Origin of the sequence: Streptomyces sp. NPDC050315, assembly GCF_040655775.1 — a bacterium.
Taxonomy (GTDB): Bacteria; Actinomycetota; Actinomycetes; order Streptomycetales; family Streptomycetaceae; genus Streptomyces.
The window spans coordinates 172,140-632,572 of record NZ_JBFAKN010000004.1; the positions used below are offsets into that span (position 1 = coordinate 172,140).

Consider the following 460,433-nt stretch of genomic DNA (forward strand, 5'->3'; position numbering starts at 1 on the left):
GTAAAGCCTCAGGCTATGCGCGCCATTCCCGTCGATCTCGCGGTCAAGTCGGTGATCATCATGTGAGTTTGCTCACGAACTCTGCGGCAAATGCCGCAATTTTCATGATCGAACGCCGTTGACTAAACGGACATTGGCGGATCGAAGCACATGTTCCACACCCCTTTACGGACCCGGGGGTGGGACGCTATAGCGCCCGTAACGCTCGCAAAAGTCCGTTATAAGGGGCGGAAGCTTCTACTACTCGTTACTCACTCCATACATTGCGTCACTCATGTCACAGCCAGGGGCTCCGCTCTTGTTGCTGATGCGGCACTGTGCTGGAATTCCCCGGACCGCCGCATGTTTCACACGGCGCGCAGGGGGCGCAGGCAGCGCCGCGCGGTGGGTGCCGCTCTCTTCGCCAGAGGGAGTAGCCCGCCGGTCACACTCACGACCGCCATGGGGCCCGCGGCCCCCTACGACTCGACACCGTCCCGCCGTCACCGCGGAGGGACGCCTGGTCCAGAGGTTGCGACGCTAGTGCAGGGACGTTTCAAGAGGGATGGCAGCGCTGCGGCTGACCCGGAGCTGCGCGGCGGGACCGACCGCGCCTCCTCGCAGTCGCGCGCCCAGAGCAACGGTCCGGCGAGCGGCACGTTGCCGACCGACCGGACCGACCCGGCGCCGGCCGGCGACTCCGCCGCCGAGCGCCCCAAGGCCAAGGGCCCCGTGGGCCCCGGGGCCCGTCTGTCGCTGCGCAACTGGCGCATCAGCACGCGCCTGGTCTCCCTGATCGCGCTGCCCGTGGTCGCCGCCACCACGCTGGGCGGCCTGCGGATCAGCAGCGAGCTGGACAACATGGAGCAGCTCGACCGGATGGAGCTCCTCACGGAGATGACGCGGCAGGCCACCGAGCTGGCCGACGCGCTCCAGGAGGAGCGGGACCGCTCGGCGGGCCCGCTGGCCGGCTCCGGCAACACCAAGGACGACACCGATGTGGTGGCGCCGCGCGAGGAGACCGACCGCGCGATCAAGTCCTTCAAGGAGCACACCGACGACGTCGACGCGGCCCGCGGCTCGATGGCCGGCGTGCGCGCCACGATCGTCGACATCCAGCGTCAGCTGGGCACGCTCAACGAGGTGCGGAACAAGGCGTACTCCGACAAGGAGAACGTCGCCCAGACCGTCACCGCGTACAACCAGCTGATCACGTCCCTGCTCGCGCTCTCCCAGGACATGGCGCAGGCGACCAGCAGCCCGGAGATGATCCAGAGCACCCGCTCCCTGGCCGCGTTCTCCTCCGCCAAGGAGTACGCGTCGATGCAGCGGGCGTTCGTCAGCGCCGGTCTGTCGCACAAGGGCCATGCCCACCTGTCCGCGAACGACCGGCTGGCCGGCCGCACCGCCGAGGACAACGAGGAGTCCGCGCTCAAGCGGTTCTCCAACATCTACCCCGGCGCCGCCTCCCTCATGGAGGGCCTGGACAGCGGCAACGACGACATCGAGCACGCGAACTCCTTCGCCGACCGCTCCTTCAAGACCGAGTCGGGCATCCGCGGTGAGCAGATGTCGTACCTGGACTGGTACGACCTGGACACCAACAAGATCAACCTGATGTCGCGGATCGAGACCACGCTGCTCTCCCAGATGGAGCAGAAGTCCCGCGAGCTGCGCAACGACGCCACCACCGGCGCGATCCTCAACGGTGCGGTGATCCTGCTCGTCCTGGGCATCTCGCTCATCGGCGCGTTCGTCGTCTCCCGCTCCATGGTCCGCTCGCTGCGCCGGCTGCAGGACACCGCGCAGACGGTCTCCCAGAAGCGGCTGCCCGAGCTGGTCAAGCACCTCTCCGAGGCCGACCCGCAGGACGTGGACACCTCCGTCGAGTCCGTCGGCGTGCACAGCCGGGACGAGATCGGCAAGGTGGCCACTGCGTTCGACGAGGTGCACCGCGAGGCCGTCCGGCTGGCGTCCGAGCAGGCGCTGCTGCGAGGCAACGTCAACGCGATGTTCACCAACCTCTCGCGGCGGTCGCAGGGCCTCATCCAGCGCCAGCTCTCGCTGATCTCGGAGCTGGAGTCCCGCGAGGCCGACCCCGACCAGCTCTCCTCTCTCTTCAAGCTCGACCACCTCGCGACCCGAATGCGCCGTAACGGCGAGAACCTCCTCGTCCTCGCGGGCGAGGAGCCGGGCCGCCGCTGGACCCGCCCGGTCCCGCTGGTCGACGTGCTGCGCGCCGCCGCCTCCGAGGTGGAGCAGTACGAGCGCATCGAACTGAGCGCGGTACCGACCACCGAGGTCGCGGGCCGCGTCGTCAACGACCTCGTACACCTCCTCGCCGAGCTGCTGGAGAACGCGACCTCGTTCTCCTCGCCGCAGACCAAGGTCAAGGTCACCGGCCACGCGCTGCCCGACGGCCGCGTCCTGGTCGAGATCCACGACACCGGCATCGGCCTCTCCCCCGAGGACCTCTCGGCGATCAACGAGCGGCTGGCCAGCCCGCCGACCGTGGACGTCTCGGTGTCCCGCCGGATGGGCCTCTTCGTGGTCGGCCGGCTGTCCCTGCGGCACGGCATCCGCGTCCAGCTGCGTCCCTCGGACTCCGGCGGTACGACCGCCCTGGTCATGCTCCCGGTGGACGTCGCGCAGAGCGGCGGCGCCGGCAAGAAGCCCGGCCCGGGCGGCAAGCCCGCCGGCGGGCGCGGCGCCGGTGACGCCGGCGGCCAGCACTCCAGCCGCCTCGCGGGCCTGCAGCCGCGCGGCCAGATGGGCGCCGGTCCCCGTACCGCGCTGCCCGGCCGCCCCGGAGCGGGCGCGCCCGGCGGTGCCCCCGGTGGCGCGCCCGGCGCCCCGGCCCGTACGCAGAACAACGCCTTCGGCGACCGTCCCGCGGCCCCCGCCGACCAGGACCGGCCCACGCTGCCGGTGCGCGGCGGCGAGCCGGCCCAGCCGCCGGCCGCGAGCCACCAGCCGACCGTCGCCCCGCCCACCGGCGCGCCCGCGCCGCGCGGCGAGCGGCCGCAGCTGCCCACCCGCAGCCCGGCCGGCGAGCTGACCGGCGGCCCCTCGAACGCGGCGGAGTCCGCGCCGCGGCAGCCCGGCCAGCAGCCCGGCTCCAGCTGGGGTGCGCGGCGCGAGCGCGGCGAGGCGGCCGGCGACTGGCCGCTGGCGCCCCGCCAGGGCCAGGACGACCGCCCGCGCGGCCACGAGGAGCCGGAGAGCGCCGGACAGGAGATATCCGGCCGGTACCGGCGTCCCGAGACCACCGGGCAGTTCGAGCGCCCGGCGGCCGGCGGCCCCGGTGACACGGCGCAGTTCGAGCGCCCGGACTTCGGCGGGCAGCGCCCCGGCGCGAACGCCCCGGCGCGCGGCACGTCCTCCGCGCAGGGCCCCGCGCAGGGCGACCGGCCCATGTGGAGCGGCGAGTTCGAGCTGCCCTCGGCGCCGTCCTCCGGTGCGCCCGAGGAGGCGCCCGCTTCTCCCCCGGCGCCCGACCGGCCCACCAGCCCCATGTGGAGCGGCGAGTTCGCCCCGCTGTCCGAGCAGTCCGGGCAGTCCGGGCAGGACGACCGTCCCGCCGAGGAGAGCGCCCCGGCACGCGGCGGCCAGGCGTACGACACCGACTCCTTCGGCCGCGACGACGCCTTCGGCCGGGACGGTGCCTTCGGGCGCGCGCCCCGGGCCGACGAGGCCCCCGTACAGCAGCAGCCGTACTCCGCTGCGGACGACGCCGATCTGCTCGGCGGCCCCGCGCCGCGGAGCACGGGCGACGCGGGTTCGCCGATCTTCGACACGATCGAGTCGAATTGGTTCACCCAGCCGGGCGGCAGCGCGGCCGAGGAGCCCGTGAGCCGGCCGCAGAGCGCCCCGGAGGCGCCGCGGCTGCCGCGGCGCGAGCCGGCCGGCGGCGGCGCTCAGGCGCAGGCCGAGTGGCGTTCCTCGCCCAATGACGACGTCTGGCGCCGGGCCGAGCAGGTCCGGCAGCCCGCGGCCGGCGGGATCACCACTTCCGGGCTGCCGCGCCGGGTCCCGCGTGCGAACCTCGTCGCAGGCACCGCGCAGCAGGAGCAGCGTGCGGGCGGCCCGCAGGTCTCCCGTTCGCCCGACGACGTGCGGGGCCGGCTGACCAATCTCCGCCGGGGCATCCAGCAGGGCCGGCAGGCCGGACACACCGGCACGCACCCCATCGTGGACCCCACTCACCAGCAGGAGCGTTAGTTGAGTCCGATGAGCCAGGCGGCGCAGAACCTGAACTGGTTGATCACCAATTTCGTGGAGAACACCCCCGGGGTGTCCCACACGGTGGTCGTCTCGGTGGACGGTCTGCTGCTCGCGATGTCCGAGGGCTTCCCGCGGGACCGGGCCGACCAGCTCGCCGCGGTGGCCTCCGGGCTCACCTCCCTGACATCCGGCGCGTCCCGCATCTTCGAGGGCGGGAACGTCAATCAGACCGTGGTGGAGATGGAGCGCGGCTTCCTCTTCCTGATGTCGATCTCGGACGGATCGTCGCTGGCCGTACTGGCGCACCCCGAGTGCGACATCGGCCTCGTCGGTTACGAGATGGCTCTGCTGGTCGACCGTGCGGGCGGCGTGCTGACGCCGGACCTGCGGGCCGAGCTGCAGGGCAGCCTGCTGAACTGATCCGCCACCGACCCCACGTGCCGAAGAACCCCCCACCGGCCCGATCCGACGACAGCCAGTTGTCCAGCCCGGAGGACCCATGACCCCGCCACCCGCTTCGCCCGGCCCGTACGGCTATACCAGCGAGCCGTACGGCGACGACGGGGGCGACCAGCCACTGGTCCGCCCTTATGCGATGACCGGAGGCCGGACCCGGCCGCGCTACCAGCTCGCCATCGAGGCGCTGGTCAGCACCACGGCCGATCCCTCCCAGCTGCCCGGGCTGCTGCCGGAGCACCAGCGCATCTGCCACCTGTGCGCCGAGGTGAAGTCGGTGGCGGAGGTCTCCGCGCTGCTGCACATACCGCTGGGGGTGGCGAGAATCCTGGTCGCCGACCTGGCCGAGGCCGGCATGGTGGCGATCCACCAGCCCGGCGGCAGCGGTGAGGCCGGCGGCAGCGGTGAGGCCGGCGGCACGCCCGATGTGACCTTGCTGGAGAGGGTGCTCAGTGGACTTCGCAAGCTCTGACCCCGCGCCCCGTTCGACCACGTCCGCGAAGATCGTGGTGGCGGGCGGTTTCGGCGTGGGCAAAACCACCTTTGTCGGGGCGGTTTCCGAGATCAATCCGCTGCGTACCGAGGCCGTCATGACGTCCGCTTCCGCGGGCATCGACGACCTCAGTCACGTGCAGGACAAGACGACGACCACCGTCGCCATGGATTTCGGGCGTATCACCCTCGATCAGGATTTGATTCTTTATCTGTTCGGCACTCCCGGCCAGGACCGTTTCTGGTTCATGTGGGATGATCTCGTCCGCGGTGCGATCGGTGCCGTGGTACTCGTCGACACCCGCCGGCTCTCGGACTGCTTCCCCGCGGTCGACTACTTCGAGAACAGCGGACTGCCGTTCGTCATCGCGCTGAACGGGTTCGACGGGCAGCAGCCGTACACCCCCGACGAGGTGCGCGAAGCGCTGCAGATCGGCCCCGACACGCCGATCATCACCACCGATGCCCGGCACCGCGGCGAGGCCAAGGGTGCCCTCATCACACTCGTCGAACACGCTCTTATGGCGCGGCTCAAGTAACGCTGCCGCACAGCAAGTTGCGCCGGGGTGCGCTGTGTCCTTGGACACGCCGGGCCCCGGCGTTCATAACGTTTCGACAGAGAAATCCCGGGAGCTCGACACCGGATGCGCACAGCTGGCTTCGCTGTGTTCACTTTCCCCCCGGCTTTTGCCGCGCCTCGCCCTTAACGCCCCTTTTATCTGGCGTCCCGCAGGGCTTACTCATCTTGTGCGCACTGTTTGGAACGCGCGGCCCTGACGTGCTGGAATTCGCTGAACTCCGGAGTAGGTAACGCCCAGAACGAAACGGCACAGCGAGATACGTGCCGGCGCCGAGAGGTTGTTGGTCGAGTGAGGCGAAGCAAGTCGGGCCCCGCGCCGCAGCAGGCGGCGCAGCGGGGCAACTTCACACCGCCGCCGCGTCATACGGCGTCGCCTTCCGACGCGCCTGAAAGTCCGCTGAGCACCCAGCCGGTGCGCGGCAACCGGATGTCCCCGCGCAACTGGCGCGTGGCCACCCGCCTGAACGCGATCCTCCTGCTCCCCGTGATCCTGGCGCTGATCTTCGCCGGGCTGCGGGTGAACACCTCGGTCTCGACCTGGAACGAAGCCCAGGACGCCGAGAACACCGCGAAGCTGGTCCAGGCGGCCGCCTCCTACGGCCAGGCCATCGTCGACGAGCGGGACCGCACCGCGGCGCCGCTCCTCCAGGGCAAGCGCAACGACCCGGTCGTCCGGGACGCGCGGGCCGCGACCGACGCCGCCGCCGCCGACTTCCACGACGCGGTCCGGAACATGCCCGACAAGCCGGGCCTGAAGCGCCGCCTCGCGGTCTTCGAGAAGGTCGAGCCCAAGCTCGACGTGCTGCGCAAGGCCGCCTACACCTCGCAGCTGACCGGTGTGCAGACCGAAGAGGGCTACACCGAGGTCCAGCACCCGCTGATGGAGTTCTCCAACGAGCTGGGACTGGGCACCGGCAACATCACCTCCTACGGACGCACGGTCTACGCCGTCTCGCTGGCAAAGGCCGCCACCTCCCTGCAGCGCTCCATCGGCACCCACCTGCTGGTGCACCCGGCGGCAGGCGCCAAGGAGCGCAAGAAGCAGCTCACCGCCTTCGCGTCGTACGCCTACCTGGAGGGCATCGCCATCGGCGAGTACACCTCCGGCGGCACCCCCGAGGACATCGAGCGCCTGAAGAAGGACTCCGCGGCCCTCAAGAAGAAGGGCCGGCAGCAGGCCGCCAAGGCGCGCAAGCAGGCGAGCGCGGCCGGCCGGCAGTTCAAGACCCCGCCGTCCATCGAAGAGATGGTCCAGGCGATCTCCTCCGGCGCCTCGCCGCAGCTGCTCGCCGCCCAGGGCGTCACGCCGCAGACCTGGTTCGCGGCGTCCACCGGCAAGTTCGACATGTACCGCGGCATCGAGAAGGACCTCGCCGACAAGGCGGTGGACGAGGCCGCGGCGATCGCCGACGACGCACAGCAGACCACCTTCGTGGACTCCGGCGTCGCCCTCGGCGCGCTGATCATCGCCTTCCTCATCGCCGGGCTGATGGCCCGCTCGATGACCCGCAACATGCAGGAGCTGCGCACCGCCGCCTTCGGCATCGCCGAGCAGCGGCTGCCGATGCTGGTCGACCAGCTCTCCCGTACGGACCCGGGCCGGGTCGACACCCGCGTCAAGCCGATCCCGATCACCACCACCGACGAGATCGGCGAGGTCGCGCGGGCCTTCGACCAGGTCCACCGCGAGGCCGTGCGGCTGGCCGCCGAGCAGGCGCTGCTGCGGGGCAACGTCAACGCGATCTTCACCAACCTCTCGCGCCGCAACCAGGGCCTGATCGAGCGGCAGCTGTCCCTCATCACGGACCTGGAGAACAACGAGGCGGACCCCGACCAGCTGGAGAACCTCTTCAGCCTGGACCACCTCGCCACCCGTATGCGGCGCAACGGCGAGAACCTCCTCATCCTCGCGGGCGAGGAGCCAGGCCGCCGCTGGACCCAGCCGGTCCCGCTGATCGACGTGCTCCGCGCGGCCACCTCCGAGGTGGAGTCCTACGAGCGCATCGAGCTCCAGGGCTTCCCCGAGAGCGAGATCCACGGCCAGGCCGTCACCGACCTCGTGCACCTCCTCTCCGAGCTGCTGGAGAACGCCACCACGTTCTCCTCGCCGCAGACCAAGGTGCGGGTCACCGCGACCCGTCTCCCCGACGGCCGCGTGATGATCGAGATCCACGACAAGGGCATCGGGCTCACCCCCGAGGACTTCGCGGACATCAACCACAAGCTGGCCAACCCGCCGACCGTCGACATCGCGATCTCCCAGCGCATGGGCCTCTTCGTGGTCGGCCGGCTAGCGGACCGGCACGGCATCCGCGTCCAGCTGCGCCCCTCGGGCGAGCAGGCCGGCACCACCTCGCTGGTCATGCTGCCGGAGGCGATCACCCACGGCGGTGGCGGCGAGGACACCTTCGAGGACGACTTCACGGTCTCCCGGATCATGCCGGAGCACCCGCAGTCGTTCCAGCAGCCCGAGGACATCCGTACCGCGGCCGAGCTCGGCTTCGACGACCACTACCGGCCGTCGGGCGACTCCGCCGACCTGGACCCCGTGGGCCGCTCGCTGCTCCGCGAGGAGCGCCGCGCGGCACTGGAAGCACAGAACGGCGCACCGCGGAACGGTGCGCCCGGTCAGGAGCCCGCGCAGAACCAGGCGCAGGACTTCGGCCCGCTCCCCCGACGCGGCCAAGCGGAGGGCTCGGGCGCCGCGTACGACGGCTTCCAGGAGCAGCCGTACGCCCCCCAGGAGACCGCCGGACAGCAGTCCCACGACGGCCCCGCCGGCGCCTACGACGACCGTTCCTTCGGTGGTCGGAACCTGTTCGACCAGGGTTCTCCGGAGCCCACCGGCGAGCAGCCGCAGTACTCCGCAGACGGCCGGCAGGGTCCCGGATGGAGCGAACCGGCTCCGTTCCAGGGCTACTTCGGCAGTCAAGCGGAATCGGGCCACAATGGTCCCGACGCTCCCGCGCAGCCGCAGGAACGCGTAGCATTCGATCGTCCGGGTCCCACCCCGAGCGAAACCCACTCCCTGACCGACGCCGGCCTTCCGCGCCGCGGAGGTGACAAGGCCCAGGCCAAGCAGGAGTGGCAGCAGCCCGAGGAGCCGGCGTCGCCCCCGCAACAGCGGAGCACGTCGGAGGACAGCTTTGGTTGGCGTACCGCCAACGATGAGCGCTGGCAGCGGGCGGAGCAGCTTCGCGAGCCGAAGGCAGGCGGGATCACCTCCTCCGGTCTCCCCCGGCGGGTGCCCAAGGCCAATTTGGTCGAGGGCACGGCGGAGCAGACTCTGCAGGGCGGCCCCCAGGTCTCCCGTGCGCCCGAGGACGTCCGGGGCAGGCTGAGCAACCTGCGCCGCGGTGTCCAGCAGGGACGCAGTGCCGGTATGGAGTCACCCAAGAATGACCAACAGGGCTTCGGCCCCGGCAGCACCTACGATCAGGAGCGTTAGTGTGAGCCCGATGAGCCAGGCGGCGCAGAACCTGAACTGGTTGATCACCAACTTCGTGGACAACACCCCCGGTGTGTCCCACACGGTCGTGGTCTCCGCAGACGGTCTCCTCCTCGCCATGTCCGAGGGGTTCCCTCGGGACAGAGCCGATCAGTTGGCGGCGGTGGCCTCCGGGCTCACCTCGCTGACCTCGGGTGCCTCCCGCATTTTCGAAGGCGGGAGCGTCAACCAGACCGTGGTGGAGATGGAGCGCGGGTTCCTCTTCATCATGTCCGTCTCGGACGGATCGTCGCTGGCCGTACTGGCGCACCCCGAGTGCGACATCGGCCTCGTCGGTTACGAGATGGCTCTGCTGGTCGACCGCGCGGGCAGCGTTCTCACGCCCGATCTGCGCGCCGAACTGCAGGGCAGCCTTCTCAACTGACAGACAGGCAGTGCGTTTCTCGCCACCGCACCATAGGGTGCGGTGGCGCGACCGGCGTCGGATTGGCAAGTTGGAGGAGGAAACGTGGCAACGCCCCCTGGCGGTTATTCGTACGATTCCGGGCATCTGCCCGAGTCGCAGGGCGAAACCCAGTACAACCGCTTCAACTTCCCGTCCGCGCCGAGTCGTCGGCAGCCGCGGCCCGCGCCGCAGCAGCAGCCCTACGACACGACGTACGGCAGCCCCTCCCCGTCGCCCTACGGCTACGGTGACGAGGGGCCCCGGGTGCCGCGGATAGAACCGGTGCAGCCGCCGCAGCGGCGCGCCGAGCCGTCGGCGCCGACCGGCGGCGCGCAGAACCCGCTGGTCCGTCCGTACGCCATGACCGGGGGCCGCACCCGGCCGCGCTACCAGCTCGCCATCGAGGCACTGGTGCACACCACGGCCGGCCAGGCTCAGCTGCAGGGCCAGCTGCCGGAGCATCAGCGCATCTGCCATCTGTGCCGCGAGATCAAGTCGGTCGCCGAGATCTCCGCGCTCCTCTCCATCCCCCTCGGCGTCGCCCGGATCCTCGTCGCCGACCTGGCGGAGGCCGGACTCGTCGCCATCCATCAGCCCGGCGGTGACGAGTCCGCCGGCGGACAGCCAGATGTGACACTGCTCGAAAGGGTGCTCAGTGGACTTCGCAAGCTCTAGCGGTGCAGCCCGCTCCACCACCTCCGCGAAGATCGTGGTGGCGGGCGGCTTCGGCGTGGGCAAGACGACCTTCGTCGGGGCCGTCTCCGAGATCAATCCGCTGCGTACCGAAGCCGTGATGACCTCCGCCTCGGCGGGCATCGACGACCTGACGCACGCGCCGGACAAGACCACCACGACGGTGGCGATGGACTTCGGCCGTATCACGCTCGACCAGGACCTGATCCTTTACCTGTTCGGCACGCCCGGCCAGGACCGTTTCTGGTTCATGTGGGACGACCTGGTCCGCGGCGCGATCGGCGCCGTCGTCCTCGTGGACACCCGCCGCCTGGCGGACTGTTTCCCCGCGGTCGACTACTTCGAGAACAGCGGCCTGCCGTTCGTCATCGCCCTCAACGGCTTCGACGGACACCAGCCGTACACGCCGGACGAGGTCCGTGAGGCCCTCCAGATCGGCCCGGACGCCCCGATCATCACGACGGACGCCCGCCACCGCAGCGAGGCCAAGAGCGCCCTCATCACGCTCGTGGAACACGCGCTGATGGCCCGCTTGCGCTGACGCGCCCGTACGCGAAGGGCCCCGCACACTCCGGTGTGCGGGGCCCTTCGCGCGCCCTAAGGGGCGCGGGGAACTGCGCGACCAGCCACGACGGTGGCGCGGTTCGTCAGCCGAGCGACGCCCCTACGGCGGTGACGATCAGCGCCAGCGAGGTCGCACCCGCGTCAGCGTGCCCGTAACCCAGGTCGCCCATACGGGCCGCCCGCCCCCGCGCCGGCACAAGCTCCGCCGTAGCGGCAGCCGCCTTCGTGGCGACCTCGGCCGCGGCCCGCCAGGCGACACCGAGCGGCTCACCCGTACGATGCGCCAACTCGGCCCGGAACGGGTCCACCGCATCGAGCATGGTCTTCTCCCCGACCTGAGCCCCACCCAGCTCCGACACCGCCCGCTGCGCCGCCCCCACCGCCTCGGCAAGCAGCCCCGTCGTACAGGAGGCCCCGTCCGGAGCCCGTACGAGGACGGCACCGGTCTCGGCCAGCAGCGCCCCGTACAGCGCACCGGACGCACCGCCGGAGGCGTCCGCGAGGGCCAGCCCCGCGGCGAGCAGCGCGTGCCCCGCGGACCGCGGATCCCCCGCGGGCCCCGGCTCGGCGGCGCGGCAAGCCGCGACCGCCGCCCGCAACCCCCGCACGATCCCGATCCCGTGATCACCGTCCCCCGCGACCGCATCCAGCCGCCCCAGCTCGCCCTCGTTCGCCGCGACCAGGTCCAGCGCGGCCTGCAGCGCGGCGGTGACGGGCAGATCGGCACCGGACGGCCCGGCCTGCGGCTGCTCTTCGGGCACCCCCGCCGCCTCCCGTACGTCGTCGGCGTCCCCGCGAACCCCCGGCAGGCTGCGGAAGGCCGGGGTGTCGCAGGGCGCGTCGTACAGCTGCGCAAGCTCCTCGTCGAGGACCATCACCGACAGCGAGACGCCCGCCATGTCGAAGGAGGTGACGAACTCGCCGACCTCGGGCCGGAAGGGCGTCAGCCCCGCCTCCTTCAGCCGCCGGTTGACCTGCCGGAACACCACGAACATCTCTTCGTACTTGGTCCGGCCCAGGCCGTTCAGCAGCACCGCGACCCGGCCACCCCCGCCCTCCGGCGGCCGCGGCAGCTCCGGGAGGAGGTTGTCGACCAGCTCGTCGGCGAGTTCGGTCGCGGTGAGGCTGCGGGTGGTGCGCAGGCCGGGCTCGCCGTGGATGCCCATGCCGAGCTCCGTGGTGCCCTTGTTCACGGTGAACAGCGGCTCGCTCGCGCCGGGCAGGGTGCAGCCGGAGAACGCCGCACCGAACGTACGCGTCATGGCGTTGGCGCGCGCCGCGAGCGCCGCCACGCGCTCCAGGTCGTCGCCGCGCTCGGCCGCCGCGCCCGCCACCTTGAAGACGAAGAAGTCGCCGGCCACGCCGCGCCGGTCGCGCGAGGGGTCGATCTCCTGGCCCTCGACCGGCGGCGGGCCGCTGGCCACGTCGTCGGTGACCAGTACCGTACGGGTCTCGACGCCCTCCGCGGCCAGCCGCCGGGCGGCGAGACCGAAGTGCATCACATCGCCCGCGTAGTTCCCGTAGGACATCAGCACGCCGGCGCCGCCGTCGGCGGCCTTCGCCGTGCGGTAGATCTGCTCCGCGCTGGGGCTGGCGAAGACGTCGCCGACCGCGGCGGCGTCCGCGAGCCCGGGGCCGACCAGTCCGGCGAAGGCCGGGTAGTGGCCGGACCCGCCGCCGATCACGACCGCGACCTTGCCGCTACGCGGCACATGGCGGCCGACGACGCCATACGTGCCGGGGACCCGCCGGAGCGTGCGCGCGTACGCGTCGGCCAGTCCCTCCAGCCAGTCCTCGCGGAAGGTCGCGGCGTTGTGTCCGAGGCCGTCGGGCGTCGTGGTCATCAGGGCACACTCCTTTGTTCCGTCCCTGTTGGATTTAACACCCGCATCACAGATTCGTCACCCCTCAGCACGTAAATCACGCTCAGTGCTGTGAGAATCACGGCCCAGAAAACCCTGAATCACATCTTGCATGTGAAGTTCACAGGATTCATGCTGCTGATGTCACACCCTCACCACCCTCGCTCCTACGGAGGCGCGACATGGCTCCACCAGCGGCGCTCTCACTGCCCGACCGCCTCGGCATCCCCAAGGCGCTGGTCTTCGGCTACCTCGGCGTCCTGCTCTTCATGGTCGGCGACGGTGTCGAGTCGGGCTTCATCGCGCCGTACATGGCGGACCACGGCGCCGGCACCGAGGTGCACGCCTCGTACGTCATCACTGCCTACGGTGTCACGGTCATGCTCGCCTCATGGCTCTCCGGCGCGCTGTCGGACCTGTGGGGCCCGCGCCGGGTGATGCAGCTGGGGCTGGCCGTCTGGATCGTCTTCGACGTCCTCTTCCTTGTCTTCGCGCTCGCCCCGCAGAACTACCCCCTCATGCTGGTCTTCTACGGGCTGCGCGGCTTCGGCTACCCGCTCTTCGCCTTCGGCTTCCTGGTCTGGATCACCGCGACCGCCCCGGTGGCCCGGATGGGCACGGCGGTGGGGTGGTTCTACGTGGCCTTCACCGGCGGCCTGCCCACCCTCGGCTCCCTGGTCGCCGGGGCCACCAACCCGCTCTTCGGGCAGTTCGGCACGCTCTGGGTGGCGCTGGGCATCATCGCGCTCGGCGGCGCGTTCTGCCTGCTCGGCGTCCGGGAGCGGACCGGCTTCACCCGCCTCGCCCCGCACGGGGTCAGGCCCGTCCAGTCCCTCCTCGCCAGCCTCTCCATCGCCTGGACCCACCCCAAGGTCGCGGTGGGCTGCGTCGTCCGCATCATCAACACCGCGCCGGAGTTCGGCTTCCTGGTCTTCCTGCCCACGTTCTTCGCCAAGGAGCTGGGCTTCGGCGAGGGCCGCTGGCTGACCCTGCTGGCCGTCATCTACGGCACGAACGTCTTCTGCAATCTGCTCTTCGGCTGGATCGGCGACAAGATCGGCTGGCGGAAGACGATCGCGTCCTTCGGCGGCATCGGCTGCGCGATCACCACACTGACGCTGTACTTCGTACCGCAGGCCGTCGGCTCCCACTACTGGGTCGCGCTCGTCTGCGGCATGCTCTACGGCGTGACGCTGGCCGGCTTCGTCCCCATCTCGGCCCTGATCCCCGCCCTCGCGCCCGACAAGAAGGGCGGCGCGATGGCGCTGCTGAACCTCGGCGCGGGCGGCGCGGCCTTCGTCGGCCCCGCCATCGTCAGCGTCTTCCTCGGCCCGCTCGGCCCGGGCGGCGTGGTCATCATCTTCGCCGCGCTGTACGTGGTGTCCGCGCTGCTGACCTTGTACCTGAAGCTGCCGGAGCCGCAGGGCGAGGCATCTCCCCGGGCGGCCACGACGGCCGAACCGGCAGCGGTACAGGCCTGACCCCCGCCGGTACGCGAAGGGCCCCCGCACACCACATGGTGTGCGGGGGCCCTTCGTCGTCGCTTTGTGCTACCCCTGCCAGGAGCGCGCGCCGCGGAAGCCGCGCTGGCGCTCCAGCCGGCGCCAGCGCGCGGCCGTGGCGTGCGGCTGCGCCGGGAGCGCGGCCGGCTGGTGGGCGGCGCGGGCGAGCAGTACCGCGGTCAGCGCGGCGAGCTCCTCCTCGCTGGCCTCGCCCTTCTCGACGCGGACCAGGGAACGGTCGGAGGTATCGGCAGGATTCACTTTCGTCGTCTCCAAGGTCGCAGGGTGGCTGCGGTACAGAGCGGTAGTGGAATTACTGCGGCGGATTGCCGTGCTTGCGGGCCGGCAGGTCGGCGTGCTTGGACCGGAGCATGGCCAGCGAGCGGATCAGCACCTCGCGGGTCTCGGCCGGGTCGATCACGTCGTCGACCAGGCCGCGCTCGGCCGCGTAGTACGGGTGCATCAGCTCCGACTTGTACTCCTTGACCATCCGGGCCCGCATGGTCTCCGGGTCGTCCGCCTCGGCGATCTGCTTGCGGAAGATCACGTTGGCCGCGCCCTCGGCGCCCATCACCGCGATCTCGTTGGTCGGCCAGGCATAGGTGAGGTCGGCACCGATGGACTGGGAGTCCATGACGATGTAGGCACCGCCGTACGCCTTGCGCAGCACGACCGAGATCCGCGGCACGGTGGCGTTGCAGTACGCGTACAGCAGCTTCGCGCCGTGCCGGATGATGCCGCCGTGCTCCTGGTCGACGCCCGGCAGGAAGCCGGGGACGTCCAGCAGCGTGAGGATCGGGATATTGAAAGCATCGCACATCTGGACGAAACGGGCAGCCTTTTCCGACGCCTCGATGTCCAGCACGCCCGCCAGCGACTGCGGCTGGTTGGCCACGATGCCGACGACCTCGCCGTCCATGCGGGACAGCGCGCAGATGATGTTGGTCGCCCAGCGCTCGTGGACCTCCAGGAACTCGCCGTCGTCGACGAGCTCCTCGATGACCTTGCGCATGTCGTACGGGCGGTTGCCGTCGGCCGGCACCAGGTCCAGCAGCGCGTCGCCGACGCGCTCCGCCGGGTCGTCGCAGGGGACGGACGGCGGGTTCTCGCGGTTGTTGGACGGCAGCAGGGCGAGGAGGTAGCGGACCTCCTCCAGGCAGGTGGCCTCGTCGTCGTACGCGAAGTGGCAGACACCCGAGGTCTCGGCGTGCACGTCCGCGCCGCCCAGGCCGTTCTGGGTGATCTCCTCGCCGGTCACCGCGCGGACCACGTCCGGCCCTGTGATGAACATCTGCGAGGTCTCGCGGACCATGAAGACGAAGTCGGTCAGGGCCGGGCTGTAGGCCGCGCCGCCCGCGCAGGGGCCGAGCATCACGCTGATCTGCGGGATGACGCCGGACGCCTTGGTGTTGCGCTGGAAGATGCCGCCGTAACCGGCGAGCGCCGAGACGCCCTCCTGGATACGGGCACCTGCGCCGTCGTTCAGCGACACCAGCGGGGCACCCGCCTGGATCGCCATGTCCATGATCTTGTGGATCTTCGTGGCGTGGGCCTCGCCCAGCGCGCCGCCGAAGATCCGGAAGTCGTGCGCGTAGACAAAGACGGTACGGCCGTGCACCGTGCCCCAGCCCGTGATCACACCATCGGTGTAGGGCTTCTTGTTCTCCAGCCCGAAGCCGGTCGCCCGGTGCCGGCGCAGCGGCTCCACCTCGTTGAAGGACCCCTCGTCCAGCAGGAGGTCGATTCGCTCGCGGGCGGTGAGCTTGCCCTTGGCGCGCTGGGCCTCGGTGGCGCGCTCACTCGGGCCTCGCCGGGCCTGCTCACGGATCGCGTGCAGCTCGGCGACGCGCCCGCGGGCGTCGTTCGCCTCGGCGGGCGCATCTTCGACAGTGGTCATGCGTCGACGGTACGCGGACACCTGCTCATGAACCGATGTCGGTTTCTCACAACGTCGAGCGCGATTTCGTGGGCAGGCAGGACAGAACCGCGCTGTATGGGGGACGCAGCGGGGCCCCGGACGCGGAACGGCGCATTCGAGCCGCTGTGCGGGACCCACAAAAGACACCCGTGTGGTCTTGTGGCGGTCCTCCCGTTGACCGCGCCCCCGGACGGCCGGGTCAGTGTGTAGTGACCGTACAGGTATGCGTGGCGCAGACCTTCCCCGGACCGATCCGCAGCCGCAGCCGGCGGCCGGTCTCCAGGACCGTGACGCCGGGCCCGGCGCGCACCACGTCCCGTACCGGACGGTCCCAGACGATCTCCACCGGCTGCCCCGTGCGCGGCGGCTCCGCCACGCACACCGTCGCCGTCCGGCCCTGCCTGCGCACCAGTACGGACGACGGCGCCGAGGCGGTCAGCGTGCCCGCCGTCCCGGCCGTCCAGAAGTTCGCCGCGGTCACGCCGAGCGCGAGCACCTCCACCGCCTGCGCCGCGCCCGTATTGGCGGTGATCCGCAGCCAGTGCCGGTCGGCGGCGCGCGCCGCGAGGGTACGCGGCCCGGCCCCCGGCATCAGCAGATAGGCGTACGAGGCGGCCGCCGGGTCCGTGCCGTGGTCCCGCCAGAGCGTGAGATAGCGACGGGTGACGCGCTCCGGCGACGAGCCCGTGTTGATGTCCCGCCAGGCGCCCGTGCGGGCCTCGCGGAGCGCGCGGAGCGGCATGCCGCCGGGGAAGACGTATCCGCCGTGCCCTTCCAGGTGCGCCCAGCGGGCCCGCGGGAAGGTGCCGGTCCAGCCGGTCGTCGCGGGCTGGGGGACGCCGTCGACGGTGAGCGCCGCGGTCCCCGAGGCGCCCAGATTGCGGTTGTCGACGATCGTCTCGGCGGGCACGCCGTCCCGGCCGGAGATCCCCGCGCCGAGGCAGACGACGGTGTCGGACAGGCAGAACCAGGACTTCTTGGCGCGCAGCGTCGAGGCGAGCCCGCGCACGTCCTGCCCGATGGCGGCGAACTCGCCGTCGGTGGTGCCGCCCACCCATGTCGCGGCGGGCTTGGGCTCACCCCAGCCGCCGCCCTCGTTGTCGGCCAGCTTCTTGGTGGAGACCGTCGTCCCCGGCAGGCGGTACGGATCCACCGTCGGCCAGAAGTAGTCGGTGTACTGGCCGCCGCCGAACTCCGCGCCCCACCAGTAGAGCATCCCGGCGCCGGTGTGCCAGCCCCGCGGATTCTCGCCGTTGCCGTTCTCGTAGTACGCGATCCGGTTCGACGCCATGGAGATGTTCGCGGCGAAGCCGGGCCTGCGGTGCACCGCCCGGTCCATGGCGGGGAAGAGCTTGTGCGCGACCGGCTCGGGCGCCGCGGTGCCGGGCGCCGCGGCCACGGCGGCCAGCCGGGCGGCGTCCGCGACCGTGAACTGCCGGTCGGTCAGCACCTCCAGCGTGGTGTCCCGTTCGATCCAGCCCTTCAGCAGCGCGTGCCAGCGGTCCCGCTCGGCGGCGGAGGCGCCCTGCGCGAGTACGGCGACGGCGCCCAGCAGCGCGTGCCCGTGAAAGTGGTCGCTCCGCATCACTTTCCGGTCGTCGCTGACCAGGTAACCGCGGCTTATGGCGCGCCCGTTGACGCTGTCCATCATCAGCCCGTTGTGCAGCAGCGGCGCATACGCGTTCTCGACGCTGTCGAAGATGATCTGCCGCTTCGGGTCGGTCACCTCCCAACTGCTGCCGCGCAGCAGGGTGAACAGCCGCCCGAGCCCGTCGAGCAGCACGTACCCGTACGTCCCCGAGTAAGCCACCCAGGTGTGCTGGATGAACGAGCCGTCGGCGTACAGCCCGTCGCCCTTCTGCACGTACGGGAAGACCGGCGAGAGCGCGTCGCGGGCGAGCGCGATCTTCGCCGGCGCCCGGCCGAGGACGCCGCGCAGGGCGACGACCCGGCACAGGTCGACGCGGTTGGCGCCGGTGCTGGTGCCCGTGTAGTCGCCGAGCATCGAGTCCGGTACGAAATGATCCACCGCGGCGAGGTAGGCGGCGCGCTGCGCGTCCGTCAGCCGGTCGTACAGGATCGCCACGGTGTCCAGCAGCAGCCGCGGGCTGCCGATCTGCCATTCCCACCAGTTGCCGTACCGGGTCGTGGCGGGGTGGTAGACCCGTGCCTCCAGATGGTCAAGGCCCTTGATCACGTCGGCGGCGAGCGAGGCGTCCCCGGTGAGCCCGGTGCCGTCCTGTGCGTACGCCTGCGCCATGACGTTCAGCCGGCTGTAACTCTGGGTGATGCCGGCCGGCGGGTCGAAGGGGTGGTCGGGCCAGAGGGAGGTATCGGCGGGCACCATGGCGGCGCGGAAGCGCCGGGCGAGGTCGCCGGTCTCCTTCAGGCGGGCGGCGTACGGCTCGGTGGCCGGGTCGTATCCCGTACCGAGCTGCAGCTCCAGCCAGCGCTGCCGCAGGGTGGCGAACTCGTCGCCGGCCGTATCGGCGCGGGCGTTCGGGACGGGCGAGGCGAGGGCGAACGTGGCGGCGCCCGCGCCGCTCGCGGCGAGAAAGCCTCGGCGGGACCAGTGGGGAGTACGGGCTCTCAAGGGGCCTCCTGCGGCGGACCGGTGCGGCGGTGGACTCGGCTTGGCTGTGCAGGTGGGGCACTCCGATCATGCCCTACGCCCACGACTCCCGGGCACCCCTCGGACGTAAAGGTTGAATGTTGAACCAGAACGCGCTACGGTCGTTCTCGTTGAAGGTTAAACAACCTTTCGCCACCCCGAGGTCTCCCCGACCCGTCCCCCGAGGAGGAGCCATGGCTCTGTTCAACCGCAAGCGCACCGCCGAGACCGCTGCCCCCGCCGCCACCGCGACCCTCGCGGCGGACCCGGCGCTGGCCGCCCTGACCGGCGACTACACCATCGACCCGGCGCACAGCAGCATCGGCTTCACGGTGCGGCACGCCATGGTCACCAACGTCCGCGGCTCCTTCGCCGAGCACGAGGGCGTACTGAAGCTGGACGGCTCCGACCCGGCCGCCTCGACCGCGAACATCGACGTCAAGATCGACAGCATCGACACCGGCATCGCGGACCGCGACGGCCACCTGAAGAGCGCCGACTTCTTCGACGCCGAGCAGTTCCCGCTGATGACCTTCCGGTCCGTCGGTGTCGAGCAGGTCGGCGCCGAGACGTACCGCGTCACCGGCAACCTCACGATCAAGGACGTCACCAAGCCGCTCGCCATCGACCTGGAGTTCAACGGCGCGGCCACCGACGTCTACGGCGCGCAGCGCGTCGGCTTCGAGGGCAGCGCCGAGATCCTGCGCTCGGAGTGGGGTCTGACCTGGAACGCGGCGCTGGAGACGGGCGGCGTGATGGTCAGCGACAAGGTGAAGCTGAACTTCGACATTTCGGCGGTGAAGGGGGCCTGACCGGCCTGCCCGCCGTTCCCTGGCAGGGCCCCTCCCTCTCCCCAACCAGGGATGGGGCTCCGGGGGCTCCGCCCCCTCCCCCCCCGCAGCAAGGCCCCTCCCCCACCTCCACCGCGCATAACGCGAAGGTACCGCCGCCACCAAATCCCCGCGGCCCCCTGTGGATAACCCCGATACAGTCGCGGCCCCGGCCGGTTCACACGAACCGGCCGGGGCCACAGCACGTACGGTCAGTCCTCCGGCGTGACCCCCGCGCGCATCAGCCCGTACGCGTACGCGTCGTCCAGGGCCTGCCAGGACGCGGCGATGACGTTCTCCGCGACGCCGACCGTGGACCACTCGCCGCGGCCGTCGCTCGTGGAGACGAGGACGCGGGTGATCGAGCCCGTGCCGAGCGCGCCCTCCAGGATGCGGACCTTGTAGTCCACCAGCTCCAGCTCCGCCAGCTGCGGGTAGATCTGCTCCAGGGCGACACGAAGGGCCCGGTCCAGGGCGTTGACCGGGCCGTTTCCTTCCGCCGTGGCCACCAGCCGCTCGCCCTTGGCCCACAGCTTCACGGTCGCCTCGTTGGCGTGCGTGCCGTCGGGGCGGTCCTCGACGATCGCGCGCCAGGATTCGACGGTGAAGTACCGCAGCGGCTTGCCCTGGACCTCTTCGCGGAGCAGGAGTTCGAAGGAGGCGTCGGCGGCCTCGTACGTGTAGCCCGCCAGCTCGCGCTCCTTGACGCGCTCGACGACCCGGGCGACCAGCTCGCGGTCCTCGCCGAGCTCTATGCCCAGCTCCTTGCCCTTGAGCTCGATGGAGGCGCGGCCCGCCATGTCGGAGACCAGCATCCGCATGGTGTTGCCGACCAGCTCGGGGTCGATGTGCTGGTACAGGTCCGGGTCGACCTTGATCGCCGAGGCGTGCAGGCCGGCCTTGTGGGCGAAGGCGGAGACGCCGACGTACGGCTGGTGGGTGGAGGGCGTGAGGTTGACGACCTCGGCGATGGCGTGCGAGATCCGGGTGGTCTCGGCGAGCTTGCCCTCGGGCAGCACCTTGCGGCCGTACTTCAGCTCCAGCGCGGCGACCACCGGGAAGAGGTTGGAGTTGCCCACCCGCTCGCCGTAGCCGTTGGCGGTGCACTGCACGTGGGTCGCGCCCGCGTCGACGGCGGCGAGGGTGTTGGCCACCGCGCAGCCGGTGTCGTCCTGGGCGTGGATGCCCAGCCGCGCGCCGGTGTCCGCCAGTACCGTCCGTACCACCGCGGTGACCTGGGCGGGGAGCATGCCGCCGTTGGTGTCGCAGAGGACCACGACGTCCGCGCCGGCCTCGTGCGCGGTGCGGACGACCTTCTTCGCGTAGTCGGCGTCCAGCGCGTAGCCGTCGAAGAAGTGCTCGCAGTCCAGGAAGACCCGGCGGCCCTGCTCGCGCAGGTGGGCGACGGTGTCGCGGATCATCGCCAGGTTCTCGTCGAGGGTGGTGCGCAGGGCCAGCTCCACGTGCCGCACGTGGGACTTGGCGACCAGCGTGATCACCGGGGCCTTGGAGTCCAGCAGCGCGGCGACCTGTGCGTCGTCCTCCACCCGCACGCCCGCCTTGCGGGTGGCGCCGAACGCCACCAGCTGCGCATGCCGGAAGGGCACCTCTTCCTGCACCCGCTGGAAGAACTCGGTGTCCCGGGGGTTGGCGCCGGGCCAGCCGCCTTCGATGAAGCCCACGCCGAAGTCGTCCAGGTGGCGCGCGATCGTCAGCTTGTCCGCCACGGTGAGGTTGATGCCCTCGCGCTGCGCTCCGTCGCGCAGCGTCGTGTCGAACACATGGAAATCGTCGGACAGTGAGGCGTCGGAGGTGTCCGTCATGCTGATCTGGCTCCTGTCGGGTTCTTCGGTCTACCGGAATGACCGGTGCCACCGTCCCCCTATGATCCCTCGCGCTTCCGTTCCCGGTGACGGGTGGGCCGGGAAACGAAAAAACCCCTCGCGGGTGCGAGAGGTCTGCGCGCGGGTCTGGGACGACGGTGCCGCGCCGTACTCGGTTTCGTACGGGGCGGTCACTGCGGACCGGCGCGCCTGCTGCCAATAATCATGGCGAACGAGAGCATGCGGGCAGTCTTGCACGAATCATCCCCGTTGGGCGGGCCGTCTCAGAATGCGAACGGCCCGCCCTTTCGGGCGTGTCCTTACACGCCGGACGGGCTGGAAACCGCCCGGTCCGCGTCCTTGCCCTTGGCGACGCGGTGCAGGTCGATCGTCCGGGTCTCGCGCATCGTCAGGTAGACGACGAGGGAGACGGCGGCGCAGCCGGCGACGTACCAGTAGTAGCCGGACTCGTTGCCGCCGCTCTTGAACCACAGTGCGACGTACTCGGCGGTGCCACCGAAGAGGGCGTTGGCGATGGCGTACGGCAGGGCGACGCCGAGGGCCCGGATGCCGGTCGGGAAGAGCTCGGCCTTCACGCAGGCGTTGATCGAGGTGTAGCCGGTGACGACGACGAGGGCCAGGAGGGCCAGGCCGAGGGCCGGCCAGAAGGAGCCGGCGTGCCGGAGCAGCGTCATGATCGGCACGGTGAGGAAGGTCGAGCCGATCGCGAAGGTGATCAGCAGCGGGCGGCGGCCGATCCGGTCGGACAGCCGGCCGGCCAGCGGCTGGATGCACATGAAGACGAAGAGGGCGCAGAAGCTGACCAGGGAGGCGGTCGGCTTGTCCATGCCCGCGCTGCCGGAGAGGTACTTGGTGAGGTAGGTCGTGTACGTGTAGTACGCGACGGTGCCGCCCATGGTGAGCGCGATGACGAGGAACGCCTCGCGCTTGTGGGCCCAGAGGGCCTTGAGGGTGCCGCGCTGCGGGTCGGCGTTGGCGCTGTCGTCCGCGGCGTAGACCTCGGTCTCCAGCATGTTGCGGCGCAGGTAGAAGACGATGCCGGCGCCGAGCGCGCCGATGATGAAGGGGATGCGCCAGGCCCAGCTGTGCAGCGCGTCCTCGGACATGGTGCGCTGCAGGATGATCTGCAGGCCGAGGCCGAGGAGCTGGCCCGCGGTCATCGAGACGTACTGGAAGCTGGAGGCGAAGCCGCGGCGGCCGGGTGCGGAGGCTTCGGTGAGGTAGGTGGCGCTGGCCGCGTACTCGCCGCCGACGGAGAGGCCCTGCAGCATGCGGGCGATGAGGAGGACGGCGACGCCGCCGTAGCCGGCGACCGCGTAGGTGGGGGCGACGGCGATGAGGACGGCGGAGGCGGACATCAGGGTGACGGTGAGCGTCAGGGCGGCCTTGCGGCCCTTGCGGTCGCCGACCCGGCCGAGCAGCCAGCCGCCGACGGGCCGCATGAAGAAGCCGACCGCGAAGACGCCCATGGTGTTCATGAGGTTGGCGGTCTCATTGCCCTTGGGGAAGAAGGAGTCCGCGAAGTAGACGGCGAAGCTGGCGTACACGAACCAGTCGAACCATTCGACCATGTTGCCGGCCGAGCCGACCCAGATCTTCTTCCATTGCTCTCGTCCCATAGCCGAGAACGGTGCCGGACCCGGGGGCGGCACGGCAAGGTGCACCAGGCAACGATCAGGCGACGTTCTGTACGTTACGTTCCCGGCGCTGCGTCCGGCGGGGTCAGCGCCTCGTCGAGGAAGTCGCGTACGTGGCCGAGCACATCGTCGCGGGAGAGGCCGGGGAGGCCGACGACGAGGTGGGTGCCGAAGCCGTCGAGCAGGGCGCGGGTGCGGACGGCGAAGCGCTCGGCGTCGACGGGTCGCAGTTCGCCCTTGGAGGCGCCTTCGACGAGGAGCGCGACGAGGTCGCGGTGCCAGGCGAGTTCCAGGTCGAGCTGGCGTTCGCGGGTGGGGTCGTCGGCGTTCTGGGAGCGGTTCCAGACCTCCAGCCAGAGGGTCCAGCGCGGGTCGCGGTGGCCTTCGGGGAGGTAGAGGTCGACCAGGGCGTCGATGCGGGCGCGGGCGGGGACGCGGCGGGCCAGCTCGGCGCGGCGTTCCGCGCCGAGCTGTTCCTCGCTCCACTGGAGGGTCTGGAGCAGCAGCTCGTCCTTGGTGCCGAAGTAGTACAGGATGTGGCCGCTGCTCATGCCGACCTCGCGGCCGAGGCCCGCCATGGTCAGCCGGTCCAGGCCCTCCGCCGCGATGGTGGTCATGGCCGCGGCGAGCACCTGCTCGCGCGGCTGGCTGAGCCGCCGCCGGGGACGGCGCACGGGACCGGGCACGGGGACCTCCTGGACCGGCTGATCAGGGCCGCTGATCAGACCTTGGGCTGCTGCTGGGTGATGCAGTGGATGCCGCCACCCGCAGCGAAGATCGTACGGGCGTCGACGAGGGTGACCGTACGGTCGGGGAAGAGCCGGCGGAAGATGCCGGCGGCGTGCTCGTCGCGCGGGTCGTCGAAGCTGCAGAGGACGACGCCGTCGTTGCAGAGGTAGTGGTTGATGTAGGAGTAGTCGACGAACTCGCCGTCCTCCTCGATGACGGTGGGCGCGGGGACCTCGACGATCTCCAGCTTGCGGCCCTTGGCGTCGGTGGCCTCGCTCAGGACCTTGACGATCTCGGCGCAGACCGCGTGGTCGGGGTGGGCCGGATCGGGCTGGGTGTGCACGACGACGGTACCGGGGCGGGCGAAGGCGGCGACGATGTCGACGTGGCCGCGGGTGCCGAACTGGCCGTAGTCGGCGGTCAGTCCGCGCGGCAGCCAGATGGCCTTGGTGGTGCCGAGGAAGGCGTGGATCTCGGCCTCGACCTCTTCGCGGGTGCGGCCGGGGTTGCGGCCGGGGTCGAGCTGGACGGTCTCGGTGAGGAGGACGGTGCCCTCGCCGTCGATGTGGAGGCCGCCGCCCTCGTTGACGAGGGGGGTGGGGTAGCGGCGGGCGCCCGCGAGGCCCGCGACCTCTCCGGCGATCTTCGCGTCGTGCTTCCAGCTCGCCCACTCCTGGGCGCCCCAGCCGTTGAACACCCAGTCGGTGGCGGCCAGTTGGCCGTTTCCGGTGAGGAAGGTGGGGCCGATGTCGCGCATCCAGGCGTCGTCCAGCTCGCGCTCGACGATGTCGATGTCCGGGCCGAGCAGGCCGCGCGCGGCGGCGGTCTGGCCGGGGCCCGCGACGACGGTGACCGGCTCGAAGCGGCGGATGGCGCGGGCGACCCGGGCCCAGGCGACGCGTGCCTCGGAGAGCGTGCTGCCGCCCTCCTCGCCGAAGGTGAAGTTGGCGCCGGGCCAGGCCATCCAGGTGCGCTCGTGCGGCGCCCACTCGGGGGGCATCGCGTAGCCGTCGGCGGCCGGGGCCGGCCCGGCGGAGGGCAGGGGAAGCGTCGTCATGGGCTGCGTCCTTGCAGGTGGGACAGGTGGGAAGGGGGCGAGGCCGGCGCTGCCACCTGGTGAGGGGTGGCAGCGCCGGATCCGCCCGAGGCAGGGACGTGGCCCCGGGCGGAGTAGGGGGGGGAGCTGCGGCTCGGAGGTACGAACCGCAGCCGCGGCTCAGAGGAAGTACAGCCGCGAGAGCGACACGTACTCGGCCGGGTCGGAGCGCATCGGTGCGCCGTCCAGCGTGACCAGGCCGCTGTCGCCGTCGACCTGCACGCTGCCGACGCGGTCGTTCAGCAGCAGGTCGCGCGGGCCGATGCCGCGGGTGCCGCGGACGGCGACGCGCCGGCGGCGGGTGGGCAGCGAGTCGAAGGCCTTGCCGGGCGAGCCGGCGGCGACCGCGGCGCCGGAGACGAACGCGACGGACAGGTCCGCGGCGGTGGCGCCGTGCCCGCCGAACAGCGGGCCCATGACGAGCGGTTCGCAGGTGTCGGTGGCGGCGTTGGGGTCGCCGGTGACGCCCCACGCGGGGAAGCCGGACTTCAGCACCATCTGCGGCTTGGCGCCGAAGTAGCGCGGCTGCCACAGCGAGATGTCGGCCATCTTGCCGACTTCGAGCGAGCCGATCTCGTGCGAAAGGCCGTGTGCGATGGCGGGGTTGATGGTCAGCTTGGCCATGTAGCGGAGCACGCGCGCGTTGTCGTCGTGCGGGCCGTCGCCCTCCATGGGGCCGAGCTCGGCCTTCATCTTCCCGGCCATGGCGAAGGTACGGCGTACGGTCTCGCCGGCCCGGCCCATGCCCTGCGCGTCGGAGGAGGTGATGCCGATCGCGCCGAGGTCGTGGAGTACGTCCTCCGCGCCCATCGTCCCGGCGCGGATCCGGTCGCGGGCCATCGCCGCGTCGCCGGGCAGGTCGGTCTTCAGGTCGTGGACGGAGACGATCATCCCGTAGTGCTCGGCGACCGCGTCCCGCCCGAAGGGCAGGGTGGGGTTGGTGGAGGAGCCGATGACGTTCTCCACACCGGCCATCTTCAGGACGTTCGGTACGTGTCCGCCGCCGCAGCCCTCGATGTGGAAGGCGTGGATCGTCCGGCCGTCGAGAACGGAGAGGGTGTCCTCCACCGACAGGCACTCGTTCAGGCCGTCGCTGTGCAGGGCGACCTGGACGTCGTGCTCCTCGGCGACGCGCAGCGCGGTGTCCAGGGCGCGGGTGTGCGCGCCCATGTCCTCGTGGACCTTGAAGCCGGAGGCGCCGCCCTCGGCGAGCGCCTCGACAAGCGGGGCCGGGTCGGAGGACGAGCCGCGGCCGAGGAAGCCGATGTTGACGGGCCAGGCGTCGAAGGAGTTGAAGGCGTGCCGCAGGGCCCACGGCGAGTTGACGCCGACGCCCCAGACCGGGCCGAACTCCTGGCCGATGATCGTGGTGACGCCGGAGGCGAGGGACGCCTCCATGATGCGCGGCGAGAGCAGGTGGACGTGGGTGTCCACCGCGCCCGCGGTGGCTATGAGGCCCTCGCCCGAGACGATCGAGGTGCCGGTGCCGACGACGACGTCGACGCCGTCCATGGTGTCGGGGTTACCGGCCCGTCCGATGCCGCTGATGCGGCCCTCGCGGATGCCGATGGAGACCTTGCGGATGCCCTGTACGGCGTCGATGACCAGCACGTTGCTGATGACGACGTCACAGGTCTCGCGGACGGCGGCGGCCTTGAGGTGGAGTCCGTCGCGGGCGGTCTTGCCGAAGCCGGCGAGGAATTCGTCGCCGGGCTTCTGGGCGTCGGACTCGACGCGTACGACGAGGCCGGTGTCGCCCAGGACGACCCGGTCGCCGGCGCGCGGGCCGTGCACGGACGCGTACTCCTGCGGATCGATGGTCATGCCCGCTCCTCCTCGTCGTTGCTCGCCCCCAGGTAGCCGCAGGCGGCGGCCCGCCGCAGCGCTTCTTCCTTCGCGCCCGGCGCGTCCAGCGGGCCGTCCACCAGGCCCGCGAAGCCGATCGCGATCCGCTCGCCGCCGATCGGCACGAGGCCGACCTCCTCCTCGCCGCCCGGGTCGAACCGCTGGGAGGAGCCGGCCGGGACGTTCAGCCGCATGCCGTAGGCGGCGGCGCGGTCGAAGTCGAGCCGGGGGTTGGCCTCGAAGAAGTGGAAGTGGGAGGTGACGCTGACCGGGACGGTCGCGGTGTTGCGGACGCGGACGGTCAGCGCGGGCGCCGGGGCCTCATCGGCCGGTCCCGGGAGTACCGCGCCGGGTGCGGCGTCGCCCTGCGAGCCCCCGCCGATCGGGTCGCTGACCACGGCGAGCCGGGAGCCGTCGTCGAAGACCGCCTCGACGTGCACCTCGGTCACCACGTCGGCGACGCCGGGCAGCACGTCGTCCGGGCCGAGGACCTTGCGGGCCGCCGCGATGGCGTCGGCCAGCCGGCCGCCGTCCCTGGCGACCTCGCAGACCGTGTCCGCGACCAGCGCGGTCGCCTCGGGCACGTTCAGCTTCAGGCCGCGTGCCCTGCGCGCTCTCGCCAGTTCGGCGGCGCCGAACAGCAGCAGCCGGTCGCGCTCGGTCGGGGTCAGCCGCATGCCACCACACCTCCTGATCGATTTAGAGCGCCACTCTAACCATGGAAGTGTCTTGCCGGAAAGGGTTGACCGAGGACAGGGGCATGGGTCACATTGAGCGCCGCTCAATAAAGCGGAACGTCACCCCCCGCAGCGGCGCCGGCACGGCCCCGTCCCGGCGAGCACCCCCGCTCGCATCTCGCCCCATGCACTCGTACGGCCTCTCAGAGGAGTCCTCTCATGCCGATCGAACAACGCGGAGTCGACACGATTCCTGACGAGGAGCGCACCAGCCGCCCCCGCGACCTCGTCTCCATCCTGCTCGGCTCGAACCTCGCCCTCGGTGTGGTGATCTTCGGCTGGCTGCCGGTCTCCTTCGGACTGGGCTTCTGGCCGTCGGTCACCTCCCTCACCGTGGGGACCCTGATCGGCACGCTGCTCACCGCGCCGCTCGCGCTGGTCTCCCTGCGGACCGGCACCAACCTCTCCACCAGCAGCGGCGCGCACTTCGGCGTGCGCGGCCGGCTCATCGGCTCGGTGATCGGGCTGCTGCTCTCGCTCGGGTACACCGCGCTCACCCTCTGGGTCGGCGGCGACGCGGTCGTCGGCACCCTCGCCCGGCTCATCGGCCTGCCCGACGGCGGCGCGAGCTACGCCGCCGTCTACGCGCTGCTCGCGGTCTGCACCGCGGCCGGCGCGGTCTACGGCTACAAGCTCCTGCTCCGCCTCTCCCGCGTCCTCGCGCTCGGCATGAGCGCGATCCTCGTCATCGGACTGTTCGCGTACGCACCGGACTTCACCACCGCGGCGCCGCAGGGCAGCGAGTACCTGCTCGGCGCCTTCTGGCCCACCTGGCTGCTCGCGGTCGTCTCGGCCGGCCTGAGCGGCCCGATCGCCTTCATCACCCTGCTCGGCGACTACACGCGGTACATCTCCCCGCGCCGCCACAACTCCCGCAAGGTCTTCCTCGCCACCTGCCTCGGCCTGGTCGCGGGGCTGCTGGTCCCCCAGCTCTTCGGCACCTTCACGGCGCTCGCGGTGAACGCGGCCGCCGACTACGCCGGGCCGCTCGTCGCGGGCGCGCCCTTCTGGTTCCTCGTCCCGCTCTTCCTCGCCGCCTCGGCGGGCTCGATCGGCAACGCGGGCCTGATGCTGTACTCCATGGGCCTGGACCTGGACGCGATCCTGCCGAAGGCCACCCGTACGCAGGCCACGTACGTGGTCGCCGCGATCGCCACGTTCTTCGTCTACCTCGGCCACTTCGCCTGGGACGCGCAGGACGCGATGACCGCCTTCGTCCTGCTGCTCACCGCGGTCGGCACGCCCTGGGCGGTACTCACCGTCATCGGCTTCGTCCGCTGCCGCGGGGTCTACGACTCCGAGGCGCTGCAGGTCTACAACCGCCGCGCGCGGGGCGGCCGTTACTGGTACACGGCGGGCTGGAACGTGCCCGCGACGGTGACCTGGGCGGCCGGCTCGCTGGTCGGCCTGGCCGCGGTGGACACGCCCCTCTACACCGGGCCGCTCGTCGCGTACACCGGCGGCATCGACCTGTCCTTCCTGCTGTCGGCGCTGGTCACGGCCGCGCTGTACATGGTGCTGACGCGGCGTCCGGCGACGGCGCCCGCGCCGGTGGCCCCGGTGGAGGAGGCACCGGTGGAGGTGTCGTAGGACGCGCCACGGACAACGGGCCGCCCCGGACGCGAGTACGTATGCGTCCGGGGCGGCCCGTTGCCGGTGGTGCGGGGGCGGGATCAGCCCAGGGGGTGCATCCAGCCGTGGCTGTCCTGCGCCGTGCCGCGCTGGATGTCGAGCAGCGCCTCGCGGAGCTTCATGGTGACCTCGCCGGGCTCGCCGCCGCTCTGGGTCCACTCGGCGCCCTTGCGCTTGACCGTGCCGACGGGCGTGATGACCGCGGCGGTGCCGCAGGCGAAGACCTCGGTGAGGGTGCCGTTCTCGGTGTCGGCCTGCCACTGGTCGATGGAGACGCGTGCCTCCTCCGCCTCGTAGCCCAGGTCGCGGGCGACGGTGAGGAGGGAGTCACGGGTGATGCCGGCGAGCAGCGAGCCGGTCAGCGTCGGGGTGACGATCTTCGGCTTCTCATTGGACTCAGCCCCGTACACGAAGTACAGGTTCATGCCGCCGAGCTCCTCGACCCACTTGTGCTCGACCGCGTCGAGGTAGGCGACCTGGTCGCAGCCCTTCTCGGCGGCCTCGGCCTGGGCGAGCAGGGACGCGGCGTAGTTGCCGCCGGTCTTGGCGTCGCCCATGCCACCGGGGACGGCGCGCACCCGGTCCTCGGAGAGCCAGATGGAGACGGGCTTCACGCCGCCGGGGAAGTAGGCACCGGCGGGCGAGGCGATCACGAGGAAGAGGTACTCATTGGCGGGCTTCACGCCGAGGCCGACCTCGGAGGCGAACATGAACGGGCGCAGGTAGAGCGACTCCTCGCCGCCGTGCGCGGGCACCCAGTCGCGGTCCTGCCGGACCAGCGCGTCGCAGGCCGCGATGAAGGTCTCGACGGGCAGCTCGGGCATGCCCAGGCGGCGCGCGGAGCGCTGGAAGCGCTCGGCGTTGGCCTCGGGGCGGAAGGTCGCCACGGAGCCGTCGGCCTGGCGGTACGCCTTCAGGCCCTCGAAGATCGTCTGCGCGTAGTGCAGCGTCATGTTCGCCGGGTCGATCGAGAGCGGCGCGTACGGAACGAGCTGTGCGTCGTGCCAGCCGCGGCCCTCCGTCCACTTGATCGTCACCATGTGGTCGGTGAAGTGCCGGCCGAAGCCGGGGCCGGCCAGGATCTTCTCCCGCTCCGCGGCGGGCAGCGGGTGCGAGGAGGGCTTGAGCTCGATCGTGGGCGTCGTCATGAGTGCGTGTCCTTCACCGGTGAGGTTGTGGCGGCTGCGCACGCACGGCGTCCGTCGGTACATGGACGTCCGAGCTTCCCCTGGTGCGTGCCCCACGTCCGATTATCCCCCGGGTGGGACCGCGGAGAGGAAGGAGGTGGCGTACTGCGCGTGCGCGGCCTGGGGTCGATGGTCGCACCCAACCGACGAGTAGCCCAGCGGCCGGGTACGTGGGGTACATACCGCCGCTGGGCTACTGGCGTTAACAGCCGTTATCGGCTGCCGTGTCGTCGGAGCAGCGGCGTCAGCCCGCTACTACCGCGGCGAGCGCGTCGCCGATCTCGTCCGTGGTGCGGGCGGTGCCGTCGCGGGCCTCCAGGTCCGCGGCGACGGCCTCCTCGATGCGGGCGGCCTCGGCCTCGTAGCCCAGGTGCCGCAGGAGGAGCGCGACGGAGAGGATCGTCGCGGTCGGGTCGGCCTTGCCGGTGCCGGCGATGTCCGGGGCCGAGCCGTGGACGGGCTCGAACATGGACGGGAAGGCGCCCGAGGGGTTGATGTTGCCGGAGGCGGCCAGGCCGATGCCGCCGGTGACGGCCGCGGCGAGGTCGGTGAGGATGTCACCGAAGAGGTTGTCGGTGACGATGACGTCGAAGCGCTCCGGCTGCGTGACGAAGAAGATCGTCGCGGCGTCGACGTGCAGGTAGTCGGTGGTGACGTCGGGGTACTCCTCGCCCACCTTGTCGAAGATGTTCTTCCACATGTGGCCGGCGTGGACCAGGACGTTGTTCTTGTGGACCAGCGTCAGCTTCTTGCGCGGGCGGGCCTGGGCACGCGCGTACGCGTCCCGGACGACCCGCTCGACGCCGTACGCCGTGTTCAGGCTCACCTCGGTGGCGACCTCGTGGGGCGTACCGGTGCGCAGGCTGCCGCCGTTGCCGGTGTACGGGCCCTCGGTGCCCTCGCGGACGACGATGAAGTCGATGTCGGGGCGGCCGGCCAGCGGGGTGCTGGTGTTCGGGAAGAGCTTCGACGGACGCAGGTTGACGAAGTGGTCGAAGGCGAAGCGGAGCTTCAGCAGCAGGCCGCGCTCCAGGACGCCGGAGGGCACGGACGGGTCGCCGATGGCGCCGAGCAGGATGGCGTCGTGCTGCTTGAGCGACTCCATCTCGGCGTCCGGCAGCGTCTCGCCGGTGGCGTGCCATCGCTTGGCACCCAGGTCGTACTCCTTGGTTTCCAGCTTCACGTCCTGCGGGAGGACGGAGGTCAGGACCTTGAGGCCCTGGGCCACGACTTCCTGGCCGATACCGTCACCGGGGATCACTGCGAGGCGAATGCTGCGAGACATGCCTGGACCCTACTCTTCGTCCCAGGGGCTGACACCCGGTGTCCGGCATGCGGACTGTGAAGGTTCGGCCAACCGCAGTTAACCCTGTATATGCCATCCGGTTTCCGGGTGATGGCACGTTTCCGGCATGGCTTCACGTGAGACCCCCGCCACCCCCGACATCCCCCGCTTCGGCATCCCCGAGCGGCTCGCCGCCCGTATGTCCATGGCCGAGCAGCACGAGTACCTGCGCACCAAGCTGTCCCGGCGCGGGCTGCTGCGCACCTCGGCCGCCGGTGCGGGAATCGTCGCGGGCAGCGGACTGCTCGGCTCCACCACGGCGTGCGCGGCGCCGCGCTCCACCACGCTGCTCGGCGCGCCCGCCACGGCCGCGGTGGACGGCTCGATGGTGGCGCCTTTCGGCCGGCACCTGCAGTTCGGCGCCGACCCGAAGACGCAGATGCGGGTGTCCTGGCAGGTGCCGTTCGCGGTGAAGCGGCCGTATCTGCGGGTGGGCCTGAAGCCCTGGGACCTCGGCCGCAAGATCGAGGCGGAGGTGCGGGACCTGCACACTCCCGCGCTCACGAAGAAGCTGCCGGCCGTCGACCAGTACTACCTGCACGCCGCGCTGGACGGCCTCAAGCCCGGCACGACGTACTACTACGGCGTCGGCCACGACGGCTTCGACCCGGCCGACGCGCGGCACTTCTCCACCGTCGGCACCTTCCGCACCGCGCCGGCCCGGCCCGAGAAGTTCACCTTCACCGCCTTCGGCGACCAGGGCGTCAGCTATCACGCGCTCGCCAACGACCAGCTGATCCTGGGCCAGAACCCCTCCTTCCACCTGCACGCGGGCGACATCTGCTACGCCGACCCGGACGGCCAGGGCTCGGAGGAGGACACCTACGACGCGCGGGTCTGGGACCAGTTCCTCGCGCAGACCGAGACGGTCGCCAAGTCCGTGCCGTGGATGGTGACGACCGGCAACCACGACATGGAGGCGTGGTACTCGCCGAACGGGTACGGCGGCCAGAACGCCCGCTGGTCCCTGCCGGACAACGGCCCGGACGCGAAGAATGCCCCCGGCGTGTACTCCTTCGCCTACGGCAATGTCGGCGTCGTCGCCCTGGACGCCAACGACGTCTCGTACGAGATCACCGCCAACACCGGATACACCAACGGCCGGCAGACCAAGTGGCTGGACCGCCGCCTCGGCGAGCTGCGCGCGGACAAGTCCATCGACTTCATCGTGGTCTTCTTCCACCACTGCGCGTTCTCCACGACCGTCTCGCACGCCTCGGACGGCGGCGTCCGCGACGCCTGGCTGCCGCTCTTCGAGAAGCACGGCGTGGACCTGGTGATCAACGGCCACAACCACATCTACGAGCGCACCGACGCCATCAAGGGCACCGACGTCTCCCGCAAGGTGCCGGTCGGCGGCAGCGTGGACTCCGCGCGCGAGGGCATCGTGTACGTCACGGCGGGCGGCGCGGGCAAGGAGCTGTACAAGTTCCCCGTGCCGGACAGCTACGAGGGGCATGTGAAGGACCTGGACGAGGTCGACACGTACCACTGGAGCAAGGGCGGCGGGAAGAACACCGAGAAGGTGGAGTGGTCGCGGGTGCGCTACACCGGTTTCTCGTTCCTCGCGGTGGAGGTGGAGACCGGTCACCGGCCGCGGATGAAGGTGACCGCGCTCGCGGAGACCGGCGAGCGCATCGACCACTTCGACGTGGGGCGCACGAAGCCCGCGTCCCGCTGACGGCCTCCCGGGTCACCCGTTGGGGAGGATCACGGCCCGGCCGTTGATCTTCCCCGCGTGCAGCCGCTCGTAGGCCGCCGGCGCGTCGTCGATGCCGTACGTCTCGACGTGCACCGACAGCGCCCCGGCCCGCGCCAGGTCGAGGACCTCGGCCAGCTCGCCGCGGCTGCCCCAGTACGGCGAGGACACCGACACCTCGTACGCCGACGTGCCGAAGCCGACCGGCAGCGCGCCGCCGCCGAGGCCGACGATCGTCACATCCGCCTCGACCGCGGCCATCGCGCCCGCCGTGGTGACGGTGGGCGCCGCGCCGACGAAGTCCAGGACCAGCTGGGCGCCGAGACCGCCGGTCAGCTCGCGGACCCGCGCGGCGGCGGCCGCGTCGGAGAGCACCGTCTCGTGCGCGCCGACCTCGCGGGCCAGCGTCAGCTTCGCCTCGCTCAGGTCGAGGGCGATGACGCGGGCCGGGCTGAGCGCGCGCAGCAGCTGGATGGCGACGTGGCCGAGGCCGCCCGCGCCGATGACGACGGCGGTGGAGCCGGGGACCAGCTTGGGCAGCGAGCGCTTGATCGCGTGGTACGGGGTGAGGCCCGCGTCGGTCAGCGGCACGGCCCGGACGGGGTCGAGGCCGCCGAGCGGTACGAGGTGGCGGGCGTCGTCGACCAGGAGGTACTCGGCGAGGGCCCCGGGCTCGCCGAGCCCCGGCGGGCGGATGCCGAGCTCGGGGGCGCGCAGACAGTAATTCTCCTTGCCCTCGGCGCACTTGGCGCAGGCGCCGCAGCCCCACGGGCCGTAGACGGCGACGGCGTCGCCCACGGTGAAGGCGGTGACGCCCTCGCCGAGCGCGGCGACCGTGCCCGCGCCTTCGTGGCCGAGGGTGAGCGGCAGCGGGAAGGGCAGCGCCTGGGCCGGCATTTCCATGACCGCGATGTCGGAGTGGCACACGCCGGCGGCGGTGACCTTCAGCAGCACCTGGCCCGGCCCCGGCTCGGGCACCGGCACCTCGACGACCTCGGGTGCGGCGCCGACCGTCCGGTACTGCACGGCCTTCATCGTGGTCCTCATGACTGGCCTCCTCGCACTTCAGGATGGTGGGAAACGAGCCCGGGCGCCTGCCGGAGTGATCGTCGTCTCAGATAGTAGGAAGCCCAAGTAATTGTGCAGACATCACGGCTCTACTGTCCTACTTTTGTAGAAGCCGAACGTCTCGCTCCACCCAGCGAAGGCGGCTCCGGCCGGCGCGCACCCACAGGCGACCCCTGGCGCGACCTGGCCCCGCCCGCTCCGGCGTCGCATTCCGCCTTCTTGGCATCTCGGGGATCGATCTGACGATCTAAGGAGAGACGTGGACATGGCCGAAACCGCTGCCCCTGCCCGCAGGACCCGTCACCGCATGCGTACGTCCGGCGAGACCGACCGCAGGAACGCCGCCGCCGCTCTGCAGCGCGCCCTGGACCGCCGCGACAACGGCGGCGCGACCGGGCACTGACGCGACCGGGCACTGAAACGTGAAAACCGCCCCCGGCCCGAAGGCCGGGGGCGGTTCGCTGCAGGACCTCAGCCCATGTGCGGGTAGCGGTAGTCCGTCGGGGCGACCATCGTCTCCTTGATGGCGCGCGGCGACATCCAGCGCAGCAGGTTGAACTTCGAGCCCGCCTTGTCGTTGGTGCCCGAGGCGCGGCCGCCGCCGAAGGGCTGCTGGCCGACGATGGAGCCGGTCGGGCGGTCGTTGATGTAGAAGTTGCCGGCCGCGAACCGCAGCTTCTGCGAGACCTCGGCGATGACCTGGCGGTCCTGGGCGAGGACGGCGCCGGTCAGCGCGTAGGCCGAGGCGGACTCCATCTGGTCGACGGTGGCGTCGAAGTCGGCGTCCTCGTAGACGTGGACGGCGATGATCGGGCCGAAGTACTCGGTCTTGAAGACGTCGTTCTCCGGGTCGGAGCAGGCGATGACGGTGGGGCGGACGAAGTAGCCCACCGAGTCGTCGTAGCTGCCGCCGGCGATGATCTCGCAGGCCGGGTCGGCCTTGGCGGCGTCGATGGCGGCCTTGCTCTTGGCGAAGGACCGGTCGTCGATGACGGCGCCGATGAAGTTGGACAGGTCCGTGACGTCGCCCATGGCCAGCGAGTCGACCTCGGCGGCCAGCTCGTCCTTGAAGCCGTTCTCCCAGGTGGAGCGGGCGATGTAGGCACGCGAGGCGGCGGAACACTTCTGGCCCTGGTACTCGAAGGCGCCGCGGGTGATGGCGGTCTTCAGGATCGCCGGGTCGGCGGTGGGGTGGGCGACGATGAAGTCCTTGCCGCCGGTCTCGCCGACCAGCCGCGGGTAGGAGCGGTACTTCTCGATGTTCTGGCCGACCTCCTTCCACAGGTACTGGAAGGTCTTGGTGGAGCCGGTGAAGTGCACGCCGGCCAGCTCCGGGTGCGGCAGGGCGACCTCGGAGACGTCCTTGCCGTCGCCGGTGACCAGGTTGATGACGCCCTTGGGCAGCCCGGCCTCCTCCAGCAGCTGCATGAGCAGGACGGCGGAGTGGGTCTGGGTGGGGGACGGCTTCCAGACCACCACGTTGCCCATCAGGGCGGGCGCTGTGGGCAGGTTGCCGGCGATCGCGGTGAAGTTGAACGGCGTGATCGCGTAGACGAAGCCCTCCAGCGGGCGGTGGTCCAGCCGGTTCCACACGCCGTTGGGCTGCTTCAGCGGCTGCTCGGTGAGCAGCTCGCGGGCGAAGTGCACGTTGAAGCGCCAGAAGTCCACCAGCTCACAGGGCGCGTCGATCTCGGCCTGCTGGGCGGTCTTGGACTGGCCCAGCATGGTCGAGGCGGCGATGGTCTCGCGCCAGGGGCCGGCCAGCAGGTCGGCGGCCTTGAGCAGGATCGCGGCACGGTCGTCGAAGGACATCGCGCGCCAGGCCGGGGCCGCGGCCAGGGCGGCGTCGATGGCCTCCTGCGCGTCGTCCTTGGTGGCGTTGGCGTAGGTACCCAGCACGGCCTTGTGGTTGTGCGGCTGGACGACCTCGAAGCGCTCGCCGCCGCCCATCCGCTTCTGACCGTTGATGGTCATCGGGAGGTCGATGGGGTTCTCGGCGAGCTCCTTGAGCTTCGCCTCCAGGCGGGCGCGCTCCGGGGAGCCGGGGGCGTAGCCGTGCACCGGCTCGTTGTACGGGGCGGGGACGTGGGTCACAGCGTCCATGGCGGCCGTGTCTCCTTCTGTCGGGTGCGGGTGCGGAGTATGTACGGGGCCGGGCCCGGCCCCCGGGCTCAGCTGCGGGTGAGCAGCGAGCGGGCGAAGAACGCCAGGTTCGCCGGGCGCTCGGCGAGCCGGCGCATGAAGTAGCCGTACCAGTCGGTGCCGTAGGCGATGTAGACGCGCATGCGGTGGCCCTCGGCGGCGAGCCGGCGGTGCTCGTCGTCCCGGATGCCGTAGAGCATCTGGAACTCGTAGTCCTCGTTCTTGCGGCCGGCGCGGAAGGCGAGGTCCTGGGCGATGGCGACCATGCGCGGGTCGTGCGACCCGACCATCGGGTAGCCCTCGCCCTCCATCAGGATCTTCAGACAGCGGACGTACGCCTTGTCCACCTCGGCCTTGTCCTGGTAGGCGACGGTGGCGGGCTCCTTGTACGCGCCCTTCACCAGCCTCACTCGCGATCCTTCCCCGGACAGCGCGCGGCAGTCGTCCTCGGTACGGAAGAGGTAGGACTGCAGGACGGCGCCGGTCCCCGGGAAGCGTTCGCGCAGCTCGCGGAGGATGGCGAGGGTGGAGTCCACGGTGGTGTGGTCCTCCATGTCCAGGGTGACCGTCGTGCCGATCGCGGCGGCGGCCTCGACGACCGGGGTGACGTTCTTCAGGGCCAGCTCGTGGCCGCCGGGCAGGGCCTGCCCGAAGGCGGAGAGCTTGACCGACATCTCGGCACGGGTGCCGAGGCCGAGCGGCTTGAGGCCTTCGACCAGCTCCAGGTAGGCGTCGCGGTTGCGGAGCGCCTGCGCGGGGTCGGTGATGTCCTCGCCCAGCACGTCCAGGGTGACCTCCAGGCCGGCGTCGGCCAGGGAGCGGACGGCGGGGACGGTGTCGCCCAGGGTCTCGCCCGCGATGAAGCGGTCGACGACGGAGCGGGTGACCGGCGCGGCCGATACGAGACGGCGCATTTTGTCGCTGCGCGCAGCGGCGAGGATCACGGGACCCAGCACGGGACACCTCCACGGTTCACGGATGACAGATGCCGAGCGTGCGGGGCGCGCCGGCAGGTCGAGCCACCAGAAACGTAAGTTTCACGGTACGTCGGTAGCCATCGACAGCTGTCACGCCTTCGTGTCCGGCATCTCAGACAGATGTATGAGAATGTGCCGTGACGTCTGACGCAGAGGTGACCGGAGAGGAGCCAAACGGCGCATGCCAGGGGACTACGAGCAGCTGGTGGACGAGATCTCGGCGGCGCTCGGCGCGCCCGCGACGCTGGAGGACCGGGACTTCCGGCTGATCGCGTTCGGCGCGCACGAGGGCGACGACGACTCGATGATGGACCCCGTACGGACCCGGTCGATCCTGCAGCGCCGGTCCACGGCGGCGGTCCGCGCCTGGTTCGAGGGGTTCGGCATCGCCCGCGCCAAGTCCGCGCTGCGCATTCCGCCGGACCCGGCGGCCGGGGTCTTCAAGGGCCGCATCTGTCTGCCCGTACGCCATCGGGGCATCGTGCACGGGTACGTCTGGCTGCTGGACGACGGGCACCTCAGCAATCTGGAGCTGGGCGGGCGGGGCACGCCGCCCGATCCGCGCATCGAGCAGGCCATGGAGACCGCCGCGCGGATCGGCGCACTGCTCGCGGCCGAGGCCCGGGCGGGTGCCGAACTGGGCGATCTGCTACGGGAGTTGCTGCTGAGCGGGGCGTCGGAGCGGCAGGCCGCGGCGGAGACCCTGCGGGGTGCGCTGCGGCCGGGTGCGACCGAGGCGCCGCTCGCGCTGGTCGCCGTGGCGCCGTGGGACACCTCCGACACCGACGCGGCGCCGCTGCCGGGGCTGCCGGGGCTGCTGGCGGCGAGCGCGATGCCGCTGGGTACGGCAGCGGGCGCGGGCGGGGCCACGGGCGCGGGCGAGCGCCCCGGCGGGCCGCCCGGCGCGGGGTCGCGGTCCGGGGCGTCCGGCGCCGGGTCGCGGTCCGGGGCACCCGGCACAGGGGCGCGGCCCGGGGCACCCGGGCACACCCTCGCGGCGCTCGTGCGCCTGCGGACGGCCGGGGGGCTCGCGCCCGCGCACTCCGCCGCCGAGCACCTGCTGCGCTCCCCGCGCGCCGGGAGCGGCGCCGCCGCAGGCATCGGAGCGGCGCGCGAGGAGCTGACCGAGCTGCCCGGCGCCTGGCGGGAGGCGCTGGCCGCGGCCCGAGCGGCGCGCGCCGAACCGCAGTTGGGCCCGGTCGCGCAGTGGGACGCCATCGGCGCGTACCGCCTGCTGACCGGCCTCCCGTCCGACCGGTCCGATGAAACGATTCGCCCGCTGCTCTCCCCCGCCCACGCCGAACTGGCGCGCACCGCCGAGGCGTTCCTGGACTGCGCGGGCCAGGCGAGCCGCACGGCCCAGGCCCTCGGCATCCACCGCCAGACGCTCTACTACCGCCTCGGCCGGGTCGAAAAGCTCACCGGCCTGGACCTGGACGAGGGCACCGACCGGCTGCTGCTGCACATGGCACTGAAGTCGGCGCGGCTGTAGGGAGTGGCCACTCCCCGTACCGCCCCACCGCCCGATTTCTCCGCGCCCGCTTCTGTGTTCTGCTGGAAGGACAGGGCAGGGCAGGAACAGGGCTCCTGGAAGGAGGAGCGCCATGCTGCACAGCCGCATCGTGGCCCCCGCACCGGCACAGTCCGGCAGCCTCCTGCCGCGGCGCGATCTGGCTGCCGCGTGGCTCCTCATGGCCCTGCTCGCCGGCCTGGCATGGGTGCTCACCGTGGCCCAGTCCCGCGACATGGACATGGAACCGGGAACGATGGGATTGGCGCTGCCGCTCTTCCTGCTGCTGTGGCTGATCATGATGGTGGCGATGATGTTCCCCTCGGTGGCCCCGGTGGCCATCGCCTGGGCGCGGGCGATCGGCCGGCAGTCGGCCGGCGCCACCCGCGCCGCGCGCATCGCCCAGTTCGCCGCGGGCTACCTGCTCTCCTGGGCGGCATTCGGCCTGCTCGCCTACGGAGCACTGGCGGCGACCGGGAGGCTGGTGGACAGCCATCCCGACGCGGGTCGCTGGCTGGGCGCCGCCGTCTTCCTGCTCGCGGGGCTGACTCAGTTCGGGCCGCTGAAACGCGTGTGCCTGCTCCACTGCCGGAACCCCCTGGCGCACCTGGTCCGGTACGCGCACTTCCGGCCGTGGGTCCGGGATCTGCGCGTGGGCGCGCACCACGGGCTCTACTGCGTGGGGTGCTGCTGGGGCCTGATGATCGTCCTCATCCCGCTCGGCGTGATGAACGTGGCGGCCATGGCCGGGCTGGCGGCGGTGATCTTCCTGGAGAAGCTGTGGCGGTGGGGCCCGTGGCTCACCTGGGCGGTCGGCATCGCCTTCCTGATACTGGCCGTACTCGCGCCCTTCCATGACGGGCTGCTGCCCGGCCTGGAGATGCCCGAGTCCCCGATGACGATGTAGCCGCTCGACGATGCAGCCGCTCGCTTCCCGGGCCGACGAGGCGCACGATGGAAGGTGCAGGCCGTTTGCGATCCCGGGAGCGGCTCGGGACGCGGTCATGCCACTCCACGCGAGCTTCCCTCGGCTCGACGGGGAGGGAATCGCTATGACAGAACAGGTCACTACCGACACGCGCTGGCATCTGGCCGGCGACTGGTTCGATGTTTGCAAGTGCGCCATCCCCTGCCCCTGCACCTTCGCTCAGCCCCCCACTTACGGTGACTGCGAAGGAGTGCTGGCCTGGCACATCCGGGAAGGCAACTTCGGCGACGTACGGCTCGACGATCTCAACGTGCTGATGCTCGGCTCCTTCGTCGGCAACGCCTGGGCCCGCGAGCACACCGACGCGTACGCCGCGGTCTTCTTCGACGAGCGCGCCGACGACCGGCAGCGCACCGCCCTCCAGAGCATCTTCGGCGGCGAGGCGGGCGGCTGGCCCGCGGAGTTCGGCGAGATGTTCGGCCCCGAGATGCGGGGCATGGAGTTCGCTCCCATCCGGATCGAGGTCGACGAGGACCTGGCCACATGGCGCGCGGAGATCCCCGGGCGGGTCACCGCGAGCGCGGAGGCGCTGACCGGGCCGACCACCCCGGAAGGGGCACGGGTACAGGTGCACAACGCGCCGGGCTCCGAGGTCGGACCGGGCCAGGTCGCCACCTGGGGACGGGCCACCACCGACCGCGCCGACGCGTACGGCTTCTCCTGGGACCGCTCCGGGAAGTCGAGCAAGTACTTCCCCTTCGACTGGAGCGGGGGCCCGGGCTGACAGCGGAACATCGTCGGGGCGCGGCGCGCGCCGGGGCAGCGTGACGTAACGGCTGCACAGCGGCTGCGGCGCCCCGGCCGGGCCGGGCGCCGCACCGGAAACATCGGCTTCATATTGCACGTATCAGCGGGTAACACGGCCTTCCTAGGGTCCCGTCATGGACACTGGCCTGTACCCGCAGCAGGACACCGAGCAGGGCCCGGCACAGGCCCCGCCGGCCGCGCCGTCCGGGGCGAAAGCCGCCGACGAGACGCTGGAGGACTACACCCTCCGCTACGCGCCCCGGAGTTACCGGCGCTGGACGCCGATGGTCGTGGCCACCACCGCGCTGGGCGGCATCGCCTACCTCGCCGATTTCTCCATCGGCGCGGGCATCGGCCTCGCGCACGGCACCGGGAACGCGCTGGCCGCGATCGTGCTCGCGGCCGCCGTCATCTTCGTGACCGGCTTCCCGCTCGCGTACTACGGGGCGCGCTACAACATCGATCTGGACCTGATCACCCGCGGCTCCGGCTTCGGCTACTACGGCTCGGTCCTCACCAGCGTCATCTTCGCCAGCTTCACGTTCATCTTCTTCGCCACCGAGGGCTCGATCATGGCGCAGGGGCTGAAGCTCGGCCTCGGCCTGCCGCTGTGGCTGGGCTACCTGGTCTCCACGCTCCTGGTGATCCCGCTGGTCGTGTACGGCATGAAGGCGCTCAGCAAACTCCAGGTGTGGACGACGCCCGTCTGGCTGCTGCTGATGGTCGGCCCGCTGGCCTATCTGGTCGCCACCGACCCCGGTACCGTGCGGCACTTCCTGGCGTACCCGGGCACGGGCGGCGACGGCGGGCTGAACACCGCCTCCGTACTGCTCGGCGCGGGCGTGTGTCTGTCGCTGATCGCGCAGATCGGCGAGCAGATCGACTATCTGCGGTTCATGCCGCCGAAGACCCGGGAGAACCGGCGCAGTTGGTGGACCGCCGTGATCATGGCGGGCCCCGGCTGGGTGGTGCTGGGCGCGCTGAAGCAGGCCGCCGGCATCTTCCTCGCGGTCTACGCGCTCGCCGAGGTCGCCCCGGCGGCCGCCGCCGAGCCGATCCAGCAGTTCAAGGGCGCCTTCGACGCGATGCTGCCGCCCTGGCTCGTCCTGCCCCTCGCCGTGGTCCTCGTCGTGATCAGCCAGATCAAGATCAATGTGACCAATGCCTACTCCGGCTCGCTGGCCTGGACGAACTCCTTCACCCGGGTCACCAAGCGCTACCCCGGCCGGATGGTCTTCGTGCTGGCCAACCTCGGCATCGCGCTGGCCCTGATGGAGGCCGACATGTTCAGCTTCCTCAACGCCGTGCTGGGCTTCTACTCGAACTGCGCCATCGCCTGGATCGTCACGGTCGCCACCGACATCATGGTCAACAAGTACCTGCTGAAGCTCTCCCCGCACGCGCCCGAATTCCGCCGGGGCATGCTGTACGCGGTCAACCCCGTCGGCGTGGTGGCCTTCACCGCCGCCTCCGGCCTGTCGATCGCGATGTACTTCCACGCGCTCGGCGACACCCTGCAGCCGTACTCCCCGGTCGCCGCGGCCGTCCTCGCCTTCGTCCTCACCCCGCTGATGGCGGTGGTCACCAAGGGCCGGTACTACCTGCGGCGGACCGCCGACGGGATCGCCGAACCCCTGCTGGACACGGACGGCAATCCGAGCGCGCGCACATACACCTGCCACGTCTGCCGGCAGGAATTCGAGCGCCCCGACGTGGCCGCCTGCCCGGCCCACGATGCGGTGGTCTGCTCGCTGTGCCTGAGCACCGACCGCACCGGCGCGCATGTGCTGCCCGCGGCGCCCGCGGGCTGACCCGGCCCCGTACGGAGAAAGGCGACGCCTGCCCGTGCTGAACCGGGCAGGCGTCGCGTGTCGTGTGCGGCGAGCGGAGCACCGCCCTGGGTCACCAGGTGTGCCCCGTGTCCTCCTCGCCGGTCTCCGTGGTTCCCTTCATGCCCTTGCGGCCGGTCCGGTCCGTCGGTCCCGTCCGGCCCTTGCCGGTGGGTCCGGTGGGCGGGTGCACGCCGTCGTCGAACTCCAGCTGCTCCCGGCGGACCTCGGTCGACACCTCCTGCTGCTCGGTGACCCGGTCGGTCTCCAGCCGGACCCGCTCGTAGGGCCGTGTCTCCTTGCGGATCACGGGCTCCTCGCGGTGCAGCGTGATGTCGTACTCGCCGTCCTCCAGATTGATGGGGGCGCCACGGCTGCGGCGGGCCTCCTCGTCGGAGATCGGCTCGCGGGTGAGGTGGACCTCTTCGTGGCTGACCGGCACGGTCCGGCTCACGTTCTCGGTCACCACGTGCTTCCGCAGATGCGCGTGGCCGCTCTCGTGCTCCTCGACGCCGAACTCGGCGCGCTCCTCCGAGAGCGTCATCTCGGGGTTCTGTTCCTTACGGGAACGCCGGTCCTCGTCCGTCGGACCGCCGCGCGACATGGCCATCTGCCCGGCGCCCGCGCCGGCCAGCGGCCGATCGGCCTCGGGACGGGTCGGCTGCCCGGCCGTCCCGGCCGCACCGGCGGTGCCCATGCCGCCCGCGGCGGCTGCGGTACCCATACCTCCGGCCTGCCCCGTGCCCGTGTCGCGGCCCATGCCGCCCCGGCCCGATCGGGTCAGACCGTAGTGCCGGTACAGGCGCTCCTCCTCCGACGGTTCGAGGTGCCCATCGGCGTCCATCCGCGGAGCGTCCTTGATCTGGTCCTTGGTGTGCGGAACACGTATCGCGTCGTCCACCCGCGTGCAGCCGGCCAGCGGGACGAAGGTCTCCTTGGTGCCGAACAGCCCGGTGCGCACCGTGATCCACTCCGGCTCATTGGTGGCGTCGTCCCGGTAGACCTGCTGGACAGTGCCGACCTTCGCGCCGTCCGCATCGATCACGTTCAGCCCGGCCAGGTCATGAGGGGTGTCACCCAGAGGTGCATTCATGGCGTCTCTCCTTTCGCGCGCGCCTGCAGGAGAGGCACACGCCATTCCCATTGCGCACCCCATGGGGCCGCGCAGCGAGTCGGGAGCACACCGGCCGGGCTCCGGCTACCGGTCCGAACCGGCCCCGAAGCCGCTCGTGGGGGCGGAGCACGGCACCGTCCGGTGCGGCGCCCCACCCCCCGGTACTACTCCATTCGGGTGACGGCCGGGCTCAGGGTCAGCTCCAGCCGCCGTACGGGACGGTGAGCAGCTCCATGTAGTGGCCGTCCGGGTCCGGGAAGTACACGCCGCGGCCGCCGTCGTTGGTGTTGATCTCGCCGGGGCGGGTGCGGTGCGGGTCGGCCCAGTACTGCAGGCCCAGCTCCTTGATCCGGTCGAAGCTGCGGTCGAACTCGTCCTCGCCGATCAGGAATGCGTAGTGCTGCGGGGTGATCTCGCCGTCGTCCTGCGCGAAGTCGAGGGTGACACCGTTGTCCATCACCACAGGAAGGAAGGGCCCGAACTCGGGCTGCACCTGCAGCCCGAGGATGTCCGCGAGGAACTCCGCCGACCGCTTGCGGTCGCTTGCGTGCACGATGGTGTGGTTCAGCTGAACTGCCATGACATACCTCCCGTTTGATGCCTCGATGGTAGGAGGGGGCGGGGGGCGGGGCGTATCGTTCGTAGGTCTTACGTCGGGGGGCGGGGGCCGGCCTCTTCCCCGATCCCTGGCAGGGCCCCTCCCTCTCCCCAACCAGCGGGCTCTCCGTGGCAAAGACCCCCTCCCCCGCCTCCACCACACGCCCCCGAAGGTAGCGCCCCCCACCATCACGGCGGGCGCCCTGTGGATAACCCCCATGCACGCAAAAGGGCCCGGACGACACCGTCGTCCGGGCCCTTCCACGCGTCGTACGGCTCAGGCTCAGTCCGTAAGGTTCACCGTACGCGCCGAGGTAGCGCCGATCTCCTCAGCGATCTCCGTGAGCACCGGAGCCGCGATCGTGTCGTCGACGGTCAGCGCGACCAGCGCCTCGCCGCCCACGTCGGCGCGGGAGACCTGCATGCCGGCGATGTTGATGCCGGCCTCGCCCAGGATGCGGCCGAGCGTGCCGACGACGCCGGGGCGGTCGCTGTAGCGCAGGAAGGCCATGTGGTCGGCGAGCGCCAGGTCGATGCTGTGGTCGTTGACGGCCACGATCTTCTGCTGGTTCTTGTGGCCGGCCAGCGTGCCGGAGACCGAGATCTCCTCGCCGCCGGACAGAGTGCCGCGCACGGTCACCACGTTCCGGTGCTCGGGCGACTCGCTGCTGGTGGTCAGCCGTACCTCGACGCCGCGCTCCTGCGCGAACAGCGGGGCGTTGACGTACGAGACGGTCTCGTCGACGACGTCCTCGAAGACGCCCTTGAGCGCGGAGAGCTCCAGCACCTTCACGTCGTGCTGGGTGATCTCGCCGTACACCTCGACGTCGAGGCGGACCGCGACCTCGCCCGCGAGCGCGGTGAAGATCCGGCCGAGCTTCTCGGCGAGCGGCAGGCCGGGCTTCACGTCCTCGGCGATCACGCCGCCCTGGACGTTGACCGCGTCCGGGACCAGCTCGCCGGCGAGCGCCAGGCGCACCGAGCGGGCCACCGCGATACCGGCCTTCTCCTGCGCCTCACCGGTCGAGGCGCCCAGGTGCGGGGTGCACACGACCTGGTCGAACTCGAAGAGCGGGGAGTCGGTGCAGGGCTCGGACGCGTAGACGTCCAGGCCGGCGCCGGCGACCCGGCCCTCCTTGAGGGCGGCGGCGAGGGCGGGCTCGTCCACGATGCCGCCGCGGGCGGCGTTGACGATCCGGACGGACGGCTTGACCTTGTGCAGCGCCTCGTCGCCGATCAGGCCGACGGTCTCCGGGGTCTTGGGCAGGTGGACGGTGATGAAGTCCGAGACCTGGAGCAGCTCGTCCAGGGACAGCAGCTTGACGCCCATCTGGGCGGCGCGCGCGGGCTGGACGTACGGGTCGTACGCGACGACCTTCATGCCGAAGGCAGACATCCGCTGGGCGACCAGGACGCCGATGCGGCCGAGGCCGACGACGCCGAGGGTCTTCTCGGCCAGCTCGACGCCGGTGTACTTGCTGCGCTTCCACTCGCCGTTCTTCAGGGCGGTGTTCGCCTGCGGGATGTTCCGCGCGGTGGCGACCAGCAGGCCGCAGGCCAGCTCGGCGGCGGTGACGATGTTGGAGGTCGGCGCGTTCACGACCATCACGCCGGCCTTGGTGGCGGCGGAGACGTCGACGTTGTCCAGGCCCACGCCCGCACGGGCGACGACCTTGAGCTTCTTCGCGGCGGCGATGGCCTCGGCATCGACCTTGGTCGCCGAGCGCACGAGGATCGCGTCGACGTCGGCGATGGCGGGGATCAGCTCGGCGCGGTCCGCGCCGTTGCAGCTCCGGATCTCGAAGTCCGGTCCGAGCGCGTCGACGGTCGCGGGCGACAGCTCTTCGGCGATCAGTACGACGGGTTTGGCGGAGGCAGTGCTCACGTGGTCTTCAGTCCTCACTAAATCCTTCGCGGACGGCCGTCCCGACGGCCGAAGGCGGTGAAGGGGGCAGCCGCGTGGAAGACGCACGACGTTGTGAGCCTGACGCGCTTGTGGTCAGCAGTGTAGTGGCGTTTCAGGGCTCCTCCTTCGCCGGAGCGGAAGGATCACCCGTGCGTGGTTCTACGCAGTGGACAAGGCGGCGGCACAAGGGGCCGTGCCGATGCGGCACGGCCCCTCGCGCAGGAGGCTTACGCCTCCTCGTCCACCCAGCTCATCAGGCCACGCAGCTTCTTGCCGGTGGTCTCCAGGAGGTGGTCGGCGTCGGCCTTCTTGTACTCGTTGTACTTCGGCAGACCGTCTGCGTACTCCTTCATCCAGGTGTTGGCGAAGGTGCCGTCCTGGATCTCGGCGAGGACCTTCTTCATCTCGGCCTTGGTGGCGTCGGTGACGATCCGCGGGCCGGTGACGTAGTCGCCCCACTCGGCGGTCTCGGAGATCGACCAGCGCATCTTCTCCAGGCCGCCCTCGTACATGAGGTCCACGATCAGCTTCAGCTCGTGGAGGCACTCGAAGTACGCGATCTCCGGCTGGTAACCGGCCTCGACCAGGGTCTCGAAACCGGCCTTGACCAGGGCGGCGGTGCCGCCGCAGAGCACGGCCTGCTCGCCGAACAGGTCGGTCTCGGTCTCCTCGGTGAAGGTCGTCTTGATGACGCCCGCACGGGTGCCGCCGATGCCCTTGGCGTAGGACAGGGCCAGCGCGAAGGCGTTGCCGGAGGCGTCCTGCTCGACGGCGGCGATGCAGGGCACGCCGCGGCCTTCCTCGTACTGGCGGCGGACCAGGTGGCCCGGGCCCTTCGGGGCGACCATGCAGACGTCGACGTTGGACGGCGGCTTGATGAAGCCGTAGCGGATGTTCAGGCCGTGGCCGAAGAACAGGGCGTCGCCGTCCTTGAGGTTGTCCTTGACGGACTCCTCGTAGACCTTGGCCTGGATCGGGTCCGGCACCAGGATCATGATGACGTCGGCCTCGGCCGCCGCCTCGGAGGGGCTCACCACGCGCAGGCCCTGCTCCTCGGCCTTCGCCTTGGACTTGGAGCCCTCGTGCAGGCCGACGCGCACGTCGACGCCCGAGTCGCGCAGCGACAGCGCGTGGGCGTGGCCCTGGCTGCCGTAGCCGAGAACCGCGACCTTACGGCCCTGGATGATGGACAGGTCGGCGTCGTCGTCGTAGAACAGCTCGGCCACTTCGGGTATCTCCTTGGTACTAGCTGGTGCCCACAGACTATGCCGGGGCGGAAGGGTGAAAGCTCAGGGTCTCGCCATACGGGCAGCGGCCGCGGGCGAGGGGGTGCGTTCCGGCCGCGGCGGGTTCCCACGGCCGGAGTACGCGGATCAGGCCGAACGGTCCAGGGCGCGCAGCGAGCGGTCCGTGATGGACCGGGAGCCGCGCCCTATGGCGATCGTGCCGGACTGGACCAGCTCCTTGATGCCGAACGGCTCCAGCATCTTGAGCATGGCTTCCAGCTTGTCGGCGCCGCCGGTGGCTTCGATGGTGACGGCCTCCGGCGAGACGTCCACGGTCTTGGCGCGGAACAGCTGGACGATCTCGACGATCTGGGAACGCGTCTCGTTGTCCGCGCGGACCTTCACCAGGACCAGTTCGCGGTGGATGGCCGAGGACGGCTCCAGCTCGACGATCTTCAGGACGTTGACCAGCTTGTTCAGCTGCTTGGTGACCTGCTCCAGCGGGAGCGATTCGACATTCACGACAATGGTGATGCGTGAGATGTCGGGGTGCTCCGTGACACCGACGGCGAGTGAGTCGATGTTGAAGCCGCGGCGGGAGAACAGCGCGGCGATCCTGGCCAGGATACCCGGCGTGTTCTCCACCAGGACGGAGAGCGTGTGCTTGGTCATGTGCTCGGTCTCTTCTCTTCTGTCCTGGCCGGTCAGTCGTCTTCGTTGTCGCCGAAGTCGGGGCGCACCCCGCGGGCCGCCATGACCTCGTCGTTGGAGGTGCCGGCCGCGACCATCGGCCAGACCATGGCGTCCTCGTGGACGATGAAGTCGACGACGACCGGGCGGTCGTTGATGGCGTTGGCCTTGGCGATCACGGCGTCCAGCTCGGCCGGGTCCTCGCAGCGCATCGCGACGCAGCCCATGGCCTCGGAGAGCTTCACGAAGTCCGGGCAGCGGGTGCCGGTGTTCGGGGCGGGCTCGTCGTCCGGGCCGCGGTGCAGCACGGTGTTGCTGTACCGCTGGTTGTAGAACAGCGTCTGCCACTGGCGGACCATGCCCAGCGCGCCGTTGTTGATGATGGCGACCTTGATGGGGATGTTGTTCATCGCGCAGGTGACCAGCTCCTGGTTGGTCATCTGGAAGCAGCCGTCGCCGTCGATGGCCCACACCGGGCGGTCCGGCTGCCCGGCCTTGGCGCCCATGGCGGCCGGGACCGCGTACCCCATCGTTCCGGCGCCGCCGGAGTTCAGCCAGGTGGCGGGCTTCTCGTAGTCGATGAAGTGGGCGGCCCACATCTGGTGCTGGCCGACGCCCGCCGCGTAGATCGTGTCCTCCGGCGCGAGCTGGCCGATGCGCTGGATGACCTGCTGCGGGGAGAGGCTGCCGTCCTCGGGCAGGTCGTACCCGAGCGGGTAGTTCTCGCGCCAGCGGTTGAGGTCGTTCCACCAGGCGGCGTAGTCGCCGGTGCGGCCGGCCTCGTGCTCGGCCTGGACGGCCACGATCAGGTCGGCGATGACCTCGCGGGCGTCACCGACGATCGGCACGTCGGCCATCCGGTTCTTGCCGATCTCGGCGGGGTCGATGTCCGCGTGCACGATCTTGGCGTACGGAGCGAAGCTGTCCAGCTTGCCGGTGACGCGGTCGTCGAAGCGGGCGCCCAGCGCGACGATCAGGTCGGCCTTCTGCAGCGAGGTGACCGCGGCCACGGAGCCGTGCATGCCGGGCATGCCGAGGTGCTGCGGGTGGGTGTCGGGGAAGGAGCCCAGCGCCATCAGGGTGGTGGTGACGGGGGCGCCGGTCAGCTCGGCGAGGACCTTCAGCTCGGCGGTCGCGCCGGCCTTCATGACGCCGCCGCCGACGTAGAGCACCGGACGCTTGGCCTCGGTGATCATCTTGGCGGCCTCGCGGATCTGCTTGGCGTGCGGCTTGGTGACCGGGCGGTAGCCGGGCAGGTCGGTCTGCGGCGGCCAGGAGAACGTGGTCTTGGCCTGCATGGCGTCCTTGGCGATGTCCACCAGGACGGGGCCCGGACGGCCGGTCGAGGCGATGTGGAACGCCTCGGCGATCGTCTTCGGGATGTCGGCCGGGTCGGTCACCAGGAAGTTGTGCTTGGTGATCGGCATGGTGATGCCGCAGATGTCCGCCTCCTGGAAGGCGTCCGTGCCGATCGAGGCGGAGGCGACCTGGCCGGTGATCGCGACGAGCGGGACGGAGTCCATGTGCGCGTCGGCGATGGGGGTGACCAGGTTCGTGGCGCCGGGACCCGAGGTGGCGATGCAGACGCCGACCTTGCCGGTGGCCTGCGCGTAACCGGTGGCCGCGTGGCCCGCGCCCTGCTCGTGGCGGACCAGGATGTGGCGGACCTTCTGGGAGTCCATCATCGGGTCGTACGCCGGGAGGATCGCACCGCCGGGAAGGCCGAATACGGTGTCGGCCCCGACCTCCTCGAGAGAACGAATGAGGGACTGCGCGCCCGTGACGTGCTCGACGGTGGCGGACTGCTGCGGTCCGCCGGTACGGGCCCGCGGCTGCGGATGGTGGGCCCCGGTGGCCTGCTCGGTCATCTGCGTCTCTTCTCGGAGGTGAGGGTTTTGATGTGATTTGGCGGTGCTGGTGCAACAAAAAACCCCTCGTGCCGTCAGGCAAGCGAGGGGAGCGCGTCGGTGCGGTGCGCCGGGCTACTGCATGGCCCGGCTTCAGCCGACGCGCTTTCCAAGTACGAGAATTCGGGTGCGCATGGCTCTGACCTTCCCCCCGGCGCACCTGGAGTGTCAAGTGGGTGGGACGGGGGTCTCACTATTTGAGCGCAACGGGGGATGGCTGATCGCGTCGGGTCCGGCCGGCACTTCCCCGGCGCCGAGCCGTCGTGGCAGCTCTCCCAGCCGCGCGCCGCCGCCCGGCTCCCGGGCGGCGGACGCCCGCCGCGCGGCCGGCACGGTGCTGCTCAGCACCATCTCACGCCCCTCGGGCAGCAGCCCGGGAAGCGGATACGCGCCGATACCGAGGGCCCGGCGCAGCCGGTGCTCGTCCAGCGGTCCGGAGAACGCCATGCCCTGACCGTGCGTGCAGCCCATCGCGCGCAGCGCGCTGACCTGCTCGGGCCGGTCCACGCCGTCGGCCACGGACTGCAGCCCGAGGTCGCCGGCGATGCGCAGCAGCCCCGCGGTGATCTTGTGCAGCCGGGCGGACTCCACGACGCCGTCGACCAGGCCGCGGTCCAGCCGCAGTACGTCGATGGGCAGCCGGCGCAGCGCGCTGATCGCGGCGTATCCGCTGCCGAAGCCGTCGAGCGCGATCCGTACGCCGAGCCGCCGCAGGGCCGCGAGGCGGCGCTCCAGCTCGTCCAGCGGGACCCTCGGGTCGCTGTCGGACAGCTCCAGCAGCAGCGACCCGGACGGCAGGCCGTGCCGCGCGAGTAACGTCTCGATGGACCGGGGCGGGAGCTTGCGGTCCAGCAGCCGCCGGGCGGAGAGCCGGACGGCGACGCAGACCGCGTGGCCCGCGTGGTGCCGCCGCGCCGCCTGCTCGACGGCCTCCTCCAGCTGCCAGCGCGCCAGCTCGGCGGTGCGCTCGCCGTCGTCGGCGACCGCCTGGCCGCGCTCGCCGACCCGCAGGAATTCGGCGGGGGTGAAGAGGATGCCCTGCGCGGAGCGCCAGCGGGCCTGGGCGGCGACCGCCGTGATCCGGCCACTGGCGAGCTCCACCACGGGCTGGTGGAGCAGCGCGAATTCGCCGTCGTGCAGTGCCGCGCGCAGCCTCGTGGCGATCTCGGAGCGGCGCACCACGTCGGCCTGCATCTGGGGTGCGTACAGCTCCACGCGGCCCTTGCCGGCCTGCTTGGCGCGGTACATCGCGAGGTCGGCGTTGCGCATCAGTCCTGCCGGAGTGACGCCGGGATCGGCGAAGGCCACGCCGATGCTGGCCGCGACCCGGACGTCCTGGCCGTCGATGCGGTACGGCTCGGAGAGCCTGATGCGCAGCCGGTCGGCGATCTCGTGGACGCGGAACTCCCGGCTCGTACGGTCGCGGCTGCCGTCGCCCATGATGAGCGCGGCGAATTCGTCGCCGCCCAGGCGCGCGGCGATGTCACCGGCCCGTACCGATTCGGCCAGCCTGCGGGCGGCCTGAATCAGCAGCTCGTCCCCGGCCTGGTGGCCGATGGTGTCGTTGACCTGTTTGAAGCCGTCCAGGTCGATGTAGAGCACGGCCGTGTCGTGGTCGGAGGAGCGGCGGCCGCTGACGGCCTGGCTGACCCGCTCGGTGAACAGCGCACGGTTGGGCAGGTCGGTGAGCGCGTCGTGCGAGGCGTTGTGCTGGAGCTGGGCCTGCAGGCGCACCCGTTCGGTGACGTCGCGGGAGTTGAAGATCAGGCCGCCTTCGTGGCGGTTGACCGTGGACTCGACATTCAGCCATTCCTCGCCGCCGGGGCGGCCGCCGCCGGCCCGGAAGCGGCACTCGATGCGGGTGGTGGGCTCCGCCTCGGGATCGGCGGCCAGGAAGCGTCGTACTTCGTGCACCACGCGGCCGAGGTCCTCGGGGTGGATCAGGGAGGCCAGCTCGGAGCCGACCAGGTCCTCGGCGTCGCGGCCGTAGACGCCGGAGGCGGCGGGGCTGACGTAGCGCAGTATGCCGGTCGGTGCGGCGATCATGATGACGTCGCTGGAGCCCTGCACCAGGGACCGGAAGTGGTTCTCCTTCTGGGCCAGTTCCCGGGTGAGGGTGATGTTGTCCACGAGCATGATCCCCTGGCGGACGACCAGGGCGAGCACGACCGTGCAGCCGGTGAAGAGCACGACGTGGTCGATGCGGCGGCCGTCCAGGACGTTGAGCAGGATGCCCAGGGTGCAGACGGCGGCGGCCAGATACGGGGTCAGCGCGGCCAGCGACCCGGCGATCGGGCGGCTGCCGGGGGGCACGGCCGCGCGCCGGGTGGCGCGCGTGAAGGCGTCCCCCGCGGTGTCCGTGCCGGAGCGCGCGGCGACCCACGGGGCGTACGCCAGCAGCATGGAGCCGGCGAACCAGCCGGCGTCGAGGATCTGCCCGGAGCGGTAGTGCTCGCGCAGCAGCGGCGAGGTGAACAGCGCGTCGCACAGCACGGTCAGCGCGAGCGCCGCGATGGCGGTGTTGATCGCCGAGCGGTGCGCCGAGGAGCGCTTGAAGTGCAGCGCGAGGACCATGCTCACCAGGACGATGTCCAGGAGCGGGTACGCGAGTGACAGGGCGCCCTGGGCGACCGTCTGGCCCTGGAAGTGGGCGTTGTGCGCGAGCGCCAGGCTCCAGGAGAGCGTGAGCAGCGAGCCGCCGATCAGCCAGGCGTCCAGCGCCAGGCAGACCCATCCGGCCCGGGTCACCGGCCGCTTGGCGAGCACCAGCAGGCCCACGATGGCGGGCGGCGCGAAGAGCAGGAAGCAGAAGTCGGCGACCGAGGGGCTGGGCACGGGGGCTTCGAGGACGACCTCGTACCATCCCCAGATGCCGTTGCCGAGGCCCGCCATCGCCGAGGAGGCCGCGAACAGCAGCCAGGCGGGTCGAAAGCGGCTGTGGTGCCTGCGGGCGTACAGCACGCAGGAGACCGCGGCGGCCAGGGCGGCCGCGCTGAGCCCGAAGTCACCCATGATCAGGGCCAGTTTCTGCGAGCCCCAGCCGAACGCGGCGCCCGTGGCGTAACCGCCGCAGACGACGGCGAGCAGGATCTGGGGCAGGCTGCTCGCGGGTCGCGGCCGGGCCGGCGGGGCGAGCACCGCGCCGGAGGCGGTCACCGGGCTCTCCCCTGCCCGGCCCACCGGCGTGGTCGTGGCGGGCACGGCCCGCGCTGCGTCCGTATCGCGGTGGGTACGCGCGGAACGCGCGTGTGCTCAGCGGTCCTCGTCTCGGTGGTGCATCGGCCGTACATCGCCCGTCGCCCCCCTCGGTTCCGGTCGTTCGCTGCGCGCCGCCACGTCCCGGCGCGGGCCCCGTTCGGGACGATACACCAGTTCCGTCACACAGGGACATAGTTGCTCTACGGAGCGTGACTGGCAGGCGAGTTGACCGCACGGGACGCAGTCGTACGACTCCGTAGAGCTACGCGCACCCGTCAGCCGGCGGTGGTAATGACGTTGTTCAACGGCTCGCCGGCCGCGAAGAGCCGCAGTTGATCACGGAGAAGCCGCTTCGCACGGGGCAGGAATGCAGTACTGGGGCCACCGACGTGCGGAGTGATGAGCACGCCGGGAGCGTGCCACAGGGGGTGTGTGGCAGGCAGCGGTTCCGGATCGGTTACATCGAGTGCTGCCCGGAGCCGTCCCGACTCCAGTTCGGCGAGCAGTGCCTTGGTGTCGACGACTCCCCCGCGCGCGATGTTGACGAGCAGTGCGCCGTCCTTCATGCGGGCCAGGAAATCGGCTCCGACCAGGCCACGAGTGTCGTCGGTGAGCGGCGTCGCCATGATCACGACGTCGGCGTCGGGCAACAGGGCGGGCAGCTCCGTGAGTGGAAGCACGGGACCGCGCACGGTGTCACGAGCGGTGCGCGCAATGCGCGCCACCCGCGCACACTCAAAAGGCGTGAGCCGGTCCTCGATGGCACTTCCGATCGAACCGTAACCCACAATGAGTACGGACTTGTCCGCCAGCGAGTCACGGAAAGCCGGCCGCCACTCCCCCGCGTCCTGGGACCGGACGAATGCGGGGATGTCGCGGAGCGCGGCGAGAATGAGCGTGAGGGTGAGCTCGGCGGTGCTCGCGTCGTGCAGTCCGCGCGCGTTGCACAGCTGGGCACCGGCGGGCAGCTGAGGCACGGCGGGCAGCATGTGCTCGATGCCGGCGGTGAGGGTCTGTACGACGCGTACGTTCGCCATCTCCGGGAGCGGCTGCAGGATGCGGTCGACGGGCTTCATGTACGGGACGGCGTAGAAGGCGCAGCGGGCGGGGTCCGCGGGGTATTCGGGGCCGGCGTCCCAGTGGACGTAGGAGAGGTCCTCGGGGAGCCCGTCGATCTCGGCGGCGGGGATCGGGAGCCAGACGTCGGTGGCGCGAGTGGTGTCTGCGGAAGCCATGGCCCGAGGCTATGCGAAGAGTGCCCGTCATCAGACGTTAGTTTGGTCAGCGCCCTTGACCGGGGCGAGGGGACGGAGGCACGACCAGGTGGAGCGCAGGACAATCGGCGCGGCGGCGCTCGAAGTGGGCGCTATCGGGCTCGGCTGCATGCCGATGAACTGGGGGTACACCGCGTCGCAGCAGAACGGGGAGGGCTCGGTACGCACCGTGCACGCCGCGCTCGACCGGGGCTGCACCCTGCTGGACACCGCCGACATGTACGGACCGTTCACCAACGAACTGGTACTGGGCCGGGCCCTGAAGCAGCGCCGGGACGAGGCGTTCCTCTCGACCAAGGTCGGACTGCTGGTCGGCGACCAGCACATCGTCGCCAACGGCCGCCCCGGGTACGTGAAGCGGGCCTGCGACGCCTCGCTGCGCCGGCTGCAGACCGACCACATCGACCTGTACCAGCTGCACCGCTCCGACCCCGAAGTGCCCATCGAGGAGACCTGGGGGGCGATGGCGGAGCTGGTGGCGGCCGGGAAGGTACGCGCGCTGGGGTATTGCGCCGTGGGCGCGCGGGCTCCCCGGCGCCGCGGCGCCCGTACGCACGACCTCACGCTGCACCAACTGGAGCGCATCCAGCAGGTGTTCCCGGTCAGCAGCGTGGAGGCGGAGCTGTCGGTGTGGTCGCCGGACGCGCTGGAGGCGCTGCTGCCGTGGTGCGAGACGCGCGGCGTGGGCTTCCTCGCGGCGATGCCGCTGGGCAACGGCTATCTCACCGGCACGCTGACGCCGGGCCAGGGCTTCGAGCCGGAGGACCTGCGGGCCCGGCATCCGCGCTTCACGGCGGAGATGATGGCCGCCAACCAGCCGGTCGTGGCGGGGCTGCGCCGGGTGGGCGCGCGGCACGGCGTGACACCGGGCCAGATCGCACTGGCGTGGGTACTGGCCCAGGGCCGCCACGTCGTCCCGATACCGGGCACGAAAAAGGAACGCTGGGCCACCCAGAACGCCAAGGCCGCCACCGTACGCCTGACCCACCAGGACCTCGCCGAAATCGCCTCACTGCCGCCGGCACGGGGGTCTTGGGACTGAGGCGAGGCGGGGAATGTGGGACTGAGGCGCTGCGCCTACGGGGGCGAATCGAACGGCCCTGGCCCCCTGACCGGGGGTTACCCAGGGGGCGGGTGCGGAAACGGCGGCGTGCGCACGGGGAGGTGCGCGTATACGGGGCGATTCGAACGCGTCTGGCCCCCCGACCGGGGGTTACCCGGGGGGGCTGGCGTGGAAACGGGCGGGCGTGGTGGGGTGGTGTGTGGTGTGCTGGTGAGCGCCGCCGATGAGAGGACGACTGCCGTGCCACGCCGTACCGCGACCGCCGTGCTGACCGCCGCCGCCCTGCTGCTCGCGGCGGGCTGTTCCTCGGGGGGCTCGTCGGGCGGACCTTCGGGGGGTGAGGGCGGTACGGGCGGGAAGTCCGCCGGGCCCTCGCGCGGCGCGAGCGCGTCGGGCGCGCCGCACGCCACCCCCTCCGCCGCCCCCGCCAAGGGCTCCGTGAAGGTGGTCGACACCCTCACCACCGGCCTGAAGTCCCCCTGGGGCGTGGCCGCGCTGCCCGGCGGCGACCTCCTCGTGGCGTCCCGGGACACCGGGACGATCACCAAGGTGGACGGCGAGAGCGGGAAGAAGACCGAGCTGGGTTCGGTGCCCGGCGTGGCCCCGGACGGCGAGGGCGGGCTGCTGGGCCTCGCGGTCTCCTCGACGTACGGCGCCGACCACCTCGTGTACGCGTACTTCACCACCGCGTCCGACAACCGCATCGTCCGCATGATCTACAACGACAAGCGCCCGGCCGGTGACCAACTGGGCGCGCCCGACACGGTGTTCAAGGGCATCCCCAAGGGCCATGTCCACAACGGCGGGCGGATCGCCTTCGGCCCGGACAAGATGCTGTACGCCGGTACGGGCGAGACCGGCGACGGCGAACAGGCGCAGGACAAGGACTCCCCGGGCGGCAAGATCCTGCGGATGACGCCGGACGGCGAGCCGGTGCACGGCAATCCCTCGGCCGACTCCGTCGTCTATTCGTACGGCCACCGCAACGTCCAGGGGCTGGCCTGGGACGCCGACAAGCGGCTGTGGGCGTCGGAATTCGGCCAGAACACCTGGGACGAACTGAATCTGATCCGGCCCGGCGAGAACTACGGCTGGCCGGAGGCCGAGGGAAGGAGCGGCGGGGACTCCTCGTCCGTACGGCCGGTCGAGCAGTGGCGTACGGCGGAGGCCTCGCCCAGCGGGATCACGTACGCCAAGGGGTCGATCTGGATGGCCGGGCTGCGCGGCGAGCGGCTGTGGCGGATCCCGTTGCGGGGCACGGAGCCGGTCGCGAAGCCGCAGGCCTTCCTGGAGGGGAAGTACGGGCGGCTGCGGACGGTCGTGCCGACCGGGGACGGCGGGCTGTGGCTGGTCACCAGCGAGACGGACAAGCGGGGCACGCCGGAGAAGGGCGACGACCGGATTCTGCGACTGAAGGTCACATGAAGACCTGCTGCGCCCGGCGGGCCTGACGGGACCGCCGGCCTGACGGGACCGCCGGCCTCAGACACAGGCTTTCAGGCCGACTCCACCTCCGGGAACAGTCGCAGGCGGTGTGCCAGTGCGCCCGCCTCGCCGCGTCCTGAGACGCCGAGCTTGGCCAGGATGTTGGAGACGTGCACGCTCGCGGTCTTCGGTGAGATGAAGAGCGCGTCGGCTATCTGGCGGTTGCTGCGGCCCACCGCGACCAGTCGCAGCACGTCCTGCTCGCGCGGCGTGAGCCCCAGCGAGTCGGCCGTCGCGTCGGGAGTCGTCACGGGTGTCGTCTCGGGTGTCGTGTCGGCCGTTGATTCGGCGGTGTCCGCCGCCCGGTCCCCTGCCGGCGCGGCGAGCGCGGGCGCGGACGGTGCGGGCAAGGGCGAGTGACCGCCGGATCTTCGTCCCTCCGGCAGCGTGAGCCGGGCCCGCAGGGCGAGCCGGTCGATCTCCAGGGTCAGCGGGTCCGCGCCCATCCACCGCGCCGCCGCCCGCGCCTCGGCGAGCAGCACCGTGGCCGCCTCGCGCTGCTCGCGGGCCGCCGGGCCGCAGGTCAGCAGCGCCTCCGCCCAGCGGTGGCACGCCCAGGCCAGCTCGTACGGCCGCTCGACGCGGCGGAGCGCGGCGACCGCCTCGGCCCAGCGCTCCGGCGCCGGCCGCCCCTCGGCCCGGCACAGCTCGGCCTCGGTCAGCCGGCCGTACGCCTCCCACACCGGGACCGGGCGGGGCAGCGTCCGCACCACCGCCGCCAGCCGGGCGAGCAGCTCCTCGCGCCCCTCGGCCGCGGCGGGCAGTCCGCGGGCGTCCGCCTCGGCGGCGGCGGCCCGCCACAGCAGCGGCCAGCCGAAGCTGTACGTGTCGAGCGGGAACCCGGCCGTCAGTAACGGCTCCAGGACCTCCCGGGCCGCCGCCGCGCCCTCCCGGTGGACGGCTATCTCGTACGCGAAGCGGGTCATGGGGATCGTGTACTGCGGTTGGTTCTCGTAGCTGCCGAAGTCGCGGCGGGCCACGGCCAGTTCTTCCGCCGCCGTGTCGAAGTCGCCGCGGAGCAGGGCCAGGTCGGCGTGGCGGGAGGCGGCCAGCGCGAGGGTGCGGCTGCCCAGGGCGAGGCGCCTGCAGTCGGCGGCGGCCGCCGCGGACTCCTCCCAGCGGCCGAGCGACATCAGGCTCTCGGCGAGATTGCCGTACACCCAGCTGCGGGAGTCCTTCAGGCCGAAGTGCTCGGTCATGGCGAGCCCGCGCTCGGTCGCGGCCACCGCCTCCGCCGAGCGGCCCACCGACTCCAGGTGCGAGGGGAGGTTGGCGAAGCCGCGCGCGACGACGGCCGAATAGCCGCGCTCCAGGGCGCGGTCCAGCGCCGCGCGGAGGCCCGCCAGGCCGCCGTCCACGTCACCGGAGGAGACCTGGAGGCCGTACAGCGTGAGGCGGGCGTTCAGCTCGACCTCCTCCTCGCCGACCAGGCAGGCGAGCTCCACGGCCCGCTCGGCGGCGGTGAAGGAGTCGGGGCCCGGGGCGTGCAGCGCGCCCCAGGCGGCGGCCTGCGCCAGCACCGCGGCGTGCACCGGCGACGGCGGCAGCCCGCGTACCAGCTCCTGGGCGCGGCCCAGGTCCTCCCAGCCGTCGCCGCGCCCCGTGCTCTGCGCCAGCCGGGAGCGCTGGGTGAGGAACCACGCCTCGCGCAGCGGGTCGTGCTCCCCCGCGAGCGCGCGCAGCGCCCGCTTGGTGACCGTGTACGCGCGCTCGCGGTCGCCGGAGAGCCGGGCGGCCACCGCGATCTCGGCCAGCAGGTCCAGATAGCGCAGCGCGTCGTCGTCGCAGCCGCTGGCCGGATACGCCTCGGCGCAGTCCACGGGGCGGACCGCGAGCCGGACGTCCTTGGGCACCTCGTCCCACAGCTCCAGCGCGCGGTCCAGCAGTCGCAGCTGCTCGGCGTACGCATGGCGGCGGCGGGCCGTGACCGAGGCGGTGAGCACGGCGGGCAGCGCCTTGGCGGCGTCCCTGGCGTGGTACCAGTAACTCGCCAGGCGGGCTGCGCAGGCCTCGGCGCGCACCAGGCCGGGGTCGGCCTCCAGCGCTTCTGCGTATCGGCGGTTGAGGCGGGTGCGTTCCCCGGGGAGCAGGTCGTCCTGGACGGCCTCGCGGACCAGCGCGTGGCGGAAGCGGTAGCCCGTGCCGTCGCTGGTGGGGACGAGGGTGTTGCTGCCGACGGCGACCCGCAGGGCCTCGATGAGGTCGTCCTCCGGCAGGTCCGCGACGGCCGCGAGGAGGTCGTGCTCGACGGTGGAGCCGCCCTCGGCGGCCATCCGGATCACCCGTTGCGTGTGCTCCGGCAGCGCCTCGACGCGCACGAGGAGGAGGTCGCGGAGCGAGTCGCTGAGGCCGGGGAGCGTGCCGTCGTGAATGCTGCAGGCCAGCTCCTCGACGAAGAAGGCATTGCCCTCGGAGCGCTCGAAGACCCGCTTGACCAGGGCTTCTTCGGGCTCGCTGCCGGTGATCCCGGCCATCTGGGAGCGGACCTCGTCGCGGGTGAAGCGGGCCAGCTCGGCGCGCCGGACCGTGCGCATCCGGTCGACCTCGGCGAGGAAGGGGCGCAGTGGGTGGCGGCGGTGGATGTCGTCGGAGCGGTACGTCGCGACCAGCAGGACGCCGGCGTCGTGGAGGGTGTGCAGCAGATAGCCGATCAGCTCGCGGGTGGAGCGGTCGGCCCAGTGCAGGTCCTCGACGATGATGACGAGGGTGCGGCCGCGGGCGAGCCGCTCCAGCAGCCGGGCGGTCAGCTCGAAGAGGCGGGCGCGGCCGTGCTCGTCGTCGCGCGACTCGCCCGGGGCCTCGCCGAGCTCGGGCAGGATGCGGGCCAGCTCGCCCTCCTGGCCCCCGACGGCGGCGGCCAGCTCCTCGGGCAGGCGGGAGTGCAGCGTGCGCAGGATCGCGGAGAACGGGGCGAAGGGCAGGCCCTCGGAGCCGATCTCGATGCAGCCGCCGAGGGCGACGAGCGCGCCGGCGGCCCGGGCGGCCGCGGCGAACTCCTCGATGAGCCGGGTCTTGCCCACGCCCGCCTCGCCGCCGATGAGCAGCGCCTGCGGCTCGCCGGCGGCCGTGGTGCGCGCGAGCGCGTCGCCCAGCAGGCTCAACTCGCTGCTGCGGCCGACGAATACGCGACTGACGGACCTGGTCTCCACGTCGCAGAGCATCGCACAGGGGTCTGACAATCCGGCACCGAGTTTTGCGGTCGCGGGCCCGCCTCCGCGGGTCGTCACTGCCCGACTCCGTACGCGGTCACCGGCCCGGCTCCATGAGGCACTCCGTCCTTACGCCTCCGCCCGGCGGCGCGCCCGTACCCCCCGGCTCCACCTGCTCACCCGCCCTTCGGGCGCGTTGTCGGCGGACCGGGCGGCGCGGCGTCCCTCGGCGGCCTCGCGGGCCAGCCGGTCGCGGTCGGCCTCCCGGCGGAGCTCCTCGTGGCGGACCCGGTGCTGAACCTCGTAGTAGTGCATCGCGTCTCCTGGGACGGCCGCGGGAAGGGGTCCCACGGCGGCTGACGGTATGTCGTCAGCCTGGCCGCCTCAGGGGGTGCGCCACATCGGGCAACTTCCCGATCTTCATGGCCGGAGGGGCCTTAGATCCGCTGCCGTGTCTCACGCTGCGGTCTAAGGCCCCTCCTGTGGGCCGTCATGCGGGCTCTCCTCAGGAGCCGCCGGCGCTGAGCTTCGGGGCGGAGGCGAACAGGTCGAGGTACATGCCGCCGGCGATCACCAGGCCGAGTACGGCGAGGGCGAAGCCGCCCCAGGCGACGGCCCGGGTCCAGGCGGCCTGCGGGCGGCGGAGCAGGACGACGCCGGTGACCACGAGGGCCAGCAGGGCGAAGATCCCGTTGACGAGGGCCGTGGTGTGCCAGGGGGTGGTGTAGACGGCGGCGATCTGGTCCTGGGTCTTGCCGGTCTGGAGCTTGATCTGGCCGAGGACGGTCTGCCGCTCGGCGAGGACCGTGCCGGCCCAGGTGCCGGTCAGGGAGGCGAGGCCGAGCGCGGCACCGGCGACGGCGCCGGCTCCCGCCGCGATGCCGCGGCGCGCGGGCGCGGTCCGCTCGGCGGCGGGCACGTCCTGCTCCTCCGAGGCGTCCGCCGCCGCATCCTCCGGCGCCGTGTCCACCGCCTTCGTGTCCTCCGGCGCCGTGTCCGCCGCCTTCGTTTCCGCCGCCGTGTCCTCGGTGACCGCGTCGGTCTTCTCGGTGTCGTTCTTGGTCGTCGTGGTACCCATGGGCGCGACCGTAGGTGCCGCGTCTGAGAGTCGTATGAGAGAGCGGGCCAATACCGGATGACGGCTGGAAGAACGCCGTCCGGACGGCGGGGTCAGCTCCCTACGAGGGTTTTCTCCGCTGCCTCCCGGGGCGCGGGGACGAGGGCCTCCGGAGCGGTGTCCTCGTACTCCTCCTCGTGCTCCTTCTCGTACTCCTCCGGCGGCTCGATGCTGAGGCGCGGCAGGCGCCGCTCCAGCCAGTCCGGCAGCCACCAGTTCGCGCCGCCCAGCATGTGCATCAGGGCCGGTACGAGGAGTGTGCGCAGTACGAAGGCGTCCAGGGCGACGGCGGCGGCCAGCCCGATGCCGAACATCGCGATCGTCCGGTCGCCGCTGAGCACGAAGGCGGAGAACACCGCGATCATGATGACCGCCGCGGAGTTGATCACCCGGCCGGTCTCGGCGAGTCCGACCCGTACGGACCTGCGGTTGTCGTGGGTGCGCCGCCACTCCTCGTACATCCGGCTGACCAGGAAGACCTGGTAGTCCATGGAGAGGCCGAAGAGCACGGAGACCATGATCACCGGCAGGAAGGGCTCGATCGGGCCGCCGCTGCCCAGGCCCAGCAGCTCGCTGCCCCAGCCCCACTGGAAGACGGCGGTGACGACTCCGAAGGCGGAGGCGACCGCGGCGACGTTCATGAGCGCGGCCTTGAGCGGGATGCCGAGCGAGCGGAAGGCCAGCAGGAGCAGCACGGACCCGCAGGAGATGACCACGCCCACGAAGAGCGGCAGCTTGCCGACGATCACGTCGGCGAAGTCGTCGTAGCCGGCGGTGACGCCACCGACATCGACGTGCAGCGTGGAGGCGTCGGCGGCCTCGGGCAGCACGTCGGTGCGCAGCCGTTCGACCAGGTCGGAGGTGTCCTTGGACTGCGGTGAGCTGTCCGGGACGACCGTGATCACGCCGGTGCTGCCGCTGCCGTCGAATTCCGGCCCGCTGACCTGCGCCACTCCGGGCGTGTTCCGCAGCTGGTCCGGGAGGCCGTCGAAGGCGAGCTTGTCGTCGGCGCCGTCCAGGTCGCCGACCAGGGTGAGCGGCCCGTTGAAGCCGGGGCCGAAGCCGTCGGCCAGCATGTCGTACGCCTGCCGGGTGGTCGAGGAGCGCGGGTCGGTGCCCTGGTCAGAGGTGCCCAGGTGCAGGCCGAAGGCGGGCAGCGCGAGGACCAGCATGACGGCGGCGGCGAGGCCGCCGAGCAGCTTGGGGTGGCGCTCGACGAAGTGGGACCAGCGGACCGCGAAGCCGGTGGGGTGCTCGGCCCGCGGGCCGTCGGCGGCGAGCCGGCCGCGTTCACGGCGCCCCAGTACGCGCGTCCCGATCAGGCCCAGGAGCGCGGGCAGCAGCGTGACGGAGGCGGCCACGGTGAGCACGACGGTCAGCGAGGCGGCGAGCGCGACGCCGTTCAGGAAGGACAGCCGCAGGACGAGCATGCCGAGCAGGGCGATGCACACGGTCGCCCCGGCGAAGACCACGGCCCGTCCCGAGACGGCCACCGCCTTCTCCGCGGCCTCGGCGACGCTCATCCCCGCCCGCAGGTTCTTGCGGTGCCGGGTGACGATGAACAGTGCGTAGTCGATGCCCACGCCGAGTCCGATGAGCATGCCGAGCATGGGGGCGAAGTCCGCGACGGTCATGACGTGGCCGAGGAGGCCGATGCCGGCGGACGCGGTGCCGACCGCGACGACCGCGGTGATGATCGGCAGCAGGGTCGCGGCCAGCGACCCGAAGACGAGGAAGAGCACGACGGCGGCCGCCGCCAGGCCGAGACCCTCGGCGAGGTGGCTCTGCGGCGCTTCGGTGAGGCCGGCGCCGGCGCCGCCGAGCGCGACGCTCAGGCCGTCCCCGGATGCGTCCTGTGCGGTGTCCACTACGGCCTGTACCTGCTTGGGGTCCAGGTCGTCGGCGGGCTTGTCGAAGACCACCGTGGCGTAGGCGGTGTGCCCGTCCTGGCTGATGCGCTTCTGCGCGTCACCGGCCGGGGCGGCCTCGGCCTTCGTGCCGGCCGGGCCGTCGGGGCCCTCCACCGAGGCGACGCCGGGCAGCTCGGCGATCTTGTCCAGGGCGGGGTCGATCCGGTCCCGTACCGCGTCCGCGCGGACGGTTCCGGAGTCGGTGTGCCAGACGAGGGTGTCGTTGTCCCCGGACTGTCCCGGGAAGGCCTCCGCCATCCGTTCCGCGGCGCGCCCGGACTCCGTACCGGGGACGTCGTATTTGTTCGAGTACGAGGAACCCAGCGCACCGGCTGCTGCCACGACGCCCGCGAGGACGGCGAGCCACAGCACGATGACCAGGGAGCGGCGCTTCAGGCACCACCGGGCAAGAGGGGTCATAAGGGCCTTTGTCTGCTTCCCGGGGGTTTGCGCGCCGAACTCCGGGGTGACCGGTACAGCCGAGCGCGGGACGGGCGGGGAGGGTGGCGCGGGTCCGTCGCCTGCCGACGAAGGGGCGGCGGACCCGCGTCACACGAGAGTGACAGCCCGAAAAGATCCTTTGACCCCTTTGTGTACTTCCCCACAAAGAAGCGAAGGATCGTCCTCCGCGAGGTTCAGCCCGTTATCGACTCCCGGCCGTTCTCGATGTGACCCATCAGCCGGCGGCGGAACGATTCGTCCTCCCTGACCGTGACGTTTAGGTCGTACCAGCCGTGGTCGCGGTCGGCGGAGTGCGCCAGCGTACGGGTGCGCCCCGCGGGCAGCTTCACCGTGCGCGGCGCGGCACCGGAGTACGCCAGCGGCGCCAGCGTGACGGTCAGGTCCACGTCACCTCCGTTGACGAGCGTCAGATGGATCTCCCGCCGCCCGGCGTCCAGGTGCGTGCTCACCTTCAGCCCGGCCGCCGCGCCCGCCGCGGTCCCGGCGAACTCCCGCCGGAAGCCGTTGGGCCCGGTGAGGTGGAAGTCGTACGTCCGGCCGCGGACCGGTACGTCCCAGCCGGCCTTGCCCCGTACGTCGCGGTGCTGGGGCGTGGCGTATTCCTTCGCATACGGGTACAGCGCGAGGTGCGCGCTGGCGGCGCCGCTGTTGCGCAGCGCCAGCCGGAACTTCCCGGCCGCCGCGTCGTAGGCGCCGTCCGCGTCGGGCTGGTACGGCAGCGGACGGGCCGGGCGGGTGCCCTCCTCCGGCCGCGGCAGCCGCTGCTCGGCGGGCGGCTGGGGGCGCCACCGCCCGGTGAAGGGCGGAATCTCGCCCGGCTGGTCGACGGCGGGCTGCTTCCGGCCGCGCGAGAAGTCGAAGGCGCTGGTCAGGTCGCCGCAGACGGTGCGCCGCCAGGCGCCGATGTTCGGCTCGCGGACCCCCGTCCAGCGCTCCAGGAAGCGGACGATCGAGGTGTGGTCGAAGACCTGGGAGCAGGCGTAGCCGCCGACCGTCCAGGGGGAGATCACCACCATGGGGACGCGGATGCCGAGGCCGGTGGGGCGCCCGTCCCAGTACTCCTCGTCGGTGCCGGCCGGGGCCACGGGCGGCGGGACGTGGTCGAAGAAGCCGTCGTTCTCGTCGTAGGTGAGCAGCAGGACCGTGCGCCGCCAGACCTCGGGGTTCTTGCCGAGGGCATCGAGGATCTTGTACACGAGGGTGGCGCTGGCGATCGGCGAGGAGGAGCCGGGGTGCTCGGAGTCGGCGGCCGCCGGGACGATGTAGCTGACCTCGGGGAGCTTGCCGGCGGCGACGTCGGCGGCGAAGGCGGTGGCGGTCGAGCCCGGCTCGCCGCGGCGCAGCGCGCGCTCGAACAGGCTTCGGTCCGCCTGCGAGAGCGCCTTTACACCCTCCTCCAGCAGGCCCTGGAGCCGCTTGCGCTCCGTCTCGTCGGCGTCGGCGACCTTCGCGTAGAAGGCCGTCATGTTCTGGATCTTCGGGTCGCCGACCTTGGCCAGCGCCTTCTTGGCGACGGCCTTGAAGCTCGCGTAGAACTCCAGGTTGTTGTCGGTGAAGTTGTCCCACTCCTGGTAGACCTGCCAGCTGTGGCCGGCCTCCTCCAGGCGCTCGGCGTACGTCGGCCAGTCGTAGCCGGGGTGGGTGTCCTCCGCGTACGCGTCGTTGCCGACCGCCCGCTTGCCGTTGGGCTCGAAGCCGGTCCAGCCGCTGACCAGGTGGTTGCGGTTGGGGCTGGTGGAGGAGTGGATCGAGGAGTGGTACGCGTCGCAGACCGTGAAGGTGTCGGCCAGCTCGTAGTGGAGCGGCACGTCCCGGCGGTCGTAGTGCGCCATCGTGGCCGCGGTCTTGGCGCTGATCCAGTTGTCCATCCAGCCGTCGTGCCAGGCCTTGAAGCCGCCGTCCCAGCCGTGGTCCAGGTCGCCGATGTACTGGAGGTCCTTCTTCTGGGTCTCGGCGGCCTCGCGCACGGAGAAGGGCAGCACGGAGCCGGTGCCCGTCGCGGCGGGCTGCTCGTAGACGCTGCGGCCGCCCGGGATCGTGATGGCGTTGCGGTCGGCGTAGCCCCGTACGCCGCGCAGCATCCCGAAGTAGTGGTCGAAGGACCGGTTCTCCTGCATCAGGACGACGACATGCTCGATCGCGTCGAGCCCGCCGTCCGTGCTGCCGGGCCGCGCCGCGTCGGCGGCCAGTGCCTGCTGCAGCGAGGGCGGCAGCAGCGAACCGGTGGCGGCAGCGCCCACGGCCGCCGCGCCAACTGCCAGTACCCGTCTCCGACTTGTCTCCGGTGCCACGCGTTTCCTCCAGTCGTCCCCAATGGTCCGTCGTTGGCCCATTGATGTGGTGCGTCCGGGACGATAGAAGACCCGTGTGGCCCGCGATAGGTAGCAAGGTGACATCTTCCGGAACAGCCGGGTCCGGAACCGGCGGCGGAGTACGGTCACCCGCCCCCGGCAGCGCCCTCACTTCCCCATGCCGGCCGCCAGCCCGCGGACGAAGTGCCGCTGCCCGATCAGGAAGATCACGATCATCGGCAGCGCGGCGATGGTCAGCCCCGCGAAGAGAATCGGCCAGTTGGAGTTGAGCCGCCCCGCCATGTCGGCGAGGCCCACGGGCAGCGTCTTGAGCCGGTCGTCGGTGATGAAGACCAGCGCGAAGGCGTACTCGTTCCAGGCGAAGAGCGCCTGCAGCACGGCGGCCGAGGCGAGGATGGGGCGGGCCATCGGGACGACCACCCGCCAGAACGTCTGCCAGCGGCTCGCCCCGTCGATGTACGCCGCCTCCTCCACCTCCACCGGCTGCCCCAGCAGGTAGGCACGGATCAGGAAGGTGGTGAAGGGCACCTTGAAGGCGGTGTAGAGGACGATCAGCGCCCAGTACGTGTCGTAGATGCCGAGCGCCTGGAGGAGCTGCGAGAGCGGTACGAGTGCCACCGTCGGCGAGAGCATCATCGCGCCGAGCACCAGCAGCAGCGCCGGCTGCGAGCAGGGGATGTCGAGCCGGGTGAGGCCGTAGGCGGCCCAGGCGCTGATGAGGACGACGGCCAGCACGCTCGCGGCGGTCACCAGCACGCTGTTGACCAGATAGCCGAGCACGCCCTGCTGCCAGGCGTCGGCGTACGTCGACCAGCGCGGGTCGGTGGGCAGCCCCCAGGGGTCGGCGAAGATCTCGGCGTTGCTCTTCAGGCCCGCCAGCGCCATCCAGCACAGCGGGTAGATCACCGCGACGGCGAGGGCGGCCAGCGCGCCGTAGGCCAGTACGCGCACGGCGACGGGGCCGAAGCGGGCGGGGGCGCGCCCTGTGGGGGACGGGGCCGGTTCCGGTGCCGTACGGGCGGTCCTGCCGAGGGTGAGGGTCACGGTGCGACCGCCTTTCTGCGCGAGTGGAGCAGCTGCAGGGCACCGGCGGCGAAGGTGATCAGGAAGATCACCGTGCCGATCGCCGCGGCGTATCCCATGTCGTCGCCGGTGAAGGCGCTGGTGTACAGCCAGGTCCCCAGCACCTGGCTGGAGTTGGCGGGACCGCCGCCGGTCATCACCATCACCTCGTTGAAGACCAGGAAGGCCCCGGAGACGGTGAGGATGATCAGCAGGGTGGTCATGTCACGCACCATCGGCACGGTGACGTGGAAGAACGTGCGGATCCGCCCCGCGCCGTCCACGGTCGCCGCCTCGTACAGCTCGCGGGGTATGCGCTGCACCGCGACGGTCAGCAGCATCGTCGTGTACCCGAACGACTGCCACTGGCTCATGTTGATGACGCCCCAGATGGAGGTCGCGGCGTCGCCCAGCCAGTCGTGCTGGAGCCCGCCGAGCCCGATCGCGTCCAGCGTGCGGTTCACCAGGCCCGCGTCCGGCTGGTAGAGGAACTGGAAGAGCAGGCCCGCGACGGTCATGGAGACGGCCGCCGGGATGAAGTACACGGCGCGCAGCACCCCGCGCAGCCGCCGCCCGATCAGCTCCTCCAGTACCGCGGCGAGCACGAGGGCGGCGCCCACCTGGAAGACGACCGAGGTGACCGCGTACGCGACGTTGTTGAGCAGCGCGTGCCAGAAGACCGGGTCCTGCAGGGCCTGCCGGTAGTTCTCCAGGCCGACATAGCGCATGCCGGGCCGGAAGACGCTGAACTTGAAGAGGCTGAGCCGGACGTTCTCGACGATCGGGTAGTAGACGAACAACGCGATCAGCGCGAGCGCGGGAGCGACATAGAAGGCGTGCCGGATGCGGCGTCGTGTCACTGGTGCACCTCCTTCGGGGGCGGTCGGGGCGAGTGGGGGGTGTCAGGGGCGGACGCCGAAGCGGCGGGCGTTCTCGGCGCCCCGGCGCACGGTCTTCATGGCCTGCTCCGGGGTGGCGTTCCCGCCGAGCACGGAATCGGCGGCCGACAGATAGGGATTGACGACCTTGTCATCGGCGCGGGTGTCGAGCCAGACGGAGATCTCATGGCTCGCGATCGTGCGCTGCGCGCCGGCCAGCCCCGGCAGCCGCGCGGCGTCCGCCGTGCCCTTCACCGCGCTCAGCCAGCCCAGTTCGCGCACCATCTTGCGGGCCTGCTCGCGGCTGGTGAGGAACTTCAGGAAGTCCACGGCGAGCGCCTTGTTCGGCGAGGAGTTGGAGACCATCAGGCCGTCGACGCCGCCGGCGATGGCGCGCGGCGAGCCCTTGGCGCCGGGGATCGCGGGCATCGGGAAGAAGTCCCAGTTCTGCGCGTACGCCTTGGGGGCGCCGCCGCTCTCGTCCAGGTACGAGAACTCCAGCGTCTCCAGGTACTGCATGGCGGCCTTCCCGTACAGCATCCGGGCCTGCGCCGACTCGTGGCTGATGCTGGTGCCGCCGGGCGGCATGCACCGCTCCCGCAGCCGCGCCAGGTCCTTGAACGCGCGGATGTATCCCGGGTGGGTGAAGGCGTCGGCTCCCCCGTCGTAGTCCTTGGCCAGCACCTCGGCCGGTACTTCCATGGCGTTGAACTGGGTCAGCAGGTGCCCGGCCGGCCAGCCGTACTGATTGCCGAAGGCCAGCGGCGTGTACCCGGCCTTCTTGATCCGGTCGCAGGCGGTCAGCAGCTCGGGGAAGGTCCGCGGGACGCGGCGCACCCCGGCCTTGGCGAAGATCTTCTCGTTGTACGCGAAGACCTTGGCGTCCATGTCCAGCGGCACGCCGTACCGCCGCCCGCCGTAAGTGAAGGTGTCCAGCGCGTCGCCTTCGAAGCGCTCGCCCCAACGGGTGCCGTCGAGCTGATCGGTGAGGTCGGCGGCGAGCTTCCCGTCGGCGAACTTCTGCGCGTACCGCCCCGGCCAGGCGAAGTAGATGTCGGGCAGTTCGCGGGAGGCGGCGAGCACCGCGATCCGGTCCTTGTAGGGCTGGTCGCCGACGGCCTGGAGGTCGATGGTGACGCCGGGGTTGCGCTTCTCGTACTCCCGCGCCGCCGCCTTGAAGTACGGGGCGTACTCCGGGTCCGCCCACTTCTCCAGGACGGTCAGGTGGCCGTGGGGCTTTCCGTCGAGGCGGAAGTCGTTGGCGGTGACCCGTACGGGGGCCTGGCCGCAGCCGCTGAGCAGCGTCAGCAGTACGGCGAGCAGGCAGCCGGCGACGGCTGCCGGGGTGCGGCGCATCGGCTCTCTCCTGGGGTGGTCGGTTCAGGTCCGGGCGGGGAGGGCGAGGGGGTGGCCGAAGGCTCCGGGGCGGGTGCAGACCTCGGCGGCGTAACCGGCGGCCCGGCCGGCGGCGTCGGCCAGGGTGCGGCCTTCGTGGAGCGACACCAGCAGGGCCGCGATGAAGGAGTCGCCGGCGCCGAGGGTGTCGGTGGCCGCGACCGGAACGACGCTCTGGTGGTGCACCGTCCCCTCGTACGACACCAGCGCACCACCTGCCCCACGCGTCACCACGGCCAGCCGCGGTCCGGCGGCGCGGATCCGTTCGGCGAGCGCGGCGGCCTCCGCGTCCCCGGCGTCCGGCCGGGAGAAGACGGCGCCGTGCACCTGCGGCAGCAGTGGCGCGGCGTAGGACCAGGGCCGGTCGGAGAAGTCGAAGCTGACCGGGCAGGCCGCGGCGAGCGCGGGCAGGTGGGGCTCCAAGCGGCTGCAGTCGCCGGTGTGCAGCAGGTCGAAGCCGGCCAGCCAGGCCAGATCGGCGGCGTCCGGCACGAAGACCGAGACGGTCTCGTCGCACTCGCCGAAGCTGCGGTTGCCGTCCGCGTCGAGGTGGACGGTCGCGTACGCGTTGGGTCCTTGGGCCGTACGGGCCCGCTCGGTACGGACGCCCTCGGCGGCGAGCGCGGCCCGTATGTGCGCGCCGGCCTCGTCGGTGCCGGTCACGCCCAGATACCCGGCGTCGGCGCCGAGCCGGGCGGCATGCACGGCCACATTGAGCGCGTTGCCGCCCGGGTACATCAGGCCGCGCTGGGGATAGCGGTCGACGACATTGTCACCGACTCCGCAGATGCGCATGGGGGTTCCTTACGGGGGAGCTGCGGGGGGGGAACGGGTACGGGACGGCCCGGTGCGGCGCCGCACCGGGCCGTATCGGGAGCCGCGCGCCGAGGATCAGTACTCGACCTGGAACATGTAGCGGCGCTTGTCCAGGTCGTGGCCGCGCACCGACTCGTAGTGGCGGGCGAGCCGGGTGCCGAAGACGTCCAGCGCGATCGGCGTGATGTCGCCGCGCACCGCCTCCGGGACGCCGGGCAGCGAGAAGATCCGCGAGTCCACGTAGTGCGCCTTCTTGGTGTACTTGTCCAGGAAGGTCTTGGCGCGCTCGGCCATCGGCCGGGTGGCGTCCTCGCCGAGGAAGAGGATCACCGGCTGGCCCTCGGTGACCACCTCGAAGGCACCGTGGAAGAACTCACCGGCGTTGTAGCTGCCGCCGTGCTTCCACTGCATCTCCATCAGGTAGCACATCGTGAAGCCGTACCCCGCGCCGTAGTTGGGCCCGGCGGACAGTACGTACGTCACGTCCTCGTCGGCCAGCGCGGCCGCGATCGAGGCGGCCAGCTCCTCCCCCTCCTCCTGGGACTTGTACAGCGCCTCCGGCAGCGCCTCGTACGCCGCGCGGATCGCCGCGTAGTCGCCCTCGGCGCCGGTCTTCTCCAGCAGCGCGTAGACGAGCTGCCCGAAGAGCACGCCCTTGGGCGCGACGACGGTGTCCTCGCTGCGGTACGTGAACGCGGCGTGCGCGGCCTTCGCGAGGGGGCTGTCGGCGCTGCGGGTGAGCGCTGCGACCTTGGCACCGGTGCTGCGGGCGTACTCGGCGGCCGCGACGGTCTCCTTGGTGGTGCCGGTGTGCGAGGACACCAGGACGAGCGAGCCCTCGCCGAGCAGCGCGGGGCGGCGCAGGTTGAACTCGTCGCTGTTCATGTGGAAGACGGGGAACGAGGCGCGGGTCTCCAGCAGGAAGTGCGCCGGATAGGCGGCGGTGAGCGAGCCGCCGCAGCCGACGAGGAAGACGTTGCGCAGCCCGCCCGCGACGACCTCGTCGACGAACGCGCGCGCGGCCTCGTTCTGGCTGAGGGCGAAGGCCACGGCCTCCTTGAAGTCCTCGGTGATCGGCTGGAGGGGGAGGGATGCGGTAGTCACGCGGGTCCTTTCGTGAGCGGTTGGGGGCGTCGCGCGCCCGGCGCTGAGAACGTTCTCAATCCGACGCGCGGCGCCGGCTGAGAACGTTCTCACTCGCGGTGTTGGGAACCTTCCCACCGCCAACTCCCCGCCGTCAATCCCCTGTCGCGACCCGATAGCCTGACGACGCCATGACGACGAACCGACGCAAGCCCGCAGGCCGCCCCGCGACCCTCCCCGACGTCGCGCGCGAGGCGGGCGTGTCCCGCTCCACCGCCTCCCGCGCGCTGGCCGGCTACGGCTCGGTCAGCCCGGAGGCCCGCGAACGCGTGCGGGCCGCGGCCGAGAAGCTCGGCTACCGCGCCAACCAGCTGGCCCGCTCCATGATCACGGGACGTACGCACACCCTCGGTGCGATCGTCGCCGACATCCAGAACCCGTTCTTCGCGGGCGTCACCCGCGGCATCACCGACGCGGCCCGCGCCGCCGGGTACCAGGTCCTGCTCGCCAACACCGACGAGGACGTCGCCGCCGAGCGCGCCGCGGTGAAGATGCTGCGCGACAAGCACGTCGACGGGCTGATCGTCGCCCCGGCCGCCACCACCGAAACGGGCCACCTGGCGGCTGCGCACGCCGCCGGCTGCCCGGTCGTCCTCCTCGACCGCCAGGCCCCCGGCCTGCCCGCGGACTCGGTCACCGTCGACAACCACGGCGCCGCCCAGGACGCCGTACGCCGCCTCCTCACGGCGGGCCACCGCCGCATCGCCCTGGTCAGCCTGCTGGGCACGGCACCCGTGGGCGGCGCGGGCGCCGCTTCGGGAGCCGCCCCGTCCGCCGACCCGGGGGCCTCCCCCGACCCCGTCTCCACCGGCCTGGAACGCATCGAGGGCTACCGCGCCGCGCTGCGCGGGGCGGGCCTCACCGACACCGACACCTACCTCCGCACCGGCACGTTCCACCGCGAGGACCCGGCCGACCTCACCGCCGACCTGCTGTCCCTCCCCGAGCCCCCCACGGCCGTCTTCGCCACCGACAGCATGATCGCCCTCGGCGTCCTCTCCGCCGCCCGCGACCACGGCCTCCGCGTCCCCGAACACCTCTCCGTCGTCACCTTCGACGACACCGACTGGGCCCGCGCCGTACGCCCCCGCATCAGCGTCGTAGCCCAACCGGTACAGGAACTCGGCGCCCGCGCAGTCCACTCCCTGATCACCCGCATCGAGGGCACCGCAACCGCCCCCGAACACATCGTCCTGGACACAGAGTTCATCGACCGCGAATCGATCGCGAGCCCTCACCGAGCTTGACCTCAAGCCGAGTTGAGGTTCTAGCGTGCAGCACGAGTGATCGACAACAACGGTCACCGGCTGGCGACAGGAGAAGACCACGATGATCCTTGTGACCGGGGCAACCGGAAACATCGGGAGCGCTCTGCTGCAAGAGCTGCAGGCGACCGGCGCCGGCCCCGTCCGCGGGCTGACCCGTGACGCCGCCCGGGCCTCGTTCCCCGCGGAAGTCGAGGCCGTAGAAGGCGATTTGACTCAGGCGACCGCCCTGAAGCCGGCGCTGGACGGCGTACGCTCGCTGTTCCTCGTCTCGGGCGTGGGTGCGGACGCGGACGTCCTCGCGGCCGCCCGCCGAGCAGGCGTCGAACACGTGGTGCTCGTGTCGTCCATGACCGTGCAGACCCACCCCCACCTGCCCAGCGCCGGCGAGAATCTGGCTGTCGAGAAGCTGCTCAAGGACAGCGGCATGGCCTGGACGATCCTGCGGCCGACCCAGTTCGCCTCGAACACCCTGTGGTGGGCGGCGTCGATCCGCGCCCACCGTTCGGTCCAGGCGCCGTACCCGGACATCGGGCTGCCCACCATCCACCCCGCCGACATCGCGGCGGTGGCCGGGGCGGCGCTGACCGAGCCGGGTCACCGGGGACAGACGTACGCCCTCACCGGCCCGGCGCGGGTCACGCCCCGGCAACAGGTCGAAGCCATCGGCGCGGCCCTGGGGCAGGAGGTGTCGCTCGACGAGATCAGCCGCGAAGAAGCCCACCGCCAGATGGCTTCCTTCATGGAAGCCGAAACCGCGGACGCGATACTCGACCTGATGGGCGGCGACGTCAACGACGAACTGCTCAAGGTCCGCGACACGGTCCCGCAGCTCACCGGCGCTCCTGCCAGAACGTTCCAGCAGTGGGCCAAGGAGAACGTCGCCGCGTTCCGCTGACGCACAAGCCCAAGGGGCGGCGCACCAGTAGGTGCGCCGCCCCTTGACTGCCTAGGGGGCCTGATTCAGCCCTCCACGCCCAGCTTCTCCAGGATGAGCTCCCGGACGCGGGCCGCGTCGGCCTGCCCGCGGGTGGCCTTCATGACGGCACCCACCAGCGCGCCCGCCGCGGCGACCTTGCCGCCGCGGATCTTGTCGGCAACCGCCGCGTTCGCGGCAATCGCCTCGTCGACGGCCTTGCCCAGCGCGCCCTCGTCGGAGACGACCTTCAGGCCGCGCTTCTCGACGACCTCGTCCGGGGTGCCCTCGCCGGCCAGTACGCCCTCGATGGTCTGGCGGGCCAGCTTGTCGTTGAGGGAGCCCTCGGCGACCAGCGCGGCCACCCGGGCCACGTCGGCCGGGGTGATCGGCAGGGCGGCCAGGTCCACGCCGTCCTCGTTGGCGCGGCGGGCCAGCTCGCCCATCCACCACTTGCGGGCGGCCGCGGCGTCCGCGCCGGCCTCCGTGGTGGCGACGATCAGGTCGACCGCACCGGCGTTGAGGATCGACTGCATGTCGTGCTCGGAGATGCCCCACTCCTCGCGCAGCCGGTTACGGCGTACGCGCGGCAGCTCGGGCAGGCCCTTGCGCAGTTCCTCGACCCACTCGCGGGAGGGGGCCACCGGCACCAGGTCGGGCTCGGGGAAGTAGCGGTAGTCCTCCGCCTCCTCCTTGACCCGGCCGGACGTCGTGGAGCCGTCCTCCTCGTGGAAGTGGCGGGTCTCCTGGACGATCGTGCCGCCCGCGCCCAGCACCGCGGCGTGCCGCTGGATCTCGAAGCGGGCCGCGCGCTCGACGCTGCGCAGGGAGTTGACGTTCTTGGTCTCCGAGCGCGTGCCGAACTTCTCGCTGCCCTTGGGCATCAGCGAGAGGTTCACGTCACAGCGCATCTGGCCCATTTCCATCCGGGCCTCGGAGACGCCGAGCGCCTTGATGAGCTCGCGCAGTTCGGCGACGTACGCCTTGGCGACCTCGGGGGCCCGCTCGCCCGCGCCCTTGATGGGCTTGGTGACGATCTCGATGAGCGGGATGCCGGCGCGGTTGTAGTCCAGGAGGGAGTGCGAAGCGCCGTGGATACGGCCCGTCGCGCCGCCCACGTGCGTGGACTTGCCGGTGTCCTCCTCCATGTGGGCGCGTTCGATCTCCACGCGGAAGACCTCGCCGTCCTCCAGCTGTACGTCGAGGTAGCCGTCGAAGGCGATCGGCTCGTCGTACTGGGAGGTCTGGAAGTTCTTCGGCATGTCCGGATAGAAGTAGTTCTTCCGGGCGAAGCGGCACCACTCGGCGATCGAGCAGTTCAGGGCCAGGCCGATCTTGATGGCGGACTCGACGCCGATCGCGTTGACGACCGGGAGCGAGCCGGGCAGGCCCAGGCAGGTGGGGCAGGTCTGGGTGTTGGCGTCGGCGCCCAGCGCCGTCGAACACCCGCAGAACATCTTGGTCTTGGTGCCGAGCTCGACGTGCACCTCGAGACCCATGACGGGCTCGTACGTCGCGAGGGCGTCCTCGTACGAGACCAGGTCAGTGACAGTCACGGTGAAACATTCCCTCTCAGCCCAGCAGGACGTCGTCGTCGCCCAGGCGCTTCAGTTCCCGGTAGAGGATCGCCAGGCCGGTGACGATGGCGGCGGCCGAGACGGCCGCGTCGATCAGCCGCAGCGTGTCGTTCTCCTCGCGGGCCAGCTTCGCCTGCTTGGCGATGCCGAGCGCGCCGAAGGCGGTGGTGCCCATCGACAGGTACACGCCGGACTTGGACTTCTTGAAGTTCTTGGCCTTCTTCGTGATCGCACTCACAGCGACGGTGCCTCCTCCAGCAGCGGGTGGCCCCACTTTTCCACGAAGGCGGCCTCGACGGCGGCACCGACCTTGTACAGCCGGTCGTCCTTCATGGTGGGGGCGATGATCTGCAGGCCAACGGGCAGCCCGTCCTCGGGAGCCAGGCCGCAGGGCAGCGACATGGCCGCGTTGCCCGCCAGGTTCACGGGGAGCGTGCACACGTCCGCGAGGTACATCGCCATCGGGTCGTCGGCGCGCTCGCCGATCGGGAAGGCGGTGGTGGGCGTGGTCGGCGAGACGATCACGTCGACCTGCTCGAAGGCCGCCTCGAACTCGCGGGTGATCAGGGTCCGCACCTTCTGCGCGGAGCCGTAGTACGCGTCGTAGTAGCCGGAGCTGAGCGCGTACGTACCGAGCATGATCCGGCGCTTGACCTCGGGGCCGAAGCCGGCCTCGCGGGTCAGGGCCGTGACGTCCTCGGCCGACTTCGTGCCGTCGTCGCCGACCCGCAGGCCGTACCGCATGGCGTCGAAGCGGGCCAGGTTGGAGGAGCACTCCGAGGGCGCGATGAGGTAGTACGCCGCCAGCGCCAGGTCGAAGGACGGGCAGTCCAGTTCGACGATCTCCGCGCCCAGCTCGCGCATGAGCTCGACGGACTCGTCGAACCGCTGGATGACGCCGGCCTGGTAGCCCTCGCCGCGGAACTGCTTCACCACGCCGACGCGCATGCCCTGTACGGAGCCGTTGCGCGCGGCCTCGACGACCGCCGGGACCGGGGCGTCGATGGAGGTGGAGTCTAGCGGGTCGTGGCCCGCGATCGCCTCGTGCAGCAGCGCCGCGTCCAGGACCGTACGGGCGCAGGGCCCGCCCTGGTCGAGGGAGGAGGAGAACGCGACCATGCCGTACCGGGAGACGCCGCCGTACGTCGGCTTCACGCCGACCGTGCCGGTGACGGCCGCGGGCTGGCGGATGGAACCGCCGGTGTCCGTACCGATCGCCAGCGGCGCCTCGTACGAAGCGAGGGCCGCGGAGGAACCGCCGCCGGAGCCGCCGGGGATGCGGGTGAGGTCCCACGGGTTGCCCGTCGGGCCGTACGCGCTGTTCTCCGTGGAGGACCCCATGGCGAACTCGTCCATGTTGGTCTTGCCGAGGATGACGACGTCGGCGGCCTTCAGCTTCTGCGTGACGGTCGCGTCGTACGGCGGGAGCCAGCCTTCGAGGATCTTGGAGCCGACGGTGGTCGGGACGCCCTCGGTGGTGAAGATGTCCTTCAGGGCGAGCGGGACGCCGGCCAGCGGGCCGAGCTTCTCGCCGCGCTCGCGCTTGGCGTCCACGGCGCGGGCCTGGGCGAGCGCGCCCTCCCGGTCGACGTGCAGGAAGGCGTGCACCTTCTCGTCCACGGCCTCGATCCGGGCCAGATGGGCCTCGGTGACCTGGACAGCGGTGACCTCACCGGCCGCGATCTTCGCTGCGGTCTCGGCGGCGGTCAGCTTGATCAGTTCGTGTGCTGCGGTCTGCGCCATCTCGGTCACTCCTCCCCCAGAATCTGCGGCACCTTGAATCGCTGCTGCTCCTGGGCGGGCGCGCCGGAGAGCGCCTGCTCGGGGGTGAGCGACGGGCGCACCTCGTCCGCCCGCATGACGTTCGTCAGGGGCAGCGGGTGGGAGGTCGGCGGAACGTCTTGGTCGGCGACCTCGGAGACGCGGGCTACCGCGCCGATGATGTCGTCGAGCTGTCCGGCGAAGTGGTCGAGCTCTTCGTCCTTCAGCTCCAGACGTGCCAGCCGTGCGAGGTGGGCGACCTCCTCGCGCGTGATGCCAGGCATGCAGCGATCCTCTGCTGGTTTCCGGTGGAGTATTCGCCCCAATCCTATGGCTCCGGGAGTCGTGACCGCGAAACGGTTACGGAACGGCCCGTCCGGCGATTGAGGACAGCGGCCGGAGGGCGCTCCCGGCAGAGGCGGGGTGCTTACTTCACCACCTGGCCGGAGGGCCGGTCCGCCTCGTCGTCCACTTCGCGGCGCCAGCCGCCGTGCTCCCGCGCCCGCAGCCACGCCGTCGTCTCGTCCGGCGGCATCGCGGCGGCCACCAGCCAGCCCTGTACGGCATCGCAGCCCAGGTCGCGCAGCCGCTCCCAGGTCTCGTCGTCCTCGACGCCCTCCGCGACGACGAGCAGGCCGAGGGAGTGCGCGAGGTCGAGCGTGCAGCGGACGATCTCGGCGTCCTCGGTGTCCACCGCGAGCCGCGCCACGAACGAGCGGTCGATCTTCAGCTCGCTGACGGGCAGCCGCCGCAGGTGCACCAGGGAGCTGTACCCCGTGCCGAAGTCGTCGAGCGACATCTTCACGCCGTGCCCGGTCAGGCCGTTCAGCGTGTCGGCGGCGCGCTGCGGGTCCTCCAGCAGTACGTGCTCGGTGATCTCCAGCTGGAGGGCGCCCGGCGGTACCTGGTGCCGCGCCAGCCGCGCGGCGACCGCGCCGGCGAAGCCGGGGGTGTGCACATCGCGCGGCGAGACGTTCACCGCGACCGGGACCTCCAGGCCGTCCGCGCGCCAGCGCGCCACCTGGCCGAGCGCGGTCTCGAGTACGTACTCGGTCAGCCGCGGCATCAGCCCGGAGGACTCGGCGATGGCGATGAACTCGTCCGGAGGGACTCTCCCGCGGTCCGGGTGCACCCAGCGCACCAGGGCTTCCAGCCCGGCGACCTGGCCGTCGAAGCGGACCTTGGGCTGGTAGTGCAGCTCGACCTCGCCCGCGTCCAGCGCCCGGCGCAGGTCGCCGAGGAGGCCGAGCCGGTCGGGGGTGTTGCCGTCGCGCTTGGCTTCGTAGACCTCCACGCCGCTGCGGTCCCGCTTGGCCTGGTACATCGCGACGTCCGCGCGGCGGAGCAGGCCCTCGGCGTCCAGCGCGTGGTCCGGATAGACCGCGACGCCGGCGCTCGCCTCGAGCACCAGCGTCAGCCCGTCCAGATCGAGGGGCGAGCCCAGCGCGGCGACAAGCGAACGGGCCACCCGCTGCGCGCTGGTGAGGGAATCGGCGGTGGGCAGCAGCACCGCGAATTCGTCGCCGCCCAGCCGCGCGGCCTCCGCTCCGCGGGGCAGGGCGTGCCGCAGCCGCTCGGCGATCTGGAGCAGCAGGCGGTCACCGGCGAGGTGTCCGAGGGTGTCGTTGACCGACCGGAAACGGTCGAGATCGATCAGTACAAGGGCGGAGCGGGCGCCGACGCGCTCGGCGTCGTCCAGCGCGCTCCAGGTCCGCTCCAGCAGCCACTGCCGGTTCGGCAGGCCGGTCAGCGGGTCGCGCAGCTGCTCCTCGGCGCGCGCCCGGGCGATCCACAGCGTGGAGTCCAGCGCGATGAGCGGTACGGCGAAGAGCGGCAGCAGCAGCGGGGTGTGCTCGGCGACGACCACGATCAGCGGCGCTATGCCCACGAGCGCGATGCCGACCAGGGCCTGCCGGGTCACCGCCCGGCGCGCGATGGACGGCAGCCGGCCGTTGCGCGAGCCCATCAGGAACCACAGCAGCGCGCGGGTGACGGCCAGATACACCAGCGCCGATCCGAGGATCGGCGGCAGTACGGACAGGTCCCATTCCCCGGGCCGGCCGGGCTCGGCGACGCTGGGGGTGATGCCGAACGCGGCGAGGCCCAGCGCCGCCGCGCCCAGGCCGAGCACGTCGATCGCGCCGTGCACCACCGCCTGTCGCCAGCGCTGCCGGCGCGCCGCGCCGACCAGGAGGACGACGGACAGGCTGATCAGCAGGGCCGGCACCCAGCCGTACAGCAGCAGGACCGCCAGGGCCAGCGCGGCACCGGAGCCGGTGCCGCCGGACCAGCGGTCCCGGCCGATGGCGACGAGATGTCCGACGATGACTCCGGTGAGGACGGCCAGCGACCAGCCGACGGCGCCGCGCGGGAAGAGCGCGGCACCGCCTCCGATCGTCACGATCACGCCCGTCGCGAGCACCAGGGCGGCCGTCAGAACCACAGCCGCGGGCAACGCGGGCATGACGAGCCGCCGGAGCCGCGACGCCGGAGCGGCGCTGTCGGTCGGTTCCATTCCGATACCTCTCACAGCCGGCTGTGCCCGCGCCACGGCAGGCGCACCCCTCAACAGTAGGCCGCAGAAGGCCCGCACGGGCAGCGATCGGCAGCGGTTGCCCGAATGCGACCCGACCACCCGTAAGCGTCTGGTATGCGCCGAAGAAGTGACTTGCTCACTCCTCCTCCGGCGGCGTGACCGCTACCGCGCGGGCGGCATCGGGGCCCTCTTCGAGCAGCACCGCGAAGCCGTCATCGTCCAGCACAGGTACCTTCAACTGCATAGCCTTGTCATATTTCGAACCAGGATTGTCGCCTACAACGACGAAACCGGTCTTCTTCGAGACAGATCCGGTCACTTTCGCTCCAAGACGTTGCAGCGCTTCCTTCGCGCCATCTCTGGTGTGTGATTGAAGTGTTCCCGTTACGACGACGGTGACGCCCTCCAGCGGCCTCGGGCCTTCGTCCCCGGTGCTCTCCTCCTCCATCCGCACCCCGGCGGCACGCCACTTCTCCACGATGTCGCGGTGCCACTCCTCCTCGAACCACTGCTTGAGCGAGGCCGCGATGGTGCCGCCGACACCCTCGACCGCGGCCAGCTCCTCCTCGCTCGCCTCCCGGATCCGGTCCAGCGAACGGAACTCCATGGCCAGCGCCTGCGCCGCGACCGGGCCCACGTGCCGGATCGAAAGGCCCGTCAGAATGCGGGCCAGCGGGCGCTCCTTGGCCGCCTGGATGTTCTCCAGCATCGCCAGGGCGTTCTTCTTCGGCTCGCCCTTCTGATTGGCGAAGAACGTGACGACCTTCTCCTCGCCGGTCTTCGGGTCCCGCTTGGGCAGACCGCTGTCCGGGTCGAGGACGTACGACTTGATGGGCAGCAGCTGCTCGATGGAGAGCCCGAAGAGGTCGCCCTCGTCCTTCAGCGGCGGCTCGGCCGGCTCCAGCGGCTGGGTCAGCGCCGTCGCCGCGACATAGCCGAAGTTCTCGATGTCCAGGCTCTTGCGGCCCGCGAGGTAGAAGAGCCGCTCGCGCAGCTGCGCCGGGCAGCCCCGCGCATTCGGACAACGCAGGTCGATGTCGCCCTCCTTGGCGGGCTGCAGCGCCGTCCCGCACTCGGGGCACTCGGCCGGCATCACGAACTCCCGCTCGCTGCCGTCCCGCAGGTCCGCCACCGGCCCGAGGATCTCGGGAATGACGTCACCGGCCTTGCGGAGCACCACCGTGTCCCCGATGAACACACCCTTGGCCTTGACCACGTCCTGGTTGTGCAGCGTGGCGAACTCGACCTCGGAGCCGGCCACCATGATCGGCTCGACGACGGCGTACGGCGTCACCCGGCCCGTCCGCCCGACACCCACCCGGATGTCCAGCAGCTTGGTGTTGACCTCCTCCGGGGGGTACTTCCACGCGATCGCCCAGCGCGGCGCGCGCGAGGTCGCCCCCAGGCGGCCCTGCAGCCGGATCTCGTCGAGCTTGACGACGACGCCGTCGATCTCGTGCTCGACATCGTGCCGGTGGTCGCCGTAGTACGCGATGAACTCCCGCACCGCGGCCAGCGAATCGACGACCTTGTTGTGCTTGGCCGTCGGCAGGCCCCACTCGCGCAGCAGGTCGTACGCCTCGGACTGGCGGTCGATGTCGAGGCCCTCACGGGCGCCGATGCCGTGCACCACCATGTGCAGCGGGCGGGTCGCCGTGATCTTGGGGTCCTTCTGGCGCAGCGAACCGGCCGCGGCATTGCGCGGGTTGGCGAACGGGGGCTTGCCGTCCGCCACCAGACGGGCGTTGAGCTGCTCGAACGCCTCCATCGGGAAGAAGACCTCGCCGCGGATCTCCACCAGCTCGGGCACCCGCTCGCCCTTGAGCCGGTCCGGGATCTCCGTGATCGTCCGCACATTGGGCGTGATGTCCTCGCCCGTGCGGCCGTCGCCGCGGGTGGCGGCGCGGGTCAGCCTGCCGTGCTCGTACGTGAGGTTGACCGCCAGGCCGTCGACCTTCAGCTCGCACAGGAAGTGGTACTTCGCGGACTTCGGGTCGCCGCCGAGCTCCGTCGCCAGCCGCTCCGCCCAGGCGGCCAGCTCCTCCTCGTCGAAGGCGTTGTCCAGCGAGAGCATCCGCTCGCGGTGGGCGACCTCCGTGAACTCCGTCTCGTACTGCCCCGCGACCTTCTGCGTGGGCGAGTCGGGCGTCCGCAGCTGCGGGTGCTCCTCCTCCAGCGCCTCCAGGGAGCGCAGCAGCTTGTCGAACTCCGCGTCGCTGACGACCGGGGCGTCCTTGACGTAATACCGGAAGCGGTGCTCCTCGATCTGCTCCGCGAGCCGCTGATGCCGCTCGCGCGCCTCCGAGGGCACGCCGGCTCCCGCCGCGTCGTCCACCGCCTGTCCGGTCTGCTCTTCGCCGGCCACCGTCTGTCCTCCCGTGTCCTTGAGTGCGCTCACTCAGGGTTGTCCGCGAGCGATCCCGCCGCCCGGACGCAATGGGCGAGCACCTTACGGGCATAGTCGGGCGAAGCACCCGCGAGCCCGCACGCGGGAGTGATCACCACGGACTCGCTGAGAGTCCCCGGATTCAGCCCCAGCCTGCGCCACAGCGTCCTGACACCCATGACGCTACCGGCAGGGTCTGACAATGGGCCGTCGGTGCCCGGCACGACGCCGGCGAAGAGCGTCGTACCGCCCTCGACCGCCTCGCCGATCGCCTCGTCATCACGCTCGGTGAGCAGTGAGAAGTCACACGCGATGCCGGTGGCGCCGGCCCGGCGCAGCAGCGCGAAGGGGACGTCGGGGGCGCAGGAATGGACGATCACGGGCGTCCCGTCCTCCTGCCCGCGGCCCGCCGCTTCGATGATGTCGCGGAGCGCGCCCTCGACGACGGCGCGGTCGACGGCCCGGTGAGTGCGGTAGCCGCTCGCCGTCTTCACACTGCCGCGCAGTACGGAGGTCAGCGACGGCTCGTCCAGCTGGAGCGCGATCCGCGCGCCCGGTACTCGCCGCCGTACGTCCGCGAGGTGCCCACGCAGCCCCTCCGCCAGCGAGGCGGCCAGGTCCCGGCAGGCTCCCGGGTCGCTCAGCGCGGCCTCCCCGTTGCGCAGCTCCAGGGAGGCGGCCAGCGTCCACGGCCCGACGGCGGAGACCTTCAGGGCACCCTCGTACCCCTGCGTGAACTCCTCCAGCGCGTCGAGGTCCTCGCCGAGCCAGGACCGGGCCCGGCGGGTGTCCCGGCCCGGCCGGTCACTGATCCGCCAGCCACTGGGCTCGACGTGCGCGTACACCTCGACGAGCAGCCCGGCGGTCCGGCCGATCATGTCGGCACCGGGCCCTCGGGCGGGCAGCTCGGGCAGGTACGGCAGCCGTTCGAGGGAGCCGGTGACGGTCTTCGCGGCCTCCCGCGCGTCGCCACCGGGCATCGACCCGATACCGGTGGCCGCGCGGGCGCCCCAGGGAGTAGTGGTCTTGTCGCTCACGCGTCCGACCCTATGCGGCGGGGCCGCCGCGCTTCTCCGGGGAGGGCCGACGGGAGGCGCGTGGCGCGGTGGCCGCGGGCCGCGGGGTGCAGGCGGCGGCCTGCGGCCGCTTTGTCCTCAATCGCCGGACGGGCTCGATTCTGTCGGACCGGCCGGAGGAAAGGAGGAGTCGTTCAGCTCCCCGGACGCACCGACAGATCGGTGATCTCGGCGTCCCGGGGGAGGTCGAGGGCGGTGAGGACCGTCGTCGCGATCGACTCGGGGTCGATCCAGCGGGACGGGTCGTACTCCTTGCCCTCCTGCTGGTGCACGCTGGCCTGCATGGCCGTCGCGGTGCGCCCCGGATAGACGGAGGTGACGCGGACGCCGTTCTCGTGCTCCTCGGCGCGCAGCGCGTCCGCGAGCGCCTTCAGCCCGTGCTTGCTGGCCGCGTACGCACCCCACTGCGGGTTCGCGCGCAGTCCGGCCCCGGAGTTGACGAAGACCACATGCCCCTGCGCGAGCCGCAGCTGCGGCAGGAAGAGGCGGGTCAGCTCGGCCGGCGCGACCAGGTTGGCGGTCAGCTGGCGCTGCCAGCTCTTGGCGGGCAGGTCGGCGACCGCGCCCAGCTCGACGACGCCCGCGATGTGCAGGACGGAGTCCAGCCGGTCGGGCAGCGTCTGGTGGCCGAGCGCCCAGGCGAGCTTCTCCGGTACGCCGAGGTCACCGACGACCGTGCGCGCCCCGGGGAACTCCGCGGCCAGCTCCTTGGCGCGCCCCGCATCCCGGGCCAGCAGCCACAGCTCCTCCCCCCGATCGGCCAGCCGCCGCGCGACCGCCGTCCCAATGCCCGACCCAGCCCCGGTGATCAAGTGCGTACCCATGGGGGCGATCCTAAGGGCCGCACTTTCCGGCGACCGCTTGGGCACCGCCGCCGGATATCCGCACCCCCACCTGGGTAACCCCCTGGTGGGGGCCTCTGGGTCTGCGCAATCGGGGCCAGCGCGAAAGTCGTACTAACTCGCCGCGCAAGGTTGTACTGAGCCCACCGCGCAACAAGTCGTACGGAGTCCACCGCGGCAGGCGTCAGCCCTGCACCCCCGCCTGCTCCTCCAGGTAAGCCAGCGCGCCCACGCCGTCCTCGGCGAAGAAGGCCAGCTCGGTGAGCGGGACGGGGAGGAAGTTTTCCTGCTCCATGCGCTGGAACTGCTGCTTGAGGCCGTCGTAGAAGCCGTTGGTGTTCAGGATGACGACGGGCTTGGTGTTCAGGCCGTGCTTCTTCAGCTCCAGGATCTCGGTGGCCTCGTCGAGCGTGCCGGTGCCGCCGACCATGACCACGATGGCGTCGGCGCGGGCGAGCAGCGCCGCCTTGCGCTCGGCGAGGTCCGCGGTGATCACCATCTCGTCCGCGCCCGCGCGCGCCTTGTGGGCCAGGAACTCCACGGAGATGCCGATGAGCCGGCCGCCGTTCTCCTGCACGCCGTCCGCCATGACCTTCATCAGGCCGGTGTCCGAGCCGCCCCAGACCAGCGCGTGCCCGCCCTTGCCGATCAGTTCGGCGAATTCGCGGGCGGGGACGGTGTAGGTCTCCGAGAGGTCGGCGGCGGAGCAGAAGACGCAAATGTTCATAGGGCAACGATACGAGTGGGCGGGGGGCCTCCGAACGGTCCCCCGCCCTCCATCAGGGCCGCGTCAGATCAGACCCTGCGCCAGCATCGCGTCCGCGACCCGCTCGAAACCGGCGATGTTCGCGCCGACGACGTAGTCACCGGGGCGGCCGTACCGCTCGGCCGTCTCGAAGCACGTGCGGTGGATGTTCTCCATGATGGCCGCGAGCTCGCCCTCCGTACGCTCGAAGGTCCACGACTCCCGGGCGGAGTTCTGCCGCATCTCCAGCGCGCTCGTCGCGACACCACCCGCGTTGGCCGCCTTACCGGGCCCGAAAGCCACCCCGGCCTCCCGGAACACCGCGACCGCACCCGGAGTCGTGGGCATGTTCGCGCCCTCGGACACCGCCTTCACGCCGTTGCGCACCAGTACGCGCGCGGCGTCCTCGTCCAGCTCGTTCTGCGTGGCCGAGGGCAGCGCCACATCGGCGGGGACGTCCCATACGGAGCCGCCCGGCACATACGTCGCCGAGGACCCGCGCCGCTCCGCGTAGTCGCTGACGCGCCCGCGCTCGACCTCCTTGATCTGCTTCAGCAGATCAAGATCGATGCCCTTCTCGTCCACGACGTACCCGCCGGAGTCCGAGCAGGTCAGCACGTTCGCACCGAGGGCCTGCGCCTTCTCGATGGTGTAGATCGCGACGTTGCCGGAACCGGAGACCACGACCTGCCGGCCGTCCAGGTCCTCGCCGCGCTGCTTCAGCATCTCGGCGGTGAACAGTACGTTTCCGTATCCGGTGGCCTCCGTACGGACCAGCGAGCCGCCCCACTCCAGGCCCTTGCCGGTGAGCATCCCGGCCTCCCAGCGGTTGGTGATCCGCCGGTACTGGCCGAAGAGGTAGCCGATCTCGCGGCCGCCGACGCCGATGTCACCGGCCGGTACGTCGGTGTGCTCCCCGAGGTGGCGGTGCAGCTCGGTCATGAAGGACTGGCAGAACCGCATGACCTCGGCGTCGGACCGGCCGTGCGGGTCGAAGTCGCTGCCGCCCTTGCCGCCGCCGATGTTCAGTCCGGTGAGCGCATTCTTGAAGATCTGCTCGAAACCGAGGAACTTCACGATGCCGAGGTTGACCGAGGAGTGGAAGCGCAGGCCGCCCTTGTAGGGGCCGAGGGCGCTGTTGAACTCCACCCGGAAGCCGCGATTGACGCGAATGCGCCCCTTGTCGTCCGTCCACGGCACCCGGAACATGATCTGCCGCTCCGGCTCGACGACGCGCTCCAGAATGCGGGCGTCGGCGAGCTCGCGGCGCACGGCGAGCACCGGGTCGAGGGTCTCCAGTACTTCCAGAGCCGCCTGGTGGAATTCCGGCTCCCCGGGATTGCGCCGGACCAGCTCGGCATACAGGCCGGCCGGCCCGGCCCCATGATCCCCGGCGGCCTTGACCTCCGTGGGCTCCGTACGATCCGCTTGCACCGTCACGATCATTTTCCTTCCCATAGACGGCCGTTGACGTCCCGTCGCCCCGCGACTCTATGTCCCCGCCCGCCACGCACGGTATCCGGTTCTCCTGGAACCCGAACAGAAATTCCGGTGTGCGCCCCATGGGCCGCGCTCCCGCGTTGCCCCCGCGGCGGGGCAGCGCGACGCTGGAGATATGTGCGACCGGGCCCTTCCGGTACCCCTCAAGGAGCACCCGCCCGGCCGGAAACCGGAAAGGGGTTTCCCATGCGAATGTTGCTCAAGGTTCAACTCGACACACCAACCTCGAACGATGCCATCAAGAACGGCACTCTTCCGAAGACGATCGAGACCGCGCTGACGGAGCTCCGTCCCGAAGCGGCCTATTTCACGACGCAGGACGGATACCGTACGGCGTTTATCTTCTTCGACCTGGAGGACCCGTCCCAGATGCCGAAGACCGGCGAGCCGTTCTTCCTGGAACTCGGCGCGAAGGTCCAGTACACGCCGGTCATGAATGCGGACGACCTCCGCAAGGGCCTCTCGGCCCTGGGCGGCGGCTAGTCCTCCGCCCCGTCCTCGGATCAGTTCTCCGATCAATCCTCTGATCACCGGCGCGCACGGCAGTCCGCCACGCGCAGGGCATCACTCAGCGCCTCCGCCAGACGGAGGGACAGGTAGCGGAACTCGGCATCCGTGACCTTCGGATCGGCATGCATCGCACGGGCGTGCCGCAGGAGTTCCTCCCCCATCCCGAGCTGGATCCGCTCGACGCTGTCGGCGAGCGCGGACACGGGCCCCGTGCCGTCGGTGGAGAGGTAGCAGGGACGGCCGTCAGGCGTCGTCCACGGCAGCAACCGAAGGGCGTGAACGGGCACTTCACGAGGCGTCTCACCAGGCATCTCACCAGGCATTTCATCCGTCATGGGGCCGATTGTCAGTGGTCGCGGTTACTCTGCGTACTGGATCGGATTCGTTGTGCGGAGACGGACGGCGGGTGTGCGATCCGTGCAATGCGGTACGACGTACGACCGGCGTCAGCGGAGGATGCCCGATGCCCAAGTCCAAAGAACCACCCACCAGTCTGCTGATCTTCGGCAAGCAGTCGCGTTACCTGCGCGAGAAACGCGACCTGACCCGCCGCGAGCTGTCCGGGCTCATCCCGTACTCCGAGTCCTTCATCGCCATGGTCGAGCGCGGCGAACGCCCCCCGAAGCCGGGGTACGTCGACGCGGTGGATGCCGTACTGGGCGCGGACGGCCTCCTCTGCGTCCTGGCCCCGGACGTGTCGGAGAAACACCACCCGGCGTGGGCGGAGGAGTACGTCCATCTCCAGGCGCAGGCGCTGGCGTTGCATGTCTACTGCACGCACCTGCTCCACGGCCTGTTGCAGACCCCGGAGTACGCCCGCGCGGTCTTCGGCTGCCTGCGCCCGAGTCTGACCGAGGAGGAGATCGAGCAGTCCGTCCAGGCCCGGCTGGCGACGCAGAAGCTGCTCACGCGCACGCCCGCCTGCAGAATGACCTTCGTGCTGGAGGAGCACACGCTCTACCGGAAGATCGGCGGACGGACGATCTGGGAAGACCAGTTGAAGCACCTGCTCAAGCTCTCCGAGCTGCACAACGTCCAGCTCCAGGTGATGCCGCTCGCGCGCGAGACCCACGCGGGGCTGGACGGCCCCATGACCTTGCTGGAGACGCCGGACCACCACACGATCGTCTACGTCGAGGGCCAGAAGGGCAGTTACTTCCTGACCGAGCCCGATGACGTCAGCGTGTTGAGTCATCGCTACGGCACCATCAGATCCCAGGCCCTCGATGCCGAGGCGTCGCGAGCCTTCATTCAGCGATTGCTGACAGGAGAGTCATGAACAACGATCTGGCGTGGTTCAAGAGCAGTTACAGCGGCGGCCAGGACGAGGCCTGCATCGAAGTTGCCGTGGCCTGGCGGAAGTCCAGTTACAGCGGCAGCGAGGGCGAAGCCTGCGTCGAGGTGGCCGCTTGCCCCGACGCGATACACATCCGCGACTCCAAGGACACGGCGCGCAGGCCCCTCACGGTCTCCCCCGGCGCCTGGGCGGACTTCGCTCAGGCCGCGTCGACGGGAGCCTTCGTCGCCACGTAGCGTCAGCAGCCGCAGTCGCTGCAGAAGCCGCGGGGCTTCTTCGGCCGGTAGGGCTCTATCTTCGCCGAGGCGAGGACGAGGGAGACCGATGCGGCGAGCCGCGCGCCTTCTCCATAAACGACGTCTACAGGTCCCCTCATGGGCGTCGTGTCGTCCAATTCGTCCAATGGGGCGGTTTCCGGCTATAGGACCTGCGTCATACCCCTGCCGTGGCCCGCGTGGTGGTCGCGATCGTTGCCGAGCCGACCACCCGGGTGCCGTCGTACAGGACGATCGCCTGGCCGGGGGCTACGCCTCGGGCCGGGGTGGTGAAGGTGACCTTGAAGCCGTCGTCGGTGGGCTCGGCGGTGACCTCGGTTTCGTCGCCGTGGGCGCGGAGCTGGGCGGTGTACGTGCCGGGGCCGGCCGGGGGTGTGCCGCACCAGCGGGGGCGGATGGCGGTGAGGGCCGTCACGTCGAGGGCCTCGGCGGGGCCGACGGTGACGGTGTTGTCGACCGGGGAGATGTCCAGGACGTAGCGCGGCTTGCCGTCGGGGGCCGGGGTGCCGATGCGGAGGCCCTTGCGCTGGCCGATGGTGTAGCCGTACGCGCCCTCGTGCGTGCCCAGCTTCGTACCGGATTCGTCGACGATGTCGCCCTCGGCGCGGCCCAGGCGCTTGGCGAGGAAGCCCTGGGTGTCGCCGTCGGCGATGAAGCAGATGTCGTGGCTGTCGGGCTTCTTGGCGACGAACAGGCCGCGGCGGGCTGCCTCTTCGCGGATCTCGGCCTTGGTGGTGAGCGTGTCGCCGAGGGGGAACATCGCGTGCGCGAGCTGGCGCTCGTCCAGGACGCCGAGGACGTAGGACTGGTCCTTGGCCATGTCGGAGGCGCGGTGCAGCTCGCGGGTGCCGTCCTCGCGGGTCACGACCGTGGCGTAGTGGCCCGTGCAGACCGCGTCGAAGCCGAGGGCGAGGGCCTTGTCGAGGAGCGCTGCGAACTTGATCTTTTCGTTGCAGCGGAGGCAGGGGTTGGGCGTGCGGCCCGCTTCGTACTCCGCGACGAAATCGTCCACGACGTCCTCGCGGAAGCGTTCGGCGAGGTCCCAGACGTAGAAGGGGATGCCGATGACGTCGGCGGCACGGCGGGCGTCGTGCGAGTCCTCGATCGTGCAGCAGCCGCGGGCGCCGGTGCGGAAGGACTTGGGGTTCTCGGAGAGCGCGAGGTGTACGCCGGTCACGTCGTGGCCCGCCTCGGCGGCGCGGGCGGCGGCGACGGCGGAGTCGACACCGCCGGACATGGCGGCGAGCACGCGGAGGCGGCGGGAGGCTTCAGTCATAGCTCTTCAAGAGTAGACGGAACCACTGGCGCGGAGGGAAGCGAGCGGTACCGCGGGCGTCGGGCGGAACCGGAAGGTGGGTGGTGAGCGTTGTTCAGCGCATGGGAGACGGTGATCACACGGCCCGCAGAAGCATCGGCCGCCGCGCGGTGCTGATCGGCGGGACGGTCGCGGTGGCGGCCGGGGGACTGGCGGCGCACGACCAGCTGGAGCGCTGGTGGTGGCGACTGCCCGGCCAGGAGAAACCGCGCAAACCGGGCGAGGTGGACTATCCGAGTGCGCAGTGGTCCGCCGCGTCCGGGGCGAACTGGCGGCGGGCCGATCGCCCGGCCGATTACGTGATCGACCGGGTGGTGGTGCATGTCGTGCAGGGCAGCTATGCGACTGCCCTGCGGGTGTTCCGTAATCCGGCTCATGGCGCGGCCTCGCACTACGTCGTGCGGAAGGACGGGCATGTGGCGCAGACGGTGCGGGAGCTGGATGTCGCCTTTCACGCGGGGAACCGGGAGTACAACGAGCGCAGCATCGGTATTGAGCACGAGGGGTTCGTCGATCGGCCGCAGGACTTCACGGGCGCGATGTACGAGAGCTCTGCGAGGCTTACGGCGGATATTTGCGCGCGGTACGGGATTCCGGCGGATCGTGAGCATGTGATCGGCCACATTGAGGTGCCGGGGGCGGATCACACGGATCCGGGGCCGCTCTGGGACTGGGATCGGTACATGGAGCTGGTGAGGGAGGCCCTGTCCCGGAATCCGGGCAAGGGGCGGGACCCGGGGAAGGCCCCGGCCTAGCCGCCGCCCCGGCTCAGCTCAGTCCCGCGCTCCGTGCGCGTTCGACCACTGGGCCGATTGCCTCCGCCAAAGCCGCCACGTCCTCCTTTGTGGAGGTGTGGCCGAGGGAGAAGCGGAGGGTGCCGCGGGCCAGGTCCGGGGCCATGCCGGTGGCGAGGAGTACGTGGCTGGGCTGGGCGACGCCGGCCGTGCAGGCCGAGCCGGTGGAGCATTCGATGCCCTGCGCGTCCAGGAGGAGCAGCAGGGAGTCGCCCTCGCAGCCGGGGAAGGAAAAGTGCGCGTTGGCGGGGAGGCGCCCGGCCGGGTCCGGGTCGCCGCCCAGCACCGCGTCGGGCGCGGCGGCCCGTACGGCCGTGATCAGCTCGTCGCGCAGGGCGCCGATCTCGCGCGCGAACTCCTCGCGGTGCGCGACGGCGTGCCGCCCGGCCGCGGCGAAGCCGGCGATCGCGGGCGTGTCGAGGGTGCCGGAGCGTACGTGGCGCTCCTGGCCGCCGCCGTGCAGCACGGGCACGGGCGCGTACTCGCGGCCCAGCAGCAGCGCCCCGATGCCGTACGGGCCGCCGATCTTGTGGCTGGAGACCGTCATGGCGGCCAGCCCGCTCGCCCCGAAGTCGACCTCCAGCTGCCCGAACGCCTGCACCGCGTCCGCGTGCATGGGGATGTTGAATTCGCGCGCCACGGAGGCCAGTTCGGTGACCGGCTGGACGGTGCCGATCTCGTTGTTGGCCCACATGACGGTGATCAGCGCGACGTCGGAGGGGTCCTTGGCGATCGCCTCGCGCAGCGCGTCCGGGTGCACGCGCCCGTACGTGTCCACCGGCAGCCACTCCACGTGCGCGCCCTCGTGCTCGGCGAGCCACTCGACCGCGTCGAGCACGGCGTGGTGCTCGACGGGGCTGGCCAGTACGCGGGTACGGGACGGCTCAGCGTCCCGGCGGGCCCAGTACAGGCCCTTGACGGCGAGGTTGTCGGCCTCCGTGCCGCCCGCGGTGAAGACGACCTCACTGGGGCGTGCGCCGAGCGAGGCGGCGAGGGATTCCCTGGCCTCCTCGACGGTACGGCGGGCACGCCGGCCGGCGGCATGCAGCGAGGAGGCATTGCCGGTGGCGGTCAGCTGGGCGGTCATCGCCTGCACCGCCTCCGGAAGCATCGGGGTGGTGGCGGCGTGGTCGAGGTAAACCATGGTGCGCACGATTCTACGAGCTGCCGGGGGCCCTACGGGAGCGCATACCCGGCGCGCACCCGGCGCTCGGAGGCACCCTCCGTAAAACCCCAGCGGAGAGCCGTAAAACCGCTGCCGACAGCCGTGAAAACCGCCGCCGGGCGCACCCTGCGCGCGGTCAGTCCAGCAGCGCCCGCGCCAGCTGCCGCGACTGCGCGACCAGGCGGTCGTTGGCGTCCCAGACCTCGGCGTCCTCCTCCAGGAAGCCGCCGGCGAGGTTGCGGGTGGTGATCGAGACGCGGAGCGGGCCGGGCGCGGGGCGGCAGCGGATGTGGGTGGTGAGCTCCACGGTGGGGACCCAGCCCTTCAGGCCCATCTCGAAGGCGGTGGGCGGCAGCGCGTCGACCGTGAGGAGGAGGGAGAGCGGGTCGGCGTCGCGGCCGTCGGCGAGGCCGAACCAGCCGCGCATCTCGCCGTTGCCGCTGGGCGCGCCGACGGCCCAGCCGCAGGTCGCGGGGTCAAGGCGGACGTCGAGCCGCTCGGTGATCGCCGAGCTGCCGGGGAGCGCGGGGCGGCCCTCGGGCGCCGCGTCCGCACCGAAGCACTCCTCGTACGGGGGCATGGCGGGCGGCTTGGCGGTGGTGCGGACGTCGTCGGGGAGCGCGTCGAGGTCGCCGTAGGCGGCCAGTACGCGCAGCCGCTCGACCTCGGTGCCGTCGTCCTCGAACTGGACGAGGGTCGCGGTACCGGTGGACATCGTGCGGCCGGTGCGGACGACCTCGGTGCGGATCACGGCGGGGCCCGGCCGGGAGGCGGTGAGGTAGTGGGCGGTGACCGTCATCGGGTCGGGGTGCGGCAGCGCGTCGCCCAGGGCGCGGCCCATCAGCGCGAGGAGGTAGCCCCCGTTGACCGCGTGGATGATCGTCCAGCCCGCGGAGAGCTCCGCGTCGTACACGCCGGGAGAGCGGCGGACGATCGCCGTGTCACGGTCGAACTCGCTGTTGCCTATGGTCACCTCTGCCATGCGCTGCACGGTACATGGAATTATTACCGACCGGTAGAGGCGTCTTGACCGCTGGTCACGAGGGCTGCGGACCGCCGGTCACGAGGGCTGCGGACCGCCGATCACCGGCTGCTGCCCCGGTGACCGGCGGTCGACCACGTACTACTGCGGAGCCGCCTTCGACGCCTCACCCGAGGCGTTCTCCGGGGCCTGGTCCGGCGCGTTCTCCGGGTGATGGCAAGCCACCTGATGCCCCGTCCGCAGCGCGACCAGCGGCGGCTCCGTCGTCGTGCAGACCTCCGTCGCCTTCCAGCAGCGGGTGCGGAAGCGGCAGCCGGAGGGCGGGTTGATCGGCGAGGGCACGTCGCCCTTGAGCAGGATGCGGTCGCGCTGGGTGCGCCGCTTGGGGTCCGGTACGGGGACCGCGGAGAGCAGCGCCTTGGTGTACGGGTGCATCGGCGCCTTGTACAGCGAGTCGCGGTCCGCCAGCTCGACGATCTTGCCGAGGTACATCACCGCGATCCGGTCCGAGACGTGCCGGATGACCGACAGGTCGTGCGCGATGATCACGTACGTCAGGCCCAGCTCCTCCTGGAGGTCGTCCATCAGGTTCACGACCTGGGCCTGGATGGAGACGTCCAGCGCGGAGACCGGCTCGTCGGCGACGACCAGCTTGGGCTTGAGCGCGAGCGCGCGGGCGATGCCGATGCGCTGGCGCTGGCCGCCGGAGAACTCGTGCGGGTACCGGTTGTAGTGCTCCGGGCTCAGCCCCACCAGCTCCAGCAGCCGCTGCACCTCCTTCTTCACGCCGCCCTCGGGCTCGACGTTCTGGAGGCGGAAGGGGGTGCCGACGATGCCGCCGATGGTGTGCCGCGGGTTCAGCGAGCCGTACGGGTCCTGGAAGATCATCTGGACGTCGCGGCGCATCGGACGCATCCCGCCGGTCGACAGATGCGTGATGTCCCGGCCCTCGAATTCGATGGTGCCGCCGGTCGGCTCGTCGAGCCGGGTGATCAGCCGGCCCATCGTGGACTTGCCGCAGCCGGACTCGCCGACCACGCCCAGCGTCTCGCCCGGGTACACCTCGAAGTCGATGCCGTCGACCGCCTGTACGGCGCCGACCTGGCGCTTGAGCAGGCCCTTGGTGATCGGGAAGTGCCGGACCAGGCCGCGCACCTTCAGGAGGGGTGCGGACTCCGTCGTTTTGTCGTTCGTCTCGGTCACAGCTTCTGTCTCGGTCACAGCTTCGGCGCAATCTCTTCGGTCCAGATCCGCTCCCGCTCCTCCTGCGACATGTGGCAGGCGGAGAAGTGGCCTCCCTCGACCTGGCGCAGCTCGGGGCGGACCGTACGGGTGAGGTTGTCCTTCGGGATGTCCGCGTACGGGCAGCGCGGGTTGAAGGCACAGCCGGAGGGGACGTTGATCAGGCTGGGCGGGGAGCCCTTCACCGGGATGAGGCGGTCGGTCTGCTCGCGGTCGATGCGCGGCATCGAGCCGAGCAGGCCCCAGGTGTAGGGGTGTTGCGGCTCGTAGAAGACCTTCTCGGCGGGGCCGCGCTCCACGCACCGCCCGCCGTACATGACCAGCAGGTCGTCCGCGAGCTCGGCGACCACGCCCAGGTCGTGGGTGATGATGATGACCGCCGAGCCGAACTCCTTCTGGAGATCGCGGATCAGGTCGAGGATCTGCGCCTGGACGGTCACGTCCAGGGCGGTGGTCGGCTCGTCGGCGATGAGCAGCTCGGGGTTGTTGACCAGCGCCATCGCGATCATCGCGCGCTGCCGCATGCCGCCGGAGAACTGGTGCGGATGGTCGTCCACCCGCTTGTCCGGCTGCGGGATGCCGACCCGGTCCAGCATCTCGATCGCGCGCTTGCGTGCGGTCTTCTTGTCGACGTCGTGGTGGACGCGGTACGCCTCCACGATCTGGTTGCCGACCGAGTAGAAGGGGTGCAGCGCGGACAGCGGGTCCTGGAAGATCATCGCCATCTCGCGGCCGCGCAGCCGCCGCACGTCGTCGGGGTCGGCGCCGATCAGCTCCTGGCCGTCCAGCCAGATCTCGCCGGACATCCGCACCTTGCTGCGCTGCTGCCGGGAGGCCCGGTGCAGGCCCATCACGGCGAGCGAGGTCACGGACTTGCCGGAGCCGGACTCGCCGACGATGCCGAGGGTCTTGCCCTTCTCCAGCTTGAAGGAGAGGCCGTCGACGGACTTCACGACGCCGTCGTCGGTCGGGAAGTGCACCTTGAGGTCGCGTACTTCGAGGAACGCGGTGGGGGCGGCGCCGCCCTCCGCCACCGGCTCGGCGATCGCCGCGGAGCCTGCCTCCGGGGCCGCTGCCGCATCCGTCGCCGCGGTGGTCTTGGTCAGGTCGTCGGAGTCGGTCACGAGAGCCTCACCCGCGGGTCGACGGCGGCGTACAGGACGTCCACCACCAGGTTGCACAGGACGATGAAGAAGGCGGCGAGCAGGGTGACGCCGAGGATGTTGGGCAGGTCGTTGGCGGTGATCGCCTGGACGGCGAAGGCGCCCACGCCCTGGAGGGAGAAGACCTGCTCGGTGATGAGCGCGCCGCCGAGCAGCAGGCCGAGGTCCATGCCGAAGACGGTGATGATCGGGGTGAGCGCGGCGCGCAGGCCGTGCCGGACGACGACCTTGCGCTCGCGCAGGCCCTTGGCCCGTGCGGTACGGATGTAGTCCTCGTTCAGCGTCTCCAGCATGCCGGCGCGGGTGAGCCGGGCGTACAGCGCCGAGTAGAGGAAGGCGAGGGTGACCCAGGGCAGGACGAGGGTGCGCGCCCAGGCGAACGGGTCCTCCAGGAGCGGTACGTAGTCACTGCGCTCGAAGATCGGCCACTGGTACGTGAAGAGGGCCAGCGCCAGGGCGCCGGTGAAGAACATGGGGAGCGAGACGCCGGCCAGCGCCACGCCCATCGCCGCGCGGTCGAAGAGCGAACCGGGGCGCAGCGCGGAGAGCACGCCGGTGGCGACGCCGGAGACGACCCAGACCACGGCGGCACCGGCGGCCAGCGAGAGGGTCACCGGGAGCCGGGACTGGATCTCGGGCCAGACCTCGATGTGGGTCTTGAAGGAGTAGCCGAAGCACGGCACGTTACAGCGGGCCGCCTCGGGCCCGAACTTGTAGTCGACGCCGACGAAGATGCCCTTGAGGAAGTCCCAGTACTGCTCGTACACCGGCTTGTCCAAGCCGAGGTTCTTCTTCACCGCGGCGATGTCCGCGGCGGTGGGGGCCTTGCCGATGTACTGCTGTGCGAGCTGGTCGGAGGACTGCCCGGCCAGCTTCGGCAGCAGGAAGAAGATGCCGAAGGTGACCGCGCTGACGATCAGCAGCAGGATCACTGCGCTGATCAACCTGCGGATGATGTACGAGAACACGGGACTGCGGCGTCGGTGCCCGCCGGCCGCCGCCGGCGGGCACCAATGCCTTCACCTGCCTTCCGGGGCTGCTACTTCTTGATGCCGACGTTGAGGTAGTCGTACTGACCGCTGAAGGCCGAGGTGGACACCAGGTTCGTGGCCTCCGGCGAGCGGTACATCAGCACCTTGAAGTAGGTCAGCGGCACGATCACCGCCTGCTCCATCGTCTTCTTGTCGATCTCGGCGTACGCCTTCTCGCGCGCGGCCTGGTCGGTGTTGGCGATGGCGGTGTCGAGCAGCTTGTTGATCTCCGGGTTGTCCAGCTCCGAGAGGTTGGTGTTGCCGGACTGGCTGATCGCCTTGCCGTTCAGGATCTGCTGCAGGTAGCCGTAGCCGGTCGGGAAGTCCGAGCCCCACTGCATCATGATCAGACCGACGTTGTTCTTCTTGTTGAACTTCGGCACGCCCGCGTAGTCCGAGAAGTACTTGCTCGTCGGGTACTGCTGGATCTTGGCGTTGATGCCGATCTTCTTCAGCGAGTCGATGACGGTGGTGGCCGCGTCGACCTCGTCCTGGCGGTCCGAGCGGGCGAGGATGGTGGTGTCGGTCTTGCCGGCGCCGCACTCCTTCCACTTCTTCTTCGCCTCGGTCAGATCCAGCTTGTCCTTGGCGTCGTACTTCTGCGGGTACATGTCGAACTTCTGGTACCCGGCGATGTCGGTCGGCAGGACGGTGGACGCGATGTCACCGCGGATCGGGCCGCCGAGCGAGGTCTGCACGGCGCGCTTGTCGATCGCGTACTGCACGGCCTGGCGGCACTCCAGCTTGTCGAACGGCTTCACCTTGCTGTTGATCGCCGTGTAGACCAGCCGCTGGCCGAGCGCGTTGTCCGTGTTGGCCTTGAGCTTCGGGTCGGTCAGCAGCTGGGCCTGGGTCTGGCCGTCCACGCCGCGCCCGGCGAGGTCGATCTGGGTGTTGCCGGACTGCAGGTCCTTGTCGATGGTCGACTGGGCGACCTTCATCTTCAGGACGATCTTGTCCGGGAGCTGCTTGCGCAGCGGGTCGGTCTTGGCGGACCACTGCGGGTTGCGTACCAGGACGAGCTGCTTGCCCTCCTGGTAGCTCTGGAACTTGTACGAGCCGCTGGAGACCACGTTCTTGGTGTAGTCGGCGCCCTTGTCCTTGGCCTGCGGGACCGGCGCGGTCTGCGGCGCGGACACCAGGTAGTCGAACTCCGCGAACGGCTTCTTCAGGTGGAAGACGATCGTGTGGTCGTCGGGCGTCTCGATGGACTTCAGCCCGGCCTTGGACTTGTCCTTGTACGGACCCTTGTACTTGTCCTTGTCCTCCAGGAACTGCTGGAAGTAGTTCGGGCCGAGCGAGAGGGTGTCGCGGGCGAAGTTGGAGCGCTCCACCGCGTACTTCACGTCCTGGGACGTGACCTCCTTGCCGTCCTCGTACTTCACGCCCTTGCGGAGCTTGTACGTCCAGGTCTTGCCGCCGTCGGAGGGCTTGCCCATCGACTCGGCGAGGTCGGGCACCAGCTCGTTGCCCTTCTCGCCGGGAGCCGGCTTGAAGGTGGTGAGCGGACGCGCGTAGAGACGGCTGAAGTTGTAGATGAAGGCGTAGTAGGTGTTGCCCGGGTCGAAGGACTCGGGGGCGTCGCTGATCGCGTAGTTGACCGTCCCGCCCTTCGCGTCCGAGGCGTTGACGATGCCCTTCGTCGCGGCGTTCGCCGCGGACGCGCCTTCGTTCGCGTCCTTGCCGCCACTGCAGCCGGCCAGCAAAAGGCCCGCACTGGATATGGCCGCGATCGCCGCGACCGGAACTGACCTTCGCATGATGCTCGGTTTCCCCTTCGTTCGTCGGAAACTTCGGTGGAACTAGCCGGTACCGCCCGGGCGTTGCCGGAGCGGTGTCAGCGGCTGCGCGGGTCCAGCGCGTCCCTCAGGCCGTCACCGAGCAGGTTGAACGCGAGCACGGTGACGAAGATCGCGAGGCCGGGGACGAGCATGTACTGGGGGTCGACCTCGTAGTACTTGACCGCCTGGTTCAGCATTCCGCCCCAGGAGGACTGCGGGGGCTGGATACCGACACCGAGGAAGCTGAGGGCGGCCTCGAAGAGGATGTTCGAGGGGATCAGCAGCGTGGAGTACACGACGATGGGCCCCACCAGGTTCGGCAGCAGCTCCCGGAAGAGGATGAACGGGCCGCGTGCGCCCATCCCCCGGGCCGCGTCGACGAATTCGCGCTCCCGCAGCGACAGCGTCTGGGCCCGCACGATGCGGCCCATGTACGGCCAGTTGAAGAAGCCGATCACAAAGATCAGGACCGAGATGTGCAGCGGCAGGCCCTCCAGGCCGAAGGCGCCGCCCTGCAGCGAGGCGGAGATGGCGATGGCGAAGAGCAGCAGCGGGAACGCCAGGAAGACGTCCATCATCCGGCTGATCACCGCGTCCACCCGGCCGCGGTAGTAGCCCGCCACCACGCCCAGGACCGTGCCGATCGCCACCGACAGCAGCGTCGCGCCGAACGCCACGATCAGCGAGACCCAGGAGCCCTCCAGGACCCGCGCGAGCAGGTCGCGGCCGAACTTGGGGTCCACGCCGAGCGGGTGGTCCGCGCTCATGCCGCCGAAGTCGCCGAGCGGCAGGGTGGTGTTGGGGTCGATCAGCGACTGATTCGGCTCGTTCGGGTCCAGGCCGAGGAGCGACTGCAGGGGCCGGGAGAGCGCCGCGATCACGATGAGCGCGGTGACAACGATGGCGCCGACCACCGCGACCTTGTCGCGTTTGAAGCGCAGCCAGGCGATCTGACCGAGCGAGCGGCCCTCGATCCGCTTGCTCGGCACGCCTTCCAGCACCGCTTCCGGCTGCGCCTCGGCAGCCGCCCCGGTGGTCTCGATCGGTGCGGTCACGTGCCTTAGACCCCTCTCGGCCGCGCTTGGCCGGCCCATGTCCGCCGCGTCGGCGGCTCGGTTCACATCACTGGTGTGCGCGCCGGCGGACGTCCGGAGGTCTTGCAGCTCAGCGTTTTTCGGATGTCCGCGCGACAGCGGTCGAGTTGCTTGTCGCACACAGGGTCCAGGCCCTGCTGCGGGAGTCTTCATCCGAGTCGCGATCAGTCACCAGCCCTGCCGGGGAAAGGATGCGCAACTGTGATGTGCTCCACGGCATTCCGTTATACGGACATCCGGGACGGCTCAGCGGTTCGCGCCCCCGCCCGGCGGCGGCCTCAACGACGGTACACAGGAGGGCAATTCGGCACACGTCGGCGCGAGGGGCGACGGCACTTTCACGCCGCGACGGGGGCGGGCGGGGTCGGGCGTGACCTCAGTAGGGGCGGGGGTAGCCGTAACCGTGAGCGGCGGTGGGGGCGGCGGTGGGGTCCTGTGCACCGCGGTCGAAGAAGGGGCGCGCGTAGGCGCGCATCCACATGCCCACCGGGTCGTATTCGTCCTCCATCGCCACCGTCGAGACAGGCAGTCCCTCCGGAACCGCGCCGATGGACTGCTGCATCATCAGCCGTACGGACTCCACGGCGGCCGGGCTCGTGTCGTACAGCTCCAGGCCGATCGCCAGATACGGGACGCCGAGCGCGGGCTGGACCCAGGCGCGGCGCAGCGCGCGGACGGCCGGGGTGCGGTGCGCGTTCTGCCCTAGGAGGGCGTAGAACTGCGGGATCTCCACGGCCGGTTCGGTGATCCGCAGGGGCCCTGCGGGCAGCCGGTCCAGGCCGCCGGCGATCCGGCGCAGGTCCAGCCAGGGAATGCCGACGCCGCCGCCCGGCGCGTGCGGGTTCAGCCACAGGCCCCAGCGGTCGGGGTAGAGCGCGGCGGCGATCTCGGGCCCGGAGACCACTTCGTGGGCGCGGGTCCAGCCGCTGGCCGCGAGCTCCGCCGGGGAGGTCACGCACGGCGCGTAGCCGAGCCCGTCGACCTCCATGTTGCCGTACTGCGCATCGGCGGCCCCGGCGCTGCCCTGCCACAGCAGCATCCACACCTGGCCCCCGGCCAGCGCCTGCAGCAGCGCCTCATAGGCGTCGTACCGGCCGGGCGAGACCTGCTGCAGCACCTGCTCGACCTGGCCGGCCGCCGCTCCCTGATGCGCACCCGCGCTCACGTGTCCCCGTCCCTTCTCTCGGCAGGCACGCAAGGGCGCCCGCCCGGTCATTGCACCAGCTTAAGGGCGGGTCCGGCACCGGCCCCGGGCCGGGCGCGCGCGATCCGTCCTGGTACGGGCCGCTATTCCGCTTCCGTACGGGCCGGTCCGCGGCCGCGCGGTTACCCCAGGTCCTGTGCGTAGAACGGCCGGACCCGCTCCCGCATCCAGTCCACGACGGGGTCCTGCGCGATGTCCAGCATGACCAGCTGGACCGGCCACGGCACCGGTACGGCGCCGAGGGCCCGGCCCAGGGCGGCGAGCGCGCCGTCCCGCTGCGCCTGGTCCTGGAGTGCCGCCGCCGGGTCGGCGACCTGCACACCGACGAAGAGCGTGGGCGCGTCGCCCTCGATGTTCGCGAGGCAGCGACGGGCGGTCGTGACGTACGGGACGCCGGAGAACTCCAGCCCCGCCGCGGCGAGGAAGTCCACCGGCTCGTCCTGCCAGTCCGGCTCGTACAGCCGCACCCGGCCACCGGAGGGCAGGCCGTCGCGCGGCATGTCACCGCGGCACAGCTCGGCCACGGCGGGCGGCGGCAGCGGTACGCCGACGGTGCCGTCCGGATTCACCGCGATGCCGATCTTCGGCGGCAGGCCGCGGGCGAACTCACGGGCGGGCGCGACCGTGCACGGCATGTGTGCCCCGACGACCCGCAGGAACTCCTGCTCGGAGCTGAAGACGGGGACGTACGCCATGCCGTCGGGCAGCTCCACCGTGGGCAGGTCCAGGCCGGGCCGGCCGAAGCCGGCGCTGTCGGGGCCGCCGCCCTTGGGCAGCGGCACCCATATCCGGCTGCGGCCGAGCACCTCGACGATCCGGGCGCCGGCGCCGGGGTGACCGACCGACGCCGCGAGCACCTCCTCCAGCTCATTGGCCGGCCAGGCCAACTGCGGAATGCCTTCTTCGGAAATGCCCTGCCCAGGGATGCTCTGCTCCGGAATGTCCATGGTCACCACCCGCTTCGTGCCGCGCTGCCTGATCGAAAACCCTAGCGTCCGACCGGCCGGTTCTTCTCGGGCGTATCTCACATGCGGCACGGAAGCGCGGTCCCGTCAGCCGGACAGCGCGGCCCCGTCAGCCGAACGTCGTCCGCTCCAGCGCGTCCGCCGCCCGCCGGTCCAGCAGCACCGACGCCGTGAAGCCCTTCGGCAGCCGCGCCGTCCGGGCCCTGGCCAGCAGTCGCCGGACCGCGCGCCGGTGCCGCCCGAAGGCGTAACCGGACACCCCGCGGCCCCTGGCCCGCTGCCCGGAGAGCGCCACCGCAGGCGGCACGTCGAGCAGGACGAGATGCAGCTCACGGCCCTCCCGCCGGGCGGTGCGCGCGATCCAGCGGCGTACCCAGGCGAGCGTGCCGCAGTCGTGCACGACCACGCTGCCGCCGGAGCGCAGCGCCTGCCGCAGGCCGTGGTAGTGCGCGGCCCGGACCAGCGGGCGGATCAGGCCGTACGGCAGCCAACCGAGCCGGCCCGCCTCCCAGCGCTCCCGTACGTCCTGGGAATCGATGCGGTGCACGGGCGCACCGGCCCGGTCCAGCGCGGGCACCACGCGGTGCATCAGCGTGCTCTTGCCGCTGCCGGGCAGGCCCGAGACGACCACCAGGCCGCCCGCGGGAAAGTCCAGCTGCCGCACGGCCGCCTCACCTTCCATGCCGCGCAGATCCATCAGGGGCGCGCCGCGGCCGGGACGCACCACCGCCTTGGGCACGCGGGCACGGCGCGGCACCGCGCCGGGCGCGACCCCCGCCGTCGTCGCGCATACGGCTTGCCTCTGCACCGTGATCGCCCTCCCCGTTGGTTCACTGGGTCTCCCCCATACCCGCAGAGTGTCAAGAAAAGGTAATGAGCTTCAAGCGCGGGGCAGGTCGTGCGAGGGACACCGGGTGTGCGGGCCGGGACTCCTCTATCGGGCGCTGCCGTGCAATGATGTGCGCGCCACCGTGCATCCGTGAGCGCACACCGGCACTCAACTGCATACCGGCCGCTTGAATCCGCGCGGGAGAGTTCCCGCCAGGCCACGGCGGGGCGCCGAAGGAGCAAGTACTCCCTTGAATCTCTCAGGCCCCTGTACTGCGCGGACGAGGCAGATCTGAAAAGCGGGCCGCCCGGGTGCGGCCCCACCCAAGGTGCAAGCCGAAGCCCGATCGGGGCTGTCGGTGAACCTCTCAGGTTCCGATGACAGATGGGGAGACGTCCGATACGTCCCTGTCGTCCATCCCCGGGAGCCCGCTGCCATGAGTGAACCCCGTCGCACTGCGCTCGATGCCACGCATCGCGCGCTCGGCGCGACCATGACCGACTTCGCCGGCTGGGACATGCCGCTGCGCTACGGCAGCGAGCGCGACGAGCACGTCGCCGTCCGCACCCGCGCCGGCCTCTTCGACCTCTCCCACATGGGCGAGATCACCGTCACCGGGCCCCAGGCGGCCGACCTCCTCGACTACGCGCTGGTCGGCAACATCGGCTCGGTGAAGCCGGGCCGCGCCCGGTACACGATGATCTGCCAGGAGGACGGCGGGATCCTGGACGACCTGATCGTCTACCGGCTGGCCGACCAGGAGTACATGGTCGTGGCCAACGCCTCCAACGCGCAGACCGTGCTGGACGCGCTCATCGCCCGGCAGGCCGGCTTCGACGCCGCCGTACGGGACGACCGCGACGCGTACGCGCTGCTCGCGGTCCAGGGCCCGGAGTCGGCGGGCATCGTGAAGTCGCTCACGGACGCCTACCTGGACGGCCTCAAGTACTACGCGGGCCTGCCCGGCACCGTCGCGGGCGTCTCCGCGCTGATCGCCCGGACCGGCTACACCGGCGAGGACGGCTTCGAGCTGTTCGTCCGGCCCGCCGACGCGGTCGCGCTCTGGGAGGCGCTGACCGAGGCCGGCAAGGACGCGGGCCTGGTCCCCTGCGGCCTGTCCTGCCGCGACACGCTGCGCCTGGAGGCGGGCATGCCGCTGTACGGGAACGAGCTGTCCACCTCCCTGACGCCGTTCGACGCGGGCCTGGGCCGGGTCGTGAAGTTCGAGAAGCCCGGGAACGAGGGCCGCTTCGTGGGCCGGGACGCGCTGGCCGCGGCCGCCGAGCGCGCCGAGCAGAACCCGCCGCGCAAGCTGGTCGGGCTGATCGCCGAGGGCCGCCGCGTGCCGCGCGCGGGCTACCCGGTCGTGGACGCCGAGGGCACCGCCATCGGTACCGTCACCTCCGGTGCCCCCTCCCCCACCCTCGGCAAGCCGGTCGCGATGGCGTACGTGGACGCGGCGCACGCCGAGCCGGGTACGAAGGGCGTCGCCGTGGACATCCGCGGCAAGCACGAGCCGTACGAGGTCGTCGCGCTGCCCTTCTACAAGCGGGAGAAGTAGCCGCCCGGCGTGGCGCAACCCGCCACGGCCCGTCCGTACGGACGGTAGAAGTTCCCTACGGACGACAGAAGTGACGCGTTCGCGTCTCACCTGTCAAGACCCTCTGCACGATCATTCCCGCGCATCCAGGAGAATCGAACCATGAGCAACCCCCAGCAGCTCCGGTACAGCAAGGAGCACGAGTGGCTGTCGGCCGCCGAGGACGGCGTCTCGACGGTCGGCATCACCGAGCACGCGGCCAACGCGCTCGGCGATGTCGTCTTCGCCCAGCTCCCCGAGGTCGGCGACACCGTCACCGCGGGCGAGTCCTGCGGCGAGCTGGAGTCGACCAAGTCCGTCAGCGATCTCTACTCCCCGGTCGACGGTGAGGTCACCGAGATCAACGAGGACGTCGTGGCCGACCCGTCGCTGGTGAATTCCGCCCCCTTCGAGGGCGGCTGGCTGTTCAAGGTGAAGCTGAGCGGCGAGCCGGAGGACCTGCTCTCCGCCGACGAGTACACCGCTTTCACCGCCGGCTGACCTACGCCCGCCCGCCGTGCCGAGGGGCCCGCAAGCCCCTCGGAGGCTCCCACCCAGGAAGACTCATGTCGCTTCTGAACAGCTCCCTCCATGAGCTCGACCCCGACGTCGCCGCCGCTGTCGACGCCGAACTCCACCGTCAGCAGTCCACCCTCGAAATGATCGCGTCGGAGAACTTCGCTCCGGTCGCCGTCATGGAGGCGCAGGGCTCGGTCCTCACCAACAAGTACGCCGAGGGCTACCCCGGCCGCCGCTACTACGGCGGCTGCGAGCACGTCGACGTCACCGAGCAGATCGCGATCGACCGGGTCAAGGAGCTGTTCGGCGCCGAGTACGCCAACGTGCAGCCGCACTCGGGCGCCTCCGCGAACCAGGCGGCGCTGTTCGCCATGGCCAAGCCGGGCGACACCATCCTCGGCCTGGACCTGGCGCACGGCGGGCACCTCACGCACGGTATGCGCCTGAACTTCTCCGGCAAGCAGTTCAACGTGGTGCCCTACCACGTCGACGGCAACGGCCTGGTCGACATGGCCGAGGTCGAGCAGCTCGCCAAGGAGCACCGCCCCAAGGTGATCATCGCGGGCTGGTCGGCGTACCCGCGCCAGCTGGACTTCGCCGCCTTCCGGCGCATCGCCGACGAGGTCGGCGCGTACCTGTGGGTCGACATGGCGCACTTCGCCGGCCTGGTCGCCGCGGGTCTGCACCCGAACCCGGTCGAGCACGCCGACATCGTGACCTCCACCACGCACAAGACGCTCGGCGGTCCGCGCGGCGGCATCATCCTGGCCAAGAAGGACTTCGCGAAGAAGCTGAACTCCTCGGTCTTCCCGGGCTTCCAGGGCGGCCCCCTGGAGCACGTGATCGCGGCCAAGGCGGTCTCCTTCAAGGTCGCCGCGTCGGAGGACTTCAAGGAACGCCAGCAGCGCACCGTCGAGGGCGCCCAGCTCCTCGCCGAGCGCCTGACCTCCCCCGACGCGCGCGCGGCGGGCGTGAACGTGCTCTCCGGCGGCACCGACGTGCACCTGGTCCTGGTCGACCTGCGCGACAGCGAGCTGGACGGTCAGCAGGCCGAGGACCGCCTCCACGAGGTCGGCATCACGGTCAACCGCAACGCCGTCCCGAACGACCCGCGGCCCCCGATGGTCACCTCGGGCCTGCGGATCGGCACCCCGGCGCTGGCCACCCGCGGCTTCACGACCGAGGACTTCCGCGAGGTCGCCGACATCATCGCGCTGGCGCTGATGCCGGAGTACGACGCGGCCGCCCTCAAGGCCCGCGTCACCGCGCTGGCCGACAAGCACCCGCTGTACCCGGAGCTGGGCAAGTAAGTCACCTGGCCGTCGTACGGGCTTCACGGGCCCGGGGCATCCTGTCCCCGGGCCCGTGGCGTGTGCGCCCTCATGCGCCGTGCCGTGTGCGCCATGTGCGCCTCACCACAGGACGTCCGGTGACCGCCCCGTATGCCCCCTTGGTCGCGTTACGCTCGGCAGTCGGCGCAGAAACGTCCCGCCTACGCCGTTCACGGCCTGCTCCCGCGGAGCGTGCCCGGCACGCAACCCGCCCCCTCGCCCACCCTGAGCAGACAAAGGAGTCCGCCACCGTGGCCATCTCCGTCTTCGATCTTTTCTCCATCGGCATCGGCCCGTCCTCCTCCCATACGGTCGGCCCGATGCGCGCGGCACGGATGTTCGTGGGCCGCCTCAAGAAGGACGGCCTCCTCGCGCAGACCACGTCCGTACGGGCCGAGCTCTTCGGCTCGCTCGGCGCCACCGGCCACGGCCACGGCACCCCCAAGGCCGTCCTGCTGGGCCTGGAGGGCCACTCGCCGCGCACCGTCGACGTCGAGAAGGCCGACGACATGGTGGAGCGCATCCGCACCACCAAGCGGCTGCGGCTGCTGAACGCCGAAATAGGCGACGCGCACGAGATCGACTTCGACGAGTCGACCGAGCTGATCCTGCACCGCCGCCGCTCGCTGCCGTACCACGCCAACGGCATGACCCTCTTCGCGTACGACGAGCACGGCGCCCCGCTGCTGGAGAAGACGTACTACTCGGTGGGCGGCGGCTTCGTCGTCGACGAGGACGCGGTCGGCGCCGACCGCATCGTGCTCGACGACACCGTGCTGAAGTACCCCTTCCGCACCGGCGACGAGCTGCTGCGGCTCGCCCAGGAGACCGGCCTGTCGATCTCCGCGCTGATGCTGGAGAACGAGAAGGCGTGGCGCACGGAGGAGGAGATCCGCGCCGGGCTGCTGGAGATCTGGCACGTCATGCAGGCCTGCGTGAGCCGCGGCATGTCCCGTGAGGGCATCCTGCCGGGCGGCCTGAAGGTGCGCCGCCGGGCGGCGAACGCGGCCCGCGCGCTGCGCTCCGAGGGCGACCCGCAGGCCCACGCGATGGAGTGGGTCACCCTCTACGCGATGGCCGTCAACGAGGAGAACGCGGCCGGCGGCCGGGTCGTGACCGCGCCCACCAACGGCGCGGCCGGCATCATCCCCGCCGTCCTGCACTACTACATGAACTTCGTGCCCGGCGCCGACGAGGAGGGCGTGGTCCGCTTCCTGCTGGCCGCGGGCGCCATCGGCATGCTCTTCAAGGAGAACGCCTCCATCTCCGGCGCCGAGGTCGGCTGCCAGGGTGAGGTCGGCTCGGCCTGCTCGATGGCGGCGGGCGGCCTGGCGGAGGTGCTGGGCGGCTCCCCGGAGCAGGTGGAGAACGCCGCGGAGATCGGCATGGAGCACAACCTCGGCCTGACCTGCGACCCGGTCGGCGGCCTGGTCCAGATCCCGTGCATCGAGCGCAACGGCATGGCCTCGGCGAAGGCCGTCACCGCGGCCCGCATGGCCCTGCGCGGCGACGGCCGCCACCACGTCTCCCTCGACAAGGTCATCAAGACCATGAAGGACACCGGCGCCGACATGTCCGTGAAGTACAAGGAGACCGCGCGCGGCGGCCTGGCGGTGAACATCATCGAGTGCTGACGGGCCAAACCCGTACGTGATCCAGATCACGGAATACCCCCGGAGGTTGGGGGCAGGCGCCGGTTCGTGATTCTCGTGATGCTGATCGCTCTGGCAACGCTGGGCCTGCTGGTGGCGCGCTACGCGCCCCGCCCCCCGGCCTGACCTCTTTACCCCGCGACGGGTCCGAACCTCCCCCGGTTCGGGCCCGTTGTCGTTTTTCCCTTGCGCCCCGGAGCCATACCCCGTATCCGTATGACTCACGGGGAACTCCCGTACGCCGCACGGCGTTTGGTTGTCGACGGCGCTTTTCACACAGCGTGCACAGCCGTCGTGCACGGGGGACGTCGAGGGGAGCGACGAAGCACGGTCGGAGGGCAACTCCACCTTTGAGACCTTGCGTCAGCGGGCATGTCCAGGATGGACCGCAGTGACGCTTGGTAATCGCACGGTTGCGGGAGGATTGCAATGCTGCACGGCGTCGATGTCAGCTCGTACCAGCCCACGTACTCCACCAAGGGCCTGGACTTCGTCTTCATCAAGGCGACCGAGGGCCGTTCCTACATCAATCCGCACCAGAGCTCCCAGGCGTCGCGGGCCCGCGAGGCGGGGTGCGTGGTCGGCTTCTATCACTTCCTGTGGCCGGGGAACATCGCGGCGCAGGCCCGGTACTTCGTCGACAAGTGCGCGTCCAGACTCGGCGACGTGCTGATAGTCGACTGGGAGCGCACCAGCGCCGGGACGTACGCGAGCAACGCGCAGAAGGACCAGTTCATCCGCGAGGTGAAGGCCCTGCGGCCGCACCGCCACAAGGTGCTGCTGTACTGCAACCGCGACTTCTGGCTCAACCACGACACCACGTCCTACGCCGGCGACGGCCTGTGGATAGCGGACTATGTCTCCGCGGGCCGCCCGCGGATCAAGGCCAAGTGGCGCTTCCACCAGTACACCGACACCCCGCTCGACAAGAACGTCGGCCAGTTCTCCAGCAAGGCCGCTCTCAAGGCGTGGGCGAACGAAGAATAGAGTTTCCTCGTACGTACGCGCCTGTGTGCCGGTGCCGCCCGTCTCTCCGCGGCCCCCGGCGGCACAGCGAGACCACGAGGAGCCACCGTGACCGACCCGGCGTCCATGAGCCTGCAGCAGGAGATCGCCCGGGATCTCCAGGTGTCCGCGTCCTTCGACGCGCACGAGGAGATCGAGCGCCGGGTGGCCTTCCTCACCGAGCGGCTGACCTCCACGGGGCTGCGCTCCCTGGTGCTCGGCATCAGCGGCGGCGTGGACTCCACCACCGCGGGCCGGCTCTGCCAGCTCGCGGTGGAGCGGGCGCGGGAGGCGGGGCACGACGCGACGTTCTACGCGATGCGGCTGCCCTACGGCGTCCAGGCCGACGAGCACGACGCGCAGCTCGCGCTGTCGTTCATCAAGGCCGACCAGCTGCTCACGGTGGACGTGAAGCCGGCCAGTGACGCCGCGCTGGCGGCCGTCCTCGCGGGCGGGGCGACCTTCCGCGACGCCCACCACCAGGACTTCGTGCAGGGCAACATCAAGGCCCGGCAGCGCATGATCGCGCAGTACGCGGTGGCCGGCGCGCAGGAGGGCCTGGTCGTGGGCACGGACCATGCCGCCGAGGCGGTCTCCGGCTTCTTCACCAAGTTCGGTGACGGCGCCGCCGACCTGGTGCCGCTGACCGGGCTGACCAAGCGCCGGGTGCGCGCGGTGGCCGAGGCCCTCGGCGCCCCCGCCGAGCTGGTCTGGAAGACCCCGACCGCCGACCTGGAGACGCTGGACCCGGGCAAGGCGGACGAGGACGCGCTCGGCGTCACGTACGACAACATCGACGACTTCCTGGAGGGCAAGCCGGTCAGCGAGCAGACGTACGAGACGATCGTGCGCCGCTACCGCCTCACGGCCCACAAGCGGGAACTGCCGATCGCGCCCTGAGATGTCATGCCCCCGCAAGGGGGTCTTCCGCCGCGCGACGGTGAATCGTGGGCATTGACGGGCATGGATCGGCGCATGGGATGCCACCAAGTGCGATCGGAAGATCAACTGTCAGTGGGTGCGCCTACGCTCCGAGACATGAGTTACGCAGACCTGCGCGAACTCCAGACCGCGCTCACCCACGCCGCCGACCTCGCCTCGGGCCTGCAGACGGCCCCCAGCCGGCAGGACGCCGACCAGCTCGTCGACGTCCTGCGGCGCGCCCTGACCGCCGCCGGATCGCTCTCCGAAACCGGCACGACCGGCTGCGCCGCGCATCCGCACGGCGCGGTGGACCCGCTGTACGGCGACCCCGAGGACCCGCTGCCGCCGGGGTACGGCAAGTGCCTGCTGTGCAACGACCGCCGACGCCGAGCGGATGCCCGGCCGCACGCGCCACTGCGCCGCACCGCCTGACGCCCCGGCGCCCCCGCGCGTCTCAGCCCCGCATCCCCAGGTCGTACAGGAGCTGATACCGGCCGGGGGCGACGGGCAGGAAGGCGTGCAGCCCCGCCTGGAGGAAGACGGCCACCGCGCTCACCGCGATGACCACTCCGGCGAGGAAGAGCACGGCCTGCCCCGCCGCGCGGGGCAGCCCCTGCGTGGGGATCCGCCGCGCCGTGGTCAGATGCGAGGTGACCAGCACGGCGCCGATCGCGAGCACGGACGCCTGGAAGAACAGCCACGCCCAGACGCCGGCCGGCAGCCCCTGGACCACGCCGCCGTACGCCCCGGCGCCGTACACCGCGCCGCCGTCGGCCCCGCCGCCGTGCGCCCGGCCGTCGAGCAGCAAGTACGGCAGCGCCTGCCACCCCGCCGCCAGCGATCCGGCCGTACAGCCGACGAGCGCGAGGCCCCACCCCATGAGGTAGTCCCGGCGCGGCACCGCGCCGCGCAGCCCCTGCCGGACGATGTGCGCGGCACCCAGCAGCGTCAGCACCATGAACATCCGCTGCACGACGCAGAGCGGGCACGGCGCTTCACCATGGACGAACTGCAGATACAGCCCGGCGCAGAGGGCACCGGTCCAGCCGGTCACGAAAAGACAGGCGAACCAGTACTGCGCGCGGGCGATGATGCCCGGCGGCCCGGGATCGAGTGCGGGAATCGCCGGCGTACTCATCGGCGTCGTCAGCCGCCCGGTCAGCAGTGCACTCATGACAAAGAAAACTCCGGTCCAGTCGTTTCCGGTCCGCCGGCGGGAAAGGGCCGACGGGGCGCGGTGCGGTTCACCGCGCGAGACCGAGCGCGAGAATTTCCGGCACGTGATGCGCCATCAGCCACACGACGGCGGCGAACATCGCCGACCACACCGCGACCACCACCACCCGGCTCCGCTGGCCCACGATGCACAGCAGCGTGGCAAAGAGACCGGCGAAGAGGAGGGCGTCCATGGCTCGGCAACGTAGTGGGCGGCCGGTGCCATACCGCGTACGCCACGGAAGGTCACCGGCCACCGCCCCGGATATGAGCCGTATGGCCCTACGCATCCCCCATGGGTGGGATCAGTCCTTCGTCTTCTTTTCCGGACGCAGCGCGATCCGGCCGAGCACCGCGGCGGCCACGAGCGCGGCCCCCGCGATGAGTACGGAATCCGGCACGGCGGCGCCGATGCCGGACACCCATTCCTCCAGCCGGAATTCCGATTCGGTATCCAGAATTCCGGGCAGCGCGCTCGTGCCGTTGAATGCCAGGAAAAGAATTCCGATGCCGATGAAGAACAGCCCGGAGATCAGCGAAGTGGTGTGCAGGCGCAGCCGCCCGACGGCGAATTCCCGGCCGCGCAGCCAGCCGCGCCGCCCCAATTGGAACCGGTCCCAGAGCAGGGCCAGGACGAACAGCGGCAGGGCCATCCCCAGCGCGTACACCGCGAGCATCGACGCGCCGTACACGGGCGACCCGCTGACCGCCGTGACCGTCAGCACGGCGCCCAGGATCGGCCCGGCGCAGAAGCCCGCGAGGCCGTAGACGCAGCCCAGGAGGAAGGTCGAGACGGCCGAGCGGGGGGTGATCCGGGCCGCGGCGGACTGCGCGCGGCGGGACGCGAAGCCCAGCCCGAGGATCTGCAGCACGCCCATCGCGATCACCACCCAGCCGCCGACGGCGATGAGCACATCGCGGTGGCCGTTGAAGAGCCGGCTCGCGGCGGTGCTGGCGGCGCCCAGCGGCACCAGCGTGACCGCAAGGCCCAGGTAGAAGACGCCGGTACGGGCCAGCAGCCGGCCGGGGGTGCCGAGCGAGTACGCGAAGAAGGCCGGCAGCAGCAGTGCGCTGCACGGGCTGACCAGGGCGAGGACGCCGCCCAGGAAGGCGGCGAGGTAGCCGATGTCGGTCACTTGCCGCCCCCGTCCTTGCCTGCTCCGTCCTTGCCCGCTCCGCTCTTGCCCGCCCGGTCAGCGGCCTCGTCGATGGCCTGGGTGAAGGTGGCGGTGGGCTGGGCGCCGGCGATCGGCGCGCCGTTGACCAGGAACGACGGCGTGGACTGCACGCCGAGCCGGTAACCCTCCTGCTGGTCCCGGTCCAGCGCCTTCTTCGCGGCGTCGCTCTTCAAGTCGCGTCGGAAGCGGTCGATGTCCTGGACGCCACTGTCGCGCGCCAGCTCGACGAGCTTGTCCTCGGCGAGGTCGGGGCCCTTGCGGCTCTTGGCGTACAGCGCGTCGTGCAGCTCCCAGAACTTGCCCTGCTGCCCGGCGGCCCAGGACGCGCGGGCCGCCCGCTCGGAGTCCTCGCCGTAGATGGTGAAGTTGCGGAACTCGATGCGCAGGACGCCCTTGTCCACGTACTTCTCGATCAGTTCGGGCTGGGTCTCGCGGGTGAAGCGGCCGCAGAAGCCGCACTGGTAGTCGGCGTACTCGACGAGTACGACCGGCGCGTCGGCGCGGCCGACGGCCAGCGCGTCGCCCTTCTCCCGGCGCGAGGTCTGCTCGGCGAGGTCGTCGTACATCTTCTGGCGGCCGTCGGGGTCCTGGGTCTCGACCGAGGCGGCGGGTCCGGGCTCGGCGGCCTTGTTGCTGCCACTGTCCTCGACGGCCGTGCCGACGGCGACGCCGAGGGCGACGAGGCCGACGATGAGGGCGAGGATCGCGCCGACGGCCGCGAGGCGGCGGCCCGGTGAAGCGGTTGCGGACATGGGTGTGCTCCTGACGTACGGATGCGGATACGGGGATCGCGGCGGGGCGCGCGACGTCCGGTCCGGCGGACGGACCGGTACGCGCGGTGGCGCTATATCCGCAGTACGGGCAGGAGGGCGCAGGGATCGGTGGCGGGCGCCGGGCCGGTGGGCGGCCGGGCGAGCGCGCAGCTCGCGGGGTCGTGGGAGAAGTACGGGACCGGGGTGGCCGCGGGCGCCGCGAGCGGCTCGCCGCGGTGCGTCGCGGGCGCGGGCGCGCTCTCACCCTGCCCGGGCACGTCGTGCGGCGCGCACTTCTTGGGGGCGGAGGCGGCGAAGGGAGCGGGTGCCACGTCGGAGACGGGCATCGGCGCGGCTTCGGAGACGGGCGCCGCGGCGGCTTCGGAGACCGGTACCGCTACGGGCACGGCTTCGGACGCCGGCCGGGCTTCGGAGACCGGTACCGCGGCGGACGCGGCGGACGTGGCGGACGCGGCGGCGGCCGGCATCGCGGCCGGTCCGCCGGACGTACCGCACAGCAGCGGTGCGAAGACCACCGTCAGGAGGAGGAGCAGCGTCCATGCCGCAGAGCGGTGCGCACGTCCCGTCGCTCCCATGCGGCCGCTCCCTCCCCGGTGTCCGGTGCCGCCCACGGGCGAGCGGCTCGGCGCCCATCCTACGGACCGCCCGGGCCCGAGTTTGGCGGCGGCCCGTCCCGCCTGCGATAGTCGGGGCAACGACCCCCCATTGACCCGGGCCAGGTCGTACTCGCGCCGTGGGCACACCCCTTCCGCCCTTCGGCGCGCGACTACTGGGGCCCGTTCCGCGACCACGCGGAAGGGCCCCAGTCACGTTTTACGCGCGGTCCGTCACCCGCATCTCGAACCATGTCGTCTTGCCGCGCGGCAGCAGGTCCACGCCCCAGCGGTCGGAGAGCTTGTCCACGAGGAAGAGCCCGCGGCCGCTCACGTCCAGCTCATGGACCGGCATCAGACAGGGCAGCCCGCGGGACGGGTCGCGTACCTCGATACGGATCCAGCCGCGGCGGCGCAGCATGCGCAGGCCGAACATGCGGGCGCCCGTGTGCCGGACGGCGTTGCCGACCAGCTCCGAGACGAGCAGCACGGCGTGCTCGGCGAGCTGGGGCGTCAGCGACCACTGCTTCAGCAGTACGGACTGCGTCAATCTCCGGGCGGTGGCGGCGGATTCGGGGCGCGAGGGCAGCCGTACCTCTTCGTGGGCGGGGTCGCCGATGAGATCGAGCGTCCGGGACGCTCCGTCACCCCGAGCGGCTGCCGTCACCCTGGCCCTCTCCCCCTCCGCGTCCTGGGCGGGCAGCACCCAGCGCGCGGCAGCCGTGCCGGTCCCCGGCCGCGGCTGCTCCGTACCTTCGAGGCCCGCCATGCCACCATCATGGACGCAACCGGCACGGTACGGGGGCGGAACCGCTGGAATCGGTCGCCCGGAATCCGCGGTTCCCACACCCCCTGCCGACATATGCCAAGGGCAGTCAACACCCCCGCACAGCCCGCCTGACCTGCACGGCGATCCGCCCGCAGGCGCTCGTCGGGGCCGATGGGGGAGAATTTCTCAAGCCTTCCTTGAGCCGCACCTCATTCGCCCGCAAGGAGCACGGACCATGCGTGCGCGACCCCTTCCGCACCACCAACACCGCTCGCGTCAGCGGAACTTGGCCTTGCCGGGGCCCTCCTCGACGAAGCTCCGCATGCCCGTCGCGCGGTCCTCGGTGGCGAACAGGCCTGCGAACCAGTTCCGTTCGATCGTCAGTCCGGTGTCGATGTCGGTCTCCAGACCGGCGTCCACCGACTCCTTCGCGGCGCGCAGTGCCATCGCCGGGCCCACCGCGAGCCGGGCTGCCCAGGCATGCGCCTGCGCGTACACCTCTTCGGCGGGAACCACCCGGTCCACCAGCCCGAGGGCGAGCGCCTCGTCGGCCTTCACCTGGCGGCCGGTGAAGATCAGGTCCTTGGCCTTGGACGGGCCGATGAGGCGCGCGAGGCGCTGGGTGCCGCCCGCGCCCGGGATCAGGCCGAGCAGGATCTCGGGCTGGCCGAGCTTGGCGTTCTCCGCGGCGATGCGGAAGTCGGCGCAGAGCGCGAGCTCGCAGCCGCCGCCGAGCGCGTACCCGGTGACCGCGGCCACCACGGGCTTGGGGATGCGGGCGACGGCGGTGAAGGAGTCCTGCAGCGCCTTGGACCGCTCGACCATCGCCGCGTGGTCCATGACCTGCATTTCCTTGATGTCCGCGCCGGCCGCGAACACCTTCTCGCCGCCCCAGATGACCACCGCGCGGACGTCGTCGCGGCGGGTGGCCTCCTCGGCCAGCTCGCGCAGCCGGTCCTGGGTGGCGGTGTCCAGCGCGTTCATGGGCGGACGGTCCAGGCGGACGGTGCCGACGCCGTCGGCCACCTCGAAGTTCACAGTCATGAGGGCAGGTTAATAGCCGTTCACGGGAACGGCGCCGGTGCACTTGGTCACAGTGCCGGAGGTGTTGGTCAGGGCGCCCGAAGCGTTTCGAACGCGGCGCCCCGCCTACTTGCGCAGCCCCTGGGGTCCCCCACCGGGGGGATACCCAGGGGCAGGTACCACTAGTCCCCCGCCTTCCACTGCTCCCACGGCATGTTCCACACGTTCAGGCCGTTCTCCGGCTGGATGGTGCGGTCGTGGGAGTTCTTGACGACGACCAGGTCGCCGATCAGGGAGTTCTGGTAGAACCACCCGGCGGGCGTCGACGTGCTGCCGCCGCGGTAGTCGAAGAGGCCGACGCAGCCGTGGCTGGCGTTGCGGCTGCCGAACGTCCACTGCCCCGACCAGTAGTTGCCGTGGATGAACGTGCCGGAGTCGCTGAGCCGCATCGCGTGCGGTACGTCGGGGATGTCGTACTCCCCGCCGAAGCCCACGGTCTCGCCGTTCATCCGCGTCACCGGGTGCTTCTCGCTGATCACCATCTTGCCGTTGTACGTCTCGGTGCCCGGCGCGCCCGCGGTGATCGGCAGCGTCTTGATCTTCTTGCCGTCGCGGACCACGGTCATCCGGTGCGACGCCGCGTCCACCGTGCTGATCTGGCTGCGGCCGATGGTGAAGGTGACCTTCTTGGTCTGCGTCCCGTACACCCCGGGGCGGCCCTCGACGCCGTTGAGGTTCAGGCTGAGAGTGACCTTGGTGCCCGGCTTCCAGTACTTCTCCGGGCGGAACTCCAGGCGGTCATTGCCGAACCAGCGGCCCTCGATGGGCACCGACGGTTTCGCCGTCACCTTGACCGCGTCCTCGACCGCCTTCGGGTTCGTGATGCCGCGCGTGAAGCGCACGTCGACCGGCATCCCGACGCCGACCGTCTGCCCGTTCTCCGGTACGTAGCGCCCCATGAAGGTGTTCTTCGGTTCCAGGGTGGTGAAGTCGGCGTGCTCGGCGGCCTCGCGGCCCTCGGAGTCCTTCGCCACCGCGTCGACGCTGTACTCCGTCGCCGTGCTCAGATGCCGTACCGGCTTCCATACGCTGCCGCCCTCGGACAGCTTGCCCTCGACGGTGTTGCCCTTGCGGTCCTTGACCGTCACGGACTTCAGCGTGCCCTTGTCCACCGTCACCTTCAGGACGCCACTCGTACGGACGTCCTCGGCGCCGTCCTTGACGGAGATCTTCACCGCCGCCTGTGACGCGGCGTTCTTGTCCGCGTCCTTGTCCTCCCCGCCGCCGCACGCGGCCACCAGTACCATCAGCGCCCCGAGGACCGGAGCGAGCAGGACCCTTCCCCCCTGCCGCCGCCGAAACCGCCCTCGCGGCGCCCCCCATATCGGCTGCACGTCCAAGACTTGGCCTCTTTTCCCCTCGCACGGCCCGCATCCGCGGCGCGCGGCACGGGCCACGCGCGCGCCTGTCGCCAGATAACCACACCGGGGACGAGGGCGGACTCCCCGGACATGTCACCGTTTCGTCCCAAGTGGTAGTGGTGGTACGGAACGTGCGCGAGGGACCGCGCGGGCGGTCAAGTCGGCCGGATAACGGTGCGGCCGGCGCCCGCGCGGCCCCCGGGGTCAGCGGACGGCGGAGCCCCGCAGCCACTCCTCCCACGGCATGTTCCAGCCACCGAGGCCGTTGTCCGGCGCCACCGTCGCGTCGCGCGAGCGGATCACCTCGACGACGTCGCCGATCAGCGAGTTGCGGTAGAACCAGCCCGCCGGGGTGTCCGGGCTGCCGCCCTGCTCGTCCCGCAGCCCGACGCACCCGTGGCTGGTGTTGGCGCCGCCGAACGTCCCCCGCGGCGCCCAGTAGTTCCCGTGCAGGAACGTCCCCGACGTGGTCAGGCGCAGCGCGTGCGGCACATCGGGGATGTCGTACTCGCCACCGAAGCCGACCGTTCCGCCGTCCATCCGGGTCATCGGATGCCGTTCCAGGATCACCATCCGGCCGTTGTACGTCGGGTTGTCCTGGTCGCCCGCGGTGACCGGCAGGGTCGCCAGCGGCTGCCCGGCGCGTCGTACGGTCATGGTGTGCGCGGTGGCGTCAACCACGCTGGTCTGATCCCGGCCGATCCGGAAACGGACGGTCTTGTGCTGGATCCCGTACACCCCGGGCGCCGCACGCACGTCCCGCAGCCGCAGCGCCATCGTCACCTCCGTGCCCGGCCGCCAGCGCTCCCGGGGCCGGAAGTCCAGCCGGCGCGCGCCGAACCAGTGGGGCGCGACGCGCACGGCGGGGCGCGCGGTGACGGAGACGGCCCGCTCGACGGCGGCGCGGTCGCGCACCGGGCGGTTGAAGTCGAAGGAGACGATCATTCCGGTGCCGACGGTGGAGCGGTGCTCGGGCCGGAAGAAGCCGACGACGCGGTGCCGGGGCACGTAGGTGGTGAAGGAGGTGTGCCGGGCGGTGCGCCGCCCCTGCCCGTCCAGCGCCACGGCTTCGACGTCGTACCGGGAGGCGAGCGCGAGCGGGGCGCCCGACGAGCGCCAGCCGAGCCCGTCGGGGGAGAGCCGGCCGGGCACCGGGGCGCTGCCGGTGTCCCCCGCCCGGGTGACCTCGACCCGTTCCAGCCGCCCGTCCGGTACCCGTACCTCGATGCGGTGGCCCGCGCGCACGCCGCGCGCGCCGTCGTCCGGCACCACCCGTACGGCCTCGTGCGCGGGGCGCGGCGCGTCGGAGGTCCACCCGCCGGGGCCCTGGCAGGCGGAGAGCAGGACGGCGCCGGTGAGCAGCGGTACGGCGGCCGTCCAGGGCCGCCCGGCCGCTCGGTTTCTGAGGGTTCGGTAGCTCACGGTGGTCTCAACGAGCGTTCGCTTCGTGGGGAAACGTGAGGTCCTGCCCAGTTCGGGGAAGGAAGGGTGCAGGGATGGATCGCCGGGAGGGCACGTCCACGCGCGCGGCCGGGACGCCGCGCGCGGCACCGCCCGATCGAGTCGCCGAGCGGCGGGAGGCTGCCACGTGTCGAGCGCGCTGGAGCAGGAGGCCCTGCCGGACGACGGCCGGGCGAGAACGGCCCCGGACACGGTCACGGTGCGGCCCGGGAGCCCACAGCCCCTCGGGGCGCGCTTCCGCAGCGGCCCGGACGGCGTCGCGGGGACGAACTTCGCGCTGTGGGCGGCGGGCGCCGAGGCGGTGGAGGTGTGCCTCTTCGACGACGCGGGCGCCGAGACGCGGTATGGGCTGACCGAGCTGACGCACGAGATCTGGCACGGCTTCGTCCCCGGCGTGCTGCCGGGGACGCGGTACGGCTACCGCGTGCACGGCCGCTGGGACCCCTGGACCGGGGCCCGCTGGAATCCGGCGAAGCTGCTGCTCGACCCGTATGCGCGCGCGATCGACGGGGACTTCCGGCTGCCGCCGGAGGTGTACGGCCATGTGCGGGACTGGCCCGAGCAGCACATAGCGGACACCGTGCGCGACGACCGGGACTCCGCGCCGCACGTCCCCAAGGGCGTGGTGGTGCACGACGACGTGCCCGGTGACGAGTGGGCGGACGACCGCCGCCCGAAGACGCCGTGGGCCGACTCGGTCCTGTACGAGCTGCACGTGCGCGGCTTCACGAAGCGGCACCCGGACATCCCGGAGCATCTGCGCGGCACGTACGCCGGGCTCGCGCACCCGGCCGCGATCGGGCATCTGACCCGGCTCGGCGTCACCGCCGTCGAGCTGCTGCCGGTGCATCAGTTCGCGCACGAGGACCATCTGCTCCGGCGCGGCCTGCGCAACTACTGGGGCTACAACTCCATCGGTTACTTCGCGCCGCACGCCGCGTACGCCGCTTCGGGGACGCGCGGCCAGCAGGTGGGCGAGTTCCGCCGGATGGTGCGCGCGCTGCACGACGCGGGCATCGAGGTCATCCTCGACGTGGTCTACAACCACACGGCCGAGGCGAACGAGATGGGCCCGATGCTGTCCCTGCGCGGCATAGACAACCGGGGCTACTACCGCCTCCAGCAGGACCCGCGCCGGTACGCCGACTACACCGGCTGCGGCAACACCCTGCACGTCGTCCAGCCGAACGTGCTGCGGCTGATCACCGACTCGCTGCGCTACTGGGTCACCGAGATGGGCGTCGACGGCTTCCGCTTCGACCTGGCCGCGGCGCTCGCCCGCTCCATGCACGACGTGGACATGCTCTCGCCGTTCCTCGCCGTGATAGCGCAGGACCCGGTGCTGCGCCGGGTGAAGCTGATCGCCGAGCCGTGGGACGTGGGGATGGGCGGGTACCAGGTCGGGGCGTTCCCGCCGCTGTGGACGGAGTGGAACGACCGGTACCGCGACGCCGTGCGCGACTTCTGGCGCGGCGCCTACCCGGACGTCCGCGACCTGGGGTACCGGCTGTCCGGCTCCAGCGACCTGTACGCGTGGGGCGGCCGCCGCCCGCAGGCCTCGGTCAACTTCATCACGGCCCACGACGGCTTCACGCTGCGCGACCTGGTCTCGTACGAGTACAAGCACAACGAGGCCAACGGCGAGGGGAACCGGGACGGCACGGACGACAACCGCTCGTGGAACTGCGGCGCCGAGGGCGAGACCGACGACCCGGACATCAAGGCGCTCCGCCGCCGCCAGCTGCGCAACCTCCTCACCACGCTGCTGCTCTCCACCGGCGTGCCGATGCTGGTCGCGGGCGACGAGCTGGGCCGCACCCAGCAGGGCAACAACAACGGCTACTGCCAGGACAACGAGCTGGGCTGGCTGGACTGGTCGCTGGCGGACGACCCGGAGTGGCGGCCGCTGACCGAGCTGGTCGCCCGGCTGATCACGCTGCGCCGGGCGCACCCGGTGCTGCGCCGCCGCGCCTTCTTCTCGGGGCGGCCGCAGGGGCCCGACGGGCTGCGGGACCTGGCGTGGTTCACGCCCGCGGGGACGGAGATGACGGACGCGGACTGGTACGCGCACGCGGCGGGCCTGAGCATGTTCCTGTCCGGCACGGACATCCCGCAGCGGGACGAGCGCGGGCTGCCGGTCACCGACGACAGCTTCCTCGTCGTGCTGCACGCCGGGGAGGCACCGGGCCGCTTCACCCTTCCGGGCGCGCCATGGGCCCGTACGTATGAACTCCTCGTCGACACCGCGCGGGAGGACCAGACGGCGGAGCCGGGTACGGCGTACGAAGCGGGTGCCGAGGTGGAGCTGCCGGGACGGGCGGTGTGGCTGCTGCGGGCAGAGCGGTGATCCCCCGCCCCGGGCCCGCGCGGCGGGAAAAACCGCATGAGGATTGTCAGTGGTGACTTCTACGCTCACTGCTGATGAGCGATGACGCGCACCGCCCCGAGTCCGCCGTCCCCACTCCCCGCTCCCCCGTGCGCTCGCTGCTGCGCCTGTGGCCGTACGTCCGCCCCGTACGGGCCCGGCTGGCCGGTGCGGCGGGCGTCGCCGTCCTGGCGTCCGGCACCGGCCTGCTCATCCCGCTCGTACTGAAGTGGCTGGTGGACGGGCCGGTCGCGGCGCGGGACGCGGGCGGCATCTGGCTGGGCGGCGGGCTCCTGCTGCTCCTGGGGCTGGCCGAGGCCGGGCTCTTCGGGCTGCGCCGGTGGCTGGTCGCGCGCCCACTGGCGAGCGTCGAGGCGGCCATGCGCGCCGCGCTCTACCGCCACCTCCAGCGGCTCCCGGTGGCCTTCCACGACCGCTGGCCCACCGGCCAGCTGCTCTCCCGCGGCACGTCCGACCTGCAGCTGCTGCGGATGTTCCTGGCGTTCCCGCTGACGTTCCTGTTCGTCAACGGCGTCACGATCCTCGCCGGCTGCGCCATCCTGCTCGTCCAGCGCTGGACGCTGGGGCTGGTACTGCTCGCGCCGATCGTGCCGCTGGTGGTGCTGTGCTCGGTGTTCCAGGCGAAGTACTCGGTCGCCGCGCGCCGTTCGCAGGACCAGGTCGGCGACCTGACCACGCTGGTCGAGGAGTCGGTACTGGGCATCCGCATCATCAAGGGCTTCGGCCGGCACCGCACCCAGGCCCGCGCCTACACCGCCCTCACCCACGAGCTGCGCGGCACCGAGCTGCACAAGGCCCGGCTGCTCGCCGCGACCTGGGGCGTCATCACGGTCCTGCCGGAGACCGCCATCGGGGCCGCGCTGATCCTCGGTACGGTCCAGGTCGCCGACGGTGACCTGTCGGCGGGCACGCTCGTGGCGTTCCTGTCCACCGCGCTGGCCCTGCGCTGGCCGGTGGAGTCCATCGGCTTCCTGCTGGCCCTCAGCAACGAATCGGCGACCGCGGCTGACCGCTACTTCGAGGTGATGGACGTACCGGAGGCGGCTGCGGCCGACGCGTCCGTACTCGCGGCCGCCTCCGGCGCCCCGGCCCCCGACGGCCTCGTCCTCACCGGTGTGGAGTTCCGCTACCCGGACGCGCCCGCGAGCGCACCGCCCACGCTGCGCGGCGTCGACCTGCACGTCCGGCCCGGCGAGACGATGGCGCTGGTGGGCGCCACGGGCAGCGGCAAGACCACGCTCACCGCGCTGGTACCGCGGCTGTACGACGCCACCGGCGGCCGGATCACCCTGGACGGCCGGGACATCATGACCCTGCCGCGCGACGAGCTGCGCTCCCTGGTCGCGGTGGCCTTCGAGGAACCGACGCTCTTCTCGGCGACCGCGGCGGAGAACGTCCTGATGGGCGGCGAAGCGGCGGACGAGGACGGCGTGCGGCGGGCGCTGCGGATCGCCCAGGCGCAGGAGTTCGTCGCCGCGCTGCCGCAGGCCGAGCACACCCAGGTCGGCGAGCAGGGCCTGAGCCTGTCCGGCGGGCAGCGGCAGCGGCTCGCGCTGGCCCGCGCGGTGGTCGGGTCCCCGCGCTTCCTCGTCCTGGACGACCCGCTCTCCGCGCTGGACGTGCACACCGAGGCGCGGGTGGAGGCCGCGCTGCGCGAGGTACTGGCGACCACGACCGCGCTGATCGTCGCGCACCGCCCCTCCACGGTGCTGCTCGCCGACCGCGTCGCGCTGCTCTCCGGCGGCCGGATCACCGCTGTCGGCACGCATCAGCAACTGCTGCGGGAGAGCGCGGAGTACGCGCATCTGATGTCCGGCGCGGGTCGGTCGGGCGGGGCCGAGACCCACGCCGACCCGGCCACTGGCGACCCGGCCACTGGCGACCCGGCCGGTGCGGGCCGGTCCGGCGCCCCGGGCCCCGCCCGACCGGCCCGCACCGCAGAGGAGACGGAGCGATGACCACGACCACGACCGCCGCCGGCCGGCCACCGGAGGACAGCGACGCCGACGCGACCACGCCGCACGATCCACCCTCCCCCGCCGATCCCTTCGACCGGGACCACCTGCCCACCCCCAAGGGCGCCTCGCTCGCCCTGCTCCGCTCGCTGCTGCGCCCGTACGCGGCCCGCGGCCGGCTCACCGTCGTCCTGCTCCTCCTCCAGCAGGCCGCCGTGCAGGCCGGGCCGCTGCTCGTCGCGTACGCCATCGACCACGCCGTCCCCGCGCTGCGGGCGCACGACCACGGCCCGCTGCTCGCCGTCGGCGCCGGATACCTGACGTGCGCGCTGGCCGCCGGCGTCCTCCAGTACGCCTTCACCCGTTCCTGCGCCCGCGTCAGCCAGGACGTACTGCGCGACCTGCGCGGCCGGATCTTCCGGCATGCCCAGGCGCTCAGCCTGGACTTCCACGAGCGCTACACCTCCGGACGGCTGATCTCCCGCTCCACCACCGACGTGGAGTCACTGCGCGAGCTGCTCAACGACGGCCTGCAGGAGCTCGTCGGGGTCGTCCTGTCCATCGTCTACGTCACGGCGATGCTGCTGTACCTGGACTGGGGCCTGGGCACGGCGGCCGTGCTCTCGGCGGGGCCGCTGCTGCTCTTCATCCGCTCCTACCGGCGCCGCTCCAAGCGGGTCTACGCGCGCCGCTCGACGGCGATCGCCGCGGTCATCGTGAAGTTCGCCGAGACGCTCAACGGCATCCGCCCGGTCCAGGCGTTCCGCCGCGAGCGGCCCAACGACGCGGCGTTCGGCCGGCTCAACCGCGTGCACGAGCGGATCAACGGCAGCGCCACCCTGGAAATGGCCCGCTACGTCCTCCTCTCCCGCACGGCCGCCAACGTCTCCGTCGCCGCCATCGTCCTGTGGGGCGCCTCCCGCGTCGCCACCGGTTCGCTGGCCCTCGGCGTATTGGCCGCCGCCGTGCTGTACCTGCGACGCCTCTACGACCCGATCGACCGCCTCGGCATGTTCCTGAACGCCTACCAGTCGGCGGCCGCGTCCCTGGAGAAGATCGCGGGCCTCCTCGCCCAGCGCCCCGCCGTCCCGGAACCGGCCTCCCCCGTCCCGCTGCCCGAGCGCCCCGCCGACCGCCCCGGCCGCGAAGTCCGCTTCTCCGGCGTCCACTTCGCGTACCGCACCGGCGGCGAGGTGCTGCCCCGCTTCGACCTCACCCTCGCCGCGGGGCAGACCGTCGCGGTGGTCGGCAGCACGGGCGCGGGCAAGTCCACCCTCGCCAAGCTGCTGGCCCGCTTCTACGACCCTTCCCCAAGCTCTCAACTACGTTCGAGCAGGGGAGACCCCTATGCTGGCCGAATCCTGCTGGACGGCATCGACCTGCGCGACCTCTCCTCCACCGACCTGCGGCGCGGGGTCGTCATGGTCACCCAGGAGGCCTTCCTCTTCTCCGGCACGGTCGCGGAGAACATCGCCATCGGCCGCCCCGAGGCTCCCCGCGCCGAGATCGAGCGGGCCGCGCGGGCCATCGGCGCCCATGACTTCATCGCCGCGCTCCCCGAGGGCTACGACACCGACGTCCGCAAGCGCGGCGGCCGCATCTCCGCCGGCCAGCGCCAGCTCGTCGCCTTCGCCCGCGCCCTCCTAGCCGACCCGTCCGTCCTCATCCTCGACGAGGCGACGTCCTCCCTCGACATCCCCGGCGAACGCGCCGTCCAGCGCGCCATGCACACCGTCCTCCACAACCGCACCGCCGTCGTCATCGCCCACCGCCTCTCCACGGTAGAAATCGCCGACCGCGTCCTGGTGATGTCCCACGGCCGCATCACCGAGGACGGCACACCAGCCGAACTCATCGTCAACAAGGGCGAGTTCGCGTCCCTCCATGAGGCGTGGCGGGACAGTTTGGTGCAGTGAGAGAGCCGCGCACTCTCCAGTGCTTGACCGTTAAACGAACACCAGACGCCGCTCTACGGACGGTTTCCGGCCATGTTTTTGAACGGATCCTGACAAACGGGCGCGGCGGGTGGGAAGCTGCGCGGCAGTCGGGGCGGGTCCCCACAGCACCACTGCCCGCGTCGGTCACGTACCTACCGCTCCCCCCACACGCACTTGTTCTGCCCGGACGGCCACCTCGTCGTCCGGTCCCCCCGGCCGTGGCACATCCCGCCGCGGCCTCGCAGAAGGAGCCAGCGTGAGACGCACCCCCCATGGACGTGCCGCGACGGGCCGCAGACGTGTGATGGCCACCGGCACGCTCGTCGCTGTGACGGCCCTGCTCGCCGTCGGCGTGCAGACCGGCGCGGGCAACGCCGCGCCCAACCCCGGCAGCACACACGCACAGCCCCGGGCGGGCGCCCTGCCCGCCAAGCTCTCCCCCGCGCAGCGTGCGGAGCTGCTGAAGGACGCCGCCGCCACCACCGCGCAGACCGCGAAGAAGCTCCAGCTCGGTGGCGAGGAGAAGCTGGTCGTCCGGGACGTCCAGCAGGACGTCGACGGGACGACCCACACCCGGTACGAGCGGACCTACAAGGGCCTGCCCGTCCTCGGCGGCGACCTCGTCGTGCACGAGACCAGGACCGGCAAGGTCGAGCGGGTCACCAAGGGCGTCCGGGCCCGGATAGCCGTGGCCAGTACGAAGGCGGCCGTGACGCCCGCGACCGCCGAGGCGAAGGCCCTGAAGGCGTCGAAGGCGGAGGGCGCGGAGAAGTCCGACGCCAAGGAGCCGCGCAAGGTGGTCTGGGCGGCGGACGGCAAGCCGGTCCTCGCGTACGAGACCGTCGTCGGCGGGCTGCAGGACGACGGCCAGACGCCGAACCGGCTGCACGTCATCACCGACGCCACCACCGGCAAGCAGCTCTTCCAGTACCAGGGCATCGAGCAGGGCACCGGCAACAGCCAGTACAGCGGCCAGGTGACGATCGGCACGGCGCCCTCGTACACCATGACCGACACCACGCGCGGCAACCACAAGACGTACAACCTCAACCACGGGTCGTCCGGCACCGGCACGCTCTTCTCCGACCCGGACGACGTCTGGGGCGACGGCACCCCGCAGAACGTGCAGACCGCGGGCGTGGACGCCGCGTACGGCGCCCAGCTCACCTGGGACTACTACAAGAACGTGCACGGCCGCAGCGGCATCAAGGGCGACGGCGTCGGCGCGTACAGCCGTGTGCACTACGGCAACAACTACGTCAACGCCTTCTGGGACGACGGCTGCTTCTGCATGACGTACGGCGACGGGTCGGGCAACACCCACCCGCTCACCTCGATCGACGTGGCCGCGCACGAGATGACGCACGGCGTCACCTCCGCCACCGCCGACCTCGTCTACAGCGGTGAGTCCGGCGGCCTGAACGAGGCGACCTCGGACATCTTCGCGACGGCCGTCGAGTTCAACGCCAACAACCCCAAGGACCCGGGCGACTACCTCGTCGGCGAGAAGATCGACATCAACGGCAACGGCACCCCGCTGCGCTACATGGACAAGCCCAGCAAGGACGGCGTGTCCAAGGACTCCTGGTACTCCGGCGTCGGCAACGTCGACGTGCACTACTCCTCCGGCATCGCCAACCACTTCTTCTACCTGCTGTCCGAGGGCAGCGGCGCGAAGGAGATCGGCGGGGTGCAGTACGACAGCCCGACCTCCGACGGGCTGCCGGTGCCGGGCATCGGCCGGGCCAACGCCGAGAAGGTCTGGTACAAGGCGCTCACCCAGTACATGAGCTCCAACACGAACTTCGCGGGCGCCCGCACCGCCACCCTGCAGGCCGCAGCCGACCTCTTCGGCAAGGACACCCCGACGTACAACACGGTCGCCAACACCTGGGCCGCGGTGAACGTCGGCAGCCGCGTCGGGGACGGCGGCGACCCCGACCCGGGCGGCAACGTCTTCGAGAACACCAACGACGTGGCCATCCCGGACGCGGGCTCCGCGGTCACCTCGTCGATCAGCGTCAACCGGACCGGCAAGGCGCCCAGCACCCTCAAGGTCGGCGTGGACATCGTGCACAGCTACCGCGGTGACCTGGTCATCGACCTGGTCGCGCCGGACGGCACCGCGTACCGCCTGAAGAACTCCAGCGCCTGGGACTCGGCGGCGAACGTGCAGACCACGTACACCGTCAACGCCTCGGCGGAGAACGCGGCCGGCACCTGGAAGCTGCGGGTGCGGGACGTGTACTCCGGCGACACCGGCCACATCAACAGCTGGAAGCTGACCTTCTGACGCGACCCCGGAAAGTCACCGGTGCCACCCCCGCCGAGCGGCGGGGGTGGCACTCCTCCGTTATGCGGACGTCGGCGCGCTCTTTGCGAACAAATTGCGAAGCGGCGCCAATTAGCCGGTGACAGACACTCGTTCGGGTGGCACGCTAACCCCGCACGTACCACCCGCATCGCTTTGCACCCCCCACCACAGGCAAAGTTGAAGGAGCACGCGTGACCCCCCACATATCGCGTACCACCCGTATCGCCGGTGCCTCCGTGGCCGCCGCCGCGCTGCTCGCGGCCGGCATCGCCACCGGCACGGCGGGCGCGGCCCCCACCTCCCCGGAGGCGGCCGGCGCACCGGTGAAGATGACCGCCTCGCACCGCGCCGAACTGCTGCGCGACGCGCAGGCCACGAAGGCGAAGACCGCCGAGGAGCTGGGCCTCGGGGCCAAGGAGAAGCTGGTCGTCAAGGACGTCATCAAGGACGCCGACGGCACCACGCACACCCGCTACGACCGGACCTACGACGGCCTGCCCGTACTCGGCGGCGACCTCGTCGTCCACCAGGCCAAGGGCGGCGCGATCAAGTCGACCACCAAGGCCACGAAGGCCACTCTCAAGGTCGCCTCCACCACCCCGAAGATCGCCCCGAAGTCGGCCGCGACCTCCGCCGAGTCGGTGTCCGGCAGGACCGAGGGCATCAAGAAGTCCGACGCGGCGACGCCGAACAAGGTGATCTGGGCGGCCTCCGGCAAGCCGGTCCTCGCGTACGAGACGGTCGTCAAGGGCGTCCAGAAGGACGGCACCCCCAGCGAACTGCACGTCGTCACCGACGCGAACACCGGCAAGAAGCTGTTCCAGCACCAGGAAATCGAGACCGGCGCCGGCACCAGCATGTACAGCGGCAAGGTCGAACTGGCCACCAAGAAGGGCAGCAGCGGTTACGAGCTGACCGACGACAGCCGCGGCGGCCACGGCACGTACGACCTGGGCGGCAAGGAGAGCGGCGAGGGCAAGCTGCTCACGGACGACGACGACAAGTGGGGCACCGGCAAGGGCGACGACCCGCAGACCGCGGCCGTCGACGCGGCGTACGGCGCGCAGGCCACCTGGGACTACTACAAGAACGTGCACGGCCGCAGCGGCATCAACGGCGACGGCAAGGGCGCGTCCTCGCGCGTGCACTACGGCCAGAACTACGTCAACGCGTTCTGGGACGACAGCTGCTTCTGCATGACGTACGGCGACGGCGAGGGCAACACCCACCCGCTGACCGCCCTGGACGTCGCGGCGCACGAGATGTCGCACGGCGTCACCTCGGCGACCGCGAACCTGGAGTACAGCGGCGAGTCCGGCGGCCTGAACGAGGCGACCTCGGACATCTTCGGCACCTCGACGGAGTTCAGCGCCAAGAACACCGAGGACCCGGGCGACTACCTCATCGGCGAGAAGATCGACATCAACGGTGACGGCTCGCCGCTGCGCTACATGGACAAGCCCAGCAAGGACGGCAACTCGCTGGACTTCTGGAAGGAGGGCGCCGGCGACGTCGACGTGCACTACTCCTCGGGCATCGGCAACCACTTCTTCTACCTGCTGTCCGAGGGCAGCGGCGCGACGGAGATCGACGGCGTGAAGTACGACAGCCCGACCGCCGACGGCTCCAAGGTCGAGGGCATCGGCCGGGACAAGGCCGAGAAGATCTGGTACAAGGCGCTGACCGCGTACATGACCTCGACGACCGACTACAAGGCTGCCCGCGAGGCAACCGTCAAGGCCGCCACCGACCTGTACGGCGCCGACAGCGCGGAGGTCAAGGGCGTCGAGGCGGCCTGGACGGGCGTGGCGGTGAAGTAACGCGGCCGAAGCGTTGGCCTGCGAAGTAACGCTTCGCCACTGGGCCCCCCTTACAGTCCGGGGAGCTTAGGGGGGCGGGGGGCCGCGTGGGCGTTGTCCACAGGGTGATCCGCTCCCTCCGGCCCCGGTGTCCCTCCCTGGGGGGCAGGCCGTATGCACAGGCGGTCGGGCAGGCCGTATGCACAGACCGGGCGGTGTCCGGGGGCTCCCGTTATCCCCCCGGACACCGCTCTCTTATGGGGCGGTGGCGGTCCGTGTGGCCGTCAGCGCAGGAGCACCCCCGCCGCCTCTCCCGTTGCCTCCGAGGGGACTGCGATCAGGCCCATTTCGGCGTGGGTGGAGAGGAGGGGGTGGGCGGGGAGGATGCGGACCGTGTAGCCGAAGGGGCCGGTGCGGTCCAGGACGAGGGGGCCCTCGTACAGCCAGCGGCCTTCGAGGTCGGGGCCGCCGGCCGGCTTGAGCGGGACGGTGAGCGGATCGGCGATCCGGTCGGACTCGTCGACCCGGCCGGAGACCAGCTGTACCTCGACGTCCTCGGGGGCCAGCTGGTCCAGCGTGACCCGGACGCGCAGGGCGAGGGTGCCGCCCAGTTCGGCCTGGCCGTTGGCGGGCGTGGCGGCGCTGCCGGTCTCGACGTGGTCCACCGCGACCCGCGGCCACGCCTCCCGCACCCGGACCTTCCACTCCGCGAGGCCGCGCGCGGCCTCCGGGGTGAGGGCGCGGTGCGCGTGCGCGGCGGGGGCGTAGAACCGCTCGACGTACTCCCGGACCATCCGGCCGGCGAGGACCTTGGGGCCGAGGGTGACGAGCGTACGGCGGACCATCTCGACCCAGCGGTGCGGTACGCCCGCCTCGTCGCGCTCGTAGAAGCGGGGCGCGACGCGCTGTTCGAGGAGTTCGTAGAGGGCCGCGGCTTCGAGGTCGTCGCGGCGCTCGTCGTCGGTGGCGGTGCCGTCCGCGGTGGGGATGGACCAGCCGAAGTCCGGCTCGTACCACTCGTCCCACCAGCCGTCGAGGACGGAGAGGTTGAGCGCGCCGTTGAGCGCCGCCTTCATGCCGGAGGTGCCGCAGGCCTCCAGGGGGCGCAGCGGGTTGTTGAGCCAGATGTCACAGCCCGGGTAGAGCTTCTGGGCCATCGCCATGCCGTAGTCCGGCAGGAAGACGATGCGGTGGCGGACGCGCGGGTCGTCGGCGAAGCGGACCAGTTCCTGGACGAGGCGCTTGCCGCTGTCGTCGGCGGGGTGCGCCTTGCCGGCCACCACGATCTGGATCGGCCGCTCGGGGTGGAGCAGCAGCTCCATGAGGCGGTCGCGGTCGCGGAGCATGAGGGTGAGGCGCTTGTAGGACGGCACCCGGCGGGCGAAACCGATGGTGAGGACGTCGGGGTCCAGGACCTGATCGATCCAGGCCAGTTCGGCGGTGGCGGCGCCGCGCTGCCGCCAGGAGGCGCGCAGCCGCATCCGTACTTCGGTGACGAGCTGTTCGCGCAGGGTGCGGCGGAGGTCCCAGATGGCGGGGTCGGCGATGTCGGCGACCCGGTCCCAGCGTTCGGAGCCGCCCACGGTGAGGGCGTCCTCGGTGCGCTGGGCGCCGATCTGACGGGCGCCGAGGCGGAAGACCTCGGGGGCGACCCAGGTGGGCGCGTGCACGCCGTTGGTGACGGAGGTGATCGGCACCTCGTCGGGGTCGAAGCCGGGCCAGAGTCCGGCGAACATGCCGCGGCTGACGCCGCCGTGCAGGGTGGAGACGCCGTTGGCGCGCTGGGCCAGGCGCAGGCCCATCACGGCCATGTTGAAGACGTTGGGCTCACCGCCCGGGTAGCTCTCCATGCCGAGGCCGAGGACTCGGGCGGCGTCGATGCCGGGGAGTTCGCCGTCGGGGCCGAAGTGCCGGGCGACCAGTTCGCGGTCGAAGCGGTCGATGCCTGCGGGCACGGGGGTGTGGGTGGTGAAGACGGTACCGGCCCGGACGGCTTCCAGGGCGCTGTCGAAATCCAGCCCCCCGGCGTCCTCTTCGGACAGTTCGCGGATGCGTTCCAGGCCGAGGAAGCCGGCGTGGCCCTCGTTGGTGTGGAAGACCTCGGGGGCCGGATGGCCGGTGAGCCGGCAGTACGTACGGACGGCCCGTACGCCGCCGATGCCCAGCAGCATTTCCTGCAGCAGGCGGTGTTCGCTGCCGCCGCCGTAGAGGCGGTCGGTGACCTGGCGTTCGCCGGGGCCGTTCTCCTCGACGTCGGAGTCGAGGAGGAGCAGCGGCACGCGGCCTACGCGGGCCTGCCAAATGTACGAGCGCAGCCGGCGGCCGCCGGGCAGCGCGAGGGAGACCTGGGCGGGGCTGCCGTCGGCCTCGCGGAGGAGTTCCAGCGGCAGCTCGTTGGGGTCGAGGACCGGGTAGTGCTCCTGCTGCCAGCCCTCGCGGGAGAGGGTCTGGCGGAAGTAGCCGTGGCGGTAGAGCAGGCCGACGCCGATCAGCGGGACGCCGAGGTCGGACGCGGCCTTGAGGTGGTCGCCGGCGAGGATGCCGAGCCCGCCGGAGTACTGCGGGAGCGCGGCGGTGATGCCGAATTCGGGCGAGAAGTAGGCGACGGCCTCGGGCAGGGCACCGTCGACGGACTGGTACCAGCGGCGGCCGGAGAGGTAGTCCTGCAGGTCGTCGGCGCAGGCGGTGAGCCGGCGCAGGAAGCGGCGGTCGGCGGCCAGCTCGGCCAGGCGTTCGGCGGTGACGGTGCCGAGGAGCTGGACCGGGTCGGTGCCGGGCCGCTGCCGGCCGTCGGGGTCCAGGGCGTGGAAGAGCTCGCGGGTTTCGGTGTGCCAGGACCAGCGCAGGTTCCGCGCCAGTTCGCTGAGCGGTCGTAGGGACGGGGGAAGGACAGGGCGCACGGTGAATCGACGAATGGCCTTCACGCTGTCGACCGTAGCGGCGGGCGGGCCGCAGCAACCACAGCGCGCGCCCGGCACTGAGTACAACCGCTCGAAAGGCCCGCCCCACGCGTCGGCCACACTCCCGTACGCCCCTTGCCCACCGTTTCCGTACGTCTCTTGGCGGAGGTGCACGGGCGGGAGCGGGTCAGCGGGCCCGGCCGCGCGTGTTCCGCCGGGCGGTCGCGGGCGGACCGGGCCGCGGGATCCGGCCAGAAATCGCCGCAACCTTCGCCACACATCACGGACCCGATATGGCCGATTCCGCCCCGTCGTCCTCTCTTGTACGGACTGCGGGCCCACGGAAGGCTGCAGGATGGCGTCGGTGGAGCGCGGCGCGGCAGCCGGCGCCACGGATCGCAACACCCTTGCCCGCCTGTCGAGTTGAAGAGGGGAACTCCGTACATGGCCTGGACACGAACAGCCCGGCGACGGCTGGCCGCGGGGAGTACGGCCGCCGCGTCGGCGGCCCTGCTCTGCGCCGCCACGCTGCCGGCCCACGCCGCGCCGCCCGAAGGCCGGGTACTGGGAGCGGGGGCGTCCGGCGCGGTGAACAGCAGCTACATCGTCACCTTCAAGGACGGCGCGCGGGGGGTCGACGCGCGGTCGGCGGCGGGCAAACGGATGGTGGCGAAGTACGGCGCGACGATACGCCGGGTGTACCGCAAGGCCATCAACGGCTACGCGATACGGGCGAACGCGACCCAGGCCAAGCGGCTCGCGGCGGACCCGGCGGTGGCGGCGGTGAGCCAGAACCGCACGATACGGCTGACGGACACCGTGCGGGCGCCGGGCGACCGCCGGAAGAGCCCGGAGGAGCCGGGGGCGATCCAGAAGAACCCGCCGTCCTGGGGCCTGGACCGGATCGACCAGCGGAGCCTGCCGCTGAACAAGTCGTACGCCATGCCGCCCGGCGGCGGCGCGGGCGTCAGCGTCTACGTCCTGGACACCGGCGTGCGCACCACCCACCAGGACTTCGGGGGACGGGCCAGAAGCGGGTGGGACTTCGTCGGCAACGACGGCAACGCGTCCGACGAGAACGGCCATGGCACCCATGTGGCCGCCACCATTGCGGGTGAGAAGTACGGCGTCGCCAAGAAGGCCGACATCGTCTCGGTGCGGGTGCTGGACGCTCAGGGCTCCGGCACCACCGAGACGGTCATGGCGGGCATCGACTGGGTGACGCTGCACGCCAAGGGGAAGCCCGCGGTGGCCAATCTGAGTCTGGGCAGCATGGCGTCGCCGCAGCTGGACCAGGCGGTGCGCAAGGCGATCGAGGCCGGGGTGACGTTCACCGTCGCGGCCGGGAACAACCGGCTGCCGGCGGACCTGTACTCGCCCGGCCGGGTCCGGGAGGCCATTACGGTCGGCGCCACGGACAGCCGCGACACCCCCGCCAAGTTCTCCAACTGGGGCCCGGGGGTCGACCTGTTCGCGCCGGGTGTGGGGATCACCTCGGCATGGAACTCGGGGGACGCGGCCGTCAAGACCCTCTCGGGCACCTCGATGGCCGCTCCGCACGCCGCGGGCGCGGCCGCGCTGTACCTGGCGCAGCACCCGGGGGCGGATCCGGAGCAGGTCGAGAAGGGGCTGGTCAACCGCGCTTCGGCGGGCCAGGTCAAGGGCTCGCTGGGATCGACGGACCGGCTGCTCCGGGTCAGCTAGTACCGCTCCGGACAGGGCCGTGAGGGCCGGCTCCGCCCGTCGGCGGGGCCGGTCCGCTGCTGTCCGCGCGCCACGCGGCGGCCGGTTCGCCCGGCTTGATCGCGGTGCGGTGTTACGTACGAGTAGTTCACTCGCGGCCGGATTGCCCGGCCGCGGGGCGTGGGAAGGCTCAGTCGGAACGTTCGTTGCGTGCCTCCCCCGCGTGTCCCGCCCTGCGCACCTCCAACCGAGTGAAAGGCGACAGGACCGTTCATGCCCGCAACCCGTAAGCCCGCCGCGGAGATACAAAGGACAACACCCCGCAAAGTGTCCCAAGTCTCAGGTGATCCCATGATCGGTCGCATTCCCGTCCTGGACGTCCGTCCCCAGATCGACTGCGGGCGCCGCCCGGCCAAGGCGGTGACCGGCGAAACCTTCGAAGTGTCCGCCACGGTCTTCCGGGAAGGCCATGACGCGGTCGCCGCCAATGTCGTGCTGCGCGACCCGAACGGCCGCAGCGGCGCCTGGACGCCGATGCGGGAGCTGGCGCCGGGCACGGACCGCTGGGGCGCGCTGGTCACCCCGGACGCGGAGGGCCGCTGGACGTACACCGTGGAGGCGTGGTCGGACCCGGTGACGACCTGGCGGCGCACGGCGCAGGTCAAGATCCCGGCCGGTCAGGACACCGGTCTCGTACTGGCCGAGGGCGCGGCGCTGCACGAGCGGGCGGCGGCGGGGGTGCCGAAGAACGCGGGGCGCGAATCGATTCTGCGGGTGGCCGACACGCTGCGCGACGAGAGCCTGCCGGCCGCCACCCGGCTGGCCGCCGCGCTCACCCCCGAGGCCGTGGACATCCTCGGCCGGCACCCGCTGCGCGAACTGGTCAGCGCCTCCCGGCCGATGCCGCTGCTGGTGGAGCGGCGCCGGGCGCTGTACGGCTCGTGGTACGAGATGTTCCCGCGCTCGGAGGGCGCGTACGAGGCGCCCGACGGGACCATGGTCAGCGGCAATTTCCGGACCGCCGCCGAGCGGCTGCCGGACATCGCCGCGATGGGCTTCGACGTGGTCTACCTGCCGCCCGTCCACCCGATCGGCACCACCCACCGCAAGGGCCCGAACAACGCGCTCTCCGCGGGCCCGCACGACGTCGGCTCGCCGTGGGCGATCGGCTCGGCCGAGGGCGGCCACGACGCCCTCCACCCGGACCTGGGCACCTTCGAGGACTTCGCGTACTTCGTGCGCACCGCGCGGGACCTGCGGATGGAAGTGGCGCTGGACTTCGCGCTGCAGTGTTCGCCGGACCATCCGTGGCTGGACAAGCATCCGGAGTGGTTCCACCACCGCGCCGACGGCACCATCGCGTACGCCGAGAACCCGCCGAAGAAGTACCAGGACATCCACCCCATCGCCTTCGACGCGGACTTCCGCGGGCTGGTGAAGGAGACGGAGCGGCTGCTGCGCTTCTGGATGGAGAAGGGCATCCGCATCTTCCGGGTCGACAATCCGCACACCAAGCCGGTGGTGTTCTGGGAGAAGGTGATCGCGGACATCAACCGCACCGATCCGGACGTCATCTTCCTGGCCGAGGCGTTCACCCGCCCCGCCATGATGCGCACCCTCGCGCAGGTCGGTTTCCAGCAGTCCTACACGTATTTCACCTGGCGCAACTCCAAGCAGGAGCTGACCGAGTACCTCACCGAGCTGTCCCGGGATTCGGCCGACTGCATGCGGCCGAACCTTTTTGTGAACACCCCGGACATCCTGCACGCGTACCTCCAGCACGGCGGCCGGGCGGCCTTCGAGGTACGCGCGGTGCTCGCCGCGACCCTCTCCCCGACGTGGGGCGTGTACGCCGGATACGAGCTCTGCGAGGGGACTCCGGTACGAGACGGGAGCGAGGAGTACCTGGATTCGGAGAAGTATCAGCTGCGTCCCCGCGATTGGCAGACAGCGGGCCGCGAGGGCCGTAGCATCGCTCCCCTCATCACGGCACTCAACCGGCTGCGCCGCCGTCATCCGGCACTCCAGCAGTTGCGTGCCCTGCACTTCCATCATGTCGACAACGACGCGGTCCTCGCGTACTCCAAGCGCGAGGGTGCCGACGTGGTTCTCACGGTCGTGAACCTCGACCCGCACCACACCCACGAGGCAACGGTGTCGTTGGACATGCCGGAGCTCGGCCTCGACCGGCACGAGTCCGTACCGGTGCGCGACGAGCTCACCGGCGAGACCTACCACTGGGGCAGGGACAACTATGTGCGCCTGGAGCCGGGCAGTGGCATTGCGCCCGCGCACGTGCTGTCCCTGCGACCGTCCTCACCGATCGGAGGGTCACCCAATTGATCGTCAACGAGCCCGTCCCCGACACGTTCGAGGACACTCCGGCCAAGGACCGCGATCCCGAATGGTTCAAACGGGCCGTCTTCTACGAAGTCCTGGTGCGTTCGTTCCAGGACAGCAACGGGGACGGCGTCGGCGACCTGAAGGGCCTGACGGCCAAGCTGGATCATCTGCAGTGGCTGGGCGTCGACTGCCTCTGGCTGCCGCCGTTCTTCAAGTCCCCCCTGCGGGACGGCGGTTACGACGTCAGCGACTACACCTCGGTGCTGCCGGAGTTCGGTGACCTCGCCGACTTCGTGGAGTTCGTGGACGCCGCGCACCAGCGCGGCATGCGGGTGATCATCGACATGGTGATGAACCACACCAGCGACCAGCACCCGTGGTTCCAGGAGTCCCGCACCGACCCCGACGGGCCGTACGGCGACTACTACGTCTGGGCGGACGACGACAAGCAGTACCAGGACGCCCGGATCATCTTCGTCGACACCGAGGCGTCCAACTGGACCTTCGACCCGGTGCGCAAGCAGTACTACTGGCACCGCTTCTTCTCCCACCAGCCGGACCTCAACTACGAGAACCCGGCGGTGCAGGAGGAGATGATCTCCGCGCTGCGCTTCTGGCTGGACCTGGGCATCGACGGCTTCCGGCTGGACGCCGTGCCCTACCTCTACGCCGAGGAGGGCACCAACTGCGAGAACCTCCCGCAGTCGCACGCCTTCCTGAAGCGAGTGCGCGCCGTGATCGACGCGAACTACCCGGACACGGTGCTGCTGGCCGAGGCCAACCAGTGGCCGGAGGACGTGGTCGACTACTTCGGCGACCCGGAGACCGGCGGCGACGAGTGCCACATGGCGTTCCACTTCCCGGTCATGCCGCGCATCTTCATGGCGGTACGCCGCGAATCCCGCTACCCGGTCTCGGAAATCCTCGCCAAGACCCCGGCGATCCCGTCCGGCTGCCAGTGGGGCATCTTCCTGCGCAACCACGACGAGCTCACGCTCGAAATGGTCACGGACGAAGAGCGCGACTACATGTACGCGGAGTACGCCAAGGACCCGCGGATGCGCGCCAACATCGGCATCCGCCGCCGCCTCGCGCCCCTGCTGGACAACGACCGCAATCAGATCGAGCTGTTCACCGCCCTGCTGCTCTCCCTGCCCGGCACGCCGATCCTGTACTACGGCGACGAGATCGGCATGGGCGACAACATCTGGCTGGGCGACCGGGACGCGGTGCGCACGCCCATGCAGTGGACGCCGGACCGCAACGCCGGCTTCTCGTCCTGCGATCCGGGGCGGCTCTTCCTGCCCACGATCATGGACCCGGTCTACGGCTACCAGGTGACCAACGTCGAGGCCGCGCAGTCCTCGCCGTCGTCCCTGCTGCACTGGACCCGGCGGATGATCGAGATCCGCAAGCAGAACCCCGCCTTCGGCCTGGGCACGTACACCGAACTGCCGTCCTCCAACCCGGCGGTACTGGCGTTCCTCCGCGAGTACCAGGACGACCTCGTCCTGTGCGTGCACAACTTCTCGCGGTTCGCCCAGCCCACCGAGCTGGACCTGCAGACGTTCGACGGGCGGCACCCGGTCGAGCTGATCGGTGGCGTGCGGTTCCCGGCCATCGGCCAACTGCCGTACCTGCTCACCCTGGCGGGCCACGGCTTCTACTGGTTCCGGCTGCGGAAGGACGCGGTGGCTTAGCCGGCACGACGTTCCGGGCACCGGCCGGGCTTTCGGGCCGGTGCCGCGCGGGCGCAGCTCACGGGCGCCCGCGCACCGCCGCGTACGGGCCCGTCGCGCCGGCCGGCAGGCCGTCCGTGCCGGGGGCACAAAAGCTACCCGCCCGTACATGCACGCAAGGCGTGTTCGGGTGTTTTTCGACCTTTCGCCCGGGCAGTCTCCCTACTGCCGCACGGGCCGGACGATCCACGCGCCGCGCCTCCGGGCGTGGGGACACCTGCCGCAGATCCGCTGCCGTACGGACGATCCTCGCCCGACACGTCCCGCACCGCCCCACAGTAAAGGCCGTATTCCGGGACACTTTGCCGTAGCTGTCGTGTGCCCGGGGAAAGGACGCGACGTCATGTCGGAAACCGCCTCGACCCGTGCTCTGCAAGGCCGGCACCACCGGCCGTCCGTCACCACCGCACCCGGACTGCTGCCCTCGCTCGACCCCTTGCTGCGCGAATGGGTGCCACGGCAGCGGTGGTTCGCCGGCAAGGGCCGGCCGGTCACCGGCTTCGATCTCGTCTCGGCCGCCGAGCTGCTGCCCGTCGACGGGATCCTCGACGGCGTCGCCGCGCCCGGACTGCTGCATCTGCTCGTCCGCGCCCGGCAGCCCGGCCCGCCGGCCCGCACGCCCGAGGACGACGACTGCTACCAGCTGCTGCTCGGCGTGCACGGCACGCTGCCGCCGCGGCTCGCCCACGCGCTGATCGGCCGCCCGGACGGCGGACCGCTGTCCGGGCGCACGGTCTACGACGCGCTGCTGGACCCCCGACTGTGCACGCTGCTGCTGGAACGGCTGCGGGTGCCCGGACAGCTGGGCGCGCTCCGCTTCACCGTCGAGTCGGACACGGCGATCGCCTCCGGCCTCACCGCCCGGCCGCTGACCACCGAACAGTCCAACACCTCGGTCGTCTTCGGCGACGCGTACATCCTCAAGGTCTTCCGGCGGGCCTCCCCCGGGCTCAACCCGGACCTGGAACTGCCGCTGGCGCTGGCCCGTGCGAAGTGCTCGCGGGTGCCGCCGCCGGTCGCGTGGTTCGAGTCGGACGCGGCGGGCCCGGTGACGGCGGCCGAAGGGCCGCGCCATCACGCCGCAGAACCGATCACTCTCGGCGTGCTCACCCCGTTCCTGGACGGCGCCGCCGACGGCTGGCAGCTCGCGCTCAACGCCCTGTCGGTACGCGCCGACTTCACCGGCTCCGCGCGGGCGCTCGGCCACGCCACCGCCGAGGTGCACACCGCGCTCGCCGAGACGCTGCCCACCACCGAGCTGCGCCGCACCCACCTGGAGCTGATCGCCGCCGGGATGGCCGAGCGGCTGGACGCCGCGGCGCGCGCGGTCCCGGCGCTGCGCCCGTACCGCACCAGGCTGCGCACCGCCTTCCACGCGCTGACCACCCTCGGCCGGGACGGCCGCACCTTCGCGGCCCAGCGCATCCACGGCGACCTGCATCTCGGCCAGACGCTGCGCTCCGCGGGCGAGGGCCGCTGGTCGGTCATCGACTTCGAGGGCGAGCCGGCCCGGCCGTTGGCGGAAAGGCGCGATGTCCAGCCCGCGGTGCGCGATGTGGCCGCTATGCTCCGGTCCTTCGACTACGCGGCGCGCAGCGGCCCCGGCGGCGGCGACGCCTGGTCGCTGGAGTGGGCGCGGCGCGCACGGACCGCGTTCTGCCGCGGCTATGCCGAGGCCGGCGGCCTGGACCCGGACTCCGTTCCGGAGCTGATGCGCGCGTACGAGACCGACAAGGCCGTGTACGAGGTGCTGTACGAGGCACGGCACCGGCCGGACTGGCTGCCCATCCCGATGGCCGCCGTCCGCCGTCTCGCCGGCCCGGACCCGCGCCTGGGCACCGACCCGCAGCTGACGACCGACCCGCACGTGGGCGCGGGGCCCGACCCCTACGCCGAAGCGGACCCCGAGGAGGGCGACCCGTCGTTCCCGACCTACGCCCCGCCCGAGGACCGCACCTGACCAAAGTGAACCGCCCTTCGATCCCCCGACCCCCGAACCGCCCCGCCAGGAGGCTCCTCCCGTGACCCCCCGTCCGCCGTCCCGCCCCACGTCCGACCCCGCAGCAGCGGCGCCCGACGCCGACGTCCCGCCCACCTTCCTGCCGGCCGCCCGGTCGGAGGACGAGCAGGACGCCCCGCCGGCCCAGCGCACCGGGCCCGATCCCGAGGCGGAGGCGGGGGGACCGGCCGCCGCGGCCGCCAAGAAGCCCGCCGCGAAGAAGACCGCCGCGAAGAAGACGGCCAAGAAGGCCACCACCAAGAAGGCCACCGCCAAGAAGACGGCCACGAAGACGGCCGCGAAGACGAGTGCGGCCAAGCCGGCCGCCACGAAGACGACAGCGGCGAAGGCGGCAGCGGCCAAGTCGCCGACGGCGAAGAAGACCGCGGCCGGACCCGCCGCCGGCAAGGCCGCACCCAAGGCCGCCGAGCCCGTGGCCGCCGCCGCGCGTACTACCGCCCCCGCCCCGCGCAGCGGCAAGGGCGGGGTGCGCGCCGCGTCCCCGCTGGGGGACACCGACCGCGGCCGGCTGCTGTCCGGTACGCACCACGACCCGCACGCGCTGCTCGGCGCGCATCCCGTGCCCGGCGGGGTGCTCTTCCGCGCGCTGCGCCCGTACGCCCTCTCGGTGGCCGTACTGGCCAAGGGCCTGCGGGCCGAGCTGCACGACGAGGGCGACGGCCTGTTCGCCGGGGTACTGCCGCTGTCGGAAATCCCCGACTACCAGCTGGTGATCACCTATGGCGAGGGCCCGGACGCGCACGAGGTGACCACCCACGACCCGTACCGCTTCCTGCCCGCGATCGGCGAGCTGGACCTGCATCTGATCGGCGAGGGCCGGCACGAGGAGCTGTGGCAGGCGCTCGGCGCGCGCATCATGGAGCACGAGGGCGTGACCGGCACCCGCTTCACGGTGTGGGCGCCGAACGCGCAGGGCGTCCGCGTCGCCGGGAACATGAACTACTGGGACGGCACGGTCTATCCGATGCGCTCCCTCGGCTCCACCGGCGTGTGGGAGCTGTTCATCCCCGGGCTGGGCGAGGGCGAGCTGTACAAGTTCGACATCGCGCGCCCGGACGGCAGCCACACGCTGCGCATCGACCCGATGGCCCGGCGGACCGAGTGCCCGCCCGCCAACGCCTCGGTCATCGACGTCACGCGGCACGAGTGGGGCGACGCGGAGTGGATGGCGCGCCGCGCCGAACGCCCGGTGCACACCTCGCCGTTCTCCGTCTACGAGGTGCATCTGCCGTCCTGGCGCCCCGGCCTGTCCTACCGCGAGCTGGCCGAGCAGCTGCCCGCGTACGTCAAGGACCTGGGCTTCACGCACGTGGAGCTGATGCCGGTCGCCGAGCACCCCTTCGGCGGCTCGTGGGGCTACCAGGTCACCGGCTTCTACGCGCCGACGGCCCGGCTCGGCACCCCCGACGACTTCAAGTATCTGATCGACGCGCTGCACCGGGCGGACATCGGCGTGATCATGGACTGGGTGCCCGCGCACTTCCCGCGCGACGACTGGGCGCTCGCGGAGTTCGACGGCCGGCCGCTGTACGAGCACGAGGACCCGGCCCGCGCCGCGCACCCCGACTGGGGCACCCTCGAATTCGACTACGGCCGCACGGAAGTCCGTAACTTCCTCGTCGCCAACGCCGTCTACTGGTGCTCCGAATTCCACATCGACGGCCTGCGCGTGGACGCGGTGGCCTCGATGCTCTATCTGGACTACTCCCGTGAGCACGGCGAGTGGACGCCCAACGAGCACGGCGGCCGGGAGAACCTCGACGCGGTCGACTTCCTCCAGGAGATGAACGCCACCGTCTACCGCCGCTGCCCCGGCGTCGTCACCATCGCCGAGGAGTCCACCGCCTGGGACGGCGTCACCCGCGCCACCCACCACGTCGGCCCCGGCGGCTTCGGCGGCCTGGGCTTCGGGCTGAAGTGGAACATGGGCTGGATGCACGACTCGCTGGTGTACATGTCCAAGGAGCCGGTGCACCGCAAGTACCACCACAACGAGATGACCTTCTCGATGGTGTACGCGTACTCGGAGAACTACGTTCTCCCCATCTCGCACGACGAGGTGGTGCACGGCAAGCGGGCGCTGGTCTCCAAGATGCCCGGCGACTGGTGGCAGCAGCGCGCCAACCACCGCGCGTACCTGGGCTTCATGTGGTCCCACCCGGGCAAGCAACTGCTCTTCATGGGCCAGGAGTTCGCGCAGGGCGCGGAGTGGTCCGAGGGGCACGGCCCGGACTGGTGGCTGCTGGATCCGGCGTACTCCGCCGAGCCGGACCACCGCGGCGTCCGCGACCTGGTCCGCGAGCTGAACCGGCAGTACGGCGCGACGCCCGCACTGTGGGAACGGGACACCGACCCGGGCGGCTTCTCCTGGATCGACGGCGGGGCGTGGGAGGACAACGTCTTCGCGTTCGTGCGGTACGACGCCGAGGGCGACCCGCTGATCGCGGTCTGCAACTTCTCGCCGGTGGTCCGGCACGAGTACCGCCTCGGTGTACCGGAGAACGTCCCGGCCTGGCGGGAGGTGCTCAACACCGACGAGGAGCGGTTCGGCGGCAGCGGCGTGATCAACCCGGGGCAGCTGAAGTCCGAGCCCGTGCCGTACCACGGCCGGGCCGTCTCCATCGCGCCGGTCCTCCCGCCGCTCGCCACGGTCTGGCTGCGCCCCGCGGGCTGAGCGCACCGGCCGGGAGCGTGCTCCGCCGGCCGTACGGACGTGCTTGCGGGCCGGTGTCGCACCCCCTGCTCGTACGCACAAGAAAGGGGCCCGCCGGCGTCTGCCGCCGGCGGGCCCCGTTCCCCCGTGATCCCCCGTTCACCGACGGTTTCCGCCGGCCCTGGAAACTTTGCCGCTTCACAGCGTCCGGGGACAGCCCCGCCACGGCTTCGTTTCCGGCCCGCGACACCCTGATACGCAACCGAGAAATTCCGCACAAGATCGCGAACTTGGTGCCGCCTCGGGCCTGCGTCAGACGCCGGCCTTGTCGCTCTTGGCGCGGGGCTCCGGGACCTCCCCTTCGGCTTCGGCGGCCGGGCCGTGGCCGTCGTCCACCAGCGTGGTCTCGTCGAACGGGAGACCGCCCGCCAGGACCTCGTTGACCCGGGTCTTGTCGATCTCCTTGGTCCAGGTGCCGATCAGGACCGTGGCGACCGCGTTGCCCGCGAAGTTGGTGAGGGCGCGGGCCTCGCTCATGAAGCGGTCGATGCCGACGATCAGGCCGACGCCGTCGACCAGGTCGGGGCGGTGCGACTGGAGGCCGCCGGCCAGGGTGGCCAGGCCCGCGCCGGTGACGCCGGCCGCGCCCTTGGACGCGATGATCATGAAGACCAGGAGTGAGATCTGCTCGCCGATGGAGAGCGGGCTGCCCATCGCCTCGGCGACGAACAGCGAGGACATCGTGAGGTAGATCGCGGTGCCGTCGAGGTTGAAGGAGTAACCGGTCGGAACGGTGATGCCGACGACCGGCTTGCTGACGCCCAGGTGCTCCATCTTGGCGATGAGGCGCGGCAGCGCCGACTCGGAGGAGGAGGTGGAGAGGATCAGCAGGAACTCGCGGCCCAGGTACTTCAGCAGCGAGAAGATGTTCACGCCGGCGATCAGGCGCAGCAGCGTACCGAGGACGACGATCACGAAGAGCAGGCACGTGATGTAGAAGCCGACCATGATGACGGCCAGGGACTTCAGCGCGTCCAGGCCGGTCTCGCCGACCACCGCGGCGATGGCGCCGAAGGCACCGACCGGAGCCGCCCACATGATCATGGACAGGACCCGGAAGACCAGCTTCTGGAGGTGGCCGATGCCGCGCAGGACCGGCTCGCCGGTCTTGCCCATCGCCTGCAACGCGAAGCCCACCAGCAGCGCGACCAGCAGGGTCTGCAGCACCTCGCCGGTGGTGAAGGCGGAGACCAGGGTGGTCGGAATGATGCCGAGCACGAACTCCGAGCTGGACTCGCCGCCGCCCTCGGACTGCGCCTGGCCCGCGTGCCGGACCGTCTCGGTCAGCTGCAGCCCGGAGCCGGGCTCCAGAATGTTGCCGACGACCAGGCCGATGGCGAGCGCCACGGTCGACATGACCATGAAGTAGCCGAGCGCCAGGCCGCCGACCGCGCCGACCTTGGCGGCCTTCCGGACGGAGCCGACGCCGAGGACGATCGTGCAGAAGATGACCGGCGAGATCATCATCTTGATGAGATTGACGAAGCCCTCGCCGAGCGGCTTGAGCTCCACGGCGACACCGGGGGCGATGAAGCCGACGGCGATGCCGAGCACTACGGCGCCGATGACGGCGATGTAGAGGTAATGGGTCCGGTCACGCTTCTTCGGTGCGGGCGTGGCGGGCTCGCCGGGGGTCCCGCCACCCGGCAGGATCGTTGCAGCCACGACTGCCTCCTGTCCTCGATTGTCCGGTTCTGCGTGTGCGACCTGCGGCTCTTGAACGCAAAACAAAGTCCCGGCGACTATGCACCCCCCTCTTGATCACGTCACCCTTACGTGCATTTCGTTCATGTAAACGTCGGCAGGCAAACTTATGCACATGCGCCTCCCCCGCCCCCGCAGCCTGGCCGGGCAGCTTTTCGCCGTGCAGGCCGTGCTGATCGCGGTCGTCGTGGCGGGCTGCGCCGTCTTCGCCTACCTGTCCGCGAGCGAGCAGGCGGAGGAGACCGCCCGGCGGCAGGCGACGGCCTGTGCCACGGCGGTCGCCGATTCGCCGTACGTCGAGCAGGCGGTCCGTTCTCAGGACCCCACGAAGCTGCTCCAGCCCTACACGGAGGACGTGCGCAAGGACGCCGGTGTCGCCTTCGTCGTCGTGATGGACACCGACAAGACCCGGTATACCCATACGAAGCCGTCCGCCATCGGCAAGAAGTACCTGGGGCACATCGGCCCGGCGCTGCGCGGCGAGGTCTTCCACGAGACGCACCGCGGCACCCTGGGGCCGTCCGTCCGCGTCGTGGCGCCGGTGCGGGACCGCGGGAAGGTCGTCGCGCTGGTCAGCTCCGGGATCACGGTCGAGACGATCAGCGGCGGGCTGCGCCGCCAGATGCTGTCGCTGATCGCCGTCGCGGCCGCCGCGCTGGCCCTGGGCGGCCTCGGCACGTACGTGATCAACGCCCGGCTGCGCCGGCACACGCACGGCATGAACGCCGCCGAGCTGAGCCGGCTGCACGACTACCACCAGGCCGCGCTGCACGCCGTACGCGAAGGGCTGCTACTGCTCGACGGGCGGCGCGCGGTCGCCCTGATCAACGACGGGGCGCGGGAGCTGCTGGGGCTGGCCGGGGACGCAGTGGGCCGGCCGGTCGCGGACCTCGGGCTGCCCGCGCCGCTCACCGAGGCGCTGCTCGACCCCGCGCCCCGCGTGGACGAGCTGCACCTCACCGCAGACCGGGTGGTCGTCGTGAACACCGCGCCGGTCGACGACGGCGAGCGGCGCGGCACGATGGTCACCCTGCGGGACCACACCGAGCTGCAGGCGCTCTCCGGCGAGCTGGACTCGGTACGCGGCTTCGCGGAGGCGCTGCGCTCCCAGGCGCACGAGGCCGCCAACCGGCTGCACACCGTCGTCTCGCTGATCGAGCTGGGCCGGGCGGAGGAGGCGGTGGAGTTCGCCACCGCGGAGCTGGAGCTGGCCCAGGCGCTCACCGACCGGGTGGTGGGCGCGGTCGGCGAGCCGGTGCTGGCCGCGCTGCTGCTCGGCAAGGCCGCGCAGGCGAACGAGTACGGTGTGGAGCTCACCCTGACCGAGGACAGCGGGATCGACGACGGGCTGCTGCCCGGCTGGCTGCCGGCCCGCGACCTGGTGACCGTACTGGGCAACCTCATCGACAACGCGACCGACGCGGCGGCGGGCGGGCGCCCGGCGGGCGAGCCGGGCCGCGTCGTGGTCACCGTGCGCGCCGCGGACGGCGAGCTGCTGCTGCGGGTCGCCGACTCCGGGCCCGGCGTGGACCCCGGCCACGCCGAGGAGATCTTCCGGCGCGGCTGGACGACCAAGGCGGCGGGCCCTACGGTGCACGGCCGGGGCCTCGGGCTGGCCATCGTGCGGCAGACCGTGCGGCGGCACGGCGGTACGGTCACGCTGGAGCGGGCCCCCGAGGGCGGCGCGGCGTTCGCCGTCCGCCTGCCACTGCGGACGGAGCTGCGGGAATGACCTCACAGGACGACGGCGGGCGCACGCCCACGCGCCCGGAAAGACCCCTCCGGGTACTGGTCGTCGAGGACGACCCCGTGGCCGCCGACGCGCACGCGCTGTACGTCGGCCGGGTCGAGGGCTTCACCGTCTCCGGTACGGTGCACACCGCCGCGGCGGCCCGCCGCCACCTCGACCAGCACCCCGTCGACCTGGTCCTGCTGGACCTCTTCCTGCCGGACGGGCACGGGCTGCAGCTCGTACGGACGCTGCGCGCGGCGGGCCATACGGCGGACATCTTCGCCGTCACCTCGGCCCGCGACCTGACCGTCGTCCGCGAGGGCGTCTCCCTCGGCATCGTCCAGTACGTCCTGAAGCCCTTCACCTTCTCCACGCTGCGCGACCGGCTCACCCGTTACGCCGTCTTCCGCTCGGCGGCGGGCGAGGCCAGCGGCCAGGACGAGGTGGACCGGGCCATCGCCGCGCTGCGCGCTCCGCGCCCCGCGACCCTGCCCAAAGGGCTGACCCCGGCGACGCTCCGGGCCGTGACGGACGCGCTGCGGGCTGCCCCCGAGGGGCTGTCGGCGGGCGCCGCGGCCGAGACGGTGGGCATCTCCCGCATCACGGCGCGGCGTTATCTGGAGCACCTCGTGGACGCCGGACGGGCGGTCCGGGCCCCGCAGTACGGCCACGTCGGGCGGCCCGAATTGCGGTACCGCTGGTCGGACCATTGACCTGACCAACCGGTCACCTTACGGTCACCGTGCAGCCCACCGTGGCCAGTTGGAGGTACCGCCGTGCGTCCTTCCGTCCCGCTGATGCTCCTCTCCGCCGTACTCGCCGCTGCCACGCTGACCGCCTGCGGCGGCGGCTCCGGGAGCGACCCGGATGTCATCAAGGTCTCGTTCAAGCAGTCCACGGACAACAAGGTCCGGGTCATGGACACGTACCTGGCCGGGGTGAAGAAGGAGTTCGAGAAGGCGAACCCGGGCAAAAAGGTGAAGCTGGTGCCGATCAAGGCACCGGACTCCGAGTACTACACGAAGCTCCAGCAGATGCTGCGCTCCCCCAAGACCGCGCCCGACCTCGTGTACGAGGACACCTTCCTCATCAACTCCGACATCACCAGCGGCTATCTGAAGCCCCTCGACCCCTACCTGGACAAGTGGCAGGACTGGGGGCAGTTCATCGACACCGCGAAGACCGCGGCCCGGGGCCAGGACGGCAAGACGTACGGCGTGCCGGACGGCACCGACACCCGCGGCCTGTGGTTCAACAAGGACATCTTCAAGAAGGCGGGCCTGCCCGCGGACTGGCAGCCGAAGAACTGGGAGGACATCCTCGACACCGCCCGCACCCTCAAGAAGAAGGTCCCCGGCGTCATCCCGCTGAACGTCTACACCGGCAAGCCCGCGGGCGAGATGGCCACGATGCAGGGCTTCGAAATGCTGCTCTACGGCACGGGCGAGGACCCGCTGTACGACCCGGACAAGAAGAAGTGGGTCGCCGGCGGCAAGGGCTTCAAGGACTCCCTGAAGTTCGTGGAGACCGTGTACAAGGAGAAGCTCGGCCCGGAGGTCTCCGACGCGCTCGACCCGAACATCGGCGCCCGCGCCCGCGGCGAACTGCTGCCCGAGGGAAAGCTCGCCATCAACCTGGACGGCTCCTGGCTGCCCCAGGACTGGATCGAGGGGTCGGGCCACGAATGGCCCGAGTGGTCCGAGGAGCTGGGCCTCGCGCACATGCCCACGCAGCACGGCCGGGCTCCCGGAAAGGTGAGCATGTCGGGCGGCTGGACGTGGGCGATCCCCGCCAAGGCGGGCAATCCGGATCTGGCCTTCGAGTTCATCAAGACCATGCAGACCAAGAAGAACGCGCAGAAGTGGTACATCGCCAACTCCGGCATCGCGGTCCGGAAGGACGTCGCCGAGGACCCGCAGTACGTGAAGGCGCAGCCCGGCATCAAGTTCTTCACCGACCTGGTCGCGCACACCCACTACCGGCCGGCCTACCCCGCGTATCCGAAGGTCTCCACCGCGATCCAGGAAGCCATGGAGGGCGTCACGACGGGCGACACTTCGGTGGCGGAGGCGGCGAAGACCTATAACGAGGAGCTGGACTCGATCACCGACGGCCAAGTGGTCAAGAAGTGAGCGCGGTCGGTACGCGCTCCGCGGTCGAGAAGCCCACCGGGGCCCCCGCCCGGCGCCCGCGCCGCAGCCTGGCGCGGGCCCTGCCGGTGACCCCCGGCGTCGTCCTGCTGCTGCTCTTCCTCGCGGGCCCGATCGGCTACTGCGTCTACCTCGCCTTCACCGACCTCCAACTGACCGGCCAGGCGGAATCGTCCTTCATCGGCCTGGACAACTTCACCGAGGCCTTCGGCGACAAGGACTTCCTCAACGCCGTCTGGCTCACCCTGGTCTTCACGGTCGTCTCGTCCCTGATCGGCCAGAACACCCTGGGTCTGACGCTCGCGGCCCTGATGCAGCGCGCCTCCGGACCGGTGCGCACGCTCACCGGCGGCATCGTGGTGGTGGCCTGGGTGCTCCCGGAAGTGGTGGCGGGCTTCCTCCTCTACGCCTTCTTCCGCCGCGAAGGCACCCTGAACGCGGTGCTCGACTGGCTGCACTTGCCGCCCCAGAACTGGCTCTACACTCTCCCCATCCTGGCGGTCTCCTTCGCCAACGTCTGGCGCGGCACGGCCTTTTCGATGCTGGTGTACTCGGCGGCCCTGAACGAGATCCCCAAGGAGATCACCGAGGCCGCGCAGGTCGACGGCGCGAGCGGCCGGCGCCGGATGTGGCACATCACGCTCCCGATGATCCGCCGCTCCATCGGCACCAACCTGATGCTCAACACCCTCCAGACCCTCTCGGTCTTCGGTCTGATCTGGGTGATGACCCGCGGCGGCCCCGGCAACCGCAGCCAGACGCTCCCCCTGTACATGTACGAACAGGCCTTCCAGAACAGCATGATCGGCTACGCGACGGCCGTGGCCCTGCTCCTCCTCCTGGTCGGCTCCCTCTTCTCCCTCGTCTACATGCGCCTGCTGCGCACGGAGGTCTGAGTGCCCGGCTCCGTAAAGCGCACCCCGACCGTCGGCTCCGTGAAGCGCACCCCGACCGTCGGCTCCGTGAAGCGCACCCCGACCGTCGGCTCCGTGAAGCGCACCCCGGCCTTCCGCCGCACCACCCGCCGCCTCGCGGCGGACGCGGCGCTCCTGCTGGTCGCGGCCGCCTTCGTCCTGCCCCTGGCCTGGGTGGTCCTCTCCTCCCTCGACGCGCAGGCCGACCTGAAGGTGAAGATCCCGAACGAGCTCACCCTCACCAACTTCGACGCGGTCCTCGTCCCCGACGTCACCTTCACCCCGCTCCTCAACAGCCTGATCCTGTGCGGCGGGGCGACCCTCCTGACGATCGTCTGCGCGGCCCTGGCGGCCTACCCGCTGTCCCGCTACCGCTCCCGTACGGGCAGCGCCTTCCTGGCCACGATCCTCTTCGCCACCTGCCTGCCGATCACGGCGATCATGGTCCCGGTGTACGCCCTGTTCGTCCAGGTCGAGCTGATCGACACCATGCACGGCACGATCCTGTTCTTCGCGGCGTCCCAACTCCCCTTCGCCGTATGGCTCATGAAGAACTTCATGGACGGCGTACCGAAGGAACTGGAGGAGGCCGCCTGGACCGACGGCGCCTCGCCCATGCAGTCCCTGCTCCGCGTCGTCCTGCCCCTGATGGGGCCGGGCATCGCGGTCGTGACCGTCTACTCCTTCGTCATGATGTGGGGCAACTTCTTCGTCCCCTTCATGCTCCTGCTCGACCCCGAGCAGATGCCCGCCTCGGTCAGCATCAACGACTTCTTCGGCAACCGCGGAACCGTGGTCTACGGCCAGCTCGCAGCCTTCTCCCTCATCTACTCGACCCCGGTCCTCCTCCTGTACATCCTGATCGCGCGACGACTGGGCGGGGGGTTCGCGCTGGGCGGGGCGGTGAAAGGCTGAGCTGTGCGACCTGGCTGAGCGAGCGCTCAGACAGTTGGAGATTTGGCCGAGAATCCTCTCGCCAAGTGGTCACGGTCCGTGAAAAAATCACCCATCGTTACAAGATCACTCTCTGCAACCCGTAGATTGCTACGAGTTTTCGAAGCGAAGGGTAAAACTACCCGCGTAGACACATGTGGGTCGCTTACGGTGTGGCGGTGCACACGCCAGACAGGGGCGAGCGCCGCCCACCCTTCGACGCCCAGGCCGCCAAGCGCATGCGCGAGGCTCTCGGAATGACGCCCGCGCATGTGGCGTACGGCATCAACGCTGCCTATGGAAAACCGATTCAGCCACGGACGATCGCCTCCTGGGAGCGGGGGGACGGATCGCCGACGGAGAGCGAGCTGAACGCGCTCGCGGGGGCGCTGTGGTGCGCGCCCGGGGACCTGCTCGGGACGCCCGACACCTTGCGTGAGTACCGGATCGCGCGCGGCATCGCCGCCGACGACCTCGCGCTGCGGATCGGCATGGAGATCCCGGCGTACGAGCGGATCGAGGCCACCGGGCAGTGGCAGGGCAACGACCGGCAGGCCGCAGCGCTCAAGGCCGAGCTGGACCTTCCGCTGCCCGCGCTGGTCCGGCTGACCGGCCGGGACCGGCAGCTGGCGGAGATGCTGCGCGGCGCCGCGACCACGCGCTGGCAGGCGTATGTGCGGCCGGTCTGCAAGCTGCTCGGGCTGCCGAAGCCGGACGTGCAGAAGGCGCTGGAGCACCTCTTCGAGGAGTACCACCGGCGGATGGCCGGGACCCTGGGCTGGGGCGGCGGGACCGAGAGCGCGACCGAGTCCAGCGACGCGGGCCGCGAGTTCCTGCGCGACGTGCTCGACCACTTCTGGGAGCAGGTCGGGGAGGGATGACCGGCCGGGCCCGCACGCCGGGCCCGCGCAGGGCCCGGCGGGGACCACCGGTCAGTGGGCCGGGCGGGCCGGTCTACCGGCTCCGCCTCAGCGAAGCGGCCCGGTCAGAAGACCGACTCGGCCTCGTCCATGCGGTCCGCCGGCACGGTCTTCAGGTGGGTGACCGCCTCCGCGAGCGGGACCATGGTGATGTCCGTGCCGCGCAGCGCGGTCATCATGCCGAACTCACCGCGGTGCGCGGCCTCGACCGCGTGCCAGCCGAAGCGGGTGGCGAGGACGCGGTCGTACGCGGTGGGGGTGCCGCCGCGCTGCACGTGGCCGAGGATGACCGGGCGGGCCTCCTTGCCGAGGCGCTTCTCCAGCTCGATGGCGAGGTTGGTGCCGATGCCCTGGAAGCGCTCGTGACCGAACTGGTCGATCTCGCCCTTCTTGTAGTCCATCGTGCCGTCGGCGGGGTGGGCGCCCTCGGCGACGCAGACGACGGCGAACTTCTTGCCGCGGGCGAAGCGCTCCTCGACCATCCGGACCAGGTCGGCCGGGTCGAAGGGACGTTCCGGCAGGCAGATGCCGTGGGCGCCGCCGGCCATGCCGGACTCCAGGGCGATCCAGCCCGCGTGCCGGCCCATGACCTCGACGACCATGACGCGCTGGTGCGACTCGGCAGTGGTCTTCAGGCGGTCGATGGCCTCGGTCGCCACGCCGACGGCCGTGTCGAAGCCGAAGGTGCGGTCGGTGGAGGAGATGTCGTTGTCGATCGTTTTCGGTACGCCGACGACAGGGAGTCCGGCGTCCGCCAGCATGCGGGCCGCGGTGAGCGTGCCCTCGCCGCCGATCGGGATGAGGACGTCGATGCCGTAGTCCTTCGACATGTCCTTGGCGTCCTCGCACGCCTGGCGCAGCCGGGCGCGCTCCAGGCGGGAGGAGCCGAGGATCGTGCCGCCGCGGGCGAGGATGCCGCCGACGGCGTCGAGGTCGAGCTTCCGGTAACGGCCGTCGAGCAGACCAGCGAAGCCGTCCTCGAAGCCGATGACCTCGTCGTCGTGCTCGGTGACGGCGCGGTGCACCACAGAGCGGATCACGGCGTTGAGGCCGGGGCAGTCGCCGCCCGCGGTCAGGACTCCGATACGCATCGTGCTGAGTCTCCTGTGCTCGATGTTGGTTCTGGTGAGCAGGTGCGATTCTTTCACGGGCGGGTGACCGGCGCCCTCACACGTCTCGGCCGCCCCACTCCGGGTACCCCTCCCAGGGGCGGTCACCCGCCTCGGCCGTCCCTCTTCGCGCACCGGCGCGCACCATGGACACTGGGAGAGCGGCCTATCCACTGGCGCAGGTATTGTCAAGGGGGGCAAGCCCGCCATAACGGGTAATTTTCCCCTGTGAGCAACGGAAAAGGACGGAGATCGCGCGTGACGCGGAGCGTGTACGTGACCGGCATCGGCCGCGGCGACGGACGGCAGGTCATCGAGCTGGGGGTCATGGAGCTGCTGACCCGCCACGTCGACCGGGTCGGGGTCTTCCGGCCGCTCGTGCACGACGACGGCCCGGACCGCCTCTTCGACCTGCTGCGGTCGCGGTACCGCCTCACCCAGCCCGCCGACTCGGTGTACGGCATGGGGTACGACGCGGCCAGCACCCTACAGGCCGAGCGGGGCACCGACGAGCTGGTCTCGCGGCTGGTGGACCGCTTCCACGCCGTCGCCAGGGAGTACGACTACGTCCTCGTGCTGGGCACGGACTACGCCGACACCAATCTGCCGGACGAGCTGAGCCTGAACGCGCGGCTGGCGAACGAGTTCGGCGCCTCGGTGCTGCCGGTCGTCGCGGGCCGCGACCAGGAGCCGGAGTCCGTACGGGCCGAGGCCCGCAACGCCTACCGCGCCTTCGACTCCATGGGCTGCGACGTGGTCGCCATGGTCGTGAACCGGGTGGCCCCGGCCGACCGCGAGGCCGTCGTGGAGCGGCTGGCGGCGCACCTCCCGGTGCCCTGCTACGCGCTCCCCGAGGACAGCTCGCTCTCCGCGCCGACCGTCTCCCAGATCGTGCACACCCTCGGCGCCGAGGTGCTGCTCGGCGACGACTCGGGGCTGGCCCGGGACGCCCGTGACTTCGTCTTCGGCGGCGCCATGCTGCCGACGTTCCTCAAGGCGCTGACCGAGGGCAGCCTGGTGGTCGCCCCCGGGGACCGCGCGGACCTGATCATCGGCGCGCTCGCCGCGCACAGCGCGGGCGCCCCGCCCATCGCGGGCGTGCTGCTCACCCTCGGCGAGCGCCCGGGCCCGGACATCATGGCGCTGGCCGCCCGGCTCGCCCCCGGCACGCCGGTGATATCCGTGCCCGGCGGGTCCTTCCCGACGGCCGGCGAGCTGTTCGCCATCGAGGGCAAGATGAGCGCCGCCTCGCCGCGCAAGGCCGAGACCGCCCTCGGCCTGTTCGAGCGGCACGTGGACACCGTCGAGCTGACCAAGCGCATCTCGGTACTGAAGTCCGAGCGCGTCACCCCCATGATGTTCGAGCACGAGCTGATCGAGCGGTCCCGCTCCGGGCGCCGCCGCGTCGTACTGCCCGAGGGCACCGAGGAGCGCGTGCTGCGCGCCGCCGACGTGCTGCTCCGCCGGGACGTGTGCGACCTGACGCTGCTGGGCGAGGAGGAGGCGATCCGCAAGCGGGCCGCCGATCTCTCCATCGACCTGGGCGAAGCGCAGATCATCGACCCGCAGACCGCGCCGGTGCGCGAGCGCTTCGCCGAGCGGTACGCGGAGCTGCGCGCCCACAAGGGCGTGACGTACGAGCTGGCGTACGACGTGGTCGCGGACGTGTCGTACTTCGGCACGCTGATGGTCCAGGAGGGCCTGGCCGACGGCATGGTCAGCGGCGCCGTGCACTCGACCGCCGCCACCATCCGACCCGCCTTCGAGGTCATCAAGACCAAGCAGGACGCCGCGATCGTCTCGTCCGTCTTCTTCATGTGCCTGGCCGACCGGGTGCTGGTCTACGGCGACTGCGCGGTCAACCCGGACCCGAACGCCGAGCAGCTGGCCGACATCGCCATCCAGTCCGCCGCGACCGCCGCCCAGTTCGGCGTCGAGCCGCGGATCGCGATGCTCTCGTACTCGACCGGTACGTCGGGGTCCGGCGCCGATGTCGACAAGGTGCGCAAGGCGACCGAGATCGTCCGCGAGCGCCGGCCCGACCTGCTGGTGGAGGGCCCGATCCAGTACGACGCCGCGGTGGACGCGAGCGTCGCCCGCACCAAGCTGCCGGACTCCGAGGTCGCGGGCCGGGCCACCGTGCTGGTGTTCCCGGACCTGAACACCGGCAACAACACCTACAAGGCCGTCCAGCGGTCGGCCGGCGCGGTCGCCGTCGGCCCGGTGCTGCAGGGCCTGCGCAAGCCGGTCAACGACCTCTCGCGCGGCGCCCTGGTGCAGGACATCGTCAACACCGTCGCCATCACGGCCATCCAGGCCCAGGGCGGCACCGCGCCGACCGGCCGCTGACCCCGTATCCCCACCCCCGTAACCGAACCGAAAGCTTTGCCATGACTGCCGACGCCACCCGAGTCCTCGTCCTGAACTCCGGATCCTCCTCGCTGAAGTACCAGCTGCTGGACATGAACGGGGGCACCCGGCTGGCGGTGGGGCTGGTCGAGCGGATCGGCGAGCCGGCCTCGCGGCTGGTGCACACCCCGCTGGCGGCCGGCGGCGAGAAGCGCGAGCGCGAGGAGCGGATGGCCGACCACGACGCCGCGCTGAAGGCCGTCGCGGACGAGCTGTCGGCGGACGGGCTGGGGCTGGACTCCCCCGAGCTGGCCGCGATCGGCCACCGGGTGGTGCACGGCGGGCTGAAGCTGACCGAGCCGACCGTCATCGACGACGCGGTACTGAAGGAGATCGAGCGGCTGGTGCCGGTGGCGCCGCTGCACAACCCCGCGAACATCACGGGCATCAGGACCGCCCAGCGGCTCCGTCCGGACCTGCCGCAGGTGGCGGTCTTCGACACCGCCTTCCACTCGACGATGCCGGAGTACGCGGCCCGGTACGCCATCGACGTGGAGACCGCGGACGCGCACCGCGTGCGCCGGTACGGCTTCCACGGCACCTCGCACGCGTACGTCTCCCGCGAGACCGCCAAGCTGCTCGGCAAGCAGCCGGAGGACGTCAACGTCATCGTGCTGCACCTGGGCAACGGCGCCTCGGCCTCGGCGGTGGCAGGCGGCCGCTGCGTGGACACCTCGATGGGGCTGACCCCGCTGGAAGGCCTGGTCATGGGCACCCGCTCGGGCGACATCGACCCGGCGGTCATCTTCCACCTGGAGCGCAACGCGGGGCTCTCCAGCGACGAGATCGACGAGCTGCTCAACAAGAAGAGCGGCCTGATCGGGCTCTGCGGCGACAACGACATGCGGGAGATCCGGCGGCGTATCGACGAGGGCGACAAGCGGGCTGCGCTCGCGTTCGACATCTACATACACCGGCTGCGCAAGTACATCGGTGCCTACACGGCGGTGCTCGGCCGGGTCGACGCGGTGGCGTTCACCGCGGGCGTCGGCGAGAACGCGGCGCCGGTGCGGGAGGCCGCGGTGCTGGGCCTGGAGGAGATGGGGCTGGCGGTGGACGCGCGGCTGAACGCCGAGCGGTCCGACAAGGCCCGGATCATCTCGCCCGAATACGCCCGCGTGGCGGTCGCCGTGGTGCCGACCGACGAGGAGCTGGAGATCGCCAACCAGACATACGCACTGGTCAGCGCCTAGTTTTCGGCGCTTCCGCCAGGTGGAATATTCCGCTCTGAAACAAACCGATAGGATTCAGCCCATGCGCCGTTCGAAAATCGTCTGCACCCTGGGCCCTGCCGTTGACTCCTTCGATCAGCTCAAGACGCTGATCGAGGCCGGTATGAACGTGGCCCGTTTCAACATGAGCCATGGCACCCACGAGGAGCACGAGGAGCGGTACCACCGGCTCCGCAAGGCCGCCGAGGAGACCGGCCGCGCCGTCGGCGTGCTCGCCGACCTCCAGGGCCCCAAGATCCGCCTGGAGACCTTCGCCGACGGTCCGGTGGAGCTGGTGCGCGGCGACGAGTTCGTCATCACCACCGAGGACGTCCCCGGTGACAAGACCATCTGCGGTACCACCTACAAGGGCCTGCCCGGCGACGTCTCCAAGGGCGACCCGGTACTGATCAACGACGGCAACGTCGCCCTCCAGGTGATCGAGGTCGACGGCCCCCGCGTGCGCTGCATCGTCATCGAGGGCGGCGTCATCTCCGACCACAAGGGCATCAACCTGCCCGGCGCCGCGGTGAACGTGCCGGCGCTGTCCGAGAAGGACATCGAGGACCTGAAGTTCGCCCTGAACATGGGCTGCGACCTGGTCGCGCTGTCCTTCGTGCGGGACGCCAAGGACGTCCAGGACGTGCACCGCGTCATGGACGAGGTCGGCCGCCGGGTGCCGGTGATCGCCAAGGTCGAGAAGCCGCAGGCCGTCGCCAACATGGAAGAGGTCGTCGCCTCCTTCGACGGCGTCATGGTGGCCCGTGGTGACCTGGCGGTGGAGTACCCGCTGGAGAAGGTCCCGATGGTGCAGAAGCGCCTGGTGGAGATGTGCCGGCGGAACGCCAAGCCGGTGATCGTGGCGACCCAGATGATGGAGTCGATGATCACCAACTCCCGCCCGACCCGCGCCGAGGCGTCCGACGTCGCCAACGCGATCCTGGACGGCGCGGACGCGGTCATGCTCTCCGCGGAGTCCTCGGTCGGCCAGTACCCGATCCAGACCGTCAAGACGATGTCGAAGATCGTCGAGGCGGCCGAGGAGGAGCTGCTGTCCAAGGGCCTGCAGCCGCTGGTCCCGGGCAAGAAGCCGCGTACGCAGGGCGGCGCCGTGGCCCGCGCGGCCGCCGAGATGGCCGACTTCCTCAACGGCAAGGCGCTGGTGGCCTTCACCAAGTCCGGTGACACGGCGCGCCGGCTGTCCCGCTATCGCGCGGCCCAGCCGATCCTGGCCTTCACCACCGACGAGTCCACCCGCAACCAGCTCTCGCTGAGCTGGGGCGTGGAGACCTTCGTCGTGCCGCACGTGGACAACACCGACGCGATGGTCGACCTGGTCGACGCCGAGCTGCTCAAGCTCAAGCGCTACAACAAGGGCGACACCATGATCATCACGGCCGGTTCGCCCCCCGGCGTCCCCGGCACCACCAACATGGTCCGGGTGCACCACCTGGGCGACTGACGCCCCGGTACGTACGCGAAGGCCCCGCTCCTCCGAGGAGGAGCGGGGCCTTCGTCTTGCGGCTCCCGGGATGGTTCCGGTGCCCGGGCCGGGCCGGTGGTGCTGCTCAGTCGGTCATGAACTGGTGCAGGCCCGGGACGTGCAGGTTGCCGCCGAACTGGCCCGCCTGGTCGATCTTCACCTTGGTGAAGTAGGCGAACGGCGTGTTGATGGGCGGCGGGTGCTCCGGGTCGAAGGTGACCGGTATCAGGCCGAAGAGGTTGCCCTGCAGCTTCTCGGTGTACATCGTCACCTTGCCGCCGCGGATCGTGGACGTGGAGCCCTCGCGCGCCTGGACGTGGTACTTCTTCCCGGACGTCGGGTCGTCGACGATCTGGTGCAGGTCGCCTATGTCCACGCTGTCGGCGGTGAACTTCAGGGCCTGCTTGGTGGAGCCGTTCTGGGTGGTGACGTTGACGACGCCCTCGTAGTCCAGGCCGCGCAGGGTGAGCGCGGAGGACTCCAGGTGCCAGGGGTCGTCGGGCAGGGTGACGGGGGTCTGCTCGTCCTTGCCCTTCTGCTTGTTCTCAACGACGCAGGGGTAGCCCTTCTTGCCGTTGGCGTCCGTGCCGTCCAGGCCGCCGCCGGGCAGGACGTTGTCGACCGTGCCGACGGCACCGTGGACGGTGTCGTTGGCGGTCTTCGCCCCGTCACCGTGGTTGGTGGCGCTGTCCAGGGTGTCCTTGACCGGCTTGGTCACCTTGTCGGTGGGCGCTTCCGAGGTCTTGGTGTCCTCGGCGGTGTCCTCCGACGCGGATTCGGACGTGGACTCGGACGGGGACGGGCTCGGCGAGGCGGTGGACTCCTCGTCGGACTTGTCGCCGCCGAGCAGGCCGCCGAGCGCGTCACCGACACCGCCCAGCAGGCCGCCGTCCTTCTCCTCCTCCTCGGGGGAGGCGGACGGCGAGGGCGTCGTGGACTCCGACGGCTCGTCGGCGGACGGCTCGGACGTCTTGTCCTCGTCCGTGCCGGAGGGCGAGGGGGAGGGCTTCGCGGACGGCTCGGTCTCCTTGCCGTCCTTCGCGTCGTCCTTCTTTTCCTTGTCCTCGGCCTTGTCCTTGGCGTCCTTGTCTTCCACCTTGTCCGGGGCGGTCACGCACGGACCGCCCCGGAAGGGGCTCTCCGGGGGCTTGGGCTTGGCCATGGCCAGCTGGGGCGTGAGCCCCATGCCCATGAGCACGGCGGAGGGCATGGCGGCGATGGCTATCGCCTTGCCCGCGGGCACGTGCAACCGCGTCAGCAGCGGCTTCCTCGGCGCCGCGTGCCGCCCGGATCTCGCCCCGGCGGCTGCGCCCTCGTCGTGCAGCTCATCACCCGGCACGGTGCCTCCCGTTCGTCCCGTTGGTCGGGCTCTTACCTGACAGGTCGTCCAGTACGCCGCGCGAACCGCCCGCTCCGGCCGCCGCGGTCCGCCCGCCGCCGAACGCGTCGAACCCGTCGCCGGGGCCGCCGTCCGCGTGCTGGGGTCCGCCGTCGGTGTCCTCGCCGGCGGACGTGGCCGGCGCCGGCTTGCCGGGGGCCCAGGAGACCGCCAGCGCACCGCCGATCAGCCCCAGCAGGAAGCCGATCAGGAAGGCGCCGAAGTTGGAGACGACCAGGGACACCAGCGACAGCAGGATCGCCGCGACACCGGCGAAGACCCGTGAAGCGGGCTGGAACCACATGGTCAGACCGAGCACGACCAGCAGCACGCCGATGATCAGCGAGCCGGCGCCCGCCGTCGTCGCCATGCGGACGGTCAGGGAACCGATCGTGAGGTTCGCGTAAGGGATGTACATGATCGGGATGCCGGCGAGCAGGGTCAGCAACCCGGCCCAGTACGGGCGTTGTCCCCGCCAAACCCGGAACGAACGGCGCTGCCGGCCGATTGTCTCGCTCAGCCGTGGTCGCGTGTCGGCGCTCATCTCGTACAGCTCCTCGGGACTGGCAATTCGGTGGTACATGAGCTGGTGGTGCTCGGTGCTGTCGGCGCCCGGCGCACGGGCACAGGGGGGCGGCCCAACGGGCCTGGCGTTCGGTCCCCCGTGCCCGCACGCTCAGTGCGTCAGTAGCACTCGTTCTTGCCCGCGGAAACCTTCATCTTCAGGCCGCTGAGCTTGAACGTGCCGGCGGTGGTCGCCCACGCCGTCTGCTTGACTCCGGTCAGGACGGCCGTGTCGGCCTCCTGGGCGAACGAACCGGGGTCGGCCTTGTCGCCCTTCTTGATGCCGGGGCCCTTGGACGTCGAACCCGCGGCAACACCGATGTTGATGTTGTTGAAGGTCGCGTCCGCTTCCAGCTGGTCCAGGTCGATGTAGAGGTTCTTCGCCTCGACCGGCGTGTCACCGCCACCCGCCTGGAGCTTCATCGACACGTCACCGAAGACCGGGACGGGCACGACGACCGACTGGCACAGGTTCTTGATCTTGGCGCTGGAGAACGCCGAGACCGCCACCGGTATCTGCTTGCCGCCCTTCTGGGCGTCAACGGCTCCGTACTGGACGAAGCCGGTGCCGTCCAGGCGGTCGGTGGCCACCTTGAACTGCTGGCCGGACACGCTGAACGACGCGGCCAGCGCACCCTGCGAGAGGGCCACGCCGATCGCGGCCGTCGCAGCGACGCTCGGCACCATGACGACGGCGAACCGCTTCCATCTGGTCCCGCCACGAGCCAGGGACTCCATGACTTTCCTCCTTCTCGGACGTACATCTCCGGCACCGGCCGCTCGGGTCATGGATGCGGCCGCACCTGGGATGGGAGAAGTGCTACGTCCTCGGGAAGGAGAGCGCCCGTTTCGGAGTTCGTACCTTCCGAATCACCGGCGATCACCCCCGAGCGACAACCACTGGCCACGCTCTCGCGCAACCTCTCTGGACAGGCTCCGCCGGATGGCGAAGACCCCCCTGTCCCGACCGGCGCCACTGCCGCCGGCCGCCCGGTGGGGACCCGTCCCCGCGGCTTCCGATTGGGTACCGGACTGCGGAGTAACGGACCGAGCTTGGCTGATCGTGGTCCATTCAAGGCCGTCGCACAAGGGGCTCGTTACCTACGAGTAACAGACAAATAACTGGCTCTGTACCGAGGGGAACCGCCCCGGTACACAGGGTCGCCTTTAACGCGGAAGAAACATCCGGAAATTACGCCCAAAGCACCCGAAGCCCTACCAGCGCTCTTACTCCAAGTAACAGCGGCCACGCTTACCAAGTTTTGGTAAAACGTGACCGCCGTTCCGTTTGAGGAGGGAGGAGTTGGCGAGCTGTCAGAACAGAACGCGGGCCAGAGCCGTACGCGCGCTCACGACGCGCGGGTCGTCGCCGCCGATGACCTCGAAGAGCTCCAGCAGCCGCACCCGGGCCGCCTCGCGGTCGTCGCCCGCCGTGCGCTTCACGACGTCGACCAGCCGCCCGAAGGCGTCCTCGACGTGCCCGCCGACCAGGTCCAGATCGGCCGCGCGGATCTGCGCCTGCACGTCGGCCGGGCCCTCGGCCGCCTCCTTGCGCACCGCCTGCGGGTCGAGGTCCTGCACGCGGTGCAGCAGCTCGGCCTGCGCGAGGCCGAGCTTCGCCTCGGGGTTGGCCGGGTCGTCGGAGAGCACGTTCTTGTACGCCTGGATGGCACCGCCGAGGTCGCCGGAGTCCAGCGCCTGGGTCGCGGCCTCCAGCAGCGCGTCGTACGGACCGGCCGGGACGGGCGCCTCGGCGGGCTCCTCGACGCCCTGCGCCGCCGGGTCGACGGGCGCGCCGACGATGCCGAACTGCTGCTCGGCGGCCTGCACCAGCTGGTCCAGCACCTGCCGGATCTGCGCCTCCGGGGCCGCGCCCTGGAACAGCGGGATCGGCTGACCCGCGACGACGGCGAACACCGCCGGGATGCCCTGCACCCCGAACTGCTGGAAAAGGGCCTGGTTACTGTCTACGTCGATCTTGGCGAGCACGAACTTGCCGGCGTACTCCGCCGCCAGGCGCTCCAGCAGCGGGCCCAGCTGCTTGCACGGCTCGCACCACTCGGCCCAGAAGTCGATGACGACCGGGACCTCGGTGGAGCGCTGCAGGATCTCCTGCTGGAACCCCGCCTCGTCGACGTCGACCACGAGCCGGCCGCCGGCCGCCGGGGCCTGACCGGTACGCGCCGCTTCGGCGCGCGCCTGTTCCGCTTTCTGCTTCGCTTCCCCGGCCGCCTTCACCGCGGCGAGGTCGACCACTCCACTCATGGACATATTGCGTGGCTGCATGGTCCCATCCTCCCCCCTGAGCGGGCCGTTCCGGAAAGCGGTGCGGTAAATCCAGGGCCCCCATGGCCCTGGACCCCGCGAGGTGAGCTCCGTACCCTGCCCGCATCCCGCCGGATTGCCTGAAGCGGGCCGGAGACGGAGCTCTGTGGTGGTCCCGAGGAGGACCGGTATGTGCTGGTTCCCGAGGGGGAACCGGTCTGTGGTGGCCGGGGTCCCCACCCGCGGCCAGTGTGGCGTCGCTCTTTCGCTACGAGTCGTAGCGTAACTCTCCGGTCCCCCGCCGCCGCAAGCGTGCGGGGCCACCGCGCTCGTGATCTCTCTCACCTGTCGCGCGCACCCCGCGCCTACCGGCCGGTATGGTCGGCCGCATGCAGTGCTCTCCCCCCGGCCCCCGCAAGGGGCGCGCCCGCCTCACCGGCCGCACGGGACGCCCGCGCAGCGCCGCGGCCGACGCCGCGATCCTGGACGCCACCCGCGCGGCCCTCGTCGAACTGGGCTGGAGAAAGCTCACGATGGGCGACGTGGCCGCGCGCGCCAAGGTCGCCAAGACGACGCTGTACCGCCGCTGGGCGAGCAAGAACGAACTGGTACTGGACGCCGTCGCGGTCCTCTTCGACGAGCTGGAGCTCCCCGACCGGGGCTGCCTGAAGGACGACATCGAGGGCGTCGTGCTGCAGTTCGCCGCGCTGCTCGCCCGCCCGGAGACCAAGACCGCGCTGATGGCGGTGGTCGCCGAGTCCACCACGGACGACGCGCTGCGCGCCCGGATCCGCGAGGCCGTCGTGGAGCGGCAGAAGCGGCTGGTGGTCATGGGCCGGGAGCGCGCCCAGCGGCGCGGCGAGCTGCCGCCGGACAGCGGCGGGGCCGAGGGCGCGGCGGCAGCGGCGCGCAGCGTGGACCTGATCTTCGATGTGATCGCGGGCGCGGTGGTGCACCGCGCCCTGGTCAGCGGCGAACCGGTCGACGCGGCCTGGGCTGCCCGCTTCACGACCCTGCTGCTCGCGGGGCTGCGCGGGCTGTAGCGCAGGGACTGACCGCGAGCCGCCCCGGCGCCCGGAGCGCTCAGACCTGGTAGCGGTCGGCCGCGAAGAGGTGCAGGTGCCCGCCGACCCAGTCCGAGGTCCGGCGCAGCCCCACCTCCAGGGAGACCCGCGGCTGCCAGCCGGAGAGCTCCCGGGCCCGCGCGTTGTCCGACAGCAGCCGCTCCACCTCGCTGCCCGAGGGCCGCAGCCGCGCCGGGTCCACGACCACCTTCGCCTGCCGGCCGGAGGCCGCGATCAGCTCCTCCGCGAGCTGCCCGATGGAGATCTCCCGCCCCGTACCGAGGTTGACGACCTCCCCCACCGCCCGGTCGCACTCCGCCATCGCGAGGAACCCCTCGGCGGTGTCCGTGACATAGGTGAAGTCGCGGGTCGGGGTGAGGGAGCCGAGCCGGATCTCCCGGGCGCCGGAGTGCAGCTGGGCGAGGATGGTGGGGATCACGGCGCGGGCGGACTGGCGGGGGCCGTACGTATTGAACGGACGGACCACCGTGACCGGCAGCTCGAAGGCGTGCCAGTGGGACAGCGCCATCATGTCGGCGCCGATCTTCGAGGCGGAGTACGGGGACTGCGGCTGGAGCGGGTGGTTCTCGGCGATGGGGGCGGTGCGCGCGGTCCCGTACACCTCGCTGGTGGAGGTGTGGACGAGGCGCCGCACGCCGTGCAGCCGGGCGGCCTCGCACACGTTCTCCGTACCGACCACATTGGTCTGCACGTAGGCGCCGGGCGAGTCGTAGCTGTACGGGATGCCGATCAGCGCGGCGAGGTGGAAGACCGTGTCGCAGCCGGCCACCGCGTCCCGCACCCGGCCCGCGTCCCGGATGTCCCCCGCCAGCATCTCGACGGGACTGTCCGGGCTGTTCGGGCTGTTCGGGCTGTTCGGGCGGAGGTAGCGGGCCAGGTGGCCCTTCTCCGCGTACGGCTTGTAGTGGACCAGGGCCCGGACCTGCGCGCCGCGCGCGACGAGCAGGTCGACAAGCGTGGAGCCGATGAACCCCTCGGCGCCGGTGACGAGGACCCGGCGGCCCTTCCAGGGGTTGTGCTGCGTGGTCATGCGTACTCCTTCAGGGAGAGGGGTGTGGTGGGAAGGCCGGCCAGCCGGAGGACCTTCGCGGCCAGCAGGTCGGCGGCGCGGGCGTGGGTGCCCGGATCGGCCGCGGCGCCCATCGCCGCCAGCCGGGCCGGGTCGTCCAGCAGCGGGCCGACGACGGCGTCGAGGCGCTCGGCGGTGGTCTCCGCGTCCGACAGCAGCAGGGCGGCGCCCGCGTCGGACAGCACCCGCGCGTTGTGCGTCTGGTGGTCGCCGGGCGCGTGCGGATACGGGACGAGGACCGCGGGCATCCCGATCGTGGCCAGCTCCGCGACGGTCGCCGAGCCGGCCCGGCACACCACCAGGTCGGCGGCGGCGTAGGCGAGATCCATCCGGTCCAGGTACGGGACGGCCTCCGCGACCGCGGCGCCGCCCCCGGCGACCAGGCGCTCGCGCGCCGCGGCCAGCGCGTCCGGGCCGGTCTTGATCAGCAGCCGTACGTCCGGGCGGTGGCGGTAGCGGGCGGCCAGTCCGATGGCGGCCTCGGTGAGCCGCGCCGCACCCAGGCTGCCGCCGTTGACCAGCAGCAGCCGGGCGTCATCCGGGATGCCCAGCGCCCGGCGGGCCGGTGCCCGCAGCGCCGCCCGGTCCAGCCCGGCGAGCGGCCCGGACAGCGGCATGCCGACCGTCTCGGCCCGCTCGCCGCCCGGCAGCCGCGCGCGGCTGCGGTCGAAGGCGAGCGCGATGTGCGGGGTGAGCCGGGCGGCGAAGGTGTTGGCGCGGCCCGGTACCGCGTTGGACTCGTGGATCAGGCTCGGCAGCCCCGCCAGCCGGGCGCCCACGATCACCGGCGCGCTGGGATAGCCGCCCATGCCGACCGCGACCTGCGCCCCCTGCGCGCGCAGGATCGCCCGGCACTGGGCGCCGGACTTCAGCAGCGCGGCGGGCAGCAGATAGCGCCGGGCACCCAGCGCCGGATCGAAGGGGATCATGTCGACGGTGTGCAGGCGGTAGCCGGCCTTAGGGATCAGCCGCTTCTCCAGCCCTCGTTCCGTACCGACGAAGGAGATCACCGCGTCGGGCACGGCGCGGCGCAGCGCGTCGGCGAGGGCGAGCCCCGGGTAGATGTGGCCACCGGTGCCCCCGGCACCGATGACGACGGAGAGTGGTGTGCGCATGGCCGCCACGCTCGTCGCGCGCCCTAAGAAGGTTCTAAGAGGGCGGTTTGGCAATCTTGGGGCCATGCCGCCGACCGCATCTCCCCCACCGCCCCCGCCCGCGCCCCGCATCCTGGTCGTCGACGACGACGCGGAGGTGCGCGCCGCCGTCGAGGACGGGCTGACCGTGGAGGGGTACCGGGTACGCGGCGCGGCCGACGGGCTGGCCGCGCTGAGCGCGGTCGCGGAGTGGCAGCCGGACGCGCTGGTACTGGACGTGATGATGCCCGTACTGGACGGCCTCGCGGTCTGCCGGCAGCTGCGCGCGCTGGGCGACCGTACGCCCGTCCTCGTCCTGACCGCCCTGGACGCGGTGAGCGAGCGGGTGGACGGGCTGGACGCGGGCGCCGACGACTACCTCGTCAAGCCCTTCGCGCTGGACGAACTGACCGCCCGGCTGCGGGCCCTGCTGCGCCGCGTCTCCGTACCGGACGCCGAGGACGCCGCGCTGACCGTCGCCGACCTGGTGCTCGACCCGGCCACGCGTACCGGGCGCCGGGGCGGCCGCCGGCTGGAGTTCAGCCGTACCGAGTGGACCCTGCTGGAGCTGTTCGCGCGCAACCCCGGACAGGTCGTGCCGCGCGAGGTGATCCTGGAGCGGGTCTGGGGCCGCGACTTCGGCCCGACCTCCAACTCCCTTGCCGTGTACGTCGGTTACCTGCGCCGCAAGCTGGAGGCGGGCGGCGAGCCTCGGCTGCTGCACACCGTGCACGGCATCGGCTACCGGCTGGGGGACGAGTGAGCGGGCGGCGCGGGATCGGGGCGGCCTGGCGGCGCCGTCGGCCCCTCCGCACCCGCTTGGCGCTGGCCGCCTCGGCGGCCGTCGCACTGGTCGCCGTCGGCGTGTGCACCGCCGCGTTCGTCATCATCCGGTACGCCATGAACCACCAGCTGGAGCTGAACCTCACCCAGTCCGCGACCCTGGTCATGCAGCAGAACCGGGACGAGCGGCCCGGCACCGTGGCCGCCGAGTGCCGCTTCCTGTCGGCCCCGGCCTGCTCCCAGCTCGTCCCCGCCGACGCCGCCGACGACCCGTCGCGGCCGTACGTACTGCCGGTCACCGACGCCACCCGCGAGGTGGCGGCGGGGCAACATGCCGCGTACTACAGCGAGTTCACCCTGCACGGCCGCCCGGCCCGGATGCTCACCCAGCACTTCAAGGACGGCACGGCGGTGCAGGTGGCGCTGCGCGCGGACACCGTGGAGAAGGGGGTGCGGCAGGCCGCCGGGATGCTGGCCGCGGTGGGCGGCGCGGGTGTCCTGCTGGCCGCCGCGCTCGGCTACTGGGTCTCCCGTACGGGCCTGGCGCCGGTCGCCCGGCTGACCGCCGCCGCCGAGCGGATCGCCGCCACCCGCGACGCCGGGCACCGCATCGAACTGCCCGCCGGGCCGCCCGGCCGTGAGGACGAGCTGACCCGGCTGGCGGCCAGCTTCAACACGATGCTCGGCGAGCTGGAGCAGTCGGTCACCGCCCAGCGCCGGCTGGTCGCCGACGCCTCCCACGAGCTGCGCACACCGCTGACGGCGCTGCGTACCAACGCCGAACTCCTGGCCCGCGCCGACCGGCTGACCGATGCCCAGCGCGACCGGGCGTCCGGAGCGCTGGGCCGCCAGCTGCGCGAGGTGACCACGCTGGTCAACGACCTGATCGAGCTGGCCCGCGACGAGGAACCGCAGCCGCTGGTCGAGGAGGTGCGCCCGGCCGCGCTGCTGGAACACGCGGTCGCCGCGGCCCGGGAACACTGGCCCGCGATCGCCTTCACCGTACGGACCGACGAGCACGCCGCCGCGGTTTCCCTCCCCGGCGTACCGGCCCGGCTGGCCCGCCTCCTCTCCAACCTGCTCGACAACGCGGCCAAGTTCTCGCCGCCCGGCGGCCCGGTCGAGGCGGAGCTGACCGCCCCGCCGGGCGCGCTGGAGATCACGGTCCGGGACCACGGCCCGGGTATTGCCGCCGAGGATCTGCCGCACGTCTTCGACCGCTTCTACCGCGCGCAGGCGGCCCGGGCGCTCCCCGGCTCGGGGCTCGGCCTCGCGATGGCCCGGCAGATCGCCCGCGCGCACCGGGCCGAGCTGACCGCGGAACAGGCCCCGGGCGGCGGGGCACTGTTCCGGCTGCGGTTTCCGTTGTCGCGGACCGAGTAACGGACGCGTCAGTCGCCCGCCTTCTGCCAGGCACAACTGCCCAGCGTGGCCCGCCCCTCGGCCACCAGCTTCTCGGCCGCGTCCGCCTTCGGCATCCCGCTGTGGCCCTCGAAGCAGATCACCGTGCGGTCCGTGTACCCGGCCAGGTCGACCAGGATCTGGTCCCAGTGCCGGTACTGCACGTCGTGCCCGGAGTCGGCGTAGGAGCGCAGCACCGGCTTGCCCGGCAGGTGCTGCTGCCAGGTCTTGATCGTGCTCGGCGGGACGGTGGTGTCCTTCTTGCCGCTGTAGAGGAAGACCGGCGCGGTGAGCTTCGACAGGTCGGGCCCAGGCCGCTCGCAGTACAACTTCTGCTCGTGCACCTGCGGCGCCGGGTCGATCTTCATCTGGCCGCGCTGGTGGTAGGTGCGCGCGCCCTCTTCGTAAGCGGTATCGGCGAAGCCCGGGATCTGCTTCGTCGGGCTGTCGTCGGGGAACGCCCACCACTTGCGCGGGTCGGCGAGCGTGGGGGCCAGCTGCTTGCCCAGCTCCTCGTCGGAGAGCGCGCAGTAGTCCGGCTTCGCGCCGTACGGAGGCAGCGCGGCGGCCAGGTGCAGCGCCTCGATGCGCTGCGGCGACCGTGCGGCGAGCTCGGCGGCGTACGGCCCGCCACCGGAGATCGCGATCACGCTCGTCTTCTCGACGCCGATCCGGTCCAGGACCTCCAGCGCATCCTTCGCGAAGTCCGCCTTGCCCAGGTCCTTGTCGTACTCCGTGTCGCCGAAGCCGTTGCGCTCGACCGATATCAGCCGCAGGTTCAGCGATTCGCGCGTACTGCGGAAGAAGTCCGTCATGTGCGCGGCGCGGGCGCTGGTGCCCGTACCGCCGATGAACAGCACGGGCTTGCCGTCCCGCGGCCCCTCGTCGATGTAGTGCGCGGTGCGCCCCGACGACAGCTTCGCGGCCTGCACTTCGGGGCCGAGCGAGTCGAAGTCGTCCTGGATGCGGGCCTCGTGGAGGCCGGCCGCGTGCGGCTTCGGGGCGGGCCCGGCGGTGGCGGGCGTGCTGATGACCGCTGAGCCGGCCAGCAGGACGGTGGCGAGGGCTGCCGTGCCGACGGCGGTCAGAGCGGGTCTTTTCACGTACTTCTCCCGGAGGGGCAGGTGGATGCAGACCGCACCCGCCTACCCCGACCGACCGGAAGAACGCCACGGATTCCGTTGTGTGTGCCCGGTGACCTGCGCTAGAAGCCCGCGGGCTCGGTGTACACGCCCCACTCGTCCCGGAGCGCGTCGCAGATCTCGCCGAGGGTGGCCTCGGCGCGGACCGCGTCGAGCATGGGCTCGATCATGTTGCGGCCGTCGCGGGCCGCGCCGAGCATGCCGTCCAGCGCCTTCCGTACCGCCGCGTCGTCACGGGCCGCCTTGCGGCCGCCGAGGACGCGCACCTGCTCGCGCTCCACCTCGTGGCTGACCCGCAGGATCTCCAGGTCGCCGGTGACCGAGCCGTGGTGGCAGTTGACGCCGACGACCTTCTTGTCGCCCTTCTCCAGCGCCTGCTGGTACTGGAAGGCGGACTCGGCGATCTCGCCGGTGAACCAGCCGTCCTCGATGCCGCGCAGGATGCCGGAGGTCATCGGGCCGATCGGGTGCTGCCCGTCCGGGACGGCGCGGGCGCCGCGCTCCTTTATCCGGTCGAAGATCTTCTCGGCGTCCGCCTCGATCCGGTCGGTGAGCTGCTCGATGTACCACGAACCGCCCAGCGGGTCCGCGACGTTGGCGACGCCGGTCTCCTCCATCAGCACCTGCTGCGTGCGCAGCGCGATCTCCGCGGCCTGCTCGCTGGGCAGGGCGAGGGTCTCGTCCAGCGCGTTGGTGTGCAGCGAGTTGGTGCCGCCGAGGACGGCCGCGAGGGCCTCGACCGCGGTGCGTACGACGTTGTTGTACGGCTGCTGGGCGGTCAGCGAGACGCCGGCGGTCTGCGTGTGGAACCGCAGCCACTGCGCCTTCTCACTGGTCGCGCCGTACACGTCGCGCATCCAGCGGGCCCAGATCCGGCGCGCGGCACGGAACTTGGCGATCTCCTCGAAGAAGTCGACATGCGCGTCGAAGAAGAAGCTCAGGCCCGGCGCGAACTTGTTGACGTCCAGGCCGCGCGACAGGCCCAGCTCCACGTACCCGAAGCCGTCGGCGAGGGTGTACGCCAGCTCCTGCGCGGCCGTCGCGCCCGCCTCACGGATGTGGTACCCGGAGACCGAGAGCGGCTTGTAGTCGGGGATGGCGCGGGCGCAGTGCTCCATCAGGTCGCCGATCAGGCGCAGATGGGGCTCGGGTTGGAAGAGCCACTCCTTCTGGGCGATGTACTCCTTGAAGATGTCGGTCTGGAGCGTGCCGTTGAGGACGCCGGGGTCGATGCCCTGGCGCTCGGCGGCGACCAGGTACATGCAGAAGACCGGGACGGCCGGGCCGGAGATCGTCATGGAGGTCGTCACGTCGCCGAGCGGGATGTCCTTGAAGAGGACCTCCATGTCGGCGGCGGAGTCGATGGCGACGCCGCAGTGGCCGACCTCGCCGAGCGAGCGCGGGTCGTCGGAGTCGCGGCCCATCAGGGTCGGCATGTCGAAGGCGACCGAGAGGCCGCCGCCGCCCGCCTTGAGGATCATCTTGTACCGCTCGTTCGTCTGCTCGGCGTTGCCGAAGCCCGCGAACTGGCGGATGGTCCACGTCCGGCCTCGGTAGCCGGTCGGGTACAGGCCGCGCGTGAAGGGGTACTCGCCGGGCCAGCCGATCCGCTCGAAGCCTTCATAGGCGTCGCCGGGGCGTGGTCCGTATACCGGGTCGACGGGGTCGCCCGAGAGGGTACTGAAGTCCGCGTCGCGCTTGCGTGCGGAGTCGTACCGGGCCTGCCAGCGGCGGCGGCCCTCTTCGATCGCGTGAGCGTCCATGCCACCAATTTACTTGGACGTCCTAGTAAATGTAAGTACTAGGTCGTCCTAGTACTTCTGGAAGGCGGCTCCGGCAGCGGGGACTCAGCTCCGCAGGGCCGCCAGGTGCGCGTCCCTGACATCCGCCGTCTGGCCCTGGACCAGCAGGAACATGCCCTCGCGGGCCAGCCGCTGGGCCGGACTGGCCAGGTCCATCGCCCGGCCTCCGCCCGCTACGACAGCGGCCGTGGTCGCCGCCCGCAGCACGTCGTACGCGCGCGTCTTGGCGGCCAGCCGGTCGGGAATGCGCTCCTGCGCCGGTACCTCGTCCAGCAGCGCGTACGCGTCCTTGCGGACGTCGGCCAGCCGCTCGCGCAGCACGTGGGCGGTCCGGGCCGCGGCCTCGTCGCCCGAGGCGTCCAGGAGGTCCAGCGCGGCGCGGGTGACGCCCAGCACCGCCGGATTGACGTTGGTGTTCTTCGGCCGGTCGGCCGTCGCCCAGTCCTCGTACGGCTGCCGCAGCGCCACCGCGCCGTCGGGCAGCACCAGCCCGTCCAGCTCCAGGCCGACCGTGCGGGTGCCGGAGAGCGCGGCCAGCTCCAGCGGCTCGGTGGCGCGCAGGCCGGGCTGCTCGCGGGCCTCGGCGACGGCGAAGACCACCTCGCCGTCCGCGGTCGCGCCGCCGAGCAGCAGCACGTCGTTCAGGCCCCAGCCGGTGTACCAGGGCACCCGGCCGTCGAAGCGCCACCCCGAATGCTCCCGGGTGACGCGCACCGGCAGCTTCGGGAAGGCCCGCAGATGGGAGAAGGCGATGCCGGCCAGCAGCGTCCCGTCGCACAGCGGGCGCAGCAGCTGCTCGCGGAGGGGTGCGCCCTCGGGGGCCGCGGCGAGCAGCGCGACCGGCGTGTGGTGCTGCGCCTGGACGAAGAAGGTGGCGCAGCAGGCCCCGGCGAGGATCTCGACGATTTCCCGGACGACGGGGGCGGGCGCCGCGGCACCGCCGTACGCGACCGGCCCGGTGGCGCCGAGCACGCCGGACGCCTTGACCGCGGCGATCGTGGCCGGATCCACACCCTCGCGGTCGGCGCGCTCGGCGGCCGGGGCGAGGGTGTCGGCGGCGAGCCGCCGGGCGGCCGCGACCAGCGGGTGGTCGCGGTGATCGGCGGACGGCTCGCTCATGCGGGCGTCAGACCTTGGCGGTCTGCGCGGCCGCGTCGCCCGTGATCAGCGGCTCCAGCTCGCGCGAGACCTTGCGCTCGACGAAGAACGCGGCGGTGGGGATCGTGCCGGCGATCAGCACCCACAGCAGCTTCCCGATCGGCATCTTGGCCTTGGAGCCCAGGTCGAAGGCGAAAACGAGGTAGAGGACGTACAGCCAGCCGTGGGCGATGCCGACGACGCTGGTGAAGCCGGCCGCACCGTCGATGTGCAGCAGGTACTTGGCGATCACGCCGAGGGTCAGCAGGACCAGCAGCACGCCCGTCACGTACGCCATCGTCCGGTAGCGGGTCAGCACGCTTCGTTTCATAGATACGAGCCTAACGGCCCCCAAAAGCCCCGCGTCGGCGGGGACCATGCCCACGGCTGGCTGCACGTGGTGTAACTGGTCGGAACACCTCCGCGTGTGCGGAGAGCAAAGCGCGCTGACCCAAAGTAACTGTAACGCTCCAGAGAGTCACTCGTCACTAAAGTCCGCCGCCGCCACCCGCAGCGGGCGCAGCAGGGCGAAGATCTCCTGGCACTCCTCCGCGTCGTACGCGCCGAGCCCGAAGTCCATCGCCATCAGGTCCCGGGTCGCGGCGTCGCACACCTCGCGCCCCTTGTCCGTGATGGACGCGAGCGTGCCCCGCCCGTCGTTCGGGTTCGGACGCTTGGCCACCAGGCCGGACTTCACCAGCCGGTCGACGGTGTTGGTGACGGAGGTGGGATGCACCATCAGGCGTTCGCCGATCTTGGACATCGGCAACTCGCCGGCCTGCGAGAAGGTCAGCAGCACCAGGGCTTCGTAGCGCGCGAAGGTGAGGCCGTACGGCTTGACCACGGCGTCCACCTCGCCGAGCAGGATCTGCTGGGCCCGCATGATCGAGGTGATCGCCGCCATCGACGGGACGGCCCCCCACCTGCGCTGCCACAGCTCATCGGCGCGGGCGATGGGATCGAAGGGGAGACTGAGCGGCTTCGGCACGTATCCGACCCTACCGGTCGCCCATATGGTGGTCAGCCCCGTCTCAGAAGACGGGCGTGGCCGGTGCATCACCGGCCACGCCCGCATCTGCTGTTACGAGTCCCGCTGTTCCGCGAGGTGCCGCTCGACGGTGTCCACCTTCGAGGTCAGCCCGTCGGTCACGCCCTGCCGGATGTCGGCCTTGAGGACGAGCGAGACCCGGCCCGCGCGCTCCTCGACCGCGGCGACCGCGCGCTTGACGACGTCCATGACCTCGTCCCACTCACCCTCGATGGAGGTGAACATGGCGTCCGTGCGGTTGGGCAGCCCGGACTCGCGGACGACCCGTACCGCGTCGGCCACGTACTCGCCGACGTCCTCGCCCACGCCGAGCGGGCTCACCGAGAATGCGACGATCATGCCTTGACCCCTCCCACGACGCCGTCCTTCTCCTTGCGGGCACGCGCGGCGATCACGACCGCCTCGGCCTCGCGCTTCAGCTTCCGCTCGGCGAAGAAGCCGCCGGTGGGCAGGACGGAGAGGATGAAGTAGAGCGCGGCGGTGCCGAACGACCACTTCGTACGGTTCCAGGCGTCCAGCCAGAAGATCACGTACAGGATGAACAGCACGCCGTGGATCGCGCCCATGACCGGCACCGCGTTGAACTCCGTGGTCCGCTTCAGGACCGAGCAGATCAGCAGCAGCAGGAAGGAGACGGCCTCGGGGGCGGAGACCAGGCGGAGCCGGCGCAGGGCGGAAGCGGTCTTGATGTCCACGGGAACCTCGGGAACCTCGTCGGGCGACAGTTGTCGTGTCGGGGGTGGCGTTTAGCTTGTGCTTACGTTCACAAACCTCTCCTCATTGTTGCAGCCGCCGCGGCGGTCGCCCCGCCCGGGGCCCGGTGCCCCTGCCCGCCGGCGCCCGGCCGGACTACGGTTCGACCGTGGCTACGTTTCGGCTCCAGGGGAGCAAGGTGCTCGCCGTCGACATGACCGGCGATGCCGTGAAGGCGAAGAACGGCGCGATGGTCGCTTACGACGGCCGGATGGCGTTCAAGAAGATGTCCGGCGGCGGTGAGGGTCTGCGCGGCATGGTGACCCGGCGGCTGACCGGCGAACAGATGGAAATGATGGAGGTCAAGGGGGAAGGGACCTGCTACTTCGCGGACCGCGCGAGCGAGATCAACCTGGTCCAGCTGCGCGGCGAGAAGCTCTACGTCGAGGCCAGCAATCTGCTCTGCACGGAGGCGGCGCTCCGCACCGGCACGTCCTTCACCGGGCTGCGCGGCGCCTCGCAGGGCAACGGCCTCTTCACGACGAGCGTGGAGGGCACCGGGCAGGCGGCGATCATGTCGGACGGCCCCGCCGTGGTGCTGCGCGTCACCCGTGACTACCCGCTCCAGGTCGACCCGGGCGCGTACGTCGCGCACACCGGCGACCTGCGGCAGCACTTCCAGTCCGGTGTGAACTTCCGCACGTTCATAGGGGAGGGCTCGGGGGAGGCCTTCCAGATCCGCTTCGAGGGCGAGGGCCTGGTGTACGTACAGCCCAGCGAGCGCAACACCATCGGCGGTGAGGTCTGATGCCGTTCACGGTCCTCAACTCGCGCATGGTCCGGGCCGAGGTCACGCCCGGGCAGCGGCTGTTCAGCCAGCGCGGCGCGATGCTCGCGTACCAGGGCGAGGTCAGCTTCACCCCCAACATGCAGGGCGGCCAGGGCGGCATCGGCTCGATGATCGGCCGCCGGATCGCCAACGAGGCGACCCCGCTGATGACGGTGGAGGGCAGCGGCTCGGTGATGTTCGGCCACGGCGGCCACCACGTCCACGTCATCGACCTCACCGGCGACACCCTCTACGTCGAGGCCGACCGGCTGCTGGCGTTCGACGGGTCGCTGCGCCAGGGCACGATGTTCATGGGCGCGCAGGGCGGCGTGATGGGCATGGTGCGCGGCCAGGTGACCGGCCAGGGGCTCTTCACGACGACCCTCGAAGGGCACGGCTCGGTGGCGGTGATGGCGCACGGCGGCGTGATCGAGCTGCCCATCCGCCAGGACCGCCCGGTCCACGTCGACCCGCAGGCCTACGTCGCCCACCGCGGCAACGTCCGCAACAAACTCTCCACGGCCCTCGGCTGGCGGGACATGGTCGGCCGCGGCTCGGGCGAGGCATTCCAACTCGAACTGTCGGGCCAGGGCACCGTGTACGTACAGGCGTCGGAGGAAAAGCTGTGAGCGGTCCCGTCATTCACGATGTGCATTCGCTGCCCGCGGATGACAACGTCAATCCGTATGCCTTCAGCGTGGAGCTGGACGGGCAGTGGTTCCTGCAGAAGGGAAAGATGATCGCCTATTTCGGGCAGATCGATTTCCAGGGAATCGGGCACGGCGCGCTGGAGCGGCTCATCAGGACGAGTTTCCATTCGCCGCTGCACGCCTCGGACTGGGTGGTCGCGCAGGGGCGGGGCAAAATGCTGCTGGCGGACCGGGCGTTCGATGTGAATTCTTACGACCTGGAGGAGGGCAATCTCACGATCCGGTCGGGGAACCTGCTCGCTTTTCAGCCATCCCTGTCGCTGAAGCAGTCGATCGTGCCGGGCTTTTCGACGCTCATCGGCACCGGGAAATTCGTCGCGGCCTCCAACGGCCCGGTGGTCTTCGCCGAGCCGCCGATCCGGGTCGATCCGCAGGCGCTGGTGGGCTGGGCGGACTGCCCCTCGCCGTGCCATCACTACGACCATCAGTACCTGCGCGGCTTCCTCGGGGGCCTGCGGGCGCACACCGGTATCGGCGGGGTCTCCGGCGAGGAGCATCAGTTCGAGTTCGTCGGGGCCGGCACGGTGCTGCTGCAGTCGACCGAGCAGTTGATGCCGGAGGCGCCGACGGGAACGGTGCCCGCGGAACCCGGAGTACCGGGCGGGTCCGCTGGTCAAGCCGGTGGCTCACAAATGCCGCAGCTTCCGGGATCGCTCGGGGGGCTCCAGCGCCGCTTCGGGCTGTGAGCGGTAGTCTGCGGAGGGTGACCTCGAACGTCTGAGCCCTGTCCGCCGGACTGACCCCCGGCGGGAAGGGCTCGGTGAGGCCACCATCACGGGGCATGACTAATTTACCATTCAACTTTCACGGGTAGAATTCATTCATGACGACCGACAGTGACACCCCCTGGCTGACCGACCAGGAGCAGCGTGCCTGGCGCACCCACCTCGACGTCAGCAGGCTGCTGACGCACCAGCTGGAGCGGGATCTCCAGCCGTTCGGGCTGACCTACAACGACTACGAGATCCTGGTGAACCTCTCCGAGGCCGAGGAGCGCAGAATGCGCATGAGCGACCTCGCGGCCTCCACGCTCCAGTCCAAGAGCCGGCTCTCGCACCAGATCACCCGCATGGAGAACGCCGGACTGGTGCGCCGCGAGAGCTGCGAGTCCGACCGGCGCGGGCTGTACGCGGTGCTGACCGACGACGGCTGGGAGACCATGCGCCGGGTCGCGCCGCACCACGTGGCCTCCGTGCGCAAGCACTTCATCGACCTGTTCTCGGCGGACGACCTGGCCGCGCTGCGTGCCTCGCTGACGCCGGTGGCGGATCATCTGCGGGGGCACCGCGGCAAGTACTGACGTACGCACACCGGCCGGACGCCGCGCGGGACGCGGGTGGGGGAACACCGTCGCACCCGCGCGGCACCGCCGGGCCGTCAGTCCTGGCCGTCCGGGGCCACCGGCAGCCGCAGTTCGAAGGCCGCGCCCTCGTGCACGGCCAGCGTGCCGCCGTGCCGTTCGGCGATGTCCCGGGCGATGGCGAGGCCCAGGCCCGCGCCGCCGTCGTCGCGGCTGCGCGCGTCGTCCAGCCGTACGAACCGCTCGAAGATCCGCTCCCGGTCGGCCTCGGGCACGCCGGGACCGTCGTCGTCCACCCGCAGCACCGCCCACCGGCCGTCCCGGCGCACGTCCACCGTGACCTGCGACCGGGCGTGCCGCTGTGCGTTGTCGACGAGGTTGCCCAGGATCCGGCTCAGCTGGCCGCGCGAGCCGGAGATCTCCACGCTCGGCAGCTCCCCGGCGCGCACCGGCAGCCGGTCGGCGACCCGCTGCGAGAGCTCCTCGCGGGCCAGCGCGCCCAGGTCGATGCGGGTGTCCTTGGGCCGCTCCCCCGCGTCCAGGCGGGCCAGCAGCAGCAGGTCGGCGGCCAGGTGCTGGAGCCGTACGGTGTCCTCCACCGCGCCGGGCAGGTCCAGCAGCTCGGGGTGCGCCTCGGCGACCTCCAGCTGGGTGCGCAGGCTGGCGATGGGGCTGCGCAGCTCGTGCGAGGCGTCCGCGATGAAGGCGCGCTGGCGCTCGACGGACGCCTCCAGGGCGGCCAGCGTCTCGTTGGTGGTCCGGGCCAGCCGGGCGATCTCGTCGCGGGAGGCGGGCTCCGGTACCCGGCGGGACAGGTCCGTACTGGCGGTGATCGCGGCCATTTCGCTGCGGATGCCCTCGACGGGGCGCAGCGCGCGGCGGGTGACCAGCCAGGTGACGCCCGCGACGACCAGGAGCAGCAGGGGCAGGCCGATGAGCATGGCGTTGCGCACCGAGCCGATGGTCTCTTCCTCGTCGGCGCGGGAGGTGCCGGCCATCACGTTGACCGTGCGGCCCTGGGTGTCGGTGGCCTCCAGGCAGGCCCAGCGGTAGTCGGCACGGGTGCCGTCGACGACGGCGGGGCCGTCGCGCAGGTCGGGATCGTCGTCGTCCACCTCGCCGGGGCGCGGGTCCTCGCGGTCGTCGCTCTCCTCGTCGTGGTTGTGGTGGCCGGTGCCGCCGTTCGGCGTGCCGATGGTGATCTTCCGGCCGTCGATGGACTGGAGGTCCTCGCCGGCCGCCAGCACCCGGCCCTGCTCGTCCTCGACGATCACCGGGTTCTCGTCCGCGTCCGGCAGGTCGAGGTCGCGGTAGGCGGTGCCGGTGGCGATCTCGGAGGCGACCTCACGGACGGTGATCTCGGCGTCCAGGTCGGCCTGCGCGGTCAGGTTCTTCTGCAGTACCAGCAGGACCGCTATCCCGACCGCGATGAGGGCGACGGCGACCACGGCGGTGGCGCCCGCGGCCGCTCGGGCCCGTACCGATCCGACCGCCCTAAACACCGGGCACCATCCGGTATCCGGCGCCGCGCACGGTCTGGATGGTGGCCGCGCCGAGCTTGCGGCGCAGGGCGCTGACGTAGACCTCGACGATGTTCGGGTCGCCCTCGTAGGCGAAGTCCCAGACGTGTTCCAGTATTTCGGACTTGGAGACCACCTCGCCGGAGCGCAGCGCGAGCTGTTCCAGTACGGCGAATTCCTTGGTGGTCAGCGGTACGTCCTCGTCCGCGCGGCGCACGGTGCGGGCGCCCTGGTCGATGGTGAGGGCGCCGACGGTCAGTACGGGCAGCGCGGTGCGGCCGCGGCGGCGCAGCAGTGCCTTCACGCGGGCGACCAGCACGACGTAGCTGAAGGGCTTGGTGAGGTAGTCGTCGGCACCGGTGTCCAGGCCCTCGGCCTCGTCGTACTCGCCGTCCTTCGCGGTGAGCATGAGGATGGGCACGTCGTTGCCGGCGGCGCGGAGCGCGCCGCAGACGCGGTAGCCGTTCATGCCGGGCAGCATGATGTCCAGGACGAGCAGGTCGTACGCGCCCTCGCTCGCCATGTGCAGGCCTTCCAGGCCGTCGTGCACGACGTCCACGGCGTATCCCTCGGCGGTCAGGCCGGCGGCGAGGGAACGGGCCAGCCGCTTCTCGTCCTCCACGATCAACAGGCGCATGCGACAAGGGTGCCATCGGCTTGCTGAAGGCGGCTTCAGGTCCTGGTCGTGGTCCGGTTCCTGAAGACGGCTTCAGGCTCCTTCAGGGTGGCTTCAGGTACGGGTCGGCAGTGTTGTGGTCATCGCCTCGGGGGCCACATCCCGGCCCCCTCCGGGAGACCCCCGGCCCCCGGGTGATCCTGCCGAACAGCAACTCGTTTTGGAGGCTTCACCATGAAGCGCAATGTCGTCATCGCCACCGTCGCCGCGGCCGCCCTGATTGCCGGCGGCACCGCGACCGCCGTCGCGATCGGTAACGAGGGCGGGACGGCATCGACGTCGAGCCCGACGGCGGCGCAGGGGCTGCAGGCCGGCGGTGCGGCGTCGGACGCGAACGCACAGGGTCAGGACGACGACGGCGACGACGCCCGGGAGGCGAAGGCCGCCTCGGTCACCGCGCAGCAGGCGGCGGCCGCCGCGCTGAAGGCCGTGCCGGGCACGGTCACCGAGGTCGACCTGGACGACGACGAGTCCGGTCTCGCCTGGGACGTGAACGTGCTGGGCAAGGACGGCAAGTGGCACGACATCACCGTGGGCGCCGACAAGGCCGAGGTCCGCGGCCAGCACGTCGACCAGGACGACGACGGTGACGACGGCAAGGACCGGGTCCGCTCCGTGCTGAACGACGCCTCCGTGGACATCGCCCAGGCCGCCGAGAAGGCCGCCGCGCACGGCACGGTCGTCTCGGTGGAGCTGGACGGCCCCGACCACGGCAAGAAGCTCGCCTGGGAGGCCGAGACGGTCACCAAGGACGGCGCCGAGCACCACGTGACCGTCGACCCGGGCAGCGGTGCGGTCAGCAAGGCCGCGTCGGACGACGGCCACGACGACCACGACGACCACGACGGCCACGACGACGACAGCCACGACGGCGACGACGACTGATCTTCCAGGACGACCGACCTCCCGAGACCGGCGGCGCCCCCCGCCGCCTGCCAGGCCGACCGGCTCCCCGCCCCCCGGGGAGCCGGTCGGCCCTTTTGTCAGCCCCGCTCCGTCTCAGCCCTGTTCCGTCAGGCCCGCCACCAGTTCGTCGGCGGCGGTGTACGGGTCGAGCGTGCCGGCCACGATGCGCTCGGCCAGGGCGCCCAGGCGGCGGTCGCCGTGCAGGTCGCCGATGCGTTCGCGCAGGGTCGTGACGGCGATCGTCTCGACCTCGCGGGCGGCCCGGGCGGCCCGCCGCTCGGCGAGCACTCCGTGCTCGTCCATCCAGGCGTGGTGCTTCTCCAGCGCCTCGACGACCTCGTCGATGCCTTCGCCGCGGGCGGCGACGGTCTTGACGATGGGCGGGCGCCAGTCGCCGGGCGCGCGGGACTCCCCCAGGCCCAGCATGTGGTTCAGCTCGCGCGCCGTGGCGTCCGCGCCGTCCCGGTCGGCCTTGTTGACGACGTAGACGTCGCCGATCTCCAGGATGCCCGCCTTGGCGGCCTGGATGCCGTCGCCCATGCCGGGGGCCAGCAGCACCATGCTGGTGTCGGCCTGGGAGGCGATCTCCACCTCGGACTGGCCGACGCCCACGGTCTCGACCAGGATCACGTCGCAGCCCGCCGCGTCGAGCACGCGGATGGCCTGCGGCGCCGCCCAGGCGAGGCCGCCGAGGTGGCCGCGGGTGGCCATGGAGCGGATGTAGACGCCGGGGTCGGAGGCGTGCTCGCTCATCCGCACCCGGTCACCGAGCAGGGCGCCGCCGGAGAACGGGGAGGACGGGTCGACGGCCAGCACGCCGACCCGCTTCCCGATCTTCCGGTACGCGGTGACCAGCGCGGAGGTGGACGTCGACTTGCCCACGCCCGGCGAGCCGGTGAGGCCCACGACGTACGCCTGACCCGTAAGCGGCGCCAGTGCGGCCATCACCTCGCGCAGCTGTGGCGAGGCCCCCTCCACCAGCGAGATCAGCCGGGCCACCGCCCGCGGCCGGCCCTCGCGGGCCTGCTCGACCAGCATGGGGACGTCTGCCATTGCTCAGCGCTCCGTTCTCGATCTTCCGGTACGGGTACCCGTCACTTGCCCGGCACGCGCACGATGAGCGCGTCGCCCTGGCCGCCACCGCCGCACAGCGCCGCCGCGCCCACACCGCCGCCGCGCCGCTTCAGCTCCAGCGCGAGGTGCAGGACGATACGGGCGCCGGACATGCCGATCGGGTGGCCGAGCGCGATGGCGCCGCCGTTGACGTTCACCTTTTCCGGCGAAACCCCGAGGTCCTTCATGGACTGCACGGCGACCGCGGCGAACGCCTCGTTGATCTCGATGAGATCGAGGTCGGCGACCGTCAGGCCCTCCTTGCCGAGGGCGTGGTTGATCGCGTTGCTGGGCTGGGACTGCAGGGAGTTGTCCGGGCCCGCGACGTTGCCGTGCGCGCCGATCTCCGCGATCCACTCCAGGCCCAGCTCCTCGGCCTTGGCCTTGCTCATCACGACCACGGCGGCGGCGCCGTCGGAGATCTGCGAGGCGGAGCCGGCGGTGATCGTGCCGTCCTTGGCGAACGCGGGGCGCAGCTTGCCCAGCGACTCGGCGGTGGTCTCGCCGCGGATGCCCTCGTCCTGGCTGAAAACGACCGCCTCGCCCTTGCGCTGCGGGATCTCGATGGGGGTGATCTCCGCCTCGAAGAGGCCGTTCTTCTGGGCGGCGGCGGCGCGCTGGTGGGAGCGGGCCGCGATCTCGTCCTGCTCGGGGCGCTGGATGCCGAGACGGGTGTTGTGCTTCTCGGTGGACTCGCCCATCGCGACGTTCTCGAAGGAGTCGGTGAGGCCGTCGTGCGCCATGGCGTCGAGCATCTCCACGGCGCCGTACTTGTAGCCGCCGCGGGACTTCGGGAGGAGGTGCGGGGCGTTGGTCATGGACTCCTGGCCGCCGGCCACGATCACGTCGAACTCGCCCGCGCGGATGAGCTGGTCGGCCAGCGCGATGGCGTCCAGGCCGGAGAGACAGACCTTGTTGACGGTCAGGGCCGGCACGTTCATGGGGATGCCGGCCTTCACGGCCGCCTGGCGGGCCGGGATCTGGCCCGCGCCGGCCTGCAGGACCTGGCCCATGATCACGTACTGCACCTGGTCGCCGCCGATGCCGGCCCGGTCCAGCGCGGCCTTGATGGCGAAGCCGCCCAGATCGGCGCCGGAGAAGGACTTCAGGGAGCCCAGCAGGCGTCCCATGGGGGTGCGGGCCCCCGCGACGATCACGGAGGTGGTGCTGCCGTTCGATGAGGACATCAGCGCGGCCTTCCTGTGCAGGGAAGTTAACGAGGGTTTTCCTCAATGTACTGAGCGGTACCGGCCGGGTCACCGGGCTGTCGGTGTGATCGCGCGCACGTTGCGTAATCATGCGTGCGAGCGGTGCACTGGAAGCATGCTGACGCGAATCGACCACATCGGGATCGCCTGCTTCGACCTCGACAAGACCGTCGAGTTCTACCGGGCGACATACGGCTTCGAGGTGTTCCACTCGGAGGTCAACGAAGAGCAGGGCGTGCGGGAGGCCATGCTGAAGATCAACGATACGTCGGACGGCGGCGCTTCGTACCTTCAGCTGCTGGAGCCGACCCGTCAGGATTCGGCCGTGGGCAAGTGGCTGGAGAAGAACGGTGAGGGGGTGCACCACATCGCCTTCGGCACGGCCGATGTGGACGGTGATGCTGCTGACATCCGCGAGAAGGGCGTACGGGTGCTCTACGACGAGCCGCGGAGGGGTTCGATGGGTTCCCGGATCACCTTCCTGCACCCCAAGGACTGCCACGGTGTGCTGACCGAACTGGTCACGGCCTCCCAGGAGCACTGACCTTCACGTTCCCCGGCCGGTAGAGTGCTGCTTCGGCCGGGGTCCGGATCGGGGCTCGGTCCAATCTCCGCCGATGATCTGACACCATTTCTTCGGAAGGGTCAGCTCCACGCACGACGGAGCCGGCCGCCACCATGACCAGGGGACGGATGGGACCGCGCAGTGCGGGGCAACGACCGCTACGAGGCTGACGATCACCTCTCGCAGTTCGAGGCCGAGATGGAGCGGCTGAAGACGGAGCGGGACAAGGCCGTCCAGCATGCCGACGACCTCGGCTATCAGGTCGAAGTTCTGCGTGCCAAGCTCCACGAGGCACGCCGTACCCTCATGACGCGCCCGGCGTACGACAACGTCAGCGCCCAGGCCGAGCAACTGCTGCGCAACGCCCAGGTGCAGGCCGACCAGTTGCGCGCGGACGCCGAGCGCGAGCTGCGCGAGGCGCGGGCCCAGACCCAGCGGCTGCTGCAGGAGCAGGCCGAGCGCCAGTCCCGGCTCGAAGCCGAGCTGCACACCGAGGCGGTGGAGCGCCGCCGGCGGCTGGACGAGGAGCTCAACGAGCGCCGCCAGACCGTCGAGAGCCACGTCAACGAGAACGTCGCCTGGGCCGAGCAGCTGCGCTCCCGTACCGAGGCCCAGGCCCGCCGGCTCATGGACGAGTCCAGAGCCGAGGCCGAGCAACAGCTCGCGCACGCCCGCGCCGAGGCGCAGCGGCTGGCCGAGCAGGCCCGCGAGCGGCTGGGCGCCGAGGCCGAGCAGGCCCGCGCGGAGGCCGACGCCATCCTGCGCCGCGCCCGTACGGACGCCGAGCGGCTGCTGAACGCCGCGTCCACGCAGGCCCAGGAGGCCACCGACCAGGCCGAGCAGCTCCGTACGTCGACCGCCGGGGAGTCCGAGGAGGCCCGCCGGCGCAACGCCGAGCTGACCCGCACCGCCGAGGAGCGGCTGCAGGAGGCCGACACGGCGCTGCGCGAGGCGCGCGCCCGGGCCGACAAGCTCGTCGAGGAGGCCGAGGCGAGCGCCGCCAAGCGGCTGTCGGCCACGGAGTCGGAGAACGAGCAGCGCACCCGTACGGCCAAGCAGGAGATCGCCCGGCTGGTCGGCGAGGCCACCAAGGAGGCCGAGGCGCTCAAGGCCGAGGCCGAGCAGCTGCGCGACGACGCCAAGGCCGAGGCCGAGCGGCTGGTCGCGGAGGCCCAGGAGGCGGCCCGCGCGAAGGCCGCCGAGGACTCCGCCGCGCAGCTGGCGAAGGCCGCGCGCTCGGCCGAGGAGATGGTGAGCAAGGCGGCGGAGGACGCCAAGGCCACCACCCGGGCCGCCGCCGAGGAGGCCGAGCGGATCCGCAAGGAGGCCGAGGCCGAGGCGGACCGGCTGCGCGAGGAGGCGCACGAGACCGCCCAGCAGCTCAAGGGCGCCGCCAAGGACGACACCAAGGAGTACCGCGCCAAGACCGTCGAACTGCAGGAGGAGGCGCGCCGGCTGCGCGGCGAGGCCGAGCAGCTGCGCACCGAGGCGGTCGACGAGGGCGAGCGGATCCGCGGCGAGGCCCGCCGCGAGGCCGTGCAGCAGATCGAGGAGGCCGCGGCCACCGCCGAGGAGCTGCTGGCCAAAGCGAAGTCCGATGCGGAGGAGACCCGTTCGGGCGCGACGGCCGACAGCGAGCGGATGCGCGCCGAGGCCGCCGAGCGCACCGCGCAGCTGCGCGCGCAGGCCGAGGAGGCGCTGGAGCAGGCCCGCAGCGAGGCCGAGGACCTGCACGCCGCGGCCGAGGAGGCAGCCGCGGCGACCCGTGCCGAGGCCGAGGAGGCCGCGACCGAGCTGCGGGCCGAGGCCGAGCGCAGCGCGGACGAGCGGCGCGAGCTGGCCCAGGCGGAGCTGGACCGGCTGCACGGCGAGGCGGAGGAGCGGGTCGCCGCGGCCGAGACGGCGCTGCGCGAGGCCCGCGAGGAGGCCGAGCGGCTGCGCAAGGAGGCCCAGGAGGAGACCGCGCGGCTGAAGGCGGAGTCCGCCGAGCGGCGCCGCGAGAAGGAGCAGCAGGCCGAGGAGGAGGCCGAGCGGCTGCGTGCCGAGGCCGCCTCGGACGCCGCATCGGCGCGGGCCGAGGCCGAGGCCGCCGCCACGCGGCTGACCACGGAGGCGGCCGCCGAGGCCGAGCGGCTGAAGTCGGAGGCGCAGGAGACCGCCGACCGGGTGCGCGCGGAGGCCGCGGCGGCGGCCGAGCGTACGGGCACGGAGGCCGCCGAGGCGCTGGCCGCGGCCCAGGAGGAGGCCACGCGCCGCCGCCGGGAGGCCGACCAGGAGCTGGGCGAGGCCCGCGAGGAGGCCCACCAGGAGCGCACGGCGGCCCGCGAGCAGAGCGAGGAGCTGCTGGCCGCGGCCCGTAACCGGGTGGCGGAGGCGCAGGCCGAGGCCGAGCGGCTGGTGGAGGAGGCGGACCGGCGCGCCGAGGAGCTGGTCGCCACCGCCGAGCAGACCGCGCAGCAGGTGCGCGACGCGGTCGCCGGGCTGCACGAGCAGGCCGAGGAGGAGATCGCCGGGCTGCGGTCCGCCGCCGAGCACGCGGCGGAGCGTACGAAGCAGGACGCGCAGGAGGAGGCGGACCGGGTCCGCTCCGACGCGTACGACGAGCGCGAGCGGGCCTCGCAGGACGCCGGCCGCATCCGGCAGGACGCGCAGACCGAGGCCGAGGCCGCCAAGTCGCTGGCCGAGCGTACGGTCGCGGAGGCGATCGCCGAGGCGGAGCGGCTGCGCACGGAGGCGCGGGGCGCGCTGGACGAGGCGCGGCAGGCCGCCGACAAGCGCCGCGCGGACGCCGCCGAGCAGGCCGACGAGCTGCTGGCGGAGGCCACGCAGGAGGCCGAGCGGACGGTGTCCGAGGCGGGCGCCGAGGCCGAGCGGCTGCGCGCGGAGGCCGACCGCACGCTGGACGAGGCGCGCGAGGCCGCCAACAAGCGCCGCAGCGAGGCCGCCGAGCAGGCGGACGAGCTGCTGGCCGAGGCCACCGCGCAGGCCGAGAAGCTGGTCGCGGACGCCACGGAGAAGGCGCAGCAGCTGCGGACGAACGCCTCGGACGCGCTGGCCGCCGCCGAGCAGGACGCCGCCCGGGCCCGTGCCGAGGCGCGCGAGGACGCCAACCGGATGCGGACCGAGGCCGCCGAGCAGGCGGACCGGCTGATCGCCGAGGCCCGCACCGAGGCCGAACGGATCGTCAACGAGGCGACCGAGCTGACCTCTTCGGCCCAGGCGGACGCCGATCGCTCCGTCCGCGAGGGCCAGGAGACCGCCGACCGGCTCCGGGCCGAGGCCGCCGAGCACGCCGAGCGGCTCGTCGCGGACGCCACGGCGCAGGCCGAGCAGCTGCGCGCGGAGGCCGCCGAGGCGCTGGAGAACGCCCGCGCCGAGGCCGACCGGACCGCGGACGAGGCGCGCAAGGACGCGGCCAAGCGCCGCGCGGACGCCGCCGAGCAGGCCGACAACCTGATCTCGGAGGCCGGTACGGAGGCCGAACGGCTGCGTACGGAGGCCGCGGAGAACTCCGCGGCGGCGGAGCGGGAGGCTGACCGTACCCGGGCCGACGCCCGCGAGCAGGCCGACCGGATGCTCGCCGAGGCGACGGCGGACGCGGACCGGATGCGCAACGAGGCAGCCGAAACGGTCACCTCCGCACAGCAGCACGCGCAGCGCACCCGTAACGAGGCCGACCAGGTCAAGGCGGACGCCGAGGCCGAGGCCGAGCGGTTCCGCAACGAGGCGCTGGAGGAGGCCGAGCGTACGCTCGACGAGGCGCGCAAGGACGCGGCCAAGCGCCGCGCGGACGCCGCCGAGCAGGCCGACCAGCTGATCGCCAGGGCGCAGGAGGAGGCCCTGAAGGCGGCGACCGCGGCCGAGGAGCAGGCCGACACGATGGTCGGTGTGGCCCGCAAGGAGGCCGAGCGGATCGTCGCGGAGGCCACCGCCGACGGCAACGCGCGGGTGGAGAAGTCCCGTACGGACGCCGACACGCTGCTCAGCGAGGCGCGCGGGGACGCGACCGCGATCCGGGAGCGCGCCGAGGAGCTGCGGGCCCGCATCGAGGCCGAGGTCGAGGAGCTGCACGACCGGGCCCGCCGGGAGTCGGCCGAGACGATGAAGAACGCCGGCGAGCGGGTGGACAAGCTCCTCGCGCAGGCCGAAGCCCAGCGGGTGGAGGCCGAGGAGAAGGCCAAGGAGATGCTCTCGGACGCGAGCAGCGAGGCCAGCAAGGTCCGCATCGCGGCGGTGAAGAAGGCCGAGGGGCTGATCAAGGAGGCCGAGCAGAAGAAGGCACAGGCCGTACGGGACGCGGAGGCGCTGCGTACGGAGGCCGAGCAGGAGGCCCAGCGGATCGTGGACGACGGGAAGCGCGAGCTGGAGGTGCTGGTCCGCCGCCGGGAGGACATCAACACCGAGATCTCGCGGGTCCAGGACGTCCTGGAGGCGCTGGAATCGTTCGAGACGCCGGGCGGCAAGGGCGGCTCGGGGCAGGGTTCCGGTTCGGGGGGCGTCAAGGCCGCGGCGGGCGCGGGGGCAACTCGTTCGGGTGGCAAGCAGTCTGATGCTTAGCCACTCAAATGAGGGTTCATTCTCCACTTCAAACGGTCAATGACTCGATGACACGCCGCTCGGGCCCCTAGGATTCCCCCTTATCACCTCACCGGTCTCTTTCGACAGGAACCCCATGAGCGACACTTCCTCCCCCTTCGGTTTCGAGCTCGTGCGGCGTGGGTACGACCGCGGTCAGGTCGACGACCGCATTACGAAGCTCGTCGCCGACCGTGACAGCGCGCTGGCGCGCATCACCTCGCTGGAAAAGCGCATCGAGGAGCTGCACCTCGAAACGCAGAATGCCCAGGCCCAGGTCAATGACGCCGAGCCCTCCTACGCGGGCCTCGGTGCCCGGGTCGAGAAGATCCTCCGTCTCGCCGAGGAGGAGGCCAAGGATCTGCGCGAGGAAGCGCGCCGGGCCGCCGAGCAGCACCGTGAGCTGGCCGAGTCGGCCGCGCAGCAGGTCCGTAACGACGCCGAGGCGTTCGCCGCCGACCGCAAGGCCAAGGCGGAGGACGAGGGCGCCCGGATCGTCGAGAAGGCCAAGGGCGAGGCGCAGACGCTGCGCGCCGACGCGCAGAAGGACGCGCAGTCCAAGCGCGAGGAGGCGGACTCCCTCTTCGAGGAGACCCGCGCGAAGGCCGCCCAGGCCGCGGCCGACTTCGAGACCAACCTCGCCAAGCGCCGCGAGCAGTCCGAGCGGGACCTGGCCTCGCGTCAGGCCAAGGCCGAGAAGCGGCTCGCGGAGATCGAGCACCGCGCCGAGCAGCTCCGCCTGGAGGCCGAGAAGCTGCGTACGGACGCGGAGCGCCGGGCCCGCCAGACGGTGGAGACCGCGCAGCGCCAGGCCGAGGACATCGTGGCGGACGCGAACGCGAAGGCGGACCGTATCCGCTCGGAATCGGAGCGCGAGCTGGCGGCGCTGACGAACCGGCGCGACTCCATCAACGCGCAGCTCACCAATGTGCGCGAGATGCTGGCGACGCTTACCGGTGCGGCGGTGGCTGCCGCCGGGACGCCGGGCGAGGAGGAGTCGTCGTCCCGCGGCGTGCCCGCCCAGCAGGGTCGCTGACCCTGCCGCTTGCCGACTGCCCCGGGCCGCGTCGTGCGGTGCGGGGCAGTGGTGTGTGCGGGTCGTATCGCGGCCTGACGGCCGCTCGTCCTCAAACGCCGGACGGGCTTGATTGTGCCGGGCGTGGTCCGTACGGGCGCGCCCCGACGGCGGCGGTGCGCTGCCGCGCCTAGCGTGGCCCCATGATCGAGATCGAGGGGCTGAGCAAGCGGTACGGGGAGAAGTTGGCCGTTGACGGGCTGAGCTTTGCCGTGCGGCCCGGGATCATTACCGGGTTTCTCGGTCCCAATGGTGCCGGGAAGTCCACGACCATGCGGATGATGCTGGACCTGGACAACCCCACCGCCGGCACCGTCCGTATCGATGGCAGGCACTACCGCCAACTGAAGGACCCGCTGAAGTGCATCGGGGCGCTGCTCGACGCCAAGGCCATGCACGGCGGGCGCAGCGCGTATCACCACCTGCTGTGCCTGGCGCAGGCCAACGGCATTCCGCGCGCACGCGTCCTTCAGGCGCTGGACACCGTGGGGCTGACCGCCGTCGCCAAGAAGCGTGCCAAGGGGTTCTCGCTCGGCATGGGGCAGCGGCTCGGTATTGCCGCCGCGCTGCTCGGCGATCCGCGCATCCTGATGTTCGACGAGCCGGTCAACGGTCTCGACCCCGAGGGCATCCACTGGATCCGCAACCTCATGAAGAGCCTGGCCGCCCAGGGCCGTACGGTCTTCGTCTCTTCGCACCTGATGAGCGAGATGGCGCTGACCGCCGATCACCTCGTCGTCATCGGGCAGGGCCGGCTGCTCGCCGACACCTCCATGGCCGAGTTCATCCGGCGCAATTCGCGCAGTTACGTCCGGATGCGCTCCCCGGAGCACGAGCGGCTGCGGGATGTGCTGGCGGCGGCCGGGCACACCGCGGTACCGGCGACGGACGGGGCGCTGGAGATCGATGGGGTGGGCGCCGGGGAACTGGGCGAGCTGGCCGCCGGGCACGGCCTCGTCCTGCATGAACTCAGCCCGCAGCAGGCACCGTTGGAGGAGGCGTTCATGCAGCTCACGGCCGAGTCGGTGGAGTATCACGCGCACTCGGACACGACGGGTCCGGCCGGGTCGACAGGACCGGCTCCGGGACCGGCTCCCGGTCCGGACGTGGGCCCACCGCCGCCCCAGCCGGCCGGGGCCTGGGGTGCCGACTGGCAGCGGAAGAAGGGGCGCTGACGATGGCGGTGGTCACCCAGGTCCTCACTTCGGAATGGACCAAGATCCGGTCGGTGCGCTCCACGGTGTGGACGCTGGGCATCGCCCTGGTCGTCACGGTCGTCGTGGGCGCGCTGATCTGTCTGCTCGTCAAGAACGACTTCGGTTCCATGCCGGTCCGCGAGCGGCTCACCTTCGACGCCACCAGCACGGCGTTCGCCGGGATGACCCTGGGCCAGCTCGCGATGATCGTCTTCGGGGTGCTGGTGGTCTCCAACGAGTACAGCACCGGCATGATCCGCACCTCGCTGGCCGCCGTGCCGCAGCGCGGCACCTTCCTCTTCAGCAAGATCGCGGTGGCCACCGTGCTCGCGTTCGTCGTGGGCCTGGTGACCAGCTTCCTCACCTTCACCGTGGGCCAGGCCATGCTGGGCCCCGACCTCCGGGTGGGGCTGGGCGATCCGGGCGTACTGCGCGCGGTCTTCGGCGGCGCGCTCTATATGACGCTGATCGCGCTGTTCTCCATGGGCGTGGCCGCGGTGCTGCGCAGTCCGATGCTCTCGCTGGGCATCCTGATGCCGTTCTTCTTCCTGATCTCCAACATCCTCGGCGCCGTCTCGGCCACCCGGAAGCTCGGCCGGTACCTCCCCGACCAGGCGGGCCAGAAGGTGATCAAGGTGGTGCCGAGCGGCGACGACGTGCCGTACGGACCGTGGGGCGGGCTCGGGATCATGGCCCTGTGGGTGATCGCCGCGTTGATCGCCGGGTATCTCTTCCTGAAGAAGCGGGACGCGTAGTGCTGCCCACGGGCGCGCCGGGGCTCGGCCCCGTCCCCGCCCTGGAGCCGCTGACGTATCCGGGACGGCCGGTGACCGCGCCCGTGCTGCTGGACGGCGAGGCGCTGCTGCCGCTCACCGCGGTCCCCGGCCGGCACCGGGTCGGCGGCTGGCGGCTCGGCCCCGACCCGGACCGCACGCTCGACGACGTACTGCGCGCCCGCGGCCTGCCGCCCGCCGGGCAGCGCCACCCCGTCCTCGCCGTCGGCTCCAACGCCTGCCCCGCACAGGTCTCGTACAAGCTCACCCGGCGCGATGCCCCCGCGGCCGTCCCGATGGTCCCGGTACGGCTGCGCGGCATCGGTGTGGGCAGCTCGGCGCACATCGGTACGCCGGGTTACGTGGCCGCCGCGCCGTTCACGGACCCGCACTCCGAAGTGACGCTCGTGGCGGGGTGGCTGGACGCCGCGCAACTGGCGGTCGTGGACGCCACGGAGGCGCACTACCACCGCGTTCTGCTGCCCGGGGACCGGTTCCCGATGACGCTGCCGTCCGGGGAGCGGCTGAGCGGCGCGTATCTGTACGTCAGCAGGCACGGCGTACTGGCAGGGGCGGACGGCGGGCCGCGCCCCGCCGGGCCGCAGCCGGCGCTGCTCGCCGCGCTGCTGGCCGATTCGGCGGCGCTGCGGCGGATCCTCGGGCCCGACCCGGAGGCGTGGGTGACGCGGGCCACGGCGGACGGCGCGGTGCGGTCGGAGGCGCGGCGGATCTTCCGCGCGGAGGGCCGGGTGCTGCCGCAGGAGGAGTTCGCCCCTTATGTGGACGATGACGCGGAGGTCCGGACGTACGACGATCTGCCGCCCATCGGGGGCGAAGCGGGTCTTCGCCGGTCACCGACACGCGGGGATTGAGCGGAACCGTCAATGGCTCGATAGCCTCCTAACCCTCACGGGGGCATGAGGTTTGTTCGGCACGCCCTGCCCCGACACCATCTCGCGAGGGGCGGAGAATGATCGAGGCAGTCGGCCTGACGAAGCGCTACGGCGCCAAGACGGCCGTGCACAACCTGTCGTTCCAAGTGCGGCCGGGGACCGTCACCGGCTTCCTGGGGCCCAACGGGTCCGGGAAGTCCACGACCATGCGCATGATCCTGGGGCTGGACACCCCGACCTCGGGGCACGTGACGATCGGCGGCCACCCCTTCCGTCAACTGCCGAACGCGCCGCGCCAGGTGGGCGCGCTGCTCGACGCGAAGGCCGTGCACGGCGGCCGCAGCGCCCGCCAGCACCTGCTGTCGCTGGCGCAGCTCTCCGGGATCCCGGCGAGCCGGGTGGACGAGGTGCTGGGCCTGGTCGGCCTGCAGGACGTGGCCAAGAAGCGGTCCAAGGGCTTCTCGCTGGGCATGGGACAGCGGCTCGGCATCGCCTCCGCGATGCTCGGCGACCCGCAGGTGCTGCTCTTCGACGAGCCGGTCAACGGCCTGGACCCGGATGGCATCCTCTGGGTCCGCAACCTCATGAAGCAGCTCGCGTCGGAGGGCCGTACGGTCTTCGTCTCCTCGCACCTGATGAGTGAGATGGCGCTGACGGCCGAGCACCTGATCGTGATCGGGCGCGGCCAACTGCTCGCCGACATGAACGTCAAGGACTTCATCGCGGCCAACTCCACCGGCTTCGCGCGCGTCCGCACGCCCGACACGGAGCCCGCGCAGGGCGAGAAGCTGACCTCCGCGCTGACCGAGGCGGGCGGCCAGGTCGCGCCCGAGCCGGACGGGGCGCTGCGCGTCACCGGGCTGCCGCTGCCGCGGATCAGCGACCTGGCGCACGAGGCCGGGGTCCGGCTGTGGGAGCTGTCGCCGCACCAGGCGTCCCTGGAAGAGGCGTACATGCAGCTGACGCAGGGCGCGGTGGACTACCGGTCGGCGGTGCCGGGGCAGCCGGTGCCGGGCGTGGTGCCGGGTGTCATGCCCGGTGCCGTGCCTGGCGTGGTGCCCGGTGCTGTGCCTGGTGCCGTGCCCGGTGGGCTGCCGCCGCAGGGGTACGCGGGTGATCCGTACGGCGGTGCGTACGGGCCGCAGGGCGGGGCGCCCGGACCGTACGGAGCGCCCCCGGCGCCGCCCCAGCCGCATGCCGCCCCCGCCAACCCGACCCAGCCGCAGCACAGCGAGGACGCCCGATGACCACCCCGGACCAGCCGCAGCAGCCGCAGCCGCCCCGCCAGGACGAGGGCACGATGATGCTGAACGCCGTCGGACCGCGGAACGGCGGCCCGCAGCCGGGCACACAGCCGCAGGCACAGCCCCAACAGCAGGCGCCCGCTCAGCAGCCCCAGCAGGCGCCTGCCGCGCCGCCCCAGCAGCAGCCCGCGTACGCCCCCGCTCCCCCGCAGCCACAGGTCACCGGTTACGTCTCCCCCATACCGGTGCGGCAGGCGCACCTCGGGCATGCGCTGGCCTCGGAGTGGACGAAGATCAAGTCGGTCCGCTCCACCGTGTGGACGCTCGGCGTGATGATCGTCCTCGTGCTCGGCGTCGGCACGCTCACCGGTTTCGGCATCTCCGCGAGCGGCACCGACCTGCGCGGCGCCTCGCCGCTCGGCTTCGGCATGTTCGGCATGCTGCTCGGCCTGATGTGCGTGATCACGCTGGGCGTGCTGTGCGTCTCCTCCGAGTACGGCACCGGCATGATCCGTACGACGCTGACCGCCTGCCCCAGCCGGGCGCGGGTGCTCGCCGCGAAGGCGATCGTTTTCTTCGTGCTGTCCTTCGTGGTCACCGCGGTCACCACGACGCTGGTCGCGCTGATCGAGACCGGCCTGCTCAGCGGCCAGGGCGGCGCCACGCCGAGCGGCTCGGAGTGGTTCAAGGCGACGGTCGGCGTGAGCCTGTACGTCGCGATGCTCGGCCTGCTCGCGCTGTCCGTCGGCGCGCTGCTCCGGCACTCGGCGGGCGCCATCACGATCATGATCGGCCTGGTGCTGCTGCCGCTGGTGCTGGCGCTGTTCATGATGGCGGAGAGCCTGCAGGACCTGAGGGACTTCCTGTTCGAGTATTCGATCCCGAGCCAGCTCGGTGTCATGTACAGCAATGCCGTCGCCGCGTCCGGCCCCTCGGGCTGGGACCCGCTGTGGATCGTGACGGGCCTGACGGCCGTCGTCCTCGGCGGCGCCTTCGTGGCGCTGCACCAGCGGGACGTCTAGTCACCGCAGAGAGGCCGGAAAGCGCCGCGCCCGGGGTCAGTATCTGGGCGCGTTACGGGACCGCTGGAGCCGCGCGCTCCGGCGGTCCCGCGCGTTCCAGCACGCCTTGTGCCAGTGCCGCCGGTCGTCGCCGTCGCTGTGCTGCGGCCAGGCCACCACATGCGGCACGCCGGGCGGGATCTCCTGGTCACAGCCCGGGCAGCGGTAGTGCTTGGCCGCCGCGCCGCCGCCGATCTGCCGTACGTACCACTCCTCGCCGCGCCACTCCTCCGTACGCTCCAGTCCGTAGCGCGGGCCACCCACGCGGTCCGAGGGGTTCTCACCGCCGCGCGGACGGTTTCGACGGGGGGACACTGGGCACCTCGGGACTTCTCGGGGGGAGTAACGGGCTGTCACCAGCCTACGACGACCGGCCGGAGTCCCGGACCCTCCGTCGCAATGCTGCGATCATCAGGAAACTTCGGCGGGAGCCGTGCCCTTGGCACGTGTCAGCCGTTGTTGCCTGTAAGGGGGATGTCGCGTCGGCTGCGAGGAGGCAGAAGAGCGATGCGCGTTGGGGCTTTTATTCTGGCCGCCCAGTTTCCGGGCCAGGCCGAGGGGGAGACACTGCACCGGGCCATGCGGTCCGCCGAGGTGGCCGAGGAGGCCGGTCTCGACGAGGTCTGGGTGGCCGAGCACCACTTCGTACCGTACGGCGTCTGTCCGTCGGCGGTGACCCTGGCAGCGCAGCTGCTGGGGCGTACGCACCGCATCGGAGTCGGCACGGCGGTCAGCGTCCTGCCGACCGCGCATCCGGTCGCGGTCGGTGAGCAGGCGGCGCTGCTGCATCTGACGTCCGGCGGGCGGTTCACGCTCGGCGTCGGGCGGGGCGGGCCATGGGTCGACCTGGAGGTCTTCGGGTGCGGCCTCGCGGCGTACGAGGAAGGCTTTCCGGAGTCCCTGGACCTGCTGCTGCGCTGGCTGCGCGAGCCGCGCGTCGGGGCGGCCGGTGAGCGGTATGCGTTCCGGGATGTGGCCGTGGTGCCGCGCCCCGCCGAGGAGCCGGCCGGGCGGGACGGCCCGCCGGTGGTGGTGGCCTGCACCTCCGCCCGCTCCGTGCGGCTGGCGGCCGAGCGCGGCCTGCCGATGCTGCTGGGGATGCACTCGGGGGACGAGGAAAAGGCCGAGATGGTCGCCTGCTGGCGGCGTACGGCGCTGGCCGCCGGACGGGATCCGGACGAGGTCGCGGCGGCCGCGCATGTCTCGGCGGGCGTGGTGCAGATCGCCGACGCCCGGCAGGACGCCAGGGAGACGCTGCTGAAGTCGATGCCCGGCTGGCTGCGCCAGGGGCTCGCGGCCCATGTCACGGTCGACGGCCGGCGCCGCGCCATGCGCGACCCGCTGGCCTATACGGAGCTGCTCTGCGGGCTGCACCCGGTCGGGACGCCGGAGGACTGTGCGGACCGGCTCGCCGCGACCGCGGAGAAGACGGGCATCAGGCGCCACGCACTGCTGGTGGAGGGGTCCGGCGACCTCGCCACGACGGAGGAGAACATCCGCCGGCTGGGCAAAGAGGTACTGCCGATGCTGCCCTGAGTACGACTGTCCCCGGTACCACTGGCCTCAGTACTGCTGTCCTGAGGCGCCGCTGGGCCGATGGCCCGGGCGAGAGGACCCCGGGGGCCGGGGGGTCCGGAGAGATCCTTCATGTGCCCGACGGGCGGTCCGTCCGCCGACGGGGCCCGGGAGCCCCGCCGGCGGACCATTGCCGATGCCGCCGCTCGCGTACTGACGCCGCTTCGGCGTCACATCCCATGCACGTCGGCGGCGGCAACTCCGATCAGCAGTCGCGCAGTTCGGGCGACTGGTTCAGCAGCTGGCCCCGTACGGACGTGAAGCGGGCCAGGCGGTCGTCCGCCGCCGGATCGAGCGGGAAGACCGCGACCCGGTGGCAGTTCTGGAACGCCAGCCGCACGCCGAAGTGCCGTTCGAGCGACCCGCGTATCGCGTCACTCGCCAGTGCTCGCAGCAGTTGGCCGCGCGCCTGCTCGTCGGGCGGCGGGGTCAGGTTGTCGGCGAACTCCCCGCCGTCCACCTTCAGGCGGGCCACCAGCGAGCTGATCATCTCCCATGCATAAGGCAGAGAGGTCCGGACGCAGTCGACAAATGCGGCTTCGTCGACCTCGCCTCGCTCGGCCTGTTCGAGGAGGGCCGGTGAGACGTCGAGCGACATGAGGTTCTCCTCTCGCGGCTCCATAAGGGGCGGAGCCTCAGGGACAGTACGAGGGACCGCCACGCAGCGTGTCCGCGTCACGACCCCCCGCGTCAACGGTATTCCGCCTTTCTTGCCCGCACCAGGAGATTGCGCACACAACCGGCCACGCGAACCCGCCGGAGCTGCGGGGGTTTCCGCCGCAACGTCGCCCCGCGCCCGGACCCGGCGCCGTACGGGTACACCGCATACGCCCATGGGCGAATCGCGTGGACCACCCGGCGTCGAGTAGCGTGGCGCACCATGCGTCTCGTCATCGCCCGCTGCTCCGTGGACTACGCCGGCCGGCTCACTGCCCACCTGCCCTCCGCTCCCCGTCTGATCCTGGTCAAGGCAGACGGCAGCGTCTCCATCCACGCTGACGACAGGGCCTACAAACCGCTCAACTGGATGTCCCCGCCGTGCACCCTCAAGGGCGGCGACGGCGACGTGTGGACCGTGGAGAACAAGGGCGGCGAGAAGCTCATCATCACGATGGAGGAGATCATGCACGACTCCTCCCACGAGCTCGGCGTGGACCCGGGGCTCATCAAGGACGGCGTGGAGGCGCACCTCCAGGAACTGCTCGCCGACCGGATCGATACGCTCGGCGAGGGGTACTCCCTGATTCGGCGTGAATACCCCACCGCGATCGGCCCGGTGGACATCCTGTGCCGGGACGCGGACGGCGCGACGGTCGCCGTGGAGATCAAGCGGCGCGGCGAGATCGACGGTGTCGAGCAGCTCACCCGTTACCTCGAACTCCTCAACCGTGACCCGCACTTGGCCCCGGTGAAGGGCGTGTTCGCGGCCCAGGAGATCAAGCCGCAGGCCCGGGTGCTGGCCACCGACCGCGGCATCGGCTGCGTCGTCCTCGACTACGACGCGCTGCGCGGCATCGAGGACGACAAGCTGCGGCTGTTCTGAGGCGTCCCCCACTCCGTGTAAGAGCCTGCGTCATCACCCCGGTCGGATCAGCGAACGTCGTCTGGTGCGTGCTATCGCAAGGCGCCGGAGCGTCCTCGTAGCGGAGCTACGTGGGCGGTTCGGCAACACCGCGAGAGTGCGTGCCAGGCGGCGGGCGCCCGGCCGGGGTGATGACGCAGGCTCTCTACGCGCCGGCCCGCCCGCGAGACGTTCCGCGGGCGGGCCGGTGCTACTTGTACGGCGGTACGGGCCGGTCAGGCGGTCGGCTCAGCCGAATCGGAGGCGGCGCCGCTGCCCGTCCCGTCGCTCATCGGGCTGCTCGCGGCGGGGTCGCTCTCGGACTGCGACGGGGCGGTGTCGGACGGCTCGGGCTCCGGCGTGGTCGGGTCCGGGTCCTGGGTCGGCGTGGTCGGGTCCTCCGTCGGCTGGGTGGGCGTCGGTGACGAGCTCGTCGGCGGCTTGGTCGTGCCGGTCGGCTTGCCGGACGTCGACGGCGGGCCCGTGGGGCCCGTGGGGTCGCTCGGCTGCGTGGTGCCCGGGCTGCCCGGCTTCCCGCTCGTGGCCGGATCGCTGGAGGGCGCGCTGCCGGACGTGGCGGGCGCACCGCTGCGCGAGCCCGTACTGCTGTCCCAGGCGCCCGGGCGGGTCGCGTCACGGGTCGGCTCGTCGGCGGTCAGGCCGTCACTGTCCTTGCTCTCCTCGGCGGACTGACCGGACTTGACCTTGTCCGCCGGGGCGTCGCCGCCGGAGGTGGCGCCGAGCGTGACGATCGTGCCGAGGACGGCGGCCAGCAGCGCGCCCGCGCCGGCCGCGACGAACTTGCGGCGCGCGCCGGTGAACCTCCCAGCGCGCTTCTGCTGCCCGTCCGCCGGGCCCGCCACGGTCCCCACCACAGGCGTCACCACGGTCGCCGCAGCCTCGTCCACCTGCGGCAACGGCGTGGTGATGGAGGTCGGCGAGCCGGGTGGCGAGGCGGACTCGTCGGTCCCCGTGTGCGGAACCTCCTCGCCCGCCGCCGTCACTCCGGCCGCGCTGATCTCCGGGGACACGGGGACGCCGGTGCGGTCGGCGACCAGGGCCAGGGCGCGCCGGCCCGCGACGGCGCCGCGCCGGTCGGCGAGCGCGCCGCGCAGCCCGATGGACGCCTCCAGCTCGGCGCGCGCCTTGTCCGGGTGGCCCAGGCAGAGCGCGAGGACGCCCAACTCGTGGTGGAAGTACGCCTCTTCGCCGACCTCACCGGCGACCCTGGCGGCCTCCTGGCCGAGCCGCAGGCTGCGCTCCCAGGCGTTCCACTGCAGGGCCGCGGCGAAGGCGGGGGCGGCCGTACGGGCGAGCAGTACGGCGGCGCTGGCGTGCCCGGACTCCCGGCTCGCGGTGAGCCGGGCCATCACGGCGAGCAGCGCGTCGGCCTCGGCGGCGGCCCGCTCGGGGGTGACCGAGTGGTGCCCGGCCCACCAGGAGTAATGCTGGGCCGCCGCGTGCGCGTGACCGGCCGCGCCCTCGGCGTACCCGGCCGCGGTGAGCTGGTCCAGTACGGTCGCCGCGAGGCGGTAGTGGGTGCCGGCCGGGCTGATCAGCCCGCAGGCCAGCAGATCGCCGAGGGCGGCGTCCGCGCGGGCGTCCTTGAAGAGCGCGGGCAGGTGGGTGGGGTGCGGGAGGTCGCCGCCGAGGGCGACGGCCAGCCGCAGCGCGTCCTGCGCGGCCGGCGAGAGCCGCTCCGCGATCATCGCGGCGAAGGAGGCGGCCTGGGGGATGCCGGGGAGGGGCGGCTGGGCTCCGGCCGGGGCGTCGGTGCCGTCCGTAGCCTCCGTACTCTCCGCTCCCTCGGACGCGCCGTCGCCCGCCCCTCCGTCCGCCGCCGAGCCGTCCCCCGCGGCGTCGACGGCCGCATCGGCAGCCGCGTCGGCCGCCGCCTCCGCGCTCTGCCGGTCGCGCTCCCGCAGGACCGCGCCCGCCTGCAGGAAGCGCAGCGGCAGTCCCTCGGACTCGAACCACAGGTCGCCCGCCCAGGCGGCCTCCTCGTCGGTCAGCGGCCGGCCCGCCGCCCGCTCCAGCAGCTCCTGGCAGGCGGCGCGGCCGAGGCCCGCGACGAAGACCTCTTCGATGTGCGAGGCGGCCGAGGGCGCGGGCACGTCGGGGGTGGCCGAGAGCAGGAAGGCGCACTCGGGCGTGGCGCCCAGCAGCTCCTCCAGCGCGTCGCCGCCGAACTCCAGGTCGTCCACGACCACCACGGCGCCGATGCCGGCCAGCGCGGTGATCAGCTCGGGGCGGCCCGGGCGGTAGTGCGGCGCCCGGTACACGGCGGCGAACAGGTCGTACATCAGGTCGGTGGCCGTGCGGCGGTACCCGGAGAGCCGGACGACGCCGTCGGGCGCGAGGCCGGCGCAGCCGGCGGCGACCGCGTCCAGCAGCCGGGAGCGGCCAGCGCCGGAGGGGCCGGTGAGGCGTACGGAGCGGCCGCGGGTGAGCAGCCGGGTCAGCCGCTCGGTCTCCTCCTGACGCTCCAGCAGCGGGAGGCGGTCCACGGGGTGGCCGAGGCCGCCGGGCGGCACCGGCGGGGCGCTCAGCGCGCGGGCCCGCTCGGCGCGCTCCTTGGGCGAGTGCTTCTGCGGGGTGCCCGGCTCCTCGCCCGGCGGCGTCGGCTCGATCTCGCTGCCGTCGACGGGATTGACGGTGAGCAGGTAGTCGCCGGTGACCAGCCGCGCGGTGCGGACCGGGCCGTCCGGCACGAACTGCGGGCTGTCGGCGCCGGACGGCAGCGGGTCGGCAGGGTGGTCCTGCGCGCTGTGCTCCTCCGGCCGCCGGCCGTTGTGCGGATCCATGGACTCAAGCCCCCCAGATGCGTGGCGTGCCGACTGCTGCTCCGGCCGTCCGCACTCCCCGACCGGGCCGGGGCGGGTGGCCCCGGCCGCCGCTTCTGGTCCGGTCTCCGCCGCGGCCGCTCGGGGCGCGCTGAGAACCGAACATTAAGCCTTCCGACAGTATCTACGATGCGCCGGGGCCCTGCCCTGCCCGCTACGTCACGGATTCGTGAGGATCAGTGGCGTTTGTACCGCTTGCGCCTCTCAGTTACCGGCCGCCGCACGGTCCCCCGCAGGTCACGCGGGGCTCAGACGCGGGGCAGCGACTCCGCTTCGAGGCCGCCCTCAATGGCCAGAATGCGGTGCAACCGTGTGGCCACGAGCAGGCGCTGCATCTGGGGCGGCACCCCGCGCAGCACGAGCCTGCGGTTCACCCGGCCCGCGCGGCGGTGCGCTCCCATGATCACGCCGAGCCCGGTGGCGTCCCAGGAATCCAGCTCGGTCAGGTCCAGCACGAGATCGCCGTAACCGGAGTCGACGGCGGTGTGCAGGGCCGTACGGGCGTCCGCCGCGCTGCGGACGTCGAGGCGGCCCCCGACGACCAGCTCGACGTGGTCGCCCTTGATGTGCATATGCGCTCCCCGTGGTGATGCGAAAAATGTTTTTGCGTCTACAGAACTGACTGCCCCTCACGCGACGAAGTTGCCGCCTGTAAGCGAACCGATACCGAAATCACTCTCAGGAGTGACGCCTGAACGGGTGTCCGCGGATCGGTATTTCAGTGCTCGTAGAATCCCTGCCCGCTCTTGCGGCCGATATCTCCGGCGTCCACCATGCGGCGCATGAGCTCCGGCGGCGCGAACTTCTCGTCCTGCGATTCGGTGTAGATGTTCTCGGTGGCGTGCAGGAGGATGTCGACGCCGGTGAGGTCGGCGGTGGCCAGGGGGCCCATCGCGTGACCGAAGCCCAGCCTGCAGGCGGTGTCGATGTCCTCGGCGGTGGCCACGCCCGACTCGTACAGCTTCGCGGCCTCGACGACCAGCGCGGAGATCAGGCGCGTGGTGACGAAACCGGCCACATCGCGATTGACGACGATGCAGGTCTTGCCGACCGACTCGGCGAACTCCCGCGCGGCGGCGAGGGTTTCGTCACTGGTCTTGTAACCGCGCACCAGCTCGCACAGCTGCATCATCGGCACCGGCGAGAAGAAGTGCGTGCCCACGACCCGCTCGGGGCGGGCGGTGGCCGCCGCGATCTTGGTGATCGGGATGGCGGAGGTGTTGGAGGCCAGCACCGTCTCGTCCCGGACCAGCTTGTCCAGCGTCTGGAAGATCTCCCGCTTGACCTCGATCTTCTCGAAGACGGCTTCGACGACGATGTCCGCGTCGGCCGCCGCCTCCAGATCGGTGGTGGTGGTGATGCGGGCCAGCGCCTGCTCGGCGGCGGCCGCGTCCAGCTTGCCCTTGGCGACGAACTTCTCGTACGACGCCTCGATACCGGCCTTGCCGCGGGCCAGCGCGCCGTCGGTGACGTCCCGGAGGATCACGTCCCAGCCCGCCTGGGCGGAGACCTGTGCGATACCGGATCCCATGAGTCCGGCCCCGATGACGGCGAGCTTCTTTGCCACTGCTGTCCCCTAACACCCTGTGCACTTGAACGCGTCTCGAAGGGCGACGTTAGCGCTCGTTCGCCTCGGTTTGGAGGGTTAGAGATGCGCGTCACGTCTCACATGACGGACATCACACGGACCAGCCCCCCAAGGGCCTCACGCGGTGCCCCGTACCGCGTACTTGAGGCCCCGTCCGCTCAAGCCGGCCCTCGGTCATGGCCCGGCCATGACTGCATCGTAGGGGGCTCGCCGTGATGGTCGGCACACCTGCCTTCCGTACAGCCGGGGCGTAACTACGCTGACGGGATGGTCAATCTGACGCGCATCTACACCCGCACCGGCGACCAGGGCACCACCGCCCTCGGCGACATGAGCCGGACCGCCAAGACCGATCTGCGGATCGCGGCGTACGCCGACGCCAACGAGGCCAACGCCGTCATCGGCAGCGCCATCGCCCTCGGCGACCTCCCCGAGGAGGTCGTCAAGGTCCTCGTCCGCGTCCAGAACGACCTCTTCGACGTGGGCGCCGACCTCTCGACGCCGGTCGTGGAGAACCCGGAGTTCCCGCCGCTGCGCGTGGAACAGGCGTACATCGACAAGCTGGAGGCGGACTGCGACCGCTTCCTGGAGCCGCTGGAGAAGCTGCGCAGCTTCATCCTGCCCGGCGGCACGCCCGGCGCGGCCCTGCTGCACCAGGCGTGCACGGTCGTGCGCCGCGCCGAGCGGTCCACCTGGGCGGCCCTGGAGGTGCACGGCGAGGTCATGAACCCCCTCACCGCCACCTACCTGAACCGCCTCTCCGACCTGCTCTTCATCCTCGCCAGGACCGCGAACAAGGAGCTCGGCGACGTGCTGTGGGTCCCGGGCGGCGAGCGCTGACCGTCACGGCTTGGTCAGGGTCCGGGGCCGCTCCCCCACGACGGCCCCGGACGGGTACTGCCCGTCCGCCCACCGGACCGTGCAATGGCCGTAGGCCACCGTGATGCCGAGGTAGACCGCGGCCGGCCCGTGTTTCCAGTCCGCCTGCGCACCGTTGCGCAGGTCGAGCCCCGTCAGGACGAGCAGTACGAGCTCCAGCAGCGGCTCCATCAGCCGCGCCTAGCGCCATGCCGTCCCCGGAAAACACAAAACCCGGACAGTCGTCAGGCCACGTTGACCCTCTGTCCGGGTGGTGCCGCCTCCAGCCACGCGAGGAAGCCGGTGAGCGCGTCCTCGCTCATCGCCAGCTCCAGGCGCGTTCCGCGATGCCGGCAGGCGAGGACGAGGGAGTCGGAGAGCAGGGCGAGCTCTTCCTCGCCCTCCGGGCTGCGCCGCTCCAGTACCTCGATGGAGGCCCGCTCCAGGACGCGCCGCGGGCGTGGCGCATAGGAGAAGACCCGGAACCACTCGATGCGGTCACCGTTGTACCGGGCCACGCCGTAGATCCAGCCTTTGCCGCTGGGCTCGCCGTCCGCCGCCGTCACGGCCGCCGCGGCGGGCACGTCCCAGCGCAGGCTGCAGTCGAATGTGCCGCCGGACCGCTGGATCAGCCGCCGCCGCAGTCCGAAGACGAAGAGCCCCAGTAGTACCAGGACGACGACCGCGGCGCTCACACACAGAGCGAGGACCATCTCCACCGACCTCCTCGCCTCGAATTACGGACATGCACCTGCATCGGCTCAGCCGCGGACCGCTCTGGAGAATTCCAGCGCAGCCCGCGGCTGAGGGTAAAGCTCGTCTGTGACAGGGTTCAGTGAACGCCTGCCACCGCACGCAGCCGGACATCGGCGCGGCGCTCGGCGGCCGCGTCGGCCTCCGACTTCGCCCGCTCCAAGGCCCGCTCAGCGCGCTGGACATCGATCTCGTCCGACAGCTCGGCGATCTCCGCGAGCAGAGACAGCTTGTTGTCGGCGAACGAGATGAAGCCGCCGTGCACCGCGGCGACGACCGTGCCGTCCCCGCCTTCCCCGGTCGTACGAATCGTCACCGGACCGGACTCCAGCACGCCGAGCAGCGGCTGGTGACCGGGCATGACGCCGATGTCGCCCGACGAGGTGCGCGCGACGACCAGGCTGGCCTCGCCGGACCAGACCTGACGGTCCGCGGCGACCAACTCGACGTGCAGCTCAGCCACGATGGCTCCTCGGGTCTTCACCTGCCGGGTACAGCAGATGTCGGGTCAAATACTAGTGGGCGTCGGGCCCGGGGGCGGCCACGGCCGCCCCCGGATCCGGAAGCCGGGGTCAGGAGACGCCCAGCTCCTTGGCGTTGGCCTTGAGGTCCTCAATGCCACCGCACATGAAGAACGCCTGCTCGGGGAAGTGGTCGTACTCACCGTCGCAGATGGCGTTGAACGCGGAGATGGACTCGTCCAGCGACACGTCCGAGCCGTCGACACCGGTGAACTGCTTCGCCACGTGGGTGTTCTGCGACAGGAAGCGCTCGACGCGACGGGCACGGTGGACGACGAGCTTGTCCTCTTCGCCCAGCTCGTCGATACCGAGAATCGCGATGATGTCCTGCAGGTCCTTGTACTTCTGCAGGATCGTCTTCACGCGCGAGGCGCAGTCGTAGTGCTCCTGCGTGATGTACCGCGGGTCCAGGATGCGGGACGTCGAGTCCAGCGGGTCCACCGCCGGGTAGATGCCCTTCTCCGAGATCGGACGCGACAGAACGGTCGTGGCGTCCAGGTGCGCGAAGGTGGTGGCCGGCGCCGGGTCGGTCAGGTCGTCCGCGGGGACGTAGATCGCCTGCATCGAGGTGATCGAGTGACCACGGGTCGAGGTGATGCGCTCCTGCAGGAGGCCCATCTCGTCCGCCAGGTTCGGCTGGTAACCCACCGCGGAGGGCATGCGGCCCAGCAGGGTGGACACCTCGGAACCCGCCTGGGTGTACCGGAAGATGTTGTCGATGAAGAAGAGAACGTCCTGCTTCTGGACGTCACGGAAGTACTCCGCCATCGTCAGACCGGCCAGCGCGACCCGCAGACGGGTGCCCGGGGGCTCGTCCATCTGGCCGAAGACCAGCGCGGTCTTGTCGATGACGCCGGAGTCCGTCATCTCCTCGATGAGGTCGTTGCCCTCACGGGTACGCTCACCGACGCCCGCGAACACCGACACACCGTCGTGGTTGTTGGCGACGCGGTAGATCATTTCCTGGATCAGAACGGTCTTGCCGACACCGGCACCACCGAACAGACCGATCTTGCCGCCCTTGACGTACGGGGTCAGCAGGTCGATGACCTTGACGCCGGTCTCGAACATCTCGGTCTTGGACTCGAGCTGGTCGAAGGTCGGGGCCTTGCGGTGGATGGGCCAGCGCTCGGTGACCTCGGAAGCCGCCTCGGGCTTGTTGAGGATCTCGCCGAGGGTGTTGAACACCTTGCCCTTGGTGACGTCGCCGACGGGGACGGTGATGCCCGTGCCGGTGTTGGTCACCGCGGCCTGGCGGACCAGACCGTCGGTGGGCTGCATCGAGATCGCGCGGACCAGGCCGTCGCCCAGGTGCTGGGCGACCTCGAGGGTCAGCGTCTTCTTGGCGCCCGCCTCGGCCGGGTCGGCGACCTCGACGGTCAGCGCGTTGTAGATGTCCGGCATCGCGTCGACGGGGAACTCCACGTCGACGACCGGGCCGATGACCCGCGCGACGCGGCCCGTCGCCGTGGCCGTCTCAACAGTGGTGGTCATAGTTGTCAGTCACTCCCCGCGGTCGCGTCGGCCAGTGCGCTCGCGCCACCGACGATCTCGCTGATTTCCTGGGTGATTTCGGCCTGGCGGGCCTGGTTGGCAAGCCGCGAGAGCGACTTGATGAGCTCCTCCGCGTTGTCGGTCGCCGACTTCATCGCGCGCCGGCGGGCGGCGTGCTCGGAGGCGGCGGACTGCAGCAGCGCGTTGTAGATGCGCGACTCGACGTACCGCGGCAGCAGGGCGTCCAGGACGTCCTCCGCCGACGGCTCGAAGTCGAACAGCGGCAGGAGCTCGGTGCTCGCCTCCCCGTCCTCGGACGAGGCGTCGAGGCTGAGCGGCAGCAGCCGGTTGTCGACCGGCGTCTGCGTCATCATCGACACGAACTCGGTGAAGACGATGTGCAGCTCGTCCACGCCGCCCTCGGCCGTCTCCTTCTGCACCGCTGCGATGAGCGGTGCGGCGACGGCCTTGGCGTCCGCGTACGTCGGGCTGTCGGTGAAGCCGGTCCACGACTCCTCGACCTTGCGCTCGCGGAAGGCGTAGTACGACACACCCTTGCGGCCGACGATGTAGGTGTCGACCTCCTTGCCCTCGCCCTTGAGCCGCTCGGTGAGCTGCTCGGCGGCCTTGATGGCGTTGGAGGAGTAGCCGCCGGCCAGACCGCGGTCGCTCGTGATGAGCAGGACCGCCGCCCGCGTCGGGTTCTCCGCCTCGGTCGTCAGCGGGTGCTTGGTGTTCGAGCCGGTCGCAACCGCCGTCACCGCGCGGGTCAGTTCACTCGCGTACGGCGTCGATGCCGCCACCTGGCGCTGCGCCTTGACGATGCGCGAGGCGGCGATCATCTCCATCGCCTTGGTGATCTTCTTGGTCGCGGTGACGGAGCGGATGCGACGCTTGTAGACCCGGAGCTGGGCTCCCATGGATCAGGTCCCTTCCGTCGTCACTTGGCGGCGCCCGGAGTGTCCTCACCGAGCAGCTTGCCGTCCGAGGTCTCGAACTGCTGCTTGAAGGTGGCGACCGACTCCGTGAGGGCCTGGATGGTGTCGTCGGACATCTTGCCGCCCTCGACGATGCCGGTGAGCAGCTCCTTCTTCTCGCGGCCCATCCAGTCCAGGAGCTCGCGCTCGAAGCGGCGGATGTCCTCCACCGGGACGTCGTCCATCTTGCCGGTGGTACCGGCCCAGATGGAGACGACCTGCTCCTCGACGGGCATCGGCTGGTACTGGCCCTGCTTGAGCAGCTCGACCATACGCTGACCACGGGCGAGCGAGGCCTTCGAAGCGGCGTCCAGGTCGGAACCGAAGGCGGCGAACGCCTCCAGCTCACGGAACTGGGCGAGGTCCACACGGAGACGGCCGGAGACCTGCTTCATGGCCTTGTGCTGGGCGGAGCCACCGACTCGGGAGACCGAGATACCGACGTTCAGCGCCGGGCGCTGGCCCGCGTTGAACAGGTCGGACTCCAGGAAGCACTGGCCGTCGGTGATGGAGATGACGTTGGTCGGAATGAACGCCGACACGTCGTTCGCCTTGGTCTCGACGATCGGCAGACCGGTCATCGAGCCGGCGCCCATGTCGTCCGACAGCTTCGCGCAGCGCTCCAGCAGACGCGAGTGCAGGTAGAAGACGTCACCCGGGTAGGCCTCACGGCCCGGCGGACGGCGCAGCAGCAGCGACACGGCACGGTAGGCGTCGGCCTGCTTCGACAGGTCGTCGAAGATGATCAGGACGTGCTTGCCCTGGTACATCCAGTGCTGGCCGATGGCCGAGCCGGTGTAGGGGGCGAGGTACTTGAAGCCGGCCGGGTCGGACGCCGGAGCCGCGACGATCGTCGTGTACTCCAGGGCGCCGGCCTCCTCCAGGGCACCGCGCACGGACGCGATGGTGGAGCCCTTCTGGCCGACCGCGACGTAGATGCAGCGGACCTGCTTCTTCGGGTCGCCCGAGCGCCAGTTGTCGCGCTGGTTGATGATGGTGTCGACGGCCAGCGCGGTCTTACCGGTCTGGCGGTCGCCGATGATCAGCTGACGCTGACCGCGGCCGATCGGCACCATCGAGTCGACGGCCTTGTAGCCGGTCTGCATCGGCTCGTGCACCGACTTACGGACCATGACGCCCGGAGCCTGCAGCTCCAGGGCGCGGCGGCCCTCGGACTCGATCTCGCCGAGGCCGTCGATCGGGTTGCCCAGCGGGTCGACGACGCGGCCGAGGTAGCCCTCGCCCACGGCGACCGAGAGCACCTCACCGGTGCGCTGCACCGGCTGGCCCTCCTCGATACCGCTGAACTCACCGAGGACAACCGCACCGATCTCGCGCTCTTCGAGGTTCAGCGCGAGGCCGAGGGTGCCGTCCTCGAACTTCAGCAGTTCGTTCGCCATCGCCGAGGGAAGTCCCTCGACCTTCGCGATGCCGTCACCGGCCTCGCTGACCGTCCCGACCTCCTCGCGCGAGGCCGCGTCCGGCTTGTACGCCTGGACAAAGTTCTCCAGCGCGTCCCGGATCTCCTCCGGCCGGATCGTGAGCTCCGCCATCTGGGTTCCCTGCTCTCCTTGTTGGGCCCGAAGTCTTGTTGCGGGGCATGGGGCTCCCCCGCCGCAGGCAGAGGGCGGGTTCGCCCCCTGTTGCTGTTCCCTGCGTTACGGCCCAACTCGGGCCGCTGCTCATGCTGTTGAGTTGGTTGGCTGCCTCAGCCGGCCATCCGCCGGGTCGCCTCGTCCAGGCGCTCGGCGATGGTCCCGTTGATGACCTCGTCACCGATGCGCACCTGCACGCCGCCGAGGACCTCGGGGTCCACGTCGAGGTTGAGGTGGACCCGTCGGCCGTACAGCGAGGTGAGCGCAGCGCCCAGGCGCTGCTTCTGCGTCTCGCTGATCGGCACCGCGGAGGTGACCACCGCGACCAGCCGGTCCCGGCGGTGCGCGGCGAGCTTGGACAGGGCGTCCAGCCCTGCTTCCAGGCTACGGCCCCGCGGCTGTGCGACGAGTCGGACGACCAGCCGCTCGGTGACCGCGTTGGCGCGGCCGCCCAGCAGCGAGCGGATCAGCTCGGCCTTGGCCGCGTTGTCCGCCCGGCGGTCGACCAGTGCGGAGCGCAGCTCCGGCGAGGAGGAGACGATCCGGCCGAACCGGAACAGCTCGTCCTCCACGTCGTCGAGCGCACCGGACCGCTGCGCGGCGGCGAGGTCGGCGCTGTACGCCAGCTCCTCGATGCCGTCCACCAGGTCACGCGACTGCGACCAGCGGGAGCGGACCATGCCGGAGACCAGATCGACGGTCTCGCCGCCGACCTGTCCGCCCAGCAGGCGCCCGGCCAGCTCGGCCTTGGCCTCGCCGGACTGCGCCGGGTCGGTGAGGACCCGACGCAGCGACACCTCGCGGTCGAGCAGCGCGGTAACGGCAGCCAGCTCCTCGGCGAGCTTCGCCGCGTCGACGGTCGTGTTGTCCGTCAGCGCGTCGAGACGCTCGCGTGCGGAGGCCAGTGCCTCGCGGCTCGCTCCATTCATCGGCCGGCCTCGGCCTTCGCCGTGTCGGTCGCCGCCTTCGTCTCGAGCTCGTCGAGGAAGCGGTCGATCGTGCGGCTCTGCCGGGCGTGGTCCTCGAGGGACTCGCCGACGAGCTTGCCGGCCAGGTCGGTGGCGAGCTTGCCCACGTCCTGGCGCAGCGTCTGCGCGGCCTGCTTCCGGTCCGCCTCGATCTGGGCGTGACCGGCGGCGATGATCTCCTCACGCTGCCGCTGGCCTTCCGCGCGCATCTCGGCGATGAGCGCGGCACCCTGCTCCTGCGCCTCCTGGCGCAGACGCGCGGCCTCGTGGCGGGCGTCGGCGAGCTGGGCCCGGTAGTCCTCCAGGACCTGCTGGGCCTCGGCCTGCGCGGCCTCCGCCTTCTCCATCCCGCCTTCGATCGCCGCGCGGCGCTCGTCCAGAACCTTGTTGATGTTCGGGAGGAGCTTCTTGGCGAGGAAGCCGAAGACGATGAAGAAGGCGACCAGGCCGATGACGAGCTCTGGGATCGGCGGAATGAGGGGGTTCTGCGGAACCTCCACCTCACTCGCCAGGGTGACCAGGGCGTTCACATCAATGCCTTCCGTCTAAGGGGTTCGTCGATGTGGCTCGGTTTACTTGTAAACGAAGCCCATGACGATGCCGATCAGGGCGAGCGCCTCACAGAAGGCGAAACCCATGATCTGGTTGGTGCGGATCAGGCCGGCGGCCTCGGGCTGGCGGGCCAGCGCCTGGGTGCCGTTACCGAAGATGATGCCGACGCCGACGCCGGGGCCGATGGCGGCCAGGCCGTAACCGATCGCGCTGGCGCTGCCGGTGAACGCTTCGGCGGAGGCGAGGGTCTGGAGAGCGGACATGCCGGTTCTTCCTTCTCTTTCAAGGACCGGTGGGGGTTGGCCACCGGACGACTGTGGGTTGGGTGAGACGGGGGCTCAGTGGTGCTCGGCGAGCGCGCCCTGGACGTAGTTGCAGGCCAGCAGCACGAAGACGTACGCCTGGACGGCCTGGATGAACAGCTCGAAGGCGGTCATCACGATGGTCATCACGAAGGAGGCGCCCGCGTAGACGAAGCCGACGCCGTTCGCCAGGTAGAAGCTGGCGATGGTGAACATCACGATCAGCATGTGGCCCGCGAACATGTTCGCGAAGAGCCGGACCGCGTGGGTGAAGGGCCGGATGATCAGGTTCGAGAAGAACTCGATGACCATCAGCAGCGGCAGCACCGCACCGAGCGACTTGTCGTAGCCGGTGATGTTCTTCCAGCCGCCAACGAAGCCCTGCTTCTTGAAGGTCAGGAACACCCACAGGACCCAGACCATGATGGCCAGTCCGGCGGGGAAGGCGATGACCGATGTCACCGGGAACTGGGCGAGCGGAATGATCGACCAGATGTTCATGATCCACACGAAGAAGAACAGCGACACCATGAAGGGGACGTACTTCTCGCCCTCCTTCTTGCCGAGCGCGTCGTACACGAGCCCGCGGCGCACGAAGTCATAGCCCGCTTCGGCGATCATCTGCATCTTGCCCGGCACGACCTTCGCCCGGCCGAAAGCAGCCCAGAAGAACCACACCACGACGACGGTGCTGAGCACGGCCAGCAGCATCGGCTTGTTGAAGTTGAAGCTGCCGATCGAGAAGAGCGGCTCGAAGACGAACGAGTGCAGGCCGGGAGCCTCGAAGCCACACCCTGGAATGAAGAGGTGACACTCGGTGTTAAAGGCGAGCGTATTCATGTCAGCACTCACCGCGAGCTCCTTCAGCGTGGCGCATAGGTACGGCAACCTCGTTGTGTCGGCGCGGCGTTGATCCGCGGAACGGCACTGGACTGGTCTTACGGATTTGGGGGCGGCACTTCGGCACTGGGCCGGTTCGCGTCACAGGCGGGGGCCGCAGGAGAGGGTCGTCCTGCCCCGGGGGACTCGGGAGCCGCGCCGCCTGCGCCAACTGTGCCGCAGATGGCACCGGACGATAGCAGGCTTGCGTGGCTGCGTTTATCCCGGCCCTACGTCTCACGTCGCGGACCCCGCCGTTTCCGCGCGCTTCGCTTCGGCGGCGTCGGGGTCGACATAGAGAATCTTCGCCTTCATGTACGCGCGGGCCTGTGCGGCGATCCACACAAGGGTCGACGCGAGCAGCGTGAACGCGAATGCCTTGGTGTCGAAAAGGGAGGTGTCCTTGAACGCCATCAGGAAGACCGCGACGAACAGGATCTGCACGGCGTACAGCATGAGCCCCATCATCTGGAACAGCCCGGGGTACTTCCTGGCGGTCTGCTGCAGGACGACGAGGCTGACCCCCATCACGAAGAGCACCAGCACCACGCCGAACACGGCACCGATCGCGCCCTTTCCGCCGGCGACCAGCGCACTGACGACGACAGCGAGGGCGCCGACGACAAGCGTAGGGACGAGGGCACGAAGAAACAGGCGAGCGTCATGTGACTGCATGGCGGCGCTCCGGCGGGGTGGGGGCAGGTGTGCTCGCGGACGAGCGTAGACCCGGCACGACGGCGAGCTGACGAGCCGAATGGTCTGTCCGACTCGGGACTTACGGCTCTATCACCGGGTCTCGTGAACGGTATCACAAACTATTTGATGAGGTCTTTACCTACTTCGTGTGCCACCTGTCACACGTGAGCAGTACCCCGCGCGTTGGTGCACTGACAGCCGCCGTTTCGTGTGCTATAGGGCCGGAATGGCCCGATTTTCGATGTGGCGAACGTAATCTCGAAAAAAACTGCGGCAATTTTCCGGAACCGGAGCTTCAGTGCCGGCTGCCGGCCCCGCGCCAGTCGCTGAACCGGGATCGGTCGCCGATCGCGGTGGCTCCATGGATCCCCGCCGGCACCGGCTCCCGCTGCTCCTCGGGCTCAGCGGCCGCATCGGAGAGAGCGGCCTCCGGAGCCGTGCCGACCCGTCGCCGGTAGCGCGGCGGCACCATCCAGTTCGCCCAGCGCGGAGTCCGCGGCGTGAAGCGCGGCAGCAGCAGGAGGACCAGGCCCACCGCGCTCAGCGCGACGATGCCCAGGACGATCCAGACGCTGGCGTTGTTCACCGAGTACGCCACCGCACCGAACGCGATCAGGCCCGACCAGAAGTACATGATCAGCACGGCCCGGCTGTGCGAGTGCCCGACCTCCAGCAGCCGGTGGTGCAGGTGGCCGCGGTCGGCCGTGAACGGCGACTGGCCGTTCCAGGTGCGCCGCACGATCGCGAGGACCAGGTCGGCGAAGGGCACCGCGATGATCGTCAGCGGCAGCAGCAGCGGAATGTAGACCGGCACCATCGTGTGCACCGCGAGCCGCTCGGAGCCGGCGAACAGCTGCATCGCGTCCGGGTCCACCTGACCCGTGACCGAGATCGCGCCCGCGGCCAGCACCAGCCCGATCAGCATCGAGCCCGAGTCGCCCATGAAGATCCGCGCCGGGTGCATGTTGTGCGGCAGGAAGCCCAGGCACATGCCCATCAGGACCGCCGCGAAGAGCGAGGCGGGCGCCGCCGCCTCCAGGCCGTAGCCGTACCAGATGCGGTACGCGTACATGAAGAACGCGGCGGCCGCGATGCACACCATGCCGGAGGCGAGGCCGTCCAGGCCGTCGACGAAGTTCACCGCGTTGATGGTGATGACGACCAGCGCGACGGTGAGCAGCGTGCCCTGCATGGGGGTCAGCGAGACCGTGCCGATGCCGGGGACCGGGATCCACAGGATCGTCAGACCCTGCAGGACCATCACGCCCGCGGCGATCATCTGGCCGCCGAGCTTGATGAGCGCGTCCACGCCCCACTTGTCGTCCAGGACGCCGAGGATCCAGATGAGCGCGGCGCCCGAGAGCAGCGCGCGCGGCTCGTTGGAGAACTCGAAGACGCTCTTGATGTTCGTCAGGTGGGCGGCGACCAGCAGACCTGCGCACAGACCGCCGAACATCGCGATGCCGCCGAGCCGCGGCGTCGGTTCGCGGTGCACGTCGCGGGCGCGGATCTCCGGCATCGCGCCGGCCGCGATCGCGAACTTCCGTACCGGCCCGGTCAGCAGGTAAGTGACCGCGGCCGTGACGCACAGCGTCAGCAGGTATTCACGCACGGGCTGCCCCATTGGTATCGCTGGCCATCACAGCCACACACCATATGCGTGTCCGCCCCCCAGCCGTGAATGTAGGTATGGACGTTCCTCGTGCGGAAGTGGTTCCCGGATTCAGGCGTGCGGGGGATATGGCGGGAAGTGCCGGACCAGTTCCGTGGTCGCCGCACGCACCGCGCCGTCCTCCCGCAGCGCCGCTCCGATCAGCGCCCCGACACGTGCCATCTCGGCTTCCCCCATTCCCTGCGTGGAAACGGCCGCGGTACCCAGGCGGATGCCGGTCCTGCGTACCGAGGCGTCCGCCGGACAGGGCAGGGCACAGGTGTCCAGGACGATGCCGGCCGCGGCCAGCCGGCCGCGCGCCGTCCGCGCGTCCAGACCCACCGGCGCGGTGTCCGCGGTGATCAGGTGGGTGTCGGTGCCCCCGGTCGTGACCGTCAGGCCCTCCCCCTCCAGCGCCTCCGCGAGCGCCCGCGCGTTGGCCGTGACCCGGTGCGTGTACTCCCGGAACGCGGGCGTCGCGGCCTCCCCGAACGCCACCGCCTTGGCCGCCACCGTGTGCATCTGCGCGCCGCCCTGCGTGAACGGGAACACCGCGCGGTCGATCCGCTCGGCGAGGTCCGCGCCGCACAGGATCATCCCGCCGCGCGGGCCGCGCAGGACCTTGTGGGTGGTCGCGCACACCACGTCGGCGTACGGGACCGGGTTCGGCGCCGCTCCCCCGGCCACCAGCCCGATCGGGTGCGCGGCGTCCGCGATGAGGTACGCGCCCACCTCGTCGGCGATCTCCCGGAAGGCCGCGTAGTCGATGTGGCGCGGATACGAGATCGAGCCGCAGACGATCGCCTTGGGGCGGCGCCTGATGGCCAGCTCCCGGATGCGGTCGTAGTCCAGCAGGCCGGTGTCCGGGTCGACGCCGTACCCGGCGAAGTCGAACCACCGCCCGGAGAAGTTCGCCGGCGAGCCGTGCGTGAGGTGACCGCCGTGCGGCAGTGACATGGCCAGCACGCTGTCCCCGGGGCGCAGCAGGGCCGCGTAGGCGGCCAGTACGGCCGAAGAGCCGCTGTGGGACTGGACGTTGGCGTGCTCGGCGCCGAAGAGGGCCTTGGCGCGCTCGATGGCCGTCCGCTCGGCGAAGTCCACCATTTCGCAGCCGCCGTGGTGCCGGGCGCCGGGATACCCCTCGGCGTACTTGTTGGCGAGCGGGGAGCCCAGCGCCGCGAGGACGGCCGGGGACGTGAAGTTCTCCGCGGCGATCAGCTGGAGGCCCGCCGCCTGCCGGGCGCTCTCGCCGAGCAGCGCCTCGGCGATCTGCGGGTCCTGGGCGCGCAGCTGCTCGAAGCCGGGGCCGCTCCAGGCGCCCGGCGGGCTGGCGAGCGGCGACCCGTCGGTCTGCTGGCGGGCCGGCCGGGAGTGCGGGGTGGCGCTGCGGGTGGACGCGGGAGTCGCTGGCATCGCTCGCTCCGGGCCTCGTACGGGGGGACGTACGTCCAATGTAGGCGCGAAGCGGCGTCCGGGCGCGGTGTACGGCGGGACGGAGCGGCCGGGCGGGTGTCGGGGGCGGCTTACGGCCACGAGGCCGTCTGGCGGCGTCTGAGGCGACTCGGGCGCGGTGCGACGGGTGAGGCGCGGGCGGGCGCCTCGTACCGGTACGAGGTGCTTCTCAGGCGCGTGCCGGGACCCCGGTGAGGGCCGTGACGACCGGATCGAGGGCCTGGTTGATCTCGTCGCCGATGGAGCGGAAGAACGTGATGGGCGCGCCGTAGGGGTCGTGCACCTCGTCGGCCTCGGCGTTCGGCGCGAGCAGCCAGCCGCGCAGCGCGGCGGCCGCGCCGACCAGGGCGCGCGCCCGGACCACCAGGCCGCCGTCCGGCAGCGCCGGGTCCGGCCCCGGCAGGGTGGCCGGGTCTATGGCCTTCACCAGCCGGTTGAACTCCTTGAGCGTGAAGGTGCGCAGGCCCGCGGAGTGGCCCATGGAGATGACCTGGGCGCGGTGGTCACGGGTGGCGGTCAGCACCAGGTCGGCGCGGATGACGTGCTCGTCCAGCAGCTCGCGGCCGATGAAGCCGTCCGGATCCGCGCCGTAGTCGGCCAGGACGGTGGCGGCGTGGGTCTCCATCGGGGCGCCCTCGTGGCCCCAGGTGCCGGCGCTCTCCACCACGATCCCGCTGGTCAGCTCGGTACCGAGTCTGCGTTGCAGGCCATGGCGGTGCAGCCGCTCGGTGATCGGCGAGCGGCAGACGTTGCCGGTGCTGACGTGGAGGATGCGGAAGGTGTACTCGTCGTGCGTTCCCGCTATGCCACGCCCCTGCGGGGCCATCAATTGGCCACCTCGAGCTCGGGTACGACCTTGCGGAGCTCGTCGGCGTCGAGGGCGCCGGCCCGCAGCAGGCGCGGGATCTTGCCCGTGACGTCGACGATGGAGGACGGCACGGCGGCGGGGGTGGGCCCGCCGTCCAGGTACACGGAGACGGAGTCGCCCAGCATGTCCTGGGCGGCGTCGCAGTCCTGCGGTGAGGGGTGTCCGGTGAGGTTGGCGCTGGAGACGGCCATCGGGCCGAACTCGGTCAGCAGCTCGATGGCCACGGGGTGCAGCGGCATCCGCACGGCGACCGTGCCGCCGGTCTCGCCGAGGTCCCAGGTGAGCGAGGGCTGGTGCCGTGCGACCAGGGTCAGCGCGCCCGGCCAGAAGGCGTCCACCAGCTCCCACGCCTGCTCGGAGAAGTCCGTGACCAGGCCGTGCAGGGTGTTCGGCGAGCCGACCAGGACCGGCGAGGGCATGTTCCGGCCGCGGCCCTTGGCCTCCAGCAGATCGCCCACGGCCTCCGAATTGAAGGCGTCCGCGCCGATCCCGTAAACGGTGTCGGTCGGCAGCACGACCAGCTCCCCGCGCCGGACCGCCGAGGCGGCCTCGCGCAGGCCGGTCGCGCGGTCGGTCGCGTCGCTGCAGTCGTATCGCCGTGCCATTAGCGGGCCTCCTGGTGCGGAACGGTGGTGGGGGTGGAACGGCGCCCGGCGGCGGCCGGGGCCCGGTGGGGAACTGCGGATACGGTCACGGCGTCGCCCTGCGGGCGGTCGCGAAGCGCGGCCGGTTGTTCAGGTCGGGGTGGTCGGCCGCGTCCGCCCAGCCGCGCTCCTCGGTGAAGATCCACGGCACCTGGCCGCCCTGGGTGTCGGCGTGCTCGATCACGACGACGCCGCCGGGCCGCAGCAGGCGGTGCGCGGTGCGCTCGATGCCCCGGATCGTGTCCAGGCCGTCCTCGCCGGAGAAGAGCGCGAGCTCGGGGTCGTGGTCGCGGGCCTCCGGCGCGACGTGCTCCCACTCGGTCAGCGGGATGTACGGCGGGTTCGAGACGACCAGGTCGACCTGGCCGTCCAGCTCGGGCAGCGCGGTCAGCGCGTCTCCCTGGTGGAGAACGACGCGGGACCCCTCGACGTTCTTGCGTGTCCACACCAGGGCGTCCTCGGACAGCTCCACGGCGTGCACCCGCGAGCGCGGCACCTCCTGGGCGAGCGCGAGCGCGATGGCGCCGGAGCCCGTACAGAGGTCCACGATGAGCGGCTCGACGACGTCCATCGCGCGCACCGCGTCTATCGCCCAGCCCACCACGGACTCGGTCTCCGGGCGGGGCACGAACACCCCGGGACCGACGTGCAGTTCGAGATACCGGAAGAAGGCGCGCCCGGTGATGTGCTGGAGCGGCTCGCGGGCCTCGCGGCGGGCGATGGCCTCCCAGTACCGGGCGTCGAAGTCCGCGTCACCCACCGTATGCAGCTGGGACCGCTTGACGCCGTGCACGTGGGCCGCGAGCTCCTCGGCGTCGAAGCGCGGCGAGGGCACGCCCGCGTCGGCCAGCCGCTGGGTCGCCTGGGCCACCTCGGCGAGCAGCACGGACCGGGCGTTGGGCGCGCGGCCGGGCCGCTGAGGGGTGCCGTGTCCCCCGGGAGACTGCTGCACTGGTCCTCCAGCCGGTACGTACTTCGGTCATGCGGTGGGTCGGGGCGGGCGGGCCCGCCCGCCGCGGGGCTTACTGGGCGGCGGCGAGCTTGGCCGCCGAGTCGGCGTCCACACACGCCTGGATGACCGGGTCGAGCTCTCCGTCGAGCACCTGGTCCAAGTTGTACGCCTTGAAGCCCACCCGGTGGTCGGAGATCCGGTTTTCCGGGAAGTTGTACGTCCGGATGCGCTCGGAGCGGTCGACCGTACGGACCTGGCTGCGACGGGCGTCCGACGCCTCCCGCTCGGCCTCCTCCTGTGCCGCCGCGAGCAGCCGGGAGCGCAGGATGCGGAGCGCCTGCTCCTTGTTCTGCAGCTGGCTCTTCTCGTTCTGGCAGGAGACGACGATGCCGGTGGGCAGGTGGGTGATGCGCACGGCGGAGTCGGTGGTGTTGACCGACTGGCCGCCGGGACCGGAGGAGCGGTAGACGTCGATCCGCAGGTCGTTCGGGCCGATCTCGACCTCGACCTCCTCGGCCTCGGGCGTGACGAGCACGCCGGCGGCGGAGGTGTGGATGCGGCCCTGCGACTCGGTCGCGGGCACCCGCTGCACGCGGTGCACGCCGCCCTCGTACTTCAGGCGGGCCCACACGCCCTGGCCCGGCTCGGGCTGGCCCTTGGTCTTCACGGCGACCTGCACGTCCTTGTAGCCGCCGAGGTCGGACTCGTTGGCTTCGAGGATCTCGGTCTTCCAGCCGAAGCGCTCGGCGTAGCGCAGGTACATCCGCAGCAGGTCGCCGGCGAACAGCGCGGACTCCTCGCCGCCCTCGCCCGCCTTGACCTCAAGGATCACGTCCTTGTCGTCGCTGGGGTCGCGCGGCACGAGCAGCAGCCGGAGCTTGTCCGTGAGCTCCTCGCGGCGGATCTCGCCCTCCTTCACCTCATCGGCGAAGTCGGGGTCGTCGGCGGCCAGTTCCCGGGCCGTCTCGATGTCGTCCCCGGTCTGCTTCCAGGCGCGGTACGTGGCGATGATCGGGGTCAGTTCGGCGTAACGCTTGTTGAGCCGCATCGCCTCGCGCTGGTCGGCGTGGACCGCGGGGTCGGCGAGCCGCTTCTCGAGGTCGGCGTGCTCGCCGATCAGTTCCTCGACCGCCTCGAACATCGTGGTGTTCCTCTGCTGGCTGGGATGTACCTACCGGGTGGTGCCCGCGGGCGGCGGGCCAAGGACGGCAAAACGCCGGTCCGGTCGCCCCTCGCGAGGGGCGACCGAGAACCGGCGCCTTGTGGGTCGCTACTTCTTGGCGGACCCAGCAGCCTTGCCGAAGCGGGCCTCGAAGCGGGCCACGCGGCCACCGGTGTCGAGGATCTTCTGCTTGCCCGTGTAGAACGGGTGGCACTCGGAGCAGACGTCGGCGCGGATGGCGCCGCCTGCAACGGTGCTACGGGTGGTGAACGAGGCGCCACAGGTGCAGCTGACCTGGGTCTCGACGTACTCCGGGTGGATGTCGCGCTTCAAGGGAATCTCCTATGTATCGGGAGGGCACCGGGTCGTGCTCGCGGGATGCGTCACGTGAACCGGGGCCGACGGTCCAGTTTGCCAGTACTGGCCGCATCTCCCCAAACCGGGGGGCGGCTCCCGATATTCCCGGCCCTCGCGGAGCCGGACACGGGAGCCGCCTCTTTCACCGTACGTAGTTGCTCGTGCCGCCCTTGTCGCCGGCCGAGTCCTTCAGCGCCGACTTCGGGATCGTCTTGTCCTCCCGCAGCGCCTTCCAGACCTGCTTGTTCGCGGCCTCCAGCGGCAGCACCCGGTTCGGGTCCTGCGGGTCGTACGTCACCGGCAGCGTGGCCATGTTGATGTGGTCCGAGCCGATGCCGCCGACGCTCTTGGCCAGGTCGACCAGCGCGTTGACCGAGTTCAGCTTGGTGTCGGTGGTGATCGCCTTGGTGGCGGTGTCCCCGATGTCGTACAGCTTCGCCGGGTTCGAGAGCACCCCCAGCTCCTTGACCTGGTCCATCAGCGCCTTGATGAAGGTCTGCTGCAGCTGGATGCGGCCAAGGTCGCTGCCGTCGCCGCCGGGCACGCCGTGCCGGGTACGGACCAGGCCGAGGGCCTGCTCGCCGTCCAGCTTGTGCGTACCGGGGTCCAGGTCGAGGTGGCTGTCCGGGTCGTGGATGGGCTTCGTCGTGGTGATGTCGACGCCGCCGAGGGCGGTGATCAGCTTCTTGAAGCCGCTGAAGTCGACCTCGACGAAATGGTCCATACGGATGCCGCTCATGGACTCCACCGTCTTGACGGCACAGGCCGGGCCGCCGACCTCGTACGCGGTGTTGAACATGACGTGCTGCGCCGCCGGGGCCTGCTGCCCGTCCTTGGTGCACGAGGGCCGCGAGATCAGGGTGTCCCGCGGGATGCTCACCACGCTGGCCTTCTTGTGGCCCTTGTAGACGTGCACCACCATCGCGGTGTCGGAGCGGGCGCCGCCGCCGTCGGAGCCGTACTTGGCGTTGTCCCCGGCCCGGGAGTCCGAGCCGAGCACCAGGATGTCCATCGAGCCGTTGTCGACGTTGTCCGGCCGGTCGGCGCCCAGTGCCGCGTCGATGTCGACGCCCTTGAGGTTGCCGTTGAGCTGGTAGTAGACGAACCCGAGCCCCGCGCCGCCCAGCAGCACACAGCTCACCAGTGCGCACAGTGTGATCGTCAGCGCCCTGCGACGCCTCGTGGGTCCCTTGCGCCGGCGGCCGGTGGCGCGTATGCCGTGGGAACGGCTCGCGGCCGTCCGCGCGGCCCTGCTGCTCTCCGCCATCTGCTCCTCAGTCCTCTTGCTCGGCCGGCCTCGCCGTCCCCGGCTGTCACGTCCTCTCACCGGTGGTGGTCTCGCACCCCTTCAGACGGGAGGCATCCGGGAAGGGTTGCACAGACGGCGGGGCGGGCACGGCTGCGCCGACCGGGCGTGCCGGACTCGCCGTACGGCCGTTCGCACCTCGCTCACCAGGGTTTTTGTCCGGCTCGTCGGCCGCGCAACGGGACGTTTACGGACTTTATGTCTGTGCGGAAGGTCTCAGGAGGACCCCCTGGGCGCGCGGAATGCGTCACACGATTTTCATGGCGCGGCCGGCCTGCTCGCGGTACGACGAAGGCTCTCGCGGTACGACGAAGCCCTCCCCGCCACTCGCGTGACGGGGAGGGCTCCTGGACGTGCCGGGGCGGGCGTCAGTCGTTGCCGTTGCCCGGGGTCGGCGTCGTCTTCTGGATCTGCAGCAGGAACTCCGCGTTGGACTTCGTCTGCTTCATCTTGTCCAGCAGCAGCTCGATGGCCTGCTGCTGGTCCAGGGCGTGCAGCACCCGGCGCAGCTTCCACACGATCGCCAGCTCGTCGCTGCCGAGCAGGATCTCTTCCTTACGGGTGCTGGACGCGTCCACGTCCACCGCCGGGAAGATGCGCTTGTCGGAGAGCTTGCGGTCGAGCTTGAGCTCGAGGTTGCCGGTGCCCTTGAACTCCTCGAAGATCACCTCGTCCATCCGCGAGCCGGTCTCGACCAGCGCGGTGGCCATGATGGTCAGCGAGCCGCCGTCCTCGATGTTGCGCGCGGCACCGAAGAAGCGCTTCGGCGGGTAGAGCGCGGTCGAGTCGACACCACCGGACAGAATGCGGCCGGAGGCGGGGGCCGCGAGGTTGTACGCGCGTCCCAGGCGGGTGATCGAGTCCAGCAGGACGACCACGTCGTGACCCAGCTCGACGAGGCGCTTGGCGCGCTCGATGGCCAGCTCGGCGACGGTGGTGTGGTCCTCGGCCGGGCGGTCGAAGGTCGAGGAGATGACCTCGCCCTTGACCGACCGCTGCATGTCGGTGACCTCTTCCGGACGCTCGTCGACCAGGACGACCATCAGGTGGCACTCGGGGTTGTTGCGGGTGATCGAGTTGGCGATCGCCTGCATGATCATGGTCTTGCCGGTCTTCGGCGGGGCCACGATCAGACCGCGCTGGCCCTTGCCGATCGGCGCGACCAGGTCGATGATCCGCGGCGTCAGCGCGCCCGGCTCACCTTCCAGGCGCAGCCGCTCCTGCGGGTACAGGGGCGTCAGCTTGCCGAACTCCGGGCGGCCGCGGCCCTGTTCGGGCGCGACGGAGTTGACGGAGTCCAGGCGGACGAGCGCGTTGAACTTCTCGCGGCGCTCACCCTCGCGGGGCTGGCGGACCGCGCCGGTGACGTGGTCACCCTTGCGGAGGCCGTTCTTGCGGACCTGGGCGAGCGAGACGTACACGTCGTTCGGACCGGGCAGGTAGCCGGAGGTCCGGATGAACGCGTAGTTGTCCAGGATGTCCAGGATGCCCGCGACGGGGATGAGGACGTCGTCCTCGGCGACCTGCGGCTCGGCACCGAAGTCGTCGCGGCCGCGACGGCCACGGCGGTCCCGGTAACGGCCCCGGCGGCCGCGCCGGCCGCCGCCGTCCTCGTCGAAGTCGTCCTGGCGGCCGCCCTGCTGGCGGTTGCCGCCACCCTGCTGGCCCTGGCCCTGCTGGCCTTCGTTGCCGTCGTTGCCCTTGCGGCGGTCGCGGCCGCCGCGGCGGTCGCCCTTCTGGCGGTCCTGACGGTCGCCGCGGTCCTGGCGGTCACCGCGGTCCTGACGGCCCTCGCCGCCCTTGCGGCCCTCGCCCTCCTGGCCGGCCCCGTCCTTCTGACCGTCCTTGACCTCGGTCTTCGGCTCGGCCTTGGCCTCGCCGGCGGCGGACTCGGGGCTCCCGGCAGCGGCGGTGGCGCGGCGCCGGCGGCGCTCGCCGGCCGGCTGCTCGTCGCCGGCGCCCTGGCCGGGGATCTCGATCTGCTGCTGGCCGGCGGTGTCCGCGGCCTTCTCCGCCTTCTCGGCCTTGGCGGGCTTCTCGGCGGTCTTCTCGGCCGCCGCCTCGCCGGTACGGGCCTTGGAGGTGGCCCGGCGCTTGGGCTTGGCGGTCTCTGCGGGCGCGTCGGCGGGGGCCTCGGCGGCCTTGGCCGCACCGGCTCCGCCGGCGGCCTGCTTCTCCTTGATGACCTCGATGAGCTGGCTCTTGCGCATCCGCGCGGTGCCCTTGATGCCGAGGCTGGAGGCTACCTGCTGCAGCTCGGCCAGGACCATGCCCTCGAGGCCGGTGCCGGAACGGCGTCGCCGCGAGGCACCAGTGGCGGCCCCGGTGGCAGGCGCGGCGGGAGCGTCCGTGGCGGGCGCTGCGGCACTGCCATCGGTGCGTACGCCCATCAGATCGGTGGTGTCGCTCACGAAGGGTCCTTCCCTGGAGCGGGCGTCGGCCTGTCTGGCTCGGCGACCGGTTGTGCTGTCCGACCGCGGTCCCTCGACGTTCACGGGCCGGGCCGGGGCGGTGGTCCCGCCGAATTCGGCGGAGAGATCAGTTCATGGTTCCGACGCGAAAGATGCTGCGCATTCATGCAGGTCACGCTTCATGCACATCACGCCGATTCCGGAGCGTGCTCGCTTCTGCTTTAGGTAGTTACTCCAAGCAGGTTGGGAGGCTCCCGGAAGAAAAGTGGTCCCGACTGGGGACACGAAGCACCACGCCGCTGCGGCGTCGGGTACTCACTTGAGGTTAACACTACCGGATCCAACAAACATTCCCCCTCTCTCAGACCGGCAATCCGTCGGTCACCCCGCGAGCGGCAGGACGCTCGTCCCCGCCGCGTCGAGGGACAGCCGGTTGGCCGCCCATCCCTCGCCCGCCAGGCGCGCGACCTTGTCGGCCGCTCCCTCCTCGACCAGCGCGAGCACCGTCGGGCCCGCACCGGACACGACCGCGGGGACACCGTCCGCACGCAGTCGGTTCACCAGGGCCAGGCTCTCCGGCATGGCCGGCGCGCGGTACTCCTGGTGAAGTCGGTCCTCGGTCGCCGCCAGCAGCAGCTCGGGGCGCCTGGTCAGGGCCTCGACGAGCAGCGCCGCGCGACCGGCGTTCGCCGCCGCGTCCCCGTGCGGCACGGTGCGCGGCAGCAGGCCGCGCGCGGCCTCGGTGAGCACCGGCTTGCCGGGCACGAAAACCACCGGAACGACGGAACGGGCGGGCTCCATCCTGATGGCACGCGCCGCACCGGCGTCCATCCAGGACAGCGTGAATCCGCCGAGCAGACAGGCGGCGACGTTGTCGGGGTGGCCCTCGATCTCGGTGGCCAGTTCCAGCAGCGCGGCGTCGTCGAGCTTCTGCTCGCCGCCTATGGTCACCGCCCGGGCGGCGACGATGCCGGCGCAGATGGCCGCCGAGGAGGAGCCCAGGCCGCGGCCGTGCGGGATGCGGTTGGCGCACACGACCTCGAGGCCGCGCGGCTGCCCGCCCAGCAGGTCGAACGCGGTACGCAGGGACCGTACGAGCAGGTGGCTCTCGTCGCGCGGCAGGGTCTCGGCACCCTCACCCGCGATGTCGACATGCAGTCCGGAGTCGGCGACGCGTACTACGACGTCGTCGTACAGACCCAGGGACAGGCCGAGGGCGTCGAAGCCGGGACCGAGATTGGCGCTGCTGGCGGGGGTGCGCACCCGGACGGCGGCGGCGCGGAACGCTGGACCGGCCATCGCTCGATGACTCTCCTTGATGTGAAACTGCGGTACTGCCCCTGAGCGCCGCGGTGCCGAGGCACCTGATCGACTCATGGGGTCCGTTCTGACCTGCCCTGCACACCACTGCACTATGCCGCGGGGAGGGGAGTTGGCTGCCAGCCTATCGAAGGAAGGTTCAGTGGCGACATAGGGCGCACGGGAGGCGCACGATGCGTGTCGCGCGCCCTCTCATGCCACACCACTCACTTTGCAGCCTTTGCAGGGTTTGCCCTGTGGGGCGGAACGGGACCGGTGCGACAGTCGCGCCGGCCCCGTGGAACCCGTTCCGACCGGCTCTTTCCGGCCGAATTTTTGTCCTGGACCCAGCGGGCCCGGGACGTCGGCGTCACGCCAGGCCGAGGCGCTCCGCGGCGGCGTCCGCGTCGACCGGAACCGTCACGGGCTGCGGCGCACCGGCCACCGCCCAGTCCGGGTCCTTCAGGCCGTTGCCGGTCACCGTGCAGACGATCTTCTGGCCCGGGTCGACCCTGCCCTCCTCGGCGGCCTTGAGCAGACCGGCCACCGAAGCGGCCGAGGCCGGCTCCACGAAGACGCCCTCCTGCGAGGCCAGCAGCCGGTAGGCGGCGAGGATCTGACGGTCGGTCACCTCGTCGATGGCGCCGCCCGACTCGTCGCGCGCGGCCTCCGCGAAGGACCAGGAGGCCGGGTTGCCGATGCGGATCGCGGTGGCGATCGTGCTCGGGTCCTTGACCACCTCGCCGCGCACGATCGGCGCGCTGCCGGACGCCTGGAAGCCCCACATCCGCGGAGTGCGCGAGGCGATGCTGTCCGCCGCGTACTCCTTGTAGCCCTTCCAGTACGCGGTGATGTTGCCGGCGTTGCCGACCGGCAGCACGTGGATGTCGGGCGCGTCGCCCAGCATGTCCACGATCTCGAACGCCGCGGTCTTCTGGCCCTCGATGCGCACCGGGTTCACGGAGTTCACAAGTGCGACCGGGTACTTCTCCGAAAGGCCGCGGGCGAGCGTCAGACAGTCGTCGAAATTCCCGTCGACCTGGAGAATCTTCGCCCCGTGCACCAGCGCCTGGCCCATCTTGCCCAGCGCGATCTTGCCCTGCGGGACGAGGACGGCGCTGACCATGCGCGCCCGTACGGCGTACGCGGCGGCGGAGGCCGAAGTGTTGCCCGTGGAGGCGCAGATGACGGCCTGCGCACCCTCTTCCTTGGCCCGCGTGATGGCCATCGTCATGCCGCGGTCCTTGAAGGAACCGGTGGGGTTGGCACCCTCGACCTTGAGGTGCACCTCACAGCCGGTGCGCTCGGAGAGCACCTGCGCCGGCACGAGAGGCGTACCGCCCTCGCGCAGGGTGACGACCTCGGTCGTGTCCTTGACCGGCAGGCGGTCGCGGTACTCCTCGATGATGCCGCGCCACTGATGAGTGGTACCGGCGCTCGTATTGGCAGACATGGGTTCCTTTACTCCCCTTCGACCCGCATGATGCTGGCGACGCCCCGGACGGTGTCCAGCTTGCGCAGCGCCTCGACGGTCGAGGACAGCGCGGCGTCGGCGGCGCGGTGGGTGACGACGACGAGGGACGCCTCGCCGTCCTTGCCCTGCTGGCGCACCGTATCGATCGATACGCCGTGCTCGGCGAAGACCATGGCGACCTGGGCCAGGACGCCGGGTTTGTCGGCCACATCGAGGCTGATGTGGTAGCGGGTGACGACCTCACCCATGGGGCTGACCGGCAGCTGCGTGTACGCGGACTCGCCGGGCCCGGTGGCCTCGCTCAGCTTGTTGCGGCACACGGCGACCAGGTCGCCGAGGACGGCCGAGGCGGTCGGCGAGCCGCCCGCGCCCGGCCCGTAGAACATCAGCTGTCCGGCCGCGTCCGACTCCACGAAGACCGCGTTGTACGCCTCGCGCACGGATGCCAGCGGGTGCGTCAGCGGAATCATCGCCGGGTGGACCCGCGCGGTGACCGACTCGCCGTCCGCGGCGCGCTCGCAGATCGCGAGCAGCTTGACCGTGCAGCCCATGCGCTTGGCGGAGGCGATGTCGGCCGCGGTGACCTCGGTGATGCCCTCGCGGTGCACATCATCGATGGTCACCCGGGTGTGGAAGGCGATCCCGGCGAGGATCGCGGCCTTCGCCGCGGCGTCGAAGCCCTCGACGTCGGCGGTCGGATCGGCCTCGGCGTATCCGAGGGCCGTGGCCTCATCGAGCGCCTCGCTGTACCCGGCCCCACTCGTATCCATCTTGTCGAGGATGAAGTTGGTCGTGCCGTTCACGATGCCGAGAACGCGGTTGACCTTGTCCCCGGCCATCGACTCGCGCAGCGGCCTGACCAGCGGAATCGCGCCCGCCACGGCGGCCTCGTAGTACAGGTCGGCGCCGTGCTCCTCGGCGGCCGCGTGCAGCGCCGCGCCGTCCGCCGCGACCAGCGCCTTGTTGGCGGACACGACGCTCGCACCGTGCTCGAAGGCGGTCGTGATCAGCTTCCGCGCGGGCTCGATCCCGCCGATGACCTCGATGACGACATCAATGTCCCCGCGCTTGACCAGCGCGGTCGCGTCCGTGGTGATCAGCTCGGCCGGCACGCCCTCGCGCACCTTGTCGGGACGGCGCACCGCGATGCCCGCGAGCTCCACGGGCGCGCCGATGCGCGCGGCGAGGTCGTCCGCGTGCGTCGTCATGATGCGCGTCACCTCTGAGCCGACAACACCACAGCCCAGGAGCGCCACCTTCAGCGGACGCGTACGCATCATTCGACCTCTGCTCTTCCTCGATATGACCACGTCGGCCATTTCCGTGTTCGCAATGGACCAGTCTCATGCACCGGACGGGAATTCCTATCCCTCGTCCAGATGCCGAGACATCTATTTCACTTATCCGACATCGAGCCGCAGGAGATCTTCCTCCGTCTCCCGGCGGACGATCACCCGGGCCTCGCCCTGGCGCACCGCCACGACCGGCGGCCGCAGCGCGTGGTTGTAGTTGCTGGCCATCGACCGGCAGTACGCACCGGTCGCGGGCACCGCCAGCAGGTCACCCGGCGCGAGGTCCGACGGCAGGAACGCGTCCCGCACGACGATGTCACCGCTCTCGCAGTGCTTGCCGACCACCCGCGAGAGCATCGGAGCGGCGTCCGAAGCCCGCGAGACCAGCGCCACGCTGTACTCCGCGTCGTACAGCGCCGTACGGATATTGTCCGACATCCCGCCGTCGACGCTCACATAGGTCCGCAGGCCCTCCAGCTCCTTGACCGTGCCGACCTCGTACAGCGTGAACGCCGTCGGCCCCACGATGGCGCGCCCGGGCTCGACGGACAGCCGCGGCACGCTCAGCCCCGCGGCCTCGCACTCATGGCGAACGATCTCGCCCAGCGCCTTGGCGATCTCGTGCGGCTCCCGCGGATCGTCGTCCGGCGTGTACGCGATGCCGAGCCCGCCACCCAGGTCGATCTCCGGCAGCTCAACGCCGTGCTCCTCGCGCACCTCCGCGAGCAGCTGCACCACGCGCCGCGCCGAGACCTCGAACCCCGCCATGTCGAAGATCTGCGACCCGATGTGCGAGTGGATCCCGATGAGCTCCAGCCCGTCGAGCTTCAGCGCCCGGCGCACCGCCTCGGCGGCCTGCCCGTCGGCCAGCGCGATCCCGAACTTCTGGTCCTCGTGCGCGGTCGCGATGAACTCGTGCGTGTGCGCCTCGACGCCGACGGTCACCCGGATCTGCACGGGCTGCCGCTTGCCGAGCTCATCGGCGATGTGCGCGACCCGGGCGATCTCCTGGAACGAGTCCAGCACGATCCGCCCGACGCCGGCCTCCACGGCCCGCCGGATCTCCGCCTCGCTCTTGTTGTTGCCGTGCAGCGCGATCCGCTCGGCCGGCATCCCGGCCGCCAGCGCGGTGGCCAGCTCGCCCTCGGAACAGACGTCGAGGTTCAGCCCCTCCTCGTACAGCCAGCGCACGATCGCGCGCGACAGGAACGCCTTCCCGGCGTAGAAGACATCGGCCTCGTCCCCGAAGGCGTCCTTCCACGCCCGGCACCGCGCCCGGAAGTCGTCCTCGTCGAGGAAGTAGGCGGGCGTACCGAACTGCTCCTTCAGGTCGGCGACGCTCATGCCGCCGACGGTGACGACACCGTCCTCATTGCGGCGCACCGTACGGGACCAGACCCGGGGGTCGAGGCTGTTCAGGTCGGTGGGCGGCGCGGTGTAGTGGCCTTCGGGCAGTACGTCGGCGTGACGGGGCCCTGCGGGGTGCGCGGAACGGCTCATGGCGGTGGGAGATCCCCTCGGAAGTTCACAGATGTTCGGGTGCGGAGATGCCCAGCAGGGTCAGGCCGTTCGCGAGCACCGTACCGGCGGCCTGGGCAACGGCCAGCCGGGCGCGGTGAACGGCCATGGGTTTCTGCTCTCCGGCAGGCAGCGGCGGACAGGTGGCGAGGAAGCTCAGGCACGCCTCGGCCGTCACTTCCAGATGCCGCGCCAGCCGATCGGGCGCCCGCAGCCGCGCGGCGGCTTCGAGCACCGCGGGGTAGGCGGCGAGTGCGGCGTGGAGGGGGGTGTGGGGGATGTCGTACGAGTCACCGGACGGATCGCCGGCCCGGTTGTCGGCCGGGCTGCCGGGCAGGTCGCCGATCGGCTCGTCCGCCGGGTTGCCGCGGACGGGTGCCGGGTCGTCGACCCCCAGGTCACGGGCGTTGCGCGACACTGCGCACGTACGAGCGTACGCGTACTGCACCAGGAACCGCGGATTGCCCTCCCGCTGCACCGGCCGCTCCGGCACCCGCACATGATCGTGCGCGGCGGGGTACAGCAACACCCACCGCATCTCATCGCCCCCGAGCCGCGCGACCAGCTCCTCGGCGGTCACGTACCGGCCGGCCGCGTCCTTCACGGGGACGGGGCGGATTTCTTCCCCGGCTGAGGCCGTCCCCTCCCCCACCGCTTCCATGATCGCCCGCAGGGCTTCAGCGGTGACGGCGGCGCGGGGGCCGGGGGCGGGGCGGAGGTCTATACGGGGGACGGGGCCGGCGGTGCTTCCATCGGCCGTCGTACGTCCGTACGCGGGCCCGATAGGAGAGGCGGCGCCGACCGCGCGCCCATACGCGGGCCCGGCCTCCAGCACTTCACGTACCACCGCGGCCGGCGCGCCGCCCCCCAACGTAATGTTCAAAAACCCGGGCCCGGCGACCTCGACCCCTGCGATCCCCGGCGCGGCCGCCAGCCGCTTCCGTACGACCCCGGCCACCTCACGCGCCGACAACCCGGCGGGACCGGCCAGCCGCAGCGCGACATTCGTGGCGTAATCCCCGCAACCCGGCCGCGGCGGCACCCGCACGTCGACCGTCTCCGGCACATCGGATTCACCCAGCGAAAGCTCCCGCGCCTCGAGCGCCCCGCGCACGGAGCGCAGGACGGTGCGGGAGAGCTCAGCGGGAGTCACAGGACAAGCGTATGGGAGAACCGGGGTGGGTATGCGAACGGGTTTCGCACCGCGGACACTCCCCGCGCCGCCTCCCGCCCCTCACCCGCCCCTCATCCACGCTTCGCATCCCCCCGCGCCCCCGCACTGCCCGCCGTACCGACCGTGTCACCCCGTGGGCCGGACGGCGGGCTCGGAATCCGGATCGGCATCGGCCGCCCCGTCCGCCGGCCCGCCTCCAGGCCCGGAGCCGCGGATCCCGCGCAACAACTGGCGCACGGTCCGTATGAGCTCGACCGGCTCGAACGGCTTGGCGAGGAACGCGTCCACCCCGACGGCCGCACCGTTGTCCACCTCCAGCGGCGTACACGCGCTGATGATGGCGATGGGGAGCTCCCGAGTCCGAGGATCGGCGCGCAGCTTCTCAGCCGTACGCAGTCCATCCAGCCGCGGCATCATGACGTCCAACGTCACCACATCAGGACACACGTCATGCACGATGTCGAGGCACTCGGCACCATCAGCCGCGGTCACGACCTCGAAGCCCTCCAGCTCGAGATTGACCCTGATCAACTGCCGGATGACCTTGTTGTCATCGACAACAAGGACCCGGCCGGACAAGCCAGGCACATATTGAGACTAGGCGCGCGCCACCTGCTGCGTCCGGGTTTTCCCCACTTCCACCCCGTGCGAGGGACCTTTCGCCGATCACCCGGACCACCCCGCCCCGATGCGCTACGCCCCCTTCCCGAAACCCGTTCCTGACCACCCCCGCCGAGCTGGTAGTGTTCTACCCGTCGCAAGCGCACAGCGCCCGACACGCCCCCGTAGCTCAGGGGATAGAGCAACGGCCTCCGGAGCCGTGTGCGCAGGTTCGAATCCTGCCGGGGGCACTCGCCAAGTATCAGCAGCAATCAAGCGCTGACCAGGGCGGATGCCGGCAGAAGAGGGCGGGAGTCAGTCTCACTGACTCCCGCCCTCTCTCGTTGTCGCCCACTGTCCGCGACACACCTCCGACACACCCCAGGGCCTACTGGCACGCAGCCCGGGCGGGCGCGACAAGGTGTCGCTAGTCGCTGCCTTGAGCGAGGATTTTCGAGATCCGTCGCAAGTAAAGATCGTCACGGTCAGACTCATGAGCAGGGTACTTCGCCGAGAAATACCAATCCACGCCGTCTGCCGTCTTGAAATGGGATCGGAGCTCCACAAACGACTCCGGCTTGCCGCAAATTTGCCAAGCTTGATGCGCAGCCTCATCACTTGGACCCGGCAGAGACGTAGCGCTCGTTTCGCGCCCCTCCCGCCCAGTCTGTACTGTCGCCCTATCATGGCGCCAACCATATACGTGATCGATCGCCTCAGCGGCTGCATTAAACAGATTGAGGAAACTAATAACAACCAGGACCGTGGTTGACGCAACTGCTCGGATTCGCACACGGAAGGATCCCGGTCGCGTTGAGACGATTTCGAATACAGGCACCTTGTGATGAGTGGGCTCAACAGCAGCGGGCGGCACAGCATCTTGAAGATGATCTACGACCGACTCAGTCCACCTGAACATAAAGTCCAGGTAGTCGAGCAGACGCCCCACATTCGCCGCGTCAGCCCCTTCAAATGAAATTTCCATTTCGAAGAATGCTACGTTCGAGCTTTCATCTTCTTCGCAGAGATGCTCCACGGCAGGCTTGACCTGCCGAGCCATATATTCCCAGAGCGCGAGCGGGACTCCCGGAGCCGTGATAGGGCTCATTACTCAACCTCCTACCTGTAGCTACAGCTGACCACGTCAGGACTGAAGGTGGCCCGTTCTCATACGCCGATCGCGTGGTCTGTCAACGCTGCCGCTCCGGGAATCCCAGCAGCAGAAGGGTTTGGTCACACCTAGGGCGGCCGAGAGGGCCGGGCCACCCTAGGTATATGCGGCCTACACCGCGTCGCCGTCTTCCTCCAGGGCTTTCGCAATCTTCAGGTTTGCCGCTTCCTCGTGGCCGTCGATGCAGCCGTGGTACCGGCGATGGATCACCTCCGGCGAGTTGCCGACCCGCCGGGCCACCTCTGCGATGGGCACGCCGGCGTTCAACCACCGGGTGATGCACGCATGCCGCAGGTCGTACGGGCGCCCAGCCAGCGGCGAGTCGACCCGATCCGGCGGCAGGGCGTACGGCCGGGCTTCCTCCCACACGCGCCAGTACGTGGACGAGCCGACCACTCCCCCTCGCTCGTTGCCGAACACGCGCCCCTCCTTGGCCGTCCCGAACTCCTTCAGGTGAGCCCGAAGGATCGCGACGAGGACAGGCGGGATGGGGACCGGCCGGTCGCTGGACGCCTCCCGCGCCTTCAGACCCCGGCGGTCGTGCCGCTCACCAGAATCGGTCCACTGCTTGCCGGAGACGGGCCGCGTCTCCCGCAGCGTGAGCGTCCCCCAGCCCGTCTCCGGCAGGTCGCAGTCCGACCACCTCAGTCCGACCGCCTCCGCCGGCCGCAGCCCTGCGTAGTAAATGGCCGCATAAAAGGCCACGAGCCGCCGTCCACGACAGCGATCCCACGATCCGACGTACGAGACGGCGGTGAGCAACTGGCGCCCTTGCACGGCATTCACGAGGACGCGGCGATCCACCACATCATTGGAACCGGCATGCTTTCGGCGGGTGCGGGAGAGAGGATTTTCGGGAAGCTCTCCGGCCACTACGGCGTGTTCGAGGGCAGTATTCAGCGCGCGGCGGCGCCGCTTATACGTATCGCCAGCTGCCGGGGTGCCGTCCAATCGGTAGCTAAGGCGGTACAGCACATCCTCGAAAACCTCGGCGTCCACCAGGTCGACGACCGGCCGGTCCTCCGTCGTGAGCCAGTCGTAAGCAGCCTTCAGATCGGCCGGCGGCTCCTCTCCTGCATTCGCGGGCACAATGCCCCAGCGGAACGCCAACCGAAGCTCTGTGTCCTGCGGGACTCCATTCCCGCGGTGGACCATGGCGAGCGCAACAGCCGCAAGGCCGTCCGCCATGCCCTCACGGGTCTTGGCCGCGCTCGTACGCCACCGACCAGCCACGTACTTCCGGCAGAACTCGAACCACCGCAACGGCGCTTTGGCGTCAGCCGCTTCTGCTGCCTCGGCCGCGGCACGGACCTCGGACTCCGGAAAGCCGGACTCGACGTCGAACGCCTCACCACGTCGGTTCATGGCCTGCCACAGCTCCGACCGCCGACTTTCGGCGAGCGCCGACGTGGCAAATGTGTCGCTGTGAACTCGCCCCGCGACCACCCACCGCAGGCGGTACGGACGGGATTTTCGTCCGGTCTTCGAGACCTTCCACAACTTGATGTCCAAGGAAAAGCCCGGCCGGGCCGACCCGCGAGTCGCCCCGGCCGAGGTGCCGTTCACCTTGCTCACGCAGCGTCCTCCCGCTCCGCGAGCCACCGCTCATACTCGGACCGGCGAATGCGCACGTCCCCGTTCGGCAGCTTGATCGCGCGGGGAGCTTTCCCGAGCTGGCGCCACCGATGAAAGGTCGCCGGGGCCACTTTGAGGTCAGCGAGAATCTCTTTGATCGTCATCTTCTCGTCCCGCACACGGGCGCTCATTCAGCCGTCCTCTCTTCTGTTTTGATCACCGGAGTCGAGGTGGAGTTAGTTTCGCGGGCTCTCAGGAGCCCGCGTCTGTCCGAGGTAGGGATTTCTGCGTCACCGCGTCACCTGCGTCATTTACGCGCCTGACCTGCGACTTTGGGGTGACGCAGAGGAATCGGGGTGCGTCACCGGGTGACGCGGGCGCTCGTCACTGGTGACGCAGGTGACGCAGGATGACGCAGGCACGGCCGTCCTGCGTCACCGCTATAGCGGCAGGTCAGGGGCCGGTTTCGACCCTTGGGTGACGCAGGTGACGCAGCGTCTCTTCTCTTAGGAAAAGAGAAAGGGCGTGTCTGTTGTAGTGCGCGCCTCAAGGCATGAAGAAGGAGCCGCTTCGCGGCGCGACCATAGGGCGGCGCCGAGGCGCCGAACAGCAAGAAGAGCACCCCGCGCGTCGTCTGGCGGGCGGTGCTCTTCTTGCTTGTTCCGCGGGCTGGTTCGCCGGTCAGAGCATCGGCTCTTGCTGGTGTGGCGACTGGGCCGGGCGGCGGGTCATCTCGATGTAGCGGCCCTCTTTGGTGCGGCCCCAGTCGATCAAGACGCCACGGGCGACCAGGGTCGGCTGGAGGCGCTTGAGGCGGTCGGAGAGGACCTTTCCGGTGGTGGGCCAGCCCTTGGGCAGGGGACGGAAGTCCTCGCCGGCGTAGAGACCGGTGAGGCAGTGCAGCCACTCAGAAGACGTCATCCGCGTCTCTGCGCCCGCTTCGAGGCCAGCGGCGTGCTTGAGCACGGTCTGTGCGAGGAGGTCGCCCTCGATGACGTCGTCGTTGAGGTCATCCAGGCTGGTTCGGTAGGCGTTTAGCGCCCCGAAGCCGGTCGCCGCGTCGAGCTGCGCGCACAGGTGCGCGAAGTCCGCCATGCGCAGGTCTGTGGGGATGTCTGCCTCGGCCGCACGGACCTTGACGGTGAGGTCGAGGAGGGAGCCAAGGATCACGGGTAGGGCCTCCTCAAAGTCGCGCCACAGTTCGGCCTCGGTACGCCGGACGGTGGGGCGCTCCAGGCGCAGCGGCAGGAGACGTTCGGCGAGGTCAGGGCGGATGACGCCCACGTCGATGCCGGTCAGAAGCAGGGGGCGGCGGTAGCGGGCGCGGACCACGTCGCCGTCGGTGTACAGGGCCCGTTTGATGGTCTCGGCCCCGGTGACGATGCAGCACATGAGGTCGGAGAGGTCCGGGGCCAGGTGGGAGAGGTTGTCGAGGGCGGTAACCCACCCGGCGGCCACGGCCGCGATCAGGTTCTCCTCGTCCTTCGGAGCACGGCGCAGGTCGCCGCTCATACCTTCGATGATTCTCACCAGCATCCGGCCGCCGGTCGATTTGCCGGCGCCCTGGGGGCCGGTGAGGAAGGGGGCGGGGACGGGCACGGACGGCTCCAGGCAGCCGATCAGCCAGGCGATGGCCAGGCACTCGGTCTCGGCGTTCGCGAAGTTGCACAGCCGGAGCAGGAGGTCGATGCCCTTGCCGTCGGTGTCCTTGGCCGGCAGGGGGAGCTCCCCGGTGAGCTGGGTGCGTCGCCAGCACACCTCGCTCGGGTTGGGGGTGAGGATGTCCCAGCCGGTGGGGTGGATGCGGACGGACTGTCCGTCGTTGCGGCCCAGGTCAAGCCAGGTCGCGCCGTCGAAGCCCGGTGCGACGCGGATGTGGACGGGCTGTACGTCCTGGCTCAGCGCCAGTGCCTCGATCAAGTCCAGTGCCTCCTTGAGGGCGGTGCCGTTGAACACGCCGTATCCGTCGTTGAACAGGCCGATCATGAGTTCCTGTCGGTGGCTGCCGGAGGTGCCCTGGGAGCGGATGGGACGGGCCACAGGGTGGCCGTTCTTCTGCGCGAACACGGTCCCGTCGGCGGTGCGGAAGTAGCGGAAGTGCGCTTGGGCGTAGTCGGTGATGACCTCGCGGGCCGGGGTCTTCTCGTCGTCGGACATGGCTACAGTCCCAAGGTGGTGCGGGCGTTGGCCCACGCATCGGTGCAGTGCCGCTGCGATTCCCCCTTGGCCTGGGCAGCGGTGAATAGCCGCGCGACGTGGGTGTCGGTGAGGCAGCCGCACCGGCCATGGGCCGACAGCACGGCCAGGAAGGTCCGGTAGACGGTGTTGTGGACCGCCTCGCAGGCTTCGGTGATGCGCTGCTCGGCCATCGCGATGCCCCGCTCCAGATAAGCGGGCGTGCGGTGACGGCACTCCCCCTCCCCAGCCGGCACGCTGATGGCCTGCGGGGCGGGCCGGACCGAGCCGGGCTTCTTCGCGATCAGCGCGCGCACCTGGTCCGGCAACGCCACCAGGGCGCCGCTGCCGGGGTCGAGCCACCGGGCGTAGGACATCCGCGACTTGATGTCCACGCCCGGCCGGACCCCGTTGGCCGAGCGCATCGCACCGCGATAAAACCAGTGCTCTCCGCGCGTGGTGGGCACGGTGCGGGTGGGCGGCAGCGTCTGGCGGGCCCAGGCGACGGCGTCCGGGTTGTCGAGGTCTACGACGGTGAGGTCGGCGCCGCCGGGGTGGTAGGCCACCGCGGCCGCCTCGCGCCACGCCCGCGCCCACGCCGCGGAGTCGATGACGCGGGGGTCAGTAGTGGCGGCGGCCCAGCCGTGACAGGGCGCCGGGCAGGCGCAAGGGCCGGAAGTCTTCATGTTCGGCCGCCCGCCACAGGCGTTCTTGGCGCACGCGCGGCAGTTGCCGAAGGGCACCTTGCCCGCCCGCAGCGGCAGCACCGGCACGCCAGCCGTCGCCAGTTCCAGCGCGGTGTGCAGCGGGTCGGCGGGTCGCCGGATGGGGGTGGGTTGGGTCATGCTGGAGTCCTCCACAGGTCTGTTGAGGGCAGGTGGACGAGGGCGGCCCGGTCTTTGCCGAGAGGGGCCGCCCTTGGTCTGTGTGAAAACCGGTGATGGTGTGTCAGTGGTGCTGCATAGAGTCGCCGCTATGACGACGACCATTGAGCTGGTGCCGGGCCTGATCACGACCCGTGACGAGATCGCAGCGGCCTACGGCTGCGGAACTTTCCAGGGCATTGAGCCGGCCGCAGAGGCCAAGAAGGTGTTCGTGTACTCCGACCCTTCCGCGGGCGAGGAGTACGGGTACACCTTCGACGGCCGTGCCGAGGATGACGAGTACGGCCCGCTGTACCTGTACACGGGCTACGGCGCCAAGGGGAATCAGGAGCTGAAGAGCCGCAACAAGTCATTGCGGTACCACGTCGAGGACGGGCGGGAGCTCCACCTGTTCGTCGCCCACGGCAGGGTGCCGGGCAGCGGAAAGATGCAGCAGCGCTACATCGGCGAGATGCGTGTCGATCCGATCAAGCCCGTCGAAGTCCGCCGCGGGCTCGGCAGTGACAAGAAGATGCGCGATGCCTTGGTCTTCAGGCTTCGGCCCGTGGCTTGGTCGACGCCGGCTTGGACTGCCGACGATGAGCTGCCGCCGGCCACGGCGGACGGGCTTGAGGAGATCGACGTCAAGCCGACGATCCCCGCTCAGCCGGGGGTTAAGGACAAGAACGCCGAGCAGCACACCACCGCTGAGACCATCGCGAACATCCCCGGCGGACCGCGCACGGTCGTCCGTCGCGAGGGCCTGCTGGTGGAAGCCTTCAAGAAGCACCTGCTTGCAGCCGGCCACGAGGTGAAGACCTTCCAGATCACCCTCGCCGGCGAGGTCGGTGCTCTTACCCCTGACCTGTATGACGTGACCGATCACGTGCTCTACGAGGCCAAGGGGCAGACCACCCGCAACAACGTGCGGATGGCTATCGGGCAGCTCGCCGACTACCGGCGCCACGTGCCCAAGCCTGATGGCCTGCGGATTGCCGTGCTCCTGCCGAGCGAGCCCAGCCCGGACCTCAAGGCCCTGCTGGATGCTGAAGGCGTGCGGCTCGTCTACCAGACCGACACCGGGTTCGCCGGCTTCCCGCTGACCGACTGAGCAGCCCCCGTGGCCGCCGCATCTCGCGGCGGCCACACGCCATCAGCTCACTGGTTGATGGTGCCGTTGGCGCGGCCGAAGAGGCCGGTGGCGGTGATGTTCTGGGTGATCTGGGTGGGCGCGGGGCGGCGGCAGCGCCTGATGAGGGCGACGGCCGCGGCGCCGCCGGTGGCGATGAAGGCGACGGCGGCCCACAGGGCGTGGCTCATGGCGATCAGTCCCGGTGCGGCGTAGGAGAGCCCGACTCCGGCGGCGCCGATGCCGAAGCCAGTGGTGGGCACGAGCAGGGCGGTGGTCTTGGCCCAGGCGGGGATGGACTGCGCGGTCGGGGCCGTGGCGGCTGGCGGCGCCGTCGGGGGTTGGGTGTAAGCGAGGGTGCGAACGCCACCAGGGAGGGTGACCAGTTCGACGCCGGGCGGGATCTCGTGCACAGGCATCCGGAGCGCAGTGGGCTGATGGAGGCGGACGGGAGCCTGCTGAGCGGAAGCGGTGGTGATCGAGTAGGCGGGCTGGTGGTCCACGGTTCCTCCTCCAACGGGCGGGCGGGGTCAGGCGGTGAGCTGAGTGAGGACACCGGCTATCGCCTGGCATGCGGCGTAGATCGGCTTGGCGGCTCCGGTCTCGGCGGCGAAGAAGCCGAAGAGGAAGAGCACGAGCGCGCTGCCGACGCCGACCTGGCGGCCGCGGATGAGGAAGAAGGCGAGGGCGCCGAAGAGGACGGCGGCAGAAACGGTCAGGGCCACAGAAAAGCTCCCGTCGGTACGGCGGTGGGCGGCCCTTCGGAGAGGAAGAGCCGCCCACGGGGTGGTCACGGTGTGTAGCTGCAGTGGGTAGTGAGTACTGGGTAGTGAGTAGTGGGGTGTCTACTGGGGAGCCCCTGTTGAGAACCCCCAGGTGAGCGGTTCATGGGGTTAGTGGGTAGTGGGGTGTCGCGCCCCGCTACCCACTACCCAGTAACTGAGCGTGAGGGTCAGGCGTGGTCGGGGTGGACGTAGACCGAGTGCGGACCGCGGTCGCGGTAGACCAGTTCGCCGCGTTCGGCGGCGGCCTTGAGGGCTTCGCGGACGGTCTTGCGGTCCCGACCGACCATCTCCGCGATGGCGGCGGGCTTCATGCCCATCGCGCTAGCGGACTCGATCGCATCGATCGCGGTCGGCAGCCACTCCGGCCCGGCCGGCGCCGCCTCAACCGGCTCCTCCTCGTGGGCGGTTTCGGCGGCCTGTTCGGTGATGCGCTCGAACTCCGCCAGGGCCCGCGCGATGGCGGCCGCCACCTGCGGGTCGTCCTCACCGCCGTTGCCCGAGCCCCCACCCGTGGCGGGCTCGGTAGCCGGGGCCGTGGGCTCCTGCGGCGGCTCGGCTGAAGGGTTCTTGGCCTTCTCGATGTAGTACTCGATGGGCTTCATCGGGGTGAGCGTCCCGAGGCCCCCCGCCGCCTGTCCCGGTGCGGCGTGGCCGCCCGCGGTGGTCGTTCCGCTCGCCGCGGTGCGGGCGCCGGTGCCAGCCGGGGTGGGCAGGCCCAGCGCGTCCAGCAGCCACGCGATCCGCTCCGGGTCGGACCAACGCTCGTGGTAGCCGAACGGCGCGGCGTCCTCCTGGGCCGCGGCGTCCAGGTCGGGGCGGATGTCCCAGCGCGCCACGGCCAGTTCTTCGATGTCGTGGCGCGGGGTGCCGTCGGCGTGCTCGTCTTCGTCGTTGGCGAAGTAGACCTTGCCGCGCTCCGGGCCGATCCCGCCTTCCTGCGCACGGGCCTGATCCAGGATGTAGAGGCTGCCTTTGCCGGGCAGCTTGGCCAGGTCGACCTGCTGGTAGTGGCCGGGGAAGACGAACTGGCCTTCCTGCTTCTTGGCGAAGCGCATGCCGATGGTGATGTCGTACTGCGAATCGACCTCGCCGCCACCGGTGTTGGGGCCGGTGCCGCGCTGGACGGCGTCGACCACGTCCACGGCGGCCTTCCGACCCTTCTTCAGCAGCCGGATCTTCGCCTTCAGTGCCTCCGGGGTCCACGCCATCAGGTCCGAGTTCTCGTCGGAGAGGACGATGACGGCGGGTTCGGTGTCCTTGGGCTGGATCTTCCCGCCCTTCATCCGGCGGGCGCGGCCGTCGGTGATGGCCAGGGCGGCGTTCAGCAGCCGCACCGCCTCGGCCGGGTCGGTGGCCACCCAGTCCAGGATCGGGCGGTCGATCAGGCGCCCGTCGGCGTCCTTCCACTGCTGGGCCCAGGGGCGCAGCCAGCGCTTGGCGGTGTTGCCCTGCGCCATGTCGATCATCCAGATCACCGCATCCGTGCACCGGGTCAGCAAGGAGATGATGACGTGGAGCAGGACGCTCTTCCCCGACCCCTTCATGCCCGCGATCATGATGCTGACCTGGCGGAACAGAATCTCGATCGGCTCCCCCGACTCCAGCATTCCCAGCGTCAGCGGCTCGCGGATCGTCAGCGGGTGGTAGTCGTCGGGCAGGTTGATGGTCTCGGCCAGCACGTTGCGGGTGGTGACGTGCAGCATCGCCTCGGAGGCCAGCCCGGATTCGCTGCGGACCAGGCGGAGAGAGCCGGGGCGGATGTCGCCCTTGCGGGTCTCCAGCGCCGGAAGCATCGTCAGCAGCTGCTCGAAAGAGGTGCTGGTCAGCTTCAGCGGCATGGCGTAGCCGCCGCGGGTGCGCTGGCTCTTGCCGACCTCCACGCCCCGCGCCCCGACCTCTTCGAACAGGCGTGCCCATTCGGCGCGGTCGCCGTACCCGGTGCCGGCCTCGGTTGCCCATTGGGCCGCGATCTCCTCGGCCCGCAGGCCCCGGTCGATTGCGTAGAACGGGGTCAGGGCGGCGGTGGCGGCGCCGACGACGGCGGCTGAGGCGAGCGTCCAGGGACTGCCGTGGGCGGTCCAGTTGATCCAGGCGTAGGCGGCGCTGGTCCAGGTGGCGGTGAAGCCGGTGTGGAACCAGCGCCGGAACTTCGACTGGCCGGAGGTGCGGAGGAAGCGGGAGGTGGCCGCGGCGGCGATGCCGGTGAGGGAGCCGACGCCGATCCAGCCCAGCGGCAGCGCATGGCCCGCATCTGCGGCCAGCCCGAGACCAAGGCCGCCGGCGTAGACGGTGGCAGCGGTGAACAGCGGGGTGGACACCACGCCGTGCCGCCAGGGGATCGGCTCGTGGTTGCTGGGACGGCTCAGCATGAGCAAGGTCTCCGTTCGATCGAGGAGGAGCCGGAAGCCCGCAGGCCAGTCCGCGACGGATCGTGTCGCGGACTGGCCTGCGGTGTGGCGGTGCGGGGTTACTGCCAGTTGGCGGACTGGTCCCACTTGGCGCCCTGGACGGTGGGGTTCTCGATGTTGTCGATCTGCTCGGCGTGGATGATCCGGTACAGCGTCGGGATCGAGTCCAGCCGTCCGGCCAGCGCGTGGGCGTAGACGGCGGTGTCGTCGTACGCGTCCGGGATGGCCGGGTTGACCTTGAAGTTCTCCCGGCTGGAGTGCGCGGCCATCGCGATCACGTCGCCGATGGCCCGCTGGATCTCCGCGAGGCTGTTGATGGTGGACTCGTAGCCGATCATGTTCGCGGCCGGGTTGAGCACCATCATGGCGCCGGCGGTGCGGACGGCGTCGGCGGCGTACTGCAGCGGCAGCGCGGGCTCGATGGAGGACACAGGAACTCCGTTCGTCGCAGGGGTGAGGACGCGGGTCGGGCTGTGCACCGGCCGGTGCACCGTGCTCGTCCGGCGGGACGCGGCGGCCGGTCGGCGCGGGGTGGTGGGAGTGGTGCCGACGCCGGTGTGCCGGTACATCCAGCGGTTCAGCCAGCCCCAGGTACCGGCCCAGGCCAGCGCCCGGGCGGCGGGGGTGGTCAGAGTGTGGAAGACGCGGGCCAGCGGGCGGAGCCAGTTCGGGCCCATCGTCGAAAACCGCACCGAGCCCAGCGCCAGATGCCCGTTCAGCAGGGCGCGGGAGCCCAGGCGCCAGGCGTGGGCCAGCAGCGGCGAGCCGTAGCGGGCCGCCGCGCGCGCCCCGGCCCGGAAGGGGACGGCGGCCTTGCGCAGCCGGTGGCGGGCCAGGGCGCTGGTGTGCTTGCGCAGCTTGCGCCCCGCCCAGTACTGGCCGCGCCGCAGCGCGGACATTGCCGCGGGCGCGAACTGCCGCTTCTGCTTCTTCGACGTGTGCTTGCCCTTGCCGGTGGCGGGCTTGGTCTTCTTCTTCGCATGGCGCTGAGGCTTGGGCTGGGCCTTGAGCTTGCCGGTGTTCGGCTGCCTACCGCCTACCTGCCCGCGGTTGCCCTTGACCGCCTTGCCCATGGCCTTCGCGGCCTTCCGGGCCCGCGTCGTGGCCGGGCTGGAACCGTGCTGCGGCGCGGCCTTGTAGCCACCCTTGGAGCCTGCCCTACGCGGCGCGCTGCCCTGCTTCGGTGAGCCGCCGGTGTGGGCCGCGGTGGTGGGCGACTTGCGGCCCAGCGTCCGGGCCAGCCGCCCCGCCGCTCCCGTCTTCGCTCCGCCCATCCCAGCGGCGCCGGGCTTGGTCAGGGAAGCCACCGCACCGGGCTTGCGCGCCGTGCGCGGTGAGGCGGTGGCCGGGGCGGTGCGGCGGCCGGTGCCGCCCGTGGCTGCCGCGTTGCGCCCCAAGGAAGCGGGCTGGCCGCCCGCCGTGTTCGGGGCACTGGCCAGCGGCTTCCGCAGCTTGGAGGCGGCCGGGCCGCCCGGCTTCCGGGCCGCACCGGCCAGAGCCCCGGAGGCTGCAGAACTTCCGCCCCTGCGGGCCAGGGAGCCGGTCCCTGAACGGGCGGCAGGCACCCGACCACCGCCCGCGCCACCACGCCCCGCAGAGCCTGAGACCGAAGGGGCGCGGTGTCGGGTGCCGGGTGAGCGCGAGGACGCCCGTCCCAGGCGGCCGGCGCCGGAACGGCGGATGCGCCGGCCGGTCTTCACCACCAGGGCGGCGGTGGCCACCGCGGAGCAGGCGACGACGGCCAACAGGACGGCGGGCAGGCCGAACTGGTGAGACAGCCAGCAAAACCCGATCAGGCCGGACAGAGCGCCGCCGGGGATCAGCACCCCGGCCAGCGTCTGCCCCGGCGCCGAGGCCGGTTCCTTGGTCTGCGCCACGGGCTCCTTCTGCTGCCGCGTCACCGGTTCGGGGGTGGTTGTGGTGGTGGGGGGCTTGGTCTCGGTTGCTGCTGAGGGCATGGGAGCCTCCTTTATGCGGCCTGCGCGGAAGCATCCGCGCAGGCCAGGCACATGCCGAATGAGGTGGGGAGGGGGTAGCCCGCATCGAGCCCGCACTCGGGGCAGGTGCGGCGGGCCGTGTTCGCCTTGGCCAGCGCCGCCCACTTCGCGGGCGTCATCGGCCGGACCGGCAGGGCCAGGTCGAGGCGGTAGAGGTAGGCGACCCGCAGGCCGCACCTGCCGCGGGGCTGGTAGCGGCGGGAGTGCCACAGGATCTGCGCGGCCACCTCCTGACCACCCGGCCGCAGCCCGCGGGCGCGAAGCTGGCGGCGGGTGGCCAGCCCGTCCGGGGCGAAGCGGAAGGGATAGGTGGGGATGCCGTAGCGCAGGCCCTTCGGGTCGTAGAACCGCATCAGGGCCTACCGGCGAGCGCAGTGCCGTTGACCGGACGGGACGTGTCCCGCAGCTCCTGGTAGCGGCTGGAGACCCAGCCCACCGACCAGCCCGTCAGCTCGGCCGCGGTCCGCACCGGCAGCTCGGCCGCGAACGCGGCCTGCACCCTGGCCCGGGCCTGGTCCTCGGGGAGCTTCTCGGTGGCCGGCCCGGCGGCCAGGAGAGCGTCGCGTTCACGCGCGGCCCGCTCCTCGCGCTGCTGGCGTTCACGGCGTTCACGCTCGATGCGCTCTTGCCGCTCGCGTTCACGGCGCTCAGCGGCTTCGCGTTCACGGCGTTCACGTTCACGCTGCTCTTGTTCACGCTCACGTTCTCGGCGTTCACGCTGCTCGCGCTCGGCACGCTCGCGGGCCTCTTCCCGCTCACGCTCCTCCCGACGCGCCCGCTCTTCGCGTTCAGCCTGTTCACGGATGAGGCGGGCTTCGTGTTCACGCTGTTCACGGGCGAGCTGTGCGTCGTGCTCGCGCCGCTCCCGCTCCCGGCGCTCCGCCGCCTCCCGCCGCTCTGCGGCGGCCTGCTCGGCGGCTTCCCGGTCGGCGCGCTGCTGGGCCTCCTGGGCCATGAGGGCGGTGGTGATGGCCCGTCGGTAGGCCAGGCTGGTCTCTGCGGTGACGATGAGCAGCAGCGGCGCCACGGAGTGGACGGCCACCCCGACCAGGTCCTTTTGCAGGGCGGAGTCGGCGACGTTCAGCGCCAGGGTCATGCCGCCGGTCATCCATCGCAGCACGATCGACCAGCGTCCGCCATGGCCGCCCAGGCGGGCCAGGACCGAGTCCAGGCGGACCACGATGACGACCGCGGCGTCGACCACCAGCGGCAGGATCGGGGCCGTCCACACCCAGCCGTCGGGCGTGTGGGCGGCCATCAGCGGGGTGACGGTCAGGATCGAGTAGAGCATCGCGCCGCCCACGATCAGCCACGTGCCGGCCGACAGTGCGCGCTCGGCTGAACGCACCTGAACACCGTTCATCCCGCACCTCCCGACGGCTCGATGGCGGGCGCGGTGACGCTGCGGAAGTGGTCGCCGTCGGCGTCGTAGATGAACGGCACGCACCGCCACCGCACCTCCGTTGCAGGGCGTTCATCCGCAGGGCCCCAACCGCTCAGCGGGGCCCCCAGGGTGGCCGCATACGCGTAGGCGGCTTGCTGGTCGGGGTGGATGCTGTGAGGCTGGCCGTAGAAGAGCAGCAGCGCCATGAACGCATCCGTCGGCGTCTGGCTCAGCTCCTCCAGACGCTTCGCCATGCCGGTCAACTCGGTACGGGCCTCGGCCAGCTCGGCGGCCGTGTCCTCCAGCGTGATCTGGAGCGACCGGACTTCCTGACGGGTGGTCTCGGCCTTCTTCTCGGCGACCTCGGCGCGGGCGGTGAGCGCGAACGTCTCCCGGATGTGGGCGCCGTCCGCCGCGTCCGCCTGCTCCTGCACCTCACGAGTGCGGGCGCGGGCGGTATCCAGCTCGGCGGCCAGCTGGGCGAGGTGGGTGCGGGTGACGATGCGGATCATGCCGCACCCCCTGCCGCGATCACCACAGCAGTGGTCAGCAGTGCCCCGCCGGCGCAGGTCAGGTCGACCGCACGGCGCAGGCAGGTGAACTTGGCGACTGCGAGCCGGGAGAGTCCCGCGATGTCGGCGGCCAGGTCTCGGTCGACAACGACGCTGATCTCCTCGGTGGTGAGGGTGGCCCACAGCGGGAAGCCGTGCCGGCCCCGCAGGTTCGGGCGCACGGACCGCAGCAGCAGACCGGCCGCCGCGACCAGCAGCGCCATACCGAGCGCGCCCACGAGGTAGGCGGGCGTGTTCATCGGCAGGTCGTGGGCGAGCGTCCAGGTCCCGGCGAGCACTGCGCCGACGAACGCCAGCAGCAGTGCCGTCTTGTTGTCCGTCCGGGTGATCTCCGCCTTCACCTCGGCGTGCGCCGCGGTGAGGTTGGTGTTCAGCGTGCTCACGCGGCTTTCCCCGTCCCGGCCTGGTTGGCCAGCTCGGCGCGGGCGGCGAGCACCTTGTTGGCGGCCCGGCGCAGACGGCGGGTGTCCAGCTCGGAGACGGGCCGGTCCAGCAGGCTGAGCTGCACGTCCAGCAGCTCGACCTCCGCCTCGATGACGGGCATCTCGCGCTCGATCGCGTCCAGCTCCGCGGCCGACGGCTCCCCGTCGAGCGCCGAGGCGGTAACAGCCGCCTGATCAGCAGCGATGTGCTTCATGGGTCGTGGTCCTCTCACAGATGGAACGGCCCGAAAGCGGCTCCGGTGTGCCAGCACCGGAGCCGCGCGCCGTTGAAGAAGAAGCCGCCCGCAGAGGGCGGGCGACTCAGCTGCCGGTTGTGGCAGCGGTGCCCCGGCCGGGAGTCGAACCCGGCCTGCGACCATCGGGGCGGTAGGTCGATCAGGCGTTGCCGTTGTGGCCGCACGTCGAGCAGGCGTAGTGGCCGTTGATGACCACCACGGCCTGCTGGCAGTTGCCGCAGATGCCGGTGCTCATCGCCGACCACCCCCGGCACGGACCCGGCGCAGGGCCTCGTCCATGTCCGGGTCGCTGTCAGCCGGGTACGCCGCTAAGGCGCGGCATGCCATGCTGGTGATCACAGGTGCCTCCCATACAGGTGCCTGTACGCGGCCTCCGGTGTTCCAGCACCGGGGGCCGCACTTCGTTGTGGAGCTGTCCGGCTCCCCTCAGCCCCGCCCGTACGGAGACGCACGAATGCGGGCCGGACGGGCGGGGGAGGCAACCGGCCGCAGCGCTAGCCGCTGCGATGGCAGGAAGAAGGGCGACCGGCTTGTCCGTCGGCGGGCAATTCCGCTCGCGAACTGGGGTGTTGCACAGGCGTCGCCGGCCGGTCGATCACGGCGGCGCCCAGAGATGTCTTTGATCCACCTGCCCTCTCCCTTCCGGTGTTGCGGACACGGAACTTGCACTGCAAGGGGGACCTCGTCCCCACCCTCCGGCCGTTGCTCGCGGTCACCGGGCCACCTCGCCAGTCGGGCCGAAGCCCTGTCCCCTGGCCTTGTCGGGCGGTCTTGCAGCGTGTCCGCCCAGTGCGGGAGGAGTTCGTAAAGACCTCTCCCTGCGCTCCATCTGGTGCGCACCAATAGATTGCATCTGGTGCGCACCAGTCGTCAAGCGCCTACGGAAGATTTGCCTTTGGGGCGCGTCTCCCTGCGCAACTACGGTGCTGCGAAGAGGGGAGGGCCCGGTAGCCAACTGGGCTTAACTCAGTTGGTGTTAACCCCTGCCGACCTGCGGCGATGTGCGGCATGCTGAGACGGGACGACTGATCGACCCGGTGGAGGGGGCGCATGAGTGACGGGCTGAAAAAAGCGCGGACGGCGCGCGGTTGGTCGCAGGAGCGATTGATCCGCGAGATCGAGCGGTACGCGCGTCAGCACCTGACCGACGTGGCGTCGACTGCGAGCCTGCGCGTCTACGTGTCCGAGTGGGAGAACGGCCGACGGCCGCTCTCGGACCGCTATGCCGCAATCCTCCGCCCGCTGCTCGGCGTCACCGATGACGAGCTGCGTGGCGCGCCGGCCACCACTGCGGCGCTACCAGCCGTCGGCGGCTACGAAGAGCTGATCGAACGGGTCGACTCAGCGCGCAGCGTCAGCAAACCCATGGTGAGCACGTTCATGGATCAGACGGAACTGTTCCGGACCATGGATCGGCAGATGGGCGCCGCGAGCCTGGTGGATCAGATGAACGGCCACCTCTCCGCCCTCGAAGATGCGCTCACCTTCGCGGTACTCCCTGATGCACGGAAGCCGATCGCGCTCGCCCTCACGGGCGCAGCGACTCTTGCGGCGTGGCAGGCGTTGGACGCCGGCGCCGTCGAGAGAGCGTGGCGACACTACGAGCTGGGCAAGCGCGCTGCCCAAGAGGCGGACGCGCCTATGTACGCGGCTCACGCCATGGGGGAGCAGGCGTACGTTCTGTGTGACGCCGGTCGACCCGAACTTGCCGTTGAGCTGGTGCGCAACGCGCAGGCCACAGGCGGAGACCGGCTCTCGCCCCGTCTGCGGGCGTGGCTTCACGCCGCGGAGGCCGAGATCTGCGCGAAGGCAGGTAGGGGTGACGAATGCAGGGGGGCGTTGGAAAGGGCAGCCGCGTGCCTCCCGGACGGGGAGGAGGCACGCGACCCTGACATGCTGAGCGTCTTCCTGAACCACGGGCACCTGTCCCGGTGGCGAGGTAACGCTCTCGCTCTGCTCGGCGACGATGATGCCGTGGGCAGCCTGTACGAGGCTCTCGACACGATGGACCCGACCTTCGTTCGCGCCCAAGCCGGCCTGCGATGCGACTTGGCGCAGGCTCACCAGGCGCGCGGTGAGGTCGACCAGGCGCGCGAGCATCTCCGGCACGCACGGCTGCTGGCGAACCGTACGGGCTCAGTGCGTCATCGCCGCCGGATCGATCTGCTCACGGGGCAGATGTAGGAGAGCTGGCGAGCAGGTGGAGCAGGGCGACGAGCGTCCCTGACCCCATGAGCTGCCCCTTGGCCATCAGGCCAGGAATGTCGGCGAGCGGTACCCAGGCGACGTGGCCGGCCTCTTCCAGATCAGTCGGCTCGCCGATGCGCTGCGCGCCGCGTCCGACGTAGATCTCGTGAGGGCTGTCGACCATGCCCACCATCGGCTGGTATGTGACCACGTGCTCCAGGCTGTCAGGGCGCCAGCCGGTCTCCTCCTCCACTTCGCGGAGTGCCGTCGTCTGGGCATCCTCGCCGGGGTCGACGATCCCGCCGGGAAGTTCCCAGCCCCACTGCTGTGGCACGAAGCGGTAGCGCCAGAGCATGAGCACGCGGTCCGCGTCGTCCAGCACCGCTGAGATAGCGACGTGATGGAGCGTGACGACGTGATGCTCGAAGCGCTCCACGCCGGGCGGCTCCACGTCGACGAGGTCCAGCTTCACCCAGCGATTGTCGTAGAGGTTCCGTTCACCGTGGACCTTCCAGGGCTCCAGCCCCTCGGGCGGCTCGATGCTCACGCCGCCGGCCACTCGGTAAGCGCTCCGCCCGTAGGCCCGGATCAGTCGCTCAGCGGCCAGACGAGCCAGCACCTGCCGGAGGGCCGTGCGACCGATCTCCAAATCCTCGCTCAGCGTTCGCTCGGACGGCAGCTTGTCTCCTGGCTGCAGCTTCCCCGAAGTGATCCACTCACGGATCGTTGAGTAGACCTTCGTCGACTTCGGTCCCATCCTCAGAGCACTCTCCTGGTTCGTCGGCTGGCGCGTACCAGCGTATCCGTGGGCATCCGACCTCGACAGAGCTATCCCTCGACCTTCCCGTTCGGAGTACGGCATTTATGGGCACATCGCGCCTGATAACAGGCACGGGTAAGAATTGCCTCTCTCGAACAGGCGAGAAAGTCAAGCAGTGAGCACTGAGGAAAGACTATTCGTCACTCCGTTCAGTGCGCCTACTTAGCCGCCGCTTCCGCCCTATCTCTTGGCGAACATAGTGAACACTCATGCATAAGAGAGCTGCCTTAGCGGCCCCCGGAATTGCGCCCATGATCACCACTTCAACAAGAGGTGGAACCGTCCAAGTCTGGACGGTAGATACATGCGGAAATCCGACGTACCACCCGATGGCCAGCAAAATCATTCCACTGTTCCGAAGGAGCGACGCACGTCGACGATTACTATCCTCGCCACTCACGTGGAGGAGTGTCCAAAACAAGCCGTAGAAGGTAATCACCCACAGCCATGACATGAATAATCCGTACTGCGACCGCGCGACATGATACAGCCCTGGCGCGATAACAAAACTAACGAGGAATGCGACCGCCCAAACCGAACATTTGATCAATGCCGGGAGGAACTTCGGGTGTCGTAAGTGGAATTCAGCCTCCTTCTCGAAGCTCCTGATCGGCAGGCCGCCGAGTGGTGCGTTCTCGAATTTCTGACGCTTATCCTCCTGCACCTGGTCCCAAGCGTCTCGTAACGCATAACGCAGCCCCTCCAGTGACACCGGAGGGCCGTAGGTTCCCACTATGTACGACTGTACGTCGGCAATCATGGAATGCACGGTAGTCGAATCTAGTATCGCATTCTCGTCGATGCTTACGTAGCTCGGCTTCTTCCCTTTGGCTACCTGTCCCTTGAGGGCCTGGCTCAGATTAACCCAGTACAGCTCTCGCATCTCAGGGTCATATACCACTCCGATCACCGGGATGCGGCTACGGGCCCAGTCTTCTACATGCTTGCCGCACGGTATTACGTACCCCCTTGCTTGCTTGTACGAGACTCCGCTCTTTACCTGCACAGCGACAATGTCGCCTGTGCGGCGCCCATTCTCAGTAAGCGAAAGATAGCAGTCCTCGCCGTAGTCGTTACCACCATCAATCTCTTGAAAGATGTGTCCGGCAGACTCCATGAGAGCGCGAAAAGCATTTACCCCGGCGCGTTCAGTCCTTCGAGTATCTTTGATCTTGGCCACTGTCCCCCCTGATTCTCCATCCGGTTAGCCGCTCAACCGAACCGTTAAACGAACGTCACCAATTGAGCCGCAGCGCTGCGGCATCGCGCCTGAAGCGATCGCTGGTGCGATGGGCCGTCGCCTTCGATGCGCACGTACAAGCCGACCACCTGGGCAGGACCAGTGAGTCATCCATGCAGCTGAAGGTAGCCGAGGCCGCTGACAGACGACGGTCGCTAGCAACGCGAACGGGAGTCACTGCGGGCGTCCGGTTGCGAGAAGGCGGCGTCATGCGGCACCTTGCCCCATGAATCGAACAAGCGATCTAATTGAGGGTATGGATCGCCCCGACATCCCCCAGGACCTCCTGGAGGCTCAGACCGCTTGGTACCTCACCTACGGTCGGCTTGCTACGGCGCCGACGAACCAAGTGGCTCCCTACCGCCGACGCCTGCTGGAGCTCTCCCGGCGCATCGCCGACCACCCCTACTGGCAGACCCCGCAGGGCACGCCCGCGGCCCGCGTGGCGCTCAAGGAGCAGGCCCGCGCCGCCGCCGTTCGCGGCCGACGGCCGTGAGCCTCACCGCCCGCCAGGAGCACATCGCCCGTAGCGCCCGCGAATGGCAGGCCGCGTACGGCGAGCCGCCCACCATGCGCGAGCTCGCCACCGCGGCCGGCCTCTCCTCACCCTCCTCGGTCTCCTACCAGCTACGCCGGATGCGTGAGCAGGGCGTGCTGGTAGAGACCCGCGGCCGCAGGGCCCGCTGCCCGTACTGCGGCCGCTGACCGCAGCATTGCCCCTTGTTGAGCTCCACAGGGGCGGCACGGTCTGACAGTGGTCTTTCCCCAAGCCCTCTACCGGGCGCAGAAGCGAGACGCCATCCTCGGGGGATGGAGGACTTCGAGTTCGAGTGCTGGCGGTGCTTAGAGACCAACGTCATCCAGGGGCGACCCAAGGGCTTCTGGAGCACGACGCACTACGAGCTGCCGGGCGAGTTCGAGTGCTGGTCGTGCGGCGCCCTCAACACCACGCCCGACGACTGAGCGGCGGGTCATTGGTCGCCGGCGCGGCCGTTGTCCTCGTTGTCGGCGTACTCGGGCACCGTGCCGGTTCCGTCGCATCGCTCGCACGGGATCGTGTACGTCTGGCCGGTCTCGGTGTCGGTGACCGTGACCTGTCCGTTCTGGCACGAGCCGCATGTCGGCACGACGACCGCACGCTCCCTCTCCGCCACAAGGCGCTCGGTCAGGTTCAGCAGGCGTGTGTACCGCCCGTCCGCACGCAGCGCGGGAATGTACCTCGGATCCACCCAGCCCATGACCGCCTCCGCTAGCCGAGGCCGACCTCCATCATCACGCTCACCGCCGATGAGCACCAGAGGCAGAGCGGCACCTTCACCGGTGCATGCAAGGAAGCCCCGTTGGCCACGCGGTACGCACTCCGCCGACAGCCTCCGAGGCGGTCTCTTTGAAGCGAGCCGTGCCAGTTGAAAGCGCAGTCTGAGGTGAGCTCAAAGCTTCCCGTCCCCTCAGCCAGCTTATTCCGCGTCATCGCCTAACGGGAATAGTCAGTAGAATTGTCGCCAATTGTTGTCCTGGTCATCTCTGACGCCGGTGATCAGACTAGATCTCACCTTTTCGGTGAAGGTTGCGTTCAAATCCCAGAAGCGAGGCGTACCTCCGCCGCTGGATTCACCAAATGAATTGAAACCTTCTGCGATGGGTTGCAGGGTTGGATCTGTCAAGGCGAGTCGTTCGTATAGGTTAGCAATCAGCACAGCCACGGTCGGGGAAGTGTCCATGCCCATCTGCATGATGCAGCTCATGGCTGCGCCATGCTCATAGCTTTCCGCTTCGTTTGGCGCGAGGTGTCGGATCATTCCAGGATGACAAAAAGGCATTCGGGAAGTGCTCCACACCCCCAGGTCGGCGACGCATAGAAGATCCATGATGTATCGCGGGTGGGTGGCGTATCTCTCGCTCATTTCCATGCAGGTGGCGTACACCTTCATTTGTCGTGTTGGCGCGTCCCCCCTCCAGGAATGTGAATGCGCAAGAAGCCCCACAGGGAAAGGTCCGGTGATTTCCCCCCTCGGGGAGCCGCTCCTGAGTCTGAGGCCCTGTTGAATCTTCGCCGCGCGTTCAAATCCATCTCTGATGCCCTCGCGATTAAGTGTCAACTTAACGCTGAAAGCAGCTGCGACACCACTCGCTAGAACTTCTTCCCGAGCCCTCAAGGCGTGAGGATAATTGGGACGAAAAACCACCAAGTCGGTCTCAAAAACGTCGCCATCCGGTTCTTCCGGGAGGATGTACTTCCTTGTTGCTACTTCGTACTGGGGAGGAAGCCATTCCGTGAGCATGCGCTTCCAAGTGCCTTCGCCCCCGTGCCCAGCGCGCTGAGGGTCTGACCGGGCTGCCTCGTGCAGTCTCAAGTACTCCTGCTGCATGTCCTGCTCGACGGCTCGCAACCAGCGGTGGTGAATCGCACTATCCATTGCGCCTCCGGTTGATCATGCCTCTGGCCGAGCGGATGAATGTGCGGACTCCTATGAATCCGCGTGTACTTATGGAACCACGGAATGATTCAAAGGCGGAGTGCTCGCCCTCAGCTGAGTGACGCCGCCTATCTGTCGACGGTCAGGGGCAGCGAACGTCTCCAGAGTCTCCTATGCGGGTCACCCTTCTGCAGACAGTGTTATACCTTCCCAGTAGCGAGAGGTTGACGATCTTCGCAGTACGCCTCCGGCCTTGTTGAGGGCTTCCTGCAGACTCGCTACAGGGCACGACGCTCCACCAGCCCAGTCGGTCCACGCTTGTCGAACCGTGCTCGCTGCGATTCGGGAGGCAGGGGCGACCCTGATCATCTCCGCAACGAATCGGTCTACGGCGTCAGAGTCCCGTGCTCGACGGCGCGCTGCTGTCACGACGTCCTCATCTGTCGCTGCGATGATGGCTTCGAGTTCTAAGACTCGTAGCTCGGATGCACGTAGAGCCTTATTGGCTTCTTCGAGACGGGTCGATAGGCGGGCGTGCAGCCGGTCGTTTAGCTGCTGCCGGCGGCTTGCCCCTTGGTTCCACGGTTCCGATGAGTGGTCCTTCGACAGGTACTTGATCGCCTGCAGCAAGACGTCGACATCGTCTCGGGCGTTGCCCAGCATGAAATTGCACGACTGGCACAGGGCCCCCCGAACGACGCCGGTTTCGTGACAGTGGTCTATTGCGAAGATGCCCGATTCAAACCCGGATTCTGTTGACTGACAGATCATGCACGCTTGTACGGCACGGATAGCGAGAGCTTGCTCCAGCGTCAAACCGTACAGAGTGCCTGCGAGTTGCGCCGCTTGAGCTTGCAGGCGGCAGGTGTCTCCGCAGTAGCGCACAGCTCCATTGGATACGTACTCCGCACCACATGTCCCGCAAGTCTTCATTGCCATGAGAGCCCCCCCCACCAGCATCTTACGTTCGACTACGGACCTCGTTCGGCGGCGGGCTTTGGGTGACAGGGCGCCTGCACAGGTATTCTGGGCTGTCCCTGGGCCGTCCGGAGGCGCCCCCCGGACGACCTAACCCGACCAATAACGACCGTGATCAAGGCTGGCCAGTCAGTTCATAGGCCCAGCTAGACCCAGGTGCCCAGCCACATCCGGCCCTGCCATGCGCTCGTCGGGATCGGTAGCCCTGTGTACGTCGGATAGAAGTAGATGAAGTGTCACGAGGCACTCAAGCCCACCTGAGGCGTCAACTTGCGACTCGGGTGCCAAACATGTTGGGAGCGTGTATGCCGGCAAGTAGAGGTTACGGATCACCGGCTAATTGCTGACCTCGCGAGGAGCCCCTGGCAGTCGCAAAAACAACAGTGCGCGGCGTCCTGCCTCCCCCATCCCCACGCGAACTCGATCTATCCACTGGCCCCCTATCCCCTGCGCTCTTCGGAAGCACGCCGGGCGGAGACCGTGCCCGACACACCTCCGACACAGCACGCCCGGCAGAACAGATCCCAAATGCTCCACCGCAGGTCAGCGGTGCTTTGGGGCCTGATCGGCACAACCACTCCGGAGCCGTGTGCGCAGGTTCGAATCCTGCCGGGGGCACTTCACCTGGACCAGCGTGATCACACCGCTGACCAGCACAAGTGCCACAAACGAAGGGTCGGCCCCACTGGGGTCGACCCTTTGTCGTTGCCATGCGGGGTCCTTCTGCCTCCTTCCTGCGGATTCCTGCCGGTCGATGGCCTATGCACGCTGATATAGATCAGACGCATGCATCTCTATGAGGGAACAGTCGCGCGGGCGGCGGAAGGAATCGCCGATCCCGGCTTTGTCGATAGGTGCGCCGAGCGGTTCGCCGCCCGGCATGGCTGTCCGCCGACAGTGGGTGAGCGACGTAGCTGGGAACGGAGTTGGCCTCGCCTGCTGCGGGCTCTCTCCGCTGCCGGGCTCGGCGGCCTGCAGCTCATGCTGGAGTACGAACTTCCCGGCACCAGTCAGCGCATTGACGCTCTGCTGCTCGGCGAGAGTCCAGCAGGCGACCGCTTGGTCGCGGTCGTCATCGAGCTGAAGCAGTGGACGCATGCAGAGCCTCGTCGCGAGATACCCGACGAGCTGATCGTCGCCGGGCGAACGGTTCTGCACCCCGGACGTCAGGTCGGCGGGTACGTGAATTACCTCCAGGACTGGCTTCCCGCCGAGCTCGGACTGGAAGTCCGTGGGCTTGCTTACCTGCACGACGCGCCCACAGCGCTGATCAAGAAGATGCGCGCGCAGGTCAGCACAGGCCCCAGCGCCGGTTTTCCCCTGCTCGGGGAAGAGAGCGTGCCGCTGGACGAAGCGCCGGAGGTGCTGGCCGCGCGCTTCCAGAGCCAGGATCTGCGGCCCGCCGACCCTCAGCGCATAAACGATTTCCTCGAAGCGCGGCACCGTCCGTCGCGGGATCTGCTGTCCAAACTCGCTGCCGTCATCTCTGGCGATGAAACCTTCCGCCTCGTCGACGAGCAGGACCGTGCACGGCGAGAGATCCTCCACGCCATCACCTCCATGAAGCAGGGGAAGCGTGGGCACATCGTCGTCGTCACAGGCGGACCGGGAACGGGGAAAACCGCCATCGCCACCCGACTCTTCGCCGACCTGTGCCGGGCAGAAGAAGAGGGCGCCAACCCGCGCCTCCTCTCCCCTTCCGGGACGCTCAGTCAGCAGCTGGCCCGGGCGGCCGGGGATTCGGCGAGGGGCCTCATACGCACCTTGACCGACACCGTGCCGATGGGCCTGGACGAGAACACCAGCGTCGTACTGCTGGATGAAGCGCACCGCGCGCGCACCGATCTCACGACACGGACGACCGAGTTCCCCAACCTCTTCATCCGGCTGCTCAGGCGGTGTGCCGTACTCGTTCTGTTCCTCGACGAGGGCCAGATAGTGCGGCCCCGCGAAGGCACCACCAGGAGAGAATTACAGCAGTTGGCCACCCGCCACGAGTTCACCTTTGCCCACATCGATCTGCGAGCGCAGTTTCGCTGCGGCGGGTCCCAGCGGTACCTCGACTGGGTCGACGCGCTCTTGAGCCCGGGCGCCCGGCCGACCGTATGGCCCGGCTCGGAAGACTACGACCTGGCCATCGCTCCCAACCCGCTCGAACTGGAACTCTGGGTCGGCGATCACCTCACCAAGGGTCGGCTCGCCCGCATCACCGCAGGCTTCTGCTGGCCATGGGACTCCCCCGCCGACCCGCCCCTGGAGAGGGAGGTCTCCATCCCCTGGAACGATCACGACGGACAGCACATGTGGGAACGTTCATGGAACTCGAGAGCCGATCGCGCCCTCGCCGATGGCACCCCCGGCCGGGCGTTCTGGGCCACGGACGAGGGCGGTCATGAGCAGATCGGCTGTGTCTACACGGCTCAGGGCATGGAGTACGACTACAGCGCCGTCATCTTCGGCGAAGACCTCACCTGGACCGCCGGCGGGTGGCAAGCACGGCCGGAGAAGAGCCACGACCCAGCGCTCCAAGCGCTCTCACCCGAGCAGTACCTGCCCTACGCGCTCAATGCCTACCGCGTCCTCGCCACACGCGGGACGCGGGGTACCCGGCTCTACTCCACCGATCCCGATACTCAGCGGCTCCTGCAGTCGCTGATCCCCAATCGGCCCACTCAGAGCGATGGCCATTTCTGATCGCTACTTGGATCAACTTGGGGAACTTTCTTGCCAGTTATGTACATGATCCGTAAGGTTACGGGCTCTACGGCAACGCCGGGCTTCCAGGCAACTGGACATGCCCCCGCCTGCATCTGGAGCACATGTGCGCTTACTTTCCCCCGCCGACCACGTGTGGCGAGCCACTCGCCACCCCCGTTCGTCGGCACCGGTTCAGCACCCGGGCAGCAGAGGAAGCACGTCGCCGCCGACGTGTCCCCCTCTGGCCTGAGACCACTTCCTCTCCCGACCACTGCGCCCGGATCATGAGGAATCGTTTGGTCCTCGCTTTCCGCCGCATGTCCCGAAGGGACCTTCGTGCTGTCCGAGCCCATCACTGACCGTCCGCAGATCACCCACGCGCCGGCAACGGCATTTCGCCGCTTTGTGCGGCCGTGGTGGCGACGTCGATAGCCCTTACGGGGCGAGGAAAACCGAACGTTCCCTCGCCCCAAAAGGTCGAAACCGACCACGGACGACAGAACTAGAGTTGACACCGAAATTCACGCGGCCCGCCGGGCTTCCGCTCCTGACGGGTACCTCCCGCCGGGATCAGCAGGACATGCCCCCACCCGCTCCCGCCACTCCGCATTGCCTGGGGGCTCGCCTTGTTGATCCGCGAATCCGCTGCGTCCGTCGCTGCCGAGCTGCGCTCCGGAGCGCTGTTCGGTCACCTGGCGGACCGTTTCGTCCACGCGCATGGCCACCAGCCGTCCCCGAGCGAACTCCGCTCGTGGGAGCACTCCATTCCGGCTTTGGTGCACGCCCTCGTCGAAGCGGGGCTGGGCGAGGTCGAGGTCATGCTGGAGTACACGCTGCCGCTCACCAGTAAGCGTGCCGACGCGATTCTCGCCGGTGTCCACCCGAAGACCGGCGAACCTTCGTACGTGGTCGTCGAACTCAAGCAGTGGACCGAGGCGTATCCGGATGAGGAGGCGCCCAACCTCTGCCATGTCGCGGGCATGCAGGCCCGTCCGCGGCTCAATCCGATCGAGCAGGTGCGCGGGTATTGCGACTACCTGGCTCAGTTCAACGGTGCGCTGGACGGGCATGAACACCGGATCGCCGGCGTGGCCTTTCTGCACAATGCGACGGAGTTCGGCGCCGGCTCGCTCGACGTCGCGGGGCAGTCGCCGCGCGGGCGCTTTTTCACCGGGGACAAGCGCGGCGCATTTCTCGCCTATCTGCAGGGCCTGCTCGCCACGGAGTCCGGTGCGTCCGCGGCCGATGCGTTCCAGGCCGGCCGGGTCAAACCGTCCACACAGTTGATCGCCGTCGCAGCGGAAGAGATCCGGGACCGAGAGATGTTCCGGCTGCTCGCCGAACAGCAATTGGCCTACGAGCTGGTACTGAAAGCCGTACGCGATTCGCGGCAGGCCGACAACAAGGAAGTCATCGTCGTCACGGGCGGACCGGGCAGCGGGAAGAGCGTCATCGCACTGTCTCTCCTGGGCGAGCTGTACCGCCAGAAGCGGTCCGCGCTGCATGCCACCGGCTCGGCGTCCTTCACCAAGACCATGCGCAAGGTGGCCGGGGCTCGCAAGCGTGAGGTGCAGGAACTCTTCAAGTACTTCAACAGCTTCATGACGGCCGAGCGCAACGGTATCGACGTACTGATCTGCGACGAAGCGCACCGGATGCGCGAAACTTCGGCCAACCGCTATACGCCCGCCGCCCATCGCACGGGTAAGCCCCAGGTGGAGGAATTGATCGACGCCGCCCGGGTGCCTGTGTTCCTGCTGGACGACCATCAGGTCGTGCGCCCGGGCGAAATGGGCTCTGTTTCCGAGATCCAGGACGTGGCGGCGGCCAAGAACCTGCGCTGCACGGTGGTTTCCCTGGACGATCAGTTCCGCTGCGGCGGCAGTGACGCGTATCTCCAATGGGTGGTACGTCTGCTGGGGCTGATGGACGGAGGACCGATTACCTGGGAACCGGACTCGAAAATGCGGCTGATGGTGGCGGAGAGCCCGGAGGAAATGGAGGCGTTCCTCGAGTCCCGGCGCGCCCAGGGTTACAGCGCACGTATGTCCGCCGGCTACTGCTGGAAGTGGACCACCAAAACCCCGCCGGGTCAGGCGCTCCCGGCCGACGTCGTCATCGGCGACTGGGCTCGGCCGTGGAACGTCTACGGAGACCGCGCCGTGGCCGGTGCCCCGCCCGCGGCGCTCTGGGCCACCGATCGGGCCGGCTTCGGCCAGGTCGGGTGCGTCTACACCGCGCAGGGCTTCGAGTACGACTGGAGTGGCGTCATCATCGGACCGGACCTGGTGTGGCGTGGCGATCGCTGGATCACCGACCGCACCGCGTCGAAGGACCCGGCATTCAAGAAATCCACCCCGGACGACGCGGTGGATCAGCTGATCCGGAACACGTACAAGGTGTTGCTGACCCGCGGCATGGTGGGCACGGTCGTCTACTCCACGGACGCCGAAACCCGCGCCAAGCTGCGCGATCTCATCCCGTCCGAGGCTGAGGTACTGACCCCATTGCCCTAGCCGGTTGCGGACCAGGGACGTTTTCGGTCATGGGCGGCGTCATGGATGTCCAAGCGTCTCGAGGTTGGATGTGACGACGGCCAGATGGTGGGAGGTGGCCCACGCCCGCCACTCCCTGCCGCCGCCCGCCTTCGGCCGCTCATGGCGGGCGCACGCCTGGAGCTGCGCATCGCCCCATGAGGTCCCCGCGCCGGTCGGCGGCCAGTATGGGGACGCCACCAGGTCACGGCTGAGCATGAAGAAATCGTCGTTGCCCGATCGAGTGCGTGGATAGACAAAGACCTGCCAGTCATCGGCCGTCGTGTAGCGCATATTGGGATCCGGCGTCCCGCGGCTGGGGGGCGGCATACGCGGATGGGTAATACCGAAATCCCCGAAATCGAGCCCGTCCCCATCGCGCTGGGCTGCCACCTGTTGCCAGAGTCGCGCGTCCTCCCTCGCCACCGGTGTGGCCTGCCCTCGTGGGAACCCGGCGAGATTGACGGGGAAAGCACCGGAAGCCACGCATTCGGTCCGCCAGGGCCGGCCCGAAAACCACTTCAGGGCGGTGAGGGCCGCTTCAGCAAGCTCCTCCCGTCTTCTTGCGGACGGTATGGGACCGGCGTCGATGAGGAGATCGACCTCCTCCGGATCCACTTGAAGGGCATCGAGGAGGGCGTGGATCTGTCGTCCGTCCGGCTGGCCTGCACACGCATCGGCTCCCGTGATGACACGTAAACACGCACCCTGCTGATGCTGTGCAATGGCGTAGGCGGCTTCGGCCAGCACCTCGTCCGGATCGGTGACCCTGATGACGGGGCACAGGGGAACCCCGCGCAACCCGAGCGACTCGGCGAGGCGCACGATGGGTCCGCCCACGTCTCCTTGCAGCACGCGCACCGAGGGGAGCGCACCGCAGTCGACCGTAAGGACCATGCCATTGGGCACATATTCCATGGCGTGGTCGCAGAAAGTCTCCAGCAGATCCCTCAGGTCGGGGTCCGGAACGACTTCCATCACTGGGCGAATACCCGTGCGTACCTCCGGCGCCGCATGTCCAAGCGCCAGGAACTCGCCTTCCTTGCCCTTCAGGATCGGGACATAGGCCACCGGCCACCCCCAAGCGCAGACCGCACTCAGCCAGTTGACGTGTTGCTCACCACCACAGGGTGACCACATGCCGGTGGTTCAGATAGAGCACGGAATGCGCCATTCAGGCCGGAAGTCGAGGTTGGCGAGGAAATGTGCCGACGGCTCAGACGTCCGTCCGGATCACCACCACCAGCGTTCGCGGTCCGTGGACGCCCTCCACCCGTTCCAGTTCGATGTCGGAGGTGGCGGAGGGGCCGCTGATGAGGGTGGTGGGGCGGGTGGGGGTCAGGCGGGACAGGGCTTCGGGGATGCCGGGGGTGACCGTGGAGAGGTCCACGACGCAGAGGTGGAGGTCGGGGACGAGGGTCAGGGCGCGGCGGCCCTGGTCGGGGGAGGCGTCGAGGAAGATGGTGCCCGTTTCGGCGCAGGTGACGGCGGAGGAGGTCAATACGGCGTCGAGGGCGTCCAGTTCGAGGGGAGAAATGTCGGCGGTGTCGTGCTGCACCTCGCCGTCGTACGCGGTGAGCCAGGACGGGTCGAGGCCGGGCGGTACGCCGATGCGGCGGGCGCTGTGGTCGCGGAGTACGGCGGCGATCACCTCGGGGGTGCGGTCCGCCGTACACGTGTGGACCTCGGCCTTGTAGTCGACCAGGCGGTCGGTGAGCAATTCGAGGAGGTCGGGGGCGGGGAGGGTGCGGTCGGTGCGGTAGTCGCGGGGGATGTCCACGGCGGAGGCGGGTGCGAGGGCCTGGGCGTCGTGGATGCGGGCGAGGATCGTTTCGCGGGCGGTGGTGGGGGCGGTCACTGGTCCTCGTCCTCCTCGGGGGTGTGGTTCTCCGTGCGGCGCCGCGCGCCCTCCTCCGGGGAGTTGTCCTCCGTACGGCGTCGCGCGCCCTCCTGCGCAGCCGCGCGCATCGCCTCCGTACCTTCCTCAGCTGCCGCGCGCAGTGCCTCCGCGCCCTTCTCCGACGCCAGCCACGCGCGGAAGGACTGCTTGGGCGGGGCCGGGGTGTCGCGCGTGGCGCTCCAGCCGTGGAAGGGGGGCGGGAGGTGAGAGATGCGCCCGTTCCGGCCCGCGAGTACGCGGCCCGCGCCCGAAGCCTTCTGCGCCGTCCGGTACACCCCCGGCCTGCCCATCACCGCGGCCGCCGCCTTCATCGCCAGCTTCTCCGCCGTCCGGCCGGTGGCCTCCGTGTGCTGGTGGCGCAGCTCGACGAGGAGGGACGGGATGTCGATCTTGACGGGGCAGGCGTCGTAGCACGCCCCGCAGAGCGTGGAGGCGTACGGCAACGAGCTGTTGGGGTCGTCCCCCGTCACATCCATGCCGGCCAGCTGGGGCGTGAGGACGGCGCCGATCGGGCCGGGGTAGGTCGAGCCGTACGCGTGGCCGCCGGTCCGCTCGTACACCGGGCAGACGTTCAGGCAGGCCGAGCAGCGGATGCAGTTCAGGGCCTGGCGGCCGATCGAGTCGGCGAGTGCCGCGGTGCGCCCGTTGTCCAAGAGGACGAGGTGGAAGTTCTGGGGGCCGTCGCCCGGTGTCACGCCTGTCCAGAGGGACGTGTACGGGTTCATCCGCTCGCCTGTCGAGGAGCGCGGGAGGAGTTGGAGGAAGACCTCCAGGTCGGCGTAGCGGGGGAGGATTTTTTCGATGCCCATGACGGTGATGAGCGTGTCGGGGAGGGTGAGGCACATGCGGCCGTTGCCCTCGGACTCGACGACCGAGAGGGTGCCGGTCTCGGCGATGCCGAAGTTGGCGCCGGAGACGGCGACCGGGGTGGTCAGGAACTTCTCGCGGAGGTACGTGCGGGCCGCCGCGGCCAGCTCCTCCGGTACGGCCCGCAGCTCCGGGTCGACGCCCGGGATTCCGGTGCGGAAGATCTCGCGGATCTCGTCGCGGTTGCGGTGGATGGCCGGGACGAGGATGTGGGAGGGCTTGTCGTCGGCGAGCTGGACGATCAGTTCGGCGAGGTCCGTCTCGTGGGCCTTGATGCCGTGGTCCGCGAGGTGTTCGTTGAGGCCGATCTCCTGGGTGGCCATCGACTTGACCTTGATGACCTCGTCGCTGCCCGTCTGCTGGACGAGGCGGGTGACGATGTCGTTCGCCTCGGCGCCGTCGCGCGCCCAGTGGACCGTGCCGCCGGCCTCGGTGACCTTCGCCTCCAGCTGTTCCAGGAGTTCGGGGAGGCGGTTCATGGTGTCGGTCTTGATGGCGGAGCCGGCGTCCCGCAGCGCTTCCCAGTCGGGGAGTTCGCCGGTGACGGCGAGCCGCTTGGCGCGGATGGTGTGAGTGGCTTTGGTGAGGTTGCGGCGGAGCTGGTCGTTGCGGAGTTCGTCGTGGGCGGCTTTCGGGAACGTACGGTCGCCGCGGAGGTTGCCGGTGCCGTACGGGGAGCGCGGCGGGAGGGCGGGCATGCCGAGGTAGGTGGGGGTGCTCATCGGGCGGCGGCCTCCAGCTGGTCGGTGTCGGGCAGTACGTACGGCGACGTACGCGTGGACGCGAGGATCCGGGCCAGGTGCAGCGTGCGGGTACCGGCCTTGATACGGGAGAGTCCGCCGCCGATGTGCATCAGGCAGGAGGAGTCGCCGGCCGTGCAGACCGCGGCCCCGGTGCCGGTGACGTGGCGCATCTTGTCGGCGAGCATCGCCGAGGACGTCTCGGCGTTCTTGACCGCGAAGGTGCCGCCGAAGCCGCAGCAGGCGTCGGCCTCGGGCAGCTCGACGAGGTCGATGCCCTCGACGGCGCGCAGCAGCCGCAGCGGCTTCTCGCCGACCCGCAGCAGCCGGAGGGAGTGGCAGGTGGGGTGGTGCGTCACCCGGTGGGGGAAGTACGCGCCGACGTCGGTGACGCCCAGCACGTCGACCAGGAGCTCGGACAGTTCGTACGTTTTGGCCTGTACGGCCGCGACGCCGGCGCGGAGGGACGCATCGCCGTAGCGCTCGGCGACGATGCCGTGCTGGTGGCGTACGGAGCCGGCGCAGGAGCCGGAGGGCATCACGACCGCCTCGATCGACGGGTCCCCGAACTGCTCGGCGAAGCCGCGGACCAGGGGGACGGGCTCGCGCTGGTAACCGGTATTGACGTGCATCTGGCCGCAGCAGGTCTGGTCCGGCGGGAAGACCAGCTCGTGGCCGAGGCGGGCGAGCAGGACGGCGGTGGCGCGCACCGCGTCGGGGAAGAGCGTGTCCCCCAGGCAGGTGGCGAAGAGTCCGATGCGCAATGGAGCCTCCCGTACGGGCTGTCTTCCTGCTCTTACTGACTTCTACTTTCTACCTTTTAATGGTCGGACCATAGCAGCCCACCTGCGTTTCGGCCGAGCGTGGGAGGTGATCAGTCGACCTCGGCGTCCCTCGGGGCAGTGGCCGGTGGGGTGAGGGCGTAGGCGATGCCGGTGTGGGGATCGGTGTCGTAGCCGGTGCGGAACGCGGTCTCGTAGGCGTCGTCGCCGAGGATGCGGCGAGCCTGTTGCTCGCACGCGGTGCGGGCCGCGACGAGTCCGGGAATGCCCGCCTGAGGGGTGCCAAGGGTGTGCCAGATCCGCTCGGCGGTGCCCAGGAGCCGGGCGGCCTGCTCGCCGTCCCCGGAGGTGACGACCGCGGAGGCCAGCAGGTCGAGGACCATGCCGATGCCGGTGCTGTCGTGGAGGCGGCGTTTGCCGTCGAGGGCGGTGCGGGCATGGGACGCGGCCTCTTCGGTCCGTCCCAGCGCCAGCAGGGCCAGGGCGCGCAGGTACTCGCCCCAGGAACGGGCCCAGGTCTCGCCGCGCCGGGCGCACTCGGCGGTCAGCTCTTCGGCGGTGGCCAAGGCAGCGGTGAACTCTCCGAGTTGGAGGTGGGCGAAAGGGCGCGACATCCACGCCATGAACCACCCGAACTCGTACCGTCCGTGGCCCGGCCGAGGGCGAGGCGTCGTGTCGATCAGCTCGACGGCTCGTGCGTGCCCGCCGAGCAGCATGAGATGGACGACCTCCAGATAGGCGGCGGCATGGACGGTGTCATCGGTGTCGTCGGCCGCGGCCTCCCGAAAGGCGGAGGCGAGGGGAAGGACGGTCTCCGCGTCTCCCAGCATGGTGGCGCTAAGGGCGGAGGCCAACAGGGCCTTGGCCCGGATCGGCCCGGTGGTCGGGCCCAGGGCCAGGGCCCGGTTCAGGTAGTGGCGGCCTTCCCTGGCGTAACCGCAGGCGCCCCAGAAGAACCACAGCGCTCCGCCCATCTCCTGCGCGCCGCGCCCGTCTCCCTCGGCGAGGCAGTGGTCGAGCGCGGCGCGGAGGTTGGCGTGCTCGGCGACCGTCCGGTCGCGCCAGGCGATCTGGTCCGGCCCCAACCAGCCGGCATCCGCCCGCTCGGCCAGCGCCCGGTAGTAGTCCCGGTGCCGGCGGGCCAGCTCGTCCTGTTCGCCCAGGCGTTGCAGCCAGCCGGCGCCGAACTCGCGGATGGTGTCCAGCATCCGATAGCGCTCGCCGCTCCCGGTCGGCTGCCAGATCAGGATCGACTTGTCGACCAGCGCCGTCAGCAAGTCCAGGACCTGCTCGTCCGGGAGGTGCTCATCGGCACAGACCTGACGGGCCGCCTCGGCGTCGAAGGTCCCGGCGAAGACCGACAGCCGGGCCCACAGCAGACGGGCGGACGGACGGCACAGTTCATGGCTCCAGCCGATCGCGGTCCGCAGCGTCTGGTGCCAGGGAGGTTCGGCCCCGTCCACCAGCTCGTTCGTCTCGCCCAGGACCGCGAACCGGTCCGCCAGCCGCTTGGCGAGGTCGGCCACCGGCCACTCTCGTAGCCGGGCCGCGGCCAGCTCCAGGGCGAGCGGCAGCCCCTCCAGCCGCCGGCACAGCCTCACCACATCGGCCCGGTTGGCGTCGGTGACCGCGAAACCGGGCACCACCTCGGCGGCCCGGGCGGCCAGCAGCGCCACCGCGGCCACCTCATCGACCGCGTCCGCCGTATCCGCCCCGGCGTCGGCCGCCGGCACCGGCAGCGGCTCGACGGCGAACACCTCCTCGCCGACCACGCCCAGGAGACGGCGGCTGGTGACCAGGACCCGCAGCCCCGGCGCGGCCCGCAGCAACACCTCGACGGCCAGGGCGCAGGCGTCGGTCAGGTGCTCGCAGGTGTCCAGGACCAGCAGCAGCTCACGGTCGGCGAGGTAGTCGGCCAGTACGTCGATCATCGGGCGGGTCGTCCGGTCGGCCGGCGGCAGCGCCTCGGCGATGATGTGCGCCAGCAGGTCGCCCCGGTGCAGCGACGAGAGCTCCACCCACCAGGCCCCGTCCCGGAAGGACGGCTGCGCTTCGTACGCCGCCCGCAGCGCCAGCCGGGTCTTGCCCACCCCGCCGACCCCGGTCAGCGTCACCAGCCGGGACTTCTCCAGCAGCTGCCGTACCTGAGCCAGCTCGGACCGTCGCCCGACCAGCTCCCTCGTTTCCACTGGCAGGTTCCCCGCACGCCGCCGCTGCCTGGTCACGATCGCCCCTCTCCCCGCATCCAGGATGGGGGCAGTCTGCCGACGCCCAGAACACCGAGTGACGGTTGCAGAGAAAGTGACCGCTTGTGATCACAATGGACCGTGATCGGGCGGGCGTAGCGCGGTGGATGAACGTGATGTGCCGGACGCGGCCCGGCTACTCCTCCGGCGCCCGCTCCTCCACCAGCGTCCCGTGCAGTCCTCGGATGTGCTGTTCGACCAGGTCGGCCGCGCGGGTGCCGTCGCCGGCGCGGACCAGGCGGAGCAGTTCGGCGTGCTCGGCGTTGAGTGCGGCCGCGGTCGCCGGCCAGTCCTCGGCGGCCTCCAGGGCGCGCAGGATCAGCGGGCGTACGGATTCGCGGACGGCCGAGGTGAGGGTGGAGGTGAGCGCGTTGCCGGAGCTGCGGGCGATCTGGACGTGGAAGCGGGTGTCCAGGTCGTTGAACTCCTGGACCCCCACGTCCGGCGCGCCCATGCGCGCGACCAGCTCCGCGGCGGCGTCGAGGCCGGAAGCCGCCTCGTCGAGGCCGGCCGCCCGCGCGTCGTCCGAGTCGCCCGCCGCCACCCGCTCGGCCGCCGCCTCAAAACTCGACCGTTCCAGCGTGACGCGGGCCTCCAGTACGTCCTCCAGGCAGTAGCTGCCGAGGGCGAAGTGGAGGCGGAGGAGGCGGCCGAGCGCGTCGTCGGGGTTCCGGACGATGCGGGCGCCGGCGTCGGGGCCGCGGCCCGCCTGGGCGACCAGGACGCCGATGGTCTCCAGGACGCGGAGCGCCTCGCGGAGCGCGGAGCGGCTGACCCCGAGCACCGGGGCGAGCTCACGCTCGGGCGGCAGCCGGTCGCCGGCCTTGAGCTCGCCCGCCAGCACCCGCTCCTCGATGCTTTCGAGGACGAGCTCGTGCGTACGGGACTGCCGTACGGGTCGCCACTCGACAGCCATCCGTCACTCCCTGGTCGGCCCGACAGCTTCCACGAAAAACTATGTCACACGCCGTGACATCCCCTGGCTGCGGTCGGCTTCACGTATTCCCCCTTCGTTTCCCCCGGTGGCCGTACCGCATGCCCGTGGTCTCCGCCCGTACTCAGCCGTGCAGCCGCACCGGCAGCGATTCCACCCCGTAGACGATGGACAGCTTGCGGAATGCCAGTTCCTGTTCCGGAACGGCCAGCCGCATGTTCGGGAAACGCCGGACCAGTGCCGGGTAAGTGGCGCGGAGTTCCATCCGGGCCAGTTCGGCGCCGACGCAGCGGTGGATTCCGTATCCGAATGCGAGGTGCGAGGGGACGTTGCGCTGCGGGTCGAAGCGCTCCATGTCCGGGCCGAGCTTTCCGTCCCGGTCGGCGCCGCTGAGCGAGCACAGTACGACATCGCCCGCGGAGATGGGCACGCCGCCGATTTCGAGATCCTCCCGGGCGAACCGGGGAAAGGCGACCTGGACGACGGTGAGATAGCGCAGCAATTCCTCGACGTACCGGTCGATGGCGTCGTCGCCGTCCTTCAGCGCCGCGAAGTGGTCGGGGTCGCGGAGCAGGACGAGGGCGCCGAGCGCGAGCATGCTGGCGGTGGTCTCGAAGCCGCCGGTGAGCACGCCGTCGGCGAGGCCGGCCAGCTCGTCGTCGGTGACGGTGTCGCCGTGGTCCCGCACGATCTGGCCGAGCAGGCCGTCACCGGGGTCCTTGCGCTCCTTCTTGACGATCTCCTGGAAATAGGCGAGCGATTCCGATATGGCACCGAACGAGGCGTTCGCGCCGCTGAAAAGGTCGAAGCGGGCCGCGCTCAGCCGCTCGAAGTCCGCGCGGTCCTCGTACGGAACGCCCAGCAGTTCGCAGATGACGAGAGAGGGAATGGGCAGGGCGAAGGTGTGGACGATGTCGACGGGCTCGCCCGAGCGCCCGAGGCGCTCCATTTCGGCCAGTCGTTCCTCGACGATCTCGTGGATGCGCGGGGTGAGCCGGCCGAGCCGGCGCATGGTGAATTCGGGAGTCAGCAGACGGCGCAGCCGTGTGTGGTCCGGCGGATCGGCGAATCCGAGACCGCCGGGGTTCTTCCCGGCGTCGGCTCCGGCATTGCCGACGAGGTTGGTGTAATCGGTACTGAATGCCTTGGCCTTGCCCAGCACCTCCTTCACCTCGTCGTACCCCGTGACCAACCACACCTTGGAGGCGAGCGGCACGGGAAGCATGCTCACCGGGGACTTCTGCCGCACTTCCGACAAGTCGGCCACCGGGTCAAGGCCGTGGCGACGCAGCGGCATGAGGGTGGACTCGGGCAAGAAGGGCATACGGGATAGATCGAAGCCCTTTTTCTGAGTCCGCGCGAGATATCTGCGGGCCAGCCAAGCGGTGACGCCCGAGCGGATTTTGGTCATGACCGCAATACTGCCTGGCCGATACCCGTGCTGACCAAGCGACCTGGCAGCGAACAGGTAACGAGATGAAACGACCGGTACGTCTGAGACGTCCCATCGGCACCACACGCGCCACTCCGGTCCGCCGCCGACGCACGACCGGAACATGATCGTCCTCGGTGGCATACGCCCGGCCTCTTGCTACTTTGCCTGACATGACCGCGACCACGGCCGCGACGGCTGACGCCCCTCCCCCCGGTCTCCGGCTGCCCAGGCGCCGGGGCGTCGAACTGCTGCTGCTCGCCGCGGCCGTCCTGATCAGCGTCTACGGCTACGTCGAGGTCGGCCTCGCCCGGCACGGCACCGTACCGGCCGGCGCCGCCCGCTACGGCGCGGGGCTGGCCGTGCTCGCGCTCCTCGGCCACCTCGCCGTACGCCTCCGCGCGCCGTACGCCGACCCGCTGCTGCTGCCCATCGCCGTCCTGCTCAACGGCCTCGGGCTGGTCCTGATCTTCCGGCTCGACCAGGAGACCCCGAAGGACCAGGCGGCGCCCACCCAGCTCGTCTGGTCCGCGGTCGGCGTGGCGCTGTTCATCGGGGTGGTGGCGCTGCTGCGCGATTACCGGAAACTGCAGCGGTACGCGTATCTCAGCGTGGCCGCCGCGCTCGTCCTGATGATCGTGCCGATCTTCTTCCCCGCGGTCAACGGCGCAAAGATCTGGATCCGCTTCGCCGGATTCTCCATCCAGCCCGGCGAGTTCGCCAAGATCCTGCTCAGCGTCTTCTTCGCGGCGTATCTCGCGGCGAACCGGCACGCGCTGGCGTACACCGGCCGCCAACTGTGGCGCCTCCAGTTGCCCACCGGCCGGGTGCTCGGCCCCATCGTCGCGATCTGGCTGGTCAGCGTGGCCGTACTGGTCCTGGAGCGGGACCTGGGCACCTCGCTGCTCTTCTTCGGCGTCTTCGTCGTCCTGTTGTACGCGGCCACCGGGCGCACCGGCTGGATCGCCGTCGGGCTGCTGCTCGCCGCGGTCGGCGCGTTCGTCGTCGGCAGCCTCGAACCGCATGTGCACAGCCGGGTCGCCGACTGGCTGCACCCCTTCGCGAGCATCCAGCGGGGCGAGGGCGCGAGCCAGCTGGCCCTGTCGCTCTTCGCCTTCGGCGCGGGCGGCCTGCTCGGCACCGGCCTCGGACAGGGCCACTCGGCGCTCATCGGCTTCGCCATGAAGTCGGACTTCATCCTGGCCACGGCGGGTGAGGAGCTGGGGTATGCCGGGCTCACCGCCGTCTTCCTGCTCTACACGCTGCTGGTCGCCCGGGGTTACCGCGCGGGCCTGGCGATCCGCGAGCCGTTCGGGCGGCTGCTCGCGGTCGGGCTCTCCTCGCTCCTCGCCATCCAGGTGTTCGTGATCGCGGGCGGGGTGATGGGGCTGATCCCGCTGACCGGCATGGCGATGCCGTTCCTCGCGCAGGGCGGTTCCTCCGTCGTCACCAACTGGATCATGGTCGCGCTGCTGGTCCGCATCAGCGACCGGGCGCGGCGGCCCCGGCCCACCCGCGCGGACACCGGGGTCATCGCGCGGATCGTGGTACCGGAGGAAGAGCGCGGCGGCAGAGAAGGCGGAGGCGGCCGGAACGGGGGTGCGCCCCGGTGATCCGGCACATCCGCCGCACCTCGGCCTTCTGCCTGCTCCTGCTCGTCCTGCTGCTCCTGAACGCCGCCCGCGTCCAGCTCCTCAACGAGGACGAGTACGCGCACAATCCCGCCAACCGCCGCGCCGACCTCAAGCGTTACGACCAGCCGCGCGGCAGCATCGTCGTCGGCGGCCGGTCGGTCACCGGCTCCCGGGACAGCGGCGGCTCGCTGCGGTACGCCCGTACGTACTCCCAGGGCCCGCTGTACGCGCCGGTCACCGGCTACGCCTCGCAGGTCTACGGCACGACCCTGCTGGAGAACGCCGAGGACGACCTCCTCTCGGGCACCGACGCCCGGCTCGCGCCCCTTCCCCTGTGGACCGCACTCACCCGTGAACAGCAGCCCGCCGGCGATGTCGTCACCACCATCGATCCGGCGCTGCAGCGGGCCGCGTACGAGGGGCTGGGCGGGAAGAAGGGCGCGGTGGCCGCCGTGGAACCGGCGACCGGAAAGGTCCTCGCGCTGGTCAGCACGCCCTCGTACGACCCGGGCGAGCTGTCCGGCAGCGGCTCCCGCACCACCGACGCCTGGACCCGGCTCAACGCGTCCGCCGACCGCCCGATGCTCAACCGGGCGCTGAAGGAGACCTATCCGCCCGGCTCGACGTTCAAGGTCGTCACCGCGGCGGCCGCGCTGGAGCACGGCGTGGTGGACGACCCGGACGCGGCCACGGACACGCCGAGCCCGTACACCCTGCCCGGTACGTCCACGAAGCTGACCAACGAGGCGAGCGGCTGTGAGAACGCGAGCCTGCGGCACGCGTTCGAGGTCTCCTGCAACACCGTCTTCGCCCGTCTCGGCGTGGACGTCGGCCTGGACGACATGGCGAAGACGGCGGAGAAGTTCGGCTTCAACGACGACGGCCTCACGATCCCGTCCCGGGTGGTGGAGAGCACCTTCGACACGGACATGAACGACGCGCAGCTCGCGCTGTCCTCGATCGGCCAGTACGACACGGCCGCCACGCCGCTGCAGATGGCGATGGTCGCCTCGGCCGTCGCCAACCACGGTGACCTGCGGCGACCGTACTTGGTGGAGCGGCTGACCGACACGCACGGCGACACCCTCTCGCGCACCCGCCCGCGCCGGCTGCACCGGGCGATGAGCGAGGACACCGCGGAGCGGCTGCGGGAGCTGATGACCGATGTGGTCACCCGCGGCACCGGTACGAAGGCGGCGATCCCCGGCGCGACGGTCGGCGGCAAGACCGGCACCGCCCAGCACGGCGTCGACAACTCCGGTACGCCGTACGCCTGGTTCCTCTCCTGGGCACAGGCGGACGGCGCGGAACGCCCCGCGGTCGCGGTCGCCGTCGTCGTCGAGGACGCGGCGGCCGACCGCGCCGACATCAGCGGCGGCGGCAACGCGGCCCCGATCGCGCGAGCGGTGATGCAGGCGGCGCTCGCCCGGTGACGGCGGGAGAAGCGCGGGGCGCCGGGGGCCGCGTGCCGAGTGCGCCCGGCACAATGGCCCCATGAGTGACGCGACGCCGCTGACGCTGCCCGAGGTGGAGGTGATCGCGCGCCGGGCGCACGAGGGGCAGACCGACAAGGCGGGGCGCCCGTACGCCGAGCATCTGGCCGCCGTGGCGGCCGGGGTGCGGGCGCGCGGCGGCAGCGACGAGCAGATCGCGGCGGCCTGGCTGCACGACTCGGTCGAGGACGCCGCGCTGTCGGCCGAGTGGCTGGCGGGCGCCGCGCTGTCGCCGGCCACGAAGGCCATGGTCCTGGCCGTGACCAAGCGGGCCGGGGAGCCGCCGGAGGAGTACGCCGCGCGCATCCTGGCCACGCCCGGCGCGCTGCTGGTCAAGGAGGCCGACCTCGCGCACAACGCGGATCCGGACCGGCTGGCCGTCCTGGATACGGCGACCCGGGAGCGGCTGACGGCGAAGTACGCACGGATGCGCGGGCTGCTGGGCCTGGCCGGCTGAAGCCCGGCAGCACCGGCCGAAGCTCGGCCGCACCTGCTGAACGGGCCGGTCCGCCACCGGCCGGTATCGCGTCCACCCGCCGGACACCCCCACACAAACATGCCCAATACAGCTAACCTGCCGCGCATGAGCCCTTCGGACGACACCAAGGCGCGTGTGATCGCTGCCCTTTCGGGGGCGAGCGTTCGCCGCGTCGCCACCGGCCAGACCATCCTCGACGGCATCGACTGGTCCGTACGCAGCGGGGAGCACTGGGCGCTGCTCGGCGCCAACGGCGCGGGCAAGACCACGATCCTGCGCCTCGTCGGCGCGCTGATGTTCCCCACCACCGGCACCGTCGAGGTGCTCGGGCACCGGCTCGGCACGGTGGACGTACGGGAGCTGCGCGCCGCGATCGGGCTGGTCTCCAGCGCGCAGAAGGTACCGGTGGACCTGCCCGGGCACACCGTCGTCCTCACCGGCGCGACCGGCACCGTCCAGCCGCTGTGGAAGAAGTACGACGACGCCACCCGGGAGCGCGCGCACGCGCTGCTGACCGAGCTGGACTGCAAGGAGCTGGCGGACCGGCCGTACGGGGTGTGCTCGGGCGGGCAGCGGGCCCGGCTCCTGATCGCCCGCGCGCTGATGGCCGACCCCTCGCTGCTGCTGCTCGACGAGCCGTTCAACGCGCTCGATCTGCCGTCCCGCGAGGACCTGATCGACACGATGCATGAACTGGCGCTGAACCGGCCGGAGTTGGCGACGGTCACCGTGACCCACCACCTGGAGGAGCTGTCGCCCGCCATCGGCCACGCGGTCCTGCTGCGCGACGGCCGCGTCCAGGCGAAGGGCCGGGTGGACGAGGTACTGACCGACGCCGGCATGACGGCCTGCTTCGGCCGCCCGATCGAGGTCACCCACCACGAGGGCCGCTGGCTGGCCCGCTCGGGCCGCCGCTGACCACGAGGCGCCCGGCCCGTTCCAGCATGCGGTCGGCCCGGTGACCGTGCCCGCACCCCGTCGCTAGGGTGCGGGCATGATCACGCCATCCGCGGCCACGCCGCAGCCCGCGTCGTTACCGGCACTCGCCCAGGTCAACATCGCCCGCCTCAAGGCGCCGCTGGACTCCCCCGAGCTCAAGGACTTCGTCGACGGGCTGGACCCGGTGAACGCGCTCGCCGAGGCCGCCGACGGGTTCGTCTGGCGGCTGAAGTCGGACGGCGGGGACGCCACCGACATCAGCATCTTCGGGGACGAGTGGCTGATCGTGAACATGTCGGTATGGCGGGACCTCCCGTCCCTCACCTCCTTCATGTACACCGGCCTCCACCGGGAGTTCCTCGCCCGCCGCCGCGAGTGGTTCGAGAAGGTCGACGAGGCGATGACCACCCTGTGGTGGGTCCCGGCCACCCACGAGCCGACCGTAACGGAGGCCGAGGACCGCCTGACCCACCTACGGCAGCACGGCCCGACCGCCCACGCCTTCACCCTCCGGACGACGTTCCCCGCCGCTCTCTGAGCAGCGGGGCCCGTGACTCACTCCGCCGTGCCGCCGCGGTTGATCGCCTCTGCGACCTCGGCGGTGCGGGCGGCCTCCTCGGAGGCGAAGCGTTCCGCGTCCAGTTTCTCGGCCAGTTCCTCGTCCTGGGCCATGAGGAGGTCCAGGTTGGAGTCGCCGAGGTCGAAGACGCCCATGTCGAGGTAGGCCTGCTGGAGGCGCTTGCCCCACAGGCCGATGTCCTTCACGCACGGGACGATGCGGCTGAAGAGCAGCTTGCGGAAGAGGTGCAGGAATTCGGACTGCTCGGTGAACCGTTCCGCCTCGGCCTTGGGTATGCCCCAATTTTCCAGTACTTCGAGGCCGCGCAGCCGGTCGCGCATGAGGTAGCAGCCCTCGATGACGAACTCCTCGCGTTCGCGGAGCTCGGCCTCGGTGAGCTGCTTGTAGTAGTCGCGCAGGGCCATGCGGCCGAAGGCGACGTGCCGGGCCTCATCCTGCATGACGTAGGCGAGTATCTGCTTGGGCAGCGGCTTGTTCGTGGTGTCGCGGATCATGCCGAAGGCGGCGAGGGCCAGGCCCTCGATCAGGACCTGCATGCCCAGGTAGGGCATGTCCCAACGGGAGTCCTTGAGCGTGTCGTTCAGTAGGGACTGGAGATTGTCGTTGATCGGGTAGAGCATGCCGATCTTCTGCTGGAGGAAGCGGCTGTAGATCTCCGCGTGCCGCGCCTCGTCCATGGTCTGGGTCGCGGAGTAGAACTTCGCGTCCAGGTCGGGAACGGACTCGACGATCCGCGCCGCGCAGACCATCGCGCCCTGCTCGCCGTGCAGGAACTGGCTGAACTGCCAGGAGGCGTAGTGCTGTCGCAGCTCTCCGCGCTCCTTGGCCGTCATCCGGTCCCAATATTTCGTGCCGTACAGGGACATGGCCTCGTCAGGAGTGCCGAGCGGGTCGTGCGGGTCGACCTCCAGGTCCCATTCGATGCGCAGATCGGCGTCCCACTGCTTGTCCTTGCCCTTCTTGTACAGGGCGAGGAGGCGGTCGCGGCCGTCGTCGTACTCCCAGGTGAAGCGGGCGGCGCCGGTGGCCGGCACCTGCCACAGCGGTTCGCCGGGGTCGGTTGCGTAGAGCTCGCGGGTGGACATGAGGAGCCTCCTCGGATCACCGAACACCGTTACGTGTGCGGTAGTTGGCAGGCTCACACGCTCCTTACCGGAGGGTCAAGAAGTCGTGTGCAGGGGATTGACGCTCTTACTGACGCGCAGTCTCATAAGACGTGACCGCCGGTAACCCCACGAGCGAGGTAGCCACAGCCATGTCGACAGCCCCTGACATCAGCACGGCGGAGACCGAGGCACTGCGGGACGCACTCGGGCTGCTCAAGGACCGTGAGCAGGTTGCCGAGCGCCTGCTGGACTCCTCCGCCAAGCACTCCTTCGACCCGGACACCGAACTGGACTGGGACGCGCCGATCGAGGACGGCAAGTGGTTCTGGCCGCCGGAGCTCGTCTCGCTCTACGACACGCCCCTGTGGAAGAAGATGTCGGAGGAGCAGCGGATGGACCTCGCCCGGCACGAGGCGGCCTCGCTCGCCTCGCTGGGCATCTGGTTCGAGATCATCCTCATGCAGCTCCTCGTCCGGCACATCTACGACAAGTCCGTGACCAGCGCGCATGTCCGGTACGCACTCACCGAGATAGCGGACGAGTGCCGGCACTCCAAGATGTTCGCGCGGCTGATCCAGACGGGCGGCGCGCCCACGTACCCCGTCTCCCGCTTCAACCACAACCTCGCGCGGATCCTCAAGACCGTCTCCACCACGCCCGGTTCCTTCGCCTGCACGCTGCTGGGCGAGGAGATCCTGGACTGGATGCAGCGGCTGACCTTCCCGGACGAGCGGGTGCAGACCCTCGTACGCGGCGTCACCCGCATCCACGTCGTGGAGGAGGCCCGGCACGTCCGGTACGCCCGCGAGGAGCTGCGCCGCCAGATGGTCCGCGCGCCCCGCTGGGAGCAGGAGCTGACCCGCATCTCCTCCGGCGAGGCCGCCCGCGTCTTCTCCGTGGCCTTCGTCAACCCGCAGGTGTACACCAACGTCGGCCTGGACCGCCGGGAGGCCGTCGCCCAGGTGAAGGCGAGCGGCCACCGCCGCGAGGTCATGCAGACCGGCGCCAAGCGGCTCACCGACTTCCTGGACGAGATCGGCGTCATGCGGGGCGTGGGCCGCAAGCTCTGGCGGAGCTCGGGGCTGCTGGCCTGAGCCGGACGGCAGCGGCGGTCGCAGGACCGGCCGCCGCCCGGCGCCCCCTCAGCCGCGCAGGTGCGCCAGTACGGACCGTGCCGCCCGGTCCACCGCCTGCCGCGCCTCCTCGGTGTGGTCCCTGGTCTCGAACCCGTGGTGGCCGTTCGGGATGTCGACCACCTCGACGTCGGCCCCGCAGTCCGCGGCGGCGGTCAGGAACTCCTCGACCGTCACCGCGATTTCCGGGCTCTCCTGCCCCACTCGGGTCAGTACGACCGGCAGCCGCCCCGCGCCGCGCACCGCCTCCGCGGGGCGGAACCGGGAGCCGGAGAGTCCCCAGGACGGCAGCGGCGCGAGGACGGGGTAACTGGCCGCCACGCACCGCAGCCACGGCGGGGGCGCCGCGAGCCAGTCGGCCGTGAGCAGCCCGCCGGCGGACAGGTGCCACAGCGCGATGCGGTCTTCGTCGACTCGCGGGTCGGCCCGTACCAGTTCGATCGCCTCGGCGAGGTCGTCGGCGGCGCGCGGGTAGTCGGTGAGGGCGTGCAGCCGGTGGTCGAGCGTGACGCCGATCGCGCCCAGACCCGCCAGGTAGCGCCCGTAGCCCACGAAGGCCGGCCAGTCGCGCGGCGTCGGCCGCGCTCCGGCCGGTACGGGCCCGCCGTGCACGAACACCACCGCCGGGCGAGGCTCTTCCCCGGCCGCCCCGTCCCGCACCTCGTCCGGCAGATACAGATCGACCCGCCCGATGCGCTCGCGGCGCCGCTCCGGTACGTCCAGGAGGAACGGCCGCAGGTGCGACGGCTGTTCGGTCACCGTCGCGGACAGCCGGTACCCCTCCCCCGCCGCGGCCTTCAGCAGTACCCCGGCCAGCTCGCCGGGCGCGGAGAGCATCGGCCAGTGCCCGGTGTCGAGGTCGAAGAAGGTCACCCGGGGGTCGACGAGCGCCTTGAGTCGGGGGTCCCCGAGTCCCACGATCTGCTCGACGACGGCGATGCTGTTGCCGTTGGCGGTGCAGAAGACGCCGGTCGTCGGCAGCGCGGTGGCCGCTTCCGGGAGGCGGAGCGGCTGGGTGAGGGTGCCGCGCGGCTGCGGTGCGGCGAGGCGGGTCAGCCGCGCCAGGTCGGTTTCGGAGAGGCCGGTGGTGCTACCCCAGCGCTGCCATTCGTCGGCCGCGGGCGGCGGCACCCGCCAGTCGTCCGCCGCCTCGCCCTCGCCCAGCAGCCGGTCGCGGACCGTCCCGTCCGGCACCAATGTCAGTGCCGGGTCCCCGTCCTGGGGCATCCCCGCGTCCAGGTACACGACCCGGGCGATCCGCTCCGGGCGCCGGCCCGCCGCGCCGAGCACCGGGTGGATGCCGTAGCAGTGGCCGACGAGCACGACCTCCGGCGCTTCGACGTGGTCGATGAGCTGCACCACGTCCTCGACATGGGTCTCCAGGTCCGTGCCGGGACCGGCCAGGTGGCGGCGGTCCCCCATGCCGGTGAGCGTCACCGGGTACACCTCGGCACCCGCCTCCCGCAGCCGGCCGGCCACCTCCCGCCACACCCAGCCGCCGGTGTGACTCCCCGCCACCAGGACGAATGCCGTCATGTACTTCTCCTCGCGCGCCTCGGTCCCCCGCGTCCGGCCCCGTCGGCCGGCCGCGCTCGCCGGTACCGTAGGAGCTCCCCCTGAGGGAGGTTCAAGCCGTGGTGGCCGACAACATGTGGAGCATCGGCGAGCTCGCCGAGCAGGCGGGCGTCACCGTCAAGACCGTCCGCTTCTACTCGGACCGCGGCCTGCTGCCCGAGGCGGCCCGCAGCTCCGGGGGCCACCGCCGGTACGGTCCCGAAGCGCTCGACCGGCTCCGCCTCATCCGCTCGCTGCGCACCCTGGACCTGCCGGTACCGGACGTGGGGCGGGTGCTGGAGCGGGAGGACGCGCTGGGAGAGGTACTGGAGGACGTGGTCGCCGGGCAGTTGCGGGAGCTGGGCTCCCAACTGGCCGCGCTGCGCTGGCGGGAGGCCGCGCTCCACCTCCTCCGGGACTGCGCCCCCGAGGAACGCCCCGAGCGGCTGCGGCTCCTCGGCTCCGTGACCGCCCCGCCGAGCACCGCCGCGCCGGCCCGCTTCTGGCGGTCCTGGCTGCCCGCGCGGCTCCCTGCCCGGCTGGCCTCCGTGATCGTCGACACCTCGGTCCCGCAGCCGCCCGCGGACCCGACGCCCGCCCAGGTACTGGCCTTCGCCCGGCTGCACGCCCTCGTCGCCGACATCCCCCACCCGGGCGCGGACTACTGCCAGCCCGCGCACCACCGGCCGGAGAACGGCTACCACCTGGGCGTGCTCTACGACGGCCTCGTCGAGGCCGCCGCGCTCACCGCACCTGCGCTGCGGGCGCGGCGCGCACCGCACGAGGGCGAGGCACTGGACTGCTTCGTCGCCGCCCATGCGCGCGCCCGCGGGCTGCGCGACACCCCCGCCTTCCGTCATCGGCTCAGCCACCAGCTCGCCGCCGACCCGTACATCGCGCGCTACTGGGAGCTGCACGCCGAGCTGTCCGGCCCCGAGCCCACCCTCGGCGCCGTCCACGACTGGCTCCGTACCGCCCTGGACACCCGGGCGGCCCGGACCGAAGGACGGTTACGCTGCTGTTCATGAACGGCAGCAGCACCGCACCGGCAGTACCCCGCCCCGCGTACCGGCGGCTGAGCGTGGCGGAGCGGCGCGCCCAGCTGCTGGCGGCGGCCCTCGGCCTCTTCGCCCAACGGGCGCCGGAGGACGTGTCGTTGGACGATGTGGCGAACGCGGCCCAGGTCTCCCGGCCGCTGGTCTACCGCTACTTCCCCGGCGGCAAGCAGCAGTTGTACGAAGCGGCCCTGCGCAGCGCCGCCGACAACCTCGAAGGCTGCTTCGCCGAGGCGGAGACCGGCCCGCTCACGCTGCGGCTGGCCCGCGCACTGGACCGCTACCTCGCCTTCGTCGACCAGCACGACGCCGGATTCAGCGCGCTGCTGCAGGGCGGCAGCGTCGTGGAGACGGCCCGCACGAATGCCATCGTCGACGAGGTCCGGCGCACCGCCGCCGAGCAGATCCTGCGCCACCTGGGCACCCCGGAGCCGGGCCCGCGGCTGCGGATGATGGTCCGTACGTGGATCACCGCCGTCGAGGCGGCCTCGCTGATCTGGGTCGACGAGGAGAAGCAGTTGCCGCTGGACGAGCTGCGCGACTGGCTCGTCGACCACTTCGTCGCGCTGTTCGTCGCGACCTCGGCGACGGACGAGGAGACCGCGCGGGCCGCGGCCGCCGCGCTGGCCACGGAGACCGCCGACGGGCCGGTCGGTCTCCTCGCGCGGCGGCTGGCCCCGGCCCTCGCGGACGCCGCCCACCTGCTCTGAGCCGGCGCCGCCTGCCGTGATGTGACACTGACCGGGTGAGAAGCGAGAACACGCCCTTCGTCGGCGGCCCGCTGGACGGGCGGGTGCTCCCCGTCCTGGTCGGCGCGACCGGCCGGCCGCCCGCCCGGTACGAGATCCCCGTCCCCGGGGAGGCCGGCGCGCCGGAGACGGTGCACGTCTACCGGCGCGAGCCCGGCCCGGCCGGCCGGCTGGGACTGCCGCGCGGCTGGGTGTACACGTACGACGCGGATGCGCGGCCGGGCGAAGGTCGGCCCAAATGGCCGTGGACACGTCGGCGTTGAGGGAACTCCCCCTTCTCGTCGGGCGTTTTTCCCGTACACGGCGGCCGCCGATCGGGTGATGCCCGTTCCCCCGGTTCGCCCGCTCCCCCGGCGGGAAGGCGTGGCCCGTGGCACCATCCGAACGAGTCGGATGGTCGACCAGAGCGGAGGTGGCGCGGTGCGGGGACGGTTCCGGCGGTCGGTGGGTTCGGTGGCGCTGCTGGGCGCCGCCGCCGTGGCACTGCCCGCGACGCCTGTGTACGCAATGGCCGGGCCCGCCGCGCCGCCCGACATCCCCGTGAGCGAGCTGCTGACCCGGCTGCAGAAGCTCTACCAGCAGACGGAGGCGGCCACCGAGGCGTACAACGCCACGGAGGAGGACCTCAAGGCGCAGGCCAAGCTGTCCAAGAAGCTCGACGGACGGCTCAAGGCCGCCCGCTCGGACCTGGCGCAGGGGCGCGCGGACGCCGGCCGGCTGGCCCGCGAGCAGTACACGGGCTCCGGGCCCGGCGGCCTCTCGCCGTACGTGCAGTTCCTGCTCTCCAAGGACCCCGAGCAGGCCCTGGACCGCGGTCACTTGCTCAAGGAGGCGGCCGGCCACCAGGCGGACACGGTCGCCCGGCTCGCCGGCAGCGCCGCTAAGGCGGACAAGCTGGCGACCGACGCCAAGAAGGCGCTCGACAAGCAGAAGTCCCTGGCCGACCGGCGGAAGAAGCAGAAGGCGACGGTCGAGGAGCGGCTGCGGGAGGTCGAGGCGATGCTCTCCTCGCTCTCGCCGGAGCAGCTGGCGGAGCTGAGCCGGCTGGAGCGGGCCGGTATGGAGGACGCGCAGCAGGCATTCCTCGGCTCCGGCGCGCTCGGCGGTCCGCAGGCCCCGTCGAAGGGCGGTCAGCGGGCGATGGCGTACGCGCTGACGCAGGTCGGCAAGCCGTATGTGTGGGGCGCCGAGGGCCCGGACTCCTTCGACTGCTCGGGCCTCACCTCACAGGCGTGGGCCAAGGCGGGCAAGCCGATCCCGCGGACGAGCCAGGAGCAGTGGAAGCAACTGCCGCACGTCAGCCTGCGCAAGCTCCGCCCCGGCGACCTGGTGATCTACTTCCCCGGCGCGACGCATGTGGCGATGTACCTCGGCGACGGCATGGTCGTACAGGCCCCGCGCCCCGGCGCCAAGGTGAAGATCTCCCCGATCGCCGCCAACCCTCTCCTGGGCGCCGTCCGCCCGGACGAGGACGCGCCCGGCCTCAAGAACTACACGCCACCGGAGCTCCCGGAGGGCGCCACGGACGGGGACGACACGGGGTACGGAGACGCGTCGGCGCCCGAGAGCTGAGCAGACCCACGGCAACGCACAACGGGGCGGCTCCCCCCGAGGGAACCGCCCCGCCGTGTCGTGCGGACGTGGACCGTCAGGCGCCCAACGACGCCAGGTACGCGTTCGTCTTCTCCGGCTCGTAGAAGAAGTTCTCGAAGTCGGAGGGGTCGTTGAAGCCATTGGCGAAACGATCGGCCGCGGGCTGGAGCTGGCCGGCCGCGCCGATCAGGTTCAGGACGTGCTCCGGCGGCGGGGCCAGCATGGCGTTCGTCCACTTGGTGACGTGCTGGGCGGTGGCCCAGTACCGGTCGAAGGTGTCCTGCATCCAGTCCGCGTCGAACGGCTTGTCGCCGTGCTCGAGGATCGAGTCCAGGTACGCCTTGGCGCACTTGGAGGCGGAGTTCGAGCCCTGGCCGGTGATCGGGTCGTTGGCCACGACGACATCGGCGACACCGAGGACGAGGCCGCCGGAGGGCAGCTTGCCGATCGGGTTGCGGACGGTGGGGGCGTAGCGGCCGGCGAGCGTGCCGTTGGCGTCGGTCAGCTCGACGTTCGTGCAGCGCGCGTACTCCCAGGGCAGGAACTTCTCCAGCAGCTCCAGCGTCAGCGCCAGGTGCTCGTTGGGGTCCTTGACGCCCTGAAAGGCGTCCAGCGGGCCGCCGGGGATGCCCTCCCAGAAGAGGATGTCGGCGCGGCCGGAGTTCGTGTACGTGGGCATGACGAAGAGCTCGCCGACGCCCGGGACGAGGTTGCAGCGGACCGCGTCGAACTCGGGGTGCTCCGGGCGGGGGCCCATGCCGTGCACGTACGCGACGGCCAGCGCGCGCTGCGGGGTGTCGTACGGGGAACGCGTGGCGTCCCGGCCGAACATGGACACCAGCTCGCCCTTGCCCGCCGAGACCAGCGTGAGGTCGTAGCGGGAGGCGAAGAAGTCGAGGTCGGAGACGGCGGCGCCGTGGATGACGAGCTGGCCGCCGCGCTGCGCGAAGGTCTCCATCCAGCCGGCCATCTTCACGCGCTGGTCGACGGACTGGGCGTAGCCGTCCAGCTTGCCGACCCAGTCGATGGCGCGCTGCGAGCCCTCGGGCGACTCGAAGCTGCCGGGGGCCGCCACGGAGACGCCCAGGCCCTCGATGCGCGGCGCCTGGCTCTCCCAGAAGTTGATCTGGAGGTCGCGCTCGTACTGGAGGGCGGTGTGGAACATGCACTGCGTGGACATGACCCGGCCGGAACGGATCTCGTCGGCGGTGCGGTTGGACATGAGGGTGACCTCATAGCCCTTGGACTGGAGACCAAGGGCCAACTGGAGACCGGACTGGCCGGCTCCGATGATGAGTATCTTCCGCATGGTGGTGCTCTTCTCTGCTGGGGTCCGCGAGCGGTGCGGACCTATTCGGGGGTCATCTCCAGGGCGTGCCCGACGAGGGTGAGCAGGGACTCCACGACCGTGATCCGCTTGCGCGCGTCCATGATCACCACGGGTACGCCATGCGGTACGGAGAGGGCCTCGCGCACATCCTCGGCCGCGTATTCGGCGGTCCCCTCGAAGTGGTTGACGGCGACGACGTACGGAAGACCGCAGCTCTCGAAGTAGTCGAGAGCGGGGAAGCAGTCCTCAAGACGCCGGGTGTCCGCCATCACTATCGCGCCGATGGCACCCCGGACCAGGTCGTCCCACATGAACCAGAACCGCTGCTGGCCCGGCGTACCGAAGAGGTACAGGACCAGGTCCTGGTCGAGCGTGATGCGGCCGAAGTCCATCGCGACCGTGGTCGTGGTCTTCTCCGGGGTGGCCGTGAGGTCATCGGTGTCCTCGCTGGCCTGCGTCATCACCGCTTCGGTCTGCAGCGGCGTGATCTCGGAGACCGACCCGACGAAGGTCGTCTTGCCGACGCCGAACCCGCCCGCCACCACGATCTTGGTGGCGATGGGGGCCTGCGTACGGTCCGTCTGCCAGCTCTGCAGCCCTTCGTCGGCGGCAGGCGTCCCGGCGCTCGCCGTCATCGTCTCAGAGCCTGCGAAGTCCACTCAGCACCCTCTCAAGCAGCGCGCGGTCGGGCTGGCCGGTGCCGTGCCCGGAGCCGTAGACGCGGATCTTTCCCTGGTCGGCGAGGTCGCTGAGCAGGACGCGGACCACGCCCAGCGGCATTTTGAGCAGCGCGGAGATCTCCGCGACGGACCGCATCCGGCGGCACAGCTCGACGATGGCCCGCATCTCGGGCATGACCCGGTCGGCCCAGTTGCCGGAGGTCAGCTCGCGGCGCTCCTCCGGCGCCTCCAATGCGGCCACGAACGTCTCGACCAGCAGGACGTGGCCGAAACGGGTGCGGCCGCCGGTGAGCGAATACGGCCGCACGCGCGCGGGTTTCCGGTCCCCGCCTCGCGTGGGGAGTTTGGGTGCGGTACTCACTGGGCGCTCTCCATCGACTTGCGCAGTTCACTGCGGAGTTCGGGGGTGAGGACATGGCCGGCCCGGCCGACGAAGAGCGCCATGTGGTAGGCGATGACGCTCATGTCGCAGTCGGGGGTGGCGTGCACGCCGAGCAGCGAACCGTCACTGATGTAACTGACGAACAGACTGCCCTCGTCCATGGCGATCATCGTCTGCTTGACCGAGCCGCCGTCCATCAGCTTCGCCGCACCGTTGGTGAGGCTGCCGACGCCGGACACGATCGTGGCCAGATCGGCGCTGGAACCCCGCGGGCCGCGGTGCCCCGCGGTCTCAGCGGAACCTTCCGCCAGCACCGGGTCGGAAGCCAGCAGCAGCAGTCCGTCCGACGACACGACGGCGACCGAACGGATGCCCGGCACCTCGTCGACCAGGTTGGACAACAGCCACTGCAGATTCCGTGCCTGATGACTCAGTCCGTAAGCAGTGGGCGCTTGCGCCTTCAATCGCGTGCCTCCTCGACAACGTGACTCTCTCCCGGGGCCCCCGCTCCGTCGGTGTCCGTTACTGGGATGGTCTGTTCGGCCGTGCGCTCCGCGATCTCGGCCTCGACATCCTTGCGGCCCGCGAGTGCGCCCTGCTGGAAGCCGCCCAGCCGGCGCCGCAGCGCCTCGGCGTTCACCCCACCCTGTCGCGGCGCGCTCGGCGGCCGCTGTGCCACGACGCGGGGCGTGCGCTTGGGCAGCCCCATGTCGGTGAGCCGTCGGGCGGGCGGCTCCTCCTCGGCGTCCTCGGCCCGGCTGTGCTCGGCGCTGCCGCCGTTGACCGGCGACGGCGCCGCCGGGGCGTCGTGCGGGGACGGCGCCGGGGTTTCGTCTGCGACGTACGGCGACCGGCCGACCGGTACGGCACCGGTCTCGGGGCCGCCGTCGGGGTCACCGGAGAAGTCCGGCACACCCGGCCGCGGCGCGGCCGTGCCCGGCACGCCGTTGCTCGGTGCGGCCGTATTCGGCGCGGCCGTGTGCGGTGCGGCCGGTGCCGTCCCGATGCCCGCCTCGTCGATCGTCCGCTCGGCGGCCTGGATCAGCGGGTCCGTGAACGGGCCCGTGAGGGAGTCCGGCAGGGGGTCGGTGAGGGGGTCGGGCAGGGGGTCCGTGAGGGGATCCGGCACGGGGCCCCGGAGGGACTCCGGCAGGGGGTCCGTGAGGGGATCGGGCAGCGGGTCCGTCAGGGGATCCGGCAGCGGGTCCGTCAGGGGGTCACCGACGGGAGCCGGTGCCGACTGCGGCTGCTGTGCCTGCTGAGGCTGCTGCGGCCGGCCGTGCTGCGGCTGCTGCGGCTCCACCTGCTGGGGCTGCTGCTCCTGTTGCGCCTGCTGCGGCTGCTGATCCCGCTGCGGCGGCAGCATGCGCTGGCCGCGCGTCGGCAGGGCGTTGGAGTTGGCCTCGGCGACCGAGCCCGGGAGGGTCGGCCCGGACTGCACCGTGCCGGGCTGCGCGGTCGCGGCCGGCGTCGGACGGGTCGGCAGGATGGACTTCGGCAGCACCACGACGGCGGTGATGCCGCCCTGCTGCTGGTCGCGCAGCTGGACGCGGACGCCGTGCCGCGCGGCGAGCCGTACGACGACGTACAGGCCGAGGCCGAGCGCCTCGTCGACCGTCTCCGAAGACGTCGCGGTCTCCGGGTCCGCCAGCCGCTGATTCAGCTCCGCCATCCGCTCGGCGGTCATCCCTATGCCCTGGTCCTGGACCGAGAGCATCAGCTCGCCGCTCTCCAGCAGCCAGCCGGAGAGCTCGACATGGGCGTCCGGCGGCGAGAACGCCGTGGCGTTGTCCAGCAGCTCGGAGACCAGGTGGCTGACGTCGTCGGCGGCGAAGCCGGCGATCTGGGAGTGCGGCGGCAGCGACTGGATGCGCACCCGCTCGTACCGCTCGATCTCGCTGATCGAGGCGCGCAGCACGTCCAGCAGCGGCACCGGCACGGCGTTGTGGTTGCTGTGCTCGGAGCCGGAGAGGACGAGGAGGTTCTCGCTGTTCCGGCGGACGCGCGCGGCGAAGTGGTCGAGCTTGTAGAGCGTTTCCAGCCGCTCGGGGTCCTGCTCCTTCTCCTCCAGGCCCTCGATGACGGCGAGCTGGCGCTCGACGAGGCCGACCGTGCGCATCGCCAGGCTGACGAACCGGTTGTTCACGCCGGAACGCAGCGCGGCCAGCCGCTCGGTGAGGTCGGCGCGCTCCTCCAGCAGTACGTCGCGCTCGGCGGCCAGCCGCTTGCGGCCGCTCGCCATCCGGGCGCGCTCGCCCTCCGCCTCGGCGGCCTTGGTCGCCAGCTCGGCGACCTGCGCGTGCAGCGCGTTGACGGAGCGCACGGTCTGCGCGTACTCGTCGTTGCGGCCCTTGTACTCGATGGACTGCTCTTCGCCCGGGTCCTTGGCGACCCGCGCGGCCCCGCGGCGCAGCGCGGACAGCGGCTGGGTCATCGTGCGCGCCGCCCAGATGCTGATGCCGACGGCGAGCAGCAGGCAGAGCCCGACCAGCCCGATGCGGATCTCCAGCGACGTGACGTCGTCGTCCCGGAGCTTCGCCATCGCCTTCACTTCGGCGGTGCTCAGCGAGGACTCCACGCTGCGCATCAGGCCGACGCGGGTGGCGGTGCTGGACTCGATGTGCTTGCGGTCGAGCTGGAGGTCCAGGGGGTAGAGCCGGCGCTCGTCGGTGAGCTTGTCGAGGTAGCGCTCGGCGATGTCGACGTCGGTGCCGTTGACCGTGCGGTCGTAGCTGTCCCGGGTGTCGTCGCCGGCGGTCTGCGCGAAGTCGGCGAGCGAGGCCAGTTCGCGTACGTGCGACTGCTGGGCCGCGGCGGACAGGTCGGTCTGCCGGCCCTCGCTCGCCAGCCCGGCGAGCAGCAGCGCGCGGGTCGCGGAGGCCTGTTCGGTGGCGCGGGCGAGAAGCGGCAGGGCCTCGGCGTGGGAGCCGGCCGCGGTGGCGCGGGGCGGTACCCGCTGGGCGATGTCGGCCGAAATGGCGTCCAGTGCCTGAATGGTGGCAGTGTAGGACTTGAAGGTGGCCAGGGCGCTGCCCGCGCCGGTCAGCCCCTGCTGACGGACCTTGGGCAGCGACTCCAGCAGCTTGCCGGCCTCGCCGAACGCCTCGGTCTCCGCGGAGCTCTCCGCCGCCTCGGCGCGCAGGTCCTTGATCTGCCGGTCCACGCGGGCCCGCTGGGCCTCCGAGACACCGTGCCCACCGCGCGTCGTCCGGCCGCCCGCGACATACACCGTCATGGCGTCGCGCTCGTCGGCGAGGGAGTGGGAGAGCGTCACGGCGCGGGCGTTCAGCTCGCCGAGGTCCACCAGCTCCTGGGAGCCGTCCACGTCCTGGGTCGCCGAGGCGATGACGGGCGTACCGACCGCCATGACGGCGACGGCGACCACCGCCACTGCCCCCATGAGCCTGTTGCGCACGCGCGCGGGACGTCCGCCCGCGCGGTCACCGTCCGTACCGGACCTGGCCGGGCCGGCCGGTGTTCCCGGCTCCACCACGTCACCCCGAAGCCGCTTCTTCCGCACCGCTGCTCGCAATCCTGTCTCGCCTGCCCACGCCGTGTGTGGCCTTGCGGACCCGGCCGTTCGCCCCGGAAGGCGGATCTGCGGCGCATCCGCAGCACCTCACGCCCCCGCCGGGCAGACAGTCCGGCTGTGCGCGTCGCGATGAGGGAATGGCCCCACCCATGATCCGGAATACGACCATTTCACCGGCGCCGCGCGGTGGCCCGGCAACGCCTGCCCGGCCACCTGAATGAGTGAACATCAATCGGAAGTTGACCATCAACTTCCGCTGTGGGACGCAACAGTAGGCCATCGGCGGGCGGGTTTGGAGAACGGTCCGGGTCCTGGCAGGATGCCCGCCCGCATCTTACGGAACGGCCTTTTACCCCCTCCCGGAACCGCAATTGGCGCCGTTCGCGCGCCGCGCCCCCGATTCGCCGCATTCCGGACGCTCTTCCTCAGCCAATTCCCGTCGCTCCGGCATGCTTGCCCCCATGCGTATCGAACTGGCCACCGAGCCCGGCGACCCCCAACGCCCCAACGAGGACTACGCATCAGTAGCGCTGCCCGCTTCCGGGCAGGGCGGCGTCCTCGTTCTGCTCGACGGTGTGACGCCGCCGCAGGAGGACTTCGGGTGCCGCCACGACGTGCCGTGGTTCACCGCGCGCCTCGGGGGCGCGATGCTCGAACTGTCCGGTTCGCTCCGCGACATGACGCTCACCGAAGCGCTCTCCGAAGCCATCGGGCGCACCGCCGCGGCCCATCGCGACACGTGTGACCTTTCTCACAGGCGGACCCCGCAGGCGACGGCCATCGCCGCGCGCTGGTCCCCGTACGCCGTGGAGTACCTCGTACTGTCGGACTCGGCGCTGCTCATCGAGGCGCCGGACGGCACGGTCGAGGCGGTACTGGACGAGCGCCTCGAACAGCTGCCGGCCGCGGTCGGTGAGCTGCGCGCCGCGGTACGGGCGCTGCCGGAGGGCTCGCCCGAACGGGCGGCCGCGGCCCGCGAGTACGTCGCGGCGGTCGAGGCGCTACGCAACGCCGAGGGCGGCTTCTACACCGCTGCCGCCGACCCCTCGGTGGCGGCGCGCGCGGTCACCGGCACCGTGCCGCGCGACCGGGTCCGCTCGCTGACCGCGCTGAGCGACGGGGCCGGGCGCTGGGTGGAGGTGTTCCGCGAGGGCTCATGGGCCGACTGCCTGGGCGTGGTGCGCAAGGAGGGGCCGCAGGCGCTCATCGACCGGGTACGGGCGGCCGAGAACGCGGACGCGGACGGGCTGGACTTCCCGCGCGGCAAGATGCACGACGACGCGGCGGTGGTGTTCGCGGAGCTGTGAGGGCGGAGCCGTGAGGGGGAGGCGCGGGCGTCAGTCCTGCTCCCGCTCGCCTTCCTCGGGCCCATCCTGCTCCTGCTCTTGTTCATCGTTCAACCGATGCAGCAGGCGCGCCAGTTCGGCGATCTCCCCGCGGTCCCACGAGGCGAGCCGACGGGCGTACCGGTCACGCCGGGCGCTGCGTACTCGGGTGAAGCGGGCCAGCCCCTCGTCCGTGAGCCGGACCAGGACGGCACGCCCGTCGGCCGGGTCCTTCTCGCGCGCCACCAGGCCGAGGTCGTCCAGGGCCCGCAGCTGACGGCTGATGGTCGCCTTGCCGACGCCGAAGTAGCAGGCCAGTTCGGTGGCGCGCTGCTCGCCGGCCTCGGCGAGCCGGAGCAGCAGGCCGTACGCCGAGGGCTCCAGGTCGGGGTGGACCTCGCGGGCCATTTCGCCGGAGGAGGCGCGGGCGCGGCGCAGGAATACGGCCAACTCGTGTTCCAGCGACAGAAAGAGGTCGTCGATGGCGCCGGGCCGCTTCGCCGCCGCCCCGTCGGTTCCGGTGTTGTGCACGTCAGCGCCCTTTCCCGTTTTCCGGACGATGGAAGAATTTTTCAGCGGCGGCCGATTCCGCAGCTGAGCCAGTATTTCGCAGGATTGGACCACCGGAATCACCTGACCCCCTTCCTGCGTTTGCTCTACGCGCGTATCGGGCATTTATGGCATGACCACACCAAGTCGGCCGTCCCCCTCTTTCGTCGGCTGGTCCCTCCCAGGTCCCACCGAGATCTCTGGAGTCACGTATGCGCGTGCACAGATCCGGCCCGGCCCGCCGCCTCCGGCGCCCCACCGCCACGGTGGCCGCACTCCTCCTCACCCTGTTCGCCCTGCTCTGCGGCACCGTCGGCCCCGCGACCGCCGCCGGGCCCGCCGCCACTCCCGGCACGGACGCGCCGGAGCCCACCCATCCCGGCCAGGACTGGGCCGGCTCACAGGTCGCCAAGCACGAGGGCGGCACCGGCCCGTCCGTCGCGCCGTCCGTCCAGGCGTCCGTGGAAGGCGTGGACGTCAGCAGCCACCAGGGCAACGTCGCGTGGTCGACGCTGTGGAACAGCGGGGTGAAGTTCGCCTACGTCAAAGCGACCGAATCCACCAGCTACACCAACCCATATTTCGCTCAGCAGTACAACGGGTCCTACAACGTCGGCATGATTCGCGGCGCGTACCACTTCGCGCTCCCGAACACCTCGTCCGGCGCGGCCCAGGCCAATTACTTCGTGGACCACGGAGGCGGCTGGTCCAGGGACGGCAAGACGCTGCCCGGCGCGCTCGACATGGAGTACAACCCGTACGGCGCCACTTGCTACGGCAAGAGCGCAACCGCCCTGGTGGACTGGATGAAGGACTGGTTCGCCACGTACAAGGCACGCACCGGACGGGACGCGGTGCTCTACACCTCCACCAACTGGTGGAAGCAGTGCACGGGCAACTACGCGGGCTTCGGCAACACCAACCCGCTGTGGGTCCCGCGGTACGGCTCCTCGGTGGGTGAACTCCCGGCCGGCTGGGGCTACCACACCATCTGGCAGTACACGTCCACCGGGCCGACCGTGGGCGACCACAACCTCTTCAACGGCGCGTACGACCGTCTCCAGGCGCTCGCGAACGGGTAAGAGGCCGACAGGGCTCCCCCACCGTGCCGTGAGGACCTGCGCCGGCCCCCTCCCGCAGGCCCTCGCGGCACGGCGCCCTGTCTCCCCCTCCCCCTTGCGCGTCTTCGAAAGAGGCTCCCCCCTATGCGCATACGCCGGTGCATCACGCTGCTCTCCACGGTCTGCACGGCCCTCGCGGTGGCCGTGCCCGCCGCCGCCACTCCCGCATCCGCCTCCCCCGCATCCACCGACGGACCCGACCACCGCGCGGGCGGCACGCTCCGCGCCCACGAGGGCGGCACCGCGTCCGGCACGACGCCGCAGCCGCTCGCCGGGGTGGCCGGCATGGACGTCAGCAGCCACCAGGGCAACGTGAACTGGGCGGCGGCCTGGCGCGCCGGCGCCCGCTTCGCCGTCGTCAAGGCCACCGAGGGCACGAGCTACCGCAACCCCAAGTACGGGCAGCAGTACGGCGGGTCGTACAACGCCGGAATGATCCGGGGCGCGTACCACTTCGCGATCCCCAGCTCCTCGTCCGGCGCCGCCCAGGCCAACTTCTTCGTCGACAACGGCGGGGGCTGGAAGGCGGACGGCCGGACGCTGCCGCCCGCGCTGGACATCGAGTACAACCCGTACGGCGCGACCTGCTACGGGCTGAGCCAGGCAGCGATGACCGCCTGGATCCGCGACTTCAGCGCCACGGTGCACGCCCGGACCGGCCGCTACCCGATGATCTACACCTCCACCAACTGGTGGCGCCTTTGCACCGGCAACACCCCGTCCTTCGGCATCAAGCACCCCCTCTGGATAGCCCGCTACGCCACCTCCCCCCACCCCCTCCCGTCCGGCTGGCCCACCCAGACCATCTGGCAGTACTCCGACCGCGGCCGCTTCCCGGGCGACCAGAACGTCTTCAACGGGTCGGTGGCGGACCTGCGGAAACTGGCGACGGGCTGAGCGGGCTCAGCCCCGCTCGAACTCGTCGGTGGTGATCTCCAGGCCGATGTCCGTGGTCGTCATGTCGACCGGCGTGCCGAAGGTGACCGTGAGGTCGTTGGTGTACTCGCCTTCCTTGGGAAGCGTGTAGAGGTGGCACTTGCCGACGTACGGGTCGACGATGAGGTACACGGGCACACCGGCCGTCGCGTAGGCGGTCAGCTTGGGGCCGTAGTCGTTCCGCGCGGTGTCCTTGGAGATCACCTCGGCGACGAACTCGACGTCCTCGCAGCGCCAGCGGCCCTTGCTCGTCTTCGTCGCACCGTCCTTCAGCGCTGTGACGTCCGAGGCGAGACCGTTCATCCCGCCCGGGTAGTCGATCCGCACGTCGGACTTGATCCGCTTCCGGGGGTACTTGGGCCGCAGCTGCTCAATGATCCCCGCGATGATGTCCCAGTGGTTGTCCCGCTGCGGCGACATGTAGACGGTCCCCTCGACGATCTCGGCCTTGTAGCCCTCGGGGACAGGCATCCGCTCGAGCCGCTCGAACATTTCGTCCAAGCGGCGCTCGTCGATGTCGGCCATCTCGATCTCGATCCTGCAGTCGGACTCAGCGATGGTCTTCATGCGCTCCTCCCCACTGCCGCGGGTCGCGGCCAGTCGCGCAGTACAACGATACGCACGGTGACCACGAAACGGGCGAGGCCCGGCATTCCTCGAAAAGGATTGCCGGGCCTCGTCAGGTGTTCGCGGCCATTACGCCGCCACCGGCACCTCCGGTGAAGCCGGGGTCGACGCCGGGGTCAGGGCCAGGTCCAGGACCTGGCGGACGTCGGAGACCGGGTGGACGTCGAGCTTTTCGAGGATCTCGGCGGGGACGTCGTCGAGGTCGGGCTCGTTGCGCTTGGGGATCACGACCGTCGTGATCCCGGCCCGGTGCGCGGCCAGCAGCTTTTGCTTGACGCCGCCGATGGGGAGGACGCGGCCCGTGAGGGAGACCTCGCCGGTCATTGCCACGTCGGGGCGGACCTGGCGGCCGGAGAGGAGGGAGGCGAGGGCCGTGGTCATGGTGATGCCGGCGCTCGGGCCGTCCTTGGGGACCGCGCCCGCGGGGACGTGGAGGTGGACGCCGCGCTCCTTCAGGTCTCCGACCGGGAGCTCCAGCTCCGCGCCGTGGGAGCGGAGGAAGGAGAGGGCGATGTGCGCCGACTCCTTCATCACGTCGCCGAGCTGGCCGGTGAGCTGGAGGCCGGAGCCGCCGGTCTCGGCGTCGGCGAGCGAGGCCTCGACGTACAGCACGTCGCCGCCCGCGCCGGTCACGGCCAGGCCTGTCACCACACCGGGCACCGCCGTGCGCCGCTCCTCCGGGTCCTGCGCGGACTCCGGGACGTGGTGCGGCCGGCCGATCAGCGGGCGCAGCTCGTCCACGCCGACGGTGAAGGGGAGGTCCTGTTCGCCCAGTTCGTGCTTGGCCGCGATCTTGCGGAGGAGACGGGCGATGGCGCGCTCAAGGTTACGGACGCCTGCCTCGCGGGTGTACTCGCCCGCGAGCTTGCGCAGGGCGGCGTCCTCGATGACGACCTCGCCCGACTCCAGGCCCGCCTTCTCCAGCTGGCGCGGGAGCAGATGGTCGCGGGCGATGGTGACCTTTTCGTCCTCGGTGTAGCCGTCGAGGCGGACCAGGTCCATTCGGTCGAGCAGCGGCTCGGGGATGGCTTCCAGGACGTTGGCGGTGGCCAGGAAGACCACGTCGGACAGGTCGAGCTCGACCTCCAGGTAGTGGTCGCGGAAGGTGTGGTTCTGGGCCGGGTCCAGGACTTCGAGGAGCGCCGCTGCCGGGTCACCGCGGAAGTCCGAGCCGACCTTGTCGATCTCGTCGAGGAGGACGACCGGGTTCATGGAGCCGGCTTCCTTGATGGCGCGGACGATGCGGCCGGGCAGCGCGCCGACGTACGTGCGGCGGTGGCCGCGGATCTCCGCCTCGTCGCGGACGCCGCCGAGCGCGACGCGGACGAACTTGCGGCCCATGGCGCGGGCGACGGACTCGCCGAGGGAGGTCTTGCCGACGCCGGGCGGGCCGGTCAGCGCGAGGACGGCGCCGCCGCGGCGGCCGCCGACCAGGCCGAGGCCGCGGTCCGCGCGGCGCTTGCGGACGGCCAGGTACTCGGTGATCCGCTCCTTCACGTCGTCCAGGCCCGCGTGGTCCGCGTCCAGGACGGCGCGGGCGCCCTTGATGTCGTACGCGTCCTCGGTGCGCTCCGTCCACGGCAGCTCCAGGACGGTGTCCAGCCAGGTGCGGATCCAGGAGCCCTCGGGGCTCTGGTCGCTGGACCGCTCCAGCTTGTCGACCTCCTTGAGGGCCGCCTTGCGGACCTCTTCGGGCAGGTCGGCGGCCTCGACGCGGGCGCGGTAGTCGTCGCTCTCGTCGTCCGCGTCGCCGTTCAGCTCGGACAGCTCCTTGCGGACCGCCTCCAGCTGGCGCCGCAGCAGGAACTCGCGCTGCTGCTTGTCGACGCCCTCCTGGACGTCCTTGGCAATGGACTCGGCGACGTCCTGCTCGGCGAGGTGCTCGCGGAGCGCCTCGGTGGCGTCCTTCAGGCGGGCCACCGGGTCGGTGGTCTCCAGCAGCTTCACCTTCTGCTCGGTGGACAGGAAGGGGCTGTACCCGGAGTTGTCGGCGAGCTGGCCGACGTCCTCGATCTGCTGGATGCGGTCCACGACCTGCCAGGCGCCGCGCTTGCGCAGCCAGCTGGTGGCGAGGGCCTTGTACTCCTTGACGAGCTCGGTGACGGCACCGGGGAGCGGATCCGGGACGGTCTCCTCGACCGTGGTGCCCTCGACCCAGAGAGCCGCACCGGGCCCGGTCGTCCCGGAGCCGATCTTCACCCGGCCCAGGCCGCGGATCAGCGCGCCCGGGTCGCCGTCGGACAGCCGGCCGACCTGCTCGACCTTGCCGAGCGTGCCGACGCCGGCGTACGTGCCGTCGATGCGTGGAACGAGCAGCACCCGTGGCTTGTTACCCGGTGAGGCGGCGGCCTGCGCGGCCTCCACCGCGGCGCGTACGTCCGCATCGGACAGGTCCAGCGGCACCACCATGCCCGGCAGGACGACCTCGTCGTCGAGAGGCAGCACGGGCAGGGTGAGCGGTGTGGACGTCGAAGCCATGATCTCCCCTTCGGCAGGCAAGTTGAGCTGTACTCACTCAATGCTCGTGAGCCGGTGGATGTTCCCCGGGGGTATTTCGCTGTGAGCGATCAGGCCGTGACTCGTACAGTTGGGGCCGTCCGGCATCCCCGACCACGGAGGTCCCGCACCCATGTCAGCCCTGTACGCCACCGACGAGACTCCCGTCACGCTGGAGCGCCGGGACGGCCCCTACGGGGAGGTGGTGCTGCGGCGGCGGGGCCCGCATTTCGAGATCATCGCCAACGGGTGCTTTCTGATGGACACCTCGGACGGGCGGTCGGAGCGGCTGCTCGTCGACGCCGCGCTGGCGGCGCTGCCCGGTGACCGCGCGCGGCCGTCCGTACTGATCGGCGGGCTGGGCGTCGGCTTCTCGCTGGCGCACGCCGCGGCCGAGCCGCGGTGGGGCCGGATCACGGTCGTGGAGCGGGAGGGCGCGGTGATCGACTGGCATCGCCAGGGGCCGCTGGAGGCGGTGTCGGGCCCGGCGCTGGCCGACCCGCGCACGGAGATCGTGCAGGCCGATCTGGTCGCGTACGTACGGGAGGGCGCGGGCACGGAGACGTACGACGCGCTCTGCCTGGACATCGACAACGGGCCGGACTGGACCGTCACCGAGGACAACGGCGGCCTCTACTCCCCCGCCGGGCTGGCGGCCTGCCGGGACCGGCTGACGCCGGGCGGCGTGCTGGCCGTCTGGTCGGCGCAGCCCTCCCCCGCGTTCGAGGATGCGCTCCGGAATGCCGGGTTCAGTGACGTTCGCACCGAAGAGATCCCTGTTGTCCGAGGCGTCCCGGACGTGGTCCACCTCGCCGGGAAACGCGCGTAGCCGCGGGTCACATCGTGCCTTTACGCTGCTGCCCAGCAGTATGCGACCAGTCAGTACAGCCGGTCAGCACAGCAATACAGCAAGTCAGTACGTCAGTACAGCAAGACAGAACGCGACCACGCACGGGGAAATTCAGGGGCGGGCGATGGACCAGACTCAGACCACCCACGGCGCCGCGGCGGCGGCCACGCCCGGCGCCCAGCGGCGGGTGCTCGTCGTCGAGGACGACCCGACGATCGTGGACGCCATCGCGGCCCGGCTGCGCGCCGAGGGCTTCCAGGTGCAGACCGCCGTCGACGGCCCGTCGGCCGTGGACACCGCCGAGGCATGGCAGCCCGACCTGCTCGTCCTCGACATCATGCTGCCCGGCTTCGACGGCCTGGAGGTGTGCCGCCGGGTGCAGGCCCAGCGGCCGGTCCCGGTGATGATGCTCACCGCCCGGGACGACGAGACGGACATGCTGGTCGGGCTCGGCGTCGGCGCCGACGACTACATGACCAAACCGTTCTCCATGCGGGAGCTGGCCGCCCGCGTGCACGTCCTGCTGCGCCGCGTCGAGCGGGCCGCGCTCGCCGCGCACACCCCGCGCAGCGGCATCCTGCGCCTGGGTGAACTGGAGATCGACCACGCGCAGCGGCGGGTCCGGGTGCGCGGCGCCGACGTGCACCTCACCCCCACCGAGTTCGACCTGCTGGTCTGCCTCGCCAACACGCCGCGCGCCGTCCTCTCCCGTGAGCAGCTGCTCGCCGAGGTGTGGGACTGGGCGGACGCCTCGGGCACCCGTACGGTCGACAGCCACATCAAGGCGCTGCGCCGGAAGATCGGCGCCGAGCGGATCCGCACGGTGCACGGCGTCGGTTACGCGCTGGAGACCCCGCCGGCATGAGGTCGCCCCGGCCCCTGGCACGTGAGCTCTGGCTGCGGGCCTGGGAGGCGATGCGCCCGCTCGATCCGTACCGGTCGGTCAAGGCGGCGCTCGGCGCGCTGGTCACCGTTTCGGTGATCATCACGACCCTGCTGGTCCTCGTCGCGTTCCACTCGGCGACGGAGCTGCGGGTCATCACGGTCTTCTCGATCATCGCCTCGCTGCTGATCACCCAGTTCGTCGCGCAGGGGCTGACGGCCCCGCTGGACGAGATGACGGACGTGACCCGGGCGATGGCCGCCGGGGACTACACCCGGCGGGTGCAGGGCAGCCGCCGGGACGAGTTCGGCGAGCTGGCCGACGCCTTCAACACGATGGCCGCCGACCTGGAAGCGGTGGACACCCACCGCAAAGAGCTGGTCGCCAACGTCTCGCACGAGCTGCGCACACCGATCGCCGCGCTGCGCGCCGTACTGGAGAACGTCGTCGACGGCGTCTCCGAGGCCGATCCGGAGACGATGCGCACCGCGCTGAGCCAGACCGAGCGGCTCGGCCGCCTGGTCGAGCACCTGCTGGACCTCTCCCGGCTGGACAACGGGGTCATCCCGCTGCACGCCCGCCGCTTCGAGGTCTGGCCGTACCTCTCCGGGGTGCTGAAGGAGGCCAATATGAGCCGCAGCGCCTCCACGCTGGCCGTCGGCTCCAGCCATCACAGCCGTACGGACGTCCATCTCCACCTGGACGTCTCGCCGCCGGAGCTGACCGCGCACGCGGATGCCGAGCGGCTGCACCAGGTCGTCGCCAACCTGATCGACAACGGGATCAAGCACTCCCCGCCGCACGGCCGGGTGACCGTACGGGCGCGCCGCGGCGAGGGCGCCGGGAGCCTGGTCCTGGAGGTGCAGGACGAGGGGCCCGGCATCCCTGCGTCCGAGCGGCACCGGGTCTTCGAGCGGTTCAACCGCGGCGGGCCCGCGCCCTCCGGTCCGGGCACCGACGGCGGCACGGGGCTGGGCCTGGCGATCGCGCGCTGGGCGGTGGATCTGCACGGCGGGCGCATCGGAGTGGCCGAATCCCCGCGTGGCTGCCGTATCCGCGTCACCCTTCCGGGGACCGGTCAGCCCGCTCCTTGACGCCCGGTGGCGTAGGGTCGGTGGTGGAACCACTCATTCGGGGTGTTCCCCGTGTCCCTACCGGGGGTGCGATGGCGATGCCGCCTACCCAGGTGCGAGCGAACCACGCATGTTTCCCGCCATCTCGTTCCCCGAAACCCGCCGCCAAATGTGACGTGCGCGACGAGTACCCCTCCCGGACTGCAGCATTGGTCGACAGAGGCGTAGCCTTTATTCCCGCTGTCCACCACCTTTAGGAAGCGGAAGAGGGCGGTTGCCGCCGTGTCGCCACAGTCCCCCAACACCTCGAGTACCTCGACCGACCAAGACGGGCAGGGTAAGAACCCTGCAGCCGGATTCGGTGCGAACGAGTGGCTCGTAGACGAGATCTACCAGCAGTACCTCCAGGACCCGAACTCGGTAGACCGAGCCTGGTGGGACTTCTTCGCCGACTACAAGCCGGGCGCTCCGGTCACGTCGGGTACTCCGGCCGACGAGGCCAAGCCCGCACCGGCCAAGCCGGCCGCCGCACCCGCGGCTGCCGCTCCGGCGCAGGCCGACGCGAAGCCCGCCGAGCCTGCCGCAGCTCAGCCCGCGCCCGCCAAGGCCGCGCCGGCTGCGAAGGCCGCCCCGGCGAAGGCCGAGGCCAAGCCTGCTGCCAAGGCCGCCGCTCCGAAGGCGGACGCCAAGCCCTCCGGTGCAAGCACCGGCTCCACTGGAGCGGCTGGCGCCGCGCGCACTTCTGAGGCGCCCGAAGGCCCGGAGTACGTCACCCTGCGTGGCCCCGCCGCCGCCGTGGCGAAGAACATGAACGCTTCGCTGGAGCTGCCCACGGCCACGTCCGTGCGCGCCGTTCCCGTGAAGCTGCTGTTCGACAACCGCATCGTCATGAACAACCACCTCAAGCGCGCCCGCGGTGGGAAGGTCTCCTTCACCCACCTCATCGGGTACGCCATGGTGCAGGCGCTCAAGGCGATGCCCTCGATGAACTACTCGTTCACCGAGAAGGACGGCAAGCCCACGCTGGTCAAGCCGGACCACATCAACCTCGGCCTGGCCATCGACCTGGTGAAGCCGAACGGTGACCGCCAGCTCGTCGTCGCCGCCATCAAGAAGGCAGAGACCCTGACCTTCTTCGAGTTCTGGCAGGCGTACGAGGACATCGTCCGGCGCGCCCGGGTCGGCAAGCTGACGATGGAGGACTTCACCGGCGTCACCGCGTCGCTGACGAACCCCGGCGGCATCGGCACCGTGCACTCCGTGCCGCGCCTGATGCCCGGTCAGGGCCTCATCATCGGCGTCGGCGCCATGGAGTACCCCGCGGAGTTCCAGGGCACCTCGCAGGACACCCTGAACAAGCTGGGCGTCTCCAAGGTCATGACGCTGACCAGCACGTACGACCACCGCGTGATCCAGGGCGCCGCCTCCGGCGAGTTCCTGCGCATCATGAGCCAGCTGCTGCTCGGCGAGAACGACTTCTTCGACGACATCTTCAAGTCGCTGCGGATTCCGTACGAGCCGGTGCGCTGGCTCAAGGACATCGACGTCAGCCACGACGACGACGTCTCCAAGGCGGCCCGGGTCTTCGACCTGATCCACGCCTACCGGGTGCGCGGCCACGTCATGGCCGACACCGACCCGCTGGAGTACAAGCAGCGCAAGCACGCCGACCTGGACATCACCGAGCACGGCCTCACGCTCTGGGACCTGGAGCGCGAGTTCGCGGTCGGCGGCTTCTCCGGCAAGTCGATGATGAAGCTGCGCGACATCCTCGGCGTGCTGCGCGACTCGTACTGCCGCACCACCGGCATCGAGTACATGCACATCCAGGACCCCAAGCAGCGCAAGTGGCTGCAGGACCGCCTGGAGCGTCCGCACACCCCGCCGGAGCGCGAGGAGCAGCTGCGCATCCTGCGCCGGCTGAACTCCGCCGAGGCGTTCGAGACCTTCCTGCAGACGAAGTACGTCGGCCAGAAGCGCTTCTCGCTGGAGGGCGGCGAGTCCGTCATCCCGATGCTGGACGCGGTCATCGACTCCGCCGCCGAGTCGCGGCTGGACGAGGTCGTCATCGGCATGGCCCACCGCGGCCGCCTGAACGTCCTCGCCAACATCGTCGGCAAGTCCTACGCGCAGATCTTCCGCGAGTTCGAGGGCAACCTCGACCCGAAGTCGATGCACGGCTCCGGCGACGTGAAGTACCACCTGGGCGCCGAGGGCACCTTCACCGGTCTCGACGGCGAGCAGATCAAGGTCTCGCTGGCCGCCAACCCCTCGCACCTCGAAGCGGTCGACCCGATCGTCGAGGGCATCGCCCGCGCCAAGCAGGACATCATCGGCAAGGGCGGCACGGACTTCACGGTCCTGCCGGTCCAGCTGCACGGTGACGCGGCGTTCGCGGGCCAGGGTGTGGTCGCCGAGACGCTGAACATGTCGCAGCTGCGCGGCTACCGCACCGGCGGCACGGTGCACATCGTCATCAACAACCAGGTCGGCTTCACCGCCGCGCCGGAGTCGGCCCGCTCCTCCATGTACGCCACCGACGTGGCCCGCATGATCGAGGCGCCGATCTTCCACGTGAACGGTGACGACCCGGAGGCCGTGGTGCGCGTTGCGCGCCTCGCCTTCGAGTTCCGCCAGGCGTTCAACAAGGACGTCGTCATCGACCTGATCTGCTACCGCCGCCGCGGTCACAACGAGTCGGACAACCCGGCCTTCACGCAGCCGCTGATGTACGACCTGATCGACAAGAAGCGCTCGGTGCGCAAGCTCTACACCGAGTCCCTCATCGGTCGCGGCGACATCACGCTGGAGGAGGCCGAGCAGGCGCTGCAGGACTTCCAGGGCCAGCTGGAGAAGGTCTTCACGGAGGTCCGCGAGGCCACCACGACGCCGATGGCGCCCGAGGTCCCGCAGCCGCAGGCCGAGTTCCCGGTCCACGTGGACACCGCGGTCTCCCAGGAGGTCGTCAAGCGGATCGCCGAGTCCCAGGTCAACATCCCCGACCGGGTCACCGTCCACCCGCGTCTGCTGCCCCAGCTGCAGCGCCGCGCGGCCATGGTCGAGGACGGCACGATCGACTGGGGCATGGGCGAGACCCTGGCCTTCGGCTCGCTGCTGATGGAGGGCACCCCGGTCCGGCTCGCCGGCCAGGACTCCCGCCGCGGCACCTTCGGCCAGCGTCACGCGGTCCTCATCGACCGCGAGACCGGCAACGACTACACGCCGCTGCTGTACCTCTCCGAGGACCAGGCGCGGTTCAACGTGTACGACTCGCTGCTCTCCGAGTACGCGGCGATGGGCTTCGAGTACGGCTACTCGCTGGCCCGTCCCGAGTCGCTGGTCATGTGGGAGGCGCAGTTCGGTGACTTCGTCAACGGCGCGCAGACCGTCGTCGACGAGTTCATCTCCTCCGCCGAGCAGAAGTGGGGCCAGACCTCCGGCGTCACGCTGCTCCTGCCGCACGGCTACGAGGGCCAGGGCCCGGACCACTCCTCGGCCCGCATCGAGCGCTTCCTCCAGCTGTGCGCGCAGAACAACATGACCGTCGCGATGCCGACGCTCCCCTCCAACTACTTCCACCTGCTGCGCTGGCAGGTGCACAACCCGCACCACAAGCCGCTGGTCGTCTTCACCCCGAAGTCGATGCTGCGTCTGAAGGCCGCGGCGTCGAAGACGGAGGAGTTCACCACCGGCGGCTTCCGCCCGGTGATCGGCGACAGCACGGTCGACCCGAACGCCGTGCAGAAGATCATCTTCTGCTCCGGCAAGGTCTACTACGACCTGGAGGCCGAGCGGCAGAAGCGCGGTGCGAACGACACGGCGATCGTCCGCATCGAGCGGCTGTACCCGCTGCCGGGCAAGGAGCTGCAGGCGGAGATCGCCAAGTTCCCGAACGCCGGCAAGTTCCTGTGGGTCCAGGAGGAGCCCGCCAACCAGGGCGCCTGGCCGTTCCTCGGCCTGAACCTGATCGACCACCTGGACCTGGCGGTCGGCGCCGACATCCCGCACGGCGAGCGTCTGCGCCGCATCTCGCGGCCGCACTCCTCGTCCCCGGCCGTCGGCTCCGCCAAGCGCCACCAGGCCGAGCAGGCCCAGCTCATCGCGGAGGCGTTCGACGCCTGAGCTGACCGCATGAGGCAGTAGCAGTACGAGTGGGCCCCCACCGGATCGTTCCGGTGGGGGCCCACCCGTATGTCCGGGCCGGTGTCAGCCGTTCACCGTGTCCCGGGCCTGGGCGTAGACGGTGGCGTCGGTGAGCAGGGCATTGTGGCTCAGGCAGGCGGTGCGCGTGTTGGCCGCGCCGGCCAGCGAGACGCTGCTGTCGGGGTTGATGACGGTGTCGCACGGCGACCACCAGGTCGCGTAGCGGGGGCTGCCGGGCGTCTCGTCCCCGGCGTTCAGGGCGGTCAGGAAGTCCGATCCGATCCGCATCTCGCCGCACGAGGTGTCGGCGCAGGCGTCGGCCGAGTCGGTGCCGTGGTTGGGGCCGCCGAGCGACACCCAGGCGTCGATCTTCGCCGCGCCGCCGAGGTTCTTGGCGTAGTAGCGCGAGGAGAGCCCGCCCATGGAGTGGGTGACGACGTCGACCCGGGACGCCCCGGTCGCGGCGAGCAGGCGGTCGACCTCGGTCGCCAGCTGCTGTGCGGTGGTGACGTTGGACTGGCGCGAGTCGTAACTCCACTGGTCCAGATACGCGGCCGGCCAGCCGTCGGCGCGGAAGCGTCCCGCCATGGTGTCCCAGTTGGCGCCGCTGCCGGACCAGCCGTGGACGAAGAGGATCGGGTGACTGGCGGCGGTGAACCCGGAGCCGCCGGCCGCACCGGCGGGAGCGGGCGCGTGCAGGGCGAGCAGGCAGCCGGCGAGCACGGCCATGAGCGCTGTCTTCTTCACGTGTCCTCACGGGATGAAGAGAAGGGGGAAGCACCGGTGCCTCTGAGGGCGCCTCAGGCTACTGCCGGGTATTCCGGGACCGTCAAGACGCGTGCACTTGTCATGTCCATGATTTTCTCGCCGCTCACCAACCGGGTGCGGGCTCCTTCGGACGGTTCAGATCGTCAGCGGCTCGAAGTCGCGGAGCTGGTACGGCGGCAGATCGGCCTCCGTGGAGCGGGTGTTGTGGGCCAGGTCCAGGGTCCACGGGTGGCTCGGGCCGACCGCCAGCTCCATGGCGGGCAGCGCGCGGCTGAGGGACCCGAGGGCCGCCGCGCGGTCGCCGGCCGCGAGCAGCGCCAGCGCGTGGTTGGCGTCGCTGCCGACGGTGTACGGGTGGGCGGGGCCGAGCAGCTCGCGGTAGCCCGTGTACGTGAGCTCGGCCGTGGCCAGGGCGCGTTCCGGGTCGCCGGACTCGCGCTCCAGGCAGCAGAAACCCGCCGCGGTCATCAGGGTGAGCGGGTCCCGGCGGCCGAGCAGCCGCACCGCCCGCTCCAGCAGCCGTTCCATGCCCTGCCGGGCCCGCTCCCCCTGCCCGGCACCCCGGCGGCAGAGCGCGAGCCCGTGCCCGGCGCGCAGCGACTGGGGGTGGTCGGCGCCCAGTACCCGGTGGTGGCTGCGCACGGTCCGCTCCTGGAGCTCCAGCGCCGCCTCGACGCGCCCGGTGAGCCGCAGGTCGGTGGCGTAGTGCAGCTCGGAGTAGAGCGTCCAGGGGTGGCCGGGCCCGAGGAGCCGGCGGCGCGCCCGCAGGGTCTCCAGGTCCAGGTCCAGCGCCTCGTCGTGGGCGCCGAGCAGCCGTAGGGAGACCGCGGTGTTGTTCTGCGCGGCGAGGGTGCGCCCGTCGCCCTCGCCGAAGGTCTGCCGGCTGCCGTCGAGCACGTACCGGGAGAGTTCCAGGGCTTCCTGGAGGCGGCCGAGGCCGCGCAGGTCGGCGGCGAGCCCGGTGGCGGCCCGCAGGATGTCGGCGTCCGGGGTGGAGCTCCGGCCGAGCAGCCGCTCCAGCGCGGCCCGGTCCAGCTCCTCGCAGGCCGCGTACTGTCCGGCGGCGCGCAGCAGGTTGGCGTGCGCGTGCAGCAGGTCCAGGCGGCGCGGGTGGTCCTCGGGCAGCAGCCGGCGCCAGGCGAGGTCCACGCGCCGGGCCAGGGTCAGGCCGGTGTCCCGGTCGCCGGCGAGGTAGGCGTACCGCAGGCAGTTCAGTACCGGGCGCGCGGTCTCCGCCGGGTCGGCCTCCAGCGCGCCGGAGGGCAGCAGATGCGGCAGCAGCGCGGCGTACTCGGGCCAGCGCGCGGGCTCTTCGGGGCGGTCGGGGTCGGCGGCGGCGAGTGCGCCGCGTACGGCGCGCGCGTACCGTTCCCGCTCGTCCGCGGGGACGCCCTCGCGGACCAGGAGGCGGACCATGCGGTGCAGGTGGATGCCGGTGATCTCGGCGCCGTCCGCGGTCCGGGTGGCGTCCACGACGGAGTAGCGGGCGAGCAGCCGCAGCGCGTCCTGGAGCCGCCGCGGGTCGCCGGTCAGCGGGGCGAAGTCGCCGCGGATCCGGCCGAGGAGGGTGACCGGCACGGTGCCGGGCGCGAGGACGGCGCACAGCCGCAGCAGTTCCCCGGCGTCCGGCGCGGTCTCGGCGATGCGGTCCAGCAGGGCGGTCCAGGCCGCGGCGAAGGTCATCGGGAAGTCCTCGGCGACGACCGTGCGGGCGTCGCCGATGCCGCCCTCCAGCAGCCGCAGATAGCTCCCGACGCTCATGTCGGAGTCGTTCAGCCAGCCCGCCGTCTGGTCCAGCAGAAGCGGCAGGTCCTCCAGCGCCGCGGCCAGCCGGTCCGCCTCGGCCGCGCCCAGGCGCGGGGCCCGGCGGCGTACGAAGGCGACGCTCTCCGGGCGGTCGAGGACGGGGACCGGGAGGAGGAGCGTGTTGTAGGTGTCCCAGGAGCGGTTCCGCGAGGTGATCAGGACGTGGCCCGAGCCGCTGGGCAGCAGCCCGGCCACCGCTTCGGGGTCATCGGCGCCGTCCAGGACGAGCAGCCAGCGGTGGTACGGCTCGCCGCGGCGCAGCGCGTCCATGACCGCGCGCAGCCGCTCCTCCGGGCCGGTCCGCAGCCCGAGTTCCGGGGCGAGCGCCGCCATCTTGTGCCGGGCCCGGTCGCCGTTACCGGCGTTGATCCACCACACCACGTCGTACTCGGTGGCGAAGCGGTGCACGTACTCGGCGGCCAGCTGGGTCTTGCCGACGCCCGCCATGCCCAGCAGGGTGCAGACCGCGGCGCCCCGTACGGAGCCCGCCAGGCGGCGGTGGATGCGGGCGAGGAGTGCCGCGCGGCCGGTGAAGCGGGGGTTGCGGCGCGGCACGCCGCCCCAGACGTCGGGCGCGTCCAGCGGGAAGCGCGGGCCGCCGGTGCCCGGCGCCGGGGTGTCCGCGAGCCCGAGGCGGCGCAGCAGGAGGCGCTCGGCGTGGTGCGCGCCGGCCTCGGTCAGCTGGGCGGGGCCGAGCGCGGCGGCGCCCCGGGGGAGGTTGCCGGGGTCGGTGACGGAGACGGCGGCGAAGCGGCCGGGGTGGGCCGCGGTGACGGCGGCGAGCGCGGCGTCCCACTCCCGTCCCGTGCGGACGCCGGGCTGGAAGTAGCCGGCGCTGAAGACGAGCAGCACCCGGCCGCCGGAGAGGGTGAGCCCGCCGAGCGCGGCGCGCAGCTCCATGGCGGCGGGCGGGTCCCAGTGGTGCAGCGGGGCGCGCAGTCCGTGGCGTTCGAGTCGGTCGGCGATCCAGTCGCCCCAGGCGCGGCCGTCCCCGGCGACGCTGACGGTGACCCGCGGGCCGGCCGGCGGCCCGGGCCGTACCGGCCGGGCGGGCCGCGGCACCCGCGTGGACGCGGCCTCCGTCGGCCGCTGCGGGAACGTCGACTCGGCCTGCGGCATACGGTCCTGCTCTCCTCCGGGGGACCGTGGACACGGCCCTGTTCTTCCGTATCCCACCGTGCCCGTCCGCCGCGAGCGGATTCCGGCCTAGTACGGGACGCCCGACCGCAGCTGACAGTGCATCAGGTCATCTGCGGCTCGAAGTCCCAGTACGGCCGCGTACGGGCGCGGGCGGAGACGGTGTGGGCGTGCTGGGGGCCCAGTACGGTGCTCAGGGCGGTCAGCGCCTCCTCCTCCAGCTTGTCGGCCTCCTGGCGTTTGCGCAGGCCGCGCAGGTCCGCGGCGAGCGCGATCTGGCTGGAGAGGGTCAGCGGGTGGCGCAGGCCGAGCGTGGCGGTGGCGCGGGTGACGATGTCCCGGCCGAGTTCGGCGGCGCTCTCGGGGTCGCCGGAGAAGTTGCGGGCCGCCGCGGCGTTCAGCGCGCAGCCCAGCGTCCAGGGGTGGTCGGGGCCGACCGCCCGGCGCATCCCCGCCAGCGCCTCCTCGGACAGCAGCAGCGCCTGCTGCCGCTCGCCAGCGGCGCGCAGGACGAGCGCGTGGTTGGCCTGGGCGCCGATCGCGTACGGGTGGGCCGCGCCCAGCTGGAAGAGGTACCGCTCGGCGACCTGCTCGCCGATGTCCCGGGCCTGGTCCAGGCTGCCGTGCTCGCGGGCGAAGCAGGAGTAGCTGACGGCGACCATGAGGGTGAGCGGGTCGGTCTCGCCGAGGACCCGCTCGGAGCGTTCCAGTACCCGGGCGAGGAGGCGGCCGGCCTTGGCGCGGTCGCCGGAGCGGTAGTAGCAGAGCCCGAGGTTGTGCTCGGCGCGCAGCGTCTGGGGGTTGTCGTTGCCCATGACGATGCGGTGCACGCGGACGCTGTGCTCCTGTACCGAGGTGGCCTCGGCGTAACGGCCCAGGAGGCGCAGGTCGGTGGCGACGTGGATCTCGGAGAAGAGCGACCAGTTGTGGCGGGGGCGCAGCAGCTCGCGGCGGGCTTCCAGGGTGCGGCGGTGCAGCGCGAGGGAGTCGGTGTAGCGGCCGAGGAGGCGGAGCGAGACGGCGAGGTTGTTCTGTGCGTTCAGGGTGCGCGAGTCCTGCTCGCCGACCAGTTCGGTGTAGCCCTGCAGGACGGTGGTGGACAGCTCCAGGGCCTCCTCGAAGCGGGCGAGGCCGCGCAGGTCGGCGGCGAGCCCGGCGGCGGCGCGCAGGGTGTCCAGGTCGCGCGGGCCCTGGGTCTCGCGGAGATGGTCCAGGACGACGCGGTCCAGCGCTTCGGTGGCGGCGTAGTCGCCGGTGGCGCGCAGCAGGTTGGCGTAGTGGTAGCTGAGGTCCCAGATCCGCGGGTGGGTGTCGCCGAGCAGCTCCCGCCAGGCGGCCAGGGCGCGTTCGGCGAGCTTGAGGCCGGAGCGGTACTCCCCGGAGAGGTACATGTACCGCAGCACGTTCAGGACCAGGCTCTGCACCTCGGGGTCCCGGCTCACCAGGACGTTCGCGGCCTTGAGGTGCTGGGCGAGCTCGGCGAACCGGGGCCAGAGCCGGGTGTCGGTGGGGCGCAGCGGGTCGGCGGCGGCCAGCGCGCGCTGCGCGACCCGGCTGTACTCCTCGATCTGCCGGTCCGGCATCAGCGCGCGGACGGTCTGGTGGACCATGCGGTGCATGTAGAGGATCTCGCCGCCGGGGGACGCGTCGTCGGCGGTGATGTCGTGGGACTCGATGCGGACGACGGAGTACTGCAGGAGCTTGCTGATGGCCTGGTTCCACAGCAGCGGGTCGTTCATCAGCCCGGTCAGCTCCTCCGGCAGGTCGCCGGGCGGGATCTCGCGGAGGAGTCGTACGGGGATGGCGGCGGGCGCGAAGAAGGAGCACAGCCGCAGCAGGTCGACGGAGGCGGGCACGGCCTCGGCCAGCCGGTTCTGCAGTATCGACCAGGAGGTCTGGTAGGTCATCGGGAAGTCGTGGGCGACCCGGACGACCTCGGCGTCGGCGCCGCTCTCCAGCAGTTCGACGTACTCGTCGACGGTCATCGTGGAGTCGCTGAGCCAGCCCGCGGTCTGGTCGAGCAGCAGCGGCAGGTCCTCCAGCGCCTCGGCCAGCTGGTCCGCCTCGGCCCGGTCCAGGCGTGGGGCACGGCGCCGGACGAAGGCGATGGACTCCTCGCGGGTGTAGACCGGGACCTCGAACATCATGGTGTTGTGCTCGCTCCACTCGCGGTTCTGCGAGGTGAGGAGGACATGTCCGGGGCCGGAGGGCAGCATGTCGGCGACGTGTTCGGGCTGGTCGGCGCCGTCCAGGACGAGCAGCCAGCGGTTCGACGGCTCGCCGCGGCGCAGCGCGTCGCGGACGGCGCGCAGCCGCTCGCCGTACTCCTGGCCGGTGCTCAGGCCGAGCGCGGGAGCCAGCTCGGCCAGCCGCTGGCGCATCGGGGTGCGCTCGCCCGCCGCGACCCACCACACCACGTCGTACTCGGAGCCGAAGCGGTAGACGTACTCGGTGGCGAGCTGGGTCTTGCCGACGCCGGACATGCCGTACAGCGTGCACACGGCGGCGCCGCGCTCGGCCTGCTGGAGGCGGTGGTAGACGTCCGCGAGGAGGTTCTCGCGGCCGGTGAAGCGGGTGTTGCGGCGCGGCACGCCGCCCCAGACGCGCGGCTGCTCCTGGGGATAGCGGGGGCCTTCGCCGTCCTCCTCCGGCTCGGCGTGCGGGTCGGGCTCGATGCCGAGCCGGGCCAGCAGCCGCCGCTCGGCCTCGCGGGCGCCGACGTCGGCCAGCTCGGCGGCGCCGAAGACGGCGGTGGCGGTGGGCAGCGCGTTCGTGGTGATGGAGACCGCGGCGAACTTGTCCTGGCGGTCGGCGACGACGGTGCGCAGCGCGGCGTTCCACTCCTCGTGGCTGCGCGGGCCGAGCTGGATGTACCAGTCGCTGAGCACGATCAGTACGGTGCCCTCGGCGAGCGCGAGGTCGCGCAGCGCGTCCTCCAGCGGGGTGCCGGCCCGGGGGTCCCAGCGCTGGAAGGCGACCCGCATCCCGTGCCGTTCGAGCCGGTCGCCGATCCAGGCGGCCCACGCGCGGTTGAAGCCGGCGAAACTGACCGTGACGGGTGGTCGGCCGGTGGGTGCGGTGCTCCTGCGCGCTGCGGGCATTCGAACGACTCCCTCGTCTTGCGTACGAACGAACGGCCGGGCAAGGACCGTCAGAGCTGCCCTTCTGGGGAACATACACCGGCGAACCGGTCGTCGGCGGTCATCGCGCGTGCTGTCGTCGCCACATCGTCCGCGAGGTCTCGACGTAGGCGCTGGCGCGGGCCAAGTACCCCTCGGGAGGCGGGCGTTCCCGCAATCGGGTGAGCCGGTCGGCCATCGCGCCGGTCAGGATGCGGCCGGCCGGGGTGAGGGTGCGCGAGCCGAGCAGCGTGGGCAGCGCGGCGCCGACCTGTTCGCGGCAGCGGGAGTGCTCGGCCCACGCGGTGTGGCGCTCCAGCGCGGTGTCGGCGGTGAGCGCGAAGCGCTGCCAGTAGTCGGCGAGCGCGAGGTGCGAGTACGTGCCCTGGAGGAGTCCGTCGAAGGGGCGCGGGTCGGGCCGCCAGGGCGCCCAGTGCCGGGCCTTGCCGGTGTCGTGGTGCAGCGGGGTGAGCTCGGCGAGGGCGGCGAGCTTGGCGTGCTGGAGTTCGTGGACGAGCGTCGCGGCGAGGAAGGCGGGGGTCTGCGGGGTGGAGCTGAGGACCGCGCCGAACGCCTCGCGGCGGGTGCCGCTGCAGTGCGCGGGGCCGGAGGCGTGCGGGCTGGCGTTGGGCGGCGGGGCGAGCGGCACGACGCAGTCCAGCAGGATGTCCGCCTCCAGGGCGCGGGTCGGGCCGCCGCGCTCCAGCAGCGGCCAGGCGCCGGTCCAGGCGGCCTGCCAGCGGGCCCGTTCGGCGGTGGTGAGCGGCTCGGCGGGCTTGAGCCCGTGCCGCTCCAGCCCGCTGTCGGCCGTACGGAAGGGATCGAGGTCGTCGAGGAGTACGGGATGGGGGCCGCCGGTGAGCGGGCGCAGCGGGCGCCACGCGGGGTCGGCCGACTCCCAGGCACCGTCGGGCCGGAACAGCAGCACGGCGGCCGGTCCGGCGGGCGGTCGGAGGGTCAACCTGCCGTCGCAGTAAGCGAGTTCGAGATCGGGAGGCGGCCCCTCGCGGTCGGCCGCCCGCCCGTGCAGGGTGTACGCGCCGAGGGTGGGCAGTGCCAGTACGCCGCCCGGGGCGCGCAGTTTCAGGGTGAACGGGAGCCGGGCGCGGGCGGCCGCCGCGGCGGCGACGGCCCCGAGGTGTTCGAGGTCGGGGAGGAGGCCGGGCGGCGGGACGGCGGCGGCGAGGCCGCGCAGGGCGCGCCGCACCCAGGGCCCGAGCAGCGGGTAGTACAGCACCCGGCGGGTGGCCTCCCGGTCGGCGCGGTCGGCGGCCTCCAGGAGTGCCCAGTGCTCGGCCACCCGGGCCGCCGCGGGCCGCGGCACGCTCGGCGCGCGGGCGGAGTCCACCGCGTCCAGCAGCGCGCGCAGCAACAGCAGCCGCCGCGTCCGCTGGTCGTCCACCAGCAGCCGCAGCGCCTCCGCACCACCCTCGGACCGGCCCAGCTCGCGCAGCAGGCTCGCCGGGACGCGGCTGCTCATCGGGCGGGCCCCCGCGTGGCACGGGCCAGCCGTTCCGCGGCGTGCCGGATGAGGACCTGGAGGTCGGCGCAGTACACCGAGGGGTTGGCGAAGCCGCTGCCGTGCCGGTAGCGGTGCGCGTACTGGCCGCCGCCGCAGACCCGCACCAGCGGGCAGGCGCGGCACACGGGGGCGAGGGCCGCGGCGCCCGCGTGCCGGGCGGCGATGCCGGGGTGCGCGAGCACCTCGTCGAAGGAGTGCCGGAAGACGTCCAGGCCGGTGGCGGCGGCGCCCTCGTACGCGGACTTCAGCGAGTCCACCTGCTCGATGCTGCCGTCGGTCTCGACCACGACGGCGGTGAACGGGGTCAGGCCCAGCGACTCGCCGCCGGCCGGCGCGCCCAGCAGCAGGGCGAGGCACTCCTCGAAGAGCCGGACGCGCGGCTGCCCGGGGCCGCCGTCCCACCAGGCGTCGAAGACGGCGCGGAGCCAGTCGCCGTACGGGGTGGCGCGGTCCGCGCCGGGAGTGAGGCCCGGTGGCGGGGCCGTCCAATTGCCGTGCGGGAGCAGCAGATCCAGACGCGGCGGGCGGAGCGCGCGCAGCGAGGCGTAGGTCTCCAGCGGGTCGGTGCGCGGATCGACGACGGCGAGGATGCCCGCGTACGCGTCCGGCTGCTCCTCGGCGAGCAGCCGCAGGCCGCGAACGGCGCGGCTCCAGGCCGGGCGGCCCGCGTGGTCCACCCGCGCGGCGTTGTGCGCGGCCAGCCCGCCGTCGAGGCTGACGCCGACCTTGATGCCGTGCCCGGCGAGGGTACGCAGCGCCGTGCGGGTGAGCAGGGTGCCGTTGGTCTGGACGATGGGGTGGACGCGGCAGCCGTCCGGTACGCGCGAGCGGAGCAGTTCGACGGCGCGGCCGAGGCGGTCGGCGCCGGCCAGCAGCGGTTCGCCGCCGTGCAGGACGAGGGCGGCGTCGCGCAGGCCGTGGGCCGCGGCGTGCTCGGCGATGCGCGCTGTGGTGCGGTCCAGGACCGCGTCGCTCATTGTGGCGGGGCGGTCCCGCCAGCCGTGGTCGGCGGCCTCGTAGAGGTAGCAGTAACGGCAGGCGAGGTTGCAGTGGCCGTGCACCTTGAGGATGAACTGCCGGAAAGGGTGTCGGAAAGAGGGGACGTCCGGCCGGTCCGCCGCCGACGGGCCCGTGTCCCGTACGGTCTGCTGCGCCACGTCCGCACCCCCAAAGCCGCGGCCCGCGCAGGGACGGCCCCCGTCGCCGGTCCGAGGCGGAGTATCCCTGCGGGACGGTGTGACCAAACCGGCCGCGATCGCCGGTGTCCGGTTCCCCCGGCACCGACGACCGAAATTGTTCGGGTGGCAGCGATTCACTTCGGAAGGTTCGCGTCAGAAGGCGGCATTGAATCCCCACAGCATTTCCGTGGGTTCGTCCACGCGCGTCCGTATCCGTTCCAGTACCTCCGAGAGCACCGGGTGGTCCACCGTCCGCAACTCCGCGAGACCCATGGCGAGCAGGTCCGGCAGCTCGGGCAGCTCGTCGGCCGGCGGCACCGCGGCCCCGGCCGCCTCCGCCTGCCCGGCCTCCGTGTCCTTGCGGCTCGCGCTCATCGCCTTGCCCCTTTCCGCCAACTGCCCCCGCTGGTACGCACGTTCCAATCTGCCGCCTGTCACCCGCCGATGTCCATGAGCCGGCGTGCGGTCTCCCGGCCCGCGGGGCCGCCCTCGTCGGGCAGCCGCCGCCATTCCTCCAGGGCCTGCCGGTAGGCGTCGCGCGCGGCACGCGGCCGCCGGGCGTCCTCGTACGCCTCGCCGCGCAGGTGGTACGCGCGGGCGCAGAGCCGAACGGCGGGGGCCGGGTCCGCCGCGCCGTCCTGGGCCGCGCGTGCCGCGTCGGCGGCCCGGCGGTAGGCGTCCGCCGCCTGTTCGAGCTGCGCGTCCAGGCCGGAGCGGCGGTGCGCCAGCCGGTGCGTGCCGCCCAGCTCCAGCCAGCACTCCGCCCGGACCAGCGGGTCGGCGGCGGACTGCGCGGCGAGCCCGAAGAGGTGCTCGGCCTCCCGCAGGTCCACCCGGTCGTCGTCGGTCCTGCGCAGCAGCAGGGCGCGGCCGAGGGTGAGCAGCCGGCGCGCCAGCCGCGGATCCCCCGCCGCGGTCTCCATCCGGCAGTCCCGCAGCACCCGGACCGTACGGTGGATGACGGCCCGGCCGCCGGGCTCGCGGGCCCGGCGCATCAGCGCGTCGCCCCACTCCTCGATCAGGTCGCCGTAGCCGTCGCGGTCCCGGGGCACCGCGCGGCAGGCCGCTTCGTAGCGCCGGTCGGCCTCCGCCAAGTGGCCCGCGTCGCCGTCCGCTTCGAAGCGGCGCACCGCGAGCCGGGCGGCGCGCACCAGCACGGCGGCCCGCTCGTCCGGCCCCTGCGCCGCCGCCTCCATGTCCGCGACGAGCCGCCCGGCCCGGTCCAGCGCCGTACCGGTGAGCATCAGCAGCGCGTCGGTCAGGTCCAGCCGGGCCCACAGCCGGTCGTCATGCGGCGCGTCCTCGGCGGCCATCGCGTCGGCCGCGTGCGCGAGCGAGGCCGCGGCCTGCTCGGCGTACGCCGCGGCCTGTTCCCGGTCGATGGCCGTACCGGCCAGCCGCAGCAGCGCCCGCCCGTGCGCCAGCGGCAGCCCCGAAGGCTGCGCCTCGTCGTACGGCCAGGCGTCCGCGAACGCCTCCAGCATCCCGACGGTCTCCTGGAGCAGCCCGCTGTCGCCGCCCAGCCGCCACTGCTCCTCCAGGACCTGGACCCGCTCCAGGGTGATCTCCAGGGCGTGCCACGGCTCCAGCCCGGCGGTCGCGCACACGGCGGTGAACTCCCGGTCGGCGCGGCGCAGCAGATCCAGCGCGCCGCGTTCGTCGCCGGCCGCGCGCCGCTCCCCCGCCTCGGTGTGCAGCACCCGTCCCAGCGCGGTGCGGGCGCGTGCCTCGCCGGACTGCGCCGCCGTACGCGCCGCCTCGCGCGCCTCGCGCAGCAGCGCCCGGCCGCCCTGCAGTTCCCACAGCCGCAGCAGGTTCTCCGCCAGCTCGCTCCACAGCGCGGGGTCCGCGCCGCGGTGCCGCTCGCGCCCGGTGGCGTGCCGCAGCAGCTGTACCGCGTCGAGGAGGTTCTGCACCATGCCGTCGGCGGCGAACCGTTGCACCAGCGCCTGGGAGCGGCGCACCGCTTCGGAGGACGCCGGGCCGCCGGGGCCCTCGTGGCCGTCGGTGGAGACGCTGCGCAGCGGGACGAACCGCTCCAGGACGTGCGCCGCGACCTCGGCGAAGGGCTGCGGGGCCCGGACACCGGGCCCGTCGCCCGGCGGGTGGGTGCGGAGCCGGGCCGCCGACTCCGCCGGGTCCGCGCGCCGGTCGCCGGTGAGCTGCGCGATGGCGAGCGCGGGGAAGTTCGGGCCGCCCTTGCCGAACCGTTGCTCCACATACGCGGAGCAGTGCTTGAGCACCAGCAGCGCCTCGTCCCTGCCGAGCGGTCCGAGCAGTACCTCCTGCACGCCCTTCACGAACTCGTACCAGGGGCCGCCGGCCATCGACTCGCCGTCCGTGCGCGTCAGCAGCCCGCCGAGCAGTACTTCGGAGAGCTCGGCAGGCCCGGTACCGGGCAGCATCGTGCGCTGCACGAGCTGCATCACCGGCAGGCACAGCGGGGCCGCCGCCAGATAGACCGCGAGCTGGGCCGCGCCGGGCGAGGCGGCGCGGCGGAAGCGGGCGACGACCTCGGCGGCGGGCAGCGGGTCGCGGGGGCGCGCGGCGGGGGCCGGGGGCTGGTCGGCGCGGAGCCAGCCGACGGCGGCGGGCACCTTGCCCGCGCCCGTACCGGAGAGCAGCTTGGCCCAGGCCGCGAGGGCGCCCGCGGCGGGCGGCAGTACGGGGACCGGCAGCGCGCCCCCGCCGGCCTGCGCGGTGTCGCCCGTGAAGTGCAGGGCCGTGGCGTAGGACGGGCCCTCGCCGCGGCGCAGCGTGCCGTAGGAGACGGGCAGCCGGGTGCGGGACCACATGCGCTGCGGCAGCGGCTGGAGGACGGCGAGCGGGCCCTGCCGGGCGAGCCGGTGCAGCAGCCGGTGCGCGTGGCCGCTGCGCCACAGGGGGCCCGCGCAGTCGCTGACCAGGACGGTGACGCGGCGGCCCGTGGGATCGCTGAGCTGGTCGGCGGAGCGTAACGGCGCGTGCGCCGCCTCGAAGCGGCGGGAGACCGCGGGCCGGCCGTCCGGACCCTGGTGCAGGAACTGCACCTGTACGTCGCGGAAGGCGCCCAACTGGGCGAAGACCTGCTGGAGTTCGTGGAGCAGCCGCTCCCAGACGCACATCGAGGAGGACGCGTCCATGATCAGCTGGAGCGACGCCTCGGCCCGCGGCACCGCGCGGAACACCGGCATCACCAGCCCGCCCGACCGCGCGCTGCGCTCCGCCGTCGCCGTCTCGTCCAGGACGTGCCGCACGGCGGGCGCCGCACTGCGGTACCGCTGGAGGGGGCGCAGGGCGCGCTGCAGGGCGAGCAGATCGGGCAGCGCGGGCGCGGCGGGCACGCCGACGGGCAGGCCGCTGCCGTACGGACCGGAAGGCGCGCCCGCGCCGCTGCCGGGCAGCTCCTGGCCGGCCGGGTAGAGCGCGACGTGGGTGGTGCCGGGCGGCGCGGCCTGCGCGCCGGGCGGCTCCCGGTCGGCGGCGGGACCCGGGCGCGTGCTGGTACGCGCGGGCGCTGCCGCCTGCCCGCCCGGCGCCCGGCCCTTGGCGTCCGCCGTGCCGCCACCGCTCTCCTGCTCGGCGGCGGCCCCGCGCGGCCGGCACCACTGCGCCAGCCACAGGGCGTCGGCCAGCTCCCCGGCGTCCGGGTCCAGGCCCGCGCCGCGCAGCGCCGCGACGACGTCGGCCCAGCTCTGCGGGGCGGTGGGGCGTCCTGCGCGGTCCCGCATCACGCGTTCACCTCGGCCGGTCGAGGCGCTGGATGAGCAGGTCGGCGAGCCGGTCGCGACTGGTGGGGGCGGCCTGGTGGGTGAGGTGGATGGCGTTCAACAGCTGGTCGGCGGCGAGCAGTTCGCTGCGGGAACGTTCCAGGAAGCGGGCGATCAGGTCGTCCCCCGCGCGGGCCGCCTCCTCGCCGAGGTGCGCCCGGACGACCGTGGCCAGCCGCTTGTGGTCGGGCTGGCCCAGCTCCAGGTGGATGCAGCGGCGCAGCAGCGGCGCGGGGAAGTCCCGCTCGCCGTTGCTGGTGAGGATGACGAACGGGAAGGCGTGGCAGCGCACCCGGCCGTCGCGGATGCGGACCTTCTGCCCGTCGTCGGTGAGCACCTCCACCTCGGGCTCCCGCTCCGCCAGCCGCTCCAGCTCGGGGATGGCGAACTCGCCCTCCTCCAGGACGTTCAGCAGGTCGTTGGGCAGGTCGATGTCGCTCTTGTCCAGCTCGTCGACGAGCAGGACACGCGGCTGCGCGGTGGGCAGCAGCGCCGTGCCCAGCGGGCCGAGCCGGATGTAGCTGCCGATGCCGCCGGGGGTCGCGGCCTGGGCGCCGGGCCCGCCGGCCGCCCGGCTGCTCGCGGCGATCTGTACGTCCTGGAGCCGGGCGATGGCGTCGTAGCGGTACAGCCCGTCGCCCAGCGTCGTCCGGCTCACGACCGGCCAGCGCAGTACCCTGCCGAGCTTCAGCTCATGGGCGACGGCGTGCGCGAGAGTGCTCTTGCCGGTCCCCGGATTGCCGGTGACCAGCAGCGGACGGCGCAGGTACAGCGCGGCGTTGACGATCTCCAGCTCCTCGGCGCTGGGCCGGTGCATCTCCGCGACGTGCTCGCCGAGCCGCCGGGTGGAGGAGCTGTCGGTGGCCGGTCCCGGGGCGACCAGCGGGGCGCCGTCGAAGTCCCGCCAGGGCGGTGGGTCGGGGAGCGCGGCGATGCCGTCGTGGGGCTCGCCCGTGCCGCGGTAGATGAGCCATTCGTTCGGTCCGCTCACTGCGAACTCCTCGTCGGTGGTGGGTCATCGGCGGTAGCGCACCGGCCACGCTCCGACCGTATCGGGACGGACCGCGACCCGGTAGAAGCACACGGAAACCGGTGGGAGCACGCCCAAAACCGAGTGCCCCTCACGGCGTCTCCAGCACATCGTCCGCACCCGGCAGCGGCCTTCCGGGGTCGTCGTACAGCAGCGTGATCCCGCGTGACCAGTACGCTTCCGGCTCCGCCGCGCCGATGCCGGCCCGCAGCTCACGGACGGCGGCGGGCAGTCGGTGCGCTGTCGTGCCGCTCTTGACCGTGCGCAGTATCCCGCGGTGGTACTCCCCGCACACCGGGTCCATGCGCTCCCTGCGCCACAGTGCCACCGGGTGGCCGCTGCCGACGATCCGGCGGATCGTCCCGGCCGCGCCGTCGGCCCCGGGGACCCGGCACAGTACGGGGAAGGACCGCGGTCCCAGCTCCCGCAGCAGGTCCGCCGTCACCTCCTCGGGGCGGCCCTCGTCGCAGTCGACGCACGCGTGCTCCATGCCGTCCTCGTGCAGCCGCGCCCAGCGCTCCTGCGGCCCGATTCCCGGGTCCGCGCCGTCCCCTTCGCCGCACGCCGCACCCGGCGGCCGGTCGGCGCAGCGCACGACCACCGGCCGCAGCTCCCCTATCGGTCTGCTGCCCGGCGGTATCCGCCAGGTGTCCACATCCAGGTCCAACAGGGCCTGTCTTAGGGCCACTTCGAGGACGGCGGGTCTGCCGGGCTCGTCGCTGCGGCGGAACGCCTCGCCCAGCGGACCGGCCAGCTCGGCGGGCAGGTCGGCCAGCGCCGTGCCGTGCCGGCCCTCGCCCAGCGGCAGGTCGCCGGAGGGTCTGCTGGCGGTGAGGTACCAGTCGAACCGGCCCTGCTCCCAGGCCCGTTCGGTGATCTCCAGCAGGACGGACGGCAGCGGACCCGCGGCCGCCTGCTCGGCGCTGCGCCGGCCCCGGCCGACCGCGCGGGCCCGCACCCGGGCGTGCCACTCGGCGCCCAGCCGGTTCCTGGCCAGCGGCGGCAGCTCGGTCATGGCCAGGTCGCGCACCCAGTCCCAGACCGCGTCCGCCGCCTCGGTCGTCGCCGGATACGGATGCTCGGCGGTCGCCGCGTACACCGCGTACCGCAGCACGGCCTCCAACTCGCTGTGTGCGTCGCGCAGTTCGAGGCGGTCGAGATAGACCTCCAGACCCTCGCGCCAGCCGCGGGGCGCGGGCGAGAGCCCCTCGCCGCGGCGCGGCAGCAGCTCGTCGACCAGGGCCACCAGCGCGGGCGTGCCGGCCGGCGGCGGCAGCTGGGCGAGCAGGCCGTGCAGCACCACGCGGCGCTTGGGGGTCAGCGCCGCGACCGTGGCGGCCGAGGCGGGCAGCCCGCTCTGCGCCTCGGTCCAGGTGTCCCGGGCCTCGCTGACGTCGGCGTGCCGGTCGGCGTGGTACCGGTCGTGCGCGTGCAGCACACGGCTGTACGGGTCGTCCTCCTCGCGGCCGATCGGGGCGCCGGGGACGCCGATGCGGCGCAGCTGGGCCAGCGCGACGCCGAGCCCGCCGTCGCGCGCGCCGCCGCGCCGCCCCTTCAGTACCCCGATCACCTCGCCGCGCTCGACGTCGACCAGCGGGCCGCCGGAGAGCCCCTCCGGCATCTCGTCCTCGTTGCCGAGCCGCAGCAGGCCGTCGCCGCCGAACTCGCCGCGCACGGTGCACCGTCCGTCGAACGCGCCGACCGTCCCGGCGATCTCCGTGTACCCGAAGTACGCGACCCGCTCGCCGCCGTGTGCCCGCACCGTGCGCGGCGAGAGCCAGCAGCAGGGGTGCGCGGTGGGCTGGAGCAGGCGGATCAGGGCGAGGTCGGGGGCGGGCAGCAGGCCTGCCGTGCGGACGGCGGGCTCGGCCCATTCGACGCGGCCGCGCGCGCTGCCTCCTTCGAAGCTCACGCCCACTTCGCCCCCCTCGCCCTCCAGCGCGACATGGGCGCAGGTGAGCACCCAGTTGGGGGCGACGAAGAAGCCGCTCCCCCACAGCGGCGGCTCCGGCGACCCACCGTGGGGATACCCGTCGCGGGCTGCGTGAATGCGCACCGTCGCGGCCTTGACGAGGGGGGCGAAGCGCCGGGAGAAGTACGCGTCCGGATCGTGCGCCCCGGTCATGTGCCGCCCCCGGTCCCGCCCTCCGCGAGGTCAGCGGGCGGGCCGCCCTGCCAGGTGAGGGTGACATTGATGGCGGTCCTGGCCTCGCCGTCGGCGAGCAGTCCGACCAGGGTCCCCGACTTCCCGCTCAGCTCGATGCCGAACTGCACGCTGACCTCGTCGGGCCGCAGGCCGCGCAGCGCTCCGGCCAGCGACCGGGCGACGCCGTGCACCAGCCCGTCCAGGCTCTCCATCCGCCCGACGACGCGGTCGGTGAAGAAGCCGCTGTCGACGTAGTCGGTCGGGACGAGCCCTTCGGCGCCGGATATCCGGGCCCAGACGGGCGTCCCGTCCGGCAGTTCTATCCGTGCGACACGTGTCGCGTCCTCGCTCATGCCACCCCCCGCTGACACCTGCGCCAGGAGACCGGTCCGGGCCCGGTGCCGATGCGCGGCCCCGGACCCCGGCTGCCTATCCTGACCTGGAATGTCCTTACCCCTACCCCCTTAGCGGAGCACTCACGTGTATTTCACCGACCGAGGTATCGAGGAGCTGGAGAGCCGGCGCGGCGAGGAAGAGGTGACCCTCGGCTGGGTCGCCGAGCAGCTGCGTACGTTCGTCGACCTCAACCCCGACTTCGAGGTGCCGGTGGAGCGGCTGGCGACCTGGCTGGCGCGGCTGGACGACGAGGACGACGACGAGTGACGCGGGGCGCTTGACTTCCCCAGACCGCGATATATCGTGTTCTCAAGGGAACACGATATGTTGCGTTGTCGAAAACCGGGGAGGCACGTCATGTCAGCGAGCAAAGAGTGGCCGGACGGCCCGGCCGAGGTGGCCGAGCCGCGCACGCTCGACGTCGACGGGCCGGTCGACACCCTGCACGTACGGGTCTTCGGCGGCACGGTCAACGTCGTCGGCAGCACCGAGACCGACCGCACCCGCGTCGAGATCACCGAGATCCACGGCCCGCCGCTGACCGTCTCCTACGAGCGCGGCACGCTCACCGTCGGCTATGACGACCTGCCCTGGAAGGGCTTCCTGAAGTTCCTGGAACGCAAGTCCTGGAACCGCAGCGCCGTCGTCTCGGTGACCGTGCCGGCCGCGGCGCGGGTGGAGCTGGGCACGGTCGGCGCGAGCGCGGTCGTCTCCGGCATCACCGGCCGTACGGAGGTGCGCGGCGTCTCGGGCGACAGCACCCTCGTACGGCTCGCCGGTCCGGTGCTCGCCGAGACCGTCTCCGGGCGGCTGGAGGCCCAGGCCCTCGGCGGCGACCTGCGCTTCCACTCCGTCTCCGGCGACCTCACGGTCATCGAGGGCGGCGGCAGTTCGGTGCGCGCCGAGTCCGTCAGCGGCGACATGGTGATCGACCTGGATCCGACGGCGGAGGGCACCGATGTGCGCCTGACGACGGTCTCCGGCGAGGTCGCCATCCGGCTGCCCGACCCGGCCGACACCGAGGTGGAGGCCAGCACCACCAGCGGCGCCGTCTCCAACGCCTTCGACGACCTGCGGGTCGGCGGCCAGTGGGGCGCCAAGAACATCACCGGGCGGCTCGGCGCGGGCACCGGGCGGCTGAAGGTCACCACCGTCTCCGGTTCGCTGGCCCTGCTGCGCCGCCCGCGCTCCGAGGACACCCCCGCCGACCCGCCCGCCGACAAGAAGGTGCTGTAGAGCCATGCCCCCCGTCTTCGCGCACGGCCGCCTCCGTCTGTATCTGCTGAAGCTGCTGGACGAGGCGCCCCGCCACGGTTACGAGATCATCCGGCTGCTGGAGGAGCGCTTCCAGGGCCTGTACGCGCCCTCCGCCGGCACCGTCTACCCGCGCCTCGCCAAGCTCTCCGACGAGGGCCTGGTCACGCACGCCACCGAGGGCGGCCGCAAGGTGTACTCCATCACCGAGGCGGGCCGCGCCGAACTGGCGGCGCGCGGCGGCGAACTGGCCGAACTGGAGCTGGAGATCCGCGAGTCCGTCGCGGCGCTCGCCTCCGACATCCGCGAGGACGTCAGCGGCTCCGCGCGCGACCTGCGCCGCGAGATGCGCGAGGCCGCGCAGGCCGCCCGCCGGCAGGGCGGCCGCGGTGGCAGGCCGGGCGGCACGGACTTCCCCGGCCCCTCCGAGGCGTTCGACCGCGGCCCCGACGACCCCGAGGCGTGGCGGTACGCCAAGGAGGAGTTCCGGCGCGCCAAGGAGGAGTGGAAGGAGCAGGCCCGGCGGGCGAAGGAGGAGAGCCGGCGGGCCAAGCAGGAGGCGCAACGCGCCCGTAAGCAGGCCAAGAACGCCAAGGACTCCGCGCGCGAGGAGGTCCAGGAGGCCATCCGGCGGGTGCAGGAGAAGGCCCAGGACCACGTGCGCGCGGGCGACTGGCCGGGCGCGGTGCGCGAGGCACTCTCCGAGGTCTCGCGCGAGGTCGGCCGCTTCACGGACGGCCTGGCGGGGACGGCCGGCTCCGCCGAGCCGACGACGGCGTCCGGTACTGCCGACTCCGCGGCGTCCGGTACGGCCGATCCGGCGCCCCCCGAGCCGGCCTGGGCGCAGGAACCGGCCACCGGCGATCCGGCCCGCGATCTGGACCGGCTGCTGGACCGCTTCCGCGACGACCTCCGGGACGCCGCGCGCGACCACGGCGTGGACGAGGCGCAGTTGGCGGCGGCCCGGCAGCATCTCGCGACGGCCGCCGCACACATCGGCGCGCTGCTGCGCCGACCCTCTCAATAGTCACACACGGTTATTTTTCGAAGGGCCGGGTTCACCCCAGGTAATCGGGGAACCCGGCCCTTCGCAGGGCCGCCGTCCGTACGAGGACCGGCCGCGGCGTTCCGCCGACCCCTGGCCTTGCCCACGCTTGACATCAACTCTTCTTATTCATAAGTCACTTGAAGGCCATGAGGTAAGCGATGTCGGAGTACCCCGCGGTTGCCCGCCGACTGTGGCACCACCTCGAACCGCTGCACGCCATCCTCTACTTCGCCCCGGAAGCGTTCGAGGAGGCGGCGGCGCTCGGGTACGACGTCGGGACCCGCTGGCCCAGCTACTTCGCCTGGCGTACCGCCCCGTTGGGCGCCGCGGGCCCCGAGCTGGTGGCCGCCACGTACTACAGCTTCAGCCCGCGGATGGTCGAACAGTACGTACCGCTGATCTGGTCGACTGCCGCGCCCGCCAAGGTGCTGGAGGCCCGGCTGCACGCGATGGACCGCGCACTGCGCCGGCTGATCGGCGACCGGCTGACGAAGGAACAGCTCGCGGAGGCGGCCCGGCTGGCCCGCCAGGCCGCGGAGAACGCGATACCGGCCGCCCGGCCGCTGGCCGCCGCCAACCTGGACCTGCCCTGGCCGTCCGAGCCGCACCTGGAGCTGTGGCAGGCGCTGACCGTCCTGCGCGAACACCGCGGCGACGGGCACCTGGCCGCGCTGCTCACCTCGGGGCTGGACCCGTGCGAGTCGCTGGTCTCGTTCGCCGCGGTGGGCGCGGCGCCGGAGGCGCATTTCCGCAGCCGCGGCTGGACGCCGCAGGAGTGGCACGAGGCGCGCGACCGGCTGGCCGCGCGCGGCTGGATCGCGCCCGACGGCCGCGCCACCGACCGCGCCCGCGAGGGCCGGGAGGAGGTCGAGCGGCTGACGGACCGGCTGGCCGCCGGCCCGTGGCGGGCGCTCGGCCGGGCCCGCGCCGACCGCCTCGCCCAGCTGATCACCCCGCTGCTGACCGCCGTCTTCGAGTCCGGCCACCTCCCGAAGAGCACCACCCTGGGCATCAGCACGATCCGGGTGGCGTACTGACCGGCAGCGGCTCTCAGCTGACCGTCGCCGCCTGATGGTCCGCCTCGTCCTGCAGGCGGGCCAGGGCGGCGGCGGGGTCGCCGTTCCGGGAGAGGGCGCCGGCGATCTTTTCCTGGAGCGCCGCCCGGACCCGCGGCCAGCTCCGCGTGCCCATCGGCTGGAACTGGACCTTCGGCAGCTGGTCGACGAACGGCCACAGCGGACGGTACACGGCGTCCGCGCGCATCTTCTGCGCGGCCGGCACGGTCACCGGCAGGGTGCCCTGCCCGCCCGCGTAGTGCACCGCGTTGTCGGTGCTGTAGAGGAAGTCCAGGAACGTGCCGATCTGCCGGGCGTGCCCGCGCTGCTTGAAGGCCACCAGCCAGTCCGAGAGCCCGGCGGGCGTCGCCGCGCCGCCCGTGCGCCGGGGGAACGGGGCAGTGGCGTACCGGATATGAGCCTTGTCGGCCATCGGGATCAGCACCGGGTGGGCGAGGACCATGCCGACCTTGCCGGTGACGAAGCCGCGGTACGCCTCGGTGCGGTTGAGGGCGGAGCCGTTGGGGCCGGTCAGGCCCGGGGCGACCAGGCCGTCGCGCACCGCGGTCAGCGCCGCGGTGTTCTCGGCGGAGTCCAGGGTGTAGCCGCCGCTCATGCCGACGTAGCCGCCGTTGTTGCCGAGCAGCCAGCTCAGCGTCTCGTCCTCGGCCGCCTCGGGCCCGGTCTGCAGCGCGTAGGGCGTCTGCACTCCGGCGTCCTTCAGCGCGGCGGTGGCGCGCTCGATCCCGGCCCACGACGTCGGCGGGCCCTCGATGCCGGCCCGCGCGAAGAGCTTCTTGTTGTAGAAAAGGCGCGGCGTACTGGAGCTGAAGGGCAGCCCGTACTGCACGTGGCTGATCTCGCCCGCCCTGGCCAGCGCGGGGACGAAGTCGGCCTGGGTGCCGATGGAGAGCGTCTCGTCCGCGCTGTAGAGCAGCCCCTTGGCCACGTACGGCGCAAAGATGCCGGTCTGCGCGATGTCGGGCGCGTCACCGGCCGCGGCGCGCGCGGCGACCGTCTTGTCCAGCCGGTTGTACGGCACCGGCTCCACGTGCACCGCGATCTCCGGGTGCCGCTTCTCGAAGGCGTCGACGACGCGCTTCCAGTAGTCGGTCGAGGACCGGGCGGTGCGCTTGCCGTAGTCGGCGACCAGCACGTCGAGCGTGACGTCCGCGTCGCCCGCGTGGCCCGCACCGCCGCACGCGGTGAGCGTCAGCGCCAGCGCGGCGGCCAGCCCGGTCGCCCTGGTCGTGACCGCCGTTCCGGAAAGCAGACCGGAAAGAGAAAAGGGCGCGCGTCGCCGCCGTATGAACATGTCCGCCTCTGTGCCGAAGTCCCGCCGGCGAGCGGGTGGTTCCCCCGGCCGTACCCGCCGCCATTCCTGGGCACAGGATCACCCACCGGCAGCACGGGAGCGCGGAAATCAGCCGCCCGCGGTGAAGGTGACGACGGCGGCCACGCCGTCCGGCCACGCGTCGAGGTCGGCACCGGTCCCGGCGGGCAGCAGCGCGGCGTCGTACCGGCCGAGCGGCACCGGTTCGGTGCTCCCCGCGGGCGTCAGCAGCACCGTGCCGGCCACCGCGGCGACCAGTACCGCGCCGTCCGGACCGGCCGCCGGGCGCACCGCGTACCGGCCGCGGGCCATCGCCACCTCGGCGGCGCACCGCCCGTCGCGCACCATCACGTTGAAGTTCACGACGGGGCCCGCGGCGAGCCGGCAGTCCGTGGCGGCGCCGCCGGGGAAGGACAGCGGCCGGAACCGCTCGGTGACGGCGGTCCGCTCACCGTCGATGGTCAGCTCCATGCCGCCCCCGGCGACCATGGTGAGGATCCGCCGGACGCCGGGCAGCGGGGAGTACGGGCCGTCCCGGTCCACGTCCGCCAGGCTGACCCGCCAGTCGAAGGCGTCCCAGCCCGCGCCGGGCGGCCCGGCGGCGATCTCCCGGGTCACGCCGCCCCCGTTGCTCCAGGGGGCGGCGGCGCGTCCGGCGGCCGGCAGCAGTTGTACGCGGTCCTGTACGGGGTCTTGTACGGGGTCCATCAGAGGTGCCGGGTCCATCAGACGGTCAGCACGACCTTGCCGAAGAGGTCGCCCTCCGCCATCTTGGCGAAGCCCTCGCGGGCCCGGTCCAGCGGCAGTTCGGAGTCGATGACCGGCTTGATGCCCTTGGCCGCGCAGAAGCTGAGCAGGCTCGCGAGCTCGTCCTTGTCGCCCATCGTCGAGCCGACGACCTTCAGCTCCAGGAAGAAGATGCGGTTCAGCTCGGTCTTCTCGGGGTTGAAGCCGCTGGTGGCACCGGAGATCACGAGCGTGCCGCCGGGCTTGAGGGACTTGATCGAGTGCGACCAGGTCGCGGCGCCGACGGTCTCGATCACCGCGTCGACCCGCTGCGGCAGCCGCTCGCCGGTCGCGAAGGCGCCCTCGGCGCCCAGGGCCAGCGCCCGCTTGCGCTTGGCCTCGTCCCGGCTGGTGGCGAAGACCCGCAGGCCCGCCGCCGCGCCGAGCACGATCGCCGCGGTGGCCACGCCGCCGCCCGCGCCCTGGACCAGTACCGAGTCCCCGGGGCGTACGCCCGCGTTGGTGAAGAGCATCCGGTACGCGGTCAGCCAGGCGGTCGGCAGGCAGGCGGCCTCCGCGAAGCTGAGCTCCTTCGGCTTGGGGAGCACGTTCCAGGCCGGTACGGCGACCTGCTCGGCGAAGGTGCCCTGGTACCGCTCGGTGAGGATGGAGCGCGGCTCCCCGGGGCCGACGCCGTGGCCGGTCTGGCCGATCACGGAGTGCAGGACGACCTCGTTGCCGTCCGCGTCGATACCGGCCGCGTCGCAGCCGAGGATCATCGGGAGGGCTTCTTCGCCGAGCCCCACACCGCGCAGCGACCAGAGGTCGTGGTGGTTGAGGGAGGCGGCCTTGACGTTGACCGTCGTCCAGCCGGGCCGGACCTCGGGAGCCGGGCGCTCGCCCAACTCCAGGCCACTGAGCGGATCGTCACGGTCGATTCGGGCGGCGTAGGCAGCGAACATGATCCCAACGTAGGCCGCGCGGGGTTCCTTCGGAACCGTGCAACCGTGTGACGTGCGCCCTGTAGGGGCGCGGGGAACTGCGCGACCGGCCACGATGTCGCGGCAGCGGGCCACCGTGGGGAGCTCCCGAGCTCTCGTTCCCGGCCGCGGCGCCGTGGGGGCTGGTCGCGCAGTTCCCCGCGCCCCTTATAGGTCCGGGCCCGCCCCCCAGGGGGAGCGGGCCCGGACCATGTACGACGACGGCGTCAGCGCCGTGCGACGCCCTCCGCACGGGCGGCAGCGGCGACCGCGGCCGTCACCGCCGGGGCGACCCGCTCGTCGAACGGCGACGGGATGACCTTGTCGGCGCTGAGCTCGTCGGCCACCACAGCGGCAAGCGCTTCGGCCGCGGCCAGCTTCATGCCCTCCGTGATCTTCGACGCCCGCACCTGAAGCGCGCCCGCGAAGATGCCCGGGAAGGCGAGCACGTTGTTGATCTGGTTCGGGTAGTCGCTGCGACCGGTGGCCACGACCGCGGCGTACTTGTGCGCCACGTCGGGGTGGATCTCCGGGTTCGGGTTGGCCATCGCGAAGATCAGCGAGTCCTTCGCCATCTTCGCCACCGCCTCCTCCGGGACCGTGCCGCCGGAGACGCCGATGAACACGTCCGCGCCTTCCAGCGCGGATTCCAGGGAGCCGGTGAGGCCGCCCTTGTTCGTGAAGCCGGCCAGCTCGCGCTTGACGTCCGTCAGGTCCTCGCGGTCGGCGGAGACGATGCCCTTGCGGTCGCACACCGCGACATCGCCGATGCCCGCCTCGATGAGGATCTTGGCGATGGCGACGCCCGCCGCACCGGCGCCCGAGATGACGGCGCGCAGCTGCCCCAGCGCGCGGTCGGTGAGCTTGGCTGCGTTGCGCAGCGCGGCCAGCGTGACCACGGCGGTGCCGTGCTGGTCGTCGTGGAAGATCGGGATGTCCAGCTTCTCCTGAAGCCGGCGCTCGATCTCGAAGCAGCGCGGCGCGGAGATGTCCTCCAGGTTCACGCCTCCGAAGGAGGGCGCGAGCCGCACGACCGTGTCGACGATCTCGTCGGTGTCCGTGGTGCCGAGCGCGATCGGCACCGCGTCGACCCCGCCGAACTGCTTGAAGAGGATGGCCTTGCCCTCCATCACCGGGAGGGACGCCTCCGGGCCGATGTCGCCCAGGCCCAGCACCGCGGTGCCGTCCGTGACCACGGCGACGACCTGGGACTTCCAGGTGTAGTCGTGGACGAGCTCGGGCTGCTCGGCGATGGCGCTGCACACCTTGGCGACACCGGGCGTGTACGCGAGGGACAGGTCGTCCCGGTCGCGCACCGGCACCGTCGCCTGGACGGCCATCTTGCCGCCGCGGTGGAGAGCGAAGGCCGGATCGAAGGGCTCTTCGTCCGTATTGCTGTCGCTGCGAGGATTGACGATCTCCGCTGCCACTGTTCTGACCCCTTTGTCGTAAATCAGTTGAGGGTGACCGCTCCCTGGTTGCAGAGCGGGCGGGCACCGCGTCCGGTCCCTGCGCCGCGGATGGCCGCCGCGCGGGGGGAGGTACGGACGCCGGGCGCGCCGCACACGCGCCCTGAGCCCCGGATGAGGGGTGTAACGACCCTTTCTACCCGACAGGTGTGTGCCCCGACGAGTCAGATTGGTTACCCTCGCGTTCGCAATTCCGACAATAAGCGTGAACCGCCCGAAAAGCCGGACGGATGGATCATCTCCCGTCCACATACCGAGACTTCGAGTCCATGCCGCCTCCACAGCGGTCCGAGCGGGCCCCTCATCCGCCGCTGACCAGCTTCGCCACGTCCGTTATCCGATTTTGACCTCTTCAGCAGTCCGAATAACGGAGTCCGGATGGCAAGATTCCGTGACCGAACGAGGTCGCGATGCCCGATGGTGTGTGCCCGGCCCCGCCCGGCCGACTCCCCCACCCCGTCCCCAGTCGGCCGGCAGCTCCATCCGTTCCGCAGCAGGAGGAAACGCATGACCGCAAGTACCCGCCGTCGCCCGGCCTCCGGCAGGTCACGTACGGCCGCCGGCGCAGCGACAGCGGTCGTGGCCGCCCTCCTGCTCAGCGGCTGCGGCGACCAGACGGACGCCGCCATCGCCAAGCGCGAGGCCGCGAAGACCCGCAACGTGCACGCCCCGCTCTTCAAGAAGCTCCCCAAGGCCGTCCAGGACAAGGGCTTCCTCCAGGTCGGCTCGGACGCCACGTACAAGCCGGTGGAATTCCGGAAGAACGGCGCGATCGTCGGCATCGACCCCGACCTCGCCGCCGCCATGAGCAAGCAGCTGGGCATCAAGCTCAACTTCAACAACGCCACCTTCGACACCCTCATGGGCGGCCTGAAGTCCAAGCGGTACGACATCGCGATGTCGGCGATGACGGACACCAAGGAGCGCCAGGAGGGCATCGACTCCACCACCGGCAAGAAGATCGGCGAGGGCGTCGACTTCATCGACTACTTCAACGCCGGCGTCTCGCTCTACGTCCAGAAGGGCAAGAGCGACACCGTCTCGGACTGGGCCGACCTGTGCGGCAAGTCCATCGCCGTACAGCGCGGCACCGTCTCGCACGACTACGCCAAGGACGAGGCGAAGAAGTGCAAGAAGGGCGGCGAGGAGACGATCTCCATCGAGGCGTTCGACAACGACTCCGAGGCCCAGACCCGGCTGCGCACCGGTGGCGTGGACGCGGTCTCCAGCGACTACCCGGTCGCCGCGTACGCCGTGAAGACCTCCGGCGGCGGCAAGGACTTCGAGGTCGTCGGCGACCAGGTCGAGGCGGCCCCGTACGGCATCGCCGTCCCCAAGGGCCAGGAGCAGCTGCGCGACGCCCTCAAGGCCGCGCTCGAAGCCACGATCAAGAACGGGGATTACGCCAAGATCCTCAAGAAGTGGCAGGTCAAGGACGCGGGGGTCAAGGAAGTGAAGATCAACGGCGGCTCCTGAGTCTGCCGCCCCTTCCCGCCCGCCGAACTCCGCCGAACCCCGAAAGGCAACACCCGTGTCTGTCGACGTCGACAAGGCGGCCAGGCCGCCGCAGGACGCTCCCCCGCCGCTGCCCGAGCCGATCAAGGCCGTGCCCGTACGCCACTACGGCCGCTGGATCGCCGCTCTGCTGGTCATAGCCGTGCTCGCGCTCCTCGTCCGGGCGTTCGCGACCGGTAACGTCAACTGGGACGCGATCCCCGACTACCTCTTCAACTCCGACATCCTGCGCGGTCTGCGCAACACCCTCCTGATCACCGTGCTGTCCATGGTGATCGGCGTGGTGCTCGGCGTGATCCTCGCGGTGATGCGCCAGTCCAAGAACCCGGTGACCTCGACCGTCGCGTGGTTCTACATCTGGTTCTTCCGCGGCACCCCGGTCTACGTCCAGCTCTTCCTCTGGTTCAACCTGGGCCTCGTCTTCCAGTACATCGACGTCATGCCGATCTACAAGGACGAGTGGTCGGACTTCATGACCCCGTTCCTGTGCGCGCTCCTGGGCCTCGGCCTGAACGAGGCCGCGTACATGGCGGAGATCTGCCGCGCCGGCCTGACCGCCGTCGACGAGGGCCAGACCGAGGCCGCGCACGCGCTCGGCATGAGCCACGGCAAGACCCTGCGCCGGATCGTCGTGCCGCAGGCGATGCGCGTCATCGTGCCGCCGACCGGCAACGAGGTCATCAACATGCTCAAGACCTCCTCGCTGGTGATCGCAGTCCAGTACTACGACCTGCTGCAGTCCGCGCAGAACGTCGGCCGCGACTCCGGCGTCGTCGTCGAGATGCTGATCCTCGCCGCCGTCTGGTACCTGGTCGCCACCAGCGTGCTCAGCGTCGGCCAGTACTACCTGGAGCGCCACTACGCCCGCGGCTCCAGCCGCCAGCTCCCGCTCACCCCGCTGCAGAAGGCCAAGGCCAAGCTGTCCGGCGGCTCCAACCACCCCGCCGGAGGTGCCGCATGACCGCCGCCAAGTCCGCGTCGAAGGCCGTCCCCATGGTGAAGGCCGAGGGCGTCCACAAGTCCTTCGGCGCCGCGCACATCCTCAAGGGCATCGACCTGGAGGTCGCGCCCAAGGAGGTCTTCTGCCTGATCGGCCCGTCCGGCTCCGGCAAGTCGACCTTCCTGCGCTGCATCAACCACCTGGAGAAGATCAACGCCGGCCGGCTCTCGGTCGACGGCGAGCTGGTCGGCTACCGCGAGCACAACGGCAAGCTGTACGAGCTGCGTGACCGTGAGGTCGCCGCCCGCCGCCGCGACATCGGCATGGTCTTCCAGCGCTTCAACCTCTTCCCGCACATGACCGCGGTGGAGAACGTCATGGAGGCGCCCGTCCAGGTCAAGGGCGAGTCCAAGACGTCGGCCCGCGAGCGCGCCCTGAAGCTGCTGGACCGGGTGGGCCTGAAGGACAAGGCGGGCAACTACCCGTCCCAGCTCTCCGGCGGCCAGCAGCAGCGCGTGGCGATCGCCCGCGCGCTGGCCATGGAGCCGAAGCTGATGCTCTTCGACGAGCCGACCTCGGCCCTCGACCCGGAGCTGGTCGGCGACGTCCTGGACGTCATGAAGGACCTGGCCGCCGACGGCATGACCATGGTGGTCGTCACCCACGAGATGGGCTTCGCCCGGGAGGTCGGCGACTCGCTGGTCTTCATGGACGACGGCGTGGTCGTCGAGTCCGGCCACCCGCGCGACGTCCTGACCAAGCCGCAGCACGACCGCACGAAGTCCTTCCTGTCGAAGGTCCTCTAGGTCCTCTGAGCACGCGATACGTACGAGGGGGCGGTACGGGCCACTGGCCGGTACCGCCCCCTCGTACATCCGGGGTTACCTCAGCCGTACATCCGGGCTTACCTCAGCCCCAGCACCATCGCGTCCGACGGCGAGGCCCATACCGTGCGGGCCTCGGCGAAGCCGGCGTCACGGAGGGTCTGCGCGTGCCACTCCGCCGAGGGGGTGTCGCCCTCCGCGTGCTCGCCGTAGATCTCGAACCGCTCGGCGGTCGGTCCGGCCAGTACCGGGTCGGCGGCGGCGAGGTCCCACCATGCCTTCCAGTCCACCGCGCCGGCCGCCTTGGCCGCGTCCATGCGGGCGTGCCGCTGCGCCCGGTCGGCGGCGTTCAGCCGGGGCGTCGCCGGGTCGGGCATGTGGTCGGCGTTCAGGAAGACACCGCCCTCCCGGACCAGCCCGGCGAGCTGCCCGTACAGCACCTGCAGGTCGTCCCTGTGCAGCCAGTGCAGCGCGGTGGCGGTCAGTACCGCGTCGTACGTCCCGTACGGCAGCTTCGCCGTCCACTCCGGGTCCTTCAGGTCGGCCCTTACGAACTCCACCCGCCGCTCGTCCGCGAAGTACCCCTCCGCGATGGCCAGCAGCGCCGGGTCCAGGTCGACGCCCGTACTGAGCGCACCGGGCAGCCGCTTCAGCAGCCGGTCGGTAATACTGCCGGTGCCGCACGCGAGGTCCAGGACGCGCGGCTCGGGGCCCGTCACCGCCTCGACCATGTCCAGCATCACCCGGAACCGCTCCTCGCGGTCCGGCAGATACCACTCCTGCTGCCGGTCCCAACTCTCCTGCCACGCCTGCCAGTCCGCCTGTGCCACGGCCTCGGTCACCGGAACCCCTCCCGCCTGTAATACCCTCGGACAGACAACGCCCATTACGGGCTAGGTACGCAGACTAACCCGCGCCCGGTAAGGACTACAAGTGGAACTGGCCTATTACTCGGACTATGCCGTGCGGCTGGTCAACAGCGAGCAGCCGGAGCGCGGCACCGACACCCTGACCTCGGTCGAGGCCGTACGCGCCCTCTTCGGGCCCGCCCAGCACACCGCCCGGCGGGCCACGGAAGCCGATGTGACCCGGCTGCGCGCGGTACGGACCCGGCTGCGCGCGATCTTCGAGGCGGCCGCCGCCGGCGACGAGGTACTGGCCGTCGACCTCCTCAACGCCCTGCTCATCGAATTCCCGGTCAGCCCGCAGATCTCCGGACACGAGACGCGGGACGCCGACGGCCGCCCCGACTGGCACCTGCACATCGCGGACCACGCCGCCAACGCCACCGCCGGCTACACGGCCACCGCCTGCATGGGCCTGGCCGTCCACCTCACCGAGCTGGGCGTGGACCGCCTCGGCAGCTGCCAGGCGGCCCCGTGCCGCAACGTCTACCTGGACACGTCCACCAACCGCTCCCGCCGCTACTGCTCCGACCGCTGCGCCACCCGCGCCAACGTCGCGGCGTACCGCGCCCGCAAGCGCCAGGAGTCCGCCGGCGGCCGCGCCGAGGACGCCTAGCGGCGCCCGCCCCGCGGCCGCACCGGCCGAACCGCCGACACCGCCCAGGACAGCACCCCCGCGACCGACCGCCGCACCCCCCGCGGCGGCCGCACCCGCAGCCAGGCCCGCGCGACCACCAGCTCATCCGGCACCGTGCCGAACTCCCGGCTGTCGTTCTCCACGAACGGATTGTCCCCCTGGACCCACCAGCCGCCCGCGCGCCGCTCCACCGCCCGCTTCACGATGAGCAGATCCTGCCGGAAGGGATGTTTCAGGACGATCACATCGCCGGGTCGCACCACCGCGCCGTACCGGACCACCAACTGGTCCCCGGGCCGCAGAGTCGGCACCATCGAGGGGTTGTACACCTCGGCGAGACCGATCGTCCGGAGCGGTCCCCGGCCTCCCCGGCCCTGCTCCTGCCCCTGATCGGGCCAGCGCTCATGCACCTGCTCCGGCATCCGGCACCTCCTGGTCCAATCCTCCACCGGCCCCAGCTTCCCACCGGACTTTTGCCCTAAGACCCCCGGCCCACCCGAGAAAAGCCTTCCCGTACCGAGTAATCTCGCACCTGAGAAGACGATCACGAGGAAGGACTGAACATGCTTTCCCGCCTGTTCGCCCCCAAGGTGAAGGTCAGCGCCCACTGCGACCTGCCCTGCGGTGTCTACGACCCGGCCCAGGCCCGCATCGAGGCCGAGTCGGTCAAGGCCGTCCAGGAGAAGTACCAGGCCAACGAGGACGCCGACTTCCGCACGCGCGCCGTCGCCATCAAGGAGCAGCGCGCGGAGCTGGCCAAGCACCACGTCTCGGTGCTGTGGAGCGACTACTTCAAGCCCCCGCACTTCGAGAAGTACCCGGAGCTGCACCAGCTGGTCAACGACACCCTCAAGGCCCTCTCGGCCGCCAAGGGTTCGAACGACCCCGCCACCGGCCAGAAGGCCCTGGACTACATCGCCCAGATCGACAAGATCTTCTGGGAGACCAAGAAGGCCTGACCCGGGCCCACCCGACCGCACCCGGTCCGCAGCCGCCGCACCCGGCGGCCATGGCGGACCGGGTGCGGTCTTTTTGGCACCGCCCCCACCCGCTTTTTGGCACCGCCCCCACCCGACAGGTGGTTTGCCTCCGGGACCAGGGGGTTACCCGTGGGAGCAGCGCCTTTACGGAAGGGACCACCGGCCGGGGACAACCAACCGGGGCAAGTGATCGTATGACGGATTCGTCCGCCGCGGCGGAGTTGGTGCTGGCCGCTGCCGCCGAGGGGGACGCGCGCAGGCTGCCCGAGCGGTTGTGCGAGGCGATGTGCACGGCCCTGCCGGTGGACGGGGCGACGCTCTCGCTGCTCACCGATACGCCCGACCGCCAGCTCCTGCACGCGAGCGGCGATGCGGCGATGCGCCTGGAGGAGATCCAGTTCGAGGTGGGCGAGGGGCCGTGCGTCACGGCGGCGGCGACCGGGCGGGTGGTGATCGTCGCCGATCTGCACGGCCGGCTGACGGAGTGGCCGATCTTCGGCGCCGCGGCCCGCGAGAAACTCCAGCAGGTCGGCTCGGTGTACGCCTTCCCGATGACCGACGGGAGCGAGGAGCACCCCGTGGGCTCCATCAACCTGGTGCGGCACGAGGCGTGGGAGCCGGACGAGGAGACCGTACGGGAGGGTGCGCGGGCCGCGCGCGCCGCGACGGTGGCGCTGCTGACGGCGCCGTCCGCGCTGCCGTGGAATCCGACGCCGATGATGGACGCGCACTGGGGCCGCACGCACCGCGCGGCCGGGATGCTCTCCCAGGAGACGGGCGTACCGGTGGCGGAGGCGCTCGCCCGGCTGCGCGCCGACGCGTTCGTGACCGGGAGGCCGCTGCCCGAGGTCGCGGAGGAGACGTTGACCCGGCTGCGCGGCGGGCGGCGCGGGGGCGGGTCCGCCGATGGCGGCCCCGGCCCGTACGACTCCTCATGACACGTGAGGAAAGCCGCTAGCGGAGTGCCTCGGGATCGAGCGTGCCGTCCGTGATCCCGCGCGCGACATCGGCCAGCCGCTCGCCGTGCCGCCGCGCATAGCCGCGCAGCGCGTCGGACGCCTCGTCGACGCCGGTCGTCCAGTGCTCCGCGAGTACGCCCTTGGCCTGCTCGATGACGGTACGGGTGACGAGCGCGGCCTGCACCTGAGCCCGTTCGACGTTGCCCTGCTCGATGGTGTGCTGCTGGAGGACGGCGATGGTCGCCACGTCGGCGAGCGTCCGGGCCAGCCGTACACCGTCGGGATCCAGCGTGTGCGGCCCCGTGTGGAACATGCCTATCGCGCCGATGCTCCGCTGCCGCAGCCGCAGCGGCAGCGCGTGGGCGGTGGCGTAGCCGGCCGCGCGGGCCCGCTCGGCGAGCTCCGGGAAGCGGGCGGCGCCGGCGGGCGCGGCGAGCTCGGCGTTCACCAGGGGCTCGCCGGTGCGGTAGCTCTCGGCGCACGGGCCCTGCTCGCTCTGTACGGCGAACAGCTCCAGCAGCCCGGTGCGTTCGTCGGAGGCCGCGAGCACCTGCAGATCACCGTGCGGATCGGCGAGCATGATGCCGACCGCGGTCACGTCGAGGAGCTCGGCACCCCGGGCGCACAGCCGGTGCAGCGCGTCGATCAGGTCGAAGTCGTCGATCAGCGTGCCGACCGCTTCGCCGAACGCCTGCAGCACCCTTTCCTGCGGAGCCACCGCCATCATCCCCTCTTCCGGCCAGACGGGTCCGGCTCGGGTCCATCATTACGAAAGTCCAGGCGTCTGGCGACTACGTCCTCGGCAACCTCCAGGATGGGTCGGCCGTGCCGGTAGGCGTACGCGCGCAGCCGGAGCAGCGCCTGCGGCAGCGGTGTCCCTGCCTGCACGCTGATCATGCCGGTCGCCTGGTGGACGGCCGCACGATAGAGGTCGGACGGGCGCTCCACGGCCATGAGCGCGTCGCTCACGGCCCCGCCGTCCAGGAGCACGGCGGTCAGCGCGCCGGTCAGGATCAGCGCGTCGTCCATGCCGGCGTCGGTCAGCGGCCCGCTCGCCCGCCGCTGGAGGGTCAGTACGCCCATGCAGACGCGGCCGACCAGCAGCGGGAAGCAGAACACCGCGCCGATGCCGAGCGCCGTCAGCTCCGGCAGCAGCAGGGGCCAGCGCCCGGCGGGCAGCCGGCTCAGGTCCGGCTCGATCACCAGCGCGCCGTGCCCCACCGCGTCGACGCCCGGGCCCTCGCCCAGCGTGAACTGCAGGTCCTCCAGCCGGTGGCTGTTGCCTTCCGACGCCCACACCAGCTCGGCGGCCCGGCCGCCGGCCAGCAGGGACAGCGCGACGCCGTCCACGCCCAGCACCCGGGCGCAGCTCTCGGGGTCGCTGCCGATCAGCCCATGGCCGCCGGTGACCGGATGCAGGGTCTGCAGCACGGCCGCCATCCCCGCACTCGTGCCCACCGGCCGTCACCCGCTCTCCCGTACCCGCCGCACCGACGCTCCCGACCATGCCCCAGCGGGCGATTCGACCAGCTTATCCGCTGTGCGCCCGCCGCCGGAGGCAACCCGCGCCGTAACGCCGCGGGGCCTTTTCGGCGCTGAGAGGAATGCGGGTGCGGAAAGCGCCGGCAGAAATGCGGACGGAAACGCCCCGGCGTACCACCGGCCGTGATCGAATTCATCTTCGTCGAGGCGTTTTCCGCGCCGGATGGGAAAATCCCGTGAGCAACCCCCACAACTCCGCACCGATGGACGGCCCGTACGCCCCGCAGGGCCCTTACGACGGCGGGCACGCCCCGTACGGACCCGGTCCGGCCGCGCCGTACGACCAGGGGCAGCCGGAGTACGGCGGCCGGAGCCAGGAACGTTACCGCCGCCCGCGCGACGGCGCCGGCACCGCACGCACCGCGTTGATCATCCACACGATCGCCGACATTGCCGCCGCGTTCCTCGTCCTGTGGATTCTGCTTTACCTGCTGGGCGCCAACCAGGCGAATGTCTTCGTCGATTTCGTGGAGAGCTTCGCGGACGGGCTCGCCTGGTGGTCGCAGGACATTTTCACCATGGACACGGAAGGACTTCGCGTGGTCCTCAATTATGGACTGCCTGCCGTGATTTACCTGCTTGTCGGTCATGGTATTTCCGCCCGGATCCGCCGCCTCTGACCGAATCCCGGAGCGCGCCGGGCGGCTCCTCACCGCAGCCGCGCCGCCCGGGTCTGCAGATAGCGCTTCTCCGGGACGCTGAGTGCCCGTTCGGCGGCGCGTCCGTACGCCGCGCGGGCCTCGGCGCGCTCCCCGGCCTGCTCCAGCAGGTGCGCACGGACCGCTTCGAGGCGGTGGTGGTGCGCGAGGTGCGGGTCGCCGGCGACGGTGGCGAGCAGGTCCAGCCCGGCCCGGGGGCCGCTGACCATGGCGAGCGCGACCGCCTCGTTGAGGGTGACCACCGGGCTCGGCGCGATCCGGGCCAGCAGGCGGTACAGGCCGAGGATCTCGCGCCAGTCGGTGTCCTCGGCGCGCGCCGCCTCGTCGTGCACCGCGGCGATCGCGGCCTGGAGCTGGTACGGGCCGAGGGGCGTGCGGCGGAGCGCGCCGCTGACCAAAGCCACGCCCTCGGCGATCGCCTCCCGGTCCCAGGCGCCGCGGTCCTGTTCGGCGAGCGGGACGAGCGACCCGTCGGGCGCCGTGCGCGCCGCGCGGCGGGCGTCGGTGAGCAGCATCAGGGCCAGCAGCCCGGCCACCTCGCCGTCCTCCGGGAGCAGCGCGCGCAGCGACCGCGTCAGCCGGATCGCCTCACGGGCCAGCTCGACGCGCTGCAGCCGGGGGCCGGAGGTCGCGGTGTACCCCTCGTTGAAGATCAGGTACAGGATCTGCAGTACCGCGCCGAGCCGCGCGACGCGCTCCTCCGGGGCCGGCGCCCTGAAGTGCCCGCCGGCCGCCCTGATCCGCTGCTTGGCGCGGCTGATCCGCTGCGCCATCGTGGCCTCCGGCACCAGGTACGCACGGGCGATCTCGGCCGTGGTCAGGCCGCCGACCGCGCGCAGCGTCAGCGCGGTCTGCGCGGCCGGGGGCAGCGCGGGGTGGCAGCACAGGAAGAGCAGCGTGAGGGTGTCGTCCTCGCTGGGGGCGCGGCTCTCGCCGGGCGCCGGGGCGTGAAACTCGTCGCGCGGCGTCAGCGCGTACGCCGTCTCCTCGCGCCGCCGCCGCGCCTCCTCGGCGCGCAGCAGGTCCGTGAGCCGGCGCGCCCCGACCCTGATCAGCCAGCCGCGCGGGTTGTCCGGGCGGCCGGCCTCCGGCCACTGGACCGCGGCGGCCAGCAGTGCTTCCTGTACGGCGTCCTCGGCGAGGTCGAAGTGCCCGTACCGCCGCACGAGCGCGCCGAGGACCTGCGGCGCGAGCGCGCGCAGCAGGTCCTCGGTCCGTTCCGGTGCGCCCACGGCCTCCGGCCGCCTCAGACCTCGCAGGGCGGGTTGTCGGGGATGGGCCGGATGGTGACGGGGCCGTTCTCGGCGCCCTCGGGGACCGGGCACTGCAGAACGCGCTTGGCGATCTCGGTGGCGCGGTCCAGGGACGCGCACTCCAGGAGCCAGTAGCCGCAGACCACTTCCTTGGTCTCGCTGTACGGGCCGTCGGCGACGACCGGTACGCCGTCCTTGCCGGGGGTCACGACGCGGGCCTGCGCGGGCTCGCTCAGCCCCTGCCCGTCGATCATCTCGCCGTTCTCCGCGAGGTCGTTGTTGAGGCTCTCCATGAACTGGAACATCGCCTTGAGGTCGCCCTCGGTCCACGGCGTCCTGCCGGAATCCTTGCCGTTCATGGCGTCGTAGTCGGCCTGGCTCGCCTGGATCATCAGCATGTACTTCATGTCGCTCACTCCTCGGGAGCTGTCGGCGTCCGGCCGGGCGCCTCTCACCGGAGACGTCGGACCCGGCGGCCGGTCCTCGACAGGAGCGGAGAAAAATCTTGGCAGAATTCCGGCTGCCCGGCCGCCCACGCGCCTCCGCTACGGATTCTCCTCGCCGCGGCCGCACCCCGCACGGCACACGGGACAAGCGCACCGGGCCGTTCCGCATCCCGAGGCGGCCCGTCGGGCCCGTCCTACGACCCCACCGCCAGCAGGCTCTCGTGCCTGATCAGCCACTTCCGGTACGCGGTGCTCGCCCAGGCCACTTCCCGGTACGCGGCCCGCAGGTCCTCGAAGAGCGCGTCGACCCACGCGGTGTCGCACCCGCCGCCGCGGTACGCCAGGAACAGCCGTACGGCCAGCGGGTCGCCGCGCAGCGGGCGGACGACCATGCCGTGGCGGGGCCGGGCGGTCGGCTGGCAGGGCGCGACGACCTCGCCGGCCGCCACGAGGTCGCCCGCGGCGAGATAGTCGCCGTGCACCACGCGCGGGTCCATCCCGGCCGCGGTCCAGATCCGCCGCAGCCCGGCCCACTCGCCGTCCACGGACGGGTCGACCATCCACTGGTCCTCGGCGAGGTCGGCGAGCGTGACGGCCTCCAGCGCGGCGGCCGGGTGCGTTGCCGGGAGCGCCATGAACTGCGGCTCTCGGGCGAGGAGTTCACGCTCGACCAGGCCGTCGGGGACGCGCAGCGGCGAGCCCTCGACCTCGTGCACGAAGGCCGCGTCGAGCTGGCCCGCCGCGACCATCCGCAGCAGGGTGTTGCCCGACAGGTCGATCCGTATCGTGGTGTCGGTCTCGGGCAGCCGGGCCCGCAGCCGGCGCAGCCAGCCGGCCACCGCGCGGCTGCCGGTGCTGCCCACGCGCAGCCGCGCGCCGTGCTCGCGCACCACCGCCGACCTGGTCTCGTCGACCAGTGCGGTCATCTCCGCCACTATCGGCCGGGCGCGGTGCAGGACGGTCTGGCCGAGCGGCGTCGGCCGGCTGCCGGAGCGCTCGCGGATGAAGAGCTGGCCGCCCAGCGCGTTCTCGATACGCCGCAGCTGCGTGGTCAGGGAGGGCTGGGTCATGCCGAGCTGCCGCGCGGCCTTGCGTACGCTGCCGGTGTCGGCGATGGCGCACAGCGCACGTAGGTGCCTCACCTCAAGCTCCACGCGCGGAGCATAACGACGTCCTTACGTGTCGCACCAGCCACCCGAACCCCGCGAACCACACATATCCCAGGGGCTATTGGACCGTCCTATCGCCAGATGGAATCTCCGCCTCCCCGGATATCTCCCGCAGACTCGGCGGCACCACAGTTCATCCGCGGGTCCCGGCCGTTGCCCCACACCTCGGCCGGGTCCCCCGGACACTAAGGAGCCCCCCACATGAGATCTCCGAAGACGGTGCTGTCGGCCGCACTTGGTCTGGGCCTTGCCGCGAGCCTCGCCGCCGCCGTGCCCGCGGCGGCCACCCCCTCTGCCGCCCCCGCGGACAACACGGTGACCGCGGCCCAGTACGTCGGTTCGGCCGCCGAGAAGGCCGACACGAAGCGGTTCTTCGAGGCCGTGCTGAAGTCGGCGCTCGCCAAGCAGAAGAAGACCGGCGCCGCTTCGGTGACGGTGACGTACGACGCGAGCGACGCGCCCACCTTCGCGCAGCAGATATCCGCGAGCGCGCAGATATGGAACAGCGCCGTCTCCAACGTCAAGCTGCAGGAGGGCAGCGGCGGGGACTTCCAGTACCGCGAGGGCAACGACCCGCGCGGCTCCTACGCCAGCACCGACGGCCACGGCAAGGGCTACATCTTCCTGGACTACCAGCAGAACCAGGAGTACGACTCCACCCGCGTGACCGCGCACGAGACCGGCCACGTCCTCGGCCTGCCGGACCACTACGAAGGCCCGTGCAGCGAGCTGATGTCCGGCGGCGGCCCCGGCCCGTCCTGCACCAACGCCCAGCCGGACGCCAACGAGCGCGCCAAGGTCGACCAGCTCTGGGCGAACGGCCTGACCGGCGCCCGCTTCGCCAAGGCGTCCTAGGGGCCCCTGGCCCTCCCGAACCGTCGGCCGTCGGCCGCCCGCCGATGACCACGGGCCGACGGCCGGCAGACAGCCCGCGCTGAGACGCGCGGTGGGGTCCGCGAACCCCACCGCGCGTGCATCCCCCCACAGCGCGCGCCCGTACGCGGCCGCGCGTTTCACCCCCCTCCATGCGCGGTGGGCCTCCCCACCGCGGCGCCCCACCGCGCGTTTCAGTGCAGCGCCTCGCCGCCTCCCCGGGAGCGGGGCATCACGGTCCGGGGATGAACCGGAGCGCCGTGATCGGCATACTGGGCGGCGCCCGCCCGTAGGAGCCGCCCCGGAGCCGCCCATGTCGATGATCCGCCACCTCCGCCGGGCCGTACGCCTGCCACAACAGCGCAGCCGCGGTGTCGACCTCGCCCACCCGGCGCGCTCGCCGCTGGGCACCGCCGTCGTCAACTGTGCGGTGTACGAGAACGGGGTGCGGCTGACCGGCGACCACCCCGTGGAGGAGGCGGTGCACCGGGTCCGCTCCTCGGGCGAAGGGTTCGTGTGGATCGGGCTGCACGAGCCGTCGGAGGCGGAGTTCGCGGGGATCGTGGAGCTGTTCGGGCTGCACCCGCTGGCCGTGGAGGACGCGGTCCTCGCCCACCAGCGCCCCAAGCTGGAGCAGTACGACACCAACCTGTTCACCGTCTTCAAGACCGCCTGCTACATCGAGCACGACCGGCTCACGGCGACCAGCGAGATCGTGGACACCGGCGAGATCATGGTGTTCACCGGCGAGGACTTCGTGATCACCGTCCGGCACGGCGGGCACGGCTCGCTCGGCCCGCTGCGCGAGGCGCTGGAAGCCGATCCGGAACAGCTCGCGCTCGGCCCGTCCGCCGTCCTGCACGCCATCGCCGACCTGGTCGTCGACGACTACCTGGAGGCCACGGCGGCCATCCAGGACGACATGGACACGGTGGAGAGCGCGGTCTTCGCCGAGGGCGGGCGGAACGCCGACGCGGGGCGGATCTACCAGCTCAAGCGCGAGCTGCTGGAGCTGAAGCGGGCCGTGGCCCCGCTGGACCGGCCGCTGCAGCGGCTCTCCACCCAGCCGCTGGCCCAGGTGGACCCGCGCGTCCGTGCGTACTTCCGGGACGTCGCCGACCACCTGGCCCGGGTCACCGAGCGCATCACCGCCTTCGACGAGCTGCTGAACTCGATACTCCAGGCCCACCTCGCGCAGGTCACCATCGCGCAGAACGAGGACATGCGCCGGATCAGCGCCTGGGTCGCGATCCTGGCCGTCCCGACGATGGTGTGCGGCGTGTACGGCATGAACTTCGAGTACATGCCGGAGCGGGACTGGGTGTTCGGATACCCGCTGGTGATGGCCGTGATCGTGGCGGCGTGCGTGGTGATCCACCGCGGGTTCAAGCGGAACGGCTGGCTGTAGCGGGCCGTGCCGGGACGTTCCGGCACAGCCCATGACCGTCAGGCTCCGGTCGCGCCCAGCACCTTCGCCTCCTTCTCCGGGGACAGCCGGACCAGCGGGCGGTCCGGCCGCTGCGGCGCCTGCCCGCCGATCGACCGCAGCCAGGCCCAGGTGTCCGCCACCGTCTCCGTCACCGGACGGCAGCGCAGCCCGGCGGCGTACGCCCGCTCCACGCCCGTACGGTGCAGCGTGTCGTAGTACTCCGAGCTCGGCGGCACCCAGACCGGCAGCTCCGTCCACGGCTCGATCCCGGCCGCGAGGATCGCCTCCGGATCGGTCCACCGCAGCTCGGCGGCCGCCCCCGTGACCTCTACGCACGCCTCCAGCAGTTCGCCCATGGTGGCGTGGCCGGTCCGGCTGATCATGTTGTACGGGCCCGACAGTCCCGCCTCGACGGCGTGCAGGATCCAGGCGGCGAGGTCGCGGGGGTCGATGTACTGGATCGGGAGGCCGTGCGGGCCCGGGGCGAGGACGGGGCCGCCGCGGGCGATCCGGGACAGCCACCACGGCAGCCGCCCGACGTTCTCGTAGGGCCCGATGATCAGCCCGGCCCGCGCGAAGACCGACCGGTCGGCGCCGAAGGCCTCCTCGGCCGCCAGCTCGCCACCCCGCTTGGCCTCCGCGTACTCCACGTCGCCCGCGTCCGGATCACCCGCCACAAGAGGGGCCTCCTCGGCCAGCCCCGCCGCCTTCGGATGCACGTACACCGAAGCGCTCGACACGTATACGTAGCGCCCCGCCCGGCCGGCCAGCAGCCGGGCCGTGTCCCGTACCGCCGACGGCGCCCAGGACCAGGTGTCCACCACCGCGTCCCACTCCCCCGTACGCAGCGCCGCCAGCCCCTCGGGAGCGGTGCGGTCACCGTGGAGCACCGCCGCTCCCGGTGGTGCCTCGTGGCGGCCCCGGTGGAACACCGTGACCTGCCATCCCTGTGCGAGGGCCGCCTCGGTCACGGCCCGCCCGACGAACTCCGTGCCACCCAGCATCAGCAGTCTCATGGCGCCGACTCTGCCCGTACGGATGTACGGGCGTCCCGCGCCTCGCTCTCAGCGGAATCGGCCACCGCGCTCCATACGACCGCATACAGGGGCCGACCACCCGGCGTGACGGTCGGAAGCCTCCAGAACCGCGTGCCTAAGATTGGCCGGACACACACCCCCGGTAGCGCGGCCTTTCGGCCAACACTGGTGAGGTCGATATTCCGTTTTTACCCGCAGGGGGAGAAATGACCGGGTCGCGCCTTTTGGCGCTGGGCCATTACCAGCCCGCCAAGGTACTCACCAACAACGACCTGGCCGAGCTCGTCGACACCGACGACGCCTGGATCAGCAGCCGGGTGGGCATCCGTACCCGGCGCGTCGCCGCACCCGACGAGACCGTGGACGCGATGGCCGCCGCCGCGGCGGCGAAGGCGCTCGCGACGAGCGGCCTCGCCCCGGACGACATCGACCTCGTACTCGTCGCCACCTGCACGGCCACGGACCGCAGCCCGAACATGGCCGCCCGGGTGGCCGCCCGGCTCGGCATTCCGGCGGCCGCCACGATGGACGTCAACGTGGTGTGCGCGGGCTTCACCCACGCGCTGGCCACCGCCGACCACACGATCCGGGCCGGCGCTGCGCGCAACGCGCTGGTGATCGGCGCCGAGAAGTTCACCGGCGTCGTGGACTGGACGGACCGCTCGACGTGCGTCCTGGTGGGCGACGGCGCGGGCGCCGCGGTGGTGACGGCGGCCGCGGAGCCGGAGATCGGCCCGGTGCTGTGGGGCTCGGTACCGGAGATGGGCGACGCGGTGCGCATCGAGGGCGAGCCCGCCCTCTTCTCCCAGGCGGGCCAGGCGGTCTACCGCTGGGCGACCACGCAGCTGCCGGCCGTCGCCCGCGAGGTGTGCGAGCGCGCCGGCGTACGGCCCGAGGAGCTGGCCGGCGTGGTGCTGCACCAGGCCAACCTGCGGATCATCGAGCCGGTGGCGGAGCGCATCGGGGCGGTCAACGCGGTGATCGCCCGGGACGTCGTGGAGTCCGGCAACACCGCGGCGGCGTCCGTGCCGCTGGCCTTCTCGAAGCTGGTCGAACGGCGCGAGGTCCCCTCGGGCGCGCCGGTACTCCTCTTCGGATTCGGCGGAAACCTTTCGTACGCGGGGCAGGTCGTGCGCTGCCCGTAGGCGCGGCACTGTGTCCGTGGGCGCGGCGCTGCGTCCGTAGGCGCGGCGCTGCGTCCCTAGGCGCTACGCGGTGTCCATAGGCGCGGTGCCGGGGGACGTCCGTTTCGTTCAAGACCGGCAGGACCGCGCCTTCGTACGCTCGGCTCATGACTGACAGGACCAGCGCACAGACCACCTCCGGGGCCGCGGCGGCGCGTACCGCCCCCGCGCCCCGGTTCGCCGCGATCGGCCTGGCCGCCGCCGACATGGCGGCCTCGCTCGCCTTCTACCGGCGCCTCGGCCTGGACATCCCGGCGGACGCCGACACCGCCCCGCACGCGGAGGCACAACTGCCGGGCGGGCTGCGGCTGATGTGGGACACCCACGAGACGCTGCGCGCCACGGACCCGGACTGGACGCCGTCCTCCGGTGGGCCCGAGCTCGCCTTCGAATGCGCGTCCCCGGAGGCGGTCGACGCCCTCTATGCGGAGCTCGTCGACGCCGGGTACCGCGGGTCCAAGAAGCCGTGGGACGCCTTCTGGGGCCAGCGTTACGCCGTCGTCCTGGACCCGGACGGCCACGGCGTCGACCTCTTCGCGCCACTGCCCTCCTGATCGGGCTTTGGTTCCGACCGGCCGGTCAGAACACCGACCATCCGGTGAGCGTCGTGAAGTGGTCCAGTGCCGCGGCGCCCGCGACCGAATTGCCGCGCGCGTCCAGCCCCGGGCTCCATACGCACAGCGTGCACCGCCCGGGGACGACCGCGATGATGCCGCCGCCCACGCCGCTCTTGGCGGGCAGCCCCACCCGGTACGCGAACTCCCCCGCCGCGTCGTACGTACCGCAGGTCAGCATCACCGCGTTGATCCGCTTGGCGTCCCGGGCCGCCAGCAGCCTGCTGCCGTCGGAGCGCAGCCCGTGGCGCGCGAGGAAGCCGCCGGCCGTCGCCAGATCCCGGCAGGTCATTTCGATCGCGCACTGCCAGAAGTAGTGCTCGATGACGCTGGGGACGGGGTTCTCCAGATTGCCGAAGCTCGCCATGAAGTGCGCGAGCGCGGAGTTGCGGTCCCCGTGCTGCGCCTCGGAGTCGGCGACGGCCTGGTCGAACGCCAGGTCGGGATTGCCGCTCTCCTCCCGGAGGAAGTCCAGCATCGCCGTACTGGCGTCGCCGGTCAGCGTCTGCAGCCGGTCGGTCACGACGAGCGCCCCGGCGTTGATGAACGGGTTGCGCGGGATGCCCTGCTCCCACTCCAGCTGCACCAGGGAGTTGAAGGGCGTGCCGGACGGCTCGCGCCCCACCCGCTCCCAGATGCTCTGGTCCTCCTGGGCCAGCACGAGCGCGAGAGAGAACGCCTTGGAGATGGACTGCACGGAGAACGGGACCTCCCAGTCCCCGACGCCGTACGTCTCCCCGTGTATGTCGGTCAGCGCGATCCCGAAGCGGTCCGGCGAGACGCGCTCCAGTGCGGGGATGTAGTCGGCGACCTTCCCCTGTCTCACCAGCGGCCGCGCACGGTCCGCCACCTCCTCGAGAACGCCCTGGTAGTCCATGGCGGACACGCTATCCCGGCGCGAGAACCGTCCCGAGCGGGGCACCCGCCAGCGCCCGCACCTCGCGCGCCAGGTGTGCCTGGTCGGCATACCCGGCGACGGCGGCGACCTGTGCGTACGGCATCCCGGAGCGGGCCAGGTCCAGGGCGCGCACCAAACGCAGCACCCGGCCGAGGGTCTTGGGGCCGTACCCGAAGGCGGCCAGGCAGCGGCGGTGCAGCTGGCGCTCGCCCACACCGACCGCGTCGGCCAGCTCGCGCACCGGCGTGCCCCGGGCCGCCGCCCGTGCGATCAGGCCGCGCGCCGGGTCCGGCGCGGCACCCGTACGCAGCCGGGCGGCGGCCGCGGCTTCCAGGGCACGACCGGACGCGGCGGTGGCCAGCTCGTCGGTCAGCCGCCGCACCCGGTCGGCGGGCCACAGATCGGCGAGGGGAACGCGCAGGTCACGCAGTTCGTGCGCGGGCACACCCAGGACGGCCGGGCCCTGCCCCGGCGCGAAGCGCAGGCCGACGACGGGCGCCTCCGGGGCCCGCTCAGGAGCCGGCGGCAGATGGGCGCGGGTGTCCGGACCCGCGACCAGGAGGCGGCCGTCGTACCAGATCAGATCGGTGCAGCCGTCGGGCAGCACGGGACGCGGCGCCGTTCCCGGGGTCTTGGTCCACACGGCGGCGCCGGACAGCACGGAGGGCCGTTCCCGGTACACGCCTCCAGCCTGGCACGGGAACCAGCACCGCGTCCCGGCCGTTGATCGGATACGGCACGCACCGGAGCCGGAAAGGGCGCCGGTGCCTGCGAGACCCATGGACCGACGCGGAGGCAGCACAATGGCGGGATTTCTGGACCGTGCCAAGGAGCAGGCGCAGCGTGGCCTGGCTCAGGGCAAGCAGAAGATGGACGAGGTGCAGCAGCAGCGCGCGGGCGCCGATCTGCTGAAGCGGCTGGGCGCCGCGTACTACGCGGAGCGGCGCGGCAGCGGCTCGCCGGAGTCGACGGCGGCGGCGCTGCAGGCACTGGAGGCGTACATCGCCACGCACGGGGACGGCGTTCTGCGCGGCCAGTAGGACGGTTCGCGGCCAGTAGGACGGTTCCGGAAGGACGCCCGCGTTCCCTCGTATCCCCTGTGCGAAACCGCCCCGGTAGGGACATATGTCCAGCGTATGCCCCGTAAGCGGCCGCTTCGGCTCGCATTGACCGCGAACTGCTGACCTCATACCTCCCGTTCCAGTACAAGCGATGAAGGGCCTGTGACCGATCCGGCCGGGGTCCGGCCACAGGCTCTTACGAGGCGGTGCGCGGTCGGCGGCCGCCGTGTCACCGGAACGGGAGCCGTTCATGGCCACACCCATGTCAGCGGACAGATTCCTCGAAGCGCTGCGGGACGAAGGGCTGCGCGTCGTCGAGGTCGGCGACTGGCGGACGCACAACCGCAACCACAAGGGCCCCTGGGGCGGGGTGCACGGCGTGATGGTCCACCACACCGTGACCTCGGGCGCCGAGGAGACGGTACGGATCTGCTACGACGGCCACCCGGACCTGCCGGGCCCGCTGTGCCACGGCGTCATCACCAAGGACGGCACGGTCCATCTGGTCGGTCACGGCCGCGCCAACCACGCGGGGCTCGGCGACGGCGACGTCCTGCGGGCGGTGATCGCCGAGCGGCGGCTGCCGCCGGACAACGAGGCCGACACCGACGGCAACCGCGTCTACTACGGCTTCGAGTGCGAGAACCTCGGCGACGGCAAGGACCCGTGGCCCGACGCGCAGCTGGAGGCCATCGAGAAGGCGGCGGCCGCCGTGTGCCGGGTGCACGGCTGGAACGAGCGCTCGGTGCTCGGCCACCTGGAGTGGCAGCCGGGCAAGGTCGACCCGCGCGGCTTCACGATGGACTCGCTGCGCGAACGCATCGGGAAGCGCCTGAGGTGACAATGGGGGCGTGACCAGCGCTGTCCCCGACCCGAAGACGCTGCGGCCGCACCTGCCGTCCCCGGTACAGGAGATCGAGGACAACCGGTTCGCGCGCCGCGGCGTACGCCTGCTGCTCAAGCGGGACGACCTGATACACCCCGATCTGCCGGGCAACAAATGGCGGAAACTGGAGCCCAACCTCCGCGCCGCCGCCGCGTCCGGGGACCGCACGCTGCTCACGTTCGGCGGCGCGTACTCCAACCACCTGCGCGCCACCGCCGCGGCGGGCCGCCTCCTGGGCCTGGCCACGATAGGCGTCGTACGGGGCGAGGAGCTGGCGGACCGGCCGCTGAACCCCTCACTGGCCCGCTGTGCCGCCGACGGTATGCAGCTGCACTTCATGGACCGCGCCCGCTACCGCCGCAAGGACGACCCCGAGCTGCTCGACGCGCTGCGCGCCCGCTTCGGGCCGTACCGGCTGGTCCCCGAGGGCGGCAGCAACGCCCTCGCCGCCCGCGGCTGCGCCGCGCTGGGCCAGGAGCTGGCCGGGGCCGCCGACGTCGTCGCCGTGGCCTGCGGGACCGGCGGCACCCTCGCGGGGCTGGCCGCGGGCCTCGCCCCGGGGCAGCGGGCCCTCGGCTTCCCCGTACTGAAGGGCGGCCCCGGGCCCGATCACTTCCTGGCAGCGGACGTACTCCGCCTCCAGGAGGCGGCCTTCGGGGGGCGACGCGGCGACTGGCGGCTGGAGACCGCGTTCCACTGCGGCGGCTACGCCCGCAGCACGCCCGCGCTGGAGGACTTCGCCGCGGACTTCGAGGCGCGGCACGGTCTGCCACTGGAGCGGGTCTACGTGGCGAAGCTGCTGCTGGGCCTGACCACGCGTACCGAGGAGGGCGCGTTCGCACCGGGCACCACGGTGGCCGCGGTGATCACCGGCACCCCCTGAAGCGCACCGCCTACTCGGGGCTCACCGTCTCCCGGTACGCCGCCGCCTCCTCCAGGTCCAGCCGGCGCAGCAGCGTGCGCAGCATCTCGTCGTCGATCCGCCGCGCGTCGCGCAGCTCCACGAAGACCGCGCGCTCCGCGCCGATCATCTCCCGGGCCAGCCGCAGGTAGGTCGCCTCCACCGACTCCCCGGTCTCGGCGTTCGGCGGCCCCAGCCGCTCCCAGACGGCGTTGCGGCGGCGCTCCAGCACGGTCCGCAGCCGGTCCTCCAAGGGTCCAGGCAGCGCGTTGCGCGAGTCCTCCAGGAGTTCATGGAGCCGCCGCTCCGCCGCGTCCGACGCGTCGTTCTGCGCCTGCGCCTCGGCCAGCGTCTCGGCCTGCGGGTCCGGCCGGGGCAGCCTCAGGAGGCGGATCAGCGGCGGCAGCGTCAGCCCCTGGACCACGAGGGTGCCGATGACCGTGCTGAAGGTCAGGAAGAGCACCAGGTTGCGCGCCGGGAAGGGCTCGTCGCCGTGGATCGTCAGCGGGATGGAGAAGGCGATCGCCAGTGAGACCACCCCGCGCATCCCGGCCCAGCCGACGATCACCGGCGCCGTCCAGGTCGTATCGGGCTCCCGTTCCCGGATACGCGCCGACAGCCACCGCGGCACGTACGTCGCGGGGAACACCCATACGAAGCGCGCCAGCACCACCACGGCGAACACCACGAGGGCGTACGTGAGCGCCTGCGCGGTGCTGAACTCCCCCAGCCCCCGCACCACGACCGGCAGCTGCAGCCCGATGAGCGCGAAGACCGTGGACTCCAGCAGGAAGGAGACCATCGTCCACACCGCGGCCTCCTGAAGCCGCGTCTCGAAGCCCACCTGCCAGGAACGGTGTCCCAGGTACAGCGCGACCACCACGACGGCGAGCACCCCGGAGGCGCCGACGTGCTCGGCCACCGAGTACGCCAGGAAGGGGATGAGCAGCGACAGTGTGTTCTCCAGCACCGCGGAGTCGCGCAGCTTGCAGCGCAGCCAGTGCAGCGGCCCCATGAGGACCAGCCCGATCCCGATGCCGCCGACCGCCGCGATGCCGAACTCCTTCAGGCCGCCGGCCCAGGTCGCGCCCTCCCCGACGGCCGCGGCCAGCGCCACCTTGTAGGCGGTGATGGCGGTGGCATCGTTGACCAGCGACTCGCCCTGCAGGATGGTCGTGATCCGGCCGGGCAGCCGCAGCCTGCGGGCGATGGCGGTGGCCGCCACGGCGTCCGGGGGCGCGACCACCGCACCCAGCACGAGGGCCGCGGTCAGCGGCAGGTCCGGGATGACGAGGTACGCGGCGTACCCGACGGCCAGCGTCGCGAAGAGCACGTAGCCGACCGACAGCAGCGCCACCGGACGCAGATTGGCCCGCAGGTCCAGGTACGAGCTGTCCAGGGCCGCGGTGTGCAGCAGGGGCGGCAGCAGCAGGGGAAGCACGATGTGCGGGTCGAGCGGGTAGTCGGGGACGCCGGGCAGGTACCCCGCGCCGAGCCCGGCCGCGACGAGCAGCAGGGGCGCGGGCACCGGAGTGCGCCGCGCCAGTCCCGCGACCGCCGCGCTCCCGGCGACCAGCAGCAACAGTGGCATCACATCCATGGCACGACCCGTCCCCGCGCGTTCCGGCTAATCTGGCAATCATGAGCGAGTGCCCGCACGTTCTCGAACTGCCGCGCCCCGAACCGGCCGCGCTGAGCGACACCTGCCCCGAGTGCCTCGCCGTCGGCAGCCACCCCGTGCAGCTGCGGCTCTGCCTGGCCTGCGGCCACGTCGGCTGCTGCGATTCCTCGCCGTACCGGCACGCCACGGCGCACTTCGAGGCGACCGGACACCCGGTGATGCGCGCCTTCGGAGCGGGCGAGGACTGGCGCTGGTGCTTCGCCGACAAGGCGCTGGTCTGAGCGCTTCCCCGTTGGCGCGGTGACCGCACGGCGCCCGGCGCCGGTTGTCAGTGGCGCCCGCTAGCCTTCACGGCATGATCCGCACTGCGACACCCGCCGACGTCCCGGCGATCCACGCCATGATCCGCGAGCTCGCGGAGTACGAGCGCGAGCTGGAGTCGGCCAAGGCCACTGAAGAGCAGCTCCGCGACGCCCTGTTCGGCGAGCACCCGGCCGTCTTCGGACTGATCGCCGAGGAGTCCGGCACCCCGGTGGGCTTTGCCCTGTGGTTTCGCAACTTCTCCACGTGGACGGGCACGCACGGTGTCTATCTGGAGGACCTGTACGTCCGGCCCGCGCACCGCGGCGGCGGACACGGCAAGTCACTGCTCGCCGCGCTGGCGCAGATATGCATCCGCCGTGGATACGGACGTTTTGAATGGTCAGTCCTGGATTGGAATGAACCGTCCATCGGTATATACAAGTCGATCGGTGCTCAGCCCATGGACGAATGGACCGTCTTCCGGCTCACTGGAGAGGCACTGCACGAGCTCGCGGCAACTGCAGATGCCAACGCAGCGTAACCAGCGCCGATTTGGCAGTGCAGACCCCTAGCCACTGTCCGTACCCGTAGGCTTACAATGAGTGACACTCGTGGGTTTGCGGGACACTGCGAGTCCCACCGTCGTGCCCGGTCGGCAGCCACGCCGATCCCGGGCGACATTGCACCGCAGATCGCGATAGCGTCGCACAGCGCATGCGCTGTGCCGGGTGGCCGTTCCTTCCGCCGGGAGGATCAGGTCCGGCATGAATATCAGCTCAATCAGCTTGTGTCACCTTGGAGGTGAGGGTGTCCCAGATCGCAGGCGAGCCCGGGAATCAGGACTTCGTGGAAGTCCGGCTGCCCGCTGCGGGTGCCTACCTTTCGGTGCTGCGCACGGCCACGGCCGGACTGGCAGCCCGGTTGGACTTCACCCTCGACGAGATCGAGGATCTGCGTATCGCCGTCGACGAGGCGTGCGCGATCCTCCTGCAGCAGGCCGTCCCCGGCAGTGTGCTGAGCTGCGTCTTCCGGCTGATCGACGACGCGCTGCAGGTGACCGTATCGGCTCCCACCACCGACGGGCGCGCTCCAGAGCGCGACACCTTCGCCTGGACGGTGCTCTCCGCACTGGCCGGCAAGGTCGACTCCACCGTCGCCGAGGACCAGACGGTCAGCATCAGTCTGTACAAGGAGCGCGGCGCCGGTCCCGGACCGTCATGACCGAAGAGGGGGCCCTGTGAAGGATCTGGAGCGCGGCGCGCGGATGGAGCCGAGACTGGCCATCCCCGAGCAGCAGGCCCGGCCGCACCCGATGGGCACGGACGACCTCAGCGGCCGGTTGAACGCGGCGGAGCAGGCAGAGCGGGCGGACCACATGGACCAGAGCGAGCAGCAGCGGCAGCAGCAGGATCCGCAGCATCACCCCCACGATGCGCACGATCCGCACGACCGCAGTGGTGCCCGCGCGATGTTCTACGAGCTGCGCAAGCTTCCGGAGGGCTCCGACGAGCGCGCGGAGCTGCGCAACACCCTGGTCCGGATGCATCTGCCCCTGGTGGAGCATCTCGCCCGGCGCTTCCGCAACCGCGGCGAGCCGCTGGACGACCTGACCCAGGTCGCCACGATCGGCCTGATCAAGTCGGTGGACCGGTTCGACCCGGAGCGCGGCGTGGAGTTCTCCACGTACGCCACCCCGACCGTGGTCGGCGAGATCAAGCGGCACTTCCGGGACAAGGGCTGGGCGGTCCGCGTGCCGCGCCGCCTGCAGGAGCTGCGGCTGTCGCTGACCACGGCGACCGCGGAGCTCTCCCAGCGGCACGGCCGTGCCCCCACGGTCCATGAGCTGGCCGAGCATCTGCGCATCTCCGAGGAGGAGGTGCTGGAGGGCCTGGAGTCGGCGAACGCCTACAGCACCCTCTCGCTGGACGTGCCGGACACCGACGACGAGTCCCCCGCGGTCGCCGACACCCTGGGCGCCGAGGACGAGGCGCTGGAGGGCGTCGAGTACCGCGAATCCCTCAAGCCGCTGCTGGAGGACCTGCCGCCGCGCGAGAAGAAGATCCTGCTGCTGCGCTTCTTCGGCAACATGACCCAGTCGCAGATCGCCCAGGAGGTGGGCATCTCCCAGATGCACGTCTCCCGGCTGCTGGCCCGCACCCTGGCCCAGCTCCGCGACAAGCTGCTGGTCGAGGAGTAGCGGACCCTCCGGCGGGGCGGGAGACCGCCGGATCCGCCGCACTCCGGACCACGACCGCGCAACGGGCGCGGGCGCACCGACACCCACAGGGCTCCGCCGAGAGCCCGACGGGCCCGGTGCGCCCGCGCCCGTCGGCGTACGGTCTTCCCGCACGCCCGCACGCCCGCACGCCCGCACGCCCGCACGCCCGCACGCCCGCACGCCCGCTCGTACGAGGGCCTACGGCTTTCCGGCACGCCCCGCGTACGGCTCTCCGGAGCGCCCTCGCGAGTACCGGCGTACGGGACTGGGCGACCGCCGCGGCGCGCAGCGAGCGCCCGCCGCCCACGCGGCCCCTACAAGCCGGCTCGCGACTCGGCTACGCGTCCTCGCGCGGCCCGATCCCCAGTGCCTCGGTGGCCGTCGGATTGACCAGCAGGCCGAGTACGACGAAGGCGACGACGGCCAGGAGCACGCCGCCCGCGAGCAGCGCGCCACCGCCGTTGATCAGCGTCCAGGCCACCGGCAGCGCCACGATCTGAGTGATCAGCGAGGGCCCGCGGCTCCAGCGCCGCCGCAGCCACAGCCCGCGCGCGGAGAGCAGCGGCAGCAGCGCGAGCACGATCACGGTGATCCCGCCCATCTCGGCCTGCTGCGGACTGTCCGGCGAGCCGACGATCCCGTCGACCAGCATGTAGATGCCCAGCGCTGCCAGCGCGAGCCCCTCCAGGCCCGTGAGCACCGCCGCGGCGGTCAGCCGGCGCGGCCGCGGCCCGGCGGGTGCGGGGGCGGGCGTCGGGGCGGCTGGGGTCCGCTTCTGCTTGCTGCTGCTCACCCCAGCAGGGTAGCGCCGGGCCCCGGTCCGCCTGACGGGCAGGGGCTGGGCCCTCGTACTTACAGGTAGGTACCCTGCTCCCCATGCGTGCACTTCTCGTGGTCAACCCTGCAGCCACCACCACCAGTGCGCGCACCCGTGACGTACTGGCCCACGCGCTGGCCAGCGACCTGAAGCTGGAGGTCGCGCAGACCGAGTACAGAGGTCACGCGCGCGACCTCGCCCGCCGGGCCGCGGAGAGCGGCGAGACGGAGCTGGTGGTCGCCCTCGGCGGTGACGGGACGGTCAATGAGGTCGTCAACGGTCTGCTGACCCACGGCCCGGCCCCGGAGGCGCTGCCGCGCCTCGCGGTGGTCCCCGGCGGCTCGACGAACGTCTTCGCCCGCGCCCTGGGCCTGCCGAACGACGCCGTCGAGGCCACCGGCGCGCTGCTGGACGCGCTGCGCGACGGCAGCGAACGCACGGTGGGACTGGGTTTGGCCGCCGGCACACCGGACACTCAGGACGAGATGATTCCGAAGCGCTGGTTCACCTTCTGCGCGGGGTTCGGCTTCGATGCCGGCGTCGTGGGCCGAGTCGAACAACAGCGCGAACGCGGCAAGCGTTCGACCCATGCGCTGTACGTACGACAGGTCATGCGTCAGTTCATGGGCGAGCCGAACCGCCGGCACGGCACGATCACGCTGGAGCACCCGGGCGCCGAACCGGGCACGACGGAAGTGATCGAAGACCTCGTCCTGTCCATAATCTGCAACACCGCCCCCTGGACCTACCTGGGCAATCGCCCGGTCTACCCGTCGCCGCAGGCGTCCTTCGACACCGCTCTGGACGTCTTCGCGCTGAGCAGACTCTCCACCCCGGCGGTCGCCCGGTACGCCTCCCAGCTGCTGGCGTCAACCCCGGACCGCGGCCCACGGGGAAAGCACGCCGTATCGCTTCATGATCAGACGGACTTCACCTTGCATTCACAGGTTCCGCTGCCGTTTCAGATGGACGGCGACCACCTGGGACTGCGTTCCAGCGTGACGTTCACAGGCGTACGCCGTGCACTGCGTGTGATTGTGTGAGCAGTAGGGCCTAAAGTCCTTTCAGTCGAACGTTTAGGCTGACTTCCACCCCCCAGAAGTACGGCTGTGACGCAGCCGACACCAAGGAATCAAAAAAAAGTTTCCGGAAGGGGTTGTATCCGCCGCCGAGGTTTGCGAGTCTCTTCATGGCGATCGGGACGGCCGCTCTTCGGCCCCCTTGAGAGCCCGAATCCCCTCCTCTTTTCCAGGACCGCACCAGCCCCTTGCGGGCGTTCGGCCCTTCCCTTGCGGAGGGATTCGTGAAAGCGTTCACATTCACAAGCAACGTTCCCGTAATACGAGGAGATGGAGCAGCCATGGACTGGCGTCACCGCGCCGTTTGCCGCGAGGAAGACCCCGAGCTCTTCTTCCCCATCGGCAACACCGGTCCTGCGCTGCTGCAGATCGAGGAAGCCAAGGCCGTCTGCCGCCGCTGCCCCGTCATGGAGCAGTGCCTGCAGTGGGCGCTCGAGTCCGGCCAGGACTCCGGCGTCTGGGGTGGTCTGAGCGAGGACGAGCGCCGCGCAATGAAGCGCCGTGCGGCTCGTAACCGGGCGCGCAACGCCAGCGCCTGAACCAGACGCCCCGTGGCATCCGAGCCGCAGCGCGCAGTACCCCCGATGCGCTAAGCAACGTGAGCTTTGAGCCCCGGACCGTAACTCGGTCCGGGGCTTACTGCTGTCCGCGCACGCCTCCGTATGGCCGTACCGGAGGGGGCGCACGGTGGTGCATACCGCGTGAGATACGCCACCAAGCGCGCCGCCCGCGCCGGGGCGCTCAGTGTTTCTTTTCGGCCCGGACCGGGATGTCCAGCACCACCTGGGTGCCGCGCCCGGGGGCCGGGAGCATGTCGAATGTGCCGCTCATCTCACCCTCGACCAGCGTGCGGACGATCTGCAGCCCGAGGTTGCCGGCGCGCTGCGGGTCGAACCCCTCGGGCAGCCCGCGGCCGTCGTCCTGAACGGTGACCCGCAGCCGCGGCTCCGTACTGCTGCCGCCGCGCACCGCGCCCACCTCGACCGTGCCCTGCTCCCCCGGCGCGAAGGCGTGCTCCAGCGCGTTCTGGAGGACCTCCGTGAGCACCATGGACAGCGGGGTCGCGACCTCGGCGTCCAGGATTCCGAAGCGACCGCTGCGCCGCCCGGCCACCTTCCCCGGCGAGATCTCCGCCACCATGGCGAGCACCCTGTCGGCGATCTCGTCGAACTCCACCCGCTCGTCCAAGGTCTGGGACAGCGTCTCGTGGACGATCGCGATGGAACCGACCCGGCGGACCGCCTCGTTCAGCGCCTCGCGTCCCTGTACCGAATCCATCCGGCGGGCCTGCAGCCGCAAGAGGGCGGCAACTGTCTGCAAGTTGTTCTTCACCCGGTGGTGGATTTCCCGGATGGTCGCGTCCTTCGTAATCAATTCGCGCTCTCGGCGTCGCAATTCGGTGACGTCGCGCAGCAGCACGAGCGAACCGATGTGCGTGCCCTTCGGTTTGAGCGGGATGGCTCTCAGTTGAATGACGCCGTCGTCGCCCTCCACCTCGAATTCGCGCGGCGCCCAGCCGCTGGCGAGCTTGACCAAAGCCTCGTCCACCGGCCCGCGCGCGGGCGCGAGTTCGGCGGTGGCCCGGCCGAGGTGGTGGCCCACGAGGTCGGCGGCGAGCCCGAGACGGTGGTACGCGGAGAGCGCGTTCGGGCTGGCGTACTGGACGACGCCGTCCGCGTCGAGCCGGATGAGCCCGTCGCCGGCGCGCGGCGAGGCGTCCATGTCGACCTGCTGGCCGGGGAAGGGAAACGATCCTGCGGCGATCATCTGCGCCAGGTCGGACGCGCTCTGCAGGTAGGTGAGCTCCAGCCGGCTGGGCGTCCGTACGGTGAGCAGGTTGGTGTTCCGCGCGATCACGCCCAGCACCCGGCCATCCCTGCGTACGGGGATGGACTCCACCCGTACGGGAACCTCCTCGCGCCACTCGGGGTCGCCCTCGCGCACGATGCGCCCCTCGTCCAGCGCGGTGTCCAGCATGGGGCGGCGGCCGCGCGGCACCAGATGGCCGACCATGTCGTCCTGGTAGGACGTCGGCCCGGTGTTCGGGCGCATCTGCGCGACGGACACGTACCGGGTGCCGTCCAGGGTGGGCACCCACAGGACGAGGTCGGCGAAGGACAGGTCCGAGAGCAGCTGCCATTCCGAGACCAGGAGATGGAGCCACTCGAGGTCGGAGTCGCTCAGAGCGGTGTGCTGGCGGACGAGATCGTTCATGGAGGGCACGAAAGCGAGCCTACCGGCGTACGGTGTATCCGTTGACCGTGCACAGGCATGGACTGATGCGCATGGTCTAGTCCACAATGAATCGGTAAAAGGCCTCCGCCCTCCCCGCACAGGAGGACGGATAGAGGACCGAGGCGCTCTCTGCCCTGACTGCGCCGCGGCCTCCGATCGGCCGGACCGGGCGCCGCGAGGAACCGCACACCTCACGGCGTGCACCGGCCGATGTCAGCTCCGGGCTGCGGTGCCGGACAGGTTGAGGGTCCTGTCCCGGCGCCGCGGCCCGCGGGTGTTTCCGGGCACATATGACACGTACGAACGGCCCCCGCTCCCCCTGAGGAGCGGGGGCCGTCACCGTTCTCACCAGGGGCAAAAGGTCTGCGGTAGCCCCTCGGGTGGGGAGCGCGGAGCATGGAATTGCGGTGGTGTGTGCGGCTGTGCGCCAAGGGCACTACGGGGCCGTGAAGCCGCTGCTAGAGTGGTCTATACCACTTGCCCCCTCTCCAGAACGGCAGGCCCAGCGTGGAAGTTGTCATCGTCCCGGATGCCAAGGAAGGCGGCGAGCTGATCGCCGAGGCCATGGCCGCCCTGCTGAGGCGCAAGCCCGACGCGCTGCTCGGCGTGGCCACCGGCTCGACCCCGCTGCCCATCTACGAAGCGCTCGCGAACAAGGTCGCGGCGGGGGCCGTGGACGCCTCGCGGGCCCGTATCTGCCAGCTCGACGAGTACGTGGGACTGCCCACGGGCCACCCCGAGTCCTACCGTTCCGTGGTGCTGCGCGAGGTCGTCGCGCCGCTCGGTCTGGGCGCCGACTCCTTCATGGGCCCGGACGGCGCCGCCGAGGACCTCCAGGCGGCCTGTGACGCCTACGACCGCGCGCTGGCCGAGGCCGGCGGCGTGGACCTCCAGCTGCTGGGTATCGGCACCGACGGGCACATCGGCTTCAACGAGCCGTGCTCCTCGCTCGCCTCCCGTACGCGTATCAAGACGCTGACGCAGCGGACCCGGGAGGACAACGCCCGGTTCTTCGACAGCCTCGACGAGGTGCCGCACCACGTCATCACCCAGGGCATCGGGACCATTCTGGAGGCCCGTCACCTGGTACTGCTGGCCACGGGCGAGGGCAAGGCGGACGCGGTGGCGCAGACCGTGGAGGGTCCGGTGTCCGCGCTGGTGCCGGCCTCCGCGCTGCAGCTGCACCCGCACGCCACGGTGGTCGTCGACGAGGCGGCCGCCTCGAAGCTCAAGCTCGCGGACTACTTCCGCGCGACGTACGCGGCCAAGCCGGAGTGGCAGGGGCTGTAAGGCTTCCCGTACGGAACACACAAACGCACTGGTGCCGAGTCCCGCGGGGCTCGGCACCAGTGCGTTTGTTGCGGCCTCAGCCGCCCGTGATGACCTCTGCGGCCGCGCGGCCGCAGACGCGGGCGGCCCCGTGCGTCGCGATGTGCAGCGCTCCGGTGGGCGGCGCCTGCGGGACGCCCATCTCGACCACGACGGTGTCGGGCCGGGCGGCGACGAGGGCGGTGAGGGCTTCGGCCATCCAGGGGTGCCGGTGCACGTCGCGTACCACGGCGACGATCCGGCGATCACCCGCCTCATGCAGCACATTTGATACCATTTCCGGCGTACCGGTCTCGGCGGCGCGGGCGGCGCTGTAACCGCCGGTGTCGGTTCCGGGGAGCAGCCGCGCGAGTTCGGCGGCGACGCCCCAGGGGGTCTCGTCGCCGACGGCGATGTTGGCGACCGGCGTGAAGGCGGCAACGTACGCGGGCGTACGCAACGGCTCGTACGGTCCACCGCTCACCGTCGTGCGCAGCGCCCGGCGAGCGGCCCGCAGGCCGACCTCCGGGTCCCTCGGCGTGCCGCCGGCGACCCCGCGTCCTCCCCTCTCCCGCGTCCACCGGGAGAGCGCGCGGACCCGCGCGGCGGCGTCGGCGAGGCGTTCCTCCGGGAGGGCGCCGGAGCGCACGGCGCGCACCAGGGCGTCGCGGAGGCGGAGGACGGTCGCCTCGTCGGCCAGCCCGCCGCCGACACAGATGGCGTCGGCACCGGCGGCGATGGCGAGCACGCTGCCGCGTTCGATTCCGTACGTAGCGGCGATGGCCCGCATCTCCACGGCGTCGGTGACGATCAGGCCGTCGAAGCCGAGGCCGCCCGCCGCGACGGGCGCGCGCAGCAGGCCGTGCAGGGCGGCGGGGCTGAGCGTGGCGGGCAGGTCGCCGTCCAGGGCGGGGACGAGGATGTGCGCGCTCATGACGGCCTTCGTACCGGCCACGACGGCCGCCTTGAAAGGTACGAGTTCGCGGGCGTACAGGGTGTCGCGGGCGGCGTCGATGCGGGGCAGGTCGTGGTGGGAGTCGACGGCGGTGTCGCCGTGGCCGGGGAAGTGCTTGGTGCAGGCGGCGACGCCGGCGGACTGCATGCCCTGGACGTAGGCGGCGGTGTGCCGGGCGACCAGGTGCGGGTCGGAGCCGAAGGAGCGTACGCCGATGACGGGGTTGCCGGGGTTGGAGTTGACGTCGGCGCTGGGGGCCCAGTTCAGGGTGATGCCGCAGTCGGCGAGGCGGCGGCCCAACTCGCGGGCGACGGCGTGGGTGAGGCCGGTGTCGTCGACGGCGCCGAGGGCGAGGTTGCCGGGGAAGGAGGAGCCGCCGCGTACTTCGAGGCGGGTGACGTCGCCTCCTTCTTCGTCGATGGCGATCAGGATGCCGTCGGTCTCGGCGCGGAGGCGGGCGCTCAGGGCGGCGAGCTGCTCGGGGGTGTGGACGTTGCGTCCGAACAGACCGACGGACGTGAGGCCCTCGCCGAGCCGGCGCAGCAGCCAGTCCGGTGCGTCGGTCCCGGTGAAGCCCGGCTGGAGAACAGCCAGCGCGTCGCGGGTGAGGGTGGCGGCGGAGCGTACGAGCGTCGTCATGGAGCTGCGGGTCCCTTCACTGCGCATGAAGAAGCAGGCGGGCGGGCGGCGGTACCGGACCGGAGGCGGTACCGGACCAGAAGGCGGCGCCGGACCGGTAGGCGGTACTGGACCGGGCGCGGCTTTCATCAGATCGCAGACCGGCGGTCCCGGCGCGGAGGCAGGCGGGCGGTCGCGTCATCCCTTCACCGCGCCCGAGGTGAGGCCGCCGACCGCCTTGCGCTGCAGGAAGAGGAAGAGGATCAGGATGGGCAGGGCGAAGAGGGAGGCGGCGGCCATGGTGGCGCCCCAGTCGTCGCCGAAGTTGGTCTGGAAGCCGGACAGCCACACGGGCAGGGTCTGGGCCGCGGCCTGCTTGTTGAGGATGAGGACGAGGGGGAATTCGTTCCAGGCGGTGATGAAGCCGAAGAGCGAGGTGGCCATCAGCCCGGGGGCGAGCAGCGGGAGGATGATCCTGGTGAATGCCCGGTGGCGGGAGCAGCCGTCGACCATGGCGGATTCCTCCAGCTCCTTGGGGACGGCCGCGATGTAGCCGCGGAGGGTGAGGATCGTAAAGGGCAGCACCATGACCATGTAGAAGAAGGTGAGGGGCAGCAGGCTGTTCAGCATGTCGCCGTCCCGGGCGATCATGTAGATCGCGATGACCATCACCTCCCAGGGCGCCATCTGGGCGATCATGAAGGTGACGATCACGCCGCGGCGGCCCTTGAAGCGCATCCGGGCGATGGCGAAGGACGCCAGCAGGGCGATCACGAGCGACATGCCCACGGCGAGGACGGTCACGGTGACGGAGTTGCCGACATATCGCCAGAAATTCGGGGCGCTGACGGCGGTGCGGAAGTGTTCGAGGGTCGGGGTGAGCGGGAACCACACGGGGTCCTCGCTGATGATGTCGCCGGTCGGCTTCAGCGCCGTACTGAACATCCAGTAGACCGGGAAGAGGAAGCCCGCGGTCAGGAACAGGGCCGTCGCGTTGGGCCAGATCCGGCCGAAGAGACTGCGTTTCATCGCTCGTCCTCCTCCTGCCGGAGCACGATCCGGAGGTAGTACGAGGTCAGGGCCAGCAGGATGAGGATGGTCAGCAGCGAGATGGCCGCGCCCATGCCGTAGTGCTGGTTGCCCATGCCCTCGACGAAGGCGTACACGGGGAGGATCTCGGTGAGCCGCTCCGGGCCGCCCTCATTGATGGCGAACACCTGGGCGAAGGCTTTGAAGACCCAGATGACTTCGAGGAAGGTCGTCGCATAGAGGAACGGCCTGATGAAGGGCAGGGTCACCGAGGTGAAGCTCTTCCACACTCCGGCGCCGTCGAGGGCGGCCGCTTCGTAGAGCTCCTTGGGGATGGTGGTCGTCGCTGCATAGAGGTTGATGGCGACGAAGGGTACGGACTGCCAGACGACCAGGACGGTGATGACGAAGAAGGTGGAGAACTGGCTGCCGGTCCAGTTGAAGTCCGCCATGCCGTGCCATCCGAGGCGGTCCAGTACCCAGTTGACGACACCGAAGCGCTGCGCGAAGAGCCACTGGTAGACGGTGGTGGCGGCGATGACGGGCATGGCCCAGGCCAGGACGAGCCCGAACAGGAGGGTGAGCCGCATACGGGGGCCGAGCCGGGCGAGGAGCAGCCCGGTGAGGGTGCCGATGGCCATGATGAGGGCGACGTTGGCGGCGGTGAAGAGGAGGGAGCGGAGCGAGACCCGCCAGAACTCCTCGTTGCCCAGGACCTCGCCGTAATTGTCCAGGCCGTTCCACTCGGTGGCGTGCTGGATCAGCTGTCCCATGTTGAGGTTCTGGAGGGACAGCAGTCCGTTGGTGACCATGGGCCAGCCGAGGAAGACCGCGGTGACGGCGAGCGCGGGCAGCAGCAGGAGGTACGGCCCGTATGCGCGGCGCCGCACTTCTTTGGCGGGCCGCGGCGCTTCCTTTACGGGCCGTACCGCCTTACGGGGCCGTACGTCGGTGGTGCTCGTGCTCACTGCTGCTGGCCGAGGCGCTTGTTGAACTCGCCCTCGACCTGCCGGGCGGCGTCCATCGGGGACTTACCGTTCAGGACGGCGGTCATGTACGTCTTGATCGGGTTGGGCGGGTTCTCCACGGCGCCCCATTCGGGGATGAGCGGGGTGGTGCCGCCGCCGGCGACGGCGGGCGCTGCCGCCTCGGCCGCCGGGTTGCCCTTCAGGGCGCTCTGCAGCGACTCCTTGTTGGGGATGACGCCGCCTTCCTGGGCGAGCTGTCCCTCGTACTTGTCGGAGAGCGCGATCTTCAGGAACTTCTTGGCGAGGTCCTGCTTCTGGCTGCCGGCGGCGACGGCGAGGTTGGAGCCGCCGAGGAAGACGCCTTCCGGCGTCCCGGCGGTCTCACCGGGGATGGTGAAGTAACCGATGTCCTTCTCGATCTTCGGGTTGGCCTTGATGGCGATGCCCGATTCCCAGCCCATGCCGATGAACGCGCCGGTCTTCCCCTTGGCGAAGACCTCGCCCTGTTGCGGGGTGGCCTCGTCCTTGTCCTTCGGGGCCTTGCTGAAGGACTGGTACTGCTTGTAGATGTCCATGGCCTTGGCGACCTTGGGGTCGGCGAGGTTGGAGACCCACTTGCCGCCCTGCTTCTTCACCAGGTCGGCCTTGGTGCCGATGGTCAGGCCGTCGAAGAAGTACCAGTTCTGGCCGGGCAGGTAGAGCGGCTCGGCGTCGGTCTTCTTCTGGATGGTGTCCAAGTCCTTGAAGAACTCGGTGCGGGTCTTCGGCGTGTCCTTGATGCCGGCCTCGGCCCAGATCTTCTTGTTGTAGATGACGACGCGGTTGGCGGCGTACCAGGGCGCTGCGTACTGCTTGCCCTGGTAGACGGCCGACTTGTTCAGGGACGGCGTCCAGTCGGCGCCGATCTCCTTCTTCAGGTCGTCCAGTTCGGCGAGGCCGGAGGTCTTGGCGTAGGCGGGGGTCTGGGTGTTGCCGACCTCGATGACGTCCGGCGGGTTCTCCTCGGAGAGTGCGGTGGTGATCTTCTGCTGAATGCCGTTCCACTTCTGGATCTCGATGTTCAGCTTGGCTCCGGTCTTCTTCTCGAAGGCGGCCGTGACATCCTTCGTCCAGCCCGGTGGGGTGGAGCCGTCCATGACCCATACGGTGAGGCTCTTCTCGTCCGCCCCCGCCGACTCGCCGGACCCGCAGGCCGCGACACTTACCAGCATTCCCGCGACTGCCGTCGCCGCGATCAGCCCACGCTTCACAGCACACTCCCCTAATGGCTATGTGTGGTCTTTAATGGTTTAGACCAGTGCCCGCAGCTTGGCCTAGACCTTTAGGGGTGTCAAGAGGTGTATAAGAGTCGCTGTCGGCTCCGTTACCGGACCGACATCCGGCAGGCGCGGACCTGCGAGGGAGCATCGGCACCCCACCCGTGCCACGATGTGAGCCGCTACGTACGGAGGAGCCGGTGACGACAGCACGAGTGGAGTCGGAAGGGCGGGGCATGGAGACCGACGAGGCCGGCGCGGAGTCCGGCAGCGGAGCCGCGCGCACCGCGCGGGTGCCCAAGTACTACCGGCTCAAGCGGCACTTGCTGGAGATCACCGAGACGCTGCCGCCGGGCACCCCCGTACCGCCCGAGCGCACCCTGGCCTCGGAGTTCGACACCTCGCGGACGACCGTGCGGCAGGCCCTGCAGGAACTGGTCGTCGAGGGACGGCTGGAACGCATCCAGGGCAAGGGCACCTTCGTCGCCAAGCCCAAGGTCTCCCAGGCGCTGCAACTGACCTCCTACACGGAGGACATGCGCGCCCAGGGCCTGGAGCCCACCTCGCAGCTGCTGGACATCGGGTACGTCACCGCCGACGACCGGCTGGCCGGGCTGCTGGACATCGCGACGGGCGGCCGGGTGCTGCGCATCGAACGGCTGCGGCTGGCCAGCGGCGAGCCGATGGCGATCGAGACCACGCACCTGTCGGCCAAGCGCTTCCCGGCCCTGCGCCGCAATCTCGTCAAGTACACGTCGCTCTACACCGCGCTGGCCGAGGTCTACGACGTCCGCCCGGCGGAGGCCGAGGAAACCATCGAGACCTCCCTCGCCACCCCGCGCGAGGCCGCCCTGCTGGGCACGGACGTGGGCCTGCCGATGCTGATGCTCTCCCGGCACTCCCTGGACCCCCAGGGCGAACCGGTCGAGTGGGTGCGCTCGGTGTACCGCGGCGACCGGTACAAGTTCGTGGCCCGGCTGCAGCGGCCGAACGACTAGCGGTACGGGCGGGGAGGCGGCGGCCCGCCCGGCGTCGAAACGGAAGTGCACATCCCCGTCACCCTGGTTGTCCACAGGGTGTAGCGCACGTCACATTCCCTGCTTTACGGTCCTTCCGTCACCGTCAGGACGGGAGGACGGCCAGTGCGTACGACATCACCGCGAACGATCGTCATCTGGACAGCCGTTGCGCTCATCGGCGCCGCCGGCTGGACCCTGCTCGCACTGGGCCGCGGCGAGGAGGTCTCCGCGGCCTGGATGGTGGCCGCCGCGCTCGGCACGTACGCCATCGCGTACCGCTTCTATTCGCGGTTCATCGCCACGCGCGTGCTGCGGGTCGACAAGAACCGCGCCACCCCGGCCGAGCGGCTGAACAACGGCATCGACTTCCACCCCACCGACCGCCGCGTCCTGCTCGGCCACCACTTCGCGGCCATCGCGGGCGCGGGACCGCTGGTCGGACCGGTGCTCGCGGCGCAGATGGGGTATCTCCCCGGCACGATCTGGATCATCGCCGGGGTCGTCTTCGCGGGCGCCGTGCAGGACATGGTGGTGCTCTTCTTCTCCACCCGGCGGGACGGGAAGTCGCTGGGCCAGATGGCGCGCGAGGAGATCGGCCCGTTCGGCGGGGCCGCGGCGCTGCTCGCCGCCTTCGCCATCATGATCATCCTGCTCGGCGTACTGGCCCTGGTGATCGTCAACGCGCTGGCCGCGTCCCCCTGGGGCACCTTCTCCATCGGCATGACGATCCCCATCGCGCTGATCATGGGCGTCTACCTGCGCTTCCTCCGCCCCGGCCGGATCACCGAGGTCTCCCTCCTCGGCATCGCCCTGCTGCTCCTCGCCCTCGTCGGCGGCCGCTGGGTCGCGGAGTCCTCCTGGGCCGACACCTTCACCCTCCAGCCGAAGACCCTGGTCATCTGGCTGGTGGCATACGGCTTCGTCGCCTCGGTGCTCCCCGTCTGGACCCTGCTCGCGCCCCGCGACTACCTCTCCACGTTCATGAAAATCGGCACGATCGCCCTGCTGGCCCTCGGCGTGGTGATCGCTCTGCCGACGCTGCAGATGGACGCGGTGACGGACTTCGCGGGCCGCGGCGACGGCCCGGTCTTCGCCGGCTCCCTCTTCCCGTTCGCGTTCATCACGATCGCCTGTGGCGCGCTGTCCGGCTTCCACGCGCTGATCTCCTCGGGCACCACACCGAAGATGGTGCAGAAGGAGACCCAGATCCGGATGATCGGGTACGGCTCGATGCTGATGGAGTCGTTCGTCGCGGTGATGGCGCTGGTGGCCGCGTCCATCATCGACCCCGGCCTGTACTTCGCGATGAACGCGCCGGCGGGCGTCATCGGCGACTCCGTCCAGTCCGCTTCCCAGGCGGTCGCCCAGTTCGGTTACTCGATCTCCCCGGACCAACTGGCGGCCGCGGCCAGGTCCGTGGAGGAGCAGACACTGCTCTCCCGGACGGGCGGCGCGCCCACACTGGCCGTCGGCGTCTCGGAGATCTTCTCGCAAGTGGTGGGCGGCGCCGGGATGAAGGCGTTCTGGTACCACTTCGCGATCATGTTTGAGGCGCTGTTCATCCTGACGGCGCTGGACGCGGGCACGCGAGTGGGCCGCTTCATGCTCCAGGACATGCTGGGCAACGCCTACAGGCCGTTCCGGGACGTCAGTTGGAAGCCCGGGCTGATCCTGTGCAGCGCGGCCGTGGTGGGCCTGTGGGGGTACTTCCTCTGGGTGGGCGTCCACGAGCCGCTCGGCGGCATCAACCAGCTCTTCCCGATCTTCGGCATCTCCAACCAGCTGCTGGCGGCGGTCGCGCTGGCGGTGTGCACGACGCTGCTGGTGAAGTCCGGCCGGCTGAAGTGGGCCTGGATCACGGGCATACCGCTGGCCTGGGACGCGGTGGTGACGCTCACCGCGAGCTGGCAGAAGGTGTTCTCCGGCGACCCGAAGGTGGGCTTCTTCACCCAGCGCGCGATCTACCAGGACGCGATCGACGCGGGGAAGGTCCTGCCGCCCGCGAAGTCGATGGACGACATGCACACGGTCGTCACCAACTCCACGGTGGACGGCGTGCTGTCAGCCGTACTGGCCCTGCTGATCGTCGTAGTGATCGCCGACGCGACCCGCGTCTGCATCCGCCACCTCCGCACTCCCAACGCAACCCCCCTGCACGAGGCCCTCTATGTCCCCTCCCGTCTCATCGCCCCGGCCGGCCTGATAGCCACCCCGGAGGAGAAGGCGGAGCTGGCGGCGGCCGGGGACGAGGGGGCCAGGCGGTGAGGACGTGAGCGAGCCGACGCGGAGGGCAGGCGGGGCGCCGCAGTGGCGGGCCACCGTGGCGCGGTGGGCGCGCGGCGTCCGGTGGTACGTGCGGGAGTTGACCGGCGAGTCGGCGTACGACCGGTACGTCGAGCACCTCCACCGGCACGCCCCGGACGCCCCGGTACCGACACGCGCCGAGTTCGAGCGCCGCAGGACGGACGCGAGGGAGGCGGACCCCCGCTCGGGCTTCCGCTGCTGCTGAGAGGGGCGGGTGGTGGAGGGGCAGGAGGTTCCCCCGCACCGCCTCCGCCCGGATCCCCGCGGTGGCTGCGCTGCGCCGTGGTGGTTGCGCCGCGTCGCCCGCGCCGTCTCCGCTGCGTTCCCCGCCCCCGCCGGCGGCGCCGCGTGCCCCGCACCGTATCCGCCGCGTTTCCCGGGCCGCCTCCGCCGCCGGCCGCCGCGCGTGAAGAGGGAGGGCAGCAGGGCGAGGTGGAGGGGGAGGGCTAGGAGGAGGTGGAGGGGGGCGGGGGGAGGCCCCGGGAGTGTGGGCCGGGCCCAAACCGCCCCCGTACGGACCGGCCCGGTCCGAAGCGGCCCCCTACCGACCCGCCCGCCCCCAAACCGTGTCCGTACCGATATGCGGACAGCTGGTGACGTCGGCGGCTTTGGGCGCTTAGATTTCCTGGCCTTACAGATGATCGCCAGGGATGGAGCAGCGGATATGTCAGAGCCAGCCGAAACACCCCGTTCCGGGCCGATCGTCACGCCCACACGTGTGGTGGCCGGCCTGTGCCTGCTCGCTCCGTTCGTGGCGATGCTCTGGGTGAGTTCGTACGCGAAGGTCGAGCCGACGCTGATCGGCATCCCGTTCTTCTACTGGTACCAAATGCTCTGGGTGCTGGTCTCGACCGGGCTGACGATGATCGCGTACAAGCTCGTGCGGCGTGAGCAGCGTGAGCTTCGCGCCCGTAAGGACGGTGCGTCGAAGTGATGACCATGGCAACGAACCTCCCGGCCACCGCGGCCGTCCCGGCCGTCCCGGGCGGAAACGCGCTCGCGGCGGACGCGACCGGCGGCGTGAACGGCATCGCGCTGGCCGTCTTCATCTTCTTCTTCATCGCCGTGACGGTCATGGGCTTCCTGGCCGCGCGCTGGCGCAAGGCCGAGCAGTCCGAGAACCTCGACGAGTGGGGCCTGGGCGGCCGCAGCTTCGGCACGTGGGTGACGTGGTTCCTGCTGGGCGGCGACCTGTACACCGCGTACACCTTCGTCGCCGTCCCCGCGGCGATCTACGCGGCGGGTGCGGCCGGCTTCTTCGCCGTGCCGTACACGATCCTCGTCTACCCGTTGATCTTCACGTTCCTGCCGCGCCTGTGGTCGGTGTCGCACAAGCACGGGTACGTCACCACCTCGGACTTCGTGCGCGGCCGCTTCGGCTCCAAGGCCCTGTCACTGGCCGTCGCGCTCACCGGCATCCTCGCCACGATGCCGTACATCGCGCTGCAACTCGTGGGCATCCAGGCCGTCCTGGACGTGATGGGCGTCGGCGGCAGCGAGAGCACGCACTGGTTCATCAAGGACCTGCCACTGCTGATCGCCTTCGGCGTGCTGGCCGCGTACACCTACTCCTCCGGGCTGCGCGCGCCCGCGCTGATCGCGTTCGTCAAGGACGGCCTGATCTACCTCGTCATCGCGGTGGCGATCATCTACATCCCGATCAAGCTGGGCGGCTTCGAGCACATCTTCCACGTGGCGGGCGACGCCTTCGCGGAGACCAACCCGGCCACGGGCAAGCCGCGCGGGGAGCTCGCGAGCGGTCCGAACGCGCAGTGGGCGTACGCGACGCTGGCGCTCGGCTCGGCGCTGGCGCTGTTCATGTACCCGCACTCGATCACCGCGACGCTCTCCTCGCGGAGCCGCAACGTGATTCGCCGCAACACCACCATCCTGCCGCTGTACTCGCTGATGCTCGGCTTCCTCGCGCTGCTGGGCTTCATGGCGATCGCGGCCGGGGTCAAGGTGCAGAACGGCCAGCTGGCGATCCCGCAGCTGTTCGAGAACATGTTCCCCGACTGGTTCACGGGCGTGGCGTTCGCCGCGATCGGCATCGGCGCGCTGGTACCCGCCGCGATCATGTCGATCGCCGCGGCGAACCTCTTCACCCGCAACATCTACAAGGACTTCCTGAAGCCCGGCGCCACGCCCGCGCAGGAGCACAAGGTCGCCAAGCTGGTGTCGCTGCTGGTGAAGGTCGGGGCGCTGGCGTTCGTCCTGACGATGGACAAGACGGTGGCGATCAACTTCCAGCTGCTGGGCGGCATCTGGATCCTGCAGACCATGCCGGCGCTGGTGGGCGGCCTGTTCACCCGTTGGTTCCACCGCTGGGCGCTGCTCGCCGGCTGGGCGGTCGGCATGGTGTACGGCACGGCCGCGGCGTACGGCGTGGCCAGCCCCACCCAGAAGCACTTCGGCGGCTCGAGCGCGGAGATCCCCGGCATCGGGGAGATCGGCTACATCGGTCTGACCGCGTTCGTACTGAACGTCGTGGTGACGGTGGTCCTGACGGTCGTCCTGCGGGCCACGAAGGCGCCCGACGGCGTCGACGAGACCTCGCCCGAGGACTACACGGCGGACGTCGGCGACAAGGGCGTACAGGCCGACCTGCCGCCGGCCACGGCCGGAGCGGGGGCCGGGGCGGCGCACTGACGCCACTCCCCCCTCCGCACGACAACCTCCGCACGACAACCTCTGCACAAGAACCTCCGCACGACATCGGGCCGCCGGGCAATCCGGCGGCCCGTTGCCGTATCCGGCTCGGCTCCCCCGATCCGCGCCCATCCCCCACCAGTCGATTCCGAACGTAGCGGACGGCACTGACAACAGCACGGACAGTTGTGCCGCGACACAAGATATGGGGACGGTCGCGAAAGCCGACACAAGATGTATGCTCGTCCTCGCTGTCGCCGCAGGGGAATCCGGTGCGAATCCGGAACTGTCCCGCAACGGTGTGCTGAGTGGGCATTTGCGCGCTCGCCGAGTCCGAGGACCTGCCGACGGTACGCCCGTCTCCGTTCCGGTACGGGCGTCGAGACGTCCGGGCTCCGTGGGTTGGGCCGGTGGACGCTGCGTGGTGTGCCCGCGTGCCCGGCAGGGCTTTGGCGCGGCTGCCCGTACGCCTCCGTCGTGCCCTCCCCGGCCCCAGCCGAGTGAGGAGAGCACAAGGTGACCATCGCGCCAGCGGAGTCAGCACAAGAGGCGCAGACGGCGCAGGAGGCGCGGCCGTCGACCGTGCAGGCCCAGGACGGCCCCGGTACGGCCCTGCTGCGCACCCTGACCGACCTCACCGCCAACCTGCCGGCCACCGACCCGGGCAAGATCGCCGCGGCCGCGCTGCGCGGCCGGCACGCCGGCTCGGACGAGGCGGAGCTGCGCGAGCTGGCGATGGAGGCCGCGGCCGGGCTGATCGGCGACGAGCCGCAGTACTCCAAGCTGGCCGCCCGCCTGCTGACCGCCGCGATCGCCGAGGAGGCCGCGAGCCAGGGCGCGACGGGCTTCGCCGCCTCGGTCGCCACCGGTCACCGCGAGGGCCTGATCGCCGACGGCACGGCCGAGTTCGTCACCACGCACGCCGCCGCACTGGACGCGCTCGTCGACAAGGCGCTCGCGGACGGCGCCGACGACCGCTTCGGCTACTTCGGCCTGCGCACGGTCTACTCCCGCTACCTCCTGCGGCACCCGATCACCCGCCAGGTCATCGAGACCCCGCAGCACTTCCTGCTGCGCGTGGCGTGCGGCCTGGCCGAGGACCACTCGGAGCGCGCCGTCCAGGACGTCGCCGCGCTGTACGAGCTGACCAGCACTCTCTCCTACCTGCCCTCCTCCCCCACGCTCTTCAACTCCGGCACCCGCCACCCGCAGATGTCCTCCTGCTACCTGCTGGACTCGCCGCTGGACGAGCTGGACTCGATCTACGACCGCTACCACCAGGTCGCGCGCCTCTCGAAGCACGCCGGCGGGATCGGCCTCTCGTACTCCCGCGTGCGCGCCCGCGGTTCGCTGATCCGCGGCACCAACGGGCACTCCAATGGCATCGTCCCGTTCCTGCGGACCCTCGACGCGAGTGTCGCCGCGGTGAACCAGGGCGGCCGCCGCAAGGGCGCTGCCTGCGTGTACCTGGAGACCTGGCACGCGGACATCGAGGAGTTCCTGGAGCTGCGCGACAACACCGGCGAGGAGGCGCGGCGTACGCACAACCTGAACATCGCGCACTGGATCCCGGACGAGTTCATGCGCCGCGTCGAGGCCGACGCGGACTGGTCGCTGTTCTCGCCGGTGGACGCGCCGGAGCTGGTCGATCTGTACGGCGCGGAGTTCGACGCCGCGTACCGGAAGGCCGAGGCCGAGGGGAAGGCCATAAAGGCGGTCCCGGCCCGGACGCTGTACGCGCGGATGATGCGTACCCTCGCGCAGACCGGCAACGGCTGGATGACCTTCAAGGACGCCGCCAACCGCACCGCGAACCAGACCGCCGAGCCGGGCCGCGTCGTCCACTCCTCCAACCTCTGCACGGAGATCCTGGAGGTCACGGACGACGGCGAGACGGCCGTCTGCAACCTCGGCTCGGTCAACCTCGCCGCGCACCTGGGCGCCGACGGCACGATGGACTGGGACCGGCTGGACGCCACCGTCCGTACCGCCGTCACCTTCCTCGACCGCGTCGTCGACATCAACTTCTACCCGACCGAGCAGGCCGGCGCGTCCAACTCCCGCTGGCGCCCGGTGGGTCTGGGCCTGATGGGCCTGCAGGACGTCTTCTTCCGCCTCCGTCTGCCGTTCGACTCCCCCGAGGCGCGCGAGCTGTCCACCCGTATCTCCGAGCGGATCATGCTCGCCGCGTACGAGGCGTCCGCCGACCTCGCCGAGCGGCACGGCCCGCACCCGAACTGGGCGGCGACCCGCACCGCCCGCGGCGTCCTGCACCCCGACCACTACCCCAATGCCGAACCCCGCTGGGCCGACCGCTGGGCCGCGCTGCGCACCCGTATCGCGGCAACCGGCATGCGAAACTCACTCCTCCTGGCGATCGCCCCCACCGCGACCATCGCCTCCATCGCGGGCGTGTACGAGTGCATCGAGCCGCAGGTCTCCAACCTCTTCAAGCGCGAGACGCTGAGCGGGGAGTTCCTGCAGGTCAACGCGTACCTGATCGAGGAGCTCAAGGCGCTGGGGCTGTGGGACGCGCGCACCCGTGACGCGCTGCGCGAGGCCAACGGCTCGGTCCAGGACGTCCCCTGGATCCCCGAGGAGGTCCGCGCGCTGTACCGCACGGCGTGGGAGATCCCGCAGCGCGCGCTGATCGACATGGCCGCCGACCGCACGCCCTACCTGGACCAGAGCCAGTCCCTGAACCTCTTCATGGCCGCGCCGACCATCGGCAAGCTCAGCTCGATGTACGCGTACGCGTGGAAGCGCGGCATCAAGACCACGTACTACCTGCGGTCGCGCCCGGCCACCCGGATCGCGCAGTCCGCGCGCGGCACGGTCGCCGCCACCGCCCCCGTACCCCAGCAGGCGGCCGACCCCGAGGCGATCGCCTGCTCCCTGGAAAACCCCGAGTCCTGCGAGGCCTGCCAGTAATGACCACCGAAACCACCGAGAAGCGTCAGAAGAACCTCCTCGACCCGGGCTTCGAACTGACCCTGCGCCCCATGCGGTACCCGGACTTCTACGACCGCTACCGCGACGCGATCAAGAACACCTGGACCGTGGAGGAGGTCGACCTCCACTCCGACGTGGCCGACCTCGCCAAGCTCTCGCCGGGCGAGCAGCACCTGATCGGCCGCCTGGTCGCCTTCTTCGCGACCGGCGACTCGATCGTCGCGAACAACCTCGTGCTCACCCTGTACAAGCACATCAACTCCCCCGAGGCGCGGCTCTACCTGAGCCGCCAGCTCTTCGAGGAGGCCGTGCACGTCCAGTTCTATCTGACGCTGCTGGACACGTACCTGCCCGACCCGGACGACCGCGCCGACGCGTTCGCCGCCGTCGAGAACATCCCGTCCATCCGGGAGAAGGCGCAGTTCTGCTTCCGCTGGATGGACTCCGTCGAGAAGATCGACCGCCTGGAGACCAAGGCCGACCGCCGCCGCTTCCTGCTGAACCTGATCTGCTTCGCGGCCTGCATCGAGGGCCTGTTCTTCTACGGCGCCTTCGCATACGTGTACTGGTTCCGCTCGCGGGGCCTGCTGCACGGCCTGGCGACGGGGACGAACTGGGTTTTCCGCGACGAAACGTGCCACATGAACGCCGCCTTCGCGGTGGTCGACACCGTACGCGAGGAGGAGCCCGACCTCTTCGACGACGACCTCGGCCGGCAGGTCACCGACATGATGCGCGAAGCCGTCGAGGCTGAGCTGCAGTTCGCCCACGACCTGTGCGGCGACGGCCTGCCCGGCATGAACACGGCGTCGATGCGCGAGTACTTGCAGTGCGTCGCCGACCAGCGCCTGCAGCGGCTCGGCTTTGCACCCGTGTACGGCTCGGAGAACCCGTTCTCCTTCATGGAGCTGCAGAACGTCCAGGAACTGACCAACTTCTTCGAACGCCGCGCCTCCGCATACCAGGTCGCGGTCGAAGGATCCGTCGCGTTCGACGACGACTTCTAAAACGATGCCCCGCGCCCCTCGGGGGGGGGCGCGGGGCACTCGCTCGGCAGGACTCAGTCGTTGGCGACCACCGGATACCGCGGGGTCCCCTCCGCCATCTGCTTCAGGACGTCCTTGCGGTCGCGCTTCGAGAGGCGGTCGATGTAGAGGTAGCCGTAGAGGTGGTCGGTCTCGTGCTGGAGGCAGCGGGCGAAGTAGCCGGTGCCTTCGACGGCGATGGGGTTGCCCTCGATGTCCTGGCCGCGGACCACCGCGTAGTCGGGGCGCGCGAGCTCGGAGTACGCGCCGGGGACCGAGAGGCAGCCCTCGTTGGAGTCGTCCAGGACGCGGCGGTCGGCGGGCAGCTCGTCCAGGACCGGGTTGCAGACTACGCCGACGTGGCGTACGCCCTGGTCGTCCATGCAGTCGTAGACGAAGACCTTCAGGTCGACGCCGATCTGGTTGGCGGCCAGGCCCACGCCCTCGGCGGTGCGCTGGGAGGCGAACATGTCGTCGACGAGCTGGGCGAGCTTGTCGTCGAACTCCGTGACGTTCTTGCACTCCTTGTGCAGGACGGGGTTGCCGACGACGGTGATCGGGCGGGAGGTGCCGCGTTCGCGGTACGCCTTCTCGCGCGCGTCCGCGTCGGTCACGTCATCGATGAACTCGGTGTCCACCTGCTGGTCGCCGTCCTGATCAAACCCAGTTTGCTGCGCCATGTCCGCCGCACGCCTTCCGCGATGTTCCGCAAAGATTCTTCTTAGCTGCCCGTACAGGGTACGGGGGCCCGCCGTGCGCCCGTGGCCGCAGGGAACTCAGCAGACCTCTTCGAGGTCCCGCCACTCGCGGGTGTCCGGGCTGTCGGCCACCCAGCCGTCCAGCAGGCCGCGTACCAGCCCGGCGGGCGCGGCGATGCCGCACTCGCGCTCGGGCACCCACAGGGAGCCGGAGCCGGCCGTGCGGTGCCCGAGCGGGCCCGGATGACCGGGCTCGCTGTGGTCGTGCGGGTCCAGCTGCCCGCCCTCGCCCTCGTCGCTGGGCATCCGGCTCTCGGAACACGTACGGCACAGCAGGCGGACGGAGGAGGACCAGTCCTCGGCGGCGTACCCGGCGTCCGCGGCCAGCCGCTCCAGGGCGTCCCGGTCGGCCTCGCCGGCGGCCTCCAGGAGGACGACCCAGGTGGGCACCGGAGAGGGCGCCCACAGCTCGATCTCGTCGAAGACGGGATAGGAGGGCCCGGCCGTGGTCGTGCGCTCGCCGTGCGGGACGCCGTCGTGCAGGACGACCTCGCCCCAGCGGCGCCCGGAGGACGGCAGCGGGATGGAGAGCACCTCGATGCGGGCGGGGTCCAGCCGGCGGCCCCAGACGACCTCGGCCTCGCCCTCGGGCGAGAGGCGGACCGCGGCGCTGCCCAGCTGCATGCCGCGCGGCTCCCCGGAGGGCGCGCCCTCACCGGGGACGTGCAGTCCGTACGCCTGCCAGGCGCGGCGGGCCAGCGGCCAGTCCTGCAGGGCGGTGGCCGCGATGCCCACGTTCCACCAGTCGGGGGCCCCGGCCTCGCGCTCCAGCAGGGCGACGGCGCGCAGTCCGGCGGTGCGCGCCTGCTCCCAGTCGTGCCGGAATTTGTGCAGCAGGGCGAGGTTGAACCAGGACTCCGACAGCCACGGCTCCATGTCGGCGGCGCGGGTGAGCAGCGCGCCGGCGTCCTCGTAACGGCCGTCGCCGATCAGCGTGAAAGCGCGGTCGGTCGCCTGCCGCCACGAGGCGGAGGGCCGGTGCCGTACCTTGCCGAAGATCTTCACGATTCCCGCCTGCCGATTGCTTCCTTGGTGCCGTCCGGTGGACGGCCGAGGGCTCACTCGACAACCTGCCACAGTTTGCCGCCGGGCTCAGCCCGATGACCGGCGCCCCCTGCTGCTCCTTGCCTCGCGCAGCCCCCTGGGCCCCGCTCCCGGGGGCCCTCCTTCGCATCCAACCATGCCCATTCCCGAGGCCGCTCATTACCCATCGGTTCTGTGACCTTGAACCGGTACCCCGATAAGTAACGGCTACCCCTGTGGGCACCGCGCACACGGCGCAAAGCGCCGGTCAGGCCGGGGCGAGGGGCCGGGAGAGCACCCGGGCGAGGGCCTCCACCACACGGGGTTCGAAGTCCTGTGCGGTCGACAGACGGAGCCGTTCCAGTGCGCGCAGCGTGCCCCCGGGGCCGCCGTCGCCGCCCGCGAGGTCGTCGTAGGCGTTCACGGTGCGCACGATGCGGGCGGGCAGCGGCTGCTCCCGGAACGGGTCGGCCTGCCGCTCGACGATCACCGCCACTTCCGCGGGCACCCCGGTCTGGCGGACGACGGCCCCGCCGAGCAGGGCGATCCTGCGCTGTTCGGCGGCGGGCAGCCCGGCGGTGGCGCCGCCGGTCACCGGGTCCACGAGGGACAGCTGGCCGATGTCGTGCATCAGTGCCGCGTATTCCAGGACGTTCAAGTCGGCCTCTCCGAGGCCCAGTTCCCGGCCGACGGCGCGGCTGAGGACGGCGACCCGGCGGGCGTGACCCTGGGGGGTGTAGCCGGCGATCTCGGTGGCGCGGGCGAGGGAGGCGATGGTCTGCCGGTAGGTGGCGCGCACGGCGGCGTAGCGGCGGAAGGAGAGCTGGGTGAGTAGCAGCGGCAGACAGAAGACGGGCAGTGCCCACAGCCCGGCGACGGCCGTGGCGAGCGCGATGACCAGGCCCGTCGCGCAGATCGCCGAGCCGATGCCGAGCAGGGAGCGCAGTTCGTCGCGGAGGAGGGGGCCGTACGGCCAGCCGGTACGGGCCCTGGCCAGGGCCGCGGCGAGCACGGCGTCGCACAGGGCGGTGAGCACGAGGATGCCGAGGAGGAAGCAGGTGTAGTACGTGCCGTCGCCGATCCAGGCGGCCAGTCGGCCGGTGTTGTACAGGGGCTGGAAGCAGGTCGCGGCGAAGCCGACGGTGAGGACGCGGCGGGCGATGTGGTCCAGGGCGGGGCCGCGGCCGAGCGCCACATGGGGGACGAGGCCGATGAGCCCGGCCGCGACGACGACGGCGACGATCTGCAGGACGCCGTGCGTGGTGGGCCGCCCGGCGACCTCGCCGAGCAGGGCGTAGGCCAGGGCTCCGGCGACGCCGAGCGGGGCGCTCTCGCGGTCGCCGGGCAGCGCGCCGGCGCCGCCGCGCGTGGGCGGCCCCGCGCCCCAGCGGGCCAGCTCCCCGACCGCTATGAGGGCGCCGAAGGCGAGCGCGATGCCGGGGTCGGCGAGGCCGTGCCAGAGGGTGTGGCCGAGCGCGAGGCAGGCGAGGGCGCCGGCCGCGGCGTGGACGAGGGCGACGGCGCGGGGGGTGCCGGTGCGGTGCGGGGCGGCGGGCGGGTCGGTGTGACCCGCCGCTGCGGTCCGCGGCGCGGCGCCGCTCACCGGTCGCCCTTGGTGACGCGGGGGTGCGGCGGGGCTGCGGCGCCGGGCGGCGCCCCGCCAGGCGTCGCGGCGGCCCCGGGATGCGGCAGCCCTGCGGTACCGGGCAGCCCTGCAGTGCCCGGCAGCGCTGCCGTACCGGGCCGGGTGGCGGCCTCCGGGGCCGGGCGCCTGCGGAGGGGGACGCCCGCGCGCCGGGGCGGCGGCAGCGCGGGCCCGTCGGCGCCCGCGGTGACGACCTCGGGCTGCCAGCCGTGCCGGGCGAGCGCGGCGACCAGGGCGCGGACCATACGGGGGTCGAGCTGGGCGCCCGCGCTGCGGCGCAGCTCGGCGACGGCGGCGGCGACCGGGCGGGCGCGGCGGTAGGAACGGGTGGAGGTCATCGCGTCGAAGGCGTCGGCGACCGCGACCACCCGGGCGAATTCGGGGATCTCGCGCCCCCGGAGGCCGTAGGGGTAGCCCTTGCCGTCCATGCGTTCGTGGTGGTGCAGGATCGCGGCCCTGGCCTCGCCGAGGAAGCCGATGCCGCGGACGATCTCGTGGCCGTACTCCGGGTGCAGCTCGATGACGCGGCGCTCCTCGGAGGTGAGCGGGCCGTCCTTCCGGAGCAGCCGGGTGGGTACGCCGAGCTTTCCGACGTCGTGCAGGATGCCGGCGAAGCGCAGTACTTCGAGGCGCTCCTCGGCCATGCCCAGCTCGCGGGCGATCATCACCGAGGCGCGGCCCACCCGCTCGCTGTGGCCGCGGGTGTAGCGGTCCTTGAGGTCGACGGCCTGGACGAGGGCGCGGATGGTGGCCTGGTGGGCGGCGCGCTCCCGGTGGTACTGCGCGAAGACCCAGCAGGAGATGTACATGGGCAGCAGGACCAGGAGGGCGGCGGCGGGCCCGTAGGAGCTGCGCCAGAGGACGGCCATCATCAGCCCGGCCAGGCCGTGCACCAGGTGCGGGGCGAGCGAGCGGAGCAGCAGGCCGCGCCAGGCGGTGCGGGGCGGGTGCCGCTCGGCGGCGACGAGTACGCCGCCGTCCAGGGCGGCCAGGACGGCGCAGAAGGCGGTGGTGGCGGCCGCGGCGGGCAGCAGCGCGTAGGGGAATTCGGGGGTGAGGACGGCGCGGCTGCCGCCCGCGCCGAAGACCTGGGCTGCGGCCCAGGCGGCCAGGGCCAGCTCCGCCGCGTGCCAGACGCGGCGCGCTACGGGCGAGCGCTCCGCCGTACTGGAGAGGAGCGCGCCGGGCAGCGCTGCCAGGGCGGCAGCGGCGGGCGGCAGCAGGAAGACCCCGGCGAGCAGCACGGGGCAGCCCCAGCGGGGCGGCATGCCGTCGCCGTGCGCCGGCGCGCCGGCCCGGCGGCGTCCCGAGGTCAGCGGACAGTCGCGCATCCGCTCGCAGGCGGCGTAGAGCACGGCGAGCAGGGCCACGGTGGGCCAGTGGGTGCCCGCGTCGGGCAGAACGGCGGGGGCGGCACAGCCGGCCGCCGCCAGGACAGCACATCCGATGTACGCGTACGCGCCCATGGGCAGCTGCCGCATGGCGCCCTCCTCCCCGTACCGAGCGATGACGCTTCAGGTCCGGGTGAGCTTAGAAGGCGTGAGCGGCGCGTGCGGGCGCATCCGGGGATTGGGTGGGGCTCATCAGCCGGCCCTCACCCGATGGAGTGACCCGGCGTGTTATTCGGCGCGCGCCGCCTCGGTGCGTGCATCGGTTTCGGTCGGTCCGGCCTGGTGTCCGGGGCCCTCGGCCTGTGCCTGTGCCTGTTCCTGCGCCTGTTCCAGCACGCTCTTCTCGGGCACGGCCTCGCCGGACCGGATCAGCTCGATCCGCCCCATGACCTTCGAGCGCAGGTCGGTGGGCACGTCGTCGTGTCCGCAGCAGCGCTTGACGAGCTTCTTGACGGCCTGTTCGAGGCCGTACTTCTCCAGGCAGGGCGAGCACTCGTCGAAGTGCTCCTCGAACTTCGTGCACTCCCCGTCCGGCATCTCGCGGTCGAGATACTCGTACAGGTGGTCAAGGACCTCGGAGCAGTCCGTCTCGTGCGGGTCTCCGCAGCTCATGATGTGGAGCCTTTCCGATCGTGCGACTCCGTCGTCGCAGCGCCCGCTCCGGCCGGGACCAGCCCGCGGTCACGGGCGTAGTCCTCGAGCATGCCGCGCAGCTGTCGGCGGCCACGGTGCAGGCGGGACATCACCGTGCCGATGGGAGTTCCCATGATGTCGGCGATCTCCTTGTACGCAAACCCCTCCACGTCCGCGAGGTACACCGCTATGCGGAATTCCTCGGGGATCGCCTGCAGGGCTTCCTTCACGTCCGAATCGGGCAGGTGGTCCAGCGCCTGCGACTCGGCGGAGCGCAGGCCCGTGGACATGTGCGACTCGGCACGCGCGAGCTGCCAGTCCTCGATCTCCTCGGCCGCGCTGCGCTGCGGCTCCCGCTGCTTCTTGCGGTAGGAGTTGATGAAGGTGTTGGTCAGGATGCGGTACAGCCATGCCTTGAGGTTCGTGCCCTCGCGGAACTGGTGGAAGGATGCGTACGCCTTGGCGTACGTCTCCTGTACCAGGTCCTCCGCGTCCGCCGGATTGCGCGTCATACGCAGCGCGGCGGAGTACATCTGGTCCAGGAAAGTGAGCGCGTCACGCTCGAAGCGCGCATTGCGCTCGGCCTCCGACTCGCCCTTCGTCTCCGCGCGGGCAGCCTCAGGCCGGCCCTCGTCATGTGCTTGTGCCGTGCCGTCGGTCCCTGCGTCGGTACCGCTGACCGGACCCACCTCCTCCAACACCGTGCCGGATCCGGATGCGGATCCGCTCGAATCGGAGAATAGACGACGATCCGGTACCACCGCCGCTCCAGCCGTGACGTGGTGTCCCGCGTGGAGCTGTGCCGGCTGCGGCACCGTCCAGCTGGGGCCCTGCGGTCGGGCCGGGCATGCGATCCCCATGCGGTGGACTCCCATTCCTCGTGCGTACCAGTGCGTACCTGCCTACGCCACGGACAACAGAGCGGGGGCGCCGTGCATTCCCGCGCCTCCCCAGGGAGATCCGGAAGGCCCCGCGGAGGTCAGTCGGGCAGCCCGACCAGCCACTCGGCGGCCGCCTCCACGATCAGCATGAGGGCCTCGTCCTGGGCGATGGGGGCCTTCTTCGGTACGGCGAAACCGTGATCGGCGTGCGGCACCTCGACGATCCCGGTGCCCTCGGGGAACTCCTCGGGGCGCCCGAAGGGGTCGCGGCCGCCCTGGATCACCAGGGTGGGCACGCCGGCGCCGGTGAGCTCGTCGGCGCGGGACTTCTCCGGCTTGCCCGGCGGGTGCAGCGGGAAGCTGAGGGCGAGCACGGCGTGTGCGCCGAGCTCACGCGCCGTACGGCAGGCCACTCGCGCCCCCGCACTGCGCCCGCCCGCGACGACCGGCAGCCCGGGCTTCTGCAGCGCGGGCCACAGCGCTGTCCAGGCCGCGTCCAGGGCCTTCGGCGCGGGCGCCAGCTTCTTGCCCGCCACGCGCCAGGGCTGCTCCACGAGGGCGACGGTGACGCCGCGCTCCGGGAGCGCCGCGGCCAGCGCCGCCAGGTCCCGTGCCTCGATGCCGCCGCCCGCGCCGTGGCTCACGGCGAGCACCGTGCGCGCCGTGCCCTGGGCGTGGTGCCAGGTGATCCGGGCGTCGCCCGCCGGTGTGCCGACCGTCTCGCTCTCACTCATGGGGCCATCCTGCCCCGCCGGGCCCGGGAAACGGGCCCGGCGACCGGTCAGAAGAGCACGTCTGTCAGAAAAGAGTGGTCTCCTCCGGCGCCGCCAGCTCCTTCACCAGCTCGGGGCTGTTGTTGCGGACGTTGCTGACCTCCGTGGAGACGGGGTAGGCGCGCATCATCCCGGCGGGCGGCGGCGCGAGCAGCTCGCGCAGCTCTTCTATGTCCGTGGTGGCCGGGTTCAGCCAGGCGTCCCAGCGGTCCGGCGGCAGGACCAGCGGCATCCGGGGGTGGATGTCGGCGAGGGACTGCGGGCCCGCCTCGCCGGAGGCGCCGGCCAGTGGCGTGGTCTCGGCGGCCGTGGTGACCACCGAGCAGGTCGCCCACCACGCCTGCGGGTGGTCCGGCGGCAGCGTCGGGTCGCGCCAGAACTCGTACAGCCCGGCCATCGCCATCACGGCGCCGTCGGCCGGCGTGACGAAGTACGGCTGCTTGCGGGGGCGCTTCTTGCGGCCCTGCTCCTCCAGCTGCCGCTCCCCCACGCCGGTCACCCACTCGAAATAACCGTCGCCGGGGAGCAGGCAGCGGCGGGCGGCGAAGGGCCGCTTGAAGGACGGCTTCTCGTGGACCGTCTCCGCCCTGGCGTTGATCATCTTCACGCCGACGTCGGGTGATTTCGCCCACGACGGGACCAGGCCCCACTTCAAAGGCCGCAGCTGGCGAACCGGCCGCCGGTCCGCGGCGTCTTTGACGGGGCGTTCGAGCACCGCGTAGACGTTCTTGGTGGGGGCGACATTCCAGTCGGGTGCCAGGGTTTCCTCGGGCTCCCACTTCTCGACCTCGAAGATCCCCACCAGATCCTCGGGCCGCCTGCTCGCCGCATACCGTCCGCACATGTATGCCACAGTGCCATGGCACAGCAAGGGGAGAGATGGACACCGAGCACATCACCGACGTATGGGACCGGGTTTTCGCCACACAGCCCGATCCGTCGTTCTGGCTGGTCGTGGCCACGGCCGTGGTCGCGCTGGCGGTGGTGCTCCCCTACAGCGCCTGGCGGATATCCCGTAATGCCATCACCATCGCGCACGAGGGCGGGCACGGCCTCGTGGCCCTGCTGACCGGCCGGAAGCTGGACGGCATCCGTCTGCACTCGGACACCTCCGGGCTGACCGTCAGCCGCGGGAAGCCGACCGGCCTGGGCATGGTCCTGACCGCCGCGGCCGGCTACACCGCGCCCTCACTGCTCGGCCTGGCCGGTGCCGCGCTGCTCGCCGCCGGCCACATCACGGCCCTGCTGTGGGGCGCAACGGCCCTGCTGCTGGCGATGCTGATCATGACGCGGAACGCATACGGCGTCCTCACGGTGGTACTCGCCGGTGGCGCGTTCTTCCTGGTCTCCTGGCTGACCACCGCGGAGGTGCAAGCGGCCTTCGCGTACGCGGTGGTGTGGTTCCTGCTGCTCGGCGGGGTCCGGCCGCCCTTCGAGATCCAGGGGAAGCGCCGGCGCTCCGGAGGCCGGGTGGACTCCGACCCGGACCAGCTCGCCCGGCTGACGAACGTGCCGGCGGCGGCCTGGCTCGGCTTCTTCCACCTGGTGGCGCTCTGCTCGCTCTTCGGGGGCGGCCGGTGGCTCCTGCAGCTGTGAGACCTGCGCGGCGCCGCTTTACCAGTGCCATGTTTCGTACAGGTTGCACCCCATTTGATCAAGATCCGCACCCCTGGTGAGCCATTAAAGTGAGCTACATGACCGAGAGCCCCGCACACTCCGCCCTCTGGCCGGCCCCCACCGCACCCGGGGCGGTCGACGCGACCGTCACCGTGCCCGGTTCCAAGTCGGTCACCAACCGCGGCCTGGTCCTGGCCGCGCTCTCCTCCGAGCCCGGCTGGCTGCGCCGCCCGCTGCGCTCCCGCGACACCCTCCTGATGGCCCAGGCGCTGCGCACGATGGGCGTGGGCATCGAGGAGACCATCTCCTCCAACTCCGCCCCGGCCGGCACGCCCGACGGCACCGGCGAGGCGTGGCGCGTGATCCCCGCCGGGCTGCACGGCCCCACCACCGTCGACGTGGGCAACGCCGGTACGGTCATGCGCTTCCTGCCGCCGGTCGCGGCGCTGGCCGACGGCCCGGTCCGGTTCGACGGCGACCCGCGGTCGTACGAGCGTCCGCTGGGCGGCGTCATCGAGGGGCTGCGCGCCCTCGGCGCCCGCATCGACGACGACAACCGCGGCGCCCTCCCGATGACCGTGCACGGCAACGGCGGCCTGGACGGCGGCCGGGTCGAGATCGACGCGTCCTCCTCCTCGCAGTTCGTCAGCGCCCTGCTGCTGTCCGCGCCGCGCTTCAACCAGGGCGTGGAGGTACGGCACGTGGGCGACACGCTGCCGTCCATGCCGCACATCCGGATGACCGTGGACATGCTGCGGGCGGTCGGCGCGCAGGTGGACACGCCCGAGTCCGGCGGCGAGCCGAACGTCTGGCGGGTCACCCCGGGCGCGCTGCTCGGCCGCGACCTGGTCGTCGAGCCGGACCTGTCCAACGCGCAGCCGTTCCTGGCCGCCGCGCTGGTCACCGGTGGCCGGGTCACCATCCCGGACTGGCCCGAGCACACCACTCAGCCGGGCGACGCGCTGCGCGAGATCTTCACCGAAATGGGCGGTTCCTGCGAGCTGACCGAGCAGGGCCTGACCTTCAAGGGCAGCGGCCGCGTCCACGGCATCGACATCGACCTGAGCGAGGTCGGCGAGCTGACCCCGGGCATCGCGGCGGTCGCGGCCCTCGCGGACTCCGAGTCCGTACTGCGCGGCGTCGCCCACCTGCGGCTGCACGAGACCGACCGGCTCGCGGCGCTCACCAAGGAGATCAACGGCCTGGGCGGTGACGTCACCGAGACCGCCGACGGTCTGCACATCCGGCCGCGCCCGCTGCACGGCGGCGTCTTCCACACGTACGACGACCACCGCATGGCCACCGCCGGCGCGCTGCTCGGCCTGGTCGTCAAGGGCGTCGAGGTGGAGAACGTCGCGACGACGGCCAAGACCCTGCCCGACTTCCCCGAGATGTGGACGGACATGCTCAGCCCGGCAGCGGCCCCCGCCCGGAGAGCCTGAGAGTCCGCCCCGATGCGCCGCTACGGCAAGCACACCGACGAGGACGACGTCCGGGTCCGCCCGAACCGCAAGGGCAACCGCCCTCGTACGAACATCCGCCCGAAGCACGAGGACGCCAGCGAGGGCCTGGTCCTCACGGTCGACCGCGGCCGCATCACGTGCCTGATCGAGGACCGCTCGGTCACCGCGATGAAGGCGCGTGAGCTGGGCCGCAAGAGCGTGGTGGTCGGCGACCGGGTCATGGTCGTCGGCGACCTCACCGGTGAGAAGGACACGCTTGCCCGCATCGTGCGCGTCCAGCCGCGCACATCGGTGCTGCGGCGCACGGCCGACGACGACGATCCGTTCGAGCGGGTGGTGGTCGCCAACGCCGACCAGCTCGCGATCGTCACCGCGCTCGCCGACCCCGAGCCGCGGCCCCGGCTGATCGACCGTTGCCTGGTCGCGGCCTTCGACGCGGGGCTGGAGCCGCTGCTCGTCCTCACCAAGTCCGATCTGGCGTCACCGGACACGCTGCTGGAGTCCTACGGCACGCTGGGCGTCCCGTACGTCGTCACCAACCGCGAGGAGCTGGCCGACGGCGCCGCGGCCGACCGGGTGCGCGAGCGGCTGGCAGGCCGGATCACGGCGTTCGTCGGCCATTCCGGCGTGGGCAAGACCACGCTGGTCAACTCCCTTGTACCGGCGCGGAAGCGGGCCACCGGACACGTCAACGCGGTCACCGGGCGCGGCCGGCACACCACGACCTCGGCGCTGGCCCTGCCGCTGCCGGACGACCGGGGCTGGGTGATCGACACGCCCGGCGTACGGTCCTTCGGGCTGCACCACATCGACCCGTCGCGGGTCATCCACGCCTTCCCGGACCTGGCGCCGGGCACCGCGGAGTGCCCGCGCGCCTGCAGCCACGACGAGCCGGACTGTGCGCTGGACCAATGGGTGAAGGACGGGCACGCCGACCCGGCCCGGCTCTACTCGCTGCGCCGGCTGCTGGCCACCCGGGAGCGGCGCGAGGGCGACTGACGGGTCGTGGGAGCGGGGTGGCCGATGCGAAAAGGTGGCTGCCATGGGCCCGTGGTAACTGCATAATCACATCAGGAGTGGGCGAAGCGGTCACCGAACCGACGGAGGCAAACTGATGGCGTGGCTGCTCGTCGTGGTGGCGGGACTTCTGGAGACGGGCTTCGCGGTGTGCCTGAAGCTCTCGCACGGCTTCACGCGCCTCTGGCCCACGATCGCCTTCTGCGTCTTCGCGCTCGGCAGCTTCGGGCTGCTGACCCTCTCGCTGAAGAAGCTGGACGTGGGCCCGGCGTACGCGGTGTGGACCGGGCTCGGCGCGGCCGGCACGGCGGTGTACGGCATGGTCTTCCTCGGCGACGTGGTGTCGACCATCAAGATCGTCTCGATCACGCTGGTCATCGCCGGGGCGATCGGGCTCCAGTTCTCGGGCTCGGCGCACTGACGTCTACGGGGCGTGCGGGGCCGGATGGCGCGGCAGGCCCGCGAACGCGCTGCGGACCAGCCGCCCGACCTCCTCGGGATCGGCGGGCGCGACCACGCAGGACAGCGTGAGCCGGGCCGCCGTCGTGCACGCGGTACCGAGCTCGGTCAGCTCCTCCTTGGGCCAGTCCGCCTCCAGCGCGGCCACCGCCCGGTCGCTGAACCGGCCGACCAGCTCGCTCGGCCCGGGCAGCGGCGCCTCGACGGGCGGCGGCACCACGGGGAAGCCCGTGCGGGGTCCGGGCACCGGCAGCGGCAGCGACTGGTCGGCGGGCGAGGGCAGCCGCTCGTTCCAGCAGCCGGTCAGCACGGCCCGTACGAGGGGGTTGGCGCGGGCGGTACGCAGCGTCCAGTCGGCCGCCGCGGCCAGCCTGGCCTGGGCTTCTTCGGGCAGGGACGACGGGCGCGCGGCCCCCTCGGGGGGCGCACCGGTCACGGGCCGGGACAGGATGCGCTCCACGCCCGCCAGATAGCCCTCGGTCTCGCGGCGCACCAGGGCGCGCGCGAGCCCCTGTTTGCTGCCGAACTCGTTGTAGAGAGTCTGCCGGGAGACCCCTGCCGCGGCCGCGACATCGACCATCCGGACGCCTGCCCAGGGCCGAACTTCGAGCGCCGCGTAGGCGGCGTCCAGTAAGGAATCACGCGCTGCGGGCATCGTCGCCTCCCAGGCCGTAGTGCCCATATGGCCGGTGTGCGCACAGAATTGACGCCCCACCAGGTGGTGTCAAGGGTCCGGACCAAAGGACTGCCGACAGGTGCGGAGGGGGTTCCCGGAAGCCGCCACGTTCGGCGACGACCGCGGGATTTTCCGTGCTCAGGTACCGGGAAAGATAGTGTTCGCACATGGCCGACTACCACGATGATCTCCGTCTCGCCCACGTCCTCGCGGACGCCGCGGACGCCGCGACCATGGAACGGTTCAAGGCGCTCGACCTGAAGGTCGAGACCAAACCGGACATGACCCCGGTGAGCGAGGCCGACAAGGCGGCCGAAGAGCTCATCCGCGGCCAGCTCGCACGCGCCCGGCCGCGGGACGCGGTGCTCGGCGAGGAGTTCGGCTCCGAGGGATCGGGGCCGCGCCGCTGGATCATCGACCCGATCGACGGCACGAAGAACTACGTGCGCGGGGTGCCCGTGTGGGCCACCCTGATCGCCCTGATGGAGCGCGGCGAGGGCGGGGACCGTCCGGTCGTCGGCGTGGTCTCGGCGCCCGCGCTGCACCGCCGCTGGTGGGCCGCCGAGGGGCTGGGCGCCTACACGGGGCGCAGCCTGACCTCGGCCCAGCGTCTCCAGGTGTCGAGCGTCGGGCGCATCCAGGACGCGTCGTTCGCCTACTCCTCGCTCACCGGCTGGGAGGAGCGCGGCACGCTGGGCGGCTTCCTGGACCTGTCGCGGGAGGTGTGGCGGACCCGTGCGTACGGCGACTTCTGGCCCTACATGATGGTGGCCGAGGGCTCCGTGGACATCTGCGCCGAGCCGGAGCTGTCGCTGTGGGACATGGCGGCCTGCTCCGTCGTCGTACAGGAGGCCGGCGGGCGTTTCACCGGCCTGGACGGCGCCCCGGGCCCGCACAGCGGCAACGCGGCGGCCTCCAACGGCCTGCTCCACGAGGACCTGCTCAACTACCTTCGGGACTGAGCCCCCGCCCCGTGGTCAGTAGCGGGGATTTCCAAACGGCGCCTTGGGGCGCGTGACCGGGAGACCGGCCCTCACGCGCCCCTTGTCGCACGCCATGGAGCATGTGAACATGAGAATCCCCCCGCTTGTGCATTTGTGAAACATTTCTCCAGGTGCTTCCGGCGCCGGAGTGTCCCCCGCGGGGTCTCATCAAGGAGGTGGCTCCACTCCATGCCCATGTACGTCCGCGACGCCATGAGCACGGTGGTCCTCACCATCGGGCCCGAACACACTCTCCGGCAGGCAGCACACCTGATGGCGGCACGGCGCGTCGGCGCGGCCGTCGTCCTGGACGCCGACGCCGGCGGTCTCGGCATCCTCACCGAGCGCGACATCCTCAACTCCCTGGGCGCCGGGGAGAATCCCGACTACGAAGCCGCAGGGAGCCACACCACCACGGACGTGGTCTTCGCCGCTCCGGAGTGGACCCTGGACGAGGCCGCCATCGCGATGGTGCACGGCGGCTTCCGTCACTTGATCGTCCTGGACGACCGGGAGCCGGTGGGCGTGGTGTCCGTACGCGACATCATGCGCTGCCGCTCGGGCGCCCGGAAACGGGCCACGGCGGTACCGGCCTGACCCGCTCCGACCCGGCCGGCTCGGTCCGGCCTATCGGCCCGGCCCGATCGGTCCGGCCCGGGTCGGAAACGCCGAGGAGGCCGGCCGCCCGAGGGCAGCCGGCCTCCTCTGTCCGGGGTGAAGGGGCCCCGGACGACGCGGTCCGTACAGTGGTGACCGGTCAGCCGCGCAGGGCCTGGACCGCGGCCTCCAGTCGCTTGCCGTAGTCCGCGTCCGCCTTGCGGAAGTTCTCGATGGCGCGCTGCGCGATGTCGTCGCGCGAGACCTTCGAGATGAAGCCCGCGAGGTTGTTGATCAGGCGGTCCTTCTCGTCCTCCGACATCAGGCGGTACAGGTTGCCCGCCTGCACGAAGTCGTCGTCCTCGGCGTGCGAGGGCGCCGCGGTCTCACCGCTGGTGCCGGTCACCGGCAGCGGCTGCCACAGCGCACGGCCGGTCTCGGCCGGGCCGCCGAAGCTGTTCGGCTCGTAGTTCTTCTGGCCGCCGTGCCGGCCGTCGTACAGCGCACCGTCCCGGCCGTGGCTGCGCGCCTCGGTGGCGTGCGGGCGGTTCACCGGCAGGTGGTCGGCGTTGATGCCGACGCGGTAGCGGTGCGCGTCGCCGTACGCGAAGAGGCGGCCCTGCAGCATCTTGTCGGGCGAGGGGCCGATGCCCGGCACGAAGTGGTGCGGGGAGAAGATCGACTGCTCGACCTCGGCGAAGATGTTCTGCGGGTTGCGGTTCAGCTCCAGCTTGCCGATCTCGATGACCGGGTAGTCCGCCTTCGGCCAGACCTTGGTCAGGTCGAACGGGTTGAAGCGGTAGTTGGCGGCCTCGGCGGCGGGCATGATCTGCACGCCGACGGTCCAGCTCGGGAAGTCGCCGCGCTCGATGGACTCGCGCAGGTCCCGCTGGTGGCTGTCGGGGTCCTCACCGGCGAGCTTGTTGGCCTCGTCCTGGGTGAGGCACTTGATGCCCTGGTCGGTCTTGAAGTGGTACTTGACCCAGAAGACCTCGCCGGCCTCGTTGTTCCACTGGAACGTGTGCGAGCCGAAGCCGTCCATGTGGCGGTAGGACGCGGGGATGCCGCGGTCGCCGAACAGCCAGGTCACCTGGTGGGTCGACTCCGGGCTCAGACCCCAGAAGTCCCAGACGTTGTCCGCCTCCTGCGAGCCGGTGTACGGGTCGCGCTTCTGGGTGTGGATGAAGTCGGGGAACTTGATGGCGTCCTTGATGAAGAACACCGGGGTGTTGTTGCCGACGAGGTCGTAGTTGCCCTCTTCGGTGTAGAACTTCAGCGCGAAGCCGCGGGGGTCACGCACCGCGTCCGCCGCACCGAGGTTGCCCGCGACGGTCGAGAAGCGCAGGAAGGTCTCGGTCTGCTTGCCGACCTCGGAGAGGAACTTCGCGCGGGTGTACTTCGTCACGTCCGCGGTCACGGTGAAGGTGCCGTACGCGCCGGCGCCGCGGGCGTGCACGATCCGCTCCGGGATGCGCTCACGGTTGAAGTGGGCCAGCTTCTCGATCAGGAGCTGGTCCTGGATCAGACCGGGGCCGCCGATGCCGGCCGTCTCGCTGTTCTGGTTGTCCGCGACCGGAGCACCGGTCTCCGTGGTCAGCGGTCCGGTGGTGCTTTCTACCGACACGTGCGCCTCCTGTGTAAATACCTGCCCTTGGCTTGCGCCGAACCCGATCCTACATTGGACAATGTCTAAGTCAAGAAGGATGAGAAATCCGTACCCGATCCGGTCATGGACCACCACTGGTACCCTGGCTCATATCTGACTGATGGGTGATTGGCATGAGCGACCTGCTCGAACGACTCCGGGGACGCGGCTGGCGGCTGACCGCGCAGCGCCGCGTCGTCGCCGAGGTCCTGGACGGGGACCACGTCCACTACACCGCCGACGAGGTGCACGCGCGGGCGACCGAGCGCCTGCCGGAGATCTCCCGCGCCACCGTCTACAACACCCTCGGCGAGCTCGTCTCGCTCGGTGAGGTGCTGGAGGTCAGTACGGACGGCCGGGCGAAGCGGTACGACCCCAATGCCCATCACGACCATCACCACCTGATCTGCTCGCAGTGCGGCACGATCCGTGACGTGCACATCGCGAGCGACCCGATGAGCGCCCTGCCCGAGCCGGAACGATTCGGCTTCGAGGTCTCGGAGGTCTCGGTGACCTACCGCGGCACGTGCCCGAACTGCGCCCGCGCCTGATCCGTACGTCGCCACCGCACCCCCTCCTCGCTTCGCCGATCATTGCAGCCCGCCGCGTTCCGCGGCGGGCTTTTCGGTAGCCGGGCGCATCGGCGTGCGCTACTTCGGCATGTCGTGCACGCCCCTTCCTGTTTCTGACGGCTCGTCATATCGTGCCTCGCGCCACGCCCCACGGCTGCCCGGGACCGCCCCGGCAGCCGGCCCGCACTCCGCGAGGAGCACACCGTGGGAGAGCCGCACCCGCCGTCCCCGTCCACCGCTCCGGCCCTGCGCGCCCGGGCGCTCGGCCGTTCCTTCGGCCGCGGCCGCAAGGCGCTGACCGCGCTCGGCCCGCTCGACCTCGACATCGCCGCGGGCGAGTTCGTCTGCCTCGTGGGCCCCTCGGGCTGCGGCAAGTCCACGCTGCTGCGGATCGCCGCGGGGCTGCTCCGGCCCGGCACGGGCGAGCTGGAGATCCGCGCCACGAGCGCACGCCCGGCCGCGATGATCTTCCAGGACTACGGCATCTACGACTGGAAGTCCGTACTGGCCAACGTCCGCTTCGGCCTGGACGTGCAGCGCGTGCCCCGTAAGGAGGCCGACGCGCGTGCCCATTCCTGGCTGGCCCGCATGGGCCTCGCGGAGTTCGCGGACGCCTACCCGGCGGCGCTCTCCGGAGGCATGCGCCAGCGCGTGGCCATCGCCCGCGCGCTCGCCGTGGAGCCCGAGCTGCTCCTCATGGACGAGCCCTTCGCCGCCCTGGATGCCCAGCTCCGCACGATCCTTCAGGACGAACTGCTGGACCTCACCCAGCACACCCGTACGACCACCCTCTTCATCACGCACAGCCTCGAAGAGGCGCTCGTCCTCGGCGACCGGGTCCTGGTGATGTCCGCACGTCCCGGCCGCATCATCGCCGAGCGCCGCCCGCCGTTCGGCCGCCCCCGTAGCGGAGCGGTCCGCAGCGCCCCGGAGTTCACCGCGCTCAAGGCCGAGCTGTGGGACCTGCTGCGCGGCGAGGTCGACGCCCGCTCCGGTACGAGCGCGTACTCCGGTACGGGCACGGCACCGCGCTCCGGTGACGGCACAGAGGCGGTACACGTATGACGCTCACCAATCACTCGGCGCCGCGCGAGACCGTCCTCGTACGCCGTCCCGGTCCTCAGGAGCTGCGTCCGCAGCGTACGTACAGGCGGCGCCGCGCCCTTGAAGCGGCGCTCGCCCTGGCCGTCCCGGCCGCCCTGATCCTGCTGTGGCAGCTCGCCGCCGTACAGGGCTGGATCGACGCCCGTATCTATCCGGCGCCCGGCACCATCCTGGCCGACGGCTGGGACCGGGCGCTGGCCGGCGAGCTGTGGCCGGACGTGTGGGCCACCCTGCGGCGGGTCCTCGCGGGCTATGCGGTCGGGGCCGTCTCGGGCTATGCGCTGGGCCTCCTGATGGGCTCGCTCGCCCTCGTACGCGCCGCCCTGGAGCCACTGCTGGACGCGCTGTACGTCGTGCCGAAGCTGGCCCTGCTGCCGGTCTTCCTGAACATGTTCGGGCTCGGCGAGGGGCCGCAGATCGCGCTGGTCGCGGCCACCGTCTTCTTCTTCGTGTGGATCTCCACGATGGCGGCGGTACTGGCCGTACCGGCGGGGCACCGCGACGCGGGCCGGGTCTTCGGCGCGAGTCCCTGGCAGATGTTCCGGCACGTCCTGCTGCCCGCCTCTCTGCCCGCGGTGCTGGTCGGGGCCCGGATAGCGGCGGGGGTCGCGGTTCTGGTGATCGTCGCGTCCGAGCAGATCGCCGCAGCCGACGGGCTCGGCCACCTGATCTTCGACTCGCGGGCGCTGTTCCAGAACGACGTGATGTTCGTCGGGATCGTCTGCGTCGCCGTCCTGGGCGTGCTCTTCTCCGAACTGGTGCGGCTGGCCGGCCGGTTCCTCACCCCCTGGGCACCGCGCGACCGCGGCCGCTCCCGGAGCTGAGAGCCCGCCCTCCCCTACTCGGTACCCGGAGGCCCCATGCGCCGTCGTCTCACCGTGCTCGCCGCCGCCCTGGCCCTGCTCGCCGGATGCGCCGCCCAGGAGGCCGGTGGCAGGCCCGCGAAGCCCCGTACGATCGAGCCCGTCGCCGGCTGCGGCGCCCGTGCCTGGACCGACCCCGCCGACCTGGCGAAGAACCGCCGCCCCGCCCGCTGCGACAAGGGAGCCCCAGCAGCCCGGCCTCTGAAGAAGCAGCGTTCGCTCACGATCGCCACCGGCACCCTCAACGCCGAGTACGTCGCGCCGATCCGCATGGCGCTCGCCAAGGGCGAGTTCGCGAAGGAGGGCCTGGACGTCCACCTGAAGGTGCTGCCCACGCCCGAGGCGCTGCCGCTGCTGGCCAAGGGCGACCTGGACGTCCTGTGGGCGGCGCCGGAGGCCGCCGTCCTCAACGGCATCGCCGGCGGCTTCGACATCCGCTGGGTGGCCGGAAACTTCTCGCCCGACCCGCGCTCGAAGAGCGGCCTGTGGGTCCGGCTGGGCAAGGGAGAGACGGCGCGGTCGGCGTCCCTGAAGGGCGCGAGCCTCGGCACCATGATCGGCAAGGGCTCGGTGATCATGTACCCGATGGACCGTTCCTTCGCCCGGCACGGCGCCCGTATGGACTCCGTCACCTTCCAGCAGCTCGGCTCCTCGGACGTACTGACCGCGCTGACCGGCGGCGGTGTGGACGCCGCCTGGCTGCTGGATCCGGTATGGCGCACGGTCGACGGCGACAAGAGGTACGCGTTCCTCGGCGGCCAGCCGCAGGGCGAACCGCTCGGCGGCGCCCTGTACGGCCCGAATCTCCTGCAGCAGGACCCGGACGCCGGCGTCGCCTTCCTGCGCGCGTACATCCGTACGGTCAATACGTACTTCCGCGGCGACTACAAGGCCGACCGGGCGTTCGCCGCGGAGCTGGCGCGGCTCCTGAAGGTGGACGCCGACGTGCTCACGGCCGTGCCGTCGCTGCGGATGGACTGGGAGATCCGCAAGGGCACCGCCGACCGCCTGCAGCGCGCCTACCGGGACGCGCGGGTCACCAAGGGCCCGCCGGTCCCGGAGAACAGGCTCGTGGACCGCTCCTTCTATGCGGAGGCGGTCGGCCACCGGCCGTGAAGAAGCATGCACACATGACGAAGGCCCGGATCCTTGAGGATCCGGGCCTTCGTCTTCAGTAGCGGGGACAGGATTTGAACCTGCGACCTCTGGGTTATGAGCCCAGCGAGCTACCGAGCTGCTCCACCCCGCGCCGTTGTGTTCACAACTCTAACCCCAAGCCGACGACCAGCGCAAATTCGTTCCCCACGGCCCCGCGCACCCGGCTTCCGGCCGGCCCCGAGGGACCGGCCGGACCTCATGCGCTCAGCTCCTCCTTGAGCGCGTCCCGCAACCGGGCGGCACGCTGGGTGACCTCCGGCGGGCCGAGCTCCACCGCCCGCGCGCACCACCGCTCACTCTCCGCGAGCGCGCCCCGGCGGGCCGCCAACAGCGCGAGGCGCAGCGCCGCGCGCCCGTGCCCGGCCTCGGCCGCGCGCGTCCACCACAGGGCGGCCTCCGGGAGGCTGCCCTCGCGGGCCAGCAGCAGCCCGAGGTTGAAGGCCGCGTTCCGGCTGCCGGCCTCGGCCGCCGCGCGGTACCAGTCGGCGGCCGCGACCGCGTCGCCCCGGGACGCGGCGAGCATGCCCATCCGGACCTGGGCACCGCGGTGCCCCTGCTCGGCGGCGCGCTCGTACCACTCCTCGCTCTCGCCGCCGGACTCCTCCGGGCCGCTGGCCTCGCGGTCCAGGAGCGCGGCGAGCCGGTAGGCCGCCTCGGCGCTGCCCGCGCCCGCGGCCCGCCGCAGGTGCGGTTCGGCGTCCTGCCACTGGCTTTCCCGCAGGAAGGAGATGGCCGCTTGGAGCGCGGCCTCCGTGTGCCCGGCCTCGGCGGCCCGCTCGTACCACTTGCGGGAGGTGCGCTCGGCGCCCCGGCCCGCGTGCAGGATGCCGAGGTTGAACGCGGCGTCCACGCTGCCGGCCTCGGCCGCCTTGGAGAACCACGGCTCGGCACCCGACGCGTCGCCGCGCTGCAGCAGCAGTACGGCAAGCGCGTTGGACGCCTCCCTGTGCCCCGCGTAGGCGGCCCGGCGGTACCACTGCTCGCTGCGGCCGTCGCGGCCCTGCTGGGCGCAGAGCAGACCGATGTTGTACGCGCCGTTGACGTCGCCGGCCTCCAGGGCGGCGCGGTACCAGCGCTCGGCGGTCTGCAGCTCGCCGCGGTCGGCGTGCAGCGCCCCAAGGGCGTTGGCGGCGTTGCCGTCGCCGTCCTGGGCCGCCCGGCGCCACCACTCCGCCGCGCTCTCCTCGTCGCCCGCGTCCTTCAGGAGGAAGCCGAGGGCGCACGCGGCGCGCGGCTCGCCGTCCTTGGCCGCGATGAGGTACCAGCGCCCGGCCTCCTTGAGCTCGCCGCGCTCCTCCAGGAGCGTGCCGAGGTGCAGCGCGGCCCTGCGGTGCCCGCGGGCCGCGGCCTGTCGGTACCACTGCTCGGCGGCGGCGCGTGGCTCGGCGTGCTCGCCGTATGCGGTGCCGTCGGCCTCCCGCTCGTCCAGGATGCGCGCGAGGCGGTACGCCGCTTCGCGGTGGCCGCGCTCGGCGGCGGCCACGAACCACTTCTCGGCACCGTCCTCGCCGCGGTGGTCGAGCAGGTCGGCCAGCGCGTAGGCGCCCAGGCAGTGGCCGGATTCGGCGGCCTGGCGCAGCCAGTACTCGGCGGCGGGCTCGTCGCCGCGCTCGCGGTAGTGCCGGCCCAGCGCGTGCGCCGCGGCGGCGGACCCGGCGACGGCGGCGATGCGCCACCAGCCGGCCGCCTCGTCGGCGTACCCGCGCTGGTGCAGCAGGACTCCGAGGTTGTTGGCGGCGGCCCGGTCGCCCGCGACGGTGGCGGCGCGCAGGCACGGTTCGGCGCCGTCCAGATCACCGCGGCGCAGCAGCATCGCGCCGAGCATGCTCGCTGCCGCGGGATCGCCCGCGGCGGCGGCCTGCCGGTGGCCCGCCTCGTCCATGGCCTCGGTCGCCTCGGACGGCTCCGTGGTGTCGACTGTTTCGGCCATATCTGCCGCGTCCCGCGCGGGCGGCGGCAGCTCGGATTCGCGCCCGTCGTCGGGCGCATGCACAAATGGTCCTGTCTCCAACAACCTTGCCTTGTCCCCCATAAGGGCCATCGTCGCACCACCCGAAGCCCGGGTACACCTGGTATACCGCAGCCAGTGAGGTCACTTCAGCGTTTTGTCGACTTCCCGACACGACGACATGCCAAACGCTCAGGACCCCAGTCTCCCCAATGCGGGTGGTTTAACGCGCACATACGTGACGTCACACATGACGAAGGCCCGGATCCAAGAGGATCCGGGCCTTCGTCTTTCAGTAGCGGGGACAGGATTTGAACCTGCGACCTCTGGGTTATGAGCCCAGCGAGCTACCGAGCTGCTCCACCCCGCGCCGTTGTGTATTTAAGGTACCACGGCGCGGAGGCGGAGCCATAATCCGCGGTCAGCCGCCCTGCTTGTCCCCCTCGCCGGCCTTCTTCTCCGCGGCGGCGGCCCGGTCCAGCGCGGCCTTCAGCTTCTCCTGCGCCTCGCCGTAGCCGGCCCAGTCGCCGGACTCGCGGGCCTTCTCGCCCTCCTCGTACGCCTGCTGGGCGTCGTCCAGGGCCTCCTGGACGCTCTGGTCCGTGGGCGGCGTCGTACTGCCCTCGTCCGGCGGCGTGGTGGTGTCCTCGTCGCCGTCGTCGCCCACGTTCGGTGCCTTCTTGCCGAACACCACGTCCAGCGCCTCACCGAGGCTGTTCTCGAAGGCCGCCTTGTTGCCGTAGGAGACGAGCACCTTCTTCAGCAACGGATAGTTGGTGCCCGCGCCCCGCAGATAGACCGGCTCGACGTACAGCAGGCCGCCGTCCAGGGGGACGGTGAGCAGATTGCCGTACTCGATCTCCGAGTCGCCCTTCTTGAGGATGTTGAGCGTCTTGGCGACCGTGTCGTCGGAGTTGAACTTCGACTGCACCTGCTGCGGACCGGGGACCGTGGTCTCGGACGGGAGTTTGAGGATTCTGATCTTCCCGTAGTCCGGACTCTTGGCGTTGGCGTCGACCGCCATGAACGCCCCGAGGTTGTCCCGCTTGTTCGGCGTGAACGTCGTCGTCAGCGAGAACGTCTGCTTCTGCTGGTCCGGCATCTTCATGCTGAGGTAGTACGGCGGAACCGCGGTCGCCGACTTGGTCGTCGGGTCGTTCGGGATCTGCCAGCGCTCGCTGCCGGTGTAGAAGGTGTTCGCGTCGGTGACGTGGTACGTCGTGAGCAGCTGGCGCTGCACCTTGAAGAGGTCCTGCGGGTACCGGATGTGCTCCATCAGCTGGTTGCCGATCTTCGACTTGGGCTCGACCGTACCGGGGAACGCCTTCATCCAGGTCTTCAGGACCGGGTCGTTCTTGTCCCACTGGTAGAGCTTGACCGAGCCGTCGTACGCGTCGACCGTCGCCTTGACGGAGTTGCGGATGTAGTTGACCTGGTTCTGCTGGGCCACCACCGCGCGCTGGCCGTCGGTCAGCGAGTCCGCCGTGGTGTCCCCGAGCGTGGTCCGCGAGGAGTACGGATAGCCGTTGCTCGTGGTGTACGCGTCGACGATCCACTTGATGCGGCCGTCGACCACCGCCGGATACGCGTCGCCGTCGATGGTGAGCCACGGCGCGACCGACTCCACGCGCTCCTTGGGCGTGCGGTTGTACAGGACGCGCGAGTCGTCGCCGATGGCACCCGAGTACAGGATCTGCGGCTCGCCGAAGGCCACCGCGTATGCCGCGCGGTTGACCGGATTGCCGAGGTTCACCCCGCTCTTGCCCTTGTAGCTGTAGCTCTTCTCGCCGCTGTCGTCGGAGTAGTCCAGCTCCTGCTGCGGCCCGCCCACGATGGAGTACTGCGTGGTCTTCTCGCCGTAGTAGATGCGCTGCTCGTGCTTGGGGAGGTGCCCCTTGGCGGGCAGGTTCTTCTGGGTGTAGTCCGGCTCGCCCTCATTGACCGTGCCGGTCCCCTTGGCGGTGACCGCGCCGTACCCGTGGGTGTACTTGAAGTGGTCGTTGATCCAGTTCCGCTCGGGGATGCCGGCGATGTTCAGCTCGCGCAGGCCGATGACGGTGTCCTGCTCCTTGCCGTCGCTGCCCTTGTAGCGGTCGACGTCGAGCGTGGCGGGGAACTGGTAGTAACCGCGGACCTGTTGCTGCTGCTGGAAGGTGGGCGAGACGACGTTCGGGTCCAGCAGGCGCATGCTCGCCGTGTTGTCCGCGTCGGCCCGCAGCCGCTCGTTGTCCGCCTTGTCCTTGGGCTTGTAGTCGCCCTTGTAGCCGGTGACCTTGGAGCCGTCGATGCCGTACGCGTCCCGCGTGGCCTCGATGTTCTCCTTGATGAACGGCGCTTCCTTGGCCTGCTCGTTGGGCTGGACCTGGAACTTCTGCACGATCGCCGGGTACAGGCCGCCGATGAGGACGGCCGAGAGCACCATCAGGCCGAAGCCGATGACCGGCAGCTGCCAGGTCCGCCGCCACAGGGTGGCGAAGAAGAGCACGGCACAGATGGCGGCGATGAAGAACAGGATCGTCTTCGCCGGCAGGTAGGCGTGCGCGTCGACGTACCGCAGACCCGTCCAGCCCTCCGCGGACTTCAGGCCGCTGGACTTCACCGCGAGGCCGTACCGGTCGAGCCAGTACGCCATCGCCTTGAGCGACACGAAGATGCCCAGCAGCACCGAGAGGTGGCCGGTGGCCGCCGCGGTGGCGCGGGAACCGGGGCTCGTGACGCGCAGGCCGCCGTACAGGTAGTGCGTGAGCGCCGCGGCGATCAGGCACAGCACCACGCAGGCGAAGCCGAAGCTCAGCAGGAAACGGAACCACGGCAGGTCGAAGGCATAGAAGGAGATGTCCTGGTGGAACTGCGGGTCCTTCTGGCCGAACGGCACACCGTTGACCCACTGCAGCCACGTGCGCCACTGGCTGGAGGCGGACGCGCCGGCGATCAGGCCGACCAGCGCGGTGACCGCGATCAGCACCCACTTCTTGTAGGGCGCGATGCTCATCCGGTAGCGGTCCAGGCTCTGCTGCTCCAGCGACATGGCGCTGAGCGGCGGGCGGAGCCGGTGGGCCAGCCAGACGTTGACCCCGATGGCCGCCGCCATCAGCACGCCGAAGAAGAAGAACAGGCCGACCTTGGTCCACAGGGTCGTGGTGAAGACCGAGGAGTACCTCACCGAGCGGTACCACAGCCAGTCGGTCCAGAACCCGGAGAACATCACGAAGAGCATGGCCAGCACAGCCAGCACGCCCAGGGTCAGGAGCCCGGTCCGCATCCGCCGGGACGGGCGACCCACTCTCGTCCGTGGCCCGGATGGGCCTGAGCCGCGGTCCGGCATCTGGAAAGCCAAGGTGCGCACCTCGAAGTTCGCTGTCGTATGAAGCAGGCCCGGTGATAGTAGGACCCACTCTTGCAACTTACTAAGGCTTTACCCGGTTCCCGTTTTCCGGGAAGTTCAGGGCACGATATTCCACATGACCAACCTCCCCGTTGACGGCACCCCTCTCGCCGCCGACCCACTGACCCGCGCCGTGCTCGAAATCGACGAGTACGCCGCCGGGATCGGCTGGGACCAGCCCGCCCGACTGTTCGCCCTCGTAGACACCGCGCGCCTGCGCGACGAAGAGCCCGCGCTCGCCGCCCAGCTGGGCATCGACGAGAACGCCGACGCCTCCCTGACCCCCGTGGAGCAGGACGAGGTCCCCCCGACCGTCCCGCTCGACGAATTCCTCGGCACCATCGCCTGGCCCGACGCGGTGGCCGGGTGCGCCATGACCGTGGAGCGGCTGATGCTGCCGCCGTCCGCGGAGGAGTCCGTGCCGGCCGGCATGGATGAGGACGCGCTGGCCAAGTGGGTCGCCGAACACCCCGACCGCCAGGAGGTCCGGATGACCGTGGCGGTACTGCGCGACGGTCGGCGCGAGTCGGCGCTGCGGCTGCGCGAGAAGGACTCGACTGCCGAGGTGCTCACCGGTGCCGACCTCGTACCGGGCCTGGCGGAGGCCCTGACGGCGACCTTCGAGGAGTAGCCGGTCGGGTGCCCGGGGGGGGGCTTGGCGGCTCGGGGCGCGCTCACGGGGGGCTGGTGGCATCACGGATGCGCACGGGGGCTTAGGCGCGCACCGGGGCTTGGCGGCTTCTTGGGCGCGCCCGGGGCCAGCGGCTCGGGCGCGCACGAGCCGGCTCGGGGCGCTCGGCGGGAGCGCCCGTGCCGCCCCGAGCTTCCGTCAGGAGTGCGCGGCCGGCGTGCAGCTCGGCAAGTGCGCCGTGTCGCCCTTACGGATCTTCGCCAGGGCCTGCGTCGCGTCGTGCATGGTGTTCACCTTGACGAGCCGGAGCCCGTCCGGGATGTCCTTGGCCGCGGTCGCGCAGTTGTCCTTCGGGGTGAGGAAGTACTCGGCGCCCTTGTCGCGGGCCGCGACGATCTTCATGGAGATGCCGCCGATCGGCCCGACCTTGCCCTTGTCGTCGATCGTTCCCGTACCGGCGACGAAGTTCCCGCCGGTCAGGTCCGCGGGCGTGAGCTTGTCGACGATCCCGAGAGCAAACATCAGGCCCGCGCTCGGACCGCCCACGTCGGCGAGCTTGATGTCGATCTCGAACGGGAACGTGTGATCCAGGCCGGCCTGGATGCCGACGATGGCCCGGCCGTCCGGGGCCTTCTTGGTCGTCAGCGAGACCTGGCGGCCACCGGAGGGCTTCCGGCCCTTCTTCTCCGCCGCGGCCGCTTCCTTGGCCGGGACCAGCGTGAACGTGACCTTCTCGCCCGCCTTGTGCTTCGTGACCAGCCCGGCGACGTCCGCGGGCCGCTTCACCGCCGTACCGTCCACCGCCTTGATGACGTCACCGGCGTGCAGCGTGCCGTCGGCCGGGGTGTCCTTCATGACCGAGGCGACCACGACCTGTGAGTCCACCGGGATGTGCAGCTCGTTCAGGGCCGCCACCTTGGCGCTCTCCTGGGACTGGCTGAACTCCTCGGCGTTCTCCTGGTCGGCCTGCTCGGCCGTCTGGTTGTCCGGGTACAGCGTCTTGTGCGGCACCACGGCGCTGTCGTGCGCCAGCCAGCCGTACGCCGCCTCGAAGAGGTTCATGCGGTAGTCGGGGCCGGTGACGCGGACCGTCGTCATGTTGAGATGACCGGACGTCGGATACGTCTTGCGGCCGTCGATCTGCAGCACCGGCTCGCCCCCGTGATCGCCGAGAGTGTTGACCGTGGGCCCCGGCGTCATCTGCGCGTACGGCACGGGAATCAGCACCCCGGCGCACAAGAGCGCGATCAGCATGAGGGTCGAAGCGAGGAGCGTCGCGGTCCGGCGTGGCATGGAACGACAGTACGGGACGGGTATGACAAGCGGCCCGCGGGGCCGTCCGTACGGGGCTCAGAGTCTGTGTCTGAGCCCTGGTCGGATCAGCGAACGTCGTCTGGTGCGTGCTATCGCAAGGCGCCGGAGCACCCTCGTAGCGGAGCTACGTGGGTGTTTCGGCAACGCCGCGAGAGTGCGTGCCAGGCGGCGGGCGCCCGGCCGGGGCTCAGACACAGGCTCTCAGGCCGCGTCGGAACGGACCTCCGCGGGCGGCACGTCCTCCCGCTCCATGGCCTCCCGGAAACGAGCGTACCCGGCGAGCTCGGCAACATCCCCGGCCTTGCGGTACCTCGTGGTCCACGTACTCCACACAACGGCACCCAGTGCGGCGAGAACCGGAATCAGCAACCAGAGAAGCGCACCCATAGCGGCCTCCCGACCCCTTGTACACAACCGCAACGACGAATAAGCAGATTAACCATCGGACAGCTCAACGCTCAGGCCCGGGGGCGGGTTACGCAACCGGAGGACGGTGTCGGCTGACCGGCTGATCACCGGGCGTCTGCGGCGGGGCGCCCGTAGAGGGCGCGTACCCACTTACGGGCAGCTCACCGCTCCCGTGCGCCCCATGAATGCCTCCTACACGCTTTCTTTACGCCATGGGAGCGAACCGATCACGTCGCGCACGCTCCGGGGGGCGCTACGCCCCCACCCACTCTTCCGTCCCATCCGAAAACGTCTGGTGCTTCCAGATCGGGACCTCGTGCTTGAGGTCGTCGATGAGCCGTCTGCACGCCTCGAAGGCCTCCCCCCGGTGCGCGCAGGACACCGCCACGACGACCGCGAGGTCACCGATGCGCAGATCCCCCACCCGGTGGACCGCGGCCAGCGCCCGGACGGGGAAGTCCGCCGCCACCTTCTCCGCGACCCGGCGGAGCTCCGCCTCGGCCGTCGGGTGTGCGGAGTAGCCGAGCCCGTCGACGTCCGAGCCGCCGTCGTGCGAGCGGACCGTGCCGACGAACAGGGCGGTCCCGCCGGACGCGGCGTCCCCGACGGCCGTGAACACCTCGTCCACGGACAGCGGCGTGTCCCGGATGCCCAGCAGCCGGATCGGATCCGCTGTCCCCTGCTCACCGGGGTGGTCGGGGCGCGGCGACGGGTGGTGGTTCGTACCAGACATGCGCCCATCGTGCCCCACGGACGCGGCGCGGGGGAATGGCTGTTTCACCTGGTGTACGGACCGCCTTATGGAGGGTCCTACCAGACCGTAGGGGGACTGCCGCCGCGTACGGACGACGCATTCCCGCCGTCCGGAGGGAGCCACCGCTTCCGTACGGTTCCCGGCACTCCTGTGGCGCACGTGCCCCGAGAGGCGCCGTCGCGCTGCCTCAGATGCGCCGCCGGGCCTTACGGGCGCGGCGTACGAGCGCGGCGGTACCCAGCAGCGCGACGGTCGCGCCCGCCGCACCGGCGGCGGTGGCGTCCTTGCGGCCCAGCCGGCGCCCGGCCACCGTGTGCCGCCCCGCGACCTCCTCCAGGAGCTCGGCGAGCACCTCCTCGTTGGTCCAGCGGGGCCGCCAGCCCGCGTCGTGCAGCCGGCTGCCGCTGACCACCCACGGGTGCATCGTGTACGCCAGGTCGCCGGCGGGCGAGGGTGTGAGCCCGATGCGGTGCAGCCGGGCCGCGGCGCCGAGGGCCACCGAGGAGGGCAGCTCCATCCTGCGGATACCGGTGAGCTCCTCGACCTCCTCCTGCTCCAGCCAGCCGTCGCAGCCCACCGCGAGCTCGCCCTCGACCTTCTCCAGGGCGGCGTACTCCAGGGCGCTGACCAGGTCCTCCACGTGGCAGAACTGCCACGTGGGACGGGAGCCCGCGACGACCAGGAGGCGCGGCGACTCGAAGTACCGGGTCAGCGCGGTGTCGGTGCCGCCCACGAGGACGGTGGGCCGCAGCACCGTGACGTTCAGTCCGGGATGGGCGCGCGGCGCCCGGTGGGCCAGCCGTTCGATCTCCATCAGGTCGCCGACCCCGGTGGCGTCCGCGGTCGCGCGCAGCTCGGCGTCCTCGGAGAGCGGGACGTCGTTGTCGGGCAGCGCCCCGTAGACCATCGCGGAGGTGCACAGGACGACCCGGTGCACGCCGGCCGCGGCGGCCGCGGTCAGGACGGTCTGGGTGCCGCGCACGTTGTACGCGGTGCGGGCGGCCGGGTCGGTCTCCAGGTCGAGGTCGAGCGCCAGGTGGACGACGACGTCGGCGCCCCGGAGCTTCTCGGCGATGGCGGGGTCGCGGACATCCAGTACGTGCCAGTCGGCGTCCTCGTCGTCCCCGCGCCGCTCATCGATGGCCACGACCCGCTTGACCTCGTCGGACTCCAGCAGGGCACGGGTCAGCAGCGCGCCGATACCGGAGGCGGCGCCGGTGACCGCCACGACGGGGCGGTGCTGTGGCGCGGCGGCCCCGGGGAGGGTCGTATCGGACGTCTTCTCGGGCCTGGCAGCACTGTTTCGCGCTGCGCGAACGGTCGGATCTGGGGAACTCACCGGGCGTCTCCAGCGGTTGTCTTCAGTACGTATGCGCACCGGCGCGTACGGACCAGCGTGCGTCCATCCTGCCGCAGGCGCCCCGACAGCCAAGCACCGAGCCCCGGAGCGGCGCGGGGTGTCAGGAGGTGTCCGGCCGACCTGCTCCGCGGCCGCGGAGAACGGCCGGGCACCCTCTAGGCTGGAAGGGAATGTCGGGCAGCCGCCGTCGGCCCGGGGCCGGCGGCCCTACGAGCCGAGGAAACCCGTGAGTGACAACCCATTCGGATTCGGCCTTCCGCCGGAGGAGCCGGAGGACGGCGACAACGGCAAGCAGAAGGGCGGCCAGGGAGGTAACCAGGGCCCCGCGAATCCCTTCGGGTTCGGCGGCGGGAGCGGCGGCGCGGACAATCCGTTCGCGGCGCTCTTCGGCGGCATGGGCGGGCCCGGGGGCGAGATGAACCCTGGCGACCTCGGAGCCGCCTTCCAGAAGCTCGGCCAGATGCTCTCGTACGAGGGCGGCCCGGTGAACTGGGACATGGCCAAGGACATCGCGCGCCAGACGGTGGCGCAGGGCGCCCCGGACGGCAGCAAGGACTCCAGCGTGGCGCCCGGCGAGCGGGCGGCGGTCGAGGAGGCCGTGCGCCTTGCCGACCTGTGGCTGGACGGCGTGACGTCGCTGCCCTCGGGCGCGAACACCGTCGTGGCCTGGAGCCGCGCCGAGTGGGTCGAGGAGACCCTCCCGGTGTGGAAGGAGCTCGTGGACCCGGTCGCCGAGCGCGTCGGCGCCGCGATGGGCGATGTGCTCCCCGAGGAGATGCAGGCCATGGCGGGCCCGCTGCTCGGAATGATGCGCTCCATGGGCGGCGCGATGTTCGGCACCCAGATCGGGCAGGCGCTCGGCACGCTGGCCGGCGAGGTCGTCGGCTCCACGGACGTCGGACTGCCGCTGGGCCCGGCCGGCAAGGCCGCCCTGCTGCCGGGCAACGCCGAGGCGCTCGGCTCCGGCCTGGGCGTGCCCCCGGAGGAGGTGCGGCTGTACCTGGCCCTGCGCGAGGCCGCCCATCAGCGCCTCTTCGCGCACGTCCCGTGGCTGCGCTCGCATCTCTTCGGTGCGGTCGAGGGCTACGCACGCGGCATCAAGGTCGACACCAGCAAGCTGGAGGACGCGGTCGGCCAGCTCGACCCGGCGCATCCGGAGCAGCTGCAGGACGCGCTGCAGCAGGGCATGTTCCAGCCCGAGGACACCCCGGAGCAGAAGGCCGCGCTGGCCCGTCTGGAGACGGCGCTGGCGCTCGTGGAGGGCTGGGTGGACGCGGTGGTGCACGCCGCGGCGGCCCCGCACCTGCCGTCGGCCGACGCGCTGCGCGAAACGTTGCGGCGGCGCCGGGCGACCGGCGGTCCGGCCGAGCAGACCTTCGCCACGCTCATCGGTCTAGAGCTGCGTCCGCGGCGCCTGCGGGACGCCTCGCGGCTGTGGGCCTCGCTCACGGACGCGCGCGGCCTGGAGGGCCGGGACGCGCTGTGGTCGCACCCGGACATGCTGCCCACGGCGCAGGACCTGGACGACCCGGACGGCTTCGTCCACCGCGAGCAGCTGGACTTCTCCGAGCTGGACAAGATGCTCGGCGAGGCGGCGAAGGGCACGGCCGAGGGCGGCAAGCCGGATCTGAGCAAGCGCGAGGGCGCCGAGGGCGAGCGCTCCGAGGACGAGGGTTCCGAGGGCAAGGACGGCGGCGAGGGCGACGGCACCAAGTGACCGTGAGCCTTCATGAGAACGCGGCGCGGGTCCTCAAGGAGTGGCCCGCGCCCGCTCCCGACCAGGAGCAGCTGCGGCTGGCCTACCTGGACCACCTGGCCGCCCACCCGGACGGCATGTGGAAGCCCTGCGGCGACGGGCACCTCACGGCGAGCGCCCTGGTGATCGACCCGTCGCGCGGCCGGGTGCTGCTCACGCTGCACAAGAAGCTGCGGATGTGGCTGCAGATGGGCGGCCACTGCGAGCCCGAGGACACCACGCTGGCGGACGCGGCGCTGCGCGAGGCACGCGAGGAGTCCGGCATCGCCCGGGGGCTGACGCTGCTGCCGGGCGGCCCGGTGCGCCTGGACCGCCATCACACGCCCTGCGCGTGGCACTTGGACGTGCAGTACGCCGCGCTGGCCCCGGAGGGCGCCACGGAGGCGATCAGCGACGAGTCCCTGGACCTGCGCTGGTTCCCGTACGACGAGGTGCCGGACGTGGCCGACGAGTCGGTGGTACGGCTCGTGGAGCGGACGAGAGCGCTCCTGTAGGACGCACGGCGAGCGGGCCCGGCACTCAGTGTGCCGGGCCCGCTCGCGCGTCTCTGAGGCGCGCCTGGAGGCGCCCTCCTCAGTTCGAGAAGATGTTGCCCTGATTCTGCCCGTGGGCGCCGCGCTGCCCCATCCCGTACTGGGCGGCGAGGCCCTGCCCGGTGACGGCGTTCTGCGGCGGCAGCAGCTCGCTGGGCTGGACGAGCGCGTAGCCCTGTCCGAGGAAGCTGAGCTCCCAGCCCTCGCCCGTGCTGCCGCGGCGCCGCCACACGCCCGAGGAATGCGTCTGCGCCTGCATCTGGACGCGCAGCGAGGTGGACCAGGCGACCACCGCGTCCGCGTCGGCGTTGACGTACTTGTCGGGCGTCACCGGCATCATCAGGGGCTGGCCCGAGGTCATCAGCGCGACCTTGCCCCGCCCCGAGATGTTGAGCTGGTACTTGCCGGTGCCCGAGATGCCGTACTGGCTGTCCACGGAGATGACCTCCCAGTGGAGCGTGGAGTCCAGCGCGAGCACGTAGTTGCTGTCGACGGTCAGCCCGTCGTGGTCGACGTCCACGAGATGGACGTACTGGGCGAGGTTGGCCAGGTAGACCGTGCCCTGTCCGGAGACGCGCATCAGGTCCAGGCCCTCGCCGGCCCGGGCGCGCCGCCGCTGCTGGTTCGGGGTCTGGTACTCCCCGTCGAATTCGAGCAGCCCCTGATAGGCGACCATCGTGCCCTTACGGGCGAGCAGGTCCTCGTGGCCGGTGAGCGCCACCCGCAGCAACTGCGGGTTCTGCAGCGCGTACCGGTCCTGGGTCTGCGCCTCTGTGTAGGCGAAAAGCGGGCTCTGCATGGTTACGGAAGTCCTCCCCCTCAGCCCCGGGCCCGGAGCCGGTCGGCGCTGTCCTCGCTGGGCTGTACGACCACGAAGCCCTGGCCGGAGAAGCCGAGCTGGTACGCCTCGCCGCTGCCGCGCCCGATCATCGAGGACGCCTTGAAGCTGCGCTTGCCCTTCACGTTCAGGTTCGTCGACCAGGCCACGAGCGCGTCCGGGTCCACATAGGTCTCGTCCTCGCCGCGGCCGCAGTCGACGACGATCGGAGTGCCGCGCGAGGTCAGGGCGACCCATCCGGTACCCGCGATCCCCACGTTGAACAATCCCTGTCCCGCGAACTTCGCCATCCCCTTGACGCGTTGCACGCCCCACTGGAGGTGCGCGTCGAAGGCGAGCAGGTTGGTGCCGTTCACGGAGATCGCGTCGTCGTTGAGGTTCAGGCACACGACGTCGGCGCCGTAATCGGCGAGGTAGAGCAGGCCGTCGCCACTGGCCTGCATCAGGGGCGCGCCCTCGCCGGTCAGCCACTGGGAGGCCATCTGGCGCACGGCGGGCGGGTTCGGCTGGTACTGGACGAAGCCTTCGTAGGCGACCATCGATCCGGTGCGGCAGAAGACGTCCTGGCCGCTCTGCATGGCGATCTTCACCATCGCGCTGCCGTGGTTCTCCATACGGGCCGCGGGCGCGGTCGGGGCGTAGCCCGAAAGCTGCTGCTGAGTCATGACGGGCTCCCTCAGACCTCGTAGGGCTGGACGACGATGAAGTTGCCGGGAGCACCCCGGAACTGGAGGTTCACGGTCTCGCCGGAGTGGCCGGGGTACGCGCTGCGGCGCAGCCGCACCTGGCTGGAGATGATCACCTGGGAGGCGGCGGACCACGCGACGATGGCGTTGGCGTCCGCGAAGGTGGTCGGCGTGACGGGCAGGACGACGGGCGTGCCGGCGGTCTTCACGACCACCGTGCCGGTGCCCTGGAACTGCATGGTGAACAGCGCGCCCCCTGGGATGCCGTGCCCTTCGATACGGCGCACCTCGTGCTGCAGCGACTCGTCGAAGGCCAGCACGCTCTCGGCATTGACGCAGATCGCGTCGCCCTGCAGCTCGATGGGGTGCACATGGGCGCTGTTCTCCGCGAAGAAGACCTGGCCCTGGCCGGAGCAGCGCATCAGCTGCATCTCCTGGCCGGTGGCGTTGCCCACGATGCGGCCGCGGAAGCCGGCGCCCTTGTAGCTGAAGTCGACCTTGCCCTGGTAGAGCACCATGCTGCCCTGGCGGGCCAGCACCGGCTGTCCGTCGACGCCGAGGTCGACCCGGATCAGCTTCTCGCTCTGGGGCGTCCAGCGCTGCCCTGTGGGGGCCTCCCGGTACTTCTGCAGCGAGGCTTCCAGCCCGGCGCCACCGCCCTGCTGCGGCACGGCGTACTGTCCGCTGCCCTGCGGCGCGGGCTGCCCGTAGGCGGGCGGCTGCTGACCGTACGGACTGGGCTGAGCCGGCGGCGGGACGGGCTGGCCCGGATAGGGCGTGGGCGCCGGCGGCGCCATGGGGGCGGCGATGGTCGGCGCCGCGTGCATCTGGGCCTGCTGGTCCTGCTGTGGAGCCATCGGCTGCTGGGGGAAACCGGGCTGCTCGTTCGGCTGCTGTACGGGGGCGGGCTCGGGCTGCGTGGCGTACGGCTGCGCGGGCTCCGGGACCGTGGGCTGCTGCGGGGCACCGAAGCCGGGCGCCGGGGCGGGAGCGGGGGCCGGGGCCGGGGCCGGCGCTGCGGCCGCGGGCGGTGCGAAGCCGGGCACGGGCTCCGCGGCGGCGGGCGGTGCGAACCCGGGAACGGCGTCCGGCTGCGGCGCGGCCTCCGCCTCCTCGGCGACCTCGCCGCCGAAGTTCTTCAGCAGCGCCTCCAGTCCGCCGTCGAACCCCTGCCCGACAGCCGCGAAGCGCCACACGTCCTTCATGTAGAAGTCGCCGAGCATGACAGCACGCTCGGTGCTGAACTCGGCCCCCGTGAAGGAGTACCGCGCGACTTCCTCTCCCCCGGCGACGATCCGGATGTACCCCGGACCGATCTGCGACATCTGGCCCGCGCCGTCGATCGCCGCGGTGAAGGACAGCTTCTGGATGTGCTGCGGGATCCGGTCGAGCGTGACCCGGAAGGACTCGGTGTCACCGGCCTGCGCGCCGAGCTGCTGGAGGGACTCCTCGGGCGACTTCGGCTGGTTGAAGAAGATGAAGTACCGGTCGTCGGACAGCTTTTCGTCGGCGTCGAGGCCGAAACAGCTGATGTCGAAGGTCAGACCGGGACCGGCGATCTGTACGCCCACGTACAGATCCGTCCCTGCGGTCAGGTCACTGATCCTGGCCTTGTGGCCCCGTTGGAATTCCCTGGCCATACGTAACGACCGTCCCCCATCCGAGCTTGATTGCGTTGCGCGTCAGGCTAACGGCTGGTACGTATGCGGCACGATGCCGGGGCTCGACGGTTCTGTCACGAAAGCGGCGGCCGTGCTGGCCCCGCCGTCACTCGCTGCGCGCGGCGGGCAGGTGCGGCAGCCGGTCTGCGGCGACCACTCCTTCGAGGTAACCACGCGCTCGCTCCGTCCGTGGATACGCCGTCAACAGCTCCCAGAAGCTGGGACCGTGTCCGGGCACGAGCAGATGCGCCAGCTCGTGCACGAGCACGTAGTCGATGACGTACTCCGGCATGCCCTGCAGCCGGTGCGACAGCCGGATGCTGCCCTCGGCCGGCGTGCACGATCCCCAGCGGGTGTTCTGGTTGGTGACCCAGCGCACGGACGCCGGGCGGGCCCGGCCGCCCAGGTACTGCGCCGACAGCCGCTCGGCGCGCTCGGCCAGGTCGTCGTCGCCCAGCATCCGCTTGCTCTCCTGGGCGGCCAGCTTGTCCAGCATGACCGTCACCCAGCGGCGCTCCTCGGCTTCGGACATCCGGGCCGGGATCAGGACGACGGTCCGGTCGCCCTCTCTGTACGCGGAGACCGTCCGCCGCCGCCGCGAGCTTCTGCGCACCTCGACCGCGCTGGTCGCGGACGCGCGGCTCTGCGGGCTCGCTACTGTCCTGCGCTGCGGGTCGGCGGCACGGTGCGGTGGGTCGGCGGGCACGCCCCGACGTTACCTTCTGGCGCCGGGCGAAGTCCCGTCCCCGAGCCGGGTTGCGGGCGAAACCCTCCATGACGGGTAAAGAGACGCTCGGCACTTGTACGACTAATCGCGCCTTCTGTGGATAACTTCAGGCACCGATTCGGCCTTTGCCGCATGCTCGAGCCGTACGCCAGATCCGGACCTCTGCGGACGGCCGGAAGACCACCGCGAAGTACATGATCAGCGTCCAGAAGTCCGTGACCATCCGCCCGCCCAACGGCACCATCGACCGGCACCGCACCAACGGGGGACGACATGCCGCACCCACACCCGACCATCTCACCACCCACGCCGCCCTCACCACCCGAATCGCCGAAAACCACTTCCCGCCCGGGCCCCTCTCCCCTCCCTTCCCCGCACCCGATGCTCAAGCCGGCTCTGCGGCGCGGCTGGCCGGACCGGGCCACCGTGCGCTTCGGCGTCGCCCCGGCCCACGCCGTGGCGGTGGGCCCCGTGGACATCGCGACCGGCAGCCTGCTGAGCCTGATCGACGGCACCCGCAGCGTGGAGCAACTGGAGCGCGAGGCCAAGGCGCTGGAGCTGCCGCCGGGTCATGCCCGCGAAATCGTCGACCGTCTGGAGGCCGCCGGGCTGCTGGACACTCCGGCCCGCGGCACCCCGGCGACCGACGCGCTCCAGGCCGACGTCCCCGCCTTCGACCGGTTACGCCCTGACCTGGCCGCACTGTCGGTACGCCATCGCGACTCGGCAGGCGCGGACGAACGGATGGGGGCGCGCCGCTCCGCACGGGTGCTGGTGCGCGGCACGGGCCGGGTGGGCGCGTCGATCGCGGCACTGCTCTCCGCGGCGGGCGTCGGGCAGGTGGACGTGTACGACAGCGGCCGGGTCGAGCCCTGGGACGTACTGCCCGCCGGTTTCCCCGCCGACCGCATCGGCGAACGGCGCGACGTGTCCGCCCGCCGCCTGGTCAGCGCCTCCTCCCCATGGAAGCGCCGAACCGGCCGCCCCACCCGGACCACCGGCGGCACATCCGATCCGCGCCATGAGCCCCCTCTCGCGCTGACGGTGCTCGCCCCGCGGGACGGCCTGGCCGCCTATGCCCCCGATCCCCGGCTCGCCGAGGAGTTCCTCGCCTCCGGCATGCCTCACCTGTACGTGGGGGTGATCGAGGCCACGGGTGTGGTGGGGCCGTTGGTGATCCCCGGCGACTCGGCCTGCGCCGGCTGCTGGGAGCTGCGCCGTACGGATGCCGAGCCGGCCTGGCCCCAGCTGCTGGCACAGTGGCGTTCGGGCCGCGCCGCGCCGGTCGTGCCCGCGTGCGACGCGGCGCTGGCCACGACGGTGGCGGGACTCGCCGCGACGCAGGTCCTGACGTTCCTCGACGGGCATCTGCCACCCTGTACGGGCGCACGGACAGAGCTTGCGCTCCCCTGTATGAGCTGGGACACCGATCAGATCGAGGCTCACCCCGAGTGCGCTTGTGGCGCGGCGCGCTCCCCTGCCACCGCAGCCGCCTCGGATCCTCGGCCCCGACACGCAACAATGACGGAGTAACCCCACCCGGGGCCAGCGCGAGTTGGAGGGGCGTATGCCGGCACAACCTCACCCAGCGGATACCGATCCCACGGCCACCGACCGCGCCGTCCCGACCGCCTTCGCCCACCCCGCCGACCGCACCGAACGCTCCGGCGTCACGGGCGTCATCGGCCTCGCTGCCGCGACCGCGGTCACTGTCCCGACCGTTCCAACTCATCCACCCACTCCGACCGATCCGACCGCTCTGACTCACCTGACCTGTGGGAACAACGCTCCCGGCCGAGTCGGGACCTTGGGAGGACGCGCACATGTCTGATCTGCCGCGCAAGGCCGTCGTCCGGACCGCCAAGCTCGCCGCCCTCCCCCTGGGCTTCGCCGGCCGCACCGCGCTCGGACTCGGCAAGCGCATCGGCGGGCGGCCGGCCGAGATGATCGCCACGGAGCTCCAGCAGCGCACGGCCGAGCAGCTCTTCGCGACGCTGGGCCAGCTCAAGGGCGGGGCGATGAAGTTCGGACAGGCGCTGTCCGTCTTCGAGTCGGCGCTGCCGGAGGAGATCGCCGGGCCGTACCGCGCCGCGCTGACCAAGTTGCAGGAGGCGGCGCCGCCACTGCCCTCCGCCACCGTCCACTCTGTACTCGCCCAGCGGCTGGGCGAGGACTGGCGGGAGCTGTTCGCGGAGTTCGATGACAAGCCGTCGGCTGCGGCGTCGATCGGGCAGGTGCACCGGGCGGTGTGGCACGACGGCCGCGAGGTCGCGGTGAAGGTGCAGTACCCGGGTGCGGGCGAGGCGCTGCTCTCCGACCTCGCCCAACTGGGCCGCTTCGCACGTCTGCTGGGCCCACTCATCCCCGGGATGGACGTCAAGCCGCTGATCACCGAGCTGCGCGACCGGGTCTCGGAGGAGCTGGACTACGGCCTGGAGGCGGCGGCTCAGCGCACGTACGCCGCGGAGTTCGCCGACGATCCGGACGTCGTGGTGCCGGCCGTCGTCCACCAGGGCGACGAGGTACTGGTCACGGAGTGGATGGACGGGGTGCCGCTCTCCGAGGTGATCTCGGACGGCAGCCCGGAGGAGCGGGACCGCGCCGGACAGCTGCTGGCCCGCTTCCTCTTCTCCGGCACCGCGCGTACGGGCCTGCTGCACGCCGACCCTCACCCGGGAAACTTCCGCCTGCTGACCGGGCATGCCCCCGACGGTCCGCCGGAGGAATGGCGGCTGGGCGTACTGGACTTCGGTACGGTCGACCGGCTGCCGGACGGGCTGCCGCCCACGATCGGCACATCGCTGCGGATGACGCTGGACGGCCAGGCGGACGCGGTCTACGAGCTGCTGTGCGAGGAGGGCTTCATCAAGGACTCCATCGACCTGGAGCCGGACGCGGTGCTGGACTACCTCCTGCCGATCATCGAGCCGGCGCAGGCCGAGGAGTTCACCTTCACCCGCGGCTGGATGCGCACCCAGGCGACCCGGATCGCGGACCCCCGCTCGCCCGCCCATCAGCTGGGCAAACAGCTGAACCTGCCGCCGGCGTATCTCCTGATACACCGCGTGACGCTGAGCACGATCGGCGTCCTGTGCCAGCTGGGTGCGACGGTCTGCCTCCGCGACGAACTCACCACGTGGCTACCGGGCTTCGTCCAGCCCACCCCCACCACCGATCCCGCCCCGATCCCCACCCAAGCCCCACGGGACGCCACAACCGCAGAGGAAGACGCCGAGGAGGAGGCAGAGGAAACCTCCGCCTGAGATCCGGTCCCACACCGCCTGCGCCGCTGCCCCGTTCACGCCACCCTCGGGAAGGGACTCCGCTTCCCCCCTTTAAATCGGCGGTCACCACCAAGCGGAGTCCAGGCGGGATTCGATGGCGCGGAGGTGGGTGCGGGCGCAGGTTTCGCAGAAGTAGCGGCGGGCGCCGTTCTCGATGGAACAGGTCCAGGTCACGGGCGTGCCGTCGGCTACCGCGCCGCACCGGTCACACACCGCGCCCTCGCCGTTCCCGGCGGGCCCGCCGGTCGGGGCGGACCAGTCGGTCCGGTCGGTTTCGTCGGTCAACTCCGCCCGTTCATGCGTCTCATGGTCCACTGCCCGACGATATCCCCGCCGAGGCCGGCAATACGTGCACAACGCACCAGTAAGGCTGTGCGTGTCGGAGCACGACTCCGGCATCCGGCGCACGGCCCTGCGGCACCGGCGCACGGTTCACTCGCCGGGTGCACGTTCCATCACAACGGCGCACGACCCGATCGAAATAGCGCAACGCGCGATCCGGTTCGAACGTCGCCACACGCGATCCGATCCGACCGTCGCGCGCGATGCCCCTTCCCTCCCCCACACAGCTTCCCTCCCCCACACAGCGCATAGCGCGCCGCACTGCCCAGGACGGGCGTGGGGCGCGCTACGGGTGGGGTGGGCAGGCGACGCGGGCGGATGCCCCCGGCGTTACTGCATGACGGCCATGGCCAGGGCGCGGCGGGCGCGGAGGGAGACGCGTTCGGCGCGGCGCTGCATGCGCCGGGCCGCGGCGAGCCGGAGCGCTCTGCGTTCGGTCTCGGCCTCGCTCAGGCGCTGTTGGATATGGGCCCTCGCCAGGGCTTCTGGGATGAGTTGCATTTCACGGGTCCTGTTCTGACGGCGCTCGTTCGCGCCGGAGTTCGCGGGGGCGGGAGTCTCGGTGAGAGAGGGGTTCATCGCGGGGTCCTGCTTCTGGGGGTCCCGGGTGGCGGGACGGTCGATCGTTCCTGTGCCGGTGGTGTTCATGCCGCGACCGGGTTCTTGCGCGGACGGCCACGCGGGCGCTTCCGGGGGACGACGACGCCCTGGACGAAGAGCTCACCGCCCCAGACACCCCAAGGCTCGCGGCGGTCCTTGGCACCGGCCAGGCAGGCCTCGCGCACGGGGCAGGTCTGACACAGCGACTTGGCGTACTCGACGTCGGCCGGCGACTCGGCGAAGAAGACCTCCGGGTCGTAGGTGCGGCACGGGACGGCGGCGCCGAGGCGGTCGATCTCGTCGTCGAGCTCGGTGAGGGGCAGCAAGGGGTTCTCCTGGAGGTCGGGCGGGGGAATCAGGTCGGTGGCGACGGACGGGGTGTGCGTCTGGAGTTGCACGGTGGTGTGTTCCTCGTCTGTTCGGCCCGGCTGGTGGCTGGGCTGTCGTGTGGCGCCTCCGCCGGCTGCGGAGGGGCAAACAAAAGGGCCGCGGATCCCGGTGTGGGTTCCGCGGCCCTGGAAGGTGCCGACCTGATCTCGCCGATCAGGCTGGATCACTCCAGGGTTCGAGCCCGCGGAAGGCCCACATGCTGTTCTGCTGCGTGAGGTACTGAGTCGTGGCGTACTGAGTCCGGGATTCGGCACCATTGGCCGCGGCAAAGGCAAAGGCGTGCGCGTTTGCCGCTGCTGCTACCTCAGGTGCCTTGGTCGGTCGCTCGCTGCGCTCGCGAATCGGAAGAATCGCGAGGGACGCGGGACGCACTGCCGCGACGCCGGACGGACGGACGGAACCGGACAGGCCGGCTCCGGACAGACCGGCTCCGGACAGACCGGCTCCGGACAGACCGGTGCCATGGAGCGAAGAGCCGAGCGGGCAGGTGGCGACGACCGAGAGATCGGTCATTTTCTGGGTCTCGATGAAGCTGATCACTGGTCTCGCCTCCTTTCGGCGTCTTCGGGGACCGATGCGAACCGGTCCGGGTTGTTCAGTACAGCACGAATCCAACGGTTCTCGGAAGGCCCGTTGTCTCCGTGCTTCCGAAGGCTATGGGGATGCGCTCCGCGCGCGCAAACTATTTTTCCGACGACTTTTGCGCGTCGCAGAAACCGTTCCCCGGAAGCCCTCATTCCGTAGCGTCCTCGTCACCTCCGGCCTGGTCCGTCGCGGGTTCTCCACCCGGGAGTTCCTCTCCCGCGCACAGGGCCAGGACGTCGGCGCCGAATCTGCCGAGCTTGCGCCTTACTACTCCAGGGATGCTCGCCAGCTCCTGCTCGGTTCCCGGAACGGCCTCGGCTATCGCCATGAGTGTCTTGTCGGTGAAGACGCAGAATGCCGGCTGCCCCAGCGCGGCTGCCTGCGCCTCGCGCCACTCCCGCAGCCGCTCGTACAGCCCCTCGTCGAGGTCGGAGGGGCAGTCCTCGCAGCGCATCAGCTTCATCTCGCCGCCGTCGGTGAGTACCCGGCCGCACACCCGGCAGCGGATCGGCCCGCGGCGCTTGCGGCGCACCGCGTCCCGCTCCTCGCCCGGACCGGCCGCTCCCCCGCCGCCGATACCGCGCTCGATGCCGCCGCCCCCGCCGGGCGAGCGGTGTCCCGCGCCCCCGGAGCCCGGTCGCAGCCCTTTCAGGAACCGGCTGGGACTCCGGTGGGCCCGGCCGCCGGGAGACCGCGAGAGGGCCCACGAGAGGCTGAGGTGGCGCCGGGCGCGCGTGATGCCGACGTACAGCAGTCGGCGCTCCTCCTCCAGCTGCTCGTCCGTCTTGGCGTACGTGATCGGCAGCATGCCGTCGGTCAGGCCGACCAGGAAGACCGCGTCCCACTCCAGGCCCTTGGCGGCGTGCAGCGAGGCGAGCGTCACACCGTCGACGGTCGGGGCGTGCTGTGCGTTCGCCCGCTCGTCGAGCTCGGCGACCAGGTCGGCGAGGGTCGCCCCGGAGCGGGCCCGCGCGAAGTCCTCGGCGAGCCGGACCAGCGCCGCCAGCGACTCCCAGCGGTCCCGCACGGCGCCGGAGCCGGCCGGCGGCCGGTCGCCCCAGCCCATCTCGCTGAGCACGGCCCGGACCTCGGAGGGCAGGTCCATGGCGTCGTCCAGCAGGGCGTCGTTCCCTCCGAAGCGGGCCGCGGCGCGCAGCTTGTGTCCGGCCTCACGGACCTCCGGACGCTCGAAGAACCGCTCGGCCCCGCGGAGCTGGTAAGGCACGCCCGCGTCGGCCAGCGCCTGTTCGTACACCTCGGACTGGGCGTTGATACGGAACAGGACGGCTATCTCACCCGCGGGCACGCCCGAGGCGATGAGGTCCCGGATCCGGCGCGCCGTGCCCTCCGCCTCGGCGGGCTCGTCGCCGTACTCGGTGTGCACCGGCTCCGGGCCCGCCTCGCGCTGGGAGATCAGCTCCAGGCGGTGCTCGGCGGCGCGGCCGCGGGCCTGGGCGAGGAGGCCGTTGGCGAGATGGACGATCTGGGGGCTGGAGCGATAGTCGCGGACCAGCTTCACGACGGTCGCGCCGGGGTGGCGGGTGCGGAAGTTCAGCAGGTGATCGGGGGTGGCGCCGGTGAAGCTGTAGATCGTCTGGCTGGCGTCGCCGACCACGCAGAGGCTGTCGCGGTCGCCGAGCCACAGCTCCAGGAGGCGCTGCTGGAGGGGGCTGACGTCCTGGTACTCGTCGACGACGAAGTGCTGGTACTGGGCGCGGACCTGCTCGGCGATGTCCGGGCGCTCCTGCAGCACGCCGACCGTGAGCAGCAGCACGTCCTCGAAGTCGATGACGCCGCGGTCCCGCTTGAGGTCCTCGTACGTGCGGTAGATCTGGGCGATCTCCGCGGGGTCGCGAGGGGCTTCGCGGGTCGTCTTGGCGACGGCGGCGGGATAGTCGGCGGGCACGGTCTGGGTGACCTTGGACCACTCGATCTCGCTCGTGACGTCGCGCAGCTCCGTGCGGTCCAGCCGGATGCCGGAGCGGGTCCCGGCCTCGGCGACCAGCTGGACCTTGCGGTCCAGCAGCCGGGGGACCTCGCCGCCGACGGCCTTGGGCCAGAAGTACTGGAGCTGGCGCAGCGCGGCGGAGTGGAACGTACGGGCCTGGACGCCGCCGGCGCCGAGCTGGCGCAGCCGGCCGCGCATCTCGCCCGCCGCGCGGTTGGTGAACGTGACGGCCAGGACGGTGTTCGGCTGGAGGATGCCCGCGCGGACGCCGTAGGCGATGCGGTGGGTGATCGCGCGGGTCTTGCCCGTGCCCGCACCGGCCAGCACGCAGACGGGGCCGTGCAGCGCGGTGGCGACCTCGCGCTGCTCGGGGTCGAGCCCTTCCAGCACCGCGTCGGCGTCCGCCGGGGCGGCGGGGAAGTTCGTCGCCTGCGGTGCCTGCGGGAAGAGGGTGGGATCCGTTGCTGCTGTCACCCCGCCATGCTGCCAGGTCCACGGCGGCGGCCGGGAATGTTGTCCACAGCCGGGCCCTGCGGTCATATGAATACGCGCGTCCCGTAGACGGCCGGGAATGGCCGGGGGTGGTGGCGCGTTAAACCTTCCGGCCGTGGCAGTCGCCGCGGCCGCCAGCAGCACAGCTGACCACAGCGCACAGCTGACCAGCACGAAGGAGTACGGGACTCATGGCGGGCACTGTCACGATGTACAGCACCACGTGGTGCGGTTACTGCCGTCGGCTCAAGAGCCAGATGGACCGCGAGGGCATCGCGTACACCGAGGTCAACATCGAGCAGGACCCGGAGTCGGCGAAGCTCGTGGAGCAGGTGAACGGCGGTAACCAGCTGGTTCCGACGGTCGTCGTGATCCCCGAAAACGGCGGTGAGCAGCACGCGATGGGCAATCCCCCGCTGAAGTGGATCAAGGAGAAGCTCGGCGTCTGAGGCCCACGGCCGGATGCGCGGAGGGCCGGAACCCCAAGGGTTCCGGCCCTTACGCATGCCCCTTAAGGCTTCGGCAGCGGCTTGCCGTACCAGAGCTCGATCAGGCGGGCCGCGATGGAGATGCCGTACGGCGGCAGCACCTCGCCCGATTCGAACGCCTCGCGCAGGTCCTCACGGGAGAACCAGCGGGCCTCCTCGATCTCCTCGCCGTCCACCTGGATCTCGGGCGAGGTGGCGCGGGCCATGAAGCCGAGCATCAGGCTGGAGGGGAAGGGCCAGGGCTGGCTGGCGACGTACTCGACGTCCCCGACGACCACGCCGGCCTCTTCGAAGACCTCACGCCGCACCGACTGCTCGATGGACTCGCCGGGCTCGACGAAACCGGCGAGCGTGGAGAACCGGCCTTCGGGCCAGTGCACCTGGCGGCCGAGCAGCGCGCGGTCCTCCTCGTCGGTGACGAGCATGATCACGGCCGGGTCGGTACGCGGGTAGTGCTCGGCACCGCAGGCCGGGCAGCGGCGGATGTGGCCGGCGGCCGCGATGACCGTGCGCTCGCCGCAGCGCGAGCAGAAGCGGTGCAGCCGCTGCCAGTTCTCCAGAGCGACGGCGTGCACAAGAAGGCCGGCGTCGCGCTCGGACAGCAGCAGGCCCGCTTCCCGCAGCCCCGCGGGGCGTGCGGACTGGTCCATGCGCCCCGGCAGCGAGTCCTTCTGCAGTGCGAAGTACCGGACGCCGTCCTCGTCCTGGCCGAGGTAGTAACGGTGGGTCTCGGTCATCGGCGCCTCGAAGGAGGGCGTCATGACCAGTTCCGTACGGCCGTCGGGGGTGTCGTCCACCAGGGCCTGACCGCCGGAGACCACGAAGACGCGCGTCGTCGGGTGGCTCCACGCCGCGGCGAGCCATGCCTCGTCGAGTCGGTGATGCGCGCTGCGGTCGATGCCGCTGTCGGCGCTGAAGGTGATGGGCCGGGGTGCGTCGTGATCGATCCGGGTGGTCACTGGTGTTTCCAACTCCCCCTATGCGAGAGGTGCGGGCTGCGTACGGATGTGCGGCGGCGCTACGAGGCGCCGCGGTGGGCGGATCACGCCGGCCGCCAGGTCGCCCCACAGGTACGCCGTGGTCTCGACGCCCTTCATGAGCAGGTCCAGCTCGACCTTCTCGTTGGGCGCGTGCCAGCCGTCGGACGGGACGGAGATGCCGAGGAAGAGCACGGGGGCGCCGAGCGCGTCCTGGAGGTCGGCGGCGGGTCCGGAGCCGCCCTCCCGGGTGAAGCGGATCTGCTGCCCGAAGGCGCGGCCCATCGCGCGGGCGACCGACTGCAGGGCGGGGTGGTCCAGCGGGGTCAGGCAGGGCCGGGTGGCGCCCCAGAAGGTGATGTCGTGCCGGATGCCGGCGGGCAGCCGCTCGGCCACCCAGGCGCGCACGGCCTTCTGGACGGCGTCCGCGTCCTGGCCGGCGACCAGCCGGAAGGAGAGCTTCAGCTGGGCGCCGGACGGCACGATGGTCTTGCCGCCGGGGCCCTGGTAGCCGCCGCCGATGCCGTTGACCTCGGCGGTGGGGCGGGCCCAGATGCGCTCCAGTACCGAGTAGCCCGTCTCGCCGAGGGCCGCGTGCGAGTGCGCCGTGCGCAGCCACGCGTCCTCGTCGAAGGGCAGCTCGGCGAAGAGCTCCCGCTCGCGCTCCGTGAGCTCGATCACGCCGTCGTAGAAGCCGGGGATCGCGACCCTGCGGTCCTCGTCGTGCAGCGCCGCGGCCAGCCGGGCCGCCTCGGTGGCCGGGTTCGGCACGGCGCCGCCGAAGGAACCGGAGTGGATGTCCTGGTCGGGGCCGTACAGGTCGATCTGGCAGTCGGTGAGGCCGCGCATGCCCGTGCACACCGTCGGGGTGTCCTTCGCCCACATGCCGGTGTCGGAGACGATCACCGCGTCGCACGCGAGGCGGTGCGCGTGCTTCGTGATCAGCGCGGGGAAGTTCGGCGAGCCGGACTCCTCCTCACCCTCGATGAGCAGCTTGAGGTTGACGGCCGGGGCGGTGCGGCCGGTCGCTTCGAGGTGCGCGCGCACCCCGAGGGTGTGGAAGAACACCTGGCCCTTGTCGTCGGCGGCGCCGCGCGCGTACAGCTTGCCGTCGGCGGTGTGCGGCTCGAAGGGCTCCGTGTGCCAGCCGTCCTCACGGGCGGCGGGCTGCACATCGTGGTGGCCGTAGACCAGCACGGTCGGGGCCTCCGGGTCGCCGGACGGCCACTCGGCGAACACCGCGGGCAGGCCCTCGGTCTCCCAGATCTCGGCGGTCGGGAAGCCGGTCTCGGTGAGCTTCGCAGCGAGCCATTCGGCGCTGCGGCGTACATCGGGGGCGTGGCCGGGGTCGGCCGACACGGAGGGGATGCGCAGCCAGGCGCCGAGGTCGTCGAGAAAGGCGTCACGTCGGCTGCTGATGTACGTGCGGACAGCGCTGTCCGGGGTGCTGCTCATACCCCTGAGCCTATCGGCCCGCGTGGGTCGTACGGTCGCCGGTCTCACCCCCGTGACCTGCCGAGTACACCCGGTCGCCGTCGTACGCCTCCGCCGCGCCCTCCGGGTCCTCGCCGAGCAGGATGCGCTCCAGCTCGCGGCGGCCGGGGAGCCGGGCGGGGCGGACGACCTCGCCGCTGCGTACGTACACGAAGGCGGCGCGCACGGCGGACAGCGGGACGCCGCGCTGCTCGGCCCACCCGAGGCGGTACAGGGCCAGCTGGAGCGGGTCGGCGTCCTGGCCGCGGCCGGTCTTCCAGTCGACGATCTCGTAGGTGGGGCCGGTGTAGCCGTCCGCCGCCTCGGGATCGGGGTCCTGGCGGTACACCGCGTCGATGCGGCCGCGGATGAGCCGGCCCGCGAGGGTGAGCTGGACCGGCGCCTCCACTCGGTACGGAGTGCGCTGCGCATACGGGGTGCGCGCGAATGCCTCCTTCAGTACGGCGAGGTCCCGCTCGTCGGCGATGCCGTCCTCGTCCGGCTCGTCATCGCCCGCGCCGGGCAGCTCCTCGGGGCCGAGCATGGGCAGCGTCAGCTCCTCGAAGCGGGACTCGACCCAGGCGTGGAAGCGGGTGCCGCGGCGCGCGGCGGGCTGCGGGGGGCGCGGCATCGGGCGGGCCAGCTCGCGCGCGAAGCCGTCCGGGTCGGCGGCCAGCCGCATCATCTGCGAAGCGCTGAGCGAGGACGGCAGCGGCACGTCCTGGACGCGCGCCCTGGACCTGCGCAGCTCGCCCGCCAGCGCGTCGAGGTCCCGGTCCCAGGAGGCGATCGCCCGGCGCTCCTCCGGGGTGAGCGTGACCGCGGCGTCGGCCGCGTCGCCGTCCCGGGCTGCGGGGACGGTGGGGGCGGCGCCATCGGAGTACTCGGGAGAGCCCGGATGCGCGGGGTCGGGAGCGGGCGCGGGGATCTCGGCCTCGGGCGCACCGGCGTCGACAGGGGCGGCCGCTTCGAGGTGCCGCAGGCCCTCCAGTACCGCTTCCGCCGCCCCTCGGCGCCGCCTCATCGCCTCCGGGTCCAGCGGGAGCGGCCACTCCCCCGTGCCGTCGTCGGCCGCGGCCACGAGGGCCGGGTTCTCCGCGTCCTCCTCGGGGGGCTCGGCCCACTCCTCGATCTCGCCGTGGCCCGCCTCGCAGTGCGCGCGCAGCGCCTCCAAGAAGGCCGACGGGCCGCGCGGCTTCTTCTGGTCGGGGCCCCACCAGTGGCCGGAGCCGAGCAGCAGGGAGCGCGGGCGGGTGAACGTGACGTACCCGAGGCGCAGCTCCTCGGTGGACTGGTGGTCCTTCATCGCCTCCTTGAACGCCTTCATGCCGCGGCTGTCCCACTGCTGCACATCGGGCAGCGTGTCGGCGTCGCCCCGGAGGCCGTGCGGCAGCACCTTGGCCTGGTTGGTCCAGGACTCGCGGGCCCGGCTGCTGGGGAACTGCTTGTCGACCAGCCCGGGGACCGCGACCACGTCCCACTCCAGGCCCTTGGACTTGTGCGCGGTCAGGACCTTGACGGTGTTCTCCCCGCCCGGGAGGGAGCTGTCCAGGCCCTTTTCGTGCCGCACGGCCGTGCGGAGGAAGCCGAGGAAGGCCAGCAGCGTGGCCTCGCCGTCCAGGGCCGCGAAGCCGGCGGCGATGTCGAGGAACGAGCCCAGGGTCTCCCGGCGGCGGGCGGCCAGGGCGTGCGGGGAGGCGGACAGCTCGACATCGAGCCCCGTGGTGGCCAGGACACGGTGCAGGACGTCCATCAGGGGGTCGCCGAGGGAGCGGCGCAGGTCGCGCAGCTCGGCGGCGAGGTGGGCGAAGCGGACCCTGGCGTCGGCCGAGAAGGGCAGCCCGGCTCCCGGCCCGTCGCCCTCGGGAGCGGCGCCGTCCGTCCCGAGGAACGTGTCCAGCGCGTCGGCGAGGGAGATCACCTCGGCCGGGTCGGTGCCCTCGACGGCCTCGGCGAGGCGCCGCTCGGGGTCGTCGGAGGGCCCGTCGTGGTGCACGAGCGTACGGGCGAGGCGGCCCAGCAGGGCGAGGTCGCGCGGGCCGATGCGCCACCGGGGGCCGATCAACAGCCGTACGAGGGCGGCGTTGGCGGTGGGGTCCTGCAGCACCTCGCAGACGGCGACCAGATCGGCCACCTCGGGGAGGTGCAGCAGCCCGGAGAGGCCGACGACCTCCACCGGGATATCGCGGGCGACCAGCTCGCCCTGGATACGCGCGAAATCGCCGGCCGTGCGGCACAGGACGGCGATCTCGCCGGGCGGCGTGCCCGTACGGACGAGGTGCGCAAGGGAGTCGGCGAGCCAGCGCATCTCGTCGGCGTGGGTGGGCAGCAGGGCGCAGCGCACGACGCCGTCGCGCTCCGCACCCGGGGCCGGGCGCAGCGCCTCGACGCCTTCGTGGCGCTCGCGCAGCGGGGCCGCCAGGCCGTTGGCGAGGTCCAGGAGGCGGCCGCCGCTGCGGCGGTTCTCGCTGAGCGCGAAGCGGCTCGCCGGGCTGCCGTCGGCGAACGGGAAGTGCCGGGGGAAGTCGTCGAGGTTGGCCACGGAGGCGCCGCGCCAGCCGTAGATGGCCTGGCAGGGGTCGCCGACGGCGGTGACGGCGTGGCCTGTGCCCCCGCCGAAGAGACCGGAGAGCAGCAGGCGCTGGGCGACCGAGGTGTCCTGGTACTCGTCCAGGAGGACGACGGCGAACTCCTCGCGCAGCAGGCGGCCCACTTCGGGGCGCGTGGTCGCCAGCGTGGCGGAGAGGGCGATCTGGTCGCCGAAGTCGAGGAGGTCGCGGCGGCGCTTCTCGCTGCGGTACGCGCCGACCAGTTCGAGCAGCTCCAGGCGGCCGCGCACCGCCTCGGGGACCTGGCGCAGCTCGGCGTTGCTGAGCTTGGCGGCGTCCAGCTCGGCCAGCAGCCGGGTGTCGTGCGCGCGCAGCTCCTCGGGGGCGACGAGGTGCTCGGCGAGCTCGCCATCGAGGGCGAGAAGGTCCTCGACGAGGGTGGGCAGCGACGTGGTGAGCGCGGGATACGGGCCCGGCGCCGCGCGCAGCACCCTGGCGGCGAGCTGGAAGCGGGTGGCGTCGGCGAGCAGCCGGGCGCTGGGCTCGACACCGATGCGCAGTCCGTGGTCCTTCAGGAGCTGCCCGGCGAAGGCGTGGTACGTGGAGATGCGCGGCTCTCCGGGGGCGTCGTCGGCGCCGCCCCGGCCGGCCGGCAGCGGATCCGGGTCGGTCACGCCGGCCGCGAGCAGGGCCGTGCGGACCCGCTCGGCCAGCTCGCCCGCCGCCTTGTTCGTGAACGTCAGGCCGAGGACCTGCTCTGGCGCCACCTGCCCCGTGCCCACCAGCCACACCACCCGGGCGGCCATGACCGTCGTCTTGCCGGAGCCGGCGCCGGCCACGATGACCTGCGGGGCGGGCGGCGCCGTGATGCAGGCCGTCTGCTCCGGGGTGAACGGGATGCCCAGCAGCTCTTTGAGCTGCTCGGGGTCGGTGATGCGTGCGGACACGTCCGAGACGGTAACGGGCGGCACTGACAACGGAGGAAAGCGGCCGGTCAGAGCCTGTAGGGCACTCGGGTGGCGCGGATCGTCACTCCACGACGTGCTGTCCCTCGGGGCGCGCCGAGCAGGAGCTCTTGAAGGCGCAATGGGCGCAGTGCTTGCCGGTCGAGGGGACGAAGCGCTCCTCCAGGACCCGCCCGGCGGCGGTGGCCAGCAGGTCGCCGACCCAGTCGCCGTCCAGCGGCTGCTGGGCCTGCACCACGGGGAGCGCGTCGCCGCCGTCCTTCTTGGGCGCGCCCTGACGCAGGTGTACGAGCTCGGCGCCGCCGGCTCCCGGGGTGCGCCCCTCGAAGACCTCGTCGACCGCGCCCTCGCGCACCGCGAGCTGGTACACGGCGAGCTGCGGGTGCCGGGCCACCTCGGGCCCGGTCGGCTTGCTCTTGCCGGTCTTGAAGTCCACGACGTACGCACGGCCGTCCGCGTCGGCCTCGACGCGGTCCATGCTGCCGCGGATGCGGACCGCGTACTCGCCCGCCGCACCGGCCTTCAGCGTCACGTCGAAGCCGTGCTCGGTGGCGACCGTGGTGCGGCCGAGCGTCTCGCGCTCCATCACGTGCCAGCGCAGGAAGCGCTCCAGGGCGGCGCGTGCGCTGTCCTTCTCCTGGCGCGACTTCCACGGCGCATCGAAGGCGAGCGCGTCCCATACGGAGTCCAGCCGCTCCATCAGGACGGCGAGGTCGGCGGGCGTGCGTCCGGAGGCGACCTCGTCGGCCAGGACGTGGACCACGTTGCCGAAGCCCTGCGCGGCGGTCGCGGGCGCGTCCGCCCTGACCTCCCGGCCCAGGAACCACTGGAGCGCGCAGGCATTCGCGAGCTGGTCGAGCGCGCTGCCCGAGAGCGCCACAGGGGTGTCGCGGTCGCGCAGCGGTACGGAGCTGTGCGTCGGCTCGTAGAGGCCCCACCAGCGGTACGGATGCGCGGCGGGCACCAGGGGGCGGCCCTCGTCGTCCCGGAGCGCGGCCAGTCTGGCGAGCCGCTCGGTGGCGGCGGCACGCAGCGCTTCCGAGGCGTCGGGGTCGACGGTCGTGGCGCGCAGCTCGGCGACGAGCGCGGCCACCGAGAGCGGGCGCCGCGGGCGCCCGGTGACGTCCACCGGGTCGACGCCGAGCTCGGTGAGGAAGCGGGAGGGCTGGTCGCCGTCGTCGGCCGCGGCCTTCACGGCGGTGACGACCAGGCGCTCGCGGGCGCGGGTCGCCGCCACGTAGAACAGCCGGCGTTCCTCGGCGAGCAGTGCGCCCGGGGTGAGCGGTTCGGCGAGGCCGTCGCGGCCGATCCGGTCGGCCTCCAGGAGGGAGCCGCGGCGGCGCAGGTCGGGCCAGAGCCCTTCCTGTACGCCGGCGATCACCACGAGTCGCCACTCCAGGCCCTTCGCACGGTGCGCCGTCATCAGGCGGACCGCGTCGGGCCGTACCGTGCGGCGGGTCAGTGTGTCCGCCGCGATGTCCTGGTTGTCCAGCTCCTCCAGGAAGTTCAGGGCGCCGCGGCCGCCGGTGCGCTCCTCGGCGCGGGCCGCGGTCTCGAACAGCGCGACGACGGCGTCCAGGTCGCGGTCGGCGTTGCGGCCCGCCGCGCCGCCGCGCCGGGCGGTCCGCTCCAGCCGGCCCGGCCACGGGGTGCCGTCCCACAGCTCCCACAGCGCCTGTTCGGCGGTGCCGCCGCCGGCGAGCAGTTCGCGCGCCTTGCGCAGCAGCAGGCCGAGCCGCTGGGCGCCCCGTGCGTACGCCGGGTCGTGCGCCACGAGGCGCTCCGGCTCGTCCAGCGCCTCGGCGATGAGCACGTCCGAGGGGCGCGGCACGGTCCGCCCGGCGGCCCGTTCCTCCTCCCGGAGCGCGCGCCCGAGCCGCCGCAGGTCGGCGGCGTCCATCCCGCCGAGCGGGGACGTCAGCAGCTCCATGGCCACCTCGGGCGCGATGCGGGTGGCCTCCGCGGGCGCTGTGACGGCGCCGTCCGGCTCCCCCTCCAGCGCCTCCACAGCCCCGTCCGGCACCCCGGCGGCCCCCTCGCCGCCCGCGGGCTCCGCCGACCGCTCCTCGCCGCTCTCCGGCGCCTCCAGCGGCTCCGGCGACTCCTCGGCCCCCTCCGGCCCCGGCGCGTCCGTCGCCGCCACCCGCAGGGCCAGCAGCAGCGGCGCGACCGCGGGCTCGTGGCGCAGCGGGAGGTCGTCGCCGTCGATGTCCAGGGGGACGCCGGCGGAGGTGAGCGCACGGCGTACGGACGGGATCGAACGGCCGCCGGCACGCACGAGGACGGCCATGTCCTGCCACGGGACGCCGTCCTCCAGGTGCGCCCGGCGCAGGATGTCGGCGATGTTGTCCAGCTCGGCGCCTGCCGTGGGGTACGTGTACACCTCGGCCCGCCCGCCGTCCCGTACGGGCGTCGGCTCGCGGTGCTCCCGGACCTGCCGGGCGGGCAGCCGGTTGAGCGGCATCCGGCGGGTGAGCAGCCGGGTGGCCGCGACCAGCGCGGCCCCGGAGCGCCGGGCGGTGCGCAGCACCTGTACGGGCGCCGGCGCGCCGTCCGCGCGCCGGAAGGTCTCCGGGAAGTCGAGGATGCCGTTGACGTCGGCGCCGCGGAAAGCGTAGATCGACTGGTCCGGGTCGCCGAAGGCGATCAGGGTGCGGCCGCCGCGGCCCTCTTCGGGGCGCGCGGGCCCCCGGTTCCCGGCCAGCGCGTGCAACAGCCTGACCTGCGCGGCGTCGGTGTCCTGGTACTCGTCGACGAACACCGCGTCGTAGCGGCGTGCCAGCTCGGCCGCCACCTCGGGGCCCTCGGCGAGCAGCACCGCGCGGTGCACCAGCTCGGCGTAGTCCAGCACCCCCTGGGCGTCCAGGACGTCGAGGTACTCGGCGAGGAAGCCGGCGGCCGCGCCCCAGTCGGGCCGTCCCGTGCGGCGCGCGAAGTCGCCCAGCGCGTCCGGGCCGAGCCCCAGCTCCCGGCTGCGCGCGAGCACGGCCCGCACCTCGTCGGCGAAGCCGCGAGTGGTCAGGCACGCCCGCAGCTCGTCCGGCCAGCCGACCGGCGCGCGGTGGTCGCGGGCCAGCTCGGCCTGGCCGGCCAGCAGTTCGCGGACCACGAGGTCCTGCTCGGGGCCGGACAACAGGCGCAGCGGGTCGGCGAAGAGGTCGGCGTCCTGATGGGCGCGGACCAGCGCGTAACAGAAGGAGTGGAAGGTGGTGGCCTGCGGGCTGCCCGCCCGGCGCACGGGCTCGTGCACCGGCGCCCCGTCAACACCACGCGCCACCTCTCCCTGGTCGGCCTCCCCGTCCGCCTCGGGCCCCGCCTCGTGGCTCAGCCGTGCCGCCATCCGGTCGCGCAGCTCCACGGCGGCCTTGCGGCTGAAGGTGAGGACGAGGATGCGCTCGGGGTCGGTGCCCTGCCGCACGCGCCGGGTGACCGCCTCGACGAGCGTCGTGGTCTTGCCCGTACCGGGACCGGCGAGCACGAGCAGCGGGCCGTCCTCGTGGTCAACCACACCGCGCTGACGTGCGTCCATGGCAGGAAGGCGCACCGCGTCCGGCCGGGTGCGCACCAGCCGGTACGCGCCGGGGGCATCCCGCCGCGCCGGCTGCGGGTGCGGCCGGGCCTGCGGAATCGCCGAGGAGGAGGAACTCACGTGGATCGCCTGTGCCGGGGTCTGAGGTGCGGTTGCGGTGGTACTGGGGGCCTGGTGTGCGGATGCGGTGGAGACGGGGAGCCGGTGGATGATGCCGGACGTTCCGTCTGCGGTGATGCTGGTGTGACGAGGTAAGGCTGTCGATGCGTGTGGTGTGGGAGTGCGGGATGGTTCGGGTGTTGATGTCCGCCGTGGGGGCTGCGCCCGACGCTACGCCAGGCGGCGCACGAGCCGCAGCGCGTCTCGGAACGACGTACCGGAAGCCGACTGTCCCCTCAGCCGTCCGTGGCCCGTTCCGGCCCCTCACGGCCGTCCCAGCGCGCCCGCCGCATGTCCACGCGCGGCATCTCCCGCTCCCCGCGCGCGCCCTCCGTACGCCGCGCCTCGCGCAGCGGGGTGCCCTCGGCGCGGTACTGCTGCAGCGCGTGCCGCTCCTTGCCGGGCAGGAACACGCCGTCCGCGCGCACCACGCGCCACCACGGCACGGCGCCGCCGTAAAGCGACATCACCCGGCCCACCTGACGCGGGCCGCCCTCGCCCACGTACTCGGCGATGTCTCCGTACGTCATCACGCGGCCCGGCGGAATCCGCTCGGCCACCCCGAGCACGAGGTCGGCGTACTCCGGGAGCTCGTCGTCAGGGGCGTCACTCCCGCGCTCTTCGGTCCCACTCATTCGCCCCATCCTGCCGCATGCCACCGACAGCGCCCCACGTTCCCCGCCACGGCGGTGGCGTCGCGTGCGCGCGGGGCTGCCGCGGCGTACGCTGCGCATCCCGCGCCCCCGAAATGCACCCTGATGCCCCCCTCCGCACCGGGGCCGTGCCACCATCTTCCGGGCGGTGACTGGTGATACGAGATCAAGAAGAGAAGGCCGAACAGGCTCAGGGCGCGGCGCCTCCGGAGGAGGCGGGCGCCCCTGAGGCGACGGCCGGATCCGACCACACCACCGACCACCACCGCTCCACGGACACCGACGGCAAGACCACGAGGAAGCCGGAGCAGCCGGACCAGCCGGAGAGAGAACCGGGACAGCCGCTACAACGGGGAAGGGCTTCCACCACCGACATGGCGAGTACCACCGAGCAGGCCGGGCGGACCGACGCACCCGAAGGGGCGGGCGCAGCCGCCGGCCGCACCCCGAAGGACGAGCGTCCGCCACCGGGTGCGTCGCGCGACGACGCCCCGGGGCAGGACGCCGACAGACCCGGTGCCGACCGGCCGCGCCTCGTGAAGGCGTCCCGTACGGACCGCGCCGAGCGCCCCACCGAAGACGTCGGCAGCGAGTTCCACGTGGACCACGTCTCCGGAGACGAGCCGCTGCTGCCCGCACGCGTGCACCGCCCCTTCGACCTGATGCGCTTCCTGCTCGGAGTGGTGGGGATCGGGCTGGTCCTGGCGCTGGCGACATTCGCGCACGGCACCACGCAGGGCTTGGAGAACGACATCGGCAAGGGCGCGGGACAGGCGCCCCAGCTGCTGATCACCTTCGCCGGGCTGACCGCGAGCATCGCCGTACTGATCGTTCCGGTCGCCTTCGCGATCGAACGGCTGATCAAACGGGACGGGCTGCGGATCGCGGACGGCGTGCTCGCGGCCGTGCTCGCCCACGGGGTGTCGCTCGCGACGGACCTGTGGGTGGCCGAGGCCGCGCCGCAGTCGATCCGGGACGCGCTCACCCAGCCGCTCGCCAATGGGGCGATCACCGCCCCCGTGCACAGCTACCTGGCGCCGGTCATCGCCTACATGACGGCCGTCGGCATGTCCCGTAGGCCGCGCTGGCGCGTGGCCATGTGGTGCGTGCTGCTCCTGGACGCCTTCGCGGTGCTGGTCGGCCGGTACACCACGCCGTTCGCCATCGTCACCACCGTGCTGATCGGGTACACGGTCGCCTTCGGCACTCTGTACGCGGTCGGCTCCCCGAATGTGCGGCCCACCGGCCAGAACCTCCTCGCGGGCCTGCGCCGGGTCGGCTTCCGGCCGGTCAGCGCGCTGCGCGCGGAGGACACCGCGTACCCGGAGCACTCCGACCGCGGCCGCCGGTACATCGTCACCCTGGAGGACGGCCCGCCCATCGACGTCACCGTCGTGGACCGCGAGCAGCAGGCGCAGGGCTTCTTCTACCGCGTGTGGCGGCGGCTGTCGCTGCGCGGCATCAACCAGCGCCGCAGCCTGCAGTCGCTGCGCCAGGCGCTGGAGCAGGAGGCGCTGCTGGCGTACGCGGCGATCGCGGCCGGCGCGAACGCGCCCAAGCTGATCGCCACCTCCGAGCTGGGCCCGGACGCGGTGATGCTCGTGTACGAGCACGTCGGGGGCCGCACCCTGGACGCGCTCGCGGACGACGAGATCACCGACGAGCTGATGCACAACGCCTGGCAGCAGGTCGACGCGCTGCAGTCGCGGCGCATCTCGCATCGGCGGCTGGTCGGTGACGCGCTCCTGGTGGATCGTTCCGGCACGGTCGTCCTCACGGATCTGCGCGGCGGCGAGATCGCCTCCGGTGACGTGGTGCTGCGGATGGACGTCGCGCAGCTGCTGACCACACTCGGCCTGCGCGTCGGCGCCGAGCGCAGCGTGCAGGCGGCGGTGGAGGTGCTCGGCCCGGACGCGGTGGCGGACAGCCTGCCGCTGCTCCAGCCGATCGCCCTCAGCCGGACCACCAGGGCGACGCTGCGCCATCTGGCGAGGGAACGGGCCAAGCGGGAGCGCGAGGCCGTGCTGGCGGCCTCCAGGGCCGCCAAAACGGCGAAGGCGGCGGAGGGCCGCACCGACCGCAAGACGCTGCGGGCCGAGAAGAACGCCGAGAAGCGGGCGCTGGAGGAGGCGATGGAGGAGGCGCGCGAGGAGGACCTGCTCACCCAGATCCGCCGCCAGGTGCTGCTGATCCGCCCGACCGCGCCGGTGGAGCCGGCCAAGCTGGAGCGGATCAGCCCGCGCACGCTGGTCAGCTGGATCGCGGGCGCGTTCGCCGCGTACTTCCTGCTCTCGCAGCTCACGCACGTGAAGTTCGACCAGGTGATCGGGGAGGCGAACTGGGGCTGGGTGGCGGCCGCGCTGTTCTTCTCCGCGCTGACCTACATCGCGGCGGCGCTCAGCCTGCTCGGCTTCGTCCCCGAGAAGGTCGCGTTCGTACGGACGGTGATCGCGCAGGTCGCGGGCAACTTCGTGAAGCTGGTCGCGCCGGCCGCGGTCGGTGGTGTGGCGCTCAACGCCCGCTTCCTGCAGCGGGCCGGCATCCGGCCCGGCCTTGCAGTGGCGAGCGTCGGCGCGTCCCAGTTGTTCGGCCTCGGCAGCCACATCCTGTTGCTGCTGACCTTCGGCTATCTGACCGGTACGGAACGCACGCCCTCGCTCTCGCCCTCCCGTACGGTCATCGCGGGCCTGCTCACGGCGGCGGTGCTGGCCCTGGTGGTCACGGCGATCCCGGCGCTGCGGAAGTTCGTGGTGACGCGGGTGCGGTCGCTGTTCGCGGGCGTCGTGCCGCGCATGCTGGACGTGCTGCAGCGGCCGAAGAAGCTGGTCGCGGGCATCGGCGGGATGCTGCTGCTGACCGCGGCGAACGTGATGTGCCTCGACGCCTCGATCCGCGCCTTCGGGGGCGGCGACCAGATCTCGTACGCGAGCATCGCGGTCGTCTTCCTCGCGGGCAACGCCCTGGGCTCCGCGGCCCCCACGCCGGGCGGCGTCGGCGCCGTCGAGCTGGCCCTGACCGGTCTGCTCACCGCGGCGGGGCTGGGCAGTGACACGGCCCTGTCGGCGGTGCTGCTGTTCCGGCTGATGACGTTCTGGCTGCCGGTCCTGCCGGGCTGGCTGTCGTTCACGTTCCTGACGCGCAAGGGGGCGCTGTAAGGCGAGCGCACAGGGGCGCTGCGATGACAGCGCACGGAGTGCTGTGACGTGAGCGTACGAGGGGGCAGCGCGCGCCGCCCCCCTCGTACGCCGCGGACCGCACGCCCCCGTACGCGCGGTCAGTCGTCCCAGAAGGGCCGCGCCCGGGCCGCGGCCGCCGCGATCTCCGCGCCGTCCAGCGGCGTGAACGTGAGCCCCACATCCAGCAGCGGCCATTCCACTGCCAGTTCGAAGAGCTGCGGCGGGGGCAGTGGCCAGAGCCAGAGCGCGTACTCGCTGTCGATGTTCTCGCCGGAGCTGCCGCCGCCCTCCTCGTTCAGGGTCAGCACCGGCAGTTCCGGGCGCGGCCCGGGCCACTCGTCCCCGTCGTCACGCTCGTCGACGGTGGTGACCACGCAGCCGTCCGCGAAGCGCACACCGAAGCGCAGCAGCCCGTCCGGATGCCGGCCCTCCGCGGCCGCCGCCTCCGCCGCCGCCAGCTGCCACGGATCGTCGTCGTAGCCCCACACGCCGCGGGAGACCCGCGCCCAGTCCTCGCGGCTCATACCGGGACGGCGCCGGGCGCGCATCCGCAGCCGGATCTCCACGCCGTCCTCGTAGGCCACGGCCTGGGTCGCGACGATCGCCAGGTGGTCATTGCGGGCCAGCACCCGCTCCAGGGGCACAATGCCGCCGATGACGTCCTCGGGCGCGCTCTCCCAGGGCACCCGCGCGAACTCCGGCTCGTCGCCGGACTCTTCGTCCCTCGGCCGGGGCGGCGGAAAGAAGTCCATACGGGAACGGTACGGCCGTGCCGTCCGGCGGCGGTACCGGTTTTACCGCGTCCTCCCGGGCCTGCGTCCAACATGCGGAAGGCCCGTCCGCATCGCGGACGGGCCTTCCTGCAAACGCGCGGACGGTCAGTAGACCGGCTTCTCCGGCTCGATCTGGTTGACCCAGCCGATGACGCCGCCGCCGACGTGCACCGCGTCCGAGAAGCCCGCGGACTTCAGGACCGCGAGGACCTCGGCGGAGCGGACACCCGTCTTGCAGTGCAGGACGATCTTCTTGTCCTGCGGCAGGTCCTGGAGGGCGTTGCCCATCAGGAACTCGTTCTTCGGGATCAGCTTGGCGCCGGGGATCGAGACGATCTCGTACTCGTTCGGCTCGCGGACGTCGATGATCTCGATCTTCTCGTCGCCGTCGATCATCTCCTTGAGCTGCTTCGGAGTGATCGTCGCGCCCATCGCCGCTTCCTGGGCCTCGTCCGACACGACGCCGCAGAAGGCCTCGTAGTCGATGAGCTCGGTGACGGTGGCGTTGGGGCCGCAGACCGCGCAGTTCGGGTCCTTGCGGACCTTGACCTGGCGGTACGTCATCTCCAGCGCGTCGTAGATCATCAGGCGGCCGACCAGCGGGTCACCGATGCCGGCGAGCAGCTTGATGGCCTCGTTGACCTGGATGGAGCCGATCGAGGCGCACAGCACACCGAGGACGCCGCCCTCGGCGCAGGAGGGCACCATGCCGGGCGGCGGGGGCTCCGGGTACAGGCAGCGGTAGCAGGGGCCGTGCTCGGACCAGAACACCGACGCCTGGCCGTCGAAGCGGTAGATCGAACCCCAGACGTACGGCTTGTTCAGCAGCACGCAGGCGTCGTTGACCAGGTAACGGGTGGCGAAGTTGTCCGTACCGTCGACGATCAGGTCGTACTCGGCGAAGAGCTCCATGACGTTGGAGGAGTCGAGGCGCTCTTTGTGCAGGTTGACCGTGGTGTACGGGTTGATGCCGAGGACGGTGTCCTTCGCGGACTCGGCCTTGGAGCGGCCGATGTCCGCCTGACTGTGGATGATCTGGCGCTGCAGGTTCGACTCGTCGACCTCGTCGAACTCCACGATGCCGAGCGTGCCCACGCCCGCCGCGGCCAGGTACATCAGCGCGGGCGAGCCCAGGCCACCGGCGCCGACACACAGCACCTTGGCGTTCTTCAGCCGCTTCTGCCCGTCCATCCCGACATCCGGGATGATCAGGTGGCGGGAGTACCTGCGGACCTCATCGACGGTGAGCTCCGAAGCGGGCTCGACCAGGGGTGGCAGCGACACGGGGACTCCGTTGGTCGGTAATTCATTACGTTGGTTCTCCCCGTAACACTGCCACGCCCTTCTTCATTCCGAGACACCCGTTCCGATGTGCGAGACGGATTCGTCCCAGTAGCCGGGCATGCCGGTCCCGGGCGGAATGGCGTCGAGCGGCGGCTCCCGGGCCGGTGCCGGACCGGTCAGATGCGACACGCGGCCTCCATCCAGATGTCCGCGAGCGACTCCTCCAGTCCGATGCGCGGACGCCAGCCGAGCCGGTCGCGGGCGGTACGGACGTCGGCCTGCTGCCAGCTGCCGCAGCCGTCCGGATACGGATACGCGGGCAGCCCGCCACCGGGGTGCTCGCCGGCCTGGCCGGGGATCGCGACCCGGCCGGGCGCGTGGCCCCCCGGCGCGTACCCGGGCGGCGCGTCCAGCTCGTGCAGCGCGCCGCCGAACCCGGCGACTCTGGCGAGCACGGCGGCGGTCTCACGCAGTCGTACGGCTCTTCCGGTGCCGATGTTCACCACCCCCTGGGCGGCGGACAGCGAGGCGGCGTGCACGGCGCGCGCCACGTCGCGTACGTCCACGAAGTCGCGCTGCACGCCGAGCCCTCCGAGCTTCAGCTCGCTTTCGCCGGACTGGATGGCGCGGCGCATCGCCTCGGCGAGCCGACCCAGCGGGGATCCGGCGGGCGTGCCCGGGCCGACCGGCGAGAAGACCCGCAGGACCACCGCGTCCAGGCCGGAGCCCAGCACCAGCTCGGTCGCGGCGAGCTTGCTGACGCCGTACGGGCCTCCGGGGCGCGGCACGGCGTCCTCCGCGGTGGACGAGCCGGGCTGCGAGGGCCCGTACTCGGAGGCGCAGCCGAGGTGCACCAGGCGGGCGCCGCAGCCGCTGCGGCGCAGCGACTCGCAGATCGTGGCGACCGCGACGGTGTTGTGCCGGGTCAGGTCGCGGGCGCCGCCGCGGGTCGCGCCCGCGCAGTTGATCACGACACCCGGGTGGACCGCGTCCAGGAACCGGGTCAGCGCGCCGGGGCTGCCCGAGGCCAGGTCGAAGCGGACATCCGCGTCGTCGCCGCGGCCGAGCGCGGTGAGCTGGACGGCGGGGTCGGCGAGCAGCCGGTCGGCGACGTGCCGGCCGAGGTACCCATTGGCACCGACGAGCAGAACCCTCATCGCGCGCCCCCCAGTTCTCGGACGGCCGGAGCGGCGGCGGCCTGCTCCCGTACGACCTGCTCCCGTACGGCCGGTTCACGTACGAGCGGCTCTCGTACGAGCGGTTCTCGTACGGCGTGGTGGACGGTCATGTGCGAGGGCTCCTCAGAGGGGTCGAAAAGGGTCGAGGGGGTACGGGGCGGGGGGTGACGGCTGCGGGGCCACGCCGGCCGTTACGGAGCGGCGGCCGCCGGCGGGCCGGGCGGCGGAGCGTCGGCGGCGCCGGGCCGGAGCGTGGTGGTACCGGGCCAGAGCGCGGTGGTGCCGGGCGCCGGGGAGTGCGCCGCCGCGCCGGTCAACGCCCGCAGCCCGTAGGCGAACAGGCCGAGCGCGGCGGCCGCGCACGCGAGGGCCGGTACGGCAGCGGGTCCGAGCAGCCCGGCCGCCGCCTCCACGGGGCGGGCCACCGCGGCGGCACCCGGCAGCCGCCCCAGGGCCAGCGTGGCCAGCGCAACGGCCTCCAGCGCCACCGCCGCGGCCAGACCGCGGCCCGCCGCCACCGGGAAGCCGTGGACGGCCAGGAGGCGGGCGAGGAAGAGCAGCACGGCGAGAGCCAGCGCGGCGGCGAACGGGGTCAGCGCGCGGAGCGGCGGAAGCGCCGTCGCACTGCCCGTGCCCAACCGGCCCGCCAGGAGTCCCGCGACGGCCAGCAGCGCGACGGTCGCGGCCACGAAGAGCAGCGCCGCGCCCGCCAGTAGGGGCCGCATTCCGGCGGCGAACTCCCCGAGGCCGCGGCTGGCCGCGAGCCGCCGCCGCCCCCGTACCGCGAACCACCGCGCGCACCAGGCGGCGGGCGCGACCGCGCAGCACAGCGCGACGGTGATCGCGGCGGCGGCCGGCAGCGGGCCGGTCGGGAACGGCGCGTGGGCGGCGGCCGACGCCGGCCCGGTGACCGGCGGGAAGGCGCCGAACAGAGACGGGAGGTCGGCCGACAGACGGGCGAGGGACACCTCAAGGCCGTCGGCCCGCAGCGCGCCGAGCAGCCGGTCGGCGAACAGCGCGTACCCGACGAGCCAGCAGGTCCACAGGGCGGCCGCGCGGCCGGCGCCGTGCCCGGTGCGCAGCGGCCCGCTCCGTAGACACAGCCGCAGCGCCAGGAGGACGAACACCGCGCCTAGTAGAGCCAGGGCGGGGCGGAGGACGGACGGGGCCGTGCCCTGGACCGCGGCGACGGCGGTGACGGTCGTGGCGGCCAGCGCGCCGGGCAGCATGTGCAGCGCCGCGCGGACCCCGCCGGACGGCAGCGGAGCGGGGTCGGCGGGGCGTGGCGCGGCCGCGGGCGCCTCGGCGCGCGGCACGCGGGCGTAGAGCTCCTCGGCGAGCGAGAAGACGTCACGGTGCCGGAAACGGGCGGCCGTACGGTCGGTCACGCCGTGCGCCTCCAGGCCCGCGGCGATCTCCAGCGGGTCGACGGCCCGTTCGCACAGCTCACGGTGGCGGTGCATCAGCTCGCGCACGGGGTCGGCGGGGCCGCGCCGGGGCGGGCCCTTCCGGGCAGGGGTGGCCGCGCCTCCGGGAGCGCGCGTTCTGCCGTCGTCGGGCACCTGTCCGGGACCGCCGAGGTCTCCGGGGGTGCCAGTGCTCTCCTCGGGGCCTCCCCCGAGCAGCGCGCTGGAACGGGGGTCCCAGCCGCCCGGGCTCTTCGGGGTCACAGGGGCGTCGGGCCGTTGCCCGGCCCGCGTCCGGTACGCGGTCATGCGTCGCCTCCTCCTCTGCTCCGGGCGAGTCCGGCCGGCACCCGCGCTCCGGAGTCGTGCGGTACGGCGGGCGGCCGGGCCCAACTGGGGGTGTGGCCGCGGTCCTTCGGGGCGGACGACGAGTCGGTGGCCCACGGGTCCGGCAGGCGCGACTCGGCGGGGCGCGCGAAGGGGCGCGGCGCGCCGTCCACGTCCCGCTCCGCGTGCCGGACCGGGGCGCGGGACATCAGCTCCAGGTAGATGCCACGAAATGCCGCGATGTTCTGCTCGACGGTGAACAGTTCGAGTGCCCGGGCCCGGGCCGCGGCACCCAGCCGGGCCCGCCGCTCCGGGTCGCCGAGCAGGGCGGTGCACGCGTCGGCCAGCGCCCGTGGGTTGCGCGGCGGTACGACCAGGCCCGTGCCGCCGATGACCTCGCAGACGGCGCCCACGTCCGTGGAGACCGTGGCCCGGCCGCAGAACATCGCCTCCACCAGCGTCCTCGGGAATCCGCCGACGACGCTGGAGAGCACCAGCACCGCACCCGCCTCGTAGGCGTCGGCCGGCCGCGCCACCCCGGGGTCGCCGATCGTTTCGAACGAGACGGGGTTCTCGCCGACCGTGATCGCGTCGGCGGCCTCGTCCGGGAAGAGCTGCGCGGCCAGCGCGCGGCAGTGCGCCAGATAGGACGCCGCCTCCGGGCCGGCGCCGGGCGCGCCGATGATGCGCAGCGTCGCGTCCGGCTCGGCCGCGCGGACCTGCGCGAAGGCGTGCAGCAACCCGATGAGGTCCTTGTCGGGCTCGACCGTGCCGACCCACACCAGCGTCTTGGAGTCGTCGGCCGCGGCGTCCGGGACGCGGGCGAACGGCCCGGCGTCCATGCCCGGATAGACCGTACGGAGGCGGTCACGGGGCGCGCCGCACCGCTCCTGCCAGCGGCGGATGCGGGTGTTGCCGGGGGTGATCAGGTCGGCCGTGCGGTACGTCTCGGCGGCCAGCGCGCCCTCGAAGGCGGCCAGCAGTGCGTGCACGGGGGAGCTGAGCGCTGCCGTGGCGCGTGCGAGATGGTGCTCGCGCAGCCGTACGCCGTACTCCGTGACCAGGAGCGGAGTGCCGCAGAAGCGTTTGGCCAGCAGTCCGGCGAGGGCCGCCGGGCCGCCGCACGTCGCATGGCAGAGGTCGACCCGGTCGAGCCCCCGCCCTTCGGCTCCCTCGGGACACGCGCCGCGCCCGTCCCCGTACGGACCGCCCGCGCCGTCGCCGTACCAGTCCAGCGACAGCGGGCGCAGGGCCGCGTCGAGCGCCTCGGTGACGGCCAGCAGGTCGGTGACCTGGGCGGCGCGCGCGGCCGGCAGTGCACCGGGGGCGCGGCAGGCGGCCTCGAGGACGCGGACGGCCGTTTCGGAGCGGAGCAGCTCGGGCAGCGCGCCGGTGCCGCGGGCCAGGTCGGCGAGGCCGTACAGACCGGCGGCGAAACGGTCCGCCTCGTGTCCGGCCTCTCCCGGCGGGCCGCAGAACGCTGCCGCGAGATCGGCGAAGTGCCCGGCGAAGCGCTGCCGTTCACGGCGGCCCACGGCGGCCGCCCGGCCGCGCCGGGCCCCGCGCCGGCCGCTCCGGGTCCGCGCGGCGTCCCGGCCCGGCGCGTGCGCCCCGGAGCCGTCGCCGAGCGCGTACACCTCGAAGTCGTGGCCGGTGAGCCCACGCACGAGGCGGTCGCGCCAGGCACGCGTTTCACCGGATGCGTACGGATAGCCACCCTCGGTGAGCAGACCAATGCGCACGAGCGCACCCCCGTCCTCGGATCGGCGTCCTTCGGGCGGTGGCCGGATCGTCACCGCCTGCGCCACGACGCTACGCAGAAGCACCGGTGGCGCGACGGACGGTTGTCCATCGCGCCACCAAAAGGGGTGAAGCGGCGTAACTTTCCACCGGGCTCGGCGTTTCGAGGCGGTACCGGAGCGCGCCCCTCAGCGGGTCGGGAACGGCCAGGCGTTCGGGCGGCAGGTGGCGCCGTCCGTGGTCAGGAACTTGGTCTGCTGCATCATCACGGGCGCGAGCGCGCCCTGCCGGCGGCAGCCCTCGTGGTCGTGGCCGAGCCGGTGCCCCACCTCGTGATTGATCAGCATCTGCCGGTACGCGTACATCTTGTCGGGGCCGTACGTCGTCGCGCCGCGCGCCCACCGGTACGCGTTGATCATCACGCGCTCGGTGGCGGCGGAGTCGCAGGAGACCCGGTCCTCGCTGGTGTCCAGGCCGGACTTGGCGCACCACTCGTCGGTGGTACCGGGGCTCGCCAGAGTGATGACGAAGTCGGCGCGGCCCGAGGCGACGCGGGCGAACGAGCGCTTCCCTCCGTGTGCCCAACTGCGGTCGTCGTTCAGCGTCTTGTGCACCGCCTCGGCGAAGAGCTCGCCGTCCAGCGGCAGTCCGTCCTCGACGTCGACGCGGTAGCGCACCACGTCGCCGCGGCCCGGCGCCGGTGCGGCGCCGCCGGCCGGCGAGAAGGTCCCGCTGCCCTTCAGGTCGGCGGGCAGCGGGTACATCTTGGCCATCTTCGCCGCGTACGTGGCGGGCGCGGCCGTGGGCCCGCCGTGCGGCCGGCCGGCGTCCGGCTCCGGCGACGTGTCCCCGCCGCTCGGCGACGGTCCTTCGACGCCGCCCTTGCGGGCGTCGGCGACCTGGCCGGCGACCACCACCGCGAGCACGGTGGTCACCGCAGCGGCGGCCACACCGGTGAACGTGCGCCCCTTGGCACCCTTGCGCCGCCGGGCGTCACCGGATACGTCCTCCAGCTCCTCCTGGTCCCCGAACTCCGCTTCATAGGCGGCGATTTCGTCGTCCACCCCGGGCGCGTAGGGGTGCGGCGCGAGCCCCTGCGGTGCGCCTGAGGAGGGCGAGGACGACGCGGCCATCGGGGGCCGGCGTCCCGCAGCGGAAGAGGGGCCGGCCGCGAAGTGGGCGTCGTCGGCGAAGGCGTCCAGGTACTCCTGCTTCGGCCCCGGCCGGCCACCGCCCGGGTCGACCGGCGTCCCCAGTACGCCGGGCCGCGCGCCACCGGTACCGGTACCGCGCTGGTGCGGCAGTACGGGGACGCCCTGCCCCGGCGCGGTACCGGGCTCGGGGTGCCCGCCGCGCACGGGAGGCCCTGCCTCGGGGCCGGGCTCGCCGCGCCGCCACCGGCGGCCCGTACGGGACCCGGAGGCGGCCTGCGGGCCCGCGACGGCGCCCTGGTCCGGCGGCGCCGCGTCGGCCGCGTTCACGGGCCTCCTGGCGGCCGCCGCGCGCTCGCCCCAGGCGGCACCGGCCGCCCCCGTAACGGCTCCGCTCTCCGTGGTGTCGGTCGTCCCCTCCGGGGTCCGGCGGCTATGGCGTCCCACTGGGCCCGTCAGCTCCTGCTCGCATCGGCGGTCGTGTCACCCGTCGCGCGGCGGGCGGTACGGCCCTCCCGGCCGCCGGCCGCTTCTCCCGCGGCCTCGCGCTCCGTGTCGTCCAGCAGCTCCCGGACGGCGCGGGCGACGGTCGCGGGGTACTCCATCATCGCGACGTGGCCCGCCTCGGGGAGCGTGAGCAGGCGCGAGCCGCGGAAGGCGGTGGCGGCCCGGCGGGCCATCCGGAAGGAGACCAGCCGGTCCCGGCCACCGTAGATGAGCAGGGTCGGCGCGAGGACGCGCTCCGCCTGCCGCCACAGGTTGTGCTGGCCGCCGAGCGTGTAGGCGTTCACGATGCCGCGCGAGGCGCGCTCCATGACCTCCCAGAAGTACGGCAGCTCCAGCCGGCGCGCGGTCTCCTCAACGGCCGCCGCCACCTCCTCGGGCGTGGCCATCCCTGGGTCGCCGTAACAGAGGGCGAGCACCTCACGGGTGCGGCGCTCGGCCGTCCAGTCCTTCGTCAGGCGGCTGAAGAGGGTGGTGATGCCGGGGACCGCCAGCAGCCCCGTGGGCAGCGCGCTGAGCTGCGGGCGCAGCTCGGGCAGCGCGGGCGAGACCAGCGTCAGGGTCCGTACGAGGTCGGGGCGGACCGCGGCGACCCGGGTCGACACCGCGCCGCCCATGGAGTTGCCGATGAGGTGGACGGGGCCGTGGCCGCGCTGGTCGAGGTACCGGATGACCGTGCGGGCCTGGCCGCTGATGGAGTAGTTGCCGTCGTCCGGGGGCGGGGAGTCGCCGAACCCGGGGAGGTCCAGCGCCTCGCCGTCCACCCGGTCGGCGAGCAGCGCCATCAGGGAGGACCAGTTCTGCGACGAGCCGCCGAGGCCGTGCACGTACAGGGCGGGCGGCAGGCCCTCCCGCACCCGGGCGGGCGCGCGGACGCTGAGCGTCGCGCCCGGCAGGCTCACGCTGCGCAGCGTCTCCTCGGCGCCGACGCGCGGGCCCGGACCCCCGGGCGGCACCGGGAGCGCGGTTCGGGTGTCCGGCGGCTCCGTGGAAGACATGCGTCGATGTTACGAGACGATCACGTCCGTTCCGATGTGTTCGCCATCACACGTCTCTTGGGTCACGGATGTGTTCACGAAGCGCCACCGTCACTTCACCCAGCGACGCGCCTCCGTACACGTGCGGCCGCGCGTCCCGGTACCGCCACCCGTTCGCGGCGCGTACCACGTCGCGCCGGGCAATCCCCTCTCCTAGGCTCGTGTAGAGGGCGCTCGCCCAGGAAAGGGGAGCCACCATGTCTGTCGACCCAACAGAACCGGATACCTTCGACGAGGACGAGGCGGCCGAAATCGACGCGGAAGCACCCGAGGCGGACGCCCAGGAACAGCTCGCGGACCTCGCTCCACACGAGGACGACGCGCTGACCGGCGGCGACCCCGACACGGCGAACGAAGCAGACCGAGCAGAACAGGCCCGAGTGGTCGAGCTGGACGAAGACGATTACCGGTGACCTGAGCCGGTATGTCGGCTTCCCGCGGGCCCCGGGCGGATAAATTCTCGCTCCTGACCGCGCACAGCCTCGTTACCCAAAAGTACGATGGCGGGCGCGGTGCACCGTGCTGTGTGCATCTCGTACGGAACGACACTGGGAGGCGGCGTGAGCGCCATCGAGCAGACAGAGGCCGCGCGCCCTCGGGGCACGCGCCTGCCGCGCCGAGCGCGGCGCAACCAGCTCCTGGGCGCTGCACAGGAAGTCTTCGTGGCGCAGGGGTACCACGCTGCGGCGATGGACGACATCGCCGAGCGGGCCGGCGTCAGCAAGCCGGTGCTCTACCAGCACTTCCCCGGCAAGCTCGACCTCTACCTCGCCCTGCTGGATCAGCACTGCGAGGCGCTGCTGCAGTCGGTACGGACGGCCCTGGCCTCCACCACCGACAACAAGCAGCGGGTCGCGGCGACCATGGACGCGTACTTCGCGTACGTGGAGGACCCGGGCGGCGCGTTCCGCCTGGTCTTCGAGTCGGATCTGACCAACGAGACGGCCGTCCGTGAGCGCGTGGACAAGGTCTCGCTGCAGTGCGCCGAGGCGATCAGTGACGTGATCGCGGAGGACACCGGGCTGTCCAAGGAGGAGTCGATGCTGCTCGCGGTGGGCCTGGGCGGTGTGTCCCAGGTCGTCGCGCGGTACTGGCTCTCCAGTGAGCGCACGGTCACCCGTGACACGGCCGTGCAGCTGCTCACCTCGCTGGCCTGGAAGGGCATCGCAGGCTTCCCGCTGCACGGCACCGAGGGCCACTGACGCCCGCCGCGGCACACGGGGCACCGCGCCCCGTGTTCGCTGCGGGCGTGCTCCATCGCGGCCTGTCCGTCCCCGTACCGGGCTAATGTGTGCTGCGTACGGCGCGGATCAACGCGCACCCCACCCCCTGGTCAGCCCGGGGGGACCGAGACCGTCGGAGGGACATAAGCCGTGGAGGTCAAGATCGGCGTGCAGCACGCGCCCCGCGAGATCGTCCTGGAGAGCTCGCAGCCTGCCGAGGAGGTCGAGAGTGCGGTTGCCGCCGCGCTGGCCGGCAAGTCGCAGCTGCTGAGCCTGGAGGACGAGCACGGCCGCAAGGTCCTGGTACCGGCGGACCGGCTGGCGTACGTCGAGATCGGCGAGCCCGCCGGGCGCAAGGTGGGCTTCGGCGCTCTGTAGGACGCCTGCCGCGCACAGCACGTATGACGGGCGGCGCCCCGGGGAGACCATCCCCGGGGCGCCGCCCGTACGTATGCGCCCGCTCTCCGCACTGTCGGGCACTTTTTCCCTGCTCAGAGCCGTGATCGCACCTTTGTCCGGCCCGGCACGATTGCCCGTGGCGCCCCTTGGGTACGACGGCCCACGAATGGCCATGACACCGCCCTGCACGGCGGCGTCATCCGTGTGCGGGAGGGGAAACATGATCTTGGAAGTGCTCGGCGCCGCCGCCCTGGGCCTCGCCCTTGCCCTCGCCGCCCTCCGGCGGCTGCCCGGCCGCTTCCCGAAGCGCAGCCTGACGCTGTCCACGGGGCCCGCGGCGGCCGTCTTCGGCGCGCTGCTGGCGCACACGATCCTGGGGCCGGGACGGATACCGGTCGTCCTCGTCGTGGCCGTAGGCCTGTCCGCGGCGCTGCTCTCGCTGCTGCTGCGTCCCGAGCCCCGGCCGGCCCGTCGGCTGCGCCGATCAGCGACGGCGGCCTGAGGAGCCCCGCTCCAAGCCGTGACGGGCGCGGGACGGACGGTTTCCGGCCGATGTCCGGACGGAGAAACGGCGCGTTCGCGTCTGTGCGCCCCGCCTGCGGTGCAGTGCGGGGCGCACAGAGGTGTGAGTGATCGCACGCCCGCCGGGCGCGCCTTCTGGGGTCCGCTTACGCGGCCAGCCCCAGGGCCGCCATCCGCTTGGTGTGCGCCTCGGTGATCCGCGAGAACATCCGGCCCACCTCCGCCAGGTCGAAGCCGTCGGCCACGCCGCCGACCAGCATCGTCGACAGCGCGTCCCGGTCCGCGACCACCCGCTGCGCCTGGGAGAGCGCCTCGCCCATCAGGCGGCGCGCCCACAGCGCGAGCCGGCCGCCGACCCGGGGATCGGCCTCGATGGCCGCGCGGACCTTCTCGACGGCGAAGGAGGCGTGCCCTGTGTCATCCAGCACACCGAGCACCAGCTCCTTGGTGTCGGAGTCCAGCCGGGCCGCCACCTCGCGGTAGAAGTCGCTGGCGATGGAGTCGCCGACGTACGCCTTGACCAGGCCCTCCAGCCAGTCCGACGGCGCGGTCTGGCGGTGGAACTCGTCCAGCGCGGCGGCGAACGGCTCCATGGCCGCGTTGGGCTCCGCGTCGATCTGCGCGAGCCGCTCGCGCAGCCGCTCGAAGTGGTGGAACTCCGCCGTCGCCATCTTCGCCAGCGCCGCCTTGTCGTCCGTCGTGGACGCCAGCTTGGCGTCCTCGGCCAGCCGCTCGAAGGCGGCCAGCTCGCCGTACGCGAGGGCGCCGAGCAGGTCGATCACCGCGGCCCGGTACTGCGGGTCGGCGGCCGCCTCCTCCCAGGTCCGGTCGGCGATCCCGGTGGGCTCGTCGGGCGTGGCGGGGGCGTCGGCGGTGGCGTTGTCAGGCGTCTCCATGGAGCGCACAATAGCCCGCTCCGCAACCCGGGGAAGGGCCTGGTCAGCCACTCGGGTCCCACCCGACCGAACGATTGCCCGGACACACATGCGCTCATCCGGGGTATGGTGGTAAAGAGCCCGCCGAAGTTTCGGTGGGTGTTTCACGAATGCGGATGCCCGGTCGGTGGCCCGATCGGCTCCACCCCGACCGCCCTCTGCCCCGACGCGTACAGACAGCGCACGGCAGGGGAACACCGCTCGCGGCACGAGCGCCTGAGCGAAGGCAGTGGTCCCGCGCCATCCGGCCCTAGGAGGCCGGGCCGAGCCGAGTACGAACCCGTACGACGGCAGGCAGGCACGGTTGATCCCCTTCGACGCCTCGCGCCGCGACTCACAGAAGAGGCAAGCATCCTGTCTACGTTCCGAGACCTCGGGATCCTCCCCGAGACCGCCGAAGCCCTCGAGGCGGTCGGCATCACGACTCCGTTCCCCATCCAGGCCCTGACCCTTCCGGTCGCCCTCTCCGGCTCCGACGTCATCGGCCAGGCCAAGACCGGCACCGGCAAGACCCTCGGCTTCGGCCTTCCGCTCCTGGAGCGCGTCACCGTCCCCGCCGACGTCGAGGCCGGCCGCGCCAAGCCCGAGCAGCTGACCGACGCGCCGCAGGCGCTGGTCGTCGTCCCCACCCGCGAGCTGTGCCAGCAGGTCACCAACGACCTGCTGACCGCCGGCAAGGTCCGTAACGTCCGCGTGCTCGCCATCTACGGCGGCCGGGCGTACGAGCCCCAGGTCGAGGCGCTCCAGAAGGGCGTCGACGTCGTCGTCGGCACCCCGGGCCGCCTGCTGGACCTGGCGGGCCAGAAGAAGCTGGACCTCTCGCAGGTCCGCGCCCTCGTCCTGGACGAGGCCGACGAGATGCTCGACCTGGGCTTCCTGCCGGACGTCGAGAAGATCATCCAGTACCTCCCGGCCAAGCGGCAGACCATGCTGTTCTCCGCGACCATGCCCGGCCAGGTCATCTCGCTGGCGCGGCGCTACATGTCGCAGCCGACCCACATCCGCGCCACCTCGCCCGACGACGAGGGCGCGACGGTCGCCAACACCACGCAGCACGTCTTCCGCGCGCACTCCATGGACAAGCCGGAGATGGTCTCGCGCATCCTGCAGGCCGAGGGCCGCGGGCTCGCGATGATCTTCTGCCGTACCAAGCGCACCGCGGCCGACATCGCCGACCAGCTCGCGCGCCGCGGCTTCGCCAGCGGCGCGGTCCACGGCGACCTCGGCCAGGGCGCCCGTGAGCAGGCGCTGCGCGCCTTCCGCAACGGCAAGGTCGACGTTCTGGTGTGCACCGATGTCGCGGCGCGCGGCATCGATGTCGGCGGTGTGACGCACGTCATCAACTACCAGACGCCCGAGGACGAGAAGACCTACCTGCACCGCATCGGCCGTACGGGCCGCGCGGGCGCCAAGGGCACCGCCGTCACGCTCGTCGACTGGGACGACATCCCGCGCTGGCAGCTGATCAACAAGGCGCTGGACCTCTCGTTCAACGATCCGGAGGAGACGTACTCCACCTCCCCGCATCTCTACGAGCTGCTGAACATTCCGCAGGGCATCACCGGCGTACTGCCGCGCTCGGAGCGCACCCGCGCGGGCCTGGCGGCCGAGGAGGTCGAGGACCTCGGTGAGACCGGCGGCCGCGGCCGCGGGCCGCGCAAGGCCGGCCGGGACCGCGAGGAGGAGCGCCCGGAGCGTACGCGTACGCCGCGCAAGCGCCGCCGTATGCGCAACGGCGCCCCGATCGAGGACGAGGCCGCTGCCACCGGCACGCAGGCCCCTGTCACCGGTACGCAGGCCGGCGAGGCGGCCGAGGCCGCGGCGGACACCGCCGAGGGCACGACCGCGCCCCGCCAGCCGCGCCGCCGTCGCCGCACGCGCTCCGCCGCGTCCGGTGCCGTCACGTCCGCCGCCACCACGCAGCGGACCGCCACCGCGCACGCCGTGGCCGAGCCCGCGCCGGCCGTCGCGCAGGCCGCGCCGGTGACCGCCGAGCCGGCGGCGCCCGAGGCCGCGACCGTTCCGGTACAGAGCACCGGCCCGGACGCCGCGCAGGAGGCGCCGGCCAAGCCGCGCCGCCGCCGCTCGCGCGGCACCCGCGCTCCCCAGGCCGCCGAGGCCGCGGTCGCCACCGCCGAGGTCCGGGCGCCCGTCGCCAAGACTCCGGCGCCCCGGCGCCCGGTGATCGTCAAGGAGGACACCTCGGTGGGCTTCCAGACGGTCGAGGTCGCCGCGCGACGGCTGGCCGCCGAGCGCCGCGCCGCCGAGGAGGCCGCCGCCGCGAAGGCCGCCGAGCGCGCCACCGCGCAGGCCACCGTCACGGAGAGCGCCCCCGAGGAGCCCGCCGAGGCGCCGGCCGCCAAGCCGCGCCGTACGCGCAAGACCGCGGCCAAGAGCGTCACCAAGAAGGCGGAGGCCGCGGTGGACACCGCCGAGGGCACCGAGGTGACGGCCGAGGCCGCCGAGGCCACCGAGGCCCCGGCCAAGCCCCGCCGGACCCGTAAGACGGCCGCCAAGACCGTCGCCAAGAAGGCCGAGGTCGCCGTCGAGGCCGCCGAGGGCACGGACGCGACCGCCGAGGCCACCGAGGCGCCCGCCAAGCCCCGCCAGACCCGCAAGACCGCCGCCAAGAAGGCGGAGGCCGCGGTGGACGCCGCGGAAGGCGCCGAGGCCGCGGCGGCGGACGAGGCCCCGACCAAGCCGCGCCGCACGCGCAAGACGGCCGCCAAGAAGGCCGAGGCCACCGTCGAGGCAGCCGAGGGCACGGACGCCGAGGCGCCCGCCAAGCCCCGCCGTACGCGCAAGACCGCGGCCAAGAAGACGGCCGCAGCCGCCGAGGTCACGCCCGAGGGCTGATCCCGCAGGCCATCGACGGCCCCGTACCGCTCAGCCGGTACGGGGCCGTCGTCGTACGGACGGGCGGCCGTGCGCACAGCGTCCGCTGCCGTCCGCCCGACGGCCGTACGCACTACGTCGTACGCCGTATGGCCGAGCAGGCGGACGTCATCTCTCCGGCACCCGCCGGACATCCGTCCCGGATAGCCTCTGATCCATGAGTAGGCCCCCGTTCCTCGATCTGCCCGCGTGTGCCCGTGCGTACCGACTCGCCACCGCGCGGGGCGAGTTCGCGGTGCACGACGCGCGTCCCGACGGTCCCGTGCGCGGCACCGCCCTGCTGGTACCGGGCTTCACCGGCAGCAAGGAGGACTTCCTCCCGCTGCTCGCGCCCCTGGCGGCGGCCGGGTACCGCGCCGTGGCCGTGGACGGCAGAGGCCAGCACGAGTCGCCCGGGCCACGCGAGGAACAGGCTTACTCCCAGGACGAGTTGGCGCGGGACATCGCCGCGCAGGCCGCCGCGCTCGACGCCGGTCCGGTACATCTGCTGGGGCACTCGCTCGGCGGGCTGCTGGCGCGGGCCGCGGTGCTCGAGGACGCCTCGCCGTACCGCTCGCTGACGCTGATGAGCTCGGGGCCGGCGGCGGTCGCCCCCGAGCAGCAGGCCCGCGCCAAGATGCTCATCGACGCGCTGCAGACGCTGACGATGGAGGCCGTCTGGCAGGCGATGCGGGACCTGGATCCCCCGGAGGCGGCGGGCGAGACCACCCCGCCGGAGGTCGCCGAGTTCCTGCACCGGCGCTGGCTGGGCACCGTACCGGAACAGCTGATCGGCACCGCTCGGCAGATAGCGGGCGAGCCCGACCGGGTGGCCGCGCTGGCCGCCGTACCGCTGCCCAAGCACGTGCTGTCCGGCGCCGTCGACTACGCCTGGCCGGTGCCGCAGCTGGACGAGATGGCCGAGCGGCTCGGCGCGCGCCGCACCGTCGTGGCGGGCGCCGAGCACTCCCCCAACGTCGACCGGCCCGAGGAGACGGCGGCGGCCCTGGTCTCCTTCTGGGACGAGGCGGACGGCCGCTGACGACGTCACTCGGCTTTCCGGAATGGCCGGAACGGCACTCCTCCGGCCGCTCCGGGAAGCCGGCCGCGCCCGTCCGCGCGACCATCTACAGGCAGGCCACAGGCCCTCGGGCACAGGCACTCAGGCCCACCGCGCACCCGATGACGGAGGACGGACGGCCATGACGGACGACAGCGGCATTTCGATCATTCGCCTCTTCGACGCCCCGCGGGACCGGGTGTTCCGGGCGTGGACGACGCCGGAGGCGCTCGCGTACTGGTACGGGGGCGAGCTGGAGGTCCCCGTCGAGGCGATGGCGATGGACGTCCGGCCGGGCGGCGCGTGGCACCTGGTCGTGCGCACCCAGGACGGCGGCGAGCTGCCGTTCGGCGGCGTCTACCGGGAGATCGTGCCGCCCGAGCGGCTGGTCTTCACCCTGAAGGACGCCTCGGCGCCTGAAGACTCCGAGGGCGAGCTGGTCGCCGTCACGCTCAACGGTCTCGGCGACAAGACCGAGATGGACTTCCAGCAGACCGGCGGCACGCTGTCCGCCGAGCAGTACGCGCACGCCAAGGCGGGCTGGACCGACTTCTTCGCGCGCCTCGCGGAGTACGTGGCGCACTGACGCGCCGGGCAGCGTTCGGGCCCCCGACCGCGCAGGGACTCCCCGGCCCGCGTACGGGCTCAGAACTGCGCCCGTACGTGCTCCCAGAAGCCGTCCCGCAGCACCCGCCGCAGGTCCGCGTACGGGCGCAGGGAGTGGCGCAGCAGGCCCTCGGCGGTGGTCAGCAGGTCCTGGTCGACGGCACCCGGGAGGTACGGGTGGCCGGGCAGCAGGTCGGCCGTCCAGTCCCGGCCGCGCGAGGCCAGCCACTGGGCGGCCACCTGCGCGCCGACGAAGCGGACGTCCTCGCGGCTGGGGGCCGGGCCGTCGTCGGCCGTACCCGCGGGGCCGCCGTCGTGGGGCGCGCGCTCGGTGACGTACGGCTTGCAGAACTCCAGGTCGAAGGTGCGCTGACTGTCGACCTCCCAGAGCAGCGGCTCGGCCTGATTGCGCCCGTCGCCGGCGTCGATGCCCCACAGGTGCACCCGCGCGCCGTACCCTTGCGCCGCCTCGACGGCGGAGACCAGGTCCTCGTCGCCGCCGATGAGCACCGCGTCGCTGATGGCGCGGTGCCGGGCGAGGGACTCCAGGTCGGAGCGGATCAGGGAATCGACACCCTTCTGCTGATTGTTGGCATTGAGGTTGCCGAGGCGGACCTTGACGTCGGGGAGCTCGGCGATGGACTGCTGCTCCAGGGTGTGGATGCGGCGCCGCGCGCCGTCGTACCAGTACACCCGCAGCAGCCGGCTGTCGGGGAAGACCGTGCGGGCCATCTCGATGAACGCGTCGATGATCCCCTCGGCATCGAGGTCGAAGGAGCGGCGGTCCTCCGTACCGGTGACCAGCCGGCCGGCCGCGGCGTAGAGGTAGCCGGCGTCGACGAAGACGGCGTGCGTCGAGGGAGTGGTGGCGACCTCGGCCAGGACGCGGTTGAGCAGCTCGTTGGTGCGCTCGATGCCCGCCACGACAGCGGTGAGGTCGGTGGGGCCCGGGGGCCGGAGGTCGTCGTTCATACCGGTCCGATTCTCCTGGCGCGGACGGGGGAGACACAACCGGCCGGGTGGCGTGCGACGACCGTACTTACTGGTGAGTAATTAGACTGGCGAAAATTTTCTTTAGCGTAGGGAATTATTGCTCAGGGCACGTCGTTGTCCCCTATGGCACGCCTGACACCGATGACAGGCACTCGTGCCGTTCGAGTAGTTCTCCTCAGGAGGATCAGACGAAGGGAGAAGCCCTTTATGCGCTTCGAGATCATGCACCTTGACGATGTCAACGGCACCGCCGTGGACAGCACCGTCGTGGACGCCGCCTCCGTCAACCGGATCGTGCAGCAGGCCGCCGCAATCGGCCAGCGCATCTACATCCGCCCCGCCGATTCCGCGGCGGCCGCTTCGTAACGCGGCCCCCGGCTCACCGGCCCGCCGGACCACCGGCCCGCCGACAGCTGCGCCCCCGTACGGACGATCCGTACGGGGGCGGCGTGTTTCATGAGGCCTCTCAGCTGCCGCTGACCACTTGGGTCACACCGTTGATGATCTGCTGGACGGCCAGCGCGGAGAGCATCATGCCGGCCAGCCGGGTCACGAGTACCACCCCGCCGTCCTTGATCACTCGGATGATCACCAGTGAGAAGCGCATCACCAGCCACAGCACCACATGGATCGCCGCGATCGCCGCCCAGACCGAGACCTGCCCGGTGAGCCCCTGCGCGTGCTGCACGGCGAGGATCACCGACACGATCGCGCCGGGCCCGGCCAGCAGCGGCATGCCCAGCGGTACGAGCGCCACGTTGACGTCCTTGGTCTGCGTCGGCTCCTCCGACTTCCCCGTCAGCAGGTCGAGCGCGATCAGCAGGAGCAGCAGCCCGCCCGCGATCATCAGCGCGGGCGTGGAGATGTGCAGGTAGGCCAGGATCTGCCGGCCGCAGAGGCCGAAGACGGCGATGACGCCGAACGCGACGGCCGCCGCCTGCCAGGCCATCCGGCGCTGCACCTTGGCCGGGCGGCCGGAGGTCAGGGCGAGGAAGATCGGGGTGATTCCAGGGGGGTCCATAATCACGAAAAGCGTGAGAAAGAGGGATCCGAAGACAGCGAGGTCGAGCACGGTGATGGCCTTGCGGTGGTACGGGAGCACGCGCGCGTCACGGCGCGCGTGCAGGGGAAAGGGGCGGCGCGGAGCGCCGGAGAGGCCCGGAAGGGGCGGGAAAGGTGTGCGGCCGGGCGGCCCGGATCAGCCGCCGGCGCCCGGGACGGGGAACGCGCCGGTCGCGCGGCGCACGATCTCCCCGTAGATCTCGGGGTCGGTGGTGTACTCGCCGAGCCGGCAGGTCTTGCGGCTGCCGTGGTAGTCGCTGGAGCCGGTGGTGAGCACGCCGAGGTCGGCGGCGATGCCGCGCAGCCGCTCGCGGGTCGGCGCGTCGTGGTCCATGTGGTCGACCTCGATGCCGTCCAGCCCGGCGGCGGCCAGCTCGGCTATCGCGCTCTCGGGAACGCACACGCCGCGCTTGAGGGCCAGCGGGTGCGCGAAGACGGTGACCCCGCCCGCGGCCTTGACCAGCCGGACCGCCTCGAAGGGGTCCAGTTCGTGCTTCTCGACGTACGCCCGTCCGTCGTTGGCCAGCCACTCGGGGGTGAAGGCGTCCGAGACGGTGGGCACAACGCCCAGCTCGACCATGGCGGTGGCGATGTGCGGCCGGCCGACGGCGCCGTCCCCGGCGATCCGCTCGACCTGCTCCCAGGTCACCGGCACGCCGAGCTCCTGCAGCTTGGCCACCATGCCGCGGGCGCGCGGCACCCGGTCGTCCCGTACGAGCTCCCGCTCACGGGCGAGCTCCGGCTCCTCGGGGTCGAAGAGGTAGGCCAGCATGTGCAGGCTGATGCCGTCGCCGCTGCCGTCGCGCGCGGGCAGCCGGCAGGACAGCTCGGCGCCGGTCACGAGCGTGAGCCCGGGCGGCAGCGCGGCCTTGGCCGCGGCGTGTCCGCCGACGGTGTCGTGGTCGGTGAGCGCGACGACGTCCAGACCGGCGTCGGCGGCGTTGCGTACCAGTTCGGCGGGGGTGTCCGTGCCGTCGGACGCGGTGGAGTGGGTGTGCAGGTCGATACGCACGACGCGGACTCCAGACACGGGCGGGACGGCGGACCGGGCAACGGCCGGACAGGGCGCCGGACAACAGGGGACGCCCAAAGGATAACCGGCGGCCCGGCGATCACCCGCGACACCGCTGGGCTCCGATTTCGAGGGCGCAGGCTCAGCGGCGCAGGCTCAGGACAGGATGCGCGGGGAGAGCGCCCCGCAGGGCAGCAGGTCGACCTCGGCGCCCGCGTCCCGCAGGTCGGTCAGGACCAGCTCGTCGTACAGCAGCAGCCCCGACTGCTCGGGCCAGACGACCGCCCACAGCCACAGCCCGCGCGCCTCGCCCGCGAAGACCGCCCGGTCCTCGGGGACGCCCTCGACGTGCCAGAGCGGGGTCGGCCGGCCGGCGGCCAGCACCTTGGCGTGCGGCGACCGGTCCACCTTCATGTGCGGGCCCGGGTCCGGGCCGTCGATGCCCGCATAGCGCGCGCCGAGGCCGACGCCCAGCTCCTCGGCGATCAGCACCAGCTCGCCCGGCCCGCCCAGCGGTCCGGGCCCCGAGCAGGCCACCGCCGTGGCCCGGCCGCCGCTGCGGTCGTCCCCGGCGCAGGCCACACCGGTGAACAGCCAGCCCACCGGCAGCGGCCACGGCATCCATACGGGAACGCGCGCACGGTTCACCACCACGGCCAGCGCTTCGACGCTCGGCGGCACGACCGGCTGGAGCGGGTGCACTGTGCCGTGCACGTCGCACTGCCAGGAGTCGGCAAAGAGACCGGGCGCCCGCACCCGGCCACCGCACTTCGGGCAACTGGGTTCGCCCCTCATAACGCTCAACGGTCCTCCAGGGCCGCCCGCGCGTCAAGGACGATCACCCGTCCGGGCCGCCCGGCACGCCGCGGCCCCCGTCGCCGCACGGTCAGCAACGGGGGCCGGTCACCTTCAGGCCAATAAGCCACTCGGTTCACGCCATCTTCATACGGTGACGTTTCGATCTCTCTGCGTTGGCCCATGGCCCCGCCGCTTCAGTCCAGCGGTACGCCGCTCCGCAACGGGTCCCGCAGGTCGGTGCCGTGCTGCAGCCAGCGCTCCTCCAGGGCCGCCGCGCCGTGCACCCGCTTCCAGGCCGCCTCGTTCGGGGTCATCGGGAGCAGCGGCAGGAAGCGCACCGGGTCCATCGGGTCGTCGAGCTCCAGGTCCTCGACCAGTCCCCCGCCCTCGGTGACCAGCACCGAGGTGAAGGGGGCGCCCGGCCACAGCGGCTCGCCCACGTCCAGGGACGCGCCCGGGGCCACGATGACGCCCTCGACCTGCGGGGACGCGGCCAGTACGGCGAGCGACCTGAGCACCTTGTCGGTGTCGGCGCGGCCGTTCCGGACCGTGAGGACCAGCTCCGCACGAGGACCGCGCAGGGGGTCGGCGAGTACGACAGACAGGGGCGCCGCGGAGCGGCTCGTTGAGGGGTGGTGGTCGGGCGAGGGGCTGGCCGGATCGGTCATCGGGTTCGCCGACATGCCGAGGGTGACGTATCGCACCAGCTCGCCGTCGGCGTAGCGCAGTACTTCGATGCGGTCCGTACCGAGGAACGTCACCGCGGCGCGCGCGTCCGGCTTGCCCAGGGCCATCAGCAGCCGGGCCTCGACCAGCTCAAGAACGTCAGACATGCGGCGAGCATAGGCCCGCCCTGACGCCCGGTATGGAACAGGCAAAGCGGCGGTGGAGCGGGGCCGTAATGGTTCAGTCGGCTGATAGCCTTGCCATCTGGTCAGCGAAAGACGTCGTCCCCCAGCAGGGACCGGCCGGAGGAGGTGGGACTGGCATGGATCCTAGTCGACCGTGCAGTACCGGCAGTTCTCCCGTCCTCCCGCTGATGATGCGACTCTCCTGATTCCGAGAGCTTCCGTACCCCGCCGCGTCGCGGCGAAACACGTGAAGACCCTTCGCACCCGCAGCTTTTGACGGAAGAACGCCTGCACCTCGGTTCTCCCTGTTCTTTCCGCACTGCGAACTGCCGTCAGCACCACCGCACGGAGCGCCGCCCGCTTTGCGGACGTACGGCCGACGATGCCGCGTACGTCCACGTTCCGGGTTGCGCTACGCCCCGCGCCCACGGCTGACGGCCGGCCCGTGAAGGAGCCCGCCATGTCGATGATCCGCGACCTGCGCGCCGCCGTCCGCCCCTCCCGGCGTCGCGGCGACTCTTACGAGTACGAGACCACCCGCGCCGCCACGACCAACAGCGCCATCGTCGACTGCGGTGTCTACCGCGACGGTCGCCGCGTCAGCGGCCACGTCAGCCCCAGCGAGGCGATCGCCGACGTCCACGAGAACGGCGGCTTCACCTGGATCGGCCTGCACGAGCCGAACGAGCGCGAGTTCGCCGGTATCGCCAAGGAGTTCGGGCTGCACCCGCTGGCCGTCGAGGACGCCGTCCACGCCCACCAGCGGCCCAAGCTGGAGCGGTACGACGACACGCTCTTCACCGTCTTCAAGACGATCCACTACGTCGAGCACGCCGAGCTCACCGCCACCAGCGAGGTCGTGGAGACCGGCGAGGTGATGTGCTTCACCGGGCGGGACTTCATCGTGACCGTCCGGCACGGCGGCCAGGGCTCGCTGCGCGCGCTGCGGCACCGCCTCCAGGACGACCCCGAGCTGCTCGCCAAGGGCCCCTCGGCGGTCCTGCACGCCATCGCCGACCAGGTCGTGGACGGCTACATCGCGGTCGCCGACGCGGTGCAGGACGACATCGACGAGGTGGAGATCGACGTCTTCAGCTCCGGCACGAACGGCAAGGCGCAGGGCCGGGGCGGCAGCGCGTCCAAGGGCGACGCCGGGCGGATCTACCAGCTCAAGCGCGAGGTACTGGAGTTCAAGCGGGCCGTCTCGCCGCTGCTGCGGCCGATGCAGCAGCTGAGCGAGCGGCCGATGCGGCTGGTCGACTCCGACATCCAGAAGTACTTCCGGGACGTCGCCGACCACCTGGCGCGCGTCAACGAGCAGGTGATCGGCTTCGACGACCTGCTGAACTCCATCCTGCAGGCCAACCTGGCGCAGGCGACGGTGGCGCAGAACGAGGACATGCGCAAGATCACATCGTGGGCGGCGATCTTCGCCGTGCCGACGATGATCGCCGGGATCTACGGCATGAACTTCAAGTACATGCCCGAGCTGCAGTGGAAGTACGGCTACCCGGCGGTGCTGATCGTCACGGTCGCCATCTGCTTCGGCATCCACCGCGGCTTCAAGCGCAACGGCTGGCTGTAGCGGGCGGGGGCGCGCACAGCGGCACGAGCGCTCGGCGCGGGGCGGCAGCAGGGTCCCCGCACGGGCCTGGCTAAGGTTGCGGGCATGACGGAGACCGTGCCTCAGCCGCTGCTCGACCAGGCCCTCATCGAGGAGGCCACCAAGAAGTCCGGCCTCATCTGGGTCCAGGGGACCGCGGGCCCGGCCCGCGCGCTGTGGCACGTCTGGCACGACGGTGCCGCGTGCCTGGTCGGCGACGGCCCCCTGGAGCAGCCGCTCGCGGACCTCGGCCTCACCGATGGGGGCACCGCCACCGTCACCGTCCGCAGCAAGGACAAGGGCGGCCGGCTGGTCGCCTGGACGGCCCGGGTCACCGAGGCCGCGCCGCACAGCGAGCCCTGGGAGGCCGCCGTCGGCGAGCTGAAGGGCAAGCGGCTGAACGCGCCGGACGCGGACACCATGCCGGAGCGCTGGGCCCGTGAGTGCCGGGTGCTGCGGCTGGCCCCGCTCACCGGGGACGGGGCGCCCACGGCCCGTACAGAGTTCGGTGCGGACACGCAGGCGGCCCGCCCGCTGCCGACCGACGCCACGACCCGCGAGCCGATCCCCGCGGCGCTGCCGAAGCTGCTGCGCCGGAAGAAGCGGCGCGGCTGAGCGACGCCCCCGGAAGCGGCCGGGCGCCGCTCCCGTAATGCCGGCGCGGCCGGGTCAGTTCCCGCTGCCGAGGCTCTCCCCGTAGTCCACGACCTTGTCGTCGTCCGGGCGCTCCAGCTCGATGTGCTCGCCCCAGTCCTCGAACGTGACCACGCCCGCGCCGCCGGCCCGCTGCAGGCGCAGCGGGTAGGGCTCGCCCTCCAGGGAGACGTCCAGCGTGCCCCCGTTGCCCCGCGCGGCCGCGAGGCGGATCGTGCGGGTCCCGTCCAGGCTGCCGTGCGCGCCGCGGGAGAGGCCGCCGTGCAGCGTGAGCAGCGTATCCAGCAGCGGGTCCTTCTCGGTGAAGCCGCTGAACTGCTTGTAGGTGCGGTCCTCGTAGGGCACCTTCACGTACTTGCCGTCCAGCTTGGCGGCGGCCGCGGTGTCGCTCTTGCTCGGCGAGGAGCCCTTCTGGTGCGCCCAGAAGTCGGTGTCGGCCTTCACCCACAGCGACCGGTCGATGCGCAGCAGGGAGAAGGTGGTGTCCTTCGTGCTGACCGTGCCCTTGCCGCCGTTCTGGGCCAGCTGCATGTCCAGTTCGTACGTGCTGCGGCCGCTGACGAGCTTGCCGGAGACGTGCACGCTCCCCGCGCCGTCGGCGGCGGCCAGCGTCTTCTTCCGGATCTTGGCGGGGGTCAGCTTCCCGACGCCGTTGGTGCCCGCGTCCGGGTCCTCCTCCGCGCCGCCACAGGCCGCCAGCGCAAGGGCCAGGCCCGCGCACACCGCCGCGGCGGCGGTCGCCCGGCCCGCGCGGCGGCGGGCGGTGCGGGACCGGCGGCTCGTTCCTGGCGAACCTGGCGAAATAGCGGTCACGGCTGCCTGCCTCCTGGTGCACTGGGTCGGTCGCGGTGGCCTCGACGGCGTACGGCAGCGTACCGGTGCCCCGCACACCTTCCGACGCGGAGGGCCGGGGCGGGGAGGGGACAGCCGTACGGTGGTGCCTGTCGGGGCACCCGCCCGGGGAGCGCGTTAGCCTGAAGTCCGGCCGAAGCGCGATTTCAGCCGTTTTATCGGGAGTCGGGCGGCCCCGGTCCGCCGGGAGCCGGAGGTCCCCGGTCCGCCGGGAGCCGGAGGAGAAGGAGCGGAGGCGCGCGGCATGGCGGTGGTCACCCCCCGGGTGTTCGTCTCGCACCTCTCCGGCATCGCCGTCTTCGACCCCAACGGCGACCAGGTCGGCCGGGTACGGGACCTGGTGGCCATGCTGCGCGTGGGCGGCCGGCCGCCGCGGCTGCTGGGACTGGTCGTCGAGGTGATCAGCCGGCGCCGGATCTTCCTGCCGATGACGCGGGTGACGGGCGTGGAGTCCGGCCAGGTGATCACGACCGGCGTGGTCAACATGCGGCGCTTCGAGCAGCGCGCCTCCGAGACCCTCGTCCTCGGCGAGCTGCTGGACCGCCGGGTGCGCATCGTGGAGACCGGCGAAGAGGTCACCGTCCTGGACATCGGCATCACCCAGCTGCCGGCCCGCCGCGACTGGGAGATCGACAAGGTCTTCGTACGGAAGGGGAAGGGCGGGACGCTCAGGCGCCGCGGAGAAACGTTGACCCTGGAGTGGTCGCAGGTCACCGGGTTCTCTCTGGAGGAGCACGGGCAGGGCGCGGAGAGCCTGCTCGCCACCTTCGAGCAGCTGCACCCCGCCGACCTGGCGAGCGTCCTGCACCACCTCAACCCGAAGCGGCGCGCCGAGGTCGCCGCCGCGCTGGACGACGACCGGCTCGCCGACGTCCTGGAGGAGCTGCCGGAGGACGACCAGGTCGAGATCCTCGGCAAGCTGCAGGACGAGCGGGCCGCCGACGTCCTGGAGGCGATGGACCCCGACGACGCCGCCGACCTGCTCTCCGAGCTCCCCGAGGACGAGAAGGAGCGGCTGCTGACGCTGATGAAGCCGAGCGACGCGGCCGACGTGCGGCGGCTGATGTCGTACGAGGAGCGGACCGCGGGCGGCCTGATGACCACCGAGCCGATCGTGCTCAGCCCGGACGCCACGGTCGCCGACGCGCTCGCCCGGGTACGCGACCCCGACCTCTCCCCCGCGCTCGCCGCCCAGGTGTACGTCTGCCGGCCGCCGGACCAGACGCCGACCGGCAAGTACCTCGGCGTGGTGCACTTCCAGCGGCTGCTGCGCGACCCGCCCTTCACCCTCGTCGGCGCGATCGTGGAGAGCGATCTGCCGCCGCTGCCGCCGGACACCCCGCTGCCCGCCGTGACCAGTTACCTCGCCACGTACAACATGGTCGCCGCGCCGGTGGTGGACGAGAGCGGGTCGCTGCTGGGCGCGGTGACGGTCGACGACGTACTGGACCATCTGCTGCCCGAGGACTGGCGCGAGACGGATCTGCACGGCGCGCCCGGGGTGGACCCCGGCGCGCGCATGGCCGAGGGTGGCGACGAGCGCGCGGAGGAGCGCGTGAACGGGCACTCGGGCGGTGCTCAGGGCAGCAGCGCCGCAGGGGCGGCCGGTGGGGGTGCACATGGGCGTTGAGGAGCGTGAGAGCGCGAAGGAGCGGGCGCGGGCCGCGGCGGTGTCCGGGGAGCGTGCGCGGGTGCGGCTGGACATGCCACGCGCGCCCACCCGCCGACTGCTGCCGGAGTACGACCCCGAGGCATTCGGGCGGCTCTCGGAGCGGATCGCGCGCTTCCTGGGCACGGGCCGGTTCCTCGTCTGGATGACCGTCACGATCATCGTGTGGGTGACGTGGAACGTGTCCGCGCCGCCGCCACTGCGCTTCGACGAGTACCCGTTCATCTTCCTGACCCTGGCGCTGTCCCTGCAGGCGTCGTACGCGGCCCCGCTCATCCTGCTCGCGCAGAACCGCCAGGACGACCGCGATCGCGTCAACCTCGAACAGGACCGCAAGCAGAACGAGCGCTCCATCGCGGACACGGAGTATCTGGCGCGGGAGATCGCGGCGCTGCGGCTGGGCCTGGGCGAGGTCGCCACCCGCGACTGGATCCGCTCCGAGTTCGAGGCGCTGATCAAGGAACTGGAGGAGCGGCGGGGCGGGGACGAGCCACTGGGCCGCCGCCACCGGGAGTGACGCACACGATGTGTGCGGCCCTTTCCGGAGGCCACCTACTGAGCCGTACCATGCAGTACATGGCTACCGACACGCCCACGACGGCCGCTCCGAGCGAGGACGCGATCCGCGATGCGCTCGCGACGGTGAACGACCCCGAGATCCACCGCCCCATCACCGAGCTGGGGATGGTCAAATCGGTGGACATCGCGGCCGACGGCGCGGTGTCGGTCGTGGTCTACCTCACCGTCTCCGGCTGCCCGATGCGCGAGACGATCACCAACAATGTGCGCGACGCGGTCGCGAAGGTCGAGGGCGTAACGAGCGTCGCCGTCGAGCTGGACGTGATGAGCGACGAGCAGCGCAAGGAGCTGGCCACCGCGCTGCGCGGCGGCACCGCCGAGCGCGAGGTCCCCTTCGCCCAGCCCGGCTCGCTGACCCGGGTCTACGCGGTCGCCTCCGGCAAGGGCGGCGTCGGCAAGTCCTCGGTGACGGTGAACCTCGCGGCGGCGATGGCGGCCGACGGCCTGAAGGTCGGCGTCGTGGACGCGGACATCTACGGCCACTCCGTGCCGCGCATGCTGGGAGCCGAGGGCCGCCCCACCCAGGTCGAGAACATGATCATGCCGCCGGCCGCGAACGGCGTGAAGGTCATCTCGATCGGCATGTTCACCCCGGGCAACGCCCCGGTCGTCTGGCGCGGTCCCATGCTCCACCGCGCGCTCCAGCAGTTCCTCGCGGACGTGTACTGGGGCGACCTGGACGTCCTGCTGCTCGACCTGCCCCCGGGCACCGGCGACATCGCGATCTCCGTGGCTCAGCTGGTGCCGAACGCCGAGATCCTCGTCGTGACGACCCCGCAGCAGGCCGCCGCCGAGGTCGCCGAGCGGGCCGGCTCCATCGCCGTACAGACCCACCAGAAGATCGTCGGCGTGGTCGAGAACATGGCGGGCCTGGAGCTGCCGACCGGCGAGATCGTCGACGTGTTCGGCACGGGCGGCGGCGAGCGGGTCGCCGAGGGCCTCACGAAGACGACCGGTACGCAGGTACCGGTGCTCGGCTCGATCCCGATCGACGTACGGCTGCGCGAGGGCGGCGACGAGGGCCGGCCGGTCGTGCTCACCGACCCGGACTCCGGCGCGGGCGCGGCGATCCGCGCGATCGCCGGCAAGCTGGGCGGCCGTCAGCGCGGCCTGTCGGGCATGTCGCTGGGGATCACCCCGCGCAACAAGTTCTGAGCGGTACCGGGGCGATTCCCGGGCCGTACAAGGGGCGGGCCGCCGAGCGGTCCGCCCCTTCCTCGTACGTACCGAGCCGTGCGGGCCCCGGCGGGCGCTCAGCCCTCGTACTCGGCGGCGCTCAGCCCTCGTACGCCTTGATGTCCTTGACGACCGCGAAGCCCAGGCCGTAGGCGCTCATGCCGCGCCCGTACGCGCCGATGTGCGCGCCGTCCGGGCCGTCGCCCGCCGAGCCCGCGAGCACCCAGCCGTACTCCGACTCGCGGTAGTGGAACGGCGTCGGCACGCCGTCCACCGGGAGCGTCAGCTCGCTCCACGCCTCGCCGGTCAGGTCGTCCGCCAGCTCCCACGCGAGCATGGTCTGCTGGTCCAGCCAGTCCTGCCGCAGCGCCCGCTCCATCTGCACCGGCCAGGTGCAGTTCAGCAGGCCCGAGCCGGCCAGCCAGGCGGCCGAGGAGACCGAGGTGGCTTCCAGGACGCCGGTGCCGTCCGCGCTGCGCCGTACGGGGCGGCAGGGGACGGTGACGACGACGGTGAAGCGGTCGGCGTCCGGCACGGTCTCCACCCGAATGGTGGGCTCCTCGCCGTGCGCGAGCGAGCCGTGCTCGACCGTGCCTTGGGGGGTGACGCCGGCGTGCATCAGCCGGCGCGGGCCCGTGAACGCCTCGTCCAGGCCGTACCACGGGAAATCGGCCATCAGATAGCCGTCGACCTTCTCCCCGGTGTCAACGGACACCGGGTGTGCGCCGGCCGGACTCTTCGTCTCCATCTGCGCGGAGCCTCCTCGTTGCCCTGCGTCGTGGGCGGCCCGCCCCCCTCAGGCGACCTCACCCCGGACACCGGGAGCATAGCCATACGCGTCAACACAGCCGGACATACGGACGTATCAGGTGGCGTCGGCGTCGAAAGGCGGACGGTCCTGGGCGGCGGGGGTCTCGCGCTTGGTGAGCCGGTCGGACGTGCCGTTTCCGGCGGCCGGGGCGTCCTTGGTGAGGCTGTGGCGGACGCCACCACCGGCGTCGCCGTTACCCCGGACGGCCTCCGTGACCTCGGCCATCTCCTGCTTCACATCGAAGCCGTTGCGGATGTCCTGGAGGTCCTTGAGGCCGTACTCGTCCTTCTCCATGACGTGCTTGCGAACGAAGTTCTTCGGGTTCAGGTCCTCGAACTCGAAGTCCTTGAACTCGGGGCCCAGCTCGGAGCGGATGTCGTCCTTGGCGCTGTCGGAGAACTGCCGCACCTTTCGGATGAATCCGGTCACGTCCTGGATCACCTTCGGCAGCTTGTCCGGGCCGAAGATCAGTACCGCGAGGATCACGAGCGCGACCATTTCGAGGGGTCCTATGTCGAAGAACACCTGGCAGCTCCTTGATCCGTCCGCGGCCCATCCTGACGGCCTTCCGGCCAGGCCGACTATCACGGTACCTGTCCGCAGTCGTCCAGCGGGAGTCACCCGCCCCAACACCGTGCAAACGATCGAGACAGTCAGCTCTGGTCGGTGGACGAGCCGAGGGTGATTTCGACCGTGCGCGGACGGCCGTCGCGCTCGACCGTGAGCTTCAGCCGGTCCCCGGGGCGGTGGCTGCGGATCTTGACGATCAGCTCCTCGCCGCTGTGTACGGGACCGCCGTCCACCTCCGTGATCAGGTCGCCCGCCTTGATGCCGGCCCGGGCGCCCGGCCCGCCGGGCGTGACCGCCGCGCCGCCGCCCCGGCCCTTCGCGCTGACCCGGGCGCCGTCCCCCGAGTACCCCATGTCCAGCATCACGCCGATCACCGGATGCGTCGCCCGGCCGTTGTTGATCAGCTCTTCGGCGACGCGTTTGCCCTGGTTGATCGGTATGGCGAAGCCCAGCCCTATGCTGCCGCCCTGCTCGGCGCCGAGGGTGTCGCCGCTGCCGGCCGCGCGGATGGCGCTGTTGATGCCGATCACGTGTGCCCGGCCGTCGACCAGCGGCCCGCCGGAGTTGCCCGGGTTGATCGGCGCGTCCGTCTGCAGCGCGTCGACGTAGCTGACGTCGCCGCCGGCCCCGCCCTCGCCGCCCGCGGTGATGGGGCGCTGCTTGGCGCTGATGATGCCGGCGGTGACGGTGTTGGCCAGGTCGAAGGGCGCGCCTATCGCCACGACGGGGTCGCCGACGCGCACATCGTCGGAGTTCCCGAGGGTGAGCGGCTTGAGGTCGCTCACGCCGTCGACCTTGACGACGGCGAGGTCATAGCCGCTGTCCCGGCCCACGACCCGGCCGGTGGCGGTGGAGCCGCCGCTGAACGTGACCGAGATCTCGCCGTCCGCGCCGCCCGCCTCGACGACGTGGTTGTTCGTCAGGAGATGGCCGCGGCGGTCCAGTACGAAGCCGGTGCCGGTGCCTTCCTCGCCGCCGCCGCGCACATGCAGCGTGACGACGCCGGGCAGCGCGGTCCGCGCGATGCCCGCCACGCTGTCCGGGGCGCGGCCGGTCTGCTCGCCGGAGACCTGCGGCAGCCGGACGTCACCGACGCCGCCGTCGCGCTCGATGTACGCGCCGACGACACCGCCCACGCCGCCCGCCACCAGCGCGAGCACGACGGCGCCCGCGACGATCCGCCCGCGCCCGTGCTTCCGCGGCACCTCCGCGCCCCCCGGCGTCGGCGTGCCCGCAGCGGACGGCGCGGCCCAGGGGTCGTACCGCTCCCAGGGACCGCCGGCTTCGGAGTGCGGGGCGGGGGCCGGGGAAGCGGGCGCTGTGGGGGCGGGCGGCTGTGGAGCGGCCGGTGCCGGCGGGGGCGGGAGCGGGGTCGGGACCGTGGTGCCCCGGGGCGGTGTCGGTACCGGGCGCTGCACCGGCGGCGCCGGGGCCCACGGTCCGGGACCGCCGTACGGCGGCGTGCCGTACGGGTCCTCGGGATGCAGCGGCCGCGACGCGATCGTTTCGCCGGCCGTCGCCGGGGGCTGCGCCCCGGTTTCCGACGGCGGCGGCGACGCTTCGGCCTCCCGGCCGGCGCCCGCGTCGGAACGGTCCTCGTGGTGGGGCCCGGAGGCCGTGCCCTCGTTCATGTTCTCCCCACAGTTCGCCCGCGTGCGGGGCCGCGCGCCCCCCTGGGCGTGCTCATGGCGCGATATGCGGCCCTCCGGCGATTCAACCAGGTTCGCGGCCGACGCGCGCAGGGCCCGGTGGCCGACGGGCCCTTGATGAGGGCGCAGGCGTGCGCGCCGCCTGACGTGATGTCAGGGTGCCGCCGAGGCACTCCGGGTCAGCAGCGGTCGCTTCGGCTCCAGCGGGGGCAGCGGCGCTGCCGGATACGACGTGGCCGGTGCGGCCGGGGAAGCGAGCGCCGAGGGCAGCGGGCCGCCGCCGGACGGGCCCGCCGAGTCCTCCGTACCGCCACCGGCACCGGTCCCCGCGCCGGGGAGCCCGTGCGTGGCGCCCACCGATGTCCCCGCGACGGCTCCCGCGTCCGTGCCGGGTCCGGAGGCCGTACGGGCCCCGGACGGGCCGGGGGCTATCAGGGGGCTCAGGTGCGAGCTGCCGCCGTCGGCCAAAGGAGACGCGTAGCTGACCGGGAGGGAGGCCGCCGCGGGGTAGAACTCCGCCGACGCCGCGGCCGGCGTGGCCCGGCCCTGCAAGACGCCGAGCAGCGCGTCCCGGTCCCCGGGCGCACGCGCGGCGCCCGGCCGCTCGCGCCCCACGGCACTGCTCGCGTCCGCCGAGGAGGCCGTCAGCGGGCTGCTCGCCCCTTCGCCGCGCCCCGAAGCCGTGTCGACCGCCGCCTCCAGCGGCAGCGCGCCGCTGAGCGCGAAGGCCGCCAGGGAGACCGCGCCCGCCGCGGCGAACGCGAACCGCCGCCGGGGCGAGCCCACGGGGGCCGCACCGGCGCCCGCGCCCGCGGCGGCCGGCCGCGCACCGGCGCGCCCGTGCACCGGGAAGCCGCGCTCGGCCCGCTGCGGGAAGCCCCGCTCGGCCCGCTCCTGGAGCAGGCCCGGGACCGCGTGCGCGCCCGAAGGTGCGTACGTGAAGGACATGCCGCCGCGGCCGAAGCCGCCACCGTCCAGGCCGCCCCGGCCGAACGCACCGCGCCCGAGGCCGCCCTCACCGAGCCGGGCCGCGGGCGCGCCGGGATCACCCCCGGGCAGCCCCTGGAGCCGGGCCAGCAGCCCGTCGGAGGGCCCGGGCGGCGCCATTCCGGCGAAGACGTTCTTCAGTTCCCGCTGGGCGTCCGCCTCGGCCTTGCACTTCCCGCACGTGGCGAGGTGCGCGAGCACCCGCTCACGCTGATCGTGCCCCAACTCCCCGTCGACCAGAGCCGCGAGGCGGTCGCCGAGATGCTGCTCAGCGGGGGACTGACCGCCGCTACCGCTCACGCGATCCCGACCTCCCCTGTCGTCAGGGGCGCGAACGCGCGCTGCTGCTCACGCTCCCGCTCCTCGGCGCGCGCCGCCGGGGAGCGGTGCTTGAGCGCCTTGCGCAGGTGGGAGCGGCCGCGGTGGATACGGCTGCGGACCGTGCCGAGCTTCACGCCGAGGGTCGCGGCGATCTCCTCGTACGACAGGCCCTCGATGTCGCACAGGACGACGGCGGCGCGGAACTCGGGCGCGAGGGTGTCCAGCGCCTGCTGCACGTCGGCGTCGAAGTGGGTGTCGTTGAACTGCTGCTGCGGGCCGGCCTCGCGGCTGGGCAGCCGCTCGGCGGCGTCCTCGCCGAGCGCGTCGAAGCGGATCCGCTGCCGGCGGCGGACCATGTCCAGGAAGAGGTTGGTCGTGATGCGGTGCAGCCAGCCCTCGAACGTGCCGGGGGTGTACGTCGAGAGCGAACGGAAGACGCGGACGAAGACCTCCTGGGTGAGGTCCTCGGCGTCGTGCTGGTTTCCCGTCAGGCGATAGGCGAGGCGGTACACACGAGCACTGTGGGTGCTGACGATCTCCTCCCAGCTGGGCGGAGTCCACGCCTGCGATTCCGCATCGGCGGCAAAGGTCGCGGTGGGTGCGGAGTCGTTCGGGCGGGCATGGTCAGCATTGTTGGTCACGGATTTCGGCTCGCCGGCCGACCTTCGAAAACGCCTCAGCGTTCTCCGGTCACCCGCCGCAGCCGCACCTCCCCTGGTGGCTCTGGTGGTGTCCAGTAGAGCCCCTACCATATCCACCTCACCCGTTAGCTCCGGATAAGCAGTTTTGACCTGCATTTGGTCCGGCTTGTGGTTCTCTTCCGACTTCACCCGCGCCTCCCCCCTGTCCCTCTTCAACGCCCAGTCCCATCTGCGAGTTCCCGCACTCAGCGGATACAGTCACGGTTGCGTCAACTACGGGGACAGGAGAGGGCCATTACCGGCAACCGGCAGACGAGCTTGGCATTCGCCGAGGCATACGGCGCCGGGACCATCGACGACACGGCCGACGCCGCCCTGCACTGGTCCCGCGACCGGGCCCGGGAAGCCGGCATCCGTACGGTCTCGACCGGCACCGGATCGGCCCTCAGCCTGCTCGCCGCGACCGCGGACGCCAAGGCCGTCGCGGAGATCGGCACCGGCACCGGCGTCTCCGGGATCTACCTCCTGCACGGCATGCGCCCCGACGGCGTGCTGACCACCGTCGACCTGGAGCCGGAGCGGCAGCAGTTCGCCCGGCAGGCGTTCCGCGCCGCCGGCTTCGCCGGCAACCGCGCCCGCTTCATCCCCGGCGGCGCCCTGGAGGTCCTGCCGCGGCTCGCCGACGGCGGTTATGACCTGGTCTTCTGCGACGGCGACCGGATGGAGTACGCCGAGTACCTCGCTGAATCGTTGCGCCTGCTGCGCCCCGGCGGGGTGGTCTGTTTCGAGGGCGTCTTCGCCGACGGCCGGACCGTCGACTCCGGCGAGCAGCCTGCGGAAATACAGCGGCTGCGGGAGCTGCTGCGGTCCATCCGCGAGAGCGTGCACCTGGTGCCGTCGCTGCTGCCGGTGGGCGACGGCCTGCTGTGCGCGGTCAAGCGCGGCTGAGGGTACGCGCGGCGGGGCCCCCGCGCAGCGGGTGAGTAAGGGTGCGTAGGGTGCCCGGGGCGAGAACGCGTACGCCGGGACCGATTCCCCGTACGTCCACACATGTACGCACGGACGCGTATCTCCGGGTCCGGCCGCTACGCCGGGGGTACGACACGGCCCCGGGGCCGGGCGCGTATCGCGTACGCGCCGCCCACCGGGGCCGGACATTCAGTGAGGCTCCGCCTGCGTCAGACGCTGACCTTGTCGAGAGCCTCTCCGAGAGCCTTGGCTTCGTCCGGAGTCAGCTCGACGACGAGCCGACCGCCGCCTTCGAGCGGAACGCGCATGACGATGCCCCGCCCCTCCTTGGTCACCTCGAGCGGGCCGTCGCCCGTCCGCGGCTTCATGGCCGCCATGCTCGTTCCCCTTCCTGAAACCAGCTCATCGTCAGCCGACGGCCCTCTGGAGAGGGGCACGCGTCACCGGCATCGAACACATTGCTTCCATGTCATTATCCCGCATCGCAGGACCCGATGACCAACATCAGCGGGCATCCCTTCGGCAACGTACATTCGCAAAACCACTCAATTCGGGGAGTCACCTGCGATACTGCGCCACCTGCCACTACGGGGCGCGCTGTCTTTCTTTGATGTACGTCACACCACAGCGCCGTTGATCTCCGGCATTCTGATCGCCGGGCTGTACTTGTTCCCGCAGTCCGAGCCGCGACGGAGGGGATCCCACCATGGCCGACACCGTGCTCTACGACGTCACCGACGGCGTTGCCACGATCACGCTCAACCGCCCCGATGCGATGAACGCGCTCGACACGGAGACCAAGGTCGCCCTCCGTGACGCCGCGCGCGAGGCCGCCGCCGACCCCGCCGTCCGCGCCGTGCTGCTGACCGCGACGGGCCGCGCCTTCTGCGTCGGGCAGGACCTCAAGGAGCACATCGGCTCCCTGGAGAAGGACCGCGCGAGCGGCGAGGGCTCGACGATGAGCACCGTGCGCGAGCACTACAACCCCATCGTCGAGGCGCTCACCGGCATGGCGAAGCCGGTGGTCGCGGCGGTGAACGGGGTCGCGGCCGGGGCCGGCGCGGGCTTCGCGATGGCCGCCGACTACCGGCTCGTCGCCGACACCGCCTCCTTCAACACCTCCTTCGCGGGCGTCGCACTGACCGCCGACTCCGGCATGTCCTGGACGCTGCCGCGGCTGATCGGCCACGGCCGCGCCGCCGATCTGCTGCTCTTCCCGCGCAGCGTCAGCGCCCAGGAGGCGTACGAGCTGGGCATCGCGAACAAGGTCGTGCCGGCGGCGGAGCTGGCCTCGGAGGCCCGCGCGCTCGCGCTGCGGCTGGCGCAGGGGCCGACCGCCGCGTACGCCGCGATCAAGGAGTCGCTGGCGTACGGCACCGACCACTCGCTGGCGGAGTCGCTCGCCAAGGAGGACGAGCTGCAGACGCGGGCCGGCGCCTCGGAGGACCACGTGATCGCGGTGGAGGCGTTCGTGAAGAAGGAGAAGCCGAAGTTCGTCGGGCGGTGACGCGCGCGGCGCGGGGCCTTGCGGGCCCCGCGCGGGTGCCTACGCCGCCGTCTGCGCCGCCTCCGTCTCCTCGCGTACGTGGCAGTCGGCCAGGTGGTCGTTGACCAGCCCGCACGCCTGCATCATCGCGTACGCCGTCGTCGGGCCGACGAAGCGGAAGCCGCGCTTCTTGAGGTCCTTGGCGAGCGCGGTCGACTCGGGGGTGACCGGCGGGACGTCAGCGGCGCTGCGGGGCGCCGGACGGGCCGCGCGGTCCGGGGCGTACGACCAGATCAGGGCGTCCAGCTCGCCGGGCGCCAGCTGCGCGGCGACCCGGGCGTTGGCGAGCGTGGCGGAGATCTTGAGGCGGTTGCGGATGATGCCCGGGTCGGCGAGCAGCCGCTCGGCATCCGCCTCCGTGAACCGCGCGACCTCGGCGATCCGGAAGCCCGCGAAGGCGGCGCGGAAGCCCTCGCGGCGGCGCAGGATCGTGATCCAGGACAGGCCCGACTGGAACGCCTCCAGGGACATCCGCTCGAACAGCGCGTCGTCCCCGTGCACCGGGCGGCCCCACTCGGTGTCGTGGTACGTGCGGTAGTCCGCCATCGACTCGGCCGCCATGCCCCAGGGGCAGCGCGGCACGCCGTCCGGCTCGGTCAGGACGCCGCTCATGCGCTCGCACCCCCCTCGGGGGTCTCGCGCGGGTCGGACGGGTCCTGTATCTCGTCCGGTTTCCGCAGGTCGGTGCCCTCCCCCGGCACCGCCGGGCGCGCGTCCGTCACCGGGCCCCGCTCGCCCATCGCCGCCGCGTGCGCCCCCGCCAGGGCCGCCTCCAGCTCGGCGATCCGGGCGTCCCGCTCGGCCAGCTCGGCGCCGAGGCGGTCCAGTACGTCGTCCACGTCCGTCATGCGGTACCCGCGCAGCGCGGGCGGCAGCCGGACCTCCTCCACGTCGGCCCGGGTGCAGGGGCGGTCGGCGGGCAGCGGATCGTGCAGCCGCTCGGGCTCGGCCTCCCGCAGCGCGCCGCCGTCACCGCCACCGATCACGGCGAGCGTGACCACGGCGACCACCGCGACCAACGCGATGAGCAAGAACCAGAACACGACCATCTCCCCACGCTCTCCGTCGTCCATTGATCGTGCCATGTGCCTCTGACAGTTAGGGTCACTGGCGGACGACCATGAGGGAGTAGGGAAAATGCTGCGGCTGGGGAATCGCGAGTTCGGCGCGCACGAGCCGGTGATCATGGCGATCGTGAACCGTACGCCGGACTCCTTCTACGACCAGGGCGCCACGTTCCGGGACGAGCCGGCGCTCGCCCGCGTGGAGCAGGCGGTCGCGGAGGGCGCGGCGATCATCGACATCGGCGGGGTCAAGGCCGGCCCGGGCGAGGAGGTCACCGCCGAGGAGGAGGCGCGGCGCACGGTCGGCTTCGTGGCCGAGGTCCGCAAGCGCCACCCCGACGTGGTGATCAGCGTGGACACCTGGCGGCACGAGGTCGGCGAGGCGGTCTGCGAGGCCGGCGCCGACCTGCTCAACGACGCATGGGGCGGCGTGGACCCGAAGCTCGCCGAGGTCGCGGCACGGTACGGCGCGGGCCTGGTGTGCACGCACGCGGGCGGCGTCGAACCGCGCACCCGGCCGCACCGGACCACGTACAAGGACGTGATGGCCGACATCCTGGACGTCACCCTCGGGCTCGCGGAGCGCGCCGTGGAGCTGGGCGTACGGCGCGACGGAATCATGATCGACCCGGGGCACGACTTCGGGAAGAACACCCGGCACAGCCTGGAGGCCACCCGCCGGCTCGGCGAGATGACGGACACCGGATGGCCGGTGCTGGTCTCCCTGTCCAACAAGGACTTCGTCGGCGAGACGCTGGACAAGCCGGTCAAGGAGCGGGTGCTGGGCACTCTGGCCACGACCGCGGTCTCGGCGTGGCTGGGCGCCCAGGTCTACCGCGTCCACGAGGTCGCCGAGACCCGGGAGGTACTGGACATGGTCGCCTCCATCGCGGGCCACCGGGCCCCGGCGGCGACCCGCCGCGGACTGGCCTGAGACGCCCGAGGCAACTGAGACGGGCCGCGGCCCCCGGAGGACCGGGGGCCGCGCCGTGCTCACCGGGAAGGACCCGGGCTCACCGGGAGGGCCCCGGCCCCACTTCCTTCGTGACCAGCGCGACCGCCTCGTCCACGTCGTCGCTGAGGTGGAAGAGATCCAGGTCCCGCAGGGACGCCTTGCCCTGGTCGATGAGGGTGTTGCGCAGCCAGTCCACCAGGCCGCTCCAGTACTCCGTGCCGAAGAGCACGATGGGGAAGCGCGTGACCTTACGGGTCTGCACGAGGGTGAGCGCTTCGAAGAGCTCGTCCAGCGTGCCGAGGCCGCCGGGCAGCACCACGAAGCCGCGCGCGTACTTCACGAAGCAGGTCTTGCGCACGAAGAAGTACCGGAAGTCCACGCCGAGGTTCACGTACTCGTTCATGCCCTGCTCGAAGGGCAGCTCGATGCCGAGCCCCACGGACGTGCCGCCGGCCTCGTTCGCTCCCTTGTTGGCGGCCTCCATGGCACCGGGACCACCGCCGGTGATCACCGAGAAGCCGGCCTCGACGAGCGCCCGGCCCAGGCCGACGCCCGCTTCGTACTCGGGCGAGTTCCGCGGCGTGCGGGCCGAGCCGAAGACGCTGATCGCCGGGCCCAGTTCGGCGAGCGCGCCGAAGCCCTCGACGAACTCCGACTGGATGCGCATCACGCGCCAGGGGTCGGTGTGCACCCACTCGGAGGGGCCTTCGGAATCCAGCAGCCGCTGATCGGTGGTTCCGGGACGCACCTGGTCGCGGCGGCGCAGTACCGGGCCGAGCCGCTGCTGATCGCGCTCGGCTGCCAGGGTCTCGCGCTCGGCTGCCTCAGGATCGGCCATGGTGTGCTCCCTCCGCAGGGTCTCCCGCCTGCGGCGGAAGACAGATCGTTACCGGTAAAGCGTATGTGCACAAAGGTGACGAGCGGCGGAATTCGGTCTGACGGTGGCCCCGGACGCCGCGCAGCGCTCCGGTGAACCTCTACCCGCGCAGACCACCCGAGATCACCGGAACCCCGGTCACCACATTCCCGTGCCCACCGGGCCCCGGTTCAGCCCTCCAGCCAGGCCCGCAGCCGCTCCTCGCACCGGATCACGTCGGCGGCGACGACATGCTCGTCGCGCTTGTGGGCCAGCAGGGCGTTCCCCGGGCCGTAGTTGACCGCCGGGACGCCGAGCGCGGAGAAGCGGGAGACGTCCGTCCAGCCGAACTTGGGCATCGGGGTGCCGCCGACCGCCTCGATGAACGCCTTGGCGGCGGGGTGCGAGAGGCCGGGCAGCGCCGCGGTCGAGTGGTCGTCGACGGTCCACTCGACGATGTCGCAGTCCGCGAAGACCTCGCGCACGTGGGCGAGCGCCTCCTCGCCGCTGCGGTCGGGCGCGTAACGGAAGTTGACCGTGACCGTGCACGCGTCCG

396 protein-coding genes, 3 tRNA genes, 2 pseudogenes and 2 riboswitches (1 of these 403 only partly in view) are annotated in these 460,433 nt (G+C 71.4%); of the genes and pseudogenes, 160 read left to right on the forward strand and 241 right to left on the reverse strand.

Annotated features, from left to right (window positions below; all coding sequences use genetic code 11):
- The first annotated feature begins 522 nt into the window (after positions 1-522).
- From AB0I82_RS16110 to AB0I82_RS16145, 8 genes are all read left to right on the forward strand, one after another.
- Positions 523-4,200, forward strand: a complete 3,678-nt coding sequence (locus AB0I82_RS16110) for a nitrate- and nitrite sensing domain-containing protein (RefSeq protein WP_363257875.1) — start codon at positions 523-525, stop codon at positions 4,198-4,200.
- On the forward strand, positions 4,201-4,623 hold the full coding sequence (locus AB0I82_RS16115; protein ID WP_078888980.1) for a roadblock/LC7 domain-containing protein: 423 nt from the start codon (positions 4,201-4,203) through the stop codon (positions 4,621-4,623).
- 79 nt (positions 4,624-4,702) lie between these two features.
- Positions 4,703-5,131, forward strand: a complete 429-nt coding sequence (locus tag AB0I82_RS16120) for a DUF742 domain-containing protein (protein ID WP_363257877.1) — start codon at positions 4,703-4,705, stop codon at positions 5,129-5,131.
- Positions 5,112-5,690 (forward strand): ATP/GTP-binding protein, encoded by a 579-nt coding sequence (locus AB0I82_RS16125; protein ID WP_363257879.1) that lies wholly within the window; start codon positions 5,112-5,114, stop codon positions 5,688-5,690. The genes AB0I82_RS16120 and AB0I82_RS16125 overlap by 20 nt, the downstream gene beginning before the upstream one ends.
- 330 nt (positions 5,691-6,020) lie before the next feature.
- Positions 6,021-9,179: a nitrate- and nitrite sensing domain-containing protein gene (locus AB0I82_RS16130; RefSeq protein ID WP_363257880.1), complete on the forward strand. Its 3,159-nt coding sequence runs from the start codon at positions 6,021-6,023 to the stop codon at positions 9,177-9,179.
- Between the two features lie 10 nt (positions 9,180-9,189).
- A complete protein-coding gene (locus AB0I82_RS16135) occupies positions 9,190-9,603 on the forward strand; it encodes a roadblock/LC7 domain-containing protein (RefSeq protein ID WP_030257992.1) in 414 nt (137 codons plus the stop codon).
- 84 nt (positions 9,604-9,687) lie between these two features.
- Positions 9,688-10,299 (forward strand): DUF742 domain-containing protein, encoded by a 612-nt coding sequence (locus AB0I82_RS16140; RefSeq protein WP_363257881.1) that lies wholly within the window; start codon positions 9,688-9,690, stop codon positions 10,297-10,299.
- Positions 10,280-10,858: an ATP/GTP-binding protein gene (locus AB0I82_RS16145; protein WP_073447656.1), complete on the forward strand. Its 579-nt coding sequence runs from the start codon at positions 10,280-10,282 to the stop codon at positions 10,856-10,858. Before AB0I82_RS16140 ends, AB0I82_RS16145 begins: the two co-directional genes overlap by 20 nt.
- 106 nt (positions 10,859-10,964) lie before the next feature.
- Here the strand turns inward: AB0I82_RS16145 and AB0I82_RS16150 are convergent, their stop codons facing one another.
- On the reverse strand, positions 10,965-12,725 hold the full coding sequence (locus AB0I82_RS16150) for a dihydroxyacetone kinase family protein (protein ID WP_363257882.1): 1,761 nt from the start codon (positions 12,723-12,725) through the stop codon (positions 10,965-10,967).
- A gap of 200 nt (positions 12,726-12,925) precedes the next feature.
- Between AB0I82_RS16150 and AB0I82_RS16155 the strand changes: the two genes are divergently transcribed.
- Complete coding sequence (locus AB0I82_RS16155; RefSeq protein WP_363257883.1) at positions 12,926-14,224, forward strand: MFS transporter; 1,299 nt, start codon at positions 12,926-12,928, stop codon at positions 14,222-14,224.
- Positions 14,225-14,293: 69 nt separating this feature from the next.
- On the opposite strand, the gene AB0I82_RS16160 is transcribed toward AB0I82_RS16155, so the two are convergent.
- From AB0I82_RS16160 to AB0I82_RS16170, 3 genes are all read right to left on the reverse strand, one after another.
- A complete protein-coding gene (locus AB0I82_RS16160; RefSeq protein ID WP_223732411.1) occupies positions 14,294-14,521 on the reverse strand; it encodes an acyl-CoA carboxylase epsilon subunit in 228 nt (75 codons plus the stop codon).
- A 37-nt stretch (positions 14,522-14,558) separates the two neighbouring features.
- A complete protein-coding gene (locus AB0I82_RS16165) occupies positions 14,559-16,142 on the reverse strand; it encodes an acyl-CoA carboxylase subunit beta (protein ID WP_031051544.1) in 1,584 nt (527 codons plus the stop codon).
- Between the two features lie 220 nt (positions 16,143-16,362).
- Positions 16,363-18,756, reverse strand: a complete 2,394-nt coding sequence (locus AB0I82_RS16170; RefSeq protein ID WP_363257884.1) for a polysaccharide lyase 8 family protein — start codon at positions 18,754-18,756, stop codon at positions 16,363-16,365.
- Positions 18,757-18,968: 212 nt separating this feature from the next.
- Here AB0I82_RS16170 and AB0I82_RS16175 point away from each other — a divergent pair, with 212 nt between their 5' ends.
- Positions 18,969-19,586 (forward strand): YceI family protein, encoded by a 618-nt coding sequence (locus AB0I82_RS16175; protein WP_363257885.1) that lies wholly within the window; start codon positions 18,969-18,971, stop codon positions 19,584-19,586.
- A 230-nt stretch (positions 19,587-19,816) separates the two neighbouring features.
- Here AB0I82_RS16175 and cimA read toward each other — a convergent pair whose 3' ends face one another.
- The 6 genes from cimA to ureA all read right to left on the reverse strand — a co-directional run bounded on the left by cimA (position 19,817) and on the right by ureA (position 27,432).
- On the reverse strand, positions 19,817-21,427 hold the full coding sequence (cimA, locus tag AB0I82_RS16180; RefSeq protein ID WP_363257886.1) for a citramalate synthase: 1,611 nt from the start codon (positions 21,425-21,427) through the stop codon (positions 19,817-19,819).
- Between the two features lie 320 nt (positions 21,428-21,747).
- Entirely contained in the window at positions 21,748-23,067 is a 1,320-nt protein-coding gene (locus tag AB0I82_RS16185; protein ID WP_363257887.1) for an MFS transporter, read from the reverse strand.
- Positions 23,068-23,141: 74 nt separating this feature from the next.
- Positions 23,142-23,771, reverse strand: a complete 630-nt coding sequence (locus AB0I82_RS16190) for a TetR/AcrR family transcriptional regulator (protein ID WP_363257888.1) — start codon at positions 23,769-23,771, stop codon at positions 23,142-23,144.
- 35 nt (positions 23,772-23,806) lie between these two features.
- Positions 23,807-24,871, reverse strand: coding sequence for an agmatine deiminase family protein (locus AB0I82_RS16195; protein WP_363257889.1), 1,065 nt, complete (start codon positions 24,869-24,871; stop codon positions 23,807-23,809).
- A 159-nt stretch (positions 24,872-25,030) separates the two neighbouring features.
- Positions 25,031-26,734, reverse strand: a complete 1,704-nt coding sequence (locus tag AB0I82_RS16200; RefSeq protein ID WP_363257890.1) for an urease subunit alpha — start codon at positions 26,732-26,734, stop codon at positions 25,031-25,033.
- Complete coding sequence (gene ureA / locus AB0I82_RS16205; protein ID WP_363257891.1) at positions 26,731-27,432, reverse strand: urease subunit gamma; 702 nt, start codon at positions 27,430-27,432, stop codon at positions 26,731-26,733. Before ureA ends, AB0I82_RS16200 begins: the two co-directional genes overlap by 4 nt.
- A 219-nt stretch (positions 27,433-27,651) precedes the next feature.
- Here ureA and AB0I82_RS16210 point away from each other — a divergent pair, with 219 nt between their 5' ends.
- Entirely contained in the window at positions 27,652-29,082 is a 1,431-nt protein-coding gene (locus AB0I82_RS16210; RefSeq protein ID WP_363257892.1) for a cytosine permease, read from the forward strand.
- An 83-nt stretch (positions 29,083-29,165) separates the two neighbouring features.
- Here the strand turns inward: AB0I82_RS16210 and AB0I82_RS16215 are convergent, their stop codons facing one another.
- Positions 29,166-30,272, reverse strand: a complete 1,107-nt coding sequence (locus AB0I82_RS16215) for a branched-chain amino acid aminotransferase (RefSeq protein ID WP_363257893.1) — start codon at positions 30,270-30,272, stop codon at positions 29,166-29,168.
- Positions 30,273-30,555: 283 nt separating this feature from the next.
- Entirely contained in the window at positions 30,556-31,596 is a 1,041-nt protein-coding gene (locus tag AB0I82_RS16220; protein ID WP_363257894.1) for a 3-isopropylmalate dehydrogenase, read from the reverse strand.
- Positions 31,597-31,723: 127 nt separating this feature from the next.
- On the opposite strand from AB0I82_RS16220, the gene AB0I82_RS16225 reads away from it, so the two are divergent.
- The gene (locus AB0I82_RS16225) at positions 31,724-33,337 is read left to right on the forward strand and encodes a fibronectin type III domain-containing protein (RefSeq protein ID WP_363257895.1); all 1,614 of its coding nucleotides are present in this window, start codon (positions 31,724-31,726) and stop codon (positions 33,335-33,337) included.
- Between the two features lie 12 nt (positions 33,338-33,349).
- On the opposite strand, the gene AB0I82_RS16230 is transcribed toward AB0I82_RS16225, so the two are convergent.
- Positions 33,350-34,390, reverse strand: coding sequence for an NAD(P)-dependent alcohol dehydrogenase (locus tag AB0I82_RS16230; RefSeq protein ID WP_363258386.1), 1,041 nt, complete (start codon positions 34,388-34,390; stop codon positions 33,350-33,352).
- Between the two features lie 298 nt (positions 34,391-34,688).
- Between AB0I82_RS16230 and AB0I82_RS16235 the strand changes: the two genes are divergently transcribed.
- Positions 34,689-34,826: a hypothetical protein gene (locus tag AB0I82_RS16235; protein WP_363257896.1), complete on the forward strand. Its 138-nt coding sequence runs from the start codon at positions 34,689-34,691 to the stop codon at positions 34,824-34,826.
- A gap of 68 nt (positions 34,827-34,894) precedes the next feature.
- Here AB0I82_RS16235 and pruA read toward each other — a convergent pair whose 3' ends face one another.
- A complete protein-coding gene (gene pruA, locus AB0I82_RS16240; protein ID WP_363257897.1) occupies positions 34,895-36,526 on the reverse strand; it encodes an L-glutamate gamma-semialdehyde dehydrogenase in 1,632 nt (543 codons plus the stop codon).
- 68 nt (positions 36,527-36,594) lie between these two features.
- Entirely contained in the window at positions 36,595-37,521 is a 927-nt protein-coding gene (locus AB0I82_RS16245) for a proline dehydrogenase family protein (RefSeq protein WP_363257898.1), read from the reverse strand.
- Between the two features lie 202 nt (positions 37,522-37,723).
- On the opposite strand from AB0I82_RS16245, the gene AB0I82_RS16250 reads away from it, so the two are divergent.
- The 4 genes from AB0I82_RS16250 to AB0I82_RS16265 all read left to right on the forward strand — a co-directional run bounded on the left by AB0I82_RS16250 (position 37,724) and on the right by AB0I82_RS16265 (position 42,598).
- Positions 37,724-39,034 carry a helix-turn-helix domain-containing protein gene (locus AB0I82_RS16250; protein WP_363257899.1) on the forward strand — a complete coding sequence of 437 codons (1,311 nt, stop codon included), beginning with the start codon at positions 37,724-37,726 and terminating at the stop codon, positions 39,032-39,034.
- 112 nt (positions 39,035-39,146) lie between these two features.
- The gene (locus AB0I82_RS16255; RefSeq protein ID WP_363257900.1) at positions 39,147-39,959 is read left to right on the forward strand and encodes a DUF2182 domain-containing protein; all 813 of its coding nucleotides are present in this window, start codon (positions 39,147-39,149) and stop codon (positions 39,957-39,959) included.
- A 145-nt stretch (positions 39,960-40,104) separates the two neighbouring features.
- Positions 40,105-40,764, forward strand: a complete 660-nt coding sequence (locus AB0I82_RS16260; protein WP_363257901.1) for a DUF1326 domain-containing protein — start codon at positions 40,105-40,107, stop codon at positions 40,762-40,764.
- A gap of 157 nt (positions 40,765-40,921) precedes the next feature.
- On the forward strand, positions 40,922-42,598 hold the full coding sequence (locus AB0I82_RS16265; RefSeq protein WP_363257902.1) for an allantoin permease: 1,677 nt from the start codon (positions 40,922-40,924) through the stop codon (positions 42,596-42,598).
- A gap of 91 nt (positions 42,599-42,689) precedes the next feature.
- On the opposite strand, the gene AB0I82_RS16270 is transcribed toward AB0I82_RS16265, so the two are convergent.
- The 8 genes from AB0I82_RS16270 to AB0I82_RS16305 form a co-directional block, all read right to left on the reverse strand.
- Positions 42,690-43,709, reverse strand: a complete 1,020-nt coding sequence (locus tag AB0I82_RS16270; protein WP_363257903.1) for a PRC and DUF2382 domain-containing protein — start codon at positions 43,707-43,709, stop codon at positions 42,690-42,692.
- Between the two features lie 217 nt (positions 43,710-43,926).
- A complete protein-coding gene (locus AB0I82_RS16275; RefSeq protein WP_363257905.1) occupies positions 43,927-44,310 on the reverse strand; it encodes a VOC family protein in 384 nt (127 codons plus the stop codon).
- Positions 44,311-44,610: 300 nt separating this feature from the next.
- The gene (gene serA, locus AB0I82_RS16280) at positions 44,611-46,212 is read right to left on the reverse strand and encodes a phosphoglycerate dehydrogenase (protein ID WP_363257907.1); all 1,602 of its coding nucleotides are present in this window, start codon (positions 46,210-46,212) and stop codon (positions 44,611-44,613) included.
- A gap of 248 nt (positions 46,213-46,460) precedes the next feature.
- Positions 46,461-47,459: a ketol-acid reductoisomerase gene (gene ilvC, locus AB0I82_RS16285; RefSeq protein WP_363257908.1), complete on the reverse strand. Its 999-nt coding sequence runs from the start codon at positions 47,457-47,459 to the stop codon at positions 46,461-46,463.
- Positions 47,460-47,606: 147 nt separating this feature from the next.
- Positions 47,607-48,131 carry an acetolactate synthase small subunit gene (ilvN, locus tag AB0I82_RS16290; protein WP_223732398.1) on the reverse strand — a complete coding sequence of 175 codons (525 nt, stop codon included), beginning with the start codon at positions 48,129-48,131 and terminating at the stop codon, positions 47,607-47,609.
- Positions 48,132-48,163: 32 nt separating this feature from the next.
- Entirely contained in the window at positions 48,164-50,017 is a 1,854-nt protein-coding gene (locus tag AB0I82_RS16295) for an acetolactate synthase large subunit (protein ID WP_363257909.1), read from the reverse strand.
- A 207-nt stretch (positions 50,018-50,224) separates the two neighbouring features.
- A complete protein-coding gene (locus AB0I82_RS16300) occupies positions 50,225-53,212 on the reverse strand; it encodes an EAL domain-containing protein (protein WP_363257910.1) in 2,988 nt (995 codons plus the stop codon).
- A gap of 317 nt (positions 53,213-53,529) precedes the next feature.
- On the reverse strand, positions 53,530-54,489 hold the full coding sequence (locus AB0I82_RS16305) for a 2-hydroxyacid dehydrogenase (RefSeq protein WP_363257911.1): 960 nt from the start codon (positions 54,487-54,489) through the stop codon (positions 53,530-53,532).
- Between the two features lie 88 nt (positions 54,490-54,577).
- Between AB0I82_RS16305 and AB0I82_RS16310 the strand changes: the two genes are divergently transcribed.
- Entirely contained in the window at positions 54,578-55,570 is a 993-nt protein-coding gene (locus tag AB0I82_RS16310) for an aldo/keto reductase (RefSeq protein WP_363257912.1), read from the forward strand.
- A 261-nt stretch (positions 55,571-55,831) separates the two neighbouring features.
- A complete protein-coding gene (locus AB0I82_RS16315; protein WP_363257913.1) occupies positions 55,832-57,016 on the forward strand; it encodes a PQQ-dependent sugar dehydrogenase in 1,185 nt (394 codons plus the stop codon).
- Between the two features lie 71 nt (positions 57,017-57,087).
- Here AB0I82_RS16315 and AB0I82_RS16320 read toward each other — a convergent pair whose 3' ends face one another.
- The 10 genes from AB0I82_RS16320 to AB0I82_RS16365 form a co-directional block, all read right to left on the reverse strand.
- On the reverse strand, positions 57,088-60,237 hold the full coding sequence (locus tag AB0I82_RS16320; protein ID WP_363257914.1) for an AAA family ATPase: 3,150 nt from the start codon (positions 60,235-60,237) through the stop codon (positions 57,088-57,090).
- A gap of 117 nt (positions 60,238-60,354) precedes the next feature.
- Positions 60,355-60,576 (reverse strand): hypothetical protein, encoded by a 222-nt coding sequence (locus AB0I82_RS16325; protein WP_363257915.1) that lies wholly within the window; start codon positions 60,574-60,576, stop codon positions 60,355-60,357.
- Between the two features lie 154 nt (positions 60,577-60,730).
- Complete coding sequence (locus AB0I82_RS16330) at positions 60,731-61,303, reverse strand: hypothetical protein (protein ID WP_363257916.1); 573 nt, start codon at positions 61,301-61,303, stop codon at positions 60,731-60,733.
- A gap of 92 nt (positions 61,304-61,395) precedes the next feature.
- Positions 61,396-63,672 carry an MMPL family transporter gene (locus AB0I82_RS16335; RefSeq protein WP_363257917.1) on the reverse strand — a complete coding sequence of 759 codons (2,277 nt, stop codon included), beginning with the start codon at positions 63,670-63,672 and terminating at the stop codon, positions 61,396-61,398.
- Between the two features lie 215 nt (positions 63,673-63,887).
- Positions 63,888-66,005, reverse strand: a complete 2,118-nt coding sequence (locus AB0I82_RS16340) for a phosphocholine-specific phospholipase C (protein WP_363257918.1) — start codon at positions 66,003-66,005, stop codon at positions 63,888-63,890.
- A 168-nt stretch (positions 66,006-66,173) separates the two neighbouring features.
- Positions 66,174-67,070, reverse strand: coding sequence for a carbohydrate ABC transporter permease (locus AB0I82_RS16345; protein ID WP_363257919.1), 897 nt, complete (start codon positions 67,068-67,070; stop codon positions 66,174-66,176).
- Positions 67,067-67,948 (reverse strand): sugar ABC transporter permease, encoded by an 882-nt coding sequence (locus AB0I82_RS16350; RefSeq protein WP_363257920.1) that lies wholly within the window; start codon positions 67,946-67,948, stop codon positions 67,067-67,069. The genes AB0I82_RS16345 and AB0I82_RS16350 overlap by 4 nt, the downstream gene beginning before the upstream one ends.
- A gap of 42 nt (positions 67,949-67,990) precedes the next feature.
- Positions 67,991-69,322, reverse strand: coding sequence for an ABC transporter substrate-binding protein (locus AB0I82_RS16355; RefSeq protein WP_363257921.1), 1,332 nt, complete (start codon positions 69,320-69,322; stop codon positions 67,991-67,993).
- 24 nt (positions 69,323-69,346) lie between these two features.
- Positions 69,347-70,156 (reverse strand): PfkB family carbohydrate kinase, encoded by an 810-nt coding sequence (locus AB0I82_RS16360; RefSeq protein WP_363257922.1) that lies wholly within the window; start codon positions 70,154-70,156, stop codon positions 69,347-69,349.
- Between the two features lie 96 nt (positions 70,157-70,252).
- Entirely contained in the window at positions 70,253-71,281 is a 1,029-nt protein-coding gene (locus AB0I82_RS16365) for an SIS domain-containing protein (RefSeq protein WP_363257923.1), read from the reverse strand.
- Between the two features lie 170 nt (positions 71,282-71,451).
- Here AB0I82_RS16365 and AB0I82_RS16370 point away from each other — a divergent pair, with 170 nt between their 5' ends.
- The gene (locus AB0I82_RS16370) at positions 71,452-72,567 is read left to right on the forward strand and encodes a LacI family DNA-binding transcriptional regulator (protein WP_363257924.1); all 1,116 of its coding nucleotides are present in this window, start codon (positions 71,452-71,454) and stop codon (positions 72,565-72,567) included.
- 82 nt (positions 72,568-72,649) lie between these two features.
- Positions 72,650-73,483 carry an NAD(P)H-binding protein gene (locus tag AB0I82_RS16375; RefSeq protein ID WP_363257925.1) on the forward strand — a complete coding sequence of 278 codons (834 nt, stop codon included), beginning with the start codon at positions 72,650-72,652 and terminating at the stop codon, positions 73,481-73,483.
- Positions 73,484-73,548: 65 nt separating this feature from the next.
- On the opposite strand, the gene gatB is transcribed toward AB0I82_RS16375, so the two are convergent.
- The 10 genes from gatB to gdhA all read right to left on the reverse strand — a co-directional run bounded on the left by gatB (position 73,549) and on the right by gdhA (position 85,789).
- Positions 73,549-75,057, reverse strand: a complete 1,509-nt coding sequence (gene gatB / locus AB0I82_RS16380; RefSeq protein WP_363257926.1) for an Asp-tRNA(Asn)/Glu-tRNA(Gln) amidotransferase subunit GatB — start codon at positions 75,055-75,057, stop codon at positions 73,549-73,551.
- Between the two features lie 16 nt (positions 75,058-75,073).
- A complete protein-coding gene (locus AB0I82_RS16385; protein WP_363257927.1) occupies positions 75,074-75,316 on the reverse strand; it encodes a hypothetical protein in 243 nt (80 codons plus the stop codon).
- Positions 75,313-76,821 (reverse strand): Asp-tRNA(Asn)/Glu-tRNA(Gln) amidotransferase subunit GatA, encoded by a 1,509-nt coding sequence (gatA, locus tag AB0I82_RS16390; RefSeq protein WP_363257928.1) that lies wholly within the window; start codon positions 76,819-76,821, stop codon positions 75,313-75,315. The genes AB0I82_RS16385 and gatA overlap by 4 nt, the downstream gene beginning before the upstream one ends.
- A gap of 5 nt (positions 76,822-76,826) precedes the next feature.
- Positions 76,827-77,123: an Asp-tRNA(Asn)/Glu-tRNA(Gln) amidotransferase subunit GatC gene (gene gatC, locus AB0I82_RS16395; RefSeq protein ID WP_030258164.1), complete on the reverse strand. Its 297-nt coding sequence runs from the start codon at positions 77,121-77,123 to the stop codon at positions 76,827-76,829.
- A 143-nt stretch (positions 77,124-77,266) separates the two neighbouring features.
- The gene (locus tag AB0I82_RS16400; protein WP_363257929.1) at positions 77,267-79,354 is read right to left on the reverse strand and encodes a bifunctional diguanylate cyclase/phosphodiesterase; all 2,088 of its coding nucleotides are present in this window, start codon (positions 79,352-79,354) and stop codon (positions 77,267-77,269) included.
- A 157-nt stretch (positions 79,355-79,511) separates the two neighbouring features.
- Positions 79,512-81,710 carry an NAD-dependent DNA ligase LigA gene (gene ligA, locus AB0I82_RS16405; RefSeq protein ID WP_363258387.1) on the reverse strand — a complete coding sequence of 733 codons (2,199 nt, stop codon included), beginning with the start codon at positions 81,708-81,710 and terminating at the stop codon, positions 79,512-79,514.
- 59 nt (positions 81,711-81,769) lie between these two features.
- Positions 81,770-82,798, reverse strand: a complete 1,029-nt coding sequence (locus AB0I82_RS16410) for a methionine synthase (protein WP_363257930.1) — start codon at positions 82,796-82,798, stop codon at positions 81,770-81,772.
- A gap of 173 nt (positions 82,799-82,971) precedes the next feature.
- Positions 82,972-83,661, reverse strand: a complete 690-nt coding sequence (locus tag AB0I82_RS16415; RefSeq protein WP_363257931.1) for an SDR family oxidoreductase — start codon at positions 83,659-83,661, stop codon at positions 82,972-82,974.
- A gap of 202 nt (positions 83,662-83,863) precedes the next feature.
- Complete coding sequence (locus tag AB0I82_RS16420; protein ID WP_363257933.1) at positions 83,864-84,406, reverse strand: TIGR00730 family Rossman fold protein; 543 nt, start codon at positions 84,404-84,406, stop codon at positions 83,864-83,866.
- A gap of 63 nt (positions 84,407-84,469) precedes the next feature.
- The gene (gene gdhA, locus AB0I82_RS16425; RefSeq protein ID WP_363258388.1) at positions 84,470-85,789 is read right to left on the reverse strand and encodes an NADP-specific glutamate dehydrogenase; all 1,320 of its coding nucleotides are present in this window, start codon (positions 85,787-85,789) and stop codon (positions 84,470-84,472) included.
- Positions 85,790-86,110: 321 nt separating this feature from the next.
- Here gdhA and AB0I82_RS16430 point away from each other — a divergent pair, with 321 nt between their 5' ends.
- Complete coding sequence (locus tag AB0I82_RS16430) at positions 86,111-86,407, forward strand: hypothetical protein (protein WP_363257934.1); 297 nt, start codon at positions 86,111-86,113, stop codon at positions 86,405-86,407.
- 44 nt (positions 86,408-86,451) lie between these two features.
- Here AB0I82_RS16430 and AB0I82_RS16435 read toward each other — a convergent pair whose 3' ends face one another.
- Positions 86,452-86,745, reverse strand: a complete 294-nt coding sequence (locus AB0I82_RS16435) for a hypothetical protein (protein ID WP_363258389.1) — start codon at positions 86,743-86,745, stop codon at positions 86,452-86,454.
- Between the two features lie 152 nt (positions 86,746-86,897).
- Between AB0I82_RS16435 and AB0I82_RS16440 the strand changes: the two genes are divergently transcribed.
- Together AB0I82_RS16440 and AB0I82_RS16445 are read left to right on the forward strand one after the other, a co-directional pair.
- Complete coding sequence (locus AB0I82_RS16440) at positions 86,898-87,713, forward strand: helix-turn-helix transcriptional regulator (RefSeq protein WP_363257935.1); 816 nt, start codon at positions 86,898-86,900, stop codon at positions 87,711-87,713.
- Complete coding sequence (locus tag AB0I82_RS16445) at positions 87,710-87,967, forward strand: DUF397 domain-containing protein (protein WP_363257936.1); 258 nt, start codon at positions 87,710-87,712, stop codon at positions 87,965-87,967. The genes AB0I82_RS16440 and AB0I82_RS16445 overlap by 4 nt, the downstream gene beginning before the upstream one ends.
- 2 nt (positions 87,968-87,969) lie before the next feature.
- Here the strand turns inward: AB0I82_RS16445 and AB0I82_RS16450 are convergent, their stop codons facing one another.
- Complete coding sequence (locus AB0I82_RS16450; protein ID WP_363257937.1) at positions 87,970-88,107, reverse strand: hypothetical protein; 138 nt, start codon at positions 88,105-88,107, stop codon at positions 87,970-87,972.
- A gap of 56 nt (positions 88,108-88,163) precedes the next feature.
- Positions 88,164-89,282 carry a tRNA 2-thiouridine(34) synthase MnmA gene (gene mnmA, locus AB0I82_RS16455; protein WP_363257938.1) on the reverse strand — a complete coding sequence of 373 codons (1,119 nt, stop codon included), beginning with the start codon at positions 89,280-89,282 and terminating at the stop codon, positions 88,164-88,166.
- 101 nt (positions 89,283-89,383) lie between these two features.
- On the opposite strand from mnmA, the gene AB0I82_RS16460 reads away from it, so the two are divergent.
- Positions 89,384-90,076 (forward strand): N-acetylmuramoyl-L-alanine amidase, encoded by a 693-nt coding sequence (locus tag AB0I82_RS16460; protein WP_363258390.1) that lies wholly within the window; start codon positions 89,384-89,386, stop codon positions 90,074-90,076.
- A gap of 13 nt (positions 90,077-90,089) precedes the next feature.
- Here the strand turns inward: AB0I82_RS16460 and AB0I82_RS16465 are convergent, their stop codons facing one another.
- The 10 genes from AB0I82_RS16465 to AB0I82_RS16510 all read right to left on the reverse strand — a co-directional run bounded on the left by AB0I82_RS16465 (position 90,090) and on the right by AB0I82_RS16510 (position 101,439).
- A complete protein-coding gene (locus tag AB0I82_RS16465; RefSeq protein WP_363258391.1) occupies positions 90,090-91,259 on the reverse strand; it encodes a cysteine desulfurase family protein in 1,170 nt (389 codons plus the stop codon).
- Positions 91,260-91,416: 157 nt separating this feature from the next.
- The gene (locus AB0I82_RS16470) at positions 91,417-92,262 is read right to left on the reverse strand and encodes a thioesterase family protein (RefSeq protein WP_363257939.1); all 846 of its coding nucleotides are present in this window, start codon (positions 92,260-92,262) and stop codon (positions 91,417-91,419) included.
- A 141-nt stretch (positions 92,263-92,403) separates the two neighbouring features.
- Entirely contained in the window at positions 92,404-93,483 is a 1,080-nt protein-coding gene (locus AB0I82_RS16475) for a dipeptide ABC transporter ATP-binding protein (RefSeq protein WP_363257940.1), read from the reverse strand.
- The gene (locus tag AB0I82_RS16480) at positions 93,480-94,550 is read right to left on the reverse strand and encodes an ABC transporter ATP-binding protein (protein WP_363258392.1); all 1,071 of its coding nucleotides are present in this window, start codon (positions 94,548-94,550) and stop codon (positions 93,480-93,482) included. The genes AB0I82_RS16475 and AB0I82_RS16480 overlap by 4 nt, the downstream gene beginning before the upstream one ends.
- Positions 94,551-94,624: 74 nt before the next feature.
- On the reverse strand, positions 94,625-95,635 hold the full coding sequence (locus tag AB0I82_RS16485) for an ABC transporter permease (protein ID WP_363257941.1): 1,011 nt from the start codon (positions 95,633-95,635) through the stop codon (positions 94,625-94,627).
- A gap of 71 nt (positions 95,636-95,706) precedes the next feature.
- Positions 95,707-97,458 carry an ABC transporter substrate-binding protein gene (locus AB0I82_RS16490; RefSeq protein ID WP_363257942.1) on the reverse strand — a complete coding sequence of 584 codons (1,752 nt, stop codon included), beginning with the start codon at positions 97,456-97,458 and terminating at the stop codon, positions 95,707-95,709.
- 77 nt (positions 97,459-97,535) lie between these two features.
- The gene (locus AB0I82_RS16495) at positions 97,536-98,534 is read right to left on the reverse strand and encodes an ABC transporter permease (protein WP_363257943.1); all 999 of its coding nucleotides are present in this window, start codon (positions 98,532-98,534) and stop codon (positions 97,536-97,538) included.
- Positions 98,535-98,949: 415 nt separating this feature from the next.
- Positions 98,950-99,738 carry an enhanced serine sensitivity protein SseB C-terminal domain-containing protein gene (locus AB0I82_RS16500; RefSeq protein ID WP_363257944.1) on the reverse strand — a complete coding sequence of 263 codons (789 nt, stop codon included), beginning with the start codon at positions 99,736-99,738 and terminating at the stop codon, positions 98,950-98,952.
- 161 nt (positions 99,739-99,899) lie between these two features.
- Positions 99,900-100,724 (reverse strand): enhanced serine sensitivity protein SseB, encoded by an 825-nt coding sequence (locus AB0I82_RS16505; RefSeq protein WP_363258393.1) that lies wholly within the window; start codon positions 100,722-100,724, stop codon positions 99,900-99,902.
- 127 nt (positions 100,725-100,851) lie between these two features.
- A complete protein-coding gene (locus AB0I82_RS16510; protein ID WP_363258394.1) occupies positions 100,852-101,439 on the reverse strand; it encodes an AAA family ATPase in 588 nt (195 codons plus the stop codon).
- 320 nt (positions 101,440-101,759) lie between these two features.
- Positions 101,760-101,856: riboswitch (glycine riboswitch) on the forward strand.
- Positions 101,857-102,007: 151 nt separating this feature from the next.
- On the opposite strand from AB0I82_RS16510, the gene gcvT reads away from it, so the two are divergent.
- From gcvT to AB0I82_RS16545, 7 genes are all read left to right on the forward strand, one after another.
- A complete protein-coding gene (gcvT, locus tag AB0I82_RS16515; protein ID WP_363257945.1) occupies positions 102,008-103,132 on the forward strand; it encodes a glycine cleavage system aminomethyltransferase GcvT in 1,125 nt (374 codons plus the stop codon).
- Positions 103,133-103,273: 141 nt separating this feature from the next.
- Entirely contained in the window at positions 103,274-103,651 is a 378-nt protein-coding gene (gcvH, locus tag AB0I82_RS16520) for a glycine cleavage system protein GcvH (protein ID WP_363257946.1), read from the forward strand.
- A 65-nt stretch (positions 103,652-103,716) separates the two neighbouring features.
- The gene (gene glyA / locus AB0I82_RS16525) at positions 103,717-104,979 is read left to right on the forward strand and encodes a serine hydroxymethyltransferase (RefSeq protein ID WP_363257947.1); all 1,263 of its coding nucleotides are present in this window, start codon (positions 103,717-103,719) and stop codon (positions 104,977-104,979) included.
- Positions 104,980-105,251: 272 nt separating this feature from the next.
- Positions 105,252-106,634, forward strand: a complete 1,383-nt coding sequence (locus tag AB0I82_RS16530) for an L-serine ammonia-lyase (protein ID WP_363257949.1) — start codon at positions 105,252-105,254, stop codon at positions 106,632-106,634.
- A gap of 447 nt (positions 106,635-107,081) precedes the next feature.
- On the forward strand, positions 107,082-107,639 hold the full coding sequence (locus AB0I82_RS16535; protein WP_363257950.1) for a GH25 family lysozyme: 558 nt from the start codon (positions 107,082-107,084) through the stop codon (positions 107,637-107,639).
- A gap of 87 nt (positions 107,640-107,726) precedes the next feature.
- Entirely contained in the window at positions 107,727-108,557 is an 831-nt protein-coding gene (gene nadE / locus AB0I82_RS16540) for an ammonia-dependent NAD(+) synthetase (protein WP_363257951.1), read from the forward strand.
- A gap of 138 nt (positions 108,558-108,695) precedes the next feature.
- The gene (locus tag AB0I82_RS16545; protein ID WP_363257953.1) at positions 108,696-109,013 is read left to right on the forward strand and encodes a hypothetical protein; all 318 of its coding nucleotides are present in this window, start codon (positions 108,696-108,698) and stop codon (positions 109,011-109,013) included.
- A gap of 22 nt (positions 109,014-109,035) precedes the next feature.
- Here the strand turns inward: AB0I82_RS16545 and AB0I82_RS16550 are convergent, their stop codons facing one another.
- The 9 genes from AB0I82_RS16550 to AB0I82_RS16590 all read right to left on the reverse strand — a co-directional run bounded on the left by AB0I82_RS16550 (position 109,036) and on the right by AB0I82_RS16590 (position 116,897).
- The gene (locus AB0I82_RS16550; RefSeq protein WP_363257954.1) at positions 109,036-109,755 is read right to left on the reverse strand and encodes a disulfide bond formation protein B; all 720 of its coding nucleotides are present in this window, start codon (positions 109,753-109,755) and stop codon (positions 109,036-109,038) included.
- Between the two features lie 70 nt (positions 109,756-109,825).
- Positions 109,826-109,990 carry a DUF5993 family protein gene (locus tag AB0I82_RS16555; protein ID WP_363257955.1) on the reverse strand — a complete coding sequence of 55 codons (165 nt, stop codon included), beginning with the start codon at positions 109,988-109,990 and terminating at the stop codon, positions 109,826-109,828.
- Positions 109,991-110,101: 111 nt separating this feature from the next.
- Positions 110,102-110,932, reverse strand: coding sequence for a cytochrome c biogenesis CcdA family protein (locus tag AB0I82_RS16560; protein WP_363257956.1), 831 nt, complete (start codon positions 110,930-110,932; stop codon positions 110,102-110,104).
- Positions 110,929-111,726, reverse strand: a complete 798-nt coding sequence (locus AB0I82_RS16565) for a thioredoxin domain-containing protein (protein ID WP_363257957.1) — start codon at positions 111,724-111,726, stop codon at positions 110,929-110,931. The genes AB0I82_RS16560 and AB0I82_RS16565 overlap by 4 nt, the downstream gene beginning before the upstream one ends.
- Before the next feature lie 92 nt (positions 111,727-111,818).
- Entirely contained in the window at positions 111,819-112,322 is a 504-nt protein-coding gene (locus AB0I82_RS16570; protein ID WP_363257958.1) for a hypothetical protein, read from the reverse strand.
- 238 nt (positions 112,323-112,560) lie between these two features.
- A complete protein-coding gene (locus AB0I82_RS16575) occupies positions 112,561-113,109 on the reverse strand; it encodes an ATP-binding protein (protein ID WP_363257960.1) in 549 nt (182 codons plus the stop codon).
- A 276-nt stretch (positions 113,110-113,385) separates the two neighbouring features.
- Positions 113,386-114,153 carry an enoyl-CoA hydratase-related protein gene (locus AB0I82_RS16580; RefSeq protein WP_363257961.1) on the reverse strand — a complete coding sequence of 256 codons (768 nt, stop codon included), beginning with the start codon at positions 114,151-114,153 and terminating at the stop codon, positions 113,386-113,388.
- A 161-nt stretch (positions 114,154-114,314) separates the two neighbouring features.
- Complete coding sequence (locus tag AB0I82_RS16585; RefSeq protein ID WP_363257962.1) at positions 114,315-115,532, reverse strand: Ig-like domain-containing protein; 1,218 nt, start codon at positions 115,530-115,532, stop codon at positions 114,315-114,317.
- A 225-nt stretch (positions 115,533-115,757) separates the two neighbouring features.
- Positions 115,758-116,897 carry an Ig-like domain-containing protein gene (locus tag AB0I82_RS16590; protein WP_363258395.1) on the reverse strand — a complete coding sequence of 380 codons (1,140 nt, stop codon included), beginning with the start codon at positions 116,895-116,897 and terminating at the stop codon, positions 115,758-115,760.
- Positions 116,898-117,153: 256 nt separating this feature from the next.
- Between AB0I82_RS16590 and glgX the strand changes: the two genes are divergently transcribed.
- The 5 genes from glgX to AB0I82_RS16615 all read left to right on the forward strand — a co-directional run bounded on the left by glgX (position 117,154) and on the right by AB0I82_RS16615 (position 127,426).
- Positions 117,154-119,361 (forward strand): glycogen debranching protein GlgX, encoded by a 2,208-nt coding sequence (gene glgX, locus AB0I82_RS16595; RefSeq protein WP_363258396.1) that lies wholly within the window; start codon positions 117,154-117,156, stop codon positions 119,359-119,361.
- Between the two features lie 74 nt (positions 119,362-119,435).
- Positions 119,436-121,358, forward strand: a complete 1,923-nt coding sequence (locus AB0I82_RS16600; protein WP_363257963.1) for an ABC transporter ATP-binding protein — start codon at positions 119,436-119,438, stop codon at positions 121,356-121,358.
- Entirely contained in the window at positions 121,355-123,271 is a 1,917-nt protein-coding gene (locus AB0I82_RS16605; RefSeq protein ID WP_363257964.1) for an ABC transporter ATP-binding protein, read from the forward strand. Before AB0I82_RS16600 ends, AB0I82_RS16605 begins: the two co-directional genes overlap by 4 nt.
- A 325-nt stretch (positions 123,272-123,596) precedes the next feature.
- Positions 123,597-125,585 (forward strand): M4 family metallopeptidase, encoded by a 1,989-nt coding sequence (locus tag AB0I82_RS16610; protein WP_363258397.1) that lies wholly within the window; start codon positions 123,597-123,599, stop codon positions 125,583-125,585.
- Between the two features lie 212 nt (positions 125,586-125,797).
- Positions 125,798-127,426 (forward strand): M4 family metallopeptidase, encoded by a 1,629-nt coding sequence (locus AB0I82_RS16615; protein ID WP_363257965.1) that lies wholly within the window; start codon positions 125,798-125,800, stop codon positions 127,424-127,426.
- A gap of 263 nt (positions 127,427-127,689) precedes the next feature.
- On the opposite strand, the gene glgP is transcribed toward AB0I82_RS16615, so the two are convergent.
- On the reverse strand, positions 127,690-130,329 hold the full coding sequence (gene glgP, locus AB0I82_RS16620) for an alpha-glucan family phosphorylase (protein WP_363257966.1): 2,640 nt from the start codon (positions 130,327-130,329) through the stop codon (positions 127,690-127,692).
- Positions 130,330-130,749: 420 nt separating this feature from the next.
- Here glgP and AB0I82_RS16625 point away from each other — a divergent pair, with 420 nt between their 5' ends.
- From AB0I82_RS16625 to glgB, 5 genes are all read left to right on the forward strand, one after another.
- On the forward strand, positions 130,750-132,009 hold the full coding sequence (locus AB0I82_RS16625; RefSeq protein ID WP_363257967.1) for a S8 family peptidase: 1,260 nt from the start codon (positions 130,750-130,752) through the stop codon (positions 132,007-132,009).
- 330 nt (positions 132,010-132,339) lie between these two features.
- Positions 132,340-134,331, forward strand: a complete 1,992-nt coding sequence (locus AB0I82_RS16630) for an alpha-1,4-glucan--maltose-1-phosphate maltosyltransferase (RefSeq protein ID WP_363257968.1) — start codon at positions 132,340-132,342, stop codon at positions 134,329-134,331.
- Positions 134,328-136,031: a maltose alpha-D-glucosyltransferase gene (gene treS, locus AB0I82_RS16635; protein WP_363257969.1), complete on the forward strand. Its 1,704-nt coding sequence runs from the start codon at positions 134,328-134,330 to the stop codon at positions 136,029-136,031. The genes AB0I82_RS16630 and treS overlap by 4 nt, the downstream gene beginning before the upstream one ends.
- A gap of 382 nt (positions 136,032-136,413) precedes the next feature.
- Positions 136,414-138,030 (forward strand): maltokinase, encoded by a 1,617-nt coding sequence (locus tag AB0I82_RS16640; protein ID WP_363257970.1) that lies wholly within the window; start codon positions 136,414-136,416, stop codon positions 138,028-138,030.
- A 61-nt stretch (positions 138,031-138,091) separates the two neighbouring features.
- Positions 138,092-140,764, forward strand: a complete 2,673-nt coding sequence (gene glgB / locus AB0I82_RS16645) for a 1,4-alpha-glucan branching enzyme (RefSeq protein ID WP_363257971.1) — start codon at positions 138,092-138,094, stop codon at positions 140,762-140,764.
- Between the two features lie 291 nt (positions 140,765-141,055).
- Here glgB and AB0I82_RS16650 read toward each other — a convergent pair whose 3' ends face one another.
- Entirely contained in the window at positions 141,056-142,453 is a 1,398-nt protein-coding gene (locus tag AB0I82_RS16650) for a cation:dicarboxylase symporter family transporter (RefSeq protein ID WP_363258398.1), read from the reverse strand.
- A gap of 169 nt (positions 142,454-142,622) precedes the next feature.
- Between AB0I82_RS16650 and AB0I82_RS16655 the strand changes: the two genes are divergently transcribed.
- From AB0I82_RS16655 to AB0I82_RS16680, 6 genes are all read left to right on the forward strand, one after another.
- Positions 142,623-144,239 carry a sensor histidine kinase gene (locus AB0I82_RS16655; RefSeq protein WP_363257972.1) on the forward strand — a complete coding sequence of 539 codons (1,617 nt, stop codon included), beginning with the start codon at positions 142,623-142,625 and terminating at the stop codon, positions 144,237-144,239.
- Positions 144,236-144,952 carry a response regulator gene (locus AB0I82_RS16660; protein WP_363257973.1) on the forward strand — a complete coding sequence of 239 codons (717 nt, stop codon included), beginning with the start codon at positions 144,236-144,238 and terminating at the stop codon, positions 144,950-144,952. Before AB0I82_RS16655 ends, AB0I82_RS16660 begins: the two co-directional genes overlap by 4 nt.
- A gap of 63 nt (positions 144,953-145,015) precedes the next feature.
- A complete protein-coding gene (locus tag AB0I82_RS16665; RefSeq protein WP_363257975.1) occupies positions 145,016-146,371 on the forward strand; it encodes an ABC transporter substrate-binding protein in 1,356 nt (451 codons plus the stop codon).
- A gap of 68 nt (positions 146,372-146,439) precedes the next feature.
- Positions 146,440-147,285: a sugar ABC transporter permease gene (locus tag AB0I82_RS16670; RefSeq protein ID WP_363258399.1), complete on the forward strand. Its 846-nt coding sequence runs from the start codon at positions 146,440-146,442 to the stop codon at positions 147,283-147,285.
- A gap of 93 nt (positions 147,286-147,378) precedes the next feature.
- Entirely contained in the window at positions 147,379-148,218 is an 840-nt protein-coding gene (locus tag AB0I82_RS16675) for a carbohydrate ABC transporter permease (RefSeq protein WP_363258400.1), read from the forward strand.
- A 197-nt stretch (positions 148,219-148,415) separates the two neighbouring features.
- Positions 148,416-149,117, forward strand: a complete 702-nt coding sequence (locus tag AB0I82_RS16680; RefSeq protein ID WP_363257976.1) for a helix-turn-helix transcriptional regulator — start codon at positions 148,416-148,418, stop codon at positions 149,115-149,117.
- Positions 149,118-149,221: 104 nt separating this feature from the next.
- Here the strand turns inward: AB0I82_RS16680 and AB0I82_RS16685 are convergent, their stop codons facing one another.
- Positions 149,222-150,247 (reverse strand): 6-phosphofructokinase, encoded by a 1,026-nt coding sequence (locus tag AB0I82_RS16685; protein ID WP_363257977.1) that lies wholly within the window; start codon positions 150,245-150,247, stop codon positions 149,222-149,224.
- 276 nt (positions 150,248-150,523) lie between these two features.
- Between AB0I82_RS16685 and pta the strand changes: the two genes are divergently transcribed.
- The 3 genes from pta (at position 150,524) to pyk (ending at position 155,347) form a co-directional block, all read left to right on the forward strand.
- Positions 150,524-152,614, forward strand: coding sequence for a phosphate acetyltransferase (pta, locus tag AB0I82_RS16690; protein ID WP_363257978.1), 2,091 nt, complete (start codon positions 150,524-150,526; stop codon positions 152,612-152,614).
- Between the two features lie 41 nt (positions 152,615-152,655).
- Complete coding sequence (locus AB0I82_RS16695) at positions 152,656-153,867, forward strand: acetate kinase (protein WP_363257979.1); 1,212 nt, start codon at positions 152,656-152,658, stop codon at positions 153,865-153,867.
- Between the two features lie 61 nt (positions 153,868-153,928).
- A complete protein-coding gene (gene pyk, locus AB0I82_RS16700) occupies positions 153,929-155,347 on the forward strand; it encodes a pyruvate kinase (RefSeq protein WP_363257980.1) in 1,419 nt (472 codons plus the stop codon).
- Positions 155,348-155,453: 106 nt separating this feature from the next.
- On the opposite strand, the gene AB0I82_RS16705 is transcribed toward pyk, so the two are convergent.
- The 4 genes from AB0I82_RS16705 to AB0I82_RS16720 form a co-directional block, all read right to left on the reverse strand.
- Entirely contained in the window at positions 155,454-156,707 is a 1,254-nt protein-coding gene (locus AB0I82_RS16705) for a hypothetical protein (protein ID WP_363257981.1), read from the reverse strand.
- Positions 156,697-157,290 (reverse strand): DUF6114 domain-containing protein, encoded by a 594-nt coding sequence (locus AB0I82_RS16710; protein WP_363257982.1) that lies wholly within the window; start codon positions 157,288-157,290, stop codon positions 156,697-156,699. The genes AB0I82_RS16705 and AB0I82_RS16710 overlap by 11 nt, the downstream gene beginning before the upstream one ends.
- Before the next feature lie 140 nt (positions 157,291-157,430).
- A complete protein-coding gene (locus AB0I82_RS16715) occupies positions 157,431-158,048 on the reverse strand; it encodes a DUF6230 family protein (RefSeq protein WP_030258381.1) in 618 nt (205 codons plus the stop codon).
- 576 nt (positions 158,049-158,624) lie between these two features.
- Entirely contained in the window at positions 158,625-159,596 is a 972-nt protein-coding gene (locus tag AB0I82_RS16720; protein WP_363257983.1) for a tetratricopeptide repeat protein, read from the reverse strand.
- Positions 159,597-159,964: 368 nt separating this feature from the next.
- Between AB0I82_RS16720 and AB0I82_RS16725 the strand changes: the two genes are divergently transcribed.
- Positions 159,965-160,618 carry a TetR/AcrR family transcriptional regulator gene (locus tag AB0I82_RS16725; protein WP_363257984.1) on the forward strand — a complete coding sequence of 218 codons (654 nt, stop codon included), beginning with the start codon at positions 159,965-159,967 and terminating at the stop codon, positions 160,616-160,618.
- 40 nt (positions 160,619-160,658) lie between these two features.
- Here the strand turns inward: AB0I82_RS16725 and AB0I82_RS16730 are convergent, their stop codons facing one another.
- Positions 160,659-161,690 (reverse strand): GDP-mannose 4,6-dehydratase, encoded by a 1,032-nt coding sequence (locus tag AB0I82_RS16730; RefSeq protein WP_363257985.1) that lies wholly within the window; start codon positions 161,688-161,690, stop codon positions 160,659-160,661.
- Complete coding sequence (locus AB0I82_RS16735) at positions 161,687-162,844, reverse strand: UDP-N-acetylglucosamine--N-acetylmuramyl-(pentapeptide) pyrophosphoryl-undecaprenol N-acetylglucosamine transferase (RefSeq protein WP_363257986.1); 1,158 nt, start codon at positions 162,842-162,844, stop codon at positions 161,687-161,689. Before AB0I82_RS16735 ends, AB0I82_RS16730 begins: the two co-directional genes overlap by 4 nt.
- A 64-nt stretch (positions 162,845-162,908) precedes the next feature.
- Between AB0I82_RS16735 and AB0I82_RS16740 the strand changes: the two genes are divergently transcribed.
- Together AB0I82_RS16740 and AB0I82_RS16745 are read left to right on the forward strand one after the other, a co-directional pair.
- Positions 162,909-163,625 carry a response regulator transcription factor gene (locus AB0I82_RS16740; RefSeq protein ID WP_363257987.1) on the forward strand — a complete coding sequence of 239 codons (717 nt, stop codon included), beginning with the start codon at positions 162,909-162,911 and terminating at the stop codon, positions 163,623-163,625.
- Complete coding sequence (locus tag AB0I82_RS16745; RefSeq protein ID WP_363257988.1) at positions 163,622-165,028, forward strand: HAMP domain-containing sensor histidine kinase; 1,407 nt, start codon at positions 163,622-163,624, stop codon at positions 165,026-165,028. The genes AB0I82_RS16740 and AB0I82_RS16745 overlap by 4 nt, the downstream gene beginning before the upstream one ends.
- Before the next feature lie 8 nt (positions 165,029-165,036).
- On the opposite strand, the gene AB0I82_RS16750 is transcribed toward AB0I82_RS16745, so the two are convergent.
- From AB0I82_RS16750 to AB0I82_RS16780, 7 genes are all read right to left on the reverse strand, one after another.
- Complete coding sequence (locus AB0I82_RS16750) at positions 165,037-166,149, reverse strand: alpha/beta hydrolase (protein ID WP_363257989.1); 1,113 nt, start codon at positions 166,147-166,149, stop codon at positions 165,037-165,039.
- A gap of 101 nt (positions 166,150-166,250) precedes the next feature.
- Positions 166,251-167,951, reverse strand: coding sequence for a methylmalonyl-CoA mutase family protein (locus AB0I82_RS16755; protein WP_363257990.1), 1,701 nt, complete (start codon positions 167,949-167,951; stop codon positions 166,251-166,253).
- An 84-nt stretch (positions 167,952-168,035) separates the two neighbouring features.
- Complete coding sequence (locus tag AB0I82_RS16760) at positions 168,036-169,109, reverse strand: acyl-CoA dehydrogenase family protein (protein ID WP_363257991.1); 1,074 nt, start codon at positions 169,107-169,109, stop codon at positions 168,036-168,038.
- Between the two features lie 7 nt (positions 169,110-169,116).
- The gene (locus tag AB0I82_RS16765) at positions 169,117-169,458 is read right to left on the reverse strand and encodes a DUF3817 domain-containing protein (protein WP_363257992.1); all 342 of its coding nucleotides are present in this window, start codon (positions 169,456-169,458) and stop codon (positions 169,117-169,119) included.
- A 147-nt stretch (positions 169,459-169,605) separates the two neighbouring features.
- Positions 169,606-170,115, reverse strand: a complete 510-nt coding sequence (locus AB0I82_RS16770) for a MarR family transcriptional regulator (protein ID WP_363257993.1) — start codon at positions 170,113-170,115, stop codon at positions 169,606-169,608.
- A 93-nt stretch (positions 170,116-170,208) separates the two neighbouring features.
- Positions 170,209-170,514: an MTH1187 family thiamine-binding protein gene (locus AB0I82_RS16775; RefSeq protein WP_363257994.1), complete on the reverse strand. Its 306-nt coding sequence runs from the start codon at positions 170,512-170,514 to the stop codon at positions 170,209-170,211.
- Positions 170,511-170,870, reverse strand: coding sequence for a DUF3817 domain-containing protein (locus tag AB0I82_RS16780; RefSeq protein ID WP_363257995.1), 360 nt, complete (start codon positions 170,868-170,870; stop codon positions 170,511-170,513). The genes AB0I82_RS16775 and AB0I82_RS16780 overlap by 4 nt, the downstream gene beginning before the upstream one ends.
- Positions 170,871-171,037: 167 nt before the next feature.
- On the opposite strand from AB0I82_RS16780, the gene AB0I82_RS16785 reads away from it, so the two are divergent.
- The 4 genes from AB0I82_RS16785 (at position 171,038) to AB0I82_RS16800 (ending at position 173,707) form a co-directional block, all read left to right on the forward strand.
- Positions 171,038-171,676: an AIM24 family protein gene (locus AB0I82_RS16785; protein ID WP_363257996.1), complete on the forward strand. Its 639-nt coding sequence runs from the start codon at positions 171,038-171,040 to the stop codon at positions 171,674-171,676.
- Entirely contained in the window at positions 171,676-172,326 is a 651-nt protein-coding gene (locus tag AB0I82_RS16790) for an AIM24 family protein (RefSeq protein ID WP_363257998.1), read from the forward strand. Before AB0I82_RS16785 ends, AB0I82_RS16790 begins: the two co-directional genes overlap by 1 nt.
- A complete protein-coding gene (locus AB0I82_RS16795; RefSeq protein ID WP_363257999.1) occupies positions 172,323-173,093 on the forward strand; it encodes an AIM24 family protein in 771 nt (256 codons plus the stop codon). Before AB0I82_RS16790 ends, AB0I82_RS16795 begins: the two co-directional genes overlap by 4 nt.
- Before the next feature lie 137 nt (positions 173,094-173,230).
- The gene (locus AB0I82_RS16800; RefSeq protein WP_363258000.1) at positions 173,231-173,707 is read left to right on the forward strand and encodes a MarR family transcriptional regulator; all 477 of its coding nucleotides are present in this window, start codon (positions 173,231-173,233) and stop codon (positions 173,705-173,707) included.
- 77 nt (positions 173,708-173,784) lie between these two features.
- Here the strand turns inward: AB0I82_RS16800 and AB0I82_RS16805 are convergent, their stop codons facing one another.
- Both AB0I82_RS16805 and AB0I82_RS16810 read right to left on the reverse strand, forming a co-directional pair.
- A complete protein-coding gene (locus AB0I82_RS16805; RefSeq protein ID WP_363258001.1) occupies positions 173,785-175,209 on the reverse strand; it encodes a HAMP domain-containing sensor histidine kinase in 1,425 nt (474 codons plus the stop codon).
- Positions 175,202-175,864 carry a response regulator transcription factor gene (locus AB0I82_RS16810; RefSeq protein WP_363258002.1) on the reverse strand — a complete coding sequence of 221 codons (663 nt, stop codon included), beginning with the start codon at positions 175,862-175,864 and terminating at the stop codon, positions 175,202-175,204. The genes AB0I82_RS16805 and AB0I82_RS16810 overlap by 8 nt, the downstream gene beginning before the upstream one ends.
- A gap of 213 nt (positions 175,865-176,077) precedes the next feature.
- Between AB0I82_RS16810 and AB0I82_RS16815 the strand changes: the two genes are divergently transcribed.
- The gene (locus AB0I82_RS16815; protein WP_363258003.1) at positions 176,078-176,788 is read left to right on the forward strand and encodes a PepSY domain-containing protein; all 711 of its coding nucleotides are present in this window, start codon (positions 176,078-176,080) and stop codon (positions 176,786-176,788) included.
- A 114-nt stretch (positions 176,789-176,902) separates the two neighbouring features.
- Here the strand turns inward: AB0I82_RS16815 and meaB are convergent, their stop codons facing one another.
- On the reverse strand, positions 176,903-177,862 hold the full coding sequence (meaB, locus tag AB0I82_RS16820) for a methylmalonyl Co-A mutase-associated GTPase MeaB (RefSeq protein ID WP_363258004.1): 960 nt from the start codon (positions 177,860-177,862) through the stop codon (positions 176,903-176,905).
- A 41-nt stretch (positions 177,863-177,903) separates the two neighbouring features.
- The gene (locus tag AB0I82_RS16825) at positions 177,904-179,109 is read right to left on the reverse strand and encodes an acetyl-CoA C-acetyltransferase (RefSeq protein ID WP_363258005.1); all 1,206 of its coding nucleotides are present in this window, start codon (positions 179,107-179,109) and stop codon (positions 177,904-177,906) included.
- 136 nt (positions 179,110-179,245) lie between these two features.
- On the opposite strand from AB0I82_RS16825, the gene mce reads away from it, so the two are divergent.
- The 8 genes from mce (at position 179,246) to AB0I82_RS16865 (ending at position 190,473) form a co-directional block, all read left to right on the forward strand.
- Positions 179,246-179,674 (forward strand): methylmalonyl-CoA epimerase, encoded by a 429-nt coding sequence (gene mce / locus AB0I82_RS16830; RefSeq protein ID WP_363258006.1) that lies wholly within the window; start codon positions 179,246-179,248, stop codon positions 179,672-179,674.
- A 162-nt stretch (positions 179,675-179,836) separates the two neighbouring features.
- Positions 179,837-184,252, forward strand: coding sequence for a polarized growth protein Scy (gene scy / locus AB0I82_RS16835; RefSeq protein WP_363258007.1), 4,416 nt, complete (start codon positions 179,837-179,839; stop codon positions 184,250-184,252).
- A 115-nt stretch (positions 184,253-184,367) separates the two neighbouring features.
- Complete coding sequence (locus AB0I82_RS16840; protein WP_363258008.1) at positions 184,368-185,306, forward strand: cellulose-binding protein; 939 nt, start codon at positions 184,368-184,370, stop codon at positions 185,304-185,306.
- Positions 185,307-185,488: 182 nt separating this feature from the next.
- Positions 185,489-186,520 (forward strand): ATP-binding cassette domain-containing protein, encoded by a 1,032-nt coding sequence (locus tag AB0I82_RS16845; RefSeq protein WP_363258009.1) that lies wholly within the window; start codon positions 185,489-185,491, stop codon positions 186,518-186,520.
- 2 nt (positions 186,521-186,522) lie between these two features.
- Complete coding sequence (locus AB0I82_RS16850) at positions 186,523-187,296, forward strand: ABC transporter permease (protein ID WP_363258010.1); 774 nt, start codon at positions 186,523-186,525, stop codon at positions 187,294-187,296.
- The gene (locus AB0I82_RS16855) at positions 187,296-188,186 is read left to right on the forward strand and encodes a hypothetical protein (protein WP_363258011.1); all 891 of its coding nucleotides are present in this window, start codon (positions 187,296-187,298) and stop codon (positions 188,184-188,186) included. Before AB0I82_RS16850 ends, AB0I82_RS16855 begins: the two co-directional genes overlap by 1 nt.
- Positions 188,187-188,284: 98 nt before the next feature.
- On the forward strand, positions 188,285-189,454 hold the full coding sequence (locus AB0I82_RS16860) for an ATP-binding cassette domain-containing protein (RefSeq protein ID WP_363258012.1): 1,170 nt from the start codon (positions 188,285-188,287) through the stop codon (positions 189,452-189,454).
- Positions 189,451-190,473 carry an ABC transporter permease subunit gene (locus tag AB0I82_RS16865; protein ID WP_363258013.1) on the forward strand — a complete coding sequence of 341 codons (1,023 nt, stop codon included), beginning with the start codon at positions 189,451-189,453 and terminating at the stop codon, positions 190,471-190,473. Before AB0I82_RS16860 ends, AB0I82_RS16865 begins: the two co-directional genes overlap by 4 nt.
- Before the next feature lie 36 nt (positions 190,474-190,509).
- On the opposite strand, the gene AB0I82_RS16870 is transcribed toward AB0I82_RS16865, so the two are convergent.
- The gene (locus AB0I82_RS16870) at positions 190,510-190,827 is read right to left on the reverse strand and encodes an ATP/GTP-binding protein (protein ID WP_223735114.1); all 318 of its coding nucleotides are present in this window, start codon (positions 190,825-190,827) and stop codon (positions 190,510-190,512) included.
- A 192-nt stretch (positions 190,828-191,019) separates the two neighbouring features.
- Here AB0I82_RS16870 and AB0I82_RS16875 point away from each other — a divergent pair, with 192 nt between their 5' ends.
- Entirely contained in the window at positions 191,020-192,048 is a 1,029-nt protein-coding gene (locus tag AB0I82_RS16875) for an LLM class flavin-dependent oxidoreductase (protein ID WP_363258014.1), read from the forward strand.
- Between the two features lie 244 nt (positions 192,049-192,292).
- Here AB0I82_RS16875 and AB0I82_RS16880 read toward each other — a convergent pair whose 3' ends face one another.
- Complete coding sequence (locus AB0I82_RS16880; protein ID WP_363258015.1) at positions 192,293-192,685, reverse strand: SCO5389 family protein; 393 nt, start codon at positions 192,683-192,685, stop codon at positions 192,293-192,295.
- 282 nt (positions 192,686-192,967) lie between these two features.
- On the opposite strand from AB0I82_RS16880, the gene nucS reads away from it, so the two are divergent.
- Positions 192,968-193,630 carry an endonuclease NucS gene (nucS, locus tag AB0I82_RS16885; protein ID WP_030258485.1) on the forward strand — a complete coding sequence of 221 codons (663 nt, stop codon included), beginning with the start codon at positions 192,968-192,970 and terminating at the stop codon, positions 193,628-193,630.
- Positions 193,631-193,884: 254 nt separating this feature from the next.
- Here nucS and AB0I82_RS16890 read toward each other — a convergent pair whose 3' ends face one another.
- The 3 genes from AB0I82_RS16890 to AB0I82_RS16900 form a co-directional block, all read right to left on the reverse strand.
- On the reverse strand, positions 193,885-196,452 hold the full coding sequence (locus AB0I82_RS16890) for an ATP-binding protein (protein ID WP_363258016.1): 2,568 nt from the start codon (positions 196,450-196,452) through the stop codon (positions 193,885-193,887).
- Positions 196,453-196,739: 287 nt separating this feature from the next.
- Positions 196,740-197,063 carry an STAS domain-containing protein gene (locus AB0I82_RS16895; protein WP_363258017.1) on the reverse strand — a complete coding sequence of 108 codons (324 nt, stop codon included), beginning with the start codon at positions 197,061-197,063 and terminating at the stop codon, positions 196,740-196,742.
- Positions 197,064-197,209: 146 nt separating this feature from the next.
- Positions 197,210-198,058 carry a 3-hydroxyacyl-CoA dehydrogenase family protein gene (locus tag AB0I82_RS16900; protein ID WP_363258018.1) on the reverse strand — a complete coding sequence of 283 codons (849 nt, stop codon included), beginning with the start codon at positions 198,056-198,058 and terminating at the stop codon, positions 197,210-197,212.
- A 288-nt stretch (positions 198,059-198,346) separates the two neighbouring features.
- Between AB0I82_RS16900 and AB0I82_RS16905 the strand changes: the two genes are divergently transcribed.
- Complete coding sequence (locus AB0I82_RS16905) at positions 198,347-198,919, forward strand: cob(I)yrinic acid a,c-diamide adenosyltransferase (protein ID WP_363258019.1); 573 nt, start codon at positions 198,347-198,349, stop codon at positions 198,917-198,919.
- A gap of 3 nt (positions 198,920-198,922) precedes the next feature.
- Here the strand turns inward: AB0I82_RS16905 and AB0I82_RS16910 are convergent, their stop codons facing one another.
- From AB0I82_RS16910 to AB0I82_RS17035, 26 genes are all read right to left on the reverse strand, one after another.
- Positions 198,923-199,129 carry a hypothetical protein gene (locus AB0I82_RS16910; RefSeq protein WP_363258020.1) on the reverse strand — a complete coding sequence of 69 codons (207 nt, stop codon included), beginning with the start codon at positions 199,127-199,129 and terminating at the stop codon, positions 198,923-198,925.
- Between the two features lie 53 nt (positions 199,130-199,182).
- Positions 199,183-199,650: a DUF2550 domain-containing protein gene (locus tag AB0I82_RS16915; RefSeq protein WP_363258021.1), complete on the reverse strand. Its 468-nt coding sequence runs from the start codon at positions 199,648-199,650 to the stop codon at positions 199,183-199,185.
- Between the two features lie 119 nt (positions 199,651-199,769).
- Entirely contained in the window at positions 199,770-200,153 is a 384-nt protein-coding gene (locus tag AB0I82_RS16920) for a F0F1 ATP synthase subunit epsilon (protein WP_223735126.1), read from the reverse strand.
- A 109-nt stretch (positions 200,154-200,262) separates the two neighbouring features.
- Complete coding sequence (gene atpD, locus AB0I82_RS16925; protein WP_363258022.1) at positions 200,263-201,705, reverse strand: F0F1 ATP synthase subunit beta; 1,443 nt, start codon at positions 201,703-201,705, stop codon at positions 200,263-200,265.
- Positions 201,706-201,710: 5 nt separating this feature from the next.
- Entirely contained in the window at positions 201,711-202,625 is a 915-nt protein-coding gene (locus AB0I82_RS16930) for a F0F1 ATP synthase subunit gamma (RefSeq protein ID WP_363258023.1), read from the reverse strand.
- Positions 202,626-202,645: 20 nt separating this feature from the next.
- On the reverse strand, positions 202,646-204,235 hold the full coding sequence (atpA, locus tag AB0I82_RS16935; RefSeq protein ID WP_363258024.1) for a F0F1 ATP synthase subunit alpha: 1,590 nt from the start codon (positions 204,233-204,235) through the stop codon (positions 202,646-202,648).
- Between the two features lie 155 nt (positions 204,236-204,390).
- Entirely contained in the window at positions 204,391-205,206 is an 816-nt protein-coding gene (locus AB0I82_RS16940) for a F0F1 ATP synthase subunit delta (RefSeq protein ID WP_363258025.1), read from the reverse strand.
- On the reverse strand, positions 205,203-205,775 hold the full coding sequence (locus AB0I82_RS16945) for a F0F1 ATP synthase subunit B (protein ID WP_363258026.1): 573 nt from the start codon (positions 205,773-205,775) through the stop codon (positions 205,203-205,205). Before AB0I82_RS16945 ends, AB0I82_RS16940 begins: the two co-directional genes overlap by 4 nt.
- 42 nt (positions 205,776-205,817) lie before the next feature.
- A complete protein-coding gene (gene atpE, locus AB0I82_RS16950; protein ID WP_030258535.1) occupies positions 205,818-206,060 on the reverse strand; it encodes an ATP synthase F0 subunit C in 243 nt (80 codons plus the stop codon).
- A gap of 75 nt (positions 206,061-206,135) precedes the next feature.
- Positions 206,136-206,951 carry a F0F1 ATP synthase subunit A gene (gene atpB, locus AB0I82_RS16955; protein WP_363258027.1) on the reverse strand — a complete coding sequence of 272 codons (816 nt, stop codon included), beginning with the start codon at positions 206,949-206,951 and terminating at the stop codon, positions 206,136-206,138.
- Positions 206,952-207,215: 264 nt separating this feature from the next.
- On the reverse strand, positions 207,216-207,653 hold the full coding sequence (locus AB0I82_RS16960; protein WP_363258028.1) for a hypothetical protein: 438 nt from the start codon (positions 207,651-207,653) through the stop codon (positions 207,216-207,218).
- Positions 207,654-207,969: 316 nt separating this feature from the next.
- On the reverse strand, positions 207,970-209,298 hold the full coding sequence (locus AB0I82_RS16965) for an MraY family glycosyltransferase (protein ID WP_363258029.1): 1,329 nt from the start codon (positions 209,296-209,298) through the stop codon (positions 207,970-207,972).
- A gap of 99 nt (positions 209,299-209,397) precedes the next feature.
- Positions 209,398-210,738, reverse strand: a complete 1,341-nt coding sequence (gene glyA / locus AB0I82_RS16970) for a serine hydroxymethyltransferase (RefSeq protein WP_363258030.1) — start codon at positions 210,736-210,738, stop codon at positions 209,398-209,400.
- Between the two features lie 208 nt (positions 210,739-210,946).
- Positions 210,947-211,603, reverse strand: a complete 657-nt coding sequence (locus AB0I82_RS16975) for a protein-tyrosine-phosphatase (RefSeq protein WP_363258031.1) — start codon at positions 211,601-211,603, stop codon at positions 210,947-210,949.
- Entirely contained in the window at positions 211,603-212,250 is a 648-nt protein-coding gene (locus AB0I82_RS16980; protein WP_030258559.1) for an L-threonylcarbamoyladenylate synthase, read from the reverse strand. Before AB0I82_RS16980 ends, AB0I82_RS16975 begins: the two co-directional genes overlap by 1 nt.
- A gap of 85 nt (positions 212,251-212,335) precedes the next feature.
- Positions 212,336-213,175, reverse strand: coding sequence for a peptide chain release factor N(5)-glutamine methyltransferase (prmC, locus tag AB0I82_RS16985; protein WP_351598252.1), 840 nt, complete (start codon positions 213,173-213,175; stop codon positions 212,336-212,338).
- Positions 213,176-213,311: 136 nt separating this feature from the next.
- A complete protein-coding gene (gene prfA / locus AB0I82_RS16990) occupies positions 213,312-214,382 on the reverse strand; it encodes a peptide chain release factor 1 (protein ID WP_363258032.1) in 1,071 nt (356 codons plus the stop codon).
- Positions 214,383-214,511: 129 nt separating this feature from the next.
- Complete coding sequence (rpmE, locus tag AB0I82_RS16995; protein WP_030258568.1) at positions 214,512-214,736, reverse strand: 50S ribosomal protein L31; 225 nt, start codon at positions 214,734-214,736, stop codon at positions 214,512-214,514.
- Between the two features lie 166 nt (positions 214,737-214,902).
- Positions 214,903-216,027 carry an LCP family protein gene (locus tag AB0I82_RS17000; protein WP_363258033.1) on the reverse strand — a complete coding sequence of 375 codons (1,125 nt, stop codon included), beginning with the start codon at positions 216,025-216,027 and terminating at the stop codon, positions 214,903-214,905.
- Between the two features lie 407 nt (positions 216,028-216,434).
- On the reverse strand, positions 216,435-218,477 hold the full coding sequence (rho, locus tag AB0I82_RS17005) for a transcription termination factor Rho (protein ID WP_363258034.1): 2,043 nt from the start codon (positions 218,475-218,477) through the stop codon (positions 216,435-216,437).
- A gap of 381 nt (positions 218,478-218,858) precedes the next feature.
- Positions 218,859-219,776 carry a homoserine kinase gene (thrB, locus tag AB0I82_RS17010; RefSeq protein WP_363258035.1) on the reverse strand — a complete coding sequence of 306 codons (918 nt, stop codon included), beginning with the start codon at positions 219,774-219,776 and terminating at the stop codon, positions 218,859-218,861.
- Positions 219,777-220,146: 370 nt separating this feature from the next.
- Entirely contained in the window at positions 220,147-221,229 is a 1,083-nt protein-coding gene (gene thrC, locus AB0I82_RS17015) for a threonine synthase (protein ID WP_363258036.1), read from the reverse strand.
- Between the two features lie 8 nt (positions 221,230-221,237).
- Complete coding sequence (locus AB0I82_RS17020) at positions 221,238-222,530, reverse strand: homoserine dehydrogenase (protein ID WP_030258583.1); 1,293 nt, start codon at positions 222,528-222,530, stop codon at positions 221,238-221,240.
- A gap of 120 nt (positions 222,531-222,650) precedes the next feature.
- On the reverse strand, positions 222,651-224,042 hold the full coding sequence (gene lysA, locus AB0I82_RS17025; protein ID WP_363258037.1) for a diaminopimelate decarboxylase: 1,392 nt from the start codon (positions 224,040-224,042) through the stop codon (positions 222,651-222,653).
- A 25-nt stretch (positions 224,043-224,067) separates the two neighbouring features.
- Entirely contained in the window at positions 224,068-225,213 is a 1,146-nt protein-coding gene (gene nrtL / locus AB0I82_RS17030; protein WP_363258038.1) for an ArgS-related anticodon-binding protein NrtL, read from the reverse strand.
- 147 nt (positions 225,214-225,360) lie between these two features.
- Positions 225,361-225,822, reverse strand: coding sequence for a response regulator (locus AB0I82_RS17035; protein WP_363258039.1), 462 nt, complete (start codon positions 225,820-225,822; stop codon positions 225,361-225,363).
- Positions 225,823-226,013: 191 nt separating this feature from the next.
- Here AB0I82_RS17035 and AB0I82_RS17040 point away from each other — a divergent pair.
- A tRNA-Arg gene (locus tag AB0I82_RS17040) sits at positions 226,014-226,085 on the forward strand.
- Between the two features lie 176 nt (positions 226,086-226,261).
- On the opposite strand, the gene AB0I82_RS17045 is transcribed toward AB0I82_RS17040, so the two are convergent.
- The 5 genes from AB0I82_RS17045 to AB0I82_RS17065 form a co-directional block, all read right to left on the reverse strand.
- The gene (locus AB0I82_RS17045; protein ID WP_363258040.1) at positions 226,262-226,942 is read right to left on the reverse strand and encodes a hypothetical protein; all 681 of its coding nucleotides are present in this window, start codon (positions 226,940-226,942) and stop codon (positions 226,262-226,264) included.
- A gap of 174 nt (positions 226,943-227,116) precedes the next feature.
- Positions 227,117-228,580: a tyrosine-type recombinase/integrase gene (locus tag AB0I82_RS17050; protein WP_363258041.1), complete on the reverse strand. Its 1,464-nt coding sequence runs from the start codon at positions 228,578-228,580 to the stop codon at positions 227,117-227,119.
- Positions 228,577-228,771 (reverse strand): excisionase, encoded by a 195-nt coding sequence (locus tag AB0I82_RS17055; RefSeq protein ID WP_030258598.1) that lies wholly within the window; start codon positions 228,769-228,771, stop codon positions 228,577-228,579. Before AB0I82_RS17055 ends, AB0I82_RS17050 begins: the two co-directional genes overlap by 4 nt.
- Before the next feature lie 490 nt (positions 228,772-229,261).
- Positions 229,262-230,737 (reverse strand): ATP-binding protein, encoded by a 1,476-nt coding sequence (locus AB0I82_RS17060; protein ID WP_363258042.1) that lies wholly within the window; start codon positions 230,735-230,737, stop codon positions 229,262-229,264.
- Positions 230,738-230,739: 2 nt separating this feature from the next.
- Complete coding sequence (locus AB0I82_RS17065) at positions 230,740-231,600, reverse strand: bifunctional DNA primase/polymerase (protein WP_363258043.1); 861 nt, start codon at positions 231,598-231,600, stop codon at positions 230,740-230,742.
- 130 nt (positions 231,601-231,730) lie between these two features.
- Between AB0I82_RS17065 and AB0I82_RS17070 the strand changes: the two genes are divergently transcribed.
- Positions 231,731-232,729: a hypothetical protein gene (locus tag AB0I82_RS17070; RefSeq protein ID WP_363258044.1), complete on the forward strand. Its 999-nt coding sequence runs from the start codon at positions 231,731-231,733 to the stop codon at positions 232,727-232,729.
- A 47-nt stretch (positions 232,730-232,776) separates the two neighbouring features.
- Here AB0I82_RS17070 and AB0I82_RS17075 read toward each other — a convergent pair whose 3' ends face one another.
- The 9 genes from AB0I82_RS17075 to AB0I82_RS17115 all read right to left on the reverse strand — a co-directional run bounded on the left by AB0I82_RS17075 (position 232,777) and on the right by AB0I82_RS17115 (position 240,530).
- A complete protein-coding gene (locus tag AB0I82_RS17075) occupies positions 232,777-233,250 on the reverse strand; it encodes a hypothetical protein (protein ID WP_363258045.1) in 474 nt (157 codons plus the stop codon).
- A 27-nt stretch (positions 233,251-233,277) separates the two neighbouring features.
- Complete coding sequence (locus AB0I82_RS17080) at positions 233,278-233,472, reverse strand: hypothetical protein (RefSeq protein WP_363258046.1); 195 nt, start codon at positions 233,470-233,472, stop codon at positions 233,278-233,280.
- Between the two features lie 227 nt (positions 233,473-233,699).
- A complete protein-coding gene (locus AB0I82_RS17085; RefSeq protein WP_363258047.1) occupies positions 233,700-235,901 on the reverse strand; it encodes a hypothetical protein in 2,202 nt (733 codons plus the stop codon).
- 98 nt (positions 235,902-235,999) lie between these two features.
- Positions 236,000-237,898 carry a hypothetical protein gene (locus AB0I82_RS17090; protein ID WP_363258048.1) on the reverse strand — a complete coding sequence of 633 codons (1,899 nt, stop codon included), beginning with the start codon at positions 237,896-237,898 and terminating at the stop codon, positions 236,000-236,002.
- A gap of 11 nt (positions 237,899-237,909) precedes the next feature.
- Positions 237,910-238,290: an RRQRL motif-containing zinc-binding protein gene (locus AB0I82_RS17095; RefSeq protein WP_363258049.1), complete on the reverse strand. Its 381-nt coding sequence runs from the start codon at positions 238,288-238,290 to the stop codon at positions 237,910-237,912.
- On the reverse strand, positions 238,290-239,300 hold the full coding sequence (locus AB0I82_RS17100; protein ID WP_363258050.1) for a DUF2637 domain-containing protein: 1,011 nt from the start codon (positions 239,298-239,300) through the stop codon (positions 238,290-238,292). The genes AB0I82_RS17095 and AB0I82_RS17100 overlap by 1 nt, the downstream gene beginning before the upstream one ends.
- A complete protein-coding gene (locus AB0I82_RS17105) occupies positions 239,297-239,833 on the reverse strand; it encodes a hypothetical protein (protein ID WP_363258051.1) in 537 nt (178 codons plus the stop codon). The genes AB0I82_RS17100 and AB0I82_RS17105 overlap by 4 nt, the downstream gene beginning before the upstream one ends.
- Complete coding sequence (locus tag AB0I82_RS17110) at positions 239,830-240,276, reverse strand: Pycsar system effector family protein (RefSeq protein WP_363258052.1); 447 nt, start codon at positions 240,274-240,276, stop codon at positions 239,830-239,832. The genes AB0I82_RS17105 and AB0I82_RS17110 overlap by 4 nt, the downstream gene beginning before the upstream one ends.
- The gene (locus tag AB0I82_RS17115; RefSeq protein ID WP_363258053.1) at positions 240,273-240,530 is read right to left on the reverse strand and encodes a DUF6284 family protein; all 258 of its coding nucleotides are present in this window, start codon (positions 240,528-240,530) and stop codon (positions 240,273-240,275) included. Before AB0I82_RS17115 ends, AB0I82_RS17110 begins: the two co-directional genes overlap by 4 nt.
- A 1,092-nt stretch (positions 240,531-241,622) precedes the next feature.
- Here AB0I82_RS17115 and AB0I82_RS17120 point away from each other — a divergent pair.
- On the forward strand, positions 241,623-242,756 hold the full coding sequence (locus AB0I82_RS17120; protein WP_363258054.1) for an XRE family transcriptional regulator: 1,134 nt from the start codon (positions 241,623-241,625) through the stop codon (positions 242,754-242,756).
- On the opposite strand, the gene AB0I82_RS17125 is transcribed toward AB0I82_RS17120, so the two are convergent.
- Positions 242,740-243,516 (reverse strand): NUDIX domain-containing protein, encoded by a 777-nt coding sequence (locus tag AB0I82_RS17125; RefSeq protein WP_363258055.1) that lies wholly within the window; start codon positions 243,514-243,516, stop codon positions 242,740-242,742. The two genes, AB0I82_RS17120 and AB0I82_RS17125, sit on opposite strands and share 17 nt — an antisense overlap.
- A 196-nt stretch (positions 243,517-243,712) precedes the next feature.
- Positions 243,713-244,759 (reverse strand): DUF4365 domain-containing protein, encoded by a 1,047-nt coding sequence (locus tag AB0I82_RS17130; RefSeq protein WP_363258056.1) that lies wholly within the window; start codon positions 244,757-244,759, stop codon positions 243,713-243,715.
- Positions 244,760-245,075: 316 nt separating this feature from the next.
- Here AB0I82_RS17130 and AB0I82_RS17135 point away from each other — a divergent pair, with 316 nt between their 5' ends.
- The 3 genes from AB0I82_RS17135 to AB0I82_RS17145 all read left to right on the forward strand — a co-directional run bounded on the left by AB0I82_RS17135 (position 245,076) and on the right by AB0I82_RS17145 (position 245,782).
- Positions 245,076-245,315: a hypothetical protein gene (locus AB0I82_RS17135; protein ID WP_363258057.1), complete on the forward strand. Its 240-nt coding sequence runs from the start codon at positions 245,076-245,078 to the stop codon at positions 245,313-245,315.
- A complete protein-coding gene (locus AB0I82_RS17140) occupies positions 245,312-245,524 on the forward strand; it encodes a hypothetical protein (RefSeq protein WP_363258058.1) in 213 nt (70 codons plus the stop codon). The genes AB0I82_RS17135 and AB0I82_RS17140 overlap by 4 nt, the downstream gene beginning before the upstream one ends.
- Before the next feature lie 105 nt (positions 245,525-245,629).
- Positions 245,630-245,782, forward strand: coding sequence for a hypothetical protein (locus tag AB0I82_RS17145; protein ID WP_157847675.1), 153 nt, complete (start codon positions 245,630-245,632; stop codon positions 245,780-245,782).
- 8 nt (positions 245,783-245,790) lie between these two features.
- Here AB0I82_RS17145 and AB0I82_RS17150 read toward each other — a convergent pair whose 3' ends face one another.
- From AB0I82_RS17150 to AB0I82_RS17165, 4 genes and pseudogenes are all read right to left on the reverse strand, one after another.
- Positions 245,791-246,057, reverse strand: a complete 267-nt coding sequence (locus AB0I82_RS17150; RefSeq protein ID WP_363258059.1) for a hypothetical protein — start codon at positions 246,055-246,057, stop codon at positions 245,791-245,793.
- 249 nt (positions 246,058-246,306) lie between these two features.
- The gene (locus AB0I82_RS17155; RefSeq protein WP_363258431.1) at positions 246,307-246,729 is read right to left on the reverse strand and encodes a hypothetical protein; all 423 of its coding nucleotides are present in this window, start codon (positions 246,727-246,729) and stop codon (positions 246,307-246,309) included.
- A gap of 144 nt (positions 246,730-246,873) precedes the next feature.
- A pseudogene (locus AB0I82_RS17160) lies at positions 246,874-247,236 on the reverse strand (DUF6602 domain-containing protein); the annotation flags it as partial.
- Positions 247,237-247,416: 180 nt separating this feature from the next.
- The gene (locus tag AB0I82_RS17165) at positions 247,417-248,196 is read right to left on the reverse strand and encodes an endonuclease VII domain-containing protein (protein ID WP_363258060.1); all 780 of its coding nucleotides are present in this window, start codon (positions 248,194-248,196) and stop codon (positions 247,417-247,419) included.
- Positions 248,197-249,000: 804 nt separating this feature from the next.
- Between AB0I82_RS17165 and AB0I82_RS17170 the strand changes: the two genes are divergently transcribed.
- Together AB0I82_RS17170 and AB0I82_RS17175 are read left to right on the forward strand one after the other, a co-directional pair.
- The gene (locus tag AB0I82_RS17170; RefSeq protein ID WP_363258061.1) at positions 249,001-250,908 is read left to right on the forward strand and encodes a DNA/RNA helicase domain-containing protein; all 1,908 of its coding nucleotides are present in this window, start codon (positions 249,001-249,003) and stop codon (positions 250,906-250,908) included.
- A gap of 629 nt (positions 250,909-251,537) precedes the next feature.
- Positions 251,538-253,427, forward strand: coding sequence for a DUF2075 domain-containing protein (locus AB0I82_RS17175; protein ID WP_363258062.1), 1,890 nt, complete (start codon positions 251,538-251,540; stop codon positions 253,425-253,427).
- Between the two features lie 39 nt (positions 253,428-253,466).
- Here AB0I82_RS17175 and AB0I82_RS17180 read toward each other — a convergent pair whose 3' ends face one another.
- The 7 genes from AB0I82_RS17180 to AB0I82_RS17210 all read right to left on the reverse strand — a co-directional run bounded on the left by AB0I82_RS17180 (position 253,467) and on the right by AB0I82_RS17210 (position 262,325).
- The gene (locus AB0I82_RS17180; RefSeq protein WP_363258063.1) at positions 253,467-254,516 is read right to left on the reverse strand and encodes a hypothetical protein; all 1,050 of its coding nucleotides are present in this window, start codon (positions 254,514-254,516) and stop codon (positions 253,467-253,469) included.
- A 145-nt stretch (positions 254,517-254,661) separates the two neighbouring features.
- A complete protein-coding gene (locus tag AB0I82_RS17185; RefSeq protein WP_363258065.1) occupies positions 254,662-255,303 on the reverse strand; it encodes a lactate utilization protein C in 642 nt (213 codons plus the stop codon).
- On the reverse strand, positions 255,300-256,934 hold the full coding sequence (locus AB0I82_RS17190) for a LutB/LldF family L-lactate oxidation iron-sulfur protein (protein WP_363258066.1): 1,635 nt from the start codon (positions 256,932-256,934) through the stop codon (positions 255,300-255,302). The genes AB0I82_RS17185 and AB0I82_RS17190 overlap by 4 nt, the downstream gene beginning before the upstream one ends.
- Positions 256,931-257,716: a (Fe-S)-binding protein gene (locus AB0I82_RS17195; protein WP_363258067.1), complete on the reverse strand. Its 786-nt coding sequence runs from the start codon at positions 257,714-257,716 to the stop codon at positions 256,931-256,933. Before AB0I82_RS17195 ends, AB0I82_RS17190 begins: the two co-directional genes overlap by 4 nt.
- A gap of 110 nt (positions 257,717-257,826) precedes the next feature.
- Positions 257,827-259,923, reverse strand: coding sequence for an NB-ARC domain-containing protein (locus tag AB0I82_RS17200; protein WP_363258068.1), 2,097 nt, complete (start codon positions 259,921-259,923; stop codon positions 257,827-257,829).
- 193 nt (positions 259,924-260,116) lie between these two features.
- Positions 260,117-260,896 carry a GntR family transcriptional regulator gene (locus tag AB0I82_RS17205; protein WP_363258069.1) on the reverse strand — a complete coding sequence of 260 codons (780 nt, stop codon included), beginning with the start codon at positions 260,894-260,896 and terminating at the stop codon, positions 260,117-260,119.
- Between the two features lie 142 nt (positions 260,897-261,038).
- Positions 261,039-262,325 carry a cytochrome P450 gene (locus tag AB0I82_RS17210; RefSeq protein WP_363258070.1) on the reverse strand — a complete coding sequence of 429 codons (1,287 nt, stop codon included), beginning with the start codon at positions 262,323-262,325 and terminating at the stop codon, positions 261,039-261,041.
- Between the two features lie 194 nt (positions 262,326-262,519).
- Between AB0I82_RS17210 and AB0I82_RS17215 the strand changes: the two genes are divergently transcribed.
- The 5 genes from AB0I82_RS17215 (at position 262,520) to AB0I82_RS17235 (ending at position 267,428) form a co-directional block, all read left to right on the forward strand.
- The gene (locus AB0I82_RS17215; protein ID WP_363258072.1) at positions 262,520-263,959 is read left to right on the forward strand and encodes an FtsW/RodA/SpoVE family cell cycle protein; all 1,440 of its coding nucleotides are present in this window, start codon (positions 262,520-262,522) and stop codon (positions 263,957-263,959) included.
- Entirely contained in the window at positions 263,956-265,413 is a 1,458-nt protein-coding gene (locus AB0I82_RS17220; RefSeq protein ID WP_363258073.1) for a penicillin-binding protein 2, read from the forward strand. Before AB0I82_RS17215 ends, AB0I82_RS17220 begins: the two co-directional genes overlap by 4 nt.
- Positions 265,414-265,474: 61 nt before the next feature.
- Positions 265,475-265,930, forward strand: a complete 456-nt coding sequence (locus AB0I82_RS17225) for an HD domain-containing protein (protein ID WP_363258074.1) — start codon at positions 265,475-265,477, stop codon at positions 265,928-265,930.
- A gap of 126 nt (positions 265,931-266,056) precedes the next feature.
- Positions 266,057-266,869 carry an ATP-binding cassette domain-containing protein gene (locus AB0I82_RS17230; protein ID WP_363258075.1) on the forward strand — a complete coding sequence of 271 codons (813 nt, stop codon included), beginning with the start codon at positions 266,057-266,059 and terminating at the stop codon, positions 266,867-266,869.
- 76 nt (positions 266,870-266,945) lie between these two features.
- The gene (locus AB0I82_RS17235) at positions 266,946-267,428 is read left to right on the forward strand and encodes a DUF3291 domain-containing protein (protein ID WP_363258076.1); all 483 of its coding nucleotides are present in this window, start codon (positions 266,946-266,948) and stop codon (positions 267,426-267,428) included.
- Positions 267,429-267,445: 17 nt separating this feature from the next.
- Here AB0I82_RS17235 and AB0I82_RS17240 read toward each other — a convergent pair whose 3' ends face one another.
- Entirely contained in the window at positions 267,446-268,555 is a 1,110-nt protein-coding gene (locus AB0I82_RS17240; protein ID WP_363258077.1) for a ferritin-like domain-containing protein, read from the reverse strand.
- A 170-nt stretch (positions 268,556-268,725) separates the two neighbouring features.
- Here AB0I82_RS17240 and AB0I82_RS17245 point away from each other — a divergent pair, with 170 nt between their 5' ends.
- Positions 268,726-269,670, forward strand: coding sequence for a diiron oxygenase (locus AB0I82_RS17245; protein WP_363258079.1), 945 nt, complete (start codon positions 268,726-268,728; stop codon positions 269,668-269,670).
- A gap of 48 nt (positions 269,671-269,718) precedes the next feature.
- Here the strand turns inward: AB0I82_RS17245 and AB0I82_RS17250 are convergent, their stop codons facing one another.
- Positions 269,719-271,245 (reverse strand): alpha/beta fold hydrolase, encoded by a 1,527-nt coding sequence (locus tag AB0I82_RS17250; protein ID WP_363258080.1) that lies wholly within the window; start codon positions 271,243-271,245, stop codon positions 269,719-269,721.
- 113 nt (positions 271,246-271,358) lie between these two features.
- Here AB0I82_RS17250 and AB0I82_RS17255 point away from each other — a divergent pair, with 113 nt between their 5' ends.
- From AB0I82_RS17255 to AB0I82_RS17270, 4 genes are all read left to right on the forward strand, one after another.
- Complete coding sequence (locus AB0I82_RS17255) at positions 271,359-272,291, forward strand: MerR family transcriptional regulator (protein WP_363258401.1); 933 nt, start codon at positions 271,359-271,361, stop codon at positions 272,289-272,291.
- Complete coding sequence (locus AB0I82_RS17260) at positions 272,288-273,028, forward strand: TetR/AcrR family transcriptional regulator (protein ID WP_363258081.1); 741 nt, start codon at positions 272,288-272,290, stop codon at positions 273,026-273,028. Before AB0I82_RS17255 ends, AB0I82_RS17260 begins: the two co-directional genes overlap by 4 nt.
- Positions 273,029-273,063: 35 nt before the next feature.
- The gene (locus AB0I82_RS17265) at positions 273,064-273,330 is read left to right on the forward strand and encodes a hypothetical protein (RefSeq protein ID WP_363258082.1); all 267 of its coding nucleotides are present in this window, start codon (positions 273,064-273,066) and stop codon (positions 273,328-273,330) included.
- Positions 273,331-273,487: 157 nt separating this feature from the next.
- Complete coding sequence (locus AB0I82_RS17270) at positions 273,488-274,639, forward strand: NlpC/P60 family protein (RefSeq protein WP_363258083.1); 1,152 nt, start codon at positions 273,488-273,490, stop codon at positions 274,637-274,639.
- Positions 274,640-274,715: 76 nt separating this feature from the next.
- Here the strand turns inward: AB0I82_RS17270 and AB0I82_RS17275 are convergent, their stop codons facing one another.
- The 5 genes from AB0I82_RS17275 to AB0I82_RS17295 are packed head-to-tail and all read right to left on the reverse strand — an operon-like array spanning position 274,716 to position 280,467.
- The gene (locus AB0I82_RS17275; RefSeq protein WP_363258084.1) at positions 274,716-275,969 is read right to left on the reverse strand and encodes a styrene monooxygenase/indole monooxygenase family protein; all 1,254 of its coding nucleotides are present in this window, start codon (positions 275,967-275,969) and stop codon (positions 274,716-274,718) included.
- A 41-nt stretch (positions 275,970-276,010) separates the two neighbouring features.
- Complete coding sequence (locus AB0I82_RS17280; protein WP_030258774.1) at positions 276,011-276,625, reverse strand: ATP/GTP-binding protein; 615 nt, start codon at positions 276,623-276,625, stop codon at positions 276,011-276,013.
- Between the two features lie 4 nt (positions 276,626-276,629).
- A complete protein-coding gene (locus tag AB0I82_RS17285) occupies positions 276,630-277,031 on the reverse strand; it encodes a DUF742 domain-containing protein (protein WP_030258778.1) in 402 nt (133 codons plus the stop codon).
- Positions 277,028-277,516, reverse strand: coding sequence for a roadblock/LC7 domain-containing protein (locus AB0I82_RS17290; RefSeq protein ID WP_363258085.1), 489 nt, complete (start codon positions 277,514-277,516; stop codon positions 277,028-277,030). Before AB0I82_RS17290 ends, AB0I82_RS17285 begins: the two co-directional genes overlap by 4 nt.
- The gene (locus AB0I82_RS17295; RefSeq protein ID WP_363258086.1) at positions 277,513-280,467 is read right to left on the reverse strand and encodes a nitrate- and nitrite sensing domain-containing protein; all 2,955 of its coding nucleotides are present in this window, start codon (positions 280,465-280,467) and stop codon (positions 277,513-277,515) included. The genes AB0I82_RS17290 and AB0I82_RS17295 overlap by 4 nt, the downstream gene beginning before the upstream one ends.
- A 578-nt stretch (positions 280,468-281,045) precedes the next feature.
- Here AB0I82_RS17295 and AB0I82_RS17300 point away from each other — a divergent pair.
- Positions 281,046-281,891: a hypothetical protein gene (locus tag AB0I82_RS17300; RefSeq protein WP_363258087.1), complete on the forward strand. Its 846-nt coding sequence runs from the start codon at positions 281,046-281,048 to the stop codon at positions 281,889-281,891.
- Between the two features lie 30 nt (positions 281,892-281,921).
- On the opposite strand, the gene AB0I82_RS17305 is transcribed toward AB0I82_RS17300, so the two are convergent.
- Positions 281,922-282,440: a MarR family transcriptional regulator gene (locus AB0I82_RS17305; protein ID WP_363258088.1), complete on the reverse strand. Its 519-nt coding sequence runs from the start codon at positions 282,438-282,440 to the stop codon at positions 281,922-281,924.
- 230 nt (positions 282,441-282,670) lie between these two features.
- Here AB0I82_RS17305 and AB0I82_RS17310 point away from each other — a divergent pair, with 230 nt between their 5' ends.
- Positions 282,671-283,540 carry a lysozyme gene (locus AB0I82_RS17310; protein ID WP_363258089.1) on the forward strand — a complete coding sequence of 290 codons (870 nt, stop codon included), beginning with the start codon at positions 282,671-282,673 and terminating at the stop codon, positions 283,538-283,540.
- A gap of 123 nt (positions 283,541-283,663) precedes the next feature.
- Complete coding sequence (locus AB0I82_RS17315) at positions 283,664-284,476, forward strand: lysozyme (protein WP_363258090.1); 813 nt, start codon at positions 283,664-283,666, stop codon at positions 284,474-284,476.
- 6 nt (positions 284,477-284,482) lie between these two features.
- Here the strand turns inward: AB0I82_RS17315 and AB0I82_RS17320 are convergent, their stop codons facing one another.
- Together AB0I82_RS17320 and lon are read right to left on the reverse strand one after the other, a co-directional pair.
- Entirely contained in the window at positions 284,483-285,082 is a 600-nt protein-coding gene (locus tag AB0I82_RS17320) for a Uma2 family endonuclease (protein ID WP_363258091.1), read from the reverse strand.
- A gap of 129 nt (positions 285,083-285,211) precedes the next feature.
- A complete protein-coding gene (gene lon, locus AB0I82_RS17325) occupies positions 285,212-287,620 on the reverse strand; it encodes an endopeptidase La (protein WP_363258092.1) in 2,409 nt (802 codons plus the stop codon).
- 151 nt (positions 287,621-287,771) lie between these two features.
- Here lon and AB0I82_RS17330 point away from each other — a divergent pair, with 151 nt between their 5' ends.
- From AB0I82_RS17330 to AB0I82_RS17345, 4 genes are all read left to right on the forward strand, one after another.
- Positions 287,772-288,467, forward strand: coding sequence for a spermidine synthase (locus tag AB0I82_RS17330; RefSeq protein WP_363258093.1), 696 nt, complete (start codon positions 287,772-287,774; stop codon positions 288,465-288,467).
- A 145-nt stretch (positions 288,468-288,612) separates the two neighbouring features.
- Entirely contained in the window at positions 288,613-289,353 is a 741-nt protein-coding gene (locus AB0I82_RS17335; RefSeq protein WP_030258798.1) for a response regulator transcription factor, read from the forward strand.
- On the forward strand, positions 289,350-290,465 hold the full coding sequence (locus tag AB0I82_RS17340; RefSeq protein WP_363258094.1) for an ATP-binding protein: 1,116 nt from the start codon (positions 289,350-289,352) through the stop codon (positions 290,463-290,465). Before AB0I82_RS17335 ends, AB0I82_RS17340 begins: the two co-directional genes overlap by 4 nt.
- A 261-nt stretch (positions 290,466-290,726) precedes the next feature.
- Complete coding sequence (locus AB0I82_RS17345) at positions 290,727-294,566, forward strand: multifunctional oxoglutarate decarboxylase/oxoglutarate dehydrogenase thiamine pyrophosphate-binding subunit/dihydrolipoyllysine-residue succinyltransferase subunit (RefSeq protein WP_363258095.1); 3,840 nt, start codon at positions 290,727-290,729, stop codon at positions 294,564-294,566.
- Positions 294,567-294,650: 84 nt separating this feature from the next.
- Here AB0I82_RS17345 and AB0I82_RS17350 read toward each other — a convergent pair whose 3' ends face one another.
- The 10 genes and pseudogenes from AB0I82_RS17350 to AB0I82_RS17395 form a co-directional block, all read right to left on the reverse strand.
- Positions 294,651-295,334 carry a triacylglycerol lipase gene (locus AB0I82_RS17350; RefSeq protein WP_363258096.1) on the reverse strand — a complete coding sequence of 228 codons (684 nt, stop codon included), beginning with the start codon at positions 295,332-295,334 and terminating at the stop codon, positions 294,651-294,653.
- A gap of 156 nt (positions 295,335-295,490) precedes the next feature.
- Complete coding sequence (gene fxsT / locus AB0I82_RS17355; protein ID WP_363258097.1) at positions 295,491-298,280, reverse strand: FxSxx-COOH system tetratricopeptide repeat protein; 2,790 nt, start codon at positions 298,278-298,280, stop codon at positions 295,491-295,493.
- Positions 298,281-298,402: 122 nt separating this feature from the next.
- The gene (gene fxsT / locus AB0I82_RS17360) at positions 298,403-301,399 is read right to left on the reverse strand and encodes an FxSxx-COOH system tetratricopeptide repeat protein (RefSeq protein ID WP_363258098.1); all 2,997 of its coding nucleotides are present in this window, start codon (positions 301,397-301,399) and stop codon (positions 298,403-298,405) included.
- Between the two features lie 100 nt (positions 301,400-301,499).
- Positions 301,500-302,897, reverse strand: a complete 1,398-nt coding sequence (locus AB0I82_RS17365) for an HEXXH motif-containing putative peptide modification protein (protein WP_363258099.1) — start codon at positions 302,895-302,897, stop codon at positions 301,500-301,502.
- Complete coding sequence (locus tag AB0I82_RS17370; RefSeq protein WP_363258402.1) at positions 302,894-304,009, reverse strand: FxsB family cyclophane-forming radical SAM/SPASM peptide maturase; 1,116 nt, start codon at positions 304,007-304,009, stop codon at positions 302,894-302,896. The genes AB0I82_RS17365 and AB0I82_RS17370 overlap by 4 nt, the downstream gene beginning before the upstream one ends.
- A gap of 261 nt (positions 304,010-304,270) precedes the next feature.
- A complete protein-coding gene (gene fxsA / locus AB0I82_RS17375) occupies positions 304,271-304,492 on the reverse strand; it encodes an FxSxx-COOH cyclophane-containing RiPP peptide (protein ID WP_363258100.1) in 222 nt (73 codons plus the stop codon).
- A gap of 59 nt (positions 304,493-304,551) precedes the next feature.
- A complete protein-coding gene (locus AB0I82_RS17380; protein WP_363258101.1) occupies positions 304,552-307,827 on the reverse strand; it encodes an SAV_2336 N-terminal domain-related protein in 3,276 nt (1,091 codons plus the stop codon).
- Between the two features lie 7 nt (positions 307,828-307,834).
- Complete coding sequence (locus AB0I82_RS17385) at positions 307,835-308,857, reverse strand: MoxR family ATPase (RefSeq protein ID WP_363258102.1); 1,023 nt, start codon at positions 308,855-308,857, stop codon at positions 307,835-307,837.
- Between the two features lie 130 nt (positions 308,858-308,987).
- Complete coding sequence (locus AB0I82_RS17390) at positions 308,988-311,021, reverse strand: trypsin-like peptidase domain-containing protein (RefSeq protein ID WP_363258103.1); 2,034 nt, start codon at positions 311,019-311,021, stop codon at positions 308,988-308,990.
- A gap of 29 nt (positions 311,022-311,050) precedes the next feature.
- Positions 311,051-311,395, reverse strand: a pseudogene (locus AB0I82_RS17395) (CU044_2847 family protein); the annotation flags it as partial.
- Between the two features lie 127 nt (positions 311,396-311,522).
- On the opposite strand from AB0I82_RS17395, the gene AB0I82_RS17400 reads away from it, so the two are divergent.
- The 4 genes from AB0I82_RS17400 (at position 311,523) to AB0I82_RS17415 (ending at position 314,777) form a co-directional block, all read left to right on the forward strand.
- On the forward strand, positions 311,523-311,705 hold the full coding sequence (locus tag AB0I82_RS17400) for a DUF6104 family protein (RefSeq protein ID WP_030258837.1): 183 nt from the start codon (positions 311,523-311,525) through the stop codon (positions 311,703-311,705).
- A gap of 90 nt (positions 311,706-311,795) precedes the next feature.
- Positions 311,796-312,674, forward strand: coding sequence for a DUF4097 family beta strand repeat-containing protein (locus tag AB0I82_RS17405; RefSeq protein WP_363258104.1), 879 nt, complete (start codon positions 311,796-311,798; stop codon positions 312,672-312,674).
- 4 nt (positions 312,675-312,678) lie between these two features.
- The gene (locus AB0I82_RS17410; protein ID WP_363258105.1) at positions 312,679-313,719 is read left to right on the forward strand and encodes a helix-turn-helix transcriptional regulator; all 1,041 of its coding nucleotides are present in this window, start codon (positions 312,679-312,681) and stop codon (positions 313,717-313,719) included.
- A gap of 179 nt (positions 313,720-313,898) precedes the next feature.
- Positions 313,899-314,777 carry a hypothetical protein gene (locus AB0I82_RS17415; protein ID WP_363258106.1) on the forward strand — a complete coding sequence of 293 codons (879 nt, stop codon included), beginning with the start codon at positions 313,899-313,901 and terminating at the stop codon, positions 314,775-314,777.
- Between the two features lie 13 nt (positions 314,778-314,790).
- On the opposite strand, the gene AB0I82_RS17420 is transcribed toward AB0I82_RS17415, so the two are convergent.
- The 4 genes from AB0I82_RS17420 to AB0I82_RS17435 form a co-directional block, all read right to left on the reverse strand.
- The gene (locus AB0I82_RS17420) at positions 314,791-316,110 is read right to left on the reverse strand and encodes an extracellular solute-binding protein (RefSeq protein ID WP_363258107.1); all 1,320 of its coding nucleotides are present in this window, start codon (positions 316,108-316,110) and stop codon (positions 314,791-314,793) included.
- A gap of 108 nt (positions 316,111-316,218) precedes the next feature.
- The gene (locus tag AB0I82_RS17425; RefSeq protein ID WP_363258108.1) at positions 316,219-316,836 is read right to left on the reverse strand and encodes a HutD family protein; all 618 of its coding nucleotides are present in this window, start codon (positions 316,834-316,836) and stop codon (positions 316,219-316,221) included.
- A 17-nt stretch (positions 316,837-316,853) separates the two neighbouring features.
- Positions 316,854-317,816, reverse strand: a complete 963-nt coding sequence (locus tag AB0I82_RS17430) for a zinc-binding dehydrogenase (RefSeq protein WP_363258109.1) — start codon at positions 317,814-317,816, stop codon at positions 316,854-316,856.
- Between the two features lie 245 nt (positions 317,817-318,061).
- The gene (locus tag AB0I82_RS17435; protein ID WP_363258110.1) at positions 318,062-319,264 is read right to left on the reverse strand and encodes an NADP-dependent malic enzyme; all 1,203 of its coding nucleotides are present in this window, start codon (positions 319,262-319,264) and stop codon (positions 318,062-318,064) included.
- Positions 319,265-319,810: 546 nt separating this feature from the next.
- Between AB0I82_RS17435 and AB0I82_RS17440 the strand changes: the two genes are divergently transcribed.
- From AB0I82_RS17440 to AB0I82_RS17450, 3 genes are read left to right on the forward strand one after another with little or no spacing between them, the layout of a single operon-like run.
- On the forward strand, positions 319,811-320,779 hold the full coding sequence (locus AB0I82_RS17440) for an ABC transporter substrate-binding protein (protein WP_363258111.1): 969 nt from the start codon (positions 319,811-319,813) through the stop codon (positions 320,777-320,779).
- 55 nt (positions 320,780-320,834) lie between these two features.
- Positions 320,835-321,779, forward strand: coding sequence for an amino acid ABC transporter permease (locus AB0I82_RS17445; protein WP_363258112.1), 945 nt, complete (start codon positions 320,835-320,837; stop codon positions 321,777-321,779).
- A 32-nt stretch (positions 321,780-321,811) separates the two neighbouring features.
- Entirely contained in the window at positions 321,812-322,564 is a 753-nt protein-coding gene (locus AB0I82_RS17450) for an amino acid ABC transporter ATP-binding protein (protein ID WP_363258403.1), read from the forward strand.
- A gap of 98 nt (positions 322,565-322,662) precedes the next feature.
- On the opposite strand, the gene AB0I82_RS17455 is transcribed toward AB0I82_RS17450, so the two are convergent.
- Positions 322,663-323,424, reverse strand: a complete 762-nt coding sequence (locus tag AB0I82_RS17455) for a class I SAM-dependent methyltransferase (protein WP_363258113.1) — start codon at positions 323,422-323,424, stop codon at positions 322,663-322,665.
- Positions 323,425-323,515: 91 nt separating this feature from the next.
- Between AB0I82_RS17455 and AB0I82_RS17460 the strand changes: the two genes are divergently transcribed.
- On the forward strand, positions 323,516-324,103 hold the full coding sequence (locus tag AB0I82_RS17460; protein ID WP_363258114.1) for a CGNR zinc finger domain-containing protein: 588 nt from the start codon (positions 323,516-323,518) through the stop codon (positions 324,101-324,103).
- Here AB0I82_RS17460 and sodX read toward each other — a convergent pair.
- Positions 324,100-324,546, reverse strand: coding sequence for a nickel-type superoxide dismutase maturation protease (gene sodX / locus AB0I82_RS17465; RefSeq protein ID WP_363258115.1), 447 nt, complete (start codon positions 324,544-324,546; stop codon positions 324,100-324,102). The genes AB0I82_RS17460 and sodX overlap by 4 nt on opposite strands.
- 141 nt (positions 324,547-324,687) lie before the next feature.
- On the opposite strand from sodX, the gene sodN reads away from it, so the two are divergent.
- Complete coding sequence (gene sodN / locus AB0I82_RS17470; RefSeq protein WP_363258116.1) at positions 324,688-325,083, forward strand: superoxide dismutase, Ni; 396 nt, start codon at positions 324,688-324,690, stop codon at positions 325,081-325,083.
- 215 nt (positions 325,084-325,298) lie between these two features.
- Positions 325,299-326,042, forward strand: coding sequence for a GAF and ANTAR domain-containing protein (locus AB0I82_RS17475; protein ID WP_363258117.1), 744 nt, complete (start codon positions 325,299-325,301; stop codon positions 326,040-326,042).
- Between the two features lie 16 nt (positions 326,043-326,058).
- Here AB0I82_RS17475 and AB0I82_RS17480 read toward each other — a convergent pair whose 3' ends face one another.
- The gene (locus tag AB0I82_RS17480) at positions 326,059-326,787 is read right to left on the reverse strand and encodes a GAF and ANTAR domain-containing protein (RefSeq protein ID WP_363258404.1); all 729 of its coding nucleotides are present in this window, start codon (positions 326,785-326,787) and stop codon (positions 326,059-326,061) included.
- Positions 326,787-327,521 carry a GAF and ANTAR domain-containing protein gene (locus AB0I82_RS17485; protein WP_363258118.1) on the reverse strand — a complete coding sequence of 245 codons (735 nt, stop codon included), beginning with the start codon at positions 327,519-327,521 and terminating at the stop codon, positions 326,787-326,789. Before AB0I82_RS17485 ends, AB0I82_RS17480 begins: the two co-directional genes overlap by 1 nt.
- 287 nt (positions 327,522-327,808) lie before the next feature.
- On the opposite strand from AB0I82_RS17485, the gene AB0I82_RS17490 reads away from it, so the two are divergent.
- Complete coding sequence (locus tag AB0I82_RS17490; protein ID WP_363258119.1) at positions 327,809-328,225, forward strand: hypothetical protein; 417 nt, start codon at positions 327,809-327,811, stop codon at positions 328,223-328,225.
- A 29-nt stretch (positions 328,226-328,254) separates the two neighbouring features.
- On the opposite strand, the gene AB0I82_RS17495 is transcribed toward AB0I82_RS17490, so the two are convergent.
- From AB0I82_RS17495 to AB0I82_RS17505, 3 genes are all read right to left on the reverse strand, one after another.
- The gene (locus AB0I82_RS17495; protein ID WP_363258120.1) at positions 328,255-329,496 is read right to left on the reverse strand and encodes a sigma-70 family RNA polymerase sigma factor; all 1,242 of its coding nucleotides are present in this window, start codon (positions 329,494-329,496) and stop codon (positions 328,255-328,257) included.
- Between the two features lie 14 nt (positions 329,497-329,510).
- A complete protein-coding gene (locus AB0I82_RS17500; protein WP_363258121.1) occupies positions 329,511-329,924 on the reverse strand; it encodes a YciI family protein in 414 nt (137 codons plus the stop codon).
- A gap of 233 nt (positions 329,925-330,157) precedes the next feature.
- Entirely contained in the window at positions 330,158-331,105 is a 948-nt protein-coding gene (locus AB0I82_RS17505) for a LysR family transcriptional regulator (RefSeq protein ID WP_363258122.1), read from the reverse strand.
- Positions 331,106-331,333: 228 nt separating this feature from the next.
- Here AB0I82_RS17505 and snpA point away from each other — a divergent pair, with 228 nt between their 5' ends.
- Both snpA and AB0I82_RS17515 read left to right on the forward strand, forming a co-directional pair.
- Positions 331,334-331,987 (forward strand): snapalysin, encoded by a 654-nt coding sequence (gene snpA, locus AB0I82_RS17510; protein WP_363258123.1) that lies wholly within the window; start codon positions 331,334-331,336, stop codon positions 331,985-331,987.
- A 337-nt stretch (positions 331,988-332,324) separates the two neighbouring features.
- Positions 332,325-333,413 carry a magnesium and cobalt transport protein CorA gene (locus AB0I82_RS17515; protein ID WP_363258405.1) on the forward strand — a complete coding sequence of 363 codons (1,089 nt, stop codon included), beginning with the start codon at positions 332,325-332,327 and terminating at the stop codon, positions 333,411-333,413.
- Positions 333,414-333,451: 38 nt separating this feature from the next.
- On the opposite strand, the gene AB0I82_RS17520 is transcribed toward AB0I82_RS17515, so the two are convergent.
- Positions 333,452-334,450 (reverse strand): NAD-dependent epimerase/dehydratase family protein, encoded by a 999-nt coding sequence (locus tag AB0I82_RS17520; protein ID WP_363258124.1) that lies wholly within the window; start codon positions 334,448-334,450, stop codon positions 333,452-333,454.
- A gap of 227 nt (positions 334,451-334,677) precedes the next feature.
- Between AB0I82_RS17520 and AB0I82_RS17525 the strand changes: the two genes are divergently transcribed.
- Together AB0I82_RS17525 and AB0I82_RS17530 are read left to right on the forward strand one after the other, a co-directional pair.
- Entirely contained in the window at positions 334,678-335,616 is a 939-nt protein-coding gene (locus AB0I82_RS17525; RefSeq protein WP_363258125.1) for a beta-ketoacyl-ACP synthase III, read from the forward strand.
- A 146-nt stretch (positions 335,617-335,762) separates the two neighbouring features.
- Complete coding sequence (locus AB0I82_RS17530) at positions 335,763-336,209, forward strand: VOC family protein (RefSeq protein WP_363258126.1); 447 nt, start codon at positions 335,763-335,765, stop codon at positions 336,207-336,209.
- A 25-nt stretch (positions 336,210-336,234) separates the two neighbouring features.
- On the opposite strand, the gene AB0I82_RS17535 is transcribed toward AB0I82_RS17530, so the two are convergent.
- Positions 336,235-337,146 carry a glutaminase gene (locus AB0I82_RS17535; protein ID WP_363258127.1) on the reverse strand — a complete coding sequence of 304 codons (912 nt, stop codon included), beginning with the start codon at positions 337,144-337,146 and terminating at the stop codon, positions 336,235-336,237.
- A gap of 10 nt (positions 337,147-337,156) precedes the next feature.
- Positions 337,157-337,849 carry a helix-turn-helix domain-containing protein gene (locus AB0I82_RS17540; RefSeq protein ID WP_363258128.1) on the reverse strand — a complete coding sequence of 231 codons (693 nt, stop codon included), beginning with the start codon at positions 337,847-337,849 and terminating at the stop codon, positions 337,157-337,159.
- Positions 337,850-337,970: 121 nt separating this feature from the next.
- Between AB0I82_RS17540 and AB0I82_RS17545 the strand changes: the two genes are divergently transcribed.
- The 3 genes from AB0I82_RS17545 (at position 337,971) to AB0I82_RS17555 (ending at position 339,997) form a co-directional block, all read left to right on the forward strand.
- Complete coding sequence (locus tag AB0I82_RS17545) at positions 337,971-338,207, forward strand: hypothetical protein (protein ID WP_363258129.1); 237 nt, start codon at positions 337,971-337,973, stop codon at positions 338,205-338,207.
- Positions 338,208-338,478: 271 nt separating this feature from the next.
- On the forward strand, positions 338,479-339,069 hold the full coding sequence (locus AB0I82_RS17550; protein ID WP_363258130.1) for a peptidoglycan recognition family protein: 591 nt from the start codon (positions 338,479-338,481) through the stop codon (positions 339,067-339,069).
- A 10-nt stretch (positions 339,070-339,079) separates the two neighbouring features.
- Positions 339,080-339,997 carry a pyridoxal-phosphate dependent enzyme gene (locus tag AB0I82_RS17555; RefSeq protein ID WP_363258131.1) on the forward strand — a complete coding sequence of 306 codons (918 nt, stop codon included), beginning with the start codon at positions 339,080-339,082 and terminating at the stop codon, positions 339,995-339,997.
- Between the two features lie 10 nt (positions 339,998-340,007).
- Here AB0I82_RS17555 and AB0I82_RS17560 read toward each other — a convergent pair whose 3' ends face one another.
- Positions 340,008-341,615, reverse strand: coding sequence for a Na+/H+ antiporter (locus AB0I82_RS17560; protein WP_363258132.1), 1,608 nt, complete (start codon positions 341,613-341,615; stop codon positions 340,008-340,010).
- 41 nt (positions 341,616-341,656) lie between these two features.
- Between AB0I82_RS17560 and AB0I82_RS17565 the strand changes: the two genes are divergently transcribed.
- The 4 genes from AB0I82_RS17565 to AB0I82_RS17580 all read left to right on the forward strand — a co-directional run bounded on the left by AB0I82_RS17565 (position 341,657) and on the right by AB0I82_RS17580 (position 344,136).
- Positions 341,657-341,917 carry a UBP-type zinc finger domain-containing protein gene (locus tag AB0I82_RS17565; protein ID WP_363258133.1) on the forward strand — a complete coding sequence of 87 codons (261 nt, stop codon included), beginning with the start codon at positions 341,657-341,659 and terminating at the stop codon, positions 341,915-341,917.
- 74 nt (positions 341,918-341,991) lie between these two features.
- Positions 341,992-342,480 (forward strand): GNAT family N-acetyltransferase, encoded by a 489-nt coding sequence (locus AB0I82_RS17570; RefSeq protein ID WP_363258134.1) that lies wholly within the window; start codon positions 341,992-341,994, stop codon positions 342,478-342,480.
- Between the two features lie 266 nt (positions 342,481-342,746).
- Complete coding sequence (locus tag AB0I82_RS17575; RefSeq protein WP_030264314.1) at positions 342,747-343,160, forward strand: anti-sigma regulatory factor; 414 nt, start codon at positions 342,747-342,749, stop codon at positions 343,158-343,160.
- A 43-nt stretch (positions 343,161-343,203) separates the two neighbouring features.
- Complete coding sequence (locus tag AB0I82_RS17580; protein WP_363258406.1) at positions 343,204-344,136, forward strand: RNA polymerase sigma factor SigF; 933 nt, start codon at positions 343,204-343,206, stop codon at positions 344,134-344,136.
- Between the two features lie 358 nt (positions 344,137-344,494).
- Here AB0I82_RS17580 and AB0I82_RS17585 read toward each other — a convergent pair whose 3' ends face one another.
- Entirely contained in the window at positions 344,495-344,950 is a 456-nt protein-coding gene (locus AB0I82_RS17585) for a hypothetical protein (protein ID WP_363258135.1), read from the reverse strand.
- Positions 344,951-345,033: 83 nt separating this feature from the next.
- On the opposite strand from AB0I82_RS17585, the gene AB0I82_RS17590 reads away from it, so the two are divergent.
- Together AB0I82_RS17590 and AB0I82_RS17595 are read left to right on the forward strand one after the other, a co-directional pair.
- Positions 345,034-346,017 carry a diacylglycerol kinase family protein gene (locus tag AB0I82_RS17590; protein ID WP_363258136.1) on the forward strand — a complete coding sequence of 328 codons (984 nt, stop codon included), beginning with the start codon at positions 345,034-345,036 and terminating at the stop codon, positions 346,015-346,017.
- Positions 346,018-346,334: 317 nt separating this feature from the next.
- Positions 346,335-346,592 (forward strand): WhiB family transcriptional regulator, encoded by a 258-nt coding sequence (locus AB0I82_RS17595; RefSeq protein WP_003983230.1) that lies wholly within the window; start codon positions 346,335-346,337, stop codon positions 346,590-346,592.
- Between the two features lie 202 nt (positions 346,593-346,794).
- On the opposite strand, the gene AB0I82_RS17600 is transcribed toward AB0I82_RS17595, so the two are convergent.
- A complete protein-coding gene (locus AB0I82_RS17600; RefSeq protein ID WP_363258137.1) occupies positions 346,795-348,267 on the reverse strand; it encodes a PAS domain-containing sensor histidine kinase in 1,473 nt (490 codons plus the stop codon).
- Between the two features lie 528 nt (positions 348,268-348,795).
- Here AB0I82_RS17600 and nagB point away from each other — a divergent pair.
- The gene (gene nagB, locus AB0I82_RS17605; protein WP_363258138.1) at positions 348,796-349,578 is read left to right on the forward strand and encodes a glucosamine-6-phosphate deaminase; all 783 of its coding nucleotides are present in this window, start codon (positions 348,796-348,798) and stop codon (positions 349,576-349,578) included.
- A gap of 76 nt (positions 349,579-349,654) precedes the next feature.
- On the opposite strand, the gene AB0I82_RS17610 is transcribed toward nagB, so the two are convergent.
- The 4 genes from AB0I82_RS17610 to AB0I82_RS17625 all read right to left on the reverse strand — a co-directional run bounded on the left by AB0I82_RS17610 (position 349,655) and on the right by AB0I82_RS17625 (position 354,416).
- On the reverse strand, positions 349,655-351,190 hold the full coding sequence (locus AB0I82_RS17610) for a glycoside hydrolase family 3 protein (RefSeq protein WP_363258139.1): 1,536 nt from the start codon (positions 351,188-351,190) through the stop codon (positions 349,655-349,657).
- 177 nt (positions 351,191-351,367) lie between these two features.
- The gene (locus AB0I82_RS17615) at positions 351,368-352,198 is read right to left on the reverse strand and encodes a carbohydrate ABC transporter permease (protein ID WP_363258140.1); all 831 of its coding nucleotides are present in this window, start codon (positions 352,196-352,198) and stop codon (positions 351,368-351,370) included.
- Positions 352,195-353,166, reverse strand: coding sequence for a sugar ABC transporter permease (locus tag AB0I82_RS17620; RefSeq protein WP_363258141.1), 972 nt, complete (start codon positions 353,164-353,166; stop codon positions 352,195-352,197). The genes AB0I82_RS17615 and AB0I82_RS17620 overlap by 4 nt, the downstream gene beginning before the upstream one ends.
- Positions 353,163-354,416: an extracellular solute-binding protein gene (locus AB0I82_RS17625; RefSeq protein ID WP_363258142.1), complete on the reverse strand. Its 1,254-nt coding sequence runs from the start codon at positions 354,414-354,416 to the stop codon at positions 353,163-353,165. Before AB0I82_RS17625 ends, AB0I82_RS17620 begins: the two co-directional genes overlap by 4 nt.
- A gap of 242 nt (positions 354,417-354,658) precedes the next feature.
- Here AB0I82_RS17625 and AB0I82_RS17630 point away from each other — a divergent pair, with 242 nt between their 5' ends.
- The 7 genes from AB0I82_RS17630 to AB0I82_RS17660 all read left to right on the forward strand — a co-directional run bounded on the left by AB0I82_RS17630 (position 354,659) and on the right by AB0I82_RS17660 (position 364,353).
- Positions 354,659-355,420, forward strand: coding sequence for a GntR family transcriptional regulator (locus tag AB0I82_RS17630; RefSeq protein WP_223736780.1), 762 nt, complete (start codon positions 354,659-354,661; stop codon positions 355,418-355,420).
- Positions 355,421-355,564: 144 nt separating this feature from the next.
- Positions 355,565-357,706, forward strand: coding sequence for a carbon starvation CstA family protein (locus AB0I82_RS17635; protein ID WP_363258143.1), 2,142 nt, complete (start codon positions 355,565-355,567; stop codon positions 357,704-357,706).
- Between the two features lie 55 nt (positions 357,707-357,761).
- Entirely contained in the window at positions 357,762-357,950 is a 189-nt protein-coding gene (locus AB0I82_RS17640; RefSeq protein WP_363258407.1) for a YbdD/YjiX family protein, read from the forward strand.
- Positions 357,951-358,409: 459 nt separating this feature from the next.
- Positions 358,410-358,679, forward strand: coding sequence for a DUF3311 domain-containing protein (locus AB0I82_RS17645; protein WP_363258144.1), 270 nt, complete (start codon positions 358,410-358,412; stop codon positions 358,677-358,679).
- 86 nt (positions 358,680-358,765) lie between these two features.
- Positions 358,766-360,394, forward strand: a complete 1,629-nt coding sequence (gene mctP / locus AB0I82_RS17650) for a monocarboxylate uptake permease MctP (RefSeq protein WP_363258408.1) — start codon at positions 358,766-358,768, stop codon at positions 360,392-360,394.
- Between the two features lie 221 nt (positions 360,395-360,615).
- A riboswitch (cobalamin riboswitch) is annotated at positions 360,616-360,758 on the forward strand.
- A 218-nt stretch (positions 360,759-360,976) separates the two neighbouring features.
- A complete protein-coding gene (locus AB0I82_RS17655; protein WP_363258409.1) occupies positions 360,977-363,325 on the forward strand; it encodes a ribonucleoside-diphosphate reductase subunit alpha in 2,349 nt (782 codons plus the stop codon).
- Complete coding sequence (locus AB0I82_RS17660; RefSeq protein ID WP_363258145.1) at positions 363,325-364,353, forward strand: ribonucleotide-diphosphate reductase subunit beta; 1,029 nt, start codon at positions 363,325-363,327, stop codon at positions 364,351-364,353. Before AB0I82_RS17655 ends, AB0I82_RS17660 begins: the two co-directional genes overlap by 1 nt.
- A gap of 53 nt (positions 364,354-364,406) precedes the next feature.
- Here AB0I82_RS17660 and def read toward each other — a convergent pair whose 3' ends face one another.
- The 8 genes from def to AB0I82_RS17700 all read right to left on the reverse strand — a co-directional run bounded on the left by def (position 364,407) and on the right by AB0I82_RS17700 (position 372,319).
- Entirely contained in the window at positions 364,407-365,051 is a 645-nt protein-coding gene (gene def, locus AB0I82_RS17665; RefSeq protein WP_363258146.1) for a peptide deformylase, read from the reverse strand.
- A 96-nt stretch (positions 365,052-365,147) separates the two neighbouring features.
- Positions 365,148-366,134: a hypothetical protein gene (locus tag AB0I82_RS17670; protein WP_363258147.1), complete on the reverse strand. Its 987-nt coding sequence runs from the start codon at positions 366,132-366,134 to the stop codon at positions 365,148-365,150.
- Between the two features lie 286 nt (positions 366,135-366,420).
- Entirely contained in the window at positions 366,421-367,755 is a 1,335-nt protein-coding gene (locus AB0I82_RS17675; protein ID WP_363258148.1) for an HD domain-containing protein, read from the reverse strand.
- Positions 367,752-369,278, reverse strand: coding sequence for an HD-GYP domain-containing protein (locus AB0I82_RS17680; protein WP_363258149.1), 1,527 nt, complete (start codon positions 369,276-369,278; stop codon positions 367,752-367,754). The genes AB0I82_RS17675 and AB0I82_RS17680 overlap by 4 nt, the downstream gene beginning before the upstream one ends.
- A 138-nt stretch (positions 369,279-369,416) precedes the next feature.
- The gene (gene rsrA, locus AB0I82_RS17685) at positions 369,417-369,800 is read right to left on the reverse strand and encodes a mycothiol system anti-sigma-R factor (RefSeq protein WP_363258150.1); all 384 of its coding nucleotides are present in this window, start codon (positions 369,798-369,800) and stop codon (positions 369,417-369,419) included.
- Positions 369,797-370,510 carry a sigma-70 family RNA polymerase sigma factor gene (locus AB0I82_RS17690; RefSeq protein ID WP_363258410.1) on the reverse strand — a complete coding sequence of 238 codons (714 nt, stop codon included), beginning with the start codon at positions 370,508-370,510 and terminating at the stop codon, positions 369,797-369,799. Before AB0I82_RS17690 ends, rsrA begins: the two co-directional genes overlap by 4 nt.
- Before the next feature lie 290 nt (positions 370,511-370,800).
- Positions 370,801-371,436: an alpha/beta family hydrolase gene (locus tag AB0I82_RS17695; RefSeq protein WP_363258151.1), complete on the reverse strand. Its 636-nt coding sequence runs from the start codon at positions 371,434-371,436 to the stop codon at positions 370,801-370,803.
- Between the two features lie 64 nt (positions 371,437-371,500).
- Positions 371,501-372,319 (reverse strand): SOS response-associated peptidase, encoded by an 819-nt coding sequence (locus AB0I82_RS17700; RefSeq protein WP_363258152.1) that lies wholly within the window; start codon positions 372,317-372,319, stop codon positions 371,501-371,503.
- A 35-nt stretch (positions 372,320-372,354) separates the two neighbouring features.
- Here AB0I82_RS17700 and AB0I82_RS17705 point away from each other — a divergent pair, with 35 nt between their 5' ends.
- The 4 genes from AB0I82_RS17705 (at position 372,355) to AB0I82_RS17720 (ending at position 375,993) form a co-directional block, all read left to right on the forward strand.
- Entirely contained in the window at positions 372,355-373,071 is a 717-nt protein-coding gene (locus tag AB0I82_RS17705) for a M50 family metallopeptidase (RefSeq protein WP_363258153.1), read from the forward strand.
- A 98-nt stretch (positions 373,072-373,169) separates the two neighbouring features.
- Positions 373,170-374,534 carry a 3-phosphoshikimate 1-carboxyvinyltransferase gene (aroA, locus tag AB0I82_RS17710; RefSeq protein WP_363258154.1) on the forward strand — a complete coding sequence of 455 codons (1,365 nt, stop codon included), beginning with the start codon at positions 373,170-373,172 and terminating at the stop codon, positions 374,532-374,534.
- A 12-nt stretch (positions 374,535-374,546) separates the two neighbouring features.
- A complete protein-coding gene (rsgA, locus tag AB0I82_RS17715) occupies positions 374,547-375,554 on the forward strand; it encodes a ribosome small subunit-dependent GTPase A (protein WP_363258155.1) in 1,008 nt (335 codons plus the stop codon).
- A gap of 115 nt (positions 375,555-375,669) precedes the next feature.
- On the forward strand, positions 375,670-375,993 hold the full coding sequence (locus tag AB0I82_RS17720; protein WP_363258156.1) for a multidrug efflux SMR transporter: 324 nt from the start codon (positions 375,670-375,672) through the stop codon (positions 375,991-375,993).
- Positions 375,994-375,996: 3 nt separating this feature from the next.
- Here AB0I82_RS17720 and AB0I82_RS17725 read toward each other — a convergent pair whose 3' ends face one another.
- Complete coding sequence (locus tag AB0I82_RS17725; protein WP_363258157.1) at positions 375,997-376,686, reverse strand: TetR/AcrR family transcriptional regulator; 690 nt, start codon at positions 376,684-376,686, stop codon at positions 375,997-375,999.
- Between the two features lie 188 nt (positions 376,687-376,874).
- Between AB0I82_RS17725 and hisN the strand changes: the two genes are divergently transcribed.
- Entirely contained in the window at positions 376,875-377,669 is a 795-nt protein-coding gene (hisN, locus tag AB0I82_RS17730) for a histidinol-phosphatase (RefSeq protein WP_363258158.1), read from the forward strand.
- A 216-nt stretch (positions 377,670-377,885) separates the two neighbouring features.
- Entirely contained in the window at positions 377,886-378,287 is a 402-nt protein-coding gene (locus AB0I82_RS17735) for a CBS domain-containing protein (RefSeq protein WP_363258411.1), read from the forward strand.
- A 160-nt stretch (positions 378,288-378,447) separates the two neighbouring features.
- On the opposite strand, the gene AB0I82_RS17740 is transcribed toward AB0I82_RS17735, so the two are convergent.
- Complete coding sequence (locus AB0I82_RS17740) at positions 378,448-379,911, reverse strand: catalase (protein ID WP_363258159.1); 1,464 nt, start codon at positions 379,909-379,911, stop codon at positions 378,448-378,450.
- A 155-nt stretch (positions 379,912-380,066) separates the two neighbouring features.
- Here AB0I82_RS17740 and AB0I82_RS17745 point away from each other — a divergent pair, with 155 nt between their 5' ends.
- The 4 genes from AB0I82_RS17745 to AB0I82_RS17760 all read left to right on the forward strand — a co-directional run bounded on the left by AB0I82_RS17745 (position 380,067) and on the right by AB0I82_RS17760 (position 383,587).
- On the forward strand, positions 380,067-380,483 hold the full coding sequence (locus AB0I82_RS17745; protein WP_363258160.1) for a Fur family transcriptional regulator: 417 nt from the start codon (positions 380,067-380,069) through the stop codon (positions 380,481-380,483).
- 267 nt (positions 380,484-380,750) lie between these two features.
- Complete coding sequence (locus AB0I82_RS17750; RefSeq protein WP_363258412.1) at positions 380,751-381,569, forward strand: ABC transporter ATP-binding protein; 819 nt, start codon at positions 380,751-380,753, stop codon at positions 381,567-381,569.
- A complete protein-coding gene (locus tag AB0I82_RS17755) occupies positions 381,566-382,432 on the forward strand; it encodes an ABC transporter permease (protein ID WP_363258161.1) in 867 nt (288 codons plus the stop codon). The genes AB0I82_RS17750 and AB0I82_RS17755 overlap by 4 nt, the downstream gene beginning before the upstream one ends.
- Before the next feature lie 36 nt (positions 382,433-382,468).
- A complete protein-coding gene (locus tag AB0I82_RS17760; protein ID WP_363258162.1) occupies positions 382,469-383,587 on the forward strand; it encodes an ABC transporter substrate-binding protein in 1,119 nt (372 codons plus the stop codon).
- Positions 383,588-383,646: 59 nt separating this feature from the next.
- On the opposite strand, the gene AB0I82_RS17765 is transcribed toward AB0I82_RS17760, so the two are convergent.
- The 4 genes from AB0I82_RS17765 to AB0I82_RS17780 all read right to left on the reverse strand — a co-directional run bounded on the left by AB0I82_RS17765 (position 383,647) and on the right by AB0I82_RS17780 (position 388,902).
- A tRNA-Met gene (locus tag AB0I82_RS17765) sits at positions 383,647-383,720 on the reverse strand.
- Positions 383,721-383,825: 105 nt separating this feature from the next.
- Positions 383,826-385,670 carry a tetratricopeptide repeat protein gene (locus AB0I82_RS17770; protein WP_363258164.1) on the reverse strand — a complete coding sequence of 615 codons (1,845 nt, stop codon included), beginning with the start codon at positions 385,668-385,670 and terminating at the stop codon, positions 383,826-383,828.
- Positions 385,671-385,873: 203 nt separating this feature from the next.
- Positions 385,874-385,947: transfer RNA gene (locus tag AB0I82_RS17775), tRNA-Met, on the reverse strand.
- Positions 385,948-385,998: 51 nt separating this feature from the next.
- Positions 385,999-388,902 (reverse strand): UPF0182 family protein, encoded by a 2,904-nt coding sequence (locus AB0I82_RS17780; RefSeq protein ID WP_363258413.1) that lies wholly within the window; start codon positions 388,900-388,902, stop codon positions 385,999-386,001.
- 136 nt (positions 388,903-389,038) lie between these two features.
- Here AB0I82_RS17780 and AB0I82_RS17785 point away from each other — a divergent pair, with 136 nt between their 5' ends.
- Positions 389,039-389,593 carry a PPA1309 family protein gene (locus AB0I82_RS17785; RefSeq protein ID WP_030264223.1) on the forward strand — a complete coding sequence of 185 codons (555 nt, stop codon included), beginning with the start codon at positions 389,039-389,041 and terminating at the stop codon, positions 389,591-389,593.
- A 198-nt stretch (positions 389,594-389,791) separates the two neighbouring features.
- Here the strand turns inward: AB0I82_RS17785 and AB0I82_RS17790 are convergent, their stop codons facing one another.
- From AB0I82_RS17790 to AB0I82_RS17800, 3 genes are all read right to left on the reverse strand, one after another.
- Positions 389,792-390,886 carry a PDZ domain-containing protein gene (locus AB0I82_RS17790; RefSeq protein ID WP_363258165.1) on the reverse strand — a complete coding sequence of 365 codons (1,095 nt, stop codon included), beginning with the start codon at positions 390,884-390,886 and terminating at the stop codon, positions 389,792-389,794.
- 682 nt (positions 390,887-391,568) lie between these two features.
- Positions 391,569-392,048 (reverse strand): molybdenum cofactor biosynthesis protein MoaE, encoded by a 480-nt coding sequence (locus AB0I82_RS17795; protein ID WP_363258166.1) that lies wholly within the window; start codon positions 392,046-392,048, stop codon positions 391,569-391,571.
- A 208-nt stretch (positions 392,049-392,256) separates the two neighbouring features.
- Positions 392,257-393,408, reverse strand: a complete 1,152-nt coding sequence (locus tag AB0I82_RS17800; protein WP_363258167.1) for an SDR family oxidoreductase — start codon at positions 393,406-393,408, stop codon at positions 392,257-392,259.
- Between the two features lie 247 nt (positions 393,409-393,655).
- On the opposite strand from AB0I82_RS17800, the gene AB0I82_RS17805 reads away from it, so the two are divergent.
- The gene (locus AB0I82_RS17805) at positions 393,656-395,146 is read left to right on the forward strand and encodes a zinc-dependent metalloprotease (protein WP_363258168.1); all 1,491 of its coding nucleotides are present in this window, start codon (positions 393,656-393,658) and stop codon (positions 395,144-395,146) included.
- Positions 395,147-395,148: 2 nt separating this feature from the next.
- Complete coding sequence (locus AB0I82_RS17810; protein WP_363258169.1) at positions 395,149-395,679, forward strand: NUDIX hydrolase; 531 nt, start codon at positions 395,149-395,151, stop codon at positions 395,677-395,679.
- A gap of 79 nt (positions 395,680-395,758) precedes the next feature.
- Here AB0I82_RS17810 and AB0I82_RS17815 read toward each other — a convergent pair whose 3' ends face one another.
- From AB0I82_RS17815 to AB0I82_RS17830, 4 genes are all read right to left on the reverse strand, one after another.
- On the reverse strand, positions 395,759-396,517 hold the full coding sequence (locus AB0I82_RS17815) for an AIM24 family protein (RefSeq protein ID WP_363258170.1): 759 nt from the start codon (positions 396,515-396,517) through the stop codon (positions 395,759-395,761).
- Between the two features lie 20 nt (positions 396,518-396,537).
- Positions 396,538-397,221: an AIM24 family protein gene (locus AB0I82_RS17820; protein ID WP_363258171.1), complete on the reverse strand. Its 684-nt coding sequence runs from the start codon at positions 397,219-397,221 to the stop codon at positions 396,538-396,540.
- A gap of 11 nt (positions 397,222-397,232) precedes the next feature.
- Positions 397,233-398,882, reverse strand: coding sequence for a TerD family protein (locus AB0I82_RS17825; protein ID WP_363258172.1), 1,650 nt, complete (start codon positions 398,880-398,882; stop codon positions 397,233-397,235).
- 127 nt (positions 398,883-399,009) lie between these two features.
- Positions 399,010-399,609 carry a M48 family metallopeptidase gene (locus AB0I82_RS17830; protein WP_363258173.1) on the reverse strand — a complete coding sequence of 200 codons (600 nt, stop codon included), beginning with the start codon at positions 399,607-399,609 and terminating at the stop codon, positions 399,010-399,012.
- Positions 399,610-400,011: 402 nt separating this feature from the next.
- Between AB0I82_RS17830 and AB0I82_RS17835 the strand changes: the two genes are divergently transcribed.
- Positions 400,012-401,163, forward strand: coding sequence for a TOMM precursor leader peptide-binding protein (locus tag AB0I82_RS17835; RefSeq protein ID WP_363258174.1), 1,152 nt, complete (start codon positions 400,012-400,014; stop codon positions 401,161-401,163).
- Positions 401,164-401,453: 290 nt separating this feature from the next.
- A complete protein-coding gene (locus AB0I82_RS17840; RefSeq protein WP_363258175.1) occupies positions 401,454-402,893 on the forward strand; it encodes an AarF/ABC1/UbiB kinase family protein in 1,440 nt (479 codons plus the stop codon).
- A gap of 84 nt (positions 402,894-402,977) precedes the next feature.
- Here the strand turns inward: AB0I82_RS17840 and AB0I82_RS17845 are convergent, their stop codons facing one another.
- From AB0I82_RS17845 to AB0I82_RS17865, 5 genes are all read right to left on the reverse strand, one after another.
- A complete protein-coding gene (locus AB0I82_RS17845) occupies positions 402,978-403,229 on the reverse strand; it encodes a hypothetical protein (RefSeq protein ID WP_363258176.1) in 252 nt (83 codons plus the stop codon).
- Positions 403,230-403,586: 357 nt separating this feature from the next.
- Positions 403,587-403,904, reverse strand: a complete 318-nt coding sequence (locus AB0I82_RS17850) for a hypothetical protein (protein WP_363258177.1) — start codon at positions 403,902-403,904, stop codon at positions 403,587-403,589.
- A complete protein-coding gene (locus tag AB0I82_RS17855; protein ID WP_030264188.1) occupies positions 403,901-404,254 on the reverse strand; it encodes a WhiB family transcriptional regulator in 354 nt (117 codons plus the stop codon). The genes AB0I82_RS17850 and AB0I82_RS17855 overlap by 4 nt, the downstream gene beginning before the upstream one ends.
- 145 nt (positions 404,255-404,399) lie before the next feature.
- Positions 404,400-404,786 (reverse strand): hypothetical protein, encoded by a 387-nt coding sequence (locus AB0I82_RS17860; RefSeq protein WP_363258178.1) that lies wholly within the window; start codon positions 404,784-404,786, stop codon positions 404,400-404,402.
- A 193-nt stretch (positions 404,787-404,979) separates the two neighbouring features.
- Positions 404,980-407,319, reverse strand: coding sequence for an ATP-dependent DNA helicase UvrD2 (locus AB0I82_RS17865; protein ID WP_363258179.1), 2,340 nt, complete (start codon positions 407,317-407,319; stop codon positions 404,980-404,982).
- 143 nt (positions 407,320-407,462) lie between these two features.
- Here AB0I82_RS17865 and AB0I82_RS17870 point away from each other — a divergent pair, with 143 nt between their 5' ends.
- The gene (locus AB0I82_RS17870; RefSeq protein ID WP_363258180.1) at positions 407,463-407,720 is read left to right on the forward strand and encodes a glutaredoxin domain-containing protein; all 258 of its coding nucleotides are present in this window, start codon (positions 407,463-407,465) and stop codon (positions 407,718-407,720) included.
- 62 nt (positions 407,721-407,782) lie between these two features.
- Here AB0I82_RS17870 and nudC read toward each other — a convergent pair whose 3' ends face one another.
- The 5 genes from nudC to AB0I82_RS17895 form a co-directional block, all read right to left on the reverse strand.
- Positions 407,783-408,718, reverse strand: coding sequence for an NAD(+) diphosphatase (nudC, locus tag AB0I82_RS17875; protein WP_363258181.1), 936 nt, complete (start codon positions 408,716-408,718; stop codon positions 407,783-407,785).
- Positions 408,719-408,736: 18 nt separating this feature from the next.
- A complete protein-coding gene (locus AB0I82_RS17880; protein ID WP_363258182.1) occupies positions 408,737-410,191 on the reverse strand; it encodes a dipeptidase in 1,455 nt (484 codons plus the stop codon).
- Positions 410,192-410,201: 10 nt separating this feature from the next.
- On the reverse strand, positions 410,202-413,705 hold the full coding sequence (locus AB0I82_RS17885) for an ATP-dependent DNA helicase (RefSeq protein ID WP_363258183.1): 3,504 nt from the start codon (positions 413,703-413,705) through the stop codon (positions 410,202-410,204).
- An 82-nt stretch (positions 413,706-413,787) separates the two neighbouring features.
- Positions 413,788-417,252: an ATP-dependent DNA helicase gene (locus tag AB0I82_RS17890; protein WP_363258414.1), complete on the reverse strand. Its 3,465-nt coding sequence runs from the start codon at positions 417,250-417,252 to the stop codon at positions 413,788-413,790.
- 395 nt (positions 417,253-417,647) lie between these two features.
- Positions 417,648-418,055, reverse strand: a complete 408-nt coding sequence (locus AB0I82_RS17895) for an MGMT family protein (protein WP_363258184.1) — start codon at positions 418,053-418,055, stop codon at positions 417,648-417,650.
- A 383-nt stretch (positions 418,056-418,438) separates the two neighbouring features.
- Between AB0I82_RS17895 and AB0I82_RS17900 the strand changes: the two genes are divergently transcribed.
- A complete protein-coding gene (locus tag AB0I82_RS17900; RefSeq protein WP_363258415.1) occupies positions 418,439-421,219 on the forward strand; it encodes a lysylphosphatidylglycerol synthase transmembrane domain-containing protein in 2,781 nt (926 codons plus the stop codon).
- Between the two features lie 119 nt (positions 421,220-421,338).
- Here AB0I82_RS17900 and AB0I82_RS17905 read toward each other — a convergent pair whose 3' ends face one another.
- The 9 genes from AB0I82_RS17905 to AB0I82_RS17945 form a co-directional block, all read right to left on the reverse strand.
- Positions 421,339-421,992 carry a hypothetical protein gene (locus tag AB0I82_RS17905; protein ID WP_363258185.1) on the reverse strand — a complete coding sequence of 218 codons (654 nt, stop codon included), beginning with the start codon at positions 421,990-421,992 and terminating at the stop codon, positions 421,339-421,341.
- A gap of 126 nt (positions 421,993-422,118) precedes the next feature.
- The gene (gene moeZ, locus AB0I82_RS17910) at positions 422,119-423,297 is read right to left on the reverse strand and encodes an adenylyltransferase/sulfurtransferase MoeZ (RefSeq protein ID WP_363258186.1); all 1,179 of its coding nucleotides are present in this window, start codon (positions 423,295-423,297) and stop codon (positions 422,119-422,121) included.
- A gap of 63 nt (positions 423,298-423,360) precedes the next feature.
- On the reverse strand, positions 423,361-423,486 hold the full coding sequence (locus AB0I82_RS17915) for a hypothetical protein (RefSeq protein WP_363258187.1): 126 nt from the start codon (positions 423,484-423,486) through the stop codon (positions 423,361-423,363).
- The gene (locus tag AB0I82_RS17920; protein WP_363258189.1) at positions 423,474-424,454 is read right to left on the reverse strand and encodes an NAD-dependent epimerase/dehydratase family protein; all 981 of its coding nucleotides are present in this window, start codon (positions 424,452-424,454) and stop codon (positions 423,474-423,476) included. The genes AB0I82_RS17915 and AB0I82_RS17920 overlap by 13 nt, the downstream gene beginning before the upstream one ends.
- A complete protein-coding gene (locus tag AB0I82_RS17925; RefSeq protein ID WP_363258190.1) occupies positions 424,451-424,585 on the reverse strand; it encodes a hypothetical protein in 135 nt (44 codons plus the stop codon). Before AB0I82_RS17925 ends, AB0I82_RS17920 begins: the two co-directional genes overlap by 4 nt.
- A gap of 81 nt (positions 424,586-424,666) precedes the next feature.
- On the reverse strand, positions 424,667-426,190 hold the full coding sequence (locus tag AB0I82_RS17930) for a hypothetical protein (protein WP_363258191.1): 1,524 nt from the start codon (positions 426,188-426,190) through the stop codon (positions 424,667-424,669).
- The gene (locus AB0I82_RS17935; protein ID WP_363258192.1) at positions 426,187-427,950 is read right to left on the reverse strand and encodes a glycosyltransferase; all 1,764 of its coding nucleotides are present in this window, start codon (positions 427,948-427,950) and stop codon (positions 426,187-426,189) included. The genes AB0I82_RS17930 and AB0I82_RS17935 overlap by 4 nt, the downstream gene beginning before the upstream one ends.
- A gap of 186 nt (positions 427,951-428,136) precedes the next feature.
- Complete coding sequence (locus tag AB0I82_RS17940; protein WP_363258193.1) at positions 428,137-429,429, reverse strand: DUF3152 domain-containing protein; 1,293 nt, start codon at positions 429,427-429,429, stop codon at positions 428,137-428,139.
- Positions 429,430-429,554: 125 nt separating this feature from the next.
- Positions 429,555-430,601, reverse strand: a complete 1,047-nt coding sequence (locus tag AB0I82_RS17945; RefSeq protein ID WP_363258194.1) for an alpha/beta hydrolase — start codon at positions 430,599-430,601, stop codon at positions 429,555-429,557.
- A gap of 236 nt (positions 430,602-430,837) precedes the next feature.
- On the opposite strand from AB0I82_RS17945, the gene AB0I82_RS17950 reads away from it, so the two are divergent.
- From AB0I82_RS17950 to AB0I82_RS17965, 4 genes are all read left to right on the forward strand, one after another.
- A complete protein-coding gene (locus AB0I82_RS17950) occupies positions 430,838-431,053 on the forward strand; it encodes a hypothetical protein (RefSeq protein WP_363258196.1) in 216 nt (71 codons plus the stop codon).
- Between the two features lie 147 nt (positions 431,054-431,200).
- Positions 431,201-431,842 carry a TetR/AcrR family transcriptional regulator gene (locus AB0I82_RS17955; RefSeq protein ID WP_030264153.1) on the forward strand — a complete coding sequence of 214 codons (642 nt, stop codon included), beginning with the start codon at positions 431,201-431,203 and terminating at the stop codon, positions 431,840-431,842.
- A gap of 171 nt (positions 431,843-432,013) precedes the next feature.
- Positions 432,014-432,241 carry a DUF3107 domain-containing protein gene (locus AB0I82_RS17960; protein WP_030264152.1) on the forward strand — a complete coding sequence of 76 codons (228 nt, stop codon included), beginning with the start codon at positions 432,014-432,016 and terminating at the stop codon, positions 432,239-432,241.
- A gap of 241 nt (positions 432,242-432,482) precedes the next feature.
- Positions 432,483-432,764 carry a hypothetical protein gene (locus AB0I82_RS17965; protein ID WP_363258197.1) on the forward strand — a complete coding sequence of 94 codons (282 nt, stop codon included), beginning with the start codon at positions 432,483-432,485 and terminating at the stop codon, positions 432,762-432,764.
- Positions 432,765-432,930: 166 nt separating this feature from the next.
- On the opposite strand, the gene AB0I82_RS17970 is transcribed toward AB0I82_RS17965, so the two are convergent.
- Complete coding sequence (locus AB0I82_RS17970; RefSeq protein ID WP_363258198.1) at positions 432,931-433,680, reverse strand: ferritin-like fold-containing protein; 750 nt, start codon at positions 433,678-433,680, stop codon at positions 432,931-432,933.
- A 390-nt stretch (positions 433,681-434,070) separates the two neighbouring features.
- Here AB0I82_RS17970 and AB0I82_RS17975 point away from each other — a divergent pair, with 390 nt between their 5' ends.
- The 3 genes from AB0I82_RS17975 (at position 434,071) to AB0I82_RS17985 (ending at position 438,239) form a co-directional block, all read left to right on the forward strand.
- On the forward strand, positions 434,071-436,575 hold the full coding sequence (locus tag AB0I82_RS17975; RefSeq protein WP_363258416.1) for a DEAD/DEAH box helicase: 2,505 nt from the start codon (positions 434,071-434,073) through the stop codon (positions 436,573-436,575).
- Between the two features lie 196 nt (positions 436,576-436,771).
- Positions 436,772-437,635 carry an alpha/beta hydrolase gene (locus AB0I82_RS17980; protein WP_363258199.1) on the forward strand — a complete coding sequence of 288 codons (864 nt, stop codon included), beginning with the start codon at positions 436,772-436,774 and terminating at the stop codon, positions 437,633-437,635.
- A gap of 160 nt (positions 437,636-437,795) precedes the next feature.
- Positions 437,796-438,239 (forward strand): SRPBCC domain-containing protein, encoded by a 444-nt coding sequence (locus AB0I82_RS17985; RefSeq protein WP_363258200.1) that lies wholly within the window; start codon positions 437,796-437,798, stop codon positions 438,237-438,239.
- Positions 438,240-438,298: 59 nt separating this feature from the next.
- On the opposite strand, the gene AB0I82_RS17990 is transcribed toward AB0I82_RS17985, so the two are convergent.
- Positions 438,299-439,231, reverse strand: coding sequence for an NYN domain-containing protein (locus tag AB0I82_RS17990; protein ID WP_363258202.1), 933 nt, complete (start codon positions 439,229-439,231; stop codon positions 438,299-438,301).
- 228 nt (positions 439,232-439,459) lie between these two features.
- On the opposite strand from AB0I82_RS17990, the gene AB0I82_RS17995 reads away from it, so the two are divergent.
- Positions 439,460-439,618, forward strand: coding sequence for a hypothetical protein (locus AB0I82_RS17995; RefSeq protein WP_169746159.1), 159 nt, complete (start codon positions 439,460-439,462; stop codon positions 439,616-439,618).
- Between the two features lie 100 nt (positions 439,619-439,718).
- On the opposite strand, the gene AB0I82_RS18000 is transcribed toward AB0I82_RS17995, so the two are convergent.
- The 4 genes from AB0I82_RS18000 to AB0I82_RS18015 form a co-directional block, all read right to left on the reverse strand.
- Entirely contained in the window at positions 439,719-440,324 is a 606-nt protein-coding gene (locus tag AB0I82_RS18000; RefSeq protein WP_363258417.1) for a MarC family protein, read from the reverse strand.
- A gap of 126 nt (positions 440,325-440,450) precedes the next feature.
- Positions 440,451-441,326, reverse strand: coding sequence for a PHP domain-containing protein (locus AB0I82_RS18005; protein WP_363258203.1), 876 nt, complete (start codon positions 441,324-441,326; stop codon positions 440,451-440,453).
- A gap of 156 nt (positions 441,327-441,482) precedes the next feature.
- On the reverse strand, positions 441,483-442,121 hold the full coding sequence (locus tag AB0I82_RS18010; RefSeq protein WP_363258204.1) for a DUF6758 family protein: 639 nt from the start codon (positions 442,119-442,121) through the stop codon (positions 441,483-441,485).
- 197 nt (positions 442,122-442,318) lie between these two features.
- The gene (locus AB0I82_RS18015; RefSeq protein ID WP_363258205.1) at positions 442,319-442,957 is read right to left on the reverse strand and encodes a suppressor of fused domain protein; all 639 of its coding nucleotides are present in this window, start codon (positions 442,955-442,957) and stop codon (positions 442,319-442,321) included.
- A gap of 478 nt (positions 442,958-443,435) precedes the next feature.
- Here AB0I82_RS18015 and AB0I82_RS18020 point away from each other — a divergent pair, with 478 nt between their 5' ends.
- Positions 443,436-444,560: a magnesium and cobalt transport protein CorA gene (locus tag AB0I82_RS18020; protein ID WP_363258206.1), complete on the forward strand. Its 1,125-nt coding sequence runs from the start codon at positions 443,436-443,438 to the stop codon at positions 444,558-444,560.
- An 84-nt stretch (positions 444,561-444,644) separates the two neighbouring features.
- Positions 444,645-445,193 (forward strand): hypothetical protein, encoded by a 549-nt coding sequence (locus AB0I82_RS18025; protein ID WP_363258207.1) that lies wholly within the window; start codon positions 444,645-444,647, stop codon positions 445,191-445,193.
- A 54-nt stretch (positions 445,194-445,247) separates the two neighbouring features.
- On the opposite strand, the gene AB0I82_RS18030 is transcribed toward AB0I82_RS18025, so the two are convergent.
- Positions 445,248-445,955, reverse strand: coding sequence for a hypothetical protein (locus AB0I82_RS18030; RefSeq protein WP_363258418.1), 708 nt, complete (start codon positions 445,953-445,955; stop codon positions 445,248-445,250).
- A gap of 373 nt (positions 445,956-446,328) precedes the next feature.
- Here AB0I82_RS18030 and AB0I82_RS18035 point away from each other — a divergent pair, with 373 nt between their 5' ends.
- Genes AB0I82_RS18035 through AB0I82_RS18045 form a run of 3 tightly spaced genes read left to right on the forward strand, consistent with a single transcriptional unit; the run spans position 446,329 to position 449,487 of the window.
- Positions 446,329-447,714 (forward strand): CBS domain-containing protein, encoded by a 1,386-nt coding sequence (locus tag AB0I82_RS18035; protein ID WP_363258208.1) that lies wholly within the window; start codon positions 446,329-446,331, stop codon positions 447,712-447,714.
- Complete coding sequence (locus AB0I82_RS18040) at positions 447,704-448,270, forward strand: DUF1003 domain-containing protein (protein ID WP_363258209.1); 567 nt, start codon at positions 447,704-447,706, stop codon at positions 448,268-448,270. The genes AB0I82_RS18035 and AB0I82_RS18040 overlap by 11 nt, the downstream gene beginning before the upstream one ends.
- A gap of 59 nt (positions 448,271-448,329) precedes the next feature.
- Positions 448,330-449,487, forward strand: coding sequence for an Mrp/NBP35 family ATP-binding protein (locus tag AB0I82_RS18045; RefSeq protein WP_363258210.1), 1,158 nt, complete (start codon positions 448,330-448,332; stop codon positions 449,485-449,487).
- Positions 449,488-449,608: 121 nt separating this feature from the next.
- On the opposite strand, the gene AB0I82_RS18050 is transcribed toward AB0I82_RS18045, so the two are convergent.
- The 5 genes from AB0I82_RS18050 to sigE all read right to left on the reverse strand — a co-directional run bounded on the left by AB0I82_RS18050 (position 449,609) and on the right by sigE (position 454,598).
- Positions 449,609-450,256 (reverse strand): hypothetical protein, encoded by a 648-nt coding sequence (locus tag AB0I82_RS18050; protein ID WP_363258211.1) that lies wholly within the window; start codon positions 450,254-450,256, stop codon positions 449,609-449,611.
- Between the two features lie 117 nt (positions 450,257-450,373).
- Positions 450,374-450,844, reverse strand: coding sequence for a sec-independent translocase (locus tag AB0I82_RS18055; protein ID WP_363258212.1), 471 nt, complete (start codon positions 450,842-450,844; stop codon positions 450,374-450,376).
- 128 nt (positions 450,845-450,972) lie between these two features.
- Positions 450,973-452,520 (reverse strand): trypsin-like peptidase domain-containing protein, encoded by a 1,548-nt coding sequence (locus AB0I82_RS18060; protein WP_363258213.1) that lies wholly within the window; start codon positions 452,518-452,520, stop codon positions 450,973-450,975.
- Between the two features lie 171 nt (positions 452,521-452,691).
- Positions 452,692-453,825 carry a zf-HC2 domain-containing protein gene (locus AB0I82_RS18065; RefSeq protein ID WP_363258214.1) on the reverse strand — a complete coding sequence of 378 codons (1,134 nt, stop codon included), beginning with the start codon at positions 453,823-453,825 and terminating at the stop codon, positions 452,692-452,694.
- Positions 453,822-454,598: an RNA polymerase sigma factor SigE gene (sigE, locus tag AB0I82_RS18070; RefSeq protein ID WP_363258419.1), complete on the reverse strand. Its 777-nt coding sequence runs from the start codon at positions 454,596-454,598 to the stop codon at positions 453,822-453,824. Before sigE ends, AB0I82_RS18065 begins: the two co-directional genes overlap by 4 nt.
- A 153-nt stretch (positions 454,599-454,751) precedes the next feature.
- On the opposite strand from sigE, the gene AB0I82_RS18075 reads away from it, so the two are divergent.
- Entirely contained in the window at positions 454,752-455,435 is a 684-nt protein-coding gene (locus AB0I82_RS18075) for an O-methyltransferase (protein WP_030264093.1), read from the forward strand.
- Positions 455,436-455,665: 230 nt separating this feature from the next.
- Here the strand turns inward: AB0I82_RS18075 and AB0I82_RS18080 are convergent, their stop codons facing one another.
- Positions 455,666-455,833, reverse strand: a complete 168-nt coding sequence (locus AB0I82_RS18080; protein ID WP_103832883.1) for a DUF3117 domain-containing protein — start codon at positions 455,831-455,833, stop codon at positions 455,666-455,668.
- Between the two features lie 329 nt (positions 455,834-456,162).
- Between AB0I82_RS18080 and AB0I82_RS18085 the strand changes: the two genes are divergently transcribed.
- Positions 456,163-456,963: an enoyl-CoA hydratase-related protein gene (locus tag AB0I82_RS18085; protein ID WP_363258215.1), complete on the forward strand. Its 801-nt coding sequence runs from the start codon at positions 456,163-456,165 to the stop codon at positions 456,961-456,963.
- A 39-nt stretch (positions 456,964-457,002) separates the two neighbouring features.
- On the opposite strand, the gene AB0I82_RS18090 is transcribed toward AB0I82_RS18085, so the two are convergent.
- Both AB0I82_RS18090 and AB0I82_RS18095 read right to left on the reverse strand, forming a co-directional pair.
- Complete coding sequence (locus tag AB0I82_RS18090; protein ID WP_363258216.1) at positions 457,003-457,614, reverse strand: DNA-3-methyladenine glycosylase I; 612 nt, start codon at positions 457,612-457,614, stop codon at positions 457,003-457,005.
- On the reverse strand, positions 457,611-458,045 hold the full coding sequence (locus AB0I82_RS18095; RefSeq protein ID WP_363258217.1) for a DivIVA domain-containing protein: 435 nt from the start codon (positions 458,043-458,045) through the stop codon (positions 457,611-457,613). The genes AB0I82_RS18090 and AB0I82_RS18095 overlap by 4 nt, the downstream gene beginning before the upstream one ends.
- A gap of 94 nt (positions 458,046-458,139) precedes the next feature.
- Between AB0I82_RS18095 and folP the strand changes: the two genes are divergently transcribed.
- On the forward strand, positions 458,140-459,000 hold the full coding sequence (folP, locus tag AB0I82_RS18100) for a dihydropteroate synthase (RefSeq protein WP_030264083.1): 861 nt from the start codon (positions 458,140-458,142) through the stop codon (positions 458,998-459,000).
- Positions 459,001-459,079: 79 nt separating this feature from the next.
- Here folP and AB0I82_RS18105 read toward each other — a convergent pair whose 3' ends face one another.
- A complete protein-coding gene (locus AB0I82_RS18105) occupies positions 459,080-459,859 on the reverse strand; it encodes a TIGR00730 family Rossman fold protein (RefSeq protein ID WP_363258218.1) in 780 nt (259 codons plus the stop codon).
- Positions 459,860-460,068: 209 nt separating this feature from the next.
- A protein-coding gene (gene dapE / locus AB0I82_RS18110) for a succinyl-diaminopimelate desuccinylase (protein ID WP_363258219.1) crosses the window boundary here: on the reverse strand, positions 460,069-460,433 show its 3' portion. The gene runs 727 nt beyond the window's last position; 365 of the gene's 1,092 nt are visible here — the last part of the coding sequence; the start codon falls outside the window, past its right edge; it ends in the stop codon at positions 460,069-460,071.

Excerpts from the sequence above, each read along its gene's own strand:
- AB0I82_RS16120 (WP_363257877.1), top strand. The coding sequence starts at position 4,703 with ATGACCCCGCCACCCGCTTCGCCCGGCCCGTACGGCTATACCAGCGAG.
- AB0I82_RS16135 (WP_030257992.1), top strand. The coding sequence starts at position 9,190 with ATGAGCCAGGCGGCGCAGAACCTGAACTGGTTGATCACCAACTTCGTG.
- AB0I82_RS16150 (WP_363257882.1), bottom strand. The coding sequence starts at position 12,725 with ATGACCACGACGCCCGACGGCCTCGGACACAACGCCGCGACCTTCCGC.
- AB0I82_RS16155 (WP_363257883.1), top strand. The coding sequence starts at position 12,926 with ATGGCTCCACCAGCGGCGCTCTCACTGCCCGACCGCCTCGGCATCCCC.
- AB0I82_RS16165 (WP_031051544.1), bottom strand. The coding sequence starts at position 16,142 with ATGACCACTGTCGAAGATGCGCCCGCCGAGGCGAACGACGCCCGCGGG.
- AB0I82_RS16175 (WP_363257885.1), top strand. The coding sequence starts at position 18,969 with ATGGCTCTGTTCAACCGCAAGCGCACCGCCGAGACCGCTGCCCCCGCC.
- cimA (WP_363257886.1), bottom strand. The coding sequence starts at position 21,427 with ATGACGGACACCTCCGACGCCTCACTGTCCGACGATTTCCATGTGTTC.
- AB0I82_RS16185 (WP_363257887.1), bottom strand. The coding sequence starts at position 23,067 with ATGGGACGAGAGCAATGGAAGAAGATCTGGGTCGGCTCGGCCGGCAAC.
- AB0I82_RS16195 (WP_363257889.1), bottom strand. The coding sequence starts at position 24,871 with ATGACGACGCTTCCCCTGCCCTCCGCCGGGCCGGCCCCGGCCGCCGAC.
- AB0I82_RS16200 (WP_363257890.1), bottom strand. The coding sequence starts at position 26,734 with ATGACCATCGATCCGCAGGAGTACGCGTCCGTGCACGGCCCGCGCGCC.
- ureA (WP_363257891.1), bottom strand. The coding sequence starts at position 27,432 with ATGCGGCTGACCCCGACCGAGCGCGACCGGCTGCTGCTGTTCGGCGCC.
- AB0I82_RS16210 (WP_363257892.1), top strand. The coding sequence starts at position 27,652 with ATGCCGATCGAACAACGCGGAGTCGACACGATTCCTGACGAGGAGCGC.
- AB0I82_RS16215 (WP_363257893.1), bottom strand. The coding sequence starts at position 30,272 with ATGACGACGCCCACGATCGAGCTCAAGCCCTCCTCGCACCCGCTGCCC.
- AB0I82_RS16220 (WP_363257894.1), bottom strand. The coding sequence starts at position 31,596 with ATGTCTCGCAGCATTCGCCTCGCAGTGATCCCCGGTGACGGTATCGGC.
- AB0I82_RS16225 (WP_363257895.1), top strand. The coding sequence starts at position 31,724 with ATGGCTTCACGTGAGACCCCCGCCACCCCCGACATCCCCCGCTTCGGC.
- AB0I82_RS16230 (WP_363258386.1), bottom strand. The coding sequence starts at position 34,390 with ATGAAGGCCGTGCAGTACCGGACGGTCGGCGCCGCACCCGAGGTCGTC.
- AB0I82_RS16235 (WP_363257896.1), top strand. The coding sequence starts at position 34,689 with ATGGCCGAAACCGCTGCCCCTGCCCGCAGGACCCGTCACCGCATGCGT.
- pruA (WP_363257897.1), bottom strand. The coding sequence starts at position 36,526 with ATGGACGCTGTGACCCACGTCCCCGCCCCGTACAACGAGCCGGTGCAC.
- AB0I82_RS16250 (WP_363257899.1), top strand. The coding sequence starts at position 37,724 with ATGCCAGGGGACTACGAGCAGCTGGTGGACGAGATCTCGGCGGCGCTC.
- AB0I82_RS16255 (WP_363257900.1), top strand. The coding sequence starts at position 39,147 with ATGCTGCACAGCCGCATCGTGGCCCCCGCACCGGCACAGTCCGGCAGC.
- AB0I82_RS16260 (WP_363257901.1), top strand. The coding sequence starts at position 40,105 with ATGACAGAACAGGTCACTACCGACACGCGCTGGCATCTGGCCGGCGAC.
- AB0I82_RS16265 (WP_363257902.1), top strand. The coding sequence starts at position 40,922 with ATGGACACTGGCCTGTACCCGCAGCAGGACACCGAGCAGGGCCCGGCA.
- AB0I82_RS16270 (WP_363257903.1), bottom strand. The coding sequence starts at position 43,709 with ATGAATGCACCTCTGGGTGACACCCCTCATGACCTGGCCGGGCTGAAC.
- AB0I82_RS16275 (WP_363257905.1), bottom strand. The coding sequence starts at position 44,310 with ATGGCAGTTCAGCTGAACCACACCATCGTGCACGCAAGCGACCGCAAG.
- ilvN (WP_223732398.1), bottom strand. The coding sequence starts at position 48,131 with ATGACCAAGCACACGCTCTCCGTCCTGGTGGAGAACACGCCGGGTATC.
- AB0I82_RS16295 (WP_363257909.1), bottom strand. The coding sequence starts at position 50,017 with ATGACCGAGCAGGCCACCGGGGCCCACCATCCGCAGCCGCGGGCCCGT.
- AB0I82_RS16305 (WP_363257911.1), bottom strand. The coding sequence starts at position 54,489 with ATGGCTTCCGCAGACACCACTCGCGCCACCGACGTCTGGCTCCCGATC.
- AB0I82_RS16320 (WP_363257914.1), bottom strand. The coding sequence starts at position 60,237 with ATGCTCTGCGACGTGGAGACCAGGTCCGTCAGTCGCGTATTCGTCGGC.
- AB0I82_RS16330 (WP_363257916.1), bottom strand. The coding sequence starts at position 61,303 with ATGGGTACCACGACGACCAAGAACGACACCGAGAAGACCGACGCGGTC.
- AB0I82_RS16335 (WP_363257917.1), bottom strand. The coding sequence starts at position 63,672 with ATGACCCCTCTTGCCCGGTGGTGCCTGAAGCGCCGCTCCCTGGTCATC.
- AB0I82_RS16355 (WP_363257921.1), bottom strand. The coding sequence starts at position 69,322 with ATGCGCCGCACCCCGGCAGCCGTCGCCGGCTGCCTGCTCGCCGTACTG.
- AB0I82_RS16360 (WP_363257922.1), bottom strand. The coding sequence starts at position 70,156 with ATGCGCATCTGCGGAGTCGGTGACAATGTCGTCGACCGCTATCCCCAG.
- AB0I82_RS16370 (WP_363257924.1), top strand. The coding sequence starts at position 71,452 with ATGACGACGAACCGACGCAAGCCCGCAGGCCGCCCCGCGACCCTCCCC.
- AB0I82_RS16375 (WP_363257925.1), top strand. The coding sequence starts at position 72,650 with ATGATCCTTGTGACCGGGGCAACCGGAAACATCGGGAGCGCTCTGCTG.
- gatA (WP_363257928.1), bottom strand. The coding sequence starts at position 76,821 with ATGGCGCAGACCGCAGCACACGAACTGATCAAGCTGACCGCCGCCGAG.
- gatC (WP_030258164.1), bottom strand. The coding sequence starts at position 77,123 with ATGCCTGGCATCACGCGCGAGGAGGTCGCCCACCTCGCACGGCTGGCA.
- AB0I82_RS16400 (WP_363257929.1), bottom strand. The coding sequence starts at position 79,354 with ATGGAACCGACCGACAGCGCCGCTCCGGCGTCGCGGCTCCGGCGGCTC.
- AB0I82_RS16415 (WP_363257931.1), bottom strand. The coding sequence starts at position 83,661 with ATGGGTACGCACTTGATCACCGGGGCTGGGTCGGGCATTGGGACGGCG.
- AB0I82_RS16420 (WP_363257933.1), bottom strand. The coding sequence starts at position 84,406 with ATGAACATTTGCGTCTTCTGCTCCGCCGCCGACCTCTCGGAGACCTAC.
- AB0I82_RS16430 (WP_363257934.1), top strand. The coding sequence starts at position 86,111 with ATGCGAATGTTGCTCAAGGTTCAACTCGACACACCAACCTCGAACGAT.
- AB0I82_RS16435 (WP_363258389.1), bottom strand. The coding sequence starts at position 86,745 with ATGCCTGGTGAGACGCCTCGTGAAGTGCCCGTTCACGCCCTTCGGTTG.
- AB0I82_RS16440 (WP_363257935.1), top strand. The coding sequence starts at position 86,898 with ATGCCCAAGTCCAAAGAACCACCCACCAGTCTGCTGATCTTCGGCAAG.
- AB0I82_RS16445 (WP_363257936.1), top strand. The coding sequence starts at position 87,710 with ATGAACAACGATCTGGCGTGGTTCAAGAGCAGTTACAGCGGCGGCCAG.
- AB0I82_RS16450 (WP_363257937.1), bottom strand. The coding sequence starts at position 88,107 with ATGAGGGGACCTGTAGACGTCGTTTATGGAGAAGGCGCGCGGCTCGCC.
- mnmA (WP_363257938.1), bottom strand. The coding sequence starts at position 89,282 with ATGACTGAAGCCTCCCGCCGCCTCCGCGTGCTCGCCGCCATGTCCGGC.
- AB0I82_RS16460 (WP_363258390.1), top strand. The coding sequence starts at position 89,384 with ATGGGAGACGGTGATCACACGGCCCGCAGAAGCATCGGCCGCCGCGCG.
- AB0I82_RS16465 (WP_363258391.1), bottom strand. The coding sequence starts at position 91,259 with ATGGTTTACCTCGACCACGCCGCCACCACCCCGATGCTTCCGGAGGCG.
- AB0I82_RS16470 (WP_363257939.1), bottom strand. The coding sequence starts at position 92,262 with ATGGCAGAGGTGACCATAGGCAACAGCGAGTTCGACCGTGACACGGCG.
- AB0I82_RS16490 (WP_363257942.1), bottom strand. The coding sequence starts at position 97,458 with ATGCGAAGGTCAGTTCCGGTCGCGGCGATCGCGGCCATATCCAGTGCG.
- AB0I82_RS16505 (WP_363258393.1), bottom strand. The coding sequence starts at position 100,724 with ATGGACATTCCGGAGCAGAGCATCCCTGGGCAGGGCATTTCCGAAGAA.
- AB0I82_RS16510 (WP_363258394.1), bottom strand. The coding sequence starts at position 101,439 with ATGGATCTGCGCGGCATGGAAGGTGAGGCGGCCGTGCGGCAGCTGGAC.
- gcvT (WP_363257945.1), top strand. The coding sequence starts at position 102,008 with ATGAGTGAACCCCGTCGCACTGCGCTCGATGCCACGCATCGCGCGCTC.
- gcvH (WP_363257946.1), top strand. The coding sequence starts at position 103,274 with ATGAGCAACCCCCAGCAGCTCCGGTACAGCAAGGAGCACGAGTGGCTG.
- glyA (WP_363257947.1), top strand. The coding sequence starts at position 103,717 with ATGTCGCTTCTGAACAGCTCCCTCCATGAGCTCGACCCCGACGTCGCC.
- AB0I82_RS16535 (WP_363257950.1), top strand. The coding sequence starts at position 107,082 with ATGCTGCACGGCGTCGATGTCAGCTCGTACCAGCCCACGTACTCCACC.
- AB0I82_RS16545 (WP_363257953.1), top strand. The coding sequence starts at position 108,696 with ATGAGTTACGCAGACCTGCGCGAACTCCAGACCGCGCTCACCCACGCC.
- AB0I82_RS16550 (WP_363257954.1), bottom strand. The coding sequence starts at position 109,755 with ATGAGTGCACTGCTGACCGGGCGGCTGACGACGCCGATGAGTACGCCG.
- AB0I82_RS16555 (WP_363257955.1), bottom strand. The coding sequence starts at position 109,990 with ATGGACGCCCTCCTCTTCGCCGGTCTCTTTGCCACGCTGCTGTGCATC.
- AB0I82_RS16565 (WP_363257957.1), bottom strand. The coding sequence starts at position 111,726 with ATGTCCGCAACCGCTTCACCGGGCCGCCGCCTCGCGGCCGTCGGCGCG.
- AB0I82_RS16570 (WP_363257958.1), bottom strand. The coding sequence starts at position 112,322 with ATGGGAGCGACGGGACGTGCGCACCGCTCTGCGGCATGGACGCTGCTC.
- AB0I82_RS16575 (WP_363257960.1), bottom strand. The coding sequence starts at position 113,109 with ATGGCGGGCCTCGAAGGTACGGAGCAGCCGCGGCCGGGGACCGGCACG.
- AB0I82_RS16580 (WP_363257961.1), bottom strand. The coding sequence starts at position 114,153 with ATGACTGTGAACTTCGAGGTGGCCGACGGCGTCGGCACCGTCCGCCTG.
- AB0I82_RS16600 (WP_363257963.1), top strand. The coding sequence starts at position 119,436 with ATGAGCGATGACGCGCACCGCCCCGAGTCCGCCGTCCCCACTCCCCGC.
- AB0I82_RS16605 (WP_363257964.1), top strand. The coding sequence starts at position 121,355 with ATGACCACGACCACGACCGCCGCCGGCCGGCCACCGGAGGACAGCGAC.
- AB0I82_RS16610 (WP_363258397.1), top strand. The coding sequence starts at position 123,597 with ATGGCCACCGGCACGCTCGTCGCTGTGACGGCCCTGCTCGCCGTCGGC.
- AB0I82_RS16625 (WP_363257967.1), top strand. The coding sequence starts at position 130,750 with ATGGCCTGGACACGAACAGCCCGGCGACGGCTGGCCGCGGGGAGTACG.
- AB0I82_RS16630 (WP_363257968.1), top strand. The coding sequence starts at position 132,340 with ATGATCGGTCGCATTCCCGTCCTGGACGTCCGTCCCCAGATCGACTGC.
- AB0I82_RS16640 (WP_363257970.1), top strand. The coding sequence starts at position 136,414 with ATGTCGGAAACCGCCTCGACCCGTGCTCTGCAAGGCCGGCACCACCGG.
- AB0I82_RS16655 (WP_363257972.1), top strand. The coding sequence starts at position 142,623 with ATGCGCCTCCCCCGCCCCCGCAGCCTGGCCGGGCAGCTTTTCGCCGTG.
- AB0I82_RS16660 (WP_363257973.1), top strand. The coding sequence starts at position 144,236 with ATGACCTCACAGGACGACGGCGGGCGCACGCCCACGCGCCCGGAAAGA.
- AB0I82_RS16685 (WP_363257977.1), bottom strand. The coding sequence starts at position 150,247 with ATGCGTATCGGAGTCCTGACCGCGGGCGGCGACTGCCCCGGCCTCAAC.
- AB0I82_RS16695 (WP_363257979.1), top strand. The coding sequence starts at position 152,656 with ATGACTGCCGACGCCACCCGAGTCCTCGTCCTGAACTCCGGATCCTCC.
- pyk (WP_363257980.1), top strand. The coding sequence starts at position 153,929 with ATGCGCCGTTCGAAAATCGTCTGCACCCTGGGCCCTGCCGTTGACTCC.
- AB0I82_RS16710 (WP_363257982.1), bottom strand. The coding sequence starts at position 157,290 with ATGAGCGCCGACACGCGACCACGGCTGAGCGAGACAATCGGCCGGCAG.
- AB0I82_RS16715 (WP_030258381.1), bottom strand. The coding sequence starts at position 158,048 with ATGGAGTCCCTGGCTCGTGGCGGGACCAGATGGAAGCGGTTCGCCGTC.
- AB0I82_RS16720 (WP_363257983.1), bottom strand. The coding sequence starts at position 159,596 with ATGCAGCCACGCAATATGTCCATGAGTGGAGTGGTCGACCTCGCCGCG.
- AB0I82_RS16725 (WP_363257984.1), top strand. The coding sequence starts at position 159,965 with ATGCAGTGCTCTCCCCCCGGCCCCCGCAAGGGGCGCGCCCGCCTCACC.
- AB0I82_RS16730 (WP_363257985.1), bottom strand. The coding sequence starts at position 161,690 with ATGACCACGCAGCACAACCCCTGGAAGGGCCGCCGGGTCCTCGTCACC.
- AB0I82_RS16735 (WP_363257986.1), bottom strand. The coding sequence starts at position 162,844 with ATGCGCACACCACTCTCCGTCGTCATCGGTGCCGGGGGCACCGGTGGC.
- AB0I82_RS16740 (WP_363257987.1), top strand. The coding sequence starts at position 162,909 with ATGCCGCCGACCGCATCTCCCCCACCGCCCCCGCCCGCGCCCCGCATC.
- AB0I82_RS16755 (WP_363257990.1), bottom strand. The coding sequence starts at position 167,951 with ATGGACGCTCACGCGATCGAAGAGGGCCGCCGCCGCTGGCAGGCCCGG.
- AB0I82_RS16760 (WP_363257991.1), bottom strand. The coding sequence starts at position 169,109 with ATGAGCGAGCCGTCCGCCGATCACCGCGACCACCCGCTGGTCGCGGCC.
- AB0I82_RS16765 (WP_363257992.1), bottom strand. The coding sequence starts at position 169,458 with ATGAAACGAAGCGTGCTGACCCGCTACCGGACGATGGCGTACGTGACG.
- AB0I82_RS16775 (WP_363257994.1), bottom strand. The coding sequence starts at position 170,514 with ATGATCGTCGCATTCTCGGTGAGCCCGCTCGGCGTGGGCGAGGACGTC.
- AB0I82_RS16790 (WP_363257998.1), top strand. The coding sequence starts at position 171,676 with ATGCCGTTCACGGTCCTCAACTCGCGCATGGTCCGGGCCGAGGTCACG.
- AB0I82_RS16800 (WP_363258000.1), top strand. The coding sequence starts at position 173,231 with ATGACGACCGACAGTGACACCCCCTGGCTGACCGACCAGGAGCAGCGT.
- AB0I82_RS16810 (WP_363258002.1), bottom strand. The coding sequence starts at position 175,864 with ATGCGCCTGTTGATCGTGGAGGACGAGAAGCGGCTGGCCCGTTCCCTC.
- AB0I82_RS16815 (WP_363258003.1), top strand. The coding sequence starts at position 176,078 with ATGAAGCGCAATGTCGTCATCGCCACCGTCGCCGCGGCCGCCCTGATT.
- meaB (WP_363258004.1), bottom strand. The coding sequence starts at position 177,862 with ATGGCAGACGTCCCCATGCTGGTCGAGCAGGCCCGCGAGGGCCGGCCG.
- AB0I82_RS16825 (WP_363258005.1), bottom strand. The coding sequence starts at position 179,109 with ATGTCCTCATCGAACGGCAGCACCACCTCCGTGATCGTCGCGGGGGCC.
- mce (WP_363258006.1), top strand. The coding sequence starts at position 179,246 with ATGCTGACGCGAATCGACCACATCGGGATCGCCTGCTTCGACCTCGAC.
- AB0I82_RS16840 (WP_363258008.1), top strand. The coding sequence starts at position 184,368 with ATGAGCGACACTTCCTCCCCCTTCGGTTTCGAGCTCGTGCGGCGTGGG.
- AB0I82_RS16845 (WP_363258009.1), top strand. The coding sequence starts at position 185,489 with ATGATCGAGATCGAGGGGCTGAGCAAGCGGTACGGGGAGAAGTTGGCC.
- AB0I82_RS16850 (WP_363258010.1), top strand. The coding sequence starts at position 186,523 with ATGGCGGTGGTCACCCAGGTCCTCACTTCGGAATGGACCAAGATCCGG.
- AB0I82_RS16860 (WP_363258012.1), top strand. The coding sequence starts at position 188,285 with ATGATCGAGGCAGTCGGCCTGACGAAGCGCTACGGCGCCAAGACGGCC.
- AB0I82_RS16865 (WP_363258013.1), top strand. The coding sequence starts at position 189,451 with ATGACCACCCCGGACCAGCCGCAGCAGCCGCAGCCGCCCCGCCAGGAC.
- AB0I82_RS16875 (WP_363258014.1), top strand. The coding sequence starts at position 191,020 with ATGCGCGTTGGGGCTTTTATTCTGGCCGCCCAGTTTCCGGGCCAGGCC.
- AB0I82_RS16880 (WP_363258015.1), bottom strand. The coding sequence starts at position 192,685 with ATGTCGCTCGACGTCTCACCGGCCCTCCTCGAACAGGCCGAGCGAGGC.
- nucS (WP_030258485.1), top strand. The coding sequence starts at position 192,968 with ATGCGTCTCGTCATCGCCCGCTGCTCCGTGGACTACGCCGGCCGGCTC.
- AB0I82_RS16890 (WP_363258016.1), bottom strand. The coding sequence starts at position 196,452 with ATGGATCCGCACAACGGCCGGCGGCCGGAGGAGCACAGCGCGCAGGAC.
- AB0I82_RS16895 (WP_363258017.1), bottom strand. The coding sequence starts at position 197,063 with ATGCACATCAAGGGCGACCACGTCGAGCTGGTCGTCGGGGGCCGCCTC.
- AB0I82_RS16905 (WP_363258019.1), top strand. The coding sequence starts at position 198,347 with ATGGTCAATCTGACGCGCATCTACACCCGCACCGGCGACCAGGGCACC.
- AB0I82_RS16910 (WP_363258020.1), bottom strand. The coding sequence starts at position 199,129 with ATGGAGCCGCTGCTGGAGCTCGTACTGCTCGTCCTGACGGGGCTCGAC.
- AB0I82_RS16915 (WP_363258021.1), bottom strand. The coding sequence starts at position 199,650 with ATGGTCCTCGCTCTGTGTGTGAGCGCCGCGGTCGTCGTCCTGGTACTA.
- atpD (WP_363258022.1), bottom strand. The coding sequence starts at position 201,705 with ATGACCACCACTGTTGAGACGGCCACGGCGACGGGCCGCGTCGCGCGG.
- AB0I82_RS16930 (WP_363258023.1), bottom strand. The coding sequence starts at position 202,625 with ATGGGAGCCCAGCTCCGGGTCTACAAGCGTCGCATCCGCTCCGTCACC.
- atpA (WP_363258024.1), bottom strand. The coding sequence starts at position 204,235 with ATGGCGGAGCTCACGATCCGGCCGGAGGAGATCCGGGACGCGCTGGAG.
- AB0I82_RS16940 (WP_363258025.1), bottom strand. The coding sequence starts at position 205,206 with ATGAATGGAGCGAGCCGCGAGGCACTGGCCTCCGCACGCGAGCGTCTC.
- atpE (WP_030258535.1), bottom strand. The coding sequence starts at position 206,060 with ATGTCCGCTCTCCAGACCCTCGCCTCCGCCGAAGCGTTCACCGGCAGC.
- AB0I82_RS16960 (WP_363258028.1), bottom strand. The coding sequence starts at position 207,653 with ATGCAGTCACATGACGCTCGCCTGTTTCTTCGTGCCCTCGTCCCTACG.
- AB0I82_RS16965 (WP_363258029.1), bottom strand. The coding sequence starts at position 209,298 with ATGGGGCAGCCCGTGCGTGAATACCTGCTGACGCTGTGCGTCACGGCC.
- glyA (WP_363258030.1), bottom strand. The coding sequence starts at position 210,738 with ATGCCAGCGACTCCCGCGTCCACCCGCAGCGCCACCCCGCACTCCCGG.
- AB0I82_RS16975 (WP_363258031.1), bottom strand. The coding sequence starts at position 211,603 with ATGGCCCCGCAGGGGCGTGGCATAGCGGGAACGCACGACGAGTACACC.
- AB0I82_RS16980 (WP_030258559.1), bottom strand. The coding sequence starts at position 212,250 with ATGGCACGGCGATACGACTGCAGCGACGCGACCGACCGCGCGACCGGC.
- prfA (WP_363258032.1), bottom strand. The coding sequence starts at position 214,382 with ATGTTCGAGGCGGTCGAGGAACTGATCGGCGAGCACGCCGACCTCGAG.
- AB0I82_RS17000 (WP_363258033.1), bottom strand. The coding sequence starts at position 216,027 with ATGGCGGAGAGCAGCAGGGCCGCGCGGACGGCCGCGAGCCGTTCCCAC.
- thrB (WP_363258035.1), bottom strand. The coding sequence starts at position 219,776 with ATGGCCGGTCCAGCGTTCCGCGCCGCCGCCGTCCGGGTGCGCACCCCC.
- thrC (WP_363258036.1), bottom strand. The coding sequence starts at position 221,229 with ATGTCTGCCAATACGAGCGCCGGTACCACTCATCAGTGGCGCGGCATC.
- AB0I82_RS17020 (WP_030258583.1), bottom strand. The coding sequence starts at position 222,530 with ATGATGCGTACGCGTCCGCTGAAGGTGGCGCTCCTGGGCTGTGGTGTT.
- lysA (WP_363258037.1), bottom strand. The coding sequence starts at position 224,042 with ATGAGCCGTTCCGCGCACCCCGCAGGGCCCCGTCACGCCGACGTACTG.
- AB0I82_RS17045 (WP_363258040.1), bottom strand. The coding sequence starts at position 226,942 with ATGAGCCCTATCACGGCTCCGGGAGTCCCGCTCGCGCTCTGGGAATAT.
- AB0I82_RS17055 (WP_030258598.1), bottom strand. The coding sequence starts at position 228,771 with ATGAGCGCCCGTGTGCGGGACGAGAAGATGACGATCAAAGAGATTCTC.
- AB0I82_RS17060 (WP_363258042.1), bottom strand. The coding sequence starts at position 230,737 with ATGTCCGACGACGAGAAGACCCCGGCCCGCGAGGTCATCACCGACTAC.
- AB0I82_RS17065 (WP_363258043.1), bottom strand. The coding sequence starts at position 231,600 with ATGACCCAACCCACCCCCATCCGGCGACCCGCCGACCCGCTGCACACC.
- AB0I82_RS17070 (WP_363258044.1), top strand. The coding sequence starts at position 231,731 with ATGACGACGACCATTGAGCTGGTGCCGGGCCTGATCACGACCCGTGAC.
- AB0I82_RS17085 (WP_363258047.1), bottom strand. The coding sequence starts at position 235,901 with ATGCTGAGCCGTCCCAGCAACCACGAGCCGATCCCCTGGCGGCACGGC.
- AB0I82_RS17090 (WP_363258048.1), bottom strand. The coding sequence starts at position 237,898 with ATGCCCTCAGCAGCAACCGAGACCAAGCCCCCCACCACCACAACCACC.
- AB0I82_RS17095 (WP_363258049.1), bottom strand. The coding sequence starts at position 238,290 with ATGCGGTTCTACGACCCGAAGGGCCTGCGCTACGGCATCCCCACCTAT.
- AB0I82_RS17100 (WP_363258050.1), bottom strand. The coding sequence starts at position 239,300 with ATGAACGGTGTTCAGGTGCGTTCAGCCGAGCGCGCACTGTCGGCCGGC.
- AB0I82_RS17105 (WP_363258051.1), bottom strand. The coding sequence starts at position 239,833 with ATGATCCGCATCGTCACCCGCACCCACCTCGCCCAGCTGGCCGCCGAG.
- AB0I82_RS17115 (WP_363258053.1), bottom strand. The coding sequence starts at position 240,530 with ATGAAGCACATCGCTGCTGATCAGGCGGCTGTTACCGCCTCGGCGCTC.
- AB0I82_RS17120 (WP_363258054.1), top strand. The coding sequence starts at position 241,623 with ATGAGTGACGGGCTGAAAAAAGCGCGGACGGCGCGCGGTTGGTCGCAG.
- AB0I82_RS17125 (WP_363258055.1), bottom strand. The coding sequence starts at position 243,516 with ATGGGACCGAAGTCGACGAAGGTCTACTCAACGATCCGTGAGTGGATC.
- AB0I82_RS17135 (WP_363258057.1), top strand. The coding sequence starts at position 245,076 with ATGGATCGCCCCGACATCCCCCAGGACCTCCTGGAGGCTCAGACCGCT.
- AB0I82_RS17145 (WP_157847675.1), top strand. The coding sequence starts at position 245,630 with ATGGAGGACTTCGAGTTCGAGTGCTGGCGGTGCTTAGAGACCAACGTC.
- AB0I82_RS17150 (WP_363258059.1), bottom strand. The coding sequence starts at position 246,057 with ATGGGCTGGGTGGATCCGAGGTACATTCCCGCGCTGCGTGCGGACGGG.
- AB0I82_RS17155 (WP_363258431.1), bottom strand. The coding sequence starts at position 246,729 with ATGGAAATGAGCGAGAGATACGCCACCCACCCGCGATACATCATGGAT.
- AB0I82_RS17165 (WP_363258060.1), bottom strand. The coding sequence starts at position 248,196 with ATGCTGGTGGGGGGGGCTCTCATGGCAATGAAGACTTGCGGGACATGT.
- AB0I82_RS17170 (WP_363258061.1), top strand. The coding sequence starts at position 249,001 with ATGCATCTCTATGAGGGAACAGTCGCGCGGGCGGCGGAAGGAATCGCC.
- AB0I82_RS17190 (WP_363258066.1), bottom strand. The coding sequence starts at position 256,934 with ATGAGCACCCCCACCTACCTCGGCATGCCCGCCCTCCCGCCGCGCTCC.
- AB0I82_RS17205 (WP_363258069.1), bottom strand. The coding sequence starts at position 260,896 with ATGGCTGTCGAGTGGCGACCCGTACGGCAGTCCCGTACGCACGAGCTC.
- AB0I82_RS17210 (WP_363258070.1), bottom strand. The coding sequence starts at position 262,325 with ATGACCAAAATCCGCTCGGGCGTCACCGCTTGGCTGGCCCGCAGATAT.
- AB0I82_RS17215 (WP_363258072.1), top strand. The coding sequence starts at position 262,520 with ATGACCGCGACCACGGCCGCGACGGCTGACGCCCCTCCCCCCGGTCTC.
- AB0I82_RS17225 (WP_363258074.1), top strand. The coding sequence starts at position 265,475 with ATGAGTGACGCGACGCCGCTGACGCTGCCCGAGGTGGAGGTGATCGCG.
- AB0I82_RS17230 (WP_363258075.1), top strand. The coding sequence starts at position 266,057 with ATGAGCCCTTCGGACGACACCAAGGCGCGTGTGATCGCTGCCCTTTCG.
- AB0I82_RS17235 (WP_363258076.1), top strand. The coding sequence starts at position 266,946 with ATGATCACGCCATCCGCGGCCACGCCGCAGCCCGCGTCGTTACCGGCA.
- AB0I82_RS17240 (WP_363258077.1), bottom strand. The coding sequence starts at position 268,555 with ATGTCCACCCGCGAGCTCTACGCAACCGACCCCGGCGAACCGCTGTGG.
- AB0I82_RS17245 (WP_363258079.1), top strand. The coding sequence starts at position 268,726 with ATGTCGACAGCCCCTGACATCAGCACGGCGGAGACCGAGGCACTGCGG.
- AB0I82_RS17250 (WP_363258080.1), bottom strand. The coding sequence starts at position 271,245 with ATGACGGCATTCGTCCTGGTGGCGGGGAGTCACACCGGCGGCTGGGTG.
- AB0I82_RS17255 (WP_363258401.1), top strand. The coding sequence starts at position 271,359 with ATGTGGAGCATCGGCGAGCTCGCCGAGCAGGCGGGCGTCACCGTCAAG.
- AB0I82_RS17260 (WP_363258081.1), top strand. The coding sequence starts at position 272,288 with ATGAACGGCAGCAGCACCGCACCGGCAGTACCCCGCCCCGCGTACCGG.
- AB0I82_RS17275 (WP_363258084.1), bottom strand. The coding sequence starts at position 275,969 with ATGCGGAAGATACTCATCATCGGAGCCGGCCAGTCCGGTCTCCAGTTG.
- AB0I82_RS17280 (WP_030258774.1), bottom strand. The coding sequence starts at position 276,625 with ATGACGGCGAGCGCCGGGACGCCTGCCGCCGACGAAGGGCTGCAGAGC.
- AB0I82_RS17300 (WP_363258087.1), top strand. The coding sequence starts at position 281,046 with ATGCGTATCGAACTGGCCACCGAGCCCGGCGACCCCCAACGCCCCAAC.
- AB0I82_RS17310 (WP_363258089.1), top strand. The coding sequence starts at position 282,671 with ATGCGCGTGCACAGATCCGGCCCGGCCCGCCGCCTCCGGCGCCCCACC.
- AB0I82_RS17315 (WP_363258090.1), top strand. The coding sequence starts at position 283,664 with ATGCGCATACGCCGGTGCATCACGCTGCTCTCCACGGTCTGCACGGCC.
- AB0I82_RS17320 (WP_363258091.1), bottom strand. The coding sequence starts at position 285,082 with ATGAAGACCATCGCTGAGTCCGACTGCAGGATCGAGATCGAGATGGCC.
- lon (WP_363258092.1), bottom strand. The coding sequence starts at position 287,620 with ATGGCTTCGACGTCCACACCGCTCACCCTGCCCGTGCTGCCTCTCGAC.
- AB0I82_RS17330 (WP_363258093.1), top strand. The coding sequence starts at position 287,772 with ATGTCAGCCCTGTACGCCACCGACGAGACTCCCGTCACGCTGGAGCGC.
- AB0I82_RS17335 (WP_030258798.1), top strand. The coding sequence starts at position 288,613 with ATGGACCAGACTCAGACCACCCACGGCGCCGCGGCGGCGGCCACGCCC.
- AB0I82_RS17340 (WP_363258094.1), top strand. The coding sequence starts at position 289,350 with ATGAGGTCGCCCCGGCCCCTGGCACGTGAGCTCTGGCTGCGGGCCTGG.
- fxsT (WP_363258097.1), bottom strand. The coding sequence starts at position 298,280 with ATGCCGCAGGCCGAGTCGACGTTCCCGCAGCGGCCGACGGAGGCCGCG.
- fxsT (WP_363258098.1), bottom strand. The coding sequence starts at position 301,399 with ATGCCCGCAGCGCGCAGGAGCACCGCACCCACCGGCCGACCACCCGTC.
- AB0I82_RS17365 (WP_363258099.1), bottom strand. The coding sequence starts at position 302,897 with ATGAGCAGCCGCGTCCCGGCGAGCCTGCTGCGCGAGCTGGGCCGGTCC.
- fxsA (WP_363258100.1), bottom strand. The coding sequence starts at position 304,492 with ATGAGCGCGAGCCGCAAGGACACGGAGGCCGGGCAGGCGGAGGCGGCC.
- AB0I82_RS17380 (WP_363258101.1), bottom strand. The coding sequence starts at position 307,827 with ATGCGGGACCGCGCAGGACGCCCCACCGCCCCGCAGAGCTGGGCCGAC.
- AB0I82_RS17390 (WP_363258103.1), bottom strand. The coding sequence starts at position 311,021 with ATGACCGGGGCGCACGATCCGGACGCGTACTTCTCCCGGCGCTTCGCC.
- AB0I82_RS17405 (WP_363258104.1), top strand. The coding sequence starts at position 311,796 with ATGTCAGCGAGCAAAGAGTGGCCGGACGGCCCGGCCGAGGTGGCCGAG.
- AB0I82_RS17410 (WP_363258105.1), top strand. The coding sequence starts at position 312,679 with ATGCCCCCCGTCTTCGCGCACGGCCGCCTCCGTCTGTATCTGCTGAAG.
- AB0I82_RS17415 (WP_363258106.1), top strand. The coding sequence starts at position 313,899 with ATGTCGGAGTACCCCGCGGTTGCCCGCCGACTGTGGCACCACCTCGAA.
- AB0I82_RS17420 (WP_363258107.1), bottom strand. The coding sequence starts at position 316,110 with ATGTTCATACGGCGGCGACGCGCGCCCTTTTCTCTTTCCGGTCTGCTT.
- AB0I82_RS17425 (WP_363258108.1), bottom strand. The coding sequence starts at position 316,836 with ATGGACCCCGTACAAGACCCCGTACAGGACCGCGTACAACTGCTGCCG.
- AB0I82_RS17430 (WP_363258109.1), bottom strand. The coding sequence starts at position 317,816 with ATGTTCGCTGCCTACGCCGCCCGAATCGACCGTGACGATCCGCTCAGT.
- AB0I82_RS17440 (WP_363258111.1), top strand. The coding sequence starts at position 319,811 with ATGACCGCAAGTACCCGCCGTCGCCCGGCCTCCGGCAGGTCACGTACG.
- AB0I82_RS17450 (WP_363258403.1), top strand. The coding sequence starts at position 321,812 with ATGGTGAAGGCCGAGGGCGTCCACAAGTCCTTCGGCGCCGCGCACATC.
- sodX (WP_363258115.1), bottom strand. The coding sequence starts at position 324,546 with ATGCCGGAGCAGGTGCATGAGCGCTGGCCCGATCAGGGGCAGGAGCAG.
- sodN (WP_363258116.1), top strand. The coding sequence starts at position 324,688 with ATGCTTTCCCGCCTGTTCGCCCCCAAGGTGAAGGTCAGCGCCCACTGC.
- AB0I82_RS17475 (WP_363258117.1), top strand. The coding sequence starts at position 325,299 with ATGACGGATTCGTCCGCCGCGGCGGAGTTGGTGCTGGCCGCTGCCGCC.
- AB0I82_RS17480 (WP_363258404.1), bottom strand. The coding sequence starts at position 326,787 with ATGGCGGTGGCTCCGCAGGAAAGGGTGCTGCAGGCGTTCGGCGAAGCG.
- AB0I82_RS17490 (WP_363258119.1), top strand. The coding sequence starts at position 327,809 with ATGGACGGCCCGTACGCCCCGCAGGGCCCTTACGACGGCGGGCACGCC.
- AB0I82_RS17500 (WP_363258121.1), bottom strand. The coding sequence starts at position 329,924 with ATGAAGTACATGCTGATGATCCAGGCGAGCCAGGCCGACTACGACGCC.
- snpA (WP_363258123.1), top strand. The coding sequence starts at position 331,334 with ATGAGATCTCCGAAGACGGTGCTGTCGGCCGCACTTGGTCTGGGCCTT.
- AB0I82_RS17515 (WP_363258405.1), top strand. The coding sequence starts at position 332,325 with ATGATCCGCCACCTCCGCCGGGCCGTACGCCTGCCACAACAGCGCAGC.
- AB0I82_RS17520 (WP_363258124.1), bottom strand. The coding sequence starts at position 334,450 with ATGAGACTGCTGATGCTGGGTGGCACGGAGTTCGTCGGGCGGGCCGTG.
- AB0I82_RS17525 (WP_363258125.1), top strand. The coding sequence starts at position 334,678 with ATGACCGGGTCGCGCCTTTTGGCGCTGGGCCATTACCAGCCCGCCAAG.
- AB0I82_RS17530 (WP_363258126.1), top strand. The coding sequence starts at position 335,763 with ATGACTGACAGGACCAGCGCACAGACCACCTCCGGGGCCGCGGCGGCG.
- AB0I82_RS17535 (WP_363258127.1), bottom strand. The coding sequence starts at position 337,146 with ATGGACTACCAGGGCGTTCTCGAGGAGGTGGCGGACCGTGCGCGGCCG.
- AB0I82_RS17545 (WP_363258129.1), top strand. The coding sequence starts at position 337,971 with ATGGCGGGATTTCTGGACCGTGCCAAGGAGCAGGCGCAGCGTGGCCTG.
- AB0I82_RS17550 (WP_363258130.1), top strand. The coding sequence starts at position 338,479 with ATGGCCACACCCATGTCAGCGGACAGATTCCTCGAAGCGCTGCGGGAC.
- AB0I82_RS17560 (WP_363258132.1), bottom strand. The coding sequence starts at position 341,615 with ATGGATGTGATGCCACTGTTGCTGCTGGTCGCCGGGAGCGCGGCGGTC.
- AB0I82_RS17565 (WP_363258133.1), top strand. The coding sequence starts at position 341,657 with ATGAGCGAGTGCCCGCACGTTCTCGAACTGCCGCGCCCCGAACCGGCC.
- AB0I82_RS17570 (WP_363258134.1), top strand. The coding sequence starts at position 341,992 with ATGATCCGCACTGCGACACCCGCCGACGTCCCGGCGATCCACGCCATG.
- AB0I82_RS17580 (WP_363258406.1), top strand. The coding sequence starts at position 343,204 with ATGGAGCCGAGACTGGCCATCCCCGAGCAGCAGGCCCGGCCGCACCCG.
- AB0I82_RS17590 (WP_363258136.1), top strand. The coding sequence starts at position 345,034 with ATGCGTGCACTTCTCGTGGTCAACCCTGCAGCCACCACCACCAGTGCG.
- AB0I82_RS17595 (WP_003983230.1), top strand. The coding sequence starts at position 346,335 with ATGGACTGGCGTCACCGCGCCGTTTGCCGCGAGGAAGACCCCGAGCTC.
- AB0I82_RS17600 (WP_363258137.1), bottom strand. The coding sequence starts at position 348,267 with ATGAACGATCTCGTCCGCCAGCACACCGCTCTGAGCGACTCCGACCTC.
- AB0I82_RS17610 (WP_363258139.1), bottom strand. The coding sequence starts at position 351,190 with ATGACGACGCTCGTACGCTCCGCCGCCACCCTCACCCGCGACGCGCTG.
- AB0I82_RS17615 (WP_363258140.1), bottom strand. The coding sequence starts at position 352,198 with ATGAAACGCAGTCTCTTCGGCCGGATCTGGCCCAACGCGACGGCCCTG.
- AB0I82_RS17630 (WP_223736780.1), top strand. The coding sequence starts at position 354,659 with ATGGAGACCGACGAGGCCGGCGCGGAGTCCGGCAGCGGAGCCGCGCGC.
- AB0I82_RS17645 (WP_363258144.1), top strand. The coding sequence starts at position 358,410 with ATGTCAGAGCCAGCCGAAACACCCCGTTCCGGGCCGATCGTCACGCCC.
- AB0I82_RS17660 (WP_363258145.1), top strand. The coding sequence starts at position 363,325 with ATGACCACCGAAACCACCGAGAAGCGTCAGAAGAACCTCCTCGACCCG.
- def (WP_363258146.1), bottom strand. The coding sequence starts at position 365,051 with ATGGCGCAGCAAACTGGGTTTGATCAGGACGGCGACCAGCAGGTGGAC.
- AB0I82_RS17680 (WP_363258149.1), bottom strand. The coding sequence starts at position 369,278 with ATGCGGCAGCTGCCCATGGGCGCGTACGCGTACATCGGATGTGCTGTC.
- rsrA (WP_363258150.1), bottom strand. The coding sequence starts at position 369,800 with ATGAGCTGCGGAGACCCGCACGAGACGGACTGCTCCGAGGTCCTTGAC.
- AB0I82_RS17695 (WP_363258151.1), bottom strand. The coding sequence starts at position 371,436 with ATGAGTGAGAGCGAGACGGTCGGCACACCGGCGGGCGACGCCCGGATC.
- AB0I82_RS17700 (WP_363258152.1), bottom strand. The coding sequence starts at position 372,319 with ATGTGCGGACGGTATGCGGCGAGCAGGCGGCCCGAGGATCTGGTGGGG.
- AB0I82_RS17705 (WP_363258153.1), top strand. The coding sequence starts at position 372,355 with ATGGACACCGAGCACATCACCGACGTATGGGACCGGGTTTTCGCCACA.
- aroA (WP_363258154.1), top strand. The coding sequence starts at position 373,170 with ATGACCGAGAGCCCCGCACACTCCGCCCTCTGGCCGGCCCCCACCGCA.
- rsgA (WP_363258155.1), top strand. The coding sequence starts at position 374,547 with ATGCGCCGCTACGGCAAGCACACCGACGAGGACGACGTCCGGGTCCGC.
- AB0I82_RS17720 (WP_363258156.1), top strand. The coding sequence starts at position 375,670 with ATGGCGTGGCTGCTCGTCGTGGTGGCGGGACTTCTGGAGACGGGCTTC.
- AB0I82_RS17725 (WP_363258157.1), bottom strand. The coding sequence starts at position 376,686 with ATGCCCGCAGCGCGTGATTCCTTACTGGACGCCGCCTACGCGGCGCTC.
- hisN (WP_363258158.1), top strand. The coding sequence starts at position 376,875 with ATGGCCGACTACCACGATGATCTCCGTCTCGCCCACGTCCTCGCGGAC.
- AB0I82_RS17735 (WP_363258411.1), top strand. The coding sequence starts at position 377,886 with ATGTACGTCCGCGACGCCATGAGCACGGTGGTCCTCACCATCGGGCCC.
- AB0I82_RS17745 (WP_363258160.1), top strand. The coding sequence starts at position 380,067 with ATGAGCGACCTGCTCGAACGACTCCGGGGACGCGGCTGGCGGCTGACC.
- AB0I82_RS17755 (WP_363258161.1), top strand. The coding sequence starts at position 381,566 with ATGACGCTCACCAATCACTCGGCGCCGCGCGAGACCGTCCTCGTACGC.
- AB0I82_RS17760 (WP_363258162.1), top strand. The coding sequence starts at position 382,469 with ATGCGCCGTCGTCTCACCGTGCTCGCCGCCGCCCTGGCCCTGCTCGCC.
- AB0I82_RS17770 (WP_363258164.1), bottom strand. The coding sequence starts at position 385,670 with ATGGCCCTTATGGGGGACAAGGCAAGGTTGTTGGAGACAGGACCATTT.
- AB0I82_RS17780 (WP_363258413.1), bottom strand. The coding sequence starts at position 388,902 with ATGCCGGACCGCGGCTCAGGCCCATCCGGGCCACGGACGAGAGTGGGT.
- AB0I82_RS17785 (WP_030264223.1), top strand. The coding sequence starts at position 389,039 with ATGACCAACCTCCCCGTTGACGGCACCCCTCTCGCCGCCGACCCACTG.
- AB0I82_RS17790 (WP_363258165.1), bottom strand. The coding sequence starts at position 390,886 with ATGCCACGCCGGACCGCGACGCTCCTCGCTTCGACCCTCATGCTGATC.
- AB0I82_RS17795 (WP_363258166.1), bottom strand. The coding sequence starts at position 392,048 with ATGTCTGGTACGAACCACCACCCGTCGCCGCGCCCCGACCACCCCGGT.
- AB0I82_RS17815 (WP_363258170.1), bottom strand. The coding sequence starts at position 396,517 with ATGCAGAGCCCGCTTTTCGCCTACACAGAGGCGCAGACCCAGGACCGG.
- AB0I82_RS17820 (WP_363258171.1), bottom strand. The coding sequence starts at position 397,221 with ATGACTCAGCAGCAGCTTTCGGGCTACGCCCCGACCGCGCCCGCGGCC.
- AB0I82_RS17825 (WP_363258172.1), bottom strand. The coding sequence starts at position 398,882 with ATGGCCAGGGAATTCCAACGGGGCCACAAGGCCAGGATCAGTGACCTG.
- AB0I82_RS17835 (WP_363258174.1), top strand. The coding sequence starts at position 400,012 with ATGCTCAAGCCGGCTCTGCGGCGCGGCTGGCCGGACCGGGCCACCGTG.
- AB0I82_RS17840 (WP_363258175.1), top strand. The coding sequence starts at position 401,454 with ATGTCTGATCTGCCGCGCAAGGCCGTCGTCCGGACCGCCAAGCTCGCC.
- AB0I82_RS17850 (WP_363258177.1), bottom strand. The coding sequence starts at position 403,904 with ATGAACACCACCGGCACAGGAACGATCGACCGTCCCGCCACCCGGGAC.
- AB0I82_RS17865 (WP_363258179.1), bottom strand. The coding sequence starts at position 407,319 with ATGACCGCAGGGCCCGGCTGTGGACAACATTCCCGGCCGCCGCCGTGG.
- AB0I82_RS17870 (WP_363258180.1), top strand. The coding sequence starts at position 407,463 with ATGGCGGGCACTGTCACGATGTACAGCACCACGTGGTGCGGTTACTGC.
- AB0I82_RS17880 (WP_363258182.1), bottom strand. The coding sequence starts at position 410,191 with ATGAGCAGCACCCCGGACAGCGCTGTCCGCACGTACATCAGCAGCCGA.
- AB0I82_RS17890 (WP_363258414.1), bottom strand. The coding sequence starts at position 417,252 with ATGGACGCACGTCAGCGCGGTGTGGTTGACCACGAGGACGGCCCGCTG.
- AB0I82_RS17895 (WP_363258184.1), bottom strand. The coding sequence starts at position 418,055 with ATGGGGCGAATGAGTGGGACCGAAGAGCGCGGGAGTGACGCCCCTGAC.
- AB0I82_RS17900 (WP_363258415.1), top strand. The coding sequence starts at position 418,439 with ATGGCGAGTACCACCGAGCAGGCCGGGCGGACCGACGCACCCGAAGGG.
- AB0I82_RS17905 (WP_363258185.1), bottom strand. The coding sequence starts at position 421,992 with ATGGACTTCTTTCCGCCGCCCCGGCCGAGGGACGAAGAGTCCGGCGAC.
- AB0I82_RS17920 (WP_363258189.1), bottom strand. The coding sequence starts at position 424,454 with ATGAGGGTTCTGCTCGTCGGTGCCAATGGGTACCTCGGCCGGCACGTC.
- AB0I82_RS17925 (WP_363258190.1), bottom strand. The coding sequence starts at position 424,585 with ATGACCGTCCACCACGCCGTACGAGAACCGCTCGTACGAGAGCCGCTC.
- AB0I82_RS17930 (WP_363258191.1), bottom strand. The coding sequence starts at position 426,190 with ATGACCGCGTACCGGACGCGGGCCGGGCAACGGCCCGACGCCCCTGTG.
- AB0I82_RS17945 (WP_363258194.1), bottom strand. The coding sequence starts at position 430,601 with ATGTCTTCCACGGAGCCGCCGGACACCCGAACCGCGCTCCCGGTGCCG.
- AB0I82_RS17950 (WP_363258196.1), top strand. The coding sequence starts at position 430,838 with ATGTCTGTCGACCCAACAGAACCGGATACCTTCGACGAGGACGAGGCG.
- AB0I82_RS17965 (WP_363258197.1), top strand. The coding sequence starts at position 432,483 with ATGATCTTGGAAGTGCTCGGCGCCGCCGCCCTGGGCCTCGCCCTTGCC.
- AB0I82_RS17970 (WP_363258198.1), bottom strand. The coding sequence starts at position 433,680 with ATGGAGACGCCTGACAACGCCACCGCCGACGCCCCCGCCACGCCCGAC.
- AB0I82_RS17980 (WP_363258199.1), top strand. The coding sequence starts at position 436,772 with ATGAGTAGGCCCCCGTTCCTCGATCTGCCCGCGTGTGCCCGTGCGTAC.
- AB0I82_RS17985 (WP_363258200.1), top strand. The coding sequence starts at position 437,796 with ATGACGGACGACAGCGGCATTTCGATCATTCGCCTCTTCGACGCCCCG.
- AB0I82_RS17990 (WP_363258202.1), bottom strand. The coding sequence starts at position 439,231 with ATGAACGACGACCTCCGGCCCCCGGGCCCCACCGACCTCACCGCTGTC.
- AB0I82_RS17995 (WP_169746159.1), top strand. The coding sequence starts at position 439,460 with ATGCGCTTCGAGATCATGCACCTTGACGATGTCAACGGCACCGCCGTG.
- AB0I82_RS18010 (WP_363258204.1), bottom strand. The coding sequence starts at position 442,121 with ATGAGGGGCGAACCCAGTTGCCCGAAGTGCGGTGGCCGGGTGCGGGCG.
- AB0I82_RS18015 (WP_363258205.1), bottom strand. The coding sequence starts at position 442,957 with ATGTCTGACGTTCTTGAGCTGGTCGAGGCCCGGCTGCTGATGGCCCTG.
- AB0I82_RS18020 (WP_363258206.1), top strand. The coding sequence starts at position 443,436 with ATGTCGATGATCCGCGACCTGCGCGCCGCCGTCCGCCCCTCCCGGCGT.
- AB0I82_RS18025 (WP_363258207.1), top strand. The coding sequence starts at position 444,645 with ATGACGGAGACCGTGCCTCAGCCGCTGCTCGACCAGGCCCTCATCGAG.
- AB0I82_RS18035 (WP_363258208.1), top strand. The coding sequence starts at position 446,329 with ATGGCGGTGGTCACCCCCCGGGTGTTCGTCTCGCACCTCTCCGGCATC.
- AB0I82_RS18040 (WP_363258209.1), top strand. The coding sequence starts at position 447,704 with ATGGGCGTTGAGGAGCGTGAGAGCGCGAAGGAGCGGGCGCGGGCCGCG.
- AB0I82_RS18045 (WP_363258210.1), top strand. The coding sequence starts at position 448,330 with ATGGCTACCGACACGCCCACGACGGCCGCTCCGAGCGAGGACGCGATC.
- AB0I82_RS18050 (WP_363258211.1), bottom strand. The coding sequence starts at position 450,256 with ATGGAGACGAAGAGTCCGGCCGGCGCACACCCGGTGTCCGTTGACACC.
- AB0I82_RS18060 (WP_363258213.1), bottom strand. The coding sequence starts at position 452,520 with ATGAACGAGGGCACGGCCTCCGGGCCCCACCACGAGGACCGTTCCGAC.
- sigE (WP_363258419.1), bottom strand. The coding sequence starts at position 454,598 with ATGGTAGGGGCTCTACTGGACACCACCAGAGCCACCAGGGGAGGTGCG.
- AB0I82_RS18080 (WP_103832883.1), bottom strand. The coding sequence starts at position 455,833 with ATGGCGGCCATGAAGCCGCGGACGGGCGACGGCCCGCTCGAGGTGACC.
- AB0I82_RS18085 (WP_363258215.1), top strand. The coding sequence starts at position 456,163 with ATGGCCGACACCGTGCTCTACGACGTCACCGACGGCGTTGCCACGATC.
- AB0I82_RS18090 (WP_363258216.1), bottom strand. The coding sequence starts at position 457,614 with ATGAGCGGCGTCCTGACCGAGCCGGACGGCGTGCCGCGCTGCCCCTGG.
- folP (WP_030264083.1), top strand. The coding sequence starts at position 458,140 with ATGCTGCGGCTGGGGAATCGCGAGTTCGGCGCGCACGAGCCGGTGATC.
- AB0I82_RS18105 (WP_363258218.1), bottom strand. The coding sequence starts at position 459,859 with ATGGCCGATCCTGAGGCAGCCGAGCGCGAGACCCTGGCAGCCGAGCGC.